This is a genomic window from Pseudomonas sp. NMS19W, assembly GCF_051554255.1.
Taxonomy (GTDB): domain Bacteria; phylum Pseudomonadota; class Gammaproteobacteria; order Pseudomonadales; family Pseudomonadaceae; genus Aquipseudomonas; species Aquipseudomonas kribbensis.
This window is the reverse complement of the sequence record NZ_CP136718.1, coordinates 1,267,177-1,724,910: the sequence shown is the minus strand read 5'-3', so window position 1 is coordinate 1,724,910 and position 457,734 is coordinate 1,267,177. Positions and strand designations below refer to the sequence as shown.

The following is a 457,734-nucleotide window of genomic DNA, read 5'->3' as shown; positions in this document are numbered from 1 at the left end:
AAAAGCAGCTTACTCAGGCAGTTCGACCAACCCATCGGCATCGGTCATCGCGCGCTCCAGCAGATCCGCCGGCAGGCTCTTGCTCGCTCGTGCGCCGAGCAACTTGAGCTGCTCGCTGCGGCTGACCAGGTTGCCGCGCCCTTCCGTCAGTTTGTTGCGCGCTGCGCTGTAGGCTTTGTCCAGTTGCTGCAGACGATTGCCGACTTCATCCAGATCCTGAATGAACAGCACGAACTTGTCGTACAGCCATCCGGCACGCTCGGCGATTTCCCGGGCGTTCTGGCTCTGGCGCTCCTGCTTCCACAGGCTGTCGATGACCCGCAGGGTGGCGAGCAGCGTGGTCGGGCTGACGATCACGATATTGCGATCGAAGGCTTCCTGAAACAGCGTCGGCTCGGCTTGCAGCGCTGCGGAAAACGCCGCTTCGATGGGCACGAACAGCAAGACGAAATCAAGGCTGTGCAGGCCTTCCAGACGCTTGTAGTCCTTGCCGGCCAGACCTTTGACGTGACTGCGCAGCGACAGTACGTGCTGCTTCATGGCGATCTGGCCGATGGCATCGTCGTCCGCCGCCACATATTGCTGATACGCGGTGAGGCTGACCTTGGAGTCGACCACCACCTGCTTGTCGCCCGGCAGGTAAATGATCACGTCGGGTTGGAAGCGTTCGCCGTCCGGGCCCTTGAGGTTGACCTGGGTCTGGTACTCGCGGCCCTTTTCCAGCCCGGCATGCTCGAGGACTCGCTCGAGGATCAATTCGCCCCAATTACCTTGGGTTTTCTGGCCTTTCAGGGCGCGGGTCAGGTTGGTGGCTTCATCACTCAGGCGCAGGTTCAGTTGCTGAAGACGCTCCAGTTCCTTGGCCAGGGAAAAGCGCTCGCGGGCTTCGGCCTGATAGCTTTCCTCGACCCGTTTTTCGAAGGACTGGATGCGTTCTTTCAGGGGATCAAGCAACTGCCCGAGGCGCTGCTGGCTGGTTTCGGCGAAACGCTGTTCACGCTCGTCGAAGATCTTCCCCGCCAGTTCGGCGAACTGGGCGCGCAACTCGTCGCGGGAGCCTTGCAGGTCATCGAGGCGTTGTTGATGGCTTTCCTGCTGCTCGCGCAATTCGGCATTCAGGGAAGCGGCCTGAGCATCCAGGCGCCGCAGTTCGGCTTCCTTGCTGGCACGTTCGAGGTTCCAGGCATGGGCGGCGTCGCGGGCATCGTCACGCTCGATCTGCAACAGTTCGACTTCCCGGCGCACGGCCGCGAGATCGGCTTGTTTGGCGGCATTGGCCTGGCCGAGATCGGCCATTTCGTCGCGACAGGCTTCGAGCTGGGCGTTGAGGCCGTCCTGGGCCATCTGCGCCATGGCCAGCCGCTCTTCGAGCAACGCGACTTCGGACTCGCCATGACTGGCCCGGCGCTGCAGTTGCCAGGCCAGCGCCAGCAACGGTAACGCCGCGCCTGCCAAGCCGAGCAAGATGCTGGTCAAGTCCATCGCCATAGTGATTCCCGCCGATCCGATAAAGCCTGAAGGTTAACCAAGGCGTCAGGTCTTGGACAGCTCAGTCTTCGATCAGGCCGAGTTCCTGTTGCGCACGCCGATCACCCGCGCGGGCGGCCTGACGCAGCAAATCCTGACCGATACGGCGATCCCGGGCGTTGCCGCACTCACGGCACATCAACTGGCCAAGTCGGCTTTGCGCCGCGACAACGCCTTCCCGGGCCGGTTGCTTGAGCAGGCGACCGGCGAGGTGTTTGGCGTTCTGGCTGTCGCCCAGGTGCGGGCTGTCGAGCAGCCATTCGGCCACGCGCACGGAAAATCGCTTGGGAGCGGTAACACGAGGGGGTTGGGAAGTAACAGAATCTGGAGATGAACGAAACTTCATAAAGCACTGCGGGACAGATCGGAGGGCGCGCCACTCTACTCTTTTTTTCGCACAGGTAAAGTCGAAAAAAACCCGGCACGCCCGTGCTAGAGCAAGCGCTCGGGACAATCCACAGAAGCTGTGGATAACTCAGTGGACAACCGCCCCCGACTCGCCGCAAAGCCTTGTGGAATGGGGCCCGCAGTCAAACTGACGATTTTTTCACCAGTAAAAAAAAGCGATGTTTTTCATTGACTTAAACTTTCGTTACAGGCAGCCACCGGGGTCAGGTTCGATGTGACAGCGTCGTTACCGTCCGCGCAACTAATGTGCACAAGTACCTGTTACGCGGTTATATCGGTGCGCTTTTTCGGGTCGTTTTGCCAGCCGGACTGGGGATAAGCCCTTGCGCTGTGCTGATTCGGCTCGCCCACCGTGACGACCGACGGTCGGAATGTGAGCCAAATCGGGGCGGGGCCGGGGCTCAAGGAACAGTCCGTCTGTTCTTTTTAAAAATCGGGTTTGCCTTCCTCGACGTGTTCCGTTAGTATCCGCGGCGTTAGTACCAAGCTGAAAGTCAATTCCGGTCGAACAACCCCCACGGTCAGCCTTCTCTCAGAGAAGCCTCCACCGAAAAAGCGGGCCCGACCCCTCGATGGTTTCCAGGTAAATCTTGCGACGACACAGCCTTTGAATCGAATCAAAGGATGTTGCAAAGAACCGTTACTCTGACCGAACCAACCTGCAAATTGATCAGGATCTTCACCCCGGGCCCAGAACCTCTGCCCTCGATGTGTTGCCTGTCCTCCTAAGTACCTACCTGCCAGCCCAAGCGCGCCAACTTATCAGCGCTTCAAACTGGCTGCTTTGTTCCAGTCGGGTTCTTCGTTCGACCAATGGTGGTCTGCGTTACTGGAACGTTTTAACGTTGCACGGTTCTTATCCGTGTCATTTGTAGGAACACCTAATAACTATGTCTACTCAAATCCAGACTCAGGATGCCATTCGCACCCTAACCAACGCTTTTGCTCCAATGAACTGCCTGATCATGGCCGCTCGCAAAGGCTGCTTCAGCTTCACCGTGGTCAATGAGCACGGGATCGCCCGCCATAGCGAACGTCTGTACCCTGATCAATACTCCAGCGCCGAACCGCTGCAGGCCGTGATTGATCGTACCCGTCAGGCGTTGATCGCCTGAGAGGCCGAAATGGCTGCAAAAGCAAAAGCCCCGCCTGAAAAGCGGGGCTTTTTATTGCCCGATGTTTCTCTTTTTACCCTTCCCGGTTAAGCACCAACCGATATAACGGTTATAACTGCCCGCCGGAAATATTTTAAAAACAGGCCTTTACGTCGCGAATATGACACTACACTTCAACTCAAGCGGCGTGATCCGCTTCCGGCGGGCCTGAGTCGATCCACAGCTGCCAAGCTCCCCTTCAGGTCTCGCCGCCCAATAACAAGATCCGAGGGTTTTATGGGTATCGCTGCCAGCGAACTGTGCCGCTATGTGATCCGTCCGACGCTGATTTATCTGGGACGCCACTGCGCCACCGCCGAATCCCTGCTGCTGGGCATCGCCGCCAGCCAGTCCGCCCTGGGTTCAGCCCTGCATGACCGCCGTGGCCACGGCCTGTACCGGATTGCCGAGCATCGCCACCAGGCGCTGTGGGACCACTACCTGGCGCTCGATCCGGAGCGCGCCAGCCTGGTTCGTGGCCTCGCCAGCCAGCATGCCTTTCTCAGCAGTCCCCACCTCGAACTGACCGTCAATCTGCGTTACGCCACTGCCATTGCCTGGCTGCTGGTGGAAGAACAGACCCCCACACTCCCCGACCCGGACGACCTGCTCGCAATGGCCCGTATCTGGCGTCAGACCTTTCAACCCCAGGGTCGTCTGCGCGACTTCACCTGTGCTTGGCAGACCTGTGTTTCACCGCTGAATCAGGTCGCGTGCTGACTCACCGGTTTCGCAAGATCGGCCAACGGGTCGCGAATCTGGTCGGATTGTCCTACAAAACCGCTCTAACTCAAGCCATACGGACTATAGCGCTGGGACGAAAATGTTGGTAATTTTCGCCCCGGTGATCACCAGGAGTTCTAATAATGAAAAAAGTAATGCTCAAAACCACCATTAGCCTCGCCGTTTCCCTGGCATCCACGCAGATTTTCGCCGCTGGCTTTGCCATCAACGAACACAGCATCAGCGGGATGGGGACTGGGTACGCCGGGCGATCTTCTTCTGCCGACGACGCAAGCACTGTTTACGGCAACCCTGCCGGCATGTCGCGCCTCACTCGCGAACAAGTCACCGGTGGCGTTGCATTCCTCGATGCCAAGACCGATATCAGCGACGCCAGCTCCAGCCCTAACGGCGGCAGCAACAAAGGCGACATGGTGCCCTTCACCTCAGTTCCTATGGGTTTCTACGTCAAGCCGATCGACGAGCATTGGGCATTCGGCCTGGGTGTGTACGTACCCTTCGGCCTGATTACCGACTATGAAAAAGGCTTTGCCGGCCGCTACTTCGGCAGCAAGTCCGAAGTACAAGTCATCACCTTCCAGCCAACCGTCAGCTACAAGTTCAACGACGTTGTGTCGATCGGTTTCGGTCCAACCATCAACCGTATCGACGGCACCCTGGAATCCAACCTGTCGATCACCCAGGCCCTGCCGGACGGCAAGGTCAAGATCAAGGGTGACGACACCGCACTGGGCTACAACATCGGTGTTCTGGTACAAGCGACCGACACCACTCGCCTGGGCCTGACTTACCACTCGAAAGTCGACTACAAACTCGAAGGCAACACCAAGGTCAACTACGGCGCACTGGCCGCAGTCGGTCTGGGCGCCAGCCAGAAGTACGACGCTTCGCTGAAGATCACTACCCCTGAGTCCGTGGACTTCTCGGTCACCCAGGCGATCAACGACCGCTGGAACGTCTACGCCGGTACCACCTGGACCCGCTGGAGCCAGCTGGAAAAGATCACCGTCAAGAACTCCGGTGTACAGCCTCTGCTGGCCGGTCAGTTCGGCGAGATCACCGAAGAGCAGAACTGGCATGACAGCTGGGCCTACGCCGTCGGTACTTCCTACCAGCTGAACAAGGAATGGGTACTGCGTACCGGTCTGACCTTCGACCAGTCGCCGACCAACAACGTCGACCGTTCGCCGCGCATCCCTACCGGTGACCGGACCATCTTCAGCATCGGCGCCGGCTGGAGCCCGACCGAAGACCTGACCATCGACGTCGCCTACTCCTACCTGAAGGAAGAAGCCGTCAAGATCCGCAACGAAAACGATCGTGGCCAGACCTACGATGCCAAGTATGAAAACTCGGCAAACGGTTTCGGTGTCGGTGCGACCTACCGCTTCTGATGCTGTACGGCGAGGCTGAGCTCTTTACCATTTGAGGCCTCGCCCATAAAAAAAGCCCCGCTCTCTTTACAGAGGCGGGGCTTTTTAGTGGGCGTCGATCAGGGTTTCAGCGGTTTCGATGCAATGGCCTTCTCGATGGCCGCGAGAAATTCCGGATCATCCGGTTTGGTCAGGCTGGAGAAATTGGCGATCACCTTGCCCTGGCGATCGACCACGTATTTATAGAAATTCCACTTCGGCGCGCTGCTTTGCGCGGCAAGTACCTGGAACAGGTGGGTGGCACCGTCACCACGGACTTTCTGCGGCTCGGTCATGGTGAACGTCACGCCGTAGTTGGCGTAACAGACCTTGGCGGTCTCGGCGCTGTCCTTGGACTCTTGCTTGAAGTCATTGGAGGGGACGCCAAGCATTTCCAGCCCTTGCGCCTTGTAGCGCTGGTTGAGCGCTTCGAGACCTTCGAATTGCGGGGCGAAACCACAGAAGCTGGCGGTGTTGATCACCACCAGCGGTTTGTCGGCGTAGCGCTGGCACAGGTCGATGGATTCCTTGGCCCGCAATTTGGGCAGCGAACCTTGCAGCAATTCCGGACAGTCCGCGGCCTGGGCCAGTCCGGTCAACGCCATCAGCAACGCGGGAACAGCACACCAGCGCTTGAGCATGTCGGGCATCCTTGAGAGTCGTCAGAACCCGACGTTACTCGCCCTCAGAGCCTACAGGCAAGCGCCCATGCCCAACTGCATCAGCGCCAGGCCGCCCTGATGCCAGCCCCACCACACCAGCGCCAGCAAGACAGCGCCGAGTGCGGTGATGGCGATTCGTGGCCAGATTCGCTTCATGCCGCGCTCGTACGGGCCTGCAGACGCTCGACCGGACGCTCGCGCACCGGCCAGTTCAGCGCGGCCGCCAACAGGCTCAAGAGAATCGCCACTTGCCAGATCAAGTCATAACTCCCGGTACGGTCATACACCACCCCGCCCAGCCAGCCGCCGAGGAACGAGCCGAGCTGGTGGAACAGGAACACGATCCCGCCGAGCATGGACAGGTTTCGCACGCCAAACAAGGTCGCCACCGTGCCGTTGGTCAACGGCACCGTCGACAGCCACAGGAACCCCATCGCCATACCGAACAGATACGCCGTAGTCGTCGTCACCGGCAGCCACAGGAACAGCACGATCACCACTGCCCGCAGCAGGTACAGCCCGGTCAGCAAGCGCGGCTTGGACATGCGCCCGCCGAGCCAGCCGGCGGTGTAGGTGCCGAAGATGTTGAACAGCCCGATCAACGCCAGCACTGTGGTACCGACGGTGGCCGGCAGATGCTGGTCGACCAGATACGCCGGCAGGTGCACACCGATGAACACTACCTGGAAACCGCAGACGAAGAAGCCGAACGCCAGCAGCCAGAACCCGGAGTGCGAGCAGGCTTCGCGCAGGGCTTCGGACAGGGTTTGTTCATGCCCGAGCACCGGCAGCGGCTTGTCCTTGAGCATGCTCACCAGCGGCACGATCAGCGCCACCAGCAGGCCCAGCACCAGCAATGCCGCCGACCAGCCCAGCCAGCCGATCAGCCCGAGGGTGCCCGGCAGCATCGCGAACTGACCAAAGGACCCGGCGGCGCTGGCAATGCCCATGCCCATGCTGCGTTTCTCCGGCGGAACAGCACGACCGACCACACCGAGAATCACCGAGAAAGAAGTACCGGAGAGCCCGATACCGATCAGCAGACCGGCACTCAGGGACAGACCCAAAGCGGTCTCCGACAGCCCCATGAACACCAGGCCCAAGGCGTAGAGCACGCCACCGATCAGCACCACTTTTGCCGCGCCGAAGCGGTCGGCCAATGCGCCGGTGAAGGGTTGTGCCAGGCCCCAGATCAGGTTCTGCAGGGCGATGGCGAAGGCGAACACCTCGCGCCCCCAGCCAAACTGGGCGCTCATCGGCGACAGAAACAGCCCGAAACCGTGCCGCACACCCAATGACAACGCCAGAATCAGCGCACTCCCCAGCAACACCCAACCGCACGCACGCCACATCGAACTCATTGTTATTCTCCAGTCGCGGGTATATACCCGCTTAGATTCGGAAAAAACCGGCCCTCAGGCCAGCTCATCCAACAGCCGCAGCAAGGTTTCACGCTTCTCGGCGCCCAGTCGGTCGATCAACCGCTGTTGCGCCGCTTCCCAGGCCGGCAGGGCCGCTGCCAGGCGTTGTGCGCCGGTTTCGGTGAGCCGGACGATGCGGTTGCGCATGTCTTCGCCTTCGGCCAGCGCCACCAGCCCCTCGCCTTCCAGCACCCGCAGATTGCGCCCGAGAGTGCTGCGGTCCAGCCCCATGGCCTCGGCCAGTTCGGAAATGCTCGGTTGATCCAGACGCTGCAGGTTGCACAGCAGAGAATACTGGGCAACGTTGATCCCGAAGCCGTCGAGAGCGCCGTCGTAATGCCTGCTGACGCCACGGGCGGCGCGACGCAGGTTGGTGCACAAACATTGAGAAGGAAGCATGATGCGTGTATATACCCGCGACTGTGTTAAATCAAGTTACAGATCAAAATAAGGCCAGCCCGACCAGCACTGACATCTCCAGCAATTCCAGCAAGGCACCGGCCGTATCACCGGTGGTTCCGCCCAGTCGCCGCACCATCAAATGCCGCAGCCAGATGAACACGACGACCGACAGCAGCAGCGCCACGACAGCGTTGAACCCGGCGATCAGCACGCACACCACTGAACTCACCGCCAGCACCTGCCAGCCCGTTTTGCGCGGCAGATGATCGGCCAGCGCCTGCCCCAATCCGCCGGCCCGCACATAGGTGGTGGTGAGGAACAGCCCGAGCAGTGCTGCTCGCCCAATTAGCGGGACAATGATCAACGCCATACCTTGTTGTTTTTCGATCAACGCCAACAACGCGGCGTATTTGAGCAGCAACACCAGCACCAGCGTCACCACCGCGATCGGCCCGCTGCGCGGATCCTTCATGATCGTCAGCGTGCGCTCGCGATCACCGAAGCCGCCAAGCCACGCATCGGCGCTGTCCGCCAGGCCGTCGAGGTGCAGTGCGCCGCTGAGCAGCACCCACACCGTCAGCAGCAACGCCCCGTGTAGCAACAATGGCGCGCCGGCCAAAACGATGTTCAGCGCCCAGAGAATCACGCCGAACAGCAATCCTACCAGCGGATAAAACAGCAGCGAGCGCCCGAGTTGTTCAGGTGCCGGCATGCCCGGCAGACGAATCGGCAGGCTGCTGAGAAATTGCAGGGCGATCCACAGGGGCAGCATGTCAGCGCACTTCCTTGAGCGAACCATCGGCCTCGACGATCAGCGAAAACAGTGCGCCGTGAGCGACTTCGACATTGAGCAGTTGTTCACGGGGCAAACCACGGGCACGGGCCAGCAACAGGCGCATGACGCCACCATGACTGACCAGCAACACCCGCTCCCCCGCATGCGCCGCATGCAAACGCATGACCGCCGCCAGCACCCGCGCTGAAAAGTCGCTGACCGCCTCACCCTGCGGCGGAGTAAACGCGTAGGGATCGGCCCAGAACAGTCCAAGCGCTTCGGCATCGGTCTCCATCAACGCCGCCGCGCTCTGTCCTTCCCAGACACCGAAATGCAGCTCTTGCAGATCCTTGTCCAGAGACACCGACAGATCCCGTTGCGCGCCCAACTCTTCAGCAAACCGCGCGCAACGCTGCAACGGCGAACTGACCAGCCGATCCCACGGCCCCTTCCCGATCACCGCCTCGCGCATCTGCGCCCAGCCCTTTTCGGTCAGCGCATCGTCGAGACTGCCGCGCAGGCCGCCGCCGAGTTCGGTTTCACCGTGGCGCAGCAGGTCCAGACGCAAGGTCATGCCGGGCGGTCCGCCACCGCGGCTTCGGCGAAGGTCGCCATCTGCCCGTGCAGGTCGCAGGCCAGGCGCAGCAACGGCACCGCCAGCGCCGCGCCGCTGCCCTCGCCCAGACGCAGGCCCAGTTCCAGCAGCGGTTCGGCACCAAGGGTTTCCAGCACATGACGATGACCCGGCTCGGCACCGCGATGGCCGAACAGCAGCCATTCACGGCAGGCCGGATTCAGCCGCACCGCCACCAGCGCCGCAACGGTGCAGATAAAACCGTCCACAAGCACCGCAACGCCTTCCTGAGCACACGCCAGATACGCGCCGACCAAAGCCGCAATCTCGAATCCGCCGAGACTGAACAGGGTCTGCAACACATCCCCACGTTGCACCGCGTGCAGCGCCAGCGCCCGCTCGATCACCTGCGCCTTGTGGCTGACGCCTTCGGCATTCAGCCCGGTGCCGGGACCGGTCAGGTGCGCCACCGGGCAATCGAGCAGCGCACAGGCCAGCGCACTGGCGGCCGTGGTGTTGCCGATGCCCATTTCACCGCCGATAAACAATTGCGTACCCGCCGCCTTCGCGCGCAGCACGCTGTCGCGACCGGCCTGCAGGGCCAACTCGCCCTGGGCCGATGTCATCGCCGCGCCCTTGGCGAAATTCGCCGTGCCCGGGCCGATGTTCAGATGACGCACACCCGGCAGGTTCAGCGACGGGGTCACGGTGCCCAGATCCACCACTTCCAGCTGCGCACCCAGTTGTCGCGCCAGCACGCTGATCGCCGCGCCGCCACTGACGAAGTTCAGCAGCATCTGGCCGGTGACTTCCTGCGGGAACGCCGAAACGCCTTCGGCGACAACGCCGTGGTCGCCGGCAAAAATCGCGATCCAGACCTGATCGAGTGTCGGCTTGATCCGGCCCTGCAATCCGGCCAGTTGCACCGCCACCGATTCGAGCTGCCCGAGGGAGCCGGCAGGTTTGGTCAATTGCTGCTGACGCGCCGCCGCGTTTTCAACGGCGTCGGTATCCACCGGTTTGCACGGGTTCAGCCACCAGGCTTGGGTCATAACGCAGGTCCTTTCAGAGTCAGGGGCAGGCCGGCGACGGTCAGGACGACTCGCTGACAACGCTCGGCCAGAGCTTGATGCAGCCAACCGGCTTCATCGACGTAGCGGCGAGTCAATTCGCCCAGCGGCACGACACCCATTCCGGTTTCGTTGCTGACAAAAATGATTTCACCCGGCAGCGACGCCAGGCATTCGAGCAGGGCTTCGCGTTCGGCGGCGAGACGCTCGACGTCTTCGAGCATCAGCAGATTGGTCAGCCACAGCGTCAGGCAATCCACCAGCAGGCAACGCTCGGCGCTGGCGGTTTCGCGCAGCACACGGGCCAGCTCCAGCGGTTCTTCGATCAATGCCCATTCGGCAGGACGTCGCGCCCGGTGATGGGCGACGCGTTCATTCATCTCGCCATCCAGCGGCTGGCTGGTGGCGATGTACGTCACGGCCAGCGCGCTGTCAGTGGCGAGTTTTTCGGCCAGGCGACTTTTGCCGGAGCGGGCACCGCCGAGGATCAACTGGAGCATGGGGACATTCCACAGAGTTCACGTAACAGCCCGGTATCGAGATGCTTCTCCACCAGATCCGCCAGCCGCTCGATATCGCGTTCGCGCAGGCCGTGGTAATCCACCTCCTGCACATCGTTCAAACCGGCCCAGCGCAACAGCGCTGCACTGGCCGCCGGCGATTCGAACAGGCCGTGCAGGTAGGTGCCGAATATCTGGCCGTCTGGACTTTGGGCGCCGTCGCAACGGCCATCGTCCAGATGCACAGCAGCGTTTTCCAGCGCAGCCCCAGTCGTCACACCCGCATGAATTTCATAACCGCTGACCTCGGCGTTTTCCAGCGCCAGACGCCCGCGCACATTGCGCAACTGCTTCTCGGCTTCGAGCTGGGTTTCGAATGCCAGCAGCCCCAGACCAGCACTGGAACCCGGCGCGCCTTCCAGGCCGAGCGGATCATGCACCTGCTCGCCGAGCATTTGCAGACCGCCGCAGATTCCCAGCAGCTTGCCGCCATAACGCAGATGCCGGCTGATGGCGGTTTCCCAGCCGTTGGCGCGCAGATAGGCCAGATCGCTACGGACACTTTTCGAGCCCGGCAGGATGATCAGGTCGGCTGGAGGAATCACCTGCCCCGGGCCGATGAATTGCAGGTCAACCTGCGGATGCAGTCGCAGGGGATCGAAATCGGTGTGATTGCTGATGCGCGGCAGTACCGGCACCACCACTTTCAGGACTTGCTCGGCCTTGTCGGTCTGACGCTGGTCGATGCCGTCCTCGGCCTCCAGATGCAGATCCATCACGTACGGCAGGACGCCCACCACCGGTTTGCCGGTGCGCTGCTCCAGCCAGTCGAGGCCCGGTTGCAGCAAAGCGATATCGCCGCGAAAACGGTTGATGATGAAGCCCTTCACCCGTGCCTGCTCGCTCGGTGACAGCAGTTCCAGCGTGCCCACCAGATGGGCAAACACGCCGCCTCGATTGATGTCGGCAATCAACAGCACCGGGCAATCCACCGCTTCGGCGAAACCCATGTTGGCGATATCGCCGGCACGCAGATTGATCTCCGCCGGCGAGCCCGCGCCCTCGACCATCACCAGCGGATACGCGGCGCTCAAGCGCTCGTGAGAGGCGAGCACCGCCTGCATGGCGATGGCTTTGTAGTCGTGATAGGCAAAGGCGTTCATGCTGGTGACCGCACGCCCGTGGATGATGACCTGGGCGCCGGTGTCGCTGTTGGGCTTGAGCAGCACCGGGTTCATGTCGGTATGCGGTTCAAGATGCGAGGCCTGCGCCTGCACTGCTTGTGCCCGGCCGATTTCGCCGCCGTCGGCAGTCACCGCGCTGTTGAGCGCCATGTTCTGCGGTTTGAATGGCACCACGGCAACACCCTGACGGGTCGCCCAGCGGCACAGCGCCGTCACCAGCGTGCTTTTGCCGGCATCGGAGGTGGTGCCTTGCACCATTAACGTAGTCATGCGGGTTTCTTGTCCATAGAGCGGTCCACGGCGAACGCTTGCAGGGCCTGCTCAAGACGCGCCTCGTCGGCGGCATTGGCCGGCAGACCGAAACGCAGGCTGCTGTTGTGCGTGAAGAGACGCAGGAGGATGCCGCGACGGGCCATGAATTCGTGAAGTGCGTGAGCATGCTCGGTGATCAGCCACTGGAACAGCGCACAGCCACCCTGAGGTTTGAAGTCGTAGCGTTCGAGCAACGCAGCCAGACGCTCGCTGGCTTCATCGCTGCGAATTCGTTGACGAGTGTGGCCTTCGGTGTCTTGCAGGCAGGCCTGCCCCAGCACGCGGGTCGGCCCGCTGACAGCCCAGGGCCCCACCTGCTCGGCCAGTAAACGGAGCAACTTGCGCTCGGCCAGCACGAACCCGAGTCGAACACCGGCCAGCCCGAAAAACTTGCCGAACGAACGCAACACGATCAGTCCGACCTGATGGGTATGCGGCGCCAGGCTCAACTGCGGGGTGTTGTCCATGAACGCTTCATCGACCACCAGCCAGCCGCCGCGCTGGGCCAGCCGTGCGTGCCAGTCGAGCAACTTCGCCGGAGTCAGGCTCAGGCCAGTGGGATTGTTCGGGTTGACCACCACCAGCACGTCGAGGCCGTCGAGAAAGAAATCGACCTCCTGCTCCAGCACTTCACGGACGATGTAACCACTGCGCCGCCAGGCCTCGGCATGCTCGGCATAACACGGCGACAGCACGCCGACCTTGCCGGCCCGTCGCAATCGCGGCAGCAACTGGATAGCCATCTGCGAACCGGCCACCGGCAGCACCTGAGCGGCACCGTAGTAGTCGCACGCCGCCTGCTCCAGACCGTCATCGGTTTCCGGCAGACGCGCCCAGGCCCGCAGCGGGATCTCCGGGACCGGAAACGGCCACGGCGCCAGCCCGGTGGACAGGTCGAGCCAGTCTTCTTCGGCGATGCCGTATTCCAGCGCCGCCCTGCGCAACCGGCCACCGTGTTCAAGCATAGAATTCAGCCCCCACGCAGAGAATCAGCAGCCATAACCATACCCCGCGCTGGACCAATTGCCAGCCGCGATCGATGGAATCGGCATCCGCCGGCGCACCCTCGCCCAGTTGCGGGCGCTCGTGCAGCTCGCCGTGGTAAATCGCCGGCCCGCCCAACTCGACGCCCAAGGCACCTGCGCCGGCAGCCATCACCGGGCCTGCGTTCGGGCTGTCCCATTTCGGACCCTGGGTGCGCCAGCATTTCAGCGCGAGTCGGGTCTTGCCCAGCAGCGCGTAGGTCAACGCCACCAGACGTGCAGGAATGTAGTTGAGGACGTCGTCGATTTTTGCCGCTGCCCAGCCGAAACGCTCGAAGCGTTCGTTGCGGTAACCCCACATCGCGTCGAGCGTATTGCTCAGGCGATAGAGCACCACGCCCGGCGCACCGGCCACGACAAACCAGAAGATCGCGGCAAACACCGCATCGCTGCCGTTCTCCAGCACCGACTCGGTGGCGGCGCGGGCGACGGCGGTGCTGTCCAGTTCACTGGTCTGGCGGCTGACCAGATAACCCACGCGTTTGCGTGCCTCCTCCAGATCATCGCTGCGCAAGGCCTTGGCCACCGGCTCGACGTGCTCGCCGAGGCTGCGCATGCCAAGGGCGCAATACAGCGCGACGATCTCGACAATCCAGCCCACATACGGCGCCCAGGACAATGCCGTGGCAAGCAGGGTCAGCGGCAGCACCGCGATCACCCAAGCGGTGACACCATGGCTGCGCCAGCCGCGCCCGCCGGTGTTGAAACGTTGCTCGATGCGCCCGGCGAAATTGCCGAACGCCACCAGCGGATGCCAGCGTTTCGGTTCACCCAGCAGCGCATCCAGCGCAACCGCGGCGACACTCAGCAACGCCACACTCATTGACTCACTCCCCAGAAATTTTCATACAGCAGCTCATTGAGCGGACGCGCCTGCGCCCACCCTTCGAGTACCAGCATCGGCGCCGGATAGAATTCCTTGACCGGCCCCAGGCAAAGAACCGCCAGCGGCTTGGCCCCGGCCGGCAGTTGCAGCAGATCCGCCAGCGCTTGCGGTTCGAACAGCGACACCCAGCCCATGCCCAGACCTTCGGCACGCGCCGCCAGCCACAGGTTCTGGATCGCGCAGGACAGCGACGCCATGTCCATTTCCGGCAGCGTGCGACGGCCGAAAATGTGCCGCTCGCGGTCGTCCATCAAGGCTGCGACCAGCACCTCGGCGCAGTCATTGATGCCTTCGACCTTAAGCTTCATGAACTCGTCGCTGCGCTCGCCGAGGGCTTCGGCGGTGCGTACCCGTTCTTCTTCCACAAGATTCTGGATCTGTCCGCGCAAGGCGCGGTCGCTGATGCGGATGAAGCGCCACGGCTGCATCAGGCCGACGCTTGGCGCCTGATGCGCGGCTTCCAGCAAGCGGCGCAACAGTTCCGGCTCGACCGTACCGCCACTGAAGTGGCGCATATCGCGGCGTTCGGCGATAGCGCGATAGACCGCTTCGCGCTCAGTTTCAGTGAAGGCGTTGTCGGTCATGGCACCAACAGTGCGGCAATCGCCGACGGGTTCGACGGAAAGTAAAAGTGCACGTACGAGGCAGTCATCCGCCCTTCCCGATACACCGCTTCGGCACCGCGCCCCCCATTGGGACTGTGGCCACGGGCAATCGGCGTCAGTTCGGTGGTGGTCAGGGAATGGTGATAGGTGTGGCCACGCAACAAGCCATCCGGGAATTCGACGGATTGCAGGGCCAGGGCTGCCAGACGCTTTTGCATCACCGCATCACCCTTGAGCAAACCGACCAGTTCGGCGCGGGTGCCTTCGACATCGGTCAACGAGTCGAGCAGATACAGCATGCCGCCACATTCAGCGAGCAGCGGTTTACCGGCGGCGTGATGCGCGCGGATCGCTTTAAGCATGTCGGCGTTCTGCGACAAGGCAACGTGGTGCAATTCCGGATAACCGCCCGGCAGGTACAAGCTGTCGGCTTCGGGTAATTGCGTATCGCGGATCGGCGAGAAGAAACTCAGCTCCGCACCCATCGCCCGCAACAGATCGAGACTGGCGCCATAGGTGAAGGCGAAAGCTTCGTCGCGGGCGACAGCAATCCGCACGCCTTCGAGCAGTCTTTCGGTCTTCACGACTTCAGGTGCGGCGAACTCCACGGCCGGTGGCAGCGCTACCTCGCAAGTGCCGGCCAGCGCTTCGGCGGCGGCGTCGAGACGTACATCGAGATCGTTCAGCTCACTGGCCTGCACCAGGCCGAGATGGCGGCTTGGCAGTTCGATCCCGGTTTCCCGGGACAGCGCGCCGTACCAGCGCAGACCTTCGGTGAGACTGCCTTCGAGCAATTGCGCATGGCGTACGGTGCCGACGCGGTTGGCCAGCACGCCGGCGAACGGCAAGTCCGGCTGATAGCGCGCCAGGCCCAGCGCCAGGGCGCCGAAGGTCTGGGCCATGGCCGTGCCGTCGATCACGCCGAGTACCGGCACGCCGAAGTGCCGCGCCAGATCGGCGCTCGACGGCGTGCCATCGAACAAGCCCATCACGCCTTCGATCAGGATCAGATCCGCTTCTGCGGCGGCCTCCCACAACAGACGACGACTTTCCTGCTCGCCGACCATCCACATGTCCAGTTGATAGACCGGCGCACCGCTGGCGCGTTCGAGGATCATCGGGTCGAGAAAGTCCGGGCCGCACTTGAACACGCGAACCTTGCGGCCCTGATTGCGATGCAAGCGGGCCAGTGCGGCGGTGACGGTGGTCTTGCCCTGACCGGAAGCCGGCGCGGCGATCAGTACCGCCGGGCAGTGACGTGGTTGATTCAAAGTTCGACGCCTTTCTGCGCTTTGATGCCGGCCTGGAAGGCGTGCTTGATCATGCCCATTTCGGTGACGGTGTCGCCCATCTCGATCATTTCCGGCTTCGCGGCGCGACCGGTGACGATCACATGCTGCATCGGCGGACGGGCCTGCAGATCGCTGAGCACCCGATCCAGATCGAGGTAACCGTGCTTGAGGGCGATGTTCAGTTCGTCGAGCACCACCAGACCGATCGACGGATCACGCAGCAGTTCGCGGGAGACTTCCCATGCAGCTTCGGCGGCGGCGATGTCGCGCTGGCGGTCCTGGGTTTCCCAAGTGAAGCCTTCACCCATCACATGAAAACGCACCTGCTCCGGGAAACGGCGGAAGAACAGTTCTTCACCCGTGCTGTTGCGGCCCTTGATGAACTGCACCACACCGCACTGCATGCCGTGGCCCATGGCGCGGGCGAGCATGCCGAACGCCGAGCTGCTTTTGCCTTTGCCGTTGCCGGTCAGCACCAGCACCAGGCCGCATTCGTCTGGCGAGTTGGCGATGCGCTCGTCGATCACGGCTTTTTTGCGCTGCATGCGCGCCAGGTGGCGCTCGTCGCGTTCGGGGGAATCAGTCATGGGGGAGCTCTCCGTTGAGGCTGGATAACGGCGGGCAGGCACAAGAATAGACGGCAACAAGCCTGGCATCGCCCACCGTGATGCCGCTGGATGGATCAGGCCGGTCTCCGGGCTCATGAGTGGCGTTCGCCTGGCTGCGCGCCTTCCCGCTTTGCAGCAGTGGCATCCGACGCAGCTTTCACTCATTTACCGTTGCGGGGGCAGCGCCGGGATCGTGATGGTTCTTCGCTTGAAGACAATCCTCACCGGCTTCCCTGTTTCACTCTGTCGACAGCGGTCACAGAGCACCTGAAACAAGCCGCGAAGGTTAGAGGGTTGGGGGTGGAGCGTCAAATGAAGAGGGGGTCGTGCGGCAAATAACTGCCGTCGATCAATTATCTGACGCCAATCTTGTGCCACACTGTCAGCAGTGATATCAAAGAGCCATGCTTTTTGACTGCAGAGAGCACATCACAATAACAAGGGAGAGCACCATGCAAGGCATGATCATCAGCAATCCGCGGCTGGAATTCCTGCGCCCGGTGCTGGAACGATGGTTTGACTGTATCGACCGCTACAACGCCGTGCGCGGCGACAACGACACCCCCTACTGGCACGACGAAAAAGCCAACCTCGGCCTGCTGTCCGCCGCCGCATGGATGGCCGAACTGGTCACCCTGCGCGACACCGCCACCCGCAAACAGAATGAGGAAGGCGAACGCAATGCCCGGGCCGACCTGTTCCTGGCCGGCGCCGAAGATCGCGCCTACATCCAGGCCACCCAGCGCTGGCCGCGCGTCAACAGCCTGAATCTGACCCAGGCCCTGGCCGATATCACCAGCGACGCCAAGCGCATCAGCTACGCCAGCGATCTCAAACTCGGCTGCCTGTTCGTCGCCCCACAGAAAGCCCAGCACAGCGCCAGCCCGGAAGAACTGCAGGACATGGTCGACGACCTGCAAAAGGAACACACCTGCGCTGTCGCCTGGTACTTCCCGTACGCCTACCGCAAATTGCGCAGCGAGGCCGGCAACTATCACCCCGGCATTGCCGTGCTGTTCAAGGAGGCGCGCGGCTGAGGGGTTGAACCATCGGGCTCGTGTGCTTCTCTATGATTAGGAATGCATTCATAGGGAAGATCAGTAATGCGCAAGCCCCACCTCGTTTTCGTCATCGCACTCGCCGGAGGGCTCACCGCCTGTGGTGAATCCTCCAGCCTGCAAGTCTCGGACGGCACCGGCCCGTCCCCCAAACTGCCCGAACCGAACAAGACCCTGATCCCGACGGTGAACATCGCCCCGGCGATCGGCTGGCCGGCCGGCGCAAAACCGACGCCAGCGGCAGGCACTCAGGTGGCGGCGTTTGCCGAGAATCTCGATCACCCGCGCTGGCTCTACGTACTGCCCAACGGCGATGTGCTGGTGGCGGAAACCAATGCCCCGCCAAAACCGGACGACGGCAAGGGCATACGCGGCTGGGTGATGAAAAAAGTCATGGGCCGCGCCGGTGCCGGCGTGCCAAGCCCGAACCGCATCACCCTGTTGCGTGATGCCGATCACGACGGCGTGGCCGAGACCCGCACGGTGTTCCTGCAAAACCTCAATTCACCGTTCGGCATGACTCTGGTCGGCAACGATCTTTACGTCGCCGACACCGACCGCCTGCTGCGCTTTCACTACGAACCCGGCACAACCGAAATCAAGAGCCAGCCGATCAAGGTCGTGGACCTGCCGGGGGGCCGCTCAACCATCACTGGACCAAGAACGTCATTGCCAGCAAGGACGGCAGCAAGCTGTACGTCACCGTCGGCTCGAACAGCAACGTCGGCGAAAACGGCCTGGATCAGGAAGAAGGTCGCGCGGCGATCTGGGAAGTGGACCGGGCGACCGGCAATCACCGGATCTTCGCTTCGGGCATTCGCAACCCCAACGGCCTGGCCTGGGAGCCGAAAAGCGGCGCGCTGTGGACGGCGGTAAACGAGCGTGACGAGATCGGCAGCGATCTGGTGCCGGACTACATCACCTCGGTCAAGGATGGTGGCTTCTATGGCTGGCCGTTCAGCTATTACGGCCAGCACGTCGATGTCCGCGTCGAGCCACAAAACCTGGACCTGGTGGCCAAGGCCATCGCTCCGGATTACGCCGTCGGCCCGCACACTGCCTCACTGGGCCTGACCTTCGCCGAGGGCACCACACTGCCGGCGCAATTCAAGGAAGGCGCATTCATTGGCCAGCACGGCTCCTGGAACCGCAAGCCGCACAGTGGCTACAAGGTGATCTTCGTGCCATTCAGTGCCGGCAACCCGAGCGGAACGCCGGTGGATGTACTGACCGGTTTTCTCGACAAGGACGAAAACGCTTTGGGTCGCCCGGTAGGCGTGGTGATTGATCAGCAAGGCGGATTGCTGGTCGCGGACGATGTGGGGAACAAGGTGTGGCGGGTGTCGGCGGCCAAATAGCCCAAGCCCTGAAACAAAAAAACCGTGGGAGCCAATGTGCTCCCACGGTTTTTTATTGATTCGCAGCTTTACGGGTTGTGCGCCAGATGCTCCGGCTGCAGAACGCGCTTGGCGCTCAGATAAGCCTTCTGCCAATACGCTTTCGACAGGCTGTCCAGCTTCACCGTACCGCCGGTGGCCGGGGCGTGAACGAAGCGCCCTTCCCCGACGTAGATCCCCGCATGACTGACCTGAGAGCCGCCATTGGTGGCGAAGAAGATCAGGTCGCCGGTCTGCAGCCCTTCCTTGCCGACATTCGGCGCCTGCATGACGATCATCTCGCGGGTCGAGCGCGGCAGGCTGATGCCCGCAGCGTCGCGGTAAACGAAACCGATCAGACCACTGCAATCGAAGCCTGAGTCTGGCGTGTTGCCGCCCCAGCGATAAGGCGTGCCCACCAGACCGAGCGCGCGGAACAGCACGTCTTCGGCAGCGGGAGAGAAAGCCTGGGAGGATCCGAACACAATCGGCGCGCGAACCACAGGGGCTGGCGGCGGAGTGCGGCTGGCGCAAGCGCTGAGCAGCGCTGCGAAGAACATCAGGGCAAGGCGGGCCGTCATCGTCATAAGCAGAACATCCTGATCTGGCTGCGGCTTTTACTGCCGATTCGACAGAAAACAAAACCGCCTGCGTCGGGACGCAGGCGGTTTGCCATCAATATAGATCAGGATTCTAGCGGCTACGCGGCAAACTTCAAGTAAGACTTTAACTTCACCTTGTAAAGTTTAAGTCTATTGCCTCTGAAGGACCGCCTGTCGCCACGAGCGTGGCGACAAAAGCGTGATTACTTGCGAGCGGTAACCACGGTTGGAGCGTTCGCCAAAGCGCGTTTGGCTTCGATGAAGGTCTTGCTCCAGTAGCTGTCACCCAGGCTGTCGATACGGACACCGCCGCTGCGACGACTGCTGGAGTGAATGAACTGGTTGTCGCCCAGGTAGATCCCGGCGTGGCTGACACGACCGCGACGACCATTGGTGGCGAAGAACAGCAGATCGCCCGGCTCGAGGTTGCCGCGTGATACCAGCGGAGCATCCACGTTGATCATTTCGCGGGTGGAGCGCGGCAGGTTCATGCCGGCTTCTTCGCGGAACAGGTAGCCGATGAAACCGCTGCAATCGAACCCGGCTTCAGAGGTACCGCCGAAACGGTAACGGGTACCGATCAGGGACATGCCGCGCTCAAGAATGCTGTCGGCCAGAACCGGAAGCTGGTAAGGCTTCTTGCCGTTGAAAGCGGCCAGTTCCTTTTCGGTGTCCAGCTCTTCCTGGTAAATAACGGAAGACTGGGCGGTGGCAGAATCTTTAGCCTGTTGTTGCTGCTCTTGAACAGGTGAATGAGCAGCGCAACCGAACAACAGGGTGACGAGTGCGAGAGGCACGAGGGGTGCGAAGCGCTTTAGCATGGGCACGACCGTGGCTGATAGTTGTAAAGAAGCCGAGACTATGCCCGCTATCAGCCTCATTTGCAAATTCAATCGATCTTTTTGTGACTTCCCGGTTTCTCGTTTACATCTAAGCGCTTAAGCCTATTTGAATCGAGACGCAGCCTGCGCAATGCACAGGAAAGCGGATTTTCTGGCGCCTGAAATATGCCGAAACCCGCTGAAAGCCCCGGTTTTACCAGCCCAGGGTTTCTTTCAGGAAGGGAATGGTCAGCTTGCGTTGAGCCTGCAAGGAGGCCTGATCGAGCTGCTCGAGCAGGTCAAAAAGCGCGCTCATGCTGCGAGTACCGCGAGTCAAAATAAAATGCCCGACTTCGTCGGTCAGATGCAGACCGCGACGGGATGCGCGCAATTGCAGGGCACGCAATTTGTCTTCATCGGAGAGAGGACGCATCTGGAAAATCAGCGCGAGGGTCAGGCGCGATTTCAAGTCAGCCAGTTTTACCGGCAACTCACGCGGCGAGGTGGAGGCAGCGATCAGCAATCGACGACCACTGTCGCGCAGGCGGTTGAACAGGTGAAACATCGCCTCTTCCCAGTCGGGCTTGCCGGCGATCACCTGCAAGTCGTCCAGGCAGACCAGTTCGTACTGTTCGAGGTTGTCGAGGATTTCGATGCCGCGATCCATCAACTCGGCCAGCGGCAGGTACACCGCCGGTTCGCCCATCTGCTCGAAACGCAGGCACGCGGCCTGCAACAGATGCGTACGCCCTACCCCGTGCTTGCCCCACAGATAGATCAGGCTTTCGGTCCAGCCGGCGTCGGCTTCGCATAGACGCTCGACATAGCCGAGTGCAGCGGCATTGGCGCCTGGGTAGTAGTTGATGAAGGTGGCGTCGTCACGCAGACGCACACCTAGGGGCAGCTGAATCGGTTTCATGCTGACTGAACAGTTCCCAAGGAACCGTTAGTGGCCTCTGTGTAAAGTGTGCGAAGTTTATACCCGTGAAGCGGAGCGCACAATGCGACAGACCCCAAGCAAAATCAAAGGTTTGCGTTAACGTGCTGGTTTTATGACAGTTTCTTTGGCGCCCGAGTGCCGGTATCGCCTGCATGAGACGGGCCAACCCGGCAATTCACCGGGCGGCCCTACCTCGCCTTACAGCTTCGGATCATCGACCCCGCTATACATTTCGGAGTCCTTGTACAAATCATGGACGTGGCGCACCAGCACCATGATCACCGCCGCCACCGGCAACGCCAGCAACACACCGGTGAAGCCGAACAGCTCACCACCGGCGAGGATCGCAAAAATCACCGCCACCGGATGCAACCCGATTCGATCACCCACCAGCAAAGGCGTCAGCACCATGCCTTCCAGGGCCTGACCGACCATGAACACCGCAACGATCCCGATCATCGGATACAGATCGCCGCCGAACTGGAATAGCCCGGCAATCAGCGCCGCGCCGATCCCGATCACAAACCCCATATAAGGCACGATGGCCGCCAGACCGGCGATCAGGCCGATCAACAGACCCAGCTCCAGACCGACAATCATCAGCCCCGCCGCATAGATCACGCCCAGCGCCAGCATCACCAGCAACTGTCCGCGCACGAACGCCCCGAGCACCTCGTGACATTCGCCCGCCAGCGCCACCACACGCTCTTCACGATCACGCGGCAACAGGCTGCGGATCTTGGCCATCATCACGTCCCAGTCGCGCAACAGGTAGAAACTCACCACCGGGATCAGCACCAGATTCGCCAGCCAGCCGATCAGCGCCAGGCTGGAAGCGGTGGCCTGGCTCAGCACCACGCCGACGATATCGGTGGTCTGGCCCATGTGCTCGGTGATCGCTGCCTTGACCTTGTCGAACTTCCAGAACCCATCCGACAGCCCAAGCTTCGACTGCGCCCATGGCAACGCCGTGTGCTGCAGCCAGTCGAGCATCTGCGGTGCCAGTTCGTACAGACGCAGCAACTGCTTGGCGAGCATCGGCACCAGCACCAGCAGCAACGTGGTGAAGATCAGGGTGAACAAGGCGAACACCGCAATCACGCCCCAGGTGCGGGACAAGCCGAGCCGTTCCAGACGATCCACCAAAGGGTCGAACAGATAAGCGAGCAACAGCGCCACCAGAAACGGCGTGAGGATCGGATGCAGCAACCAGACAAACGCGCAAAGCAGGAGCACCCCACCGAGCCAGAACCAACGCCGCGTATCGGCCATGTAACACTCCATTGCTTCTATATAGGAAAGAAAAACCTACCAGCGGAATCGCAACGCCGGCGCCGCAGGTGCCGGTGCCGGCGCAACGACAGGCGAACCGCCCGGCACTGCAGGCTGCGGAGCCACCGGAGCCGGCGCCTCGGCCGGCATTTCCTGCAGCTTCGCCAGCGACAACTGCGCCCGCAACTGATCGGCACTGCCATTGACCCGATACACTATGCGATCGGCATCGACACTCTGCAGCCGCACACCAAAAGGTTCGAGCATCCGCAGCAACGTCGCGTAATGCTCCAGGTTCATGCCCTGCACTTCCAGCGTCTGCTGACCCGAAGCGCCAGGCTTGGCGACAAAACGCGGCGCCAGTCGCTCGGCCACCGCCAACATCACGGCATCTGCAACAGCGGCCTGATCAGCCCCCTGCACACTTCCCGCCTCCTTTTGATCACCCAGCCACAAATGCCATTTGGCTTGCCACTGACCGCCCTCTTCGCGGGCATGCACGGCGAGCAAGGCGTCAGCGTTGTAACGCTCAGAGGCTGCATGCAACGGCGCGGGGTCGGTGCCTTCGAGCGTCGGCGCAGTCGCGACCAACTGCTCACTGAGATCCGCCAGCGGCAGGCGCAACGGCAATCCTCGGTGCTGGGCGGCACGCCGCAATGGCGCCGCACTGGCCTGACCGTCACCCACCAGGCTCGAGCCTTCGGTGGAGTCGTTCAGCCACCAGCTCAGAATCGACGGCCGGCTCGCGCCCCACAGCGACAACCCGGCACGGCGTAGCGCCTGCTCGGTGGTGGCCGGATCGAAGTCGACTTTCAACACTTCCGGCGGCCCCGCATCGAAACCAAACTGGCTGATGATCTGTTGCGGATCCTTGCGAATCGGCGCCAGCCCGGGATTCTGCGGCGCCTTCGGATCCCCCGTAAGACGCAGCACCAGCGTATCCAGCGCCGCCTGCGTGGCACGATCACGCTCCTCCGGCGACTGGCCGCTGACCGGTTCGCGCACCTGATAAAGCCCTTTGACGTTTTCGGCCTGGCTCGCCAAGCTGACCAGAGACAAGCAGCCCACTAACAGCAATTTACACAAACGCATGGAGAATTCCCGTCGACAAGAGCGGCTGGAACAGGCCGCGTGAACCGGATTGAGCAAGCCTGTGACCACTGGCCGTTGCAAAACATTCACACGCTGGCGATAAGTTTTTGCACAGCCCTAACGATAGACGGTTCCTTATACAGGCACCCGTGATGTCACCCACAGCTTCATTTGCAAAAAATTTCGGCCGATATGCCCCTGCCCGTCGGCGTGAGGATGGCCGCTGCCCCTCAAGCCTGATAAAATCGCGCGCCTTCGCAGACCGGCAACAGCCGGGCACCTCGAAACTCGCGTGAGGCCATCGCCCCCTCGATTTCGAAGTTCCCGCTGAACTCGGTCGTTACCCCTGAATCCCCTCCCCTAAAGGCCTGGATCATGAGCAAGCAACCCTCCCTGAGCTACAAGGACGCCGGTGTAGACATCGACGCCGGTGAAGCATTGGTCGAACGCATCAAGAGCGTCGCCAAGCGCACTGCGCGCCCGGAAGTCATGGGCGGCCTGGGCGGTTTCGGCGCCCTCTGCGAAATCCCGGCCGGCTACAAGCAGCCAGTACTGGTTTCCGGCACCGACGGCGTCGGCACCAAGCTGCGCCTGGCGCTGAACCTGAACAAGCACGACAGCATCGGCCAGGATCTGGTCGCCATGTGCGTCAACGACCTGGTGGTGTGCGGCGCCGAGCCACTGTTCTTCCTTGACTACTACGCCACCGGCAAGCTGAACGTCGACGTGGCCGCCACTGTCGTCACCGGTATCGGTGCAGGCTGCGAACTGGCTGGCTGCTCGCTGGTCGGCGGCGAAACTGCTGAAATGCCTGGCATGTACGAAGGCGAAGACTACGACCTGGCCGGTTTCTGCGTCGGTGTCGTGGAAAAAGCCGAAATCATCGACGGCTCGAAAGTCGCCACCGGTGACGCCCTGATCGCCCTGCCATCGTCCGGCCCGCACTCCAACGGCTACTCGCTGATCCGCAAGATCATCGAAGTATCCGGCGCCGACATCGAAACCGTTCAGCTCGACGGCAAGCCGCTGACCGATCTGCTGATGGCCCCGACCCGCATCTACGTGAAGCCGCTGCTCAAGCTGATCAAGGACACCGGCGCCGTCAAGGCCATGGCCCACATCACCGGTGGCGGCCTGCTGGACAACATCCCGCGCGTTCTGCCAAAAGGCGCTCAAGCTGTGGTTGACGTGGCCAGCTGGACTCGCCCGGCCGTCTTCGACTGGCTGCAAGAGAAAGGCAACGTCGACGAGACCGAAATGCACCGCGTACTGAACTGCGGCGTGGGCATGGTGATCTGCGTGGCTCAGGAGCACGTAGAAACTGCCCTGAACACCCTGCGTGATGCCGGCGAACAACCTTGGGTCATCGGCCAGATCGGCGTTGCCGCCGAAGGCGCTGCCCAGGTCGAGCTGAAAAACCTCAAGGCTCACTAATGCCTAATACCTGTGATGTCGTGGTGCTGCTGTCCGGCACCGGCAGTAACTTGCAGGCCCTGATCGACAGCACGCGGACCGGCGACAGCCCGGTCCGCATCGCTGCGGTGATTTCCAACCGCGCCGACGCCTACGGCCTGCAACGCGCCAGTGACGCGGGTATCGCCACCCGCTCGCTGGATCACAAGGGTTTCGAAGGTCGCGAGGCCTTCGATACCGCCCTGATCGAACTGATCGACGAATTCAATCCGAAACTCGTGGTACTGGCCGGCTTTATGCGCATTCTCAGCGCTGACTTCGTCCGTCATTACCAGGGTCGCCTGCTCAATATCCATCCGTCGCTGCTGCCCAAATACAAAGGGTTACACACTCATCAGCGCGCGCTGGAAGCCGGCGACGTCGAACACGGCTGCTCCGTGCACTTCGTCACCGAGGAACTCGATGGCGGACCACTGGTCGTACAGGCAGTAATACCGGTAGAGTTGCACGATTCGCCGCAGAGTCTGGCGCAACGGGTTCACGTTCAGGAACACCTGATCTACCCGATGGCCGTACGCTGGTTTGCCGAAGGACGGCTGACCCTCGGCGAGCAAGGTGCTTTACTGGATGGCCAGATACTCGGGGCCAGCGGTCACTTGATTCGAAACTAGGAGATTTTATGCGTCGCGCCCTGCTCTTCGCTTGCGCTCTGCTTGCCCTGCCTTTCGCCCAGGCGGCAGACCTTCAACCGTTCTCCGCCAGCTACACCGCCGACTGGAAACAGCTGCCCATGAGCGGTACCGCCGAACGCAGCCTGACCAAGGAAGCCAACGGCGTCTGGAAGCTCAGCTTCAAGGCTTCGATGATGATCGCCAGCCTGTCCGAGGAAAGCACCCTGACCCTGGACAAGGACACCCTGCTTCCGCAGTCCTACCACTTCGAACGTGGTGGCCTGGGCAAGGCGAAAAAGGCTGATCTGGACTTCGACTGGAACAACAAACTGGTCACCGGCACCGACCGTGGCGACGCGGTCAAAGTCCCGCTGAACCGCGGCATGGTCGACAAGTCCACCTACCAGCTGGCGCTGCAGCATGATGTCGCCTCCGGCAAAAAGACCATGAGCTACCAGGTGGTCGATGGCGGCGATGTCGATACCTATGACTTCCGCGTCCTGGGTACCGAAAAAGTCGAGACCAAGGCCGGCAAGATCGACGCGATCAAGGTCGAGCGCGTGCGTGACCCGACACAAAGCAAGCGCACCACTGTCATGTGGTTCGCCAAGGACTGGGATTACCTGCTGGTCCGCCTGCAACAGGTCGAGACCGACGGCAAGGAGTACAACATCATGCTCCAGGACGGCACGGTCAACGGCAAGACAGTCAAAGGCAGCTGATTCAACGAAAAGCCCCGCAAACGCGGGGCTTTTTTTCGCCTGTCATTCGGCGATCAAACCGAGAACTTCGCCACCATGTTGTTCAAGTCCACCGCCAGCCGCGACAATTCCTGGCTCGCCGCACTGGTCTGATTGGCCCCCGCCGAGGTCTGCATCGCCAGGTCGCGGATATTCATCAGGTTGCGATCCACTTCCCGCGCCACGGCTGCCTGCTCTTCCGAAGCGCTGGCGATCACCAGATTGCGTTCGTTGATCAAGGTGAATGCAGAAGCGATCTCCTCCAGCGCCACGCCCGCCGCTTTCGCCAGCTCCAGCGTCGAGCGCGCACGAACATTACTCTGCTGCATCGAACTGACCGCCGAATCGGTGCCCTGCTGAATGCCGCCGATCATCTGCTCGATTTCCTGGGTCGACTGCTGGGTGCGATGGGCCAGCGCCCGCACCTCGTCGGCCACCACCGCGAAGCCGCGCCCGGCGTCACCGGCGCGGGCCGCTTCGATCGCCGCGTTCAATGCCAGGAGATTGGTCTGCTCGGCAATCGAACGGATCACCTCCAGCACTTTGCTGATGCTGTAGACCTTCTGCGCCAGATCCTCCACCTGCGTGGCGTTGGCGGTAACATCGTCGGCCAGCAGTTCGATGGACGACACGGTCTGCTGCACTTGCTCACGACCATGCTGGGCGATGCGGTCCGATTCCCGAGATGCCTCGGAGGTCGCCACGGCGTTGCTGGCGACCTCTTCAACGGCGGCGGTCATCTGATTGACCGCCGTGGCAGCCTGCTCGATTTCCAGGCTCTGCTGGTGCAATCCGCGTGTCGCATCTTCGGTGACGCAGCTCAACTCTTCCGAGGCCGAAGCCAATTGGCTGGATGACTCCGAGATCTGCCGGATGGTGTCGCGCAGGCTGTGTTGCATGCTCTTGAGCGCATGCAGCAGCCGCGCCGGCTCGTCCTTGCCGATGATGCTGATATCACCGGTCAGATCACCGCCGGCCACCACTTCGGCGACTCCCAGCGATTGCGAGAGCGGTACCACGATGCTGCGGGTCAGCAGCAGCGCCAGGCCAATGGTGATGAGTGCCGTGATGCCGATCATCACCCCGACCCAGACCCGCGAATTGATGAACACCAGCCGCGCTGCCTCGGTGGCGAGATTGGCGTTGTGCTTGTTCAACTCGACCAGCTCTTTGAGGGTCGCGGCGATGTCGTCGGCCAACGGGTTCATCTGAGTGTTGAGAATGCTGGCCGCGTCTTCCACCTTTCCCTGAGCGGATAGAGCCATCACCTGAGCCTGCAACTCCAGATACTTGTGCTCCGCGACTTTGAAGCGATCAAACAACGCTCGCTCTTCTGGCAGCACGATCAATATGTCGTAACGTTGCTGGGCTTCGCTCAGCACACTGCGCAGCTCGTTGAGCTTGGCGACATTCTGGTCGAGGGCCTGCGGATCGCGATTGAGCAACAGACGCATGGTCAGGGCGCGCAGACGCAGCATGTCCTGACTCATTTCGCCCACCGCCATCACGCTGGGCAGCCAGTTTTTATCGACCTCGTCGGACTGGGCTCGCATGTTTGACATCTGCAGCAGGGCGAACGCCCCGAGGGCAAACACCATCAGCGCCAACAGGCCGAAGCCCAGCCCGGCACGGGGGGCAATATTGAGACTGCGGATACTCATTGCTCTGGTTCCTTCCAAAAGCGCTGCATCAACCCTGCAGCTGGCTGCTTTAGAAGGTATCGGCCCGGCGAAAATTTGCGTAAGACCAAAAGGTGATATCAAAAGGCCTTGATACTTCAAACCTTCGGCATTAACGATTCAGCGACGGTTTTGCCGGACTTGAGCGCTGTTCGCCGCAAGATCAACGGCAAGTTACCTGAAAATCTTTAAGCGGGTCGGCAGACGAAACACCGGCACAAGTATTCCTCGACTCACCGGCATAACCTGACGACCTGCCGCACGCCGGCAAGAAAGTGGAACGCGCCCCTGCGGGAATGCTCTATACCTGCAAGGTCTTATTTGATCGAATGACTTTTCCTACTGCTTGCGAGGTTCACATGACCGTTACCGTCAATACCGTGTCCGCCGAAGGTTTCCGTCACACCGTACAGATCGATGAGCACGAACTGTTTACCGATGTCCCGACCACTGCTGGCGGCGAAGGCTCCGCGCCTGAACCCCATGATTATTTCGACGCCGCCCTCGGCGCCTGCAAGGCTCTGACCCTGAAGCTGTATGCAAAGAAAAAAGACATCCCGCTCACGGGCGTCGGCGTAGAGGTGAAGCGCGACAACAGCCAGGAACAGAAAGGCAAATACGCCCTGCACGTGACCCTGACACTCAAAGGCGTGCTTACCGATGCCCAGCGTGAAGAACTGCTGCGCGTCGCCGATCGCTGCCCGATTCACAAACTGATGACCACCAGTGAAGTCACCATCGAAACCCACGCCCCCCAAGGCTTCGACAGCCAGTAATCAACACGATGACGCCGGCGGGTTATGCTCCACGCATCACCCGCCCAGCCTGGAACGCACCATGGACACCCAACCCCTGATCATCCGCCCGCGCGCCGAAGACGTCGAAGGCCAGCCGATCCTGCGTCCGCTGCCGTCAGCCAAATGCCGCAGCGTCGGGCCTTTCGTGTTTTTCGATCACATGCTTGAAACGCTTTATCCCGCCGGCAAAGGGATGAACATCCGACAGCATCCGCACATCGGTCTGTCGACCCTGACCTATCTGTTTGAAGGACAGATCCAGCACAAGGACAGCCTCGGCTCGGATCAGGTGGTCAAGGCCGGCGATGTCAGCTGGATGACCGCCGGCAGCGCGATTGCCCATGTCGAGCGCACACCCGAACCGCTTTGGGAACAAAGCTTCAAGATGCACGGGCTGCAGATCTGGCTCGCCTCGCCCAAGGATCACGAACAGGGTCCGGGGCATTACAGCCATCACCCGGCCTCGACGCTGCCGGTCAGCGAGAACCTCGGCGTGCAGATCCGCATGATTGCCGGGTCAGGCTTTTGCCTGGAATCGCCGGTGCCGGTGCTTTCTCCGACGTTGTACGCGGAAGTGAAAATGCAAACGGCGACCACACTGCTGATCCCGACCGAACATGAAGAGCGGGCGCTGTACGTGTTGAGCGGTGATGTGCAATTGAATGGGGAAACCGTGGAGCCCCACGATCTGGTGGTGCTGCCGGCCGAGGAAGAGATGAGCCTGTTCGCCGAGAGCGACAGTCATGCCGTGCTGTTTGGTGGCGCGCCACTGGATGGGCCACGGCGGATCAACTGGAACTTTGTCGCGAGCGATCCGGCGGCGATCGATGAAGCTCGGCGCAAGTGGGCGGCCGGGGATTGGCCGACGGTGCCGGGGGAGATCGAGCGGATTGAATTGCCGCGTTAAACCGCCAGCCCTCACCCCAGCCCTCTCCCAAGGGGAGAGGGAGCCGACCGAGTTGTCTTGCGTCATACATCGACCTGAAAGACCGAGTCGATTATGGATTCGGTGATTCAATTTCAGGTCGATGCAACTCTCGAGAAACTCACGATCAGTCCCCTCTCCCTCTGGGAGAGGGTGAGGGGCTTTTCGCTTTTCAGCCGTTGAACACTTCTTCCAGCAAGTCATGCATCGACTTGAAAGCGCGCTTGGCGGTCTTCGCGTCGTACATCATCTTGCCCGGCACATTGGCGTGCGGATCGGTGAACGAGTGCACCGCGCCGCCGTAGCTCAGCAATTGCCAGTCCACGCCAGCCGCATTCATCTCGTCTTCGAATGCCGGCAATTGCTCTTTCGGCACCAGCGGGTCGGAAGCACCGTGCAGCACCAGCACCGAGCCCTTGATGTTCTTCGCGTCCGCCGGGTTCGGCGAATCCAGCGTGCCGTGGAACGACACAGCAGCCTTGACCGCTGCACCGGTACGGGCCAGATCCAGCGCACAGCAACCGCCGAAGCAGAAACCGAACACCGCCAGTTTCGAGGTATCGACGGCGGCTTCGCCCTGCTTCTGCAATTGTTCGAACGCAGCCTGCATACGCTTGCGCAGCAGTGCACGGTCATTCTTCAGCGGCATCATCGCCGCACCCGCTTGGTCGCCATTCTGCGGACGCACGGCCTGGCCGTACACGTCGGCAATCAGCACCACATAACCCTTGGCTGCCACGGATTTGGCGATCTCTTCCGCGCCAGCGCTGACGCCCATCCAGTTCGGTGCCATCAACAGGCCCGGACGCGCGCCTTTGTGCTCGGCGTCGAACGCCAATCGACCTTCATAAGGCTGGCCATCGATCTGATAGACCACGGAACGTACAGTGACTTGGCTCATTTCTGACTCCTGATGGGTTGAATACCAGAATGAAAAAACCCGCCGAAGCGGGTTTTTCTACAGCTTGATCAAGCGGACAGCTCGACCAGCAGCTTGTTCAGACGGCTCACGTAAGCGGCCGGATCTTTCAAGCTGTCGCCGGCCGCCAGGGCGGCCTGGTCGAAGAGGATGTGCGACAGGTCGCCAAAACGCTCTTCGCTGGTCTCGTTGTCGAGTTTCGCGATCAACGGGTGAGTCGGGTTGAATTCGAAGATCGGCTTCGAATCCGGCACCTTCTGCCCGCTGGCCTCGAGGATCTGACGCATTTGCAGACCCAGGTCCTGCTCGCCGATGGCCAGGATGGCCGGCGAATCGGTCAGGCGATGGGAAACGCGGACTTCGGCAACGGACTCGCCCAGCGCGGTTTTCAGACGCTCGACCAGACCTTCCTTCGACTTGGCGACTTCTTCTGCAGCCTTCTTGTCCTCTTCCGAGTCCAGGTTGCCCAGGTCCAGGTCACCACGCGCGACGTCGACAAAGCTCTTGCCGTCGAATTCGCTCAAGTAGCTCATCAGCCACTCGTCGATGCGGTCGGTCAGCAGCAGCACTTCGATGCCTTTCTTGCGGAAGACTTCCAGGTGCGGGCTGTTCTTGACCTGCGCGTAGGTTTCGCCGGTGAGGTAGTAGATCTTGTCCTGACCTTCCTTGGCGCGGGCCAGGTAGTCGGCCAGACCGACGATCTGCTCGCCGTCGCCTTCGGTGGTCGATGCGAAACGCAGCAGACCGGCAATTTTTTCCTTGTTGGCGAAATCTTCTGCCGGGCCTTCTTTCATGACCTGACCGAAGTTTTTCCAGAAGCCCTTGTATTGCTCAGGCTCGTTCTTCGCCAGTTTTTCCAGCATGTCCAGCACGCGCTTGGTCAGCGCCGACTTCATCGAGTCGATGATCGGGTCTTTCTGCAGGATTTCCCGCGACACGTTCAGCGACAGGTCGTTGGAGTCGACCACGCCCTTGATGAAGCGCAGGTACAGCGGCAGGAACGATTCGGCCTGATCCATCACGAACACGCGCTGTACGTACAGCTTCAGGCCTTTCGGCGCTTCACGCTGGTACAGATCGAACGGGGCGCGGGCCGGCACGTACAGCAGCGAGCTGTACTCGAGCTTGCCTTCGACTTTGTTGTGGCTCCATGACAGCGGATTTTCGAAGTCGTGGGCGATGTGTTTGTAGAACTCCTGGTATTCCTCATCCTTCACTTCGGTGCGAGGACGGGTCCACAGGGCGCTGGCGCGGTTGACGGTTTCCCACTCAACTTCCGGCTTCTCTTCGCCTTCGGCAGCGGTCACTTCTTTCGGCAGCTCGATCGGCAGCGCGATGTGGTCGGAGTACTTCTTGATGATGTTGCGCAGACGCCAGCCGTCGGCGAACTCGTCTTCACCGGATTTCAGGTGCAGGACGATACGGGTGCCGCGCTCTGGTTTGTCGATGGTGGCGACTTCGAACTCGCCTTCGCCTTTCGACGACCAGTGCACACCCTCGCTGGCAGCGGAGCCGGCGCGACGGCTGTACACGTCAACCTGGTCGGCAACAATGAAAGCGGAATAGAAACCCACGCCGAACTGACCGATCAGGTGCGAATCCTTCTTCTGGTCGCCCGACAGGTTCTTCATGAAGTCGGCGGTGCCGGATTTGGCGATGGTCCCCAGGTGGGTGATCACATCGTCGCGGTTCATGCCGATGCCGTTGTCTTCGAGGGTGACGGTCTTGGCGTCCTTGTCGAAGCTCACACGGATTTTCAGTTCAGCGCCACCTTCGAGCAACTCAGGCTTGGCCAGGGCTTCGAAGCGCAATTTGTCGACGGCGTCGGAGGCGTTCGAGATCAATTCGCGAAGGAAGATTTCCTTGTTGGAATACAGCGAATGGATCATGAGGTGCAGCAGTTGCTTCACCTCGGTCTGGAAGCCCAGGGTTTCCTTTTGAGTTTCCACACTCATGGTCATCAAACTCCAATCAGATGGCATTGGCCGCGACCTTGCTGGTCGGCGGCGGGTTGTTCTGTGAGTTGGGGGCGTGCTTCAGGATTTCAAGGGCTCATCGATTTTGAAGTGGGCGCGGGCAGTGGCAATCGGTTCACTTTCGGTGCTTTGCCAGGCCGTGACCGCGACGTTGGCCACCCGCCGTCCCTGACGGCAGACCTGACACCGGGCCCAAGTATCGCGGAACTGCCCGGCCCGCAGGTAATCGAGGGAAAAGTCGATGATCTTCGGCACGCCGGGCGCACCGGTGAAAATCAGCAGATGCAGGGCAGCAGACAGCTCCATGAACCCGGCAATCACCCCGCCGTGGATCGCCGGCAATAAAGGGTTACCGATGTTGTCCTTGTTTGCCGGCAGCTTGAACAGCAAGTCATCACCGACCCGAGCGCATTCGACGCCGATGAGTCCGGCGTAGGGGATCAGTTTCAGCAGCGGCGCGTAGTCACCCTTCTCGTGCGCCTCTTGCAGCTGCTGCTTGAAATCATCACTCATGGATTTTCTCCCTTGATCGCGCCACCAAAGCCTTTGGTGCCTTTAAGGCCCTTGCCCATGCGCATGAAGGTGCCGACGACATGGGCAATCGGTTGCTCGGGATCATCCTGATAGGCGAAGCCGCGAGCGAAGATCACATCGGTGGTGACTCGATAACACTGGGCGAAGCCATACACGTCTTTATTCGGCTCGGCAGCGTGCATGTAGTCGATGCGCAGATCGAGGGTCGGGCAGACTTCAAATTCCGGCAGCACGCACAAGGTGGCCATGCCGCAGGCTGTGTCCATCAGCGAGGTGATCGCCCCGCCGTGGACCACGCCGGTCAGCGGGTTGCCAACGATTTGTGCGCTGTACGGCAAGACCACCGTCAGGCCTTCGCTGCTGGCGCTGTGCACTTTCAAACCCAGTACCTGGCAGTGGCGCAGGGCCGAGAGAAAGCGGGTCGCACGCTCAAAAACAGGGTTTTCGGCCATTTGATCATTACTCTTGTTAGTCACTGTTCCCGGTAGTGGAAAGAACAGCAAAAGTTCCATTGCAAAACAAACTTATATATCTGTGAGAAATGAGGAACTTAACCCTTGGGGCTGCGCTCTTAAGGCCAGTAGTTATTTTCCATAAGGAGAAACACCCCATGCGTAAGACTTTAGCTATTGCCTTGATGTTGACCGCTTCCCTCGGTCTCGCTGCCTGCGATAAAAAATCCGAGGACAAAGCTCAAGATGCCAACCAACATGCTGAACAAGCTCAGCAGAAAATGAATGAAGCTCAGGATAAAGTGAACGACGCGGCGAAAGAAAACGCCGAAGCCGCCAAAGATCAGGCCGAATCGAACGCTGCAGCCCAAGAAGAAGCTGCCAAGAAGCAATAAGCCGCTTCTCGATGCCCAAAAAGAAAACCCGCCAAGTGCGGGTTTTCTTTTGCCTGTCATTTTTTTGTAATGCCTTGTTAGAGCAATGCGGTTTTAAAAGTCGGACTAATCATCAGCAACAATGAACACACTAAGCCGATCAGCCACACCAGACTGCGCAGCTTCGGGATATCGGCCAGGTAGAACCAAAGATAGAGAATCCGTGCGATCACAAAGATGATCGCCAACGTATCGATCAACCATCCCGCCGTTTGCGTGGTATGCGCCATCAGCACGCCAACGGCGAACAAGATGAACGCTTCGATGCTGTTCTGATGTGCCGCCAGTGCCCGGGCGCCGTAGCCGGTGAGTTGCGCCTGTTGCTGACGCGGCAGGTGATTGTTGTAACCCCCTGCTCTTTCATGGCCTTGCCCACGGGCATGCGCGCCACGTAAATCAACAACGCACTGATAAACACACACCAGAACGGAATACTCATCAAGCAGCCTCTTTGATCGTTTCAGGCAATGGCGCCTCTGTAGGGGTATAGACCATTACATCGAGCACGTCGGAATGAAACTCGCGGCGATACAACACCAGTACCACACCCGCACTCATCAGCATGAACAGCCACGGGCTGACGAACCACGCCAGCATGCTCATGCCGAAGTAATAGGAACGCAGACCGAAGTTGAACTGGTTGGCCGCCATCGAAATCACCCGCGCCGCCCGGGAAGCGAACGCCTTGCGCTCCTGCTCGGACACCTGACGCTCACCGATCATCGGCGCCGAGCCCACCAGAACGGCCGCGAAGTTGTACTGGCGCATGCACCAGCTGAACGTGAAGAAGGCATAGACAAACACCAGCGCCAGGCACAGCAACTTGATCTCCGACATGCCCTGGGAGGCCTGCTGCACTATCGGGATGTCCGCCAGCAACGACACTGCACGTTCAGAGGCACCGAGCACAGTCAGGATGCCGGCCAGGATGATCAGCGTGCTGGAAGCGAAGAACGAGGCGTTGCGCTCCAGGTTACCGATCACGCTGGCATCGGCAATGCGGTTGTCACGCAGCAGCATGCGGCGCATCCAGTCTTCGCGGTACAGGTGCAACACGCTGGCCAGGCACGCCGTGTCACGGCCCTTCCAGGTGGCATAACGGGTGTAACCGCCCCAGCAGATGACGAACCAGAGCGCGGCAAGCAAGTGGATCAGGTTGGCTTGGATGAACGACATGCAAATTCCTGTGTGGAAGATTTCGGCTCCCCTTCGACGTTAGCCGAAAGGAAAAGACACTGCCTGACGCCCATAAAAAATGCCCCGTATCGATTGATACGGGGCATTTCTGTTTAATCGCTCAAGCCCGCTTGTGACGGGCCGGCAATCTTAAGCCAGGGCTTCGGCGCGCTTGCCCAGCAGGCGGTCACAAACCACTGCGACCACCAGGGTCATCACGCATGGCACCAGCCACGCCAGGCCCTGCTCGCTCAGCGGCAGGTGGGACAGTTGCGATGGCATCCAGTCGGCCAGACCGGCGCCTTTCAAGGCATCGATCATGCCGAACACGAACGACACCAGCATCACCGGCCCCATGATGCGGCTCTGCTCATGCCAGAACGCAGCGCAGAAGCTCAGGGCTACCAGCACGATGCACGGTGGGTAGATCGCGGTCAGCACCGGGATCGAGAACGCGATCAGCTTGGTCAGGCCCAGGTTGGACACCAGCAGCGAAAATGCCGCGAGGATGATGACCAGAGTCTTGTAGGACAGCGGCACGATGCGGCTGAAGTATTCGGCGCAGGCACAGGTCAGGCCGACCGCCGTCACCAGACACGCCAGGGAGATCAGCACCGCGAGGAAACCGCTGCCCAGCGAACCGAAGGTATGTTGCACGTAAGCGTGCAGCACCGCCGCGCCGTTGGTTGCCCCTGCGGCCACTTCATGGCTGCCGGAACCGAGACGGAACAGGCTGACATACACCAGCGCCAGACCGACGCCGGCGATCAGCCCGGCGATGATCGCGTAACGGGTGATCAGCGCAGGCGACTCGACGCCACGGGAGCGGATCGCGTTGACGATGACGATGCCGAACACCAGGGCGCCCAGGGTATCCATGGTCAGGTAACCATTGATAAAACCTTGGGAGAACGGCGCAGCGACGTATTCCGGAGTGGCCACGCCGATGTCACCGGCCGGCAGCGCGAACGCGGCAATGCCGAGTACCGCCAGGGCGATGATCTTCAGCGGCGCGAGGAAACGTCCTACGGTGTCCAGCAGACGGCCCGGATAGAGCGAGATGAAGAACACCAGCAGGAAATACACCGAGCTGTAGAGGAACAACGCCAGCGGGCTTTCGCCGGTCAGCGGCGCCAGACCTACCTCGAACGATACGGTCGCGGTACGCGGCGTGGCGAACAACGGGCCGACCGCCAGATAGCACGCGGCTGCCAGTACGCCACCGGCGATCTTGCCGATTGGTGTGCTCAGCGCATCCATCGCCCCGCCGACCTTGGCCAGCGCGACAACGGTGATCACTGGCAGACCGACCGCCGTGATCAGGAAGCCCAGCGCCGCCATCCAGACGTTTGGCCCGGACTGCAAACCGACGATAGGCGGGAAGATGATGTTGCCGGCCCCGACGAACAGGGCGAATGTCATAAAGCCAAGTGCCAGGATGTCCTGACCTTTCAAAACTTTCATTAAGGAAATACCACACTACTGAATCGGAATTTAGAGGGGGATTTCCCTGTGGGGTTAGGGAAATGCTGTCAATCCGTATAAGACTGACCCGTTTAGCGCGTTGCATGCCTTGTGGGCGGCAGACGCAAAAATGGCTGCTAGCCTAACGAATTTGTCTGACAAACGCACTGTTTGAGGGCGAACTATCCGATACGCGACGTGTCTGTGTCGCGTTTTTGCATGTAATTGGGCAGGTGCCTATAAATCGCCATCGTCAAACCGAACATCAGAAACGACAAAGGCCACCCGAAGGTGGCCTTTGTTGCTGGAGCTAAAAGTCAGCCGAAGCTTACTTCTTCACTTCCCAGCCAGTCAGCTCGGCCAGGGCCTTGCCGATGTCTGCCAGCGAACGCACGGTTTTCACGCCTGCGTCTTGCAGAGCAGCGAATTTCTCGTCTGCAGTGCCTTTGCCGCCGGAGATGATTGCGCCAGCATGGCCCATGCGCTTGCCCGGAGGAGCAGTCACACCAGCGATGTAGGAAACAACCGGCTTGGTCACGTTGGCCTTGATGTAGGCAGCCGCTTCTTCTTCAGCCGAACCGCCGATCTCGCCGATCATTACGATCGCTTCGGTCTTCGGGTCTTCCTGGAACAGCTTCAGGATGTCGATGAAGTTCGAACCCGGGATCGGGTCACCGCCGATGCCGACGCAAGTCGACTGACCGAAACCGGCGTCAGTGGTCTGCTTCACAGCTTCGTAGGTCAGGGTGCCGGAACGGGAAACGATACCGACCTTGCCTGGCAAGTGGATGTGACCTGGCATGATGCCGATCTTGCACTCGCCCGGAGTGATCACGCCTGGGCAGTTAGGGCCGATCAGGGTGACACCCAGCTCGTCGCACTTAACTTTCGCGTCCAGCATGTCCAGGGTAGGAATGCCTTCGGTGATGCAGACGATCAGCTTGATGCCGCCGAATGCTGCTTCCAGAATCGAGTCCTTGCAGAAAGGAGCCGGAACGTAGATCACGCTGGCGGTGGCGCCAGTGGCTTCTACGGCTTCTTTCACGGTGTTGAACACAGGCAGGTTCAGGTGAGTGGTACCACCCTTGCCTGGAGTCACGCCGCCAACCATTTTGGTGCCGTAGGCAATGGCTTGCTCGGAGTGGAAAGTACCCTGCGCGCCGGTGAAGCCCTGGCAGATTACTTTGGTGTCTTTATTGATCAGGACGCTCATTACTTGCCCTCCGCAGCTTTAACGACTTGTTGAGCAGCGTCGGTCAGGCTGGTAGCAGCGATGATGTTCAAACCGCTTTCTGCCAGTACTTTAGCGCCCAGTTCAGCGTTGTTGCCTTCAAGACGAACAACAACCGGGATTTTCACGCCGACTTCTTTCACTGCACCGATGATGCCTTCGGCAATCATGTCGCAACGAACGATGCCGCCGAAGATGTTAACCAGTACTGCAGCGACATTGCTGTCGGACAGAATGATCTTGAAAGCTTCGGTAACGCGTTCTTTGGTAGCACCACCACCTACGTCGAGGAAGTTGGCTGGCTTGCCGCCGTGCAGGTTGACGATGTCCATGGTACCCATGGCCAGGCCGGCACCGTTCACCATGCAGCCGATGTTGCCTTCCAGCGCTACGTAGTTCAGTTCGAACTTGGCAGCGTGCGCTTCGCGCGGATCGTCCTGGGACGGATCGTGGAAAGTCTTCAGCTTAGGCTGACGGTACATTGCGTTGGCGTCGATGTTGATCTTGGCGTCCAGGCAGTGCAGATCGCCGTCAGCCTTGATCACCAGCGGGTTCACTTCCAGCAGAGCCAGGTCGTGATCCTTGAACAGCTTGGCCAGACCTACGAAGATCTTGGCGAACTGAGCAACCTGCTTGCCTTCCAGACCCAGCTGGAATGCCAGCTCGCGACCCTGGAACGGCTGAGCGCCAACCAGTGGATCGATAGTGGCTTTCAGAATTTTTTCTGGAGTGTCGTGAGCGATTTTCTCGATGTCCACGCCACCTTCGGTGGAAGCCATGAACACGATGCGACGGCTCGAACGGTCAACGACAGCGCCCAGGTACAGCTCTTTAGCGATATCAGTGCACGATTCAACCAGGATCTTGGTGACTGGCTGGCCATTGGCATCAGTCTGGTAAGTCACCAGACGCTTGCCCAGCCACTGCTGTGCGAAGGCTTTGGCGTCTTCTTTGCTGCGAACCAGCTTGACGCCGCCCGCTTTACCGCGACCACCGGCGTGAACCTGGGCTTTGACAACCCACTCGTTGCCGCCGATTTTGTCGCAAGCTTCTGCTGCTGCTTCCGGGGTGTCTACTGCGAAACCAGTGGAAACTGGCAGGCCGTATTCAGCGAACAGCTGCTTACCCTGATACTCGTGAAGATTCATGCTTTTTACCGTCTTCGTTAGGTACTGCGCATTCGGCGCTGCGCTCTTGATGAGTGCCGCGCCACCTGTGACTGCTGCTTGCGTAGCCTTTCCGGATACCCGGTGCAGCTACGCAAGGCTGCGTCCAGCGGACATTCCGCGGTGAGTCTTGCACGCAAGGCTCACGACGGGCCGTACCGCCGTGGTTTCTTATTGTGTCTTAACGCTTCTTGCGGTTGGCAATGTGGATGGCGCCGCCATTCACTGCCAGAGCTGCTTCGTGCAAGGCTTCGGACAGGGTCGGATGGGAGAAAACCATCATGCCCAGGTCTTCAGCGCTGGTGCCGAACTCCATACCGATCGCGCCCTGCTGAACCAGTTCTGCAGCGCTCGGGCCAATCACGTGCACGCCCAATACGCGGTCAGTCTTGGCATCGGCGATGACCTTGACGAAACCACCGGTATCGTTGGCGGCCATGGCACGGCCGGATGCTGCGAACGGGAAGGTGCCGACGTTAACTTCAACGCCTTCAGCTTTCAAGGCCTGCTCGGTTTTACCAACCCATGCGATTTCCGGGTGAGTATAAATAACCGAAGGGATCAGGTCATAGTTCATCTGGGCCTTGTGACCCTTGATGCGCTCGACAACCATGATGCCCTCTTCCGAGGCTTTGTGAGCCAGCATCATGCCGCGAACCACGTCACCGATGGCGTAGACGCCCGGTACGGTGGTGGCGCAGTGATCGTCAACGTGCACGAAACCGCGCTCGTCCAGGGTCACGCCGCTGTCGGCAGCCAGCAGATCAGTGGTCACCGGACGGCGACCAACGGCTACGATCAGCTTGTCGAAAGTGATGGTCTGTTCGCCGTTGGCGTCGGTGTAGTTCACAACGACTTCGTCGCCGTTCACTTTCGAGCCGGTTACGCGAGCGCCCAGCTTGATGTCCAGACCCTGTTTGGTCAGGGTTTTCAGCGCTTCCTTGGAAACAGCGGTGTCCGCTGCCATCAGGAAGGTGTCCAGGGCTTCCAGGACAGTCACTTCTGCACCCAGACGCGACCATACCGAACCCAGTTCCAGACCGATCACGCCAGCGCCGATCACGCCCAGACGCTTAGGTACGGATTGGAATTCCAGAGCGCCAGTCGAATCGACGATGACTTTCTGGTCGACCGGAGCCGGTGGAATGTCGATCGGACGCGAACCTGGCGCCAGGATGACGTTTTCGGCTTCGATGACTTCAACCGAGCCGTCCGGCTTGGTGACTTCGACTTTCTTGCCGGCCAGCAGTTTGCCGTGGCCCTGGATCGAAGTAACGCCGTTGGCCTTGAACAGGGTGGCAACGCCGCCGGTCAGGTTCTTGACGATGCCGGCCTTGCGACCAACCATCGCAGCGACGTCCATTTTGACTTCGCCAGTCGAGATACCGTGAACGTTGAAGCTTTCTTTGGCTTCCTTGTATTTCCAGGAGCTGTCCAGCAGCGCCTTGGACGGAATGCAGCCTACGTTCAGGCAGGTGCCGCCCAGGGCTTGCTTGCCTTCAGCATCGGTGTACTTCTCGATGCAGGCAGTGCTCAGACCGAGTTGCGCGGCCTTGATGGCAGCTACGTAGCCGCCAGGGCCGGCACCGATCACTACTACGTCAAATTTCTGCGACATTCAAAAAATCCTCTTTAGCAATAAAGCTACAAGCCGCAAGCTACAAGCTCCCAGCCACGCCGCTCGGTCTGAGCTTGTGGCTTGAAACTTGAAGCTTGCAGCTGTTTTTTAGATATCCAGCAACAGACGAGCCGGATCTTCCAGCAGGTTCTTGATGGTCACCAGGAAAGTCACAGCTTCTTTGCCATCGATCAGACGGTGATCGTAGGACAGTGCCAGGTACATCATCGGACGGATAACGACCTGACCGTTGATGGCCATCGGACGCTGGATGATGTTGTGCATGCCCAGAATCGCTGCCTGCGGCGGGTTGACGATCGGGGTCGACATCATCGAACCGAAGGTACCACCGTTGGTGATGGTGAAGGTACCGCCGGTCATCTCGTCCATCGACAGTTTGCCGTCACGGGCCTTCTTGCCGAAGGTGGCGATGCCGCCTTCGATTTCAGCCAGGCTCATGTGTTCGGCGTTACGCAGAACCGGAACTACCAGGCCACGGTCGCTGGAAACAGCAACGCCGATGTCGGCATAACCGTGGTAAACGATGTCGTTGCCGTCGATCGAAGCGTTGACCGCCGGGAAGCGTTTCAGCGCTTCGGTGGCAGCCTTCACGAAGAACGACATGAAGCCCAGGCGTACGCCGTTGTGGGACTTCTCGAACAGATCCTTGTACTTCGAACGCAGGGCCATGACTTCGGTCATGTCGACTTCGTTGAAAGTAGTCAGCATCGCCATGTTCGACTGGGCTTCAACCAGACGCTTGGCAACGGTGGCACGAACGCGGGTCATCGGAACGCGCTTCTCGATGCGGTCGCCAGCGGCGAACACAGGAGCGGCAGCGGCCGGAGCAGCAGCTTTCGGTGCAGCAGCCGGAGCGGATTTCTTCGCTTCAACAGCGGCAACCACGTCTTCCTTGGTCACACGGCCGTCTTTGCCGGTGCCTTTTACGGAAGCCAGGTTGATGCCGTTTTCTTCGGCCAGCTTGCGAGCGGCCGGAGCAGCGATCGCGTCTTCGTCAGCGCCGGCAGCAGCCGGGGCAGCGGCAGCAGCGGCCGGAGCAGCAGCGGCAGCCGGAGCAGCGGCAGCAGCGCCGCCTTCAACGATGGAGCCCAGGACTTCGTCGGACAGGACGGTGTCGCCCTCGCCCTTGACGATTGCGCCCAGCACGCCGTCGGCGGTGGCCAGCACTTCCAGAACGACCTTGTCGGTTTCGATGTCGACGATCAGTTCGTCACGCTTGACGGCGTCGCCCGGTTGTTTGTGCCAGGTGGCAACGGTGCCATCGGCAACCGATTCCGGGAAAGTGGGGGCTTTGATCTCGATAGCCATTGTCTGTGGTTCCTTAAATTCGGTTTCAGGTGCGCGAAGGCGTTAAACGGTAAACGCGTCTTGCAGCAGTTTTTCCTGCTGCTCGGCGTGCATCGATGCGTAACCACATGCAGGTGCAGCAGAAGCCTCACGGCCCGCGTACTCGAGTACGAGAGATTTGTTGAGGTTGCTGATGCTGCGACGCAGGTGGTGCTGGCTGCAGTACCAGGCGCCCTGGTTCATCGGCTCTTCCTGGCACCAGACAGCCGCTTTGGCGTTGGTGTAAGGAGCCAGGACTTCTTTCAAGTCGTCCTCAGGGAATGGGTACAGCTGCTCGATACGCACGATGGCGATATCTTCGCGGCCTTCGGCACGGCGTTTTTCCAGCAGGTCGTAGTAGACCTTGCCGCTGCACAGAACCACGCGCTCGACCTTTTTCGGGTCCAGTGCATCGATTTCCGGGATAACGGTCTGGAACGAACCTTCGGCCAGATCTTCCAGCGTCGAGATTGCCAGTTTGTGACGCAGCAGCGACTTCGGAGTCAGGACTACCAGCGGCTTGCGCAGCGGGCGGATCACCTGACGACGCAGCAGGTGGTAGATCTGCGCCGGAGTCGTCGGCATGCACACCTGAATGTTGTGCTCGGCGCACAGCTGCAGGTAACGCTCAAGACGTGCCGAGCTGTGCTCAGGGCCCTGGCCTTCGTAGCCGTGCGGCAGCAGCATGGTCAGACCGCAGAGACGGCCCCACTTGTGCTCGCCGCTGGTGATGAACTGGTCGATCACGACCTGTGCACCGTTGGCGAAGTCGCCGAACTGGGCTTCCCAGATCACCAGCGCGTTTGGCGTGGTGGTCGAGTAACCGTATTCGAACGCCAGTACCGCTTCTTCCGACAGGAACGAGTCGTACAGGTCGAAGCGTGGTTGACCTTCGTACAAGTGTTTCAGCGGAATGTAGGTGCCGGCATCTTTCTGGTTGTGCAGAACAGCGTGACGGTGCGAGAACGTACCGCGGCCGATGTCCTGACCGGTCATGCGGATCGGGTGACCTTCGAACGCCAGGGTCGCGTACGCCATGGTTTCGGCGTAACCCCAGTTGATCGGCAGGCCGCCGGCTTGCATCTTCTGACGGTCTTCGTAGATCTTCGCGACCTGGCGCTGAACCACGAAGCCTTCCGGAATTTCCAGCAGCTTGGCGGACAGTTCCTGCAGGGTCTTCAGATCGAAGCGCGTGTCGTGACGCGCAGTCCAGGCGTGGCCCAGATACGGACGCCAGTCCACGAACAGCTCTTTGTTCGGCTCTTTGACCAGCGACTTCACTACGTGCAGACCGTTGTCCAGCGCGTTGCGGTATTCGTCGACTTTCGCCTGAACACGCTCTGCGTCCAGCACACCGCCCTGGGTCAGACGATCAGCGTACAGCTCACGGGTGGTGCGCTGCTTGGTGATCTGCTGATACATCAGAGGCTGGGTGCCGCTTGGCTCGTCGGCCTCGTTGTGGCCGCGACGGCGGTAGCAGACCAGGTCGATCACCACGTCACGCTTGAACTGCATGCGGTAGTCGATGGCCAGTTGGGTCACGAACAGTACGGCTTCCGGATCATCGCCATTCACATGGAGGATCGGCGCCTGGATCATCTTCGCAACGTCGGTGGCGTACTCGGTGGAACGCGAGTCCAGCGGGTTGCTGATGGTGAAACCGACCTGGTTGTTGATCACGATGTGCACGGTACCGCCGGTCTTGAAACCGCGGGTCTGCGACATCTGGAAGGTTTCCATCACCACGCCCTGACCTGCGAATGCAGCGTCACCGTGGATGGAGATCGGCAGTACTTTTTCGCCGGTCGCGTCGTTGCGACGGTCCTGACGGGCACGTACCGAACCTTCGACCACCGGGGAAACGATTTCCAGGTGGGACGGGTTGAACGCCATGGCCAGGTGAACTTCACCGCCGGCGGTCATCACGTTGGACGAGAAGCCCTGGTGGTATTTAACGTCACCGGAACCCAGCTCGACCTTCTTCTTGCCTTCGAACTCGTCGAACAGCTCGCGCGGGTTCTTGCCGAAGGTGTTGACCAGCACGTTCAGACGGCCACGGTGGGCCATGCCGATGACGACTTCCTTGGTGCCGTACGAGCCGGAACGCTGGATCAGTTCGTCGAGCATCGGAATCAGGCTTTCGCCGCCTTCCAGACCGAAACGCTTGGTGCCCGGGTATTTGGTGCCCAGGTATTTTTCCAGACCTTCACCGGCCGTCACGCGCTCGAGCAGGTGGCTCTTGATGTCGGCGGAGTATTCCGGACGGCCACGTACGCTTTCCAGACGCTGCTGGAACCACTGGCGCTGCTCGGAATCGGTGATGTGCGTAAATTCAGCGCCGATGGTGCGGCAATATGTCTGCTGCAACGCTTCGTGAATTTCGCGTAGGCTCGCTTCCTCTTTGCCGATGAACAGGTCGCCGGCACGGAAGGTCGTATCAAGATCGGCATTGGTCAAGCCGTAATGATTGATCGACAGGTCTGCAGGTGCAGGACGCTGCCACAGCCCCAGCGGGTCAAGCTGGGCTGCCTGGTGGCCACGCATACGGTAGGCCTGGATCAATCGCAGCACTTCAACTTGCTTCTTCTCGTGCTCACTGCTCACGCTGCCGGCGGAAACCGGTTGGGCGCGGCGCTGGTTCTTCGCCAGCAGCACGAAATGATCGCGAATTGTGGAGTGCGAAACATCGGTGGCAGAGCCGCCGTCGGCGGGCAGCTTCTGAAAGTAGGTGCGCCACTCTTCTGGCACAGCGTTAGGGTCGTGCAGGTAGAGCTCATAAAGCTCTTCCACATAGGCAGCGTTTCCACCTGAAAGGTAGGCGCTGTTCCACATGCGCTGCATCACGCTTTCTTGCATGCTTGGTCACCCTCGGTTAGGGGAACACCATCGGTGTCGACACCGAGCAAACTTGCAGAAGTCCGAATGCAGCGACCAAAACAAGCCACTTAGGATCACACTGATAGTCCGGGTACCAGCCCGGATGCCCCTGCTTGTCTCATTTCTTCAAAATAAGAGCCGCAGCTTATGGCTGTTGCTCTGGTTATAGCCAGGGCGCGGGTTGAAGCCCGCGCCTTGACCTGTACGGTGCAGCGATGCCGCTTTTTACAGCGGCGGTTACAGCTTCTGAATCACACGCCGCTCGAAAGCAGCATGTTACGGATGTGACCGATGGCCTTAGTCGGGTTCAGGCCTTTCGGACATACGTTGACGCAGTTCATGATGCCCCGGCAGCGGAAGACGCTGAACGGGTCATCGAGGGACGCCAGACGCTCGGACGTCTTGGTGTCACGGCTGTCTGCCAGGAAGCGGTACGCTTGCAGCAGTGCAGCTGGACCCAGGAACTTGTCCGGGTTCCACCAGAAGGACGGGCAAGAGGTCGAGCAGCAGGCGCACAGGATGCACTCGTACAGACCGTCGAGCTTTTCACGCTCTTCAGGGGACTGCAGACGCTCGATGGCCGGAGCCGGCGTGTCGTTCTGCAGGAATGGCTTAACCTTCTCGTATTGCTTGTAGAAGATGCTCATATCGACGACCAGGTCACGGATAACCGGCAAACCTGGCAGAGGACGGATGACCAACTTGTTACCTTTGACGACAGCGGACAGCGGCGTGATGCACGCCAGGCCGTTCTTGCCGTTGATGTTCATGCCGTCGGAGCCGCAAACACCTTCACGGCAGGAGCGACGATAGGAGAAACCTTCGTCCTGCTCTTTGATCAGGGCCAGCACGTCCAGCACCATCAGGTCCTTACCACCGGTATCGACCTGGAATTCCTGCATGAACGGCGCAGCGTCCTGATCAGGGTTGTAACGATAAACACTGACTTTCAACATGGCGGTCACCCTTAATAAGTCCGGACTTTTGGTTCGAAAGTCGGAACAGTCTTCGGCGAGAAGTTCACGGCACGCTTGGCGACACGTTTCTCACCCGGGAAGTACAGGGTGTGGCACAGCCAGTTTTCGTCGTCACGGTCTTCGAAGTCTTCACGGGCGTGAGCGCCGCGGGACTCTTTACGTACTTCGGCAGCAATGGCGGTAGCTTCAGCCACTTCCAGCAGGTTTTGCAGTTCCAGCGCTTCGATACGTGCAGTGTTGAACGCCTGCGACTTATCATTGATCTTCACGTTGGCAATGCGCTTGCGCAGATCGGCCAGCTGGGCAATACCCTTCTGCATGTATTCGCCGGTACGGAATACACCGAAGTAGTTCTGCATGCAGCTTTGCAGCTCGCGACGCAGGGTAGCGACGTCTTCGCCGTCGGTACGGTTGTTCAGCGCGCTCAGGCGTGCCAGGGCAGCCTCGATGTTGGCTTCGGTGGCGTCATCGTATTCGATGCCGTCAGTCAGAGCTTTCTCGAGGTGCAGGCCGGCGGCGCGACCGAAGACCACCAGGTCGAGCAGCGAGTTGCCGCCCAGGCGGTTGGCGCCGTGAACCGATACGCAAGCCACTTCACCTACGGCGAACAGACCAGGAATGATCTGATCCACACCTTCGGCGTTCTGGGTGATTGCCTGACCGTGAATGTTGGTGGCAACGCCACCCATCATGTAGTGGCAGGTCGGAACAACCGGAACCGGAGCAACCACCGGGTCAACGTGTGCGAAAGTCTTCGACAGTTCGCAGATGCCTGGCAGACGGCTGTGCAGCACTTCCTCGCCCAAGTGGTCGAGTTTGAGCATTACGTGGTCGCCATTCGGACCGCAACCGTTGCCGGCGATGATTTCTTTAACCATCGAGCGGGCAACCACGTCACGACCAGCCAGGTCTTTGGCGTTCGGAGCGTAACGCTCCATGAAACGCTCGCCGTGCTTGTTGATCAGGTAACCACCTTCACCACGGCAACCTTCGGTAACCAGTACACCAGCGCCGGCGATGCCGGTCGGGTGGAACTGCCACATTTCAATGTCTTGTACCGGCACGCCAGCACGCAGAGCCATGCCGACGCCGTCACCGGTGTTGATCAGGGCGTTGGTGGTGGACGCGTAGATACGGCCTGCACCGCCGGTCGCCAGTACGGTCGCTTTGGCGCGGATGTAGGTGGTTTCACCGGTTTCGATGCAGATTGCAATCACACCGACGAAGTCGCCTGCGTCGTTCTTCACCAGATCGACAGCGTAGTACTCGTTCAGGAACGTGGTACCGGCTTTCAGGTTGCCCTGATAAAGGGTGTGCAGCAGCGCGTGACCGGTACGGTCGGAAGCGGCACAGGTACGGGCAGCCTGCCCGCCCTTACCGTAATCCTTCGACTGACCGCCGAACGGACGCTGGTAGATACGGCCGGTTTCGGTACGCGAGAACGGCAGACCCATGTGGTCCAGCTCGAAAACGGCAGCCGGGCCTTCTTGACACATGTATTCGATAGCGTCCTGGTCACCGATGTAGTCGGAACCCTTGACGGTATCGTACATATGCCAGCGCCAGTCATCGTTCGGGTCGGCCGACGCGATGGCGCAGGTGATGCCGCCCTGGGCGGATACAGTGTGCGAACGGGTCGGGAAGACCTTGGTGATCACGGCAGTCTTGTGACCGCCCTGTGCCAGCTGCAGCGCAGCGCGCATGCCGGCACCGCCGCCACCAATGATGATGGCGTCGAAAGAAATCGTTGGAATGTTAGCCATGAATCAGATACCCCAGAGAATCTGCACACCCCAGACGAAGTAAGCGAACATCGCGACGCCGCATACTGCCTGGAAAAGGAAACGTACTGCAGTCGCGGACTTGCCCAGCGCCATCGGCGTCAGGTAGTCGGTCGCGATGGTCCACATGCCGACCCAGGCGTGAGCGCCCAGGGCAACCAGTGCCAGCAGACTGAAGATACGCATTCCGTTGTGGGCGAACAGGCCATGCCATTGTTCATAGCCGATGCCCGGGTGAGCGGCGAGGTAGCCGATCAGGAAAATGAAATAAGCCGCGAGAACGACCGCAGACACGCGCTGTGCCATCCAGTCATAGAGGCCCGAACGCGAAAGGTTTGTAACGCTGGTTACCATATCCAAACTCCTGCCAGAACGATCAGCACCACGGAAACGGCGATGATCAGTTTCGAGCCCAGGCGGCCGCCTTCCAGCGTCTCACCGATGCCCATGTCCATGATCAAGTGGCGCACACCGGCAACCAGGTGATACAGCAGAGCGGACAGGAGGCCCCATGCTACGAACTTGGCCAGCGGGCTGGTCAAGCATGCCTTCACCTCGACATAACCTTCCTCGGAACCCAGGGATTTGCCCAATGCATAAAGCATGATGCCGAGGCCCAGGAAGAGGATGATGCCGGAAACACGGTGAAGAAACGACGTAACGCCGGTGATGGGGAGTTTGATGGTCCTTAGGTCTAGGTTTACAGGTCGTTGGCTTTTCACGGCTTTTTTTTCACACTGAAGAGCCCCTAACAATCAGGGCAAAGTTGTTGGGGAGTGCACTGGTCAGGTAACCACCACCCAGGGATGCGACCCCCAATGAAAGCAAGCCCAAAAGCCCTTGGCGGTCGGTCGCCGAGTATAGACAGTTAGGCTACTAATGACAACGCAATCGCCTACCCCCAATAGCTGATTGCACAAGTTGTATAAAAGGCGTAAATGGCAGGCAATTTCGAGGAAAAAGTGCGGTTAAAGCCTTCTGGAGCAAGACTTTAGGCAAATTGACATTCGAATTTATCTCACTATAGTGGTGCGGGCCCTGCGTGGGGGGTCTGTCTGATGATTTCAAGCATAAATAGGAGGCCACATGGCTGACAAAAAAGCGCAGTTGATCATCGAGGGCGCAGCCCCCGTCGAGCTGCCCATTTTAACCGGCACCGTTGGTCCCGATGTAATCGATGTTCGGGGCCTGACGGCCACGGGCCGCTTCACTTTCGACCCCGGTTTCATGTCGACCGCTTCCTGCGAATCGAAGATCACCTATATCGACGGCGACAACGGCATTCTGTTGCACCGCGGCTACCCGATCGAACAACTGGCTGAAAAGTCGGACTACCTGGAAACCTGCTACCTGCTGCTGAACGGCGAACTGCCGACTGCAGAGCAAAAGGCCCAGTTCGTCGGCACCGTGAAGAACCACACCATGGTTCACGAACAGCTGAAGACCTTCTTCAACGGCTTCCGCCGTGACGCCCACCCGATGGCCGTCATGTGCGGCGTAGTCGGCGCCCTCTCGGCCTTCTACCACGACTCCCTCGACATCAATAACCCGCAGCATCGCGAAATCTCCGCGATCCGCCTGGTTGCCAAGATGCCGACCCTGGCCGCGATGGTTTACAAGTACTCCATGGGCCAACCCATGATGTACCCGCGCAACGACCTGTCGTACGCGGAAAACTTCCTGCACATGATGTTCAACACCCCGTGCGAGATCAAACCGATCAGCCCGGTACTCGCCAAGGCCATGGACCGGATCTTCATCCTCCACGCCGACCACGAGCAGAACGCTTCGACCTCCACCGTGCGCCTGGCGGGCTCTTCGGGTGCCAACCCGTTCGCCTGTATCGCCGCCGGTATCGCCGCACTGTGGGGCCCTGCCCACGGCGGTGCGAACGAAGCCGTGCTGACCATGCTCGATGAAATCGGCGATGTCTCGAACATCGACAAGTTCATCGCCAAGGCCAAGGACAAGAACGATCCGTTCAAGCTGATGGGCTTCGGTCACCGCGTTTACAAGAACCGCGACCCACGTGCGACCGTGATGAAGCAGACCTGCGACGAAGTGTTGAAGGAACTGGGCATCCAGAACGATCCGCAACTCGAACTGGCCATGCGCCTGGAAGAGATCGCCCTGACCGACCCGTACTTCATCGAACGCTCGCTGTACCCGAACGTCGACTTCTACTCGGGGATCATCCTCAAGGCGATCGGCATTCCGACCAGCATGTTCACCGTGATCTTCGCCCTGGCACGTACTGTCGGCTGGATCTCGCACTGGAAGGAAATGCTCTCCAGCCCGTACAAGATTGGCCGTCCGCGCCAGCTGTATACGGGTTATGAGTCGCGGGATATCACCAAGCTGGAAGACCGCAAATAAGACTTGTCTTGCGATAACGTCTTAACGTTGTATCGGAAACGGCCTCCATGAGAATGGGGGCCGTTTTTGTTTGTTTCATCTCAGCGGCCTTTGGGCCGACTGGTTTTTTTGTTGATTGGGTACATATCCGTTTCTTCGGGTGCTGCCGCTGGCGGTTTCGCTCTTACAGCGACTCACTTTTCCAAACGCCGAAAAGTAAGCAAAAGGCTTTTGCCCCGGCGTACGGCACTTCGCTTAGGCTCAGTGTTCCCTCGCTACGGCGCCCATCAGGGGGCATCGCCTACGGTTTGCTTCGCTGCACCTCCTCTCGATGTATGCGGCTTCGCCGCACGGCGCTGCGCGCCTACCCCCTGATGGACACCTCCGCTCGGCCTGCCGAAGGGGCAAAAAATCAAAAGCCAGAGCAAAAACTAGAGCAAAAGCCAGATCAAGAGCCCCCCTCACCCTAGCCCTCTCCCGGAGGGAGAGGGAACTGATCGAGGTGAATGGCAGAGCTACGCCGACGTGCAATACCGAGTCGAACTCAAGTTTTGAAAAGCCCACAAATCGGCTCCCTCTCCTAGGGGAGAGGGCTGGGGTGAGGGGTAAATCCAGCACAAAACCAAAGCCGAACACCCGCCCCTAACCACTCACCACGATGAGCGTTAGCTCGAGTAAAGCTTTTGATCGCAGGGCCCGTCGGTAGGCTGAGTGGAGGGATTGATCCGAGGGTGGGAGCGCAGCGACCGTGCGGCGCAGCCGCATGCATCGAGAGGAGGTGCAGCGAAGCAAACCGTAGGCGATGCCCCCGGATCAATCCCGGAGCGAAGGAACCCCGAGCCCCAGCGAGCGGGCCGGACGTAGGAGCAAGCGTTTTTGGTTACTTTTGAGGCGTTTGTCAAAAGTGACCCGCCGTAAGGGCGGAACCCTAAGAAGCCGTTACCGCAGCAACGGATATACACCCAATCCCAAGAACATCCGATAACCGCCCACAAAAAAATGCCCCAATCTCTCGACCAGGGCATTTTCCATTCAACCTAACCTACACAAAAAGCCTCAGTGCGAAACCGCCCCACTAGCCCCCAACCCAGTCTGCGAACGCACAAACTGCGGGAAGAACAGCGCACGCTCGTTCTCTGCCGCCGCCGACTTGTCGGTGATCGAGAAGAACCAGATCCCGATAAACGCAATGATCATCGAGAACAGCGCCGGATACTCATAAGGGAAGATCGCCTTCTCATGATGCAGAATCTGCACCCAGATGGTCGGGCCAAGAATCATCAGGCCCACCGCACTCACCAGACCCAGCCAGCCGCCAATCATGGCGCCACGGGTGGTCAGCTTCTTCCAGTACATAGAAAGCAGCAGCACCGGGAAGTTGCAGCTGGCCGCAATGGAGAACGCCAGGCCAACCATGAACGCGATGTTCTGGCTTTCGAACAGGATGCCCAGGCCGATGGCCAGCACGCCCAGTGCGACGGTGGTGATCTTCGAAACGCGGATCTCATCCTTCTCGTTGGCCTTGCCCTTCTTGATCACGCTGGCGTACAGGTCGTGGGACACCGCCGAAGCACCGGCCAGGGTCAGGCCCGCCACTACCGCCAGGATGGTCGCGAACGCCACGGCCGAGATGAAGCCGAGGAACACGCTGCCGCCCACGGCGTTGGCCAGGTGTACCGCCGCCATGTTGTTGCCGCCGAGCAGAGCGCCCGCCGCATCTTTGAAGGCCGGGTTGGTGCTGACCAGCAGGATCGCGCCGAAGCCGATGATGAAGGTCAAGATGTAGAAGTAGCCAATGAAACCGGTCGCATACAGCACGCTCTTACGGGCTTCTTTCGCGTCGCTCACGGTGAAGAAGCGCATCAGGATGTGCGGCAGGCCGGCGGTACCGAACATCAGTGCCAGGCCGAGGGAGAACGCCGAGATCGGGTCTTTCACCAGACCGCCGGGGCTCATGATCGCTTCGCCCTTGGCGTGAACCTTGATGGATTCGGAGAACAGGGTGTTGAAGTCGAAGTTGACGTGCTTCATCACCATCAGCGCCATGAACGAGGCACCGGACAGCAACAGCACAGCCTTGATGATCTGCACCCAGGTGGTCGCCAGCATGCCGCCGAACAGTACGTACAGGCACATCAGGATACCGACCAGAATCACCGCGACGTGGTAGTCGAGGCCGAACAGCAGCTGGATCAGCTTGCCGGCACCGACCATTTGCGCGATCAGGTAGAACGCCACCACCACCAGCGAGCCGCAGGCCGACAGCGTGCGGATCTGGGTTTGCCCGAGGCGGTAGGACGCCACGTCGGCAAAGGTGTATTTGCCCAGGTTGCGCAGGCGCTCGGCGATCAGGAACAGAATGATCGGCCAGCCCACCAGGAAGCCGATCGAGTAGATCAGGCCGTCGTAGCCGGAGGTGAACACCAGCGCGGAAATCCCCAGGAAGGACGCCGCCGACATGTAGTCACCGGCAATCGCCAGACCGTTCTGGAAACCGGTGATTTTGCCGCCCGCCGCATAGTAGTCGGCAGCCGACTTGTTGCGTTTGGAGGCCCAGTAGGTGATGCAAAGAGTCGCGCCGACGAACACCACGAACATGACGATCGCGGAAACGTTGAGCGGTTGCTTGTGGACTTCGCCGGTCAGGGCGTCAGCGGCCCAGGCGGCCGGAGCGAACGCTGCGATGCTCAAAAGAGCCAGTAGACGCCGGATCATTGCTGAGCCTCCTTGAGAATCGCATTGTTCAGGTCGTCGAACTCGCCATTGGCGCGGCGCACGTAGATACCGGTCAGGATGAAGGCCGAGACAATCAGCCCGACACCGATGGGGATGCCCCAGGTGATCGATGAACCGGCACTGATTTTGGTCCCGAGCACTTGCGGCCCGTACGCAATCAGCAGGATGAATCCGGAGTAGAGCCCCAGCATGATCGCCGAGAGTATCCAGGCGAACCTTTCCCTTTTTTTCACCAGCTCCTTGAAGCGCGGGCTGTTCTGAATAGAGAGGTAAATGCTGTCGTTCATTGTTTTTATCCTCGCAGCACAGATTTTTATTTTTGGAACGTATCCACTGTATGCGGCTGCGAGCCGGCTTCCAGACGACCTTAGTAGTAGATCGCCATGGCGTTTTTGCCAATTTCCAGACGGCCCGAAAAAGGTGCGCATCCGCCATTAAAAGAACGGCAATAAAAAAGGCCGCCCGACGTAAATGCCGGGCGGCCCTGGGAAGCGCAGACTAGACGCTTCGACTTATATTACTTGGTCCATTCAGCCACGCGGTCCGGGTGCTTGGCGACCCAGTCCTTGGCAGCGGCTTCAGGTTTGGCACCGTCCTGAATCGCCAGCATGACCTGACCGATTTCGTCTTTGGAGGCCCACTGGAAGTTCTTCAGGAACTTCGCCACTTCCGGCGCCTTGGCATCCAGTTCCTTGCTGCCGATGCTGTTCACGGTTTCAGCCGCGCCATACACGCCTTTCGGGTCGTCGAGGAAGCGCAGCTTCCACTTGGCGAACATCCAGTGCGGCACCCAGCCGGTCACGGCGATGGATTCGTTCTTTTTCTCGGCGCGGGTCAGCTCGGCGATCATGCCGGCGCCGGAACTGGCCTTGAGGGTGTAACCGGTCAGGCCGTAATCCTTGATCGCCTGGTCGGTCTTGAGCATCACACCAGAGCCGGCGTCGATGCCGACGATGCGATTCTTGAAGCTGTCGTCGGTTTTCAGGTCTTCGATGGATTTGGCTTTGACGTACTCGGGCACGATCAGGCCGATTTTCGCGTCCTTGAAGTTCGGGCCGTAATCGACGACCAGATCCTTGTTCTTCGCCCAGTATTCGCCGTGGGTCACCGGCAGCCAGGCCGACAGCATGGCATCGAGTTTGCCGGTGGCAACGCCCTGCCACATGATCCCGGTGGCGACGGCCTGGAGCTTCACGTCGTAGCCGAGTTTCTGTTTGATCACTTCGGCCGCCACATGGGTGGTCGCGACGCTGTCGGACCAGCCGTCAACGTAACCGATGTTCAGGGTCTGTTTTTCAGCGCTGGCGAAAGTGGAGCTCATCGCAAGCACCAGAGCGGCACCTGCGCCTAAAAGTCGTCGCATCTTCATCGTTACTTCCCCGAAATGCTGCGCCCGACGGATGCCGGGCATCGTCAACGTATTGTTATGGTGCACAGCGCCCCCATCACGCCTGACCGCAAACTCGTTCGAACATCAGCGGAGTACTGATGAGTCCGATCATCAACCTGACGCACACAGCGACCTGCTCTGCCAGCGACCTCGAAGCAACGAGAAACGACATCAGAAAGCCATTAACTGCGTCTGAATATTTGACGCCAGACAATCCGCCCGAACTTTGCATGTCAAAAGCATGCAGGCCACCAACCCCTCTATAAATGCAGGTAACATGCGTCGCTTTGCAGCCACTCGGCCTGACCATGTCCGCATCCTCCCGCTTCCCTTTTCTTCCTTATCTGTTCGCCTGCCTGCTCGGCCTGTTTGCGCTTTGCGGCTTCTGGTACGGCCTCGGCAAACCGGTGATCCTGCCGGACGTCGCCACCCCGACCCACAAGTTGCAATGCGCCTCCTACACGCCGTTCGACAAGGATCAGTCGCCGTTCGACGTGCCGTTCAAACTGCGCCCGGAGCGCATGGACGCCGACCTCGCCCTGCTCGCCACCCGCTTCGAATGCATCCGCACCTATTCCATGACCGGCCTCGAAGCCCTGCCGGAACTGGCACGCAAGCATGGTTTGAAGCTGATGATCGGCGCCTGGGTCAACAGCAACCCGGTGGACACCGAGAAAGAAGTCGATCTGCTGATCGCCTCGGCCAACGCCAACCCGGATGTGGTCAGCGCGGTGATCGTCGGCAACGAAGCCCTGCTGCGCAAGGAAGTCACCGGTGCGCAACTGGCGAAGCTGATCAACAAGGTCAAAAGCCATATCAAGCAGCCGGTGACCTACGCCGATGTCTGGGAGTTCTGGCTCAAGCACCCGGAAGTCGCGCCGGCGGTGGACTTCCTGACCATTCATTTGCTGCCGTACTGGGAAGATGATCCTTCGAACATCGATGCTGCCCTGCAACACGTGGCCGATGTGCGCCAGGTGTTCGGCAACAAGTTCGCACCCAAGGACGTGATGATCGGCGAAACCGGCTGGCCGAGCGAAGGCCGCCAGCGGAGACCGCGCTGCCGAGCCGGGTCAACGAAGCCAGATTTATTCGTGGTTTTGTCACTTTGGCCGAACAGCAGGGCTGGCGCTATAACCTGATCGAAGCCTTCGACCAGCCGTGGAAGCGCGGCAGTGAAGGCGCGGTTGGCGGTTATTGGGGGCTGTTCGATGCGGATCGCCAGGACAAAGGCGTGCTGGCCGGGCCGGTGTCGAACGTGCCTGACTGGTCGCGCTGGCTGGCAATCGGCGGTTTGATTTTCCTCGGCACGCTGGTGCTTGGCGGTCGGGTTCGCACCACGGGTTCAGCGCTGGTGCTGCCATTGCTTGGCGCCCTCGCCGCTTGCTCGATCGGCGCCTGGGCCAACCTGGCATGGCTGACCACGCGCTTCGCCAGCGAATGGGTGTGGGTCGGCTTGCTGACCGTGTTGAATCTGCTGGTGCTGGCGCACGCCGCGCTGACCTTGAGCGCCCGCAGCGGCTGGCGTGAACGCACCTTCAATGCGTTCGAACGACAAGCCGGCTGGCTGGTTGCAGCGGCCGGTTTTGCGGCAGCGGTAATGGTGCTGGAGATGGTGTTCGATCCGCGCTATCGCAGCTTCGCGAGTGCGGCGTTCATTCTGCCGGCACTGGTTTACCTGTGCCGCCCGGTGCCGGTGGCCCGCCGGGAAATTGCCCTGCTGACCTTCATCATCGGTGCCTGCATTGCGCCGCAGCTGTTCCGTGAAGGCCTGCAGAATCAGCAGGCCTGGGGCTGGGCGCTGGTCAGCGGGTTGATGGTGGCCGCGTTGTGGCGTTGCCTTCGGGTTCGCAACCGCTGATCTTCAGTAACTAAAAGCATCGCGGGCTAGCCCGCGATGCAGCACTACCAGTCAGTTGGCGACGCGGGATTCCCGAACCAACCGCAACCCGGCAATCACCACCGCAAACACCGCCAGCGTGGTGTTGTACAACGCCAGCGCCGGAAACCCGAACACCAGCGCCAGCACCGCCAGCCACCACCCTGCCCGTCCCGGCACGACAAAACCGGTCACGGCAGCCGCGACCGCCGCCCAGCCGAGCATCTGGAAATGAATCATCAGGCCCAGGTTCGAGCGCACCGAGCATTCCCAGCGACTCGCCTCGTCAACGCAGATGCCCACCCATTGCGCGTCCTCCATGAAGCCATAACGCGCGCCATAACTGGCGGCCAGCCATAACGGCAACAGAACGAGCAGCAGAATCACGGGCAAGCGGCGGGACATGGAACACTCCAAACGATGAAATCGGCGGCCAGCTTAATCGCCTGCCAGCCGTGTGCAAGAACTAACAACTCTTAACTGGTCATTCGATCCGCGCAAAGTGTATCGTCCGGCTACTATTACCCCGAATTCCGTCTGATTGGTGCCGATGCATGGCACTTTGGCGCTAACCCAGTGGTCATAGCCTGCGAACCTCATTCGGCACCTTCCTTTAAGGGATTCACTCATGCTCCGATCCTTGCGCTTCGCCGCCCTGTTTGGCGGCCTTATCCTGAGTGCGTCCGCGCTGGCGGTGGATATAGACGCCGCCAGTTACGGCTATCCGCTGACCAACCCGTTCGAAGCGACCATCGCCACCACGCCGCCGGACCTGCGTCCGGAGTTGCCGTCGGACGACGACATCAATCAGACCGACCGCAGCGTCACTCTGCGTCCGGAGCGCGAGTTCATCCTGCCGGACAACTTCTGGGCAGTGAAAAAACTCACCTATCGCATCGCCACCCAGGACAAGGCAGCCCCGCTGATCTTCCTGATTGCCGGAACCGGCGCGCGGTATGACAGCAGCCTCAACGAATACCTGAAAAAGCTCTACTACAAGGCCGGCTACCACGTGGTGCAGCTGTCCTCCCCCACCAGTTTCGACTTCATGAGCGCCGCCTCGCGTTTCGCCACTCCCGGCGTGACCAAGGAAGACGCCGAAGACATGTACCGGGTGATGCAGGCCGTGCGCGCGCAAAACCCGAAAGTGCCGGTCACCGACTATTACCTCAGCGGCTACAGCCTCGGTGCGCTGGACGCAGCGTTCGTCGCTCACCTGGACGAAACCCGCCGCAGCTTCAACTTCAAGAAAGTCCTGCTGCTGAATCCGCCGGTCAACCTGTACACCTCGATCACCAACCTCGACAAGCTGGTGCAGACCGAGGTCAAGGGCATCAACAACAGCACCACGTTCTATGAACTGGTGCTGGCCAAGCTGACCCGCTACTTCCAGCAGAAAGGCTACATCGACCTCAACGATGCACTGCTCTATGACTTCCAGCAGTCCAAGCAGCACCTGAGCAACGAGCAGATGGCGATGTTGATCGGCACCTCGTTCCGCTTCTCGGCGGCGGACATCGCCTTCACTTCGGACCTGATCAACCGTCGCGGTCTGATCACCCCGCCGAAATTCCCGATCACCGAAGGCACCAGCCTCACGCCGTTCCTCAAGCGTGCGCTGCAATGCGACTTCGACTGCTACCTGACCGAGCAGGTGATCCCGATGTGGCGCGCCCGCACCGACGGCGGCAGCCTGCTGCAACTGATCGATCAGGTCAGCCTGTACGCCCTCAAGGATTACCTGCACGACAGCCCGAAAATCGCCGTGATGCACAACGCCGACGACGTGATCCTCGGCCCTGGCGACCTCGGTTTCCTGCGCAAGACCTTCGGCGATCGCCTGACGGTTTACCCACTGGGCGGCCATTGCGGCAACCTTAACTATCGCGTCAACAGCGACGCCATGCTGGAGTTCTTCCGTGGCTAAATATCTCCTGCTGTTTGCAGCGTTACTCTGTGCAGGCGTGGCCCAGGCCGACAACAGCAAAGCCAACGCACCGGTGGTGATCGACAGTGACGGCTTCAAGGAGCCGCTGTCGAAACTCAAGTTCAACCCGGGCCTGGACCAGCGCGAGTTCGAGCGCTCGACCCTCAACGCACTGAACGTGTATGACCCGCTGGAGTCGTGGAACCGCCGGGTCTACCACTTCAACTACCGTTTCGACCAATGGGTGTTCCTGCCGGTGGTCGATGGTTATCGCTACGTCACGCCCGGTTTCGTGCGCTCCGGTGTGAGCAACTTCTTCAACAACCTCGGCGACGTGCCGAACCTGGTCAACAGCCTGCTGCAGTTCAAGGGCAAACGCTCGATGGAAACCACCGCCCGCCTGCTGCTCAACACCACCATCGGCATCGCCGGCCTGTGGGACCCGGCCACCGCCATGGGCCTGCCGCGCCAGAACGAAGACTTCGGCCAGACCCTGGGCTTCTACGGCGTACCGGGCGGTGCCTACTTCGTGCTGCCGATCCTCGGCCCGTCGAACATCCGCGACACCGCCGGCCTGGCCGTGGACTACACCGCCGAATCGGCGATCAACTACCTGAACGTGTCGAAAGTCAGCGAAAACCATCCGGAAATCTGGGCGCTGCGTGCGGTCGACAAGCGCTACCAGACCCGCTTCCGCTACGGCCAGATGAACTCGCCGTTCGAGTACGAAAAGGTGCGCTACGTGTACACCGAATCGCGCAAGCTGCAGATCGCCGAGTAAACCGGCAGCCACAAAAAAGGCCATTCGATGCAAATCGAATGGCCTTTTTTATTGAGCAGGAAATCAGCCCTTCAGCGCTTTCCAGAGCTTGCCGACGACCGACACAACAGCCAGCACCACCGCCCCCGCCACAACCCCTGCCACGCCATTCAGCAACACCGGCACTGCAAACCCGGCGCTGCCCGCCACTGCGGCAACGCTCTCGATCCAGTGATGCACCACCGGTACGCCATGAGTCAGGATGCCGCCGCCGACCAGGAACATCGCCGCCGTGCCGATCACCGACAGGCCTTTCATCATGTACGGTGCGGCGCGCAGGATGGCGTTGCCGATGCGTTTCGCCGCAGCGCCGGGCTTCTGGGTCAGCCACAGGCCGAGGTCATCGAGTTTGACGATGCCGGCCACCAGGCCGTAGACGCCCACGGTCATGACGACGGCGATGCCCGACATCACGATCACTTGCTGGGTCAGCGAAGCCTCGGCCACGGTGCCGAGGGTGATGGCGATGATCTCCGCCGAGAGGATGAAATCGGTGCGGATCGCGCCTTTGATCTTGTCCTTCTCGTAGGCCACCAGATCGGTCGCAGGATCAGCCACCGCTTCGGTCAGCTGTGCATGCCCGGCCTGATCTTCATCCTTGCCGTGCAGCAGTGGGTGCGCGAGTTTCTCGAAACCCTCGAAGCACAGGTAGGCGCCGCCGACCATCAGCAGCGGCGTCACCAGCCACGGCACGAACGCACTGATCGCCAGCGCCGACGGCACCAGGATCAGCTTGTTGACGAACGAGCCCTTGGCCACCGCCCACACCACGGGAATTTCCCGTTCGGCGCGTACGCCCGAGACTTGCTGGGCATTGAGCGCCAGGTCATCGCCGAGCACCCCGGCGGTCTTCTTGGCGGCCATTTTGCTCATCAATGCGACATCGTCCAGAACGGTGGCGATGTCGTCGATCAGCACCAGCAAACTGCTTCCTGCCATGGGTCAGGCTTCCCTGTGTAAAAAAGTGCGCGCAGCATACCGTGCGCCACTCAAGGGAGCGAGAGGCTACGGCACCTGCCAGCCACCGCCCAGGCTCTGGAACAGCGCGACACTGCCCTGACCGAGCAAACCCTGGGTATCGCGCAGATTCTGCTCGGCCTGCAACAACACCAGTTGCTGTGTCAGCACCGCCTGCTGGCTGACGGTGCCGGCCCGCTGCTGCGCCTGCTGACTGCCGAACAACTGCTGGTTGCGCTGGAACATCTGATCAAAAGCTTGCGCCTGAATGTGCAGGTGATTGATCGCCGACAGATTGTCTTCGACGTTCTGCAACGCCCCGAGCACCGTGCCGCGATACGTGGCCACGTCCTGATCGTAAGTGGCCTCGGCTTCCTGCTTTGCCGCTTCGCGGGCACCGCCGTCGAAAATGGTTTCCGCCAGTGCCGGCCCGAGGGTCCAGATGCGGTTGGGCACGGAGAACAGACCGCCCAGCGCCGTACCGCGAAAGCCACCTTCGGCGGTCAGGCTCAGAGTCGGAAAGAATGCCGCTTCGGCCACGCCGATCCGCGCGTTCGCCGCTGCTGCCAGACGTTCGGCGGATACCACATCAGGTCGACGCAGCAACAGATTCGACGGCAGCACCGGCGGCGGCATGGGCGTCGTGAAGCGATAGTCAGCGGCCCTGGGAAGATCGAACTGCGCCGGTGCCATACCCACCAGCACCGCCAATGCATGTTCGGCCTGCTCCCGCGAACGCTGCGCGGTTTGCAGCGCCGTGATCACCGTACTGAGCTGATCCTGCGCCACCAGCAATTGATCGTTGGTCGCCGTGCCCTGAACGGTTTGCGCCTGGATCATCGTCAGTAGTTGCTGATTGATGGCCTGTTGTTGCTGCAACAGGTCGATGTCGATATCCAGTTGCCGCAGCCCCAGATAGTTGGTCGCCACACTGGCGCCGATGGACAGCCGCACGCCGGCCAGCAATGCGTCGGAGGATTGCAGCGACGCCTGGCTCGACTCGATACCGCGCCGCACCTGCCCCCACAGATCCGGCTCCCAACTGGCGGTCAGGGTGGCGCTGACCGTTTGTTCGACGGTGCTGCCACTGCTACCGGTCAAACCGCTGGTGGTGCTGCCGCTGGCACCGCCGCCGACACCGCGAGCGCCGGACAATCCCACGCCCACGGTCGGCCACAACCCGGCACGGCTCGACGCCACTTGCGCCTGCGCCAGCCGATACGCCGCCTCGGCGCCGATGATCGACTGGTTGGCCTTGGCCGAGCGCTCGATCAGATCGTTGAGTACCGGATCCTGATAGGCCCGCCACCATTGGCTGTTCAGTGCACCCTGCGGATTGGCCTGGGCGCGCTGCCATTGCGTGCCTTCCTTGAACGAAGCCGGCAGTTCAATCGCAGGCTTGTGGTAGTCCGGGCCGACCATGCAACCGCTCAGCAACAGGCTCAGCACAAGGCTGGCACCCACGGGAAACAGGCGACGTTTCATTTATCGCTCCTTACGCTTCAGGCGCTGCGACGCCCGGTCCAGCCAAAGGTAGATCACCGGCGTGGTGTACAGCGTCAGCAACTGGCTGAACAGCAAGCCGCCAATGATCGAAATCCCCAACGGCCGGCGCAGCTCCGAGCCATAACCGCTGCCCAGCACCAGCGGCAGTGCGCCGAGAATCGCCGCCAGCGTGGTCATCATGATCGGCCGGAAGCGGATCAGGCAGGCGCGGCGGATCGCGTCCTTGGCGCTCAGGCCGAATTCGCGGCGCTCGGTGATGGCGAAGTCGATCATCATGATCGCGTTCTTCTTCACGATCCCGATCAGCAGAATCACCCCCACCAGCGCGATGATCGACAGTTCGGTGCCGGTCAGCAGCAAGGCGATCAGCGCGCCGACACCGGCCGACGGCAACGTTGAAAGGATCGTCAACGGGTGCACCAGACTTTCATAGAGCATGCCCAGCACCACGTACACCGACAGCAGTGCCGCAACGATCAGCAACGGCTCGCTGGCCACCGAAGACTGGAACACCTGCGCCGTCCCGGCAAACTGGCCGACCACACTGGCAGGCATGCGCAGCTGTTTCACCGCGTTGTCCACCAGCGCCGTTGCCTGGCCGATGGAGACGCCCGGCGCCAGGTTGAACGAGGCGGTCACCGCCGGAAAAGTGCCTTGATGACTGATCGAAATCGCCGTGCGCCCCACGGAGTAATCCGCCAGCGCCGACAGCGGCACCAGCGCTTGCGAGGCCGTGGCACTCAGGTTCGGCGCCGCCGCAGCGCCCTTGGTCGTGACCGCTGCGGTGCCGACCGGCACGTAAATGTTCTTCAGGGTCGCCGGGGACGCCCAGTAAGCCGGCGCCACTTCCATCACCACGTGGTACTGGTTGGCGGAACGGTAGATGGTCGACACCTGACGCTGACCGAAGGCGTCATACAGCGTCTGGTCGATGGCCGACATGCTGACCCCGAGCCGGGCGGCAGCGTCACGATTGACCGTCACGCTGGACATCAGACTGTTGTCCTGCTGATCGGTGTTCACATCGGTCAATTGCGGCAAGCCGTGCAGCACCGCGACGACTTTCGGCACCCATTCGTCGAGGGTGCTCTGGTCGTCGGCGGTCATCGTGTATTGGTACTGCGCCCCGCTCTGCCGCCCGCCGACCGTGATGTCCTGCGCCGATTGCAGATACAGGCGCGTGCCGGGCATGTCGCCGAGGGTGTGGCGAATCTGGCCGATGACCTGATCGGCGCCGTCCTTGCGATCCGCCAGCGGCTTGAGGGTGATGAACAACTGCGCACTGTTGACCGCCCCGCCGATCCCGCCACCGCCGCCGACAAACCCGCCGACGGTCGCCACGTTCGGATTGCTCAAGACCTTTTTATTGATCTCGCTGAAGTTCGACTGGATCGCCCCGAAGGAAATGCTCTGCGCCGCAATGATGCTGCCGGACATGCGCCCTGTGTCTTCCTGCGGAAAGAAACCCTTGGGCACCAGCACATACAGCACGCACGCCAGCACGATCACCAGCAGCGTCAGCAGGCCCATCAGGAACGAATGCTCGACAACCCAACCCAGCGTGCGGTCGTAGAACCGGTGAAAGTACGAATCCGGATGATCGTCGCCGTTGCCGCTCTGCTGTTGAGTGCGCAGCAGCACGCTGGCGAGCATCGGCGTCACCGTCAGCGACACCAGCATCGAAATCACGATGGCCACCGACAGCGAAATCGAAAACTCGCGAAACAGCCGCCCGACCACCCCGCCCATCAGCAGCAACGGAATGAACACCGCCACCAGCGACACGCTGATGGTCATCACCGTGAAACCCACCTCCCGCGCCCCGGCCAGTGCGGCTTGCACACGGCTTTCACCTTTCTCCAGATGTCGCATGATGTTCTCGACCACCACGATCGCGTCGTCCACCACAAACCCGGTGGAAATGGTCAGCGCCATCAGCGACAGGTTGTTGAGGCTGTAGCCGAGAAAATACATCGCACCGAAAGTACCCAGCAGCGACAGCGGCACGACGATGGCCGGGATCAGCGTACTGCGCCAGTCGCGGAAGAAGCCGAAGGTCACCAGCGTCACCAGCGCGATCGAAATCAGCAGGGTCACTTCCACGTCGTGCAGCGAGGCGCGAATGGTGGTGGTGCGGTCCATCAGGATGTTGATCTTGATCGCCGAGGGGATCGAACTCTGCAAAAACGGCAAGTCGGCCTTCACCGCATCCACGGTATCGATGACATTGGCGCCGGGCTGCTTGAACACCACCAGCAGCACCGCCGGTTTGCCGTTGGACAGGCCGAAGTTGCGCAGGTCTTCGACATCCTCGGTGACGTCGCCCAGGTCCGAGATGCGCACCAGATCGCCGTTGCGCTGCTTGACCACCAACGGCCCGTAATCGCTGCCCTGATAGAGCATGTCGTTGGCCTTCAGGCCATAGGACTGATCGCCGACCGACACCGTGCCTTTGGGCAGGTTGACGTTGGACGCCTGAATCACCTGCCGCACCTGTTCCAGGCTGACGCCGTAGCGATTGAGCCGGTCCGGATTGAGCTCGATGCGCACCGCTGGGAGTGCCGCGCCGCCCACCGTGACATCGCCGACGCCAGTGGTCTGCAACAGCCGCTGTTCGAGCAGGGTCGAGGCCACGTCGTACATCTGGCCACGGGTCGCCGAATCGGAAGTAAGGCTGAGGATCAGGATCGGCGAGTCGGCCGGGTTGACCTTGCGGTAGGTCGGGTTGCCGGACAGATCGCTCGGCAGGCTGCTGCGCGCCGCATTGATCGCCGCTTGCACGTCCCGCGCCGCGCCATCGATGTCGCGATTGAGGTCGAACTGCAAAGTGATGCGGGTCGCTCCCAGCGAACTGGACGAGGTCATTTCAGTGACCCCGGCGATCTGCCCGAACTGGCGTTCCAGCGGCGTCGCCACCGACGACGCCACCGTACTCGGGTCGGCACCGGGCAACGAGGCACGCACGCTGATGGTCGGGAAGTCCACTTCCGGCAACGGCGCCACCGGCAGCAGGTTGAACGCCAATACGCCAAACAGCGCCAGCCCGACCGCCAGCAACGTGGTGGCGATGGGACGCTGGATGAACGGCGCGCTAAGGTTCATCGCGCAAGGCCTCGGCCGCCGCTGGACGGCGCCGGGTGAAGCGCTGCTCCAGGCCATGCATGGCAAGGAAAATTACCGGGGTCGAAAACAGCGTCAGCAACTGGCTAAGCAACAAGCCGCCGATGATCGCGATTCCCAGCGGATGGCGCAGCTCCGAGCCGATCCCGGTGCCCAGCGCCAGCGGCACCGCGCCGAACAAGGAAGCCATGCTGGTCATCAGAATCGGCCGGAATCGCAGCTCGGCGGCCTGCCGGATCGCCGCCACCGGATCGAGCCCGCCCTTGCGTTCCAGCTCCAGGGCAAAGTCGACCATCATGATGCCGTTCTTCATCACGATCCCGATAAGCAGCACGATGCCGATCAAGCCGATGATGTCGAACTGCGTGCCGGTGATCAGCAATGCCAGCAATGCGCCGAGCGCGGCGGACAACAGGGTCGAGAGAATCGTCACCGGGTGCACGAAGCTCTCGTAGAGAATCCCCAGCATCAGGTACACCACGATGATCGCCGCGAGCACCAGAAACACCTGATTGGACAACGACGCCTCGAACGTCGCCGCCGCCCCTTCCAGATTGGCCTGCACCGACAGCGGCAAACCGGCCTTGGCCTCGATGTCCTTGAGCCGCGTCACCGCCGCGCCGAGGGTCTGGCCGGGGGCGAGGTTGAACGAGACATCGGCATAGGGAAACTGCCCCAGACGATTGATGGTTACCGGCGAGCGAATCACCTGCATCGTCGCCATGCTCGACAGCGGCGCCACCCCGCCGCCGGGAATGTCGACGTAGAGCCCAGTCAACAGATCCGCCAGATTGTGCGGCGGATGGTCGGTGGCGATCACCACGTGATACTGGTTGAGCTGGGTGTAGATGGTCGACACCTGACGCTGGCCAAAGGCGTCGTACAGCACATCGTCGATGGCTTGCGGCGTGATGCCCAGACGCGATGCCGTGGCGCGGTCGAAGTTGAGCTGGATCTGATTGCCGAACTGCATCGCCTGGCTTTGCACGTCGGTGAACATCGGGTCCTGTTTGATCGCCGCCAGCAGCTTGTTGGTCCAGGTTTCCAGTTCGCCCGGGTCAGTGGCTTGCAGGCCGAGGCGGTAACTGGTGGTCGAGACGGTGGCGTCCAGGGTCAGGTCCTGCACGCTGTGCAGGTACAGGCGAATTCCGGCGTCGTCGGCATTGGCGTCGGAGAGCCGGCGAATCACCGCTGCGCTGCTGTCACGGTCGCCGTGGGGTTTGAGGTTGATCAGCAGGTTGCCCTGATTGATTGTCGGGTTGGTCTGGTCGATGCCGACGAACGAAGACAGGCTCGCCACTGCCGGGTCCTTGAGAATCCGCGCAGCCAACCGCTGCTGCTCGCTCTGCATCTGCTGGAAGGAAATGCCCGGCGAGGCCTGGGAAATGCCCTGGATCAGCCCGGTGTCCTGCTCGGGAAAAAAGCCCTTGGGCATCACCACGATGATCAGCAGCGTCAGCAACCCGGTGAGCACCACCGAGATCAGCGTCAGCCCGCGATGCAGCAGCACCCAATCCAGGCCTTTGACGTAATAGCCGTTGACCCGGTCGAAGAAATCGACCCGGCGTTCCTCGTGTTTGTGCTTGAGCATCCGCGAACACATCATCGGCGTCAGGGTCAGGGTGATCAGCGCCGAGATGACAATGGTCACCGCCACCGTCATGGCGAATTCGCGAAACAGCCGGCCCACTACATCGCCCATGAACAGCAGCGGAATCATCACCGCGATCAGCGCCACCGACAGCGAAATGATGGTGAAGCCGATCTGCTCCGCGCCCTTGAGCGCAGCCTGCATCGGCGAGTCGCCGGCCTCGATGTAGCGGGTGATGTTTTCGATCATGACGATGGCGTCATCGACCACGAAACCGATGGCGATAGTCAGCGCCATCAGCGTCAGGTTGTTCAGCGAAAACCCCACCGCGTAGGCCACCGCCAGGGTGCCGACCAGCGTCAGCGGAACGGTCACCGCCGGGATGATCGTCGCCGCCACGTTGCGCAGGAACAGGAAAATCACAATCACCACCAGCAACACCGCCACCGCCAGTTCGTATTGCACGTCGGTGACCGAGGCGCGGATGGTTTGCGTGCGGTCGGTGAGCACGTTGACCTTCAGCGTCGCCGGCAGGCTGGCACGCAGCTTGGGCAGCAGTTGTTGCACGCGGTCGACCACATCAATCACGTTGGCCCCGGGCTGGCGCTGGATATTCAGGACAATCGACGGGGTGCTGTCGGTCCACGCCGCTTGCCGGGGGTTCTCCGGGCCCTGGGTCGACGAAGCGATCTGTGACAGGCGAATCGGCGCGCCGTTCTTGTAGGCGATCACCAGATCGCGGTACTCCTCGGCCGACTGCAACTGGTCGTTGGTGCCAATGGAATACGCCTGATATTTGCCGTCGATATTGCCCTTGGCCTGATTGACGTTGGCCGTGCCCAGCGAAGTGCGCAGGTCATCGAGGGACAGGCCCAGACTGTTCAGCGCCGAGGTGTTGGCCTCGACCCGCACCGCCGGGCGTTGACCGCCGCTGAGGGTGACCAGGCCGACGCCGGTGATCTGCGAAATTTTTGCGCCAGCCGCGTGTCGGCGAGGTCTTCAACCTTGGTCAGCGGCAACACATCGGAGGTCAGCGACAGCGTTAGCACCGGCGCATCGGCCGGGTTGACCTTGCTGTACACCGGCGGGTACGGCAGGTTCGCCGGCAGGAAGGTGCCGGCGGCGTTGATCGCGGCCTGCACTTCCTGCTCGGCGACATCCAAAGACAACGACAGATCGAATTGCAGGGTCACCACCGAGGCGCCGTCGGAGCTGGTGGAGTTCATCGACTTGAGCCCCGGCATCTCGCCGAGCTGGCGTTCCAGCGGCGCAGTGATCGATGAACTGATGACCTCGGGACTGGCGCCGGGGTATTGGGTGAACACCTGAATGGTCGGGTAATCCACCTCCGGCAACGCCGACACTGACAACAAGTGATAACCCAGCAGGCCCAACAACAGCACCGCCACCATCAACAGCGTGGTGGCCACCGGGCGTTCGATGAAGGGGCGCGAGACGTTCATGGGCTACGCCTCCTATTGCGCGACGACTTTCACCGCCGAGCCATCGTCGAGTTTGTCGGCGCCCTCGGTGACGACCTGCTCGCCCTCCTTTACCCCGTTGTCGAGCACCGCCGAAACATCGCCTGTCGCCGGCCCGGTCTTGATGTTGCGCAGGCTGACCTTGTTGCCGGGATCGACCACCACGAACACGAAATCGCCCTTGCTGCCATGCTGGATCGCTCGGGTCGGCACCACGGGATTCTGACTCAGGGTGTCGGCCTTGAGCCGGGCGTTGACGAACTGATTGGGAAACAGCGCCTTGGCCGAATCGTCGAACTGCGCCTTGACCTTGATCGTGCCGGTGCTGGTATCGACCTGGTTATCCAGCGCCAGCAGATTGCCGGTGGCCAGCAGGTTGTGTTTGTTGCGGTCGTAGGCCAGTACCGTGACTGTGCCTTTGGCCATGGCCTGATTGATCGCCCCCAGATCATCCTCGGGCACGGCGAACACCACGGTGGCCGGGGTCATCTGGGTGATCACGGCAATTCCGGTGGTGCTGGTGGTGGTCACGTAGTTGCCGGGGTCGACCTGACGCAAACCGACCACGCCATCCACCGGTGAAGTGATCGTGCAGTAGCTCAACTGGACTTCGAGGTTCTGCACGCTGCCCTGATCCGAAGCGACCGTGCCTTGCAGTTGCTGCACCAGGGAGGCCTGGGTATCGAGGGTTTGCTGAGTGGTGGAGCCGACCTTGATCAGTTCGCGATAACGCGCCAGATCGCGCACGGCGTTGGCGAGCAGCGCCTGATCATGCATCAGCGTGCCTTTGGCCACCGCCAGTTGCGCCTTCAGCGCGCGGTCGTCGATGCGAGCGATGACCTGGCCCCTGGCGACGTGCTGGCCTTCCTTGAACTCGACCGAGCTGAGAATGCCGTTGACCTGGGTCACCACGGTCACGCTGCGGGTCGGGGTCACCGTGCCCAAGGCGTCGATGTAGACCGGCACGTCCTGCAACTTGACCGCGACCGTTGCGACCGGCTCGGCGGCCGGCGGGGGTTTGACCCGATGCTGACCGGCGCTCAGGTAGAACCACAGAGCAAGCCCCAGCAACAGCACAATGCCAATGATCAACAGGACTTTGCCACGCCTGCGTCTCGCCATGACCGCCCGCCTCTTGCCCCCGCGTCTGCCTTGACTCTAGCAGCGTCCCGACAACCGTCGCGGGGCACGGCGTATTTGTTCAGGCTGGCGACAGACTGACGCGACGAGCGCCACCGACGGGCCTTGTTGAGCGGCGCGCGAGGCCGGTGCTACCATGCGCAACCGCCAGAACAGGCAAGGAACCACCGGGTTTATGAGCACAATCCGCGAGCGCAACAAAGAACTGATCCTGCGTGCCGCCAGTGAAGAGTTTGCCGACAAGGGCTTCGCTGCGACCAAAACCAGCGACATCGCCGCCAAGGCGGGATTGCCCAAGCCCAACGTCTACTACTACTTCAAGTCCAAGGAAAACCTCTACCGCGAGGTTCTGGAAAGCATCATCGTGCCGATCCTGCAGGCCTCGACCCCGTTCAACCCGGACGGCGTGCCGAGCGAAGTGCTGAGCGGCTACATCCGCTCGAAGATCCGCATCTCCCGCGACCTGCCGTTTGCCTCGAAGGTGTTCGCCAGCGAAATCATGCACGGCGCCCCGCACCTGAGCGCCGACCTGGTGGAGCAACTGAACAGCCAGGCCAAGCACAACATCGACTGCATCCAGAGCTGGATCGACCGCGGCCAGATCGCCCCGATCGACCCCAACCACCTGATGTTCAGCATCTGGGCCGCGACCCAGACCTACGCCGACTTCGACTGGCAGATCTCCGCCGTGACCGGCAAGGAAAAGCTCGACGAGGCGGATTACGAGTCCGCAGCACAAACCATCATCCGGTTGGTGCTCAAGGGCTGCGAGCCGGACTGAAGCCAACACCTCCAGACACAAACAAGCCCGCCCTCACAGAACTTCCTGTGAGGGCGGGCTTGTTCGTTTCAGCGACTATCCGGCGTTAGCCACTCAGGCCGCCACCCCCGCATCCGCCCGCAGGTCCAAAGCCTCCACAGCCTTGATTGCCACCTGTTCATCGACATCCGACAGATCGCCGCTGATGCCGATCGCTCCCAGCACGTTGCCCGCCTGATCGCGAATCAACACGCCGCCCGGTGCCGGGACGACGCTGCCCTGCCCCATGCTGTTGAGCGCGGCGATGAACGCCGGGCGTTGTTGTGCGTCCAGCGCCAGCAGGCGTGAGCCCTTGCCCAGGGCGATGGCGCCCCAGGCTTTGCCGATGGCGATGTTCGGGCGCAGCAGGCTGGCGCCGTCTTCGCGTTGCAAGGTGACCAGGTGGCCGCCGGTATCCAGTACTGCAATGGTCAGCGGCGCGGCGGAGATCGCCCGCCCTGCGCTGATGGCTTCGTTGACCAGGTTGACTGCGACTTTCAAGGTTAAAGCGCTCATGGTGCCGTCCTCATTTTGTTATTGGGAAAGCCGTTGGGCTGCGCTTTTCTGCCGCAGCCCGATGCAACAAATAGAACACAATGAATTATTTTTTTGTATACAATAATTCTCGAAAAGCGCCCCATGCGACGAAAAGCCACAGTAGAAACGGCTTCCGACGAATGAAACAGGCGCTTGAGAAAATGGATTGACCTGCGCCGTCCGCCGTGAATACACTCTGCGCAAAGCCACTTGTATACAATTACAAAACGTAAAGAGGCACAAAACCATGAGCAAAATGAGAGCAATCGAAGCCGCCGTTCTGGTGATGCGCCGTGAAGGGGTTGATACCGCTTTTGGCATTCCGGGTGCTGCGATCAACCCGCTGTATTCCGCCCTGAAGAAAGTCGGTGGCATCGATCACGTCCTCGCTCGCCACGTTGAAGGCGCCTCGCACATGGCCGAGGGCTACACCCGCACCAAGGCCGGCAACATCGGCGTGTGCATCGGTACTTCCGGCCCTGCCGGTACCGACATGGTCACCGGTCTGTACAGCGCCTCCGCGGACTCGATCCCGATCCTCTGCATCACCGGCCAGGCGCCACGTGCCCGTATGCACAAGGAAGACTTCCAGGCCGTCGACATCACCAGCATCGTCAAGCCAGTGACCAAGTGGGCAACCACCGTTCTGGAGCCGGGTCAGGTGCCTTACGCCTTCCAGAAAGCCTTCTACGAAATGCGCTCCGGCCGTCCGGGCCCGGTGCTGATCGACCTGCCGTTCGACGTGCAGATGGCTGAAATCGAATTCGACATCGACGCCTACCAGCCACTGCCGCTGGCCAAGCCGAGCGCAACTCGCGTGCAGGTTGAAAAGGCTCTGGCGCTGCTCGATCAGGCCGAGCGTCCATTGCTGGTGGCTGGTGGCGGCATCATCAACGCCGACGCCAGCGATCTGCTGGTGGAATTCGCCGAGCTGACCGGCATTCCGGTCATCCCGACCCTGATGGGTTGGGGCACCATTCCGGACGATCACCCGCTGATGGTCGGCATGGTCGGTCTGCAGACTTCGCACCGTTACGGCAACGCCACGATGCTGAAATCCGACGTGGTGCTGGGCATCGGTAACCGCTGGGCCAACCGTCACACCGGCTCGGTCGACGTGTACACCGAAGGTCGCAAGTTCATTCACGTCGACATCGAAGGCACCCAGATCGGCCGCGTGTTCACCCCGGATCTGGGCATCGTGTCCGACGCCGCCGCCGCGCTGACCGTGTTCATCGAAGTCGCCCGTGAATGGCAAGCCGCCGGCAAACTGAAAAACCGCAGTGCATGGCTGCAGGACTGCCAGCAGCGCAAGTCCAGCCTGCAACGCAAGACCCACTTCGACAACGTGCCGGTCAAGCCGCAGCGCGTGTATGAAGAAATGAACCAGGTGTTCGGCAAGGACACCTGCTACGTCAGCACCATCGGTCTGTCGCAGATTGCCGGCGCGCAGTTCCTGCACGTCTACAAGCCGCGTCACTGGATCAACTGCGGTCAGGCCGGTCCGTTGGGCTGGACCATTCCGGCAGCGCTGGGCGTGGTGAAGGCCGATCCGAACCGCAAAGTCGTGGCCCTGTCGGGGGACTATGACTTCCAGTTCATGATCGAGGAACTGGCGGTCGGCGCCCAGTTCAATCTGCCGTACATCCACGTCGTGGTGAACAACTCGTACCTGGGTCTGATCCGTCAGGCACAGCGCGGGTTCGAAATGGACTACTGCGTGCAGCTGTCCTTCGATAACCTGAACGCGCCGGAACTCAACGGTTACGGTGTCGACCACGTCGCAGTCGCCGAAGGTCTGGGCTGCAAGGCGCTGCGTGTGTTCGAACCGGCAGACATCGCCCCTGCCCTGCGCAAGGCCGAAGAGCTGATCGAAGAGTTCAAGGTGCCGGTGATCGTCGAGATCATTCTGGAGCGTGTGACCAACATCTCCATGGGTACCGAGATCAACGCCGTCAACGAATTCGAAGACCTGGCGCTGGTCGGCAACGATGCGCCTACCGCGATTTCGCTGCTCGATTAACTGCTGACCGCTCCCACTGTGGGAGCGGGCTTGCCCGCGAAGGCGGCTTCACATTCAACAGACTTGTTGACTGACCCACCGCTTTCGCGAGCAAGCTCGCTCCCACAGGGATCGAATGACCTGCTATTTACACGGGAGACCACCATGCCGCGTTTCGCAGCCAACCTGTCCATGCTGTTCACCGAACAGGATTTCCTTGCCCGTTTCGACGCCGCCGCCAAGGCTGGCTTCAGCGGTGTCGAGTACCTGTTCCCGTACGATTTCAGCTCTGCCGAAATCAAGGCCAAACTCGACGCCAACGGTCTGACCCAAGTGCTGTTCAACCTGCCGGCCGGTGACTGGGCCAAGGGCGAGCGCGGTATCGCGTGCCTGCCGGACCGGGTCGAAGAGTTCCGTGCCGGTGTCGATCTGGCCATCGCTTACGCACAGGTGCTGGGCAATACCCAGGTCAACTGCCTGGCCGGTATCCGTCCGCAGGGCGTGGACGATGCCACCGTTGAAAAGACCTTCGTCGCCAACCTCAAGTACGCCGCCGAAAAACTGCAAGCCGTCGGCATCAAACTGGTGATGGAAGCGATCAACACCCGCGACATCCCGGGCTTCTACCTGAACAACACGGCGCAGGCCCTGTCGATTCGCGAGCAGGTCGGCAGCGCCAATCTGTTCCTGCAATACGACATCTATCACATGCAAATCATGGAAGGTGATCTGGCCCGCACCCTGCAATCGCACCTGGCCGAGATCAACCATGTGCAGCTGGCCGACAACCCTGGCCGCAACGAGCCGGGCACTGGCGAGATCAACTACCGCTTCCTGTTCGAACACCTCGATCGCATCGGTTATCAGGGCTGGGTCGGCTGCGAATACAAACCGCTGACCACCACTGAAGCGGGCCTCGGCTGGCTGAAATCCCACAACGCGATCTGACCCCTATTTGCTTGAGCAAGACAAAAACAAGAGGAATTTCTCATGGCTAAAATCGGATTTATCGGCACCGGCATCATGGGCCACCCAATGGCTTCGAACCTGCAGAAAGCCGGTCACAGCCTGTTCCTGTCGGCACACCACGACGCCGCTCCTGCCGATCTGGTCGCCGCTGGCGCCGTCGCCCTGGCCAACCCGAAAGAAGTGGCCCAGGAAGCTGAATTCATCATCGTCATGGTGCCGGATACCCCGCAGGTCGATGACGTGCTGTTCCGCGCCGACGGCGTTGCTGCCGGCATCGGCAAAGGTAAAGTCGTGATCGACATGAGCTCGATCTCGCCGACCGCCACCAAGGCTTTCGCCGCAAAGATCAACGAAAAAGGCGCGCAGTATCTCGACGCTCCGGTGTCCGGTGGTGAAGTCGGTGCCAAGGCTGCGACCCTGAGCATCATGGTCGGTGGCGACGCCGATGCCTTCGAACGCGCACTGCCGCTGTTCCAGGCCATGGGCAAGAACATCACCCTGGTCGGTGGCAATGGCGACGGTCAGACCGCCAAGGTGGCGAACCAGATCATCGTTGCCCTGAACATTCAGGCCGTCGCCGAAGCCCTGCTGTTCGCTTCGAAAAACGGTGCCGATCCGGCCAAGGTGCGTGAAGCGCTGATGGGTGGTTTCGCCTCCTCGAAGATCCTCGAAGTGCACGGCGAGCGCATGATCAAGGGCACCTTCGATCCGGGCTTCCGCATCAGCCTGCACCAGAAGGACCTGAACCTGGCCCTGCAAGGCGCCAAGGAGCTGAGCATCAACCTGCCGAACACCGCCAACGCCCAGCAAGTGTTCAGCACCTGCGCGGCCATCGGTGGCAGCAACTGGGACCACTCGGCGCTGATCAAGGGCCTGGAACACATGGCCAACTTCTCGATTCGCGACAAGAAGTAAGCCCTGCCCCGCCCCCAGTGTGGAAGCAGCCCTGCTTCCACACTGGACCGAGTTGCCCTTCCAATAACAAGAATTCCGGGAGCCCGCCATGTCGGTCGATCCGCAACAACTGCTGCGCGAGCTGTTTGCCACAGCCATCGACGCGGCCCATCCGAACCAGGTCCTCGAAGCCCATCTGCCTGCCGATCGCACAGGTCGCGTGATCGTCATCGGCGCCGGCAAGGCTGCCGCTGCCATGGCGCAAGTGGTCGAGCGCTGCTGGGAAGGTGAAGTCTCGGGCCTTGTGGTGACCCGCTACGGTCACGGCGCCCCGTGCGAAAAAATCGAAGTGGTAGAGGCCGCGCACCCGGTACCGGACGCAGCCGGCCTGGCCGTGGCCAAACGCGTGCTGGAACTGGTCAGCAACCTGACTGAAGACGACCGCGTGATCTTCCTGCTGTCCGGCGGCGGTTCTGCCCTGCTGGCGCTGCCGGCCGAAGGCATCACCCTGGCCGACAAGCAGTCGATCAACAAAGCCCTGCTCAAATCCGGCGCGACCATCGGCGAGATGAACTGCGTGCGCAAGCACCTCTCGGCGATCAAGGGCGGACGCCTGGGCAAGGCCTGCTGGCCGGCAACTGTTTATACCTACGCGATTTCCGATGTACCGGGCGACCTCGCCACGGTCATCGCCTCCGGCCCGACCGTGGCCGACCCGAGCACCAGCGCCGAAGCGCTGGCAATCATCAAGCGCTACGGCATTGAGATCCCGGCGTCCGTGCGCACCTGGCTGCAAAGCCCGGAATCGGAAACCGTCAAACCCGGCGATCCGAGCCTGGCCCGCAGTCACTTCCAGCTGATCGCCCGTCCTCAGCAATCGCTGGATGCGGCGGCGGTGAAATGCCGTCAGGCCGGTTTCAGCACGCTGATCCTCGGCGACCTGGAAGGCGAGTCCCGCGAAGTGGCGAAAGTCCACGCCGGCATTGCCCGCCAGATCATTCATCACGGCCAGCCACTGGCAGCGCCGTGCGTGATTCTCTCCGGCGGCGAAACCACCGTGACCGTGCGCGGCAATGGCCGTGGCGGACGCAACGCCGAATTTCTCCTCAGCCTCACCGACAGCCTCAAGGGCCAGCCCGGCGTCTATGCGCTGGCCGGTGACACCGACGGCATCGACGGCTCGGAAGACAACGCCGGCGCGATCATGACCCCGGACAGCTACGCCCGCGCCGCCGCGCTTGGCCTGAGCGCCAGCGACGAGCTGGATAACAACAACGGCTACGGCTACTTCGCGGCGCTCGATGCGCTGATCGTCACCGAGCCGACCCGCACCAACGTCAACGACTTCCGCGCCATCCTGATCCTCGAGAGCTCTAAATCATGACGCCTGACAAAAAGGTCAAAATCCTCGCCACCCTCGGGCCTGCCGTCGACGGCATCGAAGACATCCGCGAGCTGGTCGAGGCCGGGGTCAACATCTTCCGCCTCAACTTCAGCCACGGCGATCATGCCGACCACGCCAAGCGCTATCAGTGGATCCGCGAAGTCGAGCGCCAGCTCAACTATCCGCTCGGCATCCTGATGGACCTGCAGGGGCCGAAACTGCGGGTCGGCAAGTTCGCTGACGGCAAGATTCAACTGCATCGTGGTCAGGCGTTCCGCCTCGATCTGGACGCAACCCCTGGCGATGAGCGCCGGGTGAACCTGCCGCATCCGGAGATCATCGCCGCGCTGGAAGCCGGGATGGATCTGCTGCTCGACGACGGCAAACTGCGTCTGCGGGTCGTCACCAAATACTCCGACGCGATCGACACCACCGTGCTCAACGGTGGCGAACTGTCGGATCGCAAAGGCGTGAACGTTCCGCAAGCGGTACTCGATCTGAGCCCGCTGACCACCAAGGATCGCCGCGACCTGAGCTTCGGCCTGGAGCTGGGTGTGGACTGGGTCGCGCTGTCGTTCGTGCAGCGTCCGCAAGACATCATCGAGGCCCGCGAGCTGATCGGCGACAAGGCGTTCCTGATGGCGAAAATCGAGAAACCGTCGGCTGTCGAGCAACTGCGCGAGATCGCCGAGCTGAGCGACGCGATCATGGTTGCCCGCGGCGACCTGGGCGTGGAAGTGCCGGCCGAAAGCGTGCCGCAGATCCAGAAAAACATCATCACCACCTGCCGCCAGCTCGGCAAACCGGTGGTGGTGGCAACGCAGATGCTCGAGTCGATGCGCTTCTCCCCAGCGCCGACCCGCGCCGAAGTCACGGACGTGGCCAACGCCGTGGCCGAAGGCGCCGATGCGGTGATGCTGTCGGCCGAAACCGCGTCCGGCGAATACCCGCTGGAAGCCGTGCAGATGATGAGCAAGATCATCCGCCAGGTCGAGAACGGTCCGGATTACCAGACCCAACTCGACGTCAGCCGGCCGAAAGCCGAAGCGACCGTGTCCGATGCGATCAGCTGCGCGATTCGCCGGATCAGCAACGTGCTGCCGGTGGCGGTGCTGGTCAACTACAGCGAGTCCGGCGCATCGAGTCTGCGTGCGGCGCGGGAGCGGCCGAAAGCGCCGATCCTCAACCTGACGCCGAACCTGCAGACCGCCCGCCGCTTGAGCGTGGCGTGGGGCATTCATTCGGTGGTCAATGATCGCCTGCGTCAGGTGGATGAAGTGTGCTCGACCGCGCTGGAAATCGCTCAGGCTCAAGGAATGGCCGAGCGTGGCGATACGTTGCTGATCACCGCGGGTGTGCCGTTTGGCCAGCCGGGATCGACTAATTCGCTGCGGATCGAAACATTGATTTAAGCAACACCTGTGTGGCGAGGGAGCGTGCTCCCGTCGCTCGGCATGACGGTTTCCACAAGAGACACCGCATTCACCGGGCATGAGCTCCTCGCCACAGCTTCAAGCAAGACCTTTTGATTGCCCTACTGCCCAGATTGTCCAGACATGCCTGCCAACCATTTCAACACCCACTGCCCCGACTGGGCCGAAGCCTTGCTCAACGGTTTCAGTCAGATCTTCCTCCAGCGCCACCCGTTGTGTGGCCTGCTGTGCCTTTTGGCCATTTTATTCACCGCGCCGGTGCTGTTCGCCGGCGCGCTGCTCGGCGCGGTCGCCGGGTTGCTCACCGCGCAACGCCGAAACTACGCCAAGGCTGATCGCCAGGCCGGACTGTTCAGCTACAACGGCGTGCTGGTCGGCCTGTTGCTGAGCCTGTATTTCCCCTGGTCGCCGATGTTGCCGCCGCTGATTCTGGCGGCCGGTGGCCTGAGCGCGATGATCACGCAGCAGTGGCTCAAACGCGCGCGCCTCACCGAATACCTGCCTGCCTACACCGCGCCGTTCGTGTTGCTGAGCTGGGTGTTCCTGTGTTTCGCCGAGCCTGCGACACCGGCTCCGGCGCTTGAACTGAACACGCTGAATCTGCTTGGTGCCGCGCTGAAGGGGTTGGGCCAAGTGATGTTCCTCGACCACCCGCTGGCCGGTGCATTGATCGCTGCCGGTCTGCTGATCGCCGATCGCCGGGCATTTGCCTGGGCAATGGCGGCCTCGGCGATTGGTCTGGGTTCCAGCCTGTTGCATCACGACAGCCAGGTCGCGCTGCTCGGTCTGGGGGGCTACAACGCGGTGCTCGCCGCCCTCGCCTTCAGCACCCAACGCCAGCAACCGTGGCTGCCGCTGTTCGGCATCGGCCTGGCGCTGCTGGTGACACCGCTGTTCAGCGCCCTTGGCCTTGCGACCCTCACGGCACCGTTCATTCTTGCCTGCTGGCTGCTGCGCACCGGCATTCGCTTGATGCGCCAACCCGAGTTGAACGCGGCGCCTTGCGCTGACGGGGAGAATCAACCTAGGCTGCGCTGATTTATGGCCAGGGCGATTCGCATGAACGGCAACAACACGTGGCGTGATCGCCTGTACGTGATCATCTTCCAGACTGACACAGTAGCGGGACGTCGATTCGACAAGACCCTGCTGCTGATCATCCTCGCCAGTCTGGTGACGGTGATCCTCGACAGCATCGATGACATCCACCAGAACTATGCCGATGTGCTGGCGTACATCGAGTGGGGCTTCACCGTCATCTTTCTCGGCGAGTACCTGCTGCGCCTGTATTGCTCGCCCAAGCCGCTGCGCTACGCCTTCAGTTTCTACGGGCTGGTGGATTTGCTGGCGATCGTGCCCGGCATCCTCGCGCTGTATTACAGCGATGCCCAATATCTGCTGATCATCCGGGTGATCCGGATGCTGCGGATCTTCCGCGTACTCAAACTCGGCCCGTACCTGAAACAGGCGCATTACCTGCTCGACGCCCTGCGGGGCAGCAAACAGAAGATCCTCGTGTTCCTGCTCAGCGTCTGCACTCTGGTCACGGTGTTCGGCACTTTGATGTACGTGGTCGAAGGCCCGGAGCATGGCTTCACCAGCATTCCCAAAGGCATCTATTGGGCTATCGTGACCCTGACCACCGTGGGTTACGGCGACATCGTGCCGAGGACCATTCTGGGCCAGGTGATTTCGTCGCTGGTGATGATCACCGGTTATTCGATCATCGCCGTACCCACGGGGATTTTCACCGCCGAACTGGCCACCGCCATGCGTGGCGGTCAGTTGCAGCACGATTGCCCGGTGTGCAAGAAAAACAGCCATGAACACGAAGCCTCGTTCTGCTCCCGTTGTGGCAATGCGCTGTTCAAGAAAATGGAATAAGCAAAGTTCTTTTTAATCTTTAAGCGACTATGCGCGCCCCGCTATAGTCGCTGGCAAATGGCCTCACCTTTGTAAAAACACCCCCACAGAACAAGGAATGCGCAGTGAAAAAACTCTTTGGCGCCTCACTTCTCGCCGCTGGTCTTGCCTTCGGCAGCGTGGCTCAGGCCGCACCGACCCTGCTTAACGTGTCCTACGACGTGATGCGCGATTTCTACAAGGACTACAACACTGCGTTCCAGAAACACTGGCAGGCCGAACACAACGAAAACATCACGGTGCAGATGTCTTTCGGCGGTTCGAGCAAGCAAGCCCGCTCGGTGATCGACGGCCTGCCGGCTGACGTCATCACTATGAACATGGCGACCGACATCAACGCTCTCGCAGATAACGGTCAACTGGTGCCGAAGGATTGGGTCACCCGTCTGCCGAACAACAGTGCACCGTTCACTTCGGCCACCGTGTTCATCGTGCGCAAAGGCAACCCGAAAGCCCTGAAAGACTGGCCGGACCTGCTCAAGGACGGCGTGCAGGTGATCGTGCCGAACCCGAAAACCTCGGGTAACGGCCGCTACACCTACCTGTCGGCCTGGGGCTACGTGCTGAAAAACGGCGGTGACGAGAACAAGGCCAAAGACTTCGTCGGCAAGCTGTTCAAGCAGGCGCCAGTGCTGGACACCGGTGGCCGTGCCGCCACCACCACGTTCATGACCAACCAGATCGGCGACGTGCTGGTGACCTTCGAGAACGAAGCTGAAATGATCGCCCGCGAGTTCGGCCGCGACCAGTTCGAAGTCATCTACCCAAGCGTCTCCGCCGAAGCCGAACCGCCGGTGTCGGTGGTCGACAAAGTCGTCGAGAAGAAAGGCTCCCGCGCAGCCGCCGAGGAATACCTGAAGTACCTGTGGTCGCCGGAAGGTCAGGAAATCGCTGCTGCCAACTACCTGCGTCCGCGTGACCCGGCGGTCCTGGCCAAGTACACCGACCGTTTCCCGAAAGTCGACTTCCTGTCGGTCGAGAAAACTTTCGGCGACTGGCGCACCGTGCAGAAGACCCACTTCAACGACGGCGGGATCTTCGACCAGATCTACAACGGCCAGTAAGGCGTGAGCTGACATGAAAAAGGCGACCTGAAGAGGTCGCCATTTTTGTGGCCGGCTACATGGGCGGCTTGACGCCATCCTTGCCGGCCGAGATCGATTGCGCGGTCAACGTGCCGTCCGCGCTCTGGGTCACGAAGGTCACAATCTTCACGCCAACCTTGAGCAAGCTGCGATCCCCCGGCGTCAGGTTGACGATCGGCACGTCCTCCGGCACCAGGATCTTCTGCTGGCCGCCCTTGTAGTTGACGGTCAGCACCCGGCCGTTGCTCACCACCAGATCGCCGACGCTGCCATTGGTCATGCTGCTGCCCTTGGCCAGGTCGAATGGTCGATGACCATCGCCGCCGCCGGCCAGCTCCGGGGGAATACGTGAACCTCCAGCGCCTTGAGCGTGCCATCCTCCTGAGGAATGGCTGCCGAGCCGATGTAGCTGCCGGGCTTGATGTCTTCGATATTGGCCAGGGTGACGGCGCGGACCTTGGTGTCCGGAGTCAACTGGACCACTACGTTTTCGCCCGTGTTGACGTGGACCTTGAGGGAGTCGGAGCCGACTCCGGTGATTTCGCCGCGTATGCCCATGCGCATGCCCGGGGCCTCGCCGGCGTAGACGCTGCCGGCACTGAGTACGCCGATCATCAAAAGAGTCGTGGTGTGGCGAAGCAACTGACGAAACATCGCAATCCTCCCGTTGAGTGCACATGGAAATCCAGGCGCAACATAAGCACGCTATCGAACAAGATGTAAGTGAATGTATCATCGTCCCTCTTCGGTCGGACGCAAGGTTCGCCGATGGACGACGGATTGTTCGACGCGATCTATTCCGCAACGGAATAACTGATATCGATCCAGGGCTTCTACCGCCTGCCCGTTTCGTCCCTTAGCCTCATCGCATTCCTTTTCGCTGGATCGAGAAACCCTATGACCGCCACAACTCACGCAATGACCCGAGGCATGGTGCTGCTGTTCGCTTTCTGCTGCGGCGCCATCGTTGCCAACATCTACTACGCCCAGCCGATCATCGGCCTGATCGCGCCGGACATCGGCCTGACCGACACCATGGCCAGCTTCATCGTGTCGCTGACCCAGATCGGTTATGCGCTGGGCCTGTTCTTCCTGGTGCCGCTGGCGGATCTGCTGGAAAACCGCCGTCTGATGATCATCACCACCGTGGTGGCGATCGCCAGCCTGCTGGGGGCGGCGTTTACCGATCAGCCCAATGTGTTCCTGTTGATTTCGCTGCTGGTGGGTTTCAGTTCGGTGTCGGTGCAGATCCTGATTCCGCTGGCGGCGCATCTGGCGCCGGAGGAATCCCGTGGCCGTGTGGTCGGCGGGATCATGGGCGGTCTGCTGCTGGGGATTCTGCTGGCGCGCCCGGTGTCGAGTGTGGTCGCTGACCATCTCGGCTGGCGGGCCATGTTCATGATCGCGGCGGCGTTGATGGCGGCGATCAGCATCGTGCTGGCCCTGACCGTGCCCAAGCGCCAGCCGGATCACAGCGCTTCCTACGGCCAGTTGATCGGCTCGCTGTGGACACTGCTACGCCAGCAACCGGTGCTGCGTCAGCGGGCGTTCTACCAGGCCTGCATGTTTGCCACCTTCAGCCTGTTCTGGACCGCCGTGCCGCTTGAACTGGCGCGCAACCATGGCCTGTCCCAAAGTGAAATCGCGATCTTCGCCCTGGTCGGCGCCATCGGTGCCATCGCCGCGCCGATCAGCGGACGCCTGGCCGACGCCGGCCACACCCGCGTCGCCTCGTTGCTGGCCATGCTGTTCGCCAGCCTGAGCTTCCTGCCGGCCTTCATCCACCCGGCCTACAGCGTGATCGGCCTGGCCGTGACCGGCGTGGTGCTCGACTTCTGCGTGCAGATGAACATGGTGCTCGGCCAGCGCGCGGTCTACTCCCTCGATGCCAAAAGCCGCGGCCGCCTCAACGCGCTGTACATGACCAGCATCTTCATCGGCGGCGCCTTCGGCTCGTCGGTGGCCAGTGCGGTGTACGAGCATGGCGGCTGGCTGTGGATCGTGATTGTCGGCAGTGCGTTTCCGCTGCTGGCGCTGGTGCGGTTTTTGAGTGTTTCCCAGAGAACAGTGATGGCGACGGCTTGAAAGGTACGAGGCGCTGCCAACCGGCAGCGCCCGACGCTCAATGCCGGACCAGTTTTTCCATGGCAGCATCCGCCAGAAAGGATGAACGGCTTTTGACGTTGTGCTCGCGCACATAACGGTCGATCCGCTGGATGACATAACCGGGCAAGGTCACGTTGACCTTCTCGGTCTTGCCCATGTACGGCGAAATATCCAGCTCCAGCATGCCCCAGCCCATGTCGGCAAATTCCGGATTGTTGCGGTGGGTGGCCGCCGAGGTCGGCATCGGAATCGGATCACCATCCGCCGCGATCTCCTGCAGCATGATGTGGGCAATCTCGACAGCTGCGTTGTAGGCATCCTCAAACGTATCCCCGGCCGTTACCGCGCCGGGAATATCGGGGATCTGAATACCGATGGCGGTGTTCTCGTCACCCCACTCGATGCAGATTGGGTATTGCATTACGAATCTCCTGTGTCACTGGCTGGCGGGTTGTATAACCCGGCGCGCCTCCTGATGCTCTTGACCGTCCCGACCGGCAAATCCTTCTTCGGATGAGGAACGGGAATCGTGTAAGGGTTGTAACGGTGCGTGAAGATGTGATGACTGCCGGTAATCCGATCCAGCGTCCAGCCTGCTTCCTCCAGCTCCTTGATCAATAACCTGCTCTGCACCAACCGCCTCCTTGCTTCGGCTCAATAAAAGTAACTCTAGAGTTATCTTTACTCAAGCACAGAAATCCGCAGGACGACGTTCGGTTGTTTTGCAGCATGTGATTGATGCACTGTCCTCGGACCCGATTAAACTCGGCTGCCATGCTTGCTCCTCTCTATTCTCAAGGACCACCGATGGACCGCCTCGCCGCCATGGAAACCTTCATCTACGTCGTGGAAACAGGCTCGTTTTCCGCCGCCGCCCGGCGGTTGAATATCGGTCAGCCGGCCGTGTCGAAAACCATCGCCCAACTCGAAACTCGCCTCGGCGTGCGCCTGCTGTTGCGTTCGACCCGAGGCCTGACGCCGACCGAGGCCGGCCTGGCATTTTTCGAACGAGCCAGGCGTGCGCTCGAAGAAGCCGACGAGGCTGACAATGCTGCCCGAGGCGTGGCCGGCGGCCTGAGCGGCAATCTGCGGGTCAGCACTGCCGTCACCTTTGGCCGGATGCATGTGGTGCCGCACCTGGGGCCGTTCCTCGATCAACACCCGCAACTCAATGTCGATCTGCTGCTCGACGACCAGAACATCAACCTCGTGGAAGAAGGCATCGACGTAGCTCTGCGCCTTGGGCCGCTCAGTGACTCGGGGCTGACCGTGCGCAAGATCGCCGAATGCCGGCGTGTCATCGTTGGCACCCCGGCCTACTTCGCCAGTCACGGTGAACCTGCCTGCCCTGACGATCTGAGCCAACACCGTGCCGTCATCTACCACCGTGGCGGTGGTGCGACCTGGCACTTCAACAAGGATGGCGAAGAGCAGTCCGTGACCGTCAATGGCCGCCTGCGCGTCAGCGCCGCCGAAGGGTTGCGTGAGGCGGTGCTGACCCATCAGGGGCTGGGGATGGGCTCGGAGTGGATGTTTGCACCGGAACTCTCCAGTGGCGCTGTGAAGGCTGTCTTGAGCGATTGGGTTTTGCCGAAGCAGGAGCTGTGGGCGGTGTTTCCGACGGGCAGGATGGCCAGCGCCAAGGCGCGGGCGTTTGTTGAGTATGTGCAGGGAATGTTGATGAAAAAACCGTAAAGCAGCACTCGTTTCGTTTATTGCGATTTTCGCTTATTTCGAATAACGTTCCCGGCATTACTCATTCCCAAAGCCGGACTCGCCATGTCGACCGTTATTCATCCCTCCATCAGCCTCCCTGTAGAACGTGAAGTCAAAGCCGCCATTGAAGGACAGCGCGCCTTGGCTGCCTATCTCGCAACCCATTTCGAGACCCAACACATCCAGATTTTCGACGAGCAGAATGAAGCTCATCGCGTCGAACTGCCCACCTCGGCCTTGCGCCTGCTGATCGACATTCTGGCGGAGCTGGCAGCCGGCAACGCGGTCCAGGTCGTGCCGGTGCATGCCGAATTGACGACTCAGGAAGCCGCCGACCTGCTCAACGTCTCACGTCCACACCTCATAAAACTGCTGGAAAGCGGCGAGTTGTCCTACCACAAAACAGGCAAGCACCGACGTGTGTGCTTTGCCGATCTGATGGACTATAAGAACCGGCGCACCACCGCCAGCGAGCAGGCAATGGCGCTTCTCGCAGAGCAAGCTCAGGCGTTAAGGACAGGTTACGAGTGAGGCATTCCTCTTTTACCGCTTTGTACGATGCATGCGTCTTGTACCCCGCCACCTTAAGAGACTTCCTCATGTGGCTTGCGCTCTCAGGACGATTTCGGGCGAGATGGACCCAGGAGATTCACTGCGAATGGAAACGCAATCTGCTGAAGAACCGCCCTGACCTGACGATGGAACAGCTGGATCGCACATCAAAGCTTATGGATCAAGCAATACCTGATGCCTGTGTACATGACTATGAAGATCTGATTGCCGGACTCACGTTGCCCGACCGCGATGATCGCCATGTTCTGGCGGCGGCCATCCGTTGCGGCGCTGGGGTGATCGTGACTTTCAACCAGAAAGACTTTCCCAGCCAAACTCTGGAGCCTTTCGGCATCGAGGCCCAGCATCCAGATGAATTTGTCGACAACCTGTTGGCACTTGATCCGGCTGCCGTTGTATCAGCAGCTCAAAAGCAGCGACAACAGCTGAGAATGCCCGCCATGGACATCGACCCCTTCCTCGACCTTTTGCAACGCCAAGGCTTGGTTACGTCGGTTAAGGCGCTAAGCGACTATCGGGCAATTCTCTAACCGATCATCAACCCAAAAAAGCAAAACGGCGATCCAAAGATCGCCGTTTTTCATTACTCCCCGAACTGCTTGCCCAGCCCCGCCGGTACGCCGTGGATGTTGGTGTCCTCCCACGGCCCGTTCGGGCTGATCGAGCGGCTCCAGCCGTTGTTCCAGCGATAGTAGGTGCGCTGGCGGTAGAAGGTGTTGGGCTGGTCATCCAGTACGTACACGCCCAGCTTCTGGTCCCAGTGGCTGTTGCCGCCCGGTGGCGGGGCGAAGCTAGCCGAGGTGCGCGGGGCGGGTTTCGAGGGTTTGGCCGGGATGCCCGGTTTGCCCGGCGTCGGACTGGTCGACGGGGTCGGGCTCGGCTGTGACGGCGGGATCGGTGGCAGCCGCGTGGTCGGCTCCGGCCGTTGCACCGCACATGCGCTCAAGCCCAGGGCCAGTGTGAGGACTGTGATTCGGGCGATGGCGTTCATGGCGGTGCGTTCCTGATGGTTCCGGCTATTTGTCCGGGCTGTCGATGGTCAGTTTTTGTGGCGCGGTGGTGCTGCTGGCCAGAGGCCCGCTGCGACCTACCCACTCACCGGCGGTCGGCTGACCGGCACGGGAGACGCGCGCAACCAGTTGGACTTCAGGAAAGTTCGACAGTTTCAACTGCGGCATCATTGCATCGGCATCGCCCAGCTCGACCGTCACCGGCAGGTCGGCGACGGTCAGACGCTTGGCGGCCAGCGGCGCTGGAGGGCCGGAAACGGCGCGGACGAAGATGAACACGCTGTCGCCCGGTTGCACCTTGCCTTTGAGTTCGCTGGCCAGATCGACGCTGACCTTGAGCAGCGCGGTTTTCGCGACCGGTGTTCTGAGCCACCTTGCCGCCGCTGGCTTCAAGTTTCTCGGTGGCGCGGGCGATACCGCCCTGCAGGGCTTCGCGGGATTTGTCATTCGCTGGCAGTTGCTCCAGCAAGCGGTTCCAGTAGTCGATAGCTTGCTGATAGCGCTCGCCTTCGAACGCAGCGATACCGAGCAGACCGAGGCTGGTGACTTCTTTCGGATCAGCCTTCAGCGCTTCGTCGGTCAGGGCCTGGATCTTGTCCGACCACTTCTTGCCATCGGCGAAGTACTGCGCCTGCGCCCACTGGCCGAGCAGTTCTGGCTGACGACCGGCCAGGTTGGCGGCGCGCTCGAACATCTTCGCCGCATCCGCCGGACGATCCTGAGCCATGTAGGTACGACCGAGGAAATACAGTCCTTCGGCGGAATCCGGTTGCGCGGCCACGGCGCGCTCAAGCCGCCGGGTCATCTCTTCCATCGACTGCGGTGCCTGGGCGAATTCCCGGGTCAGTTCGACTTTGTCGGCAGCACCGAAATGCATATAGAGACCGAGGCCCAACACCGGCACCAGTACGGCCGCCAGCAACGGCAGCGGTTTGCCCAGACGCGAGACCCGCGCTGGAGCCACGCCTTCGGTGTCGGCCAGCAGTTCCCGCGCCGCTTCGGCACGACCGCTGTCCATTTGCGCAGCGTCGAGAACGCCCTCGGCCTGCTGCGATTGCAACTCGGCGACACGCTCCTGATACAGCGCGACGTTCAGGGCAGTGCGATCCTCTTCACGCTGGGCGCGACGTTCGCGCAATACAGGAATCAGCAGAAAACTCAGGGCGACCAGAAGCAACAGCCCTGCGGCAAGCCAGAAATCAATCATTCTTGGTTTTTATCCAACAGTTGGTCGAGGCGCTGACGCTCTTCGGGGGACAGCGATTGCGGAGTCTCGGCGCGTTGCCCGCGACGGCGACGGACGATCACGGCGATGACGACAAAACCGCCGAGCAACAATCCCGCCGGGCCGAACCACAGCAGCGCGGTCTTGGCATTCAGCGCCGGTTTGTAGCGGACGAAATCACCGTAGCGATCGACCATGAAGTCGATGATCTGCTGATTGTCCTTGCCCTCGCCGAGCATGCGGAAAATCTCTTTGCGCAGGTCGGCGGCAATCGGCGCGTTGGAGTCGGCGATGTCCTGGTTCTGGCACTTGGGGCAACGCAGTTCCTTGGTCAGTTCGCGGAAACGCTCGCGATCGCCCTCTTTGGCGAACTCATAGGTGTCGATGGCGGCGTGGGCCACGCCGGCCAGACTCAGCCCCAGCACCACGGCAGCAATAAAACGCTTCATGGCTTGGCCTCGTCGACCAATGCCTGATACTTGGCCGCCAGTTTTTCGCGCCAGACCTGCTCGTCGATCACCCCGACGTACTTGTCGCGGATGATGCCCTTGGCGTCGATGAAGAAGGTTTCCGGCGCGCCGTAGACCCCGAGGTTCAGGCCCAGGGAGCCTTCGTCATCGCGGATATCCAGTTGATACGGGTTGTGGAATTCGGCCAGCCACTTCAACGCATCGGCGTTGGTGTCCTTGTAGTTGATGCCGTAGATCACCACACCACGCTCGGCCAGCTTGTTCAGCACCGGATGCTCGACCCGGCAGGAAATGCACCAGGTGCCCCAGACGTTGACCAGCGCCGGTTTGCCGAGGATGTCGGCCTTGGTCAGGGTCTTGTCGCCCTGCACCGCCGGCAGGGAAAACTCCGGGAACGGTTTGCCGATCATCGCCGACGGCAGCTCCGCCGGATCCAGGTACAGACCGCGATAAAGAAATACCGCCACCAGCAGGAAAATCGCCAGCGGCACCAGCATCAACCAACGTCTCATGCAGCGGCTCCTTCCATGCCCAGCGCTTCACGCACCCTGGCTTTGACCTTGACCCGGTAACGCCGGTCCAGCGCCGCCAGCATCCCGCCCAGACCGGTCAGCAGACCGCCGAACCAGATCCAGCGCACAAACGGTTTCACATGCACCCGCACCGCCCAGGCGCCGTCGCCCAGCGGTTCACCCAGAGCAACGTAGAGGTCGCGGGTGAAACCGGCGTCGATCCCGGCTTCGGTCATCATCGAACTCTGCACGGTGTACAGACGTTTTTCCGGGTGCAGCACACTGACTTCGCGGCCATCGCGGATCACCCGGATGGTGCCTTTGTCGGAAGTGAAATTCGGGCCTTCGAAGTGTTTGGCACCTTCAAACACGAACTGATAACCGGCCAGCTCCATCGACTCGCCCGGCGCCAGGCGCAGGTCGCGCTCTGCACTGTTCTGGCTCGACAACACCACGCCCAGCGCGCACACGGCGATGCCGATGTGGGCCAGTTGCATGCCCCAGTAGCTGCGGGTCAGGGTCGGCAGGCCTTTGATCAGGCCTTTGTGGCGCGTCTTGTCGAAGATGTCGCGCACGCCGGCCAGCAACACCCAGGCTGCGAGCAGGAAGGTTGCGATCACGGCCCAGTTGAAATCGCCGTAGGCGACACCGGCAACGACTGCCAGCGCAACGCTGCCTAGCAATACCGGAGTCAGCATATTGGCCAGCCATTTCACCGGGGTGTCTTTCCAGCGAACGATCACGCCGACCGCCATCACCACCATCAGCAGCGCCATCAACGGAATGAACAGCGCGTTGAAATACGGCGGACCGACCGACAGCTTGGCGCCGCTGATCGCATCGAGAATCAGCGGGTACAGCGTGCCGAGCAAGATCATCGACGCAGCCACCACCAGCACCAGGTTGTTGCCCAGCAGCAGGGTTTCCCGCGACCACAGGTTGAAACCGACCTGGCTCTTGACCACCGGGGCGCGCAAGGCAAACAGCGTCAGCGAACCGCCGACCACGAACAGCAGGAAGATCAGGATGAACACACCGCGCTCAGGATCCGAGGCGAACGCGTGCACCGAGGTCAGCACGCCGGAACGTACGAGGAACGTTCCGAGCAGGCTCAGGGAGAACGCCGCAATCGCCAGCAACACCGTCCAGCTCTTGAACACGCCACGTTTCTCGGTGACTGCCAGAGAGTGGATCAGCGCCGTGCCCACCAGCCATGGCATGAACGAGGCGTTTTCCACCGGGTCCCAGAACCACCAGCCGCCCCAGCCGAGTTCGTAGTAAGCCCACCATGAACCCAGGGTGATGCCAATACCGAGAAAGGCCCAGGCGACGATGGTCCATGGACGCGACCAGCGTGCCCACGCGGCATCAAGACGACCGCCGAGCAGTGCAGCGATGGCGAACGCGAAGGCCACCGAGAAACCGACGTAGCCCATGTACAGCATCGGCGGATGCACGATCAGACCGATGTCTTGCAGCAGCGGATTGAGGTCACGACCGTCGGCCGGGATCTGCGGCAGGATTCGCGAAAACGGGTTGGACGTGAGGATCAGAAACAACAGGAAACCGGTGCTGATCATGCCCATCACCGCCAATACACGGGCGAGCATGACTTGCGGCAACTGCCGGGAGAACACCGACACCGCGAAGGTCCAGCCACCGAGAATCAACGCCCACAGCAGCAGAGAACCTTCGTGGGCGCCCCACACGGCGCTGAACTTGTAGTACCACGGCAGCGCGCTGTTGGAGTTCATCGCGACGTAGGCCACGGAGAAATCGTCGGTCATGAAGGCATAGGTCAGAACGCCGAAGGCGAACAACAGGAACGCGAACTGCCCCCACGCTGCCGGCTGGGCAAGCCCCATCCACAGACGGTCGCCGCGCCAGGCACCGAGCAACGGCACCACGGCCTGCACCAGCGCGAAACACAGCGCCAGGATCATCGCCAGATGGCCAAGCTCGGGAATGAAAATGGTGGACGTCATCGATCAACCCTCCTTCGCTTGGGTCGGCGCGGATTGGCCGCTGTCCTTCAGGGCCTTGGTCACTTCCGGCGGCATGTATTTCTCGTCGTGCTTGGCCAGCACTTCATCGGCCACTACGACGCCGTCGGCGTTGAGCTTGCCCAGTGCGACGATGCCCTGCCCTTCGCGGAACAGGTCCGGCAGGATGCCGCGGTAGGTGATGGTCACGGACTTGTTGAAGTCGGTGACCACGAATTTCACGTCCAGGGAATCCGGGGAGCGTTGCAGCGAACCTTTCTCGACCATGCCGCCGGCGCGGATGCGGGTGTCCTGCGGTGCTTCGCCATTGGCGATCTGGGTCGGGGTGTAAAACAGATTGATGTTCTGCTGCAGGGCGCTCAGGGCCAGGCCGACGGCAGCGCCGACCCCGACCAGAATCGCCAGAATGATGATAAGACGCTTTTTGCGCAGCGGATTCACTTGCCGTTCTCCCGGCGCAGACGACGCGCCTCTTGTTGCAGGTAACGCTTGCGAGCCGCAATCGGCGCCGCCACGTTGAGGATCAGGACCGCCAGACAGATGCCGTAGGCCGACCAGACATACAGGCCGTGATGGCCCATGGCGAGGAAGTCGCCGAATGACGCGAAACTCATCGAGCGGCCTCCAGGCTGTTCTGCACTTCTTCTTTCACCCAACTGGCACGGGCTTCGCGCTTGAGCACTTCAAGGCGCATGCGCAGCAACAGTACGGCGCCGAAGAAACAGTAGAAACCCAGCACCGTCAGCAACAGCGGCAGCCACATCTCGGCGGGCATCGCCGGTTTTTCGGTCAGGGTGAAAGTCGCGCCCTGGTGCAGGGTGTTCCACCACTCCACCGAGTATTTGATGATCGGGATGTTGATCACGCCGACGATGGCCAGCACCGCGCAGGCCTTGGCGGCGCTGTCGCGGTTGCTGATGGCGTTGCCCAGGGCGATCACGCCGAAGTACAGGAACAGCAGAATCAGCATCGAAGTCAGCCGCGCGTCCCAGACCCACCACGAACCCCAGGTCGGCTTGCCCCAGATTGCCCCGGTGACCAGCGCCACGGCGGTCATCCACGCGCCGATCGGTGCGGCGCATTGCAGGGCGACGTCGGCCAGTTTCATCTTCCACACCAGCCCGACCACGCCGCACACCGCCAGCATCACGTAGATCGACTGGGCGAGCATCGCGGCGGGAACGTGGATGTAGATGATGCGAAAGCTGTTGCCTTGCTGATAGTCCGGCGGCGCGAAGGCCAGGCCCCAGACGACGCCGACAGCGATCAGCAGCAACGCTGCAATGCTCAGCCACGGCAGGAACTTGCTGCTGATGCCGTAGAACCACTTGGGCGAGCCGAGCTTGTGAAACCAGGTCCAGTTCATACTGTTTCCATCACGGGTGCCGCTCATCGGTGTGAGCAGTCTCAGGGTCTTTGCTGGTTAAATTTTAACCAGACCTCATTATTCGCCGACGCTGATCTTCAGGCCAGCAGCTATTGCAAAAGGTGTCAGGGTTATCGCCAGGGCGGTCAGGCTGCCAAGCCACAACAGATAACCCGTCGCCGGCATGCCCTGCAGTGCCGCCTGCAAGGCGCCACTGCCGAGGATCAACACCGGGATGTACAACGGCAGAATCAGCAGCGCCAGCAACAGGCCACCGCGTTTCAGACCGACCGTCAGCGCCGCGCCCACCGCGCCGAGCAAGCTCAGCACCGGTGTTCCCAGCAACAACGAAAGCAGCAATACCGGCAGACACGCAGCCGGCAACCCGAGCATCAACGCCAGTAACGGCGAGAGCAAAACCAGTGCCAGCCCGGAAAAAAGCCAGTGTGCCAGCACCTTGGCCAACACCAGAAGTGGCAGGGGGTGCGGCGAAAGGACCCACTGTTCAAGGGATCCGTCTTCGAAATCACTGCGGAAAAGCCCGTCCAGCGAGAGCAGGACCGACAAAAGCGCCGCCACCCAGACTAACCCCGGGGACAAGTTTTGCAATACTTGAGTTTCCGGTCCGACGGCCAGCGGGAACAGCGCGATGACGATGGCGAAGAAAATCAGCGGATTGGCCAGCTCCGCCGGGCGGCGGAACAGCAGTCGGGATTCACGGGCAACCAGCAGGCCGAACACACTCATACTGCCCAATTCCCCAGATCGATGTCGCGATAACCGGCCGGCATCCGGCTCAGCGTGTGGTGAGTGGTCAAGACCACCAGACCACCCTGCTCGCAGTGATTGGCCAGGTGTTCTTCGAGCTGCGCAACGCCTTGTTTGTCCAGCGCGGTGAACGGCTCATCGAGGATCCATAGCGGCGGGCTGTCCAGATACAACCGTGCCAGCGCCACGCGGCGTTGCTGACCGGCGGACAGGCTATGGCAGGGAACATCCTCGAAACCGCGCAATCCAACCGCCGCCAGTGCCTGCCAGATCGCGTCGCGTCCGGCAGGTTGATGCAGGGCGCAGAGCCAGGCGAGATTTTCTTCCGGGGTGAGCAGGTCCTTGATTCCGGCGGCATGACCGATCCACAGCAGGTTGCGCGCCAGCTCGCTGCGTTGCTCGGCCAGGGGTTGGCCGTTGAGCAGTACTTGACCGTCGGTCGGTTGCATCAGGCCGGCCAGCAGGCGCAAGAGACTGGTCTTGCCGCTGCCGTTGGGACCGCTGATCTGCACCATATCGCCACTGGCCAGTCTCAATTCGAGATTCTCGAAGAGCAGTCTGAGATCACGCTCACAGGCGAGGCCGACGGTTTGCAGGACAGGGCTGGTCAAGGGTTCACGGGCCTTATACGGTTCAAGTCGGCTCTGGGGCGGCCGTTAAAGAGTTGCAGCATAAATGCAATGACGGCTCAATCCAGAGAGCTGGGTCAAACAATTGCTATGTTTTTTTGAACGAACGGAAGGACGGGCGGCATTATACATGGCGTCCCCTGCTCTCCCGAGTGCATTTTCCTCAGGTTGTGTCCGCGTATGACAGGCGAAATGAACATCCTCCCGCTCCCGCCCACCAACCCGGCGACCGCTCGTCCGCAGGTGGGTGAGCTGCTCAAGCTGCTGACGCCGATGGACGGGCTGATTGCCGCCGGCCAGAGCGCCAAGGCCGAGGTGTTGTCGCTGAAACCGGCGGACCAGGCCTTTCAGGTACTGCTCAAGGTCACCCTCGACGGCGGCCGCCAGACCACCGTGCAGGCGACCAGTCCCCTGCCGCTGCCGCAAGGTACCAACCTGGCGGTCACCCAGCCGTCGGCGGGCAATCTGGCGGTCACCGTGCAACAGGCCATCGCCACGGCTGTCGCCACCCTCACCCGCATCGATACCGCGCAATTGCCGGTCGGGACGCTGCTGCAAGGCAAGGTGCTGACCAATCAGGCCTTGCCGCAGGTGCCGGGGCAGCCGACGGTATTCCGTTCGACGGTCAGCCTGCTCAACACGGTGTTGAGCGGCAGCACCTTGAGCCTCGACAGCCCGCAGCCATTACGCATCGGCACCCTGCTGTCAGCACTGGTGCAGGATTCCCAGACCCTGAAATTCCTGCCCCTGAGCAGTCGTCAGGAACAACTGGCCGTCAGCCAGCAACTGGTCAGCCAGCAGAGCCGCCAGGGTTCGCTGGATGGCCTGCTGAAAATGTTGCAGAGCCTGCCGCCCGCCGACGATCAGACCTCCAGTGATCTGCGCGCGGCCGTGGACCGATTGCTGGCCAACCTGCCGGACGTCGGCCAACTGAGCACACCCAAAGGCCTGGCCCAGGCCTTGCTCAACAGCGGCGCCTTTCTCGAAGCCAAATTGCTGGCCGGGCAAAACCCGACGCTGACCCCAGACATGAAAGGCGATCTGCTCAAGCTGATCGCGCAACTCACCCCCGGCCTGCCCGGCAATACCAATCTGAATGCGATCATCGCCGCCAACACTTTGGCCCAGGCAATGCCGAGCTTTGTGCGCAATGCTCTGGGCATGCTCGGCCAGGTCAGCGCCAAACCGGTGCCGGGCAGCTTCCCGTTGCCGGACCGACTGCTGCAAAGCCTGGAAGGTGAAGGCGATCTGGAACATTTGCTGCGCTTGGCCGCCGCCGCGGTCTCGCGCCTGCAAAGTCATCAACTGTCGAGCCTGGAACAGACCGGCGTGACCGACGACGGGCGTCTGCTCAGCACCTGGCAACTGGAAATCCCGATGCGCAACCTGCAGGACATCGTGCCGCTGCAGGTCAAGTTCCAGCGCGAAGAAGCGCCACAGGACGAAAAACAGAATGAACGCCGTGACAGCGAGCGCGAGACCAAACAACAGCTGTGGCGTGTCGATCTGGCCTTCGACATGGAACCGCTGGGACCAATGCAGGTTCAGGCGCAACTGATCAACGGCAGCCTGTCGAGCCAGCTATGGGCCGAACGACCGTACACTGCCGACCTGATCGAAACCAATCTGGCCGCACTGCGTCAGCGCTTGCTGGATCGCGGGCTCAACGTCGGCGATCTCGACTGCCACCTCGGCACCCCGCCGCAAGGCATCCAAACCCGTCTCGAACACCGCTGGGTCGACGAAACCGCATGAACGATTCCACTGCTCCACGCCAGGCCATCGCCCTCAAGTACGACGGCAGCCACGCCCCGACCCTCACCGCCAAGGGCGACGACGAACTGGCCGAAGAAATCCTGCGCATCGCCCGCGACTGTGAAGTGCCGATCTACGAGAACGCCGAACTGGTGAAATTGCTGGCGCGCATGGAACTGGGCGACAGCATCCCGCAGGAGCTGTACCTGACGATTGCCGAGATCATCGCGTTTGCCTGGAACCTCAAGGGCAAGTTCCCGCAAGGACACGACCCGGATGCGCCGATGGTCGAGAAGGACATCACCGACCGCGGCGACGATTACTGAGGGCAAAAAAATCGCAGTCACCGACTGCGATTTTTTGATTCAACTTGCCGCTCGAAGCTCGAAACTCTCAGCTGCTTCTGTGCAGCTTGCGCATCAACTCCGCCTCAGCCTGGGTCAACCCGCAGGACTGAGTCAGCTCATCGACACTGGCGCCCATCCCCACCAGTTTCGCCGCCTGGGCGAATGACAGGCTGGACGGGTCGCGCTGTTCGAGCTGGGTGATCTTGTCCGGGATCGGACTGACGACCGCGCGCAGCTCGTGCAGGGCTTCGCCCATGCGCACGTTGCCGTTCTGGTAATCGTCGACACGCTTGGCCAGGTCCTTGATGCGCTGATCACGCAGCGCATCGCCCTGGGCCTGTTGCGCAGCGATCACGCGCTGCGCCTTGATGTACGCCAGAAACATCGCCAGCGTGCCTGCCCAGAACAGGAACAGGACAATGACCGCTACCTCGAGAATCAATCAGATATTCTCCAGTTCCGACCATTCTTCTTCGCTCATCATCTTGTCCAGCTCGACCAGGATGAGCAACTCGTTGTTCTTGTTGCACACGCCCTGGATGAACTTGGCCGACTCTTCGTTACCGACGTTCGGTGCGGTCTCGATTTCCGACTGACGCAGGTAAACCACTTCAGCCACGCTGTCGACCATGATGCCGACCACTTGCTTGTCGGCTTCGATGATGACGATACGGGTGTTGTCGCTGATCTCGCCGCTCATCAGGCCGAAGCGCTGACGGGTGTCGATCACGGTCACCACGTTGCCGCGCAGGTTGATGATGCCCAGCACGTAGCTTGGAGCACCCGGAACCGGAGCGATCTCGGTGTAGCGCAGGACTTCCTGAACGCGCATCACGTTGATGCCGTAGGTTTCGTTGTCCAGCTTGAAGGTCACCCATTGCAGGATCGGATCTTCGGAACCCTTTGCCGCAGTAGCCTTGTCGTTCATACCCTAGCCCCTCGAAAAACCGCGCCTGGCGGTGTGTGTTCTGTGCGCCGCCATGCGTATGCCGGTGCTGTCTGTTATGTAAGTGTTATGTCGGTTTGTGGTTCGGCTTACTGCCGGACATGTGCTTTGCCCCACCGCTGGCGATCAGCTCGGCCAGTGCGGAGACATCGAGCAAGGCGCACATGTGTTCAATCACCGTGCCCGCGAGCCATGGCCGCTGACCCCGGTGACTTCTCCATTTGATTTCATTCGGGTCCAGGCGCAGCGAGCGGCTGACCTGATGCACCGCCAGCCCCCACTCGTAACCTTGTACCGAAATCACATATTGCAGGCCCTGACGGAAGTCATCGCGATAGCGATCCGGCATGACCCAGCGTGCGGTGTCCAGCACCTTCAGGTTGCCGGCCTGGCTCGGCAGGATGCCGAGGAACCATTCCGGCTGACCGAACAGCGGCGTCAGCTCATGGCCGGCCAGCGAATAGATCGAGCCGAGGCAAACCAGCGGCACGGCCAGGGTCAACCCGGCCACGTCGAACAACAGGCATTCGAAGGCCTCCGACGCCCAGGCCGGGCGGCCATCGGTTTCCACCGGTGGCGGCGTATTGCTGGGTGGCAGATGCACTTCGACCAGCGGCGCAACCAGAGTCGGCTCGACCGGGGCTGGCGCAGGCGCTTCAGGCTCGGGCGCTGGCGCCGCCGGAACCGGCGGCGTTTGCAGAAGTTGGGTTTGCAGCAGCGGTGCCAGGGTCGAGACCACGCGCACCGGCTCAGGCTCTTTGATCAATGTTGCAGGTGCTTTCGCTACCACAGCCGCAGGCGCTGCAACCGGGGCGACTGGCCGGGCGGCTTGCTGCGCATCGCGGGCCTGTTCTTCAAGCACGGCAGCCTGGAATTCATCGAGTACGGCGGTGTTCTCGACCACCTCGACCGGCGCTGCGATTTCCTGCTCGACCTCGTCCGTCACTTCCTGCAGCAAGCCGTCCAGATAGGACTGCAGCGCCAGTTGCGGCTTCGATGTCAGCTTGATCGGCCGATTCATGCTCAGGCCACCTGCGGAACGAGTTGTTGCGCCAGCAGATGCTTGAGCAGCGCGCGGTAGGCCAGCACGCCACGGCTCTTGCCGTCGAATTGCGAAGGCGTGACACCGGCACGGCTGGCATCGCGCAGACGAGTATCGACCGGGATATAACCCTGCCAGATCTCCTCGGGGAATTTGTCACGCAGCACACGCAAGGTGCCCATCGACGCCTGGGTGCGGCGGTCGAACAGGGTCGGCACGATACTGAACGGCAGCGCCTGTTTGCGCGAACGGTTGATCATCGCCAGGGTGTTGACCATGCGTTCCAGGCCTTTGACGGCCAGGTGTTCGGTCTGCACCGGGATCACCAGTTGTTGGCTCGCGGCCAGGGCGTTGACCATCAGCACACCGAGCAACGGCGGGCTGTCGATGATCGCGTAATCGAAGTCCTGCCACAGCTGCGCCAGACTCTTGGCGATCACCAGGCCCAGTCCACTCTGCCCCGGCGACTGACGCTCGAGGGTTGCCAGCGCGGTGCTCGACGGCAGCAGGGAAATGCGTTCATCGCTGGTGGACAGCAGCAACTGGCCCGGCAGGCCTTGCGGCACACTGCCCTTGTGCAGAAACAGGTCGTAGTTGCTGTGTTCCAGGCTGTCGGGGTCGTAACCGAAATAGCTGGTCATCGAGCCGTGCGGGTCGAGATCGACCACGACCACGCGTTTGCCCGCCTCTGCCAGCAAACCGGCTAAAGCGATGGAAGAAGTGGTTTTACCAACACCACCCTTTTGATTGGCGACTGCCCAGACTCTCATTCGGATTGTTCCTCCCGGCCGAGATGCTCGGCCGAGACATGGCTCAGCGTATTAATGCGGGCGACGGAGAATTGACGGCACTCTCGCGTCCCGGCGTCTTGACCGGGGTCGGTGCAGTTTGTGTGCCAGCACGCTTCAACGCGGCGTCCGGTGTTGCATTGGCGGTCCCGGTGCCGGTCAGGCTGCGGCGCACATCGAGATTGCGCGACACCACCAGCACCACGCGACGGTTCTTCGCCCGGCCTTCGGCGGTGGCGTTGTTGGCCACCGGCTGGAATTCGCCGTAACCCACCGAGGCCATGCGGCCAGGGTTGACGCCCTGCATCGCCAGCATGCGCACGATGCTCGCCGAACGCGCCGAAGACAGTTCCCAGTTGGTCGGGTACTGCGCGGTGCGGATCGGTTGATCGTCGGTGAAGCCTTCGACGTGGATCGGGTTGTCGAACGGTTTGAGGATCGCCGCAACCTTGTCGATGATGTTGAACGCGATGTCGCTCGGCATCGCATCACCGCTGCCGAACAACAGGCTGGAGTTGAGCTCGATCTCGACCCACAGCTCGTTGCCGCGCACGGTCATCTGGTTGCTCGCGATCAAGTCGCCGAACGCGGCGCTGATATCGTCGGCAATGCTTTTCAGCGGATCGCTGGCCCCGGCGATGCCGGCATCGACCTGTTCGGAGTCCTTGACCAGCGGCTTGGCCGGGGTCACGGTTTTCGGGCGTTCTTCACCGATCGGGATCGGCTTGAGCGAGCGGTCGGAGTCGGTGAAGACCCCGATCAACGCTTCGGAGATGACCTTGTACTTGCCTTCGTTGATCGACGAGATGGAGTACATCACCACGAAAAAGGCAAAGAGCAAGGTGATGAAGTCGGCGTAGGAAACCAGCCAACGTTCATGGTTTACGTGCTCTTCATGCTGGCGACGACGTGCCATGAGGTTAGTCCCTTAATCCATGAAGCCCTGAAGCTTCAACTCGATGGAGCGTGGGTTTTCACCTTCAGCGATCGACAAAATACCTTCCAACAACATTTCGCGATAACGCGACTGTCGCAACGCGATTGACTTGAGCTTGGCGGCGACCGGCAACAGGATCAGGTTGGCACTGGCCACACCGTAGATGGTGGCGACGAATGCCACGGCGATGCCGTTGCCCAGTTGCGACGGATCGGCCAGGTTGCCCATCACGTGGATCAGGCCCATCACCGCACCGATGATACCGATGGTCGGCGCGTAGCCGCCCATGCTTTCAAAGACCTTGGCGGCTTCGATGTCGCGGGCTTCCTGGGTGTAGAAATCCACTTCAAGGATACTGCGGATCGCTTCCGGCTCGGCGCCGTCGACCAACAGTTGCAGGCCTTTGCGCGAGTAGGCGTCGGGTTCGGCATCCGCCACGCCTTCCAGGCCCAGCAGGCCTTCCTTGCGTGCGGTGAGGCTCCAGTTGACGACGCGGTCGATGCCGCCGGCCAGATCTACACGGGGCGGGAAAAAGATCCAGGCGAGAATCTGCATGGCACGCTTGAACGCGCTCATCGGCGATTGCAGCAAGGCGGCACCGATGGTCCCGCCGAGCACGATCAGCGCCGCCGGGCCGTTGGCCAGTGCGCCGAGGTGACCGCCTTCAAGGAAGTTGCCGCCGATGATGGCGACAAACGCCATGATGATCCCGATAAGGCTTAGAACATCCATCAGATACACGCCTCGACGATGTGCTTGCCGATATCGTCCAGACCGTACACCGCATCCGCGAGGTCAGCTTTGACGATCGCCATCGGCATGCCGTAGATCACGCAACTGGCTTCGTCCTGAGCCCAGACGGTGCTGCCGCCCTGCTTGAGCAGACGCGCGCCTTCGCGACCGTCGGCGCCCATGCCGGTCAGCACGACCGCCAGAACTTTGTCGCTGTAGGATTTCGCCGCGGAACCAAAAGTGATGTCCACGCAAGGCTTGTAGTTCAGACGCTCATCGCCCGGCAGGATTTTCACCGCGCCACGGCCGTCGATCATCATCTGCTTGCCACCCGGCGCCAGCAGCGCCAGGCCCGGACGCAGGATGTCGCCATCCTCGGCTTCCTTGACGCTGATGCGGCACAGCTTGTCCAGACGCTCGGCGAAGGCCTTGGTGAACGCGGCCGGCATGTGCTGGATCAGCACGATCGGTGCCGGGAAGTTGGCCGGCAACTGGGTCAAAACCCGTTGCAGCGCAACCGGGCCACCGGTCGAGGTGCCGATCGCCACCAGCTTGTAGGCCTTGCGTTTCGGCGCCGGCGACGAAGCGCTGGCTGCCGGAGCGCGAGCCGGGGCAGGCGCCGGTGCCGGACGAGCCGGAGCACTGTGGCTGCCAAAGCTCGATGTTGGCGCCGGAGCCGGAGCCGGAGCCGGTGCAGGTGCAGCAGCTGGCGCCGGCGCACTGTAGGCACTGAAACGACGGTTACTGCGCGAGATGCTGTGCACCTTCTCGCACAGCAGTTGCTTGACCTTCTCCGGATTGCGCGAGATGTCTTCGAAATTCTTCGGCAGGAAATCCACCGCGCCGGCATCCAGCGCATCCAGGGTCACCCGGGCGCCTTCATGGGTCAGCGAGGAGAACATCAACACCGGGGTCGGGCAGCGCTGCATGATGTGCCGCACCGCCGTGATGCCATCCATCATCGGCATCTCGTAGTCCATGGTGATCACGTCCGGCTTGAGGGCCAGGGCCTGATCGATCGCCTCTTTACCGTTGGTTGCCGTACCGACAACCTGGATGCTCGGATCCGCTGAAAGAATTTCCGAGACGCGGCGGCGGAAAAAACCCGAATCGTCCACCACCAGGACTTTGACTGCCATAAACACTCCATTAGGTGCAGCGGGACGTTGTCGCCCCGCCGCCCCGGATTCAAATACGCCGTGCGGCGTAACGCTTGAGCATGCTTGGAACATCGAGAATCAGCGCAATGCGGCCGTCACCGGTAATGGTGGCGCCGGACATGCCCGGGGTTCCCTGCAGCATTTTGCCCAATGGCTTGATGACCACTTCTTCCTGGCCGACCAGTTGATCGACGACGAAGCCGATCCGCTGGGTGCCCACCGAAAGGATCACCACATGGCCTTCGCGCTGCTCTTCGTGAGCGGCGGAGCTGACCAGCCAGCGCTTGAGGTAGAACAATGGCAGCGCCTTGTCCCGCACGATCACCACTTCCTGGCCGTCCACCACGTTGGTGGTCGACAGGTCGAGGTGGAAGATTTCGTTGACGTTCACCAGCGGGAACGCGAACGCCTGGTTGCCGAGCATCACCATCAGGGTCGGCATGATCGCCAGCGTCAGCGGCACCTTGATGACGATTTTCGAGCCGGCGCCCTTGGTCGAGTAGATGTTGATCGAACCGTTGAGCTGGGAAATCTTGGTCTTCACCACGTCCATGCCGACACCACGGCCGGACACGTCGGAGATCTCGGTCTTGGTCGAGAAGCCCGGGGCGAAGATCAGGTTGTAGCACTCGGTGTCGCTCAGGCGATCGGCGGCATCCTTGTCCATCACACCGCGTTTCACGGCGATGGCGCGCAGGACGTTCGGGTCCATGCCTTTACCGTCGTCGGAGATCGACAGCAGGATGTGGTCGCCTTCCTGTTCAGCGGCCAGGATCACCTTGCCGCCACGGGCCTTGCCCGAGGCTTCGCGTTCTTCCGGCGACTCGATGCCGTGGTCGACCGCGTTGCGCACCAAGTGGACCAGCGGGTCGGCCAGTGCCTCGACGAGGTTCTTGTCGAGGTCGGTCTCTTCGCCCACCAGTTCCAGGTTAATTTCTTTCTTGAGCTGACGCGCGAGGTCGCGAACCAGACGCGGGAAGCGGCCGAAGACTTTCTTGATCGGCTGCATCCGGGTCTTCATGACAGCGGTCTGCAGGTCGGCGGTGACCACGTCGAGGTTCGACACGGCCTTCTGCATCGACTCGTCGCCGCTGTTCAGGCCCAGGCGCACCAGACGGTTACGCACCAGTACCAGCTCGCCGACCATGTTCATGATTTCGTCGAGACGTGCGGTGTCCACACGCACGGTGGTCTCGGCTTCACTCGCCGGTTTTTCCGGTGGCGGAGTCGCCGGAGCACGGGCCGGAGCCGGTGCAGCAGCGGCAGCCGGTTTGGCCGGTTCGGCTTTGGGCTCGGGCGCTTTTGCAGCGGGTTTTGCCGCAGCGGCCGGAGCCTTGGCGGCAGGCGCTGCAACAGCGGAAGCATTGCCGGCCGTTACAACGGCACCGGTGTTGACGTCTGTGAACTTGCCTTTGCCATGCAGATCGTCGAGCAGCGATTCGAACTCGTGGTCGGTGATCAGATCGCTGCCGGCTGCAGCCGCTGCCGGGGCAGCATTCGCATTTGCAGGGACGGAAGCAATCGCCGACTCCAGCGCATCGACAGCAAAGTTGCCCTTGCCGTGCAACTGATCGAGCAAGGCTTCGAATTCGTCGTCGGTGATGTCCGAGCTGTCGCCCGCCGCCGGAGCCGCAGGCGCAGCGGCAGCCGGTGCCACGGCGTCCGCCGCGAACTGGCCCTTGCCGTGCAACTGGTCGAGCAGCGACTCGAACTCGGCGTCGGTGATTTCATCGCTGGCCGCTTCGTCGGAAGCAGGCGCAGCGGCAGCCGCCGGGGCTTCGGCTTCGGCCTTGACGGCGTTCAGCGAGTCCAGCAGCTGTTCAAATTCGTTATCGGTGATGTCACCGGAGTCGCCGGTTTCGTTTTCAACGACCAGCTCTTCGATCATCTCGGCCACAGGCGAAGCCGGAGCTTCATCCGCCGATTGCGGTTCGGCCAGGCGCGCCAGGGCGGCCAGCAGTTCCGGGGTTGCAGCGGTGATCGGGCTGCGATCGCGGACTTCGCTGAACATGCTGTTCACCGCGTCCAGCGCTTCGAGCACCACGTCCATCAGTTCTGCATCTACGCGACGCTCACCCTTGCGCAGGATGTCGAACACGTTTTCGGCGATGTGACAGCACTCCACCAGCTCGTTGAGCTGAAGGAAGCCGGCGCCCCCTTTTACAGTGTGGAAACCGCGAAAAATTGCGTTGAGCAGATCTGCGTCATCCGGGCGGCTTTCCAGCTCGACCAGTTGTTCGGACAGTTGCTCAAGAATCTCGCCGGCCTCAACCAGGAAATCCTGAAGGATCTCTTCATCGGCGCCGAAGCTCATTAATGGGGTGCTCCTACAGGTCTAAAAACCCAAAAAAACTCAAAATCCAAGGCTGGATAGCAAATCGTCCACATCGTCCTGACCGGACACAACGTCTTCTCGTTTATCGGCATGAATCTGCGGACCTTCACCCTGCGAGAGATGTTTTTGTGGATCTTTTTCAGCGAGCATCGCCGCACGGTCATGTTCGATGCCCGCAAAGCGGTCAACCTGACTGGCCATAAGGACGAGTTTGAGCAGATTGCTTTCGACTTCGGTGACCAGTTGGGTCACGCGCTTGATCACCTGACCGGTGAGGTCCTGGTAATCCTGGGCCAGCAGGATGTCGTTGAGGTTGCTCGACACCGCGCGGTTGTCCGCGCTGCTGCGTGACAGAAAACCGTCGACCCGGCGCGCCAGTTCGCGGAACTCTTCAGCCCCGACTTCGCGGCGCATGAAACGTCCCCAGTCGGCACTCAATGCCTGGGCTTCATCAGCCAGACCATTGACCACCGGCGTGGCGCTTTCCACCAGATCCATGGTGCGGTTGGCCGCGGCTTCGGTCAGCTTGACCACATAGCCCAGGCGCTCGGTCGCATCAGTGATCTGCGACACTTCCTCGGCCTGCGGCATGTGCGGGTCGATCTGGAAGTTGACGATTGCACTGTGCAGTTCGCGCGTGAGCTTGCCGACTTCCTGGTACAGGCCACGGTCACGGGTCTGATTGAGCTCATGGATCAGTTGCACAGCGTCGCCGAACCTGCCTTTTTCAAGGCTTTCGACCAGTTCGACCGCGTGTTTTTTCAGCGTCGACTCGAAGTCGCCCTGTGAAGATTCTTTATGCTCCATAGCTCCCCCGCGCGTCATCAGCCGATGCGTTCGAAAATCTTCTCGATTTTTTCTTTCAGCGCCTGAGCCGTGAAAGGTTTGACCACGTAGCCGTTAACGCCGGCCTGGGCCGCTTCGATGATCTGCTCGCGCTTGGCTTCAGCGGTCACCATCAGCACCGGCAGGTGCTTGAGTTTTTCATCGGCGCGCACGTGACGCAGCAGGTCGATACCGGTCATGCCGGGCATGTTCCAGTCGGTCACCAGAAAGTCGATGCTGCCGCTGTTGAGCACCGGAATGGCGGTGGTGCCATCGTCGGCTTCAACGGTGTTGGTGAACCCGAGGTCACGCAACAGGTTCTTGATGATCCGCCGCATCGTTGAGAAGTCATCAACGATGAGGATTTTCATGTCTTTGTTCAATTCGACCTCCAAGCAGTCTTAAACGCGTCCAGCACCTGGACGCGCCATTTCAATCAATCCGGCAAAGCACTCGATGACTGTCTGGAGCACAACAGAGCAAGACCGGTGCCGTTCACCACCGCACCAGCCTCGTTCGCAGTGTCCCCACACTGCCTTCAGCGCGCTCGCCACTCCCCCAAACGCCCCCGCAAGCGGGCCGCGCACTGGCTGTGTAACTGGCTGACCCGCGATTCACTGACGCCAAGGACTTCACCGATTTCCTTGAGGTTCAGTTCTTCGTCGTAGTACAGCGCCAACACCAGTCGCTCACGCTCCGGCAAATTGGCAATCGCGTCCGCCAGCGCCGCCTGGAAGCGTTCATCTTCCAGATCGCGTGACGGCTCAAGATGAGCACTGGCGCCATCCTCGTGCAGCCCTTCGTGTTCGCCGTCCTGCAACAGGTCGTCGAAACTGAACAGTCGGCTGCCCAGGGTGTCGTTCAAAATCCCGTAGTAATCGTCGAGACTCAACTGGAGTTCGGCCGCAACCTCGTGATCTTTAGCGTCACGGCCGGTTTTAGCTTCAATCGAGCGAATCGCGTCGCTGACCATACGGGTATTGCGGTGAACCGAGCGCGGTGCCCAGTCCCCTTGCGTACTTCATCGAGCATCGCGCCACGGATCCGGATGCCCGCGTACGTTTCGAAACTGGCGCCCTTGCTGGCGTCGTATTTGGTCGAGACTTCGAGCAGGCCGATCATCCCGGCCTGGATCAGGTCTTCGACCTGCACACTGGCCGGCAACCGCGCCAGCAAGTGGTAGGCGATGCGTTTGACCAGTGGCGCGTAACGCTCGATCAGCTCGTACTGCGCGTCACGCGCCGACTTTTTGTAAAGGTTCATACCGCTGGCGGTCATAGCACAGGTCCTGCCGTTTGCTGCACGAGGCGCTCGACGAAAAATTCGAGATGGCCGCGCGGGTTGGCGGGCAGCGGCCAGGTGTCGACCTTTTGCGCGATCGCCTTGAATGCCAGTGCGCACTTGGAACGCGGGAAGGCTTCATAGACCGCACGCTGCTTCTGCACCGCCTTGCGCACGCTTTCGTCGTAAGGCACCGCACCGACGTATTGTAAGGCGACGTCGAGGAAGCGATCCGTGACCTTGGTCAACTTCGCGAACAGGTTGCGACCTTCCTGCGGGCTCTGGGCCATGTTGGCCAGGACGCGGAAGCGGTTCATGCCGTAATCGCGGTTGAGCAGCTTGATCAGCGCGTAGGCGTCGGTGATCGAGGTCGGCTCATCGCAGACCACCAGCAACACTTCTTGCGCCGCGCGAACGAAACTGACTACCGAGTCACCAATACCCGCAGCGGTGTCGATCACCAGCACGTCGAGATTGTCGCCGATGTCGCTGAACGCCTGGATCAGGCCGGCATGCTGGGCCGGGCTCAGATGAACCATGCTTTGCGTGCCGGAAGCGGCCGGCACGATGCGGATCCCGCCGGGACCTTGCAACAGCACGTCGCGCAGCTCGCAGCGGCCCTCGATCACATCGGCCAAAGTACGTTTGGGCGTCAGGCCCAGCAGAACGTCGACGTTCGCCAGACCCAGGTCGGCATCCAGCAGCATGACCCGACGGCCAAGCTCTGCCAGCGCCAGGGACAAGTTCACTGACACGTTAGTCTTGCCGACGCCACCTTTGCCGCCGGTCACCGCGATCACCTGTACGGGATGCATGCTGCCCATGTTATTTCTTTACCTTGTCTTGCATAGACGGAGGCCACATTACTGGCTGCGCGTTCACAACCGGAACAATGCGTGGCAGACCATCGATGTAGGTACAAAAACTGTTCATTACCTCAGCCAACCTGCTTGGTCGGGCTGTGGTAGATATCAGCGAACATGTCAGCCATGGCTTCTTCGCTGGGTTCTTCCTGCATTTGCACGCTGACGGCGCGGCTGACCAATTGATGACGGCGCGGCAGATGCAGATCATCCGGAATCCGTGGGCCGTCGGTCAGGTAGGCGACCGGCAGTTCATGACTGATCGCCAGGCTCAGCACTTCGCCAAGGCTGGCCGTCTCATCCAGTTTAGTCAGGATGCAGCCGGCGAGCCCGCAACGCTTGTAACTGTGATAAGCGGCGGTTAGAACCTGTTTCTGGCTGGTGGTTGCCAATACCAGATAATTTTTCGACCGAATGCCACGACCGGCCAGACTTTCCAGCTGCATGCGCAGTGCCGGATCGCTGGCCTGGAGGCCGGCGGTGTCGATCAGCACCACGCGTTTGCGCAGCAGTGGATCCAGCGCCTGCACCAGGGACTGGCCAGGGTCGACGTGGGTCACCGACACATTGAGGATCCGGCCCAGGGTTTTCAACTGTTCCTGAGCACCGATGCGGAAACTGTCCATGCTCACCAGCGCAATGTTCTGCGCGCCGTACTTGAGCACGTAACGGGCCGCCAGTTTGGCCAGGGTGGTGGTCTTGCCCATGCCGGCCGGGCCGACCATGGCAATCACACCGCCCTCTTCCAGCGGCTCGACTTCCGGTGTGGCGATCATCCGCGCCAGGTGCGCGAGCAGCATGCGCCAGGCCTGACGAGGTTCTTCGATATCGCTGGTCAGCGCCAGCAGGTCGCGGGACAACGGGCCGGACAAGCCGATGCGTTGCAGACGACGATAGAGGTTGGCCTGGGCCGGACGGCTGCCTTGCAGCTGATTCCAGGCCAGGGTGCCGAGCTGCACTTCCATCAGCTCGCGCAGGCTGTTGAGTTCGAAACGCATCGAATCCAGCGCACGCGGATCGACGCCAGCGGCAGCCGGAGCAGGTGCCGGGGCTGGACGGGCCGGTGCGGCGTACGTCGGTTCTGTCAGAGGCTCGGCTGCTGTCAGCGGCAGGCCGGCGGTCAATGGCAGACCGGAGAACAACTGGCGATTGGTGTTGCCGTCGGCCTCACCACGCATGCTCAGCTCGGCCTGGGCGGTGACGATGCGCGACTGGGTCTTGCGCAGCTCGTCTTCGAGTTCCATGTTCGGAACCCGTGGCGCCAGCGCCGACAGTTTGTAATCCAGCGCCGCCGTCAGCTCGACACCGCCGGCAATGCGGCGGTTGCCAATGATGGCGGCATCAGCGCCCAGCTCATCACGAACCAGCTTCATGGCCTGACGCATATCGGCGGCGAAAAAAACGCTTAACTTGCATAAACCACTACCTCAGCCGTTGGGCCCTACTGTCGCAACGATGGTCACTTGCTTGTTGTCCGGAATTTCCTGGTAGGCCAGCACATGCAGTCCGGGAACTGCCAGGCGACCAAAGCGCGAGAGCATCGCGCGAACCGGGCCTGCTACCAACAGGATCACCGGCTGACCTTGCATTTCCTGACGCTGCGCCGCTTCGATGAGCGAACGTTGCAGCTTCTCGGCCATGCTTGGCTCCAGCAGAACGCCCTCTTCCGAGCCTTGTCCTGCCTTCTGCAGACTATTGAGCAATATTTGTTCCAACCTTGGCTCCAGCGTGATGACTGGCAGCTCGGACTCAGTCCCTACAATGCTTTGGACGATTGCACGGGATACGCCAACCCGCACAGCGGCCACCAAAGCGGCGGTATCTTGACTCTTGGCGGCATTGTTGGCGATGGCTTCGGCAATGCTGCGGATGTCGCGCACCGGCACGTGTTCGGCCAGCAGCGCCTGCAACACTTTCAGCAGCTGCGACAACGTGACCACACCCGGCACCAGCTCTTCCGCCAGTTTCGGCGAGCTCTTGGCCAGCAATTGCATGAGTTGCTGCACTTCCTCGTGGCCGATCAGCTCGCTGGAGTGCTTGTACAGAATCTGGTTCAAGTGGGTGGCGACCACGGTGCTGGCGTCCACCACGGTGTAACCGAGCGATTGCGCCTGGGCGCGCTGGCTGACTTCGATCCACACCGCCTCCAGGCCGAAAGCCGGATCTTTGGCGGTGATGCCGTTGAGCGTGCCGTAGACCTGCCCCGGGTTGATCGCCAGTTCGCGATCCGGGTAGATCTCGGCCTCGGCCAGGATCACCCCCATCAGGGTCAGGCGATAGGCGCTCGGTGCCAGATCGAGGTTGTCGCGGATGTGCACGGTCGGCATCAGGAAGCCCAGATCCTGCGAGAGCTTCTTGCGCACGCCCTTGATCCGCGCCAGCAACTGGCCGCCCTGGTTGCGGTCCACCAGCGGAATCAGGCGATAGCCGACTTCCAGGCCGATCATGTCGATGGGCGTCACGTCGTCCCAGCCCAGTTCCTTGGTTTCCATGGCGCGGGCCGGCGACGGCAGCAGTTCCTGCTGACGCTTGACCTCTTCCAGCGCCTGCACCTTGGCCACGTTCTGCTTCTTCCAGAACAGGTATGCGCCACCGGCAGCCAGGGCGGCCATGGTCAGGAACGAGAAGTGCGGCATGCCCGGCACCAGGCCCATGACCGCCATCAGACCGGCCGCCACCGCCAGCGCTTTCGGCGAGGCGAACATCTGGCGATTGATCTGCTTGCCCATGTCTTCCGAACCGGAAGCACGGGTCACCATGATCGCTGCAGCTGTAGATAACAACAGTGATGGCAATTGCGCCACTAAACCGTCACCGATGGTCAGCAGGGCATAAACCTTGCCGGCGTCAGCGAAGGACATGTTGTGCTGGAAGATACCGACGGCCATGCCGCCGATGAGGTTGATGAACAGAATCAGCAGGCCGGCGATGGCGTCACCGCGCACGAATTTGCTGGCACCGTCCATCGAACCGTAGAACTCTGCTTCCTGGGCCACTTCCTGACGGCGGGCCTTGGCCTGGGTCTGGTCGATCAGGCCGGCGTTGAGGTCGGCGTCGATCGCCATTTGTTTGCCGGGCATCGCATCGAGGGTGAAGCGCGCGCTCACCTCGGAAATCCGCCCGGCACCCTTGGTCACTACGACGAAGTTGATGATCATCAAAATCGCGAAGACCACGATACCCACCACGTAGTTACCGCCGATCACCACCTCACCGAAGGCCTGGATCACCTTACCGGCAGCGGCGTGGCCGTCCTGACCGTGGAGCATCACCACCCGCGTCGACGCCACGTTCAGCGCCAGTCGCAACAGCGTCGCCACCAGCAGGATCGTCGGGAACACCGCAAAGTCCAGCGGCCGCAACGCGTACACGCAGACCAGCAGCACGACGATGGACAGGGCAATGTTAAAGGTGAAGAACACGTCGAGCAGGAACGGCGGCACCGGCAACATCATCATCGCCAGCATGACCAGCAGCAACAGCGGCACACCCAGATTGCCCCGACTGAGGTCGGCAATGTTCGAGCGAGCACTGTTGATTAACTGAGAGCGATCCACCGGTTTTCCCCGTTCCTTTAAAGCAAACTTTTGACGCCCGGAGCGGGCGCACGGCGGCTACTGCAAGAAGCCTTCCAACTTTTGCCGATGATTGAAACAGAGGGGTTTGAGCGCGGTTTTTCTGCTGGGCGGGATGTCGCTTTCGCGAGCAAGCTCGCTCCCACAATGGAACGCGGTCAACTGTGGGAGCGACGGTGCGACGATTCGACTTGCTCGCGAAGAGGCCCGAGAAATCAGCATAAAGCGCCATTTAAATTCGGGTGTTTAAAAGACACCTCCAGACACGCCTTGGAGGCTACGAATCCTTGCGCCATTGCCTACAGCTACGCCAGAATCCGCCGGCTTGTGCGCTTTGGGGTCGGATTCTATTGTGGATCGGTCGCTGACGAATCAGCGATCGGGTTTAGCGACTCGAATCATAAATAGGTGCACCAGCGCTCCATGCCTTGTGGCAGATTCAATGTCTGCAACTCCGCTATGGTGGCTGTATGCGGGAGACCCTCGGGTCTGCCGGGTGCCTATAACCGGTTCGCTAACCTGCGTACAGCCGCCACCTTACTGTTTAGCGACAGTTCCGGGCGGCTCCACTTAATAGGAGCTTCACCATGATCAAACCAACACCCAACCCACCCGAAACCGACCCTGCCTCGCCCTACGAATCCCTCGACTCCAGAAAGCTGCACGAAGCCGCCGACCGCGCCCTCGATCACTATCTCTGCCCGCCCGGCGCCACGCCACCGCCACGCAGAACCCGCCGGATGTTTGCCGTCACCGCAGACTTCAAAAACGAAGAGCTGCTGGTCGAGCTCTGCGAAACCCTCGCTTCTGCCAGAACCATCGCCAATGACTTCGCCCACCTCATGCCCGCCTCGCAACGCAGAACGCTGACGGGTATCGGGCAACTGATCATGCTCGGGGAGCTGGCAGCGAATCGGGTGCTGAATAATCTGGAACTGACGCCGTCGCCGAACCCCGCGTAAAGGCTTGAGTGATGTGTCGCGGCAACTGACGCCTTCGCGGGCAAGCCCGCTCCCACAGGTTTAGCGTCGCTCGGGAAATATGAGCACGCCACAAATCACTGTGGGAGCGGCGGTGCGACGATTCGACTTGCCCGCGAAGGCGGCCTCACAAGCGACACAGGTCATCAGGCATAAAAAAACCGCCTCCGGGCTCAACCGGATGGCGGTTTTTTGTTTCATCAGGAATCGCGCCGCAGATCCGGCGGAATCGGCAGGTCGTCCTTGAGCGGTTCCGGGAACTTGCCCTTGCCCGCGCGGTGCTGGCGGATCTGGTAGACGTAGGCCAGTACCTGGGCGACCGCGAGGTACAGGCCGCCGGGAATCTCTTCTTCCAGCTCGGTGGAGTAGTAGATCGAACGCGCCAGGGCCGGCGATTCGAGCAGCATGACTTCGTTGGCCACGGCGATTTCGCGGATCTTCAGCGCCAGGAAGTCGCTACCCTTGGCCAGCAGCACCGGCGCCCCGCCCTTCTCCGAGTCGTATTTGAGGGCTACGGCGTAGTGCGTCGGGTTGGTGATGACCACGTCGGCATCCGGGATCGCGGCCATCATCCGCCGCTGCGACATCTCGCGCTGCACCTGACGGATCCGCTGCTTGACCTCCGGCCGGCCTTCCTGATCCTTGTGCTCGTCGCGCACTTCCTGCTTGGTCATCTTGAGCTTCTTGATGCTTTCCCAGATCTGCACGGGCACATCGACGGCCGCGATGATGATCAGACCGCAGGCCATCCACAGCGTGCTCCAGCCCACCACTTGCAGGCTGTGAATGATGGCCCGGTCGATGGGTTCGTGAGCGATGCGCAGCAGGTCGTCGACATCCCCGGACAGCACCACCAGCGCCACGGCCAGAATGATCAGGAATTTGGCCAGCGCCTTGAGCAGTTCGATCACCGACTTCATGGAGAACATGCGCTTGAACCCCGAAGCGGGGTTCATCCGACTGAACTTGGGTGCCAGAGAGCCCGCGGCGAACAGCCAGCCGCCAAGTGCGATCGGCCCGAGAAACGCAGCCAGCAGCAAAGTGATCATGATCGGCTGGATCGCCACCAGCGCTGTCAGCCCGGAGCTCATCAGGAACTTGCCCATGGCGCCCTGATCCATGATCACTTCCCGCGACAGCGTGAAGTTCATGCGCATCAGTTCCATCAGGTCCTGCGCCAGCATGCCGCCGAACACCAGCAGCGCACCGGAACCGGCGAGCATGATGGCCAAGGTGTTGAGTTCCTTGAGCGCGCAATCTCACCCTTTTCCCGGGAGTCCTTCTTGCGCTTCTCCGTGGGGTCTTCTGTTTTATCCTGACCGCTCTCGCTCTCTGCCATGACTCAGCGCGCCTGTGCCAGTTCGCGTAGCAGCTGCAAGGCTTCGACGGCCAGCGGCTGATACTGATTGAGAATGTCTGCCAGACCGACCCAGACGATGAACAGACCGAGCACCAGGGTCAGCGGGAAACCGATCGCAAAAATGTTCAGTTGCGGCGCGGCGCGGGTCATCACACCGAACGCAATGTTGACCACCAGCAGCGCGGTGACGGCCGGCAGCACCAGCATCAATGCTGCGCCCAGCACCCAGCCGAGCTTACCGGCCAGCTCCCAGTAATGCGCGGTCATCAGACCGGCGCCAACCGGCAGTGTGGTGAAACTTTCAGTCAGCACTTCAAAGACTACAAGGTGACCGTTCATGCCGAGAAACAGCAGCGTCACCAGCATGGTGAAGAACTGCCCGATCACCGCCACCGACACGCCGTTGGTGGGGTCGATCATCGAAGCGAAGCCCATGCCCATCTGAATCGCAACGATCTGCCCCGCGATCACGAACGCCTGGAAGAACAGCTGCAAAGAGAAGCCCAGCACGGCACCGACCAGGATCTGCTCGGCGATCAACAACAAGCCGCTGAGATCGAGAGGACTGACCGCCGGCATGGGCGGCAGATTGGGCGAGATCACCACGGTGATCGCCAGTGCGAGGTACAGGCGGATGCGTTTGGGAACCAGCGTAGTGCCGAAGACCGGCATCACCATCAGCATCGAGCCGATGCGAAACAGCGGCAGCATGAACGTCGCCACCCAGGTACTGATCTGGGTGTCGGTCAACTGAAGCAGCGATTGCATGACCTAGCCGATGACCAGCGGAATGTTTTTGTACAGCTGGATGATGTATTCCATAAAGGTCTGGATGATCCACGGACCGCCGACGATCAGGGTCACCAGCATCACCAGCAGACGCGGCAGAAAGCTCAGGGTCTGTTCGTTGATCTGCGTCGCGGCCTGGAACATCGACACCAGCAGGCCCACCAGCAGACTCGGGACCACCAGGATCGCGACCATCATCGTGGTCAGCCACAAGGCTTCGCGAAAGATGTCGACCGCTACTTCTGGGGTCATGGCGAAACACCTCCGAAACTGCTGGCCAAGGTGCCAATGATCAGCGCCCATCCGTCAACCAGCACGAACAGCATGATCTTGAACGGCAGGGAAATGATCAGCGGCGACAGCATCATCATACCCATCGCCATCAGCACACTGGCCACGACCAGGTCGATGATCAGGAACGGGATGAAGATCATGAAGCCGATCTGGAACGCGGTTTTCAGCTCGGACGTAACGAACGCCGGTACCAGAATGGTCAGCGGCGCCTGATCCGGCGTCGCGATATCGGTGCGCTTGGACAGGCGCATGAACAGCTCCAGATCACTGGAGCGAGTCTGGGCGAGCATGAAGTCCTTGATCGGCACCTGAGCCTTTTCCACCGCTTGCTGGGCGGTGAGCTTCTCCGCCAGATACGGTTGCAGTGCATCGTTGTTCACCCGGTCGAACACCGGCGCCATGATGAACAGGGTCAGGAACAGCGCCATGCCGGTGAGGATCTGGTTCGACGGTGTCTGTTGCAGGCCGAGGGCCTGACGCAGGATCGAGAAGACGATGATGATCCGGGTGAAGCTGGTCATCAGGATGACGGCGGCCGGGATGAAGCTCAGCGCCGTCATGATCAGCAGGATCTGCAGGCTGACCGAATACTCCTGCGCCCCGTTGGCGTTGGTGCCCAGGGTGACCGCCGGGATCGACAACGGATCGGCGGCGAACGCCAGTGGCGCGGCCAACATCAAGGCCAGGGTCAAGACGATGCGCAACGCACCCATTACTTCTTATCCTTCTGATCCTTGCCGAGGATCTTCAACAGATGCTGGGCAAATTCCGGAGTCGCTTTTTCGGAGGTGGCCGGGACGTCCACCGGTTCCTTGAGTACGTGCAGCGCGGTGATCGTGCCGGGACTCAGGCCAAGCAGGATCTGCTCGTTGCCGACCTGAACCAGCATCAAGCGGTCACGCGGTCCGAGGGCGCGGGAACCGATCAGTTCGATCACCTGGCCCTTGCCCGCCGGCCCTGCGTTCTGCACCCGGCGAAGCAGCCAGGCGAGGAAGAAGATCAATCCCAGCACCAGCAGCAGGCCGAACACCAGTTGCGTCAATTGCCCGGCGACGCCACTGCTGACCGCCGGAGCAATCGCGGGCGCCGCGGGAGCCGCAGCCGCAGCCGCAGTCGCAGGCTCGGCGGCCATGACCGTCAATGGCAGCGCCAGCACCGCGGCCAGCAAGGAACCCAGAACCTTTTTCACTCAGCGCAGCTTCTTGATGCGTTCGCTTGGGCTGATCACGTCGGTCAGGCGGATGCCGAACTTTTCGTTGACCACAACCACTTCGCCGTGAGCGATGAGGGTGCCGTTGACCAGCACGTCCAGCGGCTCACCGGCCAGACGATCGAGCTCGATCACCGAACCCTGGTTGAGTTGCAGCAGGTTGCGGATGTTGATGTCGGTGCTGCCCACTTCCATCGAGATCGACACCGGAATGTCGAGAATCACGTCCAGGTTCGGACCGTCCAGACTGACCGGCTCGTTGCTCTTCGGCACGCTGCCGAACTCTTCCATCGGCAGACGGTTGGAGCTCGAAACGCCAGCGTCGGCGGCCAGCAGCGCGTCGATGTCGGCCTGCCCGGCTTCACCGGTTTCTTCCAGGGCGGCAGCCCACTCGTCGGCCAGTGCCTGATCGTCCTGGGCGTTCATTTCGTCGTTCATCATTTGTCCTCGGCGGGCAACAATTCAGTTAAAGGCGTAAGGGGTGTTGCGCCGCTTCAGCGGCGCTCGATCGGCTCGATCACCTGCAACGCGAGGTTGCCTTTGTGCGAGCCCATCTTGACCTTGAAGGCCGGCACGCCGTTGGCGCGCATGATCATGTCTTCCGGCATCTCGACCGGGATCACATCACCCGGCTGCATGTGCAGGATGTCGCGCAGTTTCAACTGGCGGCGAGCCACGGTGGCACCGATCGGCACGTCGACATCCAGCACGTCCTGACGCAGGGCGTTGACCCAGCGCTCGTCCTGGTCGTCGAGGTCCGACTGGAAACCGGCGTCGAGCATTTCGCGCACCGGCTCGATCATCGAGTACGGCATGGTCACGTGCAGGTCGCCGCCACCGCCGTCGAGTTCGATGTGGAACGTGGAGACCACGATCGCTTCGCTCGGGCCGACAATGTTGGCCATGGCCGGGTTCACTTCCGAGTTGATGTACTCGAAGTTGACTTCCATGATCGCCTGCCAGGCTTCTTTCAGGTCGACGAACGCCTGCTCCAGCACCATGCGCACCACGCGCAGTTCGGTCGGGGTGAATTCACGCCCTTCGATCTTGGCGTGACGGCCGTCGCCGCCGAAGAAGTTGTCCACCAGTTTGAACACCAGTTTGGCGTCGAGGATGAACAGCGCGGTGCCGCGCAGGGGTTTGATCTTGACCAGGTTGAGACTGGTCGGTACGTACAGCGAGTGCACGTATTCGCCGAACTTCATCACCTGCACGCCACCGACGGCAACGTCCGCCGAGCGGCGCAGCATGTTGAACATGCTGATGCGGGTGTAGCGGGCAAAACGCTCGTTGATCATTTCCAGAGTCGGCATGCGTCCACGGACGATGCGATCCTGGCTGGTCAGGTCGTAGCTTTTGACACTGCCGGGTTCGGCAGCGTTATCGGTCTGTACCAGACCATCGTCGACACCATGCAACAGCGCGTCGATTTCATCCTGGGACAGCAGATCCTGCACGGCCATGTCGTGTTCCTACTGCAGTACGAAATTAGTGAAAAGCAACTGTTCGATCACCACTTTGCCCAGCTCTTTCTGCGCCACTTCCTGGACGCTGGCCGTGGCCTTCTGGCGCAACATCTCCTGGCCGACCGGGGTCGCCAAAGTGGCGAAATCCTGACCGGAGAAGAGCATCACCAGGTTATTGCGGATCACCGGCATGTGCACTTTAAGCGCTTCCAGATCAGCCTGATTGCGCGCGAGCATGGTGATGCTCACCTGCATGTAGCGCTGACGGCCGTTCTGGTTGTAGTTGGCCACGAAGGCCGGCGCCATCGGCTCGAAAATCGCCGGCTGCTTGCCGACCGGAGCGGTTTCCACGGCAGCCGCAGGTTTGCTCTGGGCGCTGTGCATGAAGAACCACGTCGCCCCCACAGACGCGCCGATGGCCAGCAGCAACCCGAGCACGATCGCGATGATCATCTTGAGTTTGCCTTTGGTTGCGGGGTCTTTTACTGCTGCTGCTTCGCTCTTCGCCATGCCAATAATCCGTCACTAATCGGGTTTTCACAGTCGCACGGCAAGGCAAGAGCAAGTGTTATGCCAGAAGTGTCGGAGGGGAATGGAGAGCGGTGGCAAAACAGATGAGGGAGCGGACAGGGCCGCTCCCTCGGGGAAGGATGAATCAGGCGTAATAGTCGACGGCGCTGGAGCCGATCACGTGAGTAGTCGCGGCAGCCGCTTCAGCCACGGCCGCAGACGTCAGCTCTTCTTCCGAAGAGTCCAGGCGACCGCCGGCGGCGCTGGTACGCCCCGTCTGGCCCTGCTGGGGCTGCTCCTGACCCTGCCCTTGCCAGCCACGGTTCTGGTCGGAAACGTTGACATCGACCTGCCCCATGCCCTGCTGGGTGAACATGTCACGCAGGCGATGCATCTGGCCGTCGAGGGCTTCGCGAACGCTCGGGTGAGCACTCATGAAGGTCACCTGGGTTTGCTGGTCCGGCACCATGTTCACCCGGATATCCAGGCGACCCAGCTCAGCCGGCTGCAACTGGATATCGGCAGACTTCAGGTTGTTGCTCGACAGGTACATGACGCGGTTGACCACCTCTTCGGTCCAGCCGTTCTGATGCATGGCGATCGGCTGGTTCACCGGTACTGCGTTGGCGGTTTTCGGTGTGGCGGCCTGAGTCAGTGCCGCCAGACGGTTGGCGAAATCATCGACGCGGGTATCGCTGGTGGCGGATTTCAGGTCTTTCAGACCATCGTCGATCAGACCACTGAAGGCTTTTTCGCCGCCCTGACTGGTGCTGTCCTTGTCGGCCTGCACATCCAGCATGCTGGCCATGCCGGCAGCGAAGGTCTGAGCCGAGGTCAATTCACCGTCAGCCTGAGCCTGGGCCGGCGTCGCCTTGGGTTGCGACTGGCTGGACGCGGAAATGTGACCGCTCTGCTCCATCGCCATACGCAAGGCCGGCATCGAATCGAGTGGATCGGCCTCGGGATCGAAATCACTGTCGGCGGCAGGCGCTGCCGTGGCAGCAGCCGGCAATGCCGCCACCGCCGGCGCCTGGGTCTCTGGCTTCACCGGAGGTGTTTCAACGACCGGCGCAGCGACAACCGGTGGCGTGACGACCGGCTGCACGACCTGCATCAGCGCCGGGTCCAGCGTCGGATCCACAATCGGCGTGGTGTCGGCGACCGGCGTGGTCGGCGTATCGGAGGTATCGTCGCTGGCGACCTTGTCGTCCGCAGCTGTCGAAGACGTTTTATCGGCGGGCAAGGCTTTGCCGCTATCGGCAACGGTCGCGTCCGGAGCGGCAGACTGATCCTTGCCGGCGTCTTTCTTGCCGCTGTTGTCGGCGGCCTTGTCGCGTGCGGGTTTTACCGAGTTGTCGACCGTGACGGCAGGCTTGTTCTGCCCCTGATCGGCAAACACCTGAGCGAAGCTCGATGCCTTGTCCCCGGGGCCTGCGGCCACCACTGACGTTTTGGCAGAGGCGGCTTGCGCCTTGGCCTGGGCGGCAGTCTGAATAAGAATGTTAGGGGTTGCAGGCATGGCACGGTCTCCGCTGCACTGGGATCGTAGGTACAGTTGAACGAGATGACTGCAAGTGCCGGGCCAGTTTCGTCCGGCGCCGGATAAAAACGCCGGACGGTTGACTCAATGGGCGGGAGAGCGCTGTCGCTCGGCTTCATAGACGGGGCGCACATCCGCAAACTCGTCATGGATGTCGGCCACCAGCTTGATGATTTCGGACGGGCTCTTGTCCCTGGCGTGCTGCTCCAGCTCCTGACAAAGTTCAGCAAGACGGGTCGCCCCCATATTGCTGCTACTGCCTTTGAAGCTATGAGCCACCGACGACAAGGCGTCGGCATCGGCGGTTTTTTGCAGTTCACGCAGGCGCGCTTCGGAATCTGCCAGGAACGTATCCAGCAATTCCGGATAGCCATCCTCCATGACTTCTTGCAACGCACTCAGTACGTCGCGATCTACACAGGCATCAGTCACTTGTTCACTCCTTGATCAAGAATGCGCGGATTATGCCAGAGCCTCCCAGAAAAACTCCACGCGAGCACTACGACCATCGTCCGACCAGCTTGGATTCCTGCTCAATTGCCGGATCAGACTGACGCCGCGCCCCGACAGGCGGACACCGTCGAGCGGCCGCTCCATCACCCGAGCCACGTCAAAGCCTTTGCCGCTGTCTTCGACGCGCACGACCAGACAACCGCCCTCGCCCTCTGGACGAACCTCCAGATGCACGCGCACATATCCATCCTGCAGGGCATCGAGGCGCGCATTGCGTTGCTCATAGTAACGGGCAAAACCCGAAGCGTCGCGCTTGAGGCTGGAGTCCAGCCCCAGCACCCCATGCTCCAGCGCATTGGAATAAAGCTCGGCGAGCACGCTGTACAGTGCGCCACTCTGCGTGCGCAAGCCATGCACTTCGAGCAGCAATTGCAGCAGGTAGGGCAGCGGATTGAAGCGCTTGAGCGTGGCGCCGCGAAATTCGAAACTCACCGACCAGTCCAGCGGGCACGACTGGCCGCTGTCGGAGTACACCGGTGCCGACGGATTGACCTGCGCCATTTCCAGCAGGCTGACCTCGACCATGCTCACATCGTCCCGGGCTTCGCCGCGAAAATCCTGCAACGCCTGCTCGATCTCGGCGAACAGCCGATCCGGCTGGCGATTGCCGGCAAACACCCGCTGCAAGCGCTCGACACCGAACAGCTGATCATTGGCGTCGCAGGTGTCGATCACCCCGTCGGACAACAGGAATACCCGATCCCCCACCGCCATCGGCAGCACTTCGGTTTGATCGTCAAAGGCCTGCGGACTGAGCACACCCAGCGGTAGATGCCGCGCCGCCAGCGGTACCCGTTCGCCCGTGGCGATGCGATGCAGATAACCGTCGGGCATGCCGCCGTTCCAGATTTCCACGCTGCGACGCTGAAAACTCAGACAGAGCAGCGTGGCGCAGCAGAACATGTCCACCGGCAGGATGCGCTTGAGCTTGGCGTTCATTTCCCGCAGGGTTTCGGCCAGCCCGTACCCCTTGGCGGTCATGCCGTAGAACACTTCCGCCAGCGGCATGGCACCGACCGCCGCCGGCAGACCATGGCCGGTGAAGTCGCCGAGCAACACATGCATGTCGCCGGCCGGCGTATAGGCCGCGAGCAGCAGATCGCCGTTGAACAGCGCATAGGGTGATTGCAGGTAACGGATGTTCGGCGCGCTCAGGCAACCGGAATGCGCGACCTTGTCAAAAACCGCCTTGGCGACCCGCTGTTCGTTGAGCAGGTAGTCGTGGTGCCGGGCAATCAGGTCGCGCTGCTCCAGAACCGTGGCTTGCAGGCGACGCAAACGGTCCATCGCCTTGATTTTGGCGGACAGGATCACCTGGTTGTACGGCTTCGCCAGAAAGTCGTCGCCACCGGCCTCCAGACATCGCGCCAGAGCTTCGCTTTCGGTCAGTGACGTGAGGAAAATGATCGGCACCAGGTTTTCACCCGCCAGCACCTTGATCTGCCGTGCGGCTTCGAAGCCGTCCATGACCGGCATCATGGCATCCATCAGCACCAGGTGCGGCTGCTGACGGGAAAACACCTCGACCGCTTCGGCCCCATTGGTGGCCGTCAGTACCTCGTGCCCCTGGCGTCGCACGATGGTCGACAACAGCAGCCGGTCAGCGGCGCTGTCCTCGGCGATCAGGATCGTCAGGGGTTCTTGCGGCTGCATGGCCGTCAACTGATGTCGAACAGTTTGTCGAAGTTGGAGATGGCGAGGATCTTGCGCACGTCCGAATTGCTGTTGACCACCCGCACGTCCGAGTCGTCACCGCCCGCGTGGTCACGCAGCAGAAGCAGCATGCCCAAAGCCGAGCTATCGAGGTAAGTAGCCTCCTTGAGGTCGACAACGATGGAGTCGGGCCTTCTGGCGAGTCGCTCATAGGACTCGCGAAACTCCTGATGGCGACCGAAATCGAACCGGCCCTTGATCGAGATCGTCAGCTTTTGGCCATCCGGAGAAACTTCTGTAACGACTGACATGTACTGGCTTCCTTGTCATTGACGAACCTGTACAAGGTTTAGCACTTGCACGAGTAAGGGGCAAGGCAGGAAGTCACCGCATACTGTCAGAGATCAACCCGTCAGTAAGCGTCACGGCGCGGCAGGCGCTGGGACAGTTCGTCCAGCAGTTTCTGTTCGCGCTTGTCTTCGGCGCGCTGGGCTTCATCGCGATAGCGTTGTACAAGTTTCCGCAAACCTTCGACCCGGGCGAATGCCTGTTGCCAGGCCTCGCGAGCCTTGTCCAGATTGTTCTGGTGCCACTGCAGGCTTTGCCGTTGCTGGTCGACCGCCGTATCGAGCTGGGTCAGAAATCCCTGGAACCCGAGCAACCACTGCCCAGTCACGCCCGTGCTGCCGCGCACGATCCATTGCTCGGAGTAATCCAGACGAAAGGCATGCAGGTCGGCGAGTTTGCTTTCGGCCACCTTTACCTGTCCCTGGAAATACCCGAGACGTTGCACGGCGGTTTTCTCGGCCTTTTCGGCCATTTCCACCACCGGTGCCAGACGCGCGGCGCGGCTCAGGGCCATGGCCGGTTACCCGCCGGTCGCAGGGGCGAGAATTGTTTCGAGGTAGGCCTCGCTTTCGCCCAGGCTGATGCTGTCGTTCAGACCCTGGCGCAGGTATCTGACCAGTTGCGGCTGCAGATTGATGGCAAGGTCAGTCTCGCGATCACCGCCGGCGACGTAGGCACCGACACTGATCAGGTCGCGACTCTGCTGATAACGCGACCACAGCTGCTTGAAGAATTGCGCCCGGACCATGTGATCGGGCGGCACCACGGCCGGCATTACCCGGCTGATCGACGCTTCGATATCGATGGCCGGGTAATGACCTTCTTCGGCCAGACGCCGGGACAACACGATGTGGCCGTCGAGCACGCCCCGCGCCGAGTCGGCAATCGGGTCCTGCTGGTCATCGCCCTCGGACAATACGGTGTAGAACGCGGTGATCGAACCCCCGCCCTTCTCCGCGTTACCGGCGCGCTCCACCAGTTTCGGCAGCTTGGCAAACACAGAAGGCGGATAACCCTTGGTCGCTGGCGGCTCGCCGATGGCCAAAGCAATTTCCCGCTGGGCCTGGGCGAAACGGGTCAGGGAATCCATCAGCAACAGGACATTCTTGCCCTTGTCGCGGAAGTATTCGGCGATACGCGTGCAGTACATTGCCGCGCGCAGACGCATCAGTGGCGCATCGTCCGCAGGGGACGCCACCACCACGGAACGCTTGAGGCCTTCTTCACCGAGAATGTGCTCGATGAACTCTTTAACTTCTCGACCCCGCTCACCGATCAGACCAACGACGATGATGTCGGCCTCGGTGAAGCGGGTCATCATGCCCAGCAGCACGGATTTACCGACACCGGTACCGGCGAACAGGCCCAGACGCTGACCGCGACCGACCGTCAACAAACCGTTGATACAACGGATGCCCACGTCCAGCGGTACGCTGATCGGGTCACGGTTGAGCGGGTTGATGGTCGGGCCGTCCATCGGCACCCAGTCTTCGGCCTTCATGCCGCCCTTGCCGTCCAGCGCACGTCCGGCGCCGTCCAGCACGCGACCGAGCATGCTCATGCCCATCGGCAGGCGACCGGTATCGGCCAGCGGCACCACACGGGCGCCCGGCGCGATACCGGCCACGCTGCCGACCGGCATCAGGAACACCTTGCTGCCGGAGAAGCCCATGACTTCGGCCTCAACCTGCGACGGGTGATAGCTGTCGTCGTTGATCACCATGCAGCGCGTGCCCATGGCGGCGCGCAGGCCTTCGGCTTCGAGGGTCAGGCCGACCATGCGCAACAGGCGCCCTTCGAGGATCGGCGCACCGGGGATCTCGGTGGCCTCCGCATAGGTGCTCAGGCGCTTGGCGAAGCTGGTGCGTTCAAGGCGCATCGGGGGCGTCCGCGAGCGGCTCGTCGGTGACTGGGGCCGGTTTCGGCGTTTCCGGCAAGTCGAGGCTCAGATCCGGCTCGGCCGGGTGCAAGGCTTGTTCGTGCAGTTGATCGAACAGCTTGGCCATGACCTGGCCGACACGGGTTTCGATGCTCGCATCGATCCGGCTGTGTTCGGTTTCAACCCGGCAACCGCCCGGCAACAGCGATTCGTCCTCGACGATGCGCCAGGTTTCCTCATGGCGTTCGCGCAGGGCTTTGACCTGTTCGAAATCCTGCGGATTGACGTACAGCCGCACATTACCCACGCCCAGCGGCAACAGCTTAAGGGCGTCGCGCATGACATGTTCGATCTGCGTCGAGTCGATGGCCAGTTCGCGCTGGATCACCTGACGGGCAATATGCTGCACGAGGTCGACCAGCGACTTCTCGATCTGGGTGTCTTGTTCGGCGATGGGCTCGAACAGGTTCGCCATCAACTGCTCAAGGCTGTTGACCTTGGCCGTGAGGACCACCTCGGCCTCCTGGCGCACCTTGAGGCTGGCACTGTGGAAACCTTCTTTTTCGCCGATGGCGAAGCCCTCGTTATAAGCCTCCTGACGGATGCTTTCGAGCTCTTCCAGGGTCAGTGGCTGGACTTCCTCCAGCGGCACTTCTTCCATTTCCGGCGGCTCGGGCTCCGGCTCCGGCTCGGGTTCCGGTGGCGGCGGATCGAAACTCGGGATGGCCCAGGTTTCGAAGCCGCGGACGTCCCGGGCACGGATCAGGTCCGTCACATCGTCGTCGTTCTTGCCCATGGTGTTAGATCATTTCCTCGCCGCCCTTGCCACCGAGCACGATTTCTCCGGCTTCGGCCATACGGCGGGCGATGGTGAGGATTTCCTTCTGCGCGGTTTCCACGTCGCTGACGCGCACCGGGCCTTTGGCCTCGAGGTCGTCGCGCAGCAGTTCGGCAGCACGTTTGGACATGTTCTTGAAGATCTTTTCCTTGACGCCTTCGTCCGAACCCTTGAGGGCCAGCACCAGCACATCGGAGGACACTTCGCGCAACAGCGCCTGGATACCGCGGTCGTCGACATCGGCCAGGTTGTTGAACACGAACATGAGGTCTTCGATCTGACCGGACAGGTCTTCGTCGACTTCGCGGATCGAGTCCATGAGCTGGCCTTCGATCGAGCTGTCGAGGAAGTTCATGATGTCCGCCGCCCGCTTGATGCCACCCAGGGTGGTGCGCGAGGCGTTCGAGTTGCCGGAGAACTGCTTCTCGAGGATCTGGTTCAATTCTTTCAGCGCGGCCGGCTGCACGGTGTTCAACGACGAGACGCGCAGGATGATGTCCAGACGCACCTTGTGGTCGAAGTTGCCCAGCACTTCACCGGCCTGGTCCGGATCGAGGTACGCGACCACGATCGCCTGGATCTGCGGGTGCTCGTAGCGGATCACGTCGGCTACGGCGCGCGGCTCCATCCATTTCAGGCTGTCGAGGCCGCTGGTGTTGCCACCCAGCAGGATGCGGTCGATCAGGCCGTTGGCCTTGTCTTCACCCAGGGCCTGGGTGAGCATTTTGCGCACGTAGTCGTCGGAGCCGACGCCCAGGCTGGTCTGGTCGCCGACGATGTCGACGAACTCGCTCATGACCTGCTCGACCTGCTCGCGGTGGACGTTGCCCATCTGGGCCATGGCCACACCGACTCGCTGAACCTCTTTCGGGCCCATGTGGCGCAGCACTTGTGCAGCATCGGTCGACCCCAGGGACAGCAGCAGAATCGCGGCTTTATCGACCCGGGACAGTTTGGCGACGGCGGCTCGGTTATCACTCATCTGCGTTAATCCACTCTTTCACGACCTGGGCCACACGACCCGGGTCTTCTGCCACCAGACTCTTGATTGCGTTCAACTGAGCGTCATAGCCTTCGCTCGGGCTCGGCAGCAGGATGCTGGTCGGGCCGCCGAGGCTGACGCGATCGTTGGACAGTTCACCGTCCAGACCGCCCATGCCACCCAGTTCCACGTCACCGCCCAGACCGGCCAGTTCCTTGCCTTTGCCGCCGCCGGTGATGTTGTTGAGCACCGGACGCAGCACGCCGAACACCAGCACCAGGATGAACAACACACCCAGCACTTGTTTGACGATGTCCCAGAACCATGGCTGGGAGTAGAACGGAATGTCGGCAATCACTTCGCCGCGCTCGGCGGAGAACGGCATGTTGATCACGCTGACGCTGTCGCCACGGCTGGCGTCGAAACCGACGGCGTCCTGCACCAGGCGAGTGAAGCGCGCCAATTCGTCGGCGCTCCACGGCGCACGGGTGGTTTCGCCGTTGGCCGGGTTGATCTTGACCTGATCGTCCACGACAACCGACACCGACAGGCGATTCAGGCGACCCTGCTGCTGCTTGGTGTGGCTGATGGAACGGTCGAGTTCGAAGTTCTTGGTGGATTGTTGACGCTTGTCCGCCGGGTACGGCGCGAGCATCGGCTGGCCGGTGGCCGGGTCCATGATCTGCTGACCGTTGGCGTCAACCAGTGGCTGGCCAGGTTGCACCATGCCGGTCGAAGCCTGGGCGCCACCGGTGGTTTGCGGCGCCGAAGCCGGCGACGGCGGCTGGTTGCTCAGGGCACCCGGGACGCCTTGCGGGCCGTTGCTGGCGGTACGTTGTTCGTTGACCGACTGCTCGCTGCGCAGCGCCGGCTGATCCGGGTTGAACTGCTCGGCAGTGGATTCGACGGCACTGAAATCGATGTCGGCCGACACTTCAGCCTTGTAGCGATCGTTGCCCAGTACCGGTTGCAGGATATTGTGCACACGCTGGGTCAGCATGCTTTCCATGCGGCGGCTGTAATCGAACTGCTTGCCGGCCATGGTCATTTCGGAATTTTCCGCCTGATCCGACAGCAGGTTGCCCTTCTGGTCGACGACGGTGATCTGCGACTTGCTCAGCTCAGGGACGGAAGTGGCCACCAGGTTGATGATCGCGACAACCTGACCCGGCTCCAGCGAACGGCCGGAGTACAACTCGACCAGTACCGAAGCGCTTGGCTTGCGCTCGTCACGGACGAACACCGAGCTTTTCGGGATCGCCAGGTGAACGCGCGCGCCCTTGACGTTGTTCAGGGCGGAGATGGTGCGGGCCAGTTCGCCTTCGAGGCCGCGACGGTAACGGGTCGCTTCCATGAACTGGCTAGTGCCCAGACCCTGCTCCTTGTCGAGAATCTCGAAACCGATGTTGCCGTCGCTGGGAGTGACACCAGCAGCGGCGAGTTTCAGTCGCGCACGGGACAGGTCATCGGCCTTGACCAGCAAGGCACCGGAGTTCGGTTCAACGGTGTAGGGAATGTCGGCGGAGGCCAGGGTGTCCATGACCTGCTTGGCGTCCATACCGGCAAGGCTGCCGTACAGAGGCCGGTAGTCCGGTTGCTGAGACCACAGCACCACGGCAAAACCAATCGCCACGCTCGCAGCCAGGCCGACCAACAGGCCCACCTGACGCAGCACGGTCATCTCGGAGAGGTTTTCCAGGAAGGACAGGCCGAACAGCGGCGGTTTGCCGTCTATCGGGGTGGCCTTGGCCGGAACGTTATCGGCGACTGCTTCTGCCATGACTCAATCTCGTCCTTAAACCGGCATCTGCATGATGTCTTGATAAGCCTGAACCAGTTTGTTGCGCACCTGGGTCAGAGCCTGGAACGACACGCTGGCCTTCTGCGAGGAAATCATCACGTCCGTCAAATCGACGCCGCTCTTGCCGATTTCGAACGCGTTGGCCAATTGGCTCGAGGCCTGTTGGGTATCGTTCACTTTGTTGATGGCCTGACCGAGCATGTCGGAAAAGCTGCTGCCCGCCACTTCAGGGACGGCGGCAGTCGATTTCGGCTTCGACATGGCGTCCATTTGCATGGCCTTCATGTCCATCATCAACCGATTAAATTCAATACCTTGGCTCATGGTCTACTCTCTTGGGCGGCCCGCAATTTTTTGACACTCACTCGGCGGGTACTCAGGTGTTAGCAACAACGGTGCCAGCTCACGGGCACCGCTTCGAGAAATGCGTTTTCAAACGTTTGCGCCACTGCTTACGTGGCGAACAGATACCCTTCGACGTCCATCCCCGCATCGCGCATCTGCGCCAGTTTGTAGCGCAATGTACGGGGGCTGATACCGAGTTTTTCGGCGGCTTCCTTGCGTCGACCGCGCTCGGTGCGCAGGGTGTCGATGATCATCTGGAACTCGCGACGACGCAGGTCATCGCCCAGCGCCCCGGCCGAATCCGCTTCGATCTCGACTTCACGAATGACGGGCGCGACCGGCATCGCCACTGGCAACGGCGCGAACAGCGCAGGCCCGGAGAGACAGAAATCCTGCGGCTGGATCAGCCCGCCCTGCTGGAGAATCAACGCCCGCTGCACCGCGTTATCCAGCTCGCGCACGTTGCCCGGCCATGGATAACCGATCAGGCACGCCTGCGCCTCGGGCGAGAACTTCGCCATCGCATGCTTCATTTTATTGACGTGTTTGGCCAGCAGACGCTCCGCCAGCGGCAGGATGTCGGCGGTGCGCTCACGCAGCGGGCGCCAGGCCAGCGGAAACACCGACAGGCGATAATAAAGGTCTTCGCGGAACCGCCCCGCCGCCACTTCGCCCGCCAGATCACGGTTGGTAGTGGCGACGACACGAATGTCGAGGGTGATCGGCCTGCGTGCGCCGACCCGCTCGACTTCGCGCTCCTGCAAGACCCGCAGCAACTTGGCCTGCAGGCCCAGGGGCATTTCGGAAATCTCGTCGAGCAGAATCGTGCCGCCGTCGGCCTGCTCGAACTTGCCGGCCTGCGCCGCGATGGCGCCGGTGAACGAACCTTTCTCGTGACCGAACAAGGTCGCTTCAAGCATGTTGTCCGGGATCGCCGCGCAGTTGATCGCAATGAATGGCTGACTCGCGCGATGGGATTGCTGGTGGATGTAGCGCGCCAGCACCTCCTTGCCGGTGCCGGACTCGCCGGAAATCAGTACGGTGGAATCGCTGCGGGCGACCCGCGCCGCCAGATCCAGCAACTGCGCACTGGCCGGCTCGACCGCAATCGGCCCTTCTGCGTCAGCTGTGCCGAGATTGCCCAGAGCATGGCGCGCGACCAGGTCCAGCAGGGCCTTGGGCTCGAATGGCTTGACCAGATAGTCCGCCGCGCCCTGGCGCATGGCATCGACGGCACGCTCGACGGCGCCGTGAGCCGTCATCAGCAGCACCGGCAATTGCGGCTGGCGCGTGCGCAGCAGGCCGAGCAACTGGTGACCGTCCATGCCCGGCATGTTGACGTCGCTGACCACCAGACTGAACGCCTCGCACTCCACGGCTTTCAGCGCCTCCTCGGCAGAACCCACGGCGTGATAGTCGTGACCGGCCAGCAGCAGCGTATCGGCCAGCGCCTCGCGCAATGAACGGTCATCCTCGACCAGCAGAACCTTGATGCCCATGACCTTCACTCAGCTCCCTGTACAGCGGAAAACATCGGCAGGACGACCTGCGCGCACGTGCCGCGCCCGACCCGCGAGCGCAGCTGCAATTCTCCCTGATGCGCACGGGCCACGGCCTTGACCACGGTCAGGCCCAGGCCGGTGCCGGTGACCTTGGTGGTGAAAAACGGCTCGCCCAGCCGCGCCAGCACCGCCGGTTCGATGCCGCCGCCGTTGTCGCTGACGCAAAGGCGCAGCGTGTTGTCGCGGGTGTAGCAATGCACTTTCAGACGCACATCACCGCCACCGGCCTGAATCGCGTTTTCGATCAGATTGAGGATTGCCCCGACCAGCGTGTCTCTATTGCACAGCAACTCGCCTGCATGGCTGTCGCACTGCCAGCGAATGGGCAGATCCTGCACGTGGGTCAACGCTGCCGCCTGCAACGACTGCATCAGGGCATTGGGCGTGATGCGGTCGGTCAGCGGCAATTCACCGCGAGCGAACACCAGCATGTCGCGCACCTGATGCTCCAGCTCATGCAGACGCTCCTTCAGGCGCCCGGCAAACCGCTGCTGAGTGGCGACCGGCAGCGCCTGCTCGGTCAAATGGCTGGCATACAGCAACGCGGCGGACAGCGGCGTACGAATCTGATGAGCCAGCGAGGCGACCATGCGCCCCAACGATGACAGGCGTTCGTGACGCGCCAGTTGATCCTGCAAGTGACGGGTTTCAGTCAGGTCGTTGAGCAGCACCAGCTGCCCCGGCTCGGCATCCAGCGAACGGGTGGCAATCGACAGGCGTCGACCGTTTCTCAGGGATATTTCATGACCGTCGTCTTCACGGGGCGCGAAGCAACGGGCAATGACATGGCGCCACAGCTCGCCTTCCAGCGGCAGGCCCAGCAGATCGATGGCGGCCGGATTGGCCTCGCACACGATGCCGTGACCGTCGATGACGATGACACCGCCGGGCAACAGATCAAGGAGATTTTGCAGACGGTTGGCCAGACGTTCTTTTTCCGCCAGTTCCTGCATGCGCTGGGCGCTGACCACGGCCAGCTCGCCCTTGAGCTCGGTGACCCGCGCCTCAAGCATGCTGTAGGAGTCGGTCAATTGACTCGACATCTGGTTGAACAGCGCGAACGCCTGCTCAAGACCCTGCCGACTGGCCTGCTCTACGGACGGCAGTTGCCCCGAGGACTCGGGAACAGAAGACATCTGGGAGGCTTGGGGCATTGTGCTCTCTCGCTTGGCTGACCGTCAGTTAAACGGAACGTTGCGAGGGATGTAGCAATACCCGTGCCTAAAAAAAACCGCTTATAAATGAAGGAGTTGAAAAACAGGCGTCAATCATCCGCCTGTTCATCACCTTCACGCCGGCTCATGCCGTACTTGCGCATCTTCTCCACCAGTGTGGTACGGCGGATGCGCAGACGTTCGGCGGCACGGGCCACGATGCCGTTGGCATCATCCAGCGCCTGCTGGATCAAGCCCTGCTCCAGACCACCGAGATAGTCCTTCAGATCAAGACCTTCCGGCGGCAGCATGGCGTTGGCGGTGAAGTCCGGCGTATGGCCGTTGATTGCCACGCGCTCTTCCAGATCGCTGCGCAGGCTGTCGACCATTTGCTCGTCTTCGTCGTCGACGTAGCGGAACTTCTTCGGCAGCTCGACCACGCCGATCACCCCGTATGGATGCATGATCGCCATGCGCTCCACCAGGTTGGCCAGTTCGCGGACGTTGCCCGGCCAGCCGTGACGGCACAGGGACATGATGGCGGCGGAATTGAAACGGATCGAGCCGCGCTTTTCGTGCTCCATCCGCGAAATCAGTTCGTTCATCAGCAGCGGAATGTCTTCAACGCGCTCACGCAGCGGCGCCATCTCGATCGGGAACACGTTCAGGCGATAGTAGAGGTCTTCGCGGAAGGTGCCGATCTCGATCATGCTTTCGAGATTCTTGTGGGTCGCGGCGATGATGCGCACGTCGACGCTTTGGGTCTTGTTGCTGCCCACGCGCTCGAAGGTGCGTTCCTGCAGTACACGCAGCAGCTTGACCTGCATCGGCAGCGGCATGTCACCGATTTCGTCGAGGAACAGCGTACCGCCGTTGGCCAGCTCGAAGCGGCCGGCACGGCTGGTGATCGCGCCGGTGAAAGCGCCCTTCTCGTGGCCGAACAGTTCGCTTTCCAGCAGCTCTGCCGGGATCGCCCCGCAGTTGACCGGCACGAACGGCGCATCACGACGCTTGGAATGGTAATGCAGGTTACGCGCAACCACTTCCTTGCCGGTGCCGGACTCGCCGAGGATCAGCACACTGGCGTCGGTGTCGGCCACCTGCTGCATCATCTGGCGCACATGCTGGATCGCCCGACTGGTGCCGACGAGGCTGCGGAACAGGTTGGGTTCGCGATGACGGCCGCGCTCGCGGGCCTGGTCGTACATTTCGCGATAGACCTGGGCACGGTGCAGGGAGTCCAGCAGTTTGCTGTAGCTCGGCGGCATTTCGAGGGTCGAAAGTACCCGGCGGCGCTGGTCTTCGGGCAAGTCCACCGAAGAATTATCGCCCATCAGCAAAATCGGAAGGAACTCATCCCAGGTCGAGAGTGTCTTTAACAGGCCCAAAAGCGCACCAGGAGCATTGACGGTCCCGATCAGTACGCAAATGACCTCACGACTAGACGACAAAGAGCCGACTGCCTGCTGCCAGTCATGGCTTCCGCAGGGTAAATTTTCTTCGCCAAGAAAATTTAAAATCACCGCCAGGTCGCGGCGGCGGACGCTATCGTCATCGATCAGCAGAATTTTGGTTTCACGCCACATGCAATAGCAACTTCCCTAGTCAACTCAATGCCCGATACGAGGGGCAAGCGAGACGCTTGCAGGACACTTCGTGCCTGTAGACGCCTGAAATCTGAAAACAGCCACTAGTTAAGTCAAAAAACCGTGCACAGTCAAATTTATGGCGCACATGTCTGGATTAACTGGGGGTTAATTAACCAAACAGATGGTAAACCTTTGCCGCGTTCTGCGCTTGGGTGATCTGCGACATCTCGTTGGCTATCGCCTGGCGCTCACCCATGGCGGCCTCAAGAAGCTCCTTGTAGACGTGGAGCAACTCCTCAAGGTTATTGCGCAATGCCTCCTCATCCAGCGAGGCCTCGGCCATGACGTCTTCCATGCAGGAACGGCAAGCCAGATCCAGCTCGCCAATGGCTTCCCAGTTGCGCTCGGCCAGGGCGCCGACCAACGCTTCACGGGTATCGGCAATTCGCTGCAATGCAAGACTCATGGTGCTCTCCTTAAAACTGTGGGCCTGGCGGAGCAATGCCGTCCCAGCCTTCTTTTACGGTGCGCAGAAGTCCGTCAACTTCGTCGAGAATCCGTGGATCACTCTTGGCGTTCGCTTCGGCGAGTCGCTTCATCATGTAGATGTAGAGCTGATTGAGCTCTCCTACCGAATCCGCACTGTTTTCCAGATCCAGGCCTTCACACAGACCACCAATGATGCCCACAGCCTTGCTGATGGCCGTGCATTTGGCAGCGATATCCTTGCGCTCGATGGCGCCCTTGGCTTGCGCAATTCGCTCCAGGCCACCTTCCATCAACATTTGCACCAAGCGGTGCGGGCTCGCTTCGGAAGTCTGGGCGTGTGCGCCGACTTTCTGGTATTGCCGAAGGGCTAACATTGGGTTCATGTTCTACCTCATTGCCACAATGACTCGTATAACCAGTGTATCGCCAACGAATCACAGAACTTTAGATCAAAAGACAAAAACCCGGCGCACGCCGATGAAGCGTAGCCGGGTTTTTGTCGTGCCTGCGGGTTACTTCGCGGATTGCTGAGCGTTCAGCGAGGCGAAGAACGATGTAATGTTGCTCGCCGTCGCCTTCATTTGCCCTACCAGCAAGTCCATGGCGTTGTATTTTGCTGTCAGCGTCTTGGTCATGCCGGCAACACGTATATCCAGAGCCGTCTGCTGATCGGCAAGGCTACGCGTGTTTTTGGTCAGAATGGCCATGCGCTGATCAAGCAAGCTGGTGCCGTACTTGTTGTCTGCCGGCGGGTTCAGATACGGATCAACCGCCTTGCTCATGCGCGTCAACAGCCCATTTTTGTCGTCGGTACCCGTGAACAACTGCTGAACCTGACCGGTCATGCCTGGCTGGGCCATGGTCTTGTTGAACGCATTGGTATCAAACGTCAGGTTACCGGTGTTGCGGTCGGTCATTACACCCAACTGCGACAGCACCGCCAGCGAACCACCCGCCCCTGGTGCCGTCAGCTCAGCGCGAACACTGGCAATCAGTGCACGCGGCATCGCGTCGCCCGTAAAAGCCGCTTGCACGGTCAGTTTGCCATCTTCGTCCGGCGTCGCCTTGGACAGCGTATCGATGGTGGTCTTCAACGTGTTGTAGGCATCGACAAACTGCTGAATCGATGTCTGCAGGCCCTTGGTGTTGGCATCTACGCTGACAACAGTCGGAGTAGGTGTCGGCGAGCCAGGACTGACAGTTGTCAGATTCAGGGTCAGACCACTGATTGCGCCAGTTACGGTGTTGCTCTTGCTGCTGACCTGAAGACCATCGATAGTCAACAGGGCATCTTTGGCAACGCCGTTGACCGCGCCCGAATCACCTGCCGCCGGACTGGCGCTCATCGGCTTGGTACCATCGATTTCCAGGCCGGCAATACCGCTGACAGTGAGGTCGGAACCTGCGCCGGTCTTGTTCGAACTGATCACCAGGCGCGAAGAACCGCTGGCATCGGTCACGATGTTGGCGGAAATGCCGTTGGCACCCTGAGCCTTGTTGATGGCATCGCGGGTGGTCTGCAAAGTGGAACCGGCCGGAATGTCGACATTGTAATCAGTGCCATTCTGACTGATTTTCAGGGTACCACTCGGAATGGCACTGGCGGCACCGCCGGCGAAAGAGGCACTGGCAATTTTCGAACCGGTGGCCAACTGGGTCACAGCAACATTGTAACTGCCCGACACTGCGGTGCTGTCGGAAGTAGCATTCAGAACGTTCGTGTTGCTCGAAGTCGCGGTAAATCCGGCAAACGCAGGGTTGGTCGTGCTGCCCAGATTTTTCATCGCTGTCTGGAACGTGGTCAGCGCGCTCTTCAACGAACCGATGCCGGAAATCTTCAGCGTGTTGGCTTTGGTCGCGGTATCGATTTGCGTCTGCTTTGGCGCCTTGTCGGCATTGACCAGCGCAGTGACGATCGCACCGATATCCAGGCCGGAACCCAGTCCGGTACCCGGTAGAATTGACTTGCCATGTGCATCTCCCTTCAGGTTGTTGCCATTCTTTTGACCGCTACACGCGTCCTGAGAACGGACAAACACTATTCATGCCAGCTCTCAGACCTTGGCGTCGAACAATACGTGACTCGCGTTCGCGAGGCTGTCTGCCAGTTTGAGGGCTTCTGCGGAGGGGATCTGTCGAACGACCTCACCCGTCTCGCTTGCGATCACCTTGACGATGACCTTCCCGGAGTGTTCGTCGATAGAGAACTCCAGATTGCGCTTGATCGATTGAACGAACTTCTCGATCTCCTGCACCGCCAGCTTCAACTTGGTCTCGTCCGTATCCTGACCCTTGTCAGCGACCGGCGCTTCAGTCTTGGCAACTTTGGGCGTCTCTGACGGTTTGTCAGCAACCGGCGTTACTGGCTTGGGAGCCGGATAAGACTGGTTAAGCTTTACGCTCATGTCCATGCTCATCACCTCCTAACGTAAAAAGGCGAGAGAGCACGACTAGCGCACTCCCCCGCCCGAACTCATTCCGAAATTACTGAAGCAGCTTCAGTACAGCGGAAGGCAGTTGGTTGGCTTGAGCCAGAACGGAGGTCGAAGCCTGCTGCAGAGTTTGCTGCTTGGTCAGGTTAGCAGTTTCTGCGGCGAAGTCGGTGTCTTGTACACGACCCTGTGCTGCAGTGGTGTTCTCAACGATGTTCTGCAGGTTGGCGATGGTGCTGTTCAGACGGTTTTGCGAAGCACCCAGGCTGGCACGGGTATCACCGATCGCAGCGATAGCAGCGTCGATTGCAGTGATAGCGTTGTCGATGTTGCTACCAGCAGCAGCAGGGGTAGTACCGGTCAGAGCCAGAGTAGCTTTGTCCACGGACAGGCTGACGGCGTCGAACTTGGAGCTCAGTACCAGGTCGATGTGGTTAGCAGTACCGGTGTTTGCACCAACTTGCAGAGTCACAGTACCAGCCGAACCGTCCAGCAGGTTTTTGCCGTTCAGGTTGGTGGAAGCAGCGATACGGCTGATTTCGTCGGACAGGTCAGCGAATTCGCCGTTGGTTGCGCGCTGGTCAGCAGTGCCGTTGGTGCCGGTACGTGCTTTAACAGCCAGTTCACGCATACGCTGCAGGATGTCGGTAGTAGCTTGCAGAGCGCCTTCAGCGGTCTGAGCAACGGAGATACCGTCGTTGGCGTTCTGGATAGCCTGGTTGCCACCGCGGATTTGCGATTGCATACGAGTGGCGATCTGCAGGCCAGCAGCGTCGTCTTTAGCGCTGTTGATTTTCAGGCCGGAAGACAGGCGCTGCATCGAAGTCGACAGAGCGTCGGAAGCACGGTTCAGGTTCTTTTGAACGTTCAGCGACGTAGTGTTGGTGTTTACTGTTAAAGCCATGACGAATTCCTCGTTGGTTGGGTACTGCGGCTTCCGGCCCTGGCAACCGCCTGGAATGGCCTAGAGAACCTTCGTAATAGTTATCGTCGGGTTGGCAAGTTGCTTGAGGGCTTTTTTAAAAAAAATTGCCATCACCCTGCCACCCCAGAGAAAACAAGGGCTTAGCGCCCTCCCGCCTGCGAAAAAAATGACGCCATAAATCCGACTGGGCGCAAACCCGCGGGCCAGTGCGGTCGGTCACGTTGCCAATGGTGTTTTTTGCAACAGCTCGATCAGTTCGTACTCCATCCAGTCAGCAAGTCCCAGCCAGTCCTGACGCTCCTGGCAGTTCATCATCTGCATGAGTACAAAGGCCCAGTCCTGTTGAATCTGCTCAGGCGCCGCGATCATCGACTGCTGAACGCCTTCGAATACATCGACCATATTCAACGCGGCTTCGACATCACGCCCCAGGCGAAACAACCCCGCGCACTGACGGCATTCGTCGACAGATCGCTCAACCACCGTCATTGCACAAACTCCTGATTGAACTGCGTCCCGGCGATCAATGCGCCTGCCCGACTGCTGTTGTAGAACCGCACCTGCGGATGCGCGGCGATATAGCGTTCCAGCACACACAGATAGCCACGAAAATTGAGCTGCGTGCTGACTCGCTGGCCGTTGCCGTCCCGCACCCAATGGCGCGCCTGGTCGACCCCCGGCCCCAGATCACCATCATTCCAGCCGGCGTGTGTCTTGTTCATCGGAAACGCGAAATCGGCGCCGAACAGGGTGATGCGCGATGCGCCCAACTTGACCGCCAGATCCACCGCCGGATGAATCACACTACCGCCCACATGCAACTGACCGCGCGGATATTGCTCACGTAACGCGGCATAAACCGGGCTGGCCGAGTAACCGCCGTAGCGCTTGCCCTTCCAGGCCGTCAGCACCGCGGGGTCACTCATCGGCAGATACACCAGCGGAATACCGTCGGAGTCCTCGAACGGCAGATGCCGGAAGCTGATGCGCTGATCAATGGTAACCACCAGATCAGGGACAATTCCGTGCTCGCGCAGTGGCCGATAAGCAGTATCGACACACACCAGCAACGGACGCTCGGCCTGCGCATACACCATCGCCAGGCGCTGGAAATGCCCCTCCAGCGTCGGCCCGGTGCCAATCACGTAGATTTCCCGATCTCTGGCAGTGCCAAACAACCGCGCCACATCGTCATCGCCCAGCAACACCGGCAGGCAATCCTGCAGACGCTGCAGAATAAACGGCGACTGCGGGTCGAACTCCCGATTGTTGAAACTCAGGTGCACTTCACTGACCAGACGATCACGGATTTTCGCGTTGAAGTCGTCGGCCAGAAGCATCTCCGCCGGCAAGGCAAAGAACGGCGTGCAGATGTCCGGCAGGTCGCCGGCGTACAGAAGCTCCACTCGAGGATCCTGCAACCACTGGCGCTGATCGAGCAATTGCAGCACCAGGGCGAACAGTGCGCCGTTGAGAATGTGCACGTAGAGCCGCTCGAGCCCTGCGCGCTCCAGCAGCACGGCAGGCAGATCGCCGAGGCCAGTGCCGTAGACGTGCAATTGCGGCTTGCCCACCGGCAGGCTTTCGGCCTGAATCCGGGCTTCATGGATGCGATCGTGACGACTGGTGAGCTGAATGCCGTTGATGCTCAGCGTCGCCCCCTGCCCCTGCGTCAGCTCGGCCTCGATCGCCGAACTGTCTTCACTCAGCAATCGCGAGAACAGCGCCGGCCAGCGTCGCTCGATCACTTCAGCGTTGGCCTGGAAAAACTCGCTCATGGCGCCTCGCGCTCCTTCAGGCAAAAAAATAGCGTTCAAGGTTACCCTTTGAACGCTATTTTTGTATCTGTTGTTTTTAGCGGGTTCAAGGACGATAGATAATCGCCGAACCCCACGACAGACCGACACCGAAACCACTGATTGCAATGCGATTCCAGGCGGAATCCATCACGTGTTTTTCCAGCAGCAGCGGCACACTTGAAGAAACGGTGTTGCCCGTCTCGACCATGTCCTTGATGAACTTCTCCGGCTCGCCTTCGAAGCGCCGCGCCACGGCATCGACAATCGCCGCGCTGCCCTGGTGAATGCAGAACGCATCGATGTCATCGGCGTTGAGGCCTGAATCGTCGAGCAACTCATGCAAGTGCGCCGGTACTTTCAGCAACGCAAAGTTGAACACCTGACGACCGTTCATGAAGAACACGCCATCGGTGACTTTCAGGTGCGGTGCACCCGAACCGTCGGTGCCGAACTTCGCCTTGCCCAGCGCCCAGACCGGGTCTTCACCCATCCAGGTCGCGGTGGCCGCGTCGCCGAACAGCATCGTGGTGTTGCGATCTTCCGGATCGACGATTTTCGAATACGGGTCGGCAGTGATCAGCAAACCGTTCTTCAGACCGGCGGCTTCCATGAAGCCCTTGATCGCGTAGATGCCGTAGACGTAACCGGAACAGCCCAGGGAAATGTCGAACGCGGCGACATTGGTTGGCAGGCCAAGCTTGTCCTGCACGATCGCTGCCGTATGCGGCAGGCCTTCTTCGTCACCGTTCTGGGTCACGACGATCAGCGCATCGATGGATTCACGCTTCAGCTCAGGGTTGCTGGCAAACAGCGCATTGGCCGCTTCAACGCACAGATCGGAAGTTTCCTGTTCTGCGTCTTTACGTGGCAGGAAGGCCGAACCGATCTTGCCGAGGATGAATTCTTCATCCTTCTCGAATTTTGCACCTTGTGCGTAATTGTCCACGCCGGCTACAGGAACGTAGCTCGCAATGTTTTTTATGCCAATCATTACGGCTTCCCAATAATAAACAGCCCAATACCACCGCTCGCAAGGATTTCGAGGGGCGCCGACAAACAGAAAACGGCCGCCACAACGGGCAGCCACGGGGAGCGCAAAGGGCTATCACTGGAGCCGCTAACGGGCCAGGCGCCATCTCCCCGGTCAATACAATACAGTGAAGATGCGCGTTATGACTCGCAGGTCACGCTATTTTGCCGAATCGGTGCAGATCGGGTTATTCGACCAGCGACCAGTCCAGCGGGGTGCCGCGTTTGATCGGCGCGCGCGCGCGGCGGCCGAGGATGGCGTCGGTGTGCTTGGGCGGCAGACCGAGACCGGGACGAATGGCGCGCAGATTGGCCGCCGTGAAGGGCTCACCGGCCGCCATGTCGGCCGTGACGTACAGCGACCGACGGTAAACCAGAGACTTTTTCTCAGCCTCGGTCACGCCGTAATGCACCTGGCCCATGGCCTGCCAGGCGCGTTCGGTTTCCAGCACCAGGGCAGCCATTTCCGCTGGCTCCAGCGAGAAACTGGCGTCCACCCCACCCGCTGCGCGGTCGAGGGTGAAGTGTTTTTCAACCACCGTCGCACCGAGCGCCACTGCCGCCACCGACACACCAACGCCCATCGAATGATCGGACAGCCCCACCTGACAACCGAACAGTTCTCGCAGATGCGGGATCGTGCGCACATTGCTGTTGAGCGGCGTCGCCGGGTAGGTGCTGGTGCACTTGAGCAACACCAGATCCTTGCAGCCGGCTTCACGGGCCGCGCGCACGGTTTCGTAGAGCTCGGCGATGCTGGCCATGCCGGTGGAAATGATCATTGGCTTGCCAGTCGCCGCGACGCGACGAATCAGCGGCAGATCCGTGTTTTCGAAGCTGGCGATCTTGTAGGCCGGCACGTCGAGGCTTTCCAGAAAGTCCACGGCGCTGTCATCGAACGGCGTCGAAAACGCGAGCATGCCCAGCTCCTGGCCCGGGCAAAGATCGGTGCATGCCATTCCCAGGGTGTGTGGGCCTTCTCGTACAAATCGTACAGCGACGTGCCGGCCCACAGACTGTTCGGGTCTTTGATAAAGAACTCACCTTCCGCCAGATCCAGCGTCATGGTTTCAGCGGTGTAGGTTTGCAGCTTCAAGGCATGGGCACCGGCCTTGGCCGCCGCCTCGACGATCTGCAGGGCGACGTCCAGCGACTGGTTATGGTTGCCGCTCATTTCAGCAATGATGAACGGCGGTGCGTCGGCACCGATCAGGCGATCGCCAATCTTGAAACTGTTCATGAACGGTGTTCCTTCAAATCTTTGGTGAACGCGCAGGCACTTTGGGTGAACCCGGCGTCACGAAATACATTCAATGAGGCCTGATTGGCCGGCAAGACCTGTGCGCTGATCGCGGCCAGTTGCGGCCAGTGCGTCGTGACGAACGCCTCGCCCCGCGTCAGCAGCGCCCTGCCCCAGCCGAGGCCGAAACGCCCCTCCAGCAGATACAGCGAAACCTCGGCTTCAAAGCCGCGCAGATCGTAGCGCAACACACCGACCGGGCCGTCATCGGCTTCGGCGATCAACAACAGCCGTTGAGGATTGCGCAGACTGGCCTTCAACCAGTCCAGATGCTGCGACCATTCGATTACGCCGCTCTTCACCGACCAGCGCTGCACGGCGTCGGCATTGCGCCCGTCGAACAACACCTGCGCATCGTCCAGCGTCACTGCACGCAACTTGAGCACCGCACCTGCCAGTGCCGCCGCGACACGCAGCGCGCCGCGTCCGTCGACCAGTTGCCGTGAACGCTCGGCCAGGCTCTGGCGCAAATAAAAATTGTCGACGACAAAACCGATGGCATCACGCAGTTGCTCGACGCTCACCTGCTCCCGGGCGCCCATGAACACATGAGCCCCGGCCGCCGCCATCACCTCGCCGTTGTTCTGCTGGTTGTTCGACACGGCAATGCAGATCGTCGGCAGCCCCAGCGCCGCGCGCTCCCAACTGGTGCCACCACCGGCGCCGATGAACAGGTCGGCTTCGGTCATGCGTCGATGAAAATCGCTGACGAAACTGTGCAGGCGCCAGTTCGGCCGACTTTCGGCCAGTGCCTGCATTTCTGCCCATGCCGGGTTGTCGGCACCGGCGACAAAGTCCACTTCAAGCCCGGAAAAATCCGCCAGCGCCCGCATCGCGTGATGGGTCTGGCGGGCAGCGTCGAAACCGCCGAAATTCACCAGCACCCGTCGCGCCACGGGTTTGATCTCGATGGCCGGGCCGCTGAACTCTTCGCGCAGCATGGCAAAGCGCGGGCCGAGCAACGTCCGGCAGCCGGCCGGCAGCAGCGGCTGATAGTTTTCACTGAGGCCGGAGAGGTTCTGATTGAGCAGCAGATCCACGCTGTAGCGACGGGTCGCCAGATCGTCCACGGCGGCGATCCGTGGCGCGAAGCGCCGGGCAGCGGTCTGCCAGTGATGATCGAGGCCGTAATGGTCGGCGATGACCCAGTCGAATTCGGCCTGCCCTTTCAGCTGCGTCGCCAGCGCATCGATATCCGCCTGCCACGGCAGCATCGATTCGATGGCCTGCTCCGGGTCTTCACCGGCGTAGCGATCCGGCAACGCGAACGTCTCGAAGCCTTCACTCTGCAACGCATCGAGCCGATGCCCCGGCAAGCGCCGACAGGCAAACGCCACATGACTGCCCTGGGCGCGCAACACTCGCGCCAGCGTCAGGCATCGGGCGATGTGGCCGCTGCCGATGGTCGGCGAGGCGTCGGCGCGGATCAGCACTCTCATTGCAGCTCTCCGCCGGCCTTGAGTGCGGCATAGAGGTATTCGGCGCGTTTCCAGTCTTCAGCGGTGTCGATGTCCTGCACCAGATGCCGAGGCAGGATCACCGGCAGGCTGGCCGGCGAATACAGAATCTCGCCACGCAACCAGGCCTCGCTGTGTCCCCAGTAGAACTGGCCGGCATCCTGAAAGGCGACCGGCAGATCCTGCGAACGGGTATTGCGAAACTCGGGGTACAACGCCGTCAGCGCGCCCTGCCCGTCCAGGGTCAAGGCGCGTTGCACCGGAAAGCCGAAATCGGTGACCGAAAAGGCAAAGGACTTGTCGGGATGTTGCTCCAGCAACTCGAGCCCCTGACGCAGGAAACGCGCCTGCAACAGTGGCGCCGTGGCATACACGCAACAGGCGTAATCAAAGTGCGGCAGTTGCTGCAAGGCATGCACGATCACCGCCGCCGTACCGGTGAAGTCATCGGCCAGCTGCGCCGGACGCAAGAAAGGCACTTGCGCACCATGAGCCTGCGCCAGCTCGACGATCTCTTCGTCATCGGTGCTGACCACCACTTGGTCGAACAACCCTGAATCCAGTGCCGTGTGAATCGAACGGGCAATCATCGGCACACCGTCGAACGGTTTGAGATTCTTGCGCGGAATGCGTTTGCTTCCGCCGCGGGCCGGGATGATTGCGACGTTGCTCAAGGGCGTTTTTCCAGCAGGAACCAGGTGACGTCATCCAGCGGGAATTGCGGATCGCGGTGATAACCGAAGCCGTAATCCAGCAGTTGCAGATCCGGATAGCGATCGAGCATTTCCCCGGCGAAATCGCGCTTGAACAGCTTGCCGCTGTTGCCGCGATAGGACACTTCCACCGGTGAGGGATTGTAGTATTCGGCGATCAGAATGTAGCGCTGGCTCAGTTCGTACAACTGCGCATAAGCGGTCGGCAACAGCTCCGGCGCCAGATGAATCAGCACGCCTTTGCTGAGCGTCAGGTCGTATTGGCGTTCACGGGGAAAGTCGAACAGCGAGCCGTGCCAGATCTGTGCGATATCCAGCGCCCGGGCCTGGGCACAGGCGCTGGCGTTGATTTCGACACCGAACAGCTCGCAGCGCGGTAACAGCTGACGCAACGCCTGCAAGTTGTTGCCGGCGTTGGTGCCCAGCTCCAGCAGGCTGTCGATCCGCCCGGTTCGCGTCAGCGCCTTGGCGAACAACGCCAGATTGGCGGCCACCAGCGGTTGCCCGATATTGCGGTCGACGTACTGGTTACCGAATTCGCCCTGCCAGAATTGTTCCTGTTCGCTCAGATCACGCATTGCCGTTTTCCATCCACCGCCTTAGCGGCACTCATTCAGTCAATCGACGCAATTGCTCCACCACGAAATCCTGCTGCTGATCACTCAGCAACGGAAACAGCGGCAGGCTGATCGCTTCGGCGTAGTAACGCTCGGCCTCGGGAAAGTCTCCCTCGGCGAAACCCAGTTCACGATAGTAAGGCTGCAGGTGCACTGGAATGTAGTGCAGGTTCACGCCGATGCCGGCCGCGCGCAAGCCTTCGAACACCTGACGGTGGCTGAGGCTGATGCGATCGGTCTGCAAGCGCACCACGTAAAGGTGCCAGGCCGACTCGGCGTCCGGCTGGATGCCCGGCACGGTAACCGGCAAGTACGCCAGCAAGCGGTCGTAGCGTGCGGCGAGTTCCCGGCGACGGGCGATGAAGTCGTCCAGTTTGCTCAACTGTGACAGGCCCAGCGCCGCTTGCAGATCGGTGATCCGATAATTGAAACCCAGCTCGACCTGCTGGTAGTACCACGGCCCGTGGCTGGGTTCGGTCATCTGCTGCGGATCGCGGGTCATGCCATGGCTGCGCAGACGTTGCAGGCGCTCGGCCAGCTCCGGGCGATTGGTCAGCACCATGCCGCCTTCACCGCTGGTGATGATCTTCACCGGGTGGAAGCTGAACACCGTCATCGCCGCGAATTCACCGCAACCCACCGGGCGCCCGGCGTAGCTGGCGCCAACTGCGTGGGAGGCATCTTCGATCACCGTGAAGTTGTAGCGCTCGGCCAGTTCGGCGATTCGCCGCATGTCGCAGCTCTGCCCGGAGAACGCCACCGCCACCAACACTTTGGGCAAGGTGCCGTCGCGTTCGGCAGCGTCGAGTTTGCTGGCCAGAACTTCAGCATCGAGGTTCCAGGTCAGCGGATCGATGTCTACGAAATCAACGTCGGCGCCGCAGTAACGACCGCAGTTGGCCGACGCGAGAAAGGTGTTCGGCGTGGTCCACAAACGGTCGCCCGCCCCCAGTCCTGCGGCCAGGCAGGCAATGTGCAGCGCCGCCGTGGCGTTGCACACCGCAACCGCGAAATCCGCCTGGCAACGCTCGGCCATCGCCTGTTCGAAGCGCTCGATGGTCGGGCCTTGAGTGAGCCAGTCGGACTGCAACACCTCGACGACCGCGTCGATGTCCGCCTGGTCGAGGCTTTGCCGACCGTAGGGGATCATACCGACAGCTTCGCGTGCAGATCAGCGATCTGCCCCACCGAGAGGAAGTGCGGGTTGGTGTCGGAGCGGTACTCAAAGTCCTCGCCCACCGGCCGCCCGTGCTCGCCAAGTTTATCGACGGCAAAATCGACATCGACGCTGGTGAAACGGATCGAAGGCTGGATGGTGTAGTGATCTTCGAACTCCAGGGTCATCCGCGCATCGTCCAGCGGCACCATCAGTTCGTGCAGTTTCTCGCCGGGACGGATGCCGACGTTCTTGTGCGGCAGATGCTCGGCCATGCCGCGCGCGAGATCGACAATGCGGATCGACGGGATCTTCGGCACGAACACCTCACCGCCGTGCATCCGCGCAAAACTGTCGAGCACGAATTGCACGCCGTGATCCAGAGTGATCCAGAAACGGGTCATGCGCTCGTCGGTGATCGGCAGTTCGGTCGCGCCGTCGGCAATCAGCTTGCTGAAGAACGGCACCACGGACCCGCGCGAACCCGCCACGTTGCCGTAGCGCACCACGGCAAAACGCGTCTGTTGCTCACCGGCAATGTTGTTGGCGGCGACGAACAACTTGTCCGACAGCAACTTGGTGGCGCCGTACAGGTTGATCGGGCTCGCCGCCTTGTCGGTGGACAGCGCGACGACTTTCTTCACGCCGTTGTCGATGGCGGCGGCGATGATGTTCTCCGCGCCATTGACGTTGGTACGGATGCATTCGGTCGGGTTGTACTCCGCCGCCGGCACCTGCTTCAACGCCGCGGCATGCACCACGTAATCGATGCCGCGCATGGCCTGGCGCAGACGCTCGGCGTCGCGCACATCACCAAGGAAGTAACGCATGCACGGCGCGTTGAACGTCTGCTGCATTTCGTATTGCTTGAGTTCATCCCGGGAGAACACCACCACGCGCTTGGGCTGGTATTGCTCGAGCAGGCGCGCAATGAATTTGCGCCCGAAGGAGCCGGTGCCGCCAGAGATGAAAATCGATTTACCGTTGAACATGTGCTGATTCCTGATCCTTGTCCAACGGACTTAAGCGAGCAACTGCAACCAGTCGATCGAAGCTTTTTCAGCCAGCGCAAAACCTTTGCCGGCAAGGGCCAGGTTCGCGTTGTAAGCCGGATCTTGCGCGAAGGCGCCACTCCACTTCTCTCGCAAGGCCTGCAGCGCCTCGGGAGCTTGTGGCAGCTCGCCGGTGTGCAGCACCTGCACCGACGGCGTCCACACGGTGAGGTAGCCGGCCTGACCAATCTTGAGGCACAGATCGACATCGCTGAAGCCTTCGGCGAAATTGACTTCGTCCAGACCACCCAGCGCGTCGAACAGCTCTTTGCGCACCATCAGGCAAACCTTCGATACCGCCGAGTAGTTCTGCTCGACCCCCAGACGTTGCATGTAACCCGCAGCAGAGTGTTTTTCCCCAATGAAGGCCGAGCCCACGCCCCCATTCAGACCAAGGATCAAACCGGCCTGGGAGACCTTGCCGTCACGGTCGACCAGTTTCGCGCCGACAACACCGACCTCCGGGCGCTGGGCGTGGTTGAGCAACGAATCGATCCAGTTCGGATTGACGATTTCGCTGTCAGTGGCCAGGAGCACCAGATACTCACCCTGCGCCTGCTCGCTGGCGGCGTTATACAACGCGACTTCGCTCAGTGGCTGATCGGCACGCAGCACATTCACTTTGCTGCTGCGCAGCGTGCCCAGCCAGTCGTTGACCTGCGCCGACTGATTCGGATTGGCCGCAATCAACACTTCGTAACGGGTGTAGCGGGTTCGCAACAACACACCTTCGAGGCAGCGACGCAGCGCCACCAGATCATCGCCAGCAGGCAGGATGATCGACACCATCGGCTGTTCGGTATGTCGATAATCGACTTGCCAGGTACCCGGCAACGCCGGGGTGACGTTGGCCTTGTAACCGCGATTGGTCAAATGACGCAGCAACGCCTGACGCTCGTGGGCCACTTCCTCCTGCGCCGGGACCTGGGTGATCAGGAGCGGCTCGTCGAGATGCGCCAGACCGTCAAGGCCACCCTGCTCGATCAGACGCAACAGCAGGTCGAACTCCAGCGCCTTGCTGAAGTCGGCCTGATAACCACCCGCCTCCAGGAAAACATCACGACGAATCAGCCAATGACGCGCCATCAACGATGGGTTGCTTTGCAACAGGTCAAGATTGAAGCCAGGGCGGAACACATCAATCAGCGCGCCCTCTTCATTGCGCTGGATTTCATCGGTGGCGACGGCGCGAAGGCCAGTGGCCGACATCAACTCCAGGCCGGCGCGCAACAGGCCGCCCGCCGTGAATTCATCGCCCACCTGAGCCAACAGCAGCCAGTCGCATGGAGACTGGGCGGCACTCTGGTTGAGCTTGTCGACGAGATTACCCGGGGTGACACGAACAAAGTGCAGGGTGTTCTGCGCCGTGGTCGCAGCCTGCGGCTCGCCGGTGGTGAAGACTACGATCTTGAAGGCTTTGCTGTGACCTTCGACCAGGCTGTCGAGGGTCACTTGCAACTTGTCGACATTGTCGTCCAGGTCCAGCAGGAAAATGCCGAACTGTGGCCCGCCGTTGTTCGCCGCCAGATGAGCGGCAATCGTCGCGCGCTGCTCGACGTCCGGCTCGCGGGACGCCAGCCATTCGAGCAAACGGCCGGAACGCATTTTGTTGAAGACCGGATAATGATCAGCCTTCGACACCGACTCGAGACGGGCATCCCACTCAGCCAGTTCCTGCGCTTGCGTGTCATCGCCGAGCGTGTGCAACTGCTCGACCAGACGCTTGACCACTCGACGGTTGAACGCGTTGCTGTCATGGGCCTGCCACAAGCGATCGAGCACGCTTTCCGGGGTATCGTTATTGCGTGCCTGCAACAAGTAATCCTGGCGGGTCCAGACGCCCTCGAGCTGTTCCAGTTGTACACGGCCGGCAGGCATCGCGTGCAACAAAAACTCGAACCCGGCCAGCAAGTCGAAAAAGCGCTGGTTGTAGAACGGCATCTCGACGTATTGCAGAGGCCCGAATTTGCGCTCCGGTTCTTTGGATACGTTGTTCCAGATGGACTGGAAAATCAGCTCGGCCGTCAGTGCGCGGCCGGTCACCAGGCTATCGGTCATGGCCGCGAAACTTTCCAGGGCGAACGCCTTGCGTTGCGCCTGGTCGAGGTCTTTGATGCCCGTCGGCAGGGACGCGAGAAATTCGGCGAAGGCTTCACGCTCGGCCACCGACTTGGCATCGACATACGACAGCGCGTGATAGACCTCGGTGTTGTGGTCGGAAAAACCGACGTTGATTTCGCGCACCACATACGGGATTGGCAGAACGCGTGCCTTGGCGTTCGCCAGCAGATAATAGGAATGGCCGATTTCCTGCCACTCGAAACTGGTACCCGGTGGCAATGCCGCGTACCAGTCCTTGATGATCGAGGTACGGCACACGCCATAAAACGGCGGTACGTACTGATGCATGAAGTCGAGGACTCGATCCTCGGCACGCTCCGACGCGTAGTCTTCGCAGATTTTCTTGTCGCGACGGTAGTAGCTGACACTCCCGGCCAGCGCCAGGTACATCAGGCAATAACCGTGGCACAAACCATAGTCGCGGTTGGCTTCCAGAAAGCTCACCGACTCGGCCAGCGACTCATGCAGGATAAAGTCGTCATCGGCAGCGAACACCATGTAAGGCGTGGTCAGTTGCTCGACACCGTAGGTCAGCTTGGCCTGCATGCCCCAATAGGCGAATTGCGGCAGGTGCTGATAGTCGACCGATGAAAAATCACCTTCCGGACGCTCGGGAGAAGAGTCCAGCACCAGAACCTTGCAAGGCAGGCTGCTGTAGTACTGCAGTGCTCGACGCAAAAAAGCCGGGCGGTTGTGGGTGATCAGAACCACCGTCAGCAACTCGCTCAATGGCAGCTTGTTTTCAGTACCGTAATTGCCTTGCATAACTTCTCCCACGACCGGCGAAACCGCCCGAAAAACACTTTGATGATGGAACCGATTAACGAACCCGACGCAGATAGCCGTCCGACGCGACGGTGATCAGCAACTTGTCTTGCATGTGCTGATCAATCTCGAAATCAGTGTTCTCCTTGAGGTAGGCCCAAACGGCGGTTTTCGGGTTGTCACCCGGCCCCCATGGACGATCCGGAAACGCATCGGCCGGCATGTCTTCAACCACGGTGTCCATGACCACGCAGTAGCTGTCCACCGAAACCAGTGGTGCGTACAGACGCAATTCTTCGAGGACATGCTCGTGGGTATGGTTGGAATCGAGTACCACGATTACTTTCTTGCCGGCAGCAGCCTGACGCACCTGCTCGACAACCGCCGGATCGAGGCTGGAACCTTCGATCATGCTGATGCGTTTGATCATCGGATGGCTTTCGATGGCCTCACGGTTGTGCGCACGGATATCACGATCGATGCCCAGCACTTCACCGTGGCCCTGCAGTTCCAGCAGCGAGGCGTAGTAAATGATCGAGCCGCCGTGGGCGATGCCACATTCGATGACCAGGTCCGGCTTGATCCGCCAGATCAACTCCTGCATCGCCATCATGTCTTGCGGCAGCTGAATGATCGGACGCCCCATCCACGAGAAATGGTAGGTGTACTTGTGTTTGGCCGACTGGTTGTAGAACTCCTGGGCCAACGCCTTCAGGTCCTTGTCCTGGCCCTGGGCAATCACTTCGGCCTGGCACTCCGCCTCGAAGGCTTTGATTACGTTATCGCTCATTGTCCGGTCTCACTGAAAAGTCATTTGATAGTCACGCTGCCAAAGGCATTCGCGTCGAGGCACATCAGTTGGTTTGCTGTGCCTCCAGCAACTGTTGCAAACGGTCGACCACCGCCCAGAACGCCATGGGTTCGTGTGTCGGATAGGGGTAATGCCCCAGGTTCAAATCGATCGAAGCGCCGCGTTCACGCAGGTGTTGCTCGACCAGCACCCTGACCGAAATCGCCTGGCCGCTGGCGCAATTGATCACGCCGATGAAGTCGCGTTGCTTCAGGATCGCGGCGAGGTGATTCGCCGCTGTCCGGATCGGCAGAAAGTCACGCAACTGCTCGCCCGCCGACATGTTGAACGTCGCATCGCCGGCATCGATCGCCCGGTCCAGCGCCGCCAGCAGACTGTTGGGGTTCTGCCCTTCGCCGTGCAAATAGAACAGGCGCGCCCACTGCAAAGTGAACGGATGTTCTTGCGCAAGGTTCTGCAAGAACAGGTGCAACGTGTGCTTGGCCAACCCGTAGGGATTACTCGGCTGCGGCTCCGTGCTTTCACTGAGCGGCCCACTCTGCATGCCGTATTCGAAGCAGGTTCCGGTCACCAACACCTGCTTCACACCCGCCTCTACCGCGCCTTTGATGAAGCGGTAGTCGGCCATCAGGTTGTGCTCGAAATGGAACAGCGCCCGATAGTTCGGCAACCCCGGCCAGGCCAGGTGCGCGAGTGCATCGACGCCCTCGGTCAACGCACCGACATCCAGATCCGCCGCGTGAATATCCGCGCTCACAAACTCGACGTCATTGATCCACGGCATGCCCGCAGCTTTCTGTGCATCACGCGCAACCGCCCGCACCGTGCAGCCACGGCTCAGCAATGCCGCGACCAGATGGCGACCGACGAAGCCGGTGGCTCCGGTGACCAGAACCTTCACAGCACGCTCAACTCAGGTACGGCGATCACGAAGCGGCCGTCCCACTGGCGTACCTGGGCCAGTTGCTGACTGACTTCGTGCAGCAGGTTCCATGGCAGCACCAGCACGTAATCCGGTTTTTCGATATCGATCTGCGCGGGTGCCACGATCGGAATGCGACTGCCGGGCAAATACTTGCCCTGCTTGTGCGGGTTGGCATCGGCGACCCAGGCCAGCAGATCCGGCTTGACCCCGGCGTAGTTGAGCAAGGTGTTGCCCTTGGCGGCGGCGCCGTAGCCGACCACACGCTTGCCCTCGGCCTTGGCCTGCAACAGGAAGCGCAGCAGGTCATGCTTGATGCGTTCGGCGGCAGGCGCCAGCGTGGCGTAGTACTCGGTAGTTTTCACGCCGGCGTCCAGCTCGGCCTGCAACTGCTGTTGCACCGCTGGCTGCACGGCACGGCGTTGGCCATCCTTGCGCTGCACGAACACCCGCAGCGATCCGCCATGGGTGGTCAACTGGCTGACGTCGAACACTTCCAGGCCATTGCGCTCGCACAAGGTCTGCACAGCGGTCAAGGACAGGTAGGAATAGTGCTCGTGGTACAGCGTGTCGAACTGCGCACCAGCTATCAGCGTCAACAGTTGCGGGAATTCGAAGGTGGCAACGCCGGTCGGTTTGAGCAGCGCGGCAAAACCGCCGAGGAAATCATTGATGTCCGGCACGTGGGCCAGCACGTTGTTGGCGGCCATCAGGTCGGCGGCCCAGCCTTCGCTTTTCAGCTGTGCGGCGGTGTCGCGACCGAAAAACAGCTCACGGATTTCCAGGCCTTTTTCCCGTGCTGCCTGCGCGGTGCTGCGGGTCGGCTCGACACCCAGGCACGGGATGCCGCGACCGGCGACGTATTGCAGCAGGTAGCCGTCATTGGCGGCGACCTCAACAACGCGGCTGTCAGGGGTCAGGCCAAAGCGTTCGACCATCTCCGCCACATAACGCTCGGCGTGGGCCAGCCAGGTGCTGGAGAACGAACTGAAATAGGCGTACTCGGCGTCGAACAGGCTGTCGGCGGAGGTGTAATCCTCGGTCTGCACCAGCCAGCACTGCTGGCACACCGCGACCTTCAGCGGCACCCATTGCTCGGCCTGCTCCAGGCGATCGGCATGCACGTAGGCGTTGGACGGTGGCGAGGTGCCGAGGTCGATCAGCGGCAGGCTCAGCGGTGCGGCGCACCCACGGCAATTCATAGACGCACTCCAGCAAAGTGTTGATCGAGCGCGGGATGGCTGGAGTCACGCGCTGACAAATTATTGACAGGCAACGGCCAGGCAATCGCCAGCCGTGGATCGTTCACCGACAGCCCGCCCTCGTGCTCCGGCGCGTAATCGGCGCTGTGCAGGTAAAGCAGTTCGGCGTCGTCGGTGAGGGTCTGGAAACCATGGGCGAAACCGGCGGGAATCAACAGGCTGCGACCATCGCCAGCCTTCAGGTGCTCGGCGTGCCAGTGCAGGAACGTCTCGGAATCTGGGCGCAGGTCCACCGCCACGTCCCACACTTCACCGCGCAGGCAGGTGATCAGCTTGGCTTCCGGCGCATTGGCATTCTGGTAATGCAGACCGCGCACGCTGCCCTTTTCACGGGTGCAGGAATGGTTGATCTGGCGGATGTGAAATTCGCTGCCGAACGCTTTCAGGCTGCCCTCACAGAACAGCCGGGCGAAGTGCCCGCGCTGATCTTCGAAGCGCTTGTGCTGAACGCTGAACAACCCGGCCAGCGGTAACTGTTTCAAGGAAAACTCACTCACAGCGCGCCCCGGTACAGGTTCAGTTGGCCGAGGGTCACGGTGCGCATGTCGTCGCCGTTCTGCCAGGCCAGGTGCCAGTCGAGGGTCTGGGTCAGGCATTGCTGCAACGACCAGCGTGGTTGCCAGCCCAGCACCCGACGGGCGCGGCTGCTGTCCAGGCGCAGCAGGCCGGCTTCATGCAGCTCGCTCGGTTCGATGCGCAGGCCACGGGCCTGCGGCCAGCGGTTGGCGAGCAGTTCAACCACTTCGCCGACGCTGCACATGTCCGCTTCGCCCGGACCGAAGTTCCACGCCCCGGCGTATTCCGGACCTTCTTCGTAAAGCCCGGCGGCCAATTGCAGGTAGCCGGCCAGCGGCTCCAGTGCGTGTTGCCATGGGCGCACGGCTTGCGGATAGCGCAGGGTCACCGGCTCGTCGGCCGACCAGGCTTTCAGTACATCGGGAATCAGCCGCTCAGGGGCGAAATCGCCGCCGCCCAAGACGTTGCCGGCACGCGCGGTGGCCAGGGCCAGACCGTGCTCGGCGTACTTGTCGGCCGGGAAGAACGACGCTGCATAAGACTGCGCCAGCAACTCGCAGCACGCCTTGCTGCTGCTGTAAGGGTCGTGGCCACCGAGGGCTTCGTCCTCGCGGTACGGCCACAGCCATTCCTTGTTGGCGTAGACCTTGTCGGTGGTCACCAGCACACAGGCCCGCACGCAGCCGACCTGACGAATCGCTTCAAGCAGGTTGAGAGTGCCCATGACGTTGCTGGAGTAGGTACCGAGCGGATCGCGATAACCTTCGCGCACCAGCGGCTGGGCTGCCAGGTGCAGGACGATCTCCGGCTCGGTGTCGGCGATGATCTCCAGCAACGCGCCGAGATCACGCAGATCACCGCGCTGATCATCGATGCCTTCGTGCACCCGCGCCAGTTCGAACAGGCTCGGCTCGGTCGAAGGATCGAGGGAGAAACCGCTGACTTGCGCGCCGAGGCTTTGCAGCCACAGGGTCAGCCAGCTGCCCTTGAAACCGGTGTGACCGGTGACCAGAACCCGCTTGCCGCGCCAGAACTCAGGACTCAGGCCCATTGCTTCCATGGGGCCTCCCCGCTCTGCCACAGCGCTTCGAGATGATTCTTGTCGCGCAGGGTGTCCATCGGCTGCCAGAAACCGTCGTGCTCGAACGCCTTGAGCTGCTCTTCCCGGGCCAGACGGGCCAAGGGCTCGGCTTCCCAAGTGGTTTCATCGCCCGCGATGTACGGCAATACCTTGGGCGACAGCACGAAAAAGCCGCCATTGATCCAACCGCCATCGCCACGAGGTTTTTCGGTGAAGCCCAGGACCTGATCGCCCTGGCGCTCCAGCGCCCCGTAACGACCCGGTGGCTGCACAGCAGTGACGGTCGCCAGACGGCCATGGGCCTTGTGGTAGTCGACCAGATGACGAATGTTCAGATCGGAAACGCCGTCACCATAGGTGAAGCAGAACGCCTCTTCATCCTTGAGGTAACGCCCGGCACGCAACAGACGGCCACCGGTCATGGTTTCCTCGCCCGTGTCGATGAGCGTGACGCTCCACGGCTCGCTGTAGTTCTGATGCACGTCCATGCGGTTCTCGCGCATGTTGAAGGTGACGTCGGAGGTGTGCAGGAAGTAGTTGGCGAAGAAGTCCTTGATCGCGTAACCCTTGTAGCCCAGGCAAATCACGAAGTCGTGGATTCCGTGAGCGGAATACTGCTTCATGATGTGCCAGAGAATTGGCTTGCCGCCGATCTCGATCATTGGCTTGGGCTTGAGGTGCGACTCTTCACTGATGCGCGTGCCGAGGCCACCCGCCAAAATTACTGCCTTCATCGTCTCCCCTCTTGTTCGTCACCGGACTGCGCACCGCTTTATTGAGCCGTGCGAGCCATCTGGCTCAACCTTTTGCCGCTGCGGGCGCGGCGGCAATGACCGCGAGCGCTCGTTTTATGGCGATTTGAGGGGGACTTGCAGGAAACGCGCCAGCTCGCTCGACCGTCAGATGCCAGCACCGCCAGCACCGACGAACACTCGGATACAAAAAAAGGAGGCCGATCCACCTGGATCGACCTCCCTTCGTTTCAGCTCAGCATGCCTTCGATAAACGCAAGGCAGATGAATCAGCCAAACATGGCAAACCCGTCGCCATTGATTGGCAGAACATCACCGTTGGCCGCTTTGAAGTGTTCGATGGTGTTGCCACCGGCGAACCAGTCCAGCAGTTTTACGCCTTGCGCGGTAGGGTCGGTTACAGAGAAGTAGCCATCGTTGAGGTACAGGTCATCGCCGACTCGCGCCAGTTGCAACGTCGCGGCTGACTGAATGTTGTTCAGGATCAGCGTGTCATTGGTGCTGTGGCCGTCATCACGAATGGTCACCAACAGGCCGGTGTTGACGATATACGTGTCATCACCTTCACCGCCGTTGGCATAGCCGTCAGCAGGCGCACGCCCTACGGACAGGTTCTTGATGCCAAGGTTGAGCACGTCATTGCCCGCCCCGCCCAGCAACACGAAGTTGTCGCCCGTGCCGGTCAGTGTGTCGTTACCGTCACCACCGTCGGCCTTGCCATGGGCAACAACGATCGTGTCTCTGCCAGCCTCGCCATAGGCGATGGTGCCAACGTCGTCGGCAGCGCTGTAGATGTAGTCGTCGCCATTACCGCCATACATCAGGTCCGCTTGCGGCCCGTTGGCAACGCCAGCCACAGTGAACGGCGCGATCGGGGAAACCAGTCCGCCGTACAGGGTGTCACTGCCGTCACCGCCATACAGCACGTCATTGCCCAGCCCACCTTCCAGGAGGCTGCCGACTGCACTGGCAGTGATCGTGTCGTTGAAATGGCTGCCCACTACCCGTTCGATATTGAGCAGGACATCACCCTGAGCGTCACCACCCTGATTGATGTTGGTCATCAGGTTGATGTTCACACCGGCAGCACTGTTGACGTACCACGCACTGTCGAACCCTTCACGCCCGTCGATCCGGTCCGCACCTGCGCCACCGACAAAAATGTCGGTGTAGATCGATCCGGACAAAGTGTCGTCGAAGTTGCTGCCCTGGTAAATCTCGAAACCGGCGAACGTGTCGCCAGCAGCATCACCGGCGTTGACATTGGTTTTCAGGTCAATGGTCACGGCGCTGTCGGACTGCTCATAGCTGACCAGATCGACGCCATCGGAACCGTCCATGGCCATGGCGGTGCTGGAACCGATGAAGATATCGCCGGCCTTGGAGCCCAGGAATCTTTCAATGCTTGAGTAGGTGTCACCCGCGGCAATTCCGGAATTGACCCCAGTCTTGAAGTTCAGGGTCACGCCGACAGTGCTGTCGGTGTAGCCGACCGTGTCGATGCCCGCGCCACCGATAAACTGGTCGGCACCGTCGCCACCGAACAGAGTGTCGTTACCGATACCGCCAGTGATGATGTTGTCGATCGCATTGCCGTAACCGGTGAATGCGCCAGTGCCGGTATAGGTCAGGCGCTCGACGTTGGCGTTGAGACCTTGCACACCGTAGTTGGTGCGCACTTCGTCATTGCCGCCGCCCACCTGTTCGATGACCGTACCGCCCGCGCCGTTGATGATGTAAACGTCATCACCCGCGCCGCCCTCGAAGGTCGCCGTGAGCAGGTCAATGCTGAAGGTGTCGTTGAATGCGGTACCGATGACCTTCTCGATGTTGATCAGAGTATCGCCTTCGGCGTCGCCACCGATGCCCGCACGACCTGGCGTGTTGTAGCGGATGTCGACGTTGATCCCGGCAGCCGAGGTCGAATAGTCCACGGTGTCCATGTTGCCCAGGCCGCCGTCGAAGGCAATCGCCCGGCTGTCGGCGACGAAGGTGTCGTTGAAGTTCGAACCACGGATGCCTTCGATATCGACGAAGGTATCGCCGGTGGCGATACCGGAGTTGACGCCGGTCTTCAGGTTGACGGTGACGCCGACGGTGCTGTCGGTGTAACCCACGGTGTCGATACCCGCGCCACCGAAGAACTGGTCGGCACCGTCGCCACCAAACAGCGTGTCGTTGCCAATGCCGCCGGTGATGATGTTGTCGCTGGCATTGCCGTAACCGGTGAATGCGCCAGTGCCGGTATAGGTCAGGCGCTCGACGTTGGCGTTGAGACCTTGCACACCGTAGTTGGTGCGCACTTCGTCATTGCCGCCACCCACCTGTTCGATGACCGTGCCGCCAGCACCGTTGATGATGTACACATCATCGCCCGCGCCGCCCTCGAAAGTCGCGGTCAGGGTGTCAATGCTGAAGGTGTCGTTGAACGCAGAACCGATGACCTTTTCGATGTTGATCAGGGTATCGCCTTCCGAGTCGCCACCGATGCCCGCACGACCTGGCGTGTTGTAGCGGATATCGACATTGATCCCGGCAGCCGAGGTCGAGTAGTCCACGGTGTCCATGTTGCCCAGGCCGCCATCGAAGGCAATCGCCCGGCTGTCGGCGACGAAGGTGTCGTTGAAGTTCGAACCACGGATGCCTTCGATGTCGGTGAACGTGTCACCCTTGGCAATCCCGGAGTTGACGCCGGTCTTCAGGTTGACGGTGACGCCGACGGTGCTGTCGGTGTAACCCACGGTGTCGATACCCGCGCCACCGAAGAACTGGTCGGCACCGTCGCCACCAAACAGCGTGTCGTTGCCGATGCCGCCGGTGATGATGTTGTCGCTGGCGTTGCCGTAACCGGTGAATGCGCCGGTGCCGGTGTAGGTCAGGCGTTCGACGTTGGCGTTAAGACCTTGCACACCGTAGTTGGTGCGCACTTCGTCATTACCGCCGCCCACCTGTTCGATGACCGTGCCGCCAGCACCGTTGATGATGTACACATCATCGCCCGCGCCGCCCTCGAAAGTCGCGGTCAGGGTGTCAATGCTGAAGGTGTCGTTGAACGCAGAACCGATGACCTTTTCGATGTTGATCAGGGTATCGCCTTCCGAGTCACCACCGATGCCCGCACGACCTGGCGTGTTGTAGCGGATATCGACATTGATCCCGGCAGCCGAGGTCGAGTAGTCCACGGTGTCCATGTTGCCCAGGCCGCCATCGAAGGCAATCGCCCGGCTGTCAGCGACGAAGGTATCGTTGAAGTTCGAACCACGGATGCCTTCGATGTCGGTGAACGTGTCACCCTTGGCAATCCCGGAGTTGACGCCGGTCTTCAGGTTGACGGTGACGCCGACGGTGCTGTCGGTGTAACCCACGGTGTCGATACCCGCGCCACCGAAGAACTGGTCGGCACCGTCGCCACCAAACAGCGTGTCGTTGCCGATGCCGCCGGTGATGATGTTGTCGCTGGCGTTGCCGTAACCGGTGAATGCGCCGGTGCCGGTGTAGGTCAGGCGTTTGACGTTGGCATTCAGGCCCTGCACGCCGTAGTTGGTGCGCACTTCGTCATTACCGCCGCCCACCTGTTCGATGACCGTGCCGCCAGCACCGTTGATGATGTACACATCATCGCCCGCGCCGCCCTCGAAAGTCGCGGTCAGGGTGTCAATGCTGAAGGTGTCGTTGAACGCAGAACCGATGACCTTTTCGATGTTGATCAGGGTATCGCCTTCCGAGTCGCCACCGATGCCCGCACGACCTGGCGTGTTGTAGCGGATATCGACATTGATCCCGGCAGCCGAGGTCGAGTAGTCCACGGTGTCCATGTTGCCCAGGCCGCCATCGAAGGCAATCGCCCGGCTGTCAGCGACGAAGGTATCGTTGAAGTTCGAACCACGGATGCCTTCGATGTCGGTGAACGTGTCACCCTTGGCAATCCCGGAGTTGACGCCGGTCTTCAGGTTGACGGTGACGCCGACGGTGCTGTCGGTGTAACCCACGGTGTCGATACCCGCGCCACCGAAGAACTGGTCGGCACCGTCGCCACCAAACAGCGTGTCGTTGCCGATGCCGCCGGTGATGATGTTGTCGCTGGCGTTGCCGTAACCGGTGAATGCGCCGGTGCCGGTGTAGGTCAGGCGCTCGACGTTGGCATTCAGGCCCAGCACGCCATAGTTGGTGCGCACCTCGTCATTGCCGCCGCCTGCCTGTTCGATGACCGTCGCGTTGCCGGTGTTGAGGATGTAAACATCATCGCCCGCGCCACCTTCAAAGGTCGCCCCGATGGTATCGATGCTGAACGTATCGTTGAAGGCCGTACCGATGACCTTCTCGACGTTGAACAGGGTATCGCCTTCCGAGTCGCCACCAATGCCTGGACGCCCTGGCACGGTGTAGCGGATGTCGATATTGATGCCTGCGGCAGACGCCGAGTAATCCACCGTGTCGGTACCTGCACCGCCGTCGATCTTGTCGGCACCGGCCCCACCCATAATCAGATCATTGCCAGCCAGGCCATTGATCTCATCATCCCCGCTCGTACCGATCAGCGTATCCGCGCCGTTTGTCCCGTTTATAACTGCCATTACTTCTTCCTTGCCTTGTTGTGAAATAGGTACTTGTCGCGGGCGATCAAACGACATCGCAGCGATCACTGGAGATCAACGATTGTGTTGATATCGACACAAACCCTTCACGGCTTAAGTGGCCGGCAAAAAAATGTATCAAGATTGATGCAGTTACGAATTTCAAAGGCAAAAAAAACAGGCGACTGTAGAAGTCGCCTGTTTTTCGCTGCTGCAGGTACGAATCGATCAATCCGCGAGCCAGCCATATTCCCAGTAACGCAGGTTATCGCCGCGCAGTACGTAGTCGCGCAGTACGACTTCACGCAACTCGTCACCCATGCGGTAGCTCGCATCCGGGTCAGCCAGGTGCATGCGAATTGCCTGCAGCCATTCATCCGTGGAATTGGTCTTGATCCGCGTGCACGGCAGATAGCCGCGATACGCTTCGGTGTCGGTGCAAATCACCGGGTAACCGCAAGCACCGTATTCCAGCAGACGCAGGTTGCTCTTGCAGTCGTTGAAGATGTGGAATTCCAGCGGCGCCAGGGCCAGGTCCAGATTGAGGCTGGCCAGTTTCGCCGGGTACGCATCGAGGGGAATCACCCCATGGAACTCATGCATGTACGGACGCAGATCGTCCGGGCACATGCCGAAAAACACCCAATCGACTTCATTCGCCAGTTCGCGCACGACATCGGCGATCACCGCCAGGTCACCATGGTGACTGGTGCCGCCACCCCAGCCGACTCGCGGTTTTTTCGAAGTCCGGCGCTGGCTGCGCAGGTTGCTCCAGAACTCTTTCGCCAACATGTTCGGCACTACGCGAATGTCGTGGTGCATATCCGACAATGCATTGGCCAACGGCTGAGTGGAGACCACGACGCGGTCGCACATGCCGATCGCACGACGAACGACACGCTCCATTTCATACTTGTCCGGCATGTTGCGGATATGCGCGTTGCGATGCGGAACATCGATGACGTAGTCATCCAGCTCGTAAATGCGCCGCGCCTTGAAGTAGTTGCACAGCAACGGCATTTCATTGACCGGTGCTTCGGTATAACGCCCTTGCAGAATGATCACATCCGGCGCCATACGCTCGATTTCAACAATCGGCGGCAGGTTCACGCTGTAGCGGATCTGACTCTGAACCCGGCCTGCCGCTTCGAGCTCGATCAGCGGTTGAGTGACACGATAGTGGCCGATGGCCGATGCGTTGATCGGCAACCCGAGAATCTTCGGCAAGCTGCTGTTGCTGAAAGGACTCCAGCCCGTACGCAGGCCCGGCTCGAGCGCGAAGCTTGAGCCCGTGTGCTTGTGCAACGACAGATTGGGATTGTAGGCCGGGTCACGGGCAATGACCGGCAGCCAACGCTTGAAGAACGTTTCTTCCTGCTGACTGTGCGAGACCCCTTCTTCATCGTTGACCGCCTCCACCGGCTGCGCACCCAGCGCCAGCACTGCATAAGGCGTCCACACCACAAGATAACCCTGCCGGGCTACGCGCAGTGCCAGGTCCACTTCATGCAGCATATGCGGCAGGCTCTGCTCATCCATGCCATCAACCGCATCGAATACCGATTTGCGCACCATCAGGCAGTCGGCACCGACGGCACTCAGATCCTGAACGGCCTGCAAGCGGAACATGTACCCGGGGGACTGCATGGCCTGACCATAAAACGGCAGGCCGGCCGTTCCCTGCAAACCGAGCACCAGCCCCGCGTGCAGAACATAGCCATCGGGGTTGAAGAGCTTGGCGCCAACGATGCCGACTTCCGGACGCTGGGCGTGATTGAGCAACTCGTCGAGCCAGTCACCCTGAGTGATCACCGTGTAAGGGTTAAGCAGCAGCACATATTCGCCCCTCGCCTGGCCTACGGCAAAGTTGCGCATTGCGGCGAGGTTACCCTGCTGCGCGTACGTCAGCACCCGCACCCGCTCGCTGCCCAATTGCGCCATACCGTCCAGCCACGTACGGGCTTCGGTGGTCTGGCTGCCATTGTCGACCAGCAACAGCTCGTATTCGCTGTAAGCGGTTTTTTCCAGCAGGCTCTCGACACAGCGTTGCAAGGCCGCAATGTGGTCGCGAGTCGAAATGATGATCGAGACCAAAGGCCGATTCGCATGCCGATAATCGACACGATTGAGCAGCTCGACGCAGCCGCGTCGCAGGTCGTGGGAAATCCCCAGGCGATCAAGGTGCGCTGACAGCAATCGTGGGTTGTTTTGCGTCACCTCAGGCAGGGACAGCCACTGGGTCAGGTCGAATCCCGACTCAATGGCAACCTCGGCCAGATGCCCGACCACCTGAGTGCCCTGGTCCTCCACCATCCGCCACAGCATGTCGTGAGGCGCCAGTTCGGTGAACGTCGAATCGAAACCGCCGAGAGCCAGAAAGGTGTCGCGCTGGAACGCCAGGGCACGGCCGACATAAGGAAAAGTGCGCATCAGATCCAGGTTGAAGTCCGGCTTGAACGCTGGTCCGACCGGCTCACCCGCACGCAAACCGCCCTCATCGCTGTAAACAATGCGCAAGGCACTGTCGAAGGCGATGCGCTCGGCCATCATCAGTAACGCAGGGACCACCAGACGATCACCGGCACGCAGCAGATAGAACCAGTCGGCGCCTTCCAGCTGCGGCAACAGCTGATTGATCTGTTGCAGATAATCGTCCTGCAACGGCAAATGAAACACTCGCCCCTCCAGTGCCGGCTCCGCGCAATCGCTGGAAAGCACCAGTGTCAGTTCGGGCGGGTAGTCCTGGGCGGCGAGGCTTTCCAGCGTACGCTCCAGCGCCGCCGGACTGCCCTGCTCATCAACCACGATCGGCACGATTCGCGGCGTGGATGGCCAGCCCGCCAAAATGTCCGGCAGTAATCTGCGCTGGACGTCGCTGAGCGCGCGACACTCCAGCCATTGCGAATAGAGCTCGGAAAAACTCTGGCTGTTACTGCCGACTTGCCATATCTGTGCACTCTGTTTGGTGCCGAGCGTTCGGCTCAGGGGCAGCTCTTTCCAGACCCGCGGCGATTCGTCTGCCTTGAGCATCGGCACATGACGTACCCACCCCTTTGCAGGTGCCGACTCGCCACTGCGCGACTTGAGCATTTGCAGCAGCCATTGCTGCTCGACCCCCAGAGCATCCTTCATGGCTTGCTGGCCGCTCAGACGATCGGGATAAAGGCGCTCGACACTCAACACATGGTTGGAGACGACCGCATTGCCGCGACGCAGCAAACACACGAACAGTGCAAAGTCGAGGCTCGCCACAAAGCAGTGCCCCGGCTGGGTCAAGGCCGGCAGTAATTCGACAATATCGGCGCGACGGAACAGGGCACTGCTGAAACCACCGAGGATGTTTGACGGAAACGTCTCGAAAAGGGCCAGCAGGTCAATACCCTTGAACAGACCACTGGTTGGCGACAGGGGCGTATTTTCCAGCCGCGAAGGCAACACCATGTCGTCGGCGTCCCAGAAAAGACGCTGGGCCAGCACCAGGTTGACATCGTCATGCCGGACCAGCACATCGGCCTGGTGCTCGATACAGCTGGTGAACAACTGATCGTCATCACACAGAAATTTGATGAATTCGCCCTGCGCCTGGTCCAGGCAGGCTTGCAGATTGCCGACCATGCCCAAGGTATGCGGATTACGCACGTAACGTACGGCGACCCCGCTCTGCTCGGTCATCTGCCCGACCATGGCCTCGATTTCATGGCCACGGCTGTCATCGCACACGATGATTTCGAGATTGCCATAACCCTGGCTGACGGCGCTGCGCAATGCCCGCTCGAAAAAGCGCGGATTGAAGGCAGGAATGACAAGGCTGACAAGGGGAAGTGAATTCACGGCGGACTCGCAAGCGGCGGGAACCCGCCCGAAACTGCGAGCCCTTCAAAACCGCAAAAGAAGACAATAGGTACAAAACGATCAAGGCAACCGGGCGCTTGCGCGCCCGGCCAGCATCAGATCTTGTTGAACAGGCCCAGCTGGCTGATCTTGCTGAACGCCAGCTGCGAGGCCTGCAGCATGGTCTGCTGCAAGGTCAGACGCGTCATCACCTCGGCAGGATCCGAATCACGGATCGACCCCTGAGTCGTGGTGTTGGCCTGGATCAGGCTCTGGTTGGTGGTGTTCTGGTCGTCGAGCGACTGCCCGCGCGCACCGATCGACGTCACCGCCGTACCAATCTGATTGGCCGCGCTGTCGATGTTGCCCAGCGCAGACTCCATCTGGCCCTGGAATTTCTGCTTGGCTACCGGATCGCCATCAATCGGCGCTTTCAGTGCAGTGACCATCTGGCCCAGGGTATCGAGCACGTTCTGGGTCTGATGATTGTTGGACTGGATCGAGAACTGATCGCCGGCAGCAGGTACGCCGCCGATGGCAAAGGTCACACCGGCTGCAGTGGCATTACCTGCAACCACAGTGCCCGAAGACACAGGTTTGCTGTCGGCCGTGACAGGCGCCGCATACAGGTCAAAGTCAGTTGCGCTGGTGAACTTGAGAATCGCACCACCGCCCGACGGGAACGCAGCATTGTAAGCTGCCTGGTTGGTAACGTTCGAACCGGTGATGACCGCGGTGGACGGGTTGCCCGGGCTGCGCGCCGTGGTGAACGAGTCAGGTGTAACCGACAGCTGGAAGCTGTGACCGGCAATCACCGCATCCGCGTTGTCGCCGGACTTGAGGTTGATGTTCACCCTCAGATCGACGCCACGGAAGCTGACGGCCTGGTTCGCGCCGTTGCTGTTGCTGATCACACCGTTCTGGCTGGCTTCGGTCGTCACGTCGTTGCCCAAGGCATCGGTGATTTTCATCTGGGTGCTGCTAACGAAGCTGACCGTGTACGGCTGACCGCTCGCGAACTTGGCGTCATAGGTGGCACTGTTGCCGACCGTACCGCTGGACAGCACCACGCGACCGTCATCAACAGCCGGAGCAGTCATGGTGGTCTGAGTGCGGCTGGTATTGATGGTCTGCTGGAAAGCATCCCAACCGGTGGTGTTGGTGCCGACAGACATGCCATCGCCGATGTTCAGATTGATCTGGGTCTGGTCACCGTTATAGGTGTAGGTGCCATCGGCGTTCTGCGAGTACGGCGCCGTATCGGTCTTGGAACCGGAAAACAGGTAGTTGCCGTTGGCGTCCTTGGAGTTCATCAGACCCAGCACCTGCTGCTGGATCTGGCTCAACTCGTCGGCGTAAGCCTTGCGATCTGCGTCGGTGGCGATGCCGTTGTTGGCGGCCAGGCCGATTTCCTTGGCGCGCTGCAAAGCCGTGGTGATGGAGCTCAGCGTCGACTCCTGCACGGTCAGCGCGCTCTTGGTGGTATCGATGTTGCCCTGATACTGCTCGAGCATCGAAGCCTGCTGACCCAGCTTGAGCAGACGCCCGGCACCGATCGGATCGTCGGCGGCGGTGTTGATGCGCTGCAGGCTGCTGGCCTCGTTCGCGGTGGCAACAGTCTTGCTGTAATTGCGCTGATATTGAGCAGCTTGTGTCGCGTAATACTGGGCGGTGGAAATGCGCATGAATTACGGCTCCTTAAAGACTGTTGATCAGCGTTGCGAAGGTTTCCTGCGCAGCCTTGATGATTTGCGAAGAGGCGGTGTAGTACTGCTGATACTTGACCAGGTTGCCAGTCTCTTCGTCGAGGTTGACCTGGGACAGCGAGTTGCGTGCCCCCTGAGCCTGATCGAGGATCACCGAGGTGGCTTCGTTGTCGGACTTGCTCTGGGCCGCTTTGCTACCGACGTTGGTCACCAGCTTGTTGTAGGCGTCGGTCAGGCTGATGCCCTTGCTGCCGGTGCCGGTGTCCACGGTTTGCTTGGTCTGCAGGCCGACCAGAGCTTGCGCATTACGGTTGTCCGAAGAGGCCGCGCCGGTCAGGTTGATCGTGAAGGTTTCGCCTGGCTTCGGCGTCGCGCCCACGGTGGTCTGCACGGTGAAGGTTTTCTGCACGTTCGGCGTAACCGAGGTATCCATCACCGGAGCCCCGGTGGAATCGACCATGCCGATCTTGAGGTTCAGGGTGTTGGCCTGCCCCGGCACGATGGTGCCGGTACCGATGGTGAAGCCCTTGGCATCGACCATGTTGTACGACTGGCTGCCGCTGGTGACCGCACCCATGACGAGTTTGACCGGCGTCGAATACTTGAGCGCATTCTGCAGCTCGGCCTGGGAGGCCGGGTTGGTGATGTCGAGGGTGTCGACCAGCGTCGGCTGGGTGTAAGTGCCGGAGTTGTTGGCACTGGCCACGCCAGTCAATGGTGCCGCCGCCGCGATTTTCTTCGGATCGGTGAGCACGGTCTGAATCGTGGATCCTGCGTTGCGGGTCGGCGTCACCTTGAAGGTGTCACCGGCGCTCAGCGCACCGCCATTGAGGGCCAGGGTGAAACCGTCGATCACTGGCGGTGGCGTGGTGGTGGTGCTGAACGACCCCATGTCAGTGCCGTCCGAGCGCTTTACCGAATAGTTGGTGGCGCTGGTGAAGGTGACCTGGTAATCGCTGGTGGTCAGCTTGCCGGTGTCCTTGATGGTGACGTTCAGGTTGCCCGAACCCGCGTTGTTGCCCGCCGAGGCGATGCTGCGCTGGCTGATCAGCGCGGCACTGTTGATGTCATTGAAGATCGGCGCGCCGAAGTCACCGTTCTTGTCGATGCCCTGGGCTTGCTGGCGATTCATCTGGTCGGCAATGACCAGTGCTACACGGCCCAGCTCGTTGAGCGAAGGGTTGAGCACTTCATTGCGATAAGTCAGCAGACCGCCGATTTCGCCGCCGCTCATCGCCGACGTGATGTCGATGGTGCTTGAACCACGGTCCATCTGGATGCCCATGCGCGTCGGGTCATCCTTGCCCGGAACAGTGCTCAGGGTGTTGGTGGTGTTGCCGATGACCAGTGGCTGGCCGGTGCCGATATACACGTCGAAACTGGTGCCACGCTCGACGACTTGCGCACCGGTCAACTCGGAGAGCTGGCGCACGGCTTCGTTACGGCTGTCGAGCAGATCGTTCGGCTGGCCGCCACTGGTGGAAACCTCGCCGATCTTCTGGTTCAGGTTGGCAATCGAGGTGGCCAGCTTGTTCACCTGGGAAGCCATGTCCGACAGGTTGCCGTTGATCGTGGTGTTCTGATCGTTCAGCTGTTTGGCCAGGGCATTGAAGCGACTGGTCAGCGCCTGCGCACCGGTCAGCACCGACTGACGGGAAGTGTCGTCGGTCGCCGAGGTCGCTACACCTTGCATCGAAGTGAAAAACTTCTGCAGTACACCGGTCAGGCCAGTGTTGGTATCGGACAGCGAGGCGTCCAGCGCGGTCGCCTGGGCACCGTAGGCTGCCGCTTCGCTGTTGAGCGAGGTAGCGGTGTGCAGTTGAGTTTCGAGGTAGGAGTTGTACACCCGGCGCACGTCGGCCAGGGTCGTGCCCGTGCCGATGAAAACGTTGCCGACCTGCTGCGAGGCCTTGGTGCCCTGCACGGTTTGCTGGCGCGAATAACCGGCGGTGTCGACGTTGGCAATGTTGTTACCTGTCACAGCCAGAGAGGACGAACTCGCGGCCAACCCCGACATCCCGATATTGAGCAAACTCATGATTCAAACCTTACCTTGTGTTTATAAAGGCGTTGTTGAAACGCCGGCCGCAGCGTAGTTCTGATTGACGGTCATCTGCTTGGCAATCTGTGAAATCTTCGTCGCGTAATGCGGGTCGGTCGCATAACCGGCCTTTTGCAACTCGCGTACAAACTGTTCTGGGTTATCGGCCGACTTCAGCACTTCTTGATAGCGATTGTTGCTCTGCAGCAACGTCACCAGATCATGGAAGCTGTCCTTGTAGGATGCATAGGAACGGAACTCCGCCGTCTCCTTGACCATCTGCCCGTTACGGAACTCGCTGGTGATCGCCCGTGCCGAATCGCCCTTCCAGTTGCCACTGGCCTTGATCCCGAACAGGTTGTGACTGCTGGTGCCGTCCTGAGCGCGCATGACCGACTTGCCCCAGCCGGTTTCAAGCGCGGCCTGAGCCACCAGATAACGCGGATCGACACCGATGCGCGCCGCGGCCTCTTTGGCCATCGGCAGCATGGTGTTGACGAATTCGTCAGCGTTGCTGAACGCACGCTTGGCCGGCGCCAGGGGAATCTGCGCCATGGCGCGGCCGTAGATCTGCATCTGTCCGCCCGAGGCCTTTTCCGCCTCGGCGCGGGCCAGCCAGTCGCCGTTGTACAGCGGGCCGGAACCGGTGGCGGCAGCCAATGTGTCGCGCTGCGGCAATTGAGTGGCGGCCGTCGGCGTGGCCGAAGGCACCAGACCGGCGAGCAGGCGGTCAGCCAGTTTCGGCGGCAGTGCCAGACGACGCTGGTTGATCATTTCCATGTCATTGCGATGGGCCAGCTGGGTGTTCGGTGCATGCACCGAACGCGAAGCCCACAAAGGACGCTCGCCATTGAGGCGCGACAGCGGACCGTTGGTGGCCACGGTGCCGGCGGCAATCGGCGTTTCCACCGCAGCGGCCTTGGCCAGCGCTTCCTGCTGCTTGGCAGCGGACGCGGCGGCGGCCTCGCCCGGCGCCATCGGTTTGTTCTTCGACATCTGCTTCATCAGCACGTCAGCCAGACCGATACCACCGCCCTCGCGGGACAGGGAAACGGCCAGTTGCTGGTCGTACATTTCCTGATACTGCTTGGCTGCCGGCGTATTGAGCGGGTTGTCCTGACCCAGCGCTTCAGTGGCCGAGCGCATCGACTTGAGCATCTCACCGAGGAACAGCGATTCGAATTCCTGCGCCACCTTGCGCATGTTGCCGTCGCTGTTCTTGTCGCCGACCTTGAGCTGGTTCAGGCGATTGAGGTCGGAGTACGAACCCGAATCGCTGCTGCTGACCAGACCGCTTTTGCGCATATCCATGGGCGGCGTCCTCAGATCACGATCAGGTCGGCTTGCAACGCGCCGGCCTGCTTCAGTGCTTCGAGAATGGCCATCAGGTCACCCGGTGCCGCGCCGACCTGGTTCACCGCACGGACGATTTCGTCGAGGGTGGTGCCCGGGCCGAACTTGAACATCGGCTTGGCTTCCTGCTGGGCGTTCACGCGCGAGCGCGGCACCACGGCGGTCTGACCGTTGGACAACGGGCCAGGCTGGCTGACGATCGGGTCTTCGGTGATGGTCACGGTCAGGCTGCCGTGGGTCACGGCGGCCGGCGACACCTTCACGTTCTGGCCGATGACGATGGTGCCGGTACGGGAGTTGATGATGACTTTCGCCACCGCCTGACCCGGATCGACTTCGAGGTTTTCCAGGATCGACAGATAGTCGACGCGCTGGCTCGGATCGAGCGGCGCGGTGACACGGATCGAACCGCCATCGATGGCCTGGGCGACACCTGGGCCGAGCATGTCGTTGATCTTGTCGACGATGCGCTTGGCGGTGGTGAAGTCGGAACGGTTGAGGTTCAGCGTCAGGCTGTTGCCCTGGTTGAAACCGCTCGGTACCGAACGCTCGACCGAGGCACCGCCGGGGATGCGCCCGGCCGACGGAACGTTGACGGTGATCTTCGAACCGTCACGACCTTCGGCATCGAAACCGCCCACCACCAGGTTGCCCTGGGCGATGGCGTAGACGTTGCCGTCGATACCCTTGAGCGGGGTCAGCAACAAGGTGCCGCCGCGCAGGCTCTTGGAGTTACCGATGGACGAAACGGTAATGTCGACCTGCTGACCCGGCTTGGCGAACGCCGGCAGATCAGCACTCACCGACACCGCCGCGACGTTTTTCAACTGCACGTTGCCCGATCCCGGCGGCACCTTGATGCCGAACTGCGAGAGCATGTTGTTGAAGGTCTGCAGGGTGAACGGGGTTTGCGTGGTCTGGTCGCCGGTGCCGTTAAGCCCGACCACCAGGCCGTAGCCGATCAACTGGTTGGAACGCACGCCGGAAATGCTGGCGATATCTTTCAGCCGCTCGGCTTGTGCGTTGAAGGCCGCCGACAACAAAACGGCAGCCACCATGAGGCTCTTGAAATTCAACACGGGGCGGGTCATCTCTTATTTCCTGGGCTGCGTTGAGGTCTGAGCGCGAGCCAGGCAAGGCGCAGGCCGCCGCCAATGGTCGCTCCCTTGGCAAGGCCTGCAACGCAGCATGGCGCGCGCTCAGACACAACCCGAAGGGCCGGGCCTGCTTTTACGCAGGGCGGCGTTACTCGTCGTTTATTTGGAACAACCAAACTGCACTCCTCGCGCCTTGCCCTGCGTAAAAGCAGGCCCGGCGCAACCCAGGAAATAAGAGATGACACGCCCCCCACCTAGAAAGGGAACAGCGGGCTGAGGAAGAAACGGTCGAACCAGCCTGGCTGACTCGCATCGGCAAACGAACCGGTGCCCGAGTAGGTGATGCGCGCATCGGCGACCCGGGTCGACGACACGGTGTTGTCGGTGGCGATGTCATCGGCACGTACGAGGCCGGCGATCCGCACCAGTTCATCACCGGTGTTGAGGGTCATCCACTTCTCGCCACGCACGGCGATGATGCCGTTGGGCAACACGTCGGCGACGGTCACGGTGATCGAGCCGGTCAGGGTGTTGCCCTGGGCCGCCTTGCTGTCGCCCTTGGTCGCGCGGTCGCCGCTGTAGCCGACGTCCAGGCTCAGATCATTACCGCCCAACGGGTTGTTGGTGGTGCCACTGCCGCCGAACAGCGAAGTCAGGCCGATGCCGGTCTTGCTGTTCTTGGCCACTTGCGAGTTGGCGTTCTTGCTGGCCTGAGTCTTCTCGTTCAGGGTGATGGTGATGATGTCACCGACCCGGAACGCCTTGCGGTCGCTGTACAGGTTCTGTTCGAAACCGGCCTGATAGATCGAGCCGTTGTTGGCGGCCGCCGGCAACGGCGTACGCGGCAACACCGGGGCGTAGTAAGGGTCATTGGGCTTGGGCGTCGGAGCGACGCAGCCCGCGAGCGAGACGACCCCACCCAATGCCAGAACAGATACGAAGCGTTTCATGACCCTTACCTCACGGTGTTGCAGGCGACCTCATGGCCGCCTCATAGACTTGATTACAGATTCTGCGTTACGAACGAGAGCATCTGGTCGGCGGTGGAGATCACCTTGGAGTTCATCTCGTAAGCGCGCTGGGTGGTGATCATGTTGACCATCTCTTCCACGGTGCTCACGTTGGAGGTTTCCAGGGTGTTCTGCAGGGTGGTGCCAAAACCGTTCAGGCCCGGAGTACCGACTTGCGGCGCGCCGGAAGCGGCGGTTTCCAGGAACAGGTTGTTGCCCACGGCTTGCAGACCGGCCGGGTTGATGAAGTCGGCGGTCTGCAGGTTGCCGATCACTTGGGACGCGGCGTTGCCGGCAACGGTGATCGACACGGTGCCGTCACGGCCGACGGTGAAGGTCTGGGCGTTGTTCGGGATGACAATCGCCGGTTCCAGGGCGAAACCGCTGGCGTTGACGATCTGGCCGTTGGAATCGAGGTGGAAAGTACCGTCACGGGTGTAGGACGTGGTGCCGTCCGGCTGCAGGATCTGGAAGAAACCACGGCCGTCGATGGCCATGTCCAGCGGCTGCTCGGTGGTTTGCAGGCTGCCGGCGGTGAAGTTTTTCTGGGTGCCGACGATGCGCACACCGGTACCCACTTGCAGACCCGACGGCAGTTCGCTGTCCTGGGTCGACTGGGCGCCTGGCTGACGCTTGATCTGATACAGCAGGTCCTGGAACTCGGCGCGGTCACGCTTGAAACCCGTGGTCGACACGTTGGCCAGGTTGTTGGAAATGGTGGTCAGGTTGGTGTCCTGGGCGGACAGACCGGTTTTGGCAACCCATAGAGCCGGAAGCATTCGATTCTCCTCGTGCGCCTGTTTTACGGCGCGACGTTCTGATAATTAGCTGATCTGCAAGACCCGAGCCATGGCCTGGTCGTCGTCTTTGGCGGTGTTCATCATCTTGACGTGCAACTCGAACTGCTTGGCCAGGGCCAGCACCGAGGTCATCTCTTCCACGGCATTGACGTTGCTCGACTCCAGGAAACCCGATACCAGCTTGACGTTGGCATCGGCCGGCGCAGGCTGGCCGTCCTTGGTGTAGATCGAACCATCCAGGCCCTTGTTCATGTTCTTGATGTCCGGATTGACCAGCTTGATCCGGTCGACTTCGGCCATGACGCGCGGGCCCTCGCCCATCGCACGGATACTGATGGTGCCGTCTTCACCGACTTCCACCTGCTGCTCCGGCGGAATGGCAATCGGACCGCCATTACCCAGCACCGGCATGCCGTTGCCGGCACGCAGCACGCCAAGGGCGTCGATATTCAGGCTGCCGGTGCGCACGTAGCTTTCGCCGCCGTTGGGGTTCTGCACGGCAATGAAACCATTGCCGCTGACGGCCACGTCGAGGTCACGCCCGGTCTGCACCAGGGAGCCCGGAGTGAAGTCGGTAGCAGGCCGTTCGCTCATGGCAAACGCACGCGCCGGAAAGCTGTCACCGAACACCGGCATCGAACGCGCCTGTTCCAGGTCGCGCTGAAAACCATTGGTGGAGATGTTCGCCAGGTTGTTGGCATGAGCCTTTTGCGCCAGTGCGTTCTGGCTGGCGCCGGTCATTGCCACATAAAGGTACTTGTCCACACTCTTTCCTCTGCATGCCGGACGTTTGCCGCCCACCGCTGTACTGCTGACCCACAAGCAATTTGCAGACCAACTTTTTTCTGGCGGCCAGGGACCCGATAAACAAAGGACTTGAGGGGTTTTGCGGGAAAGAAGGAAATATATCGAAGACGAAAAACCGGCGGTGTCATGCCGCTTCGCGGCAATCAACCAGGCCGGTCGGGATCACTCGGACGCGTCTTTGCCGACTTCGTATTCACGCAACTTGTTGGCAATGGTCGTATGGGAAACCCCAAGCCGCTTGCCCAGTTGCCGACTGCTCGGATGTTCGGAATACAGTCGCTCAAGCACTGCTTTTTCGAAGCGCCCGACAATCTCGTCCAATCCGCCTTCGAGGGAGAAATCGCCAAGCGGCTGACGCACGCCATAATCCGGCAGACGAATATGCTCGGCCTTGACCGTTCCGCCATCGCACAGCGAAACCGCCTGGAACAGCACGTTCTCCAGTTGCCGTACGTTGCCCGGCCAATGGTAATGGCTGAGCCGGTCCATCGCCGCCGGTGCCAGTTTCGGCAGCGGGCATCCGATCTGCCGGCTGGCCTGATCGAGGAAGTGCTCCACCAGCGGCGTCAAACCGTCGAGGCATTCGCGCAATGGCGGAATGTGCAGGGAGAGCACGTTGAGGCGGTGATACAAATCCTGGCGGAATTCTCCTCTCGCACACAGCTCCGACAGATCCACCTGAGTGGCGCAGATCACCCGCACATCCAGATAAACCTCTTCATCACTGCCTACACGCCGGAAGCAACCGTCCTGCAGGAAGCGCAGCAATTTCACTTGCAAGCGCGGGCTCATTTCGCCGACGCCATCGAGGAACAGCGTGCCGCCCGCCGTCAGCTCCAGTAGCCCGAGTTTGCCTTCGGCACGCGCGCCTTCAAAGGCGCCGGGGCCATAGCCGAACAGTTCGGTCTCGGCCATCGATTCCGGCAGCCCCGCACAGTTGAGCGCCATCAACGGCGACTGGCCGCGCGGGCTCGCCAGGTGACACGCCCGCGCCAGCAACTCCTTGCCGGTGCCGGTTTCGCCTTCTATCAATAGCGGCGCATCCAGTGGCGCCATGCGCCGGGCTTCGCGCACCACCGCCGCCATCACTTTCGAGCTCTGGAAGATGCTGTCGAAGCCACGCAGTTCCTGCTTGCGCACGTTATAGATGCGCTCACCGACCCGGTCCGCCCGGTGCAGCGTCAGCACTGCACCGGCCATGGCCTCGCTGTCATCGTGCTCCGATTGGAGGGGAGCGATGTCGGCCAGAAAGATGTCGCCCTTGACCTTGACCCGCATGCCGTTGATTCGCGACTTGTTGGCGCGCACCAGTTCCGGCAGGTCGAAGTCTTCGGCGTAACGCGACAGCGGAATCCCCGGCACCTCATCCACCCGCACGCCGAGCAACTGCGCCGCCGCCCGGTTGGCGGCAACGATCGAGCCGCCCATGTCGATCGACAGCACCGGAAACTCCAGCGCACCGAGCAACGCGTTCAACTCCATGTGTCGACGTTCGCTGGGCATCAGCCCTACCCGCTTGACGCCGAAGACCCCGGCGATGGCTTCGAATTTGGGCCGCAACGCCTGGAACTGCAGGTTGATCAGGTTCGGGCAATGCAGATAGATCGCGTTGCCGTGCTCACCGCCGACCTCGCCGCGGGCGACGTTGATCCCGTACTCCACCAGCAGATTGAGAATGTCGCGCAGGATGCCGATGCGGTTCTGGCAGTGGACTTTGATACGCATATAAAGGCCCGAAACAGGTAAAGGGGGCGGATTTTTCTCTGCCGCCCGCAAGATAGTCGTCAAGTTTATGTGACAGACACAGGTCGTTTCAAACCCGCGAATCACCGCAACCACGACTTATCGCACAAAGCGTAACGATAATTTTACGATTTATAGAGACTTTTCCTACCCGACGGTTCTTCAACCTGCTGCAACACGGCACGCTCTGGGGTATTTCTCAGTCCATAGCAGGACATAACAAGAACGAATTCCCCTCGCAGGAGAGCAGTATGAAGCAGACGCAATACGTGGCCCGCGAGCCCGATGCGCAAGGTTTTATCGACTACCCCGCCGAAGAACACGCGGTGTGGAACACGCTGATCACCCGCCAGTTGAAAGTGATCGAGGGTCGGGCGTGCCAGGAATACCTGGACGGTATCGAAAAACTCGGCCTGCCCCACGACCGCATCCCGCAACTGGGCGAGATCAACAAGGTGCTCGGCGAGACCACCGGCTGGCAGGTCGCCCGCGTCCCGGCGCTGATTCCCTTCCAGACCTTTTTCGAATTGCTCGCCAGCAAGCAGTTTCCGGTGGCCACCTTCATTCGCACCCGTGAAGAACTGGACTACCTGCAAGAGCCGGACATTTTCCACGAGATCTTTGGCCACTGCCCGCTGCTGACGAACCCGTGGTTCGCCGAATTCACCCACACCTACGGCAAACTCGGCCTGCAAGCGACCAAGGAAGAACGCGTTTACCTGGCGCGCCTGTACTGGATGACCATCGAGTTCGGCCTGGTCGACACCCCGCAAGGCAAACGCATCTACGGCGGCGGCATTCTGTCCTCGCCAAAGGAAACCGTTTACAGCCTGTCGGGCGAGCCCGAGCATCAGACCTTCGATCCGCTGGAAGCCATGCGCACGCCGTATCGCATCGACATCCTGCAACCGCTGTATTTTGTCCTGCCGAACCTCAAGCGCCTGTTCGACCTCGCCCACGAAGACATCATGGGCATGGTCAAGCAAGGCATGCAGCTGGGTCTGCACGCACCGAAATTTCCGCCGAAACCAAAAGCTGCGTGAACCGTGGCTTTTACTTACAAGTGAGTCTGTCAGTCGTCGCGGCTTTGGTTTAGCGTGACGGCATTGTCAGCCAATATAAAAAAACACCTCTAGATTTCAGGAAGTACACCATGTCCACCTTGAACCAAGCCCATTGCGAAGCGTGCCGTGCCGATGCTCCACAGGTCAGCGATGAAGAATTGCCGATCCTGATCAAGCAGATCCCTGACTGGAACATCGAAGTACGCGACAGCATCATGCAGCTGGAAAAAGTCTTCCTGTTCAAGAATTTCAAGCACGCCCTGGCGTTCACCAATGCCGTCGGCGAGATCTCCGAGGCCGAAGGTCACCACCCGGGTCTGCTGACCGAGTGGGGCAAAGTCACCGTGACCTGGTGGAGCCACTCGATCAAGGGCCTGCACCGCAACGACTTCATCATGGCCGCGCGCACCGACGAAGTGGCCAAGACTGCAGAAGGACGCAAGTAATGCACTTCGACGCCATCGGCCGGGTGCCCGGCGACCCGATCCTCGGCCTGATGGAGGCCTACGCGCAGGATTCCAACCCGCGCAAGTTCGACCTCGGCGTGGGCGTCTACAAGGATGCCCAGGGCCTGACGCCAATCCCCGAGGCGGTGAAAATCGCCGAGGCGCGTCTGGTCGAGAGCCAGGACACCAAGACCTACATCGGTGGCCACGGCAATCCGGTGTTCGGCAAGGTGATCAATGAGCTGGTGCTCGGTGCCGATTCGGCACTGATCGCCCAGCAGCGCACTGGCGCCACCCAGACCCCGGGCGGCACGGGTGCCCTGCGTCTGGCGGCAGACTTCATCGCGCAGTGCCTGCCGGGCAAAGGCGTATGGCTGAGCAACCCGACCTGGCCGATCCACGAAACGATTTTCGCGGCAGCCGGGGTCAAGATCAGCCATTACCCGTACGTTGGCAGCGACAACCGTCTCGACGTCGATGCGATGCTCGCCGTGCTCAATGAAGTGCCGAAAGGCGATGTGGTGCTGCTGCACGCGTGCTGCCACAACCCGACCGGTTTCGATCTGAGTCACGACGACTGGCACCGGGTGCTGGACGTGGTGCGCAGCCGCGATCTGCTGCCGCTGATCGACTTTGCCTACCAGGGTTTCGGCGACGGTCTGGAGCAGGATGCCTGGTCAACCCGGCTGTTCGCCGCCGAGTTGCCCGAGCTGCTGATCACCAGTTCCTGCTCGAAGAACTTCGGCCTGTACCGCGACCGCACCGGTGCGCTGATCGTCTGCGCGAAAACCGCCGACAAGCTCATCGACATCCGCAGCCAGCTGGCCCACATCGCCCGCAACTTGTGGTCGACGCCACCGGATCACGGTGCGGCTGTGGTCGCCACGATCCTCGCCGACCCGGAGCTGAAACGCCGCTGGGCCGACGAAGTGGAAGCCATGCGCCTGCGCATCGCCCAGTTGCGCAGTGGCCTGGTGGAAGCGCTGGAACCCCACGGCCTGCGTGAGCGTTTTGCGCACATTGGCGTGCAACGCGGGATGTTCTCCTACACCGGCCTGTCGCCGGAACAGGTGAAAAACCTGCGCGAGCATCACAGCGTGTACATGGTCAGCTCAGGCCGGGCCAACGTCGCCGGGATCGATGCGACGCGCCTGGATCTGCTGGCCGAAGCGATCGCCAACGTCTGCAAATAAACCCTCCGTGATCGTTCCCACGCTCTGCGTGGGAACGATCAAGCAAATTTGCCCTGCGTCACCCTGTCGCACTTGTCTGAGACAATCCCGCCCGTCGCAACAAGCGGAATTAAAAATCTGTTTGTCATTTTTACTGCTGTATCCTTCGCAGGCTTTCTGAAAGCGCGGATCTACCAGATCTATCAACAGACTTAGCGAGGAGCGCAACCATGCACGAGATTCCCAATCTCCCCTTCCCAAGCCTGCACGTACCTGAGCAGACGACCACGCAACAAGCCGGCGCCCAACAGCCCGAGCCGAAAGAAGCCGCCGAAAGCCGCCAGGCCGACAGCGAAGAGTAAGTAACACCCGCCGTACAGACCGTGTGGAAAGCGCTAACATGCGCTTTCCACACTGCCTGAAACCGAGCCCGCCATGACCGACGAATCCTTCAACGAACACCAGGCTGAAATCCTCATCGGCGCCACCGAGAAGATGATCGAGATCTGGAGCCGCCTCTCGCCCGAGAAACAGGCCGCCCTGCTCGCCCGTTTCGGCAGCGAAGAAAACGCCCTCGCGGCGCTGGTCACCACGCAACTGGTCGCCCCGGCCAAATAGTTTTACTTTTCCCCGCCGCAGAATCGTCCACGCCGGTATCATGAGCAGCCTATCTATTCTGCTCTCCCCGTGGATCGTTACCCATGTCGTCCTCTATGCCAGAACCCCAGCGCCCCCTGGCGGTCACGCTGCAAGTCGTTTCCATCGTCCTGTTCACCTTCATCGGCTATTTGAATATCGGCATTCCGCTGGCCGTATTGCCGGGCTATGTGCATAGCGACCTGGGCTTCGGCGCGGTGATCGCCGGCCTGGTGATCAGCGTGCAATACCTCGCCACCCTGCTCAGCCGTCCATATGCCGGCAAGATCATCGACAACCAGGGCAGCAAACGTGCGGTGATGATTGGTCTGGCCGGGTGCGGTTTGAGCGGTGTGTTCATGCTGATTTCGGCGTGGACACCCAATCTGCCGATGCTCAGCCTGATCAGCCTGTTCGTCGGGCGACTGGTGCTGGGCAGTGCGGAAAGCCTGGTCGGCTCCGGATCGATCGGCTGGGGCATCGGCCGCGTCGGCGCAGCCAACACGGCCAAAGTCATCTCATGGAACGGCATCGCCAGCTATGGCGCGCTGGCCATCGGGGCGCCGCTGGGGGTGTGGCTGGTCAGCCATTTCGGTCTGTGGAGCATGGGCGTCAGCATTCTGTTGCTCGCATCGCTGGGCCTGCTGTTGGCCTGGCCGAAGACTGCTGCGCCGATTGTCGCCGGCGAGCGTTTGCCGTTCATGCACGTGCTGGGTCGCGTTTTTCCGCACGGCTGCGGACTGGCGCTGGGCTCGATCGGTTTCGGCACCATCGCTACGTTCATCACCCTGTATTACGCCACGCAACACTGGGATAACGCCGTGCTGTGCCTGAGCCTGTTCGGCGCCAGCTTCATCGGTGCGCGACTGCTTTTCGGCAACCTGATCAACCGCCTCGGCGGCTTTCGCGTGGCGATTGCCTGCCTGTCGGTGGAAACACTGGGCCTGTTGCTGCTATGGATCGCACCGGATGCCCACTGGGCACTGGCGGGTGCAGCATTGAGCGGTTTCGGCTTCTCACTGGTGTTCCCGGCACTGGGCGTGGAAGCGGTGAACCTGGTGCCGGCCTCCAGCCGTGGTGCGGCGGTCGGCGCCTATTCGCTGTTCATTGACTTGTCATTGGGGATCACCGGGCCACTGGCCGGGGCGATCGCGGCGGGCTTCGGTTTTGCCTCGATCTTCCTGTTCGCCGCGATCGCCGCGTTGAGCGGCCTGGCGCTGAGCGTGTACCTGTACAGGCATACGGCAAAGTACCGCGAAGACTAGAAATCCACCTTGCCGCGCCCGGCCTTGATGCTGCCGCGCTTGGTCTTCGACTCCAGCCGACGCTTCGTCGAACCCAGTGTCGGCTTGGTTGGACGGCGCTTCTTTTCAACTTTGGTGGCGCTGAGGATCAGCTCGATTAGGCGTTCCAGTGCATCGGCGCGATTCTGCTCCTGCGTGCGGTATTGCTGGGCCTTGATGATCAGCACACCATCACTGGTGATGCGACTGTCGCGCAGCGCCAGCAGCCGCTCCTTGTAAAACTCGGGCAAGGAAGAAGCCGGAATGTCAAAGCGCAAGTGCACGGCACTGGAAACCTTGTTGACGTTCTGCCCTCCTGCGCCCTGGGCGCGGATGGCGGTCAGTTCGATCTCGGCATCTGGCAGATGCACTGTATTGAAACCTTCAGCATTGCATTCTCTTCAGGAGCCTGACGTTTCGCCGCACCTGAAAAGGCTACGGCCAGCATGGCCCGGGTGTATTTTCGGCGTTGCGCCTTTTTCACTATACACGGCGACCAACAGGCAAAACGGGAAAACCTCCGGAGGAAAGGCTCCGTCAACATCGGGCATTAATCAGTGCCAATGAACGTGGCACTCCGTAGAATATCGCCACAACAACGAGCAACCGAGGCAAGCCCCTCGATTATTGTTCAAACATTGCACTTACTCTTTCAATGCAGGAAGCATAATCATGAGCAATAAAGCAGTCATCGTATTCAGCGGCGGGCAGGACTCGACAACCTGCCTGATCCATGCCTTGACCCACTACGATGAAGTCCACTGCATCACCTTTGACTATGGTCAGCGTCATCGCGCGGAAATTGAAGTTGCACAGCAACTCGCAAAAGAACTGGGTGTGACCGTACACAAGACCATGGACGTGTCGCTATTGAATGAATTGGCCATCAGCAGTCTGACGCGCGATAACATCCCAGTCCCGACCATCAATAGTTCTGGAGAAAGCCTGCCCAGTACATTTGTGCCCGGCAGAAACATCCTGTTTTTGACCCTGGCTTCCATTTATGCGTATCAAGTACAGGCCAGGACCGTCATTACCGGTGTTTGTGAAACAGACTTCTCCGGCTACCCGGATTGCCGAGATGACTTTGTCAAGGCACTGAACAAAGCCCTTGAACTGGGCATGGACTATAAATTGACCCTCGACACTCCGCTGATGTGGTTGAACAAAGCGGAAACCTGGGCCCTGGCTGATTACCATAACCGGCTGGAGTTTATTCGCGACCAGACACTGACCTGCTACAACGGAATCAAAGGTAACGGCTGTGCCAATTGCGATGCCTGTAATCTTCGTGCCAACGGACTCAATGAATTCCTGAACAACAAAGATCAGTTTGCGCGCAGCCTGAAAGCAAAACTGGGCCTCAGCTGAGTATTTGACGTCACATCAAGCGCTCACCTGGCATGACAGCAACGACACACCGGGTGAGCGCCATCCTGCATTATTGCGTCTGACCGCCAGTCAGATATTTCTTGAACAATGCCCTTGCCCCATAAGCAGGCAAGACATTGAAGAAAGCGAAGCCCACCTTTATCGCAATCTGAACGTAGATCATGTTCAGTATCGCACTGGTTTCCATCGCACCATAAAATGCGATGAAGCAGAAAAGAAAGCTGTCGATGATTACTGCAAACAACGTACTTAAAAACACGCGCAAAAACAGGAATCTGGAGTTCGTAAGCTCCTTGATTTTGCACAGAAGATACGAGTTGATATTCTCGGAAACCAGAAAAGAAACAGAAGAAGCTACCAGGACAGAAGACAACTGGCTGATGACGTCATTGTAAGGCCCATCGAGTTTCCAGCCCGGCAGCCCGGGGAGATGAGTCGTGATTGCCAGCAAAATGATGATGGCTGCGTTGCTGATGAAAGCAAAGAGAATCGCTTTTCGCGCCAGCCTCAGACCGAACGTCTCATTCAACAGGTCGACAATCAGAAACGTCAGCGGATAAAGAAAGGTACCCGGCGTTACGATAATGTCGAAGTATTCCAGATAAATAGGTTTGGTCGCGGCAATACTGGTAAAGATATACAGGGTAAACAGCATGAGGTTCAGAATGATATAGATCATCCAGGAACTTTCATGACGATCATTAAGATCGTATGCCGTAAGCGCTCCGCCCTGGGAATAAAATTTCCGATACAAATTCTTTACTTCTATCTTGTTCAGATTATCCATAATCTCACTATTCAACACTTCACTCAGTTTTATTTTAATTATCTTGCCTGTCGCGATCACCATGATGACAGCCAGGCTTTTTCCGTTTTCAAACCCCAACAGTTTGTACTTGCTGTTTTCCATTTCAACACTACAACCCATTAAATCGTTCCTCGATTATATCCCCGACAACACGAATACGATCCGTAGCGATGCCGATGTCCTTGATGATCGACAACCTGTTCGTGACCTTGTCATACACCAGCTTTTCCCTGTCGCTGCTTGACGAACCTTTCTGCACGATCAACAGATCGCCCGGTTCATTCAATCCACTGATCTCGTTTTCAAGCAGTACGCCTATCAGATTGAAGGATGCACCGAAGTAATAGGTCAGTGGATAAATCGTTGCCAGCTCGCCAATTCTCTTGTCCAGATTCTGTATCAGCAGACTTTCTTTCAGAACAGGCACTGCCGCCGGATTCATGTTTCCCTGTGGCGAGATGCTGCTTTCTATTATTTCCTTCTCTTCAAAGTCGATCGTCTCTATTTCTTCATAGGAAACACCAAAGAAATCGGAAATCTTGCGAACCGTGGACTGTTGTACGTTGACCACCTTTCCCTCAAGGATGTTATAGATAGTCGTTCTGGTCAGGCCACTGGAGTTGCACAAGGACAACTGTGTCTCGCCACGACTCTTTATCAAGTACTTGATATTGTTTTTCAGATTCTCCGATCTTTCTTTTCTGTGCATGACTTACTTACGCCCATTTATAACTGCAACGACATCACACCCTGAATGATGACCCACGGGCAAACACACCAAGTAGATGATTACAGTTGCATCCCTGTCAAAACCGCGAGAGATCATAACACCCTCCGTCCTTGAGTGACTGAAACCCGGAAGACTCATCCTGACTTGCAGGTTCAGATTGCAGTCTGTACTGACTTGTTAGTTTCCATTGCCTTCCCCTCACCAGCGCAAAGCTGCGACGGTCGCCCTACAGCATTACACCGTGAGCCCCACAAAAAGAATCATTTTCTTTGAACAATGTTCATTTTTTTGATTAATTCTTCTAGCGTTCACAAACAAAAAAACTATGATGCACCGAGCAGTCCCTCCTCACGGCAGCGCCCAGAGGCAAACAGATGCGGGCTGTCTGTACAGACGTTTGTTTTGCGCGCATCGACGCCGGAACACGGATCCGCCTGTACAGGTTCTGGCAATACATGGATGTCGGCACACGCAAAACCAGGAAAGTCGCGCCGTTGTTCACCGCGCGCAACAAACAGGGAAGGAATTCAGACAATGCCGGTCAATACTCAACAGCTCACGACCCATGCCGATTTGCTACGGCGCGGCCTGGCGGACCTGCGCGCGCAGGACGCCGAACTCGCGCAGATCCTCGACGCCGAAGTCTCGCGCCAGCACCGAACACTGTCGCTGACGTCCTCTTCCTGCGCAGTCAAGCCACACACCCTTGCGGCATCTGCCTCCGCACTGGTCAACGTGACCGCCGAGGGGATGCCCGGCAGGCGTTACAACGCTGGTTGCGAGAACGTCACCCTGGTCGAGTCGCTGGCCATTCGCAGAGCCCGGGAACTGTTTGGCGCCCAATACGCCAACGTGCAGCCACACTCGGCGTCGAACGCCAATTACCAGGTGCTCACCGGCCTGCTCGAGCCGGGGGATACCCTGCTGGGAATGGCCGTCGAACATGGCGGCCACCTCACCCATGGCAGCAGCACAACATTCGCGAGCGACCACTACAAGGCGATCCACTACGGTACGACCTCCCGGGGCCTGATCGATTACGACGAGGTGCGGACGCTGGCGCTTGCCCATCGTCCGCGCATCATCATGTGCAGCGCGAACGCCTATTCGCGGATCGTGGATTTCGAACGGTTTCGCGAGATTGCCGATGAGGCCGGGGCCATCCTGCTAGCCGACATTTCGCATATCGCCGGTCTGGTTGCCACCGGGCGACATCCAAGCCCGATCGACGTTGCACACGTCACTACCACCTGCACACACAAGCAACTCATGGGCCCCCGCGGCGGCCTGATCCTTTCTGGCCGGGACGCAAATACCAAGGTCCCCGGCTTGAGGATGACCTTCAGCCGCGCCCTTGATCGTGCCGTGTATCCTGGCATGCAAGGCGCGCCGGCCGTCAACATGATCGCGGCCAAGGCTGCTGCGCTGGGCCATGCGATGTCGGCGCAGTTCGACGCTTACATAGCGCGGATCCGCAACACGGCCGATGAGCTTGCCACTGCATTTCAGGCACATGATTACGAAGTCGTGGGCGGGCGCAGCGAAAACCACACGGTTCTGCTTCGGTTGCGCAGCGGTATCACCGGCTCTATCGCGGAATCGGCACTGGAGCACTGCGGAATCATCGTGAACAGATACCGGGTGCCTGGCGAGACGCGCTCTTCTCTTGTCACGAGCGGGCTGCGTATCGGTACGGGCTCCATTGCACAACGCCACATCGACTCGCGCGGATGCCGGCAGATTGTCGATCTGATGTGCCGGATACTCGGCAATGTGACGCCGCTCGGCGAACAGGACTACACGCTGGAGCCCACGCTGAAGGAGCAATTTCGTTTACAGACCGAAGCGCTTTGCATGCTGTATCCCATCGCTGACTACGCGTAGCTCCTTGAGTGGCCCGCGGAACCCCAGCCGCTCGAAGCGTCCAGATTCTGCAGAAACAACAAACCCGGCACTTGGCCGGGTTTGTTGTTTTCTGCAACGACGCTTACTTGGCAGCGTTCGCCGCGTGCAGCGCCTGCTGTGCGCCTCGCTTGTTCTTGATCACGTAGCAGACCCACATGAACACGACCCACACCGGAATCGCATACACCGAGATCTGGATGCCCGGGATCAGCAACATCACGCCGAGGATGAACGCCACGAACGCCAGGCAGATGTAGTTGCCGTACGGGTACCACAGCGCCTTGAACAGCGGCTTCTGGCTGGTCTTGTTCATGTGCTGGCGGAACTTGAAGTGCGAGAAGCTGATCATCGCCCAGTTGATCACCAGCGTTGCAACCACCAGCGACATCAGCAATTCCAGCGCGTGCTGCGGCATCAGGTAGTTGAGCAGCACAGCCACCAGCGTTACCGCTGCCGAAGCCAGAATCGAACGCACCGGCACACCGCGCTTGTCGATTTTCGCCAGACCTTTCGGCGCATCGCCCTGTTCGGCCATGCCCAGCAACATGCGGCTGTTGCAGTAGGTGCCGCTGTTGTACACCGACAACGCTGCGGTCAGGACCACGAAGTTGAGGATGTGCGCAGCGGTGTTGCTGCCGAGCATCGAGAACACCTGCACGAACGGGCTGCCGCTGTAGGAGTCGCCCGACGCGTTGAGGGTTTCCAGCAGGCTGTCCCATGGGGTCAGCGACAGCAGGATGACCAGTGCGCCGATGTAGAAAATCAGGATCCGGTAGATCACCTGGTTGATCGCTTTCGGGATCACGGTTTTCGGCTTGTCGGCCTCGGCTGCAGTGAAACCGAGCATTTCCAGACCGCCGAAGGAAAACATGATGATCGCCATGGCCATCACCAGGCCGCTGACGCCGTTCGGGAAGAAGCCGCCGTGAGACCACAGGTTGCTCACCGACGCCTGCGGGCCACCATGACCGCTGACCAGCAGGTAGCTGCCCAGGGCAATCATGCCGACGATCGCCACGACCTTGATGATCGCGAACCAGAATTCGGCTTCACCGAAGACTTTGACGTTGGCCAGGTTGATCGCGTTGATCAGCAGGAAGAACGCCGCCGCGGTGACCCAGCTCGGAATGTCCGGGGCCCAGTAGTGAATGTACTTGCCGACCGCCGTCAGCTCCGACATGCCCACCAGGATGTACAGAATCCAGCAGTTCCAGCCCGACAGGAAACCGGCGAAACCGCCCCAATACTTGTGCGCAAAGTGGCTGAAGGAACCGGCCACCGGCTCTTCGACGATCATCTCGCCGAGCTGGCGCATGATCATGAAAGCGATGAAGCCGCAGATGGCATAGCCGAGGATCATCGACGGGCCGGCGGATTTCAGCACCCCGGCCGAGCCGAGGAACAATCCGGTACCGATCGCACCACCGAGGGCGATCAGTTGAATATGGCGATTTTTCAGGCCGCGTTTCAGCTCGCCTGATTGCGAGTTTTGTCCACTCATGAAAAAGGTCTCACGCAAGGTTTGATGATGTTCAGTAGACGTTGCTGCAAGGTGGCGATTTCAACCAGCCTTGATCAAACCCCAGCGCAGGCACCAGGAATTCAGCTTTCTTACAACGGTCATGCGTCACCTGTTTGTTTTTATCTGTGACGAAATCGAACCCGACACGCTTGTGACGCGGCGGAGTGAACAAGGCGGATAATCCTTGAGGTTTGCGCGATTACGCAGAGGGTCACAGTTAAAACGCGGCGCATTGTACACCGCTAACCCCCTGCTGCCAGACCCCGCTGGATCAGCGTGTCGGTTGCCGGGATTGCGTGTGTCCGCCCCGAGAGGCCCGGGCGGCTGCAAAAATTGAGTCAGGCCTTTGCAGGCCATCGACGTGGACGATGGAAAATCCGCCCCACGTGGAGAAGTGAAAATGGATATCGGCGTTCATTGCGCCTCCTTCTTGTTATGCACCTGCACGACAGGCATGGGGCGCATCTCACCTCTCAAACGAACCTGAAACAAGCACGCCAGAGCCCTGCGCAAGGCCCGGCGGACGGGGCTTCGGCAGATTTTCCTTACAGCCTGGCAGAGGTGCACGATTCACGGGACTTCGCGGGTTTTTCCGTAAACATTCACTGACAGCGCGTAACGTAAAGTTTCCACTCCAGACCTATCGAAGCCGGAGCCGGTGTTTGACGTTAGCTGGCTAACTATCTGAAAGTCGTAAATTTTTTTGTCTTAAAACAAGGAAAAACACACCCAAAAAAAGAAATAAAAAATCCAAAAAAAAACGCCAACCCTGAGGTTGGCGTTTCTGTTTTCCGCTTGAAGCTTCAAGCTTGCAGCTCAAAGCTTACATCCGCCTTATTCCGGCTTCTTGCGACCGAAACCCGGACGCTGGCCGGAACCGGCCGGTGCGCCACGGCGCTTGCCCGACGGTTTGTCGTCGTCCGCCAGCTTGATGCCTGGACGCTTCGGTGCCGGTTTGGTCGGACGCTTGGTCTCGGCTGGACGATCCGCCACCGGCGTACCGCGACCGGCCGGTGCACGACCTTCACCGCGCTCAGTGCGACCGCGCGGAGCGCGCTCGCCATCCGGACGCGCTGCCGGCTTGCGCCCCGGACGCTCGCCTTCGATCTGCGGCTCACGCACGGTACGCGGGCCGGCAGCCGCCGGTGCGCCGTTGGCCGGACGCAAGGTACGCACGCGCTCGGTGCGAGGCATCGGGCGCGACGACTTGCGCTGCATGCGGTCGAGCTTGTCTTTGCTCTTGGCGTTCAGTTGCGGCATGGCCACCGGGGTCAGACCGACTTCGGCGCTCAGCACGTCGACTTCGTACTGGCTCATTTCGCGCCAGCGGCCCATCGGCAGGTCGGAGTTGAGGAACACCGGACCGAAACGCACGCGCTTCAGGCGGCTGACCACCAGGCCCTGGGATTCCCACAGACGACGCACTTCACGGTTACGACCTTCCATCACCACGCAGTGATACCAGTGGTTGAAGCCTTCGCCGCCCGGTGCCTGTTGAATGTCGGTGAAACGCGCCGGGCCGTCTTCCAGCACAACGCCGGCCTTCAGGCGCTCGATCATCTCGTCATCGACTTCGCCGCGAACACGGACTGCGTACTCACGGTCCATCTCGTAGGACGGGTGCATCAGGCGGTTGGCCAGCTCACCGTCGGTGGTGAACATCAGCAGGCCAGTGGTGTTGATGTCGAGACGGCCGATGTTGATCCAGCGCCCTTCTTTAGGGCGCGGCAGCTTGTCGAACACGGTCGGACGGCCTTCCGGGTCGTCACGGGTGCAGATCTCGCCATCGGGCTTGTTGTACATGATCACGCGGCGGACCGACTCGGCGGCCTCTTCGCGCTTGATGACCTTGCCATCGATAGTGATTGCATCGTGCATGTCGACACGCAGACCAAGGGTCGCCTCTGCGCCGTTGACCTTGATCCGGCCCTGGCTGATCCAAGCTTCCACGTCACGGCGCGAGCCGACGCCGATACGGGCGAGGACTTTCTGCAGTTTTTCGCCTGCTGGGCCGATTTCCTGGTCGTCTTTCTGGTTGTCACTCATCTGTGCACCTCCCGGTGTGATCTGTTCGGCGGCTCTGGATCGGGCCTGCCGAAGCATTGAAATCTGGGTTTTCAGGCGAAGGGATCGCCGAAGGGTCGCGAATCATACGCGGATGTGTTCGTTCGCGCATCAGAGACTAGTCGATCGAGGCCAGGTTATTTCTTTTTCCGCCGACCGGTGGCGCCGAGCTTGACCAGGCGCAGCGCCGCTTCGGCCAGCACCGTGCGCTTGTCGTCCTTGTCGAGTTTCTTCCAGGCCCGGATCTCGCGTTTACTGCGGCCGCAGCCGAGGCAGATGTCATCGCTGAACTTGCAGAGGCTGATGCACGGGTCCTTGGTCGAGCTCATGCTCAATCTTCGAACTCGCGGCGTTCGGCTTCGATGGCCTCAGCCAGGGCGCGGGCTTCGGCTTCTTCCTCGCTCAGTTCTTCCTCAGGTACTGGTGCGGGTTGTTCGAGGCGAGCAACGGCGGCCAGCAGCTTTTCCCGGGCTTCGGCCACGCCGAGTACATCGTCTTCCTGCTCAGGCTCGGACTCAAACTCCGGCTCAAATTCCGATTCAGGCTCGAAATCGACTTCCGGCTCCGCTTCGAACTCAACGTCGGATGGCGGCTCGACCGGACCGGATTCAAACCCGGACGGCATCGGCTCGCCATCCGCGACATCACGCAGCAAATCGTCGAAGTCGGTCTTGATCCCCTCCTCCATGCTGTCCAGTTCCAGCAGCAGCGAGTGGAAACTGGTTTCCTCCTTCGGCTCTTCCGGCTCGGCGCTGGCATCGGCCAGTTCCTGCAAGCCCGCAGGCACCGGGGCGTCGTCGAAGTCGAGTACCGGGTCCGGCTCGATCTCGCGCAACTCCGCCAGCGGCGGCAATTCGTCGAGGCTCTTGAGGTTGAAATGATCGAGGAACAGCTTGGTGGTGGCAAACATCGCCGGTTTGCCCGGCACGTCGCGATAACCGACGACGCGGATCCACTCGCGTTCCATCAGCGTCTTGACGATGTTGGTGTTAACCGCCACGCCCCGCACGTCTTCGATCTCGCCACGGGTGATCGGCTGGCGATAGGCGATCAACGCCATGGTTTCCAGCAAGGCCCGGGAATAACGCTGCGGGCGTTCTTCCCACAGGCGGCCGACCCATGGCGCGAACTTCTCGCGAATCTGCAGACGATAGCCGGACGCGACCTCCACGAGCTCGAACGCCCGCCCCTCGCAGGACTTGCCGAGCAGGGTCAGGGCTTTCTTGAAGACCGGCGGTTCCGGCCGTTCGCCTTCCTCGAACAACTCGTACAGGCGTTCAAGGGTTTGCGGCTTTCCCGAGGCCAACAGAAAGGCTTCAAGCAGGGGCGCCAGCTCGCGGGGTTCACTCAGGTTCATGTTCGGACTCGTTATTCGACTCGGGCTCGCACGTGGATCGCGGCGAACGGCTCATTCTGCACCAGCTCGACCAGGGATTCCTTGACCAGTTCAAGGATCGCCATGAAGGTCACCACCACACCGAGCCGGCCTTCCTCAGCGGTGAACAGCTCGACGAACGGCACAAAGCCGCCGCCCTTGAGCCGCTCCAGCACATCGCTCATGCGTTCGCGGGTGGACAGTGCCTCGCGGCTGACCTGGTGGCTTTCAAACATGTCGCCACGGCGCAGCACTTCGGCCATGGACATCAGGATTTCTTCCAGCGCCACGTCCGGCAGCAACTTGCGCACTGTGACCTGCGGCGCGTCAAGCTTGGGCACGATCACGTCGCGACCGACCCGGCTCAGGCCATCGATGCCCTCGGCGGCGGCCTTGAAGCGTTCGTATTCCTGCAGGCGGCGGATCAGTTCGGCCCGCGGGTCTTCCTCTTCCTCTTCGACGGTCTCGGCCCGGGGCAACAGCATCCGCGACTTGATCTCGGCCAGCATCGCGGCCATCACCAGGTATTCGGCGGCCAGTTCCAGGCGCACCGACTGCATCAGCTCGACATAGCCCATGTACTGGCGGGTGATTTCCGCCACCGGGATGTCGAGGATGTTGATGTTCTGTTTGCGGATCAGGTACAGCAGCAGGTCGAGCGGGCCTTCGAAGGCTTCGAGGAAGACTTCCAGGGCGTCCGGCGGGATGTACAGGTCCAGCGGCATTTCCGTGACGGCCTGGCCATAGACCATGGCAAACGGCAGTTCCTGCTGGGCTCCGGCCTGGGGATCAACGGTTTCTACTGCGGACATTCAGGCCTCGACCATGAACGGCGCAGGATCGCCGCAACCGACGCGGACCACTTCCGGATCGTCGCCGGTCAGGTCGATCACGGTGGAGGCTTTGATGCCGCCGAAACCGCCGTCGATGATCAGGTCCACCTGATGCTCCAGCAACTGGCGCATTTCGTATGGATCGCTCAACGGGTCTTCATCACCGGGCATGATCAGGGTCACGCTCATCAGCGGTTCGCCCAGTTCGGCGAGCAGCGCCAGGGCGATCGGGTGGCTCGGTACGCGCAGGCCGATAGTGCGTTTCTTCGGATGCAACAACAGCCGGGGCACTTCGCGAGTGGCGTTGAGAATGAAGGTGTAAGGCCCCGGCAGGTGGGCTTTCAGAATCCGGAAGGTGCCGGTGTCGATCTTGGCGTAATTGCCCAGTTGCGACAGGTCGCTGCAGATCAGCGCAAAGTTGTGCTTTTCATCGAGCTGACGCAGGCGTCGAACGCGCTCGATGCCGTTCTTGTCGCCGATCTGACAACCGATTGCGTAGGAAGAGTCCGTTGGATAGACCACCACCCCGCCCTTGCGGATGATTTCGACGGCCTGTTTGATCAGGCGCGCTTGCGGGTTTTCCGGATGGATCTGGAAAAATTGACTCACATTCTCTACCTGTTCAGACGGCGGCAATAACTGTGTCATGTTTGAACCGACACCACAGGGGTGGAAGGTCCTCAGGGAGCGGCCGGTACTGGCCGATCTCCGACCAGCCTCCAGGGCCATGAAAATCACTGCCGGCGCTGACCAGCAGACCGAACTCACGGGCAAGGATCGCCAGGCTGCCCACCTGTTCCGCAGGCTGATGGCCGTTGACCACCTCGAGCGCCTGTCCGCCCGCTTGAATATAGTCGGCAATCAGCTTTCGGCGCTTGCTGCGGGTGAAATCGTAGTGCCAGGGGTGCGCCAGGCTGACCCAGGCCCCGGCGGCGCGCAGCGTGCCGACGGTGTCTTCGAGGGTCGGCCAGTGCTGCTTGACGTCCCCCAGCTTGCCGGCGCCGAGCCATTTGCGGAACGCCTCGGCGCGATCCTTGACGAACCCTTCACGCACCATCCAGTCGGCGAAATGCGGACGGGCCGGTGCGTTGCCGCTGTCGCCCAGTTCCTGCTGGATCTGCCGCGCGCCGTCGAGGGCGCCGGGCATGCCCTTGAGAGCGAGCTTGCGGCTTATTTCTTCAGACCGCAGCCAGCGGCCATCGTGCAGACTGGCGATCGCCTCGACCAACGGCGCGGCGTTGACGTCGAAACCGTAGCCCAGCACATGAATGGTCGCGCCGCCCCAGGTGCAGGACAGTTCGACGCCGTTGACCAGTTGCATGCCCAGCGCTTCGGCGGCCGTGCGCGCTTCGGCGAGGCCTTCGAGGGTGTCATGGTCGGTCAGGGCCAGGACTCGCACGCCGTTTTCGAACGCACGCGCAACCAGTGCCGCAGGCGCCAGGGCGCCATCGGAGGCCGTGCTGTGGCAGTGCAAATCAACATTCACGGGGATGTGTAACCTCAAATCAGCTGGCGCTATCGCGCGCCCATATGTTTGTTATTATGCCGCCACATCCAGCTTCTGGCTCTCACTGTGAAACAATTCATCGATTTCATCCCGCTTCTGCTGTTTTTCATCGTCTACAAACTCGATCCACGCACCGTCGACGTTGCCGGCCATGAGTTGACCGTAGGCGGCATCTACAGCGCCACCGCCGTGCTGATCATCAGCTCCCTGGTGGTCTATGGCGCGATCTTCATCAAGCAGCGCAAGCTGGAAAAGAGCCAATGGCTAACCCTGATCGCCTGCCTCGTGTTCGGCAGCCTGACCCTGGCCTTCCACAGCGAAACCTTTCTGAAATGGAAAGCCCCGGTGGTCAACTGGCTGTTCGCCCTGGCCTTCATCGGCAGCCACTTCATCGGTGACCGCCTGTTGATCAAGCGCATCATGGGCCACGCGCTGACCCTGCCGGATGCCGTCTGGACCCGACTGAACATCGCCTGGATCGGTTTCTTCCTGTTCTGCGGCGCCGCCAACCTGTTCGTCGCGTTCACCTTCCAGGACTACTGGGTGGACTTCAAGGTGTTCGGCAGTCTGGGCTTGACCGTGCTGTTCCTGGTCGCTCAGGGTATTTATCTGTCCCGTCACCTGCACGACGCCGATACCACAACGCCAAAAACCGAGGACTGACATGCTCTACGCAATCATTGCCACCGACGTCGCCAACTCCCTGGGCGCGCGCCTCGCCGCCCGCCCGGCCCACCTTGAACGCCTGCAAGTGCTCAAGGGCGAAGGCCGCATCGTCCTGGCCGGTCCGCACCCGGCGGTCGACAGCAATGATCCGGGCGCAGCGGGTTTCACCGGCAGCCTGATCGTTGCCGAATTCGACTCCCTGAGCGCCGCGCAGGCCTGGGCCGACGCCGATCCGTACATCGCCGCCGGTGTCTACGCCAGTGTTGTCGTGAAGCCGTTCAAGCAAGTCCTGCCGTAATCCTTCCCCACGCGATGAACCTTATCGGTTCATCGCGTTCTCAATCGCTCATTATTCTCGTTTGCCGGCCGACAACCTGCCCAATATCCATTTGGTAACAGGAGTCGCGATGCGCAAGGGTCCGTTGTGTCTGATGCTGGTCACGTTGTCGATCATGGCGCCCGCCCATGGTGAAGAAAGCACCGAAAGCGGCAATTCCACGCCGTTGTCGTTAAGCGCCGGCAGCCAGATCACCGAGTTGCAGCAGCGCCTGAAGGCCAGCGAGCAGCAGCGGGAAGTACTGAGCAAACAACTGCAAGATGCCGACAACACCCGCGAAAGCGCCCAGCTTGCCCGGTTGCGCCAGGAGAACCAGCGTATGAAGCTGCAACTCAAGGAAGCCCAGGCCAGCCCGCTGCCGCGCCTGCTGACCGAACAGCAGCAATGGTTCGTCACCGGCGCCGGGGTAGCGCTATTGGCCCTGCTCTGCGGTATCTTTGCCAGTGGTGCAAGTCGAAAACGTCGACAATGGCTAAATTGAGTGAGTCATGAGCGAGCTGTTACTGATTGATGATGACCAGGAGCTGTGTGAGCTTCTGAGCAGTTGGCTGAGCCAGGAAGGCTTTCAGGTCCGTGCGTGCCACGATGGCCAGAGCGCCCGCAAGGCTTTGGCCGAATCCGCCCCCGCCGCCGTGGTGCTGGACGTGATGTTGCCCGATGGCAGCGGTCTGGAACTGCTCAAGCAATTGCGCAGTGAACACGCCGATCTGCCGGTGGTGATGCTTTCGGCCCGTGGCGAACCGCTGGACCGGATCCTCGGCCTGGAACTGGGTGCCGACGATTACCTGGCCAAACCCTGCGATCCGCGAGAGCTCACCGCCCGCCTGCGTGCCGTGCTGCGTCGCAGTCATCCGGCCGCCGTGTCGACCCAGCTCGAGCTGGGCGATCTGAGCTTCAGCCCTGTACGCGGCGTGGTCAGCATCGACGAAAAGGAATTCACCCTTACCGTTTCCGAGAGCCGCCTGCTCGAAGCGCTGCTCAAGCAGCCGGGCGAGCCGCTGGACAAGCAGGAACTGGCGCAGATCGCCCTCGGCCGCAAGCTGACCCTGTACGACCGCAGCCTGGACATGCACGTCAGCAACCTGCGCAAGAAGATCGGCCCCCACGCCGACGGCCGCCCGCGCATCGTGGCCCTGCGCAGCCGCGGCTACTATTACAGCCTCTGAATCCTCCGCACGCGGACGCTTTGTCAGTTCGATGACAAAGCGTCTTTACCCAAGCTTTACCCAGCGCTGACCGCCGCTGACCTTGATCTCCGTAATCTGTACTCATCCGGAACGTACCGGGAACGAGACAAGGAGATACACCATGCGCAAGACTCTTATCGCTCTGATGTTCGCTGCCGCTCTGCCAACCGTCGCCATGGCCGTGCCGCAAGATGGTGGCCCGATGGGTGGGCCGGACGGCGGCTGGAGCCACGGCGGTCAGATGCACCGCATGCACGGCAAAGGCCCGTACAGCCAGCTGGACCTCTCCCGTGAACAGCGCGAGCAGATCCGCAAGATCATGGGCGAGCAGATGCACGAACGTAAGCAGACGGTCGAAAAATACCTGGAGAAACTCTCGCCAGCCGACCAGAAAGCCATGAAGGACGAGATGGCGGCCAACCACAAGAAAGCCGAATCCGATGTCCGCGCCGTGCTGAAACCGGATCAACAGAAGAAATTCGACGAGATCCAGAAGAAACAGGCCGAGCGTCGTGCTGAGTGGGCCGAGTTCAAGGCCTGGAAAGCGCAACAGCCGCAAAAGGCGCAATAATGTTCTAGCGTCACGCCCCGACCCAACGGCTAACTGCCGTTGGGTTTTCTTTGTTTGAGGATTTTCTGTGCGTTCATTGTTCTGGCGTATTCTCGCGAGCTTCTGGCTGGCCATCGCTCTGGTTGCGGGGCTTTCCATTCTGCTGGGGCACATGCTCAATCAGGACGCATGGATCCTCAGCCGCCATCCGGGCCTGAACACGCTGGCCGCCGACTGGACGCAGACCTACGAATCCCAGGGCGAGGACGCCGCTCAGGACATCCTCCAGCAGCGCAAACGCCAATATCACATCGACGTCCAGGTGCTGAACGAGAGCGGCGACCCGGTAGTGCGCGGCACCTTCCCCGCGCCGCGCGGCGGCGTTCGAGGCACGACAGAACAACGATGACCGACGCCTGCCCTGGCGGCGCCTGACCGATGAGTTCACAAGCGAAAAGACCGGTGACACCTACCTGTTCATCTACCGCATCCCGCACCCGGAACTCGACGCCTGGCATCGCGAAAGCCTGCTCTGGCCATTGAGTGCGCTGGGGATCGCGCTGGTGGTACTGACCCTGTTCAGCCTGCTGGTGACACTCTCCATCACTCGCCCGCTCAACCGCTTGCGCGGTGCGGTGCACGACCTGGGACAGACCACCTACCAGCAAAACAGTCTGGCGAAACTGGCCAACCGCCGCGATGAGTTCGGTGTGCTGGCCAACGATTTCAACCGCATGGGCGCACGCCTGCAAAGCCTGATCGGCAGCCAGCGCCAGTTGCTGCGCGACGTGTCCCATGAACTGCGCTCCCCACTCGCGCGGCTGCGCATCGCGCTGGCACTGGCCGAACGGGCGAGTCCGGAAGAACGGGAAAAACTCTGGCCACGCCTGACCCGCGAGTGCGATCGGCTGGAAGCGTTGATCAGCGAGATACTGGTGCTGGCGCGAGTCGATGCCGACAACGCCAGCGCCGAAGCCGTGGATCTGAATGCGCTGCTGGGCACTCTGCAAAAGGACGCGCAACTCGGCTCGCCGGAGCAGACGGTACGCCTGGAAGCCGAACCGCAGCTCAATCTGACCGGCTGGCCGACCATGATCGAACGCGCCGTGGACAACCTGCTGCGCAACGCCCAGCGCTTCAACCCGGTGGGGCAATCGATCGAAATGCAGGCTTCACGTCAGGGCGAGCGGATTGTGGTCAGCGTGCGCGATCACGGGCCGGGGGTGCAGGCCGAGCATTTGAGCCAGTTGGGCGAACCGTTTTATCGGGCACCGGGGCAGACCGCTGCCGGCCATGGCCTGGGCCTGGCGATTGCCCGGAGAGCGGCGGAGCGCCATGGCGGGACGCTGGTACTGGCCAATCACCCGCAGGGCGGGTTTGTGGCCAGTCTTGAGTTGCCGTTGGAGCCGGGTGCGATTGTCCAGCCCTGACGGGGTTTTCAGTGTCAGGCCTTACCCGGCCAGGCACTGACAAACTCCGCCAGATCAACCTTCTCCGCCACTCGCGGTTCTTTCTGCGGCGTGCCGAGGTAAAGGAACGCAATCACCTCTTCGTCATCCGTCAGGCCCAGACCCTTGGCGACATGTTTCGAATAAGCCAGATCACCGGTACGCCACACCGCGCCAATCCCCTGCGCGTAAGCCGCCAGCAGAATGCCGTGGGCGGCACAGCCTGCGGCCAGCAACTGCTCGGCCTTCGGAAATTTGACGTGATCCTGCAACTTGGCGATGACCACGACCACCAGCGGCGCCCGCAGCGGGCCGTTACGGGCCTTGTCGATCATCGCTTCGGTGACTTCGCCTTCCTGCATCTGCGCCGCTTCGGCCAGCAACTCGCCCATCTGCTCACGCGCCGTGCCTTCGACGGTCAGGAAACGATACGGCTGCAAATGGCCGTGATCCGGTGCACGGGTCGCGGCGGCAAACAGCACTTCGCGCTGTTCGGCGGTAGGGGCCGGGTCGATCAGTCGTGGAACGGAAACACGGTTGAGCAAAGCGTCGAGAGCCTGCATCGGCCACCTCCTGAAAAAAATGTCCGGCTATTCTAGCTGCAAGTGATCCGGCCGCGTCGGTTTACATGCCTTGCCCCGCAGGTAGAATGGCGCCTTTCCTACATCAGCCCGAGCGGACTTCATGGCGTTGCCGACCTTACGGATCATTGGTTTCATCATCGGCATCTTCCTGATCACCCTGGCCATCGCCATGGTCGTGCCCATGGCCACCCTGGTGATTTTCGACCGCACCGGCGATCTGCCGTCGTTCCTCTGGGCGAGCATGATCACCTTCGTCGCCGGCCTGGCACTGGTGATTCCGGGGCGCCCGGAACACATTCACCTGCGCCCCCGCGACATGTACCTGCTGACCGTCACCAGCTGGCTGGTGGTGTGCATCTTCGCCGCGCTGCCGTTTCTGCTGACCCAGCACATCAGCTACACCGACTCGTTCTTCGAAAGCATGTCCGGCATCACCGCTACCGGTTCGACCGTTCTCAGCGGCCTGGACACCATGTCTCCCGGCATCCTGATGTGGCGCTCGCTGTTGCACTGGCTCGGCGGCATCGGCTTCATCGGCATGGCGGTGGCGATTCTGCCGCTGCTGCGTATCGGCGGCATGCGTTTGTTCCAGACCGAGTCCTCGGACCGCTCGGAAAAGGTCATGCCCCGTTCGCACATGGTGGCGCGACTGATCGTGGTGACCTACATCGGCATCACCATTCTCGGCAGCCTGGCGTTCTGGTGGGCCGGGATGAGCCCGTTCGATGCGATCAACCACGCGATGTCGGCGATTTCCACCGGCGGGTTCTCGACCTCCGACCAGTCCCTGGCCAAGTGGACGCAACCGGCGGTGCACTGGGTGGCGGTAGTGGTGATGATCCTCGGCAGCCTGCCGTTTACCCTGTACGTGGCGACGCTGCGTGGCAATCGCCGGGCGTTGATCAAGGATCAACAGGTGCAGGGTTTGCTCGGCATGTTGCTGGTGACCTGGCTGGTACTCGGCACCTGGTACTGGTGGACCACCGACCTGCACTGGCTGGACGCACTGCGCCACGTGGCGCTGAACGTGACCTCGGTGGTCACCACCACCGGTTTTGCCCTGGGTGACTACAGCATGTGGGGTAACTTCTCGCTGATGCTGTTCTTCTATCTGGGCTTTGTCGGCGGCTGCTCCGGTTCGACGGCGGGCGGGATCAAGATCTTCCGTTTCCAGGTCGCCTATATCCTGCTCAAGGCCAACCTCAATCAGCTGATTCACCCGCGCGCGGTGATCAAACAGAAGTACAACGGCCATCGCCTCGACGAAGAAATCGTCCGGTCGATCCTGACCTTTTCGTTCTTCTTCGCCATCACCATCTGCGTGATCGCCCTGCTGCTGTCGCTGATCGGTGTGGACTGGATGACGGCGCTGACCGGCGCCGCCAGCACCGTGTCCGGCGTCGGACCGGGGCTGGGTGAAACCATCGGGCCGGCCGGCAACTTCTCGACCTTGCCGGATGCGGCCAAATGGATCCTGTCGTTCGGCATGCTGCTCGGCCGACTGGAGATCATTACGGTGTTTGTGCTGTGTATTCCGGCGTTCTGGCGTCACTGACCGCGTTCGGCGCCTCCAGCAAACGCGCCCGGTAATCGCCGGGTGTGGTGTCGAACCAGCGGCGGAAGGCGCGGAAGAAATTGCTCGGGTCGGCAAATCCCAACAGGTAGGCGATTTCCAGCAGGGTCATGCTCGGCTGCGCCAGGTATTGCTCGGCGAGTTCGCGGCGGGTGTCATCCAGCAATTGCTGAAAACTGGTGCCCTCCTCTTGCAGACGCCGTTGCAGGGTGCGCTGGGACAGGTGCAGGGTCTGCGCCACCGTATCGCGCTTGGGCTCGCCCTGAGGCAGCAAACGACACAACACCTGACGCGCCTTGTGGGTCACGCGACTTTCGGAAAACCTTGCCAGATATTCCCCGGCAAACCGATCGTGCAGCAGCGCCATCGCCTCGTTGGCGGTGGGCAGAGGCGCTTCCATGTCGGCGCGTTCGAAGATCAGCGCGTCATACGGCGCGTTGAATACCAGCGGTGCATGAAAGGCTTGCTTGTAGGGTTCAAGATCATCGGGCTCATCACCCTGCACCAGCACTTTGCGCGGGTGCAAGGTGCGCCCGGTCAGCCAGCCACACAGCGCCAGCGCGCAGGCCAGCGAGGCTTCGGCACTTTGCCGGGTCGGCGGCAGATGATCGCCGTGCACCGTCAGGATCAGCGCATAACCTTCGTCGAGCAGGCGAAAACTCAAGTCGGCACTTTCGGCAATGATCCGCTGATACCGCACCAGTCGCTGAAAGCCTTCGGCCAGGGTGTTGCTGGACATCAGCGCGTAGCCCGCGACATGGAACGAGGCCGGTCGCACCACTTTGCCCATGTTCAGGCCGATCGCCGGGTTGCCGGACAGCTCGACCGCCCGTTGCCAGAGTCGGGTCATGGAATCCTGCGGGAAGCGTGCGTCCGGATCTTCCAGCGCCGCGTAATCAAGCCCCAGTTGCTTGAACAGAACCCGACAATCCAGGCCGTCCATTTCCAGTGCCTTGACAATCCCCATCGCCCAGCTTGCAGATGTCGTACGTTCGCTCATGGCGTTTATTCTTGGATGACATGGTGAGCCGCATACTACGGCCGATTTCCCAAGGATAGTAAAGTGGCGCCGATTGTCACTGGCCGACGCCACTGTTCACTCTAGACTCAAATAAGCTACCCGCCGAACAACTTGCAATCAGAACAATAACCACAGAGATCGCAGTCGTGGAAACCATCAAACATTTCAACAATTTCGCCGAGTTCTACCCGTATTACCTCAGCGAACACAGCAACAGCACCTGCCGTCGCCTGCATTTCATCGGCACGACACTGGTGATCTTCATTCTCGCCATGACCATCGCCAAGGGCGCCTGGCTGCTGTTGCTGGCCCTGCCGCTGGCCGGTTACAGCTTCGCCTGGGTCGGCCATTTCTTTTTCGAGAAAAACCGGCCGGCGACTTTCCAGCATCCGTTCTACAGCCTGCTGGGCGACTTCGTCATGTACCGCGACATGATCCTGGGCCGCGTGGCGTTCTAGAAACCCTGACCAAGAGAATTGTCGATGAATGTCACTGCCCGTTTCACCCACATGAAGGACGGCACGCAGGAAGACTGGGCGATCATCGCGGCGGATTTCAGCGCCTACGCCCGTCAGTTACCGGGCCGGATCATGGCGCATCTGAAACTGCTCGAAGGTGATTTCGGCGGGTTCCCGGTGGATCGCCTGACCCACTCGCTGCAGACCGCGACCCGTGCCCATCGCGACGGGCGCGACGAGGAATACGTGGTCTGCGCCCTGCTCCACGACATCGGCGACACCCTCGGCTCCTACAATCACCCGGACATCGCCGCCGCGATTCTCAAGCCGTTTGTCAGCGCCGAGAACCTGTGGATGGTGGAAAAGCACGGGATCTTCCAGGGCTATTACTTCTTCCATCACCTGGGCATGGATCGGCACCTGCGCGAGCAGTTCAGCGGCCATCCGCAGTATCAGGCGACCGCGGAGTTCTGCGCGAAATACGACGCGGCGGCGTTCGACCCGGACTACGACACCCTGCCGCTGAGCTTCTTCGAACCGATGATGGAACGGCTGTTCGCCCAGCCGAGGAACTCCATCTACAAAGCCGCGATGGAGGAACACTCCCCGGCTTGAGTTGATTTGAAAAACTCAGGCCAGCTCGGCCACCTTGGCCGCTTTCAGCTCTGCCTCCCGCGCCTGCGCATCGGCCAGGCGATACAGCTCGATCGTGCCGTCCCAGTGCTCGATCAGCGCCGTGCACGACTCCACCCAGTCGCCGCAATTGAGGTAATCCACCTCGCCGACCTTGCGGATCTCGGCGTGGTGAATGTGCCCGCAGACCACCCCGTGCAACTCGCGCTTCACGCACTCGTGGGCGATGGCTTCTTCGAAGTCGCTGATGAAGCTCACTGCGGTCTTCACCTTGTGCTTGAGGTAGGCCGACAGCGACCAGTAGCCGTAACCGTATTTCGCCCGCCAGTGATTGAGCCAGCGGTTGAGGGTCAGGGTGAATTCGTAGGCCGAGTCGCCGAGAAAGGCCAGCCAGCGGTGATAGCGGGTGATCACGTCGAACTGGTCACCGTGGATCACCAGCAGATGCCGGCCATCAGCCGTGACGTGCACCGCTTCGTCGACCAGCTGGATGTTGCCCAGGATCAGCTTTGAATAACGACGCAGGAATTCATCATGGTTGCCGGTGACGTAGATCACCTCGGTGCCGCGCTTGCTCATGGTCAGCAAGCGGCGAATCACGTTGGTGTGCGCCTGAGGCCAGTACATGCCGCCGCGCAGTTTCCAGCCGTCGATGATGTCGCCGACCAGGTAGATTTTGTCGGCGTGATAGCCCTTGAGAAATTGCGACAGATGCTCGGCCTGGCAATCCCGCGTGCCCAGGTGCACGTCGGAGATCCACAAGGTGCGAACCCTTTGTTTACGGCTGGGTCTGGCGAGCTCGGCGCTGGTCATGGGCAACCCTCTGCGATGTTTTCGCCACTGTGCGCGAGCCCGGTTAATCGACCATGACAGGTGTGCGTCAGTCTTGTGACAAACGCGGCGCTCTCGCGCCGGTGTAGACTGGCGGCTCGCCCGGAGACCGCCATGCAACCGATCCTGACCCTGCGCCATTACACCCACGACCTGATCGTTCACAGTCACGACCACGCGCAACTGGTGTTCGGCCTGTCCGGTGCGCTGGATTTCGAGGTCGAAGGGCACGGCAGTCAGGTCTTGCAACAGAGTTTCGTGGTGATTCCTTCCGGTGCGCATCACGCCTGCGGCAGCCCCAAGGGCAGCCGTTGCCTGGTGCTGGACGTGCCGGACGAGCAATGGCTGACCCGTTCGCTGGGCGATCACGCCGAGGCCAGCCGCCGTCTGCTGGATAACACCGCACGCCTGTCGCTGGATGCCGGACAAGGTCAACTGGTCAATTGGCTGGCGAACAGTCCGGTGGACGATCCGCTGATTGCACAACAGGGCGCGGTTTTGTTGCTGGCGAGCCTGAACCACGCCCGGCCTGCCGAAGTCTGCGCCCGTCGTCTGCCCTACGCGGCACTCGATGCGCACATCGAGCAGTACGCGGCCTATCCGCTGCAAGTGGCGGACCTGGCGCGTGTCGCCGGATTGTCCAGCGCTCGCCTGCATGCGCGATTCGTCGCCGAATGCGGGCAAACGCCCATGGACTACATTCGCAGTCGACGACTGCACAAGGCCGTCGCGCTGTTGCGGGATACCACGCTGCCCATCGGTGAAGTGGCCAGCCGCGTCGGTTATGGATCGCAAAGTGCGTTCTCGGCCGCCGTCCTGCGCGAGTTCGGGACCTCTCCTACACAATTGCGACGCGAGGCTGACGACAAAAGTCGATAGTCTGCCGACAGACTTTTCAGCGGCTACACGCTTCAATGTGTGTCTGAAATGGTGTTTGGAAAAAGGACCTCAATGACTCCCCGTACCGCCCTCGGCGCCCTGCATATCGGCGCACTGATGTTCGGCCTGACCGGCGTCTTCGGCAAACTCGCCGCCGCAACCCCGGCGGTGATTGTCTTTGGACGAGCCGCCTTTGCCGTTCTCGCGCTGGCGTTTTTCGCCCGCTTCGCCAGCCAGCACGGCTGGCAAAAACTGCAGGCCGCGGACTGGCGACGCCTGGCCCTGAGCGGTGTTTTGCTGGCCGGCCACTGGGTAAGTTTCTTCATTGCGGTGAAAGTGGCCGGCGTTGCGGTGGCCACGCTGGGTTTCGCCAGTTTCCCGGCCTTCACGGTGATTCTCGAAGGGTTGATCTTCCGCGAACGCATCCGTGCCAACGAAATCATTCTGGTGGCGCTGGTCAGTGTCGGTCTGGTGCTGGTGACACCGGCGTTCGACCTGGCCAGCGGCGCCACAACCGGGTTGCTTTGGGCGATTCTCTCCGGCCTGCTGTTTTCCCTGCTGTCGCTGACCAACCGCGCCAGTTCCGGGCGCATTCCGGCGGTGCAGGCAGCGCTGTGCCAGAACGTGGTGGTGGCGTTGTGTCTGCTGCCGGTGGCCGCGCCGCAACTGAGCGACGTGCGCGCCATCGACTGGTTGTGGATCGGTCTGCTCGGGGTGTTCTGCACCGGCGTCGCCCACAGCCTGTTCGTCGCCAGCCTTGCGGTGATCAAGGCGCGCACCGCAGCGGTGGTGTTCGCCATGGAGCCGGTGTACGGCATCACCGTCGCGTGGCTGCTGTTCGATGAAAATCCGACCCTGCGCATGCTGGTCGGTGGCGCGCTGATCATCGTCGCAATCGTGGTGTCGAGCCAGATGTCAGGCAGCACCAGTAAAAAAACGGTGGAGGCCGAGGCCGCGTCTCATTGAGTGCGATCGTTGTGGCCGAGGTCACGCTCAGGGTCGATCTGGTCGCGTACCCGTTGCTTGAGCACCTTGGCTTCGGGGAAGCCACCGTCGGCCTTGCGCTCCCAGATCTGCACGCCGTCGCAACTGATGTGAAAGATGCCGCCGGTGCCCGGCACCAATGACACCTTGCCAAGGTCATCGCCAAAGGTGCTGAGCAGCTCCTGCGCCAGCCATGCGGCGCGCAACAGCCACTGGCATTGCGTGCAATAGGTGATGACGATTTCCGGTTTTGTCGCGGTCATGATCGCTGAAACTCCTGAGCCAGAGGGCGCCGCTATAATAGCCGGCTTTAACGCTCGCCCCGAGACTCACAATGCGTCGTCTGCTGATCTGCCTTTTGCTTGGTTTCCTCCCGCTGCTTGTTCATGCCAGTGAAGCGCCGCGGCCGAAAGTCGGCCTGGTGCTGTCCGGTGGCGCGGCCCGTGGGCTGGCGCACATCGGCGTGCTCAAGGCGCTGGAAGAGCAAGGCATCAAGATCGATGCGATTGCCGGTACCAGCATGGGTGCGGTGGTCGGTGGCCTGTACGCCTCGGGTTACAAGATCGACGAACTGGAAAAACTCGCCCTGAACATCGACTGGCAGCAAGCCTTGTCCGATGCGCCGCCCCGGAAGATGTACCGTTTCGGCGCAAACAGGATGACCGCGATTTTCTGGTGAAGCAGAAACTGAGCTTTCGTGACGACGGCAGTCTCGGTTTGCCATTGGGTGTTATTCAGGGTCAGAACCTCGCGCTGCTGCTGGAAAGCCTGCTGGCCCACACCAGCGACACCCGTGATTTCGACAAGCTGCCAATCCCGTTCCGTGCCGTGGCCACCGACATCGCCAACGGTGAAAAAGTGGTGTTTCGCAAGGGCCACCTGCCCCAGGTGATCCGCGCCAGCATGTCGATCCCGGCGGTGTTCGCCCCGGTCGAACTGGATGGCCGGCTGCTGGTGGACGGCGGCATGACCGATAACATTCCCCTGGATGTGGCTAGGGAAATGGGCGTCGATGTGGCCATCGTGGTCGACATCGGCACCCCGCTGCGCAACCGCAAGCAACTGACCACCGTGGTCGATGTGCTGAACCAGTCGATCACCCTGATGACCCGGCGCAACTCCGAAGAACAACTGGCGGCGCTGCACCCGAACGACGTGCTGATCCAGCCGCCGCTGGCCAGTTTCGGCGCCACCGATTTCGGTCGCGCCGAGGAAATGATCGATGCCGGTTACCGTGCCGCCAAGACCCTCGACGCCCGCCTCGCCCGTTTGAAACTCGCAGAGTCTCAGGACGCCGAGCTCAACGCTGCCCGCGCACCGGGCCAGCGCACGCCGATCATCACCGCGATCAAGGTCGAGAACGACTCGAAAGTCGGCGACGACGTGATCCGTTACTACATCCGCCAGCCCATCGGTGAGCCGCTGGACCTCGGGCGTCTGCACTCGGACATGGGCACCCTGTACGGCCTGGATTACTTCGAACAGGTGCAGTACCGCGTGGTGCACAAGGGCCAGGAGCACACGCTGGTGATCAGCGCCCGGGGCAAGCGCAGCGGCACCGACTACTTGCGGGTCGGCTTGAACCTGTCGGACGACATGCGCGGCGACAGCGCCTTCAACCTCGGCGCCAGCTACCGCATGAACGGCATCAACCGCCTCGGCGCCGAATGGCTGACCCGGGCGCAAATCGGTGACAAACAGGAACTCTACACCGAGTTCTACCAGCCGCTGGACGTCGGCTCACGCTACTTCGTCGCGCCCTATGCGGCGTTCGAAGCGCAGAACGTCGACTCGGTGCTCGACAACGATCCGATCGCCCAATATCGCGTCGAGCGCTACGGCTTCGGCCTCAATGTCGGCCGCCAGATCGGCAACAACGGCGAAATCCGCTTTGGCGTTGGTGAGGCCTGGGGCAAGGCGGATGTGCGGATCGGCGATCAGAATCTGCCGAGCGAACATTTCAACGAAGGTTTCTACGCGCTGAAATATTCGTTCGACTCACTGGATAACGTGTACTTCCCCCACGACGGCAAGGACGTCAGCCTGACCCTGATGCAATTCGAACCGAGCCTGGGCTCCGACACGCGCTATCGACAGTGGGAATTCAAACTGGACAAGGCCATGAGCAGCGGCCCGAACACGCTGATTCTGGGCGGGCGTTACGGGCGCACGCTGGACGATGCGAATGTGGTGACGTCGAGCTTCCTGCTCGGTGGCGCCCGACAGCTGTCGGGCTTCCGCGAAGATGCCATCTCCGGGCAGAACGTCAGCCTGATGCGGGCCGTGTACTACCGCCGCCTGACGCCACGCGCCTACCTGCCGCTGGATTTCCCGTTGTATGCCGGCGGCTCGCTGGAACGCGGCCGGGCCTGGAACAACGACAACGAGTTCGACAGCGGCTACATCAACGCGGCCAGCGTGTTCATCGGTTTCGACACACCGCTGGGGCCATTGAATTTCAGCTATGGCCTCAACGATGCCAATGAACAGGCGGTTTATCTGAATCTGGGGCAGACCTTCTGATCCGCATCAGCGAATCCCGGCCAACAGGGTGCGGGCGGTTTGCCTGAGCGGCTCATCGCCCTCTTTCAGCAACTCATTGAGCAAGGCGATCGCACTGTCGAGGTCGCCATCGTCGATGCAGGTCTGGGCCTGTTCAAGCTTGCCGGCGTTGGCGGCCTCTGTCGGATCCGGCTCGGGCTCCGGCGCCTGCAGGTCCAGCGGTTCCAGGGCCAGTGACTGACCGGGATCGCCAAACTCGTTGAGAAAGTCTTCATCGATAGCCTGGACTTCAGGCTCGGCGATCCACTCCAGCTCTGTGGTTTCAACGTCATCGCTGGTGGTTTGCGGCAATTCGAAATCCTGCGGCAAGACTTGCAGGCTTGAGCCAAGTGCCGATGGCGCCGAGGACAGTGGGTCGGTTGCCGGCCGACTGTCTTCCAGATCCCAGCTGGAATCCATCGACAGTTGCTCCAGATTCAGCTCGAAATCATCTTCGGCCAGCGGTGTTGTGGGTGCGGCCTGCTCAACGGGTAACGCGGCAATGACCGGAGCCGCCGCAACCAAAGGTTCAGTCCTGGCCAGTTTCGGATATCGGGCGCGAATCTCGTGCAACCGCTGCTCCTCGACACCGAGCTGGCGCAAGTGGTTTTCCTGATCGTCATAGGCCACCTGATCGCCCTGGCGCCCCAGCACCTCAAGCAACTGCATGCCGAGATCGATGCGCTCCGGTTCTTTTTGCAAGGCGTCGCGTAGCAGACCGAGCGCTTCGCCCAGTCGTCCGTAAGCCAGATAAATGCCCACGGCTTCCAGCACATCGCCGTTTGTCTGTTCGTCTCGATGCTCGACGGCACCATGGGCAGCATTCGGATGAACAGGTTCGCTGTCATTCAGTTCTGGTTCGCTTCGCTGCGGCAGCACGCGTGCCGGCACGTCCGGGATCACTGCCTGCTGACGTCGGCGGCGAACGATCAACCCGGCCACCAGCCCCCCCAGTAACACCAGCAAGCCACCGAGCAATGGCCAACTGACGGAGTCGTCTTGAGCTTCCGCCGGCGCAATGACCGGAGCCGGGACCGAGGCAGGCGCCGCTGGGGTTGCGGGTGCCGGAGGTGCCTGCTGAACCTGTGCGAGATGCGCCTGCAGATCGGCCAGCTGTTTTTTGCCGTCGGCGATTTGCACGTCCTGCGCCTGAAGCTTCAGGTTCAGCTCATCGATGGTTTTCTGCAGTTGCTGGTTCAGCAGCACACTGGCCGCCAGCTGTTCCGCTTGCGCGTCGTTGGTCGCGGCCGTTTGAGGCGTCGGCGCGGCCGGTGCTGCAGCAGGTTTATTCTGGGGGGTGGCAGCAGGCGCCTCGGGCGTTGGAAACTCCGAAGACTGCGCATGCACATCAGGTTCGTCGGTGGCCGGCACGATGCCCGGCGAACCCGGCGGATCGATCAGCACCGTGTATTCGCGCAGCACATGGCCGTTGGGCTGATTGAGCTGCACCAGGAAATTCAGGAAAGGTTCGTTGACCGGTTTGGTCGAGGTCACCCGGATCAGGTTGCGATTGCCATGCAGGATCGGAGTGAACTTGAGGTCGTTGAGGAAGAACACCCGCTCGACCCCGGCCCGGCCGAATTCGTCCGCCGAGGCCAGGCTGGCCGAAAGCTCGCCGGCACTGAGCCCTGCGGCGTCCACCAGGGTGATGTCGGCCTTGAGCGGCTGATTGAGCGCTGAATGCACGGTGATGTCACCGAGACCCAGCGCCAGTGATGCCGTGGACCAGGTGAATACACCGGCCACCAGCAGCGAATGGGCGCAACGCAGTACTACGTGCCGACTGTCGAGCATGAGCATCCCTTAAATAAGCAAAACCGACTTCTATGGGTTCGCACATCCGGTACGAACACGATATTGCCCAGTAGTTCTTATAGTCTGCCCAGCGCGATCCCTCAAAAAAACGGCACGTCGTTGTGCCTCAAGATTTTTCCAGGTTGGCCAGAATGTGTCCGTGAACCCGCATGCACACCTTCATGTCAGCCTCATCGATGCCCTCGAACAACTCCTTGCGCAATTGCGTGGCGATGGTTTCGATCTGTTCGATCAGCGGGCGGGCCGGGGCACACAGCACGATCTTTTTCGCCCGGCGGTCTTCCATCACGGACTGGCGTTGCACCAGGCCCTGGCTTTCCAGGCTGTCGAGCAATCGTGCGAGGGTCGGCCCTTCGACGCCGACGCTTTGCGCCAGCTCCCGTTGGGTCGGCGCCTCTTCAAAGCGAGCAAGATGCAGCAGCACCAGCCAGCGCGCCTGGGACAAACCCAGACCGGCCAGCCGGCGATCCAGTTCGGCACGCCAGCCACGGGACATCTGGGCCAGTTGCATGCCAAAGCGGTGTTGATCGGTTAACGGCATAAAACACTCATGGTTAGACTGAAGAAATAGAGAAAAACTAATTATTAGTCAGCTAAGCATGACATTTGGCTATAGGCAAGGGGGGACTTGTACTGAATCGTTACATCTGAAAAGCCCCTCACCCTAACCCTCTCCCGGGGGGAGAGGGAACCGATTGGGGAATATTCAGGAAATACGCCGACCTGAATGCACTGAGCTGAATCCAAAATCGACCCGATATTTCAGGTCGATGAATAGCGCAAGACAGCCCGGTCGGCTCCCTCTCCTGGGGGAGAGGGCTGGGGTGAGGGGAATGGGCCGGATTACATCTCGAATTCAGATTGCAGCGCGGCCCTCACGCAATACAGCACCCCCTCCGGTACGCGACCGGCAAACAGCTCCGCCACTTCGGCGACCGACGGCAACTCGCCCTCGCCGTCGAGGAACGCATCCTGGACTTCGCCCATCAGGTCTTCCGGCAGGTCCAGAGCCTGTTCCAGTGACAATTGCTGCTTACCAATGGCTTCGGCGAGCATGGTGTAGACGTTCTTTTCCGAGCACTGCAACTGACCGGCAATCTGCAGCGGCGTCATGCCGGCACGGGCCAGTGTAATCAGTTCGTGGCGCACGTCGGCGACCACCTTCGGCGCCTCGGCCTCGCCGCCCAGCACCTCGAGGAAGGCCTCGCCGTAGCGCTCCAGTTTGCGTGCGCCGACGCCGCTGACCCGGGCCATGTCCGCCAGCGAGGTCGGCTGGCTGCGGAGCATTTCCAGCAGGGTCGAGTCGGGGAAGATGACGTACGGCGGTACACCATGTTCTTCCGCCAGTTTGCGCCGCAGGGCGCGCAAGGCTTCCCACTGTTCGCGTTCTTCACCACGCACCAGTTGGCTGGCCTGGCTCTTGCTGCCGCTCTTGGCGGTGATTTGTGGCTTGAGGTCGCGGCGCAGCTCCAGGCTCACCTCGCCCTTGAGCAGCGGCCGGCACGCGTCGCTCAGACGCAACCCGCCATAGCCTTCATGATCGACGTCCGCCAGACCACGGGCCACCAACTGGCGGAACAGCGAACGCCATTCGCTCTCCCCCAGCGCCTTGCCCACGCCAAACACCGACAGGTGCTGATGGCCGAAGCTGCGGACTTTTTCGTTGTCCTTGCCCAGCAGCACGTCCACCAGATGTCCAACACCGTAACGCTGGCCGGTGCGATAGATCGCCGACAGCGCCTGGCGCGCAGGTTCGGTGGCGTCCCAGGTCTGCACGCCGTCGATGCAGTTGTCGCAGTGCCCACAAGGCTCGGGCATGTCTTCGTCGAAATACGCCAGCAGCGCCTGACGACGGCAGCGGGTTTCTTCGCAGAGCGAGAGCATGGCGTCGAGCTTGTGCTGCTCCAGACGCTTGTGGCGCTCGTCGCCTTCGGAGTTCTGCAGCATCTGCTTGAGCATCACCACGTCCTGCAGACCGTAGGCCATCCACGCATCCGCCGGCAGACCGTCACGGCCACCGCGTCCGGTTTCCTGGTAATAGGCCTCAAGGGATTTCGGCAGGTCGAGGTGAGCGACGAAGCGCACGTTGGGTTTGTCGATACCCATGCCGAACGCCACGGTGGCGACCATGATCAGGCCTTCCTCGTTGAGGAAGCGCTTCTGGTGATAGGCGCGCAGATCGTTGGGCAGACCGGCGTGATACGGCAGCGCCGGGAAGCCCTGCTCGGTGAGAAACGCGGCAACCTCCTCCACCTTCTTGCGCGACAGGCAGTAGACGATGCCGGCATCGCTGCGTCGTTCGACGAGGAACGCCAGCAACTGCTTGCGCGGCTGCTCCTTGGGCACGATGCGGTAGAAGATGTTCGGCCGGTCGAAACTCGACAAGAAACGCTCGGCGTTCTGCAGGTGCAGACGGGTGACGATTTCTTCCCGGGTGCGCTTGTCGGCGGTGGCGGTCAGGGCGATGCGCGGCACGTCGGGGAACATTTCCGCCAACTGCCCCAGTTGCAGGTATTCCGGACGGAAGTCGTGGCCCCATTGCGATACGCAGTGCGCTTCGTCGATGGCGAACAGCGCGATGTTCAAGCCTTGCAGGAACGACAGCATGCGCGGCTGCACCAGACGCTCCGGCGCCAGGTAAAGCATCTTCACTTCGCCGCGCTTGATCCGGTTGGCGAGGTCGCGTTGCTGTTCGGCGCTCAGGGTGGAGTTCAACGCGGCGGCGGCCACGCCCAGCTCTTCGAGGGTGGCCACCTGATCGTCCATCAGCGCGATCAGCGGCGACACCACCACCGCCAGGCCGTCGCGCAGCAGCGCCGGCACCTGGAAGCACAGGGACTTGCCGCCGCCAGTCGGCATCAGGACAAGGGCATCACCGCCACTGGCCACGCGCTCAATGATTGCACCCTGACGGCCACGGAAACTGTCGTAGCCGAAGATGTCCTTGAGGACGCGTTGAGCCTGTTCGAGCATAAAAACTCCAAAAATCCACCGAAACATCCCTGCACAGGCTGGTTCAAGACAGCCAAGGCTGCTTTAAACAAAACGTAAGGGCGCATTGCATGACGCCGTACGGATTCAGCCGCGACACCGGCAGGGATCGCAAAGCGCGGCAGTATACCCGAGCCCTCCCCGGCAAAGGGCACCGCCGATAAGAAGCTTGTGCGGGCAAATCTGCCGTGCGGCTGGCTTGAGGGCTCAAGAAGGCCTAGAATTCCCGCATTGTTTATTCCCCCAAGGTAGCCCTTTAATGTCCTTCGCCGAGCAACTAACCCGCCTGCAAGTCTTCCTCGACGCCGACGAGCTGCATGAAGAGGCGCTGGACTACGTGGCCGCTCACGGTTACCTGACCGCGCTGTCGATCTGCGCCGACGTGGTGCCGGATCGTGAGTGGATCGACGCCCTGTTCGCCGAAGAGCCGCACTACAGCAGCGAAGCCCAGCGTGAAGAGATCGAAGCCACGCTGATCGGCCTCAAGGCCCACATCGCCCGCCAACTGGCGTCCGATGAAGAATTCGAGCTGCCATGCGAACTGGACCTGGGCGACGAACCGGACGATTCCGAACTGCGCGGCTGGTGCATCGGCTTCATGGAAGGCGTGTTCCTGCGCGAAGCGGCCTGGTTCGAAACCGCCGAAGAAGAAGTCAGCGAAATGCTCCTGCCGATCATGGTCGGTTCGGGCCTGTTCGACGAACAGCCTGAATTCGAAGACATCGCCAAAGACGCCAACCTGATGGACGACATGATCGTGCAGATCCCGGAAGCCCTGACCGCGCTGTACCTGCTGTGCCAGGCACCCGACGAAAAACCGGCGATCCTCAAGCCACGTCACCACTAAGATCCGGCCTATGGACAACCCCATAGGCAAGCGCCCCCTGATGTTGCGCTACATCCTGCTGGTCATCGGCTGGCTGAGCGTGGCATTGGGGGTGATCGGAATTTTCCTGCCTGTTCTCCCCACTACCCCCTTCCTTCTGCTGGCGGCCGCCTGCTTTGCCCGCAGCTCTCCGCGTTTCTATCAATGGCTGGTCGAGCATCCCCGGCTCGGGCCATGGATCCGCGATTACCTCGATGGCAACGGCATACCGCTCAAGGGCAAGGTCTACGCGATCGGGCTGATGTGGGCGAGCATTCTATTCTCGTGCTATCTCGTGCCGCTGCCGTGGGCGCGAGGGTTCATGTTGACCAGTGCGGTGCTGGTGACGGTTTATATCTTGCGGCAGAAGACGTTGCACAAACCCTGATCTCACCCTGCTCTCAAGCTCTTCAGAGCAACGAACCGTTCATCGGAACCCCCCGTCCACCTGTTATTTCTGACAGTAGCCAATCCCCTCACTTCAAGCCTTAAATCACTCCAGCCCTGATCCTTAGCTCGAACGTCAAATTGCGCGTTCCTGCTCAGTAACCCCGTACCCGCCGGCCTCGCGTCCATGGCCAGAAACCCTTGACGCCACTGGCACTCCCTTCGGATGGAGTTGATCATGTTCACTTTCCGCCGGTCCTTGTTCCCGAGTCGCAATGAACTGCCCGCCCCGTTGTCGGGATTGTTCCCCCCTACTTCGCCGACATGGTCATCCCTGTGCCAGGTGCTGACGGAGGGATCAATAGAAAGGCGTTTGAAGCGTTCGATGCAGGGCTGTTTGCCCTTATCGACCCTTACCCGGACATGGCAATCGACGACGAGCTGGTCGTCTTCCTGAATGACAAAAAGGTCGGCGAACTCAAGGTCAAGGATGAGCACCTCAACCAGCGATGGTTCTTCTTCGTACCCAAGGACGGGCTTCTACCGGGTCTTTTCACCTGCCACTACGTGTTGACCCGGGCAGGCGAAACCGTACCCGACGATCCATCGGCCACATTGACGCTGTTGCTGGAAGTCGACGATCCGGCCGGCCCCGACAAGCGTCCTTTCGAGCCTTGGCACTCGGAGCTGGAAAAGGTCGGCTTACCGCAGGATGTCATCGATAACGGCATGACCAAAGAGTGGGCCGACAAGGGCGTGCCGATGACCATCAGGCGTTATCCGAATATCGCGGTGGGCGACATCATCTTCGTAATGTTGGGCAGTGTGTTTCTTCTGCCCCATGTGCTGACGCAGGCAGAAGTGGATGGCACCGCCGAAATCATCGTCATGGCCCGGCCCGAAGATATCTTCACAGCCGGCAACAGCGACGCGATGAAGATCCACTACAACGTTTGCGATCTCGTCTACAACTGGAGTGTGAAGTGGTCAGAGGCCACTTTTGTGCAGGTCGATGCCGGGGGATCACGCCTCGATGCCCTCATCATCAAGGAAGCGGATGACGGGAAAATCATTCTTGCAGACCTGGACGCCAACCCTGTCACCTTGCAGATCCTGATCAACCCCAACGACGTCTTCACCGCCGGTGACACGCTCCTGATCACAGTGATCGGCACGCCGATTCCCGGCAGGCCACCTCAAACGTTTACCGTTGAAGCCATAGTCCGTAACCCGCCTTATATTCATGAAATCCCGGTTGCCTACGAGTTCGTGAAGCTCTTTGCCCAGGGCACCCTCGACGCCTCCTATGCATTGCGCAAGCAGGACGGCAGCCCGACGCTTTATTCAAAACGCACCTTTGCCACCGTAATCGGCAACCCCTCATTACTGCCGGCACCTACCATCAGCGAAGTGGTCGGGAATATTTTGCCCGCACTGATACAAGCGGCATCGGTGGTCATCAGATACCCAGCCATCAAAAATGGCGATGTCCTGACACTGATCTGGCTAGGTAAAAAATCCAACGGTGATGATTACCTGCATGAAGAAGAACACATCGTATCGGGCCAAGAGCAGAAGGACGGCGAGGTGACGATTTACGTCATGGGCGAGCACGTCAAAGCCTTGGAAAACGGCAGTCTCAAACTTCAGTACCGGGTATTCGACGACGCTACCGGCCAGTACGGAACCAGCGAGTCCGAGTTTCTGCGGGTCAACGTCGGATCATGGCAGGCAACACATCCGGCCCCCACGATTGACGAAGCACCGGATGGCATTCTCAACCCTCGCAAACTGACAAACTGGTTCACGTGCGGGTCTTGCCAGTGAACTGGGTCAAGGGCGATACGCTCACCTACCACTGGATCGGGGTCAACCTTTACGGCAGCACATCCGGCAGTGTGCCGATCACGCTGGCAACCGTCGGCCAGCCAGTACGATTCCGGGTGGACAAACAATATGTATCGGCGAATATCGGCTACTACGTGACCGTCATCTACACACTGCTGCACGCCGCCACCGGGAAATACAGCTATTCAGCCCCTCTTGAGGTGCTGGTTGGCATTCCACTAGGCAGATTACTGCCGCCTACGGTCGTCCAGGCCCCCGATGGCACTCTGAATCCGATGCACGCCATCAATGGCGTGGACATCGATTGCAGCTACGCATCCATGGACACCCTGCTCGACAAACTCCAATTGAAATGGCGGGGCACGCCAGGCGCCGGGACTTCGGAAGATCTTGAGAAACCCGCCGAGACCACCGGCACCGTGAGGTTTCACCTGCCGCCCTCCTTTGTCGGGGCCAACATCGACCGCGAGGTAGCGGTCAATTACGACGTCCAGCGCTATGGCTTGTGGACCCCCTCGGAAATCCTCCCGCTGAAGGTTCTCAACTTCCAGAACCCTGAAACCGAACTGTCGAGGCCCGAGGTTCCGCAAGCGAAGGCAGGCGAGTTGCTGGTAATGGAGCTCACCGGGAACGCGAACGTTCTGGTCAAGGCATGGCCTTTCATTGCCCTCAAGCAGTTGGTCTGGCTGTACATCGAGGGTGAGGCCAGCACGGGCACCTATCGAATCGATCTGCTCATTGCGCATGAAGTGAGCTCAACACAGCTCACGCAAGGGCTGAACGAAACCCTGCTCAAAACGGAATTGCTGAAGTTGCTGCACGGCTCCAACGCCACCGTGGTTTGCAAGGTCATTTTCGATAACAGCACGGATGAAGATGCCGCCATCGTTTTCCCGAAACTACCGTTGGTCATCCGACAGCACTACGAGTACGTCACACCAGTCATCACCACCGTGAAAACGGCACAAGGCACAGTCATTCCCGAAGCGGGTCAGACCTACGACAAGCGTTTGACAATCGAAGGAACAGCCACTCGGGCCGAGAAAGTCGATATCCAGATCAATGGTATATCCAAAGACATGCGAACAGTGGATGCCAACAGCAAATGGACACTGACGGTGGATTTGATTGAAGGTTTGCAACGAGTGAAGGCAATTGCCCAATACGACGCCGATGACAAAGTCAGCAATCCGCGCACCTTTACCATTGCAGTCGCTACGAAGCCAAGCATTACAGCCGTTACGGACGCCAGCGGCCCGGTTGATGACAACGACACGACCTATTTCACAGAGGTCACGGTGTCGGTTCATGCGGATAGTAACCAGACTGTGCAGCTTTACGACGGAATTACGGCGATTGGAAGCCCGATACGTCTGGGTGCAAACGGCGCGGGAAGTATCAAGCTATCGAATCTGAGCCTGAAAACTTACACGCTCAAAGCCAAGGCAACCTATGGCGACCAACTAGAGTCCGCAGTTCGAACCTTCAAGGTAGCGGCTGCTTCGGCACCTACCATCACATCCATCACCGACGCCTTGGGCGAAGTCCTGCACAATGACATCACGTTCTACAACAGCGTGACCATCACCGGCACGGCCGTCGCCGATCAGCGTGTGCAGATCTACGACGGCGCCACGGCCATTACTCCCGACACTCCCGTCGACAGCAACGGGAACTGGAGCAAAACGCTGACCGGTCTGACGGCCACCGCTCACAATATCAAGGTCAAGGCGTTGTATGGCCCTCAACCGGAGTCTGCGGTTCGAGCCTTCACCGTAGCGGTTGCTTCGGCTCCGACCATCACATCCATCACCGACGCCTTGGGCGAAGTACCACCCAATGGCATTACGCTCTACAACAGCGTGACCATCACCGGCACGGCCGTCGCCGGTCAGCGTGTGCAGATCTACGACGGCGCCACGGCCATTACTCCCGACACTCCCGTCGACAGCAACGGGAACTGGAGCAAAACGCTGACCGGTCTGACGGCCACTGCTCACAATATCAAGGTCAAGGCGTTGTATGGCCCTCAACCGGAGTCTGCGGTTCGAGCCTTCACCGTAGCGGTTGCTTCGGCTCCGACCATCAAATCCATCACCGACGTCTTGGGCGAGGTCCTGCACAACGGCATCACGTTCTACAACAGCGTGACCATCACCGGCACGGCCGTCGCCGATCAGCGTGTGCAGATCTACGACGGCGCCACGGCCATTACTCCCGACACTCCCGTCGACAGCAACGGGAACTGGAGCAAAACGCTGACCGGTCTGACGGCCACTGCTCACAATATCAAGGTCAAGGCGTTGTATGGCCCTCAACCGGAGTCTGCGGTTCGAGCCTTCACCGTAGCGGTTGCTTCGGCTCCGACCATCACATCCATCACCGACGCCTTGGGCGAAGTACCACCCAATGGCATTACGCTCTACAACAGCGTGACCATCACCGGCACGGCCGTCGCCGATCAGCGTGTGCAGATCTACGACGGCGCCACGGCCATTACTCCCGACACTCCCGTCGACAGCAACGGGAACTGGAGCAAAACGCTGACCGGTCTGACGGCCACTGCTCACAATATCAAGGTCAAGGCGTTGTATGGCCCTCAACCGGAGTCTGCGGTTCGAGCCTTCACCGTAGCGGTTGCTTCGGCTCCGACCATCACATCCATCACCGACGCCTTGGGCGAAGTCCTGCACAATGACATCACGTTCTACAACAGCGTGACCATCACCGGCACGGCCGTCGCCGATCAGCGTGTGCAGATCTACGACGGCGCCACGGCCATTACTCCCGACACTCCCGTCGACAGCAACGGGAACTGGAGCAAAACGCTGACCGGTCTGACGGCCACCGCTCACAATATCAAGGTCAAAGCGTTGTATGGCCTTCAACCGGAGTCTGCGGTTCGAGCCTTCACCGTAGCGGTTGCTTCTACCCCTCTCATCGTTTCTGTCACCGACGTCAAAGGTTCAATTGGCAACAACGGCATCACGTACGAAAACGAGGTCACCGTAACAGTCAGTGCAGACCGCAATCAGCGTGTGCAGCTTTACAACCGTACAGTGCCCATCGGTTCGCCGATAACACTGGACAGTAACGGCAGCGGCAGCACTCGACTTTCCAGCCTCAGTCAGAGCACTTACGACCTAAAAGCCAAAGCACTTTATGGAAATCAGCTTGAGTCACCTGTCCACTTATTTACAGTGAGGGCCCATCTCACCACCACACTCACCTCCGTCCGGCATTCAGGCGGGGAACTGGGTAATGGCGGCAAAACCACAGACACTTCGGTAAGTGTGACCGGGGCGGCAACGCCGTTGTACAACGTGCAGATTTTTCTCAATAACGTGGGAGGTCAAACCGTGCCTGTCAACGGGAGCGGTGTCTGGACACTTACCCTCGGCATTCATCTGGGCTCGAACACGGTTTACGCGAGGTCGGTTGCCAACAATCAACAGACCGTGTCGCGCAGCTTTACCCGGGAGAATCCGTTAGCGCCGTTGAACTTCAATACCAACCCGGTCACGTTGGGTGGCAAGACCTACATCATTCCGGGCAGCCCCAGTGTTCTTCCTGCGTTCAATTCGGGTAACTCGGTACGACATCAAGCCTCCGGTGGCCGCCCAGGTTACACCTATACCTCCAGCAACACAGGCGTGGCGGTTGTTGACTCAACGGGATATGTCACTGTGCGTGGCCGTGGAACAGCGACCATCACTGCCAGAGATACAGCCAACCAATCCAAGAGCTACAACGTGACAGTCACGAACGTGATCCAGTGTCTCGGCTTTGGGAATGCAACCTGGACGCAAGCCAACTCAAGCGTCGCGTCGGCAGGTGCCCGAATTCCGAGCATGGCAGAGCTATACGAAATACATGCCGCCTACGGGAATCGATGGCCCATGGGAAACCATCATTACTGGTCAACCGATACCAGCAACTACTGGTGGCCCGCGCCGGCCAGAAAAACTCTATACATTAGTTCGGGAGGGGAAGGTTCAGCCAAGACACCACCTTTTAATGACTACTCCAACGTGGTCGGCATCAAATAAAAGGCTGAGTACCTATCGAGAATGAAACGTTGTAGTTGATTCAACTCTGGAGACCGCCCCTGCAATCTACGCCAACTTGCGGAGGGAGGGCGGTCTTCCATGGCATATCGATTTCCTTTACCACTCGTCTGAACCTCTCCTATACCTGTCAGATCTGACAGTAGCCAAATCCCCCTTTGATCGCCCAATAACTCCACCGCCCCCCTTCGGCAGGAGTTCCCATCATGCTCGTCCAACCCAAAAAAGCCATTGGAACAGCCACCTTGCTCGACCCAGACATCCCCGGCGCCAAGCTGCTGCCGACCGGTGAATGGGCAATCAACCGTGCCGCCGCACTACTCAACTTCCCCACTAAGGGGCTCAAGGCGCAGATACCGGTCTGGTCGAACAAGAGGCTGGCCGACAAAGTGGAGCTTCTGTTCAATAACCAGGTGGTCGATCATCAAACCATTACCATGGATGCCGAACTGACCCAGCGCGCCACCCTGTTCGTCGCACCGGGCCTTTTTCAGAGTGGCACGTGGGATCTGTCCTATCGGGTGACGCGCTTCAACCAGGCGCCAGAGCCTTTTGCTCCACCGTTCAAACTCTTGGTCAAACTGGAAATCCCCGGCGGCCAGGACATCGATCCCGGGCAGGGACACTCCAACCTGCACATGGAGTTCAGGCCGCCGGAAATTGTCCAGGACGGTGTCGACAAGGACACTGCCGCAAAGGGTGTGGACATTTGGATAACTGCCAAACCCGGCAGCGGCTCCAACCTGCCGTACCCCGACATCGCCGTCGGCGATGTGATCTGGGTGAGCTGGGGCCCCATAATGGTGCCGTCGGATCCCGTTACTCAGGCGCAGATCGACGACCCGCTGAACAACCCTATCGTCATCCACATCAGCAAGGACGTCATCCTCGCGGTGGGTGACTCCGGGAGAGACGGGCTGGCGGTGTCCTTCTTCGTCAGAGACTTTGCTGACAACGAATCCGAAGACTGGTGCAAGGAAACGCGCATCATCGTCGACACCGGCAAGTCGCGGCTGGAAGCGCCGATTGCTAAACAGGCTAACGGGAACGAACTCGACGTCAATCAGTTGGGTAAAGAGCAATTGGTGCTCCAGGTCTTTGCAGCATCGTCCGTTGACTACAACCTGGGCGACATCATCATCATGTACTTGGAGGGCATCACCTCCGACGGCAAAAACATCCGGGTCGTTGCCCGCCAGACCATCGACAAAAACCCACCGCTGGTGGTCGAGGTGCTGATGGACAACGACGGTGCCCGGGCACTGGCAAAAACCCAGGCGGTGTTTTTCTTCGACCTGGAACGTGGCGGCAGCATCATTCAGCGCTCCAAAGGTCGCTTCATCAATATCATCGGCGAAACCGAACGGCTGGCAGCTCCCATCGTCGAAAGCGCCGTGAGCGGTGCGCTGGATCCGGACCTGCCGAACGTGATCGTCCGCATCCCCTACGATCCACTGATCACCCCGGACAACGCCATTGAAATCCACTGGAGCATTACCCTTCCGGACGGCACCCTTTTCGAGCCCGAGCTGGACTGGTACTTTCCGACCCAGCAGGAGGCCGATGACCCCGACGGCTTCTTCGACACCATCTCAGGCCCCGATTACCTGAAACCCGGTGAAGGCGGCACCCTGGTGGTGTCGTACGACGTGCTCAGCGAAGGCGAGAACGGCCAGATCGTTCGCAGACCTTCCCCGCCAGCCTCGCCATTGAATATCGGCGAGCCGAAACTTGAGCTGGTTCCGGCCATCCTGCTCGGAGAAAAGGACGGTACGTTTGAACCCAACAGCCTGCCCAACGGTATCAGCGAAGTCACCTGCCCCAACCCGGTCAACAACCCGACCCTGCCCAAGGATGTGGTGCACTGGCAATTGTATGATGCCCAGGGTGTGCTGCTGTTTACGGACAACAAAACCCTCAACTCATTGAGCGCCGGCAAGCCCGTGAAATTTCCGCTCAATGCGGCGTTTGTACAGCAGTACTTTGAGGCCCATCGCGGTGAACAGCTGAGTATCCGCTACCACATCGTTCGAGATGCGGCGGGCAAGACCAGTTATTCGAATCCGTTGGAGTTTGTCGTAGGAACGGTAGCGGATGACAAGCCGGAAATCACCTCGGCCAAAGGCTCACCCAGCGGGGAGGACATTCCACCAGGCGGATCCACCGTGGAAACGGCTGTCACCCTGACGGGCACAGCCACCAGGAGCCAGAAAGTGGAAATTCTGGATAACGAGATAGAAAAAAAGGGCGAAGCGAACGCGGATCCGACCACTGGCATCTGGACCCACGAGGTCGGCGGCTTGGCACAGGGCGCTCATAGTTTCACTGCCAAAGCCCAATATGGTAACGGGCAGATATCGGACGCAAGAACGCTGACAGTCTTTCGGCCAGCGACCATTGCAGTCGACCGCGCCCCAGAGGATATTGCCTTGCTCCCGGACGGCTCCCATGCCTATGTGGTCCATGGGGGGGACGTTCAGCCTCGGTGATTGATACCCAAAGTCAGACCGTCATCAAGACCATCCCCATCGAGAGCGCTTCATTCGGGATTGTTAGCCACCCGGACGGCTCCCGTGTCTACGTGACCAATAGTCAACATGATTCAGTCTCGGTTATCGATACTCGGAGTCAGACGGTCATCAAGATCATCACTGGCGCGAGCTTTCCATACTACATTGCTATCCACCCGAACGGCTCCCTTGTCTGCGTGACCCGACTTTCCCAGGAGAAACTCTCGGTAATTGATACCCTGAGTCAGACGGTCATCAAGAGCATCATTACCGATGGCGATATAAAAGGGATTGCTTTCCACCCGGACGGATCCCATTTCTACGCTGCCGGTGCTTCGCCTAGTTCAGTCTCCGTGATTGATTCCCGGAGTCTGACGTTCATCAAGACCATCGCGGTCGGAGAAAATCCAAGGCGAATTGCTATCCACCCGGACGGCTCCTATATCTTCGTGATCCATCATATCTACCATGAAAACGGTTTCGTCTCGGTGATTAATGCCCGCAGTCAAACGGTAATCAAGACCATCACTCTTGAGAGGGAACCGCGCGGGATTGCTATCCACCCGGACGGCGCCCGTCTCTACGTGACCAATTTTCTAAGCAATTCAATCTCGGTAATTGATATCCGGAGTCTGACGGTTATCAAGACCATCACTGCCGGGGAGAGACCGAGCGGGATTGCTATCCACCCGAACGGCAACCACGCCTATGTCTGTAACTATATCGATAACACTGTCTCAATAATTGATGTGACGTAAGGGAAAGAAGTGGAAAAGGGGACGCATTTATTTACCAGTCCCCACTATAAAAACCCGCGCTTCCTTTCAACGGGAAGTGCGGGTTTTGTCGTTTCCGGGCCTTCGGAACCCATCGTTGAAGAGTGTTGAAGTTTATGTCCACAAAGCCACGCAACCTTGCGCCTTTGCCTACGCATCCGCCAGAATCCGCCGGCTTGTGCGCCTTGGGGGCGGGTTCTATTGTTTGGCGGTCGCTGAAAATCAGCGATCGGGTTTAGCAGCCCGGTTAACTTCAAGGCACGTTGGTGTCGCCAATGTTTTGTTATGGCGGCTGACGTGGGGCACTTCGGTGCGCCGGGATCCTTGAGCCTGGTCTGCTAACCCGCGTTCAGCCGCCACCCTCTTCGTTTAGCAGCGATGGATGACGGCTCAATTTCTCAAGGAGCTTCACCATGATCAAACCAACGCCAAACCCGCCGGAAGTCGATTCGACTTCGCCCTACGAAACCTTCGATTCCAAGAAATTCCACGAAGCCGCCGAACGCGCCCTCGATCACTACCTCAATCCGTTCCACCCCAGAAAACCGCTGCTCAAACCCAACACCCGCTACCTCATCGCCCCCGGCATCCCGAGCGAAGAACTGTTGGCCGACGCCTGCGAAACCCTGACCTCGGCCAAAACCATGGCCAGCGATTTTGCCGGGATGATCGATGCGCCGCAGCGGCATGTGCTGCTGGGCATCGGGCAACTGATCTTGCTGGCGGAACTGGCGGTAAATCGGGTGCTGGATAATCTGGAACTGAAGGCTGAGGCGCCGCTGTAGCCTTAGCAAAGAAAAAACCCGCCGCCCCGTTAGATCGGGACGGCGGGTTTTGTTGTTTCAGCCCCGGCTCACACCGTATCCACCTTCAACGAATGATCATTCAGCATGCCGTTGATGATGGTCGCCGTGTCATGCCCGCCGGCAATCACCCCGCCCGCCCCCGGTGTCACGCCGTAGTGGCTGGCCAGGTTGACGCCGGCCAGGTCGATGGTCTGAGTCGGCGTGGCGCCGGCCATGGCGCTGACATCGATGGTGGTGACCACCGAAGCGCCGCTGCCGGTGACGGTGAAGTGCAGGTAGTCATCCAGTGACGCCGCCGTGCCGTTTTCACCTTGCAGCAGTTGCGACAGGTCGAGCTTGTCGGTGCCGGGGGTGAAGTCGGTGACGGTGTCGTGGCCGCTGTTGCCCTTGAGCCACTGGAAGGTGTCGGCGCCCGGCCCGCCGGTCAGGGTGTTGTTGCCCATGCCGCCGATCAGCAGGTCATCACCGCCACCGCCATTGAGGATGTCGTTGCCCAGGCCGCCGTTGATGACGTTGTTATTGTTGTCGCCGGTCAGGGTGTCGTTGAAGTTCGAGCCGACAAGGTTTTCGACGTTGCTGATGGTGTCGATGCCGGCGCCGATGGTGTTCTGTGCACCGAGCAGGCTCAGGTTGACGGTCACCCCGGCGGTGGCATGGGCGTAGCTCACGGTGTCGATACCGGTGCCGCCATCGAGGATGTCATTGCCCGGGCCGCTGTAGAGCAAGTCATTGCCGGCGCCGCCGTGCAGTTCGTTGTTGCCGGAACCGGCGGTCAGCACATCGTTGCCGTCGCCACCATTGAGGATGTTGTCGCCGCTGCCCGCCACCAGCACGTCATCGCCGGACGTACCGGTGAGAGTGTGGCCGTCCTGATAAGTGATGGTCACGTTGGCGGAGTCGCTGCCGCCGTGGTTGTCGTTGGCGGTGTAGGTGCCGTGAAAGTCCGGGGTGACATCGTGGGCCCCGGCGTAGTTGACCGTCATGGTCAGTTGGTAGTTTTCCGCCGCGTTGGTGTTGCTGCCACTGGTGTTGGTGATGTTGGTGATGTGGATCTGGTACGTGCCATCGGCGCTGGCGGTGATGGTGCCGCCGTCGGCGATGCTGACGAACGCCCCGCCGTTCACCGAATACTCCATGGTGATGTGCCCGGCCGCCAGGTTGTGGTCGAGGTTGAGGGTCTCGCCCTGTTTCAGTTTGACGGTGATCAGGTCTTCGTCGTTGGCATTGGCGGTGGTCACCGCGCCGAGGTAGCCACTGACCACCAGCACGGCGGTCATCGCCGCCGTGTTGGCCGCAAAAGAGCTGCGCACATCGGCCAGGTTCTGGTTGGCGCTGGTGTTGGTGGTGCCGGTGAAGCTGATCGCGCCGCTGCCGGTGAAGTCCGCGCCCTTGGCGGCCCAACCGGTGTTGAAGGTGGTGGGCGAAGCGCTGAGGGTATCGCCATCCGGATCGGTGTCGTTGGCCAGCAGCAACTCGCCCGGCACAGTCAAATTGCTCGACAGCACGTTGGTGATGATGTGGTCGTCCACTGCCACGGGCGGCGAGTTGGGGATCACTTTCACCGTCAGCGTGGAGCTGGCGAGGTCGCCGTCGTTGTCGCTGAGGGTGAAGCCGATGTTCTCGGTGATCACCGTCGTGGTGGTTTTTTGCGAGGTGTAGCTGTAGTCGCCGGTATCGAGATTGACCACCAGCGTGCCGCTGTTGTTGGTGGCGATGCTCAGGGTGTTGTTCACCGTATTGAACGTGCCGTGGTTGGTGCCGCCGCTGGTGGTGAGCGAACCCTGGCCGCTGTTGGCTTTCGGGTCGTAGGTGTAAGTGGTGCCGTCGACCACGATGGATTTGATGAAACCGCCATCGGCGCCGAATGAACCACTGTCACCCAACAGCGAACCGGTGACCGGCGCGCCTTCCACGGTGCCGGACAGCACCGAGTTCAGTTGGTTGAGGTCGGTGACCACCACGGCATTGGTGTTGGTGTGACTGATGCCGTCGTAAGCCAGTGGATCGAGGTTGGCGTTGCTGACACCGTTGCCCAGGCCGATTGCATAGTTCTTGATGTTGTTGGCATCGAGGAAGGCCTTGAGCGCGGTCTCGTCGGCGGTGCCGATTTCCTGGCCGGTGGTGGGTTTGCCGTCGGAGAAGAAGTAGCCGACGTTCTGCGCCCCGGTGAGTTTGCCCGAGGTGTTGAACGCGGTCTGCATGGTCGCCACGGCCGCATCGTAGTTGGTGCCGCCACCGGCGCTGAGGCCGGCGAGCAGGGTCTTGGCGGTCGCCACATCGACCCACACCGAGGTACGGTCAGTCGCGTTGCTGCTGAAGGTAACGAGCTGCACTTTCACGTCGCCCAGATCGTCGTACTTGTCGAGCAAGGCACTGATCGCCTGCTTGGCCAGGTCCAGCCGCGACAGGCCTGGCACGCCGGAGGCGTCGGCCATGCTGCCGGAGATATCGAGCACGATGAGGATGTTGGAGTCGATCTCCACCGCCGCCACCGAGCGATCCGACGCCACCGCTTTGGGTACGTCGTCGACGATGTTGACCACGATGGTGCTGGTGGTGCTGTTGCCCAGCGCATCGGTGGCCTTGTAGGTGAAACTTTCGCTCAGGGTGTTTGCGCCGTCATTGGCGTTCGGCGTGGTTTTCGGTGCCGAGGTCAGGGTGTAGGTGTAGGTGCCGTCGGCGTTGAGCTGGATCTGTCCGTAGGTGCCGGTGGCGCTGCCGACCAGGGTGTAAGTGATCGCGCCGCTGCCGCCGGTGACCGCGCCGACCAGGGTACCGGTGGCGGTTTCGCCGGTGTTGGTCGGGTCGCTGCCGGTGACCGTGCCCGGGGCCAGGTCTTGTCCGTCCTTGGTCAGGTCGAGGGCTTTTTCGTAGACGGTCACGTCTTGATCGACCGAGGCCACGAGTTTGCTGTCGGCGACGTTGACGGTGATGGTGGTGGTGCTTTCGTCGCCGTCACTGTCGCGGATGGTGTAGGTGAACGTGTCGGTTGCGCCCGGCGGGCTCACCGAGTTCGGATTGCTGTGGTAGACCGCGTTGCCCGCCGCATCCAGGGTCAGGTAACCGTAGGTGCCGTTGATGTTGCTGTTGAGGCCGCCGATGGCCGAGGTCGAGGTGTCGCCGCCGGCCCTTACGCCCACCACCGCACCGCCCGCTGCCGGGCCATCGGCACCGGTGACGTCATTGCCCAGCACGCTGATATTGACCGTACCGCCCTCCACCACCGAGCCGGTGTCGGCCTTGGCGGTCGGCAGGTCATCGACGATGTTGACGTTGATCTGCCCCGACGCAGTGCTGCCATCTCCATCGGTGGCCACCACGTTGAAGTTCTCGGTGATGCTGTTGGCGCCGTTGCCGGTCGGGTGCGCGTCGTTGTGCACCAGGGTGTAGCTGTAGCTCACGACGCCGGTCGCGGCGTTGAAGCCTGTGACCGTCAGCGTGCTGCCCAACGGCGTGGTGACCGATTGAGGAAAGCCTGCGGCGACGCCGTTGGTGACCACCGCGATGCCACCGACGGTGAGGGTTTGCAGACCGTCGAGTGCGGTGACGGTGAAGGTGCCGCTTTGGGTCAGGGCGGTGGCATCCGGTGCAGTGCCGTTGCCGAGGTTTTTCTCGTAGACGGTGAGCTCGCCGCCGTTGACGTCGAGGCCGTTGAGAATCACCGGATCGTCGTTGTTGTGGATCTGCAGCACGAGGTTCGCGGTGCTGGTGTCGCCGTCCGAATCAGTGATGGTGTAGGTGAAGGTTTCCGTGCCGTTGCCACCGCCGTGCAGATTCTTGAAGTCCGCATCGTTGGTGTTGAGGGTGTAGGTGTACGTACCGTTGGCGTTAAGCACCAGCGTGCCGTAAGTCCCGGTGAAGGTTCCGGCGGTGATCGGGCCGGTTGGTACGCGGTCGGCGCCTTGCACGTCGTTGGTCAGGACATTGCCGGTCAGTGTGAGGTTGGTTTCAGAGGCGGTGCCGGTGTTGGTGTCGTTTACGGCTTTTGGCAGGTCGTCGACGATGTTCACGTCCAGCGATGCGTTGGCCGTGGTGCCGTTATCGTCCACCACGGTAACGGCGAACTGCTCGCTCAAGGTGTTGGCGCCATTGGCAGTCGGGTGCGCATCGTTGTGGTCGAGGGTGTAGCTGTAGCTGACGACGCCGGTCGTGGCGTTGAAGCCGGTGATGGTCAGCGTGCTGCCCAGCGGCGTGGTCACCGATTGCGGAAAGCCTGCGGCCACGCCGTTGGTGACGACCGCGATTCCACCCACGGTCAGCGTGATCACTCCATCCAATGCAGTGATGGTGAACGTGCCACTTTGAGTGAGCGCAGTAGCATCCGGTGCACTGCCGGTACTGAGGTTTTTCTCGAAGACCGTGAGTTCACCGCCGTTAACGTCGAGGCCGTTAATGATCACCGGATCGTCGTTGTTGTGAATCTGCAGAACAAGATTCGCGGTGCTCGTGTCACCGTCGGAATCGGTGATGGTGTAGGTGAAGGTTTCCGTCCCGTTTCCGCCACCGTGCAGGGCTTTGAAGTCGGCGTCATTGGTGTTGAGGGTGTAGGTGTAAGTGCCGTTGGCATTGAGCACCAGCGTGCCGTAAGTCCCGGTAAAGGTACCGGCAGTGATCGGCCCGGCGTTGGGGCCAGTCGGCACGCGGTCAGCGCCTTGTACGTCGTTGGTCAATACGTTGCCGGTCAGCGTCAGGTTCGTTTCCGAAGCAGTGCCGGTATTGCTGTCGTCCACACCTTTTGGCAGGTCATCGACGATGTTCACATCCAGCGAAGCGTTGGCGGTGGTGCCGTTGTCATCCACCACGGTGACGGCGAACTGCTCGCTCAGCGTATTGGCGCCGTTGGCGGTTGGGTGTGCGTCGTTGTGATCAAGGGTGTAGCTGTAACTCACCACTCCGGTCGTGGCGTTGAACCCGGTGATGGTCAGTGTGCTGCCCAGCGGCGTCGTGACCGATTGCGGGAAACCGGCGGCTACACCATTGGTGACGACGGCAATGCCGCCGACAGTCAGCGTGGTCACGCCATCCAGCGCAGTGATGGTGAACGTGCCGCTCTGAGTCAGGGCGGTGGCATCCGGCGCACTGCCGGTGCTCAGGTTTTTCTCGAAGACAGTCAGTTCACCACCGTTAACGTCGAGGCCGTTGATGATCACCGGATCGTCGTTGTTGTGGATCTGCAAAACCAGATTCGCGGTGCTGGTGTCACCGTCCGAGTCGGTGATGGTGTAGGTGAAGGTTTCAGTGCCGTTGCCGCCGCCATGCAGATTCTTGAAGTCGGCGTCGTTTGGGTTGACGGTGTAGGTGTAGGAACCATCAGCATTCAGCACCAGAGTGCCGTAAGTCCCGGTGAAGGTCCCGGCGGTGACCGGGCCGGTCGGAACGCGGTCGGCGCCTTGCACGTCGTTGGTCAGGACATTGCCGGTCAGGGTCAGGTTGGTTTCCGAGGCGGTGCCGGTGTTGCTGTCGTCCACGGCTTTGGGCAAATCATCGACGATGTTCACATCCAGCGAAGCATTGGCGGTCGTGCCGTTGTCATCCACCACGGTGACGGCGAACTGCTCGCTCAGCGTATTGGCGCCGTTGGCGGTTGGGTGTGCGTCGTTGTGATCAAGGGTGTAGCTGTAACTCACCACGCCGGTCGTGGCGTTGAACCCGGTGATGGTCAGTGTGCTGCCCAGCGGCGTCGTGACCGATTGCGGGAAACCGGCGGCTACACCATTGGTGACGACGGCAATGCCGCCGACAGTCAGCGTGGTCACGCCATCCAGCGCAGTGATGGTGAACGTGCCGCTCTGAGTCAGGGCGGTGGCATCCGGCGCACTGCCGGTGCTCAGGTTTTTCTCGAAAACCGTGAGTTCACCGCCATTCACATCGAGGCCGCTGATAACCACCGGATCGTCGTTGTTGTGAATTTGCAGAACCAGGTTGGCGGTGCTGGTGTCACCGTCGGAATCGGTGATGGTGTAGGTGAAGGTCTCGGTGCCGTTGCCGCCGCCATGCAGATTCTTGAAGTCGGCGTCGTTTGGGTTGACGGTGTAGGTGTAGGAACCATCAGCATTCAGCACCAGAGTGCCGTAAGTCCCGGTGAAGGTCCCGGCGGTGACCGGGCCGGTCGGAACGCGGTCGGCGCCTTGCACGTCGTTGGTCAGGACATTGCCGGTCAGGGTCAGGTTGGTTTCCGAGGCGGTGCCGGTATTGCTGTCGTCCACACCTTTTGGCAGGTCATCGACGATGTTCACATCCAGCGAAGCATTGGCGGTGGTGCCGTTGTCATCCACCACGGTGACGGCGAACTGCTCGCTCAGCGTATTGGCGCCGTTGGCGGTTGGGTGTGCGTCGTTGTGATCAAGGGTGTAGCTGTAACTCACCACTCCGGTCGTGGCGTTGAACCCGGTGATGGTCAGTGTGCTGCCCAGCGGCGTCGTGACCGATTGCGGGAAACCGGCGGCTACACCATTGGTGACGACGGCAATGCCGCCGACAGTCAGCGTGGTCACGCCATCCAGCGCAGTGATGGTGAACGTGCCGCTCTGAGTCAGGGCGGTGGCATCCGGCGCACTGCCGGTGCTGAGGTTTTTCTCGAAAACCGTGAGTTCACCGCCATTCACATCGAGGCCGCTGATAACCACCGGATCGTCGTTGTTGTGAATTTGCAGAACCAGGTTGGCGGTGCTGGTGTCACCGTCGGAATCGGTGATGGTGTAGGTGAAGGTCTCGGTGCCGTTGCCACCGCCGTGCAGGTTCTTGAAGTCGGCGTCATTAGGGTTGACGGTGTAGGTGTAGGAACCATCAGCATTCAGCACCAGAGTGCCGTAGGTCCCGGTGAAGGTTCCGGCGGTGACCGGGCCGGTTGGCACGCGGTCGGCGCCCTGCACATCGTTGGTCAGCACGTTCCCGGTCAGCGTGAGGTTGGTTTCCGAAGCCGTGCCGGTGTTGCTGTCATCCACGGCTTTTGGCACGTCATCAACGATGTTCACGTCCAGCGATGCGTTAGCCGTGGTGCCGTTGTCATCGACGACGGTGACAGCGAATTGCTCGCTCAGAGAGTTGGCGCCGTTGGCCGTTGGATGAGCGTCGTTGTGGTCCAGGGTGTAGCTGTAACTCACCACGCCGGTCGTGGCGTTGAACCCGGTGATAGTCAGTGTGCTGCCCAGCGGCGTGGTGACCGATTGCGGAAACCCTGCGGCCACACCGTTGGTGACGACCGCAATACCGCCCACGGTCAGCGTCGTTACGCCGTCCAGCGCAGTGATGGTGAACGTGCCGCTCTGAGTCAGGGCGGTGGCATCCGGCGCACTGCCGGTGCTGAGGTTTTTCTCGAAAACCGTGAGTTCACCGCCATTCACATCGAGGCCGCTGATAACCACCGGATCGTCGTTGTTGTGAATTTGCAGAACCAGGTTGGCGGTGCTGGTGTCACCGTCGGAATCGGTGATGGTGTAGGTGAAGGTCTCGGTGCCGTTGCCACCGCCGTGCAGGTTCTTGAAGTCGGCGTCATTAGGGTTGACGGTGTAGGTGTAGGAACCATCAGCATTCAGCACCAGAGTGCCGTAGGTCCCGGTGAAGGTGCCGGCCGTGACCGGGCCGGTCGGAACGCGGTCGGCGCCTTGCACGTCGTTGGTCAGCACGTTCCCGGTCAGCGTCAAATTGGTTTCCGAAGCCGTGCCGGTGTTGCTGTCATCAACCGCTTTGGGCACGTCATCAGTGATGTTGACGTCAAGCGAGCCGGTCGCGGTATCGCCATTGCTGTCACCGGCAATCACCGTGAAATGTTCACTGAGGCTGTTCGCACCGTCACCCGCAGGATGAGCGTCGTTGCCATTGAGGGTGTAGCTGTAGCTGACCGTGCCGTTCGCCGGGTTGTAACCGGTGATGGTCAGGGTGTTGCCCAGTTGCGTGGTGATCGATTGCGGGAAACCGACGGGCACGCCACCGACGATGACGTTGATGCCGCCGATGCTCAGGCTCGTCAGCCCATCGGGCGCCGAGATGCTGAAGCTGCCGGCCTGGGTCAGCGCGCCGGGATTGGCGGCGGAACCGTCCGGCAGATTGGCTTCGTTGAGCGTCAGTTCGCCCCCCGGTACGTCGAGGCCTGTGAGAGTCACAAGGTTATTGACCGGTGGCGGGATGACCGGCGCCGGCGTGTTGTCGCCGTTGTCGATCACCGCGTAGTGGCGCTCTTGCGGGAACTCGGGAATGCCATTGAAACCGGCCGTGGGGAAACCGACGACCGGATCGACCCGCCCGGCGACTTCCGTCAGCAATACGAAACTGTGGCCGCCGCCCTTGCCGCCATTGGCATCGCCCGGGGCATCGGGGCCTGCCGCAGTGGCTTCAGCGGTTTTGGTCGGGTCTTCACCGGCGGCGATGGCTTTCTGGATCTGTGCCACGTCGGTGAGTTGGGCATCGCTCGGGGTCAGCGCTTCCGGGGCATCCACATGGGGGGCGTGGTTGGCCAGCAATTGGCCGGTCAGGGTCATGCTGCTGTCGCGGCCCAGGGTCAGTTCCTGGCCGTTTTGCAGATGGACGGCAACCGCCCCTTCCGCACCGGTGATCAATTGATCCCCTGTAAACAGCCGATCGCCTTCGACCAATGCACGCCGACTTCCATCAGCAGCTTGAGCGAAAACCTGACCAATGACTTTGGTGACGGTCCCGATGAGCGTTGCCATGTGCATTTCCTCCGCTGCCGACCACCGTCGGCACTGGTTCGCGAAGCAGCCCATGGCTCAAGCGGGTTGTCGGGGCGACGCTCGCACCTCGACAGTTCGTTTCGCAGGTTGTGCAAGTTCAGAAACCCCAGCGCCCTCAGGCACTTGGAATCCCTGATCGATGCAGCACGCCCACTAGCGCTACGTAACGGTGGTGAATCACCCGAGTGACAAAAAACTGTCGCCCATTTGCCGCTACGCGTCCCTCCCCTTTAGCAGTACTTCGCCCGTATGTCGCAAAGTGAGTGGAACTTTCCTCAAGCCTTCACGCACTCCCTAAAGCACATAAAACAAAGGCTTTCGAATGGAACAATGTGCCGGATTCGGCGAAGCGCATAAGTTTTTTTGGCATAAGCCATATGAAAAATTTTTCTTAGCTACGCTTCAGGATGTTCTTAGCTCTGTTGTAACAGCGATGAGACGCTAAACACTAAAAATATCGTCAATAAATTGGCGACAGCGGAATACCATCAGGACTCAGGGAGATGCACCCATGCGCGTTCTAACCCCCTCTGCAGTGCGGTTTTGCTGGCCATGGCTTGCACATCCCAAGCTCAGGCCATGAACCTCACCGAAGCCATCCAGAGCACCATCGCGACCCACCCGGATCTCGCTTCGCGTGTCGACGCGAAACTGTCGGCGGATGAACAGGTGAACGTCGCCAAGGGTGGCTACTATCCGTCCGTCGATCTGAATGCTTCCTATGGGCGCGGCTACAGCGACAACACCAACACCCGGGCGCTGACCCCGAGCGGCCACAACACTGAAACCCTCAACTACACCCAGTCCGAGCTGCGCCTGCGCCAGATGCTGTTCGACGGCTTCAATACGTCCAACGAAGTCGCGCGCACCAAAGGCGTCTCCAACTCGCGCGCGTACTACGCGCAAGGCACCGCCCAGGACCTGGCCCTGCGCACCATCGAGGTCTACCTCGAAGTGCTCAAGCGTCGCGAACTGGTGACCCTGGCCAAAAACAACCTGCAGGCGCACCTGCGGGTCAACGACCAGATCGGCCTGCGCACCCAGCGCGGTATCGGCAGCACCGCCGACTCCGACCAGTCGGTGGCCCGTAAGGCGTTGGCGCAGAACAACCTCGACACCGCCGAGGTCGATCTGGCGGACGCCGAATCGAACTTCTACAGCGTGGTCGGACGCATGCCCGACGAGCTGGAAACGCCCGCCTCGACCCGTGGAGAATTGCCCGCCACCCTGCCGGAAGCCCAGCAGAGCATGGTCGAGAACAACCCCTATCTGAAATCCGCCCAGGCCGACGTGCAATCGGCCGAGAGCCAGTACGAAGTCGCCAAGTCGCCGTTCTACCCGCGCTTCGATGCCGAAGCGGCGGTCGGCGCCAACAACAACGTGCAGGGTGACGAGGGCCACGACAACGAATGGCGGGTCGGCGTGGTGATGAACTACAACCTGTTCCGTGGCGGCAGCGACAAGGCGCGGCTGGCCTCCGATGCGCACCAGATCAACCAGGCCATGGACATCCGCAACAACGCGCTGCGCCAGCTCAACGAGAACATTCACCTGGCGTGGAACGCCATGGTCAACGCCAAGAAGCAGACCCCGACCGCCCGCGAATACGCCGAGACCACCAAGCGTGTGCGCGCCGCTTATCAGGATCAGTTCGGCCTCGGCCAACGCACCCTGCTCGACCTGCTCGACAGTGAAAACGAGCTGTACAACGCCAATCGCCGCTACACCGAAATCCGTTACACCGAGGAGTTTTCGATGTACCGCGTGCTGGCGAACATGGGCCAGTTGCTGAGCAAGCAACGGGTGGTGCTGCCGGCCGACGCGATTGCCGCTGCCGAAGTGAAGAACGAGGCGCGCTTGCCCGAACTGAAGTAGTCCCGATGATGTAGCCAGGGAGCGATCAATATGACCAGCATGGAACCCGGTGTTTCCGGGGTCGATCCGCGGCTGAGCTTCGATGATCCGTTACTCGACGGTCTGTTGATCCTCTGCAAACTGCATGGCGCGACGGTCAGTCGCGCCAGCCTGAGTGCCGGGCTGCCCCTGGACAAACAACGCCTGAGCCTGGACCTGCTGCCCCGCGCCGCAGCCCGGGCCGGGTTGCAGGCGCGGCTGCTGCGCCGCGACCTCAAGGACATCTCCCCGCTCAACCTGCCGGTGCTGTTGCTGCTGGGCAATGGCCGCACCGCCGTGTTGCGGCGTTTTGCCGATGACGGCAAGGCCCTGATCCTGCCCAGTGAAGCCGACGGCGGCGAGCAGTGGGTCAGCCGCGAAGAACTCGCCGAACACTACACCGGCCAGGCCCTGTTCGCCCGGCCACGGCATGAACTGGAAGACCTGCGTTCGCCGTTGGTGCCAAGGGTGCAGGCGTGGTTTCGCGACACCCTGAAGCTGTCGAAATGGCTGTACAGCGACGCGATCCTCGCCAGCTTCCTGATCAACCTGCTGGGCCTGATGGTGCCGCTATTCGTCATGCAGACCTACGACCGCGTGGTGCCGAACCAGGCCACGTCGACCCTGTGGGTGCTGGCCATCGGTTTGCTGATCGGCACCGGTTTCGAACTGGTGCTGCGGGTGGTGCGCGCGCACCTGTTGGACACCGCCGGTAAGAAGACCGACGTGATCCTTTCTGCGACCTTGTTCGAACGCATCACCGGCATGGCGATGAAGGCCCGGCCAGCGACCATCGGCGGCTTCGCCCAGAGCATTCACGACTTTCAGGGGCTGCGGGAATTCCTCACCGCCGTGACCCTGACCAGCCTGATCGACCTGCCCTTCGTGGTGCTGATGCTGGTGGTGATCGGCCTGCTCGGTGGCTGGCTGGTGGTGATTCCGCTGCTGGCGTTTCCGATCACGATCATGTTCGCGATGATCATTCAGGTGCGCCTGCGGGACACCGTGCAAAAAAGCCTGAGCCTCGGCGCCGAGCGTCAGGCGTTGCTGATCGAGACCCTCGGCGGCCTGGAAACCCTCAAGGCCTGCAGCGCCGAAAGCGAGCGCCAGCACAAATGGGAAAGCACCCACGGCGCCCTCACCCGCCTCGACAGCCATGCGCGCAACCTCTCGGCGCTGGCCACCAACGGTACGCTGTTCATCCAGCAGTTTTCGGGGATGGCGACGATTGTGGCCGGGGTCTACAGCATCATCGCCGGCAACCTCAGCGTCGGTGCGCTGGTGGCCAGTTACATGCTTGGCAGCCGCGTGCTCGCACCACTGGGCCAGATCGCCGGGCTGATTACCCGCTACCAGCAAGCGCAACTGACCATGAAAAGCACCGACGCGCTGATGGCCCTGCCTCAGGAGCGCGACGGCAAACAGCGGCCGCTGGAGCGCACGCAACTGCAAGGCGCGCTGGACGTCAGCGGTGTGACCTTCCATTACAACGGCCAGAATGCCCCGGCCCTGAGCAATGTCAGTTTCAGCCTCAAACCCGGCGAACGCATCGGCATCATCGGCCGCAGCGGCTCGGGCAAAAGCACCCTGGCGCGGCTGGTGATGGGTTTCTACGAACCGGAAGAAGGCCAGTTACTGCTCGACGGCCTCGACCTGCGGCAACTGGATGTCGCCGACCTGCGCCAGCAGATCGGTTATGTCGCCCACGATCTGCCGCTGCTGGCCGGCAGTCTGCGTGACAACCTCACGCTCGGCGCCCGCTACGTCAGCGATTCGCGGATGCTCGAAGTCGCCGAACTGACCGGCGTCACCGAACTGGCCCGCCAGCACCCGCAAGGCTTCGATCGGCCCGTTGGTGAACGCGGGCAATTGCTCTCCGGCGGTCAGCGTCAGGCCGTGCTGCTGGCCCGGGCGCTGTTGCTCGATCCGCCGATCATGCTGCTCGACGAACCCACCAGCGCCATGGACAACAGCAGCGAAGACGTCCTGCGCCAGAAGCTCCACGGCTGGGTGCAGGGCAAAACGCTGCTGCTGGTCACCCACCGCACCTCGATGCTGAGCCTGGTGGACCGGTTGCTGGTGCTGGACAACGGCCGGATCGTCGCCGACGGTCCGAAGGATGCGGTCATCGATGCACTGCGCAAGGGCCGGGTCGGCTCGGCGGCGGTCTAGGAGTTGCCCATGTCTGCTTCCTCTTCTTCAAAATCGCGCGGTTACTTCGACAGTTTCGGCAAAAGCGCCGAAGCCGAATTCATGCCGGAAACCGCCGGCGCGTCGTTGCAGGATTCGCCGCGCTGGTCGCGAATTACCGTGTGGCTGGCGGCAGCGTTGCTGATCAGCGCGCTGGTCTGGGCCAAGTTTGCAGTGCTCGAAGAAGTGACCATGGGCGAAGGCAAGGCGATTCCGTCGAGCAAGGTCCAGGTGATCCAGAACCTCGAGGGCGGGATCGTCACCGAGATCTTCGTGCGTGAAGGGCAAATGGTGAACAAGGGCGACACTCTGCTGCGTCTGGATGACACGCGGTTTCTGTCGAACAAAGGCGAGAGCGAAGCGGATCGCTATGCGTTGATGGCCCAGGTCGAGCGGCTGTCGGCAGAGTCCGAAGGCCGGCCGATGAAGCTCTCCGACGAGATCGTCAGCAAAGCGCCGCAAGTGGCCGAAGACGAACGCGCACTGTACGACCAGCGCCAGCGGCGCCTGGCCAGTGAGCAACGCACCCTCACCGAACAGCTGCGGCAGAAGACTCAGGAACTGGCGGAGTTTCGCTCCAAGCAGGGTCAGTACAGTTCCAGCCTGGCGCTGTTGCAGCAAGAGATGAACATGTCGTCGCCACTGGTGGGCACCGGGGCGGTGTCGCCGGTGGAAATTCTGCGGCTCAAACGCAGCGCAGTGGAAATTCGCGGATCACTGAATGCCACGACCCTGGCGATTCCCCGGGCTGAATCGGCCATTAACGAGATCAAGAGCAAGATCGACGAGTCGGAACAGACCTTCCGCTCCGACGCTGCCAAGGACCTCAACCAGAAACGCACCGACCTGTCGAAAATCACCGCGTCGAGCATCGCCATCGACGACCGCGTCAGCCGTACCACCGTGACCTCGCCGGTACACGGGGTGATCAAGCAATTGAAGGTCAACACCATCGGCGGTGTGGTCCAGCCGGGCAGCGACATGGTGGAAATCGTGCCGCTGGAAGACAACCTGCTGATCGAAGCCAAGGTGCGCCCGCAGGACGTGGCGTTCCTGCATCCGGGCCAGAAAGCCATGGTCAAGTTCAGCGCCTACGACTACACGATCTACGGCGGGCTCAGCGCCAAGCTGGAGCTGATCGGTGCCGATACCATCACCGACGACAAGGGCAACAGCTTCTACCTGATCCAGGTGCGTACCGACAAAAACCATTTGGGCGGGGATGTGAAGCCGTTGCTGATCATCCCGGGGATGGTCGCCACGGTGGACATCATTACCGGGGAAAAAAGCGTGCTGGATTACCTGCTCAAACCGGTGCTCAAGGCGCGGACCGAGGCGATGCGCGAGCGTTAGCCGCACTCGTTCCCACGCAGTGGGAACGATCAGCCTCCGTGATTCTTCTGGAAAGTCTCCTCCCCCATCGCCGCAATCTGCCCCTCGATCAGCGCCTCGAAAGGCTTGAGCAACGGATCGAAAGAGGCCGGGGCTTCCAGGGTCTGCAACGCCTGAACAATCGCCTCGATAGTCGACAACGCCCCCGGCCCCGGTGCCTTGCGCAGCCTATACCGGGATACCCCGCCCTGCGCCAGCGTCACCCGTGGCAACGCCGCCAGCAGCGGATTCAGATGCAACATCTTGCGTGCCTTGCGCCACGTGCCGTCCGGCACCACCAGCAACAGCGGTTCATCGGACGCGGTGTAAGCCTGCATCGGCTGTGCATCGTCCGCCGGAAACAACAACCGCGCCTGATAGCCCGGCCGATTCAGCAGCGTTGGCAAATCCTCGAACACCTCGCCGACGATCAGTTCGGCATTGTTCAAACCGAGCGCTGCCAGCCGTGCGGTGTTGAGCGCGTGATTGACCTCGCTCGGGTGCTGCAACAGCAACACCCGGGTGCGGCTGTCGAGGCTCGGGATCAGCGGGCACAGGCAGTGGGTTTGTGGGCGCAGGCAGCGCGGGCATTGAGGTCTGGACATGTGCTTAGGCCTGATTGAGCTGCGCTTTGAGCAGGTCACGGAAAGTCTGGATCAGCGGCTCGCGGCTGCGGCCACGGCGCATGATCATGGAAAACGGCGCCTGATAACCGAAGGTCGCCGGCAGCAAAACCCGCAGGTCGCCCTTGTCGGCCCAAGCCTGGGCGTAGTGCTCCGGCAGGTAGCCGATATAGGCGCCGGACAGCACCAGAATCAGCTGCGCCTCCATACTTTCCACGGTAGCGGCGCTGTGTTTGAAGCCATGGCGCGCCAGTTCCGCCTGGCTCCAGTAGCCCCGCCCGACCATGCGCTGCTGGGTGATGACCTGTTCGGGAATCCGCCGTTCGTTGAACAACGGGTGGCGGCTGCTGCAATACAGCCAGTGCTGTTCGCGGTACAGCGGCATATACACGAGACCGCTCATGCGCGTGGAAAACGCACCGATGGCCAGGTCGAGGCGGTTGTCCTGCACGCCGAGTTGCAGTTCATAGGGGCTCATCACCGACAGGTGCAAATGCACCGCCGGGTGTTCCTGGCTGTAGGCGCCGATGGCTTCGGCGAACGGCAACGCCTTGTCGCTGACCGTGGAGTCGATCACCCCCAGATTGAGCGTGCCGCGCAGTTCGCCCTTGAGCGCGGCGGCGTATTGCTCGAAACCTTCGAGTTCGGCGAGCAGACGCAAGGTTTCCTGATGGAACAACTCGCCCTTGCTGGTCAGGCTGAAACCACCGCGCCCGCGATGGCACAGCACCAGACCGAGCGCGGCTTCGAGCTGGCTCATGTAGGTGCTGATCGCCGAGGTCGACAGGTTGAGTTCCTGCTGCGCGTTGGCAAACCCCTGATGACGCACGACGCTGACGAAGATGCGCAAAAGTTTCAGGTCGGGTAAAGCGTTGGCCATGGGGACTCCACTGATCGGGCAACGAGCATGGGCGAGAAGTCTATCTCCCGCCTTCCCATTAGTTTAGAAAAATCTGAACTAAGTTTTTGTTCGTAGCGATTCTTCCATCTCACTACATTTCGCAGAATCGGCCCCACAGCGGCGTCCGAACCTGTGCTGAACGGCGCGCCGACATAAATAAAACAAAGACGATGAGGCCCTACCCGTGGACAAGATTCTTCACCAACCACTGGGCGGCAACGAAATGCCGCGCTTCGGCGGCATCGCCACCATGCTCCGACTCCCCCATGTACCGACCGCTGCCGGCCTGGACGCTGCCTTCGTTGGCGTGCCACTGGACATCGGTACTTCGCTGCGCCCCGGCACCCGCTTCGGGCCTCGCGACATCCGCACCGAATCGGTGATGATCCGCCCATACAACATGGCCACCGGCGCTGCGCCGTTCGACTCGCTGTCGGTTGCCGACATCGGTGACGTGGCGATCAACACCTTCAACCTGCTCGACGCCGTGCGCATCATCGAAGAAGCCTACGACAACATCCTCGAGCACAACGTGATCCCGATGACCCTGGGTGGCGACCACACCATCACCCTGCCGATCCTGCGTGCCATCCACAAAAAGCACGGCAAGGTCGGTCTGGTGCACATCGACGCTCACGCTGACGTCAACGATCACATGTTCGGCGAGAAGATCGCCCACGGCACGACCTTCCGTCGCGCCGTCGAAGAAGGCCTTCTGGACTGCGACCGCGTGGTGCAGATTGGTCTGCGGGCGCAGGGCTACACCGCTGACGACTTCAACTGGAGCCGCGATCAGGGCTTCCGCGTGGTGCAGGCCGAAGAGTGCTGGCACAAGTCGCTGGAACCGCTGATGGCCGAAGTGCGCGAGAAAGTCGGTGGCGGTCCGGTGTACCTGAGCTTCGACATCGACGGCATCGACCCGGCCTGGGCACCGGGCACCGGCACCCCGGAAATCGGTGGTCTGACGACCATTCAGGCGATTGAAATCGTTCGCGGCTGCCAGGGCCTCGACCTGATCGGCTGCGATCTGGTAGAAGTCTCGCCCGCTTATGACACCACCGGCAACACCTCGCTGCTGGCCGCCAACCTGCTGTACGAAATGCTCTGCGTACTGCCGGGCGTGGTCCACCGCTGAGGGTCGGGTCATGAACGAACGTGATCAGGTTCTGAAAGCGGCCGCCGATCTGGTGTCCGCCTTCGCCCGCAACGATCGCGAAGCCTACTTCGGCGCGTTCAGCGCCGATGCGAGCTTCGTGTTCTACACCCTCGAACAGCCCCTGCTGTCGCGCGATGCCTATCAGGCGTTGTGGGACAGCTGGCGCGCCGAGGATGGCTTCGAAGTGCTGTCGTGCACTTCGAGCAACGCCTTCGTCAGCCTGCAAGGTGATGTGGCGATTTTCATCCATGACGTGGCCACCGAGCTGCGCATGCAAGGGGAGCAACACTTCAGCCAGGAGCGCGAGACGATTGTTTTCAAGAAACAAACGTCGAGCCTAGAACAACAAGGCCATTGGCTGGCCTGCCACGAACATTTGTCCGCAATGCCGGAAGGGCTGCCACCCCCTTAGCCAAGACAGGTGACGCTCACGCACGATGAGCGCGCCTTTATGATCGGAGCAGATCATGAATAACAACAACAAAGACCAAAGCCTTACGCAGATTGAAACCCACGGGGTCGAACAGATCCCGGACAACGAACGCACCGCCGGTCCCGTGGACTTGTTCCGCATGATCTTTGGCGGCGCGAACACCTTTGCCACCGCCGTGCTCGGCAGTTTCCCGGTGCTGTTCGGCCTGTCCTTTCAGGCGGGCGTCTGGGCGATTGTCTCGGGCGTGCTGCTTGGCTCGCTGATCCTCGCACCGATGGGCCTGTTCGGCCCGCTCAACGGCACCAACAATGCCGTGTCGTCCGGTGCGCACTTCGGCGTGCACGGGCGGATCGTCGGTTCTTTCCTGTCGCTGTTGACCGCCATCGCCTTCTTCTCGCTCTCGGTGTGGAGTTCGGGGGATGCGCTGATCGGTGGAGCCAAACGCCTGATCGGCCTGCCGGAAATCGACCTGACCCTGGGCCTGGCCTACGGTCTGTTCGCGATTCTGGTGCTGACCGTGTGCATCTACGGCTTCCGCTTCCTGCTGTGGGTGAACAAGGTCGCGGTGTGGAGCGCGAGCCTGCTGTTCCTGCTGGGCGTCTTCGCCTTCGCCAGCCCTTTCGATTCGCACTACGCCGGTACCGTCAGCCTCGGCCAGCCGGGCTTCTGGGCCGCGTTCATCGGCGCCGCGCTGGTGGCCATGAGCAACCCGATTTCCTTCGGCGCGTTCCTCGGCGACTGGGCCCGCTACATCCCGCGTGAGACCTCGCGCAAGCGGATCATGGCGGCGGTGATTTTCTCGCAGATCGCCACGTTCATTCCGTTCCTGTTCGGCCTGACCACTGCGACCATCGTAGCGATCCAGGCACCGGACTACATCGCGGCCAACAACTATGTCGGCGGTCTGCTGGCGGTGTCGCCGAGCTGGTTCTTCCTGCCGGTGTGCCTGATTGCGGTGATCGGCGGCATGTCCACCGGCACCACGTCGCTGTATGGCACCGGGCTGGACATGTCCAGCGTGTTCCCGCGCCTGCTGTCGCGGGTCAAGGCGACGCTGCTGATCGGCGTGCTGTCGATTGCCTTCATCTTCATCGGGCGCTTCGCGGCGAACCTGGTGCAGAGCGTGTCGACCTTCGCCGTGCTGATCATCACCTGCACCACGCCATGGATGGTGATCATGATCATCGGCCTGGTGGTGCGCCGCGGCTTCTACTGCCCGGACGACCTGCAAGTGTTCACACGCGGCGAGCAAGGCGGACGCTACTGGTTCAGCCACGGCTGGAACTGGCGCGGCCTGGGTGCATGGATCCCGAGTGCGGCAGTCGGCCTGTGCTTCGTCAACCTGCCGGGGCAGTTCGTCGGCCCGCTGGGTGAACTGGCCGGCGGCATCGACATCAGCCTGCTGGTGACCCTGGGCCTGGCCTCGGTGATGTACCTGATGCTGCTGAGCCTGTTCCCGGAACCGGCGCTGGTCTACGGGCCGAAGGATCCACGGAGCAACGGCGCCCATGCGCCGGCGGAAGCGGCGCTGCGTCAGGCCGCCTGAAGAAACGAATCGCCTGTGGGAGTCAGCCTTCTCCCACAGTGTTCCACCCCATAAAAAAGACAATCGGAGACACGCCATCATGGCTTTGGATTTATTCGTCGTCCTCATCTACGCGGCCGGCATGCTGTTGCTCGGCTATTTCGGCATGCGCAAAGCCAAGACCAACGAGGACTTCCTCGTCGCCGGGCGTAACCTCGGCCCGAGCCTGTACATGGGCACCATGGCCGCGACCGTTCTGGGTGGCGCGTCCACCGTCGGCACCGTGCGTCTGGGCTACGTGCACGGCATCTCCGGTTTCTGGCTGTGCGCGGCACTGGGTTGCGGCATCGTCGCGCTGAACCTGTTCCTGGCCAAGCCACTGCTGAAACTTAAGATCTACACCGTTACCCAGGTCCTGGAAAAACGCGCTACAACCCGATGGCCCGTTCGGCGAGCGCGGCGATCATGCTGGCCTATGCGCTGATGATCGGCGTGACCTCAATCCTCGCCATCGGCACCGTGCTGCAAGTGCTGTTCGGCCTGCCGTTCTGGGTCTCGGTACTGCTCGGCGGTGGCGTCGTGGTGGTGTACTCGGCCATCGGCGGCATGTGGTCGCTGACCCTGACCGACATCGTCCAGTTCATCATCAAGACCGTGGGCCTGATGTTCATCCTGTTGCCAATCTGCCTGTACAAAGTCGGCGGCTGGGACGAACTGGTGCTGAAGCTGCCGGCGGCGGCGTTCAACTTCACCACCATCGGCTGGGACACGATCATCACCTACTTCATGATCTACTTCTTCGGCATCCTGATCGGTCAGGACATCTGGCAACGGGTGTTCACCGTCAAGAATGAAAAAGTGGCTCAGTACGCCGGCAGCTTCGCGGGCATCTACTGCATCCTCTACGGTCTGGCCTGCGCCCTGATCGGCATGGCAGCACACGTGCTGATCCCGGATCTGGACAACGTCAACAACGCCTTCGCCGCGATCGTCAAACTGTCGCTGCCGGACGGTATCCGTGGTCTGGTGATCGCCGCTGCCCTGGCCGCGATGATGTCCACCGCCAGCGCCGGCCTGCTCGCCGCTGCCACCACCCTGACCGAAGACCTGCTGCCGAAACTGCGTGGCGGCAAACAGTCGAGCCTGGGCATCAACCGCCTGTTCACCCTGCTGACCGGTGTCGTGGTGCTGGGTATCGCGCTGATTGTGAATGACGTGATCAGCGCCCTGACCCTGGCTTACAACCTGCTGGTGGGCGGCATGCTGATCCCGCTGATCGGTGCAATCTTCTGGAAGCGCGCAACCACCGCCGGCGCCATCGCCAGCATGGGCCTGGGTTTCGCCACCGCCCTGCTGTTCATGGTCAAGGACGGTCTGGACGCCAACACCCCGATCTACTACAGCCTGGCCGTCGGCCTGGTGAGTTTCGTGGTGGTGAGCCTGGTATCCCGTCGCCCTGCCCCGGTGGCCAGCGCGATCTAAGCTGAACATAACGACTTGATGCTTTCTTCGACGGGTGTGGCGTCGGTTGCCACACCCGTTTTTTTCGCCTGGAGAAAATGGCCGATGAAGATTGTTTCACGGGACCAATGGTTCGAAGTGCAGCACCTGAGCGACGGCATTCGCCTGATTCACGAGCCGTATATCCGCCCGTTCTACCGCTGCAACCTGTGGCATGTGCAGGGGCGGGACAAGGACCTGCTGCTCGACAGCGGTTCCGGGCTGGTCAGCCTGCGCGAACAACTGCCGTGGCTGACCGAGCGGCCGCTGGTGGCGGTGGCCAGTCATTGCCATTTCGACCACATCGCCGGGCATCACGAGTTTGCCGAACGGCTGGTCCATCCCGCCGAGGCAGACATTCTGGCGGCGCCGGATGGCGAGAATGACTTGAGCCGGGCCTTCGTCGGCGACGACATGTTCGAAGCGCACCCGGATTGCCCGTTGTGCTACGCCGAATACCGGGTCAAGGCTGCGCCGGCCACCGGGCTTGTCGAGGACGGCGATGTGCTGGACCTGGGCAACCGCACGTTGCAGGTGCTGCACACGCCGGGGCATTCACCGGGTGGCATCAGCCTCTATGAAACCGCGACCGAAACCTTGTTCAGCGGCGACATCATCTACGACGGCCCCCTGATTGAAGACGCCTACCACTCCAATCTCGAGGACTACGCTGCCAGCCTGCGACGCTTGCAGGCGCTGAGGATCCGCACGGTGCATGGCGGGCATTTCGGCAGTTTCTCGGGAGTGCATTTACGCTCGATGATTGACGAATGGTTGCGCCGACACGCCTGAGGCCTGCTGTACTCCAGTCAGATCCCGCCACTTTTTGAACATCTGCCATGAGAAGAGCTGCCGTGCGTGCCGCCGTGCACCGATTCATCAAACGCCTGCTGGAACACCGCGACTTCAATGACAACACCAGTCTGGCGGAGCTGGGTCTGGAGAAGGCGGACATCGAGGATCTGATCTTCCATCTGGAAGATGAATTCGGACTGACGGCCTTCACCGCCGAAGAGGACCGCATGCTCAAGAACGCGAAAACCGCGAATGACTTGAGCCGGTTTCTGTTGGAAATCGGGCGGCACTGAAAAGCAAAAGGTCGCCGTTTCGGGCGGCTCCAGCTTCTTTTCTGCCGGAGCCGCCCGAAACGGCGACCTCTCTAATCTTTAATCCTTGAAGCCGGAAGGCATTACCGCCGACGCTGCTGACGCCGACGCTGTTCGTCGTCAGTGCGAATCGGGACCGGTTGCAGAGGCGGTTCGATCAAGCCGAGGGCAACACCCAAATCGTGCAGCCAGTTCTGAATTTTCTCTTTCATCGTCATGCCCCCTTCAGGGTGGTGCTGAGCGGCCGGAATTCTGTAGCCGCTTCGCACTGATAATAGTCCGAAGTCCTACGCAATGCTCGGCGAAATCCGCAATGATCTGTTACTGAATGGATCAGAATCCCTGACCGATCGTTCAAGCCGTTTCCCGGGTATCTTCGCCAGCCACGGGATAGAGCGCCTGCTGCTGTTCAATCCATGCGTTGAGGTTGGCGCCGACCATGCCCCGGCGCCACATGAGCCATGTTGTCGCACTGGCAAAAGGTTCGGCCAGCGGGTGCACCGCGACACTTTCGCGGCCCTGCAGGCTGGCGAGCATCGACTCCGACATCAGCGCCACACCGCTGCCGGCAATCACGCAAGCCAGCATTCCCTGGTAGGACTCGATCTCCATCGCCCGGCCCATCGCCGCGTGATAGTGGGCGAACCACGACTCCAGCCGCGCGCGGTAGGCGCAGCCATGGCGAAAGGTGAACACCGCCCGCCCCTCGACATCCTTGGCACTGCGCACCGGCGGGTGATCGGCCTCGCTGATCAGCACCAGCCGCTCGTTGCACAACGGCACACCGTCGATCCCGGCCAGTTGCGGCGGACCGTCCACCAGCGCCGCATCCAGCCGCCCGGTGAGCAGCCCCTCCAGCAACTCGCCGCTGGGTCCGGACTGCACCTGAAGATTCACCGCCGGATACTGCTTGTGATAGCGCGCCAGCAACGCCGGCAAATGAATCGCAGCGGTGCTGTACAGAGTGCCGAGCACGAAATCCCCCGCCGGTTGCCCGCCCATCACCGCCGCACTGGCCTGATCTCGCAGGGCGAACAGCTTGCCGGTGTAGTCCAGCAGGACTTTTCCCGCAGGCGACAACTGCAATCGCTGACGTTCGCGGACGAACAGTTCGACACCCAATTGCTCTTCAAGCTGCTTGAGCCGGGTCGACAGGTTCGACGGCACGCGATGCAAACGTTCGGCGGCGCGAGTGATCGAGCCCTCCTCCGCCACGGCCTGGAAGATCCGCAATTGGCTGAACTCCACAACCTTTCTCCTGAACAGAACAAGTTACTCACTATTATTCAATTTTAAAGAAAGTCAATCAGTCCTAGCCTGACGGTCATTGAACCTCTAACGGAATCCAGACCATGTCGCCGCTGATTCGCTTATCCGCCAGCTTCATTGCCCTGATGATGGCCATGGGCATCGGGCGTTTCGCCCTCACACCGCAACTTCCCCACCTGATCAGCGAAGGGCAGATCGACCTGACCGCCGCCGGTCTGATTGCAGCCGCCAACTACCTCGGCTATCTGCTCGGCGCGATAGATGCGATGTTTTCCCGACGGCCCGACCAGGTGCAGCGGCGCCTGCATGGCGGCTTGTGGTTGTGTGTGCTGCTGACACTGGCGTCGTTCTGGGCCAACGGTTTCTGGTCGCATCTGCTGCTGCGCTTCGGCACGGGTGTGGCGAGTGCCTGGGTGCTGGTGATGATTACGGCGCTGAGTCAGCCGCTGGCTGCGGCGGCTGGTCGCCCGAGATTGGGAGCGCTGGTATTTGCCGGGCCGGGCCTTGGGATTTTTCTGACGGGGTTGCTGGCGCTGTTCTCACATCTGGCGCAGCAAACTTCCGCCACTTTGTGGCTGATCTATGCCGCCGTGGCACTGGTGATGTTGCTGGGGATCGTGCGGATCCTGCCGCAACCGGGTGTCGGTGCAAGCATCGCGCCTGCCGCCGCCAGTTCTTCGAATCGCGGTATCGGACGTTTGGCAGTGGTGTATGCCTTGTACGGCGTGGGCTACATCATTCCGGCCACGTTTCTGTCGCAGATGGCCAACGCGCAGTTTCACGGGCAATGGCAGGCGGATCTGTTCTGGCCATGCTTCGGCCTTGCTGCTGCGATTGGCGTATTGCTGGTGAGTCTGCGTCGACACGATCCGGACACCACTCGTCACTGGTTGATGGCGACGTTGTGGCTGCAAGCGGCTGGTGTCTTTGCCTGCCTGCTGGGCAGCGGCCTCGGCCTGGCTTTGGGTGTGATCCTGTGCGGCACGCCGTTCCTGGCCTGCATGCAACTGGTGATGCAGCGTTCCCGGGAACTGGCGCCCCACGCCACCCAGCGCAACGCCGGCCTGCTCACCGCGTGCTTCGCTGTCGGTCAGCTCAGCGGGCCGTTGCTGGCGGCGGTCAGCAGCCACTTCAGCGGTGGCCTGCAACCGGCGCTGGTGATCGCCGGCAGCGGCCTGCTGATTGCCGGCGGCCTGGCGTGGAAACCGCTTACGACTGGCCGAGCGCTTTGCGCAAACGCCGACGTACCCACTGTTCCGCGCTGACAAAGGTGATGCCAAGCAACACCAGCACGGCACCGATGATGAAGTTCAGGCTCAGCTCTTCGCCGAGCAGCACCACGCCGAACGTGACGCCGAACAGCGGGGTCATGAAGGAAAACACTGCCAGATTGGCCGCCAGATAACGGCGCAGCAGCCAGAACCAGGTCAGGTAACTGAAGAACGACACCACCAGGCCCTGGAACAGCACGCTGCCCACCGCCACGGCGGTCAGGCTGACATGGGTAATCTGGCCGCTGAGCAGCGCGATCAACAGCAGGCCGACGAAACCGACGATCAGTTGATAAAACAGCGTCAACGTCACCGGCGCTTCCGACAGGCGCGAGGCGCGCACCACCACGGTGGTCGCGCCCCAACTGGCCCCGGCCAGCACGCCGAGGGCATCGCCCAGCAGCATGCGGTGATCAAGGTTGTCCCATGACACGCCGCCGGCAAACGCTACCGCGATCCCGACAAATGCCATGAAGATCCCCAGCCATTGCACGGGTCGCAGACGTTCACTGGGCAACAGGAAATGCACGCCCAGCGCAGTGAAGATCGGCGCGGTGTAGAGGAACACCGACATGTGCGCTGCCGTGGTCAACTGCAAGCCTTCAGAGATGAACAAGAACTCCAGCCCGAACAAGGCGCCGGCCAGCAAGCCGCCGCGCCATGTGGTGCCGACCTGATCCCAGCCGCCCTTCCAGCAGATCAGCAGTCCTACAAGCAACGCGGAAATCCCCGACCGCCCCGCCGCCTGCATCACCGGCGCAATGTCGGTCGCCGCCCACTTGATCAGCACCTGCTGCACGCCCCAGATCAGGCACAGGCCGATCATCACTTGCAGGGCAAAACCGTCGGCAGTGCGCCGACTGACGCTCACCGCAACACCTCGAACACACACGACATGGCAGTTTTTCCAAAGGTCAAAACAAAGCCCCGGCTCTTCGTCCGGGGCGAAAAATGGTCTCGGGGATTATTAACCAGTTGGCCAGAAAAAGCCGTCTGGAAGAGACACTTCATTCTCCTGAAGCGTCAGCGCTGACGGGTTGATCTGCCAAACCGGTCGGCCACGACAAATCCGACCGTACAGGCCAGCGCCGTGGCAAACGTCCCCCATGCCCAATCCATCAATGTCACCTGCACCGACCAGCCGCGCAGCGTCGCCCAGTTGGTCAGGTCATAGGTGCCGTAAGCGACCAGCCCGAGCAGCGCGCCCATGCGGACAGCGCGTTGCCAGGTTAGCGCCGGCAACACCACGAACGCCACACAGCCGAAAACGTACAGGCAATAAAAAACCGCTGCTGGTACCAGCAACGGTTTTTCGAGCATCAGCGGACCGAGCAGTTCGCGATAGGTCGGCGCCATCAACACGCCGAGCCAGATACCGTCGAGCAGTAGAAACGTCAACAACGTGGCGACGTAGGCAATCAGCGCTTTTTTCATTTGCCCGACCTCAGGTTGGCCCATGCAACATGGGCCACGTCAGGCTCAGGTTAGTTCAATGCGATCCGCATGAATGACGATCTTGCCTTCCTTGTACAGGGAACCGATGGCCTTCTTGAAGTTGCCCTTGCTGACACCAAACAAACTGCTGATCAGCGCCGGGTCGCTCTTGTCGCTGACGGCCAGGGTGCCGTTGCTTTCGCGCAACTTGGCGAGGATCTTCGAACTCAGGCTGCTGGCCGCTTCCTGACCCACCGGTTGCAGGCTCAGGCTGATTTTGCCGTCGGCGCGCACTTCCTTGATGAAACCTTTCTCGCGCATGCCGGAACGCATGAACTTGAAGATTTCGTTCTTGTGAATCAAACCCCAGTGCTTGTTGTTGATGACGGCCTTGAAACCCATGTCGGTGGCTTCGGCCACCAGCAGATCGACTTCCTGGCCCACGCTGTAGTTGGCCGGGGTCTTGTCGAGGTAGCGATCAAGACGCGCGGTGGCGGTGATGCGGCGGGTGTGTTTGTCGAGGTAGACATGCACCACGCAGTATTCGCCGGCGGTCATCTGGCGTTTTTCTTCGGAGTAAGGCAGCAGCAGATCCTTCGGCAGGCCCCAATCGAGGAACACACCGATGCTGTTGACTTCAACAACTTTCAAACTGGCAAATTCACCGACCTGAACTTTTGGCTTTTCAGTGGTGGCAATTAGTTTGTCATCGCTGTCCAGATAAATGAAAACATTGAGCCAGTCTTCATCTTCGCTGGGAATATCTTTGGGGATATAACGGTTGGGCAAAAGAATTTCGCCGTCGGCACCGCCGTCCAGATATAAACCGAAGTTAGTGTGCTTAACCACTTGCAAACTGTTGTAGCGCCCGACTAAAGCCATTTCCAATACCCTCATTGCGTGGGCGGCATTCTACCCGGTTTTGCCGGGTTCGTTGGCCGGCAGATGCTCCCGCAAACTGAAAATTGCGCGAAGCCTTGATTTTCCTTGGTTTGCCGCCGAACAGGCGCCACTCGTCAGACCACCTCGGCGACTACCCGGCGCGCCGCCCCCGCGAAAAAGCCACCGTTCCCGATAAATGTTGTTATTTAAAACAGCAGGTTAGCGGGATATTTCTAATAATTAATCGAGAATAATCCACCCGCACGCTGGGTTATTCCGGGGGATATTTACCAAGCAATTGTCAAGTTATTCCTGTACGATGCCTGGCCGAGTTACTTTTCTACAGGTTAATGGCCGCCATGCGTGTAAAAGCATCCACCAGCAAAGCAAAGCCAGCTCCAGCCGTTGAAACCAGCGAATCGATCAACGATCAGATCGCGGCATTCCTCAAGTCCGGCGGCGAGATCCAGCAAATTGCCAAGGGCGTCAGCGGCCAGACGTTCGGCCCGTCCAAGCAGATCAGCCTGGGCAAGAAGTAACACCCCGCAACATCCCAGTCCCAAGGCGCTTTGAGCTTCGAAGCGTCTGGACCGGAACCCTCGCAAGACCTCTCTCGCGTTTAATCAAATCGACAAAACAACAGAAATCGACGAACGGCCCTCAATGCCGATCATTCGCCGGTATCCTTGCACGCGTCTGGATCAAGCGTTTCAGCAGGTACGTCGGCCTGCGCTCGCTGTTCATGGAGTGACGCATGCTCAAACCCTCTGTTTAATTCTTGCAGGACTGCTGGCGAGCCCGGTGGCGCACGCGCAGATTTTCCAGCGTGAACTCGGCGACTTCGACCTCAAGCTCGGCACCACGCCCAGCCGCAGCATGGCTCAGGGGCTGGTCAAGCCCTCGGCGGCCGGCTCGTTTCACGGCGGCCTCGATCTGACCCACGACAGCGGCCTCTATGTCGGCCAGTACGCACCGAGCATGGGGCTGACGCCGGGCAAGAATCTGGAGATCGACTCCTACGTCGGCTTCAAACAACCCTTCGATCAAACCCTCGGCTACGAAGTCGGGATGATCCATTACAGCTATCCCAAGGTCGACACCCTCGACAGCCAGGAACTCTTTGGCGGCCTGACCCTGCTCGGCAGCCGTTTCGGCATCGCACTGAGCAACGATCCGGATAAACAGAACAACACCCTGTTTGCCGATCTGGGCGGCAACCAGCCGTTCGGCATCGGGATCAGCATGAAATACACCACCCATCAGCTCAACACGCCGGTCTCGGTGGACGGTGGGTATGTCAGCAGTTTTACCGACTGGTCGGTGAAATTTTCCCGGCCGGTGATGGGCATCGACCTGGACCTGATCTACAGCAATTCCAGCCTCAGTGGCAGCGATTGCTCCGCCTACTCCGGGCACAACAGCCAGTGCGACGGGCTGGTCACGCTCAAGGCCGAACGCGCGTTCTATTGATTGGCTGAACTGCCGGGAGCATCCTGCGTTCACATAAGAATCAGACGCCAGGCTTTCGCAAGGACTCGCTCATGTCTCGCTGGTTCAAACACTGCGCCACCCTGTTGATCTTCACTCTCGTCCTCGGCGCGTGCAGCCGCGTCGGCCTGGCCTATCGCAATCTCGACGTGATCATTCCATGGACGCTCAGCGACTACCTGGACATGACCGGCGAGCAGAAAGGCTGGTTCAACGAACGCCTCAAGGAACACCTGAGCTGGCACTGCACCACGCAATTGCCGGGTTATCTGGACTGGCTGGATCGCCTGCAAACCATGGTCGAAACCAATCAGGTCGCCGACGCCGCACTTCAGGCCCGCACTCTGGAAGCCAAGCAGGCGATTGCCGAAACCGCCCGGGAAATCACCCCGTCGGCCATCGAGTTGCTGCAAGGGCTGGACGACAAACAGGTCGCCGACATGAACGATGCGTTTGCCAAGGATCTGCGCAAACGTCAGCAGGAGTATGTGAAGCCACCGCTGGCTCAGCAGATCGCCGAGCGTGGCGCCCGCATGGACAAGCGCCTCAACGACTGGCTCGGGCCTTTGAGTGTCACGCAAGAGCAACGGGTGATGGCGTGGTCAACCGCACTCGGCGACCAGAACACCCAATGGATCGCCAACCGTGCGCATTGGCAACAACAGTTCAGCGCCGCCGTTGCCCAGCGTAAAAGTCCGGAATTCCCACAGCGGATAGAGACACTTCTGGTCTATCGCGAGCGTTTATGGACAGCGGATTACCGCAAGGCCTACGCCGACACCGAGGCCCAGGCGCGGTCGCTGGCGGTGGATCTGATGGCAGAAAGCACACCGCAACAACGCCAGCGCCTGTTGAAGAAAATCGAAGGGGTGCGCAAGGACTTCAACGATTTGAAGTGTCTGAAAGCGGCGAAAGCAGGCTGAGGTTCATTGAACCTGCGGGAGCCGGAAAACCCGGCTCCAGAGGGATCGCAGCAGGCGTTCAGGCAATCTGCGCCTTTGACGCCACACGATCGAAGGTCGCCTCATCCAGCGCATCCTCCTGTTCATCCAGAACCTGACGCGGATGATCGTTACCGGGAATGCTGCTGTCGATCAGGCTCAACAGGCTCGAGCCGCGCGGGGTCAAGCTGAAGTTGTTGCCGGTGCTGCCTTCATCGTCGCCCCGAGGCTCGATAAAACCGCGCAGCAACAGCTTCTGCTCGTATTCACAGGCGATGGTTTTCAGATGATCCAGATTCTCGATCGGCTCGCCTGCCGCGGCTTTTTCCGCCGCATAGTCTTCGGCATAGGACCGCGGTGCAAAGCTGTGGCCTGCGCCGTTCTGCACTTCATGCAGCAGGCGTTCAATCAAATCCCAGTTATAAGTCGTCATCCTGATTCAACCTCCGGTGCGCGTGATTAATGGCGCTGTCTCAGGTTGTGACCCGAGCGGGCAATAGCCGTTCAGCTTGATTTGCGGCACCGACCGACCGGCGGTCTGTCGATTTCCGACGGCGTTAAGCGACTAGTCTGAAACAGACGGTTTCAACCCCGCAGGAGAAATCATCATGAACGTTGGGAATCATCCGGTGGTGTCGCGCGAAGAATGGCTCGCCGCCCGCAAACAGCATCTGGCCGACGAAAAGGCCTTCACCAGGGAACGCGACCGCCTCAGCGCCAAACGCCGCGCTCTGCCGTGGGTGAAAGTCGACAAGGACTATCGCTTCATGGGGCCGGACGGCGAAATGAAACTCGCCGACCTGTTCGGCAAGCACAGCCAGCTCATCGTCTATCACTTCATGTTCGCCAAGGGCTGGGAGGAAGGCTGCCAGGGCTGCTCCTTCCTCGGCGACCACTTCGACGGCGCCAATCTGCACCTGGCCCATCATGACATCGCGTTGGTGGCGGTATCCCACGCGCCATTCGCCGAATTCCAGGCGTTCAAGCGGCGGATGGGCTGGAAGTTCGACTGGGTGTCGTCGGACGGTTCCGATTTCAACTACGACTTTTGCGTGTGCGCCCGTGCTGAAGACGCTGAAGCCGGAAAGGCTACGTACAACTACGAAAAAGACTGACAGTGGCGAAGAGGAAATGCCGGGGCTGAGCGTGTTCTATCGCGCCAATAACGGCGAGATATTCCACACCTACTCAACCTACGCCCGGGGTCTGGACATGCTGGTGGGCGCCTATAACTTTCTCGACCTCACGCCCAAGGGGCGGAATGAGGACGAGATCATGGAGTGGGTACGGCATCACGACCGGTATGACGGAGAGCAAAAATCCAGTTGCTGCCACGGCGACTGAGCCGGCAAAGACACTGAACTTTTCACTGGTCACAGCCCTCAACCGGTTAACCCGCCTTAACCGGATCCGAGGCCTGCCCCCATGAAAACCCTGCTCCCCCTCACACTCGCCGCCACCCTCGCCTGCGCCCTGCCCGTGTGGGCCTGCACGCCCGAAGAAGCCACCGCCAAACGCGAACAACTGGCTCAGGAAGTGGCAAAACTCACCGAACAAAACCCGACCAAGGCCAAGGAAATCAACGCCGAGCTGCAGAAAATGGACCTGGGCACCGCCTCTGCCGATCTGCCGGACAAATGCCAGTTGATCGACCAGCGCTTGAAGGAGCTGGATTCGGCCGAGCATAAAACCGAGGGTTAACGGCCTCGGGCTTCAGCCTCCACCACAAAGGACATGCTCAAAGCAGTGTCCTTTCGTCCGTAGAATTGCATTTGTGCATTTATTTATTTGCACAAATGCATATTCAGACCTAGGGTTACCTCGAGCCTGATCGGAACCCGCCGCAGAAGTGGCACCCTTAACCGCCGACGGCTCGTAATAGACGCAGGACATTTGTTTTCATTCATGGAGGATTGAAAAATGTTAACCACTGAAACAACGCAATTCACCGGCAACACCCTGCCCGGGTGCCTGACCGGCCATCTGCTCGACGCGCATCTGGTCGAGGTCGAAGCCGCGCCACAGGTCGAGGCCCTGGCGGCCTCAAGCCTGAACTTCACGATGCAGCAACAGACCCAGACCAACTGGTGTTGGGCCGCGGTTTCCGCTTCGGTCGGCAACTATTACGGCACCGGGTCCTGGACCCAGTGCGGCGTTGCCAGCACCCAGTTGAACCGCAACTGCTGCAGCCAGCCAGGGCCGTGCAACGTCTACGGCTATCTGGATTCGGCCCTGCAAACCACCCGCAGCTACAACGGGATGAATCAGGGTTCGTTGCAGATGTCGGCCATCCAGAACCAGATCAACATGGGCCGGCCTGTCGGTCTGCGTTGTGCCTGGTTCGGCGGCGGTGCGCACTTCCTGACGATCTACGGCACCAACGGCAACTACGTGCTGGTCGCGGATTCGATCTACGGCTATTCGACCCGCGCACTGAGCTCGTTCCCCGGTTCCTACAACGGCGGCGGCAACTGGACCCACACTTACTTCACGGCGAAAAACTAGGAGGGCGACATCATGCAACTGACTTATCCAAAGGCGCCTTCCAATGGCGTGCAAACCTTGCGTCCAGTATTGCAAGCGGCGCTGCAGACTCAGGGATTTGGCATCAATCGCCAGTTCGCCAGTGCGGCGCCGGCGAAAATCAGCTTGAGCGAGGCTTATCGTGGCTACTCGCTGAGCCTGGAGGATCTGAGCCAGGGCAAAGGCCTGAAGGATGCCCGGGTCGGCGACTGGCATTACCTGGTGTTTGCCGACGGCGTGTCGATTGCCGATGCGCAATTGGCCGAAGTCCGCGGTCACGTCGAATTCGCCTCGTTGAACCACGGCAACCTGGCCACCGCCACGGTCAATGCGCTGAAGCTGGCGGAGCAATCGCCGCAGTTGCAGGGCAAAACCGTCGAGCTGCGAGTGCTGTTCGTTTCGGCGCTGCATGTCGTAGCGATCTGGCTGCACGCGGCCGGTGAAGATGTGCTGATCCCGATCGAGCCGACGCCCAAGGAGCTGGCCCTGACCGGGCTGTACAGCGAAGCAGCCCTGCTCGCGCAGCTCAAACCGAAGGCGGATCAGACCAAGCAACGCTTTGATGCCGACACTCGTGGGCAGATGGGCAGCTGATAAACGCTGGCAATAAAAAAACCCGGACAGTGTCCGGGTTTTTTATTGCCTGCCTGAAACGCCTTACTCGGCCGCAGGTGCAGCCGGCTTGCGGCGCTTGAGCGGGGCCATGCCGTCGCTGCTCACCAGAGAATCCGGCTTCGGACGGTTGGCGCTCTTGCGCTTGGTCGGGGTCTTGGCGGCGGCTTTTTTCTTGTCGCCCTTGGCGTCGGTCTTTTTCTTCTTCACGCCGACGGCTTTGCCCGAGGCCTTGACCTTTTTCGGTCCGCCGTAGGTGCCTTTGACTTCCTTGATGGTGCGGCGCTCGAAGCTCTGCTTCAGATAACGCTCGATGCTCGACATCAGGTTCCAGTCGCCGTGGCAGATCAGCGAGATCGCCAGACCGTCGTTGCCGGCACGGCCGGTACGACCGATGCGGTGTACATATTCGTCGCCGCTGCGTGGCATGTCGAAGTTGATTACCAGATCCAGGCCATCAACGTCCAGACCACGAGCCGCCACGTCAGTGGCCACCAGAATCTTCACGCCGCCCTGCTTCAGACGGTCGATCGCCAGTTTGCGATCCTTCTGGTCTTTCTCGCCGTGCAGCACGAACGCCTTGTATTCCTGGGCGACGAGGCGACCGTAAATGCGGTCGGCCATGGCCCGGGTGTTGGTGAAGACGATAGCCTTCTGATAGGTCTCGTTGGCCAGCAGCCAGTTGACGATCTGTTCTTTGTGCTGGTTGTGGTCGGCGGTGATGATCTGCTGACGGGTGGTGTCGTTCAGCTGGCTGACCGCATTGAGCTGCAGGTGCTCAGGGTTGTTCAGCACCTTGGCGATCATCTCGCGCAGGCCGGAACCGCCGGTGGTGGCGGAGAACAGCATGGTCTGCTGGCGGTTCGGGCATTCGTCGACCAGACGCTGCACGTCTTCGGCGAAACCCATGTCGAGCATGCGGTCGGCTTCGTCGAGCACCAGTACTTCGACTTCTTTCAAATCGAGGTTGCCGGCGTTCAGTTGCTCGATCATCCGGCCCGGGGTGCCGATCAGGATGTCCGGCACCTTGCGCAGCATGGCGGCCTGGACCTTGAAATCTTCACCGCCGGTGATCAGGCCGGACTTGATGAAAGTGAACTGCGAAAAGCGCTCGACTTCCTTCAGGGTCTGCTGGGCCAGCTCGCGGGTCGGCAGCAGGATCAGGGTCTTGATGCTGACGCGGATCTTGGCCGGGCCGATCAGGCGGTTGAGGATCGGCAGGACAAACGCGGCGGTCTTGCCGCTACCGGTTTGCGCCGTCACCCGCAGGTCACGCCCCTGAAGCGCCAGCGGAATGGCCGCGGCTTGCACAGGCGTTGGCTCGACAAATTTCAGCTCGGCCACGGCTTTGAGCAGGCGTTCGTGCAGGGCGAATTGGGAAAACACGGGTGCTACCTCGAAGATATGCAGAAAAACAGCTGCATAGGTTACCGGTTTCGAGCGCTCAGGCCGAGTTTCTTTATGAAATCAGCCGCAATCAGTGGCTTTTTTGTTGCTCGATTTGTCTCCAACGGTAATACACAGCGTCTTAAATGCTCTAATCGCCCGTCGCGTCCTACAGAAGAATCGTTGCCCTCATGGATTTCAAACAGCTCTGGCTCAACGCCCAAGACCTCTGGGGTGCCCTTGATCAGCACCCGCTCCTGCACGCCGGCCTGGCGCTGATCCTGTTGCTGGTGATCGCGCTGGTCCTCGGACGAGTGGCGCGTTACCTGATCCTGCATGCCAGCCGCATGCTCGGTCGCCAGCCCGCGCTGCACTGGATCAACGACTTTCGGCATAACAAGGTGTTTCAGCGTCTGGCACAGATGACGCCGTCGCTGGTGATCCAGTTCGGCCTGCACCTGGTGCCGGAGCTGAGCAAGACCGCCATGGTGTTTCTCGGCAATGTGGCGCTGGCCTTCACCATCCTGTTCCTGCTGTTGTCGGTCAGCGCCCTGCTCAATGCCCTGCTGGACATCTACGCCCGCACCGAACACGCCCGCACCCGCTCGATCAAGGGGTATGTGCAACTGGCGAAAATGGTTTTGTACGTGTTCGGCGCGATCATCATCGTCGCCACCCTGATCGACCGTTCGCCGCTGTTGCTGCTGTCGGGTCTGGGTGCGATGTCGGCGGTGATCCTGTTGGTCTACAAGGACACCCTGCTGTCGTTCGTCGCCAGCGTGCAACTGACCAGCAACGACATGCTGCGGGTCGGCGACTGGATCGAAATGCCGCAAGTCGGCGCCGATGGCGACGTGGTCGACATCACTCTGCACACGGTCAAGGTGCAGAATTTCGACAAGACCATCGTCTCGATCCCGACCTGGCGCCTGATGTCCGAATCCTTCCGAAACTGGCGCGGCATGCAGCAGTCCGGCGGGCGGCGAATCAAGCGCAGTCTGTTCATCGACGCCAGCGGTGTGCGTTTCATCCGCGACGATGAAGAAGAAAAACTCTCCCAGGTGCACCTGCTGACCGCCTACATGGGCCGCAAGAAAGCCGAGCTCAAGGCCTGGAACGAAGCCCAGGGCAACGTCGCGGCGATGTCGGCCAACCGTCGGCGCATGACCAACATCGGTACCTTCCGCGCCTACGCGCTGGCCTATCTGAAGAGCCACCCGGAGATCCAGCCGAACATGACCTGCATGGTCCGCCAGATGCAGACCACGGCCCAGGGCATTCCGCTGGAAATCTACTGCTTTACCACCACCACGGTGTGGGCCGATTACGAGCGGATCCAGGGGGATATTTTCGATTATCTGCTGGCGGTGTTGCCGGAGTTCGGGTTGAGCCTGTATCAGCAGCCGAGTGGTGGGGATTTGCGCTCCGGGATACTGCCGGCAGTCCTTGGCGCGAGCCACATTCCAGAAGCCGAGAAGCATCTGATGTAACGCTTTCTTCAGCGCAAAAAAAGACGCAACCCGGGTTGCGTCTTTTTTGTCCGGCCGACTTGTCAGGCCTTCCGCTGCGGTGCCTTGTGCACCATGGTGTAGGCGTAGTCGACGCCCATGCCGTACGCGCCGCTGTGTTCCAGCACCAGGTCCATCACTGCCTGATAGGTGTCTTTATGCGCCCAGTCACGCTGGTACTCGAGCAGTACTTGCTGCCAGGTCACCGGTACGGCGCCGGCCTGAATCATCCGCTGTACCGACATGTCGTGGGCTTCCTTGGTGGTGCCGCCGGAAGCGTCGGTGACGATGTACACCTCGTAGCCTTCAGCCAGGGCTTCCAGGGCCGGGAAAGTCAGGCAGACCTCGGTCCACAGTGCGGCGATGATCAGCTTTTTGCGGCCGGTGGCCTTCACCGCGTCAACCAGCGCCTTGTCTTCCCAGGAGTTCATCGAGGTGCGCTCGATCGGCTTCTGCTCCGGGTGCACCGCCAGCAGTTCCGGCCAGATGTAGCCGCTGAAGCTTTCGGTTTCGACCGAGGTGTAGATGGTCGGCACGTTGAAAATCTTGGCGGCCTTGGCAAGGCCGACGGTGTTGTTCTTCAGGGTCTGACGGTCGATCGACTGCACGCCGAAAGCCATTTGCGGCTGGTGGTCGATCAGGATCAGGGCGGAGTTGGTTGGGTTCAGCAGTTCACGTATAGACATGGCGCGTTCCTTTTGATGTCGATTCAGCGTTTCGATTGGGTAATGGGTGAGTCGAGTGGCTTGCCGTCTTCGGCGTTGTTGTCTCGGCTTGGATGTCACTTTAGGGGCTAGCCGATAAAGGGACAATTCCCTAAAATCGAGAATCATTGATTCTAAAAAAGGGACAATAATGGATCGCATCGAATGCATGCGCGCCTTCGTGGTGACGGTCGGCGAAAACGGCTTCGCAGCCGCCGCCCGGGCCATGGACGTGCCCCGGTCGAAAGTCAGCAAACAGATTCAAGCCCTGGAAGAAGCCATCGGCGTGCAACTGCTGCAACGCACCACCCGCAGCCTGCACCTGACCGAGGCTGGCGCGGAGTATTTCGAAGCGGCGCGGGAAGTGATTGCGGCACTGGACGAGGCCGAGCAGCGGGCACGGGACGGGGTGGGCGAATTGCGCGGGGTGTTGCGGGTCAACGCACCAATGTCGTTCGGCCTGCGGCGCTTGGGCAAGCTGATTCCACTGTTCCACGAACAGCACCCGAACATCGAATTGCAACTGGTGCTCAGCGACCAGCAGGTCGATCCGGTGCGCGGCGGGTTCGACGTGACCATCCGCATCGCCAGCCTGCCCGACTCGACCATGATCGCCCGGCAACTGGCGCCGGCGCCGCGCATCATGGTCGCCTCCCCCGCTTACCTCGAACGCGCGGGCACGCCGCAGTCGCCGCAGGATCTGCGCTCGCATCAATGCTTGAACTACGGCTATTTGCAGAGCGGCGTCAGCCTGCAACTGTGCAATGGCAAGGAAACCCAACGGGTCAACGTCACCGGGCCGCTGCACGCCAACAACGGTGACTTGCTGGCGCAGGCAGCCGAGGCCGGCATGGGCATTGCGCTGCTGCCGGACTTCATCGTCGAAGAGGCGCTTACCGCCGGGCGCCTGGTGCCGGTGCTTTGCGAATGGCAAGCCCCGGCGATCACCATCAATGCGGTGTATTCGTCAGCGCGGCGGGTGCCGCAGAAGACGCGCGCGTTTATCGAGTTTCTGGTGGGGCAACTGGCGCCGGCCTGCGAATCCCCAACCGGCTGATCCACACCGCCGCCAGAATCACGCCGCCACCGAGGAACAACCGCCCCAGTTCCTCATGCTGATTCCAGATCAGCAGGTTCAGCAGCAAGCCCACCGGCACGTGCAGGTTGTTCATCACCGCCAGGGTGCCGCCGTTGACCAGGCAGGCGCCCTTGTTCCACCAGTACAGACCGAGTGCGGTGGAGACCAGGCCAAGGAACACCAACACGCCCCATTGCAGAGGCGCTTCGGGCAGGAAGTTGGATTTGCCGAACAACAGGAACGCCGGCAACGCCACCGCGAGTGCGCCGAGGTAGAAGAAACCGAAGCGCCGGTAGTGCGGCAGATCGCTCGGGTGCTTCGCCACCAGATGCTTGTACAGCACCTGCCCGGCGGCGTAGGTGAAGTTGGCCAGTTGCAGCAGCAGAAAGCCCATGAAGAAGTCCGGGTTGATCCGGTCGTAGCGGATCACCGCCGCGCCTGCGACCGCCACCAGTGCGGCGATCAGCGCCCACGGGTTGAAGCGTCGGTTGAGCGCGTCTTCGATCAACGTCACATGCAACGGCGTGAGGATGGTGAACAGCAGCACTTCCGGCACCGTCAGCACGCGGAAGCTCAGGTACAGGCAGACGTAGGTCACGCCGAACTGCAACGCGCCGATCAGCAGCATGCCGCGCATGAACGCCGGTTCCACCGAGCGCCAGCGCGTCAGCGGGATGAACACCAGCCCGGCCAGCACCACGCGCACCAGCACCGCGAAGTAGCTGTCGACATGCCCGGCCAGGTATTCGCCGATCAGACTGAAGGAAAACGCCTGGATCAGCGTGACAATAAGTAGATAGCCCATGGTCGCCTCGATTTCGAATGGCGGCGACGATAGCGTTTTTTCCCGGCCATCGCTAAATCCCGGGCAAAAAAAGCCCGATCTCGCTAAAGCGTTCAATCGGGCTACAGCACTCAGGAGCAACAAGTGCAAAGGGAGGTTCGATGCGCGTAGAGCCTTGAAGGGGTTGCGCCAGATCACTAGAACAATCGGCGATTATCTGGCGATTAACATATCAAGCGACCTGGGACAGTTTGGCGTTGGCCTGGTTGAGGCCTTTCTCCTGGAAGTCGCCGCCCAGGTTCATGCCTTCGGCGTGGATGAAGGTCACGTCGTGGATGCCGATGAAACCCATCACCTGACGCAGGTACGGTTCCTGGTGATCCGCCGGGCCGCCGGCGTAGATGCCGCCGCGAGCAGTCAGCACGTAGGCACGCTTGCCGCTGAGCAGGCCTTGCGGGCCGGTTTCGGTGTACTTGAAGGTCACGCCGGCACGCAACACGTGGTCGAGCCAGGCTTTCAGGGTGCTTGGAATCGCGAAGTTGTACATCGGCGCGGCCATCACCAGCACGTCGGCGGCCAGCAGTTCATCGGTCAGCTCGTTGGAGCGATCCAGCGAGGATTGTTCGTTGGCGTTGCGCTGTTCGGCGGGCTTCATCCAGCCACCCAGCAGGTTGCTGTCCAGGTGTGGCACCGGGTTCACGGCGAGGTCGCGGACGGTGATCTGATCGGCCGGGTGTGCAGCTTTCCACTGACTGATGAACGTCTGGGTCAGTTGACGGGATACCGAGTCTTGCTGGCGGGCGCTGCTTTCGATGATCAGAACGCGGGACATGGTGTGTAGCCTCCATCCGAGAATGTTGTAAGTCGATGGAGTGAAGGTTAAACAGAGTCGTATCGATGAAAAAGCGCAAATAATTGCTGCAAACCATCGAAATATTCGTTTAGATGCAAGCTACACCTGCAGGAGCGGCCTGACTCGCTCCCACAGAGAGGCAAAACCGCTATTTCGGGTTGCAGGTCAGTTCGACGCGCAGCTTGATGATCTCGCGAGAGAACTTGGCGGTGGCGTTGGTGTGTTTGCCGGCCGGCACCTCGATATTGCGGGTGCGCGGCGCTTCCGGGCCATTGCTGAACACGACTTTGCAGACCGCGTCGACCTCGCCGTAGTTGGCGACCCGGATGGAGCCGATGTCTTTATCGGTATCGAAGGACTCGTAGTCGATCTTCAGGCCATTGAGATTCTTCTGCACATCGATCGGATACGCAAACGCGGTCAGCGGCAGCAACGCCAGTACCACACAACAGAATTTTTTCATTCGGCAGTCTCCATGAGGGACCGCCAGCTTAGGACAAGAGGAGCTATCGATGAAAGCGCCCCGCGTGACCCTCGATCAATGGCGAACGTTGCAGGCGGTGGTCGACCACGGCGGATTCGCCCAGGCCGCCGAAGCCCTGCACCGTTCGCAATCGTCGGTGAGCTACACCGTCGCCCGCATGCAGGACCAACTCGGTGTGCCGTTGCTGCGCATCGACGGCCGCAAGGCTGTGCTGACCGAAGCCGGCGGCGTGTTGTTGCGGCGTTCGCGACAACTGGTGAAACAGGCCAGCCAACTGGAAGACCTCGCTCATCACATGGAGCAAGGCTGGGAAGCCGAAGTCCGGCTGGTGGTCGATGCCGCCTACCCGAGCGCCCGCCTCGTTCGCGCATTGACCGCATTCATGCCACAAAGCCGTGGCTGCCGCGTGCGTCTGCGTGAAGAAGTGCTGTCGGGTGTCGAGGAGGTGTTGCTCGAAGGCGTGGCCGATCTGGCGATCACCGGCCTGAGCATTCCCGGTTACCTCGGTGCGGAGTTGAGCGATGTGGAATTTGTCGCCGTCGCCCACCCCGAACACGCACTGCATCGGCTGAACCGTGAACTGAATTTCCAGGACCTGGAAACCCAGATGCAAGTGGTGATCCGCGACTCCGGCCGCCAGCAACCCCGGGATGTCGGCTGGCTCGGCGCCGAACAGCGCTGGACCGTCGGCAGCCTCGCCACCGCCGCCAACTTTGTTTCCAGCGGCCTGGGATTCGCCTGGCTGCCACGGCACATGATCGAACGGGAATTGAAGGAAGGCCTGCTCAAGCTGCTACCGTTGGATCAGGGCGGCAGCCGCAATCCGAGTTTCTATCTGTATTCGAACAAGGACAAACCGCTGGGCCCGGCTTCGCAGATCCTCGTCGAACTGTTGCGCACCTTCGACACCTTGCCGCTGGACGCACCGTTCGCCGCCCCCGAACAAGCCTGACACGGAGTTCACCGATGGCGTATTTCGAGCATGAAGGCTGCAACCTGCACTACGAGGAATATGGCCACGGCGATCCGTTGCTGCTGGTTCACGGGCTCGGCTCCAGCACGCTGGACTGGGAAATGCAGATCCCGGCACTGGCCGCGCAATACCGGGTGATCGTCCCGGACGTGCGCGGTCATGGCCGCTCAGACAAGCCCCGAGAGCGCTACAGCATCGCCGGTTTCAGCGCCGACATCGTCGCCCTGATCGAACACCTGAAGCTCGGCCCGGTGCACTACGCCGGGTTGTCCATGGGCGGCATGATCGGCTTTCAGTTCGCTGTCGATCAGCCGCAGATGCTCAAGAGCCTGACCATCGTCAACAGCGCGCCCGAGGTCAAGGTGCGCAGCCGCGACGACTACTGGCAGTGGTTCAAGCGCTGGAGCCTGATGCGTTTGCTGAGTCTGGCCACCATCGGCAAGGCCTTGGGCGCCAAACTTTTCCCCAAACCGGAGCAGGCTGATTTGCGCCAGAAGATGGCCGAGCGCTGGGCAAAAAACGACAAACGTGCTTATCTCGCCAGCTTCGATGCGATTGTTGGCTGGGGGGTTCAGGAACGACTTTCGAGGATCTCCTGTCCAACGCTCGTCGTCAGCGCCGACCGGGACTACACCCCCGTCTCGCTGAAAGAAACCTATGTCAGACTGCTGCCCGATGCGCGGCTGGTGGTGATCGCCGATTCGCGCCACGCCACCCCGCTCGATCAACCCGAACGCTTCAATCAAACGCTGCTGGCGTTTCTCGCCACAGCCGATATTCACCCTCAGGATCACTGAACCATGCTGAAAAAACTCGCCCTCGCCGCCGGCACCGTGCTGTTCGCCGCCAACCTGATGGCTGCCACGCCGGCCAAGGCGCCACACGTCGAACTGGTGACCACCAACGGCACCATCGAAATCGAGCTGGACCCGGTCAAGGCGCCGATCAGTACCAAGAACTTCCTCGATTACGTCGACAGCGGTTTCTACACCAACACCATTTTCCACCGTGTGATCCCGGGCTTCATGGCCCAGGGCGGCGGCTTCACCCAGCAGATGCAACAGAAAGAAACCAAGGCACCGATCAAGAACGAAGCCAGCAACGGTCTGCACAACGTTCGCGGCACCCTGTCGATGGCCCGCACTTCCGATCCAAACTCGGCCACCAGCCAGTTCTTCATCAACGTCGCCGACAACGCGTTCCTCGATCCGGGCCGCGACGCCGGTTACGCGGTGTTCGCCAAAGTGGTCAAGGGCATGGACGTGGTCGACATCATCGTCAACTCCCAGACCACCACCAAACAGGGCATGCAAAACGTGCCTGTCGACCCTGTGATCATCAAGTCGGCCAAGCGCATCGACTAAGCTTTACAGGGCATATCGAGCGGCGCCGGTCACCCATCGCGCCGCTCACACTGATAAAAGGAGAGCCCGTACTCCGGGCGGTTATCTGATGCTCTATAGCCGTTTCGAACAACTGATCGACATATTCCGTGACGCGCCTACGGCATCCCCGCCGGACCGTGTACTGCCCTTCTATACCTATTACCTGAAGCAGGTCTGGCCGAGTTTCGCCGCCCTGCTGATCGTCGGTCTGTTCGGTGCCCTGATCGAAGTGGCGCTGTTCAGCTACCTGAGCCGCATCATCGACCTTGCCCAAGGCACGCCGAACGCCGACTTCTTCAAGGTGCATGGCGCCGAACTGGCGTGGATGGCCGTGGTGGCCCTGCTCCTGCGGCCATTGTTCCTGGCCCTGCACGACATGCTGGTGCACCAGACCCTGAGCCCGAGCATGACCAGCCTCATCCGCTGGCAGAACCACAGTTACGTGCTCAAGCAGAGCCTGAATTTCTTCCAGAACGACTTCGCCGGGCGCATCGCCCAGCGCATCATGCAGACCGGCAACTCGCTGCGTGACTCTGCGGTGCAGGCAATGGATGCGTTGTGGCACGTGCTGATCTATGCGATCAGCTCGCTGGTGCTGTTCGCCGAAGCCGACTGGCGCCTGATGATCCCGCTGCTGATGTGGATCGCCGCCTACATCGGCGCGCTCTATTACTTCGTGCCACGGGTCAAGGACCGCTCCGTCGCCGCTTCCGACGCGCGCTCGAAACTGATGGGCCGCATCGTCGACGGCTACACCAACATCGCCACCCTGAAGTTGTTCGCCCACACCAACTTCGAACAGCACTACGCCCGCGAGGCGATTCAGGAGCAGACCGAAAAAGCCCAGCTGGCCGGCCGCGTGGTCACCAGCATGGACGTGGCCATCACCACCATGAACGGCCTGCTGATCGTCGGCACGACGGGGCTGGCCCTGTGGCTGTGGACGCAATCGGTGATCAGCGTCGGCGCCATCGCCCTGGCCACCGGCCTGGTGATTCGTATCGTCAACATGTCGGGCTGGATCATGTGGGTGGTTACCGGGATCTTCGAGAACATCGGCATGGTCCAGGACGGCCTGCAGACCATCTCGCAACCGGTCAGCGTCACCGACCAGGAACAGGCCAAACCGCTGGCCGTGGCCCGTGGCGAAGTACGTTTCGAGCACGTGGATTTTCACTACGGCAAGAAGAAAGGCATCATCGGCGACCTCAACCTGACCATCAAACCCGGCGAGAAAATCGGCCTGATCGGTCCGTCCGGCGCCGGCAAATCGACTCTGGTCAACCTGCTGCTGCGTCTGTACGACGTCGAGGGCGGGCGGATCCTGATCGACGGCCAGAACATCGCCGAGGTCGGCCAGGAAAGCCTGCGTGCGCGGATCGGCATGATCACCCAGGACACGTCGCTGCTGCACCGTTCTATCCGCGACAACTTGCTGTACGGCAAGCCTGACGCCACCGACGCCGAACTCTGGGAAGCGGTGCGCAAGGCCCGGGCTGACGAGTTCATTCCGCTGCTGTCGGATGCCGAAGGACGCACCGGATTTGACGCGCATGTGGGCGAGCGCGGGGTGAAGCTGTCCGGTGGCCAGCGCCAGCGGATCGCGATTGCGCGGGTCCTGCTCAAGGACGCGCCGATCCTGATCATGGACGAAGCGACCTCGGCGCTGGACTCGGAAGTCGAAGCCGCGATCCAGGAAAGCCTGGAAACCCTGATGCAGGGCAAGACCGTGATCGCCATTGCTCACCGTCTCTCGACCATTGCCCGCATGGACCGGCTGGTGGTGCTGGAGAACGGCAAGATCGCCGAGACCGGCAACCATGCCGAACTGCTGGCCCACGGCGGATTGTACGCACGGCTATGGGCGCACCAGACCGGAGGCTTTGTCGGCATCGACTGATCCGGCACGAAACGCAAAAACCGCCACAGCCCTTCCACCACGGGCCCTGGCGGTTTTTTCATGCCTGCTGGAAATCCCCGCATTCCCTGCTGTACTCAGCGAAGGCTCTGGAGATGAACCTGTCGTAATTGCAAGGAAGCACAACTCGATGCAGTCTCGATAGCGCGTCTATCAAGGACTCTCTCATGTCTCTGTTAAAACGTTCAGCCACGGAGTTGTTGGGTACGTTCTGGTTGGTGCTGGGTGGTTGCGGCAGTGCGGTGATCGCCGCGTCCTCACCGGTGGGGATCGGCGTGCTGGGGGTAGCCCTGGCGTTTGGCCTGACGGTGCTGACCATGGCGTTTGCCATCGGCCACATCAGCGGCTGTCATCTCAACCCGGCCGTGTCGGTCGGTCTGGTCGTCGGTGGTCGGTTCCCGGCCAAAGAACTGCCCGCCTACATCATCGCCCAGGTGATCGGCGGGATCCTGGCAGCGGCGCTGCTGTATCACATCGCCAGCGGCAAGGAGGGTTTCGACATCGCCGCCGGCCTTGCTTCAAACGGTTATGGCGAGCACTCGCCGGGCAAATACTCGATGGCCTCCGGGTTCGTCACGGAGCTGGTGATGACCGCGATGTTCGTGGTGATCATCCTCGGCGCCACCGACAAGCGCGCCCCGGCGGGACTGGCACCGATTGCCATCGGCCTGGCCCTGACGCTGATCCACCTGATCTCGATTCCGGTGACCAACACCTCGGTCAACCCGGCCCGCAGCACGGGCCCGGCGCTGATGGTCGGCGGCTGGGCAATCGCGCAGTTGTGGATGTTCTGGGTCGCGCCGCTGCTGGGCGCGGTGGTCGGCGGCGTGGTCTATCGCTGGCTGGGCAAGGAAGAAACCTGAGGAGAGTGGGCGAGGATCATGCTTGCCGATACGGCAAGGCGTTCCTCGCCTCTTCCGCATAGGCCAGCACACCGGCGCGTTCCTGCTGAAGAAAATCCTTCACGGCGGCTTTCAGGCCGGGATGGCGCAGGTAATGCCAGGAATGAGTGATCACCGGTTCAAAGCCGCGAATCAACTTATGCTCGCCCTGAGCGCCGGCGTCGAAACGTTGATAACCCTGGGCAATCGCGTAGTCCATGCCCTGGTAGAAACAGGTTTCGAAATGCAGCCGGTCGTACTCGGCCAGACATCCCCAGTAGCGCCCGTAGAAACTGTCGCCACCCACCAGACTGAACGCCATCGCCACCGGCCTTGACCCGTGTCTGGCCAATACGACACGAATCGATTCCGGCATGCGCTCGGCCAGCAGACTGAAGAACTCCCGCGTCAGGTACGGTGCCTGACGGCGCACCGCATAAGTGTTGGCGTAGCAGGCGTAGACAAAATCCCACTGCGCTTCGTCCAGCTCTCGCCCTTCAAGCCATTCGAATTCAAAGCCCTGCCCCGCCACTTGCTCGCGCTCCTTGCGCATCTGCTTGCGCTTGCGCGAACTGAGCACGTCGAGAAAGTCCTGGAAGTCGCGATAGCCGCGATTCTGCCAGTGGTACTGACAGCCGATGCGTTGCAGCCAGCCCGGCTGCTCGGCCATGGCGGCATCGGTAAAGGCATCGGTGAAGTTGATGTGGGCGCCGGAGAGTTCTTCGATTTCCAGATAACCCGGCAGGCTCTTGAGCAGTTCGAATCCGTCCTCGACGCTCGCCGCCAACAGGCGCGGCCCGGTGACCGGGCTGAACGGCACCGCACTCAAAAACTTGGGGTAGTAATCGATGCCGGCACGGGCGCAGGCATCGGCCCAACCGTGATCGAACACGTATTCGCCGTAGGAATGCCACTTGCGATAACCGGGCAGCGCCGTGATCAGACGACCGTCTTCGACGTGCAGCAAATGCTCCGCCTGCCAGCCAGTGAGCGGGCCGACACTGCCGCTGTCTTCCAGCGCGCCGAGGAAGGCATGGCGCAGAAACGGCTGGTTGTCCGGCACCAGTGCATCCCAGAGTGCCGGTTCGATTTCCGACAGTTTTTGCAGGCGCTGCAACGGCATTTTCCTCTCCACTTTTGGCCCCGAAAGCCTCGCGAGTATCGCTGATCGGCCCGGTCTTGCCCACGTCCGATTGCGCGACAGCGCTCTAGATCAATAGTTCACGCAAGTTTTGTATCGTCATCAACCTGCCATCACCGTGCCACTGCTCTGTCATAAACCATCGCGATACTGGCGCCTGTTTTTAGAGCGCCGGGTTCTACCCGGACACAGTTTTCCGACGTTCAAATCGTCGGTTGTGCCCAGGATGGTTCAGCCATCCCTCTCATCTTCGGAGATTGCTATGCGTCTTGCTTCCACGAAAACTGCGGCGGCCCTGTGCGGTGGCCTGTTGCTGGCCATGAGTGTTCCGGCCAGTGCCGCAGTCGACGCCAAACTGCTCGACATGCTCAAGGCTAACGGTTCCATCACCCAGGCGCAGTACGTAGAACTGCAAACCGAACTGGCCCAGGATCAGAAGGCCCAGCAAATCGCGCAGCAGGCGCAGCAAGAGACCAACGAGCAAATCGCGGCAACCGCGAAGAAAACCAACGAGCTGAGCAGCTTCGACCAGAAGCTGGCCTGGGCTGCCAAGACCCAGTTCAAGGGTGACGTACGTTTCCGTCAGGAAACCGTGAAGAACGATGGCGTACCGAACGCCAAGGACCAGGACCGTCAGCGCATTCGTGCCCGTCTGGGTGCCTACACCGAAATCAACCCGCAGGTTGATACCGGTATCCGTATCGCCACCGGCAGCAGCGACGACGCCCGCTCCACCAACCAGGACCTGAACAACTACTTCGACAAGAAGCAGATCTGGCTCGACCTGGGTTACGTCGACTACCACCCTGACGCGGTCAAGAACCTGCACCTGATCGCCGGTAAAATGAACCAGCCTTGGGTGAGCATGGGCGACATCATCTGGGACAGCGACATCAACCCGGAAGGTCTGGCTGTCACCTACAAGTACCCGCTGAGCGGCAGCACCGAGCTGTTCGGCAGCGCCGGTCACTACACCCTCAAGGACAACGTCGACGGCGAAGGCGTGCAGTTCAAGCACGACCTGCGTCTGTACGCTGGCCAGCTGGGTGGTCGCTTCGCGCTGACCGACAGCCTGAAACTGACCCTGGGCGGCAGCATTTACTCCTACGACAACGACAAGGACAGCGCCTGCCCTACCAGCGGCACCGTGACTGCGCCATGCGCCCTGGCCGTCAACGGCAACAGCCCGAACGAAACCTTCAAACTGTATGAAGGCTTCGGTCAGCTGGACATCGCCAACCTGCCGGTTCCGCTGTCGATCTACGGTCAGTACGTGAACAACAAAGACGCCAGCAACGACCAGGACACTGGCTGGCTGGCCGGCGTGAAGACCAAGGTTTACGGCTTCGGCATCGATTACAACTACCGCGACGTACAGCGTAACGCGGTGGTGGGTGCCTTCACCGACTCCGACTTCGCCAACGGCTACACCGGTTCCCGCGGCAGCAAGCTGAAAGTGAGCTACGAGCTGGACAAGAACTTCACCCTCGGCGCCACCTACTTCATGGCTAACTCGGACTACACCAACGCCAGCCTGAAGAAGACCGACTCCGACATCAACACCCTGCAACTGGATGCTGAAGCCAAGTTCTAAAACAGCAGTCACAAGCGGCAAGCTTCAAGTGAATGCCTCGCTTGAAGCTTGAAGCTTGAAGCTTGAAGCTTGAAGCTGAAGTTATCCTACAGCCCGGCGCCGCAGCAGCGATCCCCATCATCCGTTCGCTGCCGTTACGCCGGGCTGTTTTTTTTGCCTCAGGAATTGTCTTTCCGGCGCTGCGCCGCCAGCCGCTCGGCCAACGCATCCACACCCTCCTCCGGTTTCTCCGGCATCTCCCGCAATGTCGCCTGCATCAAACGCATCTGGCGGATGAAGCGCCGGCAATTTCGGCAGAACATCAGGTGATGACGCACCATCAGTTTTTCGCGAAAGCTCAACTGGCCATCGAGATAATCGCTGGAGCGCGCCACTTGTTCTTTACAGGTCAGCATTCGCCGGTCTCCTCGAAATGCTCCACGGTGGCGAAGACTTTCAGCCGCGCACGATGCAGCAGCACACGGACATTGGAGAGCGAGATCTCCAGAAGATTACAGATCTCTTCCAGCTCCAGGCCCTGACGCTCGCGCAGCAACAGCACACTGCTTTGCAGTTCTGACAGGCTGAGCAGCGTGTGCTCCAGACATTCGCGCAGTTCATTTTCAGTAAGCAACGCTTCGGGCGTGTCCTGATGCCAGGCGAACGGTGCGACCAGCCAGTGGCCGTCGCCGGGAGAAAAGCGATCATCGTCTATGGTGCCGTGGGGAGCCGGCAGATCATCCATCAGCACTTCGCGACGGTTCTGCTTGTAACGGCCCTTGGCCGAATTGGCGGTGATGGTCAGCAGCCAGGTCTTCAGGCTGGAACGGCCCTCGAAGCTGCCGATATGCCGCACCACTGACAGCCAGGCGTCCTGCACCACTTCTTCGACGTGGCGCTGGCCAACAATCGCATAGGCCACCGCGCGCATGGCGCTCTGGTAGGTGGTGACCAGTTCCTTGAAAGCCTTTTGCTCGCCGGCCAGCAGGCGCTCGAGCAATTGAGAGTCATCCATTGCAGCCATCGATACCTCACGGGCAAAAAAAATCGCAGCCTGCAGCGTTTCCCGAAGGAGCGTGCAGACTGCGATCTTTTAACACGGACTCAGCGCTTGCGCAGAATCACGCTACCAATCGAATAACCGGCACCGAACGAACTCAGCACCGCCAGCGAACCGGCCGCCAGATCGTCCTGATACTTGTGGAAAGCGATCACGGAACCGGCGGAGCTGGTGTTGGCGTAGGTGTCGAGAATCACCGGTGCTTCTTCTTCGGTCGCTTCGCGGCCCAGCAACTTGCGCACGATCAGGTGGTTCATGCTCAGGTTGGCCTGGTGCAGCCAGAAGCGCTTCACGTCGCCGACGTTGAGCTTGTTCTCTTCCAGGTGCTCACCGATCAGCTCGGCCACCATCGGGCACACGTCCTTGAACACCTTGCGGCCTTCCTGCACGAACAGTTTGTCCCGGGCACCAATGCCCTCTTCCGCTGCGCGGTTGAGGAAGCCGAAGTTGTTGCGGATGTTGTTGGAGAACTTGGTCAGCAGTTTGGTGCTGACTACGTCGAACTGGTGCTTCGACGTTGCCGTATCGGCACGCTCGATGACGACGGCTGTGGCGGCGTCACCGAAGATGAAGTGGCTGTCGCGGTCACGGAAGTTCAGGTGACCGGTGCAGACTTCCGGGTTGACCATCAGGATCGCCCGGGCCTGGCCCAGTTGCACGGTGTTGGCGGCTTGCTGGATGCCGAAGGTCGCCGACGAGCAGGCGACGTTCATGTCGAAACCGAAACCCTGGATGCCCAGTGCTTCCTGGACTTCGATGGCGATGGCCGGATAGGCACGTTGCAGGTTGGAGCAGGCGACGATCACACCGTCGATGTCGGCGGCAGTCTTGCCGGCGCGCTGCAAGGCTTGCTCGGCAGCGCCGATGGCCATCTGGCAAAGCACCGACCACTCGTCGTTGGAACGCTCCGGCAGGCGTGGCGCCATGCGTTGCGGATCAAGGATGCCGTCCTTGTCCATGACAAAGCGGCTCTTGATGCCCGAGGCTTTTTCGATGAACGCGGCGCTGGATTCGGTCAGGGCCTGGATCTCGCCGCTGGCGATGGCGTCAGCGTTGTCCGCGTTGAACTGCGCGACGTAGGTATTGAAAGACTGCACCAGCTCTTCGTTGGAAATGCTGTTGGCCGGGGTGTACAGGCCGGTGCCGCTGATGACGACGTTATGCATGGTCGTTTCTCTAATCTGTTCAGGCAGAAAGTGCTGGCACCGACGTGCCAACACGCAAAGGGTCTATTCCCATAGAGGGGACGCAAAAACCTGGCATCGCTTTATTCCGACCTCGCCCGCGGCTGACAAGGCTCAAAACCGCGGGGCCGGCGTTTATAGGCGCGAAGTTTGCCATAAACCTTGGCATTTGGCGCCTTTTGCAGGATCGGAGGTCAGGCCTCGACCTGACTCCACTGCTTGTTCAGGCGCTTGTCGGAGATCGGCACTTTCGTCCCCAACTGCTGGGCGAACAGCGAAACCCGGTACTCCTCGAGCCACCAGCGATACAGCTCAAGCTGCGGATCGCGCTTGCCTTCCTGAGCATGCTTGGCGGCGCGAGTCTGGTATTGCGTCCAGAGGCCGGCGAGTTCGCCGCTCCAGACCCGATCCTTCTGCACCTGCGCGCCCAGCTTCTCGAAACGCTGCTCGACTGCCTTCAGATAACGCGGCAGCTCCTTGAGCCAGAGCATCGGCGTTTCGCGAACGAAGCCCGGATACACCAGATGACTGAGCTGCTGCTTGATGTCGTTAAGCGCCACCGCCTGAGCCAGGTCGATCTTGCCCTTGAAGCGTTTTTGCAGACCGTGCCAGAGCTTGAGGATTTCCAGGGTCAGACGCGCTACCCGCTCGGCATGCTCGGTCCAGCTGCCACGCTTGCGCTCGGCCAGTGCCGCCAGACCTGCGCCGTCACGCGGCAACGGGTCTTCGCCATCAAGAATGCAGCTGTCGAGGCTGGCCAGCAGAATGTCTTCCACCAGCGCATCGACCCGGCCCAGCTCGCGGTACAGCAGGCCCAGTTCGGTCAGACCCGGCAACTTGCCACGCAGGAATTTGGCCGGTTCGGCCAGTTGCTGCATCAGCAGACGCTGCAAGGCGCGGCGATGCTGGAACTCGGCTTCGGCCGGGGTCGAGAAGCGCCCTTCCTTGACCGTGCCGCCCTCTTCCACCAGCGCCGGATAGACCGTCATCGACAGCCCGGCAATCTTCTGCTGAGTCTTTTCCGCCACCGGCGCGAAGATCTTGGCCTCCACCGGTTGCTGACTTTTCGCACTCTGCGGCACAGCCAGTGCGGCCTGACTGGCTTCGGCGAAACGTGCGGTCAGCTCGGCCAGATCCCGGCCTTCGCCGAGGAACTTGCCTTGGCCGTCGACGATTTCCAGGTTCATCCGCAGATGGCTTTCGACCTGCTGCGCCGCTTCGGCCCAGGCTTCGTCGCTGACCCGCGCACCGGTCATGCGCAGCAGCTCACGGCCCAACACTTGCGGTAACGAACCCTCGGCGAATGTCATGCGTTGCAGTGCGGCCTTGATGAAGTCCGGCACCGGCACGAAGTTCTTGCGCAGGGCCTTTGGCAGGTTGCGCACCAGTGCGATGCACTTTGCCTCGATCAGCCCCGGCACCAGCCATTCCAGGCGCTCCGGCGGCAGCATCGGCAACAGCGGTGCCGGCACACGCAGGGTCACGCCGTCACGCGGGTGATTCGGTTCAAAGTGGTAACTCAGGGCCAGTTCCAGATCGCCGATGTGCAGCGTGTCCGGGTAATGCTGGGCGGTGACTTCGCTGGCCTCGCGGGCCAGCACGTCCTCTTCGCGCATGATCAGCAGTTGCGGGTCTTTCTGGCTGTTGACCCGATACCAGCTGTCGAAGGTCGCGGTCTGGTGAATCTCCGCCGGCAGTCGCGCATCGTAGAAGGCGAACAGGGTTTCCTCGTCGGCCAGAATGTCCCGACGACGGGCCTTGGCTTCCAGTTCGTCGAGTTGTTCGAGCAATTGCTTGTTGGCGGTCAGGCATTTGGCCCGGGACTGAATCTCGCCCCGCACCAGGCCTTCGCGGATGAACAGTTCCCGCGAGACCACCGGATCCACCGGGCCGTAATGCACCGGTCGGCGACCGACCACGATCAGCCCGAACAGGGTGATCTGTTCGAAGGCGACGACCTGACCGCGCTTCTTCTCCCAGTGCGGTTCGAAGTGGTTCTTCTTGATCAGATGCCCGGCCAGCGGCTCGATCCAGTCGGCGTCGATCTTCGCCACCATCCGCGCGTAGAGCTTGGTGGTTTCCACCAGTTCGGCGGTCATCACCCACTGCGGGCGCTTCTTGCCGATGCCCGACGACGGGTGAATCCAGAAGCGCCGCTGACGGGCACCAAGATAGTCGCCGTCCTCGGTTTTCTGGCCGATCTGGCTGAGCAGACCGACCAGCACAGCCTTGTGCAGCTTCGGATAATCCGCCGGCTCTTTATTCAGGCTCAGCTGCAAGTCGCGGCAGATCAGGCTCAACTGGCGATGGGAATCACGCCACTCTCGCAACCGCAGGTAGTTGAGGAAATTCTTGCGGCACCAGTTGCGCAGCGGGTTGGCAGTCAACGCCTGGCGCTGTTCTTCGAAGCCACGCCACAGATTGACCAGCGCCGCAAAGTCCGAGTCGGCGTCCTTCCACTGTGCGTGGGCCTGATCGGCGGCTTGCTGACGCTCCGGCGGACGTTCGCGTGGGTCCTGAATCGACATGGCACTGGCGACGATCAGCACTTCCTGCAAGCTGCCGAGCTTGGCGGCTTCGAGCAGCATGCGGCCCATGCGCGGGTCCACCGGCAGGCGCGCAAGCTGGCGGCCGAGCGGGGTCAGCTGACTGTTGCGATCCACCGCCGACAGTTCTTGCAGCAGGTTGAAACCGTCGCTGATCGCCTTGCCGTCCGGCGGCTCGATGAACGGGAACGCGGTGATCTCGCCGAGGCGCAGATGGAGCATCTGCAAAATAACCGCTGCCAGGTTGGTGCGCAGGATTTCCGGATCGGTAAATTCCGGACGACCGAGGAAATCCTCTTCGCTGTACAAGCGCACGCAGATGCCCGGCTCGACCCGGCCGCAACGACCTTTACGCTGGTTGGCACTGGCCTGGGAAATCGCTTCGATCGGCAGGCGCTGAACCTTGGCGCGGTAGCTGTAGCGGCTGATGCGTGCGGTGCCGCTGTCGATCACGTAACGGATGCCCGGCACGGTCAGCGAGGTTTCGGCGACGTTGGTCGCCAACACCACTCGACGGCCCGGGTGGGACTGGAAGATCCGCTGCTGCTCGGCCGGCGACAGGCGCGCGTACAACGGCAGGATTTCGGTGTGCTTGAGCTGGGCCTTGCGCAGCATGTCGGCGGCGTCGCGAATCTCGCGTTCGCCCGGCAGGAACACCAGCACATCGCCGGGACTGCGACGTTCGCTGCGCTCGTAAGCGGCGATTTCATCGAGGGTAGCGAGGATCGCCTGATCCACGGTCAGGTCGTCCTCGACGCGGTTACCCTCTTCGTCCTGCTCAAGCGTCAGCGGGCGATACCAGGTTTCAACCGGGAAGGTGCGGCCGGACACTTCGACAATCGGCGCATCGTCAAAATGCTTGGAGAAACGCTCAAGATCGATGGTCGCCGAGGTGATGATGACCTTCAGATCCGGACGACGCGGCAGCAGGGTTTTCAGGTAACCCAGCAGGAAGTCGATGTTGAGGCTGCGTTCGTGGGCTTCGTCGACGATGATCGTGTCGTAGCGTTCGAGGTAGCGGTCGTTCTGGGTTTCCGCCAGCAGGATGCCGTCGGTCATCAGTTTGATCAGGGTGTTGGCATCGCTTTGGTCTTCGAAGCGCACCTGATAACCGACCAGCGCGCCCAGCGGTGTGCCGAGTTCTTCGGCGACCCGGCTGGCCACACTGCGCGCCGCGATCCGACGCGGCTGGGTGTGGCCGATCAGGCCATGCTGGCCGCGACCGATCTCCAGACAGATCTTCGGCAACTGGGTGGTTTTACCCGAGCCGGTTTCACCGGCGATGATCAGCACCTGATGCTTTTCCAGGGCCTTCTTGATTTCGTCACGCTTGGCCGCAATCGGCAGGCTGTCGTCGTAACGGATCACCGGCAGGCTGGCCTTGCGCGCCAGCACCTGATCGCAGGACGCCTGCATGCGCGCCACCCACTGGGCCAGCTTGGCCTCGTCGGGCTTCTTGCGCAGCTCAAGCAACTGCCGCCGCAGCCGGTGGCGGTCGGCGAGCATGGCGTGATCGAGGTTTTTCAGCAGTTTGTCGATGGAGGGCGATTCGTCGGTCATCGGGTACGCAATTCGGTCGTCTAGTGGCGCAAGGACGCGATTGTGGCAGAAAAGCAGCTGCAAGCGGCAAGCTGCGAGCCGCAAGTTGAATGCGGCCTTTGACTTGAGGCTTGTAGCTTGCGGCTTGCAGCTGCTTTATTCGTTATCCAGGCCCTTGCGCCGATACGGGAAGACATCGATGACTTTCCCGGCCCGGATCGCCTCCTGCAGGCCCTTCCAGTAATCGGCGTTGTACAACTCGCCATGCAACTGATCGAACAACTTGCGCTGCTTGGCATCGGCAAACAGAAACGGCGGAAACTCCTCGGGGAACACATCCAGCGGCCCGATCGAATACCAAGGCTCGGAGGCCATTTCGTCCTCTGGCGTGCGCGGTGGCGGGATATGGCGGAAGTTGGCCTCAGTCAGGAAGCAGATTTCGTCGTAGTCGTAGAACACCACCCGGCCATGGCGGGTGACGCCGAAGTTCTTCAGCAGCATGTCGCCGGGGAAGATGTTGGCCGCCGCCAGTTGCTTGATCGCCAGCCCGTAGTCCTCCAGCGCTTCGCGTACCTGGGCTTCGTTGGCGTTGTCCAGATAGAGGTTGAGCGGAGTCATCCGGCGCTCGGTCCAGCAGTGGCGGATCAGCACCGTTTCGCCTTCCAGCGACACCGTGGACGGTGCGACCTCCAGCAGCTCGGCCAGACACGCCGGATCGAACTTGCTCAGCGGGAAACGGAAATCGGCGAACTCCTGGGTATCGGCCATGCGCCCGACGCGGTCGACGCTTTTCACCAGTCGGTACTTCTCGATCACCGTGGCGCGGTCGACGTTTTTCGACGGTGAGAAGCGGTCCTTGATGATCTTGAACACGGTGTTGAAGCCCGGCAGCGTGAACACGCTCATGACCATGCCGCGCACGCCCGGGGCCATGATGAACTGGTCGTCGGTATTGGCCAGGTGGTTGATCAGGGCGCGATAGAACTCGGATTTGCCGTGCTTGTAGAAGCCGATCGAGGTGTACAGCTCGGCGATGTGCTTGCCCGGCAGGATGCGCTTGAGGAAACCGATGAATTCCGCCGGCACCGGAACATCCACCATGAAATACGAACGGGTGAACGAGAAGATGATCGACACATCGGCTTCGTCGGTGATCAGCGCATCGATCTGAATCCCCCGCCCCTCGCGGTGCAGCAGCGGAATTACCAGCGGCCACTGATCGTCGTTGGTGTAGATGCGTCCGACCAGATAGGCGCCCTTGTTGCGGTACAGCACCGAGGAAAACAGCTCGAGGCTCAGCTCCGGGTCCTTGCACACCCAGTCCGGCAGGTTCTCGCGCAGTTGCGCTTCAAGGCGCTGCAGATCCCGGGGCAGATCGGCGTAAACCTCACTGAAACGGTAATCGGCAAAGATGCTCGCGAGCATGCCCGACAACTGCCCTTGCGGTTTGTAGGTGCGGGTCTGCGCGGCCCTGGCGCGGCGCAGGCTCGGCCGGGTGGTATGGATGAACATGCAGCCATCGCTGATCAGGTCGTGGCTGAACAGGCCGCAGAAAATCGAGTTGTACCAGGTCTCGGAGAGTTCATCGTCGAAGCGCAGGTCGATGATGCTGATGTAGGCGCTTTTCACCAGCGGCCAGCAACTGACTTCCATCAGCGTGTCCGTCTCGAAATGCTCACGCAGGCGCGCGACGGTTTCGCCGACCTTGTCTTCGTAGAGGTTGATCCGCGCCGCCGACGCGGTTTGCGTGTCCTGCCAGCGCGCCTGTTCGAAACGCTCCCGGGCGCCGTCGGTGATCCGCCGGAAATGCTCGCGGTAATCGTCAAAGCCATCGAGGATCATGCGGGCGATGTCGGTGGCTGGCCATTGCTGCGGCATAGATGAGACCTCTGCGGGAATTGAAGAATCTGTGCTCGAAGGCCTGAGCTTAGCCACGGAACCGGGGACAGGAGAAGCGTAATTTCTGCCAAATCCGCGACCGGCTTGTACAGCGACACAGTTTTTATCAAAGTTTTTTTTAATCGACCGTTCGGTCAGCAAACACTTCAACCGGCAGTTCCTGCCGCTCGGCGCCAGCCCGCGAATTCTCTGGGTTTCGGATCCAATCAAACCGTGACATCTCTATTCCGCGGCTTTGCTCTGCCTGCGCATTCCCGTCCATCGCCCGCGACCTTGATTGCACAGTGACCTTACCAAGGTGATGGCACTTTGATATACAGCCCGCCATCACCCGCCTCACAACAAGATCCTCGGCCCACGAGGACGCCCTCTTTCTCAACGTTCAAGGAGCACATTGATGTCTATCCGGAATCTGCGCATAGGTTTGCGCGCCAGTTTGAGTTTTGCCGTTCTGGCCAGTCTGCTGATGGTGGTTGGCCTGTTCGGTCTGGGCCAGATGAAGGCCCTGCGTGAAAGCGCAGCGGTGATCGAAGAATCGTGGATGCCCAGCATCGAAAGCATCCATGACGCAGCGGCGAACATCGCCAGCATCCGCCTCGAATCCCTGCGTCTGATCACCAGTACCCAGGCCGCTGTGCGCGAACGCAGCAAGGGCATTCTCACGGCGCAACGTCAGGAGTTGCTCAAGCGCCTCGACGATCACAAAGCCCTGCTCGCCAACGATCAGGAACGGGCGATGCTGGAAGGTCTGGGCGCCGACACCGCCAAGTACCTGAGCATCCTCGACCAGATCATCAAACAGATCGACGCCGGGCAGAACGAACAGGCCTATACGCGACTGACCACTGAACTGGCGCCTCAGGGCAGCGTGCTCGACAAGACCCTGGAGCAAATGATCACCCTCAATCAGCAAGGCGCCGATGCCGCCGCAAAATCCGCTGCCGCGACCTATCAGCAGTCACTGTGGATCGTCGCGACAATCATCGTCATCGCCCTGATCGCCACCCTGCTGCTGGCGTGGCTGCTGACCCGCAGCATTACCGCACCGATCAATCAGGCACTGAGCGTGGCCCGACGGATCGCCTCCGGTGACCTCAGCGGCCGCATCGACAGCGAGGGCCGCGATGAAGCGGCGCAGTTGCTCACCGCGCTGGCCGAAATGCAGAGCAATCTGCGTTCGACCATTCGCGGTATCAGCGAATCGGCCCAACAGCTGGCCTCCGCCGCCGAGGAAATGAGTTCGGTGATGGAGCAAAGCACCCGCGGCCTGCAGCAGCAGAACGACCAGATCGAACAGGCTGCCACGGCCGTCACCGAGATGAGCACGGCGGTGGATGAAGTCGCTGCCAATGCGGTGTCCAGCGCCGAAGCGTCCGAAGCCTCGAACGAAGACAGCAAGCACGGGCACGTGCAGGTCAGCGAGACCATCAGTTCGATTCAGGAATTGGTCAGCGCGGTGCTCGGTGCCTCCGAACAGGCCGAGGGCCTGGCGACCCAGGCCCAGGACATCAGCAAGGTGCTGGAAGTGATTCGCGGCATCGCCGGGCAGACCAACCTGCTGGCGCTCAATGCCGCCATTGAAGCGGCGCGGGCCGGTGAGGCAGGACGTGGCTTTGCAGTCGTTGCCGACGAGGTCCGTTCGCTGGCCCAGCGCACGCAGAATTCCACCGAAGAAATCGAGCTGATGATCAGCAGCATCCAGCAAGGCACCGGTGCCACCGTCGGCGCGTTGCAAAGCAGTGCCGAACAGGCCAGCCAGACCCTGCGCCGGGCCAACAGTGCCGGCCATGCACTGGAGAAAATCACCGCGTCGATCTCGCAGATCAACCAGCGCAATCTGGTGATCGCCAGCGCCGCCGAGCAACAGGCGCTGGTGGCCCGGGAAGTCGATGAAAACCTGGTGACCATCCGCGATCTGTCCACACAAACCGCCGCCGGCGCGACCCAGACCTCTGCCGCCAGTCAGGAGCTGTCGCGTCTGGCCGTCGACCTCAACGGCCTGGTGACGCGCTTCGTGCTCTGACGGGGAAATTAAATGCCCGATTAGCGGTTGCCATCGTCAGGGCGCTCGGCAACACTCTCGTCCCCATCAAGGAAGGAGTTACCCGTGAGCCCTGTCGATATTTTCCGCATGTTGTCGCTGGCTGCGATCTGGGGTGCGAGCTTCCTGTTCATGCGCATCATCGCCCCCGCGATCGGCACCGTTCCGACCGGATTTTTCCGGGTCTCGATCGCGGCGGTCGGTTTGCTGGTGATCCTTGGTCTGATGCGTATCAGCTGGGATTTCAAAGGCAAACTCAAGACCGTGATGATGCTGGGCGTGATCAACTCCGGCGTTCCGGCCACCCTGTACTCCGTCGCCGCCCAGGTGCTGCCGGCCGGGTACTCCGCCATCTTCAATGCCACCACGCCGCTGATGGGCGTGTTGATCGGCGGGCTGTTCTTCAGTGAAAAACTCACGGTGGCCAAACTGGCCGGGGTGTTTCTTGGTCTGCTCGGCGTGGGCGTGCTGACCCGCGCCGGCCCGGTCGCGTTCGACCTGCCGCTGTTGATGGGGGCCGTTGCCTGCCTGCTCGCAACGACCTGCTACGGTTTCGCCGGTTTCCTCGCCCGGCGCTGGCTGGATCAGGCCGGCGGGCTCGACAGTCGTCTTTCGGCGTTGGGCAGCATGCTCGGTGCGACGCTGTTCCTGCTGCCACTGTTCGGCTACAGCGTCATTACCCAGCCACCTGTGAGCTGGGGCGGCTGGAATGTCTGGCTGTCGCTGTTGGGCCTGGGTCTGGGCTGCACCGCGTTTGCGTACATCATTTACTTCCGCCTGCTGAGCTCCATCGGGCCGGTGAAATCGATGACGGTGACCTTCATGATCCCACCGTTCGGCGTGTTGTGGGGCGCGCTGTTTCTCGACGAACCGCTGTCGATGGCCCATGTGTATGGCGGGGTGTTGATCGCGATTGCGCTGTGGCTGGTATTGAAGCCGGCGGCGGTGAAACCGGCAGAAGTCGCGACTCGCTGATCGACAGATGCAAAAAAGGCCCGGGAGTTTCCTCCCGGGCCTTTTTCATTTGTAGCTGTTACGCCGTTTTACGGAACACGAATACCAGACCGACGATGATCAACAGCATCCCCAACACGCTCAACGCGGCCAGGCGATTGCCGAAGATCAGGTAATCCATCACCGCCGTCACGGCCGGCACCAGATAGAACAGACTGGTGACATTCACCAGATTGCCCCGGGCGATCAGTCGATACAGCAGCAACGTTGCCAGCACGGAAACCACCAGCCCCATCCACAACACCGGCACAATGAAACCTGCGCTGTGTTCGAAGTGGAACGGCTGGAACGGCACGAAGATCCCGCACAACAACAGTCCTGCCAGATACTGCACCGGCAGTGTGCCGAGAGGATTGTCGGTGATGCGTTTCTGCATGATCGAGCCGAACGTCATGCTCGCCAATGCCAACAAACCGAACAGCATCCCCGCCAGCGACATCCCGGCCAGGCCGATGCCCTGGTAAACCACCATGATCAGACCGGCCAACCCCAGCGCCAGGCCGAAGATCCTGCTCGCCGAGCGCTGCCGCTCCATGATCACCACGGTGAGGATCGGCTGTACGCCCATGATGGTCGCCATCACCCCGGGGGTGACCTTCAGATCCAGCGCCAGCAGATAAAAGATCTGATAAGCCCCCAACAGCACCACTCCGGTAGCCATCGCATACAGCATCGGCCGGCCGCCCTTGGGCAGTTTCAGCTTGAGCAACGGCACCAGCAGCACCAGCCCGCACAGAGCAATCACAAAACGGATCAGCAGAAAGGCAAAGGGCGAAGCGTGGGCCAGCCCCCACTTGGAGAAGATCGCCCCGCTGCTCCAAAGCAGAACGAACAGGCTCGTGGACGCCGCCGCGAGCGCGGACTTTTTCGAAAGGACAAACATGAATACCACCTGTAGTCAGGCAAATAGCCAACTCAGCCGAAGCTGAAATTCAGTAGGTTTTTTCAGGCGGGCACAGGGGTCAGCAGAAAACGCTGATCAGCCCGAAACGCCAACGCCCGGCGGTGATACGACTGCGCACACCGGCGTGCTACTGACAGGTGGGGGGTAATGGCTGATCTGCACAGGCTGCTGATTCCCGCACGGCACGACGCCAGCGTTGACCGCTGAATCGACTACCGCGTTGATGAGGGATGCAGGCATCTGGGCTGATCTTTTTCGAGGGATTGAAAGGTGAGCCGTAGAACTCACGAGCGCCGACTATAACCAGCCTGCGACATGGATTGCAATGAGTTGGGCAAAGGGCCGCTAGCGACGGATGAGCGAGAGCTGAATAGGCTGTTGAGCAACGGCTACACCCACTGATGGGGAGACATGGAATGCTCGAAATCATATGCCAAGAGAAAGGACGTATTTGCGGTATCAGTTGTATCGGTCAGAGGCCAGAAAGCAAGCAGGTATCGCGACTCACAGAATGCAGTTTCATGACGGAGCAGATTTTTCGAAGATCCGCTTCGAACCCATTGATGCCATAGCATTGAGCGCCTTTGAGCTTTGGGAGAATCCACACTTTAGCTGGCGAGAGATTGCCGCATGGAAGTCACGAGAACCCTTATCCCTGGATATCGCGATCTGGTTTGAAGAACAGCTGTGCGGACTGTGTTTCGCCAACCCGAATAAAAGCCGCCAGAGAATTCGAATCGTGCGACTGGAGGGACAACCCGGAGCGCTTCACCCGCTTAAAAAGCGTATTGCGGTTCTGGCGATGATGGCCATTGATGAGTTTGCGCAAATAATCGGCAGTAAGTGGATTGAAGTCCAGGAGCCACTACAAGAAGCAATGCCTGTTTATACAAAACTCGGCTTCAAAATTGATCTGGAAGGCCGCCTTGTCCTCGCAGTGGAGAGTAAAGTATCGTGAAAACTGTTCAAGTAATGATCAACGAGGGCGGGCTCATGCGCAGATCCGTGAAAAAATCCCCTACCAAGAAAAGATCAATCAAAACGGATGAAAGGCTTGCTTCCTCCGAGCTATCAACCAATCAGCAGCGCTTTCTTCAGCTACTGACTACAGGTATAGAAGGCGAACCCGACGTTCTCGCTGGACGGCGTTGACTCGCAGGCAATAAAAAACCGCTCCTTGTGAGCGGTTTTTTATTGCCTGCATCCAGCCTCAACCAAACAGCCAATACCCCAGCAACGTCAACACCACCACCGCCAGCACTGGCCGCATCACACGGTAGGCCTTTGGATTGCGGCGCTTCCACTGCTTGACCACGCCGCTGAACCGGTCGCTGAAGTTCTTGGTCCAGGCATAGGCCTGGTTGATCCCGCCGACGCGCTCGTCGTCGAGGTTCTGCGGTGCGGTGGCGCGGCCCAGCCAGGCACTGATGGAGCGGTTGATGCGGGTCATGAGGCGGTTGCTCAGCGGACGCTCGACGTCGCAGAACAGGATGACGCGGGTCTGTTCGGTTTCGTTCTTGACCCAATGCACATAGGTCTCGTCGAACATCACGTCTTCACCGTCACGCCAGGCGTAGACCTGACCGTCGACAAAGATCCGGCAATCGTCGGAGTTCGGCGTCGACAGCCCCAGGTGATAGCGCAGGGAACCGGCGAACGGATCACGGTGCGGGTTCAAGTGGCTGCCGCCCGGCAACAGCGCGAACATCGCGCCCTTGACGTTGGGGATGGCACTCACCAGCGCCACGGTTTTCGGGCACAGGGTTTCGGCCGAAGGCAGCGGTTTGTCGTACCACTTGAGGTAGAAACGCTTCCAGCCCTTCTTGAAGAACGAGCCGAAACCGGCATCGTTGTTCTTCTCGGCAGCGCGAATGTAACCCTCGTCGAACAGGTGCATCGCTTCGTCGCGGATGGTTTCCCAGTTGTCGCGCAGCACGTCCAGTTCCGGGAACTTGCTGCGGTCCAGGTACGGTTTGGACGGCACACCGGAAAACAGGTACATCAAGGCGTTGTACGGAGCGAACAGCGCCGAATGGTTGACGAACTGGCGCAGCACCGGCAAAACGCGCCTTGCCGCGCAAATGCACGTAGAGGATGCTGCTCACGAACAGCAGCAACACCAACACCTTGGCGGCCAACGAAAAGGTCATCAACGACTCCTTGAAAAAAGACAACGCCACGCCATGTCATTTACCCGACATGGCGGCCGGCCATGATAAACACTACCGGCTCCGGGAAAAACCCGCCCGACCCAAGATTCAGTGTTAAGAATTGCGCAACAAAGCACTAATTAACATAACGAGCCTGAACCCTGGCTGACCTGAATCAACGGGACGCTTACTGCTGATTCTCCTGATCGGTGAACAGATCGCTGAACAACATGCTCGACAGATAACGCTCACCGGAGTCCGGCAGTACCACCACGATGGTCTTGCCCTGCATTTCCGGGGTTTCCGCCAGGCGCACCGCGACAGCCATCGCCGCGCCGCAGGAGATGCCGCACAAGATCCCTTCTTCCTGCATCAGACGCAGCGCCATGACCTTGGACTCTTCGTCGGTCACGCGCTCGACCCGATCCACCATCGACAAATCCAGATTCTTCGGTACAAAACCGGCGCCAATACCCTGAATCTTGTGCGGGCTCGGCTTGATCTCTTCACCGGCCAGCGCCTGAGTGATCACCGGCGAAGACACGGGCTCCACCGCTACCGAGAGAATCGGTTTGCCCGCCGTATTCTTGATATACCGCGAGACGCCGGTGATGGTTCCGCCCGTGCCAACGCCCGCCACCAGCACGTCGATGGCACCGTCGGTGTCGTTCCAGATTTCCGGGCCGGTGGTTTTTTCGTGGATGGCCGGGTTGGCCGGGTTGTCGAACTGGGCCGGCATGAAATATTTGCCCGGGTCGCCGGCAACGATCTCGGCAGCCTTTTCGATCGCGCCTTTCATGCCCTTGGCTGGTTCGGTCAGCACCAGCTCTGCACCCAATGCCTTGAGCACCTTGCGCCGTTCGATACTCATCGAGGCCGGCATGGTCAGCATCAGTTTGTAACCGCGAGCGGCCGCCACGAAGGCCAGGCCGATGCCGGTATTGCCCGAAGTCGGCTCGACGATGGTCATGCCCGGCTTGAGTTTGCCGCTGCTTTCGGCGTCCCAGATCATGTTCGCGCCGATCCGGCATTTCACCGAGTAGCCCGGGTTGCGACCTTCGATCTTGGCCAGAATGGTCACGCCACGGGGCGCAATGCGGTTGATCTGCACCAGCGGCGTATTGCCGATGGAATGGGCGTTGTCAGCAAAAATACGGCTCATGGCTGGGTCCTTGTGCAGCGTTGAATTCAGCTCTCCAAGGTAAGCCTGTTGCTCCTGCCAGTCCAGTCGGGTCGAACGTCTGCAACCGCCAACAGTCAATCGCTGTACACCCTTCGGGAATCGCCCCTATGAAGCGTCGCTACCGCTGGCCATTGTGGATACTTGGCACCGTCGTCGTACTGCTGATCGCCCTGCACATCGCCCTGCCGTACGTCGTGCGCAACTATCTGAATGACAAGCTGGCCAACATGGGCGACTACCGAGGTCAGATCACCGATGTCGATCTGGCTCTGTGGCGTGGCGCGTACAAGATCAACGGCCTGAAGATCGTCAAGGTGGACGGCAAGGTCCCGGTGCCGTTCGTCAACGCGCCGCTGATCGACTTGTCCGTCAGTTGGCATTCACTGTGGTACGACCACGCGGTGGTGGCACAGGTAAAATTCTTCAAACCCGAAGTCAACTTCGTCGATGGCGGCGCCAACAAGCAGAACTCCCAGACCGGTAAAGGCACCGACTGGCGCGCGCAGTTGGGCAAGCTGCTGCCGATCACCCTCGACGAAGTGCAGATCCACGACGGCCGCATCAGTTTCCGCAACTTCAACTCGAAACCGCCCGTGAACATGAATGCCACCAACGTCGAGGCCAGTATTTACAACCTGACAAACGTCGTTGACTCCAAAGGCAAGCGCGATGCCCGCTTCGAAGGCAAGGCCCTGCTGCTCGGCCAGGCACCACTGGAAACCTCCGCCACCTTCGACCCGCTGAGCAACTTCGAGGATTTCGAGTTCCGCCTGCGCGCCCGCGACCTCGAACTCAAACGCATGAACGACTTCGCCTCGGCCTACGGCAAATTCGACTTCAACGCCGGCCACGGCGATGTGGTCATCGAAGCCCAGGCCAAAAAAGCCCAGCTCACCGGCTACATCAAGCCGTTGCTGCGCGATGTCGAAGTGTTCAACTGGCAGCAGGACGTGGAGAACAAGAACAAAAGCATCTTCCGCTCAGTCTGGGAGGCACTGGTCGGCGGCACTGAAACCGTGCTGAAAAACCAGGCCAAAAACCAGTTCGCTACCAAGGTCGAACTCAGCGGCAGCGTCCATCAGCAAGATATCAGCGCATTCGAAGCGTTTTTGCAGATTTTGCGCAATGGATTCATTCAGGCATTCAATGCCCGGTATGAGCGGCCGAAGCCGGATGCGGGCTAGGTATTTGCGCGAGCGCATCCAGATACAAGGTATCGGCGCCGAGCTGAATATCCGGATCCAGCCATTCCACGGTCCAACCCTCATCTCCAAGGGTTACTGCGCAGAACACCTCTGGATCAAGTAATGGCTTGAGGCCCGGATACCTTTGAAGATTCTGGCTCAAATCGACACGCAACTGCTGACCATCAACAAAGGTCAGCACCAGACAAAAATCCGCTAAAGGTTCTATAGACGATAAACGGGGGCGTTTCCTGGGTAGCATCGGTTCCGATCCTCTTTCAGAGATGTTCAGCAGGCTACTTCCAAACCGATGATCGCTGAATGCTGGCTTTGCGCCGAAACTGAGTCAACATGTGACGCCCCATTCAGAGACTGAATAAGCCGTCTGCGTTCACAGTCGACCGGGCCGCGCGTTATAGTCGGGCATCCGATTATTTCGCCCCCGCCCTGCCCGTTCAGGTCGGCGTTACCGTTCGAGGATTAGCAGATGAAGTTCGAAGGCACCCAGGCCTACGTCGCCACCGATGACCTGAAGCTGGCGGTCAACGCCGCCATCACCCTGGAGCGGCCGCTGCTGGTCAAGGGCGAACCGGGCACCGGCAAGACCATGCTCGCCGAGCAACTGGCCGAATCGTTCGGCGCCAAGCTGATCACCTGGCACATCAAGTCCACCACCAAGGCCCATCAGGGCCTGTACGAGTACGATGCGGTCAGCCGTCTGCGCGACTCACAACTGGGTAATGAAAAAGTCCACGACGTACGCAACTATCTGAAGAAGGGCAAGCTCTGGGAGGCGTTCGAGTCCGAAGAGCGGGTGATTCTGCTGATTGACGAAATCGACAAGGCCGACATCGAGTTCCCCAACGACTTGCTGCAAGAACTCGACAAGATGGAGTTCTACGTTTACGAGATCGACGAGACGATCAAGGCCAAGAAACGTCCGATCATCATCATTACCTCCAACAACGAGAAAGAGCTGCCGGACGCCTTCCTGCGCCGCTGCTTCTTCCACTACATCGCCTTCCCCGATCGCAGCACCCTGCAGAAAATCGTCGACGTGCACTACCCGGACATCAAAAAAGACCTGGTCAGCGAAGCGCTGGACGTGTTCTTCGATGTGCGCAAGGTGCCGGGCCTGAAGAAGAAGCCGTCGACCTCGGAACTGGTGGACTGGCTGAAACTGCTGATGGCCGACAACATCGGCGAAGCGGTGCTGCGCGAGCGCGATCCGACCAAGGCCATCCCGCCACTGGCCGGTGCGCTGGTGAAGAATGAACAGGACGTGCAACTGCTTGAGCGCCTGGCGTTCATGAGCCGTCGCGGCACCCGCTAAGAGGCTGACGCCATGTTGCTCAACCTGTTCAATGAAATGCGTGCAGCCAAGGTGCCGGTCTCGGTGCGCGAGCTGCTCGACCTGATCAACGCGCTGAAACAGCGCGTGACCTTCGCCGACATGGACGAGTTCTACTACTTGTCCCGGGCGATCCTGGTGAAGGACGAACGGCATTTCGACAAGTTCGACCGCGCGTTCGGCGCCTACTTCAACGGCCTGGAAAAGCTCGACGATCACTTGCAGGCGCTGATTCCCGAGGACTGGCTACGCAAGGAATTCGAGCGTTCGCTGACAGACGAGGAACGCGCGCAGATCCAGTCCCTCGGTGGGCTGGACAAGCTGATCGAAGAGTTCAAGAAACGCCTGGAAGAACAGAAGGAACGTCACGCCGGCGGCAACAAGTGGATCGGCACCGGCGGTACCAGCCCGTTCGGCTCCGGCGGCTTCAACCCGGAAGGCATCCGGGTCGGCGACGCCGGCAAGCGCCAGGGCAAAGCGGTGAAAGTCTGGGATCAGCGCGAGTACAAGAACCTCGACGACTCCGTGGAACTGGGTACCCGCAACATCAAGGTCGCCCTGCGCCGCCTGCGTAAATTCGCGCGCCAGGGCGCCGCGGAAGAGCTGGATATCGACGGCACCATCGACCACACCGCCAAGGACGCCGGGCTGCTGAACATCCAGATGCGCCCGGAACGGCGCAACACGGTGAAGCTGTTGTTGCTGTTCGACATCGGCGGTTCGATGGACGCCCACGTGAAGATCTGCGAGGAACTGTTCTCGGCCTGCAAGACCGAGTTCAAGCATCTGGAGTACTTCTACTTCCACAACTTCATTTATGAATCGGTGTGGAAGAACAACATGCGCCGCACCTCCGAGCGCACCTCGACCCAGGATCTGCTGCACAAGTACGGCGCCGACTACAAAGTGATCTTCATCGGCGACGCCGCCATGGCGCCCTATGAAATCACCCAGGCCGGCGGCAGCGTCGAGCACTGGAACGAAGAGCCGGGTTACGTGTGGATGCAGCGCTTCATGGAGAAATACAAGAAGCTCATCTGGATCAACCCGTACCCGAAAGATACGTGGGGCTACACCTCGTCGACCAATATCGTGCGGGATTTGATCGAGGATCAGATGTATCCGCTGACGTTGCGCGGGCTGGAAGAAGGGATGCGGTTTCTGTCCAAGTAATCCGCAATGGTTCCCCCGCCAATGGCGGGGGAACGATCAAAAGCGTTGCAAATATTCGACATGTTCCCGGTGCGCGACGTCCTGCACCACCGGGCGCAATCTGACCTTTGCCCCCGGCAGATACTGTGCCAGGCGAGCCAGCGCCAACGGCGTCAACGCTCCCAACCGCGGGTAACCGCCAATCGTCTGCCGATCATTGAGCAACACGATCGGCTGCCCGTCCGGCGGCACCTGCACCGCCCCCAGCGGAATGCCCTCGGAAATCATCGGTTTGCCCTGATACTGCAACGCAGTCCCCAGCAGCCGAATGCCCATGCGATCGGCGCGACTGTCCAGCGTCCAATGACTGTTGAATGCATCGAACAGGCTCTGCCCGCTGAACTGACCGATCTGCGCGCCCAGCACCAGATCCAGCGGCGCGTCGAGGCGCAGATCCGGTCGATGCTGTGCCGGTACCTCGCGCACCAGCAGGGTTTCGCCCTGATAACTCAGCGAAGCACCCTTGGCCAATGGCAAACCAAAACCATCAAGACCACCCAGTTCCTCGCGCACCACCGTCGCACTGCTGCCCAACACTTTCGGCGCGTTGAAACCACCGGGCGCCGCCAGATAGGCCCGAGCCCCCAGCAACGGCTGGGTTAACTTCAAGGTCTGCCCTTTATGCAGCTTGAAACTGCACCACGGCGCCAGCGCTTCACCATCAATCTGCGCACCCAGATCAGCACCGGCCAGCGCGAGCAGACAGTCGTCCTCCGCCACCACCGCAAACCCGCCGAGGGTGATTTCGATCACCGGCAGATCCAGGCCATTGCCCAGCAGCCAGTTGGCCCAGGCCATCGACCGCCAGTCCGCCGCGCCGCCCTGGGTCACGCCCAGATGGCGCACGCCAAACCGCCCGGCATCCTGCAACAGGCACAGCGGTGTGCTCGCTTCAATCGTCAGTCGGCTCATGACAGTGCCTCCAGAGGTGTGTCATCACCGCCGAGGTTGATGAATTCTGCGTGGCTCACCGCTTCGAAACGCCACGGTATCGCCGGGCTGCATGAGGCTGTAGCCATCGCGCTCGCGGTCGAACAGTTTTGCCGGCGTGCGACCGATCAGGTTCCAGCCACCGGGAGACACCACCGGATACGCTGCGGTCTGGCGTTCGGCGATACCGACGCTGCCGGCGGCGACTTTCTTGCGTGGTGTATTCAGACGCGGTGCTGCCAGGACTTCTTCCACCAGCCCCATGAAGGCAAACCCCGGTGCGAATCCGAGCGCGAACACCTGATATTCCCGAGCGCTGTGCCGACGGATCACTTCTTCCACCGCCAGCCCGCTGCGTTGCGACAGCAGGCTCAATTCCGGGCCGACACTCAGGTCGTACCACACCGGCAACACATGGCACTGGCCGCCGGTTCGCGCATTCGGCGACAGGTCGATCAAGGCTTCGGCAATCAATTCCCGGGCCTGGCCCGGATTCAGTTCGGTCAGATCGTAATGCACCATCAACGTGGTGTACGACGGCACCAGATCGATCAGATGCGCGCCAAACACCGTGCGCAACCGCTCGCTGGCGGCGAGCATCCATGGCATGTTGGTTTCGGCGATTTCATCGAACAGGCGCAGCATCAGGCAATCCAGTGCCACCACTTCCACCCGCGGATTCATGGCGCGCTCTGCTCGTTCAAGGCCTGACGAATGCGCTGCACGGCCGCAACCGAACTGGCGTTGTCGCCATGCACGCACAAGGTGTTGGCTTGCAGGTGCAGCGCGCTGCCGTCGCTGGCGGTGAGGTTGTCACCACGGGCGATGGTCAGTGCTTGCCCGATGATGGTTTCGGCGTCGTGATGCACCGCGCCCGGCAGTTGCCGCGACACCAGTCGGCCGGCACTGTCGTAGGCGCGGTCGGCGAAGGCTTCAAACCACAGGGTCACGCCGTATTCGTCGCCAAGCTGTTGCGCGGTCGTGTTGTCGCGGGTGGCCATCAGCATCAGCGGCAGGCTGCGGTCGTAGGCCGCGACGGCCTGGATCACTGCTCGCAACTGCGCCGGGTTGGCCATCATGTCGTTGTACATCGCGCCATGGGGTTTGACGTAACTCACTCGCCCGCCCTGGGCACGGCAGATGCCGTCGAGGGCGCCGATCTGGTAATGCAGGATGTCTTGCAGTTCCTGGGCGGCGTAAGCCATGGAACGGCGGCCGAAACCCACCAGATCCTGATAGGCCGGATGCGCGCCGATCTGCACGCCGTGGCTCAGGGCCAGGCTGACGGTCTTGCGCATGATGCCCGGGTCGCCGGCGTGGAAACCGCAGGCAATGTTGGCGCAATCGATGAAGGGCATGACTTCCGCGTCCAGACCCATGGTCCAGCTGCCGAAGCTCTCGCCGATGTCACAATTCAATAGCAGGCGGCTCACGGTGAACACTCCTGTAGCTTTTGTCTTTTTTTATCGTAGGGCGTTGTCGCAGGTTATCAGTTACTGCGCGTCCAGTTGCTTGCCACGGGTTTCCGGCAGGCTCAGCGCCGCAAGAATCACCACGCCGTAGGACACTGCCGCAAAGGCACCGATGCCTACACTCAGCGGCACCTTCTGGCTGAGCAGGCCGATCAGCAGCGGGAACAATGCCGCCAGCGCCCGGCCGATGTTGTAGCAGAAGCCCTGCCCCGAACCGCGAATCCGCGTCGGGAACAACTCGGTGAGAAACGCCCCCATGCCACTGAAAATCCCCGAGGCGAAGAAACCCAACGGAAAGCCCAGCCACAGCATCACGCCGTTGCTGACCGGCAATTGGGTGTAGAGCAGAACGATGGTGAACGAGCCGACCGCGAACAGGATGAAGTTCTTCTTGCGGCCCAACAGGTCAGTCAAATAGGCGCTGATCACATAACCGGCGTAGGAACCGATGATCACCATCGCCAGATAACCGCCCGTGCCGAGTACGCTCAAGCCACGCTCGTTCTTCAGAAAAGTCGGCAGCCAGGAGGTGATCGCGTAGTAACCACCGAGGGCACCCGTGGTCAGCAATGAAGCGCGGAACGTGGTGAAGAGCATGCCGGGGGCGAAGATCTCGTAAAACTTCGACGGACTGTCCGGGGTTTGTTTGGCTTTCGCTTCGCGATAAATCTCCGGGTCCTTCACCAGACGGCGGACGAAAATCACGAATACCGCCGGCACGATGCCGAGGATGAACAGTGCGCGCCAGGCATCTTCCGGTGGCAATACCGAGAACAGCAGCGCATACAGAATTGCCGTCAGCCCCCAACCGAGCGCCCAGCCGGATTGCACCATGCCCACCGCTTTACCACGATCCTTGGCGCGGATCACTTCACCGATCAGCACCGCGCCGGCGGTCCACTCGCCGCCGAAACCGAAGCCCATCAGGGTGCGGGCGATCAGCAGTTGCTCGTAGTTCTGGGCGAAGCCACAAAGGAAAGTGAAGAAGGCGAACCACAGCACCGTCAGTTGCAGGGTACGTACGCGGCCGATGCGGTCGGAGAGAATCCCCGCCACCCAACCGCCGATGGCCGAGGCGATCAGCGTGCTGGTGTGAATCAGCCCGGCTTCTCCGGTGGTGATGCCCCACATCGCGATCAGCGTCGGCACCACGAAGCTGAGCATCTGGGTGTCCATGCCGTCCAGACCGTAGCCGATCTTGCAGCTCCAGAAGGTGCGGCGCTCCTGCTGATTGATGTTGCGATACCAGTCGAACGGGCCGGGACGGGCCGTGGTCTTGGGGAGGTCGAGGGTGTCGGGCGCACTCATGGCATGTCTCCGCAGGCTTTTATTGGTCTTGTTCGAAGCTCCGACGACGCCTATCGTGGGAACCGGATGCGTCGATTCTTGGGTGCGTCACCCGGTCGCGTCCAACGAATAAAACCCCGCCCAAGACATAAGAAAAATTTGTTGCCATGAACCTGAAGTTTCTCGAGACCTTCGTCTGGGTCGCCCGGCTGAAGAGTTTTCGCCTGACCGCCGACAAGCTGTTCACCACCCAGGCTTCGATCTCCAGCCGGATCGCGGTGCTTGAAGGCGAGCTTGGGGTGAAGCTGTTTGTGCGGGATTCGCGCGGTGTGAGCCTGACGCCGGAAGGCCTGAAAGTGCTGGACTATGCCGAGCAGATGCTCGACACGATGCAAGCGCTGAAGCAGTCCATCGAGACCCGATCGAGCAAGGTCGGCCGGGTGCGCATCGGGGTGATGGACACGGTGATTCACACCTGGCTCAGCCCGTTGGTGGCGCAGATGACCGATCTGTATCCCCGGGTGGAAATCGAGCTGGTGGCGGATACCTCGCTGAATCTCTGCGATCAGCTGCAAAAAGGCTTTCTCGATCTGATCCTGCAAACCGATCTGGTGCGCCATGAAAGCGTGCGCAGCCTGGAGCTGGCCAGCCACCCTATCGGCTGGATCGTCGCCAGCAATTCGATCTACAACCGCGACTACGCAAACCTCGCCGACCTGGCGCAGGAACGGATCATCACCTACTCGAAAAACTCCCGGCCGCATCAGGACATTCTGGCGCTGATGCAGGCCCAGGGCGTGCTGGCGCCACGCTTGAACTGTGTGAACTCGGTGTCGGCGATCACCCGGCTGCTGCGCGACGGATTCGGCATTGGCGCACTGCCACCGGCGCTGGTGGCCGAGGAACTGGCGCGGGGTGAACTGACCCTGCTCGACATCGATCAACGACCACCCGCTCTACAAGTGGTGGTGTCATGGCGAGTAGGTGTGGAATGGGTCGAAGAGATTGTGACGTTGTGTCAGCAGGTGCTGGAGGGGTATGCGCGCAAGGTGGGCACGGATTACATCGTTCTGAGTTGATCGTTCCCACGGCGTGGGAACGATGCATCGAGGTTTACAGCCCGCGCACATCCCGGTCTTCGATCGGCCGGCTCTGGCGCAGGCGCTTGCCGCCCAGCACCACCCAGTCGATCAGACGGAACAGGCATTCGAGGCCGAACGACAGCAGCAGCGCGCCACTCATGCCCCAGATCATCGCTTCCGGTGTTAGCAGAATCTGGTAGCTGTAGCCGTTCCAGGTTTCCTTGCGGATATCCGGATCGGCAGCCAGCACCACTTGCAGGAAGCGGATATACCACGGGCCCTGCATCGCCTGGAATTGCTTGTCCAGCGCCAGCTGACGGTTGAGCAAGGTGCTCAGGCTGTCGGCATCGCTGCGAAACACCGGGTCTTCACTGGCGCGATAGTGAGCGACCAGTGCCTGCAAATCGCCCTTGAAGAACTGCTCGGCAGTGCCCTGGAAGCCACGCAGACCGGTCTGCGCCTCGATCAGATGCGCTTCGACCCGCTTGGCGTAATCGTTGATGAATCCCGGCACCTGGACACCGATCAACAGGCCCGCCGCAAACAACACCAGCCGTAGATAACTGAGCAACATCGAGGAGAGATCCTTTATTCGGTCGTGCCCTGGCTGACGCATTCGCCGCGTCGCCACAGGCTCCATTGGCCCGGTTCGTAGCGGGTCCAGGTTTCGTTTTCGGTCAGAGGTTCGGTGGCAATCACCGTGACCACGTCGTTGGGCGTGGTTTCGGCCTGGAAGTCGACGATCACATCGACGTCCTTGAGCCGTGCCGGGCCGAACGGTGCGCGCCGGGTGATCTGCGCAAGTTTGGTCGAGCAATAGCAGAACAGCCAGTCGCCGTCGCTGAGCAGGCAGTTGAACACGCCTTTGCTGCGGTATTCGGCGCAAGCCGCGACCAGATCCGGCAGCAGCACTTCTATATCGACCGGTTCCGGAAACGCTGCACGTACGCGGTTGAGCAAATCGCAGAACGCCGCCTCGCTGTCGGTATCGCCGACCGGGCGGTAGAAACTCTTGATCGGGGTGAAATCGGCGAGCTGGCCGTTGTGCGCGAAGCACCAGTTGCGTCCCCACAGTTCGCGGACGAACGGATGGGTGTTGGACAGGCAGACCTTGCCGACGTTGGCCTGACGGATATGGCCGATCACCACTTCGCTCTTGATCGGATAACGCTGCACCAGATTGGCGACTTCCGACTCGCAGCTGGCTGCCGGGTCCTGGAACAGCCGCAGCCCGCGACCTTCATAGAAGGCGATGCCCCAGCCATCGCGGTGCGGACCGGTGCGACCGCCGCGCTGCATCAGCCCGGTGAAGCTGAACACGATATCGGTCGGCACGTTGGCGCTCATGCCCAATAGTTCACACATGTGCGGGCTCTCGTGATTACAGACGCGGCTCGACGCGCCCGCGCTGCGGATTGCTCGGCAGCGGTGGACGGCCGTAACGATCATCGCCGGCGCCGCCGAACGGTTGATCGCCGTCACGCTCGTCTTCGGCACGGGCGGCTGCGCGGGCGGCCTCGGCCTGTTCCTTGCGCGCCTTCGAAGCGCGTTCGATCGGGAAGCGGATCAGCACGAAAATCAGGTACAGGCCGAACGCGATCATCGCGTACATGAGCAATTCGGAAATCGCCCGCCAGGCGTTGTTGCCGACCTTGAACGCCAGGTCCAGCGCCGTGATGGCGACGGCCGGGGCGAATTTTTCCTTCACCGGATCGATGATGGTCGGGCTGAACAGCAACACCGCCATCAGCACACGCAGCGGCTCGCGCAGCCAGCGCCACATCCAGCGGGTCATGCGCATCCATACCAACAGGCAGCCTACGGCAGCAAAGGCGTAGAGGCCCCAGGCGATCAGATAGTCGTTCTCGGTCATGGTGTCCATGGCAAGGCAGGCAAAGAGGCGCTTATAGTAACGACTTTTCGCACATCAGGCTTCCCCGCCGTCCGTGCGGTCCTCATTTGTCATGTTCGAGAGCCCTCCATGCCCGTATCCGCCAACGTCACCAGCGCCCCGATTGCCCGCAAGGATGCCGGTGCCGACCCGTATGCCTGGCTGCAGGAACGCGACACCGACGCGGTGCTCGACTACCTCAAGGCCGAAAACGACTACCAGCAGGCGCAGACCGCCGATCAGGCAGAGCTGCGCGAAACCCTGTTCGAGGAGATCAAGGGCCGGATCCTCGAAACCGACCTGTCCCTGCCGTCACCGTGGGGTCCGTATCTGTATTACACCCGCACCACGGCGGGTGACGAATACCCGCGCCACTACCGCTGCCCGCGCCCGGCCGACGACAGCCTGACCCTCGACGAAAGCCGCGAGCAACTGTTGCTCGACCCGAATGCCCTGGCCAATGGCGGCTTTTTCTCTCTCGGTGCATTCAGCATCAGCCCGGATCACCAGCGCCTGGCCTACAGCGTCGATGCCTCGGGCGACGAGATTTACACGCTGTTCGTGAAGGAACTGGCCAGCGAGCGCATCAGCGAACTGGAATTCCAGGACTGCGACGGCAGCATGACCTGGGCCAACGACAGCCTGACGCTGTTCTTCGGCGTGCTCGACGACACCCATCGCCCGCACAAACTGTTCCGCTACCGCCTCGACGGCACCGCCGCCGAAGAGGTGTTCCACGAGCCGGACGGGCGTTTCTTCCTGCATTGCTACCGTGCCAGCTCCGAACAGCAATTGCTGTTGTCGCTCGGCAGCAAGACCACCAGCGAAGTCTGGGCGCTGGATGCCAATCAGCCGCACCAGCCGTTCACCTGCCTGGCGCCACGGGTCGAGGATCACGAATACGACGTTGATCACGGCAAGCTCGACGGCGAGTGGACCTGGTTCATCCGCACCAACCGCGACGGCATCAACTTCGCGCTGTATCAGGCGCCGGACACCGGCATCGCGCCGAGCGAAGCCGACTGGCAGAATCTGATTCCCCACAGCGATTCGGTAATGCTCGATGGCGTGACCCTAAACGCCGAAGCCCTGACCCTGAGTCTGCGCGAGGGCGGACTGCCGATCATCGAAGTGCGCCCACACGGCCTGGCGCCTTATCGTGTGCAATTGCCGGACGCGGCCTACAGCCTCTATGTGCAAAACAGTCTGGAATTCGAAAGCGACCGCATTCGCCTGCGCTATGAAGCACTGAATCGCCCGGCCCAGGTTCGGCAACTGATCCTCGCTACCGGCGAACAGGAAGTGCTCAAGGAAACCCCGGTGCTCGGCCCGTTCGACGCCGACGCCTACGTCAGCCAGCGCCTGTGGGCCACGGCTCCGGACGGCACGCTGGTGCCGATCAGTCTGGTGATGAAACGCGAAATGCTCGGCAAACCGGTGCCGCTGTACCTCTACGGTTACGGCGCCTACGGTTCGAGCCTCGACCCGTGGTTCTCCCACGCCCGCCTGAGCCTGCTGGATCGCGGCATGGCATTCGCCATCGCCCACGTCCGTGGTGGCGGTGAGCTGGGCGAAGCCTGGTATCGCGCCGGCAAGCAGGAACACAAACAAAACACCTTCAGCGATTTCATTGCCTGCGCCGAATTCCTGATCCTCAACGGCATCACCACCGCGCCACAACTGGCGATCAGTGGCGGCAGCGCCGGCGGTTTGCTGATCGGTGCGGTGCTCAACCAGCGCCCGGATCTGTTCGGTGTGGCGATTGCCGAAGTGCCGTTCGTCGACGTGCTCAACACCATGCTCGACCCGGATCTGCCGCTGACCGTCACCGAATACGACGAGTGGGGCAACCCCGAAGAGCCTGACGTCTACGAACGAATCAAGGCCTACGCGCCGTACGAAAACGTCACCGCCCAGGCCTATCCCGCGACGCTGGTGATCGCCGGCTACAACGACAGCCGCGTGCAGTACTGGGAAGCGGCCAAGTGGGTGGCCAAGCTGCGCGCGACCAAGACCGACGACAACCCGCTGCTGCTCAAGACCGAACTGGGCGCCGGCCACGGCGGCATGAGCGGGCGTTATCAGGGATTACGTGACGTAGCGCTCGAATATGCATTTGTTTTCAAGGTTCTGGGCATCGCCTGAGGAACTCCGCCGGTCACTTGGGTCTTAATTCCGGGCACCGGAAGCCGATAATCAAGTCGGCTCCCGGTGGCGAGCCTGTAACCCGACACAACAAAAAGACCGCGATGACATGTCAGAACCGACCTTACTGAACAACGAAATCCGTGACTGGCTGATGGACTGCGGCCTGTTCGATCAATTGCAACTGGCGGATTTCGCCGCCGCTTCAGGCTACTTCAGCATCAGCACCGTGGCTGAGGGCGAGGCGATCTTTCGCGAAGGCGATGCCGGCAGTTTCATGTGCATCATCCACACCGGCCAGGTGGCCGTGCAGAAAACCGGCGCTGACGGCCAGGTCATTACCATGGCCACCCTGCGCAGCGGTCGGGCCTTCGGCGAAATGGCCGTGCTCGATGGCGAACGCCGCTCGGCGACTTGCGTGGCGGCGAGCAACTGTCAGTTGCTCAACCTCGGCAAGGACTCACTGGAAAAAATGCTCAACGACGCGCCGAAAATCGCCGCCAAGATCATCCGCGCCCTCGCCGTTTCCCTCTCCAAACGTCTGCGCATGGCCGACGGCCAACTGGCGGCACAGCAGATCTAGCCGCCGGGGGATTTGGTTTTACCTTCGGGCTGTTCGATACCCGGCAGCGGCTGATCTTTGGACGGCGGGCTGGGCATCTCGATCGGCACCAGCGGTGGCCCGCCACTGCCGGAGCCGGCCTTGGGAATCGATACCGGACTGATCTGCGGATACGGCGTCGGCGTTGCGGTGCCGGGCGAACCCGGTTGCGGGGTCGGGCTGGCGGGAATCGTCTGTTGGGCCTGCACTGCAGTAATCGAGAGCGCGGCCAGGGCAATGACCGTTAGAATGGTGCGCTTCATCAAGGGCTCCGTTGCCTGAAGTCTGCTCTCAGGCTACTCCCAACGCGCCTGCTTGCCTTCCCCCTGTAGAGATTTCCATGAAACGTTTCGTTCTGCTCGACACCACGCCGATCCCTGACAACGGCGGCGCCCTGTGCCTGTTCGAGTATGGCGAGGACTTTGTCATCAAGATCCAGGGCGGCGATGGCGGGCAATTGATGAACACCCGCATGCACGGTTCCGAAGACGCATTGGCCGAGATCCCGTGCCGCAAGGTTGCCGGCCGACCAAACTCGCGGGTGCTGATCGGCGGGCTGGGCATGGGCTTCACCCTCGCCTCCGCGCTCAAACATCTGGGCAAGAGCGCCGAAGTGGTGGTCGCCGAACTGGTGCCCGGCGTGGTCGAGTGGAACCGCGGCCCGCTCGGTGAAAAGTCCGGACGTCCGCTGCTCGACCCGCGCACGGTGATCCGTCAGGAAGACGTGGCCAAGGTGCTGCAAAGCGAGCCGAACGGCTTCGACGCGATCATGCTCGACGTCGACAACGGCCCCGAAGGCCTGACCCAGAGGGCCAACAGCTGGCTGTATTCCGCCGCCGGCCTCGCCGCTTGTGCCAGGGCGATGCGACCCAAAGGCGTGCTGGCGGTGTGGTCCGCCAGCGCCGACCGGCAGTTTTCCGACAAATTGAAGAAGGCCGGTTTCAAGGCCGAGGAAGTGCAGGTCTTCGCCCACGGCAACAAGGGCACCCGCCACACGATCTGGATTGCCGAGAAGCTCAAGGGCTGAGCTAAACTTGCGTCATAACCGTCATTAGTCTTTCTACAAAGGTGAACCCATGAGTTCGTCCACCCCGACCAACACTTCGAAGCTGGATCGCATCCTTGCCGACAACCAGCGCGACAAAGAAATGGGCTACCGCGACAAGGCCCTGAAGATGTACCCGCACGTGTGCGGCCGCTGCGCCCGTGAGTTTTCCGGCAAGCGTCTGAGCGAGCTGACCGTGCATCACCGCGACCACAACCACGACAACAACCCGCAGGACGGTTCCAACTGGGAACTGCTGTGCCTGTACTGCCACGACAACGAACACTCGCGCTACACCGACCAGCAGTATTTCGGCGAAGGCTCCCTGAGCACGCCGAAAATCGCCAAGGCCACGCACAACCCGTTTGCGGCGCTGGCCGGTCTCATGAAAAAAGAAGACTGAGTCACCACTCCGATCGTTCCCATGCTCCGCGTGGGAACGATCTGTCCTGAATCTGCCCGCCCTCCCCCAATCCCCGTATAATCGCCCTCTTTTTCCCGAAGGCACCCCGCTCGTGGCAGACAAACGGTACAGCTGCATTGGTTTGTATAACCCCAAATCACCGGAAAACGTCGGTTCGGTGATGCGCGCCGCAGGCTGCTATGGCGTGTCGACCGTGTTCTACACCGGCAAGCGCTATGAGCGCGCCGCCGATTTCGTCACCGACACCAAGCGCGTGCACTACGACATCCCGCTGATCGGCATCGACGACCTGAAAAAGATCCTGCCGCTCAATTGCGTCCCGGTCGCCGTGGAACTGGTCGACGGTGCCCGCCCATTGCCGGAATACACCCACCCGGATCGCGCCCTGTACATCTTCGGCCCCGAAGACGGCTCGCTGGATCAGGAAATCCGCGACTGGTGCGAAGACGTCGTGTACATCCCGACCACCGGTTGCATGAACCTCGCCGCCACGGTCAACGTCGTGCTCTACGACCGCATGGCCAAAGGCCTGAACACCCGTTCCGGGCCGAAATTCCGCTGAAACGCCGCACATCCGATGGAACAAGCTGACCGCCAGTGCAGTCAGCTTGTTTATCCATCACTCATTGCCTGGAGAAAGATCATGACCGAGCTCAAACGCGTCGAGCGTATCGAATCCACCCCGTTCCAGACCCGTTCCGAACAGAATGTGGAAGGCTGGGAGCGCATCGGCTCGCTGGCCGGCGGCGTGATCATGGTCGGCAAGGGCCTGCGCCGTGGCGGCGTGTTCGGTCTGATCCAGGTGGCAATTGGCGGCGTGGCCATGGCCCGTGGCATCACCGGCCACAGTTCGATGAAAAGCCTGCTGGAGAAAAGCCGTCAGGATATGAACAACGTGCGCACGAAGATCGAGCGCGCCGGTGAAGAGCTGAGCAAGCTCAAAGCCAATGCCGAAGCGGCGACCAAAACCGCCACCGTGACCGGCAATGATTCGGTGAGGTCGCCCAAAGCCGGGGTCTGATCGCTACTGAAGCAACCCGGAATCAAGCGCCTTGGACGACTCGCCGATGACACTCTCGGCGAGTTGCACAAACGCCTTGGTATCCACCGTCCCCAGATGCATCGCCCCGCGCAGCACATCGTCCAGCGAGCGCTTGTTGCGGGTCTTCAGACGGATCTCGCGATCCAGCTCCTGTAACAGCAGAACAGCTTTGGAGACCTGCGCCGGACTGATCTGCTCGCCGCGCAAAGTCGTCACTTTCTGGCTGTCCTTCGCCATTTTCACCTGATACGCCTGATAACGTTCGTCGCTCATGCCACCAGCACGGCGCATCAGTTCGACGGCGTAATACTCGGCGAACCCTTCCTTGATCCAGTCACTGCGCTGCTCGTCGTTGATCCGTCCGAACACCTGCGCCAGCTCACGGACCAAAGGGCTGCTGCCGCTTTCGCTGACCAGCGGCAACCGCGTGTTGAGGTAGATCGATTCCCGCGCCGCCAGGCTGCCGCGCCACATCGGGTCGTTGGCGCCGACAATCAGCAGTTTGCCCGGATGGCGCGGATACACCGCTTGCACCTGCGGCCAGACGAAGGTCAGCAGCGTCAGCACGTCCATCCGGCGCATGCCCTGCCCTTGGGGCGACGCTACGGTGACTTCGGTTTCACCCAGCCGCGTGCGACGACTGCCGAGGTGTCCGGCGAGCATCCAGCCCGTGGGCCGGTCGAACAGGCGGAACGGATTGTCGATGCGGAATTTGTTCTTGCCGATGCGCGGCCAAGCGGTTTCGACGCTTTTCCAGCCGTCGGGCAGTTCGAATTGCAGGCGTGAGACCAGTTCGATGCCGTCCTGCTGATCGAGCTTTGCCGGCGGCACCAGTTCATCGCCGCGCATCAGTGCCCAGGTCGGCGTCATGCGCGTGTCGAAGCTGCCGTTCTTGCGGCCGTGGCTGATGCGTACGCGGTAGGTCAGGCTGGCCTTGTCTGCCGTCGGACGCCACACGCCGCGTGCCTGCTGGCCCGGCGTCAGTTGCCATTGGCCGTCGGCCTTGAAGTCGCTGTAGTGGCTGCCGTCGCCGAGGTCGAAATCCAGACTGCGCACGGCCTCGCCCTTGGCCAGGGTCAGGCGCACTTCGGCCTGATCGCTTTGCGGCAACAGGCGCACGTGGTAATCCAGATCGACTTTTTTCGCGGCCCACACCGGCGCGCTCAGCATCAGCAGTCCGACGATCAGCGTCCGGCGCAATCCCACAGCCATACACACTCCTTGTTGAAACTCGATCCTCGAGGCCTGGATCCTCGAGGGGCTTAGCCGGCCCGGAAAATCAGGTGATCTTCCCAATCGTCTTCCGGCACGCTGCCTTCGGCGAGCATGCGCCCGGACTGGGAAATCCGTTCGTGATGCACGGCGTCGCGATCACCGCAGACCAGGTGATGCCACAACGGCAGGTCCTTGCCTTCGCTGACCAGTCGATAACCGCAGGTCGGCGGCAGCCATTTGAATTCTTCGGCCTGGCCCGGGGTGAGCTGGATGCAGTCCGGGACAAACTTGATGCGATTCGGGTAATCGCTGCACTGGCAGGTTTTCAGGTCCAGCAGTTTGCAGGCGATGCGCGTGTAATAGACGCTGTTGTCTTCTTCATCCTCGAGCTTCTGCAGGCAGCACAGGCCACATCCGTCGCACAGCGATTCCCATTCCTCGTGATCCAGTTGATCGAGGGTTTTGCGTTTCCAGAACGGTTCGACTTTGGCGGCCATGGCTCAAGCATCAACATCAGGTGGTGAAAAGGCCGCCAGTCTAGTGCCCAGGGCCCCGTGGGCCAAGCGCTGGCGACTGCCGGTTGTGCAGGGCTTGTCAGTTTTTGCGCGGCCAAGTAGCTTTGCCTGTCTCAAGAAGCCCTGGCCGGGTGCCATTAACGCTCGACCGCGTTGCATTCCGGTGAACTGCACGGCTTCGGATTCAGCCCCCATCGTTCAGCCCAACTGATCCCGCCGGGTTTTGCTTCAAACCTATCCTCAAACGTAGCAAGGAATCTCTCGATGAGTGCCAACCCTCGCGTTGCCGAATACGCCATTCACCCGCAGTTCACCGATCGCTGGTCGCCCCGCGCCTTCACCGGTGAAGCGATTTCCGAGGAAACCCTGCTGAGCTTCTTCGAAGCCGCACGCTGGGCACCATCGGCGTACAACTCGCAGCCGTGGCGTTTCCTCTACGCCCGTCGCGACACGCCGAACTGGGAGCGTTACCTGGGCCTGCTCAACGAATTCAACCGCAGCTGGGCGCAGCACGCGTCGGCGCTGGTGATCGTGATTTCGAAAACCACCTTCACCGCACCGGGTGCGACCGAAGAAACGCCGGCGCTGTGGCACACCTTCGACACCGGTTCCGCGTGGGGCCACCTGGCGCTGCAAGCGAGCCTGAGCGGCTGGCACACCCACGGCATGGCCGGCTTCGATCAGGAGCTGACCCGCAAGGAGCTGAACATTCCGGAAGGTTATGCGCTGCACGCCGCTGTAGCGGTAGGCAAACTGGGTGACAAGGCAACCCTGGCGGATTACCTGCAAGCACGGGAAACACCGAGCCCGCGTCGTCCGCTGAGCGAGCTGGCGGCTGAAGGCGATTTCACCCTCTAAGCCATACTGCAAAACGAACTGTGGGAGCAAGTTTGCTCCCACAGTTTTTATCGCGGCGAATCAGTAACCGCGTGCGAAATCCACTTCCCCACGCAACGCTTCTCCCGCCTGATACGCCCGCAGATTATCCAGAAACAACTGCACCATCATCGGCGGCGAGGTCGGTGCCGAGCTGTGCCCGGTCAACAGCAGGCCCCACGCGGTCCAGAACGGATGACGTTGCGGCAGCGGCTCCTGACGGCAGACGTCGATCACCGCGCCCGCCAGATGGCCTTCCTTCAGCGCTTCCACCAGATCCGCATCGACCACCGCCACACCGCGCCCGGCGTTGATGAACAACCCGGTCGGCTTGAATTGCTTGAACAGCGCCGCGTCGTAAATGTCGTGAGTGTGCTCGGTGTTGGGCAGCAGATTGACCACGTAATCCACTTCACCCACCAGCCGAGGCAGGTCAGCCATCGAACCGACTTCGACAAACGGCGCCTGCTCCCGGGCGCTGCTGGCGATGCCGTACAACTCGACGCCGAATGGCCGCAGGAACTGCGCCACGCTCTGGCCGATGTCACCGGTGCCGACGATCAGCACCTTGCGCCCCACCAGGCTCTGGCCGGTGCGGTTGTCCCACTTGCGCTCGACCTGGCTGACCAGCCGCGCCAGTACTTCGCGCTCGTGACCGAGCATGTAGGTCAGCACGTACTCGGCCATCACCTGACCGAAAATGCCGACCGCCCGGGTCAAGCGGTAATCCCGACGCAAGCCGTCGGCCAGCAGCGGCGTGATGCCGGCCCAGGTCGATTGCAGCCATTGTGGCTGGTGGCCCTGACGCAGCAGGGTCGCCAGCAGATCCGGCTGCCCCAGCCACACCGGGCAATCGACGGCCTGGCGAGCCAGTTCGGCGGAGTCACCGCTGGTCAGCACTTCAAGCTCCGGGGCCGCCTGACGCAACAGTCGGGCGTATATCGCGTGGTCGTGTTCAGCAATCAGAACGCGCATCTTCAAACCTTTCGCAAACCGTGCAGACGGCCGTCCACTTCGTGGCAGTCGTCGCCGTAAAAACAGTTCCAGGGATTACAAGAGGCCCGGGACCGGGCCTCGCAGGTCAGACCGGGTCGTTGCGTCGCAGCAATTCTTCCGGCAAGTGCTCGATGTACTCTTCCTCGGCCGGCGGCATCTGCAGGTGGTAGCCCTGCTTGTCGAGGTTCTCCAGGACGACGGCGATGTCTTCGCTGGCCAGCTTGCGCTCGGGGGTCAGCACCAGATCGAAGGAATGCTTCGCCTTGCCGAACGCCGCCATCAGGGCTTCCGGCACACGCTCCAGCGCATCGCTTTTGAGCACGTAAAGGTACATGCCGCTTTTCTTCGAACTTTGGTAAATGGAGCAAATACGTTTCAAGGCTGTTCTCCGGCAGTGGCCAGGCTGTCGAGCAGCTTCTGGCCCATCAATTCGCGGCGCCAGCCACGCAGCGAATCAGGCAATTGGTAAGGCCCCTCGGGGAAGCCGCTTTTGACCAGCGCTTCGAGGGTTTTCTTGCGCAGCATCAGTTCCGGCGCGATGCCCAGGCGTTCAGCCTCGGCCTGGCCCAGGGCGCGCAGTTGCTTGATCAGCGCGGCGGCTTCGATCGGCAGCGGCTCCGGCACGGCTGGCGGCCACTGATCAGGCCCCACACTGCCAGAGCGCTTGATCAGATCAAGCAGAAACTCGCCGTCCTGACGCACGGTACGCGGGTGCATGTCTTCGATCTTGCCCAGCGCGCTGAGGTTGTCCGGTTGCGTGCGGGCCAGCGGCCACAGCGAATGCTCACGGACGATGCGATTGCGCGGTAGATCGCGGGCGCGAGCTTCGCGTTCACGCCAGGCGCACAGCTCGCGCAGAACGGCGAGTTGCGCGCGGGACAGTTTCCACGCCAGTTTCGCCTCGCGATACACCTCGTACGGATCGGTCTCGCGACGCAGGTTGGCGACTAGTTCGGCGCCGTCCTCCAGCACCCAGGCGAATTTGTCGTCGGACAGTTTCGGACGCAGTTGTACGAAAACTTCCGCCAGATGCACGGCATCTTCGGCGGCATAGCTGATTTGCGTGTCGGACAACGGACGCTGCAACCAGTCGGAACGGGTTTCGCCCTTCGGCAGTTCAATGCCGAGCACTTCCTGCACCAGACGCGAATAGCCCATCGAGAACCCGAGGTTCAGGTAGGCCGCAGCCAGTTGCGTGTCGAACAGCGGCGCCGGCAGGCTGCCGGTCAGGCGCAGCAGGACTTCGAGGTCTTCGCTGCAGGCGTGCAGGACTTTGAGCACCGCCGGGTTTTCCAGCAACGCCGCCAGCGGTTGCCAGGCGTCAATGGTCAGCGGGTCGATCAGATAGGCGCGTTTGCCGTCGCCGACCTGCAACAGACCGGCAATCGGGTAGAAGGTGTCGACCCGCATGAATTCGGTGTCGAGGGCAACGAAAGGCAGCTGCTGCCACTCGGCGCAAAACTGCGCGAGGCTATCGTTGTCGCGAATCCAGTGAATATCGATGGCCACACGGCTCTCCCTTCAAGAATGGCGCGCAGTATATATCGCCACCGGCGCTTTCCGCGCCTGTGCAGGGCAAGAGCGTTGATGAAATCTCCTGCCTGCCAGCAAGAATAGTCTTACAGAACAATTCCGACGGATCAGTCCTTGGCCAATACGCCGTCGATGACCGCCCCCCGGCAACCGGCAAACAGGTCCAGATCGTGCTGATAGACCTTGCTCTGCACTTCCAGCAGACCGAGCATCGAATGGAACAGGTTGTCCTGGCTCAACGGTTTGTCGCGGCTCAACTGCAGGCAATGGGTGTCGACCGAGTAGGACTTCTGATAGCTGTCGGAGAACCAGGCCAGCATCGCCACATGTTTCTGTTGCTCCGGCGCCAGCATGTACGGGGTGCCGTGCAGGAACAGGTTGTACTCGCCCAGGGACTCGCCGTGATCGGAGAGGTACAGCATGGCGGTATCGACTTTTTCCTGATTGCTGCGCAGCACATCGATCAGGCTCGACAGCACATGGTCGGTGTACACCAGCGTGTTGTCGTAACCGTTGACGATACTTTCGCGGCTGCAATTGTTCAGCGCGTTGCTTTCACACACCGGCGTGAAGTGTTCGTATTCCTTGGGATAACGCTTGAAGTATTCCGGGCCGTGGCTGCCCATCTGGTGCAGCACCAGCACGGTGTCCTTGTCCAGGTGATCGATAAAACTCTGCAGGCCTTGCAGGAGGATTTCGTCGCGGCATTCGCTGTTGGCGCACAGGGCCGGGTCTTTCAGATTGCTCACGTCCTGCAGGGTGACGCGATCGCAGGTGCCCTTGCAGCCCGACTGGTTGTCGCGCCAGATCACATCGATGCCGGCGCGCTTGAGCACGTCCAGCAGCCCTTCCTGATTCTTCGCCTTGCTGGCGTCGTAATCCTGGCGACTCATGTTGGAGAACATGCACGGCACCGAGACCGCTGTTTCCGTACCGCAGGAATGCACATCGGTGAACGCGATCAGGCCGGCTTCCTTGTCCAGTTTCGGCGTGGTGTCGCGGTGGTAGCCGAGGATGCCGAAGTTCTCCGCCCGGGCACTTTCACCCACCACCAGCACGGTCAGCGACTTGCGCGGACGGTTTTGCAGTGCCGGGTTGCGCTGGGCGTCTTCGCCAATCTTGATGAACGGTTGCCGGGCGGAAACCACCTGTTCACGCAGATAGCCGGCCGATGCACCGATGTAGTTGCTCGGCACCAGCATCAGGCGCAATTCGTGGTGGTTGCGAAACAGCGAAGACAAGCCCTGATAGTTGGCCAGTGCCACGCCACCAATAACAGCGAACGATGCTGCACACACCACAACTTTGCTTAATAACTCGCGGTGCCAGCGACGATAATCAACAGGCAACTTCCACAACAACCACGACGGCAGTACGCCCAAAAACAATAGATAGGCGAACAACTTCAATGACAGCAGATCACGAACTTCCGTGGCATTGGTTTCAGCGAAGTTGCGAAACATGCCGGCGTCAATCATCACACCATACTGACTCATGAAATAAGCCACACCGGCACTGGTCAGAAACAGCGCCGTCAACACCGGTTTCAATATCGGGCGAAACGCCAGAAAGGTCAGCACGATGTTGTAGGCCGCGAAGATCATCACTCCGAACGCAATACCCATGGCGATGCCGTCGGCAGCGGTGATCTCGAGGAGATGTTGCCAAAGTACGAAATTGAATCCGATCAAAAGAAAGGCGCTGGCAAACAACGTCACCCATTTCGGGCGCACGGCTTTTAACTTCAACATATGAGGGGGCTATTTCCTGAAAAAGAAGCGCCGTGGCCAATTGTAAAAACTTCATTGACCCGGGCAATGAAAACTCTACGTAGCCCCCCATCAATTTTTTGTGAAAAAGAAGCCAACGATTAGTTGGCTCATGAAATAACCATGAAATCCGGACATTTGTCAGGTGTGATTCAGAATAAATTACAGCTCGCTCCGGCAGAGCGCACAGGAGGCGTATCGATTTTTTAAATACCCCTCGGGATTTTCTGATTTGCCGGCGCCGGTATCGCGCCCGCCTAATCGACAGCCTCTGATTCAAAGGTCTGAAGATGGAAAACGTTCGCGCCACTGCCCGCCCCGACGTCTGGCTGATGCTCGGCATCGTCCTGGTCGCCCTTAACCTGCGCCCGTCGATGGCCGCCGTCGGGCCTTTGCTGTCGGCGATTCGTGGCGATATTCCGCTGAGCTTCAGCCTGGCATCGCTGCTGACCATGCTGCCGGTGATGGCCATGGGGCTGGCGATGTTTTTCGGGATCGGCATCAGCCAGCGTCTGGGCGAGCGGCGCACGGTGCTGCTGTCGTTGCTGATCATCGGTGTGGCGACGCTGTCGCGGCTGTTTCTCGACTCGGCGGCGCAACTGATCGTCAGCGCCGTGCTCGCCGGGATCGGCATCGCGCTGATTCAGGCCTTGATGCCGGCACTGATCAAATCGCGGTTTCCCGACAACGTGGCGCTGTGCATGGGCTTGTATGTCACGTCGATCATGGGCGGCGCCGCCCTGGCCGCCTCGTTCGCGCCTCGGGTGATGCTCGGTACCGGCAGTTGGCGTGCAGGGTTGGCGATCTGGGCGGTACTGGCGCTGCTCGCGTTGCTGTTCTGGTTGTCACAACGCGATGACGTACCTTCCGTCACCACCACTGCCGTGAAGAAGGAGGCCTTCTTCACCCATTCCCGCGCCTGGTTGCTCGCCATCTTCTTCGGTCTGGGGACGGCTTCCTACACCTGTGTACTCGCGTGGCTGGCGCCGTACTACGTGGAAAACGGCTGGAGCGAACAGAACGCCGGTCTGCTGTTGGGTTTTCTGACGGCCATGGAGGTGATTTCCGGTCTGGTGGTTCCCGCTATCGCCAACCGCAACCGTGACCGGCGTCTGGTACTGGGTGCCCTGTTGGTGCTGATCATTGGCGGATTCTGCGGCTTGATCATCAGCCCGCAACACCTGAGCCTGTTGTGGCCGTGCCTGCTGGGCCTGGGAATTGGCGGGCTGTTCCCGATGAGCCTGATCGTCTCCCTCGATCACCTCGACAACCCACAGCGTGCCGGCGGGTTGACCGCGTTCGTGCAAGGCATCGGCTACCTGATTGCCGGCCTGTCGCCGCTGCTGGCCGGGGTGATCCGTGATCGACTGGGCAGCTTCGAATGGGCCTGGTGGTCGCTGACCGCGGTGATGGTGGTCATGCTGCTGATCGTGCTGCGTTTCGACCCTCGGCAATACGCCCGGCACTTTTGCTGATCGGGCGTTGTGCACGGTGCTTCACCCCTCTGGCTAAAGGCTTCTGGCCATCTTTTACAGGATCGTTTTGACACGTCGTATTACTAAAACTTTCTGTCCCACAACTGTCCGTGAAAAATCCTACAGGGCTTTCTCCTGGCACCATCGTTCCGTTACGATCATGCGCACACGTTTGCGCGGATTCGGCGCAAGGAGCACAGCGAGACAGAACGGATGCTGAACAGTAACTTGCTTAGAAAGCTCGATATGCAGGATCTCATGGTGTTTGTCGCCGTGTATGAGCAAAGCAGCGTCACCGATGTGTCGGAGGCGCTGTTTGTCAGTCAGTCCACCGTCAGTTACTGCCTGAAGAAACTGCGTACCAGTTTTGAAGACGAATTGTTCGTCAACACCCGCACGGGCATGCGCCCGACCTACAAGGCCAGCAGCATGTATGGCCATGTGCAGAAAATCCTCGAAAGCATCAACCTGTGCCACGCCGGCGCCCCGACCTTCGACCCGATGGCGCAACCGGTGACCTTCAACATCTGCGCCCCGGAATACTTCGAGCAACTGATCCTGCCGCGCATGCTCAAGCGTTTTGACTTCGACGATCTGCCGGTGATGGTCAACATGCACAAGTTCGAAACCGACGTACCGGCGCAAGAGTTGCGCGATGGCAGCCTCGATCTGGTGATCTGTTTCGGCCCGCATTTCCACCGCAGCCATACCGACCTGAAATCGCGGATGCTGCTGGAGGATGATCTGGTTTGCGTCTTCGACAAACGTGCGACGCCGCTGGAGCCGCGCCTGAGCCTGCAGGCCTTCACCGAACGCCGGCACGTGTTCCCGACGCCCTGGACGTCCACCACCAACATGGTTGATGGCTGGCTGGCGCGGCAGGCACAGAAGCGCCAGATCGTCGCCCGCTCCAACAGCTACAGCGCGGCGTTGAAGATGATCACCGGCACCGATTTCATCCTCACCCTGCCCCGGCGGATCCAGCGCTTGCTGACCAACGACGCGGTGTTCAATCACTGCGAGGCACCCAACGGCCTGCCGGGGTTCACCCTCGACATGCAGTGGAGCCACAACGTCGATCAGGACAGCGCCAACCTCTGGCTGCGCGAGCAGGTCATCAAGACCTGCGCGGAGCTGGAGGCGGCCTGAGTCTTACACGCCGATGGCGACTTTGCTGTAGGACTCGCGGTCGATGTCGAGCAGTTCCACGCTCAACTGCACTTCGACACCGGCCGGCCACTCGCACAGCTCCTGCAGCACCGCCAACAGGTTTTGCGAGAGTTGTTTCTTGATCTCCGGGGAACGACCGCTGAGCAGCGCCAGCCTCACCGCCACGAAGGCCCGCTCGCTCATGGCCGTGCCGACCTTGAAGGTTTCGACCTTGACCGCACGGCTCTTGATATCGAACTCCGCCGCGAACTGACCGGAACCCACCAGGGTGTTGTTGAGCCGGATCAACGCCACGTCGGCGTTCAGTTGCGGCAGGTTGGCGGTGTATTCCATGTGCAGGTGTGGCATCGAAAGACTCCAAACGGTCGGCAGAAAGGCCGTACATATAACACAGCTGCGCCCTACTCTCCTGCGGCTTTTTCCGACACAGGAACGGGAAGCTCCCGACGCAGCGCCAGGGTTTCCCAGATCGCCACCAGCACCACGACTGCCGTGGTCAACGCGCCCAGCGCCAAGGCTGAAAACCAGTGATTCAGTGCCGGCGGCAACAACAGCGTGAGCACTACCAGCCCGAATACATGGGACAAGGGTGGGAACGGTCGATCAGCCATGACCCACTTGAACAGCGCATTACCGAGCAGGAACAGCCATGGCCCGGCGATGATCACGACAATGCCGGAATCGCTGGCATGATCCGGATGCACCAGCACCAGTTCATCGGCCACTGCGCTGACGATGACCCCGGCGACGATCAGCACATGCAGGTAGGTGTAGGCGATTCGCGCCTGGCGCCCGGGGTCGGCGGAATGAGCGATACGGTGGTGCGCGCGCTCCGCACCGCTGTCGAAGTACACCCACCACATGGCGATGCTGCCCAGCACCGCCACCAGAAACGCCAGCAGTCCATCGCGGCCCGGTGTCAGCTCGGCGAAGGTCGCGCCGGTCACCAGCAACGATTCACCCAGAGCGATGATCACGAACAGCGCACAACGCTCGGCCATGTGATTGCCTTCGACGTTCCAGTCGCTCAGTGACGAGCGTCCCAGTCCCGGCACCCAGAAATACAGCGACGGCGAAATCAGTTCGATCAGCAGCGCCAGCGCCCAGCAAAGCAACCGCTGCTCGCCTTCCACAAACGCCCCGCCGATCCAGAACACCCCGGACAACATCAGCCACGCGAGGATGCGCTGGAAGTTGCGCGTCATGTTCAGCGACTCGCCGCGTACCGCCCAGATTGCGAACAGCGTGCGCCCGACCTGCATGAACACGAACGCCGCCGCGAACATCAGGCCGCGCTCGGTGAATGCCTTGGGAATCGAGGAAGAGAGCAGCAAACCGGCGATCATCAGGCCGAACAGTCCGAGGCGCACCGGCAGTTTTTCCGGGTCGAGCCAGTTGGTGATCCAGGACGTGAAGATCCACACCCACCACACCGCGACCATCATCAGCGTCACCTGCACCGCACCGATAACCGACAAGTGCGCGAGCAAGGTGTGGGAAAGTTGAGTCACGGCAAACACGAACACCAGATCGAAAAACAGTTCGACCATGCCGACCTTGCCGCTGTCGAGACTGCCGCGCCCACGCAGCAAACCACGGGAAATGCTCATGGGGTCCAGGCTCCACCGAGTTCAGGTGTACTCAGCAAAGCAGCCGGACCACGGCTCGGCAAGTCAGAGCGGCGAGTGAGGCCGCTCACTCATGAACTGCTCCAGCCGCGAGCGCAGCCAGCGTTCGGCCGGGTCGCTGTCGACATGGCTGAGCCAGACCATCGACAGGTCGAGCGTCGGGGTCTTGAACGGAAACGGTTCCTTGAACAGCAGGCCCGAGGCCGCCATGGCTTCGGCGGTGTAGTCCGGCAGGCTGGCGATCAGATCGGTGCCGGCCAGCAGCGCCGGCAGTGCGCTGTATTGCGGCACCGACAACACCACCTGACGGGTTCGACCGAGGTCCGCCAGCCACTCATCGGCGTAACCACTGACATTGGCTGTGTGGGAAACCAGCACATGGGGCCGTGCGCAATATTCGTCGAGGGTCAGCGGGGTGGCGGACTTGTCGGCGCGCAGGATGCTCGGCTGGATATGCCGCAGCAGCTTGCGCTTGGCATTGGCCGGAAGGCCACGGGTCTGGCTGATACCGACGGTGATATCGCCAGCCGCCAGCAGATCGGGAATCCGCCAGTAATCGACATGCTGCACCACGAACGCCACGTTCGGTGCTTCCTGGCGCAAGGCGCGCAACAGGGGCGGCAGCAGACCGAACTCGACGTCGTCCGACAGGCCGATGCGAAAGGTCATGGTGCTGACGGCGGGATCGAAATCACGGGTCAGGCTCAGCGCCACCGACAACGAGTCCAGCGCGGGTTTCAAATGGCGATAGATGTCTTCGGCGCGGGCTGTCGGTTCCATGCGATGGCCGACGCGAATGAACAATGGATCGTTGAGCATCGTGCGCAGGCGATTGAGCGCCGAGCTGATGGTCGGCTGGCCGAGAAACAGCTTCTCGGCGGCCCGGGTCACGTTGCGTTCGAGCATCAAGGTCTCGAACACCACCATCAGGTTGATGTCGGCCTTGCGAAGTTCATTGCGGTTCATCCATTGCCCCCTGTCCCCGGATTGCGGGCAGTGTAGAAAGCCCTGTCGTTATCGTCTATGCGCGAATGGTCCAGTAGATCGTCAGAAGGCCAATCCCGACGCCCTGCCCTGCGCATCGCAGAAACATGATCCAACGATTGGAAACAAATCCCCGATAGCCAAATAACAAGGCTCCGCTAGGCTTGCGGGCATGCGTCAAACAGCTTGTCGCAATATCCCATCGCATGGAGCGAACTGAATGTATTTCGAGATTTACAGGCAATCCAAGGGCACCCCGAGCACCGGCAAGGGCCAATGGCGCTGGCGCCTGCGGGCGGGAAACCATGAGACGGTTGCCAGTGGCGAGTCGTATGTGAACAAGGCGGATTGTCTGCATGTGATCGAGCTGATCAAGGGTGTGCAGGGGGATACGCCGGTGAAGGAGATTTGAGGGCTGGCTGACAATCCTGCAGGAACTAAAAAAGCCCCGCTGATTTTCATCAACGGGGCTTTTCCGAGACTGACGCGAATCCCTGTCTTCAGAATTTCTCGGGGATGTGCCTGAAGGGATAATCCGATTCCTTGTAGCCCCCAGGCTTCTGCCGCTTGGGTAACTCAACCTTCTCGCGCGAAACACTCTTGTACGGGATGCGGCTGAGAAGATCGGAGATGATATTCAGGCGCGCTCGCCGCTTGTCATTCGAGTCGGCCACCAGCCAGGGTGCATATTCGGTATCGGTCGCCTTGATCATGTCGTCACGCGCCCGCGAGTAGTCATACCAGCGGCTGTACGACTTGAGATCCATGGGCGAGAGCTTCCAGATTTTTCGGCCGTCCTTGATACGCTCCTCCAGCCGACGGGTCTGTTCTTCCTGACTGACGTTCAACCAGTATTTGAGCAGAATCACCCCGGAATCGACGATGGCATGCTCCACCAAGGGAACCGTCCTGAGAAATTTTTCGGCCTGATTCTCGCTACAGAACCCCATCACCCGCTCGACACCGGCGCGGTTGTACCAACTGCGATCGAAGATCACCACCTCACCCGCCGCCGGTAGATACGGCAGGTAACGCTGCATGTACATCTGGCTCTTCTCACGCTCGCTCGGGGCCGGCAACGCCACCACCCGGAAGACCCGCGGGCTGACCCGATCAGTAAGCGCCTTGATCGTCCCGCCCTTCCCCGCCTCGTCACGCCCCTCGAAAATCACACAGACCTTGATGCCCTCGGCCCTCACCCATTCCTGCAGCTTGACGAGCTCAACGTGCAGTCGACGCAGCTCCGTCAGATAGTCTTTGCTCGATAGCTTCGGGCGATCTGCGGGGGTTTCTCTGGGCGTGTCTTTCTTCTTTCCCTTTGCCATGACCGAACCTCATGCATTTGGAATGCAGGAGTTTAGTCAGTTAATTCGGAGTGTGAGCAGCCTGGATGCGCTGGAGTATTGCGCTCCGCCCATTGGTGCAAGGACTGATCAGAAACAAAAAAGCCCCGTAGACTTTCATCTACGGGGCTTTTTCTATGTATGGCGGAGAGATAGGGATTCGAACCCTAGGTACCGGTGAAGGTACAACGGATTTCGAATCCGTCCCATTCGGCCACTCTGGCATCTCTCCAACGGCGCGCATCATAACAACACTTTCGTTGAATGGGAAACCCCTAAACGAAATTTTTTCCGTGCTATCAGATGCTTGCGTCGATTAAAGCGGTACGCCCAGACGGTTGGCGACTTCTTCGTAGGCTTCGATGACGTCACCGAGGCCCTGACGGAAGCGGTCCTTGTCCATCTTCTTCTTGGTGTCCTTGTCCCACAGACGGCAGCCGTCCGGGCTGAATTCGTCGCCCAGGACGATGGAGCCGTCGCTGAACACGCCGAATTCAAGCTTGAAGTCCACCAGCAGCAGGCCAGCGTCGTCGAACAGTTTGCTCAGGACTTCGTTGACCTTGAGCGACAGTTCTTTCATGCGCGCCAGTTGCTCGGCGGTGCCCCAGCCGAATGCCACGACATGGGATTCGTTGATGAACGGGTCGCCCTTGGCGTCGTCCTTCAGGAACAGTTCGAAGGTGTACGGGTTGAGCTTCATGCCCTCCTCGACGCCCAGACGCTTGACCAGGCTGCCGGCGGCGTAGTTACGCACGACGCACTCGACCGGGATCATGTCGAGTTTTTTCACCAGCACTTCGTTGTCGGCCAGCAGCTTGTCGAACTGGGTCGGAATGCCGGCCGCTTCGAGTTTCTGCATGATGAAGGCGTTGAACTTGTTGTTCACCATGCCTTTGCGGTCGAGCTGCTCGATGCGCTTGCCGTCGAACGCCGAGGTGTCGTTGCGAAACAGCAGGATCAAGCGGTCAGCGTCGTCGGTCTTGTAAACCGATTTGGCTTTGCCGCGGTAGAGTTCTTCACGTTTTTCCATGATGGGCTCCGCTTGCTAAGTAGATGGGCTAGGCGATGTGGCGCCAGTCGAGCCCTGAATCTTGATCGGCCAGTTGCAGCCAGTCCGGGTCGCACCCGAGGGTGTCGACAAAACATTGCCGGGCCAGCTGCGGCAGGTTGTTCTTGCTGCTCAGATGGGCCAGGACCAGGTGTTGCAGGCCTTGCCAGCCCAACTCGGCCACCAGGAATGCCGCCTGATGGTTGTTCAAATGTCCCAGCTCGCCGCCCACCCGCTGCTTGAGAAAGTACGGGTAATGACCACGGGCCAGCATGTCTCGGCAATGATTGGACTCGATCATCAACGCATCGAGGTCCCGATAACCGTCCAGCACCCGCTCGCAGTATGAACCCAGATCGGTCAGCAGGCCGAAGCGCCGCTGTTCCTGATCACTGAAGACATACTGGGTCGGTTCCTGTGCATCGTGGGCCACGGCAATGACCCGGATGTCCAGAGCACCGATCTGCAGCTGCTCGCCGCCGGCCACGAAGCCTGCGGGCTCAATCGGTTTGCGCATCCCGCGCAGTGTGCCGCGACTGAGGTAAACCGGCAGATTGTAGCGCCGAGACAGCAAACCCACGCCATGCACGTGGTCGGCATGTTCGTGGGTCACGAGTATCGCGCTCAGCTGCGCCGGGTTCACACCCAGGCGCAACAGGCGTTTTTCGGTTTCCCGCAGGGAAAAAACCACAATCCACCAGCACATACGTATCAGCACTGGCAATCAGCGTGCCGTTCCCTTGGCTACCGCTGCCGAGAACGGCAAAACGCATTGGATCAGCCCAGGTTGTCCTGAATCACGCTCAACACTTTGCGGGCCACATCGGCCGGCGCGACGGTGTTGATGTTTTTCTCGACGGTGACCTGAACGTTGTCGCCAACCTTGCTCAGGCGAACCTGATAACGCTCGGCACGGGCTTCAACTTCTTCCTTGGTCGGCGCACTGCCGAACAGGCTGCTGAAGAAACCAGGCTTCTCGTCTTTCTTCTCGGCCTTTTCGGCCAGGTTGATGTAGTACAGGCCCAGGCTGCGGTTGATGTCTTCAACGCGCCACTGACCTTGCTCCAGCGCACGACCGACGCTCGACCAGGCACGATCCAGATCCGAACCGACGTTCAATACCGGGTTGCCGCTGCCGTCTTCGCTGAGGGCGACACGGCTCGGGGTATCGAAATCACGGGATGCCAGCATCGACACCGAACCGCCCTTCTCGGAGGTACGGCTCATGCTCGCGAGCATGTCGTCAACCAGAGCAGCGTCCAGGCCAGTGTTGACCGAACGGTTGGTGAAATCGACGTTGGCGGTGCTGCCGGCAGGACGCTCGGCGCTGACCACGTAGATTTCACTGGTATTGCGCTGCACGCCCGGCTCGATGCGCACCCGCACGCGGGTCTCGCTGTCGGCACCGACACCAGCGGCGCTCAGGCGCTTGGCCATGGCGGCGGACAGTTCGTCGGAATGCTGCCAGGTGGTGGTGAATTCGCCGGTTTGCGGACGCTGTTCATCCAGACGGAAACCGTTGTCTTGGAAGAACTGCACAGCCACTGGCCAGACTTCGGCCGGTGGATGCTGACCCATGACCCAACGCGAATCACCGCTCTTCTGCAGCGAGTAATCGCTGGCATCCGCGATTGCCGACAGCGGCTGAGGACGCGGAACCACGTATTCGCCGGTTGCGGTGTCGTCGGCTACGTTGCGCGGGATCGGCAGCAGCGGATCCAGACGCTTGGAGGTGCTGACACCTTCTGGCAGTTGCATCGGTGCAGTCTGTTTCGCTTCCAGGTAGTCGCTACCACGGTCACGGAAATAACCTTCCGGGCCCCAGATCCATCCGCAGCCACTGGTGCTGGAGATAATCAAGGCAAGTGCGGAAAGTCCGGCCATTCGCTTCATGCGTTGTACTTCCTCAATTAAACCAGGACGCTGCACTGGCGCAGGGCCGAGCGCAACGTTTCATGACAAGGAGCGCTCAGCCAGGTCAGCGGCAGGCGAATGCCTTCGTGCATCAGGCCCATTTCGACCAAAGCCCACTTCACCGGAATCGGGTTGGCTTCGATGAACAGGTCCTTGTGCAGCGGCATCAGTTTTTCGTTGATGGCCCGTGCGGTCTCGGCGTCGCCCTTGAGCGCGGCCTCGCACAGGTCGGCCATTTCGCGCGGAGCGACGTTGGCGGTGACGGAGATGTTGCCTTTGCCGCCCAGCAGGATCAGTTCGACGGCGGTCGGATCATCGCCGGACAGCACGATGAAATCCTTGCTCACGCCATCGAGGATTGCCTTGGCGCGTTTCAGATCGCCAGTGGCTTCCTTGATACCGATGATGTTCGGCACGGTGGACAGGCGGATCACGGTCTCGGCCTGCATGTCGCAGGAGGTGCGGCCGGGAACGTTGTAGAGGATCTGCGGGATGTCGACCGCTTCGGCGATGTGCTTGAAGTGCTGGTACAGGCCTTCCTGGGTCGGCTTGTTGTAGTACGGGACGACCAGCAGGCAGGCATCGGCGCCGGCTTCCTTGGCGTTGCGGGTCAGCTCGACGGCTTCGCGGGTCGAGTTGGCGCCGGTACCGGCGATCACCGGAATGCGGCCTGCCACCTGTTTGACCACGGCTTTGATGACGGCAATGTGTTCTTCTACATCAAGGGTTGCCGACTCGCCGGTAGTACCGACCGCGACAATGGCATGGGTGCCGTTCTTGAGATGGAAGTCCACGAGTTTGCTGAGGCTGTCCCAGTCAAGACGCCCTTGTGCATCCATGGGTGTGACCAGTGCCACCATACTGCCCGCAATCATGAAACCGCTCCTGCCGGAAAAAGAGAGCGGTAATGGTACTGGCGCCAAGATGCTTGCACAAGCGAAGTACTGCGCCGCCATTCCCCTTGGCGCCGCTTTTCGCTACCCTTCAGACTTTGATCGGTACTGATCAGCTTGTGCGCCGGGTTCCTGCCCCCGTTTCGGCCTTCCAGACCCCGTTCCAGCGTCGCCGCCTTACGCTTCCTTATTATTGGAGCCGTGGCGACAGGCGAACCGGGTCTTCCGGACAGGTATGTCCCGGCACTCAACGCCCTCACCCTACCGACCGCTCATCGCTTTAGGAATGCTGCATGTCCACCCCCACAGTTCGCGAACAATTCCTTGTCATCAGTGCCCTCGGCGCCAATCCCATGGAGCTGACCAACGTCCTGTGCCGCGCCAGCCATGAAAACCGCTGCGCGGTCGTCACCTCGCGCCTGACCCGCCACGGCGAATGCAGTGCGCTGGTGCTCGAAGTCTCCGGCAGCTGGGACGCCCTGGCCCGCCTGGAAGGCAGCCTGCCGACGCTGGCAAAACGTCATTCGTTCACCGTCAACGTGGTGCGCAGCGCAGCCCTGGAAAATCGTCCGCAGGCCCTGCCGTACGTTGCCTACGTGTCCTCGGCCTACCGCCCCGACATCATCAATGAACTCTGCCAGTTCTTCATGGATCACAACGTCGAGCTGGAAAACCTGACCTGCGACACCTATCAGGCACCACAGACCGGCGGCACCATGCTCAACGCCACGTTCACCGTGACCCTGCCGGCCGGCACCCAGATCAGCTGGCTGCGCGACCAGTTCCTGGACTTCGCCGATGCCATGAACCTCGACGCACTGATCGAACCGTGGCGCCCACAGAACCCAATGTAAGGAAGCTTTCATGGCCGTAGCTATCGATCAACCGGTTGCCGACTTCGAAGCACCCGCCACCAGCGGACAGACCGTCAGCCTTTCGGCCCTCAAGGGCAAGCAAGTGGTGATCTACTTCTATCCGAAGGACAGCACCCCGGGCTGCACCACCGAAGGTCAGGGCTTTCGCGATCAGTACGCGGCGTTCAAGGCTGCCAACACGGAAATTTTCGGTATCTCCCGCGACAGCCTGAAGTCCCACGAGAACTTCAAGTGCAAGCAGGAGTTTCCGTTCGAACTGATCAGCGACAAGGACGAAGCCGTCTGCCAGCTGTTCGACGTGATCAAGCTGAAAAAACTCTACGGCAAGGAATACCTGGGCGTGGATCGCAGCACGTTCCTGATCGACAAGGATGGCGTTCTGCGTCAGGAATGGCGCGGCGTGAAAGTGCCGGGTCACGTGGATGCAGTGCTGGCCGCTGCTCAGGCGCTGGACAAGGCCTGATGCTTTCGGCGCCCTGGCGGGCGCCGAATTACTTTCAAAGCAATGGCGCCACCACCGGTTCCTTGCGCGGCCACGCATCAAGCACAGCCTTGAACAGCGTCGCCAGCGGAATCGCGAAGAATACTCCCCAGAAGCCCCACAACCCTCCGAACAACAGCACCGCGCAGATGATCGCCACCGGGTGCAGATTGACCGCTTCGGAGAACAGCAAGGGCACCAGCACGTTGCCGTCCAGGGTCTGAATGATCCCGTAGACCGCCATCAGATAGATGAACTGATCGCTCCAGCCCCACTGGAATAGCGCAATCAGCATTACCGGTACCGTCACCACCACCGCCCCGACATACGGCACCACCACCGACACGCCCACCAACAACGCCAGCAGTGCCGCGTAGTTCAGCCCGAGGGCGACGAAGGCGATGTAGGTCACCCCGCCACAGATCACGATCTCGATGACCTTGCCGCGAATGTAGTTGGCGATCTGCCGGTTCATTTCCTCGGCAACCCGGGTGATCAGCGCCCGCTCACGAGGCAGATAACCGCGCACCCATTCGCCGATCATCACCCGGTCTTTCAGGAAGAAGAACACCAGGATCGGCACCAGGACCAGATAGATCATGATATTCACCAGCAGCGGCAGACTCGACAACGAGAACGTCAGTGCCCACTGCCCGAATTTCCCGATCTCGCCGCGCGCCGCTTCGATGGCTTGCAGCACCTGCTCGTCGGACACCAGATGCGGATAGCGCTCCGGCAGCAGCAACAGCAGCGATTGCCACTTGGCGAGCATGCCCGGCAGCTCGTTGAACAGCGTGATCAATTGATGCCAGAGCAGCGGCAGCACCACGACGATGAACAACAGCAGCACGCCCATGAACAGCGCAAACACCAGCCCCACCGCCGCGCCACCGGGCATGCGCAGGCGCTCAAGCGTGACCACCAGCCCCTGCATCAGATACGCCAGCACCATCCCGGCCAGCACAGGCGCGAGCATTCCGCCAAGGGTAAGTACGGCGGTGAAGGCGAGAAACAACAACACCGCCAGCACCACCGCCTCCTCATCGGAAAAGTAGCGCTGAATCCAGTCGCGTAACACTTTGAACATCAATAATCCTTAGGTCTTTTACGCTGTCGATTTCAGGCTTTTTTCAACCAGTACCGGTAGACGCCCGCCTCGTCTTCTTCACGCAGCAGCGTATGACCGGCCAATCGGGCAAAGGTGCGAAAGTCGCGCTGCGAGCCAGCATCCGTGGCAATTACCTTGAGCACCGCGCCACTGGGCAGCTTGTTCAGCTCCATCTTGGCCTTGAGCAACGGCAACGGGCAATTCAGGCCACTGGCGTCCAGTTCACAGTCATGGGCTACAGCGTCGGTCATGCGTTACTCCGGTTCAGAGGGTCAGGCTGCCTAGAATATCTGGTCGCAAGCCCGGTGTCCGGCTACAGTAAGGTCTTTGTCGACTAAGGCTTTGTGCATGACATTTTTGCGCCCTACCCTGCTGACGCTCGCTTGCCTGCTCGCCTCACCGGGCTTCGCCGACGACTTGCCGTCACTCGGTGACGCCAGCTCTGCCATTGTCTCGCCACAACAGGAATACCAACTGGGTCGCGCCTGGCTGGCGCTGCTGCGCAGCCAGGTTTCACAGCTCAACGATCCACAGCTCAAGGACTACGTCGAGTCCAGCGTCTACAAACTGGTGGAAACCAGCCAGGTCAACGACCGACGCCTGGAATTCATTCTGATCAACAGCCCGCAGCTCAACGCCTTCGCGGCGCCGGGCGGGATTGTCGGGGTCAACGGCGGCCTGTTTCTCAATGCCCAGACCGAAGGCGAGTACGCCTCGGTACTGGCTCATGAACTGGCTCACTTGTCCCAACGCCACTTTGCTCGTGGCGTCGAGGCGTCGCAGCGGATGCAGGTGCCGATGATGGCCGCCTTGCTGGCCGGCATCGTGATTGCCGCTGCCGGCGGCGGCGACGCCGGGATCGCGACCATCGCGGGCACTCAGGCTGCGGCGATCCAGTCGCAACGGACCTTCTCGCGCCAGAACGAACAGGAAGCCGACCGCATCGGCATTCTCAACCTCGAAAAAGCCGGTTACGACCCGCGCTCCATGCCGACCATGTTCGAACGCCTGATGCGCCAGTACCGCTACGACGCCAAGCCGCCGGAATTCCTTCTGACTCACCCGGTAACCGAATCGCGGATCGCCGACACCCGCAACCGTGCGGAACAGGCCAAACCCGGCGGTATCGAGGACAGCATGCGCTATCAGTTGATCCGCGCACGGGTACAGTTGATCTACGAAGAAACCCCGGGAATGGGTGCCAAGCGCTTCCGGGCACAACTGGATGAGAACCCGAAAAACAATGTGGCCCGTTATGGCCTGGCGATCGCCCAGATCAAGGGTGGCCAGTTGAATGAAGCGCGGGAGAATCTCAAGCAACTGCTGGAGAAATCCCCGAACGAGATCATCTACAACCTCGCCCAGGTCGATCTGGACATCACCAACAATCGCCTGGCAGATGCGCAATCGCGGGTCGACCGCATGCTGACGCAATATCCAGGCAACTATCCGCTGAATCAGGTGCGTGTCGATCTGCTACTGAAGCAGAACCGCACCGCCGACGCGGAAAAAGCCCTGGAAGGCTTGCTGAAGTCTCGGCCGAACGATCCGGACGTCTGGTATCAGGTGGCGGAGACCCGCGGCTTGTCGGGCAACATCATTGGCCTGCACCAGGCCCGTGCCGAGTATTTCGCGCTGGTCGGCGATTACCGCCAGGCCATCCAGCAACTGGACTTCGCCAAACGCAAGGCTGGCAGCAACTTCCCGCTGTCGTCGCGGATCGATGCTCGTCAGCGCGAACTGATGGAGCAGGAACGCATGATCAAGGACATGATGGGATAAGCCCGCCCCAGGAAAAACTCCGGACACAAAAAAACCGCCTCTTTCGAGGCGGTTTCTTTTTTACTCAACCGCTATTGGATCATTCAGCCAGCTTGAATGTAATGAAGCTGGCACGACCCTGACGCAGAACCCGCATCGATACCGAGCGATTCTTCGGCAGTGCCTTGGCGATCTCTCCGAACTCCTTGGCCGAACCGATGGCCTGGTTGTTCAGGTGAGTGATGATGTCGCCTGGCTGCAGGCCGATCAGGGCGGCAGGACCGTCCTGCACGTCCTTGATGACCACACCACCTTTCAGGTCGTAGGTTTTCTTCTGCTCGGCGGTCAGCTCGATCACCGAAACACCCAAGCGATTGCTACTGCTCTCGGCCCCGGATTTCGGCAAGGCATCCAGCTCCTTGTCTTCGTCAGGAATTGCGCCAACCGTTAGATCGATAGTCTTGCGCTTGCCGTCACGAATCACTTCCAGACTGGCCTTGGCACCAGCCTTCAGCGCGCCGACCAGGTGAGGAAGATCAGCAGACATGACGATCGGTTGACCGTTCATGCTCAGGATCACGTCGCCCACTTGCAGGCCGCCCTTGGCTGCCGGACCGTCATCCTGGATCTGCGCCACCAGCGCACCGGCAGGTTTTTCCAGACCGAACGACTCGGCCAGATCCTTGTTCACTTCCTGGATGACCACGCCCAGCCAGCCGCGGCTGACCTTGCCACCGCTTTTCAGCTGATTGGATACGTCCATGGCAACGTCGATCGGGATGGCGAAGGAGACACCCATAAAGCCACCGGAACGGGTGTAGATCTGCGAGTTGATCCCCACCACTTCACCGTTCAGGTTGAACAGCGGACCACCGGAGTTACCCGGGTTGATCGGCACGTCGGTCTGGATGAACGGCACATAGTTTTCATTTGGCAGGCTGCGGCCAACGGCGCTGACGATGCCTTGGGTCACCGTGTGATCGAAGCCGAACGGCGAGCCGATCGCGACTACCCACTGCCCTGCTTTCAGATCCTGGGATTTGCCGAGTTTGAGTACCGGCAGATCCTTGCCTTCAATTTTCAGCAGGGCCACGTCGGAGCGCGGATCGGTGCCGATCAGCTTGGCTTTCATTTCACTGCGATCAGCCAGACGAACGAGAATCTCGTCCGCATCGGCAATCACGTGGTTGTTCGTCAGGATGTAGCCATCGGGCGAAATGATAAAGCCCGAACCGAGCGACTGCGCTTCGCGCTGACGATCACCACGCGGCGAACGCTGCTGAGGCGGCATGCCCCGCTCGAAGAATTCGCGCAGCATCGGCGGCAAGCCTTCCAGATCGGGCATCTGCTGGTTCACTTTGCGATCCGGCAGCTTTTGCGTGGTACTGATGTTCACCACCGCAGGCGATGCCTGTTCGACCAGCTGGGTGAAATCCGGCAGATTGACCGGGCTGGCTGCCTCAGCCGTACTGACTGCCGGGACAGCCTGACCGAGCACCAGCACGGCGGTGATGACAGAGAGGTAAGACTTCAAACTTGGTATCGACATACAGCTCCCGTTACGACGAGCAGGGTTAAGCGATATGGAGCAAGGAACACCGGAAACGACAGGCCGGCATTTTTGTTCCGGGAACAACAAACAAGGCCAGAGCCGAGAGGCTCTGACCTATAAAAAATTTTCGGGTTATTTGCAAATGAAAATGCTCAGCAAACATTTCATGTCTCGAACACGAAGTGGAAACTGCTGAAATCAGCTCACTGCTTGCTGGTTGCAGCGCCATCGTTGCGTATCGACAAAGCAATCCGCTCGGCAGTACCGATTGGAATTTCTCCAACCACGGTCACCATCATCTCGCCCTGTGGCGTCGTCAGACGGCGGGATACGGCAACGGTAGGACCCAACTGAGTCCGGGTATCCGTGACGACGGCACCGTTCAGTGGCTCCAGGAACACCGAGAAACGCGCCAGACCATCGTCATACAGCAGACTGTTGACCTGGGTCTTGGTGTCCGGATCTTTGTGCGAGGAACTGCTGGTGAGTTCAAAGCCCGGCGGCAACCAGTCGGATCGCCAGACCTGCGCGGTCTTCACCGCAGAAGCCTTGTCACTGTCGAGGTTGACAGGCTTGCAATCTGAGGCCGCTTGAAGATCCTTGTCGGATGGAACCTCGGCAGTATCCAGTCGAGTGAACTGGAACCGTTCAAGCAACTGCCCCTTGTCGTTGAGCAGCAACGACTTGAGTGGCAATCCCGTTTCCTTGTCCAGATGCAACTCGAATCCGTAGCGATACTGATCCCGTGGCGTCAGCGATACGATTACCGCGTCACGCCCGGCCACACGCGACTTGCCGATCACGGCAAGCTCATACCAATTCTTCAGCTTCTGTGGATCAAGAGGACGAGCGGCAGAATTCGGAGAATCTCCCAGCCCCGCAATCAGGGTGCCGCTGACACATTGAGTATGCCCATCAATGCGAACGACTTCCTGAGCAGAACCATCAAGCTGGAGCAACCGCTCGCGAACCTGCCCGTTCTGGACGCGATGCCAGATGCTGTGGGTAGAAAAACTACCGTTACGCTCGTAAACGAATGTGCCGTGGAAGCTTTGTTGCTGCTCGGCCTGGCCCAGGCGGGTCAACCAGTCCTGGGCCTCGTCGGCATGGGCTGGAACAATGAACCAGCCACTGAGCAGAAGCGAAAGTAGAGGTATGGCGCGCATGATCCTCCTTAACGGTTTTCCAGACTTGCTGCACGCGCGTAAGGCAATGCGCTTTCAGTACCCTTCAGCGCAGCTTGTTGAGCGTGTTGGCGCAGGTAACCCGGCAGACGCTGATCGTGCCAGCCTGGCTGGCCTTGCAGCACACCATTGGCCATAGGACCAGTGGCTTCAGAACTCTCTTTGTAGCCTGCCAATACCGCCGGCCCCTTGACCTGAGGAACGGCCAATGCTGGCTGATTGGATTGCTGCGCCAGTTCAACACCGGCAATTTCGTCCTGGTTATACAGACGAACGCCTGCCAGAACGGCAACCGTTACCGAAGCTGCAACGGCCAGACGCCCAAGGCTGCGCCATGGTCCGCGAGACACCTTGGCCGGGGTGGCCTCATCTTCCAGCGCAGCAGACACTGCCGCAGCGAGATCCAGGCGTGGGAGCAGAAGATCCTTGTGCATGGCTGCCCGAGCGATCTGGTAACGAGCCCAGGTTTCGCGGGTTTCAACATCATCCAGTGCGTTGAGCACTCGACGTAATTCCAGTTCGTCCGCTTCGTTATCCATCACTGCGGACAGCGATTCCTGCAGGGCTTCCCGACTCATGGCGTTCCTCTCTTGGCTGTCGCCGCTGTCTTTAGTTTTCCTGCAACAACGGCTGCAGGGCTTTATCGATGGCCTCCCGGGCGCGGAAAATCCGGGAGCGCACGGTACCAACCGGACATTGCATGACGCTCGCGATGTCCTCGTAACTCAGACCGTCGAATTCGCGCAAAGTTAATGCCGTGCGCAAATCTTCTGGCAGTTGCTGAATGGTTCGATGGACGGTGCCTTCGATCTCATCCCGCAGCAATGCGCGTTCAGGAGATTCGAGATCCTTCAGGCCGTGATCGCCGTCATAGAACTCTGCATCTTCGGAACTGACATCACTATCCGGCGGCCGGCGGCCGCGTGAAACCAGATAGTTTTTCGCCGTGTTGATGGCGATGCGGTACAGCCATGTATAAAAGGCACTGTCTCCGCGAAAGTTTCAAGCGCTCGATACGCCTTGATAAAGGCTTCTTGCGCAACGTCCTGGGCTTCATGGGTGTCGTGCACGAAACGCACGATCAACCCGAGAATTTTGTGTTGATACTTCAACACGAGCAGATCGAAAGCTCGCTTGTCGCCGCGCTGAACACGCTCGACCAGCTGCTGATCCTCTTCCTGGGTTAGCATGAACACTCCTCGATAAACTCGGAGGAGGCTTGCATGACCAGACGACCGGACTTGCAAACATAGACTCGGGCTTTTCGCAAAAGTTCTCCCCCTCCAAGCAAGTTTCCTGCGGGCTCTGATTTGGCACGCACGAAAAACGCAGCGCGGGATAAACCGGCTGCGCGAATAATCTTTTCATCGGCTCGCCGGCTAGAACCCAACCGCAGGTTCCGCATTGAAGCCGACACTGTCCCTTGTTTCGGGCAACTGTCTATTGATCTTGGGCCTCTGGCAAAAGTTCCAAATATTTATAGACGGGCCACGCCGACATTGGGCAACCGTGAGCGGAAAAAGCATGTTTCATCTGCGATACAGTCGCTTTTTCCCAAAACCGGCGAAAAAAACTTCCGACAAAGCGTCGGCATTTCATCGTCACAGTAGTTTCACAATGCCATATCCACCCGGCTATTGTGCCGCCCCACCCCTCTATATACTAGTGGGCTGTGTGGCTGTCTCGACTCGCCCATCCGCCTGTCTTGCGCCAACCCCGACCCGGGTCGCATTGAGCGGAATCCTGAAATGAGCCAACAGTTTCAACACGATGTCCTGGTGATTGGCAGCGGCGCTGCCGGTTTGAGTCTCGCGCTGACCCTGCCCGGTCACTTGCGCATCGCCGTACTGAGCAAGGGCGATCTCGCCAACGGTTCGACTTATTGGGCCCAGGGTGGCGTGGCGGCCGTGCTGGACGACACAGACACCGTCGAATCCCACGTCGATGACACCCTCAATGCCGGCGGCGGCCTGTGCCATGAAGATGCGGTACGTTTTACCGTCGAGCACAGCAAAGAGGCGATCCAGTGGCTGATCGACCAAGGCGTACCCTTCACCCGTGATGAACAATCCGGCACTGAAGATGGCGGTTTCGAGTTTCACCTCACCCGCGAAGGCGGTCATAGTCACCGCCGCATCATCCACGCCGCCGACGCCACCGGCGCAGCCATCTTCACAACCTTGCTGGCCCAGGCAAAAGAACGCCCGAACATCGAGTTGCTGGAACAGCGCGTCGCCGTCGATCTGATCACCGAACGCCGCCTGGGCCTGGACGGTGATCGCTGCCTCGGCGCCTACGTGCTCAACCGCAAGACCGGCGAAGTCGACACCTATGGCGCCCGATTCGTGATTCTGGCTTCCGGCGGCGCCGCCAAGGTCTACCTCTATACCAGCAACCCTGATGGTGCCTGCGGTGACGGCATCGCCATGGCCTGGCGTTCGGGTTGCCGGGTGGCGAACCTGGAGTTCAATCAGTTCCACCCCACCTGCCTCTATCACCCGCAGGCCAAGAGCTTCCTGGTGACCGAAGCCCTGCGCGGTGAGGGCGCACATTTGAAGTTGCCAAACGGCGAACGCTTCATGCAGCGTTTCGACCCGCGCGCCGAACTGGCACCACGGGATATTGTTGCCCGGGCCATCGACCATGAGATGAAGCGTCTGGGTGTCGACTGCGTCTATCTCGACATCAGCCATAAGCCCGAAGCCTTCATCAAATCGCACTTTCCGACCGTCTACGAGCGCTGCCTCGGATTCGGCATCGACATCACCAAACAGCCGATCCCGGTCGTCCCGGCGGCGCACTACACCTGCGGCGGCGTGATGGTTGATCAACAGGGCCGCACCGACGTGCCAGGACTGTACGCCATCGGTGAAACCAGCTTCACCGGCCTGCACGGCGCCAACCGCATGGCCAGCAACTCGCTGCTGGAGTGTTTCGTGTATGCCCGTTCGGCGGCGGCGGACATTCTCGAGCAACTGTCCGACGTCGCCATCCCTCGTGCCCTGCCCGCCTGGGATGCGAGCCAGGTGACCGATTCCGACGAAGACGTGATCATCGCGCACAACTGGGATGAGCTGCGGCGTTTCATGTGGGACTACGTCGGCATCGTGCGCACCAACAAACGCCTGCAACGGGCACAACACCGCGTGCGCCTGCTGCTGGACGAAATCGACGAGTTCTACAGCAACTATAAGGTCAGTCGCGACCTGATCGAGTTGCGCAACCTGGCGCAAGTGGCGGAACTGATGATCCGCTCAGCCATGGAGCGCAAAGAGAGCCGAGGCCTGCATTACACCCTAGATTACCCGGATCTGCTGCCCGAGGCCCTCGACACTATTCTGGTGCCGCCCACCTACGCCGGCTGAACTTGAGCCGCACACGCAGGCGTCGGTGCAGATCCGTCGCCTGCGCATCCCGGGGTACACAGATCGACCTGACCCGCCACTCCCCACGCAATCGAAAGCGCAGCACCACAATCAATGGCAGCGCCAAACTGTCCGGGCGCAACTGCACCGGCTGCCAGCCATCGGCCTGATTCCACAATTGCCAACCATCGGCGTCACGACGCAAACCGCAGAATGCCTTGGGATGACTCAGCAGAATCTGACGGGGCAATACCCACGCGGCATGGATCAGGCAGACGACTGCACCGAGCAGACTGACCCAGAAAGGGATGACAAGCAGAAACAAAGCGCACAGGGCGAACGCCTGGGCCAGGAGATACGCCGCCAGCAATTGCCGTGAGGCCTGCCAGCGGCACTCGAACGTGTTACTTGGGCTGGACACGATCCAGAATCATGCGAACCATGCGTTGCAGCTCCGGATCTTCGGACTCGCTGCGCTCCATGAACCAGCCGAACATGTCCTGATCCTCGCACTCCAGCAGGCGGACATACAGCGCGCGGTCCACCTCGTTCAGATTCGAGTAGACCTCTTTCACGAACGGCACCAGCAACACGTCAAGCTCAAGCATGCCGCGACGGCTGTGCCAAAAGAGGCGATTCAGTTCAACTTGTTCGACCATGGAGCGCTCCTCAAATAGGCCGCAAGTATACAGGCCCGAGACGGGCCGAACAGTCGGCTTTGGTCGGGCACCACCGATCCTTTATGAACTACCCATTTCAACACCACCCCCTTATGATGTGCCCCAGTCTATTTACCCTGCGATGACCCATGGCCGATTCTGCTTTTTTCTGCACCCTGTCTCATGAAGGCGTTCTCGCGGTTCGCGGCGCGGATGCCGGCAAATTCCTGCAAGGCCAGTTGACCTGCAATATCAATTACCTGAGTGACGCCCGGGCCAGCCTTGGCGCCCGCTGCACGCAGAAAGGCCGGATGCAGTCGAGTTTCCGCATCGTGCTTGAAGGTGACGGCGTGCTGCTGGCGATGGCCGGCGAACTGCTGGAACCGCAACTGGCGGACCTGAAAAAATACGCGGTGTTTTCCAAATCGAAACTGACCGACGAAAGTGCCTCATGGGTGCGCTTCGGTCTGGAGCATGGGGACGCAGCCCTGAGCAGCCTGGGCCTGGAACTGCCGGCGGACACCGACAGCGTGGTTCGCCACGAAGGGCTGATCGCGATTCGCGTCTCCCCCGGCCGTGCCGAACTCTGGGCGCCAGCCGATCAGGCCGACGCCATCAAAGGCAACCTGTCCGCACAACTGAGCGAAGCCGAACTCAATCAATGGCTGCTGGGCCAGATCCGCGCCGGTATCGGCCAGGTCATGCCGAGCACCCGCGAACTGTTCATTCCGCAGATGCTCAATCTGCAGGCCGTCGGCGGCGTGAGCTTCAAGAAAGGCTGCTACACCGGCCAGGAAATCGTTGCGCGCATGCAGTACCTGGGCAAGCTCAAGCGTCGCCTGTACCGCGTGCAACTGGACGCCAGCGAATTGCCGGAGCCGGGCACCCCGCTGTTCGCCCCGAGCCACGGCAGTTCCATCGGCGAAGTGGTGCTGGCCGCCCGCGCCGAGAAAAATATTGAACTGCTGGCGGTGTTGCAGGCCGAAGCTGCCGACGCAGGCGATTTGCATCTGGGCACGGCCGAAGGTCCGGCGCTGCACTTGCTCGACCTGCCTTACGAACTGGATCGCGACCGCGAAATCCAGCGTTGATCGCAGCATTTGTTGCAACACCCTAGAGAAATGACATGAGTGATCTGGCGGATAAGGTCCAACAGGATTTGGTTGAGGCCATCGATAACGATGACCTGGTTCTGCCAACGTTACCGGAAGTAGCCCTGCAGATTCGCAAGGCCGCCGAAGACCCGGATATCAGCGTCAGCGACCTGAGCAAAGTGATCGGCCGTGACACGGCGCTGTCGGCGCGCCTGATCAAAGTGGTCAACAGCCCGCTGCTGCGCGCCACCCAGGAAGTCACCGACCTGCACACCGCGATCACCCGGCTGGGCGTCAATTACAGCAGTAACCTGGCGATCGGTCTGGTGATGGAGCAGATCTTCCACGCCCGCTCCGAGGTGGTGGAACAGAAAATGCGCGAAGTCTGGCGCAAGAGTCTGGAAATCGCCGGGGTCAGCTACGCCCTGTGCCGTCGCTATACCCAGCTCAAGCCCGATCAGGCTGCACTGGGCGGACTGGTGCATCAGATCGGTGTGCTGCCGATCCTGACCTATGCCGAAGACCATTACGAACTGCTGTCGGACCCCGTCAGCCTCAATCACGTGATCGATCACATTCATCCGCTGATCGGCGACAAGTTGCTACGGGTCTGGGAATTCCCGGAGCGCCTCGTGGAGTTGCCGGGGCTGTATCAGGACCTGAAACGCGAATCGCCCCAGGTCGATTACGTGGATCTGGTGCAAGTGGCCAGCCTGTATTGCCACAAGGACAGCGATCATCCCCTCGCCCGGATCGACCCGCTCAGCGTGCCGGCCTTTCGCAAGCTCGGGATCGACATCGACAACAAAGCGTTGTGCGCGGATCTGGAAGAATCGCGGTCGATGTTCTACTGAGTCTCAACCCGCGATAAAACTCACCCGCACCTTCAACCCCGCCTGCTCGCCATCATGCAGCGTGATCTGCGCCAGATGCGCGCGGCAGATTTCCCCGACAATCGCCAGACCCAGCCCGGAACCGGCGACCTGCTGATTGCGCCGGTAGAAGCGCTCAAACACCCGGTCACGCTCATCCTGGGGTATCCCCGGGCCGTCGTCTTCAACCTCCAGCACCGCCGGCGACTTCACTCGCAGAATCACGTTGCCCCCCGACGGCGTGTGCGCCAGCGCGTTGTCTACCAGATTGCTCAACAGTTCGTTGAGCAATGTCGGCTCGCCGCGCAGCCAGACCGGTTCGTCCGCTTCCAGTGCCAACGCCACGCCGCGCGCATGAGCCAGCGGCGCCATGGCCATGCCTAGCTCCCGGGCCAATTGGCTCAGATCCAGCAACTGCGCGCCGCCCTCGGCAATCGCCCGGGCGCCGTTTTCCACCCGGGCCAGCGACAGCAACTGGTTGGCCAGATGGGTCAGGCGATCGGTGCTTTGCGCCGATGATTCCAGCGTGTCGCGCCAGGTTTGCGGCTCGCTTGAGCGCAGGCCCAACTCAAGACGCGCCTTGAGCGCCGCCAGCGGCGTGCGCAGTTCGTGGGCTGCATCGGCGATAAATTGCGCCTGCCGCTCGAACTGCCCGCGCAGACGTTCGGTGAAGTGATTGAGTGCCCGCACCAGTGGCCACAATTCGTGCTGCACCTCCACCAACGGCAAGGGCCGCAGATCGTCGGGCTGACGCTCTTCCACCGCCGTGCGCAAACGCTCGATCGGCCGCAACGCCGCGCTGACGGCAAACCACACCAGCAGCAATGCGCCGATTGCCAACATGCCCAGCCGCAACAACGTATCGGCCGCCAGACTGCGGGCCATGCTGACGCGTGCTTCGTCGGTTTCGGCGACGCGAATTTCCGCCATGCCGTTCATGTTCGGTTCGGTCACCGCTTTCAACAGGCTGACCACGCGCACGTTCTGGCCCTGATAGGTGGCGTTGTAAAAACGCGCGAGCGCCGGATAGCTGTCGGTTCGCGGCGTTCCCGGCGGCGGGCCCGGCAGGTTTTCGTAACCGGAAATCAGTTTCTGGTGAATGTCGTTGACCTGGTAATAGATGCGTCCCGCGCTGTCGTAGGCGAAGGTATCGAGGGCCACGTAAGGCACGTCGGCACTGAGGCTGCCGTCCCGCTGCGAAAGGCCGGCGGCGATGGTCCGCGCTGACGCAAGCAAGGTGCGGTCATAAGCAGTGTCGGCGGCTTCGCGACCGTTCCAGTAAGCGCTCAGGCCGCTGGCCAGCATCAACACCACCAGCAGCAGTGCGAGGTTCCACAGCAACCGCCAGCGCAGGCTGCTGGGCTTATGCATCGCGGCTTTCCAACAGATAACCCAGGCCACGGAAGGTCACGATGGCCACCGCATGGCCGTCGAGCTTCTTGCGCAGGCGATGCACGTAGATTTCGATGGCGTCGGGGCTGGCTTCTTCGTCGAGGCCGAAGACCTGCGACGCCAGTTGCTCCTTGCTCATCACCCGGCCAGGGCGGGCGATCAAGGCCTCAAGCACCGCCTGTTCGCGGGACGTCAGGGTGAGCAATTCTTCGCCGAGGGTGAAGCGCCGGGTCTCCAGGTCATAGGCCAGCACGCCACAGCGCTGGATGCGTTCACCGCCGAGCACACTGCGACGCAACAGGGCTTTGACCCGGGCCTCAAGCTCGGTCAGTTCGAACGGCTTGGCCAGATAATCGTCGGCGCCGAGATTGAGTCCGTGAACCCGATCCTTGACGTCGCTGCGGGCCGTCAGCATCAGCACCGGCAGGTTCTTGCCCCGTGCCCGCAGACGCGCCAGCACTTCGAATCCGTCCATGCGCGGCAGGCCGACATCGAGGATCGCCATCGCGTATTCCTCGCTGCCCAGCGCCAGGTCGGCGGCCACGCCATCGTGCAGCACGTCCACGGTCAGACCGGTGCTCTTGAGCGCCTGGGCGACGCTTTCGGCCAGTTGCAGATGGTCTTCGACGAGCAGAACACGCATGGATCTCTACCTCATTCAGGGATGGCCGGCGCCATTCTTTGCCGCGGAGTTTACAGCCGCAACCGCCGCTGTGAAGCCCGAAAACGCGTTAAAGCCCGCTGAAAGGTTAGCGAAAGGTTTGGCCGATAGAGTCGGGTTACGGAATGTTTCGGCTTCCGTCGCTGCTGCCACACAGCGATACGAAAAACGCCTCGAAGCGTTTTCGACCAATAAGAACAATAAACGGAGTACACCCCGCATGCCGTCCTTGCAGACCAAGGCTCCTACGCCTGTCCGTCCTTCCCGTTTCAGCCACACCGCCCTTGCCAGTGCCGCCGCCCTCGCCGGTTTTGCACCGATGAGCTACGCCGATTTCATCGAAGACAGTTCCGCCACCTTCGAAACCCGCAACATGTATTTCAACCGCGACTTCCGCGACGGCACCAGCGCCCAACAGTCCAAGCGCGACGAGTGGGCCCAGGGTTTTATGCTCAATCTGCAATCGGGTTACACCGACGGCACCGTGGGGTTCGGTGTCGATGCGCTGGGGATGTTGGGGGTCAAGCTCGACTCGAGCCCCGACCGCACCGGTACCGGCCTGCTGCCGACCCACGATGACGGGCGCGCGGCAAACGAATACTCCAAGGTCGGCCTGACCGGCAAAGTGAAGATCTCCGCCACCGAACTGAAGATCGGCAGCCTGATTCCGGAACTGCCGATTCTCAAGCCGAACGACGGGCGCATCCTGCCGCAGACTTTCGAAGGCGGTTTGCTGACCTCCAAAGAGATCAAGAACCTGACCTTCACCGGCGGGCGCCTTGAGAAAGCCAAGGACCGCGACAGCACCGATTTCGAGGACATTGCCCTCAACAACAAGAACGGTCGTTTCGCCGGCACCGTCGCCGGCAAGCACTTCGACTTTGCCGGCGTGGACTACAAGTTCACCGACAAGATCACCGGCAGCTACCACTTCGCCCAACTCGACGACGTCTACAACCAGCACTTCTTCGGACTGGTCGCCTCGCGGCCGATGGGCCCGGGGACTTTCGCCACCGACCTGCGTTTCGCCGTCAGTGACGATCAGGGTGCAGCCCGTGGCGGCAAGATCGACAACCGTTCCCTCAACGGTCTGGTCAGTTATGCCCTGAGCGGCCACAAGTTCACCGCCGGTTATCAGCACATGTCCGGCGACAGCGCCTTCCCGTATGTCGATGGCAGCGACCCGTACCTGGTCAACTTCGTACAGATCAACGACTTCGCTGGCGCTGAAGAACGCTCGTGGCAGGCGCGCTACGACTTCGACTTCGCACGCCTTGGCATCCCCGGCCTGAGCTTCATGAGCCGCTACCTGAGCGGTGACAACATCAAGCTCAAGAACGGCGACGAAGGCAAAGAGTGGGAGCGCAACACCGAGATCAAATATGTAGTACAAAGCGGCGCCCTGAAGGACGTTGCCGTGCGTTTGCGTAATGCCACTTACCGTTCCAACTACTCCGCTCGCGATGCCGATGAAGTGCGTCTGCTGGTGAGCTATAGCGTTGCCCTTTGGTAATTCAGTACGTCCATAACAACAACTCCCAAGGAGACATAGATGAACTTATCACTGCGTAAAGTCGCTCTGGCCGCTGGCGTCATGCTGTTCGCCGGTCAACTGATGGCTGAACCGAAACGTCCGGAATGCATCGCCCCGGCCTCCCCCGGCGGCGGTTTCGACCTGACCTGCAAACTGGCGCAAAGCGCGCTGGTCAACGAAAAGCTGCTGACCAAACCGATGCGCGTGACCTACATGCCCGGCGGTGTCGGCGCGGTGGCGTACAACGCCGTTGTAGCCCAGCGTCCGGCAGACGCCGGTACGCTGGTTGCCTGGTCCAGCGGTTCGCTGTTGAACCTGGCGCAAGGCAAGTTCGGCCGTTTCGATGAAACCAACGTGCGCTGGCTGGCAGCGGTCGGCACCAGCTATGGTGCCATCGCGGTGAAAAGCGATTCGCCCTACAAAACCCTCGATGATCTCGTTCAGGCACTGAAGAAAGATCCGAGCGCCGTGGTCATCGGTTCCGGCGGCACCGTCGGCAGCCAGGACTGGATGCAGACCGCGCTGATCGCCAAAGCCGCCGGGATCAACCCGCGCGACCTGCGTTACGTCGCCCTCGAAGGTGGCGGCGAGATCGCCACCGCCCTGCTCGGCGGCCACATCCAGGTCGGCAGCACCGACATCTCCGACTCCATGCCGCACATCCAGAGCGGCGACATGCGCCTGCTGGCCGTGTTCGCCGAAAACCGTCTGGACGAGCCGGAAATGAAAGGCATCCCGACTGCTCGCGAGCAAGGCTACGACATCGTCTGGCCGGTGGTTCGCGGCTTCTACCTCGGGCCGAAAGTCAGCGACGAAGACTACGCCTGGTGGAAAGGCGCCTTCGACAAACTGCTGGCTTCCGAAGAGTTCGCCAAACTGCGCGATCAGCGTGAACTGTTCCCGTTCGCCATGACCGGCCCGGAGCTGGACACCTACGTGAAGAAGCAAGTCGCGGATTACAAAGTGCTGGCCAAAGAGTTCGGCCTGATCCAGTGATCGTCTCTGTCTAGCGGCCATGGCCTCGCGCATCGAGGTCGTGGCCCAGGAGTAACTCATGCTGATTCAACGCATTTTTGCCTCGGTGTTGCTGCTGGCCTGTGCCGGCCTGGCACTGATGGCGTGGCCTTATCAGGCTGCGTTTTCCTACGAGCCGGTCGGCCCGCGGGCGTTTCCTCTGCTGATGCTCGGCCTGATGAGCCTGGCGCTGCTGTACATGGTGTTTCGCCCGACACCGATCAAACACAGCGAAGACGAGCCGCCGCTGGACCGCGAGACCCTGACCAAGATCAGCATCTGCGTGCTGTTGCTGCTGGTGTTCGCCGGTCTGTTCGAGCCGCTGGGTTTCATCCTCAGCAGTTGCCTGATCGGCATCCCGATGGCGCGCCTGTACGGCGGCCGATGGTTGCCCAGCATCGTGGTGACCACGCTGATGGCCATCGGTCTGTACCTGCTGTTCGACCGTCTGATGGACGTACCGCTGCCCCTCGGCCTGCTCGACGTTCTGGAGAACTGATATGGATACGCTCGGATATTTGGGACAGGGCTTCGGCGTCGCGCTGAGCCCGTACAACCTGGTCACGGCGCTGACCGGTACGCTGATCGGCACCGTGGTCGGCCTGCTGCCGGGCCTGGGCCCGATCAATGGTGTGGCGTTGCTGATTCCGATCGCCTTCGCCCTTGGCCTGCCGCCGGAGTCGGCGCTGATCCTGCTGGCGGCGGTGTACCTGGGCTGCGAATACGGCGGCCGGATCAGTTCGATCCTGCTGAACATTCCCGGCGAAGCCTCCACCGTGATGACCACCCTCGACGGCTACCCGATGGCCCGCCAGGGTCTGGCCGGGGTCGCGTTGTCGCTGTCGGCATGGAGTTCGTTCATCGGAGCATTCATCGCCACTTGCGGCATGGTGCTGTTCGCCCCACTGCTGGCGAAATGGGCGATTGCCTTCGGGCCGGCGGAATATTTCGTACTGATGGTGTTCGCGATTGTCTGCCTCGGCGGCATGGCCGGTGACCGACCGCTGAAGACGTTCATTGCAGCGTTGATCGGTCTGTTCCTGTCCAGCGTCGGTATCGACGCCAACAGCGGCGTGTACCGTTTTACCGGCGACAACATTCACCTGACCGACGGCATTCAGTTCGTGGTGCTGGTGCTGGGCCTGTTCTCGATCAGCGAAATCCTTCTGTTGCTGGAGAAAACCCATCGCGGCCAAGAAGCGGTGAAAGCCACCGGGCGAATGATGTTCAACTTCAAGGAAGCGGCGTCGGTGTTCGCGGTGAACATCCGTTGCGGCCTGCTCGGTTTCATCATGGGCGTATTGCCGGGCGCCGGCGCGACCCTGGCCAGTGCCGTGGCCTACATGACCGAGAAGCGCATTGCCGGTGCCGACGGCAAATTCGGTGAAGGTGACAAACGCGGTCTCGCCGCCCCGGAAACCGCCATCGGCGCATCCGCCTGCGGCGCGCTGGTGCCAATGCTGACCCTCGGTGTTCCGGGTTCGGGCACCACGGCGGTGATGATCGGCGCGCTGTCGCTGTACAACATCACTCCGGGCCCGTTGCTGTTCCAGCAACAACCGGACATCGTCTGGGGCCTGATCGCCTCGCTGTTCATCGCCAACATCATGCTGGTGATCCTGAACATCCCGATGATCCGCATCTTCACCCGCATCCTCGCCGTGCCGAACTGGGCGCTGGTGCCGGTGATCGCGATCATTACCGGGATCGGCGTGTACGCCGTGCATGCCACCACGTTCGACCTGTTCCTGATGGTCGGCATCGGCATCTTCGGCTATATCCTGCGCAAACTGGACTTCCCGCTGTCGCCGGTCCTGCTGGGGTTCATCCTCGGTGGTCTGATGGAGCAGAACCTGCGTCGTGCGCTGTCGATCTCCAACGGTGCGCTGGAAATCCTCTGGTCGAGCCCGATCACTTTCGGCGTCTGGGTGCTGACCGCGATCATGTTGCTGATGCCGCTGCTGCGTATCTGGCGCAAACGTTCGGTCGCGCGGCGCGCAATCGCCGATGTTTGATCGGTCCTTCAAAACCTGGTGGGGAACCCCGCTGGTCGGTCTGCTTGGCGGTTTCATCGCCAGCCAGATCGGCTGGCCGCTGCCGTGGATGGTCGGCTCGTTGCTGGCGATCATCCTGGTGCGCTGCCTGACCCCGTGGCAACTCACCGAAATCCCTGGCGGCCGCAAGTGCGGCCAGTGGATCGTCGGGATCGGCATCGGCCTGCACTTCACCCCGCTGGTGATGGAGCAGGTGTTGAGCCATTTCGGCCTGATCTTCTTCGGGGCGCTGGTCACCAGCCTGTCGGCAGTGGTTGGCGTGTGGCTGATGCGCCGCACCGGCGAGGATCGCGCCACGGCGTTTTTCTCCAGCATGCCTGGCGGCTCCGGCGAGATGGTCAACCTCGGCGCACGCAACGGCGCGATGCTCAGCCATGTCGCGGCCGGGCAGAGTCTGCGGGTGCTGGTGGTGGTGCTGTGTGTACCGGCGGCATTCAAATATCTGCTGGGCGATGGTGCCCCGATTTCTCACGCCGGCAGCGTCGATTGGCGCTGGCTGGCGATTCTGTTTCCGGCGGGCGGCTTGCTCGCGTGGCTCTGGCAACGCCTGCGCCAGCCCAATCCATGGCTGTTCGGGCCGTTGCTGGTCAGCGCGGCGGTGAGTATCGGTTGGGATCTGCATATCGGTCTGCCCAATGGTGGCAGTCAGATTGGTCAGTGGCTGATCGGCAGCGGACTGGGCTGTCACTTCAACCGGCAGTTCTTCCGCCGAGCGCCGTCGTTCATGGGGCGCACGCTGATCGGCACGGCGCTGACCATGTTGATCGCCACATTGGCGGCGTTGGGGCTGAGTGCAATGACCCATCTGGATCTGCGTTCTCTGACTCTGGGTATGATGCCCGGCGGGATCGCCGAGATGAGCCTGACGGCGGAAACCCTGCAACTGTCGGTGCCGCTGGTGACGGCGATGCAGGTGATGCGGCTGTTGTTCGTGTTGTTTCTGGCGGAACCGTTGTTCAAATACTGGAACCGCCAGCCCTGAGTTTCAGACCACCGACGGCAGGCGCCACTCGATCGGCGCTTCGCCGTTCTGCTCCAGGAACTTGTTGGTACGGCTGAAGTGCCCGCAGCCGAGGAAACCGCGATAGGCCGACAGCGGCGACGGGTGCACCGAGGTCAGTACCAGATGCTTGGTGGCGTCGATCAGCTTCTGCTTGCTCTGGGCATGGGAGCCCCAGAGCATGAACACCAGATGCGGCTGCCGCTGGCTGACCACTTCGATGATCCGGTCAGTGAAAAACTGCCAGCCCTTGTCCTTGTGCGCGTTGGCATTGGCGCGCTCGACGGTCATGGTGGTGTTGAGCATCAACACGCCCTGATCGGCCCAGCTCTGCAGATAGCCATGGTTGGGGATGTCGATGTTCAGATCGCGTTTCAACTCTTTGTAGATGTTGACCAGCGACGGCGGCGCCGGCACGCCCGGTTGCACCGAGAAGCACAAGCCGTGGGCCTGGCCCGGGCCGTGGTACGGGTCCTGGCCGAGGATCACCACTTTCACCTTGTCCAGCGGCGTCGAGTTCAGTGCATTGAAAATCAGCGGTCCCGGCGGATAGATTTCCTTGCCGGCCGCCCGCTCCTGCTGCAGAAAATTGCGCAACTCTGCCATGTAAGGCTGGTCGAATTCGGCACGCAGTGCCTCCTTCCAGCTCGGTTCGAGTTTGATACGGTCGTCAGCAGTCATGGTCATACCCGGCAAAAACAATGGGGCGAACCCTAGGAAAGCCGACCACGCTTGTCAATTGATCTGACGCAGATCCGGCACTTTCCCACACAGCGATCATACTGATCGTTCAAATTCCCGATCGAGGTCACGATGAATCTGCACTTCGAAGAACTGACCGGCACCGACGGCGCGCGCATCGGCGTGGCCACTCTGGATGCCGAAAAGTCGCTCAATGCGCTGTCCCTGCCGATGATCCACGCCCTGAGCGACAGACTGAACGCCTGGGCCAAGGATCCGCAAATCGTCTGCGTGCTGCTGCGCGGCAATGGCGCCAAGGCCTTCTGTGCCGGTGGCGAGGTGCGCAGCCTGGTGGAAGCCTGCCGCGCCCACCCCGGCGAAGTGCCGCCGCTGGCCGCGCAGTTTTTCAACGCGGAATACCGTCTCGACTACAGCCTGCACACCTACCCGAAACCGTTGATCTGCTGGGGTCATGGTTATGTGCTCGGCGGCGGCATGGGCCTCTTGCAAGGCGCGCACATCCGGATCGTCACGCCGAGCAGTCGTCTGGCGATGCCGGAAATCAGTATCGGCCTGTACCCGGATGTCGGTGCCAGTTGGTTTCTGTCACGACTGCCGGGCAAGCTCGGTTTGTTCCTCGGCCTGACCGGCGCGCACATGAATGGCCGCGATGCGCTCGACCTGGATCTGGCCGACCGCTTCCTGCTCGACGAACAGCAGCAGGAACTGATCGATGGTCTGCTGCAGTTGAACTGGCAGGAACAGACCGCGATGCAGCTCAACAGCTTGCTGAAGGCGTTGCAGCAGGAAGCCGTGGCGCAAATGCCTGAGGCACAATGGCTGCCGCGTCGTCAGACAATCGATGATCTGCTGGATGTCAGCGACGTGACCTGCGCCTGGAAAGCCATCAGCCTGCAACGGGACAGCAACGACCTGCTGATTGCCCGGGCGGCGAAAACCATGAGTGAAGGCTCGCCGCTGACCGCGCATCTGGTCTGGGAACAGATCGTCCGCGCCCGCCACTTGTCACTGGCCGAAGTCTTTCAGATGGAATACACCCTGAGCCTCAATTGCTGTCGGCATCCGGAGTTCAGCGAAGGGGTTCGCGCGCGTTTGATCGACAAGGATCACAAACCGCATTGGCATTGGCCGGATATCACCCGGGTGCCGGAAGCGGTGGTCGAGGCGCACTTTCACAAGGTCTGGGAGGGGCGGCATCCGTTGGCGGATCTGTCCAGTTACTGAAATCCGGGCATAAAAAAAGCGGCGCTCAATGCGCCGCTTTTTTGCGGTTGGTTACCAGCGGTTGCCGCGCCAGTGATCGCCACGGTCATGGTTACCACGACCGCGGTGATCGTCCCAGCCACCACGACGGTGGCCATCCCAGCGTCCACGATCATCGCCGTGCCAGCGGCGGCTCTCGTAGTAGCGCGGGGCCGGTTGGTAGTACCGGGGCGCCGAGTAATAACGTGGCGCCGGTTGATAATAGCGTGGTGCTGGCTGGTAGTAGCGCGGGGCTGAATAGTAGGTGCTGCCACCGCTGTAATAAGTGCCGCCACCTGTGTAGTAAGCCGGTGCGGGGGATGTGTAGACCTCTGACCTGTAATAGCTGTCTCCGTAGGAATAAGGGACGCAACCGGCAACGGAAAAAAGCAACGCGGCGAGCAGAAGAATTCGGCGATACATGGCGGCCTCCTGGACCGCGGGTAGCCACACCAGCGACGCTGGCAGGCGTCAGTCTTTCATTCGGCGACTGACGAAATATCTGACAGCGTTTTCCGAATCTGGTGCGTTTCTGTAACAAGTTGAAACATGTGATTGATGAAACCTTGTTCACGAAAACGACGCCGCATTCAGCCGCCGATCAGTGATGCCAGCCGTGATAGCCGCCGCGATAACCTCGCCCGTAGCCTCGATACCCGTAACCGCCATAGTAGTAACGCGCGCCACCGTAATAGCGCGGGCCGTAGTAGCCACCGTAGTAATAGGGCGAGTAATAGCCGGGATAATAATAAGGCGCGGAGTAAACGTCGTAGCCGCCACCGTAGTAATAACAGCCGGACAGCCCCAGACCGAGCACCGCTCCCAGCAGCACCCGACGCAGCAATTTTGCAGTACTCATGACGGCCTCCTGGAAGACCTGTGACAGCAGTCGGCACAGACCGGCTGACAACAGATTTGACTGGCTGACCGCTGCCGAGTGCCAACGTCCATCGCCCGTCGGATCAGCGGCGCAACAGGCTGCTCATTTCAGGCAAATATGCCGCAACCTTTTCCCCGTCACTGCCACTAGAATGCTGCCATCGGGCCACCGTCAACGGAATTGCCAATGCCGCTCAGATCTGCGTTTTACTCCCAACGTTCGCTGGTATTGACGCTGGTCGCCCTTCTCGGCGCAGGCTTCCTCGCCACTTCGCTGCTCAGCTACTACGCCTCGCGGGCCTCGATCCGCGACAACATCGTCAACACCGAACTGCCGCTGACTTCCGACACCGTTTATTCGGAAATCCAGAAAGACCTTGTCAGACCGATCCTTATTTCCTCGATGATGTCTCGCGACACCTTCATGCGCGACTGGGTGGTGAACGGCGAGAAAGACAGCGACCAGATGACCCGCTACCTCGACGAGGTCATGACCCACTACGGGGCCTACACCGCGTTCTTCGTCTCCAACAGCAGCCACACCTATTACCACGCCAAGGGTGTGCTCAAACAGGTGAAGATCGACGAGCCGCGCGACGCCTGGTACTTCCGCGTGCGCGACATGAAAGATCCCTACGAGATCAACGTCGACCCGGATCTGGCCAACAAAGACAATATGACCTTCTTCATCAACTACAAGGTCTTCGATTACAACGATCGCTTCATCGGCGCCGCTGGCGTCGGGCTGACGGTGGACGCGGTGATCAAGTTGATCGACAAGTATCAGCAGCGCTATCAACGCAGCGTTTACTTCGTCGACACCTTCGGCCGACTGGTACTGACCGGCGCCGAGGGCGGTCCGGAAGGTGCTCGGGTCGGGAAAAGCCTGACGGATCTCGACAGCATGAAAGGTCTGGTCAGCCAGTTACCCAAGCCCCACAGCGGCAGTTACGAATATTCCGCCCACGGCCAGGGACATTTCCTCAACGTGCGGTTTATTCCGGAGTTGAACTGGTACCTGTTCGTCGACAAACGCGAAGACGGCGCACTGAGCGAGATTCGCCAGTCGTTGTACCTCAACCTGCTGATCTGCCTGCTGGTGACGTTGATCGTGCTGGCATTGGTCAATCGTTTGATCAAACGCTATCAGGACAAGATCCACGCCCAGGCCACCCTCGACAGTCTCACCGAACTGCCCAACCGCCGGGGCTTCGACCTGCTCGCCGGGCAGGCCTTGCAGGAAGCCCATCGCGAGCCGAAACCGCTGACGGCGCTGCTGCTGGATCTGGATCACTTCAAGGTGTTGAACGACACCTACGGGCACATGGCCGGCGATCAGGTTTTGATCGGTTTTGCCCGGGACCTGCAAAGCTGCCTGCGCCATTCCGACATCGTCTGCCGTTGGGGCGGTGAGGAATTTATCGTTCTGCTGAAGGACACCGACGGCGAGACCGGTCAGAAGATTGCCGAAAAGATCCGCCAGCACGTCGAACAGCATGAATATGCCTACAACGGTCACACCCTGAATCTGACGGTCAGCATCGGCGCCACGACTCTGCAACGAGATGACACCTTGCACAGCCTGCTGTCCCGGGCCGATCATGCGATGTACCGGGCGAAACAGACCGGCCGCAACCGCATCTGCGTGGAAATGCATCAATCGACCTATGCCTGAGCCCCATGAACAAACCTGACCTCTGCCCGGCCTGCGGCGCCCGCAACGACTGCACCCTGGCCGACCCGCGCACCGCCGACCGCGCCTGCTGGTGCTACGGCGTGTCCATTGACCCGGCAGTGCTCGAAGCCCTGCCGCCGGAACTGCGCGACAAGTCCTGTCTGTGCCCGCGTTGCGCCCGGGTCGAGGCGCAACTGCAAGCGGCAAAGCCATCGATCCCGTAAGATGCGCGCCCCGCTCCCTGCCGATTCCTGATCATGCGTGTCGACCGTTTCCTCAGTAACCTGCCCCGCTTCAACCGCAAGCAGGTTCGCCTGTTGCTGGTGGAAAAGCGCGTGCGCATTGACGGAAAAGTCGTCAGCGATCCCCACAGCGAAGTCCTGGAATTCAGCCGCGTCGAGGTCGACGATGAAGTGCTGCAAACGGGGAAACCGGCGCGCTACTTCATGCTGCACAAACCCCAGGGCTACGTCAGCGCGACGCGCGATCCCGAGCATCCGACCGTGCTCGACCTGATCCACGAGCCGGACAAGGACGACCTGCACATCGCCGGGCGTCTGGACTTCAACACCACCGGGCTGATGCTGATCACCAACGACGGCAGCTGGTCCCGGCGCCTGACCCAGCCGCAAACCAAACTGCCGAAGGTCTATTACGTCGAGACCGAACAGGACATCGGCCCGGAATATGCGATCAAGTTCGCCGAGGGGATCTACTTCGCCTTCGAAGACCTGACCACCCAACCGGCGCAGCTGGAAGTGCTCGGCCCGCGAACGGCACGGCTGAGCATCGTCGAGGGTCGCTACCATCAGGTGAAGCGCATGTTCGGCCACTTCAACAACAAAGTACTGCGCCTGCACCGCGAATCCATGGGCCTGCTGCACCTGGATAACGCGCTAAAACCGGGCGAATACCGCGCCCTGCGCACCGAAGAGATCCATTTGTTCTAAGCCGCCGACCGCTCAGCAGAAGTTGTCGAACAATTTACCAACGGCACTTGCGCGATCCGGATCCCCCTGCTTGAATCAGGACGTCGGCCAAATTGTGACCGATGAGTCACACATAACTTCTAAGAAACCTTTTGCCGGTAGAGAGCCCTCAGGGCTCCGCCTCAGCCGGCAGATTGCCCGCCAATAACAATACCCGTCGACCTGCCATTCCGGATCGACATGGGCTCCAAAATTCCAGGCGTATGCCTACCTGTCACAAAGCTCGTGCAATCTCTATTTGCGCGCATACCCGCTTGCCAGGAGTCTTATGACATGAGGCCAGAAATCGCTGTGCTGGATATACAGGGTCAGTATCGGGTTTACACGGAGTTCTATCGCGCAGACGCCGCGGAAAAGACCATTATTCTGGTCAACGGCTCGATGGCCACGACTGCGTCGTTTGCACAGACCGTGAAAAATCTGCACCCGCAATTCAACGTGGTTTGCTACGACCAGCCCTACGCGGGCAGGTCGAAAATCCACAATCGCCACGAGAAACATCTGACGAAAGAAGTCGAAGGTCTGATCCTGCTGGAGCTGATCGACCACTTCGCCGCCGAACATGTGCTGTCGTTTTCCTGGGGCGGCGCCGCGACCATGGTCGCTCTCGCGCACCAGCCCCGGCGCATCGAAAAAGCCGTGATCAGCTCGTTCTCTCCGGTGGTCAACGCTCACATGCTCGACTACCTGGAGCGCGGCGTCGAATGCCTCGGCAAACGCGACGGCGACCGGGTGGGCCACTTGGTCAACAACACCATCGGCAAGCACCTGCCGTCGTTGTTCAAGCGCTTCAACTATCGCCACGTGAGCAGTCTCGCCGAGCACGAATACGGGCAGATGCACTTTCACATCAGCAACGTGCTGAACAGTGATCGCCAGTGCTATCTGAACGCGGCGAAGAAGATCAACGTGCCGGTGCTGTTCATGAATGGCGAATGGGACGAATACACCGCCGCCGAAGATGCCCGGCTGTTCGGCAACCACGTGGCGCAAAGCACCTTCACCACCCTGCAGGCCACCGGGCACTTCCTCGACATGGAACACAAGTCCGCTTGCCGGGACAGCCAGAACGCCCTGCTCGGCTTCCTGAAACCTGCACAGCAGCCCATCAGCCGAACGCGTCACCCGTTTACTCAGGATCACCATGCATTGGCCGTTTGAAACAGCGTCGTCGCGAGCAAGCCTGCGGGTCTGAGATAAAGCCGTCCTCCAGCCCGCAGCGTTTGCCCGCGATTGACCGATCCGGCTCTGATTCAGGCTTTTCCGCTCGCCACACGCAAAGAAAACTTCAAATCCGTGGCCGAGTCTGGTACAAAGTCAGCCGCTCTGAGCGGGTGTCGTATAATGGCATTACTCCAGCTTCCCAAGCTGATAACGAGGGTTCGATTCCCTTCACCCGCTCCAATCGAATTCATGTCCTGCGTCGTGGTTTGACGGGGGATGCGCAAACAGAAAAAACCGGCCTTGATGGCCGGTTTTTTTGTGTCTGGGGTTTAAGGTCTGCTGCTCGTCCGGCAAAGAACAATTCAGAAACACACCGTTGATTGCAGATACCGTATCCCTCTCTACTCTTCACTCTCTCCAGCGACAAAAAATACAGTTTGCTCAAAGGAATGATCCATGCGCACGGTTTTCCCATCAAAGCTTTGACCGATTGGAAGCCACCACACTGCGGTAAATCCAGAGCGCAAACGGTAAATGACCTTTCAACCGAAGAGGGTTCATATCCAGTGCAGGAAGACAAAAGGCTTGGAATGACGGATGAGGAACAGGCCAACTGGGACGATGCGATCAGGTTCGCACGATCAAACAAGAAGGCTATTGGCAAGCGACTCACGGATCAGACCCGGTATCCGCCCGAAAAAGAGCCTGTTTCAGTTTTTATGGCTGGATCGCCCGGCGCTGGCAAGACAGAGGCATCATTAGCCCTGCTGAACCTTTTCTCTGATACGCCCATCCTGCGAATTGATCCAGACGAACTCAGAACCGAATTTGAAGCCTACCAAGGGGGCAATGCCTGGCTTTTCCAAGGCGCCGTTTCAATTCTGGTAGGGAAGCTGATTGATCTTGCCCTGGATCGAAAACAATCTTTCCTGCTCGATGGGACGCTTTCGAATATAGAGATCGCAAGGAACAATGTGCGGCGTTGCCTGGACAAGGGGAGATTCGTTCAAATTCTCTATGTCTATCAAGACCCCAGGCTTGCTTGGTCTTTTGTCACGGCTCGTGAGGAAGCCGAAGGACGGAGGATTCGACCGGAGCATTTCGTCGACCAGTATTTTGCAGCACGTGACGTGGTTAACACGCTTAAGCTAGAGTTTGGCAAGGATCTTCATGTCGATCTGCTTGTGAAGCACATTGATAATTCTGGCCGTCTCTACAAGGCTGGTGTTGACAAGATCGACTACCATATCCCGGAGAAGCATACGAAACACGACCTGATGGTCATGCTTGGGATAATTAACGGAGTAACCCCATGTTTTCCATGAAACTCGGATCCCCAAAGGAGTCCACGAGTCCATTCGCAGACTTCATTCGTAATGCGAAATCGGAAGAAAAAAAGCGCGTTTACAGTGAAGTGCTGACCGAAGCCACCAAAAAACAGAATGAAGTGATGCTGGCTGCACGTGAAAAGCAAGCCTGATTACGTTAGTGGATTCCAAAACTGCCCGGCCAAGTGCCGGGCTTTTTCATTCTGCCGTTGACGTGTTTTACGTGCTCTGGTGTACATCTGACATTGTTGGCGGAGGTCTCACATTAATCAGCGGCTTGGGATGTATTTTCTTCGATGAGCGGCTGCACCGACGCCGTCCGCCACGCTTCTTCCGTCCGACGCTCACCTAATGGATGTGCGTAGTTGTGCTTTTTCCGCTCAGCCTCGGGTTGTGAGGCTTTGTGGTTCAGTACGAACCATGGGGGCTGCTGCCCTTACTGCTCCATCGTGATCAGCTTATCGCTGCAAATTCCGCATACGTATGATCCTTCTCCGACGGCGTAGTCAGGTTTAAACCCTCATAAGCAACGCTCCGTATTCAGGCCAAAGAAGCTGGTAACCAACCGGCTCAAGGATTGACCATGAACGACACTGCTATTCCCGAGGGCTTCACTCCGCTGACCCGCAGCAGCCCGCTGCTTGACTTGCTTGGCCCGATCTATACCAGAGGCAGTGGCTTGCAACTGGAAATCGGTCTGCGGACAGACTCACGACACGCCAATGGACGGGGCACTTTGCATGGCGGGGTCCTGGCGACATTGGCGGACGTCGGCATGGGTTACGCCATGGCATTCTCCAGCGACCCTCCCCTGCCATTGATCACGGCGAGCATGACCCTGGACTATCTCAGCGCGGTGCAGATCAATGAGTGGCTCGAGGTACGCGTTGAGCACTCCAAAAAAGGACGGCAGCTGGCGTTTGCCACTGTCGGTTTGCACGTCGGTGATCGAATGGTTGCCCGTGCCAGCGCAGTGTTCGCTGTGCCGCAGTAGTACCCCACCCAAATCCAACCGGTCTTGATGACCGGTTTTTTGTGTCTGGGATTTGGAGCCAGCCGAATGAATCAGAACACACTCAACAACGGTGCACGCGTAACTCAACTGCAGCTAACTCCATTTAATTGTGAGCTATCACGACTAAACCGAGATAAGACCCAAACTGTTGGAGTTAGAAGCAGCCAGCGGTTTCCACCTTCACGCGGGATCAGTCGCGCGTTCTGGCCTCAGTCTCGCGTCTGAGACCGGTTCATCCTTGTCGACGCATATATTCCGCAAAAAGTGGGACGGTGAAATTCAAGTAGCCGTGATCTGTGCTGTAGATCATTCCTTTAGAGATTATGTTGGCCCGAGTCGGACCAAGCGATGACTGTGTACGCCCCATCGCTTTCGCAATATCGGCCATTGCATAGGGCCCATCACCGAGCTCCGACATCGTCTTCACGAACTGCACTTCCGACTTTGTCAGTCGATCGATACGCACCCTGAAAAAGCCCGCATCAAGAGAAGCCAACGTCTCCGCGTATGAATGGTCCACATCTTCGACTGTTATTTCAGGCCCTTCAGCGTTGTTCCAAGCAGTGGATGCCCACTCCTGGAGGAAGAAAGGATATCCTCTCGTCCGATCAACGATATTGCCAAGTGCTGCGAGTTCGATCGAAGCCTCCTCATCCGAGATAGGCTTCTGAACTGCTTGAATTGCAGATACTTGATCAAGCGCATCAACCGCAGGGTATAGAAAAAGCCGTTCTGCATAGGATTTTGCTTCACCTGCCAAACGAGCAACTTGAGGAAGGCCAGCGCCGACAAGAAGTACGGGCAGCCCTTCTTGCGACATGTGGTGAATCGACACTATAAGCGCGGATAAATCTGCTTCGGAAAGGTACTGAACTTCATCAATCAGAAGAATCCAGCCTTTACCAGCTGCTTGTGCAGCTTGACCTATCACGGCAAAAAGGTCTGGAAGATCGTATTGAAGATCCCCGCTGTCAGCGAATCCTGGCTCAGGCTCGACTCCAATCTCCACGCCTGCGATATCGATCTTGAAAATAGAGGCGAAACCGCGCAAACCATTCAGTCCACGAGCCGCAATTTGCTTGGCAGCTTCCACAGCAGAAAGTGAGCGCATGACTTTCCGCATTTCAGGAAAGAGAAGGCGTGCAAGGCTTTCACGCTCCGGAGCCTCTACCTTTGAAACGAGAAGCCCCTCTTCCCTCGCAATTTTTCCAATCTCGTTCAGCAGTACCGTCTTACCTGTACCCCTCAATCCAAGAAGCATGAGGGATCGGGTGCTTCGTCCGTTGATGGCTCGCCCACATGAAATCCTGGCTGCCTCAAGAATTGTGTCGCGTCCTGCCAACTCAGGCGGCCTGCTTCCTGCACCTGGAGCGAATGGGTTACGGTATGGATCCATGAAAGCCTCACAAATGCTTGTCTCTACACGAATATATCGATGTATAGCAGATATCCCTATACACCATTAGATTTCACTATATTTCGCTATTTATTGGGCTGAACTCTGCCACTTACACAAGCATTGCGTCTGAAACACTGACTCGAAGCTTCGACAACACTCAACGCTTTGCAGCCAGGTTGAAATGAAACTAAAAACCGGTCGCTATGACCGGTTTTTTTATGCCTGCCAGAACAGCTGCGATTCAGCTCTTCACCTCAACATGATCCAGCGCCTGATTCACCGCCAACTCCCCCAGCATCACGACCTGCGCAATCCCCAGCGCTGTCCTGCGATGGGACGGCTCGAGCACGGCGGCGAAGTTGCTGAGCATTTCGCTGGCCGAGCCCAGAGATTCGCAGGCGTTGGCGAGCAGGGATTCGGTGTTGTAGGCCGGGTTGGCGAGGAACATCGGTTCAGGCTGGTTGGTCGTGCCCATGACATGGGCGCCGGGGCAGAGGTAGTGATCGAGGGCGCGATTGGCGGCGTCGTTGAGTTTTCTGGAGTCGATTGAGGTGTAGGGGGACGTTGGGTCGGTTTCGACTTCTGGGGGATTCGGTGTCGGCTTCTTCATAATGGCTTCTTTCTAGTCGATAGGTGGAGCTGACCTACTCGGTTCCAATCGAAGAGGTGGCAGCTGTACACGAGTTGGAACCCGGGCGAAAAAAGCCAAAAGCCCGACAGACTCGAAGTCTCTCGCGCACAGCCGCCATAACAGAGTGCACACCATGAAGGCGGGCAAGCATACGTCATGAAAGCTGCTTTTGCTTTTTTGGTAAGCCGCGGGGTTCCAATCCCGATCGCCGATTCATCAGCGACCCTCACAGGCTAGAGCCCGCACTTCCGACGGACAACCTGAAAACCTTGTGGGAAGGATCAGCAAACAAGAGCAACTCTTTAAACATCCCGAATCGAAAAACCACGTTTACAGATCCCCAACACTCGTTCGGTTCTCACGCTCGCCACGACCCGCTAGCATTTCCCCATCACCCACCACCCTCCCCCTGCGCGGCCATCGACGAATACGCGCCATCACGTTTCGAGGGACTTCAAATCGTGGCCGTTGAGCCACCCGAATCAAATTCAAACGAGCACCAAACCATGACCCAGAACATCTACGACGACCCCGAATTTTTCCAGGGCTACAGCCAGATGAACCGCTCCATCGGCGGCCTCGACGCCGCGCCGGAATGGCCGGCGCTGAAAGCCTTGTTGCCTTCCCTGCACGGTTTGCAGGTGGTGGATCTGGGCTGCGGCTACGGCTGGTTCTGCCGCTGGGCCAGCGAGCAAGGTGCAGCCGAGCTGCTGGGGCTGGATGTCTCGGAGAAAATGCTCGAACGGGCGCGGGAAACCACCTCGGCCGCGAACATCCGCTACGAACGTGCCGACCTGGAACAGCTCGACTTGCCTGCGTGCACTTTCGATCTGGCCTACAGTTCGCTGGCCCTGCACTACATCAAGGATCTTTCGGCGCTGTTCGCCAAGCTGCACGCGGCGCTTAAACCTGGAGCGCATTTCGTGTTTTCCATCGAGCACCCGATCTTCATGGCGCCGCGTAATCCGGGCTGGCTGGTCGACAGCGAGGGCCACAAGCGCTGGCCGCTGGACAGTTATCAGATGGAAGGCGAGCGGGTTACGAACTGGCTGGCGGACGGCGTGATCAAACAGCATCGTACGGTAGGCACGCTGCTCAACGCGTTGATCGGCGCAGGCTTCACGATTCAACACGTCAACGAATGGGGCCCGAGCGGTGCAGAAGTGGCCGCACAACCGGCGCTCGCCGAGGAGCGCGAGCGGCCGATGATGATGCTGGTCGCGGTACAGCGCTGACCGCAAAAGAAAGGGCCGATCCAATCGGCCCTTTTTCATTTCAACGTGTGGCGACGATGAACAAACGCGGAAACGGCAACAGCACCGAACCATCCGCCAGCGCCGGATAAGCCTTCGCAACCTCCGCCAGATAATGCGCCAGATACTCCGCCCGCTCCGTTTCCGTCAGCGGGCTGAGGAATGGAATCAAACCGCTGCCCTTGAACCACTCGACAACACCTGAAGCGCCGCCCGCCAGTTGATGGTGATAGGTGGTGCGCCACACATCGACCTGCGCGCAATACGGACGCAGCATCGAGAAATAGGCGCTGGCATCCGCCATCTCGGTCCGCTGCCCCGCCGCACCGGCCAGTTTGCTGGCCCAGGGCCCGTTGGCAGCGACTTCGCGCATCAACCGATGAGATGACTCGTTGAGATTGTCCGGCATCTGAATCGCCAGACTGCCACCCTGCGCCAACTTGCCCGCCAGCGCCGGCAACAACGTCCCGTGATCCGGCACCCACTGCAACACCGCGTTGGCGAAGATCACATCGAACGGCCCTTCATCGGCCCACGTATCAATGTCCGCCACCTCGAACTGCAGCTGCGGCAGACGCTTGCGCGCGGCGTCGATCATGTCCGGCGAACTGTCGAGCCCCTGCACGCTCGCCCCGGGAAACGCTCCACCAGAAGCTCGGTCGAGTTGCCGGGGCCACAACCGATATCAACCACGGAACGCGCCTCTCGCGTGGGAATCGCTGCCAGCAAGTCACGGGCCGGGCGGGTGCGTTCATCTTCGAAAGCGACGTATTGTTTGGCGGACCAGGTCATTGCGTTCTCCTGTCTTGGACGTCTTGGCGAAAAAGCGGCTGCCCTCACGATACAGCGAACGTGTTTATCTGCCTTCCCCTACCTACGTCCGATATCGCCGGAATCACGGTCTGCGGCGACTTCCATAGAGAACAGAAAACTGTAAGCAGAATTTTCCCCCTCCCCCGCTGTCTGAATTTCAAGCTCCCCCACAAGGAACACCGCCATGAAATTCGCAAAGATTTCCCAGACGCTCGCACTCTGGGCCGGCAGTCCGAAGACGTTCATGGGGGCTTTGATTCTGATCGGGTTGTGGGGGTTGAGCGGGCCGATTTTTCATTTCAATGACACCTGGCAGCTGATCATCAACACCTCGACCACGATCATCACGTTTCTGATGGTGTTCCTGATCCAGAACACCCAGAACCGCGATACCGACATCCTGCATTTGAAGATCGACGAGTTGTTGCTGGTAACCAAAGAAGCGCAGAACGCGATGCTCGGGCTTGAAGCGCTGGATCTCAAACAACTTGAAGCGTTGCGCAAACACTACCGGGCATTGGGTGAAGGCGAGGTTTTCAACCTTGACGGGTTGGGTGAAAAGAGCAAACCGAAGCAGGACCTGAATGACTGTTGAGCAAAAAAACGGCGCCTTGAGCGCCGTTTTTGTTCGACCCGGTTTCAGCGACTGGCTTGCAGCGCCCGCGCCATTTCCAGATGGCTTTGCAGTTTCGGCAGGGTCTCGTCGGCGAAAGCCTTGATCTCCGGCACGTCGGTGGTCTGGGCTTCCTGCTGGATCTGTTCGATGGCTTCTTCCGTGGCTTTGACCTGGCTCGCGGCGTAAGCCTGATCGAAAGACGCGCCGTCCTTCACTTCCGGAATCAGCGCCTTGGCCTTGTCGGCGATTTCTTCACGGGGGGCGATGGGCAGATCGAGTTTCTTGGCGATTTTCGCCAGGTGCTGGTTGGCCGTGGTGCGGTCGTTGATGACCACGATGGTGTAATCCTTGACCTCTTTGGATTCGGCCTTGCTGTGGGCCTGGCGGCTGGCTTCGATGTCGGCCATGCCTTTGGCCGAGGCTTCGTTGATGAAGTCGGCGGGCGACTGGGCAAATGCACTGCCGGCACTCAGGCCCAGCAGGGTGACAAAACTGATGTTGCGTACTCGGGTGGCCATCCGGCTCATGGTCGCGCCCTCCTTCTCGGCAAATTCAAGCGGGAGCTTGCGCCCCCGCCTCTCAATCAAAACAACCTTCGCCGACTACTTCGATTTCTGAGCGGGCTTGCGGCCCATTTCAGTTTTAGGTTCTTTATCGACAGTCGTGGTGGTGGTTTTCCCACCCTTGCGACCGGCTTCAGAGGCCTTCGTTCGATCGTTGGCAAAGTTTCCCGAGTTCGAGTTTCTTGAGTTAGGCATGATTCTCTTCCTCTTGGTGTTGATCGTCAGCGAGCAACTGCCCGCCTGGATTGAGAATTCGCCAGCCCCCAAAGGTTTAGAAAAGTTGCCGTTGCCGCGACGAACGGCGGCCGCCGGTCAGATATCCCGCGCCCGATGATTTTCCCGTTTGGCGGCGTACATCGCCTGATCGGCGTGACGAAACAGTTGCTGCTCGTGATGGCCATGTTCGGGAAAACGCGCGACGCCGATGCTCGGTTCAATGTGCAGGTTATGCCCGTCCAGACGCATGGGTTGCACCAGCACCTGTCGGATCTTTTCCGCCACGCTGTCGGCATCGTCGGGGGCGTGGACGCTGTGCAGCAGCACCACGAATTCATCGCCGCCGATCCGCGCCACGGTGTCGGTCTCGCGCACGCAGCCCTTGAGGCGGTTGGCCACGGTCTGCAGCAGCATGTCACCGACGCCGTGGCCGAAGGTGTCGTTGACCTGTTTGAAGCGATCCAGATCAACATACAGCAGCGCCATGTGCCCGGAGGTTTCCCGAGCGCTGGCCAGCGCCGCCTTCAGCCGATCACGCAGCAATTCGCGATTGGGCAATTGGGTCAATTGATCGTATTGCGCCATGCGACGCAGACGGGCGTGCAATTGCTGGCGTTCGATGGCGGTGGCGACCTGGGCGCAGACGTATTGCAGCAGTTCCTTGTCGCGCTCGGTGTAGCGCTCGCCGCCGGGCAGGCTTTTGACGATCAGGGCGCCGATGGTGCCGTTCTTCGAGTTCAACGGCACGCCGAGCCAGCACGGTGATTGCTGCCCCGCCACCAGCGCTTCGAAGCCTGCCGGGGCCTGCGGACAATCCGGAGTCAGCAGGATCGGCTGGCCACTGCGGATGACCTCGGCGCACAGCCGACCGGTCACAGTGCCGGGTTGCTCCGGTTGCAACTCGTCATCGTCGACGTGATAGGGAAAATTCAGTTTTGCGCAGTGTTCGTCGTACAGCGCCACGGAGAAATTCAGTGCCGGCAGCCACTCGCCGATGATCGTGTGGATGCGTTTGAACAGCGCCAGCAGATCCTCCGCCGCATGGGCCGCTTCGGAGATCGCATACAACGCCGCCTGTCGGGATTCGGCCAGTTTGCGCTCGGTGATGTCCCGGGCCACGGCGATGCGCAGTTGATCGACTTCCGACCAGCGCGCCGACCAGAGGATGTGCACAAGGCTGCCGTCCTTGCGCACGTAGCGGTTTTCGAAATTGTGCTTGGGCTCGCCGCCCATGATCTCGCTGGCGGCGGCCAGGGTGCGTTCACGGTCGGCGGGATAGACGTAGTCGATCATCGACTGGCCGATCAGCTCATCAGGGGTGTAGCCGAGAATCCGCTCGCAGGCTGCGCTGACAAAAACGAAGCGACCTTGTTTGTCGACCGCACAAACGGCGTCCAGCAACAGATCGATGTAACTCGCCAAGGGCGCAGAATTTCGGCTTTCCATGGTTCAGCGTGGGTGTCCGGGCAATGCAGCACTGATCAACCGTCCCTGACCTCGACCTCGCATCCCAGCGATTTTCTTCAAGTCTTGCTCGGCATCAGCCCCGGCAACGCGTGCACCAGAGCATTGATGGCGAAACCGATGAACATTACCCCGCACAACCGGGTGATGGCCAGTTCATGGCGCTGATACAGCGTACGCACCTGACGGGCGCCGACAACGCCAATGAGAATAGCGTAGGCGAGCAATCCGCCGAGGAAACTCAGGGCAATCAGCATCGGCAGCATCGACCAGTTGAGCAGTTCGGCGCGGCTCGACAGCAGCGCGGTGAACGTCGCCACCGCCACCGGGTAGGCCTTGGGGTTGGTCAGCCCGAACAGAATGCCGTGCCAGAACGGCTGACGCGCCGCGCCCTGGGGCTGGTCGCCGCTGCTGCGTTTGGCCCGCACGGCACGCCAGCCGAGCCAGAACAGGTACAGACCGCTGAGTACGCCGAGCACATCGAATGCGGTGCTGCCGATTTCCCGGGCGCCGACAATCGCGATCAGCGCGGTGCTGCACCAGATCACATCGCCCAGCAGATGCCCGCACAGGAATCCCGCCCCGGCCCGACGACCGCGCGCGGCGCCGATGCCGAACACCGCCAGCACACCCGGCCCCGGCGTGATGCCGTAGATGAAACCCGAGGCCAGCACGGCCATAAGCAACGATGGAGTCATGGAATACCTGCAAGCGCCGGAAAACGTGGCCGCCAGTCTATCCCAGCGGTTTGTGAATATTCACGACTCGTTGAAAAAACGCATCCCCGCGTAGGGCTTTTGCCGACACGCGGCCAGTCGCGAGGCCAGATCGCCGACATGGGCTTCGAGCTTGTGACCGTCCGGGTCAAGGAAGTAGAACGACGCACCTTCGCTGCGGTTGTCGCGCCATTCCTGCACGTTGGCGGCACGAAGCTGCTGAACGAACAGCGGAAAGTCCGCCGCGGCGAGGCTGAAGGCGTAGTGGGTGTAGTCGGCGGCAGGCTCGGGTTGGCGTTACGCATCGAGGGACAGGCACAACCACAGGCCCGGGAGCGAGAGATAGGCACCGGCGTCCCACGTGGCCTCGACTCGCAGGCGCAGCACGTCGCGGTAGAACGCGAGGCTGCGGTCCAGGTCGCTGACGGCGAGGGTCAGGTGGTTGAGGCCGGTGAGCATCAGGTCAGTAACCTCGGAGGTCTTCGGGGATGGTGTATTGCTTGCCGTCGTAGGTCAGGGTGATTTGGGTGTTCTTCAGATCGGTGGTTTTGGAAACGCACTCTTTGCTTGACTGGGTCGAGGTGTACACCACACCACTTGAGGAAACGATCAGGTCAGCGAAGCCATTATGGCTGAATGGGCCGATTTCCACGGTCCTGAGGATTTTCGTGTCTTGGGTATCGCACTCACCGCTACCCTCACCAAATTCCTTGCGAATGACCAGCCCTTCCAGCACCGGTCGCAATTTGACGCCTTCGCGTACATACAGCGCCAGATCGGTTTTCGCGTAGGGGTTGGCCCGAGAAAGCTGATCGGCAAACTTCGTACGCAGGCCAAATGCGCGAACGTCGGACGCCAGGCGGTAGCGAGCCGTGTCGATGGTCAGGTCCTCGAAACGGATGGCATCGGAGTTGTAGGCTCCAGGCTTGGCGTAAGTCGCCAACGGCTTGGCATTCGCGGCGTTGAGGAGCGACAACTCCAGATCGAACACGCCGTCGTGATCACCTTCGGAGTCGGACACGAATGTGGACTTTGCCGAGATCGCCTTGTCCGGGAAGGCCGGCCACACTTTGCAGCGTGACAGGGAGTGACCGTCGAATTTCTTTATCTCACAGGCGGCGTGGGCCTGAGTGGTGACGGCCAGAAAACCGAGGGCGATGAAAAGTCGGGTTGGGGTAAGCATTGTTCTTCCTTGAAATAAGTCGCGTTGGCTCTGTATCACTCGATGGCTTTGAAACCTTTAGGCAAGACGTAAGATTTCCCGTCGTAGCGAAGGGTTGTCAGCACAGGTTTACCGGTTGTGGTTTTCTCTTCACAAGTGTCTGGATTACCTTTTCCAACAACTCCCGTCGTCACCGATTTGACGATCAGATCGGCGTAACCATGAGAACTGGTCTTTCCAATTTCGATAGTGCGCAGAGTACTGGCGCGCTCGCCCGCACAATTTCCATCCCATTCTCCGTTGTAGCGATACATCACAAGCCGATCCAGAACTGGCCGTAACGTGTCGCCCTCTTTCACGTAAAGGGACAGCGAAGTCTCATCCAGGGGATTGACGCGGGAAGAGCCTTTGAAACCGACCCGTACACCAAAAGCCCGAATTTCAGGGGTCAATTTGTAGCGCGCGGTATCGAACTCCACACTTTCCAGCGCGAAGGCATCGGACAAGAATGCAGAAGGCTTGTAATAGGTGGCCAGAGGTTCTGAAACTTCGACCGAAACGACAGAAAGAGAAAGGTCGTAACTACCGACATCACCGGTTTTGCCATACACCGGATCCGGCTCAAACTTCGAAACCGCATTCAGCGTTAGTCCGGGATACGCCGGCCACTCCTTGCAAACGGAAAAATCCCGCGGGTTCGCCACCGGCGCAGGCACACAATCAGCCAACACCTGCCCCGCCATCAACGCCCCACACAGCGCCAGACACCCCATCACCCCAGACTTCACTGTCACGCCCCACTCCTTGATGTTTTTCAGCCGCGCACTATCCCCTCCCCGATCCGCCGATTCAACCAGTTCAACGCCTGATCCCCACCCCGCCGCTTGTGCCACGCCGAGACAAAGGTAAACGGTGCGATCTCGAACGGCGGCGGCACGACGATCAGCGAGTCATCATCCACATCCTTCAACGCCCGCGAAGCCACCGTGAGGATCAGGTCCGTGCCACTGATGAACTGCGGCGCGACGCTCCAGTGCGGCAGGCTGACGGCGACGCGGCGGCGCTCACGCAGGGCGGTCAGGGTACGTTCGATTTCCGGGGTGCCGCTGCCGCGCATTTCCAGCAGAACGTGGGGTCGGGAAAGGTAGGTTGGCAGGTCGAGAACATATTCGGCGGGAAGGCTCTGGCGATCCAGCAGACAGACGTAGCGCTCTTCGAACAGCGGCGTGCTGTGCAACTCGCCGGGCAACTCCGGGAGCACGCCGGCAGCCAGGTCGATGTCGCCGTTGAGCAGCCCCTCGACCATCCCTTCGCGACTGGCATGGCTGATTTGCAGGTCGATGCCCGGAGTCTCCGCGCGCAACGTGCGAATCAGGCCGGGCAGGATAATCGCCGCGCCGTAATCCGACATCGCAAGCCGAAAGGTCCGGCGGGCGAGGGCCGGGTCGAAGGTGTTCGGCACCAGCAGCGATTGCACCTGGGCCAGGGCCTCGGCCAGCGGCGCAACCAGTTCCAGCGCCCGTGCGGTGGGCGCCAGGCCCGCACCGGCACGTACCAGCAATGGATCACCGAGCAAGTCGCGCAATCGGGCCAGCGCATGGCTGACCGCCGGTTGGCTCAAGTGCAGACGCTCGGCCGCACGGGTGACGTGCTGTTCGCTGAGCAAGGCGTCGAGAATCACCAGCAGGTTGAGATCGATGCGCCGAAGATCATTCATTTGATGCATGTTCCGCATGACAAAACAGAATTTAAATCTGCGCGACGAATACCCTAGAGTCCAGCAAAACCTTGCTGGAGAACGATCATGAGTACGTTGCAGTGGACCGGTCTGTTGCTGCTGGCGGCAGTAGCCGGGGCCGTCGTCCCGTTTCAAAGTGCAATCAATACCAATCTGGCCCGAGGGTTGGGCCATCCCTTGTGGGCGACGTTGGCGTCCTTGCTGGTCAGCGTGCTGGTGTTGTTACCGGTGATTGCCGCGCTGCGTTTGCCGTTGCCATCGCTGGTTTTCATCGGCAAGGCGCCGTTGTGGATGTGGGCCGGTGGTGCGTTCGGGGTGTGTTTTGTGGCACTGGCGGTGGTGCTGGTGCCGAAACTCGGGGCATCGGGTTTTGTCGCGCTGGCACTGGCCGGACAGGTACTGGCATCGATGGTGCTGGATCACTTCGGGTTGTTCGGGCTGCTGGAGAAGCAACTCACATTGCCCCGGGTATTCGGCGCGGTGTTGCTGATGGTGGGCGTGGTGCTGATCCAGTTTTCCCCGGCGCTGGAAAAGAGCGCCACCGCCGCTGGATAACAGGGCAAAGGTAAGCCCTTCACTATCAGGGTTGTCGGGCATTTCACCGCCTTACAACTCTGCGAGGTATCGCCCTACAAGCAAAACTCCAACAGCCCTCAGCGCTATCGGATATGGCCGATTCTGAGCCTGCATCGCTCTCTGTAAAGTCTGGCAACACACACAAACTGAAACACCTCATGGATTGCCATGCTCAAGGAGAGCTGCTTTGAACCATCTGCCCGATACCACCGCCAACACCTTCTCCAACTACCGCAAAGTCATCGCGCTTGCCGACCACGACTGGGAGGCCGCCGAAGCCGGAAAAATCGCTGCTCTCAACGTCGAAGTCCAAGGCTGCAACCAGTTGCTCGATCAGCACGGGCGCCAGTTCCATCATTTCTGCACCACGTCCTATCTGGGTCTCGATCACCATCCCGCCCTGCTGGAAGGCGCCATCGCGGCGTTACGGGAAACCGGCACACTGCGCGTAGCCAATTCGAAAAACCGCTGCAAACTGGCGCTGCTCGATCGGTACGAAAGCGAGCTGTCGCAATTGTTTGGCGCGGTGTGTCTGAGCACTCTGTCCTGCAGCGCCGCGAGTGCGGGGATCCTGCCGCTGTTGGCCAGTGGTGTGTTTACCCAGGGCCGTCCGCCGGTGATGGTGTTCGATCGTCTGGCTCACTATTCGATGAGTCACCTGAAGGCCAGCTGCGCCGATGAAACCCGCGTGCTGACCTGTCCCCACAACGACATGGATTTTCTCGAATCGGTGTGCCAGCGCCACGCAACGGTCGCCTATATCGCCGACGGTGCCTACAGCATGGGCGGCGTGGCCAATCTGGATGGTCTGCTGTACCTGAAAGAACGTTACGGCCTGTTTCTTTATCTCGATGATTCCCACGCGTTGTCGGCGGTCGGCAGTAACGGCGCCGGTCTTGTACGGCCAAGAATGCCGGCACTGGAGGAGGACTGTCTGATCGTCGCGTCACTGGCCAAATCGTTCGGGGCCAGCGGCGGTCTGGTGATGCTCGGCCATGAGCGGCAGCGGAAATTGATCCAGCGTTACGGCGGGCCGAGCAACTGGTCGCAAAGCCTCAATTGCGCGGCCATCGGTGCGGGCCTGGCCTCGATCCAGCTGCATCGCAGTGCAGAGCTGCGCGCGTTGCAGATTCGGCTCCAGGCCAATATTCGCCTGTTCGACAGCCTGTTGTGCACCGAACAGCACGGCAGCCCCATGGCCATCCGATTGATCAACTGCGGCGAGGCCGCCCTGGCCACTCGAATTGCCATTGAACTGGCCGAACACGGCTTTTTCACCAGCGCGGTGTTTTTCCCGGTGGTGGCCCAAGGTAAAGCCGCGATCCGCGTGACCCTGCGCGCCGACATGGAATCGACACTGATCCACCAATTCTGTGATTTGATCACCGGACTGTTACTGACTCACGGCGGCCACCGCGACCGCTGAACCTTCACGGACGACTCATGAACCCCGGACTCATCCTGCTCATCACCTGCTCCACCGTGTTCCTCGCTCAACTGGGCATGAGCATTTACCTGCCGGCGTTGCCGCAGATCGCCGGGCACTTGCAGGTCGATGCAACGCAGGTGGCCTGGGGCTTGTCGCTGTACCTGATCGGCATGGCGTTGCCGATGCTGCTTTGGGGAAGCCTTGCGCAGCGCATCGGGCGCAAACCGGTGCTGCTGGCGGCGCTGGGGATTTATGGGCTGTCGAACCTGGCGTTGCCGCTGGGTTCGACGCTGGAGTCGTTCCTGCTGTTGCGACTGCTTCAAGGGATCGGCGCCAGCGGCATTTCAGTGATGGCGCGGGTGCTGATCCGTGACAGTTTCCGGGGCGATCTGCTGGCGAAGGCGCTGTCGTGGATTTCGATTTCGTTCGTTGTCGCGCTCGGGATCGGCCAATACGCCGGCTCGCTGATTCAGGTGACACTGGGCTGGCAGGCGATCTTCTATCTGCTGGGTGCGGTCAGCCTGTTGATGGCCGCGATTGTTTCGCGCCTGAACTTTCCGGAGCTCGTCGAAGCCCCCACAACCGCTTCGCCCTGGGCGGTCTACCAAACGATCCTGACCCACCGGGCGTTTATTCTGCCGGCGCTCGCGGGCGGTCTGGGTTATGGCGTGATCATCGCGTTCAACAGCGCTGCGCCGTTGATTCTGCAAGGCCCGTTCGGTTGGTCGACGACCGACTACGGGTTGCTGGGCTGGCCGATCAGTGCGGCGTATTTTCTCGGGGCGCTGGCGGTCAATCGCTTTGTGCTGCGTACCGGTCAGCATCGGTTGATGGCGTTGGGTGTGGGCCTGGTGATGGCCGGAAGCGGGGTGATGCTGGCTGGCAGCCTGTTGGCCAGCTCCATTGCCTGGCTGCTTTGGTTGCCTTACTGCGTCGCCGTGTTCGGTCAGTCGCTGAACTATCCGATCAGTCTGTCACGGGCTAACGATGGAGCGCCGATTGCCGGCGCTTACGCGATGGCCCTGAGCGGTTTCATTCATCAATTGATGGCCGCGTTGATCGGCGCGGTGGCCAGCCTGCTGGCCGGTCCACACGCGTGGCCGCTGTCGCTGCTGTGTTGCGTTCTGGCGGCGGGCGCGGTGCTCTGCACGAGGTTCACGCCCGATCGTCAGTCCGCTTAGAACGCGCTGCGGAAAATCTCCTCGATCTGCCGCTGATCCGCCGCCCGTGGATTGGTGAAACCGCAGGCGTCTTTCAGGGCATTGGCGGCAAGAACAGGGATGTCGGTGCATTTGGCGCCGAGGTCACGCAAGCCGCCGGGGATGTCGACGTCTTTGGCCAGGCAACGGATTGCGTCAATCGCAGCTTTTGCGCCCTCCTCCGGGCTGAAACCACGGATGTCGGCGCCCATGGCGTGGGCCACATCGGTGAGGCGATCGGCGCAGACCAGCGCGTTGAACGTCTGCACATGGGGCAGCAATACCGCGTTGCACACCCCGTGAGGCAGGTCGTAGAAACCGCCCAACTGGTGCGCCATCGCATGCACGTAACCGAGGGATGCATTGTTGAACGCCATGCCGGCGAGGAACTGCGCGTACGCCATGTTTTCCCGCGCCGCCAGATCGCTGCCGTCGCGTACCGCCAGACGCAGGTTGTTGCTGATCAGGGTCATCGCCTTCAGTGCACAGGCGTCGGTGATCGGGTTGGCGGCGGTGGACACGTAGGCTTCGATGGCATGGGTCAGCGCGTCCATGCCGGTGGCGGCGGTCAGGCTTTTCGGCATGGCGACCATCAGCGCCGGGTCGTTGACCGACAGCAGCGGCGTGACATTACGGTCGACGATGGCCATTTTCACGTGGCGGGTTTCGTCGGTGATGATGCAGAACCGGGTCATCTCGCTGGCGGTGCCGGCGGTGGTGTTGATGGCGATCAGCGGCAGTTGCGGCTTGGCCGATTGATCGACGCCTTCGTAGTCGCGAATCTGCCCGCCGTTGGTCGCGCACAGGGCGATGCCCTTGGCGCAGTCGTGGGGCGAGCCGCCGCCGAGGGACACCACGAAATCACAGCGGCTGTCCTTGAGCAGCGCCAGCCCGGCCTCGACATTGGCGATGCTCGGGTTGGGTTTGGCGCCGTCGAAGATCACCGAATCGATGTCCTGCATCGCCAGTTTCTCGGCGATCATGGTCGCCACGCCAGCCTTGGCCAGGCCCGCGTCGGTAACGATCAGCGCCTTGCGAAAACCGTAGTTGCGGATGGCATTCATGGCCTCGTCGAGGCAGCCGCTGCCCATGATGTTTACGGCGGGAATGAAAAAGGTGCTGCTCATGGCGCGTCTCCTGACAGAGGCCGGATCGACTCCTGCGATCCGGCGGATGCATACAGGATCGACCGATCGGTCACGGCGGATGTTGATCTGGCTCAATGCCCGCTCGTGATAAAGTCGCCGCCCATCTGCCCCTTGTTTTGAGACGTGCCCTGCAATGACCGATTTTCTGGATGTCGACGCCACCCTCGAAGACTGGAACGCGTTACGCACCACCACCGACTTCAGCGGCTTGCTGGTGGGCAACGGCGCCAGCCGTGCGGTTTGGGACGATTTCGGCTACGACTCGCTGTTCGAAAACGCCCGCACAGTGGAAGAAAAGCCGCTGACCCCGTCGGAACTGAGCGTGTTCGATGCGATGCAGACGCGCAGTTTCGAGCAGGTGCTCGGCGCGCTGAAAACCACCAGCCGGGTCAACAAGGCACTGGCTGTCAGCTCGGCCGCGCCGCGCAATCGCTACTACGCGATCAAGGAAGCGCTGATCAATGCCGTCCACGATTTGCACATTCCGTGGCGACTGGTCGAAGCGTCGACTCTGACGATCCTGAACCGCGAACTGGCCAGTTATCGCACGGTGTTCACCACCAATTACGACCTGCTCAACTACTGGGCTCTGCAACATCAGGGCGAGGCCATCGACGACCTGTTCAACGGCCCCGACGCCAGCTTCGACCTGTGCGAAAGCAGCACTGACAAACCGCGTCTGCTGTACCTGCACGGCGGTCTGCATCTGGTGCGCAACCAGGACGGCAGCGCCCGCAAACTGACCGCCACCGAAGGCACGCTGCTCGGCAGTTTCGCGATCAACAACACCCTCAAGACCCTCGACGACGTGCCGCTGTTCGTCAACGAAGGGCCGAGCGCGGACAAGCTCAAGACCATCCGCAGCTCCGATTATCTGTCGTTCTGCTACGACCAGTTACTCGAACATGGCGACAACCTGTGCATCTTCGGCCACGCCCTGGGCGAGCAGGACAGCCACCTCGTGCGTGCCCTGCGTCTGGCGAAACCGAAGACCGTGGCGATCTCGATCTACCCGCGCAGCGCGGCGTTCATCCAGCACCAGAAGCGGCATTACGCGAAGGTGTTCGAGGGCACGGGCGCCGAGTTGCGGTTCTTTGATTCCAAGAGCCACGCGCTGGGGAATCCGAAGCTTTCGGTCCCCGTCGAGGTCTGATCACTCTTCGCTGCTGTGCACGACTACCAGCAGCTGTGCCTGCTCCTCGCCCACCGAGCGGATCCGGTGCGGTTTCTGCGCATTGAAGTGCAGCGCGTCGCCCCGCTCCAGCAGTACCCGTTCGTTCATGAAGTCCACTTCGACCCGGCCTTCATGGACGAACAGGAACTCCTCGCCCAGATGTTCCTTGAAGGTCTTGTCGGTAAATTCAGTCGGCGGATAGATGATGAACGGCAGCAGGCTGCGTTCGCTGACCTGATGGGCCAGCACCGCGTAACCGGGGCTGTGATCGTTGGCCGCCAGTGACTGGCGCTCGTGACTGCGCACCAGGCTGTAGCTGTCGAGGCTGACGTTGTCTTCGGAGAACAGCTCCTCGACCTTCACGTTCAGCGCTTTCGCCAGTTTCAACGCGGCGGCAATCGACGGCGTGTTCAACCCGCGTTCGACTTTCGACAGATAACTCTTGGTCATGCCGGATTTCTCGGCCAGTGCCTCAAGGGTTACGCCAAGTTTTTTTCTCAATAATTTCAAACGGATAGACATGCGAAGCGATTATTCCAGCAAAGGAAAGACGATTTGTCCTTGCCAATGACACAAAGTGTCATATAGCCTCTTAAGTGTCATCCATGGCAACCACCACAGGACACGGATATGGCGAAGACATTAGCACTACCCAAAGACCAACTGGTCAAGCAAGCGCTGACCCAGATGCAAAAAAGCCTGGCGGATAATACGTGGACGGACCGGCAAAAGCTGGCCCTGACCTGCCGGATCCTCTTCGAAAACGGCCACGATTCGGGCCTGGCCGGGCAGATTACCGCCCGTGGCCCGCAGCCGGGCACTTACTACACCCAGCAACTGGGGCTGGGGTTCGATGAAATCACCGCGAGCAATCTGCTGCTGGTCAACGAAGACCTGGAAGTGCTCGAAGGCCACGGCATGGCCAACCCGGCCAACCGTTTCCACAGTTGGGTGTACCGCGCCCGGCCGGATGTGAACTGCATCATCCACACCCACCCGACGCACATTGCCGCGCTGTCGATGCTGGAAGTACCGTTGCAGATTTCCCACATGGACTTGTGCCCGCTATACGACGACTGCGCGTTTCTTGAAGGCTGGCCGGGCGTTCCGGTCGGTAACGAAGAAGGCGAACTGATTGCCGGGGCATTGGGCGACAAACGGGCGATCCTGCTTTCCCACCACGGTCAGCTGTCCACCGGCACGACCATCGAGGAAGCCTGCGTCATCGCGCAATTGATCGAACGCGCCGCCAAACTGCAGTTGCTGGCGATGGCCGCCGGGACGATCAAACCGATCATCCCCGAGCTGGGTCGCGAGGCCCATGACTGGGTCTCGAAACCCAAACGCCACGCCGCAGCCTTCAACTACTACGCCCGGCAGAACCTGCGCCAGCACGCCGATTGCCTGAACTGAACACACCATCCTTGCGGAGCACTCTCATGTCCAATATTCACGGCATCATCGGCTACACCATCACCCCGTTCGGCGCCAACGGCGAAGGTCTTGACCTGCCGGCCCTCGGCCGTTCGATCGACCGGCTGATCGCCGGCGGCGTCCACGCCATCGCGCCACTGGGCAGCACCGGCGAAGGCGCCTACCTGAGCGATGCGGAGTGGGACCAGGTCGCCGAGTTCAGCATCAAGCACGTGGCCAAACGGGTGCCGACCGTGGTCAGCGTATCCGACCTGACCACCGCCAACGCAGTGCGTCGCGCACGCTTCGCCGAAGCTCACGGCGCCGACGTGGTGATGGTGCTGCCGGCGTCCTACTGGAAGCTCACCGAAGCAGAAATCCTCGCTCATTACCGCGCCATCGGCGACAGCATCGGCGTGCCGATCATGCTCTACAACAACCCGGCCACCAGCGGCACCGACATGTCGGTGGAACTGATTCTGCGCATCGTCAACGGCGTGGAAAACGTGACCATGGTCAAGGAGAGCACCGGCGACATCCAGCGCATGCACAAGCTGCAACTGCTCGGCGAAGGCCGGGTACCGTTCTACAACGGCTGCAACCCGCTGGCACTGGAAGCCTTCGCGGCCGGCGCCCGGGGCTGGTGCACGGCGGCGCCGAACCTGATTCCGCAGCTCAACCTGGACCTGTACGAAGCCACGCTGGCAGGTGATCTGGGCAAGGCGCGGGAGCTGTTCTACCGCCAGTTGCCGCTGCTGGATTTCATCCTCAAGGGTGGTTTGCCAGCAACGATCAAGGCCGGGCTGCGTGACACCGGGCTGGAAGTGGGTGATCCACGTCTGCCGGTGTTCCCGCTCAGTGAAAACGGGCAATGCCAGCTCAAAGGCTTGCTGAACACTTTACGCTGAATGTAAAAAATCCCGCCCGGATCGCTCCGGGAGGGATTTTTCTGTGCGGCGATCAGAGGCTGGAAGAGCGTTTCATGGCTTCGCGATGGAACGGCTGATCCTTGAGGACCTGTGCAATGAACGTATCGGTGACCAATTGCAGGTGTTCGAACTGCCCACCCGAGGCATTGAACGCGCCGCGCCAGGACTCACTGTGGTTGTGCACGGTATAGATGCCCAGCACTTCCTTGCCGTGGCTGAGACTGAAAATCACCGTGCTGTCCCAGCTCACTGGCACCGGGACCAGGAACATCGTGAAAGCACTCAGAAACAGCTGCGGTTGTATTCCACCCACATCGCTGTTGGCGATGACCAACAGGTTGTAGCCCTCCTCGCTGCGACCGGCCTTGACCTCGTCAAAGGTGCCGCGACGGCGCAGGTCGTCACGCAACATCCAGCTCGGCAATCCCACGACTTCGACACTGATCGCCGGCAATGACTGGCTGTAATCGCCGTCAGGCGTTTTCAGACTGTGAGTCACCTGGCAGCCGCCGAGCAACAGGAGCACTCCGAGAAAAAGCAGTTTGAGGCGCATCAGAGTTTTCCTGACAGCATGGCTTTGTAGATAGAGGCACTGGTGCCGTTCTCTTCGCGGATGAACGGGGTGGCCGTGTACAGGTTGGGCATGTCCAGGCGCTGCAAGCCGGGCACCTGCGGGTATTTGGCGCGCACCAGCGCCGCATCGCGCTCCAGGTGATCGCTGTGCAGGAACATGCAGTTGGAGTTGCGACCGATCAGACAGCCAGCGCGAAAATCACCGATGTAATAGGCCTTGCCGGCTTCCAGTTGCAGACCGATGGTGAAGTCTTCGCGGCTCCAGGACACCGAGCGGCCCTGATCGAAACGCACGTTGTAGATCTCGTACCGACCTGGCTTCAGTGGCATGACGAAGAGCGTACCGATGCCGTGACCGGTTTCACGTACGTCGCGTGCCGTACGGGCGTAGAACTCGTTGTGCAGGCGCGCGGTGGCAAACTCATCGCTGCCGCGCTTGCGGATCATCAGCATTTGTTCGTGGGCGCCAAACTCTGCCTTGGGCCAGATCCCGACCACGCCTACCAGCCAGGCCACCCCGGTATCGGCAGTGGGCTGAAGTTCATCGTCAATGTGGGTCGGGGACATGCTGTAGCAGCCACTCAGGGCGAGCAGCATCGTCAGGACAGCGGTCAAGCGGATCATCGGAAGGACTCTTGCGCAAAATTTCGGACATGCACGAAAGAGTTGTCAGGCCAGCCCTTCCATGGATTGATGGCGAAGGATAAGGCAAATGATGGCACATAGCCAGAAAACGGTCGCCAATGATTTGGCGACCGAATCATTAACGCTGCCCTCAGAGTACCGGCCGGGTCTTGTCCTTGATCACCTTCGTCGGTCCGTTGGCCTTCACGGCAGCGATCCCCTTGGCGCAGGCAGCGTCCGAAGAATAGGACTCGCTGCTGCCGATGATCTGGTGATTGGCCGCCTTGAGATTGAAGTACGGATGGCCGTCCTTCGTCGATTTCTTCTCGTAGCGCTCATCCAGCGGACTGTTGCCCTGCACCGCCGCGATACCGTTTTCGGCGGCACTGTGAGAGGTGTACAACTCGCTGGTCAGTATGGTTTCGGCATTCGCCGCTTTCAGCACGAACCTGAATTGGCCGTTGCTGCTTTTGCTCAACTCGTACCATCCGGACATGTCGCGGCTCCTGTCGATTGAATCCCGGCAAGTAAAGACCGTTTCAACGGTTTAGCCATCCCTCTCTGACAGGCGTGAATGCGAACATGGCAAATAACAATCATTCTCGATATCATCCGCAGCTTTCTGCGCCCCCGCTTCGTCGAGAAGGATATTCATGCCCCGCCCCACGCCCGATCCCTTGTCGGCCGATTCGTTTCGCCGGTTTTACGGGGACATCCTGCATTACCTGCGCAAACGCACGGATAACCCCAATGACGCGGCGGACATGACCCAGGATGTGTTCACCCAATGGCTCGACTATCGCGACCGGGGCAAGGTCGAGCAACCGCGGGCGTTTCTGTTTCAGATGGCGCGCAACCTGCTGCGTGATCACTGGCGCCGGCAGAAGGTGCGGCACATCGTGCAGCCCACTCAAGACAACGATGCCGAACCGCTGGCCGATGAACATCACGATCCGATGGCGGCCGCGCAGCGTCAGCAACGGCTGGAGCAACTCAAGGCCGTGCTGGGCGAGCTCTCGCCACGTCGACGCGAGGCCCTTATGCTGCACCGCTTCGAAGGCTTGAGTCAGGCGCAGATTGCCGAGCGCATGGGGATTTCGTTGAGCATGGTGGAAAAACACATCGCCTTCGCACTGCTGCATTGCAAGCAACGCCTGGATCACGACAACGGCAGGGAGCAGCCAGAATGAACGGTTCTCATGAGTTCACCGGGGAACTGCCCGACGACAGCATCGACGCTCAGGCCGCCGCCTGGTTTACCCGCAATCGTCAGGATCAGGGCCCCTTGGTGCGACAGGCATTCGAGCAGTGGCTGCGCGAGCCGGCGCATGCCCGGGCCTATCGCGCGTTCGAAGCACTCTGGACCGACCTTGGTCAATTGCAGCAACTGAACCGGCCGACGCCGCTGCCGGCTCGACGTTCCGTAAATCGCTGGCGACCTGCACTGGCAGTGGCCGCCGCGCTGCTCGTTGCCGTGATGGCGACGCCTGTCGGCACACCGCATGCGGTCTATCGTCAGCAGGTCACGGCTCAGGCCAAAGGTCAGCGCACCTTCGAATTACCCGACGGCAGCACCTTGTCGGTAAACGCCAATACGCAACTGCGTGTCGACTTCGACAGTCAGCAGCGCCGGCTCATCCTCGATCGCGGCCAGTTCTATATAGACGTCGCGCCGGACAAGGAACGGCCGCTATGGGTGCAGACCGGCGACGCCACGATCCGTGTGGTCGGCACCGGTTTCGATGTACGGCGCAGCGACAGGCAACTGGTGGTCAGCGTCGCCCACGGCCAGGTCACATTCACACCGGACAGCCGCGCGCCGCTGCTGTTGAGCGCCCAGCAGCAAGTCGCAGTCGACTTGGCCAGCGGCACCCTGCAACAAAACAGTCTTGCATCCAGCCAGGTAGCCGACTGGCGTACCGGGCATCTGTCCTTTCGCAATCGTGAGCTGGCCAGTCTGGTGGATGAGCTGAACCTCTATCGCCCGCACCCGGTCGTGCTGGCCAATGCAAAACTGGGGCAGATCAAGGTTTCCGGCAACCTCGATGTCGATGACCCGGATGCCCTGATCAACGCCCTGCCCGCCCTGGTTCCGGTGAAAACCGTCGCGCTCGCCGACGGTGGAATTCGCCTCGAAAACCGCTGACACAACCTCACATGAGAATATTTTGCATTCGCATGTGAGGTTTTTTTTACCTGCCGCGTCTTCCTCCGGTCTGCGCTTCGTACGCAGGCCTTTCTGGCCTTTTCGCCGCCCTGGGGGATTCCATGTTTCGCGTGTTTTCGCCGTACCCGCTCACCTGCCTTCGACCGACCTTGCTCGCCACTTGCCTGGCGTTCAGCGTACAAGCCCATGCCGATGACCTGAGCCTGCATTTGCCGGCGCAGCCACTGGCAACGTCGCTGAGCCAGATCGCCCAACAGGCGAAGATCCAGTTGCTGTTCGATGAGGCGCAACTGCGCAATCTCAAGGCCCCCGCCCTTGACGGTGAATACAGCGCGGAAGCAGCGATTCGCAAGTTGCTCGACAACAGCCAGTTCGGCTTGATCAAGGTCAACCAGACCTACGTCGTGCGCCCGGAAGAACCGGTCACCAGCAGCGGTGACGGCATCCAGCTCGACGCCCTGAGCGTGATCGGCAGCGGCACCGAAGTCGACTCCAGCACCGTCGGCCGCTCGACCCTGACCCAGGCCGACATCGACCGCCACCAGCCAAACAACATTCCCAGCCTGCTGGCGACTTTGCCCGGCGTGAGCATGGGCGGTTCGATGAAACCGGGCGGCCAGACCATCAACATCTGGGGCCTGGGCGATGCCGAAGATGTGCCGTTGACCGTCGACGGCGCCACCAAAAGCGGTTTCGAGCGCTACCAGCAAGGCACGATTTTCATCGAGCCGGAGCTGATCAAACGCATCGAAGTGGAAAAAGGCCCGCACTCGATGCTCACCGGCAACGGCGGTTTCGGCGGCACCGTGCACATGGAAACCAAGGACGCCCCGGACCTGCTGCAGGAAGGTCGCAACAGCGGTGCGATGGTCAAGTACGGTTACGCCAGCAACGACCATCAGCAGACCTACTCCGGTGCCGTTTTCGGTCGAACCGACGATGGGCGGGCCGATGCGCTGGTGTACCTGACCAAGCGCGATGGCGGTGACATGAAGCTGGCCGGCACCCCGCCCGATCCGGACAATCAGTACCCGATCAACCCCAAGCGCCTGCCCAACAGCGCACTGGATCTGGACGGCCAGCTACTCAAATTCAACCTGCACCTGAACGACGAACACAGCGTCGGTCTGTCGTACTCGCGTTCACAAAGCGAGCGCTGGGCGCCGTTTTCGTCGGCCAGTTATCCGACCCCGCCAACCCGGGCCAACATCAAGCAATACGGCTATGAAAACGCTCTCAAGCGTTTCCTCGCCAACCGCGAAACCACCGACACCACCTGGTCGGCCAAGTATCAGTACCAGCCGCTGGACAATCGCCTGATCGATTTCAAACTGAGCTATTCCGAGTCCAACACCGATCAGACCGACGAGCGCGATGCCACGGCGTTTTTCCAGACGTCCACCGGCGGACGCAAGATGGACACCGCCTATAAGGACCGCATCGTCGAGGCGAGCAACATCAGCCTGTTCGAAACCGGCGTGCTGTCTCACGCGGTCACCGGCGGCGTGCAGATCCGCAAGCACAGCCGCGACACCGAAATGTGGATGCCGGGCAAGACCTACGAAGTGCCGAAGTACAACTACGGCTATTTCCAGCCGAGTTTCATGCCCCGGGGCAAGGTCGACACCAACAGTGTCTACCTGCAAGACGCAATCACGCTGGGCGACTTCACCCTGACCCCGTCCGTGCGTTACGACCATGTGCGCAATCGCGGCGAAGCCAACGACGCGCCTTACTACGACAACCCGGACCCGAGCTTCGGCCACGACTACAGCGACCGCACCTACACCGGGTGGTCGCCGCGTCTGTCGGCGTTCTGGCGGATGACCCCGGATGTCGGTTTCTTCGTCGACTACAGCAAGACCTGGCGCGCGCCGGTCATCGACGAGCAATATGAAGTGCAGGGGCTGGGTAGCCGCACCGCCACCAGTGTGGATCTCGACCTGGAACGCATCACCGGTTGGCGTGCCGGTAACATCAGCAACTTCGCCAACGTATTCACTGACCGCGACAACGTGCAGATTCGCACCACGCTGTTCCGCAACAAGATCGACGACGAGATCTTCAAGGCCACCGGCATCGGCTGCGAGAACCAGGCCATCAAGGGCGGCACCATCGCCTCGGACTGCAAGGGGTCCGGCCCCATGGGCAACTACCGTAACATCGGCGGGCTGACCATCAAGGGCTTTGAAGTCGAAAGCTTCTATGACTCGACGTACCTGTTCGGTTCGCTGTCCTACTCGTGGATGACCGGCAAACACGAAGGCGCCTACACTAACCCTTGGGGGCCGGACGTCTGGGTGCGGGACGTTCCACCGAGCAAATGGATCGCCGTGCTCGGCGTGAAGATTCCGAGCTGGGATGCCCAGGTCGGCTGGCAAGGGGAGTTCGTGCGCCAGACCGATCGCCTGCCGAGCGACAAGTACGGCTCGGGCAAAAACACCGTGGGTGACGTGTTCTACGACCAGTACGCCAACGACCGCTATAACGTGCAGGGTCTGTTCGCCAAATGGAAACCGCAGCAGCCGTACCTCAAGGGCACCGAGGTCAACCTCACCGTCGACAACCTGTTCAACGAGGATTACCGCCCGGCGCTGAGCGGTGATCGGGCTTACAGTCAGGGGCGCAATGCCAAGGTCAGCGTGACGCGGTTCTTCTGATCATTGCGGGCTTGCCCATCGCGAACACCCTCGCGATGGGCCTCTGGCTCACAGGGTGATTTTGGTTCCGAGCAAACCGAGGAAACCGGCCAGCCATTTCGGATGCGCCGGCCAGGCAGGCGCGGTGGCCAGATTGCCCTGGACATGACCGTCCGTGACCGGGATATCGATGTAAGTGCCGCCGGCCAGCCGCACTTCCGGGGCGCAGGCCGGATAGGCGCTGCACTCGCGCCCCTCGAGAATCCCCGCCGCCGCCAGCAGTTGTGCGCCGTGACAGACGGCAGCAATCGGCTTGCCGGCCTTGTCGAAAGCCTTCACCAGTTCCAGGACTTTTTCGTTCAGCCGCAGGTATTCCGGCGCACGACCACCGGGCACCAGCAGTGCGTCGTAGTCCTTGGCGTCAACCTTGGCAAAGTCGAAGTTCAGGGCGAACTGGTGACCGGGTTTTTCGCTGTAGGTCTGATCGCCCTCGAAATCATGAATCGCGGTGCGCACGGTCTTGCCGGCGGCTTTATCAGGGCACACGGCGTGCACGGTGTGACCGACCATTTGCAGGGCCTGGAACGGCACCATCACTTCGTAGTCTTCGACGTAATCGCCGACCAGCATCAGAATCTTTTTCGCGGCCATGGACAGGACTCCTCTGGTGAATGCACAGGAGTATTCAAAGTAGTCCAAGAGCTGCGATGGCGTCCGCAAACTGTATGGATAACTCTGCGCCCAGCTGTAACAGCCCGATTGCCGTGGTTTGTGGCTAGATGAAGCCATCTCCCTGCCACCTTCGAATCTGGTTGCCATCATGTCTTCGCGCGAAAACACCGGCATGGCCCTCGGCCTGCTCGGCGTGGTGATTTTCAGCCTTACCCTGCCCTTCACCCGCATCGTGGTGCAGGAACTGCACCCGCTGCTCAACGGCCTCGGTCGTGCGTTGTTCGCGGCGATTCCTGCGGCAATGCTGTTGTTGTGGCGTCGGGAAAAGTGGCCGACCTGGCAGCAGGTCAAAGGCCTGAGCCTGGTGATCGCCGGGGTGATTCTCGGTTTCCCGGTGCTATCGGCGTGGGCCATGCAGACCTTGCCGGCGTCCCACGGCGCGCTGGTCAACGGTTTGCAGCCGCTGTGCGTGGCGCTGTATGCCGCGTGGCTGTCCCATGAACGGCCGTCGAAAGCCTTCTGGGCCTGCGCCGCGTTGGGCAGTGCGCTGGTGCTGGGTTACGCGTTGTACACCGGCGCCGGCAGCATTCACGCCGGTGATTTGCTGATGCTGGGTGCGATTGCGGTGGGCGGTCTGGGTTATGCCGAGGGTGGGCGTCTGGCCCGGGAGATGGGCGGCTGGCAGGTGATCTGCTGGGCGCTGGTGCTGTCGACGCCGTTGCTGATCGGCCCGGTGCTGTATCTGGCGTTGCAGCATCAGGGCGCGGTGTCGACGAAAACCTGGTGGGCCTTCGGTTACGTCGCGCTGTTTTCGCAGTTCCTGGGATTCTTCGCCTGGTACGCCGGGCTGGCCATGGGTGGCATTGCCCGGGTCAGTCAGATCCAGCTGTTGCAGATTTTCTTCACCATCGCGTTTTCCGCGTTGTTCTTCGGAGAACACGTGGAGCCGATCACCTGGCTGTTCGCCTGCGGGGTGATCGCGACAGTGATGCTCGGACGCAAGACCGCGGTGCGCCCGGCTCAACCGGGCACGTTACCGGCAGGGGTTCAGCTCAAGCCTTGAGCGGCAGCAGGCCATCGGCGAGCAGCAGGGTTTCGAGGCAGTGCTCGCTGATCTGGTAGAACGCTTTCAACTCCTGAATCTTCACCAGCAGCTGGGCCGGGTCCACCGGCTCGGCGCGCTTCACGGCGAGGATCATCTTGTTCTTGTTGGTGTGCTCCAGCGAGATGAACTCGAACACCTTGGTCTCGTAACCGCAGGCTTCGAGGAACAGCGCACGCAGGCTGTCAGTGACCATTTCCGCCTGCTGGCCCAGATGCAGACCGTATTGCAGCATCGGCTTGAGCAGCGCCGGGCTCTGGATCTGCAAACGAATCTGTTTGTGGCAGCACGGCGAGCACATGATGATCGCTGCGCCGGAACGGATGCCGGTGTGGATCGCATAGTCGGTGGCGATATCACAGGCATGCAGGGCGATCATCACCTCCAGCTCGCTCGGCGCCACGCTGCGCACATCACCGCACTTGAACACCAGCCCCGGGTGGTCGAGTTTCTGCGCGGCGGTGTTGCACAGGTTGACCATCTCTTCACGCAATTCAACGCCGGTGACTTCGCCCTCGGCCTTCAAGGTGTTGCGCAAATAGTCATGAATGGCGAACGTCAGGTAACCCTTGCCCGAACCGAAATCCGCCACCCGCACCGGTTTGTCCAGGGCCAGCGGCGACGACGTCAGCGCGTGGCTGAAGACTTCGATGAACTTGTTGATCTGCTTCCACTTGCGCGACATCGCCGGGATCAGCTCGTGTTGCGCATTGGTCACGCCCAGATCCTTGAGGAACGGTCGGTTCAAATCGAGGAAACGGTTTTTCTCGCGGTTATGCTCGGCGGACGGCACTTCACGCAATTGCTGGGGTTTGCTCATGAACAGCGAGCTCTTGCCCTTTTTGCTGTATTCGAGCTGGGCTTCGTCGGTCAACGTGAGCAAATGCGCATTCTTGAACGCCGTCGGCAGCAGTTCGGCGATCGTCGCCACCGCCTCGTCCAGCGGAAGGTTCTTGGTGATGTCGCGGGTCTTGTAGCGATACACGAACGACAGGTTCGGCTGCGCCTTGACCGTCACCGGTTTGATGATGATCCGCTGCAGGTCCGCTTCTTCGCCGACGTACTTGGCCAGCACCAGTTTGATGAAGCCGTTCTGTTCGAGGCTGGTTTGCAGCAGCTCGATGAACCGGGCGTGGTGATCGGGGGTGGAAACGGCGGTGGCAGACATGCAGAAAACGGCCTCGGACGGGCAAATCGGGAATGGCCGCTAGTTTAGGGGGGATGGGGATTGGGGACACGCTCTTATTTACCGAACGGCGTTTAAAAGCGGCCCTCACCCCAGCCCTCTCCCGGAGGGAGAGGGAGCCGACCGGGTCGTATTCTCGAGTTACGCCGACCTGAAGTACCGAGTCGAACTCAGGATCTGAAGGCGCTGGAGATAAGTTCCCTCTCCCCCGGGAGAGGGCTGGGGTGAGGGGTGGTTCTAAAGCCGAACGCAAAAATCAAAGCTACCCCAACACCACCAACCGATTCGGCAACTCATTCCTCACCTGAGTCACCGGCACATGCACCTTGAGCAACTCGCCGCACGCCTCGATGCAGGTCACGAACCCCTGCAACGTCTGGCCCTGGCGCACCTGCTCGGTAAACGCCGCGACAATCGCGTCCCAGCTCTTGTCGTCCAGCCTTCTGGAAATCCCTTCGTCCACCAGAATCTCCACGTACCGCTCCGCCTCGCAGACAAAAATCAGCATGCCGGTGCTGCCCACCGTGTGATGCAGGTTCTGTTCGAGAAACTGCCGCCGCGCCAGGTTCGAAGCGCGCCAGTGCCGGACATGGCGCGGGATCAGATGGGTGGTGACCCTGGGCAGACGAAACACCAGGCACAGCACGACAAAACTGATCCACTGCACCAGCAACAGGCTGTGCATGGTCAGCCAGCCGGTCAGGTAATGCAGGATACCCGGCACCACCAGCGCCAGCAGGCTGGCCCACAGCAACGGAATGTACGCGTAGTCATCGGCGCGGGCCGCGAGCACCGTCACCAGTTCGGCGTCGGTGTCGCGCTCGACCCGGGCGATGGCCTCGGCGACCTTGCGTTGTTCGTGTTCAGTCAGTAATGCCATGTCGTGAAGTGCCTGCTCATTATTGTTATCACCAGCCGCCGGAGGAACCGCCCCCGCCGAAACTGCCACCGCCGCCGCTGAAGCCCCCGCCTCCACCGCCGCCGCCAAAACCACCGCCACCGAAGCCGCCCCCTCCTCCGGAGCCGCCACGGCCGGCGGGAAGGATACCGAGCATCTGGCAGACAAAAACAGTCAGGATGAACAACATCACCAGAAATACGAAAATTCCCGGATGCCGCGAGACAAAGTCGTCCGAAGGATCGCCGGACGATTCGTACACCGTGGAAGGTTCGTCCAGCGGATTGCCGCCCAGCACCACCAGCATCGCCGCCACGCCGTCGCTGATGCCCTTGCTGTAATTGCCGGCCTTGAATGCCGGCGTGATCACCTGATGGATGATCACCGAACTCTGGGCATCGGTCAGGCGATCTTCCAGCCCATAGCCGACTTCAATGCGCAACTTGCGCTCGTCACGGGCGACGATCAGCAAGGCGCCGTTGTTCTTGTCCTTCTGGCCGATGCCCCAGTGCCGGCCGAGTTCGACGCCGTAGTCCTCGATGGTGGAGCCTTGCAGATTCGGCAGCGTCACGACCACCAGCTGCTCGCCGGTCGCCTGCTCGTGGGCCTGCAACTGCTGGCTCAACTGCGCGCGCACCGCCGGCTCGATCATCTGCGCGTCGTCCACCACCCGCCCGGTCAGCGCCGGGAAGGTCAACTCGGCCCGGGCGCTGATGGCGAACAACCACAGCATCAGCACCAGGCCCATCTTCAACAAACGCATGGGCATCACCGGCTCAGAATTTCACTTCCGGGGCCTTGTCCGCGCCGGGGCTGGTGGCTTCGAAGGTCTCACGGATCGGCAGGTCGCTGTACATCACGCTGTGCCACAGGCGACCGGGAAAAGTGCGGATTTCGGTGTTGTACTTCTGCACCGCCAGAATGAAATCCCGGCGGGCCACGGCGATACGGTTTTCGGTGCCCTCAAGTTGCGACTGCAAGGCGAGGAAGTTCTGGTTGGCCTTCAGGTCCGGATAACGTTCGGACACCACCATCAACCGGCTCAAGGCTCCGGTCAACTGATCCTGGGCCTGCTGGAACTGCTTGAGTTTTTCCGGGTTGTCGAGGGTGCTGGCATCGACCTGGATCGACGTTGCCTTGGCCCGGGCCTCGACCACCGCCGTCAGCGTGGCCTCCTCGTGCTTGGCATAACCCTTCACGGTTTCCACCAGGTTGGGGATCAGGTCGGCACGCCGCTGGTACTGGTTCTGCACCTGGCCCCAGGCAGCCTTGGCCTGTTCGTCGAGGGTGGGAATATTGTTGATGCCGCAAGCGGTCAACAACACGGCCAGCACCAGCAAGGTGGCGACCTGCAAACGCGAGCGGTAGACAGGACTGACATTCATCGTTCGGGAGCTCCCTTGCACATTTCATGAATGATCGCGCTTGAAACCTTCCGGACCGGCTCTTGGGGCATAATCGCCCGCGCCACTGGATTGCAGCGGGCCGATGGGCTAAAAAGAGGCCCTGCGCGATCACGTCGCCGAAACTGGCGCCGTACATTCGGCTGTCGTTTTTTGAATCAGCACCCGAACAACAATAGTCGCTCCCTAAATTTTGGCTGGCCGGCGTTGTAACGCCGTTTAGGCCCTTGAGAAAACTATTCATGAAGAAGCTGTGTTTGCTGGGCCTGTTCGTCAGCCTGGCCAGTCATCAGGTACTGGCCGCCACGACCCCGGTACCCCTGGAAAACAAGGACGCGTTCATCAGTAACCTGATGAAACAAATGACCCTCGACGAGAAGATCGGCCAGTTGCGCCTGATCAGCATCGGCCCGGAAATGCCCCGCGAGCTGATCCGCAAAGAGATCGCCGCCGGCAACATCGGTGGCACGTTCAACTCGATCACCCGCCCGGAAAACCGTCCGATGCAGGACGCTGCCATGCGCAGCCGCCTGAAGATCCCGATGTTTTTCGCGTACGACGTGATCCACGGTCACCGTACGATTTTCCCGATTCCGCTGGCCCTGGCGTCGAGCTGGGACATGGACGCCATCGGCCAGTCCGGGCGCATCGCCGCCAAAGAGGCGGCCGCCGACAGCCTCGACATCACCTTTGCGCCGATGGTCGACATTTCCCGCGACCCGCGCTGGGGCCGCAGCTCCGAAGGCTTCGGTGAAGACACCTACCTGACCTCGCGCATCGCCAAAGTGATGGTCAAGGCCTATCAGGGCGACACGCCGAGCGCGGCCGACAGCATCATGGCCAGCGTCAAGCACTTCGCCTTGTACGGCGCGGTCGAGGGCGGTCGCGACTACAACACCGTGGACATGAGCCCGGTGAAGATGTACCAGGATTACCTGCCGCCGTACCGCGCCGCGATCGATGCCGGCGCCGGTGGCGTGATGGTCGCGCTGAACTCGATCAACGGCATCCCGGCCACCGCCAACACCTGGCTGATGAACGACCTGTTGCGCAAGGAATGGGGCTTCAAGGGCCTGGCGGTCAGCGACCACGGCGCGATCTTCGAGCTGATCAAGCACGGCGTCGCCGCCGACGGTCGTGAAGCGGCGAAGCTGGCGATCAAGGCCGGCATCGACATGAGCATGAACGACACCCTGTACGGCAAAGAACTGCCGGGGCTGCTCAAGTCCGGCGAGATCGAACAGAAAGATATCGACAACGCCGTGCGTGAAGTCCTCGCCGCCAAGTACGACATGGGCCTGTTCAAGGATCCGTACCTGCGCATCGGCAAGGCTGAAGACGACCCGGCCGACACCTACGCCGACAGCCGACTGCACCGCGCCGAAGCCCGCGAAGTGGCGCGTCGCAGTCTGGTGCTGCTGAAGAACCAGAACGAAACCCTGCCGCTGAAGAAAACCGCGAAAGTCGCCCTCGTTGGCCCGCTGGCCAAGGCCCCGATCGACATGATGGGCAGTTGGGCCGCCGCCGGTCGTCCGGCGCAATCGGTGACCCTGTTCGACGGCATGAGCAACGTGATCGGCGACAAGTCGAACCTGATCTACGCCCGTGGTGCCAACATCACCAGCGACAAGAAAGTCCTCGATTACCTGAACTTCCTCAACTTCGATGCGCCGGAAGTGGTCGATGACCCGCGCCCGGCCAATGTGTTGATCGACGAGGCGGTGAAAGCCGCGAAGGATGCCGACATTGTGGTCGCTGCCGTGGGCGAATCCCGTGGCATGTCCCACGAGTCGTCGAGCCGTACCGACCTGAACATCCCGGAAAACCAGCGCGAGCTGATCCGCGCCCTGAAAGCCACCGGCAAGCCGCTGGTGCTGGTGCTGATGAACGGCCGTCCGCTGACGATCCTTCAGGAGAAAGAACAGGCTGACGCGATCCTGGAAACCTGGTTCAGCGGCACCGAGGGCGGCAACGCCATCGCCGACGTGCTGTTCGGTGACTACAACCCGTCGGGCAAACTGCCGGTGACCTTCCCGCGTTCCGTGGGCCAGATCCCGACCTACTACAACCACCTGAGCATTGGCCGGCCGTTCACGCCGGGCAAACCGGGCAACTACACCTCGCAGTATTTCGATGACACCACCGGGCCGCTGTTCCCGTTCGGTTTCGGCCTGAGCTACACCGAGTTCGCCCTGAGCGACATGGCGCTGTCGTCGACCACCCTGAACGCCACCGGCAAGCTCGACGCCAGCGTCACGGTGAAAAACACCGGCAAGCGTGACGGCGAAACCGTGGTGCAGCTGTACATCCAGGACGTCACCGGTTCGATGATCCGTCCGGTCAAGGAGCTGAAGAACTTCCAGAAGATCATGCTCAAGGCGGGCGAACAGAAGGTCGTGCACTTCACCATCAGCGAAGATGATTTGAAGTTCTACAACGCCCAGCTCAAGTACGCGGCCGAGCCCGGCAAGTTCAACGTGCAGATCGGCCTGGACTCCCAGGACGTGACGCAGCAGAGCTTTGAGTTGCTGTAATCCCTGCACCCTGATCGTTCCCACGCAGAGCGTGGGAACGATCAATCGGGTTTGGCGACTAGCCGCGTCTGTCCAGCAAGTTGACCACCACCCGATCCACCCAGCCCCAGATCCGCTGCTTCACCCGCCGCCACAACGGCCGGCGCTGCCATTCCTCCAGACTCACCTGCTGACTCAGGCCGAAGTCCTTCTCGAAACTCGCCACCACCGCTGCCGTCAATGACGGATCCAGCGCCTCCAGGTTCGCCTCAAGGTTGAAGCGCAAATTCCAGTGGTCGAAGTTGCACGAACCGATGCTCACCCAATCGTCCACCAGCACCATTTTCAGGTGCAGGAAACACGGCTGGTATTCGAAGATCTTCACCCCGGCCTTGAGCAGGCGCGGATAGTAGCGATGCCCGGCGTAGCGCACCGACGGATGATCGGTGCGCGGCCCGGTCAACAGCAGCCGCACATCGAGGCCACGGGCGGCAGCCTTGCGCAGGGAGCGGCGGATTTTCCAGGTCGGCAGGAAGTACGGCGTGGCCAGCCAGATGCGCTTCTGGCCGCTGTTCAGGGCGCGGAACAGTGATTGCAGAATGTCGCGATGCTGGCGGGCATCGGCATAGGCCACGCGGCCCATGCCCTCCCCCGTGTCGGGTACGCGCGGCAATCGCGGCAGGCCGAAATTCGCGTGAGGCTTCCAGGCACGGCGATGGCGGTTGGCGATCCATTGGCGGTCGAACAGCAGTTGCCAGTCGAGCACCAGGGGGCCGGTGATGTGCACCATCACTTCGTGCCATTCGCTGGTGTCGTGGCCCGGCCGCCAGAATTCGTCGGTGAGCCCGGTGCCGCCGACCACCGCCAGACGCTGGTCGACCAGCAGCAGCTTGCGGTGATCGCGATAGAAATTGCCGACCCAGCGCCGCCAGCTCAAGCGATTGTAGAAACGCAGCTCGACGCCGGCGAGGGTCAGGCGCTGACGCAGGGTCAGGGTGAGCGCAAGACTGCCGTAATCATCGAACAGGCAACGCACCCGCACGCCCCGCTCGGCCGCCAGCACCAGCGCCTGAATCACGGTTTCGGCACAGGCGCCGGCTTCCACCAGATACAGCTCCAGTTCAATCTGCTCGCGGGCGCTGGCGATTTCCTCCAGCATGCGCGGGAAAAATTGCGGACCGTTGATCAACAGTTCGAAGCGATTGCCGTCCCGCCACGGGAACACTGCGCCGCGCATGTCAGCGCGCCGTGAAGATCAGCACCGCACCCACCGGCACCGACAGACTGATGGCCGACAGGCCGGCCATGTTGCGCAGATTTTCCAGGCCCGGCAGCAGATCGAAATCATCGGCGTTGATCACCAGCGGCTCCAGGGTCACCACTTGAAAGCGCCGGTCATCGAGACGCGTGGCGAGCAGTTCGGCAGGGTATTCGTGCTGTTTTCCGTGCAGGTTGACGGTCAGCGGCAAACGCAATTCAAGCTGCGCGCCGGGGGCCAGATCGTTGATCGGGCGCAGGTCGATCTGCGTGGTGATGGTCGCTTCGGGGAATTGCTCGATCTGGAACAGTTCCTTGCGCATGCGCTCGTCGCGCAGCGGGATGCCGCTGTTGATCGAATCCAGCTCGACCTCGACTTCGGCGCGGCCATCGGGATCGACTTTGCCGTGCAGCACCAGAAAACGCTGCACTTCAGAAATATTGGCGTTTTTCGTGCTGACGAACGACAGCCGCGATGACTCGCCGTCCAGATACCAGTTGGCCTGGGCCGGCAGCGCAGCGGCGCCCAGCAGCAGGCCGGCGAAGGCGTTGCACAGAGAACGGTTGAACATTGAAGACTCGTGGGGCCGATAAACCTGCACGAACCTTAACTGCCTGAAGCCGGGATGCAAACCGGTAGTTGATTTTGCCGATCAGGGCTTGAGGCGACAGCCCTGGCGCTCGCCCTGCCATTGGGCGCTGTTGCTTCGGCCCATGCCACTGGCGCTGACGAGTTTTTGCGTGCTGTCATCGGTCAATTCGCTGGGCAACCACTGTTTGACGTAGCCCCGACAGTATTCGGCGTCATTGTTCATCACGTAGCGGCAGGAACAGTATTCCTTGGCGGTGTAGGCACTGATGATGTCGGGGAAGGCCCACAGGTTTTCCCGTTCATGCCAGCCCCAGCCCAGCAGCACGACCAGCAGCACCAGCAGGATGCGTCTGAACAGTTTCATGGCCGCACCGTCGCGAGCACGCGCTTGAGCAATTCGTTGTGGCGATAGCTGCCGTCGCGATCATCGCCGTAGCGCACGATCACCAGTTTTTTGCTCGGGATCACGTACAGCGCCTGGCCCCAATGGCCGAGGGCGGCGAAGGTGTCGGGCGGTGCGTCGGGCCACGGCGAGGGCGCGCCGTCCGCCGGGCGATTCAACCACCACTGACCACCGGGCACGGCTTCGTCCTGATGGGCCTTGTAGCCGGCGAAGGGTTGTCGATTGAAGGCGACCCAATCCCTGGGCAGCAACTGCCGGTCGTTCCAGCGTCCGTCCCGTTCCATCAGCAGGCCGATTCGCGCCAGATCCCGGGCCGTCAGGTAGGCATAGGAAGACGCGACGAAAGTGCCCGTGGCATCGGTTTCCCAGGTGCCGTGGTGGATGCCCAACGGATCGAAAAGCGCTGTCCATGGATAGTCCGGATAGCGCTGCGGGCCGACGATGGTTTTCAACGCGGCGGCCAACAGATTGCTGTCGCCGCTGGAATAGCGGAACGCCTGCCCCGCTGGCGCGTAGCTGTCGTGATCGGCAGTGAAGGCGGCCATGTCGCGGTGGCCGCGGGTGTAGAGCATCGCCACCACCGAGGATTTCAGCGGGGCGTATTCGTAGTCTTCCTGCCAGTCGATGCCCGAGGCCCAGTGCAGCAGATCCTTGAGGGTGATGGCCGGGTGTTTTTCCAGCACCGGGTAATATTTTGCGGCCGGATCATCGAGTTTGAACAAACCTTCACCGTAGGCCACGCCGAATACCGTGGCCATCAGGCTTTTGCTGATGGACCAGGTCAGGTGTGGGGTGTCGGCGGTGGTTGCAGCGGCGTAGCGTTCGTAGATGACCTGGCCGTCGCGGATCACCAGCAAGGCATCGGTGCGGATGCCTTTGCGGATGTTGTCGTCACGGGCCGGGAAGGCATAGGCCTCCAGTGCCTCGACGGCCGGGCCGGCGATTTTCGGACCGGTCGGCCACTGCTCGCCCGGCCATTGTTCGGCCTGAACCGTGAAGCTGATCAGCAGCAGAAACAGGGACAGGCCTTTGAACATGGTGAGGGCTCTGGGGATGAACCTGCCAAGACTAGCCGGCGTTCATGACAGATGTGTTTTGGCTTGCCGCCAGCGCCTTGGCCAGACGTTTGGCCCGTGCGCCTGCTGCCAGTTGCATCAGTGCCTGATCACGCTGCCACATCGCCGCCCACTCCGGATGACTGTCACGCAATGCCTGATCGACTTCCGCTTTGAGCCCGTCGAACTGGGCAAACAATCCGCCGAGCAACACATGCCCGGCGGGGTTGTTCGGCGGCTGGCGACTGACCTCCGCACACCCGGCCAACAGCGCCAGCAAGCGCAATTGCAGCGGCTGCGGCCAGCCGCTGTCCTGACCGACGCCGTACAGCCATGCGGTCATCGCACTCAGCACATAGACATCTTCAAGGGTGCGGAACGGTTTGACGTAAGCGTCCCAACCGTCCCCCGCGAGCAGTTCGCACAGGGCGTCGTCGAGATGCAGCCGACCGTGGCTGATATCCGGCATCAACGGCAGCGCCGAGAGCTTTTCCACACGCACGCCGGACTCGCCGGGGTACACCACTGCCAGGCTCAGGCGCGGTGATTCACCGGGTTGCTCACTGCGGGCAGCGATCAACAGCCAGTCCGCCGCATCGCCGGCGGTGACGAAATCCTTTTGCCCGTTCAGGCGCAAATCCGTCAGCCGGGTCTGCATGTCCGCCGGGCGCAGGCTGCGCTGTTCGGTCGCACACAACGCGCCCAGGCTCGGCGGCGCACTCGGCCAGAGCATCCGCAACGCCGCCTGATAGCCCACCAGAAACGCCAGCCCCGGCGTCGCCATCCGCCGCCCTCCCGCCACCGCCAGTTCGAACGGCGTGACGCTGCCCAGTTGATGCAGCAGCGTGGCGAAACCCTCCGCCAGATCGGCAACGGCGGGCAGGCGTTCGCGACATTCAAGCAGGGTCGACCAGGTCATCAGAGGCTCCTCGTGGGCTGTCATATAAGCATCACCAAACATTCATGGCGATGACACCGGGGCTACATAGCCTGACTTTGCACAACACAGCTGCATAAAGAAAGTCGATCGGCTGTAACCCACGACGGGTTAAAGGCCCGTACGGAGATTCAAATGACTCAGATCGCCCGCATCAGCGACACCGGCAATGAACGCCGCCTGCAAGCCGAACGCCTGATCGGCGCCGAGGCCTTGCAGCAAGCCCAGGCCTTGCGCTTCAACGTGTTCAGCGGCGAGTTCAACGCCAAGCTGAAAGGCGCGGAACTGGGTCTGGACATGGATGACTATGATGTTCACTGCAGCCACATCGGCGTGCGTGACCTGAACACCGGCCGCCTGGTGGCGACCACCCGTTTGCTCGATCACACCGCCGCCAGCAGCCTGGGCAAGTTCTACAGCGAAGAAGAATTCAGCCTGCACGGCCTCGCCGGTCTGCAAGGCCCGATCCTGGAAATCGGTCGCACCTGCGTCGACCCGGCCTACCGCAACGGCGGCACCATCGCCGTACTTTGGGGCGAACTGGCCGAAGTCCTCAATCAGGGCGGCTACAGCTACCTGATGGGTTGCGCGAGCATCCCGATGCAGGACGGCGGCGTGCAGGCCCACGCGATCATGCAGCGCCTGCGCGAACGTTATCTGTGCACCGAACACTTGCGCGCCGAGCCGAAGAATCCGCTGCCGACTCTGGATCTTCCTTCGAACGTGATCGCCGAAATGCCACCGCTGCTCAAGGCCTACATGCGCCTGGGCGCGAAGATCTGCGGCGAGCCGTGCTGGGACGAAGACTTCCAGGTCGCCGACGTGTTCATCCTGCTCAAGCGCGACGAGCTCTGCCCGCGCTACGCCAAGCACTTCAAGGCGGCCGTGTGATGAGCCGGCTGCGGGTGTACGCGCGGATCGCGCGGGTGCTGCTGGTGGTGACGCTGGGCTTGAGCATGGCCAGTGTCTTCGGGGTTTTCGAACGTCTGGGGTTGGCTCATTCGATGCAACGCCGGCAGCGCTGGTCGCGGTTTTTCATGGCGCGCCTGAGCAATGCCCTGCCCTTTCGCGTGACCGTTCATGGTGAACTGCCGAAGCAGCCAATGCTGTGGGTCAGCAACCATGTGTCGTGGACTGACATTCCGCTGCTCGGCATGCTCACGCCGCTGTCGTTTCTGTCCAAGGCCGAAGTGCGCACCTGGCCGGTGGCCGGCTGGCTGGCGGCGAAGGCTGGCAGCCTGTTCATTCGTCGCGGTTCGGGCGACAGTCAGTTGATCCGCAAGCAGATGACCCGTCACCTGCAAACCGATCATCCGCTGCTGATGTTCCCGGAAGGCACCACCACCGACGGTCGCTCGCTGCGTACCTTCCATGGTCGCCTGCTGTCGGCGGCGATTGATTCCGAGGTGATGCTGCAACCGGTGGCGATCCGTTATCTGCGCGACGGCGAAATCGATACGCTGGCACCGTTCATTGGTGACGATGATCTGCTGTCGCACCTGATGCGTCTGTTCAGCAACGATTGCGGCGAGGTGGAAGTTCACCTGCTCAAGCCGATTGCCTGTCAGGGCCGGGAACGCGCTGCACTGGCGTACGAAGCCCAGCAAGCGGTGCAGAAAGCGTTGTTCGGCGAGGTGGCCAAACCGGCCGAGCCGCGTCGCGCAGGCGAGCTGATCGCTGCCTGATCGTCATCCTCTGCCTACAACTGCCGGCCTGCGAAGTCCTGCAGTTGTGGGTAGAACAAGCGAAAGTCGTCACTGAGCGGTTCATACAGACGCCGCAATTCCTGCATCGCCCCCGCCAGTTCTTCAGGCTTGCTCAGACGCCGGGAAATCCCGCGCAGCACCTGTTCCAGCACTTCGAACTCCTGATACGAACCCAACCAGTCATTGGCCACCATGTGCGGGGCGATCTTCGCCAGGCGCTCGGGCAATTGCCGCTCGTTGGACAGCACGCGATAAACGTCGGTGGTGAACTGCCCCAGCGGCCGGTCGGCGTAAAGCGTCCAGTCCCGAGCCAGGCAATGGTCGAAAAACACGTCGAGGACGATGCCGGCGTAACGACGGCGGGTCGTGGAAAAACGCGCCAGTGAAGCGTCCACCAACGGGTGTCGATCGGTGAACACGTCAATCTGACGATGCAGGGCAATCGCCGCTTCGATCTCAGGGTCAAACTGCCCTTGCAGCCGTCCTTTGACGAAATCGCCATACAGACTGCCGAGCAGTTGACCGGGGCGCTGGCCACCGAGGTGCAAATGTGCGAGATAGTTCATGGGCGCAGCTTAGCACCGCGCCCGCGTTTGTTTACACTTCACATATCGTTATAACCCGATATACCGATTTATGCGGTCGTCAGATCGAATTCATATTGGTATATCGCGAAATACCGATTTAAAGTTCGCCTCATCGCGATATAGCGCTACACACATCACGAGCAACCAGCCATGAACATTGACCTCGACGAAATAATAAAAGCCCTGGCACACCCAGTACGGCGAGACATCCTCAACTGGCTGAAAGACCCGAAAGCCCAGTTTCCGGAACAGATCCACAACCACGAGTACGGCATCTGCGCCGGACAGATCGACCAACGCTGCGGCCTGTCGCAATCAACCGTCTCCGCCCACCTGGCCACCCTGCAACGGGCCGGGCTGATCAGCAGCCAGAAGGCCGGGCAGTGGCACTTTTTCAAACGCAACGAGGACGTGATCCAGGCGTTCCTCAGCACTCTCAGTAAAGAGCTCTGACCCTTAACGTCAGCCAGCCGAAAAGGACTAAATGATGCCCCTCTCGCTCCTCATACTCGCCCTGAGCGCCTTCGCCATCGGCACCACGGAATTCGTCATCATGGGCCTGTTGCCCGATGTGGCGGCGGATCTCGGCGTGTCGATCCCCGGCGCCGGCTGGCTGGTGACCGGTTACGCCCTGGGCGTAGCCATCGGTGCACCGTTCATGGCGATGGCCACCGCCAAACTGCCGCGCAAGGCTGCACTGGTGGCGTTGATGGGCATTTTCATTATCGGCAACCTGCTCTGCGCCATCGCCACTGACTACGAGGTGCTGATGTTCGCCCGAGTGGTCACCGCCCTGTGTCACGGTGCATTCTTCGGCATCGGTTCGGTGGTCGCAGCCAATCTGGTGGCGCCGAACAAACGTGCTTCGGCCGTGGCCCTGATGTTCACCGGCCTGACCCTGGCTAACGTGCTGGGCGTGCCGCTGGGCACCGCCCTCGGTCAGGAAGCCGGTTGGCGCTCGACCTTCTGGGCAGTGACCGTGATCGGTGTGATCGCGCTGATCGGCCTGATCCGCTTCCTGCCGGCCAAGCGTGACGAAGAAAAACTCGACATGCGTGCCGAACTGGCCGCGCTCAAAGGCGCCGGGATCTGGCTGTCGCTGAGCATGACTGCACTGTTCGCCGCTTCGGTATTCACCCTGTTCACTTACGTCGCGCCGCTGCTGGGTGATGTCACCGGTGTTTCGCCCCGTGGCGTGACCTGGACCCTGATGTTGATCGGCCTGGGCCTGACCGTCGGCAACATCATCGGCGGCAAGATGGCCGACAAAGGCCTGGCCACGACGTTGATCGGCGTGTTCATCGCCATGGCCGTGACCTCCACCGTCCTGACCTGGACCAGCGTCGCGCTGATCCCGACCGAAATCACCCTGTTCCTCTGGGCCACTGCGTGTTTCGCCGCCGTGCCTGCCCTGCAAGTGAACGTGGTGACCTACGGCCAGGCTGCACCGAACCTGGTGTCGACCCTGAACATCGGCGCCTTCAACGTCGGCAACGCTCTGGGCGCCTGGGTCGGCGGCAGCGTCATCGCCCACGGCTACGGCCTGACCAGCGTGCCCCTTGCCGCTGCGGCACTGGCGATCCTGGCCCTGCTGGTCACCCTGATCACATTCCGCCGGAACGGCAATCCCGAGCTGGCCACCGCTAACTGATTCACTCACTTACTTCACGAGGGTTGTATCTCATGGCAACAATTTTCGATCCGATCAAACTGGGCGACCTCGAGCTGTCCAACCGCATCATCATGGCGCCGCTGACCCGCTGCCGCGCCGACGAAGGTCGCGTACCGAACGCGCTGATGGCCGAGTACTACGTACAACGCGCCTCCGCCGGCCTGATCCTCAGCGAAGCCACCTCGGTGACCCCGATGGGCGTCGGCTACCCGGACACCCCGGGCATCTGGTCCAACGATCAGGTGCGTGGCTGGACCAACGTGACCAAGGCTGTTCACGCCGCCGGTGGCAAGATCGTCCTGCAACTGTGGCACGTGGGCCGGATTTCCCACCCGTCGTACCTGAACGGCGAAACCCCGGTCGCACCGAGCGCCATCCAGCCCAAAGGCCACGTCAGCCTGGTTCGCCCACTGGCCGACTTCCCGACGCCACGCGCGCTGGAAACCGCTGAAATCGCCGACATCGTCGACGCCTACCGCGTCGGTGCGGAAAACGCGAAGGCCGCCGGTTTCGACGGCGTGGAAATCCACGGCGCCAACGGCTACCTGCTCGACCAGTTCCTGCAAAGCAGCACCAACCAGCGCACCGACAACTACGGCGGCTCCCTGGAAAACCGTGCCCGTCTGCTGCTGGAAGTGACCGACGCCGCCATCGAAGTCTGGGGCGCCGGCCGTGTCGGCGTGCACCTGGCTCCGCGTGCCGACTCCCATGACATGGGCGACGACAACCTGGCCGAGACCTTCACTTACGTGGCCCGTGAACTGGGCAAGCGTGGCATCGCCTTCATCTGCTCCCGCGAGAAAGAAGGCGCCGACAGCCTCGGCCCGCAACTGAAAGAAGCTTTCGGCGGCGCGTACATCGCCAACGAGCGTTTCACCAAGGACAGCGCCAACGCGTGGCTGGCCGAGGGCAAGGCTGACGCCGTGGCATTCGGTATCCCGTTCATTGCCAACCCGGACCTGCCGGCGCGTTTGAAGGCCGACGCGCCGCTGAACCAGCCGCACCCGGAAACCTTCTACGGCAAAGGCGCGGTCGGCTACCTCGACTACCCAACGTTGTAACTAATTAACGGTTACAACTAAAAAGCCCCGACTCGAAAGAGCCGGGGCTTTTTTAATAACTAACGCCTTTAATGCCAACACAAAACCTACTACCTGTAAAAACCACGAACAAGAAAAAAAATTTACACACCAGACAAACAACACAACAGAAACACTGATAACTTTCCAAAAAAAACCAAAGGACAAAAAACCGCAAGACATTCACTAAAGGAACTTAAAATATGGACATTATCAAAAGCTACCTAGAAACCCTCGAAGGTAAAGTTGACAGCGAAAAAATCAATGAGATCAAAAGCTATCTGTCAACCCTGAGCAACGATGAAGTTCTCCAGTACATCGAGGAGACCAAACATGCGGAAACATACAATTCGAACTACATAAAATCTCAAAAAGAACTGGAAAAAGAATGGAGAGCCTCCAGTAAAACAACCTCTTACAACAGCATTCTAGTCAATATCACGAACGCTACCAGGGAGACGTTCACACTCACTGATTCAAGCTGGGATATCGATGAGACCAGCCCAGACGAACGTATCATCCCCCCAGCCAGCTATGGTTTTTTTCTACTCCGCAGCGAACCGCCAAAACGCACCAGCAACGCCAACAGTCAATTCAGAAGCTCGGAAGTCAAACATTCCTTTACTTACCGAAGTGGCGAGTATGCATTTGAATTCTCGACGTTGCTAAAACTCCACATACCTTACGATCCATTTTCATTTTCCGTAAAATACGCACCCACAAGGCAACATACAATCCGCTCGATCGGTTCAAAGAAATTGATTTGCCTTACAGACCTTGAACGTCAACAATCCGAAGCCCCTTACAATTACGCCATAAACATTAACATCCGTAACTGATCACCCTTCCGCATCAGTGCGTATTTACAGCAAGCACCTTAACAAGGGTGCTTGCCGACCTTGGCAAATAATCTGCAACCAGGCACTCGCTTGAACAGACCAGAAGATTTATCGCCTTTTTATAACTAACTGATAATCGCACGTTTAGCGCAGGTCCCACGGCCCCGAATATGCCGATCAATAACACGGCGCTACGCACTCAATGAAGATACAAAATCCCTACAAAATGCACAGCTCGCTACGTATAAACTCGCCCTTCAGAACTGTACCGACGAAGCCGATTGACATAGCCAGGCCCGATAATGGAATTTTGTTTCATTTGCGCAGGCTCGGGCTCAGGCGCAGCATGTCCAGCCCGGTATCGACCCAGCGCTCGGCCTCGGCGTACAGTTCGAAGCTGTCCGGCGCCAATAGCCATCCGTAAAGGAGGCCGTCGATATAGGCGTGAATGCTGATAGCCGCACGGGCAGTGTCGAGATCTTCCGGCAACTGGCCACGATTCACCGCATTACGCAAGGTCAGACCGATGCGCAGGTTGCAATCGAGACTGGCCGTCCGGCGCTGCTGGCGCAGATCGCACAATTCATCGGTGAATTCGCACTTATGAAACAGAATTTCGTTGATACGCCGGGTTTTCGGGTCCAGCGCAATTTGATGAAACAAATGAATCAGCAGCTTGCGCATGCAGCCCAGCGGGTCGGGTTCGTCCTCGCTTTCGCTGGCTTTTGCCAACTCATCCAGCGGTTCCTTCAGCGTATCGAGCATCGCCTGCAACAGATCGGCCTTGTTGCTGAAGTGCCAATAGATGGCGCCGCGCGTGACACCCGCAAGGCTCGCAATGTCGGACAGCGTCGTACGGGCCACGCCCCTTTCATAGAAAGCTTTCTCGGCGGCTTCCAGAATCTGGCTTCGCGTTTCCTGAGCTTCCTCTTTGGTACGACGAACCATGGCAGTAAAACCTCAAACAGGATGTTTCAGGGATGGTTGAATATCCGCTGAATAAAAAGGGGTGGATCTCTCGCGGATCGACTCCCCGGCCTACAATTTCAGACCTTGCCACGACTTTTGTAACCGGTTGGGTACGCAGCCAAGGTGTTTACAAACAACCATGAACGTAAGTATATTCCTTAGCAAGCTACTTATCCACCCGGTAACCTGTTTTTACCCTTCCACACTTCTTGTGCGCTTTTCGCGCGCCTGACCCGAGGATCTTCATGCAATTCAAGCCAGCTGTTACCGCTCTGGTCACTGCCGTCGCCCTGGCATCGCTGCTCAGCGGATGTAAAAAGGAAGAGGCGGCTCCCGCCGCACCACCTCCTCAGGTCGGCGTCGTCACCCTGCAACCACAAGCCTTCACCCTGACGTCGGAACTTCCGGGCCGCACCAGTGCGTTCCGCATCGCTGAAGTCCGTCCACAGGTCAACGGCATCATTCTTAAGCGTCTGTTCAAGGAGGGCGGCGATGTCAAAGCCGGCCAGCAGCTGTATCAGATCGATCCGTCGGTCTATGAAGCGACCCTGAAAAGCGCCGAGGCCAACCTGCGTTCGACCAAGTCGATCTCCGATCGCTACAAGCAACTGGTCGACGAGCAGGCCGTGAGCCGTCAGGAATACGACACTGCCGTGTCCAACCGCCTGCAATCGGAAGCCTCGCTGCAGAGCGCGCAGATCAACGTGCGTTACACCAAGGTCTACGCGCCGATCTCCGGGCGTATCGGTCGCTCTTCGGTCACCGAAGGCGCGCTGGTCAGCAACGGCCAGGCCGATGCGATGGCGACCATCCAGCAACTGGACCCGATCTACGTCGACGTTACCCAGTCCTCGGTCGAACTGCTGGAACTGCGCCGCGAGCTGGAAAGCGGCCGCCTGCAGAAGGCCGGCGACAACGCCGCTGCGGTCAAACTGACTCTGGAAGACGGCAGCCAGTACAAGCTCGACGGTAAGCTGGAATTCTCCGAAGTGTCGGTCGACCCGACCACTGGTTCCGTGACCCTGCGCGCCGTGTTCCCGAACCCGGATCACACCCTGTTGCCAGGCATGTTCGTGCGCGCCCAGCTGCAGGCCGGTGTCAACGCCGCCGCCATCCTGGCGCCGCAACAAGGCGTGACCCGTGACCTCAAGGGCACCCCGACCGCACTGGTCGTCGGTGCGGACAACAAGGTCGAACTGCGTCAGCTCAAGGCCAGCCGTACCGTCGGCAGCCAGTGGCTGATCGAAGACGGCCTGAAAGCCGGCGATCGCCTGATCACCGAAGGACTGCAATTCGTGCGTCCGGGTGTTCAGGTCAATCCGACCGAAGCGACCAACGTAGCCAAGAACCCGGCACCCGCCAAGGCAACTGACAAGGCCTACGGCGGCAAAGGGGAGTAACTCATGTCGAAATTTTTTATCGACCGTCCGATTTTCGCCTGGGTAATTGCCCTGGTGATCATGCTGGTCGGGGCTCTATCGATCCTCAAGCTGCCGATCAACCAGTACCCGAGCATTGCGCCACCGGCCATTGCGATTTCCGTGACCTACCCGGGTGCTTCGGCACAGACGGTCCAGGACACCGTGGTGCAGGTGATCGAGCAACAGCTCAACGGTATCGACAACCTGCGTTATGTGTCGTCGGAAAGTAACTCCGACGGCAGCATGACCATCACCGCGACCTTCGAGCAAGGCACCAACTCCGACACCGCGCAGGTCCAGGTCCAGAACAAGCTGAACCTGGCCACCCCGCTGTTGCCGCAGGAAGTGCAGCAACAGGGTATCCGCGTGACCAAGGCAGTGAAGAACTTCCTGCTGGTAATCGGCGTGGTCTCCAGTGACGGCAGCATGTCCAAGGACGACCTGTCCAACTACATCGTGTCGAACATGCAGGACCCGATCTCGCGGACTGCCGGTGTCGGTGACTTCCAGGTCTTCGGTGCCCAGTACGCGATGCGCATCTGGCTCGACCCGGCCAAGCTGAACAAGTACAACCTGACCCCGGCTGATGTCAGCGCCGCGATCTCGGCGCAGAACGTTCAGATCTCCTCCGGTCAGCTCGGCGGTCTGCCGGCGCTGCCAGGCCAGCAACTGAACGCCACGATCATCGGCAAGACCCGTCTGCAGACGGCCGAGCAGTTCAAGGCGATTCTGCTTAAGGTCAACCAGGATGGTTCGCAAGTGCGTGTCGGCGATGTCGCCGACGTCGGTCTGGGGGTGAAAACTCCACCATCTCGGCCCAGTTCAACGGCAAACCGTCTTCCGGTCTGGCGGTAAAACTGGCCAACGGCGCCAACGCCCTCGACACCGCCAAGGCCCTGCGCAAGACGATTGATGAACTCAAACCGTTCTTCCCGCCAGGCATGGAAGTGGTGTTCCCGTACGACACCACCCCTGTGGTGACCGAATCGATCAAGGGTGTGGTTGAAACCCTGGTCGAAGCGATCGCGCTGGTGTTCCTGGTGATGTTCCTGTTCCTGCAGAACTTCCGCGCCACCGTCATCACCACGATGACTGTGCCGGTGGTATTGCTCGGTACGTTCGGCATCCTCGCGGCCGCCGGCTTCAGCATCAACACCCTGACCATGTTCGGTATGGTATTGGCCATCGGCTTGCTGGTGGACGACGCCATCGTCGTGGTGGAAAACGTCGAGCGGGTGATGGCCGAAGAAGGCCTGTCACCGAAGGAAGCGACCAAGAAGTCCATGGGCCAGATCCAGGGCGCCCTGGTCGGTATCGCCCTGGTTCTGTCGGCGGTACTGCTGCCGATGGCGTTCTTCAGCGGCTCCACCGGTGTGATCTACCGTCAGTTCTCGATCACCATCGTCTCGGCCATGGCCCTGTCGGTAATGGTTGCGCTGATCTTCACCCCGGCGCTCTGCGCCACCATGCTCAAAGCGATTCCGAAAGGCGAGCACGGCACGCCGAAAAAGGTTTCTTCGGCTGGTTCAACCGCAACTTTGACCGCAGCGTGCGCAGCTACGAGCGTGGTGTCGGCAACATCCTGCAGCGCAAGGCGCCGTACCTGTTGGCCTACCTGCTGATCGTGGTCGGCATGATCTGGCTGTTCACCCGCATTCCAACGGCGTTCCTGCCGGAAGAAGACCAGGGTGTACTGTTCGCCCAGGTGCAGACCCCGGCCGGTTCCAGTGCAGAGCGCACTCAGGTGGTGATCGATGAAATGCGTTCCTACCTGCTGGATAAAGAATCCAGTTCGGTAGCCTCGGTGTTCACCGTGAACGGCTTCAACTTCGCCGGCCGCGGCCAGAGCTCCGGTCTGGCGTTCATCATGCTCAAGCCATGGCACGAGCGTGGTGCGAACGACAGCGTATTCGCCCTGGCCCAGCGTGCCCAGCAGCACTTCTTCAGTTTCCGCGATGCGATGGTGTTTGCCTTTGCTCCGCCGGCCGTACTGGAGTTGGGTAACGCCACCGGTTTCGACGTGTTCCTGCAAGACCGCGCCGGTATCGGTCACGACAAGCTGATGGAAGCCCGTAACCAGTTCCTCGGCATGGCCGCGAAGAGCAAGGTGCTCTACCAGGTGCGTCCGAACGGTCTGAACGACGAGCCGCAATACCACCTGGAAATCGACGACGAGAAGGCCCGTGCCCTGGGCTTGAGCCTGTCCGACATCAACAGCACCCTGTCGATCTCCTTCGGTAGTAGCTACGTCAACGACTTCATCGACCGCGGTCGCGTGAAGAAGGTTTACGTACAAGGTCAGGCCGGTGCTCGCATGAGCCCTGAAGACCTGAAGAAGTGGTACGTGCGCAACAGCGCCGGCACCATGGTTCCGTTCTCCGCGTTCGCCAAGGGCGAGTGGATCTACGGTTCGCCGAAACTGGCGCGTTACAACGGTGTAGAAGCGATGGAGATCCTCGGTTCTCCGGCACCGGGTTACTCCACCGGTGAAGCGATGGCCGAAGTCGAAGCGATTGCTGCCAAGCTGCCGCCGGGTGTCGGTATCTCCTGGACCGGTCTGTCCTACGAGGAACGTCTGTCCGGCTCGCAAGCGCCAGCGCTGTACGCCCTGTCGCTGCTGATGGTGTTCCTGTGTCTGGCGGCGCTGTATGAAAGCTGGTCGATTCCGATCGCGGTCATGCTCGTCGTGCCGCTGGGGATCATCGGTGCGCTGATGGCCACCAGCTTGCGCGGTCTGTCGAACGACGTGTACTTCCAGGTGGGCCTGTTGACGACCATCGGTCTGGCGGCTAAAAACGCCATTCTGATCGTCGAGTTCGCCAAGGAGCTGCACGAGCAGGGGCGCAGTCTGCGCGATGCGGCGATCGAAGCCTGCCGCATGCGTCTGCGACCGATCATCATGACTTCGCTGGCGTTCGTCCTCGGTGTAGTACCGTTGGCCATCTCCACCGGCGCAGGCTCGGGCAGTCAACACGCGATCGGTACCGGCGTGATTGGCGGTATGCTCACGGCCACGATCCTGGCGATCTTCTGGGTCCCACTGTTCTTCGTCACTGTGTCGTCCATGGGTCAGCGCAAAATCGCTGGCGAGGATGACACCAAAGAAACTCCTAAAGAGGCTGGCCAATGAGCAAGTCGCTACTCTCCATCGCAGTCGCCGCCTTCGTGCTGAGCGGTTGCTCGCTGATACCGGATTATCAGCAGCCTGAAGCACCGGTGGCCGCGCAATTCCCGCAGGGCCCGGCGTACTCGCCGGCCCAGGCACCGGCGCAGGCCGCTGCCGAGCAGGGCTGGAAGCAGTTTTTCCATGACCCTGCCCTGCAACAGCTGATCCAGGTTGCCCTGGAAAACAACCGCGACCTGCGTGTCGCGGCGCTGAACATCGACGCCTACGCGGCTCAATACCGCATCCAGCGTGCCGACCTGTTCCCGGCGGTTTCCGCCAATGCCAGCGGCAGCCGTCAGCGGGTTCCGGCCCGTGCGTCGCAGACCGGTGAAGCGAACATCACCAGTTCCTACACCGCCACCGTCGGCATCAGCGCCTACGAGCTCGACCTGTTCGGTCGGGTTCGCAGCCTGAGCGAACAAGCGCTGCAACAATACTTCGCCACCGAAGAAGCGCGCCGCAGCACCCAGATCAGCCTGGTGGCCAGCGTGGCCAACGCCTACCTGACCTGGCAGGCCGACAAGGAACTGCTCAAGCTGACTCAGGACACCCTCGGTGCCTTCGAGGAAAGCTACAAGCTGACCAGCCGCAGCAACGAAGTCGGTGTGGCCTCGGCGCTGGACCTGGCACAGTCGCGTACCTCGGTCGAGAACGCCCGTGCCCAACTGGCGCGCTACACCCGCCAGGTGGCCCAGGACGAAAACAGCCTGACCCTGCTGCTCGGCACCGGCGTGCCGGCCAACCTGCAAGCGGCCAAACCGCTGTCGGATGACCTGCTCAGCGATGTGCCGGCCGGTCTGCCGTCGGATCTGCTGCAACGTCGTCCGGACATCCTTCAGGCCGAATACAACCTGAAGGCCGCCAACGCCAACATCGGCGCGGCCCGTGCAGCGTTCTTCCCGAGCATCAGCCTGACCGCCAACGCGGGCAGCCTGAGTCCGGACCTGTCCGGCCTGTTCAAGGGCGGTTCGGGCACGTGGCTGTTCCAGCCGCAGATCAACCTGCCGATCTTCAACGCCGGCAGCCTGCGCGCCAGTCTCGACTACGCCAAGATCCAGAAGGACATCGGCGTGGCGAACTACGAGAAGTCCATTCAAACGGCCTTCCAGGAAGTCGCCGACGGCCTGGCCGCGCGCCAGACCTACACCGAGCAGTTGCAGGCCCAGCGTGATTTCGTCGCTGCGAACCAGGACTACTACCGTCTGGCCGAGCGTCGCTACCGCATCGGCGTCGACAGCAACCTGACCTTCCTCGATGCCCAGCGTCAGCTGTTCAGCGCCCAACAGGCCCTGATCACCGACCGCCTCGCGCAGCTGACCAGCGCGGTCAACCTGTACAAGGCCCTGGGCGGTGGCTGGAATGCACAAACCGCGCAGAACGAACCGTTGAAAGAAGAAGCGCCGAAGATGAAGTTGTTCTGATCATCTCGCGATAAACAAAAAGCCCACCATCCGGTGGGCTTTTTGTTGTCTGCACAACGCCTTCAGCCGCCGACACCGTTGAGCAAAAACACCGGTTCTTCCAGATAATCAAGCCCCAGGCGGTTTTCGAACATTTCATCGCGCAGCGCCGCCGTGGTGAAACACCCAAGGTTCAGGGCCGTGGCCACCAGTGAAAACGTCTGGCTCAGGTGCCCGGCATCCATCAACGCCACCCGTAGCGCCCGGCTGAACTCGTACTTCCAGGCCAACCGCTCGACCCGCGCGGTGGACACGAACACCGCGGCCGCGTCCTTCACCCAGGGTTGCCCACCGCTTGCCTCGCTGATCCAGGTTCTAGGATCCTCCCGCGACAGCAATTCCAGTCCATGGCGGCGCACGGAGTAGTGGTAGAGCCCTCGCTCGAAACCCTGCACATTCATCAGCACCGCGTACACCTCGGTGGCTTGCAGCGAGCCGCCGGACGGCGAGGTTTTCTTCAGGAAAAAGTCACCCATGCCGTTCGGCTCCATCGCCGTCACGCCCCAGGTGTAATAAAGCAGCAGGGACAACTGCGTCGGGGTCAACGGCTTGCCACTGAACGCCCGAGACGTGCGCCGGGCGCACAGCGAATCGAGCAGCGTCGTCTCAGCGAGGGTCTCGCCAGGCACCAGCAGCGGATTTTCCAGAGCGATGAAGGGGTGAGAGTGATAGTCCTTGAACGATGACGGCTGACGCTGCTGCGAGGCCTTCTGTTCCAGCTCGGCCTCAAGCTCGACGACGCTGACATAGGGCGTCTGCAAACCGGTGCGGGTGCTGAGGTAAAACTCCAGCGCCGCTTCCCAGCGGGACCAGAGTTTGAGCGGTTGCCTGTGCGTCCTGTCCGACGGGCCTGCGACCGACTGCACAATCCCGTGACTCACCAGCGCCTGCAAAAAAGCCAGATGACTGCCCTGCTCCGGGCTGTTCAAAACGCCCGGCAGCATCAGCGCACTCTCAAGCGAATGCGGGGTCATGAAGTGGTTCAACAACGGCAGCAACGTCAGGCAGAAGTCCAGACTCAGGCCCGACTGCCGATCCCGCAGCACAAAGGATGAAGACCCGACACTGAACCACACGCTTTCCCTGAGTTTGAGCAACGAGCCGGGCTCGAGGGCCGGCATGTCCTGCACTGGCGGCTCGCGCCCCTGCCAGAACAGCACCCTGGGCTTGAGACGCTTGATGTCGCGAATCAGGACCTCCAGTTGCGCATCATCGGTTCTGTCGGCGATATCCCACTCCAGCGTCACCGCCCGGACGGGAGACACTGCAAACAACTGCGTCAACAGATCCCAGTCCCGACGCGGATGCCCGGTGTGGATTTCAATCAACCGGTCCAGCGGCAACGAACGCAGATAGTCTTTCAGGTCATAACCCAGCGCTTTGGCAGTGGCGATGGCGCTATCCAGATCCAGCAGAAACCCCGCACCGCTGCGTTGTACCACGGTGGAAATGAATTCGCCTTCCGACTGCTCGTGGGCGTCGACCAATGAAAACAGGCGTGGTGCGTTTTCCAGTACCAGCGGCGTCGCGGTCAGTGCTTGCAGTTCCAGGGCGTTGGCGACCACCGTGTCCGCAACTTCCGCCGCCAGGGTCGGCAAAATGAAGTGCTGGGTGTCACCGCCGTGAAACCGCGACCAGGAAATGTGCTCCGCCAGCCAGGGTGAGCGGGTTCTGTCGCACAGCCGTCGGGTCATCTGCAGAAACTCGCGATCCATCGCGATGCCTACACTGCCCAGAGACAGGCTGGAGGAATGCAGCAGACTGGGCGTCTGCTCCCCCACTTCAAGCAGTCGCGGCTCGAGGATGCTGTGGGTCGGCTGAAACTCCAGGTAATCGAAATGCGGCAGCCCTTCGGCGAGGATCCGTTCGAGGGCCGGATCGACTGCATGATCCGCCACCCGGTGACGGGGCAAGTGATACTCCAGCCCTACCCCGGCCTCGGGAAACCGCGAAGCATCGAACATCGTCATGATTGCCTCCCGGGCTCAGGCCGTCGCACCCAATACCGGTGGCGTCGTCGGCAATGGCGCCGCAGCGGCCAGCCGCCCGGCGTATCTGCTCTCCATGGCCCGCACCTCGGCGGCAAGGTTTTCCAGCAACTGGCGCCCATGGGGCGTGAAATCCTCACTGCCCTGAAGGTCGGGCAAGGCCCGGATCAGCCCACGCAGGATGAACAGCAGACGGTTCTGCGCCCGCTGCAATTCCTCGTCGGAACGCGACCGAACCCGCTCCATGTACTTGACCAGTGCGATGTACACGTAAAACGCATGAAAGTAGCCATACAGGTCACGTTTCTGACCCGACCACGGCAAGCTGAATGACGCCTCCTGAGAAGCACCAGGGTCGACAATCGCAGACACCTCGACGACGTGATAAAGCAACTGGTGAGTTGCCTCATGCACCAGGGATTCCTCAAGATCGAGGATCGAGTCGTCCCGGCTCGCCAGGAGGATGACGCCGGTGTAACGCGAAGCCGAACAACTGCGAAAAGAACCGTCCGGCAGGTAGCAAATCGACTTGATCAGAAACTTCATCTGTTCGCGGCAGGCCGGCCAGGTGTGCTCGATCCGCAACAGGGCAATCTTCACCACGTCAGCGAAGAACCGGCTGGAAACACTGCCGCGCTCCAGGCGCTTGCGGGTCGCCTCGTCTTCCGGGAATTCATAACTGGGCGGCGTGGCCTGCATGATCAGTGGATCGGCGTCGAAGCGGTAGACCGGCGGATCGTTCAGAACCGCGCCAGACTTGCTTCGGATCGTGACCCGATCGAGCATGTCAGGAAATTCGAGCAATGTTTTTTCCAGTTCGTCAGTACTTTCTGACTTGCCGACCAGAAAGTGATTGGTTAATCGAAAAGCCTGCCCGGTCCATATCTGAAAAACCGGATCATTGATAATCAAAGCCTGTTCACGGGGTGGCAGCAATACAAGTTCCACCGCCTTATCGAAAAACACCGACAACCTCGACTCCCCGGAAAACAGTTTGAACAACTCGGTATATAAAACCATGAAGACGGTGAAACGATTGCGACTGACATGTTCAAGTAAGACTTGAAACCTTGAATGTCTGTCGTCCGCGAGAAATGTGTTCCCTTTAAACAAGTCATCAACCGTCGAATCAAGTTCGCTGTGGTTTCCAATATCCATTTTTCAACCATCCATTCAGGCAGGCGGCAATGGTTTCGCCATGGTCAGACTGGCAATGTCATAGCCCAATTGTTCATAAAGACCACGCGCCGGCAGGTTGCGACCAAATACGTGAAGACGCATTTCCTCGCAATCGTTCTGACGCGCCCAGGTTTCGGCGGCCAGCATCGATTGCCGGGCATGACCCTGACGGCGCTCGCCGGGTTCGATGTAGATATCCAGAATGAAGGCAATCGGCTTTGCACCGACGTGCCTGCGGGCAATCCACAACTCACCGATGCGTCGCTGGTTGGCCCTGATCACCCAGAGCTGATGGTTTTCGGTCAGCCTTCCCTTGTCCAGCAACTGTGCGAAAGCCGCGGCGGATCGGTGTGGGGCCTCTGCCTGACTCCACTCTCCCGAGGCGACCATGCCCTGGGCGTATTCTTCGACCGCCCTTTCGGTAAACGTCACAAAGTCCGCGTCGTCCATGGGAATCAAGGTGACTGACATACGTCGCTCACTCCCTGTGCAAGCACTTTGCAATCGGGCCATTTGGCGCACACAGAGCCGGATCACCGCTCCATGACACGCCAAACAGCCCCCCGGGCATCAGTCCATCCGTGCCTGAATCTGTTGTTGCTGGTCAAATATCGCAGCCGCTCCCAGCTTGTCGCGAATACCCGCCCCGGCGGTGCCCAGTTTTGCTACATCAATACTCTTGACGGCGCCCAGTTCGGATGCGCTCAGATGCACACCGATGCCCTTGGCCGCGCCTTCAGCATCCTTGTGCAACTGTTCCGCAAAGTCCTTATCGATAAGGGCACGACCGACCACCGTCGCGAGACGTTCCTGATTCACTTTTGCAGGCATGTTATCTCTCCTTGTTGTCAATAATTAATCCTCTCGAGAGCGACAATTAACCTCCCTGCCCCTTTCGAGAATTCTGAATATAGCAATGCCTGTTTCCTTTGCCAGTTACAACACAACTTCCCGTTAAACCTTTTCACGATAAGCGATAACGCCAATTATTAAGTTGAACCGGCGATGACTGAGAGAGCCTTTATTGCAATAATTACTGTAGGTAATTTCCTACCACTAAAGAAATAAGCACATCCACAATCGCCATTAATAGAACACCATCGGAGCAACTCGTTAATACAAAACATAAACACGGGATTTCATTAAGAATGCGGTAAAAACGGAAAATAAAACCCTCACCGATTAGCGTTCGATAATCGCACACAACCCTGTTTACCCCGATTGAATACCCGTGCCGATCCCCCTCACCATTGCCCACACCAACAAAACCAATAAAAACAGGTTCACCCCCATGACCATGCGTCCTACCCGCTCGGGCTGATCCCGCCCTTCGTTTCATCGAGTCCGTTTCTTGTCTGCAACTTCCGGTTGCGGCTGCGAACTGCTTCATCCCAAACAATTAGAGAGACCCGAGCCCATGACACGTTCCACAACACCTTGCGCACTCAGTCTGATCGCTCTGGCACTGACCGGCATCGCTTTGCCTGTGGCAGCCGAAGAGACGGGCTTCATCGACGGTGCCAAGGCCGACCTGAACCTGCGAAACTTCTACATCAACCGCAACTTCACCAACCCGACCAAGGCCCAGGGCATGGCGCAGGAATGGACGCAGAGTTTCATCCTCGACGCCAAATCCGGTTTCACCCAGGGCACCGTCGGTTTCGGCATGGACGTATTGGGGCTGTACTCGGTGAAACTGGATGGCGGCAAAGGCACGGGGGGCACGCAACTGTTGCCGCTGGATCATGACGGGCGCCCGGCGGACACCTTCGGCCGCACCAACGTGGCGTTCAAGGCCAGGCTGTCGCAAACCGAAATCAAGGTCGGCGAGTGGATGCCGGTGCTGCCGATCCTGCGCTCGGACGACGGTCGCTCGCTGCCGCAGACCTTTCGCGGCGGGCAGATCACCTCGAAGGAAATCGACGGCCTGACTCTCTACGGCGGCCAGTTCCGCGCCAACAGCCCGCGCGACGACAGCAGCATGAGCGACATGTCGATGTTCGGCAAACCGGCGTTCACCTCGGACCGCTTCAACTTCCAGGGCGGTGAATACGCGTTCAATGACAAACGTACGCAGATCGGCCTGTGGAACGCCGAACTCAAGGACATCTACAGCCAGCAATACGTCAACCTGATCCACAGCCAGCCGCTCGGCGACTGGACCCTGGGCGCCAACCTCGGTTTCTTCTACGGCAAGGACGACGGCAGCGCCCGGGCCGGCAAGCTCGACAACAAGACCTGGTCGGGGCTGTTCTCCGCACGATACGGCGGCAACACCTTCTACGTCGGCCTGCAGAAACTCACCGGCGACAGCAACTGGATGCGGGTCAACGGCACCAGCGGCGGGACCCTGGCCAACGACAGCTACAACTCAAGCTATGACAACGCTCAGGAACGCTCCTGGCAAATCCGCCACGACTACAACTTCGCCGCCCTCGGCATTCCCGGCCTGACCCTGATGAACCGCTACATCAGCGGCGACAACGTGCACACCGGCACCATCACCGACGGCAAGGAATGGGGCCGCGAATCGGAACTGGGCTACACCGTGCAGAGCGGCACGCTGAAGAACCTGAATGTGCGGTGGCGCAATTCGACCATGCGCCGTGACTACAGCAATAACGAGTTCGACGAAAACCGGGTGATCGTCAGCTACCCGATCAACCTGCTCTAGAGGGCTGCGCCATCCGTCTGGATTCATGGATCGTCAGCCATCGTTGAGTACAGTGGATGCACCTGAAGGACTCAGGCGCTCCACCCTTCCCGCTTCCGTTATCTGTTGATGTTGGTCCCCCGGGACTTGAGCCAGGCTGTCACCGGAAGACACTGCCGATCATCGGAGGACCACCTCATGATCACTCGAGTCAAACCGGCTCCCGATTGGGATGCCAGGGCGTATCAGCAGTTTTCCCGTCTCAGGCAACAACCGGTCGATGAACTGCTCGGCCGCGTCGATCTGCACAATCCTCATCGCATCTACGACCTTGGTTGTGGCACCGGGATTGCCACGAAGGTTCTGGCAGATCGCTGGCCCGGAGCAGATATCAAGGGCATCGACAGTTCGCAAGACATGCTTCAGGTCGCCCGCTGTCTGCCGATCAAGGCGCGCTGGCAACACGCCGAGCTGCAACACTGGAAACCCCGCAAGCCGGCTGACCTGCTGTTCGCCGCTGCCGTACTGCATTTCATCGATGACCATCAAACGCTGTTGCCGGGATTGCTCCGCCACCTCAACCCTGGTGGCTGCCTGGCCGCGCATATGCCCGACTGGCGCGATGCGCTGTGGTATCGCCTGATGCTCGACACCCTCGAAGATGCCGGCCCCGGTGGCCAACCGCTGGGCAGCCCGCAACTGCGCCAGCGCGTGGCCGCGCGGCCGTTGTTGTCGCTGGAGGATTACTACCGTTTGCTCGCACCGCTGACCCGGTCGCTGGATATCTGGGAAACCGAGCAATTGCAGGTGGTCGACGGCAAGTCGCCGGTTTATGACTGGGTGAAAGTGTCGGCGCTGCGGCCGGTGATGCAGGGGCTGACGCCTGAGGAACAGGCGCGCTTCATCTATCACTACCTGATGCGGGTGCATGCGCATTATCCGCAGGAGGATAACGGGCATACGCTGTTTCCGTTCAAACGGATTTTCATTGTGGCCAAGGTGTGAAATTCAAAGGATCGCAACCTTCCACAGGCTGCGATCCCTAGAATTCAACGATTACTCGCGTGATTCGGTACCCAGTTCATCCCACACCGATTCGGCCAGATGAAACGTCGCATTCGCCGCCGGAATCCCGCAGTAGATCGCACTCTGCATGATCACTTCCTTGATCTCGCCACGGCTCACGCCATTGTTGGCCGCCGCCCGCAGGTGCAACTTGAGTTCGCCTTCGCGGTTCATGCCGATCAGCATGGCGATGGTGATCAGGCTGCGGGTGTGGCGCGGCAGGCCCGGACGGGTCCAGATGTCGCCCCAGGCGTGCCGGGTGATCATCTCCTGGAACTCCGAGTTGAACTCGGTCAGCGTGGTCAGGCTGCGATCGACATGGGCATCACCGAGCACCGCGCGGCGCACTTGCATGCCGTCGTCATAACGTTGTTTTTCGTCCACAGAAATCTCCTCAGACGACCAGCAGGAACGTCAGCACACGATCGCTGAACGCGTCGCCGGCCTGAACGTTGGAAAGATGTGCGGCATAGAACTCGGCGTACTCGGCGCCGCGCACATGCTCCTGAATGAAGTGCCCGCCGGACGGTGGCGTCACCGCATCTTCCGAGCCTGCGATCACCAGCAACGGAGCCGTGATCGACGCCAGTTGATCACGGAAATCCGCATCGCGTACCGCCGCGCAGTTGGCGGCGTAACCTTGAGGATTAGTGGCCGCGAGCATGTCGGTGATCTGCTTGGCCGCTGCCGGATTGGCCGCCGAGAAGTCCGGCGTAAACCAACGGGCAATCGACGCATCGCGCAACGCGACCATCGCCGCCGGGCCGTCGCGCAGCACGGTTTCGATGCGCGGATTCCACACCGACGGATCGCCGATTTTCGCCGCCGTGTTGCAGACGATCAGTTTGTTAAGACGCTGGCCGGCGTTGATCCCCAGCCACTGACCGATCAAGCCGCCCATGGACAGACCGCAGAAATGCGCGCGTTCGATGTGTAGCGCATCCAGCAGCGCCAGCACGTCGCGGCCCAGTTGCTCGATGCTGTAAGGGCCCGGTGTCACCAGCGACTGGCCGTGACCACGGGTGTCGAAACGCAGGACCCGAAAGTGCTCGGTGAACGCCGGCATCTGGGCGTCCCACATGTGCAGGTCGGTGCCCAGCGAGTTGGACAGCACCAGCACCGGCGCATCGACCGGGCCTTCCAATGAGTAATGCAGTTCGCCATCGGCGAGTTGAACGAAAGCCACAGCCCTCTCCTTTCAATCAGACAATGCGTTGTGTTCGGCCACCGCTCGCTCGACCCAGACCTGCGCCTGACCGAGGTAACGGGCGGGATCAAGCAAATGATCCAGTTCGGTTGCGCTCAGTTCGGCGGTCACTTGCGGTTCATCGCCGAGTACCGCACGCAGATGGCGTTGTTCGGCCACCGCCCGTTTACAGCATTGTTCGAGCAGATGATGCGCGGCGTCGCGGCCAACCCGTTGCGCGAGCACGATGCTCACCGCTTCGGCCAGCACCAGGCCTTGGGTCAACTCAAGGTTGCGGCCCATGCGCGCGGCATCGACTTCAAGACCCTCAGCCAGCAGCCGCGCCTGTTGCAGCGCGCCCGACACCAGGCAGCAGATGTCCGGCAGGGTTTCCCATTCGGCGTGCCACAGGCCGAGGCTGCGCTCGTGTTCCTGGGGCATAGCGCTGAACAGCGTCGAGACCAGACCCGGCACGCGGGTCGCTGCACCGATCAGCACCGCCGCGCCCACCGGGTTGCGCTTGTGCGGCATGGTCGAGGAGCCGCCCTTGCCCGGCGCCGACGGTTCGAACACTTCCGCCGCCTCGGTCTGCATCAACAGGCTGATGTCGCGGCCGAGTTTGCCGAGGCTGCCGGCGATCAGACCGAGCACTGCGCCGAACTCGACAATGCGATCGCGCTGGGTGTGCCAGGGTTGCTCCGGCAGGGTCAGATTCAGTTCTTCGGCCAGCGCACGGGCAATCGGCAATGCCTGTCCGCCCAGCGCCGCCAGGGTGCCGGACGCACCGCCGAATTGCAGCACCAGCAGTCGCGGCTTGAGTTCGCGCAGACGCTGACGGCTGCGGGTCACGGCACCGAGCCAACCGGCGATCTTCATGCCGAGAGTGACCGGCGTTGCGTGTTGCAGCCAGGTGCGCCCGGCCAATGGCGTCGCGGCGTGGCGCTCTGCCTGATCAGCAAGGGAGTCGGCCAGTTGCGCCAGCTCCGCTTCGATCAGCACCAACGCCTGACGCAATTGCAGCACCAGCCCGGAATCCATCACGTCCTGACTGGTGGCGCCCAGATGCACATAACGTTCGGCTTCAGCATCGGATGCCGCGATCCGTTTGCCCAACGCCTTGACCAGCGGGATCGCCGAGTTGCCCGCCGTAGCGATGGCTTCACCCAACGCGGCGAAATCAAACAGCTCGGCGCGGCAGGCGTTTTCGATTGCTGCCACAGCGCTCGCCGGAATCACTCCGACCCGCGCTTCGGCCCGGGCCAGCGCGGCTTCGAAGTCGAGCATCGCCTGCACCCGGCCTTGATCGCAGAACACCTCGCGCATTTCGCGGGCAGTGAAGTAGGCATCGAACAATTGATTGCCCGGTCGCTGAGTCATAAACAGTCCTTGCCGGCGCGGGCCATCGCGGCCCGCGCACTTCGGTTTAGAGATCGTGGTGCAAATACGCGGCCTGTTTCGGCAGGCGCAGGCTGAACAGGAACGCCACCGCCATCATCACCGTGACGTACCAATAGAAGGCGTTTTCCATGCCCCCGGCCTTGAGGCTCAGAGCCACATACTCCGCCGAACCACCAAAGATCGCATTGGCCACCGCATAGGCCAGGCCGACGCCAAGGGCGCGCACTTCCGGCGGGAACATTTCGGCTTTCACCAGGCCGCTGATCGAGGTGTAGAAACTGACGATCGCCAGCGCCACGGTAATCAGCACAAAAGCCAGGAACGGGCTGCTGACGCTTTTCAGGCTCAGCAGGATCGGCACGGTGAACAACGTACCGAGGGCACCGAACCAGAGCATCGAGTTACGTCGGCCGATCTTGTCGGCGAGCATGCCGAACAGTGGCTGCATGCACATATATAAGAAGAGCGCGCCGGTCATGATGAAGCTGGCGGTCTTGGCGTGCATGCCGGCGGTGTTCACCAGGTACTTCTGCATGTACGTGGTGAAGGTGTAGAAAATCAGCGAGCCACCGGCGGTGTAACCCAGCACAGTGATAAACGCGGCTTTGTGATCGCGGAACAGCGCAGCAATGCTGCCGGCGTCCTTGTGTTCACGGGTTTCCTTGTTGGTGGTTTCTTTCAGGGTGCGCCGCAGAAACAGCGAAATCAGCGCCGCCACCGCCCCGACCACGAACGGAATCCGCCAGCCGTAGGCCCGCAGTTCGTCTTCAGAAAGAAACTGCTGCAGGATCACCACCACCAGCACCGCCAGTAGTTGCCCGCCGATCAGGGTCACGTACTGGAACGAGGCGAAGAATCCGCGCTGGCCCTTGAGCGCGACTTCGCTCATGTAGGTCGCCGTGGCGCCGTATTCGCCACCCACCGACAAGCCTTGCAGCAGACGCGCGAACAGCAACAATACCGGTGCCCAGACGCCGATGCTGTTGTAGGTCGGCAGACAGGCAATGAGCAACGAGCCGAAGCACATCATCAGAATCGAGATCAGCATCGAATTCTTGCGCCCGTGCTTGTCCGCCACCCGGCCGAAGATCCAGCCGCCGATCGGTCGCATCAGGAACCCGGCCGCGAACACGCCAGCGGTGTTGACCAACTGCACCGTGGGGTTGTCCGAGGGAAAAACGCCGGGGCGAAATAGATCGCGCAGAAGGCGTAGACATAGAAGTCGAACCATTCGACGAGGTTGCCGGACGAGGCGCCGACAATCGCGAAGATACGCTTGCTGCGCTCTTCGCCGGTGTAATGGGTGGTGGTGGTTGTCATTGTTTTTCACTCGATAGGGACAGTGAGAGTCTAGACACACTTCGCAACAGTCCCGTTCCACATTGGATCAGCGACACACCTTCCCTGTGGCAGGGAAGGTGCAGTGTTCCTTCAATAATCGAAGAACACGGTTTCCGCATCAGTGCCCTGCAGGATCACATTCCACTGATAGACACCCTCTGCATCCGCCTTCGCCAGCAACGTAGTGCGGCGCTCGGCCGGTACACATTCGAGCAGCGGATCATTGACGTTCGCCGGATCGCCTTCGAAGTAGATCCGCGTCAGCAAGTGCTTCACCAGACCGCGCGCAAACACCAGCACCACCAGATGCGGCGCCTGGGTCGTGCCTTTCAGGCCTTCGACCGTGCCCGGTTTGATCGTGGTGAAACGGAAACGCCCTTCGGCGTCCACCGGCACCCGGCCGAAACCTTCGAAATTCGGGTCCAGCGGCTTGGCCTGTTCATCTTCCGGGTGATCGTATTTTCCGGCGGCGTTGGCCTGCCAGACTTCGAGCATGGCGTCGTTGACGACATCGCCATTGCCGTCCACCACTTGCCCTGTGATCGCCACGCGCTGGCCGAGGGTCAGTTCGTTGGCGAGGTTTTCGCGGTTCAGCCAGGTCAGGCCGATGTGGTAATACGGCCCGACGGTGTGGGACGTGGTCGCAGTCAGGGTCATCTCATTTCTCCATCGGCGTGGCTTCGCGGCCGCGCAGCACGATGTCCCAGCGATAAGCGAGGGCGTAGGACGGAATGGTTTTTTCCAGATCGAAAGCGGCGATCAGGCGTTCCTTGGCCGAGGTGTCCGGCACGCAGTTGTAGATCGGGTCGTAGGGCAGCAGCGGATCGCCGGGGAAGTACATCTGCGTGACCAGACGCGTCAGGATGCTCGGCCCGAACAGCGAAAAATGCACGTGGGCCGGGCGCCAGGCGTTGTGGTGGTTGCCCCATGGATAGGCGCCGGGCTTGATGGTCTGGAACTGATACCAGCCGTCGGCGTCGGTCACGGTGCGGCCGGTGCCGGTGAAGTTCGGGTCCAGCGGTGCGTCGTGCAGGTCACGGGCGTGGTTGTAGCGACCGGCGGCGTTGGCCTGCCAGATCTCCACCAGAATCCCCGGCACCGGCAGACCGTCTTCATCGAGCACACGCCCGTGAATAATAATCCGCTCGCCGAGCGGTTCACCCTGATGCTGGGCGGTCAGATCATTATCGGTGTCGGCCACTCGCTCGGCACCGATGGTCGGGCCGGTGATTTCCGACAGCGAGTGAGGCAGAAACACCAACGGCTTGGACGGTGAGCGCAGATTGGTGGATTGATAATTCGGGTGCAGGTACGGCGGCTGGGTGCCTTCCTGCGGGCGGCGGTAACCAGGCTTGTCAGTCATTTCGCTTTCCTCTGTTCTTGTTCGTCACGGCTTGCGTCAGACGCGTTCGATGGCCAGGGCCAGACCCTGGCCGACACCGACGCACATGGTCGCCAGACCTTTCTTGCCACCGGTCTTTTCCAGCTGATGCAGGGCAGTCAGCACCAGACGTGCGCCGCTCATGCCCAACGGATGGCCGAGGGCAATCGCCCCGCCGTTCGGGTTGACCTGGGTCGCGTCATCCGCCAGCCCCAGCTCGCGCAGCACCGCCAGACCCTGGCTGGCAAACGCTTCGTTGAGTTCGATCACATCGAAATCGCTGACCGCCACGCCGAGGCGTTCGGTGAGTTTGCGCACCGCCGGTACCGGGCCGATACCCATCACCCGTGGCGCCACCCCGGCACTGGCCATGCCCAGCACTTTGGCGCGGGCGGTCAGGCCGTGTTTTTTCACCGCTTCGGACGAGGCCAGAATCAGCGCGGCGGCACCGTCATTCACGCCCGAAGCGTTGCCGGCGGTGACGGTCTTGTCCGGGCCGTTGACCGGTTTCAGTCTGGTCAGGGCTTCAAGGGTGGTGTCGGCGCGAGGATGTTCGTCCTGGCTGACCACGGTTTCGCCTTTCTTGTGGGCGATCCGCACTTCGACGATTTCCTCGGCGAAGTAGCCGGCAGCCTGGGCGGCGGCCGTCCGTTGCTGACTGCGCAGGGCGAAAGCGTCCTGATCTTCGCGCGACACTTTATAGTCGTCGGCGACGTTGTCAGCGGTCTGCGGCATCGCGTCGACGCCGTACTGGGCCTTCATCAACGGATTGATGAAACGCCAGCCGATAGTGGTGTCTTCCAGTTTCATGTTGCGCGAAAACGCCGCATCGGCCTTGCCCATCACGAACGGCGCGCGGGACATCGACTCGACGCCGCCGGCAATCGCCAGCTCCATTTCACCGCTGGCGATGGCGCGGAACGCCGTGCCGATGGCGTCCATACCTGACGCGCAAAGGCGATTGAGGGTGACGCCGGGCACGCTCTCCGGCAGACCGGCCAGCAACAGCGCCATGCGCGCCACGTTGCGGTTGTCTTCACCGGCCTGGTTGGCGCAGCCGAGGAATACTTCGTCGAGGGCGCTCCAGTCCACCGACGGATTGCGCTCCATCAAGGCCTTGATCGGCACGGCGGCCAGGTCGTCGGCGCGAACCGCCGCCAGACCACCACCGAAACGACCGATAGGAGTACGAATTGCATCGCAGATATAAACGTCGCGCATCATGCTTCTCCCGGTGCCTGGCCGTGGGCCGCTGCGGTGCGGGCTTCGAGATCGCGCAAAGCGCTCAGCTCGACCTCGGTCGGTTCAGCAGTGGTGGCCACGCTGTCGGCAAAGCGGATGGCCCAGCCGGTGGCGGCGACCACTTGCTCGCGGGTCACGCCCGGGTGCAGTGCGGTGACCACGAACTCATTGGTGCCCTCTTCCGGCTCCATGATGCACAGGTCAGTGATGATGCCGACGGGACCTGCACCCGGCAGGCCCAGACGTTTGCGCGAATCGCCGCCCTCGCCATGGCCGACCGAAGTGATGAAATCGAGCTTGTCGACAAACGAACGCGCCGACTGTTTAAGGATGATCAGCACGCTTTTGGCAGAGCCGGCAATTTCCGGCGCACCACCGGCACCCGGCAGACGGACTTTCGGCTGGTGATAATCGCCAACCACCGTGGTGTTGATGTTGCCGAAACGGTCGACCTGCGCCGCGCCGAGAAAACCGACGTCGATGCGCCCGCCCTGCAGCCAGTAGCGAAAGATCTCACCGGTCGGGACGACGGTATCGGCGGTTTCCGCCAGTTCGCCGTCACCGATCGACAGTGGCAGTACGCTGGGTTTGGCGCCAATCGGGCCCGATTCGTAGATCAGCACCACGTCCGGTGACGAGGTCAGCCGCGCGAGGTTGGCGGCTTTCGAGGGCAGGCCGATGCCGACGAAGCACACCGAGCCGTTCTTCAGGCGACGGGCCGCGGCGACGGTCATCATTTCATTGGTGGTGTAAGTCATTACTTGGCCTCCGAAGCAGCGGCCAACTTGGCCTGGAACTCGCTGAAGTCAGCGCAGCCATGGATGAATTCGTTGATCCACGCGGTAAACGTCTCACGGTCGCGGGCGATCGGGTCCCACGCTTGATAGAAACGATTGTCACGCTCGGTGTAACCGTGGGCGTAGGACGGATGCGCGCCACCGGGTACATGGCAGACCGCGCTCAGGGCCCAGGTCGGCAGCACGCAGGCGTTCATCGGCGCGTTGAGGTTGTCGACGATTTCTTCGACGGTGACGATGCAACGCTTGGCGGCCAGGGCGGCTTCTTTCTGCACACCGAGGATGCCCCACAGCAGCACGTTGCCCTGACGGTCGGCCTTCTGGGCGTGAATCACGGTCACGTCCGGACGCACCGACGGCACCGCCGCCAGCACTTCGCCGGTAAACGGACAAGTCACGGACTTGATCAGCGGGTTGACCTTCGGCAGGTCGGAACCGGCGTAGGCCCGCAGCACCGCGAACGGCAGGCCGGAGGCGCCGGCGACGTAAGCGTTGGCCAGGTCGGCGTGGCTGTGTTCTTCGATTTCCAGCGCGTGGGGCCATTGTTTTTCGACCGCATCGCGCAGACGGTGCAGCGACCCCACGCCAGGGTTGCCGCCCCAGGAGAAGATCAGCTTGCGTGCACAGCCAGCGCCGATCAGTTGGTCGTAGATCAGGTCAGGCGTCATCCGCACCAGGGTCAGATCTTTCTTGCCCTGACGAATGATTTCATGACCCGCCGCCGTAGGGATCAGGTGAGTGAAGCCTTCGAGCGCGACGGTGTCGCCGTCATTGACGAATTGCTTCACCGCGTCGTGCAGCGAAAGGATCTCAGCCATGGAGCGGGCTCCCGTTTTTGTAGTGGATCGCCAGTGATAAAAAGGCGCGAGGTTGTGCGCCGGAGTCACTGAAGATTAAGCCGCTGATTTTCGCCAAACAATCCGATAATCGACTGAGTGTTCGGTTATCGAACAGATTGTTATCAACCTAATGATCGCCCCGAGTGCGGGGCGATCAATCCCGGTATCAGGTCGCGTCCGCGTGACTGACCAGCCCCTTGATCACTACCGCAGCCGTGGCCAGCCCGGCCGGGATCACCAGCGCTGTCAGCACCTGTTCGAAATTCCAGCCCAGGCCCAGCAGCGTCGCGCCCATCCATGCGCCGAGGATGGCGCCGAAGCGGCCGATCCCGAGCATCCACGACACACCGGTCGCCCGACCCTGGGTCGGATAGAACCGCGCGGCCAGCGACGGCATTGCCGATTGCGCACCGTTGACGCACATGCCCGCCACCAGTACCAGCGTCGCCAGCAGCGTGATGTTGCCCAGACTCTGCCCGACCGCGTAGGCAAACACCCCGGCCAGCAGGTAGAAAATGCCGATGACCTTGTGCGGATTGAACCGGTCCATTGCCCAGCCTACTCCGACCGCGCTCAACACCCCGCCGAACTGGAACAACGCGCCGATGAAGGCAGCCTGCTCCATGCTCGCGCCACTGTCGCGCATCAGGGTCGGCAGCCAGCTGGTCAGCAGGTACACGATCACCAGGCCCATGAAGTAGGTCAGCCACAGCAGCAACGTACCGACGCTGTAGGTGCCGGAGAAAATCACCGCGAACACATTGCGTGCCTTGACGGTTTTCTGCTCCGGCACGCTGAAACTTGCTGCCTGGGCAACAGTGGCCGGGTCGATCGGCGCGAGGGTCTTGCGCACTTTGTCGGTGCCACGGTTACGCACTACCAGGTAGCGCGCCGATTCCGGCAGCCAGAGCAGCAACACCACGGCGAGGATCAGCGGCAGAATCCCGCCGATCAGCAACAGGCTGTGCCAGCCGAACGCCGGAATCAGCTTGGCCGAGATGAATCCGCCACCGGCCATGCCGAGGTTGAAACCGCAGAACATGCTGGTCACGAGCAGCGACTTCTTGCGTTCCGGGGTGTATTCCGACAGCAGCGTGGTGGCGTTCGGCATGCCGGCGCCCAGCCCCAAACCAGTGAGGAAGCGCAGCACCAGCAATTGCTCGACGTTGGTGGCGTAGGCCGACGCCAGGCTGAAAGCGCCGAACAGAAAGACCGCGCCGAACAGTACGAATTTTCGCCCGAAGCGGTCAGCCAACGGTCCGGAGCCCAGTGCACCGAAGACCATGCCGATCAGCGCGGCGCTCATCACCGGGCCGAGGCTGGCGCGGTCGATGCCCCAGTCCTGGGACAGGGCCGGCGCGATGAAACCCATGGCCGCCGTGTCGAGGCCATCGAGGAACACAATCAGGAAACACAGAATCACCACCCGCCACTGATAGCGCGAGATCGGTTGGGCATTGATGAAGGACTGCACGTCGAGGCAGTGACCTACAGCGGACTGAGGCTGGTTCATTATTTTTATTCCACGCAAAAAACGCAGTCGAACGGCGACCGGCCAAAGACTGGCACGGACACAAGCATATAAGGAGGGAATCGGGCGTTGCGCTAAAACCGGCAACAGGAATGGGAGCGGCGACAGTCGGGGAACGTGCACATGGGAAGTTGCCTCTTGTCATTATTATGGGAGTCGACGATCCGGCGGGCTCATTCACAACAGCACCGGATGACGCTGCCGCGACATTAATGATCCGGGGGTTTTAGCGTCAATTCGATAAACGCAACTCTGTGCGTTTATCGAACAGCTTCATCAGGCGAACAACTGCGCGCTGAGGTCGCGACTGGCGCTCAGCAGACCCGGCAGAAAGCGCTGTTCAAGTTCGGTACGGCTGACGCGACCGGCATGGGTGCTGACGTTGAGCGCGGCCACCACCTGGCCGGAAGCGTCATACACCGGCACCGCAATCGAACGCAGGCCCTGTTCAAGCTCCTGATCGACGATGCACCAGCCCTGCTGCCGCACTTCCTGCAGACATTCGAGCAAGGACTCCGGGGTGTGCAGTGTGCGACTGGTCTTGGCCACCAGTTCGGCGTGGTCGAGGTACTCGCGCAGCGACGTGTCGTCCAGCGCCGCCAGCAGAATCCGCCCCATGGACGTGCAATACGCCGGCAGCCGCCCGCCCACCGACAGGTCCACCGAAATCAGGCGCTGGGTGGTGGCCGAGCGAGCGATGTAAAGAATGTCGTCGCCTTCCAGCGTGGCCATGTTGCAGGCTTCGTGCAGTTGTTCGCTCATGCGGTCGAGGTACGGCTGGGCGGAGACTGCCAGCGGCGTCGAAGACAGATAGGCGTGACCGAGGGTCAGCACTTTGGGCAGCAACGAATACGTGCGCCCGTCGGTGGTGGCGTAGCCGAGTTTGATCAAAGTATGCAGGCAGCGGCGTACGGCGGCGCGGGGGATTTCCGTACGGTGGCTGATCTGGGCGATGGTCAGGTGGCGCTTGCGCTCCTGAAACGCCTGGACAACGGCCAGGCCCCGGGCCAGGGAAGTCATGAAGTCCGGATCGCCGGTCAGGGCCTGGATGCGTTTGGCCGGCGAGGCGACGATCGGCGGCGCTACCGAGGTGAAGGAATTGCGCATTTGATCGTTCATGTCAGGTCCTTTTTTCTTGTTCGGATCAACGGCTATACAAGCGGCTCGCAGACAGATGCACAAGCGCCAGATCGCCAACACCGGGCGATTATCGAACCGTCGACCGATAATCGCAAACGCGCCCTCCGACCCGGATGAAGCGACTCTGTAAAGTTTCCAACGCGATATCATTCATGCGCCCGGCCCCCTTAGTTGATCGACTAAATGACGCCAGAAACACAACACCCGGAAACAACGACGCAACTACCGGTAAAAGTTGCGAGTCACAAAACAATCACACATCCGGAACCGTTTTTAACTTGGCAAAGATAGTCAATCCCGAATCGGCCGCTATAATGCACCTCAATGGCGTCGCACTTTTATTGGCCGTCGACGTCATTCGCTGAGGTAATGTCCATTGCCTTCAGCTCCGGCCAGCGCCTGATGATCATCACCCATGCACCGCCAGCGCGCTCGCTGAAACAGGAAACTGATGCTGCGTCAGTTTTAATCTGGTGCCGTAGCCGCCTGTAACATGGAAGTCTTGACCGCCCTGCCGATAACACCGCTGCCTGTTCAGGCCGCGTCTTGTTGGCGAACCGGTTCAATCGATTCGTTGCAGTGCGTTTCACCAGACATTTATCTCAACTCATACAGGTAGCACTGTGACGAAAGACGAACTGCGCGCGGAACTTGAGCGCCAGGAACAACGTTACAAGGAAGTTTACGGCGGGGAAGTCACCACCTACGCCGCTCAGCCCGAACCGGAACGCAAAGCCTGGCGTAAACGCCCCACCGTTCAGGATCAGGTCTTCCAGCAAGAACTGAAAAAAATGGAAGAGGAACTCAAAGCCGAAGAGCCTTGACGCCTTCCTTTGAGACTTTCGAGGGTAAGCGTACTCACCGGGTTACAAGCACGGTGGACTGACGATGCCTTGCGCGCCCGCTACCCGCGGGCAGCGGCCAACTCCCCTGTATTGCACGGGTTTGGAGCATGTCAGACACGTTTCTCAGATATTTCATACAAGCTTCTGCCCCCTTCCGCGCACCGGCCATTCAGCCGGAACTTCGCATTTTCCTTAAACAAATCAAAGCCTTACAAAACCCGGCAAAAAGCTTGGGTAATGCACCTTGATACAAATTAATTTGGCGAAGAAGGTTACCGATGAGCAGGTAGGGGATCGATTTCCAGTCTTTTCTGGCATAATCGCGCCCCCTTATGACCGGGTCAGAAAACCTTCATGATCGATTTATTCAGCGGACTGGATGCCTGGGTGCTTGTGAGCCTCCTGCTCGCCCTGACATTTGTCCTCGCCTTCGAGTTCATCAATGGATTTCATGACACCGCTAACGCGGTAGCCACTGTTATCTACACCAAAGCGATGCCGCCTCACCTGGCGGTGTTCTTCTCGGGCGTGTTCAACTTCCTCGGCGTATTGCTGGGCGGCGTCGGCGTGGCGTATGCCATCGTCCACCTGCTGCCGGTAGAACTGTTGATCAACGTGAACACCGGCCATGGTCTGGCAATGGTGTTCTCGCTGCTCGCCGCCGCCATCGCCTGGAACCTGGGCACCTGGTACTTCGGTATCCCGGCCTCCAGCTCCCACACCCTGATCGGTTCGATCCTCGGCGTCGGCCTGGCCAACGCCCTGATCAATGACATTCCGCTGGGTGATGGCGTGAACTGGCAGAAAGCGATCGATATCGGTGCTTCGCTGGTGTTCTCGCCGATGGCTGGCTTCCTGGTGGCCGCACTGGTGCTGATCGGCCTGAAGTGGTGGCGCCCGCTGTCGAAAATGCACAAGACCCCGGAACAACGCCGCAAGATCGACGACAAGAAGCATCCACCTTTCTGGAATCGCCTGGTCCTGGTGATGTCGGCCATGGCCATGAGCTTCGTGCACGGCTCCAACGATGGTCAGAAAGGCATCGGCCTGATCATGCTGGTCCTGATCGGTATCGTGCCTGCGCAGTTCGTGCTCGACCTGAACAGCACCACCTATCAGATCGAACGTACTCGCGACGCAACCCTGCACCTGAGCCAGTTCTACCAGCGCAACGCCGCCACCCTTGGCGAGTTCCTGGCCCTGGGCAAAAGCGTAGAAGGCGACCTGCCGGAGAAATTCCGCTGCAACCCGCAGCAGACCGAACCGACCATTTCCGCCCTGCTCCACACCCTCAAAGGTGTATCGGACTACCACTCGCTGCCGGCGGAAAGCCGCATCGAAGTGCGCCGCTACCTGCTCTGCCTGGACGACACCGCGAAGAAAGTCGCCAAACTCCCGGGCCTGGAAGCGCGTGAAAAGGCTGATCTGGACAAGCTGCGCAAAGACCTGACCACCACCACCGAATACGCCCCGTTCTGGGTGATTCTGGCGGTCGCCCTGGCCTTGGGCCTCGGCACCATGATCGGCTGGAAACGCGTGGTGCTGACCATCGGCGAGAAAATCGGCAAGCAAGGCATGACCTATGCCCAGGGCATGTCGGCACAGATCACCGCAGCGAGCATGATCGGCCTGGCCAACATCTTCAGCCTGCCGGTGTCCACCACCCACGTCCTGTCCTCGGGCGTGGCCGGCACCATGGTCGCCAACAAAAGCGGCCTGCAAGGCGGCACGGTGAAAACCATCCTGCTGGCCTGGGTCCTGACCCTGCCGGCCACCGTGGCCCTGTCGGCCGGCTTGTTCTGGCTGGCGTCGAAGGCGCTGGGTAGCTGATAGATCGTGGTAATGAAAAAGGCGTGATTCGAGAGGATCACGCCTTTTTTGTTGGCCGCGGTAAAGAGGCGCGGAAGATCAAGAGCGCCCTCACCCTAGCCCTCTCCCGGAGGGAGAGGGGACTGACCGTGTTGCTTGGGGGAGATACGCCGACGTGACGTTTCGAGGTGAACTCCGGTTTTAAAACGCATTCAACTCGACTCCTGCTTCATCTGCTCTTGCTTTGGCTTCCCACCACTCAACACGATGAGCGTTAGCTCGAGTACCGCTTTTGACGTGCCGGCCCCATCGGAAGGCTGAGTGGAGGGATTTATCCGGGGGTGGGCGCGTAGCGCCGTTCGACGAAGTCGAACACATCGAGAGGAGGTGCAGCGAAGCAAACCGGAGGCGATGCCCCCGGATGAATCCCGGAACGAAGGAACACCGAGCCCTAGCGAGGTGCCGTACGCCGGGGCCAAGCCTTTTGGTTACTTTGGGGCGTTTGCCAAAGTGACTCGCCGTAAGGGCGAAACCGCCAGCCCCAACACCCGAAAAAACGGATATTCACAAAAAACACCCAAAGCATGGTCGGCCCAAAGGCCGCCAAGACACAAAAAAAGGGCAACCGAAGTTGCCCAAAATGCCTTGCGTGCTCATCAAACCCGGAAGAACTAAGGCTTCTTGCGCTTATTCGCATCCTTCCAGATAAAAAATCCAAACCCTGCAAAAAACAGAACCATGAGCCCCACCGTCAGAACCCCGGCAAACACCACGTTATCGAAAAACATGACTGGCCTCCTGGCCCCTGCTTTGCTGCGATGGAGCTAAGTTAACCAATCAGGCAGGCGCAGGAATTGACCGGGATCAATACCGGTCAAGGTGCGGAGGAAAGGAAGGGAAATAACTGACCTGCATCAACGGATACAGGGGGAGATCAACGCTTTTTCGGTTTGTTTTTCGACTTTTTCTTCGGTTTTCCCAGCGGCATGGCCTGTTCGAAGGCCTTGCGCACTTCATTCAGGCGTTTTTCGTTGAGGTCGTGAACCCGCTTGGCGCGTTCGGTGCTGAGGTCGATCAGTTTGTCGTCTTGGCTCATGGCGTTCGATGCATCGCTTGGACTGAATCACAACTGCCGGATCGCCGACAGGACTGCGCCAATAATGCGGCCTCACGCCGGCGCTGACCAGTCATCGACGTACAACAAATCGTGTATTCAAGACGCGGTGGTCGAGCAGCCTCAAATCTCGATGTCGACCCACAGGCCCTGACGCGGCTGGTCTTCCATCAGCGGCACCACCGGCACGGTGTTGTCGGCATTGAGTTCGGTGCCCGGCACGGCGAGGTGTTCTTCCGGATCTTCGTCGGCTTCGCGCTTGCGACGCTCACGCTCCTGCTGGCGGCGCTGCTCTTCGCGCAGCAGATAACCATCCTCTTCAGGATCGCGCTTTTGCAGGTCGATCGTGCTTTCGTTGGAGCTTTCCTGCACCGGCACCACCGGGGAATGTCCGGCCGCTGGCGGATCGGGTCCTGCTGGGATGTGATCGGCACGGCGCTCAGGGGGAGCATCGGTGGCAGCATATGAAGGGTCTCCTGTCAGCAGGCTATCGGCTGCGGCATCGGGGCCTTGAGCCATCGGTCGCAAACTTGTGACCGGGTTGGCACTCACAGGTGCCCAGGCTCTGCTTAAAACTGACAGATGACCGCATTTGCCCTCACTTGCGGCTTGCAGCTAAAAGCTCGCCACTGCTCCTAATCCTTTGGCCTCAGGGCCTCATTCCGTTAAGATAGCCCGCTTTTTCAAGGTGGGAGTCAGGCAGCATGGCGCAGCAGTATCAACCGGGGCAACGCTGGATCAGTGACAGCGAAGCAGAGCTTGGTTTAGGCACCGTTCTGGCACAGGACGGCCGCTTGTTGACCGTGCTTTACCCGGCCACTGGCGAAACCCGCCAGTACGCGCTAAGGAATGCGCCTTTGACCCGCGTGCGATTCTCGCCGGGCGACTCCATCACTCACTTCGAAGGCTGGAAGATGACCGTGCGCGAAGTCGAGGATGCCGATGGCCTGCTCGTCTACCACGGTCTGAACGCCGAGAACGAAGCCGTCACCCTGCCGGAAACCCAGCTGTCGAACTTCATCCAGTTCCGTCTGGCCAGCGACCGTCTGTTCGCCGGACAGATCGACCCGCTGTCGTGGTTCTCCCTGCGCTACCACACCCTGGAACACACCAGCCGCCAGTTGCAATCCGCGCTGTGGGGCCTGGGCGGCGTGCGTGCGCAGCCGATCGCGCACCAGTTGCACATTGCCCGTGAAGTCGCCGACCGCATCGCGCCACGGGTATTGCTGGCGGACGAAGTGGGTCTGGGCAAGACCATCGAAGCCGGCCTGGTGATTCATCGCCAGTTGCTCTCCGGTCGCGCCAATCGCGTGCTGATCCTGGTGCCGGAAAACCTCCAGCACCAGTGGCTGGTGGAAATGCGCCGGCGCTTCAACCTGCAGGTTGCGCTGTTCGACGAAGAACGCTTCATCGAAAGCGATGCCTCCAACCCGTTCGAAGACACCCAGCTGGCCCTGGTGGCCCTGGAGTGGCTGGTCGAAGACGAAAAGGCCCAGGACGCGCTGTTCGCCGCCGGCTGGGACCTGATGGTGGTCGACGAAGCGCACCACCTGGTGTGGCACGAAGACAAGGTCAGCCCGGAATACTCCTTGGTCGAGCAGCTTGCCGAGACGATCCCGGGCGTGTTGCTGCTCACCGCCACCCCGGAACAACTGGGTCAGGACAGCCACTTCGCCCGTCTGCGCCTGCTCGACCCGAACCGTTTTCATGACCTGGCCGCCTTCCGTGCCGAAAGCGAGAACTATCGCCCGGTGGCCGAAGCCGTTCAGGAACTGCTGGACAAGGGCCGCCTCTCGGCCGAAGCGCACAAGACCATCCACGGTTTCCTTGGCAACGAAGGTGAAGCCCTGCTGACCGCCGTCAACGATGGCGACAGCGAAGCCAGCGCCCGCCTCGTGCGCGAACTGCTCGACCGCCACGGCACCGGCCGTGTGCTGTTCCGCAATACCCGCGCCGCCGTGCAGGGTTTCCCGGAGCGCAAACTGCACCCGTACCCGCTGCCGTGCCCGGACGAATACCTCGAACTGCCACTGGGCGATCACGCCGAGCTGTATCCGGAAGTCAGCTTCCAGGCCCAGCCGGACGCCAGCGAAGAAGAGCGCTGGTGGAAATTCGACCCGCGCGTCGAATGGCTGATCGATCAGCTGAAAATGCTCAAGCGCACCAAAGTGCTGGTGATCTGCGCCCACGCCGAAACCGCAATGGACCTGGAAGACGCCCTGCGCGTACGTTCCGGCATTCCGGCCACGGTGTTCCATGAAGGCATGAACATCCTCGAGCGTGACCGCGCCGCCGCCTACTTCGCCGACGAAGAGTTTGGCGCACAGGTGCTGATCTGCTCGGAAATCGGCAGTGAAGGTCGCAACTTCCAGTTCGCTCACCACCTGGTGCTGTTCGATCTGCCGTCGCACCCGGACCTGCTGGAGCAGCGGATCGGTCGTCTGGACCGGATCGGCCAGAAACACATCATCGAACTGCACGTGCCGTACCTGGAAACCAGCCCACAAGAGCGCCTGTTCCAGTGGTATCACGAAGCACTGAACGCGTTCCTCAACACCTGCCCGACCGGCAACGCCTTGCAGCATCAGTTCGGCCCGCGCCTGCTGCCGCTGCTGGAAGAGGCTGACGACGGCGAGTGGCAGACGCTGATCGACGAGGCGCGCACCGAGCGCGAGCGTCTGGAAGCCGAGCTGCACACCGGTCGTGACCGTCTGCTGGAGCTGAACTCCGGTGGCGCCGGCGAAGGTGAAGCGCTGGTCGAAGCGATTCTGGAACAGGACGACCAGTTCGCCCTGCCGATCTACATGGAAACCCTGTTCGACGCCTTCGGCATCGACAGCGAAGACCACTCGGAAAACGCCCTGATCCTCAAGCCGAGCGAGAAGATGCTCGACGCCAGTTTCCCGCTGGGCGACGACGAAGGCGTGACCATCACCTACGACCGCAACCAGGCGCTGTCGCGCGAAGACATGCAGTTCATCACCTGGGAACACCCGATGGTGCAGGGCGGCATGGACCTGGTGCTGTCCGGTTCGATGGGCAACACCGCTGTCGCGCTGATCAAGAACAAGGCGTTGAAGCCGGGCACCGTGCTGCTGGAACTGCTGTACGTCAGCGAAGTGGTTGCGCCGCGCTCGCTGCAACTGGGCCGTTACCTGCCGCCGGCCGCCCTGCGCTGCCTGCTCGATGCCAACGGCAACGACCTGTCGGCCCGTGTGGCGTTCGAAACCCTGAACGATCAGCTGGAAAGCGTGCCGCGCGCCAGCGCCAACAAGTTCATTCAGGCCCAGCGCGATCAGTTGACACCACGGATCAACGCCGGTGAAGACAAGGTCACCCCGCGTCACGCCGAGCGCGTGGCCGAGGCCCGCCGTCGTCTGGCAGCCGATACCGACGAAGAACTGGCGCGCCTGACTGCGTTGCAGGCGGTCAACCCGACCGTGCGCGACAGCGAGCTGGTGGCCCTGCGCAAACAGCGCGAGCAAGGCCTGGCCATGCTCGACAAGGCTGCGCTGCGACTGGAAGCAATCCGGGTGCTGGTCGCAGGCTAAACCGCCCTGCTCCATCGCCAAAAACGAAAAAGGCCCGCAGCGATGCGGGCCTTTTTTGTTTGTCTGAGGTTAAGCAGTCACCGCTGCGCCATCCGGCTCCACCACTGCCGACAACCCCTCCTTCATCCGCTTCGCATCCCGCACAAAGCACCGCGACGCCAGAAACAGAAACACCATCGTAAAGAACAACGCAACCGGGATCAGGTACATCGCATCATGCAGGCCGACAGCCTTGAACGCTTCGGTCATCTGTTCGGCACCCGCCGAAATCATCGCCGACTGGGCAAAGTGATCGGACAAGCCACCGACCACCACCGGCCCCAAGCCTCCGCCCAGCAAGTACAACCCGGCAAAGAACAGCGCCATCGCCGTGGCCCGCAAACGCGGTTCGACCACGTCCTGAATCGCCGTGTAGACGCAGGTGTAGAAGTTATAGGCAAACAGCCAACCGACACTGAACACGGCGACAAACACACCAATCTCGATCCGCCCGGCATGCAGCGCCCAGGCGGTGCACACCGTAGAGATGATCAGACTGAACGCCGCAAACAACAGCCGGCCGCTGGCCACCCGCTGGTGAATCTTGTCGGCGATCCAGCCGCCCAGGGTCAGGCCGATCAAGCCGGTCACCCCGACGATCATCCCGGTGGCCACCGCCGCCTCCTGCAACGGCATCAGGAAATAGCGCTGCAGCATCGGCACCAGAAACGAGTTGCAGGCATACGTCGCAAAGTTGAAGCACAACCCCGCCAGCACCAGCCACAGGAACGTCGGTACCGCCAGCACCCGGCGGATCGGCTTGTCGACTTTCTCTTGCGACACTTGCACGGTTTCCGCTGCGCCGCGCTTGGGTTCCTTGATGAAGAACATGAACACCGCCAGCAGCAGCCCCGGCACGGCAGCGATGAAGAACGGCGCACGCCAGCTGTCGAACGCCTTGACCATCGCACCGATGGTGAAGAACGCCAGCAACAGCCCCAACGGCAGGCCCAGCATGAAAATGCCCATTGCACGCGCCCGACGGTGGGCCGGGAACAGATCACCGATCAGCGAGTTGGCCGCCGGTGCGTAACTGGCCTCGCCGATGCCGATACCCATGCGCACCAGCAGAAAACTCCAGAAACTGCCCACCAGACCGTTGACTGCGGTCAACGCGCTCCAGGTCGCCAGGCCCCAGCCCATCAGTTTGCTGCGCGAACCGGTGTCGGCCATGCGCCCCAGCGGCAGGCCGGCAATGGCGTAGACGATGGTGAACGCGGTGCCGACGATCCCCAGCTGAAAGTCGCTGAGGTGCCACTCCATGCGGATCGGCTCGATGATGATCGCCGGGATGGTGCGATCGAAGAAATTGAACAGGTTGGCGAGGAACAACAGGAACAGAATGCGCCAGGCATTCGCCGCTTGGGTCGAGTTCTGCATGGGTCCGTCTCTTTTATTGTTATAGGGCTTCACTGCCGACGCATCCGAGCCCGGAACCTGCAATCTAGTCAGGCAGGTAGGACCTGTCTGTCATCATTCGTCAGGCTGATGTTCACCCATGGCACTGTAACGAAACGTAAGCCCTTGAAAAGGCTCGAATCCCCCGAAAACCGGGGGGTTTGCGGAAAAATCCGGCAATGAAAAAATACTTTCGCACCCCCCTTCCCAACGCCGTAGCAAAGCCTAGAATGGCCGCCGGATCCGTCCGGATCCAGCCGATCAATCCCTTTGATGCCCCTCCCATGTCCGATGTCAGTCCGTGTCTGAATTGCGGTGCCTGCTGTTCCCATTTTCGTGTGTCATTTTTCTGGGGTGAATGCGCATCCTCCGGCGGAACCGTGCCTGATGAACTGGTCACCCAGATCACGCCCAGCCGGGTCGCCATGATCGGTACCGACCGCAAGGCACCACGCTGCACCGCGCTGGAAGGCGAAGTCGGAAAGGCCGTGAGTTGCACGATCTACGACAAGCGTTCCAGCCCCTGCCGCGAGTTCGAGGCATCGTGGGAAAACGGCGAGCAGAACATTGACTGTGACAAGGCCCGTGCCCGCTTCGGCCTGCCACCGTTGCAACCGCACTGGAACGAAGTCGCCTGAGCCTTAGCGCCAATCGCTATGGCGCTCATGCCAAAATCATTAGAACCAATGTGCCACCACGGCTTGCGCCCCGAAATCGGCCTCTATACTGCATTCATTCGCCTGCGTTGATGACGCAGTAAGGAAGCACTCAGAGACGGGGCATGCTATGGAGTGGCTTGGTTTGCAGTTTGTTGCCGAGCTGCCGGAGAGCGGGCAGGTCATCCTCAATTGCACACACAACCCCTTGCTGGTGCTGGTCGCCTATCTGGTGGCGTGCGCCGCGAGTTTCGCCACCCTCGACATGGCGGAACGCGTCGGCCATGCCGAAGACCCCGGATCGCGCAGGCTCTGGCGCTGGATCGGCGCCACTTGCCTGGCCGGCGGCATCTGGGCCATGCATTTCATCAGCATGCTGGCGTTCCAGACACCGATCGACATCCAGTACGATCTGGCCATCACCCTGTTCTCTCTGGTGATCGCCGTGCTGGCCTCCTGGCTGGCGATGCACACCCTCAGCGAACCGCAACCCAGTCTGCTGCAATACTTCAAGACCGCCATCGTCATCGGCCTGGGCATTGCCGGCATGCATTACGTCGGCATGGCCGCCATGCAGTCCGCCGCCACCGCTTACTACGAGCCAACTCTGTTCGGCCTGTCGATCCTGATTGCCATCGGTGCCAGTTTCGCCGCGCTGTGGGTGGCCGGGAACTTGCGTGAAGGCAGCGGCCTGCACAACCAGATGCTCAAATACGTGGCCACCCTGATTCTCGGGGCCGGCATCATCAGCATGCATTTCACCGGCATGGCGGCGTTGCATCTGGTCCTGCCGGAGGGAAATATTCCCACACTCAGGGCCGAAACCAGTCATCTGCAACTGGGGCTCACCGTCGCCTTTATCACCCTGCTGATCCTCGGCAGCGCCATCAGCGCTGCACTCGCCGACAAGAAACTGCAGAACAAGGAGCAAGACCTGCGCCGGGTCAACATGCTGCTCAGCCAGCTCGACCAGGCGCGGATGTCGCTGCAACAGGCCGCCAATTACGACGCCCTGACCAACCTGATCAACCGTCGCGGCTTCAACCAGCTCTTTGCCGAAAAACTCAGCCAGAAATCCACCGAGGGCGGCATGCTCGCGGTGATGTTTCTCGACATCGACCACTTCAAACGCATCAACGACAGCCTCGGCCATGATGCCGGTGACGAGTTGCTCAAGGTCATCGCCCAGCACATCAAAGGCTCGGTACGTGGCCATGAAGACGTGGTCGCGCGTTTTGGCGGCGATGAGTTCTGCATCCTCATCGGCCTGCGCGACCGCGAGGAAGCCCGCAACCTGGCCCAACGCATCATGCTCAAGATGAAAGAACCGATCGAACTGGCCGGGCGACGCATGGTGATGACCACCAGTATCGGTATCAGCCTGTTTCCCGAAGACGGCACCACCTGCGATGAACTGCTCAAGCACGCGGACCTGGCGCTGTACCAATCCAAGGGCGCCGGGCGCAACGGCGTGCACTTTTTCGATTCCAACCTGAAAAACCGCGCCAGCCTGGAACTGCAACTGGAGGAAGAACTGCGCCATGCCCTGCGCGAAGAGAACGGGCTGATGCTGTATTACCAGCCGATCTTCGAACTGAAGACCGGCAAAGTCACCAAGCTCGAAGCACTGATTCGCTGGCAGCATCCGGTGCACGGTCTGCTGACCCCGGACCGTTTTATCGCCATCGCCGAAAACAACGGTCTGATCGCCGAACTCGACAACTGGGTGCTGCGCAAGGCCTGCGAAGACCTTGGCGAACTGTCGCGCCATGGCTGCGACGAACTGAAAATCGCCTGGAACTGCTCACCGCTGAATCTGGCCCGGGAAGAACTGGCCAATGAAATCGAACGCGCTTTGCGCAGCGCCGGCGTCGCCCCTGAACGCCTTGAGCTGGAGGTGACCGAAAACGCCCTGATGGGCAACATCGCCAATACGCTGGTGCTGTTGCGGCAGATCCGCGCTCTGGGCGTGTCGCTGTCGATCGATGACTTCGGCACCGGTTATTCGTCCCTGGCCTATCTCAAGCGTCTGCCGCTCAACACCTTGAAGGTCGACCGCTCTTTCATCCTCGACATTCCCAAAGCCACCGCCGACATGGAAATCGTCCAGGCGATCATCGTCATGGCCCACACCCTGCACTTGCAGGTCGTCACCGAAGGCGTGGAAAGCCTGGAGCAATACGAATTCCTCGAGCGTTCAGGCTGCGACTTCATTCAGGGATACCTGCTCAGCCGTCCGGTGCCGCTGCACGAACTGCGCCCGGTCCTCGAAGAGATCAATCAGCGCAAACACGCCCAACCGGTCAATCCGCTGACGCTGGCTCGCGGTACATTTTCACCAGTGTCGATGGATCTCTCTCCAAAAAGCCCTGCGCCCCATGCAGGCGCATCAGTTGTGCGGCCAATCCGCTGATCGGCGTGGCCGAGCCGACTTCTCGGGAAAACTTCACCGCCGTGTCGAGATCCTTGAGCAGCGTGCGCACATGCCACTTCACCGGTTCGAAACGGCTGTCGGCCATTTGCGGGGCGAGGATCTGCAGCGGCTTCGAATCGGCAAAACCACCGGCCAGCGCCTCGGCAATCAGGCTGGCGTCGACCCCGGACTGTTCGGCCAGCGCGACCACTTCGGCAATCACCAGCGCATTGCAGGCAACGATCATTTGATTGCAGGCCTTGGTCACCTGGCCGGCGCCGATGCCGCCCATGTGCGTGACGCGCTGACCGAGGGTGAGCAACACCGGGCGCACACGATCAAGATCTGCGGCATCACCGCCCACCATGATCGCCAGGCTGCCGGCCTCCGCGCCAACGACGCCGCCGGACACCGGTGAATCGAGCCAGGCCATGCCGGTCTTTTGCGCCAGTTCTGCTGCCATCTCGCGAGTCGCTGTCGGTTCAAGACTGGAAAAGTCCACCAGCAACTGGCCGCTTTTTGCACCTTCAGCAACACCGGCCGGGCCAAACACCACCTCGCGGACCACCGCCGTATCGGCCAGGCAGAGCATCACCACGTCGGCCTGCCCGCACAGTTCGGCCGGGGTCGCGACTTGCCGGGCACCCGCCTCCACCAGCGGCGCGCACTTGGCCGGGTTGCGGTTCCACACGGTCAGCGGATAACCCGCCGCCAGCAGACGCCGGCACATCGGCAGCCCCATCAGTCCGATTCCGGCAAACCCCAACGAAGGTAGCGTTGACATCATTTAGCCTCCTTTTGATTAAAGATCGCCGAATAATGGCCGATCCATCATCAATCAGGAAAGGATTCCCCCGTGCGACACACAGGCAAAGACCCTGACGCACGGGCCAAATACGCGCAGCAAAAAGACGCGAGATTCCCATTCCGTGAGGCTCGACGACAGTGGTCGCCGAGCCAACCAGTCCAGGTAAATGGCGCACAATGACTTCTAAAAACAATCCGGCCACTGCGGTATCCGATCTGACCCTGAGCCCTGCAGCGAACAGCCCTGCCCCGATGAAGCCATTGCCTCCTTCGCGCCCTCTGGGCACCCAGCAATACCTGTACTTCACCGAAACCAACACTGACCGCATCCTCGACAACCTCGACGGCCTGCGTGATCTGGTGTTCCCGCGCCCGCCGCACCTGGAAGGCGACAACGAGCAGCACAACGACCAGGAATTCCCGTCGGTGTGCCTGATCGGCCTCGGTCGCTGCGGCTCCAACATCGCCCTCGACGTGGCGGAATTGGTGTACAACGCGCGCAAGTTCTACCTCAACGAATTCAACAACGAAGACCGTGTAGCTGACCGTCGCCTGGCCTCCGACAAAGGCTACAGCCCGGCCCAGTGGATCAAGCAGAACCTGCGGATCGGCCCGAACAAGTCGACCAAACCAGTGTTCCTGGTCGAGCCACTGGTGATGCTCGGCGACCTGGACAAGGACATTGCCGGACGCATCCGTTTCTCGCGCAAGGGCGAGAAAAGCGGCTTCCTGCGCGACTACAGCAAAATGAAGATCATGGACTTGTCCGAAGTCCACGCCGGTGGCGCCGGTAATGCGCCGATCCTCGGCCAGTACCTGGCGAAGATCATCCTCAACAAGGACACCCAGCGTTTCTCCAGCCCCGACTGGAAAATGATCCACTCGTACCTGATCGACAGCTGCGGCATCAAGGCCAACCAGTCGCGCCTGTATTTCTCGATCTTCAGTGCCGGCGGCGGTACCGGTTCGGGCATGGCCTCGGAATTCGGCCTGGCCCAGCAGCACTCGTACATGAACAAGACGTTCGACACCAAGCCGATGGACGAACATGACGGCAAGAGCGGTCATTCGTTCGTGTTCGAGCCGATCTTCACCAGCGGCATCTGCGTGCTGCCGAACATTTCCGACCACCGCAGCGAAATGTCCGAGGCGCTGCACATCAACGCCGGTCGCCTGCTGTGCAAATACCTGTCGGAAGAATGGGATTTCTCGTACAACTTCGCCAATGAAGACAGCAGCGAAGCCAGCGTCATGGGCCGTATCCGCCCATGGAACGCGATGATGCTGATCTCCAACGACATCATGCGTTACGCCGAAGAGAGCGACGACGGCAACATCCAGAACATTGATGTCAATGCGATGGAGAAGCACGCCAACCAGTACATCTCGCAGCAGATCTTCAACATTCTGACGGCCCAGGCGGTCACGACCGACTACGACCAGAACTATTTCCGTCGTGCCGGCATCGACATCGGCGAGACCATTCGCCTGGACGCCAACGACCTGTTCATGAGTCTGGCCGGCCCGGTCGCCATTGCCTACGCCGAATCGGTGGTGCCGGAAACGCCGCCGCCGAGCAGCGACAAGTTCAAGGTGTTCGACAAAGAGCCGCAGCGCCTGAACATCGATGATCTGTTCTTCCGCTCCATCGACCTGCCGCACTTCAACAAGGTGACCCAGGCCATCGAAGGCATCAGCCTGCTGCCGATCGAATCCAAGCGTTATCGCGCCTCGCTTGAGCAGTACAAGAACTCCGGCTACGACGCCGCCGCGCTGCATGACCTGCACTTCTTCAAGAACTGCTCGTCGGTGGTCTCGATCGTTTCGCTGCCCAAAGACTACAAGCTGTCGTACATGGACCTGAACCGGTTGAAGACCCACCTCAACAGCCTGTTCCCCAACACCACGCTCAAGCGCTACGCGCTGGTGATCGGTGCCTCGGCCAACCTGTCGCTGACCACCCTGATCGCCAAGAGCCCGTGCCTGTCGGACGATTTCCTGACCCTGATCGTGGCATTCATCAAGCGTTGCTTTGCGAAGAATCCGTACCGTTTCGACGAGACCCTCGACAACTCGATCCTCGACTTCATCATCAATGAAGAATTCGACGAAGAACGTATCGATGACCTGCTCAACGAATTCGAGAACCCGGCGAAGATCCTCGATACCAACTGGTACGCGATCAAACCGATGTACGAGAAGAAGTACCGCGAGCTGATCAACGACAAAGAGAAGTTTGTCTCGATCAACGACATTCGCCTGTCGCGCGATTGCGTGAAGAAGTCGATCAAGTACCTGCGCGAGATTTATCGCCACCGGATTGGCAAGACCAAGGTTATTTCGCTCAACAATCACACCGGCAAGACTTACTCGGTCTGATCGAAGACCGCGTCGCAGCTATTCGCGAGCAAGCTCGCTCCCACAGTGTTCGTGTCGAGCACAAAACCTGAGGGAGCGAGCTTGCTCGCGATGGGGCCCGTGAAAACGCCACACAGCTCAGCCTTTCCAACATCCAGAAACAATTAAGCAGCCCGAAGGCTGCTCAATAAACTGTGCCCGTTACGTTTACGTCACCGTTATGCCACCCGCGCTTGTGGCATTTCTCTACGGCAACGTGCCATCACGCTACTCGGCTACACACTTTTCCTCGGCCATCATGCGCACCAACGAGGTGCAACACCTCAGGCCGACGCCCTTTCCTGGACCAGAATCCACGGCCGGACCACCACCGCCCACATCTGCGGATCACGTTCAAAAATATCCAGCGCCCGCGTTTCAGACAGCTTGGCGACCTTGTCTTCGGCCAGCCAGGCAGCGACTTTCTCGCCCTGATCCGATGCCACGGCCTCGGCCACGGCGATCAAATCCAGGTCAGCATCGACCCACAATAGGGCACCCTGGGCGTAGAAGCGCTCCAGCTCTTTCCAGGTGATAGATGCGGTTTCACCAAGCAGCTTGGCATAGAGGGTGCTAGGTTCTTGATTCATGGGACTGTCCGGAAAAGAAATCGGCGCGAATGATAACGTCGGTGGTCCGGCAGAAAAACCCGGTAGCAAAAGGCTGTACCGAACGAAAAGCGCAGGAAAGCCAAGGAATGCTGACGATTGGGGCATAAGCCCTCTGAAAGCCCCGCCGCAATTCTGTCTTTTTCTTTCATTAAAGCGACACCCTCAGGTTTTGCCCCTTGGCGCCAGCTTCCCAGGCCAACAACCGGCGCTCTACACTGTACCGGTACAGTTGCCGGGGGCATTTCCGGAAGGTATCGCGAAGATACCCAGCCCGGTTCTGCTGCTACGGCGTCAGGACTCTAAAAAAATACAACAGTAAGAGTGGAGCACTATGACTAAGGCTACTAAGCAGATTTCCAAACTGTTTGCCGCTATGGTACTGGCCGGGGTTGCCAGCCATTCGTTCGCAGCTGACACCATCAAGATCGGTATCGCCGGCCCTAAAACCGGCCCGGTAGCCCAGTACGGCGACATGCAGTTCAGCGGCGCCAAGATGGCCATCGAGCAGATCAACGCCAAGGGCGGCGTCGACGGCAAGCAGCTCGAAGCCGTTGAATACGATGACGCCTGCGATCCGAAACAAGCGGTAGCCGTAGCGAACAAGGTCGTCAACGACGGCGTCAAGTTCGTGGTCGGTCACCTGTGCTCCAGCTCCACTCAGCCTGCTTCCGACATCTACGAAGACGAAGGCGTGATCATGATCACCCCGGCTGCCACCAGCCCGGACATCACCAACCGTGGTTACAAGATGGTGTTCCGCACCATCGGCCTGGACAGCGCCCAGGGCCCAGCCGCCGGTAACTACATTGCCGATCACGTGAAGCCGAAAATCGTTGCCGTGCTGCACGACAAACAGCAATACGGTGAAGGCATCGCCACCGCCGTGAAGGCAACCCTGGAGAAGAAAGGCGTCAAAGTCGCCGTGTTCGAAGGCGTCAACGCCGGCGACAAGGACTTCTCCTCGATCATCTCCAAACTCAAGCAAGCCAACGTCGACTTCGTCTACTACGGCGGCTACCACCCGGAGCTGGGTCTGATCCTGCGTCAATCCCAGGAAAAAGGCCTGAAAGCCAAGTTCATGGGTCCGGAAGGCGTGGGTAACGACTCCATCTCGCAAATCGCCAAGGACGCGTCCGAAGGCCTGCTGGTGACCCTGCCGAAGTCCTTCGACCAGGATCCGGCCAACCAGAAGCTGGCTGAAGACTTCAAGGCGAAGAAAGAAGACCCGAGCGGTCCGTTCGTGTTCCCTTCCTACTCGGCGGTTGAAGTGATTGCCGGCGGTATCACTGCAGCCAAATCCGAAGACCCTGCGAAAGTGGCGGCCGCCATTCACGCCGGCACTTTCAAGACCCCGACCGGCGACCTGAGCTTCGACGCCAAGGGCGACCTGAAGGACTTCAAATTCGTGGTCTACGAGTGGCACTTCGGCAAACCTAAAACCGAAGTTTCGCCTCAGTAAGGCGCTGCCTGACTGACTGCCAATAAAGCCCACGGCGTGCCGTGGGCTTTGTTTTACGAATGTATTGGGCCGCGCTGGCGTGATCCGCCAGTCTCCCCACCTGAAAATCTCAAAACCGTCATCAGCGGTTCGCTGGCAAAACCCGGATTCGAAGTGGATGAAGATCCACGGGACCGGGCGGGAAAATGACTCCACCAGTGAAATGCGTATCAGGTTTTTAGGAGCGCTGTAATGCCTGACATCTATCACTTCTTCCAGCAGCTGGTTAATGGTCTGACCATTGGCAGCACGTATGCCCTGATCGCCATCGGCTATACGATGGTTTACGGCATCATTGGAATGATCAACTTCGCCCACGGCGAGGTGTACATGATCGGTTCCTACGTGGCGTTCATCGCCATCGCCGGACTGGCCATGATGGGACTCGACAACGTTCCGCTGTTGATGACTGCGGCGTTCATCGCCAGCATCGTCGTCACCAGTTCCTACGGTTACAGCATCGAACGGATCGCCTACCGCCCCCTGCGCGGCAGCAACCGTCTGATTCCGCTGATTTCCGCCATCGGTATGTCGATCTTCCTGCAGAACACGGTTCTGCTGGCGCAAGACTCCAAGGACAAATCCATCCCCAACCTGATCCCCGGAAACTTTTCCATCGGGCCAGGTGGCGCACATGAAGTGCTGATTTCCTACATGCAAATCGTGGTGTTCGTGGTGACCCTGGTCGCCATGCTCGGCCTGACCATGTTCATCTCCCGCTCTCGCCTGGGTCGTGCCTGCCGCGCCTGCGCCGAAGACATCAAGATGGCCAACCTGCTGGGCATCAACACCAACAACATCATCGCCCTGACCTTCGTCATCGGTGCCGCACTGGCGGCAGTCGCTGCGGTACTGCTGAGCATGCAGTACGGCGTGATCAACCCGAACGCCGGTTTCCTCGTCGGCCTCAAGGCCTTCACCGCCGCGGTACTGGGCGGGATCGGCAGCATCCCCGGCGCCATGCTCGGCGGGTTGGTGCTCGGGGTGGCGGAAGCCTTTGGTGCCGATATCTTCGGTGACCAGTACAAGGACGTCGTGGCTTTCGGCTTGTTGGTTCTGGTGCTGTTGTTCCGTCCGACCGGCATTCTGGGCCGTCCGGAGGTTGAGAAAGTATGAACAGGAATCTCAAACAGGCGCTGTTCAGCGCTTTGCTGGTGTGGGCCGTGGCCTACCCGGTACTGGGTCTGAAGCTGACCATCGTCGGCATCAACCTGGAAGTTCACAACACCAGCCCGGCCATCCTGGCGACCATCGCCATCTGCTCGGTGCTGATGTTCCTGCGGGTGCTGTTCAACCAGCAGATCAGCAAGGCCTGGAAATCCTCGCCGGGCCTGCCGCTGATCCCGGCAAAGGCCAGCAATTTCCTGACCCTGCCGACCACCCAGCGCTACATCATCATTGCGCTGATCCTCGGTGCACTGGTGTGGCCGTTCTTCGGCTCCCGTGGCGCGGTGGACATCGCGACGCTGATCCTGATCTACGTGATGCTCGGCCTCGGCCTGAACATCGTGGTCGGTCTGGCCGGTCTGCTCGACCTGGGTTACGTCGGCTTCTATGCCGTCGGCGCCTACAGCTACGCGCTGCTGTCGCACTACTACGGCCTGAGCTTCTGGATCTGCCTGCCGATCGCCGGCCTGATGTCGGCAACGTTCGGCTTCCTGCTGGGCTTCCCGGTCTTGCGTCTGCGCGGTGACTACCTGGCGATCGTGACCCTCGGCTTCGGGGAAATCATCCGTCTGTTCCTGCGTAACCTGACCGACATCACCGGTGGCCCGAACGGCATCAGCAACATCGAGAAGCCGACGTTCTTCGGTCTGACCTTCGAACGCAAGGCCGCAGAAGGCATGCAAACCTTCCACGAGTATTTCGGCCTGGAATACAACTCGATCAACAAGGTGATCTTCCTTTACCTGGTTGCCCTGCTGCTGGCGCTGGCCGCTCTGTTCATCATCAACCGCCTGCTGCGCATGCCGATCGGTCGTGCGTGGGAAGCGCTGCGTGAAGATGAAATCGCCTGCCGTGCGCTGGGTCTCAACCCGACCGTGATCAAGCTGTCGGCGTTCACCCTGGGCGCGAGCTTCGCCGGTTTCGCCGGCAGCTTCTTTGCTGCCCGTCAGGGTCTGGTGACCCCGGAATCGTTCACCTTCATCGAGTCGGCGATCATTCTCGCCATCGTGGTGCTGGGTGGCATGGGCTCGCAACTCGGCGTGATTCTCGCCGCCGTGGTGATGATCCTGTTGCCGGAAATGATGCGTGAGTTCAGCGAGTACCGGATGTTGATGTTCGGCGCCCTGATGGTGTTGATGATGATCTGGCGTCCACAAGGTCTGCTGCCGATGCAACGCCCACACATGGAGTTGCGAAAATGAGCCGCGAGATCCTTAAAGTCGAAAACCTGAGCATGCGCTTCGGCGGCCTGCTGGCGGTCAATGGCGTGGCCCTGACCGTGAAAGAAAAACAAGTGGTGGCACTGATCGGGCCGAACGGCGCGGGCAAGACCACCGTGTTCAACTGCCTGACCGGGTTCTATCAGCCGTCGGGCGGCAGCATCCTGCTGGACGGCGAGCCGATCCAGGGCCTGCCGGGTCACAAGATCGCCCTCAAGGGCGTGGTGCGCACCTTCCAGAACGTGCGGTTGTTCAAGGACATGACGGCGGTCGAGAACCTGTTGATCGCCCAGCACCGTCACCTGAACACCAACTTCCTGTCCGGCCTGTTCAAGACCCCCGCGTTCCGCAAAAGCGAGCGCGAGGCCATGGAATACGCCGAATACTGGCTGGAAAAGGTCAACCTCAAGGAGTTCGCCAACCGTACCGCCGGCACCCTGGCCTACGGTCAGCAACGTCGCCTGGAAATCGCCCGCTGCATGATGACCCGCCCGCGGATCCTCATGCTCGACGAACCGGCCGCCGGCCTGAACCCGAAGGAAACCGAAGACCTGAAGGCGCTGATCAGCGTGCTGCGTGAAGAGCACAACGTCACCGTGCTGCTGATCGAACACGACATGAAACTGGTCATGAGCATTTCCGATCACATCGTCGTGATCAACCAGGGCACGCCTCTGGCCGACGGCACGCCGGAACAGATCCGCGACAATCCTGAAGTGATCAAAGCCTACCTGGGGGAAGCGTAAATGCTGCAGTTCGAAAACGTTTCCACCTTCTACGGCAAGATCCAGGCCCTGCACAGCGTCAACGTCGAAGTCCGCCAGGGCGAGATCGTGACGCTGATCGGCGCCAACGGTGCCGGCAAGTCCACGCTGCTGATGACGCTGTGCGGTTCGCCGCAGGCCCACAGCGGCAGCATCCGTTACATGGGTGAGGAACTGGTCGGCCAGGACTCGTCGCAGATCATGCGCAAGAGCATCGCCGTGGTGCCGGAAGGTCGTCGGGTGTTTGCCCGCCTGACCGTCGAAGAGAACCTGTCCATGGGCGGCTTCTTCACCGACAAGGGCGACTATCAGGAACAGATGGACAAGGTTCTCGGACTTTTCCCGCGCCTGAAAGAACGCTTCAACCAGCGTGGCGGCACCATGTCCGGCGGCGAACAGCAAATGCTCGCCATCGGCCGGGCGCTGATGAGCAAGCCGAAGCTGCTGCTGCTCGACGAGCCGTCGCTGGGCCTGGCACCGATCATCATCCAGCAGATCTTCGACATCATCGAACAGCTGCGCAAGGACGGTGTAACGGTGTTCCTGGTCGAGCAGAACGCCAACCAGGCGCTGAAAATCGCTGACCGTGCGTACGTTCTGGAGAACGGCCGGGTGGTGATGCAAGGCACCGGTGAAGCGCTGCTGACCGACCCGAAAGTACGCGAGGCGTACCTCGGCGGTTGATGGATCGCTTCAAACAAAAAACGGCCTTCGGGCCGTTTTTTTCTGTCTTACGCTCATTCAACTTTTCGAATGTCTCTCTGCGTAGTCGATCGCCTGCTGAACCGTGGTGATTTTCTCGGCGTCTTCGTCCGGAATTTCAATCCCGAACTCTTCTTCCAGTGCCATGACCAATTCAACGGTGTCCAGAGAATCAGCCCCCAGGTCTTCGACAAAACCGTCTTGAGGGTGAATATCTTCCTGCTTCACGCCCAGATTCTCGGCGACAATCTTTTTTACTCTTTGCTCGATGCTTTCCATCTTCAACACCTCACCCCATGACGATTCAAAGCGGTCTTTACGGCCGAATGACATTCAGTGCTTGAGCTTTGCGCCCAGCGTCTCATTGGGGGAGATAACACCCAACGCCTGCATCAGGTTGCTGACGGCGTGGAGCTTTCCTATGTCCTCCATTGTTGCGGTCCGATTCAAAATTCGCCGCAGGCACGAATAGATCTCCAATTCCCCGAACGCCGCATCGTCATACCTCACCCGTTCATCAAGAATGATGTTTGCCTTTTCATCGATTTTTGCCTGAACGAATTTGCTCAACTCAGCCTTAGTCATGACGTCTTCCTCGCAAGCGGTCAGCCCTGAGTTGAATCTACTCATTCGATAGACCACCGCCCACTGTCAGAAATAACAGGTCTGGATAACGTTTCGCGATCAACACCGAAGGTTTATTCCAATTACTTCGGTTTTTTTTTGCTGTGGGCTGTAACGCATCGCCAGGTCGTTTCTCTAGAGGGGTAAGCAAGCGCACATCGCTTGTTCCAACCCAAGTTAAAACCGGAGAAACATCATGACTGCTACCACCCGTACCCTGTCCGCCACCGCCCTGGTTCTGGCCCTTGGTTCCGCCCTGAGCATGGCCGCCGTTTCGACCGTCCAGGCGGCCGATAACAGCAACATGGAAAAATGCTTCGGCGTGGCCATGAAAGGTCATAACGACTGCGCCGCCGGCGCCGGCACCACCTGTGCAGGCACGGCGAAAATGGATTACCAGGCCAACTCCTGGAAGTTCGTTCCGAAAGGCACCTGCACCACCACCGAAAGCAAAACCTCGCCGACCGGTTTCGGTCAGATGGAAGCCTTCAAGGCCAAGTCCTGATCCGGAGGCTGCCCGAGTGTCGATCATGATCACTTCCTGCGACCATGCCTCCCCCGCACTCGGGCAGCCCTCACCGGGCTCCCGCCCCGTGCCGGGCTGGGGCTCAAGACCGGGCACTTTCGTGAAGTGCTCGGCTCTCTACCAGACATCGGCTTCTTCGAAGTCCACGCCGAAAACTACATGGTGGCCGGCGGCCCGTTTCATCATTTTCTGGGTTTGATCCGCGAGGCGTATCCGTTGTCGTTGCATGGTGTCGGCCTGTCCATCGGTGCCGAAGGCCCGCTGGATGTTCAACACCTCAAACGTCTGAGCGCGCTGATCGAGCGCTATCAACCCCACTCCTTTTCCGAACACCTGGCCTGGTCTAGCCACGGCCCGGTGTTTCTCAATGACCTGTTGCCCCTGGCCTACGACACGCCGACGCTGAATCGCGTCTGCGATCACATCGACCAGGTGCAGAACACCCTCAAGCGCCCGATGCTGCTGGAAAACCCGGCGACCTATCTGGCGTTCGAGCGTTCGACGATTGACGAAGCGGAGTTCATCCGTGAGGTCATCCGGCGCAGCGGCTGCGGTCTGTTGCTGGACGTGAACAACGTCTACGTCTCGTGCATCAACCATCAGCGCGATCCCATGGCCTACCTCGACGCGCTGCCCTTGCACGCGGTGGGCGAGATTCATCTGGCGGGGTTTGCCGAAGATTCCGACAGCCTCGGCGATCGCCTGTTGATTGACGATCATGGCGCACCGGTCGATCAGGTCGTCTGGTCGCTGTACCGGCAGGCGCTGGAGCGTGTCGGTCCGGTGGCGACGCTGATCGAACGGGACAATCAGGTGCCGGCCTTCGACGTGCTGCTGGCCGAGGCGCAACAGGCCGACGAGCTTCTGCTTTGCGCAGGAGGTCGGCCATGAGTACCCAAGCCGTGTTCAGCGCCGCACTGCTCGATGTCGGCCTGCCCTGCCCCGACGGCTTGTACAGCGCCAACGGGGCCGATCCGGCCAGTCGGTTCGCGGTGTACCGCAACAACGTGCAAGGCTCGTTGAGCAATGCACTGGCCGACAGTTATCCCGTGGTGATGCAGTTGGTGGGAGAGGAATTCTTCCGCGCCATGGCCGGCGTTTTCATTCAAAACCACCCACCACGAAGCCCGTTGATGAGCGACTACGGCAGTGATCTGGCGGACTTCATCAGCGGATTCGAGCCAGCGTCGAGCGTGCCTTATCTGGCCGATGTCGCACGACTGGAACGCTTGCGCACGCAGGCCTACCACTCCGCCGATATTGCGCCGCTCAGCCAGGACCGGATCGCTGCGGCCTTCGCGGATCAGGAAGGCCTGAGTCGCTTGCAAATCGGCCTGCATCCTTCGCTGCACGTGCTCGATTCAGCCTTTGCGGTGGTGGATATCTGGGCTGCGCATCAGCAAGACGCCACGCTGGCCGGGATCGATCTGAATCAGGCCCAACAGGCGCTGGTCCTGCGCAACGGGCTGGAGGTCGAGGTGTTCGCCGTGGATCCCGGCGCCAGCCAGTTCATCGGCCAGCTAAAGGCCGGCCTGTCACTCACCCAGGCGCTGGAGTCCGCAGAAGCCTTCGATCTCAGCCAGACCCTGGCCTTGTTGATCAGTCGCCAGGCCATCACCCACTTACATCACAAGGTTTCGCCATGAGCAGCCTCATTGCCCGCGCCATTGCGCTGCTGGAAAAAATCCCGCACAGCCTGATCGCCTTCATCGCGCGTTTTTCCATTGCGGCGGTGTTCTGGAAATCCGGGCAGACCAAGGTCGAGGGCCTGGCCATCGACCTGATCGACGGCACGTTCCAGATTGGCTGGCCACATCTGGCGGACTCGACGATTCCGCTGTTCCAGAGCGAATACCACGTGCCGCTGCTTTCACCGGAAATCGCCGCGCACATGGCGGCGTTCGCCGAACACTTTTTCCCGATCCTGATCCTCGTCGGTTTCGCCACAAGGTTTTCAGCGCTGGCACTGCTGGGCATGACGCTGGTCATCGAACTGTTCGTGTACCCCGACGCCTATCCGACCCACGGAACCTGGGCGGCAGTGCTGCTGTACCTGATGACCACCGGTCCGGGAAAACTGTCGATCGATCATCTGATCGCCCGGCGTTACCGCTGAAGCCGGTCCAGGGCCTCGCCGCTGCGCTTGAACCAGTCGATCAAGTAGTCCGCCAGCACTTGGGTGCGCTTCGGCAGCCCGCCCTGATACGGGTGCACCAGGTACATCGGCATGCGCCGGGTCTGAAAATCCCGCAAGAGCCAGCGCAATCGGCCGTCAGCCAATTCCGTCTGCAGCAGATAGGACGGCAGACGAGCGATGCCGGCGCCTGCGAGTGCGGCCTTTTTCAGCAGGCTGTAGTGATTGCTGGCGAACGGCCCCGATACCCGCACCCGCAATAACTCGTGCTGCTGGTGATACAGCCACTCCTCGCGACCGCCGTAGTGACTGTTGAGCAAGCAACGATGTTCGGCCAACGCCTGTGGCGTCGCCGGTTCGCCGAAACGCTCAAGGTAGGCCGGGCTGGCGCAGGTCATTTCCTGCCAGGCCAGCAAAGGCTTGGCCACCAGACGCTCGTCGTTGGCGACGTCGGTGCGGATCGCCAGATCAAAGCCATCGCGGGAGAGATCGCGGTAGCTGTTGTTCAGCTCCAGCTCGATCTGCACTTCGGGATATTTCTGCGAAAACTCCAGCACCAGCCCGTCGAAGAAGGTTTCCCCCAGCGACACCGGCACCGTCATACGCACCGGGCCTGCCATGTCGTCCTTCAAACGCGCCAATGCCTGACGCGCCCTTTCCACCTGGACGACAAGCGCCTGAGCCTGGGGCAACAGCGCCGCACCGGCCGCCGTCAGGCTCAACCGGCGCGTAGTGCGTTGCAGCAGCACCACGGAAAACTGCGCCTCCAGCTGACTGATGCGCTTGGACAGTTGTCCCTTGCTGCACCCCAGTTGCTGCGCCGCCAGGGTAAAACTGCCCGCCTCGATCAATACCGCGAACGCCGCCAGATCATCCATCTCGCTCATGGATTGTTTCCATTTGAAAACCAAAGGTTGCCCATTAGCGCGCTTATCAGCGAAAAAAACCACTCTAGACTGAAAGCTCGTTCAATCACTTGAGGCAAGCACGATGAAAATTCTGTTGATCGGCGCCGGCGGCACCATCGGTTCGGCTGTGGACAAAGAGCTGTCCCAGCGTCACGAAGTCATTCGCATCGGCCGCAGCAGCGGCGATTTCCAGGTGGATATCAGCGACAGCGCGTCGATCCGCAATCTGTTCGAAAAGACCGGCAAGTTCGACGCCCTGGTCTGCGCCGCTGGCAACGTAACCTTCGCCCCGCTGGGTGACATGAACGAAGACAGCTTCGCCCTCGGCCTGAAAGACAAACTGATGGGCCAGGTCAATCTGCTGCTGATCGGCCGTGAATTCGCCAACGACGGCGCATCTTTCACCTTCACCACCGGCGTACTCAGCCACGACCCGATCCGCAGCGGTGCTTCGGCGGCACTCGTCAACGGTGCGCTGGACAGCTTCGTCCGTGCCGCCGCGATTGAACTGCCACGGGGCCTGCGCGTTAACTCGATCAGCCCGACCGTGCTGGTGGAAGCCATGGGCAGCTACGCCCCGTACTTCCGCGGCTACAAGCCGGTTCCTGCGGCGGATGTGGCATTGGCCTACGCCAAAAGTGTCGAAGGCTTGCAGACAGGTCAGACATTTCACGTGGGCTAAACCCTTGTGATGAACGGTCAGCCTGCGTAACGTGGCGGCACTTGTCTGGAGAGCCGAAGATGCGTCTTGCCCGTTCCTTGATCGTTGTTGCCCTGCTCCCTCTGTTTGCCGCGTGCCAGTTGTTCGACGGTGCGCGGACCAGCGCCTCCCACGTCGGCCAGACGCGGATGCAGGGGCAACTGACCGCTGCCGACGGCAAACTGGTGTTCCAGTCGTGCGGCGAACAGTGCCAGTACGTGGTCAACGACATTGGCGGCACCAGCATTCTGCAAGAGGCCGCCACCCTGGCCGACCAGCAGGGCAAGCTGTTCGCCGACGTGCGCGGGAAGATCGCCGTTGACCGTCTCGACCTGACCCAGCTCTATCGCGTCGAACGCTCCGGCACCGCTTGCGATGATCCGAACTTCAAGCAACTGATCCTGCGCGCCGCCGGCCATGGCCCGGAATGGAACGTCAAGGTCAGCGGCAAAGGCATGGTCATCGACCGCGAAGGCCAGCCACCGCTCGCCGTGCCCTACGTCGAAGAGCAATTGGGCGACGGCCGTTTCAACCTCAGCAGCGAAGCCAACAACCAGCGCATCGAGCTGTGGGTGGCGCCGCAACGCTGCGTCGACAGCAACACCGGCAGCGTGCAGCACATGAGTGCCGAGTTGCGTATCGACGGCAAGGTGCAGCGCGGTTGCGGGTATTTCGGCGGATCGCGCAACGACTGATCGTTTTACCCTCACGGGATCCGGCCGTTGCGGCTTATAATCGCCGCCTTCAAACGCCCTGGCGCAGTTGTGCGCCCCGCGAACCGGATCCTGTCATGTTACGAATCACTGAACTCAAGCTGCCGATCGACCATCCCGACGAAGACCTGCGCGCTGCAATCGTGCAACGCCTGGGCATCGCCAGCGATGACCTGCTCGATTTCACCTTGTTCAAGCGCAGCTACGATGCGCGCAAAAAGTCTTCCGAACTGTGCTTCATCTACACCATCGACCTCGAAGTGCGCGACGAGGCCAAGGTGCTGGGCAAGTTCGCCGATGACCGCAACGTCAACGTGGCGCCGGATGTCAGCTACAAATTCGTCGGCCAGGCACCAAGCGACCTGAGCCAGCGCCCGATCGTGGTCGGTTTCGGCCCGTGCGGGATCTTCGCTGGCCTGCTGCTGGCGCAGATGGGCTTCAAGCCGATCATCCTCGAACGCGGCACAGAAGTGCGTCAGCGCACCAAGGACACCTGGGGCCTGTGGCGCAAAAGCGTGCTCAACCCCGAATCCAACGTGCAGTTCGGCGAAGGCGGCGCGGGCACGTTCTCCGACGGCAAGCTGTACAGCCAGATCAAGGATCCGAAATTCCTCGGCCGTAAAGTCTTGCACGAGTTCGTCAAGGCCGGCGCGCCGGAAGAAATCCTCTACGTCAGCAAACCGCACATCGGTACGTTCCGTCTGACCGGCATGGTCGAGACCATGCGCGAAGAGATCCGCGCCCTGGGCGGTGAAGTACGCTTCGAGGAACGCGTCACCGACGTGCTGATCGAAGACGGCCAACTGGTCGGCGTCGAGCTGGCCAGCGGCGAAACCCTGCATTCGAAACACGTGATCCTGGCGCTGGGCCACAGTGCCCGCGACACGTTCCGCATGCTCCACAGCCGTGGCGTGTTCATGGAAGCCAAGCCATTCTCGGTGGGTTTCCGCATCGAACACCCGCAATCACTGATCGACCGTGCGCGACTGGGCAAGTACGCCGGTCACCCCAAGTTGGGAGCTGCCGACTACAAACTGGTGCACCACGCCAAGAACGGCCGTTCGGTCTACAGCTTCTGCATGTGCCCGGGCGGCACCGTGGTGGCGGCGACTTCCGAGCCGAACCGAGTGGTCACCAACGGCATGAGCCAGTACTCGCGTAACGAACGCAACGCCAACTCCGGCATCGTCGTCGGCATCACCCCGGAAGTCGATTATCCGGGCGGTCCGCTGGCAGGGATCGAATTGCAGGAGCGTCTGGAGTCCCACGCGTTCATCCTCGGCGGCAGCGATTACAAGGCACCGGCGCAACTGGTCGGCGACTTCATCAACGGCACGCCGTCCACCGAGCTGGGCGAGGTTGAGCCTTCGTACAAGCCGGGCGTGGCGCTGGGCGATCTGGCCCTGGCGCTGCCGGACTTCGCCATCGAGGCGATCCGTGAGGCGTTGCCGGCGTTCGAGAAGCAGATTCGCGGTTATTCGCTGCACGATGCGGTGCTGACCGGGATCGAGACGCGGACTTCGTCGCCGCTGCGGATCACGCGCAACGAGTCGCTGCAGAGCATGAACGTCAAAGGTCTGTTCCCGGCCGGTGAAGGCGCGGGTTATGCGGGCGGGATTCTGTCGGCGGGCGTTGACGGGATCCGGATTGCCGAAGCGGTGGCGCGTGACATCCTGGGCCTCGAGGCCTGATACGCCACACCTTAAGCGATGCAAAAAACTGTGGGAGCGAATTCGCTCCCACAGTCGTTTTCGGCGTCAAATATTGGCGTGCAGCACCGAGGCCGGCAGCGCCTCACCCTTCTCGGCACTGGCTGCTACAGCCGCCATCAATCCTTCCAGCTCGTAGCCCTGCGCCTTGAGCCACGCCTGATCGTAATAGGTGTCTGCGTAGCGTTCTCCGCCATCGCACAGGATCGCCACGATCGACCCCGACTCCCCCGCCGCTTTCATCTGCTGCGCCGCCATCAGCGCGCCGATCAGGTTGGTACCGCTCGACCCGCCCACATGCCGGCCCAGACGCTGCGCCAGGTAATGCATGGCCGCCAGCGACAAGGCATCCGGCACCTTGACCATCGCATCGATCACCTTGGGCAGGAACGAGGCTTCCACCCGTGGCCGGCCGATGCCTTCGATCCGCGAACCGTGGTCCAGGCGCAGGCTGGCATCACCGGTCTGGTAAAAGTCGAAGAACACCGAACGCTCGGCATCGGCGCACAGCACGCGGGTGCAGTGCTGGCGATAACGCACGTAACGACCGAGGGTCGCGGTGGTGCCGCCGGTGCCGGGGCTGGAAATCAGCCAGGCCGGGCACGGGTGCTGCTCGTAGCGCATCTGCTGGAAGATCGACTCGGCGATGTTGTTGTTCGCCCGCCAGTCGGTGGCGCGTTCGGCGTAGGTGAACTGGTCGATGAAGTGCCCGTCGTGCTCGCGGGCCAGACGTTCTGATTCGGCGTAGATCTGCGTCGGATCATCCACCAGATGGCTCTTGCCGCCATAGAAGGCGATCTGGGCGATCTTCTCCTTGGAGGTAGTCGCCGGCATCACCGCAATGAACGGCAACCCCAGCATCCGTGCAAAGTACGCTTCGGAAATTGCCGTCGAACCGCTGGAGGCCTCGATCACTGGCGCGCCGGGCTTGAGCCAGCCGTTACACAAGGCGTAGAGAAACAGCGAACGGGCCAGCCGATGCTTGAGGCTGCCGGTGGGATGGCTGGATTCGTCCTTGAAATACAACTCGATGCCCGGAAACCCCGGCAGCGGCAAGGGGATCAGGTGCGTGTCGGCGCTGCGCTGGAAGTCCGCTTCGATGATCCGGATGGCTTCGCGGGCCCACTGTCGGTTGTCGCTCATGGCTGTTGTTCTCGTTGAATCGGGCAGAAGTGCCTTCACAGGCTTAGCCCCCAAGCTTAGGAAAAATCCTACTGCACTGACAGATACAGCTGAGCTTCAATACCTTTGGCAACTGCTAGGCTCTGCTGCAGGTCTGGCAGGCGCCTTGTAACCATATATAACAAAAAAGAATATAACTTATGTTTTAACAACTAACAGTACGGGTTAGGGTGTCCCACCTTTTGACTTTATCGATGGAGAGCGACCTTGCCTCTGCGTAGCACTTTCACGCGTTTCTTTCAGTTGGAAGCTGCCAGCGGTCTGTTACTGATCGCCGCGGCCATCCTGGCTCTAATCATCAACAACTCGCCGCTGTCGTGGTTGTACACCGGCCTGCTCGACACACCGGTGGTCGCGCAGATCGGCGCGTTGAAAATCGCCAAACCCCTGCTGTTGTGGATCAACGACGGCCTGATGGCGCTGTTCTTCCTGCTCATCGGCCTGGAAGTGAAGCGCGAAGTGCTCGACGGTCAGCTGTCGAAACCGTCGCAGATCGTGCTGCCCGGCGCGGCGGCTATCGGCGGCATGCTGGTGCCGGCGCTGATCTACTGGTTCCTCAACCGCGACAACCCGGCCGCTCTCGATGGCTGGGCGATTCCGACCGCCACCGACATCGCCTTCGCCCTCGGCGTGCTGGCCTTGCTCGGCAAGCGGGTGCCGGTGTCGCTGAAGCTGTTCCTGATGACCCTGGCGATCATCGATGACCTTGGTGCCATCGTAATCATCGCGATCTTCTATTCCGGCGAACTCTCGACCCTGTCGCTGGGTCTGGCCGCGGCGTGCATTGCGGCGCTGGTGGCGATGAACCGTCTCGGGGTGGTCAAGCTCGGGCCGTACATGATCATCGGGTTGATCCTGTGGGTCTGCGTACTCAAGAGCGGTGTCCACGCGACGCTGGCCGGCGTGACTCTCGCGTTCTGCATTCCGCTGCGCACGAAAAACGCAGAGCCCTCGCCGCTGCTGACTCTGGAGCATGCGCTGCACCCATGGGTGGCCTACGGCATTCTGCCGCTGTTCGCCTTCGCTAATGCCGGCCTGTCGCTGACCGGTGTGACCGCCGAAAGCTTCACTCACCACGTACCGATGGGCATCGCCGTCGGCTTGCTGCTGGGCAAGACCATCGGCGTGTTCGGCCTGACCTGGCTCGCCGTGAAAACCGGCATCGCCGCCCTGCCCCAGAACGCCAATTGGGGCCAGGTGCTGGGCGTGGCGATACTCTGCGGGATCGGCTTCACCATGAGCCTGTTTGTCGGCTCCCTCGCCTTCGTGCCGGGTGCCAGTGAATACGCCGGAATGGACCGGATGGGCATTCTCACCGGCTCGGTGTTCGCCGCATTGATCGGTTATGCGGTGACCCTGGCGGCAAGCAGAAAGAACACCGCGCTGCCTTCCTGATGCCGTAGCGAACAATCCCCACGTCTTTAGAGACGCGTCCTACAGCCACGATTTTCCTGCTTCGTTAACGTCGTGCAGCCCCTTTCGAGGGGCTGCCGATGCATGAACGAAAGGACAATCAGTGGCTGGTCAAAAGGACATTCCCCGGGTTCCCAACCCACCGGCAGGCGACGGGCATCACGTCACCTACCGCTACCTGACAGCCACCGAGCTGGCCGATCAGGACGAGCGACAAAACAAGTACGACGCCATGCTGGCGCGGCAGGACGCCTTCGAGCGCAGTCGCGAGGTCGCGGCGAACAAGCCTGAGCCGGTACGCGCCGGCTGCACGTTTGCCAAGTCCTGCAAGTTGCCGGACGCGATCATCGATTACGCGAATCCTTCGGGGATGGTGCCGACTGACAGCCTGAAAGATTACGGCGATCTGATCCTGCTCGGCGGACGTGAAGCCGATGACAACGGCGGCGTTGCACTCAAGAAAATCAGCGGCACTGCGATTCCGGCAGGTTTGGGCACCTTCGCCCTTGCGGGTGAAGCATTAAAGGCATTGCCCGCGATAGCCTCCACTGCCGTCATCACCCCGCTGGTCGGGCTGGTGGCGATGTTCATGCCATCGAACCTGGGCGACAGCGCCCTCTACACCGAAGACCAGTTGCTCGCCCTCAAACAGGCTCGAACCCGCGTGCGCCTGCACGTCGAACAGCAGGCCGACGGCAGCCTCAAGGGTTATGGCTTCTACACCGGCAAGAACCGCGACTGGGAAATGGTCGATGTCGCGCAGTTCGCTGCTCGTGGTAACCGGTTTGTCGCAGACCTCGGCGAAGGCATCGAACTGGTCTGGACACCCGCCGTGGACGGCTCCGACATTCTCGGCATCCCCGCGCTGGAGGCCGCTCCGCAGGCACCGCATATCTGGGTGTATCCGCCGACGAAAGCGGCGGACGGGATTCTGGTGAATCCGGTTTATCCGCCGGAGTATCGGGATTTCATATTGGTGTTTCCGGCAAGTTCGGGGGTAAAACCGTTATACGTTGTACTGAACACATCCCGCAAAGGCTTGGCACCCGCAGGCCATAGCTACCATAAACCGCCGAAGACCGACCAAATCACCGCATTTCCAGACCTGAAAAAAGTTAAAGACATGAATCCGGTTCAGGGTGGAGGAGGACTTCGCAAGCGCTGGACTGATGCTAAAGGAAAGAAAATTTACGAATGGGACTCAAGACATGGGGAGTTAGAAATGTACCGAAGCGATGGAACTCACCTGGGAGCCTTCGATCCCTACACAGGTGAGCAACGCGAAGGGCCTATAAAAGAAAGAAGCATCAAAAAAAGATATCTGTGAGGAAGAGATGGGACTGGAACTAAGACTGGAGTGGTACAACACAGCAACCCAGCAATTCCAAGGCGAGGAGTCGTCGAAAGATCTGGGGGATGATGAATCAGTACTGAATGCCTTAGGCATTCCTGTGGAGGGCAACATCAATAATGGCAGCTTCAACGTCGTCGAAAAGTGGGTTGCGACCATTCAGCCGTACTTTCAACATCAAATCGCTCTAAGTGCCAACGACTATCAAATTTCGTTTGACTACAGTTAACACCGACAGACAGGCTGATTGACCTTAATGCGCTACCTTTCGATCACCGGTTTTTTCCTGATGAAGTTCAAGACGACTCTTTGCAATTCGAGCTGGATATCACGGGTAGTGAGATGAATGAAAAAGTTGCCCAGCTCTCAGAATCCAAACCTCTTAGCGAGGTCGAGCCGGGCGAGTTGTTGTTGAATCAAGATCAGATAGCCGCGCTAGAAAATCTTTTAAACGTCAGTTTCCCAAAGGACTTGGAGTACTTTGTGGGCACCCGTGCCGAATATTGATTCGTCAATTCGGAGGCATACAAAAAACCCCGACCAGTCACCTGATCGGGGTTTTTCTTTACCGCTAGTTCCCGCTTAGTGCGAAACGCGGCTGGTCCCGCCAACAGTCGAAATCCGTACGCGCTCACCGACGCGGAATACTTCGTTCTCCTGCACTTGCTGCACGTAGGCGCGCATGCTGCCGTCGTCTTCGCGCACGGTGATTTCAACACCTTGAGTACGGGTCAGGCCTTCTTCGGTGGCGGAACCGATCAGGCCGCCGGCCACGGCACCGATAACGGCTGCCACGATGCTGCCACGACCACCGCCGATGGCGCTGCCGCCGACACCGCCGACCACGGCACCGGCAGCGCCGCCGATCGGGGTCTTGGTGCCTTCGATTTTCACCGGACGCAGGGATTCGATGGTGCCCATGCGAATCGTCTGCACGCGACGCGCTTCGTCACGGGAGTAGGAGTCACCGGTCAGGCTCGATTGGCAGCCGGTAAGCAACATCGCCATCGTGGAAAAGGAAGCAACCAGCAGAACAGACTTACGCATAGGATCAACTCCAAAGGACAGGTATTCATTAAACTCCGCAGCTTGACGCCTGTCACGGCGCCGCCCGGATAAATTTGGTTTCATTCAGGCCCGGTACAGGGCTTCCACGAACTCACCCAACAGTAGCGCCAAAATACAGAGCTTGCGCCGCCGACCCCAAGGATTTTCATGGATTACTTCATCATTGTCGTCACAACCGTCGCCGGTTTGTACTTCCACTGGTGGTTGTACGTGCGGATCAAACGCTGGATGGACCGCGATCTGGCATTGTCGCTGGCCGGCAAGGATGAAGGCAAACGCGCCTACATGCTCGAACGGCTGGCGCAAGCCCGATCACAGAAGATCAGGCGTCGGGACCTGCCGAAGTGGCTTGAGGCCGCTGCGGGAGGCTATCCCGCTCGGTAGACTGCTTAAGGTGCCAGACGTTCAAGAATCCAGTCGGTGCCCTGCAAACGGTAGTTGAGGCGATCGTGCAGACGGCTCGCGCGGCCCTGCCAGAACTCGATGCGCTCCGGCAGCAAACGGTAACCGCCCCAGTGTTCCGGGCAGTCGGGCTGGGTGTCGGTGAAGCGTTGCTCGGTGGCCTTGAGCAAATCTTCCAGTTCCCCCGGCCGTTGATCACCCGGCTCTGCGGTGAAGCCCAAGCGCCCAGACGGCTGCCCAGCGGACGCACTTGATAGTAAGCGTTGGACTCTTGCGGCGTGACCTTCACCACCCGCCCTTCGATACGCACCTGGCGCTCCAGGGTCGGCCAGAAGAACGTCATGGCCGCGAACGGATTCGCGGCCAGATGCTGGCCCTTGGCACTTTCGTAGTTGGTGAAGAAGGTGAAGCCCTGCTCGTCCAGGCCCTTGAGCAGCAGAATGCGGCAGTGCGGGCGACCGTCCGCATCGACCGTGGCCAGGGTCATGGCGTTGGCCTCCACGGGCGCCTGCTCGGTTTTCACCGCGTCGGCGAACCACTGGTGGAACAGCGCAAAAGGCTCGGCCGGGGCTTGCGCCTCGGTCAGGCCGTCCCGGGTGTAATCACGACGCATATCTGCCAGAGCCTGGGTCATGGCGCATTCCTTTTCGTTAGCGGATCACTGTTTTGCCGCGTCGGTCGCCGCGACTTTCTTGTCGCTGGCGGCGGCTTTGGCTGGAGCGGTTTTCTTCGCCGGGGCCTTCTTCACTGGCGCCTTGGCAGCAGCCTTCTTGGCCGGTGCCTTTTTGGTGGCCGGGACAGCAGCTTTCTTCGCCGCAGGTGCCGGAGTTACAGGCTTGGCGACTGGCTTGACGTCCTGGGCAGCGACCATGGTCACCGGCTTCGGTGCCGGCATGTTGTACTTGCTCAGCAGCGCAACCATGGTGTTCTGCGGGGTCACCAGCAGTTCGACACGACGGTTCAGGGCACGGCCTTCAACGCTGTCGTTGGCCGCACGCGGGGCATCGGCGCCCATGCCGCGCAGCATCAGGCGATCGCGCTGCAAGCCACTGAGACGGAAGATTGCCGCCACCGACTGAGCACGTTCCTGGCTGAGTTTGGTGTTGTCTGCTGCGACACCGGCGTTGTCGCTGTGGCCCAGTACCAGGACCGCGGTTTTCGGGTCGGCTTCGAGGATCTTGGCGATATTGGTGAACGGGCTCAGGGTCACCGGCAACAGCATGGCCGGGCGTTTCGGGTTGAACGAGCCTTCAACCGGCGCGGTCACCACGAGGACGTTTTCACGGCGCTCGAATTGCAGGTTGCTGCCCTTGATCGCGTCACGCAGGCGTGGCTCGTAATCGTCGAGCCAGGCCTGGGTCACTTTCGGGTCAGGCATCGGCACGGCTTTGGCGGTGTCCTGAGACTTGCCGCCGAACGGCCACCACCACTTGCTGCCGGTGTCGGCATCCGCCTTGGCGACAACAGCAGGCGCGGCTTGCGGTTTGACTTCGGGCTTCACGTCGGCCTTGGCCTTGTCTGCCGAATCGTCGGAGCCGAACGGCCAGTACCAGTGGCTGCTGCTCTCGGTCTTGGCGACAGGGGCGGTAGCGGCGGGTTTCACCGGTGCTGGCGCTGGAGCCGGAGCCGGCTCCTTGGCCGCGACCTTGTCGGAGGAACCGAACGGCCACCAGCTGCCGCCATCGGCGTCATTCTTGGGAGTCTGAGCGCAACCGGTGATCGCGAAACACAGGGCCAGAGCGAGAGTTTGTTTGGACGACATTGGAAACCCACAAAAATTAGTAATGGACTATCAGAGGACTTTCGCCCGGATAAACAGACGCTTTGAATCGAAAAGCCGAATGAGGTTCCGGCCCTGGAACCTCCAGTAACGTTTTACAGACAAGTGGCAAGTACCCGCGCCAGCTTCTGCGCGCGCGGATCCATCAAGACGTACGGCCCCAGGGTATTTGTCACAAATCCGAAGGCCACATCGTGCTCCGGATCAGCAAAACCGATGGAACCGCCCGCCCCCGGATGCCCGAACGCCCTTGGACCGAGGCCATAGGTGGCGTTCGGCACATCAGGTTGATCGAGCATGCAACCGAGACCGAAACGGGTTCGCGTCAGCAAGGTCTTGTCCTCGCCGAGGCTGTGTTCCCGGGTCAGTTCGTCGAGCATTTCGCTTTCCAGCAGGCTGCCGTCGAGCAGACCGGCGTAGAACCCGGCGAGGCTGCGCGCATTGCCGTGGCCGTTGGCCGCCGGTTGCTGCATGCGCCGCCATTCCGGTTTGTTGGTGCTGGTGAGCACCGACGGCGGATTGGTGAAGGCACGGGTGGTCATGGCGGTTGGTTCACGCATCGTGACTTGCAGCAGGCGCTGGGCGGCGGCATCGCCGACATTGCCCTTGCCCCGTGCGATATGCGCGACGCGGTAAAACTCTTCGTCGGCCAGGCCGACATGGAAATCCAGCCCCAACGGTTTGGCGACTCGCGCCACAATGGACTCGCCTGGCCCACGGCCGTCGGCCCGACGCAGCAACTCGCCGATCAGCCAGCCGTACGTGATCGCGGCATAACCGTGACCGGTGCCCGGCGTCCACCATGGTGCTTCCGCCGCGAGGGCATCGACCATGGTCTGCCAGTCGTACAGTGCTTCAGGCGCCAGAAATTCGCGCAGGGCCGGCAAACCGGCCTGATGGCAAAGCAATTGGCGCAGGGTCACGGACTCCTTGCCGGCCGCCGCGAATTCCGGCCAGTAACGGGCGACCGGCGCATCGAGTTGCAACTTGCCTTCGGCCACCAGTTGCAGCGCGGTGACGGCGGTGAAGGTCTTGGTGCAGGAGAACAGGTTGGCGATGGTGTCGCTGTGCCAGGCTTCGCTGCCGTCCTTGTCGGCGGTGCCGGCCCAGAGGTCGAGGACGGTTTCCCCGCCGACCCGGATGCACAACGCGGCGCCACGTTCCTGGGGATCGTCGAACAGTGCCGCGAAGGCTTCGCGCACCGCTTCGAATTGAAGCTCGTAATGTCCCTGAATCTGCACCCGCAACTCCCCCGCGAAAACGCTCTACAAAGTGGCCCGCATTGTTCCAGCCCTTGAGGGTTTTGGGAACAGCGGCGGGCCGGGCGGTCCTGCCTTAATGACCGTTGCCGGAGTGCCCGCCGGTATGGCCGGCGCCCTGCCCCGGGCCTTTGCCGGCTTCGCCTTTGCGGCCGCCTTCGGTCTCGTGACCGGCCTTGTCTGCCGCCACAGCGGCTTTCTCGGCTTCTTTGCCGAGTTGATCAAGGGCCGCCAGATTGCTCTTGCGCACGGTTTCGACGAAACCCTGATACGGCAAGTCAGTCACGCCCACCAGACCGAAGTGACCGTTTTCGCCATCGAGCAGACGCCCGGTCACCGGTTGATCGAGGTACTGGAACCAGTGCACGCCGACAATCGACGGCTCGCTCAGCGCCTGCTTGAGGAAGTTGGCGTAGGCCGGGCCACGGTCTTCTTCCTTGTTCAACGGCGTCACGCCGCCCCAGAACGGGCCGCGATCGGTGGAGCCGAAGTTGAACTCGGTGATCAGCACCGGTTTGTCGAGGCTGCGCAGCGCGGCGAAGTCATAGCCGTCCTGCGGTTTCAGGGTGTACATGTTGAAGCTCAGCACGTCGCAATATTGCGCGCAGGAGGCCACGGCTTCCGGGGTGCTGATGGCGAAGCGGCCACCCAGCAGCAACTGGTTCGGCGCGTGCCATTTCAACGAGTCGGAAATGGTCTTGAAATAGGTGTCGGCGAAGACCTTCTGGAAGTATTTGAAGTCAGCCTCGATTTCCGGGTGTTCCGGATTCGGCAGCGGTGCTTCGAACCCCGGGTCTTCCATCAATTCCCACGCCGGCAGATCGATACCCCAGGCCTTCGACAGCCCCGCCTGGTTGCGGTACTTGTCGCGCAACTGCTTGAGGAACGCACGCTTGGCCGGTACGTCGGTGGTCATTTTCAATGTGCCGTAGGCCAGCGCGTAACGCGACTTCGGATCATCACCGGGACCGGCCCAGGCCAGTTCGTTATCGGCGAAGTAGCCGATCAGCCACGGATCATCGCGATGGTCGCGCGCGGCAATCGCCACGGCGCGCTCGGTGGCCATGGCGAAACGCGGATCGAACGGATCAGGCATGCCGCCCCACCAGTCATTGCCGGTGCTGATGCTGGTGTAATCGCCGACGATCGACAGCGGCAAGGTGTACGGCACGCGCTCGGCGTCGCCCAGCTGCGGTGCGCTCCAGTTGCCGACGGTATTGAAGCCCCACGCCTGCAAGCGGTCGAGGGTATGGCCGGTCCACTTCTGCTCGTCGATGGCGGCCTTGCATGGCGCAGCAGGCGCTTTCTCGGTGGCCGCCGGCGTCGCGCAAGGTTCGCCGTACAGGCGTTGCAGGTTGGCGCCATAGAAGTCGTACCAGCGTCCGTTGCCATAGCCACGACCCTGATCTGAACCGTTGCCGCCACGGTTGTCGCCTTCACCAAAGTGAACGGCCAGTGGCTCGTCGGGTTTCGGCAGAGACTCAAACATGTACTCGCGCCCGGCCACGTAGGTCTGGTTGACCTCGGGGCTGACGGTGTTCACGCCCAGGGAATAGAACGGATGGCCCTCCGGCGTCACCAGATACCAGCGACCGTCGAGTTTTTCGGTGCGGAAAAAGCCGCTAGCCTTGAACGTCGGGCCTTTGTTCAAGCCGCCGAACTTGTCCAGCGATGACTTCTCGCGCTCGGCCAGCCAGGTTTTCAGCTGTTGCTGTTCCCTGGCGGCAGCGGATTTCAGTTGTTCGTCATTGGCGACTTTTTCCGGCCATTTGCTGCGGGTCGACTGACCGTAGGCATCCACCAGATTGCCGTAGGCGGCTTTGATCACCTCGCCCTCGTCCTGCACGCCGAAGCGCTCCAGCAACAGACTTTGCGCGGCTTTCGGCTGGTCCATCGACAGGCTGACGGATACCACCTGACTGCGATCCAGCTCACCGCTGCTGCTGGCCAGCAGGATGCGCTGCCCGTCGATGGTCATCGGCATCAACGGTCCGGCCTTCATGCCCTGGCTCAGCGGCGAAGTGGCGGTCAACGGTACGAGCAAGGTCTGCGCCGGCCCGGCCGGCAGATCGACGCGGCTGACCAGGGTCTTGCCGTCGTTGCTCTGGATCTGTACGTAAACGGTCACCGCCCAGTTCATCGCGCTCTGAATGCGCAGGCTCATCATCCCGGACTGCGACCAGTCCCAGGCACCGGTCTGCGGCGTCAGGCGCAAGGTCGGGCGCGCCACCGGGTTGAAGGTCACCCGGCGCAGCACTTCGCCCTCGGGCGTCTGTTCGGCGTTGGCTTGTGGCAGGTCGGCGTTTTCGGTCGCCACTTTCACCACGTCGGCGGGGCGGACAAAGTTGAACAAGGTCTGCTGCCCGGCAGGTGCCGCCAGCAGAGGCGCAGCGAAAACCAGGGCAAAAAGGGCAGGCAACGAACGACGAATCATGAGAACGGATTTCTCCCTAACGACCAGCAATGGCCAATGGAAAAGCGATGGCGTAGAGATAGACAACGCGGCGGGCAAAACTGCCCACCGGTGTCTCAGGATATTTCACGACGGAAAGGAGGCAACGCATTGAGGATCGCCTTGCCGTAGCGCTGGGTGACCAGTCGCCGGTCCAGCAAGGTGATGGTGCCGCGGTCTTCTTCGGTACGCAGCAGGCGGCCACAGGCCTGAACCAGCTTCAGCGAGGCGTCGGGCACCGAGATTTCCATGAACGGGTTGCCGCCCCGGGCCTCGATCCATTCCGACAGCGCGGCTTCGACCGGATCGTCCGGTACCGAGAACGGAATCTTGGCAATCACCACGTGTTCGCAATAGGCCCCCGGCAAGTCCACCCCTTCGGCGAAACTGGCGAGACCGAACAGCACGCTGGAATCGCCGCCATCGACCCGCGCCTTGTGCTTGTTCAGGGTTTCCTGTTTCGACAGGTTGCCTTGAATGAACACTTGCTTGCGCCAGTCGCGGTCGAGACCGTCGAACACGTCCTGCATCTGTTTGCGCGACGAGAACAGCACCAGACTGCCGCGTGAGCCTTCGACCAGTTCCGGCAGATCGCGGATGATCGCGGCGGTGTGGGCGGCGGCATCACGCGGGTCGGCTTTCAGGTCCGGCACTCGCAATACACCGGCATCGGCATGATGAAACGGGCTCGGTACCACGGCGGTGACGGCTTTTTTCGGCAGGCCGGCGCGCATGCGGAAACGGTCGAACGTGCCGAGCGCGGTCAACGTCGCCGAGGTCACCAGACAGCCATAGGCCACGTTCCACAGACTGCGGCGCAAGGTTTCGGCGGCCAGGATCGGGCTGGCGTTGACCTCGATGTCGAACAGCGAACCGCTTTCGGCCAGGGTCAGCCAGCGGGCCATCGGCGGGCTCTCTTCCGGGTCTTCGGCGGTGAACGCGGTCCACAGCTCCCAGTTGCCGGAGGCACGGGACAACAGGCTGCCGAACAGTGGATACCATTCTTCGGCCTGGTTGCTGGCGATGCCGATGTTGACTTCGCCGTCCATGCCTTCCTTGAGCAGGTCGGTCAGGCGGGTGAACAGGTCATTGAGACGGGCGTAGCCTTTTTTCAGCTCGATGCCCATCTCGCGCATGTGCTCGGGAATCACCCCGCCGATGAAGCGATGGCGCGGGCGCTCGCGGCCTTCGACATCTTCGCCGGGCTTGAAGTCGGCGATCTGTTCGCAGGCGGTGAACATGAATTGCTGCTGGGTCTTGATCTCCCGCGCCAGCTCCGGCACCTGCTCGATCAACTTGCCGAGGTCCCCCGGCAGCGGATGCTGGGCCAGCAGTTTGGTGAGGTTCTTGGCGGTGGTTTCCAGCCAGTCGGCGGTGGAGCGCAGGCGCGTGTAGTGGGCGAAGTGGCCGATGGCCTTGTCCGGCAGGTGATGGCCTTCGTCGAACACGTAAATGGTGTCGCGCGGATCGGGCAACACTGCCCCGCCGCCCAGCGCCAGGTCGGCCAGCACCATGTCGTGGTTGGTGACGATCACGTCGACCTTGCCCATGCCTTCCCGGGCCTTGTAGAAGGCGCACTGGCCGAAGTTCGGGCAATGACGGTTGGTGCATTGGCTGTGATCGGTGGTCAGGCGCGCCCAGTCGGCGTCTTCCAGCGCGTTGGGCCAACTGTCGCGGTCGCCGTCCCATTTATTGCCGGCGAGCTTCTCGATCATGCTGGTGAACAGCTTCTGACTGGCCTCGTCGACCTCGATCTTGAAGCCTTCTTCTTCGAACAACTGCGCCGTGGCAGTCTGTGCGTGGCCTTCCTGCAGCAGCATGTCGAGCTTGGACAGGCACATGTAACGGCCACGGCCCTTGGCCAGGGCGAAGCTGAAGTTCAGCCCGCTGTTGCGCATCAGGTCGGGCAAATCCTTGTAGACGATCTGCTCTTGCAGGGCGACGGTGGCGGTGGCAATCACCAGGCGCTTGCCGGCCAGTTTCGCCGTGGGGATCGCGGCCAGGCTGTAGGCCACGGTCTTGCCGGTACCGGTGCCGGCTTCCACCGCGACAATCGCGGGGTCGCCACTGCGCCGGCCTTCGTCGTCGGTGTCGATATCCCCGAGGACCTTGGCGACTTCAGCGATCATCAGACGCTGGCCGTAACGCGGCTTGAGGCTCTTGGCCTCTAGAAAACGCGAATAGGCGCCCTGGATCGTGGTTTTGAGTTCAGTGCTGATCATGTGTTGTCGGGCGCAAAAACGCTGGATAAATTTTCAGTGGTTCGGTTCGGCGGCTATCATACCCCGCTAATCAGTCCCGCGCAGAACGGAGTACCCCAATGACACCTTTTAGCCTCGTTTACCCCCTGCATGTCCTCGCAGCCCTGGTGTGGGTCGGCGGCATGTTTTTCGCCTGGATGGTGCTGCGCCCCGCGGCAGTGAGGGCTTTGGACGGCCCCGGACGGCTGACCCTGTGGGTGGAAGTGTTTCAAGGTTTTTTCCGCTGGGTGTGGGGTGCGGTAATTCTGCTGCCGGTGACCGGGGTCGGCATGTTGCATCTGCAGCACATCGGCTTCGAGACAGCGCCGAAGTACGTGCAGGTGATGATGGGGTTGTACGTGGTGATGACCGCGCTGTTCATCCGGGTTCAGGGTTTGATGCTGCCGGAGCTGCGCACGGCGGTCGAAGCGAAGGATTGGCCGACAGGTGCGGCGGTGCTGGGACGGATTCGTCGGGTGGTGGGGATCAATTTGCTGGTCGGCGTGCTGCTGGTGGCGATTGCGGCGGCGCGACCTTCGTTCTGATGGGGTGCTGATCGTTCCCGCAGCGCGGGAACGATCATTTAGAAATTCGCTTACAGGCGCTGAACCGTAACCGAACCCGCCGCACCAGCCGGCCCCGGCTGACCGTCAGCCCCCGGCTTGCCGCTCTTGCCGCCATCGGCGCGATACACCAGGCAGCCCTTGGACTTGCCACCGGCGCCCGGTTTGCCACCCGGGCCTGCCGCCCCGCCGGCACCACCGGTCACGTCGACCTTGATCAGCTCCGCCGGAAACTCCCGTGGCACTTCCAGCCGCACCAATGCGCCCGGCGCACCAGGCTGGCCGTTGCTGCCATCACTGCCGTCGAAGCCATGCCCGGCCTGGCCCCAGGTGCAGCCCGGTTCCTGACCGTTGGCCCCGTCGAGCCCGACAAAGCCCGGCGCACCGGTGCCGCCACGGGCATCGACAATCAGCCGTGGAGCCTCCAGCGCCTTGAATTGCAGGTTCAGGTTACGCCCGGCGCGAGCCGCTTTTTCATAAGTGCCCGGTGCGCCGTGGGCCGTGATGCGGCTCCCGTCGGCAAACCGGGCGCGGATGACTTTCATGTCCAGCGCCTGTTCGCCCGGCACGATGGCAATGCGCGCCTCATGGCCCAGCTGCAATTCGCCGACGCTCAGCTCGGTCACGTTCGAGGGCACCAGCAAGGTGCCGTAATCGGCGACCACCAGTTTTTCCAGCTGCAACGTGCTGGCCGTGTTGGGCAGACGCATCAGGGAGTTGGCTTCGACACTGACCACCTGGGCGCAGGCCAGGGGACTGATGAATGCAGCGAGCAGGCAGAGTTTACGCATGGGAAGCCTCCGGAGCGGCCGGGGCCGGGATGGTTTGCAGGTGGAAAACGCCGAACAGCAGGACACGGCCACGATCACGCCATGGGTGCGGCCGCCCCTTGAGGCTGGCGTTGCACAGCAGCACTTCAAGGAGGTGGATGGCCAGCAGCAGGATGCCAGCCAGATTGACCAGCAGATGCAACGGATGAACAAACGGCACCAGCTGATTGGCCAGTACCACGCAGCAGAACACCAGGGTCAATAATCGCCCCAGTCCACAGAACCCCTTCATACGCTCCCCCGTGTTGCAAATTATTCTTTGGGCGCACAGTAACGGCTTCCGTACGGGATAAGCCAGAGGGGCAAATAAAAAAGTTCCGGGCACTCGTCGGATGGCTGCCGGTTCGACGATGATCGTCGACCGACAGCTCTAGCCTGCGGACTACAGAAGATTCCTAGCGATTGATGTGCAGTTCCACGCGACGGTTTTGCGCGCGCCCTTCTTCGGTCTCGTTGTCGGCGATCGGTTCGCGCTCGCCGCGCCCTTCACTGGTGAGTTTTTCCGGCGCCAGCCCCTGGCTCAACAGATAGGCCGCCACGCTGCTCGCGCGACGTTCCGACAAAGCCTGGTTGTAGGCATCGGTGCCCTTGCTGTCGGTGTGACCGATGACCTTGATGCTCACCACGTCGGCATTGCGCAGTTTGTCCATCAGCGCATCGAGCTGGCTTTTCGCGGCCGGAGTCAGGTCGGACTTGTCGAACGCGAACAGCACGTTGCCGGCATCGCTCAGGGTGATGACTTCGGATTGCGGAGCCGGCTCGGCCGGTTTCTCGGTGACCGGGTATTGCGGCAGCGGACAGCCGCGATGATCGACCGGTGTGTTCGGTGGAGTGTCAGGGCAACGGTCGCGGCGGTCGAACACGCCATCGCCGTCTTCGTCGCCATCCTGGGCATAACAGATCAGCCCGCCGGTAAGGATACCCAGTGCCGCACCTCCGGCGGCCCAGCCACCGTTTTCAATGGCGCCGAGACCGCCGCCGACCAGTCCGCCGATGACGCTGCAGATCGGCCAGGTACGTTGATTGAGGGGGCAGTGCCATCGCTGTGGGTAGCGCAGCCGGTCAACAGGCTGCCTGCCAGCAGCACCGGTAAGACGGACCGTGAGAGAACACTCATATGAAAGCTCCTGTGTCACCGGCCCATACCGGTTACACAGGAGTAAAGACCCGCATCCGCGACTGCACAAGCCGCGGATGCGAGGGCGTCAACGCTCGATTTTGATTTCCGTGCGACGGTTCAGCGCACGGCCATCGGCGGTTTTGTTGTCCGCCACTGGCTGGCTCTCACCGGCACCGGTCACCGAAACGAAGCTGGAACGTGGCACACCATCATGGATCAGGTATTCCACCACCGAGTGCGCGCGACGATCCGACAGTTTCTTGTTGTAGGCATCACTGCCCACGCTGTCGGTATGACCGGTCACGGTCAGTCGCGCGGTGCTCGACTCCTGCTTCAGGCGCGTGGCGACCTTGTCGAGAACCAGCTTGTCGGAAGGCGTCAGGGTGGCCTTGTCGAACTGGAAGTGCACATCGCGGATGACGATGGTTTCTTCCTTGACCACTACAGCTTCTTCAACCACGGGTGCAGGGGCCGGGAATGGGCAGCCGTCTGCGTCGACCTTGGTACCGCGAGGCGTGTGCGGGCACTTGTCGCGACTGTCCGGCACACCGTCGCCGTCTTCATCGCCATCACCGTGCACCCAGCAATAGGCTGCCGCCGTACCGCCAACGAGTAATGCGCCATAGCCTGCCCATGCAGAGCTTTCCGTCGCGCCAAGACCCGCACCGACGACACCACCGACTGCCGCACAGGTCGGCCAGTCGGTTTTCTGCAAACCTGCGCAACCAGTCAACACACTGGTTAGCAGAACCAAGGGTAATGCTGTCCGAACTATGCTCATCTAGTTTTCTCCTGAGGGATCGGCTTAGAACCGATTCAGGGAGTAAAGACCGGAGTTTTAATCTCCGCCAGCAATAGGCCACTGCTGTTTGCGCGCGTGTTCACAGGACTTCGAGGCATTTGCCGCAAACCCGCAGAACAGAGATCTAGGCCTCGACGCTCGGGCAGGCTAGTCTTGGCGATCTGATTGAGGAGCTTCGATGAACGTCGCGATTTCTTCCCGCACGCCACAGCAGGCACTGGCCGCTCTGCTCGACCGCTACGCCCCGGCACGTCTGCTGCTGATCGGCGCCAGCGAATTTCCGGCACTGGCCGCTTTCAAGGATGCGCACCCGGACACTTGCGTTGCTCACGCAGCGCCCGGTGCCTTGCCCGCAGACCTCGCTGCACAACGCTTCGATCTGGCGCTGGTGGTCGATTGCCTGGAACATTTGCCCAAGCGTGATGGCCTGAATCTGCTCGGCGGGATTCGCAACCTCAACGCCAGCCGCATCGCCGTGCTGGCCGATCTGCCGGCCAGCGGCTGGCAGGAAACCGATTTCTATTCCCTGGCTCTGCAAGCCAGCGAACGCTTCGCCCGGGATGAGCAGGTGCTGACCCTGTTCACCTATGATCTGCTTGACTACAAACAAGTCCCCGACTGGCTCAACTCTCGGTTCTGGGCCAATCCGGAAAACTTCGGGAAATACTGGTGGTAATGCAATGAGTACAGCCATTTGCCCCTGCGGCAGCGGCAACCTGCTGGATGCCTGCTGCGGCCATTATCACGCCGGCCATCCGGCACCGTGCGCCGAAGCCCTGATGCGTTCGCGCTACAGCGCCTACGTGCTGGGCCTGATTGATTATCTGGTGGCGACCACCCTGCCCGCTCAGCAGGCCGGGCTCGATCGCCAGTCGATCAGCAACTGGAGTGCATCGAGCACCTGGCTAGGCCTCAACGTCGAGAGTTCGGAGGTCTTCGGCGGCCAGCCGGAACACGCCTTCGTCACCTTCACCGCGCGCTGGCACGACAGTCAGGGTGAGCACAGTCACCGCGAGCGCTCCTCGTTCGTGCAGAACGGCGGACGCTGGTACTTCATCGATCCGACGGTGCAGCTCAAGCTTGGGCGCAACGACAGCTGCCCTTGCGCCAGCGGGCAGAAGTTCAAGAAGTGTTGCGCGGGCTATTTCGGCGCGTGAGGTGAGTGGCGACTAGACTGGGCGCAAAAGGGAGTTCTGCGATGGTCGGTCAATGGCACACATTCAAAGCCTTCACGCTGCTGCTGTTTCTGGGGCTCGGCGGCTGTGCCTCATGGTTCGCCGACGACACCCTCGACCCCGCCGTGCACCTGGTGAAAGTCGAAGTGGTGCGCGCCAAGTTGCTCGAACAGAAATTCATCCTGCACTTTCGCATCGACAACCCCAACGACAGCGAGCTGACCGTGCGCGGCCTGGAATACCGCGTGCACCTGGCGGACATGCTGCTGGCCGAAGGCGAGCATGAGCACTGGATCACCGTCGGTGCCAAAAGCAGTGCTTTCTATAAGGTGCCGATCCGCACCAACCTGTGGCCGAAGGTCAAGGACGTGGTGAAAATGCTGAAGAATCCGCACCAGCAGGTTCCCTACCGACTGCAAGGCGAGATGGAAACCGGTTTATTCATCGCCCACTACGTGCACCTGGAGCGCAATGGCGTGATAATCCCCGCCGATTTGATTACGGAGTGACCCCGATGACCCAGCAACCTCATGTCCATGGCCCAGACTGCAACCACGATCATGACCATCACCACCATGATCACGACCATGGCCATGTCCACGGCCCGAACTGCGGCCACGCTCACCAGGAACCGGTGCGCAACGCCTTGAAAGACGTCGGCCGCAACGACCCTTGCCCATGCGGCAACGGCAAGAAATTCAAGAAGTGCCACGGCGCTTGATGTTTCGGGCGGACATTCGTTTCGCCCGTTAGATCGCTATCGCGAGTCTGCTCGCGATAGCACCCTCCTCCGCAGCTTTCAGCCTGCCGCCAGAACCCGCTGGGTACCGACCACCGTCGCATACTCCCCATCCAGATTCCCCAGCGACATGGCATGCACCTCTTCAGCCGTACGCAACGTACCGAAGTAATCAGCCTTGTCGAAGGTAAAGCACGCGTCCTCCGCCACCCACGCCTCGAACCCCAGATTGCCCGCCGTGCGCGCCGTGGACTCCACCGAATTGTTGGTGGCAACGCCGACGATGACCAATTGCCCGATCCCGGCTTCACGCAACTTCACTTCAAGCTTTGTTGCACAAAACGCGTCCGGCACCTGTTTATGGATGAGCCATTCGCGATCCTGCGGCAAGAACCTTTCCTGAAACTCCACCCCGGACTGCTCGGGCCAGAACACCGAATCCGGCGAGCGCGACAGGTGCTGCACGTGAATCACCGGCCGCCCGCTACGCCGCCAAAAGTCCAGCAGATCGAGGATCCGTTGTTCGGCCAACGGATTATTCCGCCGGCCAAGACGCGGCTCCAGAATGCCCTTTTGCTGGTCGATGATGATCAGTGCAGCGTTTGCCTGAAGCTCCATGGCGATTTTTCTCACGCGCGGTCATTGAATTTCCCGTACTTGAGCATCACCTCCTGTCACTAAGCAAGCTATCGAACGCACACAGGACAACCTGAAGCCGGCGTTTGCTGTCCGTACCCTTCCTGATTTGGAGCTTTCCATGATCGACCTGTATTACTGGACCACGCCCAACGGCCACAAGATTTCCCTGTTCCTCGAAGAGGCCGGCCTGCGCTACAACGTGCACCCGATCAACATCAGCCAGGGCGAGCAGTTCCAGCCGCACTTCCTGAAGATCGCGCCGAACAATCGCATCCCGGCCATCGTCGATCATGAGCCGGCCGATGGCGGCGAGCCGTTGTCGCTGTTCGAGTCCGGGGCGATTCTGCTGTACCTCGCGGAAAAGACCGGGAAGTTCCTGCCCAAGGATCTGCGTGGCCGTCAGGTGGCGCTGCAATGGCTGTTCTGGCAGATGGGCGGGCTGGGGCCGATGGCCGGGCAAAACCATCATTTCAGCCAGTTCGCCCCGGAAAAAATCCCCTACGCGATCAAGCGCTACATCGATGAAACCGCACGTTTGTACGGCGTTCTGGACAAGCAACTGGCCAACAATGAGTTCGTCGCCGGCAGCGAATACAGCATCGCGGACATGGCGATCTACCCGTGGATCGTCTCCCACAAATGGCAGAGCCAGAACCTCGAAGACTTCCCGAATGTGCTGCGCTGGTTCAACCACATCAAGGATCGCCCGGCGACCGTGAAGGCCTACGCGCTGGTGCAGAAGATCAATCCGCCGAAGGCTTGAGTCACCCGGCCCGATCGTTCCCGTTCGCGGGAACGATCAACGGGAAGAAATAACCGCTCGCCCCGCTTGCGCGGCCCCCTCCTGCTCACTAACGTAGCGGCTTTATTGCGCCCCCAGCCTCTACACCCCCGCAGGAGCTTTGCCATGGCCTCGCCAGCCCTTTCACATTTTCTTCCCCGGTTCGGCGTTGCCGCAGCAGTGACCGGTGTCCTGAGCCTCTCCGGTTGCCAGACCTGGAACGCTCAGGACTCCTCCCGCCGACCTCCGGTGTACAGCCGCTCAAGGGCCTGGCGCAGAACGTTTCGGTACGCCGCAATGCCATGGGCATGCCGCTGATCGAAAGCAACAGCTTCCACGACGCCTTGTTCGCCCTCGGCTATGTGCACGCCAGCGACCGCATCAATCAGATGGTCACCCTGCGCCTGCTGGCTCAGGGGCGTCTGGCGGAAATGTCCGGCGCTTCGATGCTCGACACCGACCGCTACATGCGCGCCATCAACCTGAAGAAAAGCGCCGGCGAGCTGTACAAGGCGTCGTCGCCACGGCTCAAGCGCTTCTTCGAAGTTTATGCGCGGGGCGTCAACGCCTACCTGTTCCGCTACGCCGACAAGTTGCCGGGGGATCTGGCCTCCAGCGGCTACAAGCCTGAATACTGGAAACCGGAAGATTCGGCGCTGATTTTCTGCCTGCTGAATTTCAGCCAGTCGGCCAACCTGCCAGAAGAAATCGCCTCGCTGGTGCTGGCGCAGACCGTCACCACCGATAAACTCGCCTGGCTGACCCCGTCCGCCCCCGACGAAAACCTGCCGGTGGCCGAAGCCGACAAGCTGCAAGGCATCAAGCTCAACGGGCAGATTCCGGGCCTGAGCGAACTGAGCAACGCCAGCGAACAACTGGCGGCGATGAACCTGCTCGGTGCCAGCACTTCGAACAACTGGGCGATTGCCCCGCAACGCAGCCGCAGCGGCAAGAGCCTGCTGGCCAGCGACAGCCATGGCCCGCTGGCCGCGCCGTCGCTGTGGAGTTTCGTGCAGATTCACGCGCCGAAATACCAGGCCGCCGGCGTGACCGTGGCCGGTCTGCCGATGGTCCTCGGTGGTTTCAACGGCAAAGTGGCGTGGAGCGCGACCAGCGTCTTCGGCGACAACCAGGACCTGTTCCTGGAAAAAATTCGACGCCAGGGCAGCAGCCTGACTTACGAGGTCAACGGTAAATGGCAACCGCTGGGCGTGCGCAACGAAACCTATTTCGTCAAAGGCCAGCGGCCGATTCGTGAAGCGGTGTACGAAACCCGCCACGGCGCGCTGCTCAACAGTGCTCAGGCTGGCGCCCAGGGCGCAGGTTTCGGCCTGGCCTTGCAGACGCCGAGCTTCACCGACGACAAATCCCTCGATGCGTTTTTCGATCTGAGCCGCGCGCAAACCGCTGAACGGGCCTCGGACGCCAGCCGGGAAATCCGCGCCATCGCGCTGAACCTGGTGTTTGCCGATGCCAGCAATATCGGCTGGCAAGTCACCGGGCGTTTCCCGAACCGCCGCGAAGGCGAAGGCCTGCTGCCGTCGCCGGGCTGGGACGGTCGCTACGACTGGGACGGTTATGCCGACCCGATGCTGCACCCGTACGATCAGGATCCGGCGCAGGGCTGGCTCGGCAC

Annotated in this window: 416 protein-coding genes, 2 tRNA genes, 26 pseudogenes and 1 riboswitch (1 of these 445 only partly in view); of the genes and pseudogenes, 174 read left to right on the top strand and 270 right to left on the bottom strand. The window is 60.8% G+C overall.

The features are described from left to right. Positions 1-9 precede the first annotated feature (9 nt). Entirely contained in the window at positions 10-1,374 is a 1,365-nt protein-coding gene (gene rmuC / locus R1A29_RS07895; RefSeq protein ID WP_438302017.1) for a DNA recombination protein RmuC, read from the bottom strand. A gap of 175 nt (positions 1,375-1,549) precedes the next feature. After that, on the bottom strand, positions 1,550-1,873 hold the full coding sequence (locus tag R1A29_RS07890; protein WP_438301099.1) for a sel1 repeat family protein: 324 nt from the start codon (positions 1,871-1,873) through the stop codon (positions 1,550-1,552). Positions 1,874-2,825: 952 nt separating this feature from the next. Here R1A29_RS07890 and R1A29_RS07885 point away from each other — a divergent pair. The 3 genes from R1A29_RS07885 to R1A29_RS07875 all read left to right on the top strand — a co-directional run bounded on the left by R1A29_RS07885 (position 2,826) and on the right by R1A29_RS07875 (position 5,227). Beyond that, complete coding sequence (locus R1A29_RS07885; protein WP_007950419.1) at positions 2,826-3,050, top strand: hypothetical protein; 225 nt, start codon at positions 2,826-2,828, stop codon at positions 3,048-3,050. 276 nt (positions 3,051-3,326) lie between these two features. Beyond that, the gene (locus R1A29_RS07880; protein ID WP_085710598.1) at positions 3,327-3,809 is read left to right on the top strand and encodes a hypothetical protein; all 483 of its coding nucleotides are present in this window, start codon (positions 3,327-3,329) and stop codon (positions 3,807-3,809) included. A 146-nt stretch (positions 3,810-3,955) separates the two neighbouring features. Then, the gene (locus R1A29_RS07875; RefSeq protein WP_438301098.1) at positions 3,956-5,227 is read left to right on the top strand and encodes an OmpP1/FadL family transporter; all 1,272 of its coding nucleotides are present in this window, start codon (positions 3,956-3,958) and stop codon (positions 5,225-5,227) included. A gap of 98 nt (positions 5,228-5,325) precedes the next feature. On the opposite strand, the gene R1A29_RS07870 is transcribed toward R1A29_RS07875, so the two are convergent. The 14 genes from R1A29_RS07870 to cobO form a co-directional block, all read right to left on the bottom strand. Beyond that, positions 5,326-5,886 (bottom strand): glutathione peroxidase, encoded by a 561-nt coding sequence (locus R1A29_RS07870; RefSeq protein ID WP_085710596.1) that lies wholly within the window; start codon positions 5,884-5,886, stop codon positions 5,326-5,328. Positions 5,887-5,937: 51 nt separating this feature from the next. Then, entirely contained in the window at positions 5,938-6,063 is a 126-nt protein-coding gene (locus tag R1A29_RS07865; protein ID WP_256576024.1) for a hypothetical protein, read from the bottom strand. Beyond that, positions 6,060-7,259, bottom strand: coding sequence for an MFS transporter (locus R1A29_RS07860; RefSeq protein WP_438302016.1), 1,200 nt, complete (start codon positions 7,257-7,259; stop codon positions 6,060-6,062). The genes R1A29_RS07865 and R1A29_RS07860 overlap by 4 nt, the downstream gene beginning before the upstream one ends. A 63-nt stretch (positions 7,260-7,322) precedes the next feature. Further along, complete coding sequence (locus R1A29_RS07855; RefSeq protein ID WP_007950413.1) at positions 7,323-7,727, bottom strand: MarR family winged helix-turn-helix transcriptional regulator; 405 nt, start codon at positions 7,725-7,727, stop codon at positions 7,323-7,325. Between the two features lie 43 nt (positions 7,728-7,770). After that, entirely contained in the window at positions 7,771-8,502 is a 732-nt protein-coding gene (locus R1A29_RS07850) for an adenosylcobinamide-GDP ribazoletransferase (RefSeq protein ID WP_438301097.1), read from the bottom strand. A gap of 1 nt (position 8,503) precedes the next feature. Then, positions 8,504-9,079: an alpha-ribazole phosphatase family protein gene (cobC, locus tag R1A29_RS07845; RefSeq protein WP_438301096.1), complete on the bottom strand. Its 576-nt coding sequence runs from the start codon at positions 9,077-9,079 to the stop codon at positions 8,504-8,506. Further along, positions 9,076-10,131: a nicotinate-nucleotide--dimethylbenzimidazole phosphoribosyltransferase gene (gene cobT / locus R1A29_RS07840; RefSeq protein ID WP_438301095.1), complete on the bottom strand. Its 1,056-nt coding sequence runs from the start codon at positions 10,129-10,131 to the stop codon at positions 9,076-9,078. Before cobT ends, cobC begins: the two co-directional genes overlap by 4 nt. Further along, the gene (gene cobU / locus R1A29_RS07835) at positions 10,128-10,649 is read right to left on the bottom strand and encodes a bifunctional adenosylcobinamide kinase/adenosylcobinamide-phosphate guanylyltransferase (RefSeq protein WP_438301094.1); all 522 of its coding nucleotides are present in this window, start codon (positions 10,647-10,649) and stop codon (positions 10,128-10,130) included. The genes cobT and cobU overlap by 4 nt, the downstream gene beginning before the upstream one ends. Next, on the bottom strand, positions 10,637-12,103 hold the full coding sequence (locus tag R1A29_RS07830; RefSeq protein WP_438301093.1) for a cobyric acid synthase: 1,467 nt from the start codon (positions 12,101-12,103) through the stop codon (positions 10,637-10,639). The genes cobU and R1A29_RS07830 overlap by 13 nt, the downstream gene beginning before the upstream one ends. Then, positions 12,100-13,110, bottom strand: a complete 1,011-nt coding sequence (gene cobD / locus R1A29_RS07825) for a threonine-phosphate decarboxylase CobD (protein WP_438301092.1) — start codon at positions 13,108-13,110, stop codon at positions 12,100-12,102. The genes R1A29_RS07830 and cobD overlap by 4 nt, the downstream gene beginning before the upstream one ends. Beyond that, positions 13,103-14,011, bottom strand: coding sequence for an adenosylcobinamide-phosphate synthase CbiB (gene cbiB, locus R1A29_RS07820; RefSeq protein WP_438301091.1), 909 nt, complete (start codon positions 14,009-14,011; stop codon positions 13,103-13,105). Before cbiB ends, cobD begins: the two co-directional genes overlap by 8 nt. Next, the gene (gene bluB, locus R1A29_RS07815; protein WP_438301090.1) at positions 14,008-14,658 is read right to left on the bottom strand and encodes a 5,6-dimethylbenzimidazole synthase; all 651 of its coding nucleotides are present in this window, start codon (positions 14,656-14,658) and stop codon (positions 14,008-14,010) included. Before bluB ends, cbiB begins: the two co-directional genes overlap by 4 nt. Continuing rightward, positions 14,655-15,950, bottom strand: coding sequence for a cobyrinate a,c-diamide synthase (locus R1A29_RS07810; RefSeq protein WP_438301089.1), 1,296 nt, complete (start codon positions 15,948-15,950; stop codon positions 14,655-14,657). Before R1A29_RS07810 ends, bluB begins: the two co-directional genes overlap by 4 nt. Further along, complete coding sequence (cobO, locus tag R1A29_RS07805) at positions 15,947-16,558, bottom strand: cob(I)yrinic acid a,c-diamide adenosyltransferase (protein ID WP_438301088.1); 612 nt, start codon at positions 16,556-16,558, stop codon at positions 15,947-15,949. The genes R1A29_RS07810 and cobO overlap by 4 nt, the downstream gene beginning before the upstream one ends. Positions 16,559-16,639: 81 nt before the next feature. Beyond that, a riboswitch (cobalamin riboswitch) is annotated at positions 16,640-16,865 on the bottom strand. Between the two features lie 166 nt (positions 16,866-17,031). Here cobO and R1A29_RS07800 point away from each other — a divergent pair. Both R1A29_RS07800 and R1A29_RS07795 read left to right on the top strand, forming a co-directional pair. Further along, positions 17,032-17,616 (top strand): hypothetical protein, encoded by a 585-nt coding sequence (locus R1A29_RS07800; RefSeq protein WP_085710581.1) that lies wholly within the window; start codon positions 17,032-17,034, stop codon positions 17,614-17,616. Positions 17,617-17,682: 66 nt separating this feature from the next. Beyond that, positions 17,683-18,995, top strand: a pseudogene (locus R1A29_RS07795) (PQQ-dependent sugar dehydrogenase). 68 nt (positions 18,996-19,063) lie between these two features. Here the strand turns inward: R1A29_RS07795 and R1A29_RS07790 are convergent. The 5 genes from R1A29_RS07790 to R1A29_RS07770 all read right to left on the bottom strand — a co-directional run bounded on the left by R1A29_RS07790 (position 19,064) and on the right by R1A29_RS07770 (position 23,740). Further along, entirely contained in the window at positions 19,064-19,600 is a 537-nt protein-coding gene (locus R1A29_RS07790) for a C40 family peptidase (RefSeq protein ID WP_085710577.1), read from the bottom strand. 218 nt (positions 19,601-19,818) lie between these two features. Next, complete coding sequence (locus R1A29_RS07785) at positions 19,819-20,436, bottom strand: C40 family peptidase (RefSeq protein WP_438301087.1); 618 nt, start codon at positions 20,434-20,436, stop codon at positions 19,819-19,821. Between the two features lie 214 nt (positions 20,437-20,650). Then, positions 20,651-21,355: a DnaA regulatory inactivator Hda gene (gene hda / locus R1A29_RS07780; protein WP_025111852.1), complete on the bottom strand. Its 705-nt coding sequence runs from the start codon at positions 21,353-21,355 to the stop codon at positions 20,651-20,653. Positions 21,356-21,574: 219 nt separating this feature from the next. Beyond that, entirely contained in the window at positions 21,575-22,648 is a 1,074-nt protein-coding gene (locus R1A29_RS07775) for an AI-2E family transporter (RefSeq protein WP_085710575.1), read from the bottom strand. Between the two features lie 36 nt (positions 22,649-22,684). Beyond that, positions 22,685-23,740, bottom strand: a complete 1,056-nt coding sequence (locus R1A29_RS07770) for a DUF2066 domain-containing protein (RefSeq protein WP_438301086.1) — start codon at positions 23,738-23,740, stop codon at positions 22,685-22,687. A 375-nt stretch (positions 23,741-24,115) separates the two neighbouring features. Between R1A29_RS07770 and purM the strand changes: the two genes are divergently transcribed. From purM to R1A29_RS07755, 3 genes are read left to right on the top strand one after another with little or no spacing between them, the layout of a single operon-like run. Further along, positions 24,116-25,174, top strand: a complete 1,059-nt coding sequence (gene purM / locus R1A29_RS07765; protein WP_114881949.1) for a phosphoribosylformylglycinamidine cyclo-ligase — start codon at positions 24,116-24,118, stop codon at positions 25,172-25,174. Continuing rightward, the gene (purN, locus tag R1A29_RS07760) at positions 25,174-25,824 is read left to right on the top strand and encodes a phosphoribosylglycinamide formyltransferase (RefSeq protein WP_438301085.1); all 651 of its coding nucleotides are present in this window, start codon (positions 25,174-25,176) and stop codon (positions 25,822-25,824) included. The genes purM and purN overlap by 1 nt, the downstream gene beginning before the upstream one ends. Before the next feature lie 8 nt (positions 25,825-25,832). Continuing rightward, complete coding sequence (locus tag R1A29_RS07755) at positions 25,833-26,546, top strand: DUF3108 domain-containing protein (RefSeq protein ID WP_085710569.1); 714 nt, start codon at positions 25,833-25,835, stop codon at positions 26,544-26,546. A 53-nt stretch (positions 26,547-26,599) separates the two neighbouring features. Here R1A29_RS07755 and R1A29_RS07750 read toward each other — a convergent pair whose 3' ends face one another. Continuing rightward, the gene (locus R1A29_RS07750) at positions 26,600-28,225 is read right to left on the bottom strand and encodes a methyl-accepting chemotaxis protein (RefSeq protein ID WP_085710562.1); all 1,626 of its coding nucleotides are present in this window, start codon (positions 28,223-28,225) and stop codon (positions 26,600-26,602) included. A 377-nt stretch (positions 28,226-28,602) separates the two neighbouring features. Between R1A29_RS07750 and R1A29_RS07745 the strand changes: the two genes are divergently transcribed. Next, positions 28,603-29,019 carry an OsmC family protein gene (locus R1A29_RS07745; RefSeq protein WP_065260454.1) on the top strand — a complete coding sequence of 139 codons (417 nt, stop codon included), beginning with the start codon at positions 28,603-28,605 and terminating at the stop codon, positions 29,017-29,019. Between the two features lie 61 nt (positions 29,020-29,080). Next, positions 29,081-29,947, top strand: coding sequence for a pirin family protein (locus R1A29_RS07740; RefSeq protein WP_438301084.1), 867 nt, complete (start codon positions 29,081-29,083; stop codon positions 29,945-29,947). A gap of 190 nt (positions 29,948-30,137) precedes the next feature. On the opposite strand, the gene R1A29_RS07735 is transcribed toward R1A29_RS07740, so the two are convergent. The 4 genes from R1A29_RS07735 to R1A29_RS07720 all read right to left on the bottom strand — a co-directional run bounded on the left by R1A29_RS07735 (position 30,138) and on the right by R1A29_RS07720 (position 33,846). After that, positions 30,138-30,866, bottom strand: coding sequence for a dienelactone hydrolase family protein (locus R1A29_RS07735; RefSeq protein WP_192553116.1), 729 nt, complete (start codon positions 30,864-30,866; stop codon positions 30,138-30,140). A 68-nt stretch (positions 30,867-30,934) separates the two neighbouring features. Then, positions 30,935-32,839, bottom strand: coding sequence for a molecular chaperone HtpG (gene htpG / locus R1A29_RS07730; RefSeq protein ID WP_438301083.1), 1,905 nt, complete (start codon positions 32,837-32,839; stop codon positions 30,935-30,937). An 81-nt stretch (positions 32,840-32,920) separates the two neighbouring features. After that, positions 32,921-33,373, bottom strand: coding sequence for a PaaI family thioesterase (locus R1A29_RS07725; RefSeq protein WP_438301082.1), 453 nt, complete (start codon positions 33,371-33,373; stop codon positions 32,921-32,923). Continuing rightward, on the bottom strand, positions 33,370-33,846 hold the full coding sequence (locus R1A29_RS07720; RefSeq protein ID WP_438301081.1) for a PaaI family thioesterase: 477 nt from the start codon (positions 33,844-33,846) through the stop codon (positions 33,370-33,372). The genes R1A29_RS07725 and R1A29_RS07720 overlap by 4 nt, the downstream gene beginning before the upstream one ends. Positions 33,847-34,004: 158 nt before the next feature. On the opposite strand from R1A29_RS07720, the gene R1A29_RS07715 reads away from it, so the two are divergent. Beyond that, a complete protein-coding gene (locus R1A29_RS07715; protein ID WP_011333123.1) occupies positions 34,005-34,241 on the top strand; it encodes a hypothetical protein in 237 nt (78 codons plus the stop codon). 77 nt (positions 34,242-34,318) lie between these two features. Here the strand turns inward: R1A29_RS07715 and R1A29_RS07710 are convergent, their stop codons facing one another. The 12 genes from R1A29_RS07710 to sdhC all read right to left on the bottom strand — a co-directional run bounded on the left by R1A29_RS07710 (position 34,319) and on the right by sdhC (position 48,639). Further along, complete coding sequence (locus R1A29_RS07710; RefSeq protein ID WP_438301080.1) at positions 34,319-34,702, bottom strand: MAPEG family protein; 384 nt, start codon at positions 34,700-34,702, stop codon at positions 34,319-34,321. Between the two features lie 16 nt (positions 34,703-34,718). Further along, positions 34,719-35,456 (bottom strand): DUF599 domain-containing protein, encoded by a 738-nt coding sequence (locus R1A29_RS07705; RefSeq protein ID WP_438301079.1) that lies wholly within the window; start codon positions 35,454-35,456, stop codon positions 34,719-34,721. Between the two features lie 150 nt (positions 35,457-35,606). Continuing rightward, entirely contained in the window at positions 35,607-36,920 is a 1,314-nt protein-coding gene (brnQ, locus tag R1A29_RS07700) for a branched-chain amino acid transport system II carrier protein (RefSeq protein WP_438301078.1), read from the bottom strand. Between the two features lie 328 nt (positions 36,921-37,248). Next, positions 37,249-38,133 carry a succinate--CoA ligase subunit alpha gene (sucD, locus tag R1A29_RS07695; RefSeq protein WP_011333119.1) on the bottom strand — a complete coding sequence of 295 codons (885 nt, stop codon included), beginning with the start codon at positions 38,131-38,133 and terminating at the stop codon, positions 37,249-37,251. Further along, on the bottom strand, positions 38,133-39,299 hold the full coding sequence (sucC, locus tag R1A29_RS07690; protein WP_007959029.1) for an ADP-forming succinate--CoA ligase subunit beta: 1,167 nt from the start codon (positions 39,297-39,299) through the stop codon (positions 38,133-38,135). The genes sucD and sucC overlap by 1 nt, the downstream gene beginning before the upstream one ends. Positions 39,300-39,498: 199 nt before the next feature. Then, positions 39,499-40,935 (bottom strand): dihydrolipoyl dehydrogenase, encoded by a 1,437-nt coding sequence (lpdA, locus tag R1A29_RS07685; protein ID WP_011333117.1) that lies wholly within the window; start codon positions 40,933-40,935, stop codon positions 39,499-39,501. Positions 40,936-41,043: 108 nt separating this feature from the next. Continuing rightward, positions 41,044-42,264: a 2-oxoglutarate dehydrogenase complex dihydrolipoyllysine-residue succinyltransferase gene (odhB, locus tag R1A29_RS07680; protein WP_114881938.1), complete on the bottom strand. Its 1,221-nt coding sequence runs from the start codon at positions 42,262-42,264 to the stop codon at positions 41,044-41,046. 42 nt (positions 42,265-42,306) lie between these two features. Further along, positions 42,307-45,138: a 2-oxoglutarate dehydrogenase E1 component gene (locus R1A29_RS07675; RefSeq protein ID WP_085710549.1), complete on the bottom strand. Its 2,832-nt coding sequence runs from the start codon at positions 45,136-45,138 to the stop codon at positions 42,307-42,309. Positions 45,139-45,410: 272 nt separating this feature from the next. Then, on the bottom strand, positions 45,411-46,115 hold the full coding sequence (locus R1A29_RS07670; RefSeq protein WP_065260469.1) for a succinate dehydrogenase iron-sulfur subunit: 705 nt from the start codon (positions 46,113-46,115) through the stop codon (positions 45,411-45,413). Positions 46,116-46,126: 11 nt separating this feature from the next. Next, positions 46,127-47,899 carry a succinate dehydrogenase flavoprotein subunit gene (gene sdhA, locus R1A29_RS07665; protein ID WP_085710547.1) on the bottom strand — a complete coding sequence of 591 codons (1,773 nt, stop codon included), beginning with the start codon at positions 47,897-47,899 and terminating at the stop codon, positions 46,127-46,129. 3 nt (positions 47,900-47,902) lie between these two features. Beyond that, the gene (gene sdhD / locus R1A29_RS07660) at positions 47,903-48,271 is read right to left on the bottom strand and encodes a succinate dehydrogenase, hydrophobic membrane anchor protein (protein WP_085710546.1); all 369 of its coding nucleotides are present in this window, start codon (positions 48,269-48,271) and stop codon (positions 47,903-47,905) included. Next, a complete protein-coding gene (gene sdhC, locus R1A29_RS07655) occupies positions 48,265-48,639 on the bottom strand; it encodes a succinate dehydrogenase, cytochrome b556 subunit (RefSeq protein WP_011333113.1) in 375 nt (124 codons plus the stop codon). Before sdhC ends, sdhD begins: the two co-directional genes overlap by 7 nt. Before the next feature lie 364 nt (positions 48,640-49,003). On the opposite strand from sdhC, the gene gltA reads away from it, so the two are divergent. Continuing rightward, a complete protein-coding gene (gltA, locus tag R1A29_RS07650) occupies positions 49,004-50,293 on the top strand; it encodes a citrate synthase (RefSeq protein ID WP_007959044.1) in 1,290 nt (429 codons plus the stop codon). A gap of 1,035 nt (positions 50,294-51,328) precedes the next feature. On the opposite strand, the gene R1A29_RS07645 is transcribed toward gltA, so the two are convergent. The 3 genes from R1A29_RS07645 to R1A29_RS07635 form a co-directional block, all read right to left on the bottom strand. Then, the gene (locus R1A29_RS07645) at positions 51,329-52,987 is read right to left on the bottom strand and encodes a cation acetate symporter (RefSeq protein WP_119428789.1); all 1,659 of its coding nucleotides are present in this window, start codon (positions 52,985-52,987) and stop codon (positions 51,329-51,331) included. Further along, positions 52,984-53,295 (bottom strand): DUF485 domain-containing protein, encoded by a 312-nt coding sequence (locus R1A29_RS07640; RefSeq protein WP_085710541.1) that lies wholly within the window; start codon positions 53,293-53,295, stop codon positions 52,984-52,986. Before R1A29_RS07640 ends, R1A29_RS07645 begins: the two co-directional genes overlap by 4 nt. 230 nt (positions 53,296-53,525) lie before the next feature. Further along, entirely contained in the window at positions 53,526-54,377 is an 852-nt protein-coding gene (locus R1A29_RS07635; RefSeq protein ID WP_085710539.1) for a glycine betaine ABC transporter substrate-binding protein, read from the bottom strand. Between the two features lie 287 nt (positions 54,378-54,664). On the opposite strand from R1A29_RS07635, the pseudogene R1A29_RS07630 reads away from it, so the two are divergent. Further along, positions 54,665-56,259, top strand: a pseudogene (locus R1A29_RS07630) (beta (1-6) glucans synthase). Positions 56,260-56,310: 51 nt separating this feature from the next. On the opposite strand, the gene R1A29_RS07625 reads toward R1A29_RS07630, so the two are convergent. Continuing rightward, on the bottom strand, positions 56,311-56,682 hold the full coding sequence (locus R1A29_RS07625; protein WP_438301077.1) for a hypothetical protein: 372 nt from the start codon (positions 56,680-56,682) through the stop codon (positions 56,311-56,313). A gap of 223 nt (positions 56,683-56,905) precedes the next feature. On the opposite strand from R1A29_RS07625, the gene R1A29_RS07620 reads away from it, so the two are divergent. Beyond that, a complete protein-coding gene (locus R1A29_RS07620; protein WP_085710535.1) occupies positions 56,906-58,204 on the top strand; it encodes a serine/threonine protein kinase in 1,299 nt (432 codons plus the stop codon). Further along, positions 58,197-58,985, top strand: a complete 789-nt coding sequence (locus R1A29_RS07615) for an MlaA family lipoprotein (protein ID WP_438301076.1) — start codon at positions 58,197-58,199, stop codon at positions 58,983-58,985. The genes R1A29_RS07620 and R1A29_RS07615 overlap by 8 nt, the downstream gene beginning before the upstream one ends. 63 nt (positions 58,986-59,048) lie before the next feature. Here R1A29_RS07615 and R1A29_RS07610 read toward each other — a convergent pair whose 3' ends face one another. The 5 genes and pseudogenes from R1A29_RS07610 to R1A29_RS07590 form a co-directional block, all read right to left on the bottom strand. Next, entirely contained in the window at positions 59,049-59,963 is a 915-nt protein-coding gene (locus R1A29_RS07610) for a DUF808 domain-containing protein (RefSeq protein WP_438301075.1), read from the bottom strand. Positions 59,964-60,029: 66 nt separating this feature from the next. Further along, on the bottom strand, positions 60,030-61,466 hold the full coding sequence (locus tag R1A29_RS07605) for an efflux transporter outer membrane subunit (RefSeq protein WP_438301074.1): 1,437 nt from the start codon (positions 61,464-61,466) through the stop codon (positions 60,030-60,032). Then, a complete protein-coding gene (locus tag R1A29_RS07600) occupies positions 61,467-64,589 on the bottom strand; it encodes an efflux RND transporter permease subunit (protein WP_438301073.1) in 3,123 nt (1,040 codons plus the stop codon). It lies immediately after the preceding gene. Continuing rightward, positions 64,579-67,661 (bottom strand): annotated as a pseudogene (locus R1A29_RS07595) (efflux RND transporter permease subunit). The gene R1A29_RS07600 and the pseudogene R1A29_RS07595 overlap by 11 nt, the downstream one beginning before the upstream one ends. Before the next feature lie 12 nt (positions 67,662-67,673). After that, entirely contained in the window at positions 67,674-68,801 is a 1,128-nt protein-coding gene (locus tag R1A29_RS07590) for an efflux RND transporter periplasmic adaptor subunit (protein WP_438301072.1), read from the bottom strand. Positions 68,802-68,994: 193 nt separating this feature from the next. On the opposite strand from R1A29_RS07590, the gene R1A29_RS07585 reads away from it, so the two are divergent. After that, complete coding sequence (locus R1A29_RS07585) at positions 68,995-69,600, top strand: TetR/AcrR family transcriptional regulator (RefSeq protein ID WP_085710525.1); 606 nt, start codon at positions 68,995-68,997, stop codon at positions 69,598-69,600. Positions 69,601-69,693: 93 nt separating this feature from the next. Here R1A29_RS07585 and R1A29_RS07580 read toward each other — a convergent pair whose 3' ends face one another. Then, the gene (locus tag R1A29_RS07580; RefSeq protein ID WP_085710524.1) at positions 69,694-70,134 is read right to left on the bottom strand and encodes a GlcG/HbpS family heme-binding protein; all 441 of its coding nucleotides are present in this window, start codon (positions 70,132-70,134) and stop codon (positions 69,694-69,696) included. 268 nt (positions 70,135-70,402) lie between these two features. On the opposite strand from R1A29_RS07580, the gene gcl reads away from it, so the two are divergent. Then, positions 70,403-72,178, top strand: coding sequence for a glyoxylate carboligase (gene gcl, locus R1A29_RS07575; protein WP_134825910.1), 1,776 nt, complete (start codon positions 70,403-70,405; stop codon positions 72,176-72,178). 16 nt (positions 72,179-72,194) lie between these two features. Here gcl and R1A29_RS07570 read toward each other — a convergent pair. After that, a pseudogene (locus tag R1A29_RS07570) lies at positions 72,195-72,305 on the bottom strand (DUF4381 domain-containing protein); the annotation flags it as partial. A gap of 17 nt (positions 72,306-72,322) precedes the next feature. Here R1A29_RS07570 and hyi point away from each other — a divergent pair. From hyi to R1A29_RS07535, 7 genes are all read left to right on the top strand, one after another. Beyond that, the gene (gene hyi, locus R1A29_RS07565; RefSeq protein ID WP_248742939.1) at positions 72,323-73,105 is read left to right on the top strand and encodes a hydroxypyruvate isomerase; all 783 of its coding nucleotides are present in this window, start codon (positions 72,323-72,325) and stop codon (positions 73,103-73,105) included. A 42-nt stretch (positions 73,106-73,147) separates the two neighbouring features. Continuing rightward, complete coding sequence (locus R1A29_RS07560; RefSeq protein ID WP_114881925.1) at positions 73,148-74,041, top strand: 2-hydroxy-3-oxopropionate reductase; 894 nt, start codon at positions 73,148-73,150, stop codon at positions 74,039-74,041. 88 nt (positions 74,042-74,129) lie between these two features. Then, on the top strand, positions 74,130-75,404 hold the full coding sequence (locus R1A29_RS07555) for a glycerate kinase type-2 family protein (protein ID WP_114881924.1): 1,275 nt from the start codon (positions 74,130-74,132) through the stop codon (positions 75,402-75,404). Next, a complete protein-coding gene (gene pyk / locus R1A29_RS07550) occupies positions 75,401-76,816 on the top strand; it encodes a pyruvate kinase (protein ID WP_438301071.1) in 1,416 nt (471 codons plus the stop codon). The genes R1A29_RS07555 and pyk overlap by 4 nt, the downstream gene beginning before the upstream one ends. A 144-nt stretch (positions 76,817-76,960) precedes the next feature. Beyond that, positions 76,961-77,875: an urea transporter gene (locus tag R1A29_RS07545; RefSeq protein WP_438301070.1), complete on the top strand. Its 915-nt coding sequence runs from the start codon at positions 76,961-76,963 to the stop codon at positions 77,873-77,875. Between the two features lie 21 nt (positions 77,876-77,896). After that, the gene (locus R1A29_RS07540; RefSeq protein WP_192553106.1) at positions 77,897-78,721 is read left to right on the top strand and encodes an ion transporter; all 825 of its coding nucleotides are present in this window, start codon (positions 77,897-77,899) and stop codon (positions 78,719-78,721) included. A 104-nt stretch (positions 78,722-78,825) separates the two neighbouring features. After that, on the top strand, positions 78,826-79,824 hold the full coding sequence (locus tag R1A29_RS07535) for a sulfate ABC transporter substrate-binding protein (RefSeq protein ID WP_248742937.1): 999 nt from the start codon (positions 78,826-78,828) through the stop codon (positions 79,822-79,824). Positions 79,825-79,879: 55 nt separating this feature from the next. Here R1A29_RS07535 and R1A29_RS07530 read toward each other — a convergent pair. Then, positions 79,880-80,460: pseudogene (locus R1A29_RS07530) on the bottom strand (DUF5666 domain-containing protein). Between the two features lie 282 nt (positions 80,461-80,742). Here R1A29_RS07530 and R1A29_RS07525 point away from each other — a divergent pair. Continuing rightward, on the top strand, positions 80,743-81,930 hold the full coding sequence (locus R1A29_RS07525) for an MFS transporter (RefSeq protein WP_438301069.1): 1,188 nt from the start codon (positions 80,743-80,745) through the stop codon (positions 81,928-81,930). A gap of 37 nt (positions 81,931-81,967) precedes the next feature. Here R1A29_RS07525 and R1A29_RS07520 read toward each other — a convergent pair whose 3' ends face one another. Then, positions 81,968-82,372, bottom strand: coding sequence for a type II toxin-antitoxin system HicB family antitoxin (locus R1A29_RS07520; protein WP_114881918.1), 405 nt, complete (start codon positions 82,370-82,372; stop codon positions 81,968-81,970). Further along, positions 82,372-82,584, bottom strand: a complete 213-nt coding sequence (locus tag R1A29_RS07515; RefSeq protein ID WP_065261097.1) for a type II toxin-antitoxin system HicA family toxin — start codon at positions 82,582-82,584, stop codon at positions 82,372-82,374. Before R1A29_RS07515 ends, R1A29_RS07520 begins: the two co-directional genes overlap by 1 nt. 174 nt (positions 82,585-82,758) lie before the next feature. Between R1A29_RS07515 and R1A29_RS07510 the strand changes: the two genes are divergently transcribed. The 3 genes from R1A29_RS07510 to R1A29_RS07500 all read left to right on the top strand — a co-directional run bounded on the left by R1A29_RS07510 (position 82,759) and on the right by R1A29_RS07500 (position 84,770). After that, positions 82,759-83,646 carry a LysR family transcriptional regulator gene (locus tag R1A29_RS07510; RefSeq protein ID WP_438301068.1) on the top strand — a complete coding sequence of 296 codons (888 nt, stop codon included), beginning with the start codon at positions 82,759-82,761 and terminating at the stop codon, positions 83,644-83,646. Between the two features lie 84 nt (positions 83,647-83,730). Continuing rightward, positions 83,731-84,198 carry a helix-turn-helix domain-containing protein gene (locus R1A29_RS07505; RefSeq protein WP_438301067.1) on the top strand — a complete coding sequence of 156 codons (468 nt, stop codon included), beginning with the start codon at positions 83,731-83,733 and terminating at the stop codon, positions 84,196-84,198. Further along, positions 84,195-84,770 (top strand): PIN domain-containing protein, encoded by a 576-nt coding sequence (locus R1A29_RS07500; RefSeq protein ID WP_438301066.1) that lies wholly within the window; start codon positions 84,195-84,197, stop codon positions 84,768-84,770. The genes R1A29_RS07505 and R1A29_RS07500 overlap by 4 nt, the downstream gene beginning before the upstream one ends. Positions 84,771-84,823: 53 nt before the next feature. Here the strand turns inward: R1A29_RS07500 and R1A29_RS07495 are convergent, their stop codons facing one another. The 10 genes and pseudogenes from R1A29_RS07495 to ccmA form a co-directional block, all read right to left on the bottom strand. Next, entirely contained in the window at positions 84,824-85,231 is a 408-nt protein-coding gene (locus R1A29_RS07495; protein ID WP_085710507.1) for a hypothetical protein, read from the bottom strand. A 25-nt stretch (positions 85,232-85,256) separates the two neighbouring features. Beyond that, a pseudogene (gene ccmI, locus R1A29_RS07490) lies at positions 85,257-86,457 on the bottom strand (c-type cytochrome biogenesis protein CcmI). After that, entirely contained in the window at positions 86,454-86,924 is a 471-nt protein-coding gene (locus R1A29_RS07485; RefSeq protein WP_114881915.1) for a cytochrome c-type biogenesis protein, read from the bottom strand. Before R1A29_RS07485 ends, ccmI begins: the two are co-directional and overlap by 4 nt. Continuing rightward, the gene (locus tag R1A29_RS07480) at positions 86,921-87,457 is read right to left on the bottom strand and encodes a DsbE family thiol:disulfide interchange protein (protein ID WP_011333088.1); all 537 of its coding nucleotides are present in this window, start codon (positions 87,455-87,457) and stop codon (positions 86,921-86,923) included. The genes R1A29_RS07485 and R1A29_RS07480 overlap by 4 nt, the downstream gene beginning before the upstream one ends. Then, the gene (locus R1A29_RS07475) at positions 87,454-89,442 is read right to left on the bottom strand and encodes a heme lyase CcmF/NrfE family subunit (RefSeq protein ID WP_119428804.1); all 1,989 of its coding nucleotides are present in this window, start codon (positions 89,440-89,442) and stop codon (positions 87,454-87,456) included. Before R1A29_RS07475 ends, R1A29_RS07480 begins: the two co-directional genes overlap by 4 nt. Positions 89,443-89,445: 3 nt before the next feature. Further along, a complete protein-coding gene (gene ccmE / locus R1A29_RS07470) occupies positions 89,446-89,901 on the bottom strand; it encodes a cytochrome c maturation protein CcmE (RefSeq protein WP_065261104.1) in 456 nt (151 codons plus the stop codon). Further along, positions 89,898-90,074 (bottom strand): heme exporter protein CcmD, encoded by a 177-nt coding sequence (ccmD, locus tag R1A29_RS07465; RefSeq protein WP_011333085.1) that lies wholly within the window; start codon positions 90,072-90,074, stop codon positions 89,898-89,900. The genes ccmE and ccmD overlap by 4 nt, the downstream gene beginning before the upstream one ends. Beyond that, positions 90,071-90,826 carry a heme ABC transporter permease gene (locus R1A29_RS07460; RefSeq protein WP_085733725.1) on the bottom strand — a complete coding sequence of 252 codons (756 nt, stop codon included), beginning with the start codon at positions 90,824-90,826 and terminating at the stop codon, positions 90,071-90,073. Before R1A29_RS07460 ends, ccmD begins: the two co-directional genes overlap by 4 nt. A gap of 78 nt (positions 90,827-90,904) precedes the next feature. Beyond that, the gene (ccmB, locus tag R1A29_RS07455) at positions 90,905-91,573 is read right to left on the bottom strand and encodes a heme exporter protein CcmB (RefSeq protein WP_085710502.1); all 669 of its coding nucleotides are present in this window, start codon (positions 91,571-91,573) and stop codon (positions 90,905-90,907) included. Continuing rightward, positions 91,570-92,205: a cytochrome c biogenesis heme-transporting ATPase CcmA gene (ccmA, locus tag R1A29_RS07450; RefSeq protein WP_134825899.1), complete on the bottom strand. Its 636-nt coding sequence runs from the start codon at positions 92,203-92,205 to the stop codon at positions 91,570-91,572. Before ccmA ends, ccmB begins: the two co-directional genes overlap by 4 nt. Before the next feature lie 198 nt (positions 92,206-92,403). On the opposite strand from ccmA, the gene R1A29_RS07445 reads away from it, so the two are divergent. After that, a complete protein-coding gene (locus R1A29_RS07445; protein ID WP_438301065.1) occupies positions 92,404-93,978 on the top strand; it encodes a flagellar hook-length control protein FliK in 1,575 nt (524 codons plus the stop codon). Beyond that, a complete protein-coding gene (locus R1A29_RS07440; protein ID WP_085710498.1) occupies positions 93,975-94,304 on the top strand; it encodes an EscU/YscU/HrcU family type III secretion system export apparatus switch protein in 330 nt (109 codons plus the stop codon). The genes R1A29_RS07445 and R1A29_RS07440 overlap by 4 nt, the downstream gene beginning before the upstream one ends. Positions 94,305-94,371: 67 nt before the next feature. Here R1A29_RS07440 and R1A29_RS07435 read toward each other — a convergent pair whose 3' ends face one another. From R1A29_RS07435 to flhA, 14 genes and pseudogenes are all read right to left on the bottom strand, one after another. Next, complete coding sequence (locus R1A29_RS07435) at positions 94,372-94,767, bottom strand: DUF2802 domain-containing protein (RefSeq protein WP_085710496.1); 396 nt, start codon at positions 94,765-94,767, stop codon at positions 94,372-94,374. Continuing rightward, positions 94,768-95,253, bottom strand: coding sequence for a chemotaxis protein CheW (locus R1A29_RS07430; RefSeq protein WP_007959223.1), 486 nt, complete (start codon positions 95,251-95,253; stop codon positions 94,768-94,770). It lies immediately after the preceding gene. An 85-nt stretch (positions 95,254-95,338) separates the two neighbouring features. Continuing rightward, positions 95,339-96,292 carry a CheW domain-containing protein gene (locus R1A29_RS07425; RefSeq protein WP_438301064.1) on the bottom strand — a complete coding sequence of 318 codons (954 nt, stop codon included), beginning with the start codon at positions 96,290-96,292 and terminating at the stop codon, positions 95,339-95,341. A gap of 2 nt (positions 96,293-96,294) precedes the next feature. Continuing rightward, a complete protein-coding gene (locus R1A29_RS07420; protein ID WP_085710493.1) occupies positions 96,295-97,083 on the bottom strand; it encodes a ParA family protein in 789 nt (262 codons plus the stop codon). A 43-nt stretch (positions 97,084-97,126) separates the two neighbouring features. Next, positions 97,127-98,017, bottom strand: a complete 891-nt coding sequence (gene motD, locus R1A29_RS07415) for a flagellar motor protein MotD (RefSeq protein ID WP_085710492.1) — start codon at positions 98,015-98,017, stop codon at positions 97,127-97,129. Between the two features lie 12 nt (positions 98,018-98,029). After that, on the bottom strand, positions 98,030-98,770 hold the full coding sequence (locus R1A29_RS07410) for a flagellar motor protein (protein WP_169429421.1): 741 nt from the start codon (positions 98,768-98,770) through the stop codon (positions 98,030-98,032). Beyond that, complete coding sequence (locus R1A29_RS07405; protein WP_265811936.1) at positions 98,770-99,909, bottom strand: protein-glutamate methylesterase/protein-glutamine glutaminase; 1,140 nt, start codon at positions 99,907-99,909, stop codon at positions 98,770-98,772. Before R1A29_RS07405 ends, R1A29_RS07410 begins: the two co-directional genes overlap by 1 nt. A 49-nt stretch (positions 99,910-99,958) precedes the next feature. Further along, a complete protein-coding gene (locus R1A29_RS07400; RefSeq protein ID WP_438301063.1) occupies positions 99,959-102,244 on the bottom strand; it encodes a chemotaxis protein CheA in 2,286 nt (761 codons plus the stop codon). 39 nt (positions 102,245-102,283) lie between these two features. Beyond that, complete coding sequence (locus tag R1A29_RS07395; RefSeq protein WP_085710486.1) at positions 102,284-103,072, bottom strand: protein phosphatase CheZ; 789 nt, start codon at positions 103,070-103,072, stop codon at positions 102,284-102,286. Between the two features lie 17 nt (positions 103,073-103,089). Further along, on the bottom strand, positions 103,090-103,461 hold the full coding sequence (locus R1A29_RS07390; RefSeq protein WP_003183998.1) for a chemotaxis response regulator CheY: 372 nt from the start codon (positions 103,459-103,461) through the stop codon (positions 103,090-103,092). 167 nt (positions 103,462-103,628) lie between these two features. Next, a pseudogene (fliA, locus tag R1A29_RS07385) lies at positions 103,629-104,368 on the bottom strand (RNA polymerase sigma factor FliA). After that, positions 104,365-105,195: a flagellar synthesis regulator FleN gene (gene fleN, locus R1A29_RS07380; protein ID WP_003222917.1), complete on the bottom strand. Its 831-nt coding sequence runs from the start codon at positions 105,193-105,195 to the stop codon at positions 104,365-104,367. The pseudogene fliA and the gene fleN overlap by 4 nt, the downstream one beginning before the upstream one ends. 113 nt (positions 105,196-105,308) lie before the next feature. Beyond that, positions 105,309-106,650 (bottom strand): annotated as a pseudogene (gene flhF / locus R1A29_RS07375) (flagellar biosynthesis protein FlhF). 11 nt (positions 106,651-106,661) lie between these two features. Next, positions 106,662-108,791 carry a flagellar biosynthesis protein FlhA gene (gene flhA, locus R1A29_RS07370; RefSeq protein ID WP_085710483.1) on the bottom strand — a complete coding sequence of 710 codons (2,130 nt, stop codon included), beginning with the start codon at positions 108,789-108,791 and terminating at the stop codon, positions 106,662-106,664. A gap of 605 nt (positions 108,792-109,396) precedes the next feature. On the opposite strand from flhA, the gene R1A29_RS07365 reads away from it, so the two are divergent. Beyond that, complete coding sequence (locus R1A29_RS07365) at positions 109,397-109,771, top strand: DUF6124 family protein (protein ID WP_438301062.1); 375 nt, start codon at positions 109,397-109,399, stop codon at positions 109,769-109,771. 218 nt (positions 109,772-109,989) lie between these two features. On the opposite strand, the pseudogene flhB reads toward R1A29_RS07365, so the two are convergent. The 52 genes and pseudogenes from flhB to R1A29_RS07105 form a co-directional block, all read right to left on the bottom strand. Further along, positions 109,990-111,128 (bottom strand): annotated as a pseudogene (gene flhB, locus R1A29_RS07360) (flagellar biosynthesis protein FlhB). Between the two features lie 3 nt (positions 111,129-111,131). Then, complete coding sequence (gene fliR / locus R1A29_RS07355; protein ID WP_438301061.1) at positions 111,132-111,917, bottom strand: flagellar biosynthetic protein FliR; 786 nt, start codon at positions 111,915-111,917, stop codon at positions 111,132-111,134. A gap of 3 nt (positions 111,918-111,920) precedes the next feature. Beyond that, complete coding sequence (fliQ, locus tag R1A29_RS07350; RefSeq protein WP_085710476.1) at positions 111,921-112,190, bottom strand: flagellar biosynthesis protein FliQ; 270 nt, start codon at positions 112,188-112,190, stop codon at positions 111,921-111,923. Then, the gene (gene fliP, locus R1A29_RS07345) at positions 112,187-112,945 is read right to left on the bottom strand and encodes a flagellar type III secretion system pore protein FliP (protein ID WP_085710474.1); all 759 of its coding nucleotides are present in this window, start codon (positions 112,943-112,945) and stop codon (positions 112,187-112,189) included. Before fliP ends, fliQ begins: the two co-directional genes overlap by 4 nt. Beyond that, a complete protein-coding gene (fliO, locus tag R1A29_RS07340; RefSeq protein WP_438301060.1) occupies positions 112,945-113,421 on the bottom strand; it encodes a flagellar biosynthetic protein FliO in 477 nt (158 codons plus the stop codon). The genes fliP and fliO overlap by 1 nt, the downstream gene beginning before the upstream one ends. Beyond that, on the bottom strand, positions 113,422-113,880 hold the full coding sequence (fliN, locus tag R1A29_RS07335; RefSeq protein WP_085710472.1) for a flagellar motor switch protein FliN: 459 nt from the start codon (positions 113,878-113,880) through the stop codon (positions 113,422-113,424). Positions 113,881-113,936: 56 nt separating this feature from the next. Next, complete coding sequence (fliM, locus tag R1A29_RS07330; protein WP_003222890.1) at positions 113,937-114,905, bottom strand: flagellar motor switch protein FliM; 969 nt, start codon at positions 114,903-114,905, stop codon at positions 113,937-113,939. A gap of 9 nt (positions 114,906-114,914) precedes the next feature. Then, positions 114,915-115,418: a flagellar basal body-associated protein FliL gene (gene fliL, locus R1A29_RS07325; RefSeq protein WP_085733741.1), complete on the bottom strand. Its 504-nt coding sequence runs from the start codon at positions 115,416-115,418 to the stop codon at positions 114,915-114,917. 145 nt (positions 115,419-115,563) lie between these two features. Beyond that, positions 115,564-116,937 carry a flagellar hook-length control protein FliK gene (locus tag R1A29_RS07320; protein WP_438301059.1) on the bottom strand — a complete coding sequence of 458 codons (1,374 nt, stop codon included), beginning with the start codon at positions 116,935-116,937 and terminating at the stop codon, positions 115,564-115,566. Positions 116,938-117,042: 105 nt separating this feature from the next. Next, on the bottom strand, positions 117,043-117,390 hold the full coding sequence (locus R1A29_RS07315; protein WP_085710468.1) for an Hpt domain-containing protein: 348 nt from the start codon (positions 117,388-117,390) through the stop codon (positions 117,043-117,045). Positions 117,391-117,420: 30 nt separating this feature from the next. Next, complete coding sequence (locus R1A29_RS07310; protein ID WP_438301058.1) at positions 117,421-119,124, bottom strand: ATP-binding SpoIIE family protein phosphatase; 1,704 nt, start codon at positions 119,122-119,124, stop codon at positions 117,421-117,423. A 5-nt stretch (positions 119,125-119,129) separates the two neighbouring features. Further along, positions 119,130-119,435 carry an STAS domain-containing protein gene (locus tag R1A29_RS07305; RefSeq protein WP_438301057.1) on the bottom strand — a complete coding sequence of 102 codons (306 nt, stop codon included), beginning with the start codon at positions 119,433-119,435 and terminating at the stop codon, positions 119,130-119,132. A gap of 101 nt (positions 119,436-119,536) precedes the next feature. Beyond that, complete coding sequence (gene fliJ, locus R1A29_RS07300) at positions 119,537-119,986, bottom strand: flagellar export protein FliJ (protein WP_119428819.1); 450 nt, start codon at positions 119,984-119,986, stop codon at positions 119,537-119,539. Between the two features lie 6 nt (positions 119,987-119,992). Continuing rightward, complete coding sequence (gene fliI, locus R1A29_RS07295; protein ID WP_085710464.1) at positions 119,993-121,351, bottom strand: flagellar protein export ATPase FliI; 1,359 nt, start codon at positions 121,349-121,351, stop codon at positions 119,993-119,995. Next, positions 121,341-122,147 (bottom strand): flagellar assembly protein FliH, encoded by an 807-nt coding sequence (fliH, locus tag R1A29_RS07290; protein WP_438301056.1) that lies wholly within the window; start codon positions 122,145-122,147, stop codon positions 121,341-121,343. The genes fliI and fliH overlap by 11 nt, the downstream gene beginning before the upstream one ends. A 4-nt stretch (positions 122,148-122,151) precedes the next feature. Next, a complete protein-coding gene (gene fliG, locus R1A29_RS07285; RefSeq protein ID WP_007958288.1) occupies positions 122,152-123,171 on the bottom strand; it encodes a flagellar motor switch protein FliG in 1,020 nt (339 codons plus the stop codon). Further along, a complete protein-coding gene (gene fliF, locus R1A29_RS07280; RefSeq protein WP_438301055.1) occupies positions 123,164-124,951 on the bottom strand; it encodes a flagellar basal-body MS-ring/collar protein FliF in 1,788 nt (595 codons plus the stop codon). Before fliF ends, fliG begins: the two co-directional genes overlap by 8 nt. Positions 124,952-124,966: 15 nt before the next feature. Continuing rightward, positions 124,967-125,296: a flagellar hook-basal body complex protein FliE gene (gene fliE, locus R1A29_RS07275; RefSeq protein ID WP_085710460.1), complete on the bottom strand. Its 330-nt coding sequence runs from the start codon at positions 125,294-125,296 to the stop codon at positions 124,967-124,969. Between the two features lie 128 nt (positions 125,297-125,424). After that, positions 125,425-126,816, bottom strand: coding sequence for a sigma-54-dependent transcriptional regulator (locus R1A29_RS07270; protein ID WP_438301054.1), 1,392 nt, complete (start codon positions 126,814-126,816; stop codon positions 125,425-125,427). A 5-nt stretch (positions 126,817-126,821) separates the two neighbouring features. After that, positions 126,822-128,033, bottom strand: coding sequence for a sensor histidine kinase (locus R1A29_RS07265; protein WP_119428823.1), 1,212 nt, complete (start codon positions 128,031-128,033; stop codon positions 126,822-126,824). A 110-nt stretch (positions 128,034-128,143) separates the two neighbouring features. Then, a complete protein-coding gene (locus tag R1A29_RS07260) occupies positions 128,144-129,619 on the bottom strand; it encodes a sigma-54 dependent transcriptional regulator (protein WP_438301053.1) in 1,476 nt (491 codons plus the stop codon). Positions 129,620-129,791: 172 nt separating this feature from the next. Continuing rightward, entirely contained in the window at positions 129,792-130,088 is a 297-nt protein-coding gene (locus tag R1A29_RS07255; RefSeq protein WP_438301052.1) for a flagellar protein FliT, read from the bottom strand. A gap of 10 nt (positions 130,089-130,098) precedes the next feature. Next, the gene (gene fliS / locus R1A29_RS07250) at positions 130,099-130,494 is read right to left on the bottom strand and encodes a flagellar export chaperone FliS (RefSeq protein ID WP_438301051.1); all 396 of its coding nucleotides are present in this window, start codon (positions 130,492-130,494) and stop codon (positions 130,099-130,101) included. 129 nt (positions 130,495-130,623) lie between these two features. Beyond that, the gene (gene fliD / locus R1A29_RS07245; RefSeq protein WP_438302015.1) at positions 130,624-132,072 is read right to left on the bottom strand and encodes a flagellar filament capping protein FliD; all 1,449 of its coding nucleotides are present in this window, start codon (positions 132,070-132,072) and stop codon (positions 130,624-130,626) included. A 93-nt stretch (positions 132,073-132,165) separates the two neighbouring features. After that, complete coding sequence (locus tag R1A29_RS07240; RefSeq protein WP_438301050.1) at positions 132,166-132,522, bottom strand: flagellar protein FlaG; 357 nt, start codon at positions 132,520-132,522, stop codon at positions 132,166-132,168. A gap of 73 nt (positions 132,523-132,595) precedes the next feature. Continuing rightward, positions 132,596-133,447 carry a flagellin domain-containing protein gene (locus R1A29_RS07235; RefSeq protein ID WP_438301049.1) on the bottom strand — a complete coding sequence of 284 codons (852 nt, stop codon included), beginning with the start codon at positions 133,445-133,447 and terminating at the stop codon, positions 132,596-132,598. 237 nt (positions 133,448-133,684) lie between these two features. Further along, positions 133,685-133,957, bottom strand: coding sequence for a hypothetical protein (locus R1A29_RS07230; protein ID WP_438301048.1), 273 nt, complete (start codon positions 133,955-133,957; stop codon positions 133,685-133,687). Then, positions 133,954-135,246, bottom strand: a complete 1,293-nt coding sequence (locus tag R1A29_RS07225) for a motility associated factor glycosyltransferase family protein (RefSeq protein WP_438301047.1) — start codon at positions 135,244-135,246, stop codon at positions 133,954-133,956. Before R1A29_RS07225 ends, R1A29_RS07230 begins: the two co-directional genes overlap by 4 nt. A gap of 85 nt (positions 135,247-135,331) precedes the next feature. Next, positions 135,332-136,258 (bottom strand): ketoacyl-ACP synthase III, encoded by a 927-nt coding sequence (locus R1A29_RS07220; RefSeq protein WP_438301046.1) that lies wholly within the window; start codon positions 136,256-136,258, stop codon positions 135,332-135,334. 226 nt (positions 136,259-136,484) lie between these two features. Continuing rightward, positions 136,485-137,536, bottom strand: a pseudogene (pseI, locus tag R1A29_RS07215) (pseudaminic acid synthase). Next, positions 137,533-139,035, bottom strand: a complete 1,503-nt coding sequence (gene pseG, locus R1A29_RS07210; protein ID WP_438301044.1) for a UDP-2,4-diacetamido-2,4,6-trideoxy-beta-L-altropyranose hydrolase — start codon at positions 139,033-139,035, stop codon at positions 137,533-137,535. The pseudogene pseI and the gene pseG overlap by 4 nt, the downstream one beginning before the upstream one ends. Continuing rightward, a complete protein-coding gene (gene pseF, locus R1A29_RS07205; protein ID WP_438301043.1) occupies positions 139,032-139,727 on the bottom strand; it encodes a pseudaminic acid cytidylyltransferase in 696 nt (231 codons plus the stop codon). The genes pseG and pseF overlap by 4 nt, the downstream gene beginning before the upstream one ends. After that, on the bottom strand, positions 139,724-140,344 hold the full coding sequence (locus R1A29_RS07200) for a pseudaminic acid biosynthesis-associated methylase (RefSeq protein ID WP_438301042.1): 621 nt from the start codon (positions 140,342-140,344) through the stop codon (positions 139,724-139,726). The genes pseF and R1A29_RS07200 overlap by 4 nt, the downstream gene beginning before the upstream one ends. Positions 140,345-140,375: 31 nt before the next feature. Continuing rightward, positions 140,376-141,533: a UDP-4-amino-4,6-dideoxy-N-acetyl-beta-L-altrosamine transaminase gene (pseC, locus tag R1A29_RS07195; protein WP_438301041.1), complete on the bottom strand. Its 1,158-nt coding sequence runs from the start codon at positions 141,531-141,533 to the stop codon at positions 140,376-140,378. Continuing rightward, positions 141,530-142,531: a UDP-N-acetylglucosamine 4,6-dehydratase (inverting) gene (gene pseB / locus R1A29_RS07190; protein ID WP_085710442.1), complete on the bottom strand. Its 1,002-nt coding sequence runs from the start codon at positions 142,529-142,531 to the stop codon at positions 141,530-141,532. Before pseB ends, pseC begins: the two co-directional genes overlap by 4 nt. Before the next feature lie 30 nt (positions 142,532-142,561). After that, complete coding sequence (locus R1A29_RS07185) at positions 142,562-145,477, bottom strand: TIGR00180 family glycosyltransferase (protein WP_438301040.1); 2,916 nt, start codon at positions 145,475-145,477, stop codon at positions 142,562-142,564. Between the two features lie 55 nt (positions 145,478-145,532). Beyond that, positions 145,533-146,267: a cephalosporin hydroxylase family protein gene (locus R1A29_RS07180; RefSeq protein ID WP_179692274.1), complete on the bottom strand. Its 735-nt coding sequence runs from the start codon at positions 146,265-146,267 to the stop codon at positions 145,533-145,535. Positions 146,268-146,331: 64 nt separating this feature from the next. Continuing rightward, positions 146,332-147,189, bottom strand: coding sequence for an NAD-dependent epimerase/dehydratase family protein (locus R1A29_RS07175; protein ID WP_438301039.1), 858 nt, complete (start codon positions 147,187-147,189; stop codon positions 146,332-146,334). After that, positions 147,186-148,412 carry a methyltransferase domain-containing protein gene (locus R1A29_RS07170; protein WP_438301038.1) on the bottom strand — a complete coding sequence of 409 codons (1,227 nt, stop codon included), beginning with the start codon at positions 148,410-148,412 and terminating at the stop codon, positions 147,186-147,188. Before R1A29_RS07170 ends, R1A29_RS07175 begins: the two co-directional genes overlap by 4 nt. Further along, positions 148,409-148,969 (bottom strand): dTDP-4-dehydrorhamnose 3,5-epimerase, encoded by a 561-nt coding sequence (rfbC, locus tag R1A29_RS07165; protein ID WP_085710436.1) that lies wholly within the window; start codon positions 148,967-148,969, stop codon positions 148,409-148,411. The genes R1A29_RS07170 and rfbC overlap by 4 nt, the downstream gene beginning before the upstream one ends. Then, positions 148,966-150,048: a CDP-glucose 4,6-dehydratase gene (rfbG, locus tag R1A29_RS07160; RefSeq protein WP_438301037.1), complete on the bottom strand. Its 1,083-nt coding sequence runs from the start codon at positions 150,046-150,048 to the stop codon at positions 148,966-148,968. The genes rfbC and rfbG overlap by 4 nt, the downstream gene beginning before the upstream one ends. Further along, positions 150,030-150,803: a glucose-1-phosphate cytidylyltransferase gene (rfbF, locus tag R1A29_RS07155; RefSeq protein WP_179692279.1), complete on the bottom strand. Its 774-nt coding sequence runs from the start codon at positions 150,801-150,803 to the stop codon at positions 150,030-150,032. Before rfbF ends, rfbG begins: the two co-directional genes overlap by 19 nt. A gap of 287 nt (positions 150,804-151,090) precedes the next feature. Beyond that, the gene (locus tag R1A29_RS07150; RefSeq protein ID WP_438301036.1) at positions 151,091-155,395 is read right to left on the bottom strand and encodes a beta strand repeat-containing protein; all 4,305 of its coding nucleotides are present in this window, start codon (positions 155,393-155,395) and stop codon (positions 151,091-151,093) included. Between the two features lie 228 nt (positions 155,396-155,623). Further along, the gene (locus R1A29_RS07145) at positions 155,624-159,226 is read right to left on the bottom strand and encodes a glycosyltransferase (RefSeq protein ID WP_438301035.1); all 3,603 of its coding nucleotides are present in this window, start codon (positions 159,224-159,226) and stop codon (positions 155,624-155,626) included. 116 nt (positions 159,227-159,342) lie between these two features. Continuing rightward, on the bottom strand, positions 159,343-160,911 hold the full coding sequence (locus tag R1A29_RS07140) for a flagellar hook-associated protein 3 (RefSeq protein ID WP_438301034.1): 1,569 nt from the start codon (positions 160,909-160,911) through the stop codon (positions 159,343-159,345). A 13-nt stretch (positions 160,912-160,924) separates the two neighbouring features. Beyond that, positions 160,925-162,970, bottom strand: a complete 2,046-nt coding sequence (flgK, locus tag R1A29_RS07135; protein WP_438301033.1) for a flagellar hook-associated protein FlgK — start codon at positions 162,968-162,970, stop codon at positions 160,925-160,927. Positions 162,971-162,991: 21 nt separating this feature from the next. Beyond that, positions 162,992-164,284, bottom strand: coding sequence for a flagellar assembly peptidoglycan hydrolase FlgJ (flgJ, locus tag R1A29_RS07130; protein WP_438301032.1), 1,293 nt, complete (start codon positions 164,282-164,284; stop codon positions 162,992-162,994). An 11-nt stretch (positions 164,285-164,295) separates the two neighbouring features. Further along, a complete protein-coding gene (locus R1A29_RS07125) occupies positions 164,296-165,405 on the bottom strand; it encodes a flagellar basal body P-ring protein FlgI (protein WP_438302014.1) in 1,110 nt (369 codons plus the stop codon). 272 nt (positions 165,406-165,677) lie between these two features. Then, positions 165,678-166,373, bottom strand: a complete 696-nt coding sequence (gene flgH / locus R1A29_RS07120) for a flagellar basal body L-ring protein FlgH (RefSeq protein WP_007965503.1) — start codon at positions 166,371-166,373, stop codon at positions 165,678-165,680. A gap of 53 nt (positions 166,374-166,426) precedes the next feature. Beyond that, positions 166,427-167,212, bottom strand: coding sequence for a flagellar basal-body rod protein FlgG (gene flgG, locus R1A29_RS07115; RefSeq protein ID WP_007958342.1), 786 nt, complete (start codon positions 167,210-167,212; stop codon positions 166,427-166,429). A gap of 45 nt (positions 167,213-167,257) precedes the next feature. Beyond that, positions 167,258-167,998, bottom strand: a complete 741-nt coding sequence (locus tag R1A29_RS07110) for a flagellar basal body rod protein FlgF (protein ID WP_085710427.1) — start codon at positions 167,996-167,998, stop codon at positions 167,258-167,260. A 204-nt stretch (positions 167,999-168,202) separates the two neighbouring features. Beyond that, positions 168,203-169,765, bottom strand: a complete 1,563-nt coding sequence (locus R1A29_RS07105) for a sigma-54-dependent transcriptional regulator (protein ID WP_085710425.1) — start codon at positions 169,763-169,765, stop codon at positions 168,203-168,205. A 224-nt stretch (positions 169,766-169,989) separates the two neighbouring features. Between R1A29_RS07105 and phhA the strand changes: the two genes are divergently transcribed. The 6 genes from phhA to R1A29_RS07075 all read left to right on the top strand — a co-directional run bounded on the left by phhA (position 169,990) and on the right by R1A29_RS07075 (position 174,366). Next, on the top strand, positions 169,990-170,826 hold the full coding sequence (phhA, locus tag R1A29_RS07100; RefSeq protein WP_438302013.1) for a phenylalanine 4-monooxygenase: 837 nt from the start codon (positions 169,990-169,992) through the stop codon (positions 170,824-170,826). A 110-nt stretch (positions 170,827-170,936) separates the two neighbouring features. Beyond that, on the top strand, positions 170,937-171,293 hold the full coding sequence (locus tag R1A29_RS07095; RefSeq protein ID WP_003222798.1) for a 4a-hydroxytetrahydrobiopterin dehydratase: 357 nt from the start codon (positions 170,937-170,939) through the stop codon (positions 171,291-171,293). After that, positions 171,293-172,486, top strand: a complete 1,194-nt coding sequence (locus R1A29_RS07090; protein ID WP_438301031.1) for an amino acid aminotransferase — start codon at positions 171,293-171,295, stop codon at positions 172,484-172,486. The genes R1A29_RS07095 and R1A29_RS07090 overlap by 1 nt, the downstream gene beginning before the upstream one ends. Positions 172,487-172,695: 209 nt before the next feature. Beyond that, the gene (locus tag R1A29_RS07085) at positions 172,696-172,827 is read left to right on the top strand and encodes a hypothetical protein (protein WP_263860085.1); all 132 of its coding nucleotides are present in this window, start codon (positions 172,696-172,698) and stop codon (positions 172,825-172,827) included. Positions 172,828-172,900: 73 nt separating this feature from the next. Further along, a complete protein-coding gene (locus R1A29_RS07080; RefSeq protein ID WP_085710421.1) occupies positions 172,901-173,083 on the top strand; it encodes a hypothetical protein in 183 nt (60 codons plus the stop codon). A 95-nt stretch (positions 173,084-173,178) separates the two neighbouring features. Continuing rightward, a complete protein-coding gene (locus R1A29_RS07075; protein WP_208647526.1) occupies positions 173,179-174,366 on the top strand; it encodes an MFS transporter in 1,188 nt (395 codons plus the stop codon). On the opposite strand, the gene arfB is transcribed toward R1A29_RS07075, so the two are convergent. Next, complete coding sequence (arfB, locus tag R1A29_RS07070; protein ID WP_438301030.1) at positions 174,363-174,755, bottom strand: alternative ribosome rescue aminoacyl-tRNA hydrolase ArfB; 393 nt, start codon at positions 174,753-174,755, stop codon at positions 174,363-174,365. The two genes, R1A29_RS07075 and arfB, sit on opposite strands and share 4 nt — an antisense overlap. Before the next feature lie 301 nt (positions 174,756-175,056). Between arfB and queC the strand changes: the two genes are divergently transcribed. Then, positions 175,057-175,755, top strand: a complete 699-nt coding sequence (queC, locus tag R1A29_RS07065; protein ID WP_438301029.1) for a 7-cyano-7-deazaguanine synthase QueC — start codon at positions 175,057-175,059, stop codon at positions 175,753-175,755. 70 nt (positions 175,756-175,825) lie between these two features. Here the strand turns inward: queC and R1A29_RS07060 are convergent, their stop codons facing one another. Beyond that, positions 175,826-176,704, bottom strand: a complete 879-nt coding sequence (locus tag R1A29_RS07060; RefSeq protein ID WP_438301028.1) for a queuosine precursor transporter — start codon at positions 176,702-176,704, stop codon at positions 175,826-175,828. Continuing rightward, on the bottom strand, positions 176,694-177,293 hold the full coding sequence (locus R1A29_RS07055) for a helix-turn-helix transcriptional regulator (protein ID WP_438301027.1): 600 nt from the start codon (positions 177,291-177,293) through the stop codon (positions 176,694-176,696). Before R1A29_RS07055 ends, R1A29_RS07060 begins: the two co-directional genes overlap by 11 nt. 555 nt (positions 177,294-177,848) lie before the next feature. Between R1A29_RS07055 and glyA the strand changes: the two genes are divergently transcribed. Further along, the gene (glyA, locus tag R1A29_RS07050; RefSeq protein ID WP_438301026.1) at positions 177,849-179,198 is read left to right on the top strand and encodes a serine hydroxymethyltransferase; all 1,350 of its coding nucleotides are present in this window, start codon (positions 177,849-177,851) and stop codon (positions 179,196-179,198) included. Between the two features lie 103 nt (positions 179,199-179,301). Here glyA and R1A29_RS07045 read toward each other — a convergent pair whose 3' ends face one another. From R1A29_RS07045 to R1A29_RS07010, 8 genes are all read right to left on the bottom strand, one after another. Continuing rightward, positions 179,302-180,720, bottom strand: coding sequence for an amino acid permease (locus R1A29_RS07045; protein WP_119430011.1), 1,419 nt, complete (start codon positions 180,718-180,720; stop codon positions 179,302-179,304). A gap of 31 nt (positions 180,721-180,751) precedes the next feature. Next, positions 180,752-180,913: a hypothetical protein gene (locus R1A29_RS07040; RefSeq protein ID WP_438301025.1), complete on the bottom strand. Its 162-nt coding sequence runs from the start codon at positions 180,911-180,913 to the stop codon at positions 180,752-180,754. A 662-nt stretch (positions 180,914-181,575) separates the two neighbouring features. Further along, positions 181,576-182,787 carry a 23S rRNA pseudouridine(2605) synthase RluB gene (rluB, locus tag R1A29_RS07035; protein WP_438301024.1) on the bottom strand — a complete coding sequence of 404 codons (1,212 nt, stop codon included), beginning with the start codon at positions 182,785-182,787 and terminating at the stop codon, positions 181,576-181,578. Between the two features lie 155 nt (positions 182,788-182,942). Continuing rightward, entirely contained in the window at positions 182,943-183,134 is a 192-nt protein-coding gene (locus R1A29_RS07030; RefSeq protein ID WP_119430013.1) for a DUF1289 domain-containing protein, read from the bottom strand. Between the two features lie 2 nt (positions 183,135-183,136). Further along, positions 183,137-184,162 (bottom strand): SMC-Scp complex subunit ScpB, encoded by a 1,026-nt coding sequence (scpB, locus tag R1A29_RS07025; protein WP_438301023.1) that lies wholly within the window; start codon positions 184,160-184,162, stop codon positions 183,137-183,139. 11 nt (positions 184,163-184,173) lie between these two features. Further along, positions 184,174-184,872: a segregation and condensation protein A gene (locus tag R1A29_RS07020; RefSeq protein ID WP_170931588.1), complete on the bottom strand. Its 699-nt coding sequence runs from the start codon at positions 184,870-184,872 to the stop codon at positions 184,174-184,176. 120 nt (positions 184,873-184,992) lie between these two features. After that, the gene (locus R1A29_RS07015; RefSeq protein ID WP_096822250.1) at positions 184,993-185,622 is read right to left on the bottom strand and encodes an L-threonylcarbamoyladenylate synthase; all 630 of its coding nucleotides are present in this window, start codon (positions 185,620-185,622) and stop codon (positions 184,993-184,995) included. Between the two features lie 13 nt (positions 185,623-185,635). Beyond that, positions 185,636-186,499: a PHP domain-containing protein gene (locus tag R1A29_RS07010; protein WP_134825861.1), complete on the bottom strand. Its 864-nt coding sequence runs from the start codon at positions 186,497-186,499 to the stop codon at positions 185,636-185,638. An 87-nt stretch (positions 186,500-186,586) separates the two neighbouring features. On the opposite strand from R1A29_RS07010, the gene R1A29_RS07005 reads away from it, so the two are divergent. The 6 genes and pseudogenes from R1A29_RS07005 to R1A29_RS06980 all read left to right on the top strand — a co-directional run bounded on the left by R1A29_RS07005 (position 186,587) and on the right by R1A29_RS06980 (position 190,690). Continuing rightward, a complete protein-coding gene (locus R1A29_RS07005) occupies positions 186,587-187,183 on the top strand; it encodes a septation protein A (protein WP_096822225.1) in 597 nt (198 codons plus the stop codon). A gap of 1 nt (position 187,184) precedes the next feature. After that, positions 187,185-187,484, top strand: coding sequence for a YciI family protein (locus tag R1A29_RS07000; RefSeq protein ID WP_438301022.1), 300 nt, complete (start codon positions 187,185-187,187; stop codon positions 187,482-187,484). 109 nt (positions 187,485-187,593) lie between these two features. Then, complete coding sequence (locus R1A29_RS06995; RefSeq protein WP_438301021.1) at positions 187,594-188,004, top strand: translation initiation factor 2; 411 nt, start codon at positions 187,594-187,596, stop codon at positions 188,002-188,004. 7 nt (positions 188,005-188,011) lie between these two features. Continuing rightward, positions 188,012-188,689, top strand: coding sequence for a response regulator transcription factor (locus R1A29_RS06990; RefSeq protein WP_085710405.1), 678 nt, complete (start codon positions 188,012-188,014; stop codon positions 188,687-188,689). A gap of 142 nt (positions 188,690-188,831) precedes the next feature. After that, on the top strand, positions 188,832-189,281 hold the full coding sequence (locus R1A29_RS06985; protein WP_134825859.1) for an LTXXQ domain protein: 450 nt from the start codon (positions 188,832-188,834) through the stop codon (positions 189,279-189,281). A 67-nt stretch (positions 189,282-189,348) separates the two neighbouring features. Beyond that, positions 189,349-190,690 (top strand): annotated as a pseudogene (locus tag R1A29_RS06980) (ATP-binding protein). 14 nt (positions 190,691-190,704) lie between these two features. On the opposite strand, the gene R1A29_RS06975 reads toward R1A29_RS06980, so the two are convergent. Beyond that, positions 190,705-191,271: a nitroreductase family protein gene (locus R1A29_RS06975; protein ID WP_438301020.1), complete on the bottom strand. Its 567-nt coding sequence runs from the start codon at positions 191,269-191,271 to the stop codon at positions 190,705-190,707. Positions 191,272-191,392: 121 nt separating this feature from the next. On the opposite strand from R1A29_RS06975, the gene R1A29_RS06970 reads away from it, so the two are divergent. Next, a complete protein-coding gene (locus R1A29_RS06970; protein ID WP_085710400.1) occupies positions 191,393-192,847 on the top strand; it encodes a TrkH family potassium uptake protein in 1,455 nt (484 codons plus the stop codon). Here the strand turns inward: R1A29_RS06970 and R1A29_RS06965 are convergent. After that, positions 192,804-193,865 carry an AraC family transcriptional regulator gene (locus tag R1A29_RS06965; protein WP_438301019.1) on the bottom strand — a complete coding sequence of 354 codons (1,062 nt, stop codon included), beginning with the start codon at positions 193,863-193,865 and terminating at the stop codon, positions 192,804-192,806. The two genes, R1A29_RS06970 and R1A29_RS06965, sit on opposite strands and share 44 nt — an antisense overlap. A gap of 167 nt (positions 193,866-194,032) precedes the next feature. Here R1A29_RS06965 and R1A29_RS06960 point away from each other — a divergent pair, with 167 nt between their 5' ends. Both R1A29_RS06960 and R1A29_RS06955 read left to right on the top strand, forming a co-directional pair. Further along, positions 194,033-194,344 (top strand): Mpo1-like protein, encoded by a 312-nt coding sequence (locus tag R1A29_RS06960; RefSeq protein WP_438301018.1) that lies wholly within the window; start codon positions 194,033-194,035, stop codon positions 194,342-194,344. 24 nt (positions 194,345-194,368) lie between these two features. Continuing rightward, positions 194,369-194,959: an HD domain-containing protein gene (locus tag R1A29_RS06955; RefSeq protein WP_085710397.1), complete on the top strand. Its 591-nt coding sequence runs from the start codon at positions 194,369-194,371 to the stop codon at positions 194,957-194,959. Positions 194,960-194,974: 15 nt separating this feature from the next. Here R1A29_RS06955 and R1A29_RS06950 read toward each other — a convergent pair whose 3' ends face one another. After that, positions 194,975-195,790 (bottom strand): UDP-2,3-diacylglucosamine diphosphatase, encoded by an 816-nt coding sequence (locus tag R1A29_RS06950; RefSeq protein WP_007958385.1) that lies wholly within the window; start codon positions 195,788-195,790, stop codon positions 194,975-194,977. A gap of 132 nt (positions 195,791-195,922) precedes the next feature. Between R1A29_RS06950 and R1A29_RS06945 the strand changes: the two genes are divergently transcribed. Both R1A29_RS06945 and R1A29_RS06940 read left to right on the top strand, forming a co-directional pair. After that, positions 195,923-196,687: an AraC family transcriptional regulator gene (locus R1A29_RS06945; protein ID WP_438301017.1), complete on the top strand. Its 765-nt coding sequence runs from the start codon at positions 195,923-195,925 to the stop codon at positions 196,685-196,687. Between the two features lie 72 nt (positions 196,688-196,759). Beyond that, positions 196,760-197,653, top strand: a complete 894-nt coding sequence (locus R1A29_RS06940) for a DMT family transporter (protein ID WP_438301016.1) — start codon at positions 196,760-196,762, stop codon at positions 197,651-197,653. Here the strand turns inward: R1A29_RS06940 and R1A29_RS06935 are convergent. Further along, positions 197,647-197,934, bottom strand: a complete 288-nt coding sequence (locus R1A29_RS06935) for a SelT/SelW/SelH family protein (protein ID WP_192560071.1) — start codon at positions 197,932-197,934, stop codon at positions 197,647-197,649. The genes R1A29_RS06940 and R1A29_RS06935 overlap by 7 nt on opposite strands. 71 nt (positions 197,935-198,005) lie before the next feature. Here R1A29_RS06935 and R1A29_RS06930 point away from each other — a divergent pair. Further along, positions 198,006-200,194, top strand: a pseudogene (locus R1A29_RS06930) (patatin-like phospholipase family protein). Between the two features lie 6 nt (positions 200,195-200,200). Here R1A29_RS06930 and R1A29_RS06925 read toward each other — a convergent pair. The 3 genes from R1A29_RS06925 to recQ form a co-directional block, all read right to left on the bottom strand. After that, a complete protein-coding gene (locus R1A29_RS06925; protein ID WP_438301015.1) occupies positions 200,201-202,006 on the bottom strand; it encodes a FimV/HubP family polar landmark protein in 1,806 nt (601 codons plus the stop codon). 127 nt (positions 202,007-202,133) lie between these two features. Beyond that, positions 202,134-202,568, bottom strand: coding sequence for a MarR family transcriptional regulator (locus R1A29_RS06920; protein WP_065260957.1), 435 nt, complete (start codon positions 202,566-202,568; stop codon positions 202,134-202,136). A 302-nt stretch (positions 202,569-202,870) separates the two neighbouring features. Next, positions 202,871-205,000, bottom strand: a complete 2,130-nt coding sequence (gene recQ, locus R1A29_RS06915; RefSeq protein WP_438301014.1) for a DNA helicase RecQ — start codon at positions 204,998-205,000, stop codon at positions 202,871-202,873. 277 nt (positions 205,001-205,277) lie between these two features. On the opposite strand from recQ, the gene R1A29_RS06910 reads away from it, so the two are divergent. The 7 genes from R1A29_RS06910 (at position 205,278) to R1A29_RS06880 (ending at position 216,256) form a co-directional block, all read left to right on the top strand. Continuing rightward, positions 205,278-205,865 carry a UPF0149 family protein gene (locus R1A29_RS06910; protein ID WP_085710385.1) on the top strand — a complete coding sequence of 196 codons (588 nt, stop codon included), beginning with the start codon at positions 205,278-205,280 and terminating at the stop codon, positions 205,863-205,865. A gap of 10 nt (positions 205,866-205,875) precedes the next feature. Further along, entirely contained in the window at positions 205,876-206,271 is a 396-nt protein-coding gene (locus R1A29_RS06905; RefSeq protein ID WP_438301013.1) for a YbaN family protein, read from the top strand. 335 nt (positions 206,272-206,606) lie between these two features. Next, entirely contained in the window at positions 206,607-208,097 is a 1,491-nt protein-coding gene (locus R1A29_RS06900; protein WP_438301012.1) for a hypothetical protein, read from the top strand. Further along, positions 208,094-212,167 carry a hypothetical protein gene (locus tag R1A29_RS06895; protein WP_438301011.1) on the top strand — a complete coding sequence of 1,358 codons (4,074 nt, stop codon included), beginning with the start codon at positions 208,094-208,096 and terminating at the stop codon, positions 212,165-212,167. The genes R1A29_RS06900 and R1A29_RS06895 overlap by 4 nt, the downstream gene beginning before the upstream one ends. Positions 212,168-212,391: 224 nt before the next feature. Then, the gene (locus tag R1A29_RS06890; RefSeq protein ID WP_438301010.1) at positions 212,392-214,674 is read left to right on the top strand and encodes a hypothetical protein; all 2,283 of its coding nucleotides are present in this window, start codon (positions 212,392-212,394) and stop codon (positions 214,672-214,674) included. Beyond that, complete coding sequence (locus tag R1A29_RS06885) at positions 214,671-215,453, top strand: beta-propeller fold lactonase family protein (protein WP_438301009.1); 783 nt, start codon at positions 214,671-214,673, stop codon at positions 215,451-215,453. Before R1A29_RS06890 ends, R1A29_RS06885 begins: the two co-directional genes overlap by 4 nt. Before the next feature lie 431 nt (positions 215,454-215,884). Then, positions 215,885-216,256, top strand: coding sequence for a DUF6124 family protein (locus tag R1A29_RS06880; RefSeq protein WP_438301008.1), 372 nt, complete (start codon positions 215,885-215,887; stop codon positions 216,254-216,256). Between the two features lie 68 nt (positions 216,257-216,324). On the opposite strand, the gene R1A29_RS06875 is transcribed toward R1A29_RS06880, so the two are convergent. Beyond that, entirely contained in the window at positions 216,325-224,946 is an 8,622-nt protein-coding gene (locus R1A29_RS06875; protein ID WP_438301007.1) for a retention module-containing protein, read from the bottom strand. A gap of 573 nt (positions 224,947-225,519) precedes the next feature. Between R1A29_RS06875 and R1A29_RS06870 the strand changes: the two genes are divergently transcribed. Genes R1A29_RS06870 through R1A29_RS06860 form a run of 3 tightly spaced genes read left to right on the top strand, consistent with a single transcriptional unit; the run spans position 225,520 to position 230,403 of the window. Beyond that, entirely contained in the window at positions 225,520-226,842 is a 1,323-nt protein-coding gene (locus R1A29_RS06870; RefSeq protein ID WP_438301006.1) for a TolC family outer membrane protein, read from the top strand. Between the two features lie 30 nt (positions 226,843-226,872). Beyond that, positions 226,873-229,032, top strand: a complete 2,160-nt coding sequence (locus tag R1A29_RS06865) for a type I secretion system permease/ATPase (RefSeq protein ID WP_085710365.1) — start codon at positions 226,873-226,875, stop codon at positions 229,030-229,032. Positions 229,033-229,041: 9 nt separating this feature from the next. Further along, a complete protein-coding gene (locus R1A29_RS06860) occupies positions 229,042-230,403 on the top strand; it encodes an HlyD family type I secretion periplasmic adaptor subunit (RefSeq protein ID WP_085710363.1) in 1,362 nt (453 codons plus the stop codon). A 29-nt stretch (positions 230,404-230,432) separates the two neighbouring features. On the opposite strand, the gene R1A29_RS06855 is transcribed toward R1A29_RS06860, so the two are convergent. Then, a complete protein-coding gene (locus R1A29_RS06855; protein ID WP_438301005.1) occupies positions 230,433-231,026 on the bottom strand; it encodes a tRNA-uridine aminocarboxypropyltransferase in 594 nt (197 codons plus the stop codon). 4 nt (positions 231,027-231,030) lie between these two features. After that, a complete protein-coding gene (locus R1A29_RS06850; RefSeq protein WP_007956593.1) occupies positions 231,031-231,924 on the bottom strand; it encodes a LysR family transcriptional regulator in 894 nt (297 codons plus the stop codon). Positions 231,925-232,129: 205 nt separating this feature from the next. On the opposite strand from R1A29_RS06850, the gene speB reads away from it, so the two are divergent. From speB to R1A29_RS06820, 6 genes and pseudogenes are all read left to right on the top strand, one after another. Further along, positions 232,130-233,080, top strand: coding sequence for an agmatinase (gene speB, locus R1A29_RS06845; protein ID WP_007956591.1), 951 nt, complete (start codon positions 232,130-232,132; stop codon positions 233,078-233,080). 10 nt (positions 233,081-233,090) lie between these two features. Next, positions 233,091-233,513 carry a YybH family protein gene (locus tag R1A29_RS06840; protein WP_085710361.1) on the top strand — a complete coding sequence of 141 codons (423 nt, stop codon included), beginning with the start codon at positions 233,091-233,093 and terminating at the stop codon, positions 233,511-233,513. Between the two features lie 55 nt (positions 233,514-233,568). After that, positions 233,569-235,080: a purine-cytosine permease family protein gene (locus R1A29_RS06835; RefSeq protein WP_438301004.1), complete on the top strand. Its 1,512-nt coding sequence runs from the start codon at positions 233,569-233,571 to the stop codon at positions 235,078-235,080. Positions 235,081-235,159: 79 nt separating this feature from the next. Further along, positions 235,160-236,541: pseudogene (locus R1A29_RS06830) on the top strand (sodium:solute symporter). A gap of 84 nt (positions 236,542-236,625) precedes the next feature. Beyond that, a complete protein-coding gene (locus tag R1A29_RS06825; protein ID WP_438301003.1) occupies positions 236,626-237,351 on the top strand; it encodes an MBL fold metallo-hydrolase in 726 nt (241 codons plus the stop codon). Between the two features lie 47 nt (positions 237,352-237,398). Next, complete coding sequence (locus R1A29_RS06820; RefSeq protein ID WP_248742882.1) at positions 237,399-237,647, top strand: acyl carrier protein; 249 nt, start codon at positions 237,399-237,401, stop codon at positions 237,645-237,647. A gap of 101 nt (positions 237,648-237,748) precedes the next feature. Here R1A29_RS06820 and R1A29_RS06815 read toward each other — a convergent pair whose 3' ends face one another. Next, entirely contained in the window at positions 237,749-237,877 is a 129-nt protein-coding gene (locus R1A29_RS06815; RefSeq protein WP_007914492.1) for a PA1414 family protein, read from the bottom strand. A gap of 142 nt (positions 237,878-238,019) precedes the next feature. Then, positions 238,020-238,913, bottom strand: a complete 894-nt coding sequence (ptrR, locus tag R1A29_RS06810; protein ID WP_438301002.1) for a putrescine utilization regulator PtrR — start codon at positions 238,911-238,913, stop codon at positions 238,020-238,022. 104 nt (positions 238,914-239,017) lie between these two features. Here ptrR and R1A29_RS06805 point away from each other — a divergent pair, with 104 nt between their 5' ends. Beyond that, entirely contained in the window at positions 239,018-240,199 is a 1,182-nt protein-coding gene (locus R1A29_RS06805; RefSeq protein WP_438301001.1) for an MFS transporter, read from the top strand. On the opposite strand, the gene R1A29_RS06800 is transcribed toward R1A29_RS06805, so the two are convergent. From R1A29_RS06800 to R1A29_RS06790, 3 genes are all read right to left on the bottom strand, one after another. Next, a complete protein-coding gene (locus R1A29_RS06800; RefSeq protein WP_438301000.1) occupies positions 240,144-241,076 on the bottom strand; it encodes a DMT family transporter in 933 nt (310 codons plus the stop codon). The genes R1A29_RS06805 and R1A29_RS06800 overlap by 56 nt on opposite strands. Before the next feature lie 152 nt (positions 241,077-241,228). After that, a complete protein-coding gene (locus R1A29_RS06795; RefSeq protein WP_438300999.1) occupies positions 241,229-241,639 on the bottom strand; it encodes a DUF2177 family protein in 411 nt (136 codons plus the stop codon). Positions 241,640-241,684: 45 nt separating this feature from the next. Further along, positions 241,685-242,521 carry a CvfB family protein gene (locus R1A29_RS06790; RefSeq protein ID WP_085710349.1) on the bottom strand — a complete coding sequence of 279 codons (837 nt, stop codon included), beginning with the start codon at positions 242,519-242,521 and terminating at the stop codon, positions 241,685-241,687. 350 nt (positions 242,522-242,871) lie between these two features. Here R1A29_RS06790 and R1A29_RS06785 point away from each other — a divergent pair, with 350 nt between their 5' ends. The 3 genes from R1A29_RS06785 to R1A29_RS06775 all read left to right on the top strand — a co-directional run bounded on the left by R1A29_RS06785 (position 242,872) and on the right by R1A29_RS06775 (position 244,932). Beyond that, positions 242,872-243,060, top strand: a complete 189-nt coding sequence (locus R1A29_RS06785) for a hypothetical protein (RefSeq protein WP_016985943.1) — start codon at positions 242,872-242,874, stop codon at positions 243,058-243,060. 208 nt (positions 243,061-243,268) lie between these two features. Beyond that, the gene (locus R1A29_RS06780; protein WP_438300997.1) at positions 243,269-243,991 is read left to right on the top strand and encodes a TorF family putative porin; all 723 of its coding nucleotides are present in this window, start codon (positions 243,269-243,271) and stop codon (positions 243,989-243,991) included. 71 nt (positions 243,992-244,062) lie between these two features. Continuing rightward, complete coding sequence (locus R1A29_RS06775; protein WP_438300996.1) at positions 244,063-244,932, top strand: DUF6279 family lipoprotein; 870 nt, start codon at positions 244,063-244,065, stop codon at positions 244,930-244,932. 58 nt (positions 244,933-244,990) lie between these two features. On the opposite strand, the gene R1A29_RS06770 is transcribed toward R1A29_RS06775, so the two are convergent. Beyond that, positions 244,991-245,383 (bottom strand): transcriptional regulator, encoded by a 393-nt coding sequence (locus R1A29_RS06770; protein ID WP_085710345.1) that lies wholly within the window; start codon positions 245,381-245,383, stop codon positions 244,991-244,993. Between the two features lie 175 nt (positions 245,384-245,558). Between R1A29_RS06770 and R1A29_RS06765 the strand changes: the two are divergent. The 4 genes and pseudogenes from R1A29_RS06765 (at position 245,559) to R1A29_RS06750 (ending at position 248,067) form a co-directional block, all read left to right on the top strand. Next, a pseudogene (locus R1A29_RS06765) lies at positions 245,559-246,294 on the top strand (DUF899 domain-containing protein). Between the two features lie 81 nt (positions 246,295-246,375). After that, positions 246,376-246,651, top strand: coding sequence for a hypothetical protein (locus tag R1A29_RS06760; RefSeq protein ID WP_248738005.1), 276 nt, complete (start codon positions 246,376-246,378; stop codon positions 246,649-246,651). Between the two features lie 219 nt (positions 246,652-246,870). Then, a complete protein-coding gene (locus R1A29_RS06755) occupies positions 246,871-247,455 on the top strand; it encodes a papain-like cysteine protease family protein (RefSeq protein ID WP_438300995.1) in 585 nt (194 codons plus the stop codon). Between the two features lie 12 nt (positions 247,456-247,467). Then, positions 247,468-248,067, top strand: coding sequence for a hypothetical protein (locus R1A29_RS06750; RefSeq protein ID WP_438300994.1), 600 nt, complete (start codon positions 247,468-247,470; stop codon positions 248,065-248,067). Positions 248,068-248,130: 63 nt separating this feature from the next. Here R1A29_RS06750 and R1A29_RS06745 read toward each other — a convergent pair whose 3' ends face one another. Then, positions 248,131-249,471 (bottom strand): DEAD/DEAH box helicase, encoded by a 1,341-nt coding sequence (locus R1A29_RS06745; protein ID WP_085710336.1) that lies wholly within the window; start codon positions 249,469-249,471, stop codon positions 248,131-248,133. A 191-nt stretch (positions 249,472-249,662) separates the two neighbouring features. Between R1A29_RS06745 and R1A29_RS06740 the strand changes: the two genes are divergently transcribed. Then, complete coding sequence (locus tag R1A29_RS06740; protein WP_085710335.1) at positions 249,663-250,961, top strand: mechanosensitive ion channel family protein; 1,299 nt, start codon at positions 249,663-249,665, stop codon at positions 250,959-250,961. 62 nt (positions 250,962-251,023) lie between these two features. Here the strand turns inward: R1A29_RS06740 and R1A29_RS06735 are convergent, their stop codons facing one another. Next, the gene (locus R1A29_RS06735) at positions 251,024-251,665 is read right to left on the bottom strand and encodes a hydrolase (RefSeq protein WP_265811996.1); all 642 of its coding nucleotides are present in this window, start codon (positions 251,663-251,665) and stop codon (positions 251,024-251,026) included. 169 nt (positions 251,666-251,834) lie between these two features. Between R1A29_RS06735 and R1A29_RS06730 the strand changes: the two genes are divergently transcribed. After that, the gene (locus R1A29_RS06730; RefSeq protein WP_438300993.1) at positions 251,835-252,740 is read left to right on the top strand and encodes a LysR substrate-binding domain-containing protein; all 906 of its coding nucleotides are present in this window, start codon (positions 251,835-251,837) and stop codon (positions 252,738-252,740) included. On the opposite strand, the gene R1A29_RS06725 is transcribed toward R1A29_RS06730, so the two are convergent. The 3 genes from R1A29_RS06725 to R1A29_RS06715 all read right to left on the bottom strand — a co-directional run bounded on the left by R1A29_RS06725 (position 252,685) and on the right by R1A29_RS06715 (position 254,861). After that, the gene (locus tag R1A29_RS06725) at positions 252,685-253,566 is read right to left on the bottom strand and encodes a carboxylate/amino acid/amine transporter (RefSeq protein ID WP_438300992.1); all 882 of its coding nucleotides are present in this window, start codon (positions 253,564-253,566) and stop codon (positions 252,685-252,687) included. The two genes, R1A29_RS06730 and R1A29_RS06725, sit on opposite strands and share 56 nt — an antisense overlap. A gap of 211 nt (positions 253,567-253,777) precedes the next feature. Next, complete coding sequence (locus R1A29_RS06720; RefSeq protein WP_134825822.1) at positions 253,778-254,377, bottom strand: FMN-dependent NADH-azoreductase; 600 nt, start codon at positions 254,375-254,377, stop codon at positions 253,778-253,780. A 169-nt stretch (positions 254,378-254,546) separates the two neighbouring features. Further along, on the bottom strand, positions 254,547-254,861 hold the full coding sequence (locus tag R1A29_RS06715) for a 3-phosphoglycerate kinase (RefSeq protein WP_114881834.1): 315 nt from the start codon (positions 254,859-254,861) through the stop codon (positions 254,547-254,549). Positions 254,862-254,910: 49 nt separating this feature from the next. Here R1A29_RS06715 and R1A29_RS06710 point away from each other — a divergent pair, with 49 nt between their 5' ends. The 5 genes from R1A29_RS06710 (at position 254,911) to aqpZ (ending at position 260,021) form a co-directional block, all read left to right on the top strand. Then, positions 254,911-255,834 (top strand): LysR family transcriptional regulator, encoded by a 924-nt coding sequence (locus tag R1A29_RS06710; protein WP_007956543.1) that lies wholly within the window; start codon positions 254,911-254,913, stop codon positions 255,832-255,834. Between the two features lie 14 nt (positions 255,835-255,848). Then, positions 255,849-256,652 (top strand): alpha/beta fold hydrolase, encoded by an 804-nt coding sequence (locus R1A29_RS06705; RefSeq protein WP_085710330.1) that lies wholly within the window; start codon positions 255,849-255,851, stop codon positions 256,650-256,652. A 3-nt stretch (positions 256,653-256,655) separates the two neighbouring features. Then, on the top strand, positions 256,656-257,219 hold the full coding sequence (locus R1A29_RS06700; protein ID WP_085700647.1) for a peptidylprolyl isomerase: 564 nt from the start codon (positions 256,656-256,658) through the stop codon (positions 257,217-257,219). 88 nt (positions 257,220-257,307) lie between these two features. Beyond that, complete coding sequence (locus tag R1A29_RS06695) at positions 257,308-259,140, top strand: ABC transporter ATP-binding protein (protein ID WP_438300991.1); 1,833 nt, start codon at positions 257,308-257,310, stop codon at positions 259,138-259,140. 185 nt (positions 259,141-259,325) lie between these two features. Continuing rightward, entirely contained in the window at positions 259,326-260,021 is a 696-nt protein-coding gene (gene aqpZ / locus R1A29_RS06690; protein WP_119428708.1) for an aquaporin Z, read from the top strand. 16 nt (positions 260,022-260,037) lie between these two features. Here aqpZ and R1A29_RS06685 read toward each other — a convergent pair whose 3' ends face one another. Continuing rightward, a complete protein-coding gene (locus R1A29_RS06685) occupies positions 260,038-261,162 on the bottom strand; it encodes a GNAT family N-acetyltransferase (protein WP_438300990.1) in 1,125 nt (374 codons plus the stop codon). A gap of 280 nt (positions 261,163-261,442) precedes the next feature. Here R1A29_RS06685 and R1A29_RS06680 point away from each other — a divergent pair, with 280 nt between their 5' ends. Then, positions 261,443-262,774, top strand: a complete 1,332-nt coding sequence (locus tag R1A29_RS06680; protein ID WP_438300988.1) for a putative porin — start codon at positions 261,443-261,445, stop codon at positions 262,772-262,774. Between the two features lie 158 nt (positions 262,775-262,932). Here the strand turns inward: R1A29_RS06680 and R1A29_RS06675 are convergent, their stop codons facing one another. The 5 genes from R1A29_RS06675 to aceK all read right to left on the bottom strand — a co-directional run bounded on the left by R1A29_RS06675 (position 262,933) and on the right by aceK (position 270,960). After that, positions 262,933-263,169, bottom strand: coding sequence for an anti-sigma factor family protein (locus tag R1A29_RS06675; protein ID WP_438300987.1), 237 nt, complete (start codon positions 263,167-263,169; stop codon positions 262,933-262,935). After that, a complete protein-coding gene (locus R1A29_RS06670) occupies positions 263,163-263,777 on the bottom strand; it encodes an RNA polymerase sigma factor (RefSeq protein ID WP_438300986.1) in 615 nt (204 codons plus the stop codon). The genes R1A29_RS06675 and R1A29_RS06670 overlap by 7 nt, the downstream gene beginning before the upstream one ends. Before the next feature lie 80 nt (positions 263,778-263,857). Next, positions 263,858-264,979: a beta-ketoacyl-ACP synthase III gene (locus tag R1A29_RS06665; RefSeq protein WP_114881826.1), complete on the bottom strand. Its 1,122-nt coding sequence runs from the start codon at positions 264,977-264,979 to the stop codon at positions 263,858-263,860. Between the two features lie 212 nt (positions 264,980-265,191). Beyond that, the gene (hrpA, locus tag R1A29_RS06660; RefSeq protein WP_438300984.1) at positions 265,192-269,103 is read right to left on the bottom strand and encodes an ATP-dependent RNA helicase HrpA; all 3,912 of its coding nucleotides are present in this window, start codon (positions 269,101-269,103) and stop codon (positions 265,192-265,194) included. A 135-nt stretch (positions 269,104-269,238) separates the two neighbouring features. Further along, positions 269,239-270,960 carry a bifunctional isocitrate dehydrogenase kinase/phosphatase gene (aceK, locus tag R1A29_RS06655; protein ID WP_438300983.1) on the bottom strand — a complete coding sequence of 574 codons (1,722 nt, stop codon included), beginning with the start codon at positions 270,958-270,960 and terminating at the stop codon, positions 269,239-269,241. A gap of 418 nt (positions 270,961-271,378) precedes the next feature. Between aceK and R1A29_RS06650 the strand changes: the two genes are divergently transcribed. Both R1A29_RS06650 and R1A29_RS06645 read left to right on the top strand, forming a co-directional pair. Further along, complete coding sequence (locus R1A29_RS06650) at positions 271,379-273,004, top strand: methyl-accepting chemotaxis protein (protein WP_438300982.1); 1,626 nt, start codon at positions 271,379-271,381, stop codon at positions 273,002-273,004. Positions 273,005-273,088: 84 nt separating this feature from the next. After that, a complete protein-coding gene (locus R1A29_RS06645) occupies positions 273,089-273,997 on the top strand; it encodes a DMT family transporter (RefSeq protein ID WP_408986320.1) in 909 nt (302 codons plus the stop codon). Between the two features lie 58 nt (positions 273,998-274,055). On the opposite strand, the gene R1A29_RS06640 is transcribed toward R1A29_RS06645, so the two are convergent. Continuing rightward, positions 274,056-274,919: a DMT family transporter gene (locus R1A29_RS06640; RefSeq protein ID WP_432218895.1), complete on the bottom strand. Its 864-nt coding sequence runs from the start codon at positions 274,917-274,919 to the stop codon at positions 274,056-274,058. A gap of 532 nt (positions 274,920-275,451) precedes the next feature. Here R1A29_RS06640 and R1A29_RS06635 point away from each other — a divergent pair. Continuing rightward, positions 275,452-275,898 (top strand): hypothetical protein, encoded by a 447-nt coding sequence (locus R1A29_RS06635; protein WP_438300981.1) that lies wholly within the window; start codon positions 275,452-275,454, stop codon positions 275,896-275,898. Positions 275,899-276,150: 252 nt separating this feature from the next. On the opposite strand, the pseudogene R1A29_RS06630 reads toward R1A29_RS06635, so the two are convergent. Beyond that, positions 276,151-277,090 (bottom strand): annotated as a pseudogene (locus tag R1A29_RS06630) (aspartyl/asparaginyl beta-hydroxylase domain-containing protein). A 187-nt stretch (positions 277,091-277,277) separates the two neighbouring features. Continuing rightward, positions 277,278-278,252, bottom strand: a complete 975-nt coding sequence (gene cysK / locus R1A29_RS06625) for a cysteine synthase A (RefSeq protein WP_085710303.1) — start codon at positions 278,250-278,252, stop codon at positions 277,278-277,280. 128 nt (positions 278,253-278,380) lie between these two features. Here cysK and R1A29_RS06620 point away from each other — a divergent pair, with 128 nt between their 5' ends. Next, positions 278,381-279,457 carry a DUF748 domain-containing protein gene (locus R1A29_RS06620; RefSeq protein WP_438300980.1) on the top strand — a complete coding sequence of 359 codons (1,077 nt, stop codon included), beginning with the start codon at positions 278,381-278,383 and terminating at the stop codon, positions 279,455-279,457. Here the strand turns inward: R1A29_RS06620 and R1A29_RS06615 are convergent. Then, complete coding sequence (locus R1A29_RS06615; RefSeq protein WP_438300979.1) at positions 279,417-279,719, bottom strand: DUF2442 domain-containing protein; 303 nt, start codon at positions 279,717-279,719, stop codon at positions 279,417-279,419. The genes R1A29_RS06620 and R1A29_RS06615 overlap by 41 nt on opposite strands. A 225-nt stretch (positions 279,720-279,944) precedes the next feature. On the opposite strand from R1A29_RS06615, the gene R1A29_RS06610 reads away from it, so the two are divergent. After that, positions 279,945-280,790, top strand: a complete 846-nt coding sequence (locus tag R1A29_RS06610; protein WP_076566454.1) for an AAA family ATPase — start codon at positions 279,945-279,947, stop codon at positions 280,788-280,790. A gap of 12 nt (positions 280,791-280,802) precedes the next feature. Further along, positions 280,803-281,981 (top strand): vWA domain-containing protein, encoded by a 1,179-nt coding sequence (locus R1A29_RS06605; RefSeq protein ID WP_007956512.1) that lies wholly within the window; start codon positions 280,803-280,805, stop codon positions 281,979-281,981. A 36-nt stretch (positions 281,982-282,017) separates the two neighbouring features. Here R1A29_RS06605 and R1A29_RS06600 read toward each other — a convergent pair whose 3' ends face one another. The 4 genes and pseudogenes from R1A29_RS06600 to R1A29_RS06585 form a co-directional block, all read right to left on the bottom strand. Next, positions 282,018-282,932, bottom strand: a complete 915-nt coding sequence (locus R1A29_RS06600) for a biotin-dependent carboxyltransferase family protein (RefSeq protein ID WP_438300978.1) — start codon at positions 282,930-282,932, stop codon at positions 282,018-282,020. Then, a pseudogene (locus R1A29_RS06595) lies at positions 282,929-283,634 on the bottom strand (5-oxoprolinase subunit B family protein). Before R1A29_RS06595 ends, R1A29_RS06600 begins: the two are co-directional and overlap by 4 nt. Continuing rightward, positions 283,631-284,383, bottom strand: coding sequence for a 5-oxoprolinase subunit PxpA (locus R1A29_RS06590; protein ID WP_438300977.1), 753 nt, complete (start codon positions 284,381-284,383; stop codon positions 283,631-283,633). The pseudogene R1A29_RS06595 and the gene R1A29_RS06590 overlap by 4 nt, the downstream one beginning before the upstream one ends. A 60-nt stretch (positions 284,384-284,443) precedes the next feature. After that, complete coding sequence (locus R1A29_RS06585) at positions 284,444-285,730, bottom strand: MFS transporter (protein WP_085710290.1); 1,287 nt, start codon at positions 285,728-285,730, stop codon at positions 284,444-284,446. Positions 285,731-285,876: 146 nt separating this feature from the next. Here R1A29_RS06585 and R1A29_RS06580 point away from each other — a divergent pair, with 146 nt between their 5' ends. Further along, complete coding sequence (locus R1A29_RS06580) at positions 285,877-286,788, top strand: LysR family transcriptional regulator (protein WP_438300976.1); 912 nt, start codon at positions 285,877-285,879, stop codon at positions 286,786-286,788. Between the two features lie 34 nt (positions 286,789-286,822). Here R1A29_RS06580 and R1A29_RS06575 read toward each other — a convergent pair whose 3' ends face one another. From R1A29_RS06575 to R1A29_RS06565, 3 genes are read right to left on the bottom strand one after another with little or no spacing between them, the layout of a single operon-like run. Then, positions 286,823-287,365 (bottom strand): DUF2937 family protein, encoded by a 543-nt coding sequence (locus tag R1A29_RS06575; RefSeq protein ID WP_085710286.1) that lies wholly within the window; start codon positions 287,363-287,365, stop codon positions 286,823-286,825. Between the two features lie 14 nt (positions 287,366-287,379). Next, the gene (locus R1A29_RS06570; RefSeq protein ID WP_003222625.1) at positions 287,380-288,156 is read right to left on the bottom strand and encodes a class II glutamine amidotransferase; all 777 of its coding nucleotides are present in this window, start codon (positions 288,154-288,156) and stop codon (positions 287,380-287,382) included. 16 nt (positions 288,157-288,172) lie between these two features. After that, entirely contained in the window at positions 288,173-288,673 is a 501-nt protein-coding gene (locus tag R1A29_RS06565) for an MFS transporter (RefSeq protein ID WP_085710282.1), read from the bottom strand. A gap of 99 nt (positions 288,674-288,772) precedes the next feature. On the opposite strand from R1A29_RS06565, the gene R1A29_RS06560 reads away from it, so the two are divergent. Then, positions 288,773-290,827 (top strand): S9 family peptidase, encoded by a 2,055-nt coding sequence (locus R1A29_RS06560; RefSeq protein ID WP_438300975.1) that lies wholly within the window; start codon positions 288,773-288,775, stop codon positions 290,825-290,827. 109 nt (positions 290,828-290,936) lie between these two features. Beyond that, positions 290,937-291,410: a cyclic nucleotide-binding domain-containing protein gene (locus R1A29_RS06555; RefSeq protein WP_085710279.1), complete on the top strand. Its 474-nt coding sequence runs from the start codon at positions 290,937-290,939 to the stop codon at positions 291,408-291,410. On the opposite strand, the gene R1A29_RS06550 is transcribed toward R1A29_RS06555, so the two are convergent. After that, positions 291,407-291,691 carry a hypothetical protein gene (locus R1A29_RS06550; RefSeq protein WP_114881811.1) on the bottom strand — a complete coding sequence of 95 codons (285 nt, stop codon included), beginning with the start codon at positions 291,689-291,691 and terminating at the stop codon, positions 291,407-291,409. The genes R1A29_RS06555 and R1A29_RS06550 overlap by 4 nt on opposite strands. A gap of 77 nt (positions 291,692-291,768) precedes the next feature. On the opposite strand from R1A29_RS06550, the gene R1A29_RS06545 reads away from it, so the two are divergent. The 4 genes from R1A29_RS06545 (at position 291,769) to R1A29_RS06530 (ending at position 293,918) form a co-directional block, all read left to right on the top strand. Then, entirely contained in the window at positions 291,769-292,455 is a 687-nt protein-coding gene (locus R1A29_RS06545) for a hypothetical protein (RefSeq protein ID WP_438300973.1), read from the top strand. Between the two features lie 49 nt (positions 292,456-292,504). After that, positions 292,505-292,876 (top strand): YajD family HNH nuclease, encoded by a 372-nt coding sequence (locus R1A29_RS06540; RefSeq protein ID WP_007944009.1) that lies wholly within the window; start codon positions 292,505-292,507, stop codon positions 292,874-292,876. A 112-nt stretch (positions 292,877-292,988) separates the two neighbouring features. Next, positions 292,989-293,459 carry an RNA methyltransferase gene (locus R1A29_RS06535; RefSeq protein ID WP_007958066.1) on the top strand — a complete coding sequence of 157 codons (471 nt, stop codon included), beginning with the start codon at positions 292,989-292,991 and terminating at the stop codon, positions 293,457-293,459. An 81-nt stretch (positions 293,460-293,540) separates the two neighbouring features. Beyond that, positions 293,541-293,918, top strand: coding sequence for a YgaP family membrane protein (locus R1A29_RS06530; RefSeq protein ID WP_438300972.1), 378 nt, complete (start codon positions 293,541-293,543; stop codon positions 293,916-293,918). A gap of 3 nt (positions 293,919-293,921) precedes the next feature. Here the strand turns inward: R1A29_RS06530 and R1A29_RS06525 are convergent, their stop codons facing one another. Together R1A29_RS06525 and R1A29_RS06520 are read right to left on the bottom strand one after the other, a co-directional pair. Then, the gene (locus tag R1A29_RS06525; protein ID WP_438300971.1) at positions 293,922-295,151 is read right to left on the bottom strand and encodes a hypothetical protein; all 1,230 of its coding nucleotides are present in this window, start codon (positions 295,149-295,151) and stop codon (positions 293,922-293,924) included. A 50-nt stretch (positions 295,152-295,201) separates the two neighbouring features. Continuing rightward, positions 295,202-295,651: a YcgN family cysteine cluster protein gene (locus tag R1A29_RS06520; protein ID WP_003222605.1), complete on the bottom strand. Its 450-nt coding sequence runs from the start codon at positions 295,649-295,651 to the stop codon at positions 295,202-295,204. A 282-nt stretch (positions 295,652-295,933) separates the two neighbouring features. Here R1A29_RS06520 and R1A29_RS06515 point away from each other — a divergent pair, with 282 nt between their 5' ends. After that, the gene (locus tag R1A29_RS06515) at positions 295,934-296,527 is read left to right on the top strand and encodes a nitroreductase family protein (RefSeq protein WP_085605592.1); all 594 of its coding nucleotides are present in this window, start codon (positions 295,934-295,936) and stop codon (positions 296,525-296,527) included. A gap of 60 nt (positions 296,528-296,587) precedes the next feature. Here R1A29_RS06515 and R1A29_RS06510 read toward each other — a convergent pair whose 3' ends face one another. The 4 genes from R1A29_RS06510 to R1A29_RS06495 all read right to left on the bottom strand — a co-directional run bounded on the left by R1A29_RS06510 (position 296,588) and on the right by R1A29_RS06495 (position 300,825). Next, on the bottom strand, positions 296,588-297,520 hold the full coding sequence (locus tag R1A29_RS06510) for a D-2-hydroxyacid dehydrogenase (RefSeq protein ID WP_085710268.1): 933 nt from the start codon (positions 297,518-297,520) through the stop codon (positions 296,588-296,590). Positions 297,521-297,626: 106 nt separating this feature from the next. Beyond that, the gene (locus R1A29_RS06505) at positions 297,627-297,920 is read right to left on the bottom strand and encodes a YcgL domain-containing protein (RefSeq protein ID WP_085683112.1); all 294 of its coding nucleotides are present in this window, start codon (positions 297,918-297,920) and stop codon (positions 297,627-297,629) included. Beyond that, positions 297,917-299,050, bottom strand: coding sequence for a ribonuclease D (rnd, locus tag R1A29_RS06500; protein WP_438300970.1), 1,134 nt, complete (start codon positions 299,048-299,050; stop codon positions 297,917-297,919). Before rnd ends, R1A29_RS06505 begins: the two co-directional genes overlap by 4 nt. A gap of 131 nt (positions 299,051-299,181) precedes the next feature. Further along, the gene (locus R1A29_RS06495) at positions 299,182-300,825 is read right to left on the bottom strand and encodes a phosphoethanolamine transferase (RefSeq protein ID WP_438300969.1); all 1,644 of its coding nucleotides are present in this window, start codon (positions 300,823-300,825) and stop codon (positions 299,182-299,184) included. 308 nt (positions 300,826-301,133) lie between these two features. On the opposite strand from R1A29_RS06495, the gene R1A29_RS06490 reads away from it, so the two are divergent. After that, positions 301,134-302,318, top strand: a complete 1,185-nt coding sequence (locus R1A29_RS06490) for a cyanate transporter (RefSeq protein WP_438300968.1) — start codon at positions 301,134-301,136, stop codon at positions 302,316-302,318. 213 nt (positions 302,319-302,531) lie between these two features. After that, positions 302,532-303,467, top strand: a complete 936-nt coding sequence (locus R1A29_RS06485; protein ID WP_085710261.1) for a LysR family transcriptional regulator — start codon at positions 302,532-302,534, stop codon at positions 303,465-303,467. Between the two features lie 3 nt (positions 303,468-303,470). On the opposite strand, the gene R1A29_RS06480 is transcribed toward R1A29_RS06485, so the two are convergent. The 3 genes from R1A29_RS06480 to R1A29_RS06470 all read right to left on the bottom strand — a co-directional run bounded on the left by R1A29_RS06480 (position 303,471) and on the right by R1A29_RS06470 (position 306,082). Next, complete coding sequence (locus R1A29_RS06480; RefSeq protein ID WP_438300967.1) at positions 303,471-303,836, bottom strand: 5-carboxymethyl-2-hydroxymuconate Delta-isomerase; 366 nt, start codon at positions 303,834-303,836, stop codon at positions 303,471-303,473. A gap of 53 nt (positions 303,837-303,889) precedes the next feature. Beyond that, positions 303,890-305,098 carry a low temperature requirement protein A gene (locus R1A29_RS06475; protein ID WP_438300966.1) on the bottom strand — a complete coding sequence of 403 codons (1,209 nt, stop codon included), beginning with the start codon at positions 305,096-305,098 and terminating at the stop codon, positions 303,890-303,892. Between the two features lie 63 nt (positions 305,099-305,161). Then, on the bottom strand, positions 305,162-306,082 hold the full coding sequence (locus tag R1A29_RS06470) for a LysR family transcriptional regulator (RefSeq protein ID WP_085710257.1): 921 nt from the start codon (positions 306,080-306,082) through the stop codon (positions 305,162-305,164). Between the two features lie 238 nt (positions 306,083-306,320). Between R1A29_RS06470 and R1A29_RS06465 the strand changes: the two genes are divergently transcribed. Then, positions 306,321-306,512 (top strand): YegP family protein, encoded by a 192-nt coding sequence (locus R1A29_RS06465; RefSeq protein WP_064383113.1) that lies wholly within the window; start codon positions 306,321-306,323, stop codon positions 306,510-306,512. An 88-nt stretch (positions 306,513-306,600) separates the two neighbouring features. Here the strand turns inward: R1A29_RS06465 and ppk2 are convergent, their stop codons facing one another. The 6 genes and pseudogenes from ppk2 to dapA form a co-directional block, all read right to left on the bottom strand. Continuing rightward, positions 306,601-307,425 (bottom strand): polyphosphate kinase 2, encoded by an 825-nt coding sequence (gene ppk2 / locus R1A29_RS06460; protein ID WP_438300965.1) that lies wholly within the window; start codon positions 307,423-307,425, stop codon positions 306,601-306,603. Positions 307,426-307,585: 160 nt separating this feature from the next. Continuing rightward, a tRNA-Ser gene (locus R1A29_RS06455) sits at positions 307,586-307,675 on the bottom strand. Positions 307,676-307,759: 84 nt separating this feature from the next. Continuing rightward, positions 307,760-308,473 carry a phosphoribosylaminoimidazolesuccinocarboxamide synthase gene (gene purC, locus R1A29_RS06450; RefSeq protein WP_007958019.1) on the bottom strand — a complete coding sequence of 238 codons (714 nt, stop codon included), beginning with the start codon at positions 308,471-308,473 and terminating at the stop codon, positions 307,760-307,762. A 28-nt stretch (positions 308,474-308,501) separates the two neighbouring features. Further along, positions 308,502-309,264: pseudogene (locus tag R1A29_RS06445) on the bottom strand (MBL fold metallo-hydrolase). A 4-nt stretch (positions 309,265-309,268) separates the two neighbouring features. Then, a complete protein-coding gene (bamC, locus tag R1A29_RS06440) occupies positions 309,269-310,384 on the bottom strand; it encodes an outer membrane protein assembly factor BamC (RefSeq protein ID WP_085710245.1) in 1,116 nt (371 codons plus the stop codon). Positions 310,385-310,401: 17 nt separating this feature from the next. Next, positions 310,402-311,280 (bottom strand): 4-hydroxy-tetrahydrodipicolinate synthase, encoded by an 879-nt coding sequence (gene dapA / locus R1A29_RS06435; RefSeq protein WP_085710243.1) that lies wholly within the window; start codon positions 311,278-311,280, stop codon positions 310,402-310,404. A gap of 311 nt (positions 311,281-311,591) precedes the next feature. On the opposite strand from dapA, the gene R1A29_RS06430 reads away from it, so the two are divergent. Continuing rightward, on the top strand, positions 311,592-312,152 hold the full coding sequence (locus R1A29_RS06430; RefSeq protein WP_085710242.1) for a glycine cleavage system protein R: 561 nt from the start codon (positions 311,592-311,594) through the stop codon (positions 312,150-312,152). A 10-nt stretch (positions 312,153-312,162) separates the two neighbouring features. Then, positions 312,163-312,636: a peroxiredoxin gene (locus R1A29_RS06425; RefSeq protein ID WP_438300963.1), complete on the top strand. Its 474-nt coding sequence runs from the start codon at positions 312,163-312,165 to the stop codon at positions 312,634-312,636. A 34-nt stretch (positions 312,637-312,670) separates the two neighbouring features. Here R1A29_RS06425 and R1A29_RS06420 read toward each other — a convergent pair whose 3' ends face one another. Together R1A29_RS06420 and R1A29_RS06415 are read right to left on the bottom strand one after the other, a co-directional pair. Then, complete coding sequence (locus tag R1A29_RS06420; RefSeq protein WP_085710240.1) at positions 312,671-313,741, bottom strand: AI-2E family transporter; 1,071 nt, start codon at positions 313,739-313,741, stop codon at positions 312,671-312,673. Positions 313,742-313,773: 32 nt separating this feature from the next. Continuing rightward, on the bottom strand, positions 313,774-314,013 hold the full coding sequence (locus R1A29_RS06415) for a sulfurtransferase TusA family protein (RefSeq protein ID WP_007963279.1): 240 nt from the start codon (positions 314,011-314,013) through the stop codon (positions 313,774-313,776). Positions 314,014-314,110: 97 nt separating this feature from the next. On the opposite strand from R1A29_RS06415, the gene R1A29_RS06410 reads away from it, so the two are divergent. Further along, a complete protein-coding gene (locus tag R1A29_RS06410; protein ID WP_438300962.1) occupies positions 314,111-315,544 on the top strand; it encodes a M48 family metalloprotease in 1,434 nt (477 codons plus the stop codon). Between the two features lie 79 nt (positions 315,545-315,623). On the opposite strand, the gene R1A29_RS06405 is transcribed toward R1A29_RS06410, so the two are convergent. The 4 genes and pseudogenes from R1A29_RS06405 to rpoE all read right to left on the bottom strand — a co-directional run bounded on the left by R1A29_RS06405 (position 315,624) and on the right by rpoE (position 319,449). Further along, on the bottom strand, positions 315,624-317,072 hold the full coding sequence (locus R1A29_RS06405; protein ID WP_438300961.1) for a DegQ family serine endoprotease: 1,449 nt from the start codon (positions 317,070-317,072) through the stop codon (positions 315,624-315,626). Between the two features lie 206 nt (positions 317,073-317,278). Next, on the bottom strand, positions 317,279-318,241 hold the full coding sequence (locus tag R1A29_RS06400; RefSeq protein WP_085710237.1) for a MucB/RseB C-terminal domain-containing protein: 963 nt from the start codon (positions 318,239-318,241) through the stop codon (positions 317,279-317,281). Between the two features lie 8 nt (positions 318,242-318,249). Then, positions 318,250-318,837: a sigma-E factor negative regulatory protein gene (locus R1A29_RS06395; protein ID WP_438300960.1), complete on the bottom strand. Its 588-nt coding sequence runs from the start codon at positions 318,835-318,837 to the stop codon at positions 318,250-318,252. Between the two features lie 31 nt (positions 318,838-318,868). After that, positions 318,869-319,449 (bottom strand): annotated as a pseudogene (rpoE, locus tag R1A29_RS06390) (RNA polymerase sigma factor RpoE). Positions 319,450-320,007: 558 nt separating this feature from the next. On the opposite strand from rpoE, the gene nadB reads away from it, so the two are divergent. Then, positions 320,008-321,624 carry an L-aspartate oxidase gene (gene nadB, locus R1A29_RS06385; protein WP_438300959.1) on the top strand — a complete coding sequence of 539 codons (1,617 nt, stop codon included), beginning with the start codon at positions 320,008-320,010 and terminating at the stop codon, positions 321,622-321,624. Here the strand turns inward: nadB and R1A29_RS06380 are convergent. Both R1A29_RS06380 and R1A29_RS06375 read right to left on the bottom strand, forming a co-directional pair. Beyond that, complete coding sequence (locus R1A29_RS06380; RefSeq protein WP_438300958.1) at positions 321,593-322,045, bottom strand: protein YgfX; 453 nt, start codon at positions 322,043-322,045, stop codon at positions 321,593-321,595. The genes nadB and R1A29_RS06380 overlap by 32 nt on opposite strands. Then, positions 322,029-322,283 carry a succinate dehydrogenase assembly factor 2 gene (locus tag R1A29_RS06375; protein ID WP_065257636.1) on the bottom strand — a complete coding sequence of 85 codons (255 nt, stop codon included), beginning with the start codon at positions 322,281-322,283 and terminating at the stop codon, positions 322,029-322,031. The genes R1A29_RS06380 and R1A29_RS06375 overlap by 17 nt, the downstream gene beginning before the upstream one ends. Positions 322,284-322,432: 149 nt before the next feature. On the opposite strand from R1A29_RS06375, the gene ygfZ reads away from it, so the two are divergent. Then, positions 322,433-323,374 carry a CAF17-like 4Fe-4S cluster assembly/insertion protein YgfZ gene (gene ygfZ / locus R1A29_RS06370; RefSeq protein ID WP_438300957.1) on the top strand — a complete coding sequence of 314 codons (942 nt, stop codon included), beginning with the start codon at positions 322,433-322,435 and terminating at the stop codon, positions 323,372-323,374. A 35-nt stretch (positions 323,375-323,409) separates the two neighbouring features. Continuing rightward, entirely contained in the window at positions 323,410-324,231 is an 822-nt protein-coding gene (locus R1A29_RS06365) for an HDOD domain-containing protein (protein ID WP_438300956.1), read from the top strand. 3 nt (positions 324,232-324,234) lie between these two features. Here R1A29_RS06365 and R1A29_RS06360 read toward each other — a convergent pair whose 3' ends face one another. Further along, a complete protein-coding gene (locus R1A29_RS06360; RefSeq protein WP_085729999.1) occupies positions 324,235-325,620 on the bottom strand; it encodes a sensor histidine kinase in 1,386 nt (461 codons plus the stop codon). Then, positions 325,613-326,284: a response regulator gene (locus tag R1A29_RS06355; protein ID WP_085710230.1), complete on the bottom strand. Its 672-nt coding sequence runs from the start codon at positions 326,282-326,284 to the stop codon at positions 325,613-325,615. Before R1A29_RS06355 ends, R1A29_RS06360 begins: the two co-directional genes overlap by 8 nt. A 238-nt stretch (positions 326,285-326,522) precedes the next feature. Between R1A29_RS06355 and R1A29_RS06350 the strand changes: the two genes are divergently transcribed. The 5 genes from R1A29_RS06350 to R1A29_RS06330 are packed head-to-tail and all read left to right on the top strand — an operon-like array spanning position 326,523 to position 331,886. Further along, positions 326,523-327,815, top strand: coding sequence for an OprD family porin (locus tag R1A29_RS06350; RefSeq protein WP_248742829.1), 1,293 nt, complete (start codon positions 326,523-326,525; stop codon positions 327,813-327,815). 39 nt (positions 327,816-327,854) lie between these two features. Continuing rightward, positions 327,855-328,832, top strand: coding sequence for a Bug family tripartite tricarboxylate transporter substrate binding protein (locus R1A29_RS06345; RefSeq protein WP_085710228.1), 978 nt, complete (start codon positions 327,855-327,857; stop codon positions 328,830-328,832). A gap of 58 nt (positions 328,833-328,890) precedes the next feature. Beyond that, positions 328,891-329,349 (top strand): tripartite tricarboxylate transporter TctB family protein, encoded by a 459-nt coding sequence (locus R1A29_RS06340; RefSeq protein WP_438300955.1) that lies wholly within the window; start codon positions 328,891-328,893, stop codon positions 329,347-329,349. Position 329,350: 1 nt separating this feature from the next. Continuing rightward, positions 329,351-330,865: a tripartite tricarboxylate transporter permease gene (locus R1A29_RS06335; RefSeq protein WP_438300954.1), complete on the top strand. Its 1,515-nt coding sequence runs from the start codon at positions 329,351-329,353 to the stop codon at positions 330,863-330,865. Beyond that, positions 330,858-331,886: an AbrB family transcriptional regulator gene (locus tag R1A29_RS06330; RefSeq protein WP_134825784.1), complete on the top strand. Its 1,029-nt coding sequence runs from the start codon at positions 330,858-330,860 to the stop codon at positions 331,884-331,886. Before R1A29_RS06335 ends, R1A29_RS06330 begins: the two co-directional genes overlap by 8 nt. A gap of 3 nt (positions 331,887-331,889) precedes the next feature. Here R1A29_RS06330 and ung read toward each other — a convergent pair whose 3' ends face one another. Beyond that, positions 331,890-332,585, bottom strand: coding sequence for a uracil-DNA glycosylase (gene ung / locus R1A29_RS06325; RefSeq protein ID WP_085710669.1), 696 nt, complete (start codon positions 332,583-332,585; stop codon positions 331,890-331,892). Between the two features lie 132 nt (positions 332,586-332,717). On the opposite strand from ung, the gene R1A29_RS06320 reads away from it, so the two are divergent. Then, a complete protein-coding gene (locus tag R1A29_RS06320) occupies positions 332,718-333,830 on the top strand; it encodes an enoyl-CoA hydratase/isomerase family protein (RefSeq protein WP_438300953.1) in 1,113 nt (370 codons plus the stop codon). A gap of 51 nt (positions 333,831-333,881) precedes the next feature. On the opposite strand, the gene R1A29_RS06315 is transcribed toward R1A29_RS06320, so the two are convergent. Both R1A29_RS06315 and R1A29_RS06310 read right to left on the bottom strand, forming a co-directional pair. Next, positions 333,882-334,271, bottom strand: coding sequence for a hypothetical protein (locus R1A29_RS06315; RefSeq protein ID WP_085710220.1), 390 nt, complete (start codon positions 334,269-334,271; stop codon positions 333,882-333,884). A gap of 178 nt (positions 334,272-334,449) precedes the next feature. Further along, positions 334,450-334,707: a hypothetical protein gene (locus R1A29_RS06310; protein WP_085710219.1), complete on the bottom strand. Its 258-nt coding sequence runs from the start codon at positions 334,705-334,707 to the stop codon at positions 334,450-334,452. A 207-nt stretch (positions 334,708-334,914) separates the two neighbouring features. On the opposite strand from R1A29_RS06310, the gene R1A29_RS06305 reads away from it, so the two are divergent. The 8 genes from R1A29_RS06305 (at position 334,915) to R1A29_RS06270 (ending at position 340,877) form a co-directional block, all read left to right on the top strand. Next, positions 334,915-336,402, top strand: coding sequence for a sensor domain-containing diguanylate cyclase (locus tag R1A29_RS06305; protein ID WP_265812058.1), 1,488 nt, complete (start codon positions 334,915-334,917; stop codon positions 336,400-336,402). Between the two features lie 5 nt (positions 336,403-336,407). Next, positions 336,408-336,626, top strand: a complete 219-nt coding sequence (locus tag R1A29_RS06300) for a cysteine-rich CWC family protein (protein ID WP_265812059.1) — start codon at positions 336,408-336,410, stop codon at positions 336,624-336,626. Between the two features lie 33 nt (positions 336,627-336,659). Beyond that, entirely contained in the window at positions 336,660-337,352 is a 693-nt protein-coding gene (locus tag R1A29_RS06295) for a pseudouridine synthase (RefSeq protein WP_438300952.1), read from the top strand. Between the two features lie 312 nt (positions 337,353-337,664). After that, a complete protein-coding gene (locus R1A29_RS06290) occupies positions 337,665-338,552 on the top strand; it encodes an alpha/beta fold hydrolase (protein WP_085710215.1) in 888 nt (295 codons plus the stop codon). Between the two features lie 169 nt (positions 338,553-338,721). After that, positions 338,722-338,795, top strand: a tRNA-Gly gene (locus tag R1A29_RS06285). Positions 338,796-339,145: 350 nt separating this feature from the next. After that, complete coding sequence (locus tag R1A29_RS06280) at positions 339,146-339,880, top strand: zeta toxin family protein (RefSeq protein ID WP_438302012.1); 735 nt, start codon at positions 339,146-339,148, stop codon at positions 339,878-339,880. Then, entirely contained in the window at positions 339,868-340,035 is a 168-nt protein-coding gene (locus R1A29_RS06275; protein ID WP_167443763.1) for a hypothetical protein, read from the top strand. The genes R1A29_RS06280 and R1A29_RS06275 overlap by 13 nt, the downstream gene beginning before the upstream one ends. 431 nt (positions 340,036-340,466) lie before the next feature. After that, positions 340,467-340,877: a PaaI family thioesterase gene (locus R1A29_RS06270; protein ID WP_039772722.1), complete on the top strand. Its 411-nt coding sequence runs from the start codon at positions 340,467-340,469 to the stop codon at positions 340,875-340,877. A gap of 253 nt (positions 340,878-341,130) precedes the next feature. Here R1A29_RS06270 and R1A29_RS06265 read toward each other — a convergent pair whose 3' ends face one another. Further along, entirely contained in the window at positions 341,131-342,294 is a 1,164-nt protein-coding gene (locus tag R1A29_RS06265) for an ATP-binding protein (protein WP_248738049.1), read from the bottom strand. 244 nt (positions 342,295-342,538) lie between these two features. After that, positions 342,539-342,907 carry a DUF6124 family protein gene (locus tag R1A29_RS06260; RefSeq protein WP_438300951.1) on the bottom strand — a complete coding sequence of 123 codons (369 nt, stop codon included), beginning with the start codon at positions 342,905-342,907 and terminating at the stop codon, positions 342,539-342,541. Positions 342,908-343,434: 527 nt separating this feature from the next. Between R1A29_RS06260 and R1A29_RS06255 the strand changes: the two genes are divergently transcribed. After that, positions 343,435-344,163: a class I SAM-dependent methyltransferase gene (locus tag R1A29_RS06255; RefSeq protein WP_438300950.1), complete on the top strand. Its 729-nt coding sequence runs from the start codon at positions 343,435-343,437 to the stop codon at positions 344,161-344,163. 40 nt (positions 344,164-344,203) lie between these two features. Here the strand turns inward: R1A29_RS06255 and tam are convergent. Then, positions 344,204-344,973, bottom strand: a pseudogene (gene tam, locus R1A29_RS06250) (trans-aconitate 2-methyltransferase). Between the two features lie 205 nt (positions 344,974-345,178). On the opposite strand from tam, the gene R1A29_RS06245 reads away from it, so the two are divergent. Continuing rightward, positions 345,179-345,589, top strand: a complete 411-nt coding sequence (locus R1A29_RS06245; protein ID WP_085710209.1) for a low affinity iron permease family protein — start codon at positions 345,179-345,181, stop codon at positions 345,587-345,589. Between the two features lie 44 nt (positions 345,590-345,633). Here R1A29_RS06245 and R1A29_RS06240 read toward each other — a convergent pair whose 3' ends face one another. The 8 genes and pseudogenes from R1A29_RS06240 to R1A29_RS06205 form a co-directional block, all read right to left on the bottom strand. Next, positions 345,634-346,137 carry a DUF4142 domain-containing protein gene (locus R1A29_RS06240; RefSeq protein WP_085710208.1) on the bottom strand — a complete coding sequence of 168 codons (504 nt, stop codon included), beginning with the start codon at positions 346,135-346,137 and terminating at the stop codon, positions 345,634-345,636. Between the two features lie 75 nt (positions 346,138-346,212). Beyond that, entirely contained in the window at positions 346,213-346,368 is a 156-nt protein-coding gene (locus R1A29_RS06235) for a KGG domain-containing protein (protein ID WP_082302357.1), read from the bottom strand. Positions 346,369-346,485: 117 nt separating this feature from the next. Continuing rightward, positions 346,486-347,835 (bottom strand): diguanylate cyclase domain-containing protein, encoded by a 1,350-nt coding sequence (locus R1A29_RS06230; protein WP_438300949.1) that lies wholly within the window; start codon positions 347,833-347,835, stop codon positions 346,486-346,488. A 77-nt stretch (positions 347,836-347,912) separates the two neighbouring features. Then, the gene (locus R1A29_RS06225) at positions 347,913-348,551 is read right to left on the bottom strand and encodes a LysE family translocator (protein ID WP_438300948.1); all 639 of its coding nucleotides are present in this window, start codon (positions 348,549-348,551) and stop codon (positions 347,913-347,915) included. A 60-nt stretch (positions 348,552-348,611) separates the two neighbouring features. Beyond that, positions 348,612-349,028, bottom strand: a pseudogene (gene fos / locus R1A29_RS06220) (fosfomycin resistance glutathione transferase). 4 nt (positions 349,029-349,032) lie between these two features. After that, positions 349,033-349,752, bottom strand: coding sequence for a hypothetical protein (locus tag R1A29_RS06215; RefSeq protein WP_438300947.1), 720 nt, complete (start codon positions 349,750-349,752; stop codon positions 349,033-349,035). A 35-nt stretch (positions 349,753-349,787) separates the two neighbouring features. Then, positions 349,788-350,525 (bottom strand): hypothetical protein, encoded by a 738-nt coding sequence (locus tag R1A29_RS06210; RefSeq protein ID WP_438300946.1) that lies wholly within the window; start codon positions 350,523-350,525, stop codon positions 349,788-349,790. A 20-nt stretch (positions 350,526-350,545) separates the two neighbouring features. After that, positions 350,546-351,457 (bottom strand): LysR family transcriptional regulator, encoded by a 912-nt coding sequence (locus R1A29_RS06205; protein ID WP_438300945.1) that lies wholly within the window; start codon positions 351,455-351,457, stop codon positions 350,546-350,548. A gap of 78 nt (positions 351,458-351,535) precedes the next feature. On the opposite strand from R1A29_RS06205, the gene R1A29_RS06200 reads away from it, so the two are divergent. The 3 genes from R1A29_RS06200 (at position 351,536) to R1A29_RS06190 (ending at position 354,655) form a co-directional block, all read left to right on the top strand. Next, the gene (locus tag R1A29_RS06200) at positions 351,536-352,024 is read left to right on the top strand and encodes a DMT family transporter (RefSeq protein WP_438300944.1); all 489 of its coding nucleotides are present in this window, start codon (positions 351,536-351,538) and stop codon (positions 352,022-352,024) included. A 217-nt stretch (positions 352,025-352,241) separates the two neighbouring features. Then, positions 352,242-353,471, top strand: coding sequence for an aminotransferase class I/II-fold pyridoxal phosphate-dependent enzyme (locus R1A29_RS06195; RefSeq protein ID WP_438302011.1), 1,230 nt, complete (start codon positions 352,242-352,244; stop codon positions 353,469-353,471). A gap of 17 nt (positions 353,472-353,488) precedes the next feature. Continuing rightward, positions 353,489-354,655, top strand: a complete 1,167-nt coding sequence (locus R1A29_RS06190) for an MFS transporter (protein WP_438300943.1) — start codon at positions 353,489-353,491, stop codon at positions 354,653-354,655. Here the strand turns inward: R1A29_RS06190 and yiaY are convergent. Continuing rightward, positions 354,652-355,800, bottom strand: coding sequence for an L-threonine dehydrogenase (gene yiaY, locus R1A29_RS06185; RefSeq protein ID WP_114881759.1), 1,149 nt, complete (start codon positions 355,798-355,800; stop codon positions 354,652-354,654). The genes R1A29_RS06190 and yiaY overlap by 4 nt on opposite strands. Before the next feature lie 154 nt (positions 355,801-355,954). On the opposite strand from yiaY, the gene R1A29_RS06180 reads away from it, so the two are divergent. Further along, the gene (locus tag R1A29_RS06180; RefSeq protein ID WP_438300942.1) at positions 355,955-356,974 is read left to right on the top strand and encodes a DUF4917 family protein; all 1,020 of its coding nucleotides are present in this window, start codon (positions 355,955-355,957) and stop codon (positions 356,972-356,974) included. On the opposite strand, the gene R1A29_RS06175 is transcribed toward R1A29_RS06180, so the two are convergent. Continuing rightward, positions 356,975-357,517, bottom strand: coding sequence for a helix-turn-helix domain-containing protein (locus tag R1A29_RS06175; RefSeq protein WP_085710196.1), 543 nt, complete (start codon positions 357,515-357,517; stop codon positions 356,975-356,977). Between the two features lie 108 nt (positions 357,518-357,625). On the opposite strand from R1A29_RS06175, the gene R1A29_RS06170 reads away from it, so the two are divergent. After that, complete coding sequence (locus R1A29_RS06170; RefSeq protein WP_134825758.1) at positions 357,626-358,408, top strand: aldolase; 783 nt, start codon at positions 357,626-357,628, stop codon at positions 358,406-358,408. 26 nt (positions 358,409-358,434) lie between these two features. Then, entirely contained in the window at positions 358,435-359,316 is an 882-nt protein-coding gene (locus R1A29_RS06165; protein ID WP_438300941.1) for a dihydrodipicolinate synthase family protein, read from the top strand. 52 nt (positions 359,317-359,368) lie between these two features. Here R1A29_RS06165 and R1A29_RS06160 read toward each other — a convergent pair whose 3' ends face one another. From R1A29_RS06160 to R1A29_RS06150, 3 genes are all read right to left on the bottom strand, one after another. Beyond that, a complete protein-coding gene (locus R1A29_RS06160; protein ID WP_438300940.1) occupies positions 359,369-359,890 on the bottom strand; it encodes a hypothetical protein in 522 nt (173 codons plus the stop codon). After that, entirely contained in the window at positions 359,890-360,534 is a 645-nt protein-coding gene (locus tag R1A29_RS06155) for a hypothetical protein (protein WP_438300939.1), read from the bottom strand. Before R1A29_RS06155 ends, R1A29_RS06160 begins: the two co-directional genes overlap by 1 nt. A gap of 151 nt (positions 360,535-360,685) precedes the next feature. Beyond that, positions 360,686-361,030: a YegP family protein gene (locus tag R1A29_RS06150; protein WP_438300938.1), complete on the bottom strand. Its 345-nt coding sequence runs from the start codon at positions 361,028-361,030 to the stop codon at positions 360,686-360,688. Between the two features lie 157 nt (positions 361,031-361,187). On the opposite strand from R1A29_RS06150, the gene R1A29_RS06145 reads away from it, so the two are divergent. From R1A29_RS06145 to R1A29_RS06135, 3 genes are all read left to right on the top strand, one after another. After that, on the top strand, positions 361,188-361,724 hold the full coding sequence (locus tag R1A29_RS06145) for an RNA polymerase sigma factor (RefSeq protein ID WP_438300937.1): 537 nt from the start codon (positions 361,188-361,190) through the stop codon (positions 361,722-361,724). Then, the gene (locus R1A29_RS06140; RefSeq protein WP_438300936.1) at positions 361,721-362,680 is read left to right on the top strand and encodes a FecR family protein; all 960 of its coding nucleotides are present in this window, start codon (positions 361,721-361,723) and stop codon (positions 362,678-362,680) included. Before R1A29_RS06145 ends, R1A29_RS06140 begins: the two co-directional genes overlap by 4 nt. 122 nt (positions 362,681-362,802) lie before the next feature. Beyond that, positions 362,803-365,361, top strand: coding sequence for a TonB-dependent hemoglobin/transferrin/lactoferrin family receptor (locus R1A29_RS06135; protein WP_438300935.1), 2,559 nt, complete (start codon positions 362,803-362,805; stop codon positions 365,359-365,361). Positions 365,362-365,409: 48 nt separating this feature from the next. Here the strand turns inward: R1A29_RS06135 and R1A29_RS06130 are convergent, their stop codons facing one another. After that, positions 365,410-365,991: a DJ-1/PfpI family protein gene (locus tag R1A29_RS06130; protein WP_438300934.1), complete on the bottom strand. Its 582-nt coding sequence runs from the start codon at positions 365,989-365,991 to the stop codon at positions 365,410-365,412. Between the two features lie 169 nt (positions 365,992-366,160). On the opposite strand from R1A29_RS06130, the gene R1A29_RS06125 reads away from it, so the two are divergent. Then, positions 366,161-367,075, top strand: a complete 915-nt coding sequence (locus tag R1A29_RS06125; RefSeq protein WP_438300933.1) for a DMT family transporter — start codon at positions 366,161-366,163, stop codon at positions 367,073-367,075. Here R1A29_RS06125 and R1A29_RS06120 read toward each other — a convergent pair. The 4 genes from R1A29_RS06120 to R1A29_RS06105 form a co-directional block, all read right to left on the bottom strand. Then, the gene (locus R1A29_RS06120; protein ID WP_438300932.1) at positions 367,065-368,282 is read right to left on the bottom strand and encodes a class I SAM-dependent methyltransferase; all 1,218 of its coding nucleotides are present in this window, start codon (positions 368,280-368,282) and stop codon (positions 367,065-367,067) included. The genes R1A29_RS06125 and R1A29_RS06120 overlap by 11 nt on opposite strands. A gap of 280 nt (positions 368,283-368,562) precedes the next feature. Next, entirely contained in the window at positions 368,563-369,180 is a 618-nt protein-coding gene (locus tag R1A29_RS06115) for a TPM domain-containing protein (protein ID WP_438300931.1), read from the bottom strand. A 28-nt stretch (positions 369,181-369,208) separates the two neighbouring features. Next, the gene (locus R1A29_RS06110) at positions 369,209-369,961 is read right to left on the bottom strand and encodes a TPM domain-containing protein (protein WP_438300930.1); all 753 of its coding nucleotides are present in this window, start codon (positions 369,959-369,961) and stop codon (positions 369,209-369,211) included. A 13-nt stretch (positions 369,962-369,974) separates the two neighbouring features. Further along, a complete protein-coding gene (locus tag R1A29_RS06105; protein WP_438300929.1) occupies positions 369,975-370,583 on the bottom strand; it encodes a LemA family protein in 609 nt (202 codons plus the stop codon). A 260-nt stretch (positions 370,584-370,843) separates the two neighbouring features. Here R1A29_RS06105 and bglX point away from each other — a divergent pair, with 260 nt between their 5' ends. Then, positions 370,844-373,135 carry a beta-glucosidase BglX gene (gene bglX, locus R1A29_RS06100; RefSeq protein WP_438300928.1) on the top strand — a complete coding sequence of 764 codons (2,292 nt, stop codon included), beginning with the start codon at positions 370,844-370,846 and terminating at the stop codon, positions 373,133-373,135. Positions 373,136-373,193: 58 nt separating this feature from the next. Here the strand turns inward: bglX and R1A29_RS06095 are convergent, their stop codons facing one another. The 5 genes from R1A29_RS06095 to R1A29_RS06075 form a co-directional block, all read right to left on the bottom strand. After that, on the bottom strand, positions 373,194-374,351 hold the full coding sequence (locus tag R1A29_RS06095; protein WP_438300927.1) for a phospholipase D-like domain-containing protein: 1,158 nt from the start codon (positions 374,349-374,351) through the stop codon (positions 373,194-373,196). A gap of 1 nt (position 374,352) precedes the next feature. Continuing rightward, positions 374,353-374,943, bottom strand: a complete 591-nt coding sequence (locus tag R1A29_RS06090) for a YceI family protein (protein WP_438300926.1) — start codon at positions 374,941-374,943, stop codon at positions 374,353-374,355. 81 nt (positions 374,944-375,024) lie between these two features. Next, a complete protein-coding gene (locus R1A29_RS06085) occupies positions 375,025-375,327 on the bottom strand; it encodes an amidase (RefSeq protein ID WP_134825747.1) in 303 nt (100 codons plus the stop codon). Then, positions 375,324-376,403: a serine hydrolase domain-containing protein gene (locus R1A29_RS06080; protein WP_438300925.1), complete on the bottom strand. Its 1,080-nt coding sequence runs from the start codon at positions 376,401-376,403 to the stop codon at positions 375,324-375,326. Before R1A29_RS06080 ends, R1A29_RS06085 begins: the two co-directional genes overlap by 4 nt. Positions 376,404-376,434: 31 nt before the next feature. Next, positions 376,435-377,340, bottom strand: coding sequence for an acyl-CoA dehydrogenase (locus tag R1A29_RS06075; RefSeq protein ID WP_438300924.1), 906 nt, complete (start codon positions 377,338-377,340; stop codon positions 376,435-376,437). A 153-nt stretch (positions 377,341-377,493) separates the two neighbouring features. On the opposite strand from R1A29_RS06075, the gene olsB reads away from it, so the two are divergent. Further along, entirely contained in the window at positions 377,494-378,249 is a 756-nt protein-coding gene (olsB, locus tag R1A29_RS06070) for an L-ornithine N(alpha)-acyltransferase (protein WP_085712985.1), read from the top strand. Next, positions 378,249-379,043 carry a lysophospholipid acyltransferase family protein gene (locus R1A29_RS06065; RefSeq protein ID WP_438300923.1) on the top strand — a complete coding sequence of 265 codons (795 nt, stop codon included), beginning with the start codon at positions 378,249-378,251 and terminating at the stop codon, positions 379,041-379,043. Before olsB ends, R1A29_RS06065 begins: the two co-directional genes overlap by 1 nt. Before the next feature lie 14 nt (positions 379,044-379,057). Here the strand turns inward: R1A29_RS06065 and R1A29_RS06060 are convergent, their stop codons facing one another. Beyond that, positions 379,058-379,630 carry an ACP phosphodiesterase gene (locus R1A29_RS06060; protein ID WP_438300922.1) on the bottom strand — a complete coding sequence of 191 codons (573 nt, stop codon included), beginning with the start codon at positions 379,628-379,630 and terminating at the stop codon, positions 379,058-379,060. Positions 379,631-379,801: 171 nt separating this feature from the next. On the opposite strand from R1A29_RS06060, the gene R1A29_RS06055 reads away from it, so the two are divergent. The 4 genes from R1A29_RS06055 (at position 379,802) to R1A29_RS06040 (ending at position 383,241) form a co-directional block, all read left to right on the top strand. Next, positions 379,802-380,104, top strand: coding sequence for an ArsR/SmtB family transcription factor (locus R1A29_RS06055; RefSeq protein WP_007957866.1), 303 nt, complete (start codon positions 379,802-379,804; stop codon positions 380,102-380,104). Positions 380,105-380,138: 34 nt separating this feature from the next. Beyond that, positions 380,139-381,302 (top strand): MFS transporter, encoded by a 1,164-nt coding sequence (locus R1A29_RS06050; protein ID WP_438300921.1) that lies wholly within the window; start codon positions 380,139-380,141, stop codon positions 381,300-381,302. Positions 381,303-381,334: 32 nt separating this feature from the next. After that, the gene (locus R1A29_RS06045; RefSeq protein ID WP_085712981.1) at positions 381,335-382,384 is read left to right on the top strand and encodes an alkene reductase; all 1,050 of its coding nucleotides are present in this window, start codon (positions 381,335-381,337) and stop codon (positions 382,382-382,384) included. 221 nt (positions 382,385-382,605) lie between these two features. Then, the gene (locus R1A29_RS06040) at positions 382,606-383,241 is read left to right on the top strand and encodes a hypothetical protein (RefSeq protein WP_438300920.1); all 636 of its coding nucleotides are present in this window, start codon (positions 382,606-382,608) and stop codon (positions 383,239-383,241) included. A 315-nt stretch (positions 383,242-383,556) separates the two neighbouring features. Here the strand turns inward: R1A29_RS06040 and emhR are convergent, their stop codons facing one another. Then, positions 383,557-384,189: an efflux system transcriptional repressor EmhR gene (emhR, locus tag R1A29_RS06035; protein WP_438300919.1), complete on the bottom strand. Its 633-nt coding sequence runs from the start codon at positions 384,187-384,189 to the stop codon at positions 383,557-383,559. Positions 384,190-384,455: 266 nt separating this feature from the next. Between emhR and emhA the strand changes: the two genes are divergently transcribed. The 3 genes and pseudogenes from emhA (at position 384,456) to emhC (ending at position 390,218) form a co-directional block, all read left to right on the top strand. Continuing rightward, positions 384,456-385,610, top strand: coding sequence for an efflux RND transporter periplasmic adaptor subunit EmhA (gene emhA / locus R1A29_RS06030; RefSeq protein ID WP_438300918.1), 1,155 nt, complete (start codon positions 384,456-384,458; stop codon positions 385,608-385,610). 3 nt (positions 385,611-385,613) lie between these two features. After that, positions 385,614-388,761: pseudogene (gene emhB, locus R1A29_RS06025) on the top strand (efflux RND transporter permease subunit EmhB). After that, on the top strand, positions 388,758-390,218 hold the full coding sequence (emhC, locus tag R1A29_RS06020) for an efflux RND transporter outer membrane subunit EmhC (protein WP_085712977.1): 1,461 nt from the start codon (positions 388,758-388,760) through the stop codon (positions 390,216-390,218). Before emhB ends, emhC begins: the two are co-directional and overlap by 4 nt. Positions 390,219-390,280: 62 nt before the next feature. On the opposite strand, the gene R1A29_RS06015 is transcribed toward emhC, so the two are convergent. The 4 genes from R1A29_RS06015 to R1A29_RS06000 all read right to left on the bottom strand — a co-directional run bounded on the left by R1A29_RS06015 (position 390,281) and on the right by R1A29_RS06000 (position 394,255). Continuing rightward, on the bottom strand, positions 390,281-392,227 hold the full coding sequence (locus R1A29_RS06015) for a multinuclear nonheme iron-dependent oxidase (protein ID WP_438300917.1): 1,947 nt from the start codon (positions 392,225-392,227) through the stop codon (positions 390,281-390,283). 15 nt (positions 392,228-392,242) lie between these two features. Beyond that, entirely contained in the window at positions 392,243-393,403 is a 1,161-nt protein-coding gene (locus tag R1A29_RS06010) for an aKG-HExxH-type peptide beta-hydroxylase (RefSeq protein WP_438300916.1), read from the bottom strand. 15 nt (positions 393,404-393,418) lie between these two features. Beyond that, entirely contained in the window at positions 393,419-393,895 is a 477-nt protein-coding gene (locus tag R1A29_RS06005) for a GNAT family N-acetyltransferase (protein WP_438300915.1), read from the bottom strand. Positions 393,896-393,994: 99 nt separating this feature from the next. Then, entirely contained in the window at positions 393,995-394,255 is a 261-nt protein-coding gene (locus R1A29_RS06000) for an Os1348 family RiPP precursor (protein WP_265812098.1), read from the bottom strand. A 586-nt stretch (positions 394,256-394,841) separates the two neighbouring features. Here R1A29_RS06000 and R1A29_RS05995 point away from each other — a divergent pair. Continuing rightward, entirely contained in the window at positions 394,842-396,098 is a 1,257-nt protein-coding gene (locus R1A29_RS05995) for an OprD family porin (protein WP_438300914.1), read from the top strand. 177 nt (positions 396,099-396,275) lie between these two features. Then, positions 396,276-397,082 carry a methyltransferase domain-containing protein gene (locus R1A29_RS05990; RefSeq protein ID WP_438300913.1) on the top strand — a complete coding sequence of 269 codons (807 nt, stop codon included), beginning with the start codon at positions 396,276-396,278 and terminating at the stop codon, positions 397,080-397,082. A 51-nt stretch (positions 397,083-397,133) separates the two neighbouring features. On the opposite strand, the gene pcaC is transcribed toward R1A29_RS05990, so the two are convergent. The 11 genes and pseudogenes from pcaC to pcaR all read right to left on the bottom strand — a co-directional run bounded on the left by pcaC (position 397,134) and on the right by pcaR (position 407,976). Further along, complete coding sequence (pcaC, locus tag R1A29_RS05985) at positions 397,134-397,526, bottom strand: 4-carboxymuconolactone decarboxylase (RefSeq protein ID WP_011332825.1); 393 nt, start codon at positions 397,524-397,526, stop codon at positions 397,134-397,136. 10 nt (positions 397,527-397,536) lie between these two features. After that, positions 397,537-398,328, bottom strand: a complete 792-nt coding sequence (gene pcaD / locus R1A29_RS05980; RefSeq protein WP_438300912.1) for a 3-oxoadipate enol-lactonase — start codon at positions 398,326-398,328, stop codon at positions 397,537-397,539. Between the two features lie 12 nt (positions 398,329-398,340). Next, complete coding sequence (locus R1A29_RS05975) at positions 398,341-399,705, bottom strand: 3-carboxy-cis,cis-muconate cycloisomerase (RefSeq protein ID WP_438300911.1); 1,365 nt, start codon at positions 399,703-399,705, stop codon at positions 398,341-398,343. Positions 399,706-399,751: 46 nt separating this feature from the next. Then, positions 399,752-401,046: pseudogene (locus R1A29_RS05970) on the bottom strand (MFS family transporter). 111 nt (positions 401,047-401,157) lie between these two features. Then, positions 401,158-401,724 carry a protocatechuate 3,4-dioxygenase subunit alpha gene (gene pcaG, locus R1A29_RS05965; RefSeq protein ID WP_438300910.1) on the bottom strand — a complete coding sequence of 189 codons (567 nt, stop codon included), beginning with the start codon at positions 401,722-401,724 and terminating at the stop codon, positions 401,158-401,160. 1 nt (position 401,725) lies between these two features. Then, complete coding sequence (gene pcaH, locus R1A29_RS05960; protein WP_007957831.1) at positions 401,726-402,430, bottom strand: protocatechuate 3,4-dioxygenase subunit beta; 705 nt, start codon at positions 402,428-402,430, stop codon at positions 401,726-401,728. 36 nt (positions 402,431-402,466) lie between these two features. Beyond that, on the bottom strand, positions 402,467-403,672 hold the full coding sequence (gene pcaF / locus R1A29_RS05955) for a 3-oxoadipyl-CoA thiolase (protein ID WP_438300909.1): 1,206 nt from the start codon (positions 403,670-403,672) through the stop codon (positions 402,467-402,469). Then, positions 403,669-404,448: a CoA-transferase subunit beta gene (locus tag R1A29_RS05950; protein WP_265812106.1), complete on the bottom strand. Its 780-nt coding sequence runs from the start codon at positions 404,446-404,448 to the stop codon at positions 403,669-403,671. Before R1A29_RS05950 ends, pcaF begins: the two co-directional genes overlap by 4 nt. Next, positions 404,448-405,305: a CoA transferase subunit A gene (locus R1A29_RS05945; protein ID WP_438300908.1), complete on the bottom strand. Its 858-nt coding sequence runs from the start codon at positions 405,303-405,305 to the stop codon at positions 404,448-404,450. The genes R1A29_RS05950 and R1A29_RS05945 overlap by 1 nt, the downstream gene beginning before the upstream one ends. A 187-nt stretch (positions 405,306-405,492) precedes the next feature. Then, positions 405,493-406,839: an MFS transporter gene (locus R1A29_RS05940; RefSeq protein ID WP_438300907.1), complete on the bottom strand. Its 1,347-nt coding sequence runs from the start codon at positions 406,837-406,839 to the stop codon at positions 405,493-405,495. 294 nt (positions 406,840-407,133) lie between these two features. Continuing rightward, entirely contained in the window at positions 407,134-407,976 is an 843-nt protein-coding gene (gene pcaR, locus R1A29_RS05935) for a pca regulon transcriptional regulator PcaR (RefSeq protein ID WP_007963153.1), read from the bottom strand. A 644-nt stretch (positions 407,977-408,620) separates the two neighbouring features. Here pcaR and R1A29_RS05930 point away from each other — a divergent pair. Together R1A29_RS05930 and R1A29_RS05925 are read left to right on the top strand one after the other, a co-directional pair. Further along, entirely contained in the window at positions 408,621-408,821 is a 201-nt protein-coding gene (locus tag R1A29_RS05930; RefSeq protein ID WP_007957826.1) for a hypothetical protein, read from the top strand. A 375-nt stretch (positions 408,822-409,196) separates the two neighbouring features. Next, on the top strand, positions 409,197-410,672 hold the full coding sequence (locus tag R1A29_RS05925; protein WP_085712967.1) for an inorganic phosphate transporter: 1,476 nt from the start codon (positions 409,197-409,199) through the stop codon (positions 410,670-410,672). 650 nt (positions 410,673-411,322) lie between these two features. On the opposite strand, the gene ccoM is transcribed toward R1A29_RS05925, so the two are convergent. The 3 genes and pseudogenes from ccoM to R1A29_RS05910 form a co-directional block, all read right to left on the bottom strand. Further along, complete coding sequence (gene ccoM / locus R1A29_RS05920) at positions 411,323-411,439, bottom strand: cytochrome c oxidase subunit CcoM (protein ID WP_007959205.1); 117 nt, start codon at positions 411,437-411,439, stop codon at positions 411,323-411,325. Positions 411,440-411,585: 146 nt separating this feature from the next. Beyond that, positions 411,586-411,747 carry a hypothetical protein gene (locus tag R1A29_RS05915; protein ID WP_167443762.1) on the bottom strand — a complete coding sequence of 54 codons (162 nt, stop codon included), beginning with the start codon at positions 411,745-411,747 and terminating at the stop codon, positions 411,586-411,588. A gap of 141 nt (positions 411,748-411,888) precedes the next feature. Beyond that, positions 411,889-412,229, bottom strand: a pseudogene (locus R1A29_RS05910) (aspartate-semialdehyde dehydrogenase). A gap of 240 nt (positions 412,230-412,469) precedes the next feature. Here R1A29_RS05910 and rapA point away from each other — a divergent pair. Further along, positions 412,470-415,316: an RNA polymerase-associated protein RapA gene (gene rapA, locus R1A29_RS05905; protein WP_438300906.1), complete on the top strand. Its 2,847-nt coding sequence runs from the start codon at positions 412,470-412,472 to the stop codon at positions 415,314-415,316. A 69-nt stretch (positions 415,317-415,385) separates the two neighbouring features. Here rapA and R1A29_RS05900 read toward each other — a convergent pair whose 3' ends face one another. Beyond that, positions 415,386-416,735: a spinster family MFS transporter gene (locus R1A29_RS05900; protein WP_085712964.1), complete on the bottom strand. Its 1,350-nt coding sequence runs from the start codon at positions 416,733-416,735 to the stop codon at positions 415,386-415,388. A gap of 302 nt (positions 416,736-417,037) precedes the next feature. On the opposite strand from R1A29_RS05900, the gene R1A29_RS05895 reads away from it, so the two are divergent. Further along, positions 417,038-417,391, top strand: a complete 354-nt coding sequence (locus tag R1A29_RS05895) for a YkgJ family cysteine cluster protein (RefSeq protein WP_119427285.1) — start codon at positions 417,038-417,040, stop codon at positions 417,389-417,391. 148 nt (positions 417,392-417,539) lie between these two features. After that, positions 417,540-419,822 carry a putative bifunctional diguanylate cyclase/phosphodiesterase gene (locus R1A29_RS05890; RefSeq protein WP_438300905.1) on the top strand — a complete coding sequence of 761 codons (2,283 nt, stop codon included), beginning with the start codon at positions 417,540-417,542 and terminating at the stop codon, positions 419,820-419,822. Here R1A29_RS05890 and R1A29_RS05885 read toward each other — a convergent pair. Then, the gene (locus tag R1A29_RS05885; protein WP_438300904.1) at positions 419,713-420,609 is read right to left on the bottom strand and encodes an NAD(P)-dependent oxidoreductase; all 897 of its coding nucleotides are present in this window, start codon (positions 420,607-420,609) and stop codon (positions 419,713-419,715) included. The two genes, R1A29_RS05890 and R1A29_RS05885, sit on opposite strands and share 110 nt — an antisense overlap. Before the next feature lie 197 nt (positions 420,610-420,806). Between R1A29_RS05885 and R1A29_RS05880 the strand changes: the two genes are divergently transcribed. Beyond that, on the top strand, positions 420,807-423,008 hold the full coding sequence (locus R1A29_RS05880; protein WP_085712961.1) for a hypothetical protein: 2,202 nt from the start codon (positions 420,807-420,809) through the stop codon (positions 423,006-423,008). A gap of 302 nt (positions 423,009-423,310) precedes the next feature. On the opposite strand, the gene R1A29_RS05875 is transcribed toward R1A29_RS05880, so the two are convergent. Continuing rightward, complete coding sequence (locus tag R1A29_RS05875; RefSeq protein WP_096819503.1) at positions 423,311-423,616, bottom strand: DUF2288 domain-containing protein; 306 nt, start codon at positions 423,614-423,616, stop codon at positions 423,311-423,313. A gap of 352 nt (positions 423,617-423,968) precedes the next feature. On the opposite strand from R1A29_RS05875, the gene R1A29_RS05870 reads away from it, so the two are divergent. From R1A29_RS05870 to R1A29_RS05850, 5 genes are all read left to right on the top strand, one after another. After that, a complete protein-coding gene (locus R1A29_RS05870; RefSeq protein ID WP_438300903.1) occupies positions 423,969-425,096 on the top strand; it encodes a branched-chain amino acid ABC transporter substrate-binding protein in 1,128 nt (375 codons plus the stop codon). A gap of 231 nt (positions 425,097-425,327) precedes the next feature. Beyond that, positions 425,328-426,251 (top strand): high-affinity branched-chain amino acid ABC transporter permease LivH, encoded by a 924-nt coding sequence (livH, locus tag R1A29_RS05865; RefSeq protein WP_169429164.1) that lies wholly within the window; start codon positions 425,328-425,330, stop codon positions 426,249-426,251. After that, positions 426,248-427,504 (top strand): high-affinity branched-chain amino acid ABC transporter permease LivM, encoded by a 1,257-nt coding sequence (locus R1A29_RS05860; protein ID WP_408986228.1) that lies wholly within the window; start codon positions 426,248-426,250, stop codon positions 427,502-427,504. The genes livH and R1A29_RS05860 overlap by 4 nt, the downstream gene beginning before the upstream one ends. After that, positions 427,501-428,268 (top strand): high-affinity branched-chain amino acid ABC transporter ATP-binding protein LivG, encoded by a 768-nt coding sequence (livG, locus tag R1A29_RS05855; RefSeq protein WP_007969480.1) that lies wholly within the window; start codon positions 427,501-427,503, stop codon positions 428,266-428,268. The genes R1A29_RS05860 and livG overlap by 4 nt, the downstream gene beginning before the upstream one ends. Continuing rightward, entirely contained in the window at positions 428,269-428,970 is a 702-nt protein-coding gene (locus R1A29_RS05850) for an ABC transporter ATP-binding protein (RefSeq protein ID WP_003222380.1), read from the top strand. Between the two features lie 57 nt (positions 428,971-429,027). On the opposite strand, the gene acpP is transcribed toward R1A29_RS05850, so the two are convergent. Further along, entirely contained in the window at positions 429,028-429,267 is a 240-nt protein-coding gene (gene acpP, locus R1A29_RS05845; protein WP_438300902.1) for an acyl carrier protein, read from the bottom strand. A 54-nt stretch (positions 429,268-429,321) separates the two neighbouring features. After that, positions 429,322-429,573 (bottom strand): hypothetical protein, encoded by a 252-nt coding sequence (locus R1A29_RS05840; protein ID WP_438300901.1) that lies wholly within the window; start codon positions 429,571-429,573, stop codon positions 429,322-429,324. Positions 429,574-429,808: 235 nt separating this feature from the next. Between R1A29_RS05840 and R1A29_RS05835 the strand changes: the two genes are divergently transcribed. Genes R1A29_RS05835 through R1A29_RS05820 form a run of 4 tightly spaced genes read left to right on the top strand, consistent with a single transcriptional unit; the run spans position 429,809 to position 432,254 of the window. Beyond that, positions 429,809-430,117, top strand: coding sequence for a BufA1 family periplasmic bufferin-type metallophore (locus R1A29_RS05835; RefSeq protein ID WP_085712955.1), 309 nt, complete (start codon positions 429,809-429,811; stop codon positions 430,115-430,117). Positions 430,118-430,153: 36 nt separating this feature from the next. Further along, a complete protein-coding gene (bufB, locus tag R1A29_RS05830; RefSeq protein ID WP_438302010.1) occupies positions 430,154-431,029 on the top strand; it encodes an MNIO family bufferin maturase in 876 nt (291 codons plus the stop codon). Next, positions 431,026-431,784 (top strand): HvfC/BufC N-terminal domain-containing protein, encoded by a 759-nt coding sequence (locus R1A29_RS05825; protein WP_438300900.1) that lies wholly within the window; start codon positions 431,026-431,028, stop codon positions 431,782-431,784. Before bufB ends, R1A29_RS05825 begins: the two co-directional genes overlap by 4 nt. Next, a complete protein-coding gene (locus R1A29_RS05820) occupies positions 431,781-432,254 on the top strand; it encodes a DoxX family protein (RefSeq protein ID WP_438300899.1) in 474 nt (157 codons plus the stop codon). The genes R1A29_RS05825 and R1A29_RS05820 overlap by 4 nt, the downstream gene beginning before the upstream one ends. Here the strand turns inward: R1A29_RS05820 and R1A29_RS05815 are convergent. Further along, on the bottom strand, positions 432,245-433,159 hold the full coding sequence (locus tag R1A29_RS05815) for a LysR family transcriptional regulator (protein ID WP_085712952.1): 915 nt from the start codon (positions 433,157-433,159) through the stop codon (positions 432,245-432,247). The two genes, R1A29_RS05820 and R1A29_RS05815, sit on opposite strands and share 10 nt — an antisense overlap. 103 nt (positions 433,160-433,262) lie before the next feature. Here R1A29_RS05815 and R1A29_RS05810 point away from each other — a divergent pair, with 103 nt between their 5' ends. The 3 genes from R1A29_RS05810 (at position 433,263) to R1A29_RS05800 (ending at position 436,284) form a co-directional block, all read left to right on the top strand. Next, positions 433,263-433,862, top strand: a complete 600-nt coding sequence (locus R1A29_RS05810) for a short chain dehydrogenase (RefSeq protein WP_438300898.1) — start codon at positions 433,263-433,265, stop codon at positions 433,860-433,862. Between the two features lie 59 nt (positions 433,863-433,921). Continuing rightward, complete coding sequence (locus R1A29_RS05805) at positions 433,922-434,575, top strand: COG3650 family protein (RefSeq protein WP_438300897.1); 654 nt, start codon at positions 433,922-433,924, stop codon at positions 434,573-434,575. A gap of 95 nt (positions 434,576-434,670) precedes the next feature. After that, on the top strand, positions 434,671-436,284 hold the full coding sequence (locus R1A29_RS05800) for an NAD(P)/FAD-dependent oxidoreductase (protein WP_438300896.1): 1,614 nt from the start codon (positions 434,671-434,673) through the stop codon (positions 436,282-436,284). A gap of 66 nt (positions 436,285-436,350) precedes the next feature. Here the strand turns inward: R1A29_RS05800 and R1A29_RS05795 are convergent, their stop codons facing one another. Next, positions 436,351-437,445: a PLP-dependent cysteine synthase family protein gene (locus R1A29_RS05795; RefSeq protein WP_438300895.1), complete on the bottom strand. Its 1,095-nt coding sequence runs from the start codon at positions 437,443-437,445 to the stop codon at positions 436,351-436,353. 246 nt (positions 437,446-437,691) lie between these two features. On the opposite strand from R1A29_RS05795, the gene nhaA reads away from it, so the two are divergent. The 4 genes from nhaA (at position 437,692) to R1A29_RS05775 (ending at position 440,755) form a co-directional block, all read left to right on the top strand. Next, positions 437,692-438,879, top strand: a complete 1,188-nt coding sequence (gene nhaA, locus R1A29_RS05790; RefSeq protein ID WP_085729906.1) for a Na+/H+ antiporter NhaA — start codon at positions 437,692-437,694, stop codon at positions 438,877-438,879. 121 nt (positions 438,880-439,000) lie between these two features. Then, positions 439,001-440,224, top strand: coding sequence for an S-type pyocin domain-containing protein (locus R1A29_RS05785; protein WP_438300894.1), 1,224 nt, complete (start codon positions 439,001-439,003; stop codon positions 440,222-440,224). Positions 440,225-440,231: 7 nt separating this feature from the next. After that, positions 440,232-440,477, top strand: coding sequence for a colicin E3-like toxin immunity protein (locus tag R1A29_RS05780; RefSeq protein WP_438300893.1), 246 nt, complete (start codon positions 440,232-440,234; stop codon positions 440,475-440,477). 80 nt (positions 440,478-440,557) lie between these two features. Next, positions 440,558-440,755: a pyocin S6 family toxin immunity protein gene (locus R1A29_RS05775; RefSeq protein ID WP_438300892.1), complete on the top strand. Its 198-nt coding sequence runs from the start codon at positions 440,558-440,560 to the stop codon at positions 440,753-440,755. A gap of 75 nt (positions 440,756-440,830) precedes the next feature. Here R1A29_RS05775 and R1A29_RS05770 read toward each other — a convergent pair whose 3' ends face one another. Further along, positions 440,831-441,295 (bottom strand): glycine zipper 2TM domain-containing protein, encoded by a 465-nt coding sequence (locus R1A29_RS05770; protein WP_024776354.1) that lies wholly within the window; start codon positions 441,293-441,295, stop codon positions 440,831-440,833. Positions 441,296-441,463: 168 nt separating this feature from the next. Between R1A29_RS05770 and R1A29_RS05765 the strand changes: the two genes are divergently transcribed. Then, positions 441,464-441,700: a hypothetical protein gene (locus R1A29_RS05765; protein ID WP_438300891.1), complete on the top strand. Its 237-nt coding sequence runs from the start codon at positions 441,464-441,466 to the stop codon at positions 441,698-441,700. Positions 441,701-441,705: 5 nt separating this feature from the next. Here R1A29_RS05765 and pdxH read toward each other — a convergent pair. From pdxH to dinG, 5 genes and pseudogenes are all read right to left on the bottom strand, one after another. Beyond that, a pseudogene (gene pdxH / locus R1A29_RS05760) lies at positions 441,706-442,352 on the bottom strand (pyridoxamine 5'-phosphate oxidase). A gap of 24 nt (positions 442,353-442,376) precedes the next feature. Then, complete coding sequence (locus tag R1A29_RS05755) at positions 442,377-443,480, bottom strand: OmpA family protein (RefSeq protein WP_438300890.1); 1,104 nt, start codon at positions 443,478-443,480, stop codon at positions 442,377-442,379. A 113-nt stretch (positions 443,481-443,593) separates the two neighbouring features. After that, positions 443,594-444,739: a serine hydrolase domain-containing protein gene (locus tag R1A29_RS05750; RefSeq protein WP_438300889.1), complete on the bottom strand. Its 1,146-nt coding sequence runs from the start codon at positions 444,737-444,739 to the stop codon at positions 443,594-443,596. Positions 444,740-444,833: 94 nt separating this feature from the next. After that, positions 444,834-447,191, bottom strand: a complete 2,358-nt coding sequence (locus R1A29_RS05745; protein ID WP_438300888.1) for a beta-agarase — start codon at positions 447,189-447,191, stop codon at positions 444,834-444,836. 95 nt (positions 447,192-447,286) lie between these two features. Further along, complete coding sequence (dinG, locus tag R1A29_RS05740) at positions 447,287-449,431, bottom strand: ATP-dependent DNA helicase DinG (RefSeq protein ID WP_114881706.1); 2,145 nt, start codon at positions 449,429-449,431, stop codon at positions 447,287-447,289. 98 nt (positions 449,432-449,529) lie between these two features. On the opposite strand from dinG, the gene R1A29_RS05735 reads away from it, so the two are divergent. Continuing rightward, positions 449,530-449,994 carry a CopD family protein gene (locus tag R1A29_RS05735; protein WP_438300887.1) on the top strand — a complete coding sequence of 155 codons (465 nt, stop codon included), beginning with the start codon at positions 449,530-449,532 and terminating at the stop codon, positions 449,992-449,994. 50 nt (positions 449,995-450,044) lie between these two features. Here R1A29_RS05735 and R1A29_RS05730 read toward each other — a convergent pair whose 3' ends face one another. From R1A29_RS05730 to R1A29_RS05715, 4 genes and pseudogenes are all read right to left on the bottom strand, one after another. Further along, a complete protein-coding gene (locus R1A29_RS05730) occupies positions 450,045-450,803 on the bottom strand; it encodes a collagen-like protein (RefSeq protein WP_438300886.1) in 759 nt (252 codons plus the stop codon). Then, entirely contained in the window at positions 450,796-451,074 is a 279-nt protein-coding gene (locus tag R1A29_RS05725) for a DUF1145 domain-containing protein (RefSeq protein ID WP_438300885.1), read from the bottom strand. Before R1A29_RS05725 ends, R1A29_RS05730 begins: the two co-directional genes overlap by 8 nt. Positions 451,075-451,237: 163 nt before the next feature. After that, positions 451,238-451,959: pseudogene (locus R1A29_RS05720) on the bottom strand (OmpA family protein). Between the two features lie 88 nt (positions 451,960-452,047). Then, complete coding sequence (locus R1A29_RS05715; RefSeq protein WP_085712933.1) at positions 452,048-452,743, bottom strand: OmpA family protein; 696 nt, start codon at positions 452,741-452,743, stop codon at positions 452,048-452,050. A 199-nt stretch (positions 452,744-452,942) separates the two neighbouring features. Between R1A29_RS05715 and R1A29_RS05710 the strand changes: the two genes are divergently transcribed. From R1A29_RS05710 to R1A29_RS05695, 4 genes are read left to right on the top strand one after another with little or no spacing between them, the layout of a single operon-like run. Then, positions 452,943-453,440 (top strand): DUF6231 family protein, encoded by a 498-nt coding sequence (locus R1A29_RS05710; protein ID WP_065261926.1) that lies wholly within the window; start codon positions 452,943-452,945, stop codon positions 453,438-453,440. A gap of 4 nt (positions 453,441-453,444) precedes the next feature. Next, a complete protein-coding gene (locus tag R1A29_RS05705) occupies positions 453,445-453,921 on the top strand; it encodes a YchJ family protein (RefSeq protein WP_085712932.1) in 477 nt (158 codons plus the stop codon). A gap of 41 nt (positions 453,922-453,962) precedes the next feature. Continuing rightward, the gene (locus R1A29_RS05700) at positions 453,963-454,448 is read left to right on the top strand and encodes an LEA type 2 family protein (protein WP_085712931.1); all 486 of its coding nucleotides are present in this window, start codon (positions 453,963-453,965) and stop codon (positions 454,446-454,448) included. 5 nt (positions 454,449-454,453) lie between these two features. Further along, on the top strand, positions 454,454-454,660 hold the full coding sequence (locus R1A29_RS05695) for an SEC-C metal-binding domain-containing protein (RefSeq protein ID WP_007955014.1): 207 nt from the start codon (positions 454,454-454,456) through the stop codon (positions 454,658-454,660). A 78-nt stretch (positions 454,661-454,738) separates the two neighbouring features. Here R1A29_RS05695 and R1A29_RS05690 read toward each other — a convergent pair whose 3' ends face one another. After that, positions 454,739-455,296 carry a cysteine hydrolase family protein gene (locus tag R1A29_RS05690; protein ID WP_438300883.1) on the bottom strand — a complete coding sequence of 186 codons (558 nt, stop codon included), beginning with the start codon at positions 455,294-455,296 and terminating at the stop codon, positions 454,739-454,741. Between the two features lie 139 nt (positions 455,297-455,435). On the opposite strand from R1A29_RS05690, the gene R1A29_RS05685 reads away from it, so the two are divergent. Beyond that, the gene (locus tag R1A29_RS05685) at positions 455,436-456,080 is read left to right on the top strand and encodes a glutathione binding-like protein (RefSeq protein WP_119427228.1); all 645 of its coding nucleotides are present in this window, start codon (positions 455,436-455,438) and stop codon (positions 456,078-456,080) included. A gap of 144 nt (positions 456,081-456,224) precedes the next feature. Next, positions 456,225-457,734 (top strand): annotated as a pseudogene (locus R1A29_RS05680) (penicillin acylase family protein) (it continues 940 nt past the right edge of the window).

Excerpts from the sequence above, each read along its gene's own strand:
- R1A29_RS07875 (WP_438301098.1), top strand. The coding sequence starts at position 3,956 with ATGAAAAAAGTAATGCTCAAAACCACCATTAGCCTCGCCGTTTCCCTG.
- R1A29_RS06000 (WP_265812098.1), bottom strand. The coding sequence starts at position 394,255 with ATGCCTGCAAAAGTGAATCAGGAACGTCTCGCGACGGTGGTCGGTCGT.
- recQ (WP_438301014.1), bottom strand. The coding sequence starts at position 205,000 with ATGCTCGAACAGGCTCAACGCGTCCTCAAGGACATCTTCGGCTACGAC.
- R1A29_RS07735 (WP_192553116.1), bottom strand. The coding sequence starts at position 30,866 with ATGAGCCAAGTCACTGTACGTTCCGTGGTCTATCAGATCGATGGCCAG.
- purM (WP_114881949.1), top strand. The coding sequence starts at position 24,116 with ATGAGCAAGCAACCCTCCCTGAGCTACAAGGACGCCGGTGTAGACATC.
- emhR (WP_438300919.1), bottom strand. The coding sequence starts at position 384,189 with ATGGTTCGTCGTACCAAAGAGGAAGCTCAGGAAACGCGAAGCCAGATT.
- R1A29_RS06010 (WP_438300916.1), bottom strand. The coding sequence starts at position 393,403 with ATGGATATTGGAAACCACAGCGAACTTGATTCGACGGTTGATGACTTG.
- R1A29_RS07390 (WP_003183998.1), bottom strand. The coding sequence starts at position 103,461 with ATGAAAATCCTCATCGTTGATGACTTCTCAACGATGCGGCGGATCATC.
- R1A29_RS06295 (WP_438300952.1), top strand. The coding sequence starts at position 336,660 with ATGCGTGTCGACCGTTTCCTCAGTAACCTGCCCCGCTTCAACCGCAAG.
- R1A29_RS05900 (WP_085712964.1), bottom strand. The coding sequence starts at position 416,735 with ATGCAGAACTCGACCCAAGCGGCGAATGCCTGGCGCATTCTGTTCCTG.
- R1A29_RS06315 (WP_085710220.1), bottom strand. The coding sequence starts at position 334,271 with ATGTATCGCCGAATTCTTCTGCTCGCCGCGTTGCTTTTTTCCGTTGCC.
- fliL (WP_085733741.1), bottom strand. The coding sequence starts at position 115,418 with ATGGCGAAGAGCGAAGCAGCAGCAGTAAAAGACCCCGCAACCAAAGGC.
- R1A29_RS06340 (WP_438300955.1), top strand. The coding sequence starts at position 328,891 with ATGCTGATTCAACGCATTTTTGCCTCGGTGTTGCTGCTGGCCTGTGCC.
- fliI (WP_085710464.1), bottom strand. The coding sequence starts at position 121,351 with ATGCGCCTTGAACGCACCAGCTTCGCCAAGCGCCTGAGCACCTATGCG.
- R1A29_RS06170 (WP_134825758.1), top strand. The coding sequence starts at position 357,626 with ATGGCGAAGACATTAGCACTACCCAAAGACCAACTGGTCAAGCAAGCG.
- R1A29_RS06470 (WP_085710257.1), bottom strand. The coding sequence starts at position 306,082 with ATGAACCGCAATGAACTTCGCAAGGCCGACATCAACCTGATGGTGGTG.
- R1A29_RS06610 (WP_076566454.1), top strand. The coding sequence starts at position 279,945 with ATGAAGTTCGAAGGCACCCAGGCCTACGTCGCCACCGATGACCTGAAG.
- livH (WP_169429164.1), top strand. The coding sequence starts at position 425,328 with ATGCCTGACATCTATCACTTCTTCCAGCAGCTGGTTAATGGTCTGACC.
- R1A29_RS06230 (WP_438300949.1), bottom strand. The coding sequence starts at position 347,835 with ATGGAAAGCCGAAATTCTGCGCCCTTGGCGAGTTACATCGATCTGTTG.
- R1A29_RS07830 (WP_438301093.1), bottom strand. The coding sequence starts at position 12,103 with ATGACTACGTTAATGGTGCAAGGCACCACCTCCGATGCCGGCAAAAGC.
- R1A29_RS06835 (WP_438301004.1), top strand. The coding sequence starts at position 233,569 with ATGAATAACAACAACAAAGACCAAAGCCTTACGCAGATTGAAACCCAC.
- R1A29_RS07225 (WP_438301047.1), bottom strand. The coding sequence starts at position 135,246 with ATGAGCGAGTTTTTCCAGGCCAACGCTGAAGTGATCGAGCGACGCTGG.
- R1A29_RS05795 (WP_438300895.1), bottom strand. The coding sequence starts at position 437,445 with ATGAGCGACAACCGACAGTGGGCCCGCGAAGCCATCCGGATCATCGAA.
- R1A29_RS05895 (WP_119427285.1), top strand. The coding sequence starts at position 417,038 with ATGTCCGATGTCAGTCCGTGTCTGAATTGCGGTGCCTGCTGTTCCCAT.
- R1A29_RS07180 (WP_179692274.1), bottom strand. The coding sequence starts at position 146,267 with ATGAGCGATAACGTAATCAAAGCCTTCGAGGCGGAGTGCCAGGCCGAA.
- R1A29_RS06685 (WP_438300990.1), bottom strand. The coding sequence starts at position 261,162 with ATGCCGTTGCAGCGCCTGCAAAAACTGTCGGAAATCGAACCGGCACTC.
- R1A29_RS07580 (WP_085710524.1), bottom strand. The coding sequence starts at position 70,134 with ATGAGCGCTTTAACCTTGAAAGTCGCAGTCAACCTGGTCAACGAAGCC.
- R1A29_RS05770 (WP_024776354.1), bottom strand. The coding sequence starts at position 441,295 with ATGCGTAAGTCTGTTCTGCTGGTTGCTTCCTTTTCCACGATGGCGATG.
- olsB (WP_085712985.1), top strand. The coding sequence starts at position 377,494 with ATGACTCAGATCGCCCGCATCAGCGACACCGGCAATGAACGCCGCCTG.
- R1A29_RS07365 (WP_438301062.1), top strand. The coding sequence starts at position 109,397 with ATGATCAAACCAACACCCAACCCACCCGAAACCGACCCTGCCTCGCCC.
- R1A29_RS07635 (WP_085710539.1), bottom strand. The coding sequence starts at position 54,377 with ATGAAGATGCGACGACTTTTAGGCGCAGGTGCCGCTCTGGTGCTTGCG.
- R1A29_RS05975 (WP_438300911.1), bottom strand. The coding sequence starts at position 399,705 with ATGACTCAGCGACCGGGCAATCAATTGTTCGATGCCTACTTCACTGCC.
- purC (WP_007958019.1), bottom strand. The coding sequence starts at position 308,473 with ATGGAAAAACGTGAAGAACTCTACCGCGGCAAAGCCAAATCGGTTTAC.
- R1A29_RS06190 (WP_438300943.1), top strand. The coding sequence starts at position 353,489 with ATGAACCCCGGACTCATCCTGCTCATCACCTGCTCCACCGTGTTCCTC.
- R1A29_RS06650 (WP_438300982.1), top strand. The coding sequence starts at position 271,379 with ATGTCTATCCGGAATCTGCGCATAGGTTTGCGCGCCAGTTTGAGTTTT.
- rfbF (WP_179692279.1), bottom strand. The coding sequence starts at position 150,803 with ATGAAGGCAGTAATTTTGGCGGGTGGCCTCGGCACGCGCATCAGTGAA.
- R1A29_RS06715 (WP_114881834.1), bottom strand. The coding sequence starts at position 254,861 with ATGAAAAAATTCTGTTGTGTGGTACTGGCGTTGCTGCCGCTGACCGCG.
- R1A29_RS07230 (WP_438301048.1), bottom strand. The coding sequence starts at position 133,957 with ATGACGGTGGTTGAGCGATCTGTCGACGAATGCCGTCAGTGCGCGGGG.
- R1A29_RS07150 (WP_438301036.1), bottom strand. The coding sequence starts at position 155,395 with ATGGCAGTTATAAACGGGACAAACGGCGCGGATACGCTGATCGGTACG.
- R1A29_RS06850 (WP_007956593.1), bottom strand. The coding sequence starts at position 231,924 with ATGGCCAACGCTTTACCCGACCTGAAACTTTTGCGCATCTTCGTCAGC.
- R1A29_RS06600 (WP_438300978.1), bottom strand. The coding sequence starts at position 282,932 with ATGAGCCGACTGACGATTGAAGCGAGCACACCGCTGTGCCTGTTGCAG.
- R1A29_RS06280 (WP_438302012.1), top strand. The coding sequence starts at position 339,146 with ATGACGGATGAGGAACAGGCCAACTGGGACGATGCGATCAGGTTCGCA.
- R1A29_RS06110 (WP_438300930.1), bottom strand. The coding sequence starts at position 369,961 with ATGCGTTTGTTGAAGATGGGCCTGGTGCTGATGCTGTGGTTGTTCGCC.
- fliP (WP_085710474.1), bottom strand. The coding sequence starts at position 112,945 with ATGGGTGCGTTGCGCATCGTCTTGACCCTGGCCTTGATGTTGGCCGCG.
- bamC (WP_085710245.1), bottom strand. The coding sequence starts at position 310,384 with ATGAAGCGAATGGCCGGACTTTCCGCACTTGCCTTGATTATCTCCAGC.
- R1A29_RS06320 (WP_438300953.1), top strand. The coding sequence starts at position 332,718 with ATGAATCTGCACTTCGAAGAACTGACCGGCACCGACGGCGCGCGCATC.
- aceK (WP_438300983.1), bottom strand. The coding sequence starts at position 270,960 with ATGCCGCAGCAATGGCCAGCCACCGACATCGCCCGCATGATCCTCGAT.
- R1A29_RS07755 (WP_085710569.1), top strand. The coding sequence starts at position 25,833 with ATGCGTCGCGCCCTGCTCTTCGCTTGCGCTCTGCTTGCCCTGCCTTTC.
- ccoM (WP_007959205.1), bottom strand. The coding sequence starts at position 411,439 with ATGTTTTTCGATAACGTGGTGTTTGCCGGGGTTCTGACGGTGGGGCTC.
- R1A29_RS06040 (WP_438300920.1), top strand. The coding sequence starts at position 382,606 with ATGGACATTATCAAAAGCTACCTAGAAACCCTCGAAGGTAAAGTTGAC.
- R1A29_RS05810 (WP_438300898.1), top strand. The coding sequence starts at position 433,263 with ATGAAAATTCTGTTGATCGGCGCCGGCGGCACCATCGGTTCGGCTGTG.
- R1A29_RS06275 (WP_167443763.1), top strand. The coding sequence starts at position 339,868 with ATGTTTTCCATGAAACTCGGATCCCCAAAGGAGTCCACGAGTCCATTC.
- purN (WP_438301085.1), top strand. The coding sequence starts at position 25,174 with ATGCCTAATACCTGTGATGTCGTGGTGCTGCTGTCCGGCACCGGCAGT.
- R1A29_RS06290 (WP_085710215.1), top strand. The coding sequence starts at position 337,665 with ATGAGGCCAGAAATCGCTGTGCTGGATATACAGGGTCAGTATCGGGTT.
- R1A29_RS07590 (WP_438301072.1), bottom strand. The coding sequence starts at position 68,801 with ATGGCGAGACGCAGGCGTGGCAAAGTCCTGTTGATCATTGGCATTGTG.
- R1A29_RS06825 (WP_438301003.1), top strand. The coding sequence starts at position 236,626 with ATGAAGATTGTTTCACGGGACCAATGGTTCGAAGTGCAGCACCTGAGC.
- R1A29_RS07445 (WP_438301065.1), top strand. The coding sequence starts at position 92,404 with ATGACAGGCGAAATGAACATCCTCCCGCTCCCGCCCACCAACCCGGCG.
- R1A29_RS07075 (WP_208647526.1), top strand. The coding sequence starts at position 173,179 with ATGCCAGAACCCCAGCGCCCCCTGGCGGTCACGCTGCAAGTCGTTTCC.
- R1A29_RS06480 (WP_438300967.1), bottom strand. The coding sequence starts at position 303,836 with ATGCCACACCTGCACATGGAATACACCGCCAACCTGCCGCAACTGAAC.
- R1A29_RS06725 (WP_438300992.1), bottom strand. The coding sequence starts at position 253,566 with ATGGGCTATCTACTTATTGTCACGCTGATCCAGGCGTTTTCCTTCAGT.
- fliN (WP_085710472.1), bottom strand. The coding sequence starts at position 113,880 with ATGAACGACGAAATGAACGCCCAGGACGATCAGGCACTGGCCGACGAG.
- R1A29_RS06465 (WP_064383113.1), top strand. The coding sequence starts at position 306,321 with ATGTATTTCGAGATTTACAGGCAATCCAAGGGCACCCCGAGCACCGGC.
- bluB (WP_438301090.1), bottom strand. The coding sequence starts at position 14,658 with ATGACCGACAACGCCTTCACTGAAACTGAGCGCGAAGCGGTCTATCGC.
- R1A29_RS06165 (WP_438300941.1), top strand. The coding sequence starts at position 358,435 with ATGTCCAATATTCACGGCATCATCGGCTACACCATCACCCCGTTCGGC.
- fliQ (WP_085710476.1), bottom strand. The coding sequence starts at position 112,190 with ATGACCCCAGAAGTAGCGGTCGACATCTTTCGCGAAGCCTTGTGGCTG.
- R1A29_RS06305 (WP_265812058.1), top strand. The coding sequence starts at position 334,915 with ATGCCGCTCAGATCTGCGTTTTACTCCCAACGTTCGCTGGTATTGACG.
- R1A29_RS06720 (WP_134825822.1), bottom strand. The coding sequence starts at position 254,377 with ATGTCCCGCGTTCTGATCATCGAAAGCAGCGCCCGCCAGCAAGACTCG.
- R1A29_RS06525 (WP_438300971.1), bottom strand. The coding sequence starts at position 295,151 with ATGGCTGTGGGATTGCGCCGGACGCTGATCGTCGGACTGCTGATGCTG.
- R1A29_RS05870 (WP_438300903.1), top strand. The coding sequence starts at position 423,969 with ATGACTAAGGCTACTAAGCAGATTTCCAAACTGTTTGCCGCTATGGTA.
- R1A29_RS07055 (WP_438301027.1), bottom strand. The coding sequence starts at position 177,293 with ATGCACAGAAAAGAAAGATCGGAGAATCTGAAAAACAATATCAAGTAC.
- R1A29_RS06355 (WP_085710230.1), bottom strand. The coding sequence starts at position 326,284 with ATGCGTGTTCTGCTCGTCGAAGACCATCTGCAACTGGCCGAAAGCGTC.
- htpG (WP_438301083.1), bottom strand. The coding sequence starts at position 32,839 with ATGAGTGTGGAAACTCAAAAGGAAACCCTGGGCTTCCAGACCGAGGTG.
- R1A29_RS07170 (WP_438301038.1), bottom strand. The coding sequence starts at position 148,412 with ATGAATTGCCGTGGGTGCGCCGCACCGCTGAGCCTGCCGCTGATCGAC.
- R1A29_RS05735 (WP_438300887.1), top strand. The coding sequence starts at position 449,530 with ATGACACCTTTTAGCCTCGTTTACCCCCTGCATGTCCTCGCAGCCCTG.
- R1A29_RS06405 (WP_438300961.1), bottom strand. The coding sequence starts at position 317,072 with ATGTCGATACCAAGTTTGAAGTCTTACCTCTCTGTCATCACCGCCGTG.
- R1A29_RS05850 (WP_003222380.1), top strand. The coding sequence starts at position 428,269 with ATGCTGCAGTTCGAAAACGTTTCCACCTTCTACGGCAAGATCCAGGCC.
- R1A29_RS06770 (WP_085710345.1), bottom strand. The coding sequence starts at position 245,383 with ATGACGACTTATAACTGGGATTTGATTGAACGCCTGCTGCATGAAGTG.
- R1A29_RS05765 (WP_438300891.1), top strand. The coding sequence starts at position 441,464 with ATGGATTACTTCATCATTGTCGTCACAACCGTCGCCGGTTTGTACTTC.
- gcl (WP_134825910.1), top strand. The coding sequence starts at position 70,403 with ATGAGCAAAATGAGAGCAATCGAAGCCGCCGTTCTGGTGATGCGCCGT.
- R1A29_RS06750 (WP_438300994.1), top strand. The coding sequence starts at position 247,468 with ATGCAACTGACTTATCCAAAGGCGCCTTCCAATGGCGTGCAAACCTTG.
- R1A29_RS07605 (WP_438301074.1), bottom strand. The coding sequence starts at position 61,466 with ATGAAACGTCGCCTGTTTCCCGTGGGTGCCAGCCTTGTGCTGAGCCTG.
- R1A29_RS06695 (WP_438300991.1), top strand. The coding sequence starts at position 257,308 with ATGCTCTATAGCCGTTTCGAACAACTGATCGACATATTCCGTGACGCG.
- R1A29_RS06965 (WP_438301019.1), bottom strand. The coding sequence starts at position 193,865 with ATGAGCGAACGTACGACATCTGCAAGCTGGGCGATGGGGATTGTCAAG.
- R1A29_RS06555 (WP_085710279.1), top strand. The coding sequence starts at position 290,937 with ATGTCAGAACCGACCTTACTGAACAACGAAATCCGTGACTGGCTGATG.
- R1A29_RS06760 (WP_248738005.1), top strand. The coding sequence starts at position 246,376 with ATGAAAACCCTGCTCCCCCTCACACTCGCCGCCACCCTCGCCTGCGCC.
- acpP (WP_438300902.1), bottom strand. The coding sequence starts at position 429,267 with ATGGAAAGCATCGAGCAAAGAGTAAAAAAGATTGTCGCCGAGAATCTG.
- R1A29_RS07440 (WP_085710498.1), top strand. The coding sequence starts at position 93,975 with ATGAACGATTCCACTGCTCCACGCCAGGCCATCGCCCTCAAGTACGAC.
- R1A29_RS07745 (WP_065260454.1), top strand. The coding sequence starts at position 28,603 with ATGACCGTTACCGTCAATACCGTGTCCGCCGAAGGTTTCCGTCACACC.
- R1A29_RS06135 (WP_438300935.1), top strand. The coding sequence starts at position 362,803 with ATGTTTCGCGTGTTTTCGCCGTACCCGCTCACCTGCCTTCGACCGACC.
- R1A29_RS06205 (WP_438300945.1), bottom strand. The coding sequence starts at position 351,457 with ATGCATCAAATGAATGATCTTCGGCGCATCGATCTCAACCTGCTGGTG.
- R1A29_RS06815 (WP_007914492.1), bottom strand. The coding sequence starts at position 237,877 with ATGAAAGAGAAAATTCAGAACTGGCTGCACGATTTGGGTGTTGCCCTC.
- yiaY (WP_114881759.1), bottom strand. The coding sequence starts at position 355,800 with ATGAGCAGCACCTTTTTCATTCCCGCCGTAAACATCATGGGCAGCGGC.
- R1A29_RS06080 (WP_438300925.1), bottom strand. The coding sequence starts at position 376,403 with ATGTTCAAAGGCCTGTCCCTGTTTCTGCTGCTGATCAGCTTCACGGTT.
- rfbG (WP_438301037.1), bottom strand. The coding sequence starts at position 150,048 with ATGGAAGCAATGGGCCTGAGTCCTGAGTTCTGGCGCGGCAAGCGGGTT.
- R1A29_RS07030 (WP_119430013.1), bottom strand. The coding sequence starts at position 183,134 with ATGAGCTCGACCAAGGACCCGTGCATCAGCCTCTGCAAGTTCAGCGAT.
- glyA (WP_438301026.1), top strand. The coding sequence starts at position 177,849 with ATGCCGGTCAATACTCAACAGCTCACGACCCATGCCGATTTGCTACGG.
- hda (WP_025111852.1), bottom strand. The coding sequence starts at position 21,355 with ATGAAACCGATTCAGCTGCCCCTAGGTGTGCGTCTGCGTGACGACGCC.
- queC (WP_438301029.1), top strand. The coding sequence starts at position 175,057 with ATGAGCAATAAAGCAGTCATCGTATTCAGCGGCGGGCAGGACTCGACA.
- R1A29_RS06585 (WP_085710290.1), bottom strand. The coding sequence starts at position 285,730 with ATGAGTGCGCCCGACACCCTCGACCTCCCCAAGACCACGGCCCGTCCC.
- R1A29_RS07740 (WP_438301084.1), top strand. The coding sequence starts at position 29,081 with ATGGACACCCAACCCCTGATCATCCGCCCGCGCGCCGAAGACGTCGAA.
- R1A29_RS06490 (WP_438300968.1), top strand. The coding sequence starts at position 301,134 with ATGGAAAACGTTCGCGCCACTGCCCGCCCCGACGTCTGGCTGATGCTC.
- R1A29_RS06670 (WP_438300986.1), bottom strand. The coding sequence starts at position 263,777 with ATGGCTGCAATGGATGACTCTCAATTGCTCGAGCGCCTGCTGGCCGGC.
- R1A29_RS06635 (WP_438300981.1), top strand. The coding sequence starts at position 275,452 with ATGCAGTTTCATGACGGAGCAGATTTTTCGAAGATCCGCTTCGAACCC.
- pyk (WP_438301071.1), top strand. The coding sequence starts at position 75,401 with ATGACGCCTGACAAAAAGGTCAAAATCCTCGCCACCCTCGGGCCTGCC.
- R1A29_RS07485 (WP_114881915.1), bottom strand. The coding sequence starts at position 86,924 with ATGAAGCGTTTTATTGCTGCCGTGGTGCTGGGGCTGAGTCTGGCCGGC.
- R1A29_RS06425 (WP_438300963.1), top strand. The coding sequence starts at position 312,163 with ATGGCCGTAGCTATCGATCAACCGGTTGCCGACTTCGAAGCACCCGCC.
- R1A29_RS06870 (WP_438301006.1), top strand. The coding sequence starts at position 225,520 with ATGGCTTGCACATCCCAAGCTCAGGCCATGAACCTCACCGAAGCCATC.
- R1A29_RS07510 (WP_438301068.1), top strand. The coding sequence starts at position 82,759 with ATGGACCGCCTCGCCGCCATGGAAACCTTCATCTACGTCGTGGAAACA.
- R1A29_RS05945 (WP_438300908.1), bottom strand. The coding sequence starts at position 405,305 with ATGGCTGAGATCCTTTCGCTGCACGACGCGGTGAAGCAATTCGTCAAT.
- R1A29_RS07790 (WP_085710577.1), bottom strand. The coding sequence starts at position 19,600 with ATGACGATGACGGCCCGCCTTGCCCTGATGTTCTTCGCAGCGCTGCTC.
- fliM (WP_003222890.1), bottom strand. The coding sequence starts at position 114,905 with ATGGCCGTGCAGGATCTGCTGTCCCAGGATGAAATCGACGCGCTGTTG.
- R1A29_RS07540 (WP_192553106.1), top strand. The coding sequence starts at position 77,897 with ATGAACGGCAACAACACGTGGCGTGATCGCCTGTACGTGATCATCTTC.
- R1A29_RS07255 (WP_438301052.1), bottom strand. The coding sequence starts at position 130,088 with ATGAGTCTTGCATTGCAGCGAATTGCCGATACCCGTGAAGCGTTGGTC.
- R1A29_RS06735 (WP_265811996.1), bottom strand. The coding sequence starts at position 251,665 with ATGTCTATACGTGAACTGCTGAACCCAACCAACTCCGCCCTGATCCTG.
- R1A29_RS05725 (WP_438300885.1), bottom strand. The coding sequence starts at position 451,074 with ATGAAGGGGTTCTGTGGACTGGGGCGATTATTGACCCTGGTGTTCTGC.
- R1A29_RS05995 (WP_438300914.1), top strand. The coding sequence starts at position 394,842 with ATGACACGTTCCACAACACCTTGCGCACTCAGTCTGATCGCTCTGGCA.
- R1A29_RS05860 (WP_408986228.1), top strand. The coding sequence starts at position 426,248 with ATGAACAGGAATCTCAAACAGGCGCTGTTCAGCGCTTTGCTGGTGTGG.
- R1A29_RS07240 (WP_438301050.1), bottom strand. The coding sequence starts at position 132,522 with ATGGACATGAGCGTAAAGCTTAACCAGTCTTATCCGGCTCCCAAGCCA.
- R1A29_RS06820 (WP_248742882.1), top strand. The coding sequence starts at position 237,399 with ATGAGAAGAGCTGCCGTGCGTGCCGCCGTGCACCGATTCATCAAACGC.
- R1A29_RS06215 (WP_438300947.1), bottom strand. The coding sequence starts at position 349,752 with ATGCTTACCCCAACCCGACTTTTCATCGCCCTCGGTTTTCTGGCCGTC.
- R1A29_RS06310 (WP_085710219.1), bottom strand. The coding sequence starts at position 334,707 with ATGAGTACTGCAAAATTGCTGCGTCGGGTGCTGCTGGGAGCGGTGCTC.
- R1A29_RS06865 (WP_085710365.1), top strand. The coding sequence starts at position 226,873 with ATGACCAGCATGGAACCCGGTGTTTCCGGGGTCGATCCGCGGCTGAGC.
- R1A29_RS07890 (WP_438301099.1), bottom strand. The coding sequence starts at position 1,873 with ATGAAGTTTCGTTCATCTCCAGATTCTGTTACTTCCCAACCCCCTCGT.
- R1A29_RS06415 (WP_007963279.1), bottom strand. The coding sequence starts at position 314,013 with ATGACCGACGCTGTAGCCCATGACTGTGAACTGGACGCCAGTGGCCTG.
- scpB (WP_438301023.1), bottom strand. The coding sequence starts at position 184,162 with ATGAACCTGAGTGAACCCCGCGAGCTGGCGCCCCTGCTTGAAGCCTTT.
- R1A29_RS06485 (WP_085710261.1), top strand. The coding sequence starts at position 302,532 with ATGCTGAACAGTAACTTGCTTAGAAAGCTCGATATGCAGGATCTCATG.
- bglX (WP_438300928.1), top strand. The coding sequence starts at position 370,844 with ATGAAGAAGCTGTGTTTGCTGGGCCTGTTCGTCAGCCTGGCCAGTCAT.
- R1A29_RS06620 (WP_438300980.1), top strand. The coding sequence starts at position 278,381 with ATGAAGCGTCGCTACCGCTGGCCATTGTGGATACTTGGCACCGTCGTC.
- fliJ (WP_119428819.1), bottom strand. The coding sequence starts at position 119,986 with ATGGCCCTGAGCCGCGCCGCGCGTCTGGCACCGGTGGTGGAAATGGCC.
- cobC (WP_438301096.1), bottom strand. The coding sequence starts at position 9,079 with ATGACCTTGCGTCTGGACCTGCTGCGCCACGGTGAAACCGAACTCGGC.
- R1A29_RS06910 (WP_085710385.1), top strand. The coding sequence starts at position 205,278 with ATGTCCTTCGCCGAGCAACTAACCCGCCTGCAAGTCTTCCTCGACGCC.
- R1A29_RS06300 (WP_265812059.1), top strand. The coding sequence starts at position 336,408 with ATGAACAAACCTGACCTCTGCCCGGCCTGCGGCGCCCGCAACGACTGC.
- R1A29_RS06350 (WP_248742829.1), top strand. The coding sequence starts at position 326,523 with ATGCCGTCCTTGCAGACCAAGGCTCCTACGCCTGTCCGTCCTTCCCGT.
- fliG (WP_007958288.1), bottom strand. The coding sequence starts at position 123,171 with ATGAGTGATAACCGAGCCGCCGTCGCCAAACTGTCCCGGGTCGATAAA.
- gltA (WP_007959044.1), top strand. The coding sequence starts at position 49,004 with ATGGCTGACAAAAAAGCGCAGTTGATCATCGAGGGCGCAGCCCCCGTC.
- R1A29_RS06860 (WP_085710363.1), top strand. The coding sequence starts at position 229,042 with ATGTCTGCTTCCTCTTCTTCAAAATCGCGCGGTTACTTCGACAGTTTC.
- R1A29_RS05890 (WP_438300905.1), top strand. The coding sequence starts at position 417,540 with ATGGAGTGGCTTGGTTTGCAGTTTGTTGCCGAGCTGCCGGAGAGCGGG.
- R1A29_RS07460 (WP_085733725.1), bottom strand. The coding sequence starts at position 90,826 with ATGAACTGGACCTGGTTTCACAAGCTCGGCTCGCCCAAGTGGTTCTAC.
- ygfZ (WP_438300957.1), top strand. The coding sequence starts at position 322,433 with ATGGCCGATTCTGCTTTTTTCTGCACCCTGTCTCATGAAGGCGTTCTC.
- R1A29_RS07000 (WP_438301022.1), top strand. The coding sequence starts at position 187,185 with ATGCTCTACGCAATCATTGCCACCGACGTCGCCAACTCCCTGGGCGCG.
- R1A29_RS06940 (WP_438301016.1), top strand. The coding sequence starts at position 196,760 with ATGACTCCCCGTACCGCCCTCGGCGCCCTGCATATCGGCGCACTGATG.
- R1A29_RS06515 (WP_085605592.1), top strand. The coding sequence starts at position 295,934 with ATGAGTGCCAACCCTCGCGTTGCCGAATACGCCATTCACCCGCAGTTC.
- R1A29_RS06145 (WP_438300937.1), top strand. The coding sequence starts at position 361,188 with ATGCCCCGCCCCACGCCCGATCCCTTGTCGGCCGATTCGTTTCGCCGG.
- R1A29_RS07645 (WP_119428789.1), bottom strand. The coding sequence starts at position 52,987 with ATGATCCGGCGTCTACTGGCTCTTTTGAGCATCGCAGCGTTCGCTCCG.
- cysK (WP_085710303.1), bottom strand. The coding sequence starts at position 278,252 with ATGAGCCGTATTTTTGCTGACAACGCCCATTCCATCGGCAATACGCCG.
- R1A29_RS07850 (WP_438301097.1), bottom strand. The coding sequence starts at position 8,502 with ATGCTGCCCCTGTGGATCGCCCTGCAATTTCTCAGCAGCCTGCCGATT.
- R1A29_RS06755 (WP_438300995.1), top strand. The coding sequence starts at position 246,871 with ATGTTAACCACTGAAACAACGCAATTCACCGGCAACACCCTGCCCGGG.
- R1A29_RS05805 (WP_438300897.1), top strand. The coding sequence starts at position 433,922 with ATGCGTCTTGCCCGTTCCTTGATCGTTGTTGCCCTGCTCCCTCTGTTT.
- R1A29_RS07785 (WP_438301087.1), bottom strand. The coding sequence starts at position 20,436 with ATGCTAAAGCGCTTCGCACCCCTCGTGCCTCTCGCACTCGTCACCCTG.
- R1A29_RS06925 (WP_438301015.1), bottom strand. The coding sequence starts at position 202,006 with ATGCTCGACAGTCGGCACGTAGTACTGCGTTGCGCCCATTCGCTGCTG.
- dapA (WP_085710243.1), bottom strand. The coding sequence starts at position 311,280 with ATGATTGCGGGCAGTATGGTGGCACTGGTCACACCCATGGATGCACAA.
- R1A29_RS06575 (WP_085710286.1), bottom strand. The coding sequence starts at position 287,365 with ATGTTGCTCAGTTATCTACGGCTGGTGTTGTTTGCGGCGGGCCTGTTG.
- R1A29_RS06475 (WP_438300966.1), bottom strand. The coding sequence starts at position 305,098 with ATGAGCATTTCCCGTGGTTTGCTGCGTGGGCGCGGCAGTCTCGACAGC.
- R1A29_RS06520 (WP_003222605.1), bottom strand. The coding sequence starts at position 295,651 with ATGGCCGCCAAAGTCGAACCGTTCTGGAAACGCAAAACCCTCGATCAA.
- R1A29_RS07585 (WP_085710525.1), top strand. The coding sequence starts at position 68,995 with ATGAGCACAATCCGCGAGCGCAACAAAGAACTGATCCTGCGTGCCGCC.
- R1A29_RS06270 (WP_039772722.1), top strand. The coding sequence starts at position 340,467 with ATGAACGACACTGCTATTCCCGAGGGCTTCACTCCGCTGACCCGCAGC.
- R1A29_RS05815 (WP_085712952.1), bottom strand. The coding sequence starts at position 433,159 with ATGAGCGAGATGGATGATCTGGCGGCGTTCGCGGTATTGATCGAGGCG.
- R1A29_RS07600 (WP_438301073.1), bottom strand. The coding sequence starts at position 64,589 with ATGAACCTTAGCGCGCCGTTCATCCAGCGTCCCATCGCCACCACGTTG.
- nadB (WP_438300959.1), top strand. The coding sequence starts at position 320,008 with ATGAGCCAACAGTTTCAACACGATGTCCTGGTGATTGGCAGCGGCGCT.
- R1A29_RS06005 (WP_438300915.1), bottom strand. The coding sequence starts at position 393,895 with ATGTCAGTCACCTTGATTCCCATGGACGACGCGGACTTTGTGACGTTT.
- R1A29_RS05745 (WP_438300888.1), bottom strand. The coding sequence starts at position 447,191 with ATGATTCGTCGTTCGTTGCCTGCCCTTTTTGCCCTGGTTTTCGCTGCG.
- R1A29_RS05695 (WP_007955014.1), top strand. The coding sequence starts at position 454,454 with ATGACCCAGCAACCTCATGTCCATGGCCCAGACTGCAACCACGATCAT.
- R1A29_RS07085 (WP_263860085.1), top strand. The coding sequence starts at position 172,696 with ATGCACGAGATTCCCAATCTCCCCTTCCCAAGCCTGCACGTACCTGAG.
- R1A29_RS06345 (WP_085710228.1), top strand. The coding sequence starts at position 327,855 with ATGAACTTATCACTGCGTAAAGTCGCTCTGGCCGCTGGCGTCATGCTG.
- hrpA (WP_438300984.1), bottom strand. The coding sequence starts at position 269,103 with ATGACCGACGAATCGCCCTCCATCGACAAACTGCTGAAAAACCTCGAT.
- R1A29_RS07525 (WP_438301069.1), top strand. The coding sequence starts at position 80,743 with ATGACCGCCACAACTCACGCAATGACCCGAGGCATGGTGCTGCTGTTC.
- R1A29_RS07090 (WP_438301031.1), top strand. The coding sequence starts at position 171,293 with ATGCACTTCGACGCCATCGGCCGGGTGCCCGGCGACCCGATCCTCGGC.
- R1A29_RS05710 (WP_065261926.1), top strand. The coding sequence starts at position 452,943 with ATGAACGTCGCGATTTCTTCCCGCACGCCACAGCAGGCACTGGCCGCT.
- R1A29_RS05925 (WP_085712967.1), top strand. The coding sequence starts at position 409,197 with ATGATCGATTTATTCAGCGGACTGGATGCCTGGGTGCTTGTGAGCCTC.
- R1A29_RS06360 (WP_085729999.1), bottom strand. The coding sequence starts at position 325,620 with ATGCATAAGCCCAGCAGCCTGCGCTGGCGGTTGCTGTGGAACCTCGCA.
- R1A29_RS05990 (WP_438300913.1), top strand. The coding sequence starts at position 396,276 with ATGATCACTCGAGTCAAACCGGCTCCCGATTGGGATGCCAGGGCGTAT.
- R1A29_RS06675 (WP_438300987.1), bottom strand. The coding sequence starts at position 263,169 with ATGCTGACCTGTAAAGAACAAGTGGCGCGCTCCAGCGATTATCTCGAT.
- R1A29_RS07870 (WP_085710596.1), bottom strand. The coding sequence starts at position 5,886 with ATGCTCAAGCGCTGGTGTGCTGTTCCCGCGTTGCTGATGGCGTTGACC.
- R1A29_RS06420 (WP_085710240.1), bottom strand. The coding sequence starts at position 313,741 with ATGTTCAAAGTGTTACGCGACTGGATTCAGCGCTACTTTTCCGATGAG.
- rluB (WP_438301024.1), bottom strand. The coding sequence starts at position 182,787 with ATGAGTGACAACCAGAAAGACGACCAGGAAATCGGCCCAGCAGGCGAA.
- R1A29_RS06115 (WP_438300931.1), bottom strand. The coding sequence starts at position 369,180 with ATGGCATTACTGACTGAACACGAACAACGCAAGGTCGCCGAGGCCATC.
- R1A29_RS06640 (WP_432218895.1), bottom strand. The coding sequence starts at position 274,919 with ATGTTTGTCCTTTCGAAAAAGTCCGCGCTCGCGGCGGCGTCCACGAGC.
- R1A29_RS06150 (WP_438300938.1), bottom strand. The coding sequence starts at position 361,030 with ATGTCCGGATGGTACGAGTTGAGCAAAAGCAGCAACGGCCAATTCAGG.
- ccmD (WP_011333085.1), bottom strand. The coding sequence starts at position 90,074 with ATGAGTTTCGCGTCATTCGGCGACTTCCTCGCCATGGGCCATCACGGC.
- R1A29_RS07475 (WP_119428804.1), bottom strand. The coding sequence starts at position 89,442 with ATGACGTCCACCATTTTCATTCCCGAGCTTGGCCATCTGGCGATGATC.
- R1A29_RS06120 (WP_438300932.1), bottom strand. The coding sequence starts at position 368,282 with ATGTCTGCCACCGCCGTTTCCACCCCCGATCACCACGCCCGGTTCATC.
- motD (WP_085710492.1), bottom strand. The coding sequence starts at position 98,017 with ATGGCACGTCGTCGCCAGCATGAAGAGCACGTAAACCATGAACGTTGG.
- flgG (WP_007958342.1), bottom strand. The coding sequence starts at position 167,212 with ATGCTTCCGGCTCTATGGGTTGCCAAAACCGGTCTGTCCGCCCAGGAC.
- R1A29_RS06665 (WP_114881826.1), bottom strand. The coding sequence starts at position 264,979 with ATGCATAACGTCGTCATCAGCGGCACCGGCCTGTACACCCCGGCCAAC.
- R1A29_RS06950 (WP_007958385.1), bottom strand. The coding sequence starts at position 195,790 with ATGACCAGCGCCGAGCTCGCCAGACCCAGCCGTAAACAAAGGGTTCGC.
- pcaF (WP_438300909.1), bottom strand. The coding sequence starts at position 403,672 with ATGATGCGCGACGTTTATATCTGCGATGCAATTCGTACTCCTATCGGT.
- R1A29_RS06530 (WP_438300972.1), top strand. The coding sequence starts at position 293,541 with ATGACCGAGCTCAAACGCGTCGAGCGTATCGAATCCACCCCGTTCCAG.
- R1A29_RS06570 (WP_003222625.1), bottom strand. The coding sequence starts at position 288,156 with ATGTGTGAACTATTGGGCATGAGCGCCAACGTGCCGACCGATATCGTG.
- R1A29_RS06700 (WP_085700647.1), top strand. The coding sequence starts at position 256,656 with ATGCTGAAAAAACTCGCCCTCGCCGCCGGCACCGTGCTGTTCGCCGCC.
- R1A29_RS06265 (WP_248738049.1), bottom strand. The coding sequence starts at position 342,294 with ATGGATCCATACCGTAACCCATTCGCTCCAGGTGCAGGAAGCAGGCCG.
- ccmB (WP_085710502.1), bottom strand. The coding sequence starts at position 91,573 with ATGAGTGTGTTCGGCCTGCTGGTTGCCCGTGAATCCCGACTGCTGTTC.
- R1A29_RS06740 (WP_085710335.1), top strand. The coding sequence starts at position 249,663 with ATGGATTTCAAACAGCTCTGGCTCAACGCCCAAGACCTCTGGGGTGCC.
- R1A29_RS06890 (WP_438301010.1), top strand. The coding sequence starts at position 212,392 with ATGCTCGTCCAACCCAAAAAAGCCATTGGAACAGCCACCTTGCTCGAC.
- R1A29_RS06335 (WP_438300954.1), top strand. The coding sequence starts at position 329,351 with ATGGATACGCTCGGATATTTGGGACAGGGCTTCGGCGTCGCGCTGAGC.
- R1A29_RS07480 (WP_011333088.1), bottom strand. The coding sequence starts at position 87,457 with ATGAGACGTTGGTTGATGCTGGTGCCGCTGGCGATTTTCCTGCTGGTG.
- R1A29_RS05880 (WP_085712961.1), top strand. The coding sequence starts at position 420,807 with ATGACTTCTAAAAACAATCCGGCCACTGCGGTATCCGATCTGACCCTG.
- R1A29_RS06240 (WP_085710208.1), bottom strand. The coding sequence starts at position 346,137 with ATGAGCCGGATGGCCACCCGAGTACGCAACATCAGTTTTGTCACCCTG.
- R1A29_RS05800 (WP_438300896.1), top strand. The coding sequence starts at position 434,671 with ATGTTACGAATCACTGAACTCAAGCTGCCGATCGACCATCCCGACGAA.
- R1A29_RS07610 (WP_438301075.1), bottom strand. The coding sequence starts at position 59,963 with ATGGCAGGAAGCAGTTTGCTGGTGCTGATCGACGACATCGCCACCGTT.
- R1A29_RS06990 (WP_085710405.1), top strand. The coding sequence starts at position 188,012 with ATGAGCGAGCTGTTACTGATTGATGATGACCAGGAGCTGTGTGAGCTT.
- R1A29_RS07305 (WP_438301057.1), bottom strand. The coding sequence starts at position 119,435 with ATGTCAGTCGTTACAGAAGTTTCTCCGGATGGCCAAAAGCTGACGATC.
- R1A29_RS05875 (WP_096819503.1), bottom strand. The coding sequence starts at position 423,616 with ATGAATCAAGAACCTAGCACCCTCTATGCCAAGCTGCTTGGTGAAACC.
- R1A29_RS07410 (WP_169429421.1), bottom strand. The coding sequence starts at position 98,770 with ATGGATGTTCTAAGCCTTATCGGGATCATCATGGCGTTTGTCGCCATC.
- R1A29_RS06565 (WP_085710282.1), bottom strand. The coding sequence starts at position 288,673 with ATGGACACCATGACCGAGAACGACTATCTGATCGCCTGGGGCCTCTAC.
- R1A29_RS05950 (WP_265812106.1), bottom strand. The coding sequence starts at position 404,448 with ATGACTTACACCACCAATGAAATGATGACCGTCGCCGCGGCCCGTCGC.
- R1A29_RS06945 (WP_438301017.1), top strand. The coding sequence starts at position 195,923 with ATGCAACCGATCCTGACCCTGCGCCATTACACCCACGACCTGATCGTT.
- emhA (WP_438300918.1), top strand. The coding sequence starts at position 384,456 with ATGCAATTCAAGCCAGCTGTTACCGCTCTGGTCACTGCCGTCGCCCTG.
- R1A29_RS06510 (WP_085710268.1), bottom strand. The coding sequence starts at position 297,520 with ATGCGCGTTCTGATTGCTGAACACGACCACGCGATATACGCCCGACTG.
- R1A29_RS06730 (WP_438300993.1), top strand. The coding sequence starts at position 251,835 with ATGGATCGCATCGAATGCATGCGCGCCTTCGTGGTGACGGTCGGCGAA.
- R1A29_RS06920 (WP_065260957.1), bottom strand. The coding sequence starts at position 202,568 with ATGCCGTTAACCGATCAACACCGCTTTGGCATGCAACTGGCCCAGATG.
- R1A29_RS07405 (WP_265811936.1), bottom strand. The coding sequence starts at position 99,909 with ATGGCAGTCAAAGTCCTGGTGGTGGACGATTCGGGTTTTTTCCGCCGC.
- R1A29_RS07430 (WP_007959223.1), bottom strand. The coding sequence starts at position 95,253 with ATGAACGACAAGGCTACTGCGGCAAAGGGTTCCGAAGATCCGATCCTG.
- R1A29_RS05825 (WP_438300900.1), top strand. The coding sequence starts at position 431,026 with ATGAGTACCCAAGCCGTGTTCAGCGCCGCACTGCTCGATGTCGGCCTG.
- R1A29_RS06395 (WP_438300960.1), bottom strand. The coding sequence starts at position 318,837 with ATGAGTCGGGAAGCCCTGCAGGAATCGCTGTCCGCAGTGATGGATAAC.
- R1A29_RS06245 (WP_085710209.1), top strand. The coding sequence starts at position 345,179 with ATGAAATTCGCAAAGATTTCCCAGACGCTCGCACTCTGGGCCGGCAGT.
- R1A29_RS06545 (WP_438300973.1), top strand. The coding sequence starts at position 291,769 with ATGAAACGTTTCGTTCTGCTCGACACCACGCCGATCCCTGACAACGGC.
- R1A29_RS07260 (WP_438301053.1), bottom strand. The coding sequence starts at position 129,619 with ATGTGGCGTGAAACCAAAATTCTGCTGATCGATGACGATAGCGTCCGC.
- R1A29_RS07400 (WP_438301063.1), bottom strand. The coding sequence starts at position 102,244 with ATGAGCTTCGGCGCCGATGAAGAGATCCTTCAGGATTTCCTGGTTGAG.
- R1A29_RS07520 (WP_114881918.1), bottom strand. The coding sequence starts at position 82,372 with ATGCAATACCCAATCTGCATCGAGTGGGGTGACGAGAACACCGCCATC.
- pcaR (WP_007963153.1), bottom strand. The coding sequence starts at position 407,976 with ATGAACGATCAAATGCGCAATTCCTTCACCTCGGTAGCGCCGCCGATC.
- R1A29_RS07080 (WP_085710421.1), top strand. The coding sequence starts at position 172,901 with ATGACCGACGAATCCTTCAACGAACACCAGGCTGAAATCCTCATCGGC.
- R1A29_RS06605 (WP_007956512.1), top strand. The coding sequence starts at position 280,803 with ATGTTGCTCAACCTGTTCAATGAAATGCGTGCAGCCAAGGTGCCGGTC.
- odhB (WP_114881938.1), bottom strand. The coding sequence starts at position 42,264 with ATGGCTATCGAGATCAAAGCCCCCACTTTCCCGGAATCGGTTGCCGAT.
- R1A29_RS07235 (WP_438301049.1), bottom strand. The coding sequence starts at position 133,447 with ATGGCTTTAACAGTAAACACCAACACTACGTCGCTGAACGTTCAAAAG.
- R1A29_RS07800 (WP_085710581.1), top strand. The coding sequence starts at position 17,032 with ATGCAAGGCATGATCATCAGCAATCCGCGGCTGGAATTCCTGCGCCCG.
- R1A29_RS06875 (WP_438301007.1), bottom strand. The coding sequence starts at position 224,946 with ATGGCAACGCTCATCGGGACCGTCACCAAAGTCATTGGTCAGGTTTTC.
- R1A29_RS06410 (WP_438300962.1), top strand. The coding sequence starts at position 314,111 with ATGACATTTTTGCGCCCTACCCTGCTGACGCTCGCTTGCCTGCTCGCC.
- R1A29_RS06970 (WP_085710400.1), top strand. The coding sequence starts at position 191,393 with ATGGCGTTGCCGACCTTACGGATCATTGGTTTCATCATCGGCATCTTC.
- R1A29_RS05685 (WP_119427228.1), top strand. The coding sequence starts at position 455,436 with ATGATCGACCTGTATTACTGGACCACGCCCAACGGCCACAAGATTTCC.
- R1A29_RS06680 (WP_438300988.1), top strand. The coding sequence starts at position 261,443 with ATGCGTCTTGCTTCCACGAAAACTGCGGCGGCCCTGTGCGGTGGCCTG.
- flgK (WP_438301033.1), bottom strand. The coding sequence starts at position 162,970 with ATGAGTTTGCTCAATATCGGGATGTCGGGGTTGGCCGCGAGTTCGTCC.
- sdhD (WP_085710546.1), bottom strand. The coding sequence starts at position 48,271 with ATGGTAACCAGCGTTACAAACCTTTCGCGTTCGGGCCTCTATGACTGG.
- R1A29_RS06795 (WP_438300999.1), bottom strand. The coding sequence starts at position 241,639 with ATGAAAAAAGCGCTGATTGCCTACGTCGCCACGTTGTTGACGTTTCTA.
- R1A29_RS06085 (WP_134825747.1), bottom strand. The coding sequence starts at position 375,327 with ATGAAACTGTTCAGACGCATCCTGCTGGTGCTGCTGGTCGTGCTGCTG.
- R1A29_RS06160 (WP_438300940.1), bottom strand. The coding sequence starts at position 359,890 with ATGCGCCTCAAACTGCTTTTTCTCGGAGTGCTCCTGTTGCTCGGCGGC.
- pcaG (WP_438300910.1), bottom strand. The coding sequence starts at position 401,724 with ATGACCCTGACTGCGACCACGTCCCACACCGTCGGGCCGTATTACCAC.
- R1A29_RS06125 (WP_438300933.1), top strand. The coding sequence starts at position 366,161 with ATGTCTTCGCGCGAAAACACCGGCATGGCCCTCGGCCTGCTCGGCGTG.
- R1A29_RS07105 (WP_085710425.1), bottom strand. The coding sequence starts at position 169,765 with ATGCGTATCAAAGTCCACTGCCAGAACCGCATCGGCATCCTGCGCGAC.
- R1A29_RS06615 (WP_438300979.1), bottom strand. The coding sequence starts at position 279,719 with ATGCTACCCAGGAAACGCCCCCGTTTATCGTCTATAGAACCTTTAGCG.
- R1A29_RS06550 (WP_114881811.1), bottom strand. The coding sequence starts at position 291,691 with ATGAAGCGCACCATTCTAACGGTCATTGCCCTGGCCGCGCTCTCGATT.
- R1A29_RS07675 (WP_085710549.1), bottom strand. The coding sequence starts at position 45,138 with ATGCAAGAAAGCGTGATGCAGCGCATGTGGAACAGCGCCTACCTTTCA.
- fliH (WP_438301056.1), bottom strand. The coding sequence starts at position 122,147 with ATGGGCAAGAACGACGACGATGTGACGGACCTGATCCGTGCCCGGGAC.
- R1A29_RS06705 (WP_085710330.1), top strand. The coding sequence starts at position 255,849 with ATGGCGTATTTCGAGCATGAAGGCTGCAACCTGCACTACGAGGAATAT.
- sucC (WP_007959029.1), bottom strand. The coding sequence starts at position 39,299 with ATGAATCTTCACGAGTATCAGGGTAAGCAGCTGTTCGCTGAATACGGC.
- R1A29_RS07725 (WP_438301082.1), bottom strand. The coding sequence starts at position 33,373 with ATGAGTGATGATTTCAAGCAGCAGCTGCAAGAGGCGCACGAGAAGGGT.
- flgH (WP_007965503.1), bottom strand. The coding sequence starts at position 166,373 with ATGAAACGCTTCGTATCTGTTCTGGCATTGGGTGGGGTCGTCTCGCTC.
- R1A29_RS06955 (WP_085710397.1), top strand. The coding sequence starts at position 194,369 with ATGAATGTCACTGCCCGTTTCACCCACATGAAGGACGGCACGCAGGAA.
- livG (WP_007969480.1), top strand. The coding sequence starts at position 427,501 with ATGAGCCGCGAGATCCTTAAAGTCGAAAACCTGAGCATGCGCTTCGGC.
- R1A29_RS06090 (WP_438300926.1), bottom strand. The coding sequence starts at position 374,943 with ATGTTCAACCGTTCTCTGTGCAACGCCTTCGCCGGCCTGCTGCTGGGC.
- R1A29_RS06790 (WP_085710349.1), bottom strand. The coding sequence starts at position 242,521 with ATGGCTTTAGTCGGGCGCTACAACAGTTTGCAAGTGGTTAAGCACACT.
- R1A29_RS06985 (WP_134825859.1), top strand. The coding sequence starts at position 188,832 with ATGCGCAAGACTCTTATCGCTCTGATGTTCGCTGCCGCTCTGCCAACC.
- R1A29_RS06050 (WP_438300921.1), top strand. The coding sequence starts at position 380,139 with ATGCCCCTCTCGCTCCTCATACTCGCCCTGAGCGCCTTCGCCATCGGC.
- pseG (WP_438301044.1), bottom strand. The coding sequence starts at position 139,035 with ATGAGAGTGCTGATCCGCGCCGACGCCTCGCCGACCATCGGCAGCGGC.
- fliR (WP_438301061.1), bottom strand. The coding sequence starts at position 111,917 with ATGCAATCGCTGCTTCAGTTGACCGACACCCAGATCAGTACCTGGGTG.
- brnQ (WP_438301078.1), bottom strand. The coding sequence starts at position 36,920 with ATGAAAGTTTTGAAAGGTCAGGACATCCTGGCACTTGGCTTTATGACA.
- cbiB (WP_438301091.1), bottom strand. The coding sequence starts at position 14,011 with ATGAGTGTGGCGTTGCTGAGTGTCGCCGCGGTTGCGCTGGATGCGCTG.
- fliE (WP_085710460.1), bottom strand. The coding sequence starts at position 125,296 with ATGAGCCAAGGTATTGAATTTAATCGGTTGATGATGGACATGAAGGCC.
- R1A29_RS07270 (WP_438301054.1), bottom strand. The coding sequence starts at position 126,816 with ATGGGCATCAAGGTTCTGCTGGTCGAGGATGACCGTTCATTGCGCGAG.
- R1A29_RS07770 (WP_438301086.1), bottom strand. The coding sequence starts at position 23,740 with ATGCGTTTGTGTAAATTGCTGTTAGTGGGCTGCTTGTCTCTGGTCAGC.
- R1A29_RS06775 (WP_438300996.1), top strand. The coding sequence starts at position 244,063 with ATGTCTCGCTGGTTCAAACACTGCGCCACCCTGTTGATCTTCACTCTC.
- R1A29_RS05780 (WP_438300893.1), top strand. The coding sequence starts at position 440,232 with ATGGGACTGGAACTAAGACTGGAGTGGTACAACACAGCAACCCAGCAA.
- R1A29_RS07505 (WP_438301067.1), top strand. The coding sequence starts at position 83,731 with ATGTCGACCGTTATTCATCCCTCCATCAGCCTCCCTGTAGAACGTGAA.
- R1A29_RS06560 (WP_438300975.1), top strand. The coding sequence starts at position 288,773 with ATGCCCGTATCCGCCAACGTCACCAGCGCCCCGATTGCCCGCAAGGAT.
- pseB (WP_085710442.1), bottom strand. The coding sequence starts at position 142,531 with ATGTTCAACGGTAAATCGATTTTCATCTCTGGCGGCACCGGCTCCTTC.
- R1A29_RS07060 (WP_438301028.1), bottom strand. The coding sequence starts at position 176,704 with ATGGGTTGTAGTGTTGAAATGGAAAACAGCAAGTACAAACTGTTGGGG.
- R1A29_RS06540 (WP_007944009.1), top strand. The coding sequence starts at position 292,505 with ATGAGTTCGTCCACCCCGACCAACACTTCGAAGCTGGATCGCATCCTT.
- R1A29_RS06155 (WP_438300939.1), bottom strand. The coding sequence starts at position 360,534 with ATGATCCGCTTGACCGCTGTCCTGACGATGCTGCTCGCCCTGAGTGGC.
- R1A29_RS06430 (WP_085710242.1), top strand. The coding sequence starts at position 311,592 with ATGTCCACCCCCACAGTTCGCGAACAATTCCTTGTCATCAGTGCCCTC.
- R1A29_RS06785 (WP_016985943.1), top strand. The coding sequence starts at position 242,872 with ATGGCCGCCATGCGTGTAAAAGCATCCACCAGCAAAGCAAAGCCAGCT.
- sucD (WP_011333119.1), bottom strand. The coding sequence starts at position 38,133 with ATGAGCGTCCTGATCAATAAAGACACCAAAGTAATCTGCCAGGGCTTC.
- sdhA (WP_085710547.1), bottom strand. The coding sequence starts at position 47,899 with ATGGCTAACATTCCAACGATTTCTTTCGACGCCATCATCATTGGTGGC.
- ppk2 (WP_438300965.1), bottom strand. The coding sequence starts at position 307,425 with ATGGCAAAGGGAAAGAAGAAAGACACGCCCAGAGAAACCCCCGCAGAT.
- R1A29_RS06995 (WP_438301021.1), top strand. The coding sequence starts at position 187,594 with ATGCGCAAGGGTCCGTTGTGTCTGATGCTGGTCACGTTGTCGATCATG.
- R1A29_RS05700 (WP_085712931.1), top strand. The coding sequence starts at position 453,963 with ATGGTCGGTCAATGGCACACATTCAAAGCCTTCACGCTGCTGCTGTTT.
- R1A29_RS05690 (WP_438300883.1), bottom strand. The coding sequence starts at position 455,296 with ATGGAGCTTCAGGCAAACGCTGCACTGATCATCATCGACCAGCAAAAG.
- R1A29_RS05705 (WP_085712932.1), top strand. The coding sequence starts at position 453,445 with ATGAGTACAGCCATTTGCCCCTGCGGCAGCGGCAACCTGCTGGATGCC.
- R1A29_RS07860 (WP_438302016.1), bottom strand. The coding sequence starts at position 7,259 with ATGTGGCGTGCGTGCGGTTGGGTGTTGCTGGGGAGTGCGCTGATTCTG.
- R1A29_RS06710 (WP_007956543.1), top strand. The coding sequence starts at position 254,911 with ATGAAAGCGCCCCGCGTGACCCTCGATCAATGGCGAACGTTGCAGGCG.
- R1A29_RS07670 (WP_065260469.1), bottom strand. The coding sequence starts at position 46,115 with ATGTTGAAAGTCAGTGTTTATCGTTACAACCCTGATCAGGACGCTGCG.
- R1A29_RS06075 (WP_438300924.1), bottom strand. The coding sequence starts at position 377,340 with ATGACCTGGTCGACCCTGCTTGAATGTCGCGAACGCCTGCCCGCCGTT.
- R1A29_RS06260 (WP_438300951.1), bottom strand. The coding sequence starts at position 342,907 with ATGAAGAAGCCGACACCGAATCCCCCAGAAGTCGAAACCGACCCAACG.
- R1A29_RS07320 (WP_438301059.1), bottom strand. The coding sequence starts at position 116,937 with ATGCCTGCAACCCCTAACATTCTTATTCAGACTGCCGCCCAGGCCAAG.
- R1A29_RS05940 (WP_438300907.1), bottom strand. The coding sequence starts at position 406,839 with ATGAACCAGCCTCAGTCCGCTGTAGGTCACTGCCTCGACGTGCAGTCC.
- fleN (WP_003222917.1), bottom strand. The coding sequence starts at position 105,195 with ATGGGCAGCATGCATCCCGTACAGGTGATCGCGGTGACCGGCGGCAAA.
- fliF (WP_438301055.1), bottom strand. The coding sequence starts at position 124,951 with ATGGCAGAAGCAGTCGCCGATAACGTTCCGGCCAAGGCCACCCCGATA.
- R1A29_RS07200 (WP_438301042.1), bottom strand. The coding sequence starts at position 140,344 with ATGCGTGATCTGAGCGAACAGGAACAATTCTGGCAGGGCGAATTCGGT.
- R1A29_RS05840 (WP_438300901.1), bottom strand. The coding sequence starts at position 429,573 with ATGACTAAGGCTGAGTTGAGCAAATTCGTTCAGGCAAAAATCGATGAA.
- R1A29_RS07715 (WP_011333123.1), top strand. The coding sequence starts at position 34,005 with ATGCGTAAGACTTTAGCTATTGCCTTGATGTTGACCGCTTCCCTCGGT.
- R1A29_RS07620 (WP_085710535.1), top strand. The coding sequence starts at position 56,906 with ATGCTCCGATCCTTGCGCTTCGCCGCCCTGTTTGGCGGCCTTATCCTG.
- R1A29_RS07640 (WP_085710541.1), bottom strand. The coding sequence starts at position 53,295 with ATGAACGACAGCATTTACCTCTCTATTCAGAACAGCCCGCGCTTCAAG.
- R1A29_RS07720 (WP_438301081.1), bottom strand. The coding sequence starts at position 33,846 with ATGGCCGAAAACCCTGTTTTTGAGCGTGCGACCCGCTTTCTCTCGGCC.
- R1A29_RS07395 (WP_085710486.1), bottom strand. The coding sequence starts at position 103,072 with ATGGAGCATAAAGAATCTTCACAGGGCGACTTCGAGTCGACGCTGAAA.
- R1A29_RS06975 (WP_438301020.1), bottom strand. The coding sequence starts at position 191,271 with ATGCAGGCTCTCGACGCTTTGCTCAACCGTGTTTCCGTTCCACGACTG.
- R1A29_RS06140 (WP_438300936.1), top strand. The coding sequence starts at position 361,721 with ATGAACGGTTCTCATGAGTTCACCGGGGAACTGCCCGACGACAGCATC.
- R1A29_RS06065 (WP_438300923.1), top strand. The coding sequence starts at position 378,249 with ATGAGCCGGCTGCGGGTGTACGCGCGGATCGCGCGGGTGCTGCTGGTG.
- R1A29_RS07310 (WP_438301058.1), bottom strand. The coding sequence starts at position 119,124 with ATGCAGCCGCAAGAACCCCTGACGATCCTGATCGCCGAGGACAGCGCC.
- cobU (WP_438301094.1), bottom strand. The coding sequence starts at position 10,649 with ATGCTCCAGTTGATCCTCGGCGGTGCCCGCTCCGGCAAAAGTCGCCTG.
- fliS (WP_438301051.1), bottom strand. The coding sequence starts at position 130,494 with ATGAACCCAATGTTAGCCCTTCGGCAATACCAGAAAGTCGGCGCACAC.
- R1A29_RS06330 (WP_134825784.1), top strand. The coding sequence starts at position 330,858 with ATGTTTGATCGGTCCTTCAAAACCTGGTGGGGAACCCCGCTGGTCGGT.
- aqpZ (WP_119428708.1), top strand. The coding sequence starts at position 259,326 with ATGTCTCTGTTAAAACGTTCAGCCACGGAGTTGTTGGGTACGTTCTGG.
- R1A29_RS07855 (WP_007950413.1), bottom strand. The coding sequence starts at position 7,727 with ATGCTTCCTTCTCAATGTTTGTGCACCAACCTGCGTCGCGCCGCCCGT.
- R1A29_RS07095 (WP_003222798.1), top strand. The coding sequence starts at position 170,937 with ATGTCCACCTTGAACCAAGCCCATTGCGAAGCGTGCCGTGCCGATGCT.
- R1A29_RS07775 (WP_085710575.1), bottom strand. The coding sequence starts at position 22,648 with ATGGCCGATACGCGGCGTTGGTTCTGGCTCGGTGGGGTGCTCCTGCTT.
- rapA (WP_438300906.1), top strand. The coding sequence starts at position 412,470 with ATGGCGCAGCAGTATCAACCGGGGCAACGCTGGATCAGTGACAGCGAA.
- R1A29_RS07140 (WP_438301034.1), bottom strand. The coding sequence starts at position 160,911 with ATGCGCATTTCCACCGCCCAGTATTACGCGACACAAGCTGCTCAATAT.
- R1A29_RS07420 (WP_085710493.1), bottom strand. The coding sequence starts at position 97,083 with ATGAGAGTCTGGGCAGTCGCCAATCAAAAGGGTGGTGTTGGTAAAACC.
- cobD (WP_438301092.1), bottom strand. The coding sequence starts at position 13,110 with ATGCTTGAACACGGTGGCCGGTTGCGCAGGGCGGCGCTGGAATACGGC.
- emhC (WP_085712977.1), top strand. The coding sequence starts at position 388,758 with ATGAGCAAGTCGCTACTCTCCATCGCAGTCGCCGCCTTCGTGCTGAGC.
- R1A29_RS06855 (WP_438301005.1), bottom strand. The coding sequence starts at position 231,026 with ATGTCCAGACCTCAATGCCCGCGCTGCCTGCGCCCACAAACCCACTGC.
- ung (WP_085710669.1), bottom strand. The coding sequence starts at position 332,585 with ATGACTGCTGACGACCGTATCAAACTCGAACCGAGCTGGAAGGAGGCA.
- pcaH (WP_007957831.1), bottom strand. The coding sequence starts at position 402,430 with ATGACTGACAAGCCTGGTTACCGCCGCCCGCAGGAAGGCACCCAGCCG.
- R1A29_RS06055 (WP_007957866.1), top strand. The coding sequence starts at position 379,802 with ATGAACATTGACCTCGACGAAATAATAAAAGCCCTGGCACACCCAGTA.
- R1A29_RS07705 (WP_438301079.1), bottom strand. The coding sequence starts at position 35,456 with ATGTCGTTCATCCAAGCCAACCTGATCCACTTGCTTGCCGCGCTCTGG.
- R1A29_RS06400 (WP_085710237.1), bottom strand. The coding sequence starts at position 318,241 with ATGCGCGCCATACCTCTACTTTCGCTTCTGCTCAGTGGCTGGTTCATT.
- R1A29_RS06235 (WP_082302357.1), bottom strand. The coding sequence starts at position 346,368 with ATGCCTAACTCAAGAAACTCGAACTCGGGAAACTTTGCCAACGATCGA.
- R1A29_RS07880 (WP_085710598.1), top strand. The coding sequence starts at position 3,327 with ATGGGTATCGCTGCCAGCGAACTGTGCCGCTATGTGATCCGTCCGACG.
- R1A29_RS07865 (WP_256576024.1), bottom strand. The coding sequence starts at position 6,063 with ATGAAGCGAATCTGGCCACGAATCGCCATCACCGCACTCGGCGCTGTC.
- R1A29_RS07220 (WP_438301046.1), bottom strand. The coding sequence starts at position 136,258 with ATGATTGGCATAAAAAACATTGCGAGCTACGTTCCTGTAGCCGGCGTG.
- R1A29_RS06365 (WP_438300956.1), top strand. The coding sequence starts at position 323,410 with ATGAGTGATCTGGCGGATAAGGTCCAACAGGATTTGGTTGAGGCCATC.
- R1A29_RS06580 (WP_438300976.1), top strand. The coding sequence starts at position 285,877 with ATGAACCTGAAGTTTCTCGAGACCTTCGTCTGGGTCGCCCGGCTGAAG.
- R1A29_RS07495 (WP_085710507.1), bottom strand. The coding sequence starts at position 85,231 with ATGAACGCCATCGCCCGAATCACAGTCCTCACACTGGCCCTGGGCTTG.
- R1A29_RS06375 (WP_065257636.1), bottom strand. The coding sequence starts at position 322,283 with ATGGTCGAACAAGTTGAACTGAATCGCCTCTTTTGGCACAGCCGTCGC.
- flgJ (WP_438301032.1), bottom strand. The coding sequence starts at position 164,284 with ATGGATATGCGCAAAAGCGGTCTGGTCAGCAGCAGCGATTCGGGTTCG.
- R1A29_RS06045 (WP_085712981.1), top strand. The coding sequence starts at position 381,335 with ATGGCAACAATTTTCGATCCGATCAAACTGGGCGACCTCGAGCTGTCC.
- cobO (WP_438301088.1), bottom strand. The coding sequence starts at position 16,558 with ATGACTGATTCCCCCGAACGCGACGAGCGCCACCTGGCGCGCATGCAG.
- R1A29_RS07555 (WP_114881924.1), top strand. The coding sequence starts at position 74,130 with ATGTCGGTCGATCCGCAACAACTGCTGCGCGAGCTGTTTGCCACAGCC.
- R1A29_RS06905 (WP_438301013.1), top strand. The coding sequence starts at position 205,876 with ATGGACAACCCCATAGGCAAGCGCCCCCTGATGTTGCGCTACATCCTG.
- R1A29_RS05730 (WP_438300886.1), bottom strand. The coding sequence starts at position 450,803 with ATGCGTAAACTCTGCCTGCTCGCTGCATTCATCAGTCCCCTGGCCTGC.
- cobT (WP_438301095.1), bottom strand. The coding sequence starts at position 10,131 with ATGACCCAAGCCTGGTGGCTGAACCCGTGCAAACCGGTGGATACCGAC.
- R1A29_RS06225 (WP_438300948.1), bottom strand. The coding sequence starts at position 348,551 with ATGACTCCATCGTTGCTTATGGCCGTGCTGGCCTCGGGTTTCATCTAC.
- R1A29_RS07560 (WP_114881925.1), top strand. The coding sequence starts at position 73,148 with ATGGCTAAAATCGGATTTATCGGCACCGGCATCATGGGCCACCCAATG.
- R1A29_RS05915 (WP_167443762.1), bottom strand. The coding sequence starts at position 411,747 with ATGAGCCAAGACGACAAACTGATCGACCTCAGCACCGAACGCGCCAAG.
- R1A29_RS05820 (WP_438300899.1), top strand. The coding sequence starts at position 431,781 with ATGAGCAGCCTCATTGCCCGCGCCATTGCGCTGCTGGAAAAAATCCCG.
- R1A29_RS07885 (WP_007950419.1), top strand. The coding sequence starts at position 2,826 with ATGTCTACTCAAATCCAGACTCAGGATGCCATTCGCACCCTAACCAAC.
- R1A29_RS06935 (WP_192560071.1), bottom strand. The coding sequence starts at position 197,934 with ATGACCGCGACAAAACCGGAAATCGTCATCACCTATTGCACGCAATGC.
- R1A29_RS05715 (WP_085712933.1), bottom strand. The coding sequence starts at position 452,743 with ATGAGCATAGTTCGGACAGCATTACCCTTGGTTCTGCTAACCAGTGTG.
- R1A29_RS07045 (WP_119430011.1), bottom strand. The coding sequence starts at position 180,720 with ATGAGTGGACAAAACTCGCAATCAGGCGAGCTGAAACGCGGCCTGAAA.
- R1A29_RS06805 (WP_438301001.1), top strand. The coding sequence starts at position 239,018 with ATGTCGCCGCTGATTCGCTTATCCGCCAGCTTCATTGCCCTGATGATG.
- hyi (WP_248742939.1), top strand. The coding sequence starts at position 72,323 with ATGCCGCGTTTCGCAGCCAACCTGTCCATGCTGTTCACCGAACAGGAT.
- R1A29_RS06180 (WP_438300942.1), top strand. The coding sequence starts at position 355,955 with ATGACCGATTTTCTGGATGTCGACGCCACCCTCGAAGACTGGAACGCG.
- R1A29_RS06130 (WP_438300934.1), bottom strand. The coding sequence starts at position 365,991 with ATGGCCGCGAAAAAGATTCTGATGCTGGTCGGCGATTACGTCGAAGAC.
- R1A29_RS06015 (WP_438300917.1), bottom strand. The coding sequence starts at position 392,227 with ATGACGATGTTCGATGCTTCGCGGTTTCCCGAGGCCGGGGTAGGGCTG.
- R1A29_RS06175 (WP_085710196.1), bottom strand. The coding sequence starts at position 357,517 with ATGTCTATCCGTTTGAAATTATTGAGAAAAAAACTTGGCGTAACCCTT.
- R1A29_RS07185 (WP_438301040.1), bottom strand. The coding sequence starts at position 145,477 with ATGCAAGGCAATTACGGTACTGAAAACAAGCTGCCATTGAGCGAGTTG.
- pseC (WP_438301041.1), bottom strand. The coding sequence starts at position 141,533 with ATGATCCCCTACGGTCGGCAAAGCCTCGACCAGGCGGACATCGACGCG.
- R1A29_RS06200 (WP_438300944.1), top strand. The coding sequence starts at position 351,536 with ATGAGTACGTTGCAGTGGACCGGTCTGTTGCTGCTGGCGGCAGTAGCC.
- R1A29_RS07265 (WP_119428823.1), bottom strand. The coding sequence starts at position 128,033 with ATGCCCCAAGCCTCCCAGATGTCTTCTGTTCCCGAGTCCTCGGGGCAA.
- R1A29_RS06840 (WP_085710361.1), top strand. The coding sequence starts at position 233,091 with ATGAACGAACGTGATCAGGTTCTGAAAGCGGCCGCCGATCTGGTGTCC.
- R1A29_RS06105 (WP_438300929.1), bottom strand. The coding sequence starts at position 370,583 with ATGAATGTCAGTCCTGTCTACCGCTCGCGTTTGCAGGTCGCCACCTTG.
- R1A29_RS06060 (WP_438300922.1), bottom strand. The coding sequence starts at position 379,630 with ATGAACTATCTCGCACATTTGCACCTCGGTGGCCAGCGCCCCGGTCAA.
- R1A29_RS07545 (WP_438301070.1), top strand. The coding sequence starts at position 76,961 with ATGCCTGCCAACCATTTCAACACCCACTGCCCCGACTGGGCCGAAGCC.
- R1A29_RS07425 (WP_438301064.1), bottom strand. The coding sequence starts at position 96,292 with ATGAATCGGCCGATCAAGCTGACATCGAAGCCGCAACTGGCGCTGCAG.
- R1A29_RS06880 (WP_438301008.1), top strand. The coding sequence starts at position 215,885 with ATGATCAAACCAACGCCAAACCCGCCGGAAGTCGATTCGACTTCGCCC.
- R1A29_RS06255 (WP_438300950.1), top strand. The coding sequence starts at position 343,435 with ATGACCCAGAACATCTACGACGACCCCGAATTTTTCCAGGGCTACAGC.
- R1A29_RS07750 (WP_085710562.1), bottom strand. The coding sequence starts at position 28,225 with ATGAGTATCCGCAGTCTCAATATTGCCCCCCGTGCCGGGCTGGGCTTC.
- R1A29_RS05835 (WP_085712955.1), top strand. The coding sequence starts at position 429,809 with ATGACTGCTACCACCCGTACCCTGTCCGCCACCGCCCTGGTTCTGGCC.
- R1A29_RS05755 (WP_438300890.1), bottom strand. The coding sequence starts at position 443,480 with ATGTCGTCCAAACAAACTCTCGCTCTGGCCCTGTGTTTCGCGATCACC.
- R1A29_RS06095 (WP_438300927.1), bottom strand. The coding sequence starts at position 374,351 with ATGCGCGGCGCAGTGTTCCCGTGGCGGGACGGCAATCGCTTCGAACTG.
- R1A29_RS07625 (WP_438301077.1), bottom strand. The coding sequence starts at position 56,682 with ATGTCCCGCCGCTTGCCCGTGATTCTGCTGCTCGTTCTGTTGCCGTTA.
- dinG (WP_114881706.1), bottom strand. The coding sequence starts at position 449,431 with ATGATCAGCACTGAACTCAAAACCACGATCCAGGGCGCCTATTCGCGT.
- R1A29_RS05885 (WP_438300904.1), bottom strand. The coding sequence starts at position 420,609 with ATGATGTCAACGCTACCTTCGTTGGGGTTTGCCGGAATCGGACTGATG.
- R1A29_RS06495 (WP_438300969.1), bottom strand. The coding sequence starts at position 300,825 with ATGTTGAAGTTAAAAGCCGTGCGCCCGAAATGGGTGACGTTGTTTGCC.
- lpdA (WP_011333117.1), bottom strand. The coding sequence starts at position 40,935 with ATGTCGCAGAAATTTGACGTAGTAGTGATCGGTGCCGGCCCTGGCGGC.